The sequence below is a fragment of the Neorhizobium tomejilense genome (assembly GCF_964254135.1).
Lineage (GTDB): Bacteria > Pseudomonadota > Alphaproteobacteria > Rhizobiales > Rhizobiaceae > Neorhizobium > Neorhizobium tomejilense.
Map to the genome: position 1 here is coordinate 900838 of NZ_CAXUSO020000002.1, position 458767 is coordinate 1359604.

At 60.0% G+C, this 458767-nt stretch carries 420 protein-coding genes and 12 pseudogenes (2 of these 432 running past the window's edge); 219 read left to right on the forward strand and 213 right to left on the reverse strand.

What is annotated here, in order from left to right:
• Positions 1–5991, reverse strand: partial view of a HAMP domain-containing protein gene (locus ACSQ3G_RS27020; RefSeq protein WP_436113202.1) — the 5' portion only. It extends 273 nt beyond the left edge of the window; only the first 5991 of its 6264 coding nucleotides appear in the window; the start codon lies at positions 5989–5991; its stop codon lies off the left edge, out of view.
• A 306-nt stretch (positions 5992–6297) separates the two neighbouring features.
• Between ACSQ3G_RS27020 and ACSQ3G_RS27025 the strand changes: the two genes are divergently transcribed.
• Both ACSQ3G_RS27025 and ACSQ3G_RS27030 read left to right on the forward strand, forming a co-directional pair.
• Positions 6298–7326: a four-carbon acid sugar kinase family protein gene (locus tag ACSQ3G_RS27025; RefSeq protein ID WP_436112440.1), complete on the forward strand. Its 1029-nt coding sequence runs from the start codon at positions 6298–6300 to the stop codon at positions 7324–7326.
• Positions 7327–7329: 3 nt separating this feature from the next.
• The gene (locus tag ACSQ3G_RS27030) at positions 7330–8034 is read left to right on the forward strand and encodes a FadR/GntR family transcriptional regulator (protein WP_436112441.1); all 705 of its coding nucleotides are present in this window, start codon (positions 7330–7332) and stop codon (positions 8032–8034) included.
• Between the two features lie 46 nt (positions 8035–8080).
• Here ACSQ3G_RS27030 and ACSQ3G_RS27035 read toward each other — a convergent pair whose 3' ends face one another.
• Genes ACSQ3G_RS27035 through ACSQ3G_RS27045 form a run of 3 tightly spaced genes read right to left on the reverse strand, consistent with a single transcriptional unit; the run spans position 8081 to position 11350 of the window.
• Positions 8081–9199, reverse strand: coding sequence for an iron-containing alcohol dehydrogenase (locus ACSQ3G_RS27035; protein WP_436112442.1), 1119 nt, complete (start codon positions 9197–9199; stop codon positions 8081–8083).
• Between the two features lie 10 nt (positions 9200–9209).
• On the reverse strand, positions 9210–10157 hold the full coding sequence (pdxA, locus tag ACSQ3G_RS27040; protein WP_436112443.1) for a 4-hydroxythreonine-4-phosphate dehydrogenase PdxA: 948 nt from the start codon (positions 10155–10157) through the stop codon (positions 9210–9212).
• Positions 10157–11350, reverse strand: a complete 1194-nt coding sequence (locus ACSQ3G_RS27045) for a sialidase family protein (protein WP_436112444.1) — start codon at positions 11348–11350, stop codon at positions 10157–10159. Before ACSQ3G_RS27045 ends, pdxA begins: the two co-directional genes overlap by 1 nt.
• A gap of 433 nt (positions 11351–11783) precedes the next feature.
• Between ACSQ3G_RS27045 and ACSQ3G_RS27050 the strand changes: the two genes are divergently transcribed.
• From ACSQ3G_RS27050 to ACSQ3G_RS27070, 5 genes are all read left to right on the forward strand, one after another.
• The gene (locus tag ACSQ3G_RS27050; RefSeq protein ID WP_436112445.1) at positions 11784–13280 is read left to right on the forward strand and encodes an ABC transporter substrate-binding protein; all 1497 of its coding nucleotides are present in this window, start codon (positions 11784–11786) and stop codon (positions 13278–13280) included.
• Between the two features lie 83 nt (positions 13281–13363).
• Entirely contained in the window at positions 13364–14278 is a 915-nt protein-coding gene (locus ACSQ3G_RS27055) for an ABC transporter permease (protein WP_436112446.1), read from the forward strand.
• Positions 14279–14289: 11 nt separating this feature from the next.
• A complete protein-coding gene (locus ACSQ3G_RS27060) occupies positions 14290–15213 on the forward strand; it encodes an ABC transporter permease (protein ID WP_436112447.1) in 924 nt (307 codons plus the stop codon).
• Positions 15206–16822, forward strand: a complete 1617-nt coding sequence (locus ACSQ3G_RS27065) for an ABC transporter ATP-binding protein (RefSeq protein ID WP_436112448.1) — start codon at positions 15206–15208, stop codon at positions 16820–16822. The genes ACSQ3G_RS27060 and ACSQ3G_RS27065 overlap by 8 nt, the downstream gene beginning before the upstream one ends.
• Before the next feature lie 36 nt (positions 16823–16858).
• Positions 16859–17740 carry a dihydrodipicolinate synthase family protein gene (locus tag ACSQ3G_RS27070; RefSeq protein ID WP_436112449.1) on the forward strand — a complete coding sequence of 294 codons (882 nt, stop codon included), beginning with the start codon at positions 16859–16861 and terminating at the stop codon, positions 17738–17740.
• A 103-nt stretch (positions 17741–17843) separates the two neighbouring features.
• On the opposite strand, the gene ACSQ3G_RS27075 is transcribed toward ACSQ3G_RS27070, so the two are convergent.
• From ACSQ3G_RS27075 to ACSQ3G_RS27110, 8 genes are all read right to left on the reverse strand, one after another.
• Complete coding sequence (locus ACSQ3G_RS27075; protein ID WP_436112450.1) at positions 17844–18908, reverse strand: ABC transporter ATP-binding protein; 1065 nt, start codon at positions 18906–18908, stop codon at positions 17844–17846.
• Between the two features lie 29 nt (positions 18909–18937).
• The gene (locus ACSQ3G_RS27080) at positions 18938–19741 is read right to left on the reverse strand and encodes an ABC transporter permease (protein ID WP_436112451.1); all 804 of its coding nucleotides are present in this window, start codon (positions 19739–19741) and stop codon (positions 18938–18940) included.
• Between the two features lie 6 nt (positions 19742–19747).
• Positions 19748–20596: an ABC transporter permease gene (locus ACSQ3G_RS27085; RefSeq protein WP_105417702.1), complete on the reverse strand. Its 849-nt coding sequence runs from the start codon at positions 20594–20596 to the stop codon at positions 19748–19750.
• Positions 20597–20693: 97 nt separating this feature from the next.
• Positions 20694–21734: an ABC transporter substrate-binding protein gene (locus ACSQ3G_RS27090; RefSeq protein ID WP_436112452.1), complete on the reverse strand. Its 1041-nt coding sequence runs from the start codon at positions 21732–21734 to the stop codon at positions 20694–20696.
• A 15-nt stretch (positions 21735–21749) separates the two neighbouring features.
• Entirely contained in the window at positions 21750–22721 is a 972-nt protein-coding gene (locus ACSQ3G_RS27095) for a dipeptidase (RefSeq protein WP_436112453.1), read from the reverse strand.
• Complete coding sequence (locus ACSQ3G_RS27100) at positions 22718–23440, reverse strand: hypothetical protein (RefSeq protein ID WP_436112454.1); 723 nt, start codon at positions 23438–23440, stop codon at positions 22718–22720. Before ACSQ3G_RS27100 ends, ACSQ3G_RS27095 begins: the two co-directional genes overlap by 4 nt.
• Positions 23437–25146 (reverse strand): hypothetical protein, encoded by a 1710-nt coding sequence (locus tag ACSQ3G_RS27105; RefSeq protein ID WP_436112455.1) that lies wholly within the window; start codon positions 25144–25146, stop codon positions 23437–23439. The genes ACSQ3G_RS27100 and ACSQ3G_RS27105 overlap by 4 nt, the downstream gene beginning before the upstream one ends.
• Positions 25147–25151: 5 nt before the next feature.
• Positions 25152–25910: an IclR family transcriptional regulator gene (locus ACSQ3G_RS27110; RefSeq protein WP_436112456.1), complete on the reverse strand. Its 759-nt coding sequence runs from the start codon at positions 25908–25910 to the stop codon at positions 25152–25154.
• A 371-nt stretch (positions 25911–26281) separates the two neighbouring features.
• On the opposite strand from ACSQ3G_RS27110, the gene ACSQ3G_RS27115 reads away from it, so the two are divergent.
• The 7 genes and pseudogenes from ACSQ3G_RS27115 to ACSQ3G_RS27145 all read left to right on the forward strand — a co-directional run bounded on the left by ACSQ3G_RS27115 (position 26282) and on the right by ACSQ3G_RS27145 (position 32795).
• On the forward strand, positions 26282–27055 hold the full coding sequence (locus ACSQ3G_RS27115) for an amino acid ABC transporter substrate-binding protein (RefSeq protein ID WP_436112457.1): 774 nt from the start codon (positions 26282–26284) through the stop codon (positions 27053–27055).
• Between the two features lie 78 nt (positions 27056–27133).
• Positions 27134–27814 (forward strand): amino acid ABC transporter permease, encoded by a 681-nt coding sequence (locus ACSQ3G_RS27120; RefSeq protein ID WP_105437167.1) that lies wholly within the window; start codon positions 27134–27136, stop codon positions 27812–27814.
• A complete protein-coding gene (locus ACSQ3G_RS27125; protein WP_436112458.1) occupies positions 27811–28572 on the forward strand; it encodes an amino acid ABC transporter ATP-binding protein in 762 nt (253 codons plus the stop codon). Before ACSQ3G_RS27120 ends, ACSQ3G_RS27125 begins: the two co-directional genes overlap by 4 nt.
• A 273-nt stretch (positions 28573–28845) precedes the next feature.
• A complete protein-coding gene (locus ACSQ3G_RS27130; RefSeq protein WP_436112459.1) occupies positions 28846–29379 on the forward strand; it encodes a hypothetical protein in 534 nt (177 codons plus the stop codon).
• Positions 29380–29523: 144 nt separating this feature from the next.
• Positions 29524–30435, forward strand: a complete 912-nt coding sequence (locus ACSQ3G_RS27135; protein WP_436112460.1) for a nucleotidyltransferase and HEPN domain-containing protein — start codon at positions 29524–29526, stop codon at positions 30433–30435.
• Between the two features lie 121 nt (positions 30436–30556).
• Positions 30557–31482 (forward strand): annotated as a pseudogene (locus tag ACSQ3G_RS27140) (transposase).
• A 272-nt stretch (positions 31483–31754) separates the two neighbouring features.
• The gene (locus ACSQ3G_RS27145; protein ID WP_436112461.1) at positions 31755–32795 is read left to right on the forward strand and encodes an IS110 family RNA-guided transposase; all 1041 of its coding nucleotides are present in this window, start codon (positions 31755–31757) and stop codon (positions 32793–32795) included.
• Between the two features lie 429 nt (positions 32796–33224).
• Here the strand turns inward: ACSQ3G_RS27145 and ACSQ3G_RS27150 are convergent, their stop codons facing one another.
• The 5 genes from ACSQ3G_RS27150 to ACSQ3G_RS27170 all read right to left on the reverse strand — a co-directional run bounded on the left by ACSQ3G_RS27150 (position 33225) and on the right by ACSQ3G_RS27170 (position 36419).
• Positions 33225–33644 carry a type II toxin-antitoxin system VapC family toxin gene (locus tag ACSQ3G_RS27150; protein WP_436112462.1) on the reverse strand — a complete coding sequence of 140 codons (420 nt, stop codon included), beginning with the start codon at positions 33642–33644 and terminating at the stop codon, positions 33225–33227.
• Complete coding sequence (locus tag ACSQ3G_RS27155) at positions 33641–33895, reverse strand: FitA-like ribbon-helix-helix domain-containing protein (protein ID WP_170283097.1); 255 nt, start codon at positions 33893–33895, stop codon at positions 33641–33643. Before ACSQ3G_RS27155 ends, ACSQ3G_RS27150 begins: the two co-directional genes overlap by 4 nt.
• Before the next feature lie 182 nt (positions 33896–34077).
• On the reverse strand, positions 34078–34341 hold the full coding sequence (locus ACSQ3G_RS27160; RefSeq protein ID WP_436112463.1) for a hypothetical protein: 264 nt from the start codon (positions 34339–34341) through the stop codon (positions 34078–34080).
• Positions 34342–34360: 19 nt separating this feature from the next.
• Positions 34361–35068 (reverse strand): toll/interleukin-1 receptor domain-containing protein, encoded by a 708-nt coding sequence (locus ACSQ3G_RS27165; RefSeq protein WP_436112464.1) that lies wholly within the window; start codon positions 35066–35068, stop codon positions 34361–34363.
• 367 nt (positions 35069–35435) lie between these two features.
• Positions 35436–36419 carry a helix-turn-helix transcriptional regulator gene (locus ACSQ3G_RS27170; RefSeq protein WP_436113203.1) on the reverse strand — a complete coding sequence of 328 codons (984 nt, stop codon included), beginning with the start codon at positions 36417–36419 and terminating at the stop codon, positions 35436–35438.
• A gap of 163 nt (positions 36420–36582) precedes the next feature.
• Between ACSQ3G_RS27170 and ACSQ3G_RS27175 the strand changes: the two genes are divergently transcribed.
• The 8 genes from ACSQ3G_RS27175 (at position 36583) to ACSQ3G_RS27210 (ending at position 44005) form a co-directional block, all read left to right on the forward strand.
• Positions 36583–39129, forward strand: a complete 2547-nt coding sequence (locus ACSQ3G_RS27175; RefSeq protein WP_436112465.1) for a PD-(D/E)XK nuclease family protein — start codon at positions 36583–36585, stop codon at positions 39127–39129.
• Positions 39126–40394 carry a UvrD-helicase domain-containing protein gene (locus ACSQ3G_RS27180; protein WP_436112466.1) on the forward strand — a complete coding sequence of 423 codons (1269 nt, stop codon included), beginning with the start codon at positions 39126–39128 and terminating at the stop codon, positions 40392–40394. Before ACSQ3G_RS27175 ends, ACSQ3G_RS27180 begins: the two co-directional genes overlap by 4 nt.
• A complete protein-coding gene (locus ACSQ3G_RS27185) occupies positions 40316–42319 on the forward strand; it encodes a 3'-5' exonuclease (protein ID WP_436112467.1) in 2004 nt (667 codons plus the stop codon). Before ACSQ3G_RS27180 ends, ACSQ3G_RS27185 begins: the two co-directional genes overlap by 79 nt.
• 224 nt (positions 42320–42543) lie before the next feature.
• A complete protein-coding gene (locus ACSQ3G_RS27190) occupies positions 42544–42738 on the forward strand; it encodes a DUF6361 family protein (RefSeq protein ID WP_436112468.1) in 195 nt (64 codons plus the stop codon).
• The gene (locus ACSQ3G_RS27195) at positions 42725–43078 is read left to right on the forward strand and encodes a 4-fold beta flower protein (RefSeq protein WP_436112469.1); all 354 of its coding nucleotides are present in this window, start codon (positions 42725–42727) and stop codon (positions 43076–43078) included. The genes ACSQ3G_RS27190 and ACSQ3G_RS27195 overlap by 14 nt, the downstream gene beginning before the upstream one ends.
• 194 nt (positions 43079–43272) lie before the next feature.
• The gene (locus ACSQ3G_RS27200) at positions 43273–43491 is read left to right on the forward strand and encodes a hypothetical protein (RefSeq protein ID WP_436112470.1); all 219 of its coding nucleotides are present in this window, start codon (positions 43273–43275) and stop codon (positions 43489–43491) included.
• The gene (locus tag ACSQ3G_RS27205) at positions 43488–43685 is read left to right on the forward strand and encodes a hypothetical protein (protein WP_436112471.1); all 198 of its coding nucleotides are present in this window, start codon (positions 43488–43490) and stop codon (positions 43683–43685) included. Before ACSQ3G_RS27200 ends, ACSQ3G_RS27205 begins: the two co-directional genes overlap by 4 nt.
• Positions 43686–43798: 113 nt before the next feature.
• On the forward strand, positions 43799–44005 hold the full coding sequence (locus ACSQ3G_RS27210) for a hypothetical protein (protein WP_436112472.1): 207 nt from the start codon (positions 43799–43801) through the stop codon (positions 44003–44005).
• Positions 44006–44601: 596 nt separating this feature from the next.
• Here ACSQ3G_RS27210 and ACSQ3G_RS27215 read toward each other — a convergent pair.
• Complete coding sequence (locus tag ACSQ3G_RS27215; RefSeq protein ID WP_436112473.1) at positions 44602–44901, reverse strand: hypothetical protein; 300 nt, start codon at positions 44899–44901, stop codon at positions 44602–44604.
• A gap of 854 nt (positions 44902–45755) precedes the next feature.
• On the opposite strand from ACSQ3G_RS27215, the gene ACSQ3G_RS27220 reads away from it, so the two are divergent.
• The 4 genes from ACSQ3G_RS27220 to ACSQ3G_RS27235 are packed head-to-tail and all read left to right on the forward strand — an operon-like array spanning position 45756 to position 48377.
• Complete coding sequence (locus ACSQ3G_RS27220; protein ID WP_436112474.1) at positions 45756–46400, forward strand: lysophospholipid acyltransferase family protein; 645 nt, start codon at positions 45756–45758, stop codon at positions 46398–46400.
• Entirely contained in the window at positions 46397–47344 is a 948-nt protein-coding gene (locus ACSQ3G_RS27225) for a phosphatidate cytidylyltransferase (protein ID WP_436112475.1), read from the forward strand. The genes ACSQ3G_RS27220 and ACSQ3G_RS27225 overlap by 4 nt, the downstream gene beginning before the upstream one ends.
• Entirely contained in the window at positions 47344–47739 is a 396-nt protein-coding gene (locus ACSQ3G_RS27230; RefSeq protein ID WP_436112476.1) for a hypothetical protein, read from the forward strand. Before ACSQ3G_RS27225 ends, ACSQ3G_RS27230 begins: the two co-directional genes overlap by 1 nt.
• Entirely contained in the window at positions 47736–48377 is a 642-nt protein-coding gene (locus tag ACSQ3G_RS27235) for a CDP-alcohol phosphatidyltransferase family protein (protein WP_436112477.1), read from the forward strand. Before ACSQ3G_RS27230 ends, ACSQ3G_RS27235 begins: the two co-directional genes overlap by 4 nt.
• 101 nt (positions 48378–48478) lie before the next feature.
• Here ACSQ3G_RS27235 and ACSQ3G_RS27240 read toward each other — a convergent pair whose 3' ends face one another.
• From ACSQ3G_RS27240 to ACSQ3G_RS27260, 5 genes are all read right to left on the reverse strand, one after another.
• Entirely contained in the window at positions 48479–49201 is a 723-nt protein-coding gene (locus ACSQ3G_RS27240) for an amino acid ABC transporter permease (RefSeq protein ID WP_436112478.1), read from the reverse strand.
• A gap of 3 nt (positions 49202–49204) precedes the next feature.
• Positions 49205–49864, reverse strand: coding sequence for an amino acid ABC transporter permease (locus ACSQ3G_RS27245; RefSeq protein WP_436112479.1), 660 nt, complete (start codon positions 49862–49864; stop codon positions 49205–49207).
• A gap of 72 nt (positions 49865–49936) precedes the next feature.
• The gene (locus tag ACSQ3G_RS27250; protein WP_436112480.1) at positions 49937–50782 is read right to left on the reverse strand and encodes a transporter substrate-binding domain-containing protein; all 846 of its coding nucleotides are present in this window, start codon (positions 50780–50782) and stop codon (positions 49937–49939) included.
• A 97-nt stretch (positions 50783–50879) separates the two neighbouring features.
• Positions 50880–51650, reverse strand: a complete 771-nt coding sequence (locus ACSQ3G_RS27255; RefSeq protein ID WP_436112481.1) for an amino acid ABC transporter ATP-binding protein — start codon at positions 51648–51650, stop codon at positions 50880–50882.
• A 26-nt stretch (positions 51651–51676) separates the two neighbouring features.
• Positions 51677–52825, reverse strand: a complete 1149-nt coding sequence (locus ACSQ3G_RS27260) for an NAD(P)/FAD-dependent oxidoreductase (RefSeq protein ID WP_436112482.1) — start codon at positions 52823–52825, stop codon at positions 51677–51679.
• A 166-nt stretch (positions 52826–52991) separates the two neighbouring features.
• Here ACSQ3G_RS27260 and ACSQ3G_RS27265 point away from each other — a divergent pair, with 166 nt between their 5' ends.
• Positions 52992–54110 (forward strand): LacI family DNA-binding transcriptional regulator, encoded by a 1119-nt coding sequence (locus ACSQ3G_RS27265; protein ID WP_436112483.1) that lies wholly within the window; start codon positions 52992–52994, stop codon positions 54108–54110.
• A gap of 128 nt (positions 54111–54238) precedes the next feature.
• Here ACSQ3G_RS27265 and ACSQ3G_RS27270 read toward each other — a convergent pair whose 3' ends face one another.
• Together ACSQ3G_RS27270 and ACSQ3G_RS27275 are read right to left on the reverse strand one after the other, a co-directional pair.
• On the reverse strand, positions 54239–54961 hold the full coding sequence (locus ACSQ3G_RS27270; protein ID WP_436112484.1) for a ribonuclease activity regulator RraA: 723 nt from the start codon (positions 54959–54961) through the stop codon (positions 54239–54241).
• Between the two features lie 72 nt (positions 54962–55033).
• The gene (locus ACSQ3G_RS27275; protein ID WP_436113204.1) at positions 55034–55819 is read right to left on the reverse strand and encodes an IclR family transcriptional regulator; all 786 of its coding nucleotides are present in this window, start codon (positions 55817–55819) and stop codon (positions 55034–55036) included.
• 211 nt (positions 55820–56030) lie between these two features.
• Between ACSQ3G_RS27275 and ACSQ3G_RS27280 the strand changes: the two genes are divergently transcribed.
• Genes ACSQ3G_RS27280 through ACSQ3G_RS27300 form a run of 5 tightly spaced genes read left to right on the forward strand, consistent with a single transcriptional unit; the run spans position 56031 to position 61372 of the window.
• Entirely contained in the window at positions 56031–57551 is a 1521-nt protein-coding gene (locus ACSQ3G_RS27280) for an ABC transporter substrate-binding protein (RefSeq protein WP_436112485.1), read from the forward strand.
• Between the two features lie 41 nt (positions 57552–57592).
• Positions 57593–58513 (forward strand): ABC transporter permease, encoded by a 921-nt coding sequence (locus ACSQ3G_RS27285; protein ID WP_041364102.1) that lies wholly within the window; start codon positions 57593–57595, stop codon positions 58511–58513.
• Positions 58510–59427: an ABC transporter permease gene (locus ACSQ3G_RS27290; RefSeq protein ID WP_436112486.1), complete on the forward strand. Its 918-nt coding sequence runs from the start codon at positions 58510–58512 to the stop codon at positions 59425–59427. The genes ACSQ3G_RS27285 and ACSQ3G_RS27290 overlap by 4 nt, the downstream gene beginning before the upstream one ends.
• Positions 59427–60398 carry an ABC transporter ATP-binding protein gene (locus ACSQ3G_RS27295; RefSeq protein WP_436112487.1) on the forward strand — a complete coding sequence of 324 codons (972 nt, stop codon included), beginning with the start codon at positions 59427–59429 and terminating at the stop codon, positions 60396–60398. Before ACSQ3G_RS27290 ends, ACSQ3G_RS27295 begins: the two co-directional genes overlap by 1 nt.
• On the forward strand, positions 60395–61372 hold the full coding sequence (locus ACSQ3G_RS27300; RefSeq protein WP_436112488.1) for an ABC transporter ATP-binding protein: 978 nt from the start codon (positions 60395–60397) through the stop codon (positions 61370–61372). The genes ACSQ3G_RS27295 and ACSQ3G_RS27300 overlap by 4 nt, the downstream gene beginning before the upstream one ends.
• A 73-nt stretch (positions 61373–61445) precedes the next feature.
• Here the strand turns inward: ACSQ3G_RS27300 and ACSQ3G_RS27305 are convergent, their stop codons facing one another.
• Both ACSQ3G_RS27305 and ACSQ3G_RS27310 read right to left on the reverse strand, forming a co-directional pair.
• Positions 61446–62807: a sigma-54-dependent transcriptional regulator gene (locus ACSQ3G_RS27305; protein WP_436112489.1), complete on the reverse strand. Its 1362-nt coding sequence runs from the start codon at positions 62805–62807 to the stop codon at positions 61446–61448.
• A complete protein-coding gene (locus tag ACSQ3G_RS27310; protein WP_436112490.1) occupies positions 62804–64657 on the reverse strand; it encodes a sensor histidine kinase in 1854 nt (617 codons plus the stop codon). The genes ACSQ3G_RS27305 and ACSQ3G_RS27310 overlap by 4 nt, the downstream gene beginning before the upstream one ends.
• Positions 64658–64878: 221 nt before the next feature.
• On the opposite strand from ACSQ3G_RS27310, the gene ACSQ3G_RS27315 reads away from it, so the two are divergent.
• Complete coding sequence (locus tag ACSQ3G_RS27315; protein ID WP_436112491.1) at positions 64879–66225, forward strand: dicarboxylate/amino acid:cation symporter; 1347 nt, start codon at positions 64879–64881, stop codon at positions 66223–66225.
• Positions 66226–66326: 101 nt separating this feature from the next.
• Here ACSQ3G_RS27315 and ACSQ3G_RS27320 read toward each other — a convergent pair whose 3' ends face one another.
• Both ACSQ3G_RS27320 and ACSQ3G_RS27325 read right to left on the reverse strand, forming a co-directional pair.
• Positions 66327–66548 (reverse strand): hypothetical protein, encoded by a 222-nt coding sequence (locus ACSQ3G_RS27320; RefSeq protein WP_046605889.1) that lies wholly within the window; start codon positions 66546–66548, stop codon positions 66327–66329.
• A 395-nt stretch (positions 66549–66943) separates the two neighbouring features.
• Positions 66944–67153, reverse strand: coding sequence for a cold-shock protein (locus ACSQ3G_RS27325; RefSeq protein WP_105436788.1), 210 nt, complete (start codon positions 67151–67153; stop codon positions 66944–66946).
• Between the two features lie 353 nt (positions 67154–67506).
• Here ACSQ3G_RS27325 and ACSQ3G_RS27330 point away from each other — a divergent pair, with 353 nt between their 5' ends.
• The 4 genes from ACSQ3G_RS27330 to ACSQ3G_RS27345 all read left to right on the forward strand — a co-directional run bounded on the left by ACSQ3G_RS27330 (position 67507) and on the right by ACSQ3G_RS27345 (position 70736).
• Positions 67507–68115 carry a J domain-containing protein gene (locus ACSQ3G_RS27330; protein WP_105436789.1) on the forward strand — a complete coding sequence of 203 codons (609 nt, stop codon included), beginning with the start codon at positions 67507–67509 and terminating at the stop codon, positions 68113–68115.
• A gap of 188 nt (positions 68116–68303) precedes the next feature.
• Entirely contained in the window at positions 68304–68600 is a 297-nt protein-coding gene (gene groES / locus ACSQ3G_RS27335; RefSeq protein ID WP_037079031.1) for a co-chaperone GroES, read from the forward strand.
• Positions 68601–68665: 65 nt separating this feature from the next.
• On the forward strand, positions 68666–70300 hold the full coding sequence (groL, locus tag ACSQ3G_RS27340; protein ID WP_436112492.1) for a chaperonin GroEL: 1635 nt from the start codon (positions 68666–68668) through the stop codon (positions 70298–70300).
• Positions 70301–70472: 172 nt separating this feature from the next.
• Positions 70473–70736: a hypothetical protein gene (locus ACSQ3G_RS27345; RefSeq protein ID WP_046605884.1), complete on the forward strand. Its 264-nt coding sequence runs from the start codon at positions 70473–70475 to the stop codon at positions 70734–70736.
• Positions 70737–70858: 122 nt separating this feature from the next.
• On the opposite strand, the gene ACSQ3G_RS27350 is transcribed toward ACSQ3G_RS27345, so the two are convergent.
• Complete coding sequence (locus tag ACSQ3G_RS27350; protein ID WP_105402734.1) at positions 70859–71161, reverse strand: YkgJ family cysteine cluster protein; 303 nt, start codon at positions 71159–71161, stop codon at positions 70859–70861.
• A 189-nt stretch (positions 71162–71350) separates the two neighbouring features.
• Between ACSQ3G_RS27350 and ACSQ3G_RS27355 the strand changes: the two genes are divergently transcribed.
• Positions 71351–72316 (forward strand): magnesium and cobalt transport protein CorA, encoded by a 966-nt coding sequence (locus tag ACSQ3G_RS27355; RefSeq protein ID WP_046632137.1) that lies wholly within the window; start codon positions 71351–71353, stop codon positions 72314–72316.
• A 58-nt stretch (positions 72317–72374) separates the two neighbouring features.
• Here ACSQ3G_RS27355 and ACSQ3G_RS27360 read toward each other — a convergent pair whose 3' ends face one another.
• The 3 genes from ACSQ3G_RS27360 to pstS all read right to left on the reverse strand — a co-directional run bounded on the left by ACSQ3G_RS27360 (position 72375) and on the right by pstS (position 76437).
• A complete protein-coding gene (locus ACSQ3G_RS27360; protein WP_436112493.1) occupies positions 72375–73397 on the reverse strand; it encodes a DUF808 domain-containing protein in 1023 nt (340 codons plus the stop codon).
• A gap of 120 nt (positions 73398–73517) precedes the next feature.
• Positions 73518–75251: a Na/Pi cotransporter family protein gene (locus tag ACSQ3G_RS27365; RefSeq protein ID WP_046605881.1), complete on the reverse strand. Its 1734-nt coding sequence runs from the start codon at positions 75249–75251 to the stop codon at positions 73518–73520.
• 100 nt (positions 75252–75351) lie between these two features.
• Positions 75352–76437 (reverse strand): phosphate ABC transporter substrate-binding protein PstS, encoded by a 1086-nt coding sequence (gene pstS, locus ACSQ3G_RS27370; protein ID WP_436112494.1) that lies wholly within the window; start codon positions 76435–76437, stop codon positions 75352–75354.
• Between the two features lie 300 nt (positions 76438–76737).
• Here pstS and ACSQ3G_RS27375 point away from each other — a divergent pair, with 300 nt between their 5' ends.
• Positions 76738–76941 (forward strand): cold-shock protein, encoded by a 204-nt coding sequence (locus ACSQ3G_RS27375; RefSeq protein WP_037079265.1) that lies wholly within the window; start codon positions 76738–76740, stop codon positions 76939–76941.
• Between the two features lie 291 nt (positions 76942–77232).
• Here the strand turns inward: ACSQ3G_RS27375 and ACSQ3G_RS27380 are convergent, their stop codons facing one another.
• The 5 genes from ACSQ3G_RS27380 to ACSQ3G_RS27400 all read right to left on the reverse strand — a co-directional run bounded on the left by ACSQ3G_RS27380 (position 77233) and on the right by ACSQ3G_RS27400 (position 82630).
• The gene (locus ACSQ3G_RS27380; protein ID WP_436112495.1) at positions 77233–78150 is read right to left on the reverse strand and encodes an SMP-30/gluconolactonase/LRE family protein; all 918 of its coding nucleotides are present in this window, start codon (positions 78148–78150) and stop codon (positions 77233–77235) included.
• 24 nt (positions 78151–78174) lie between these two features.
• A complete protein-coding gene (locus ACSQ3G_RS27385) occupies positions 78175–79122 on the reverse strand; it encodes an ABC transporter permease (RefSeq protein WP_436112496.1) in 948 nt (315 codons plus the stop codon).
• Positions 79119–80060: an ABC transporter permease gene (locus ACSQ3G_RS27390; RefSeq protein WP_436112497.1), complete on the reverse strand. Its 942-nt coding sequence runs from the start codon at positions 80058–80060 to the stop codon at positions 79119–79121. Before ACSQ3G_RS27390 ends, ACSQ3G_RS27385 begins: the two co-directional genes overlap by 4 nt.
• Entirely contained in the window at positions 80057–81520 is a 1464-nt protein-coding gene (locus tag ACSQ3G_RS27395; protein WP_436112498.1) for a sugar ABC transporter ATP-binding protein, read from the reverse strand. Before ACSQ3G_RS27395 ends, ACSQ3G_RS27390 begins: the two co-directional genes overlap by 4 nt.
• A gap of 93 nt (positions 81521–81613) precedes the next feature.
• Positions 81614–82630, reverse strand: a complete 1017-nt coding sequence (locus ACSQ3G_RS27400) for an ABC transporter substrate-binding protein (protein ID WP_105402723.1) — start codon at positions 82628–82630, stop codon at positions 81614–81616.
• A 237-nt stretch (positions 82631–82867) separates the two neighbouring features.
• Between ACSQ3G_RS27400 and ACSQ3G_RS27405 the strand changes: the two genes are divergently transcribed.
• Positions 82868–84106 carry a GAF domain-containing sensor histidine kinase gene (locus ACSQ3G_RS27405; RefSeq protein WP_436113205.1) on the forward strand — a complete coding sequence of 413 codons (1239 nt, stop codon included), beginning with the start codon at positions 82868–82870 and terminating at the stop codon, positions 84104–84106.
• Positions 84103–84819 (forward strand): response regulator, encoded by a 717-nt coding sequence (locus ACSQ3G_RS27410; protein WP_436112499.1) that lies wholly within the window; start codon positions 84103–84105, stop codon positions 84817–84819. The genes ACSQ3G_RS27405 and ACSQ3G_RS27410 overlap by 4 nt, the downstream gene beginning before the upstream one ends.
• 226 nt (positions 84820–85045) lie before the next feature.
• Here the strand turns inward: ACSQ3G_RS27410 and ACSQ3G_RS27415 are convergent, their stop codons facing one another.
• Positions 85046–88186 (reverse strand): efflux RND transporter permease subunit, encoded by a 3141-nt coding sequence (locus ACSQ3G_RS27415; protein WP_436112500.1) that lies wholly within the window; start codon positions 88184–88186, stop codon positions 85046–85048.
• A 1-nt stretch (position 88187) separates the two neighbouring features.
• Positions 88188–89345, reverse strand: coding sequence for an efflux RND transporter periplasmic adaptor subunit (locus tag ACSQ3G_RS27420; protein WP_436112501.1), 1158 nt, complete (start codon positions 89343–89345; stop codon positions 88188–88190).
• Positions 89346–89529: 184 nt separating this feature from the next.
• On the opposite strand from ACSQ3G_RS27420, the gene ACSQ3G_RS27425 reads away from it, so the two are divergent.
• From ACSQ3G_RS27425 to ACSQ3G_RS27440, 4 genes are all read left to right on the forward strand, one after another.
• On the forward strand, positions 89530–90201 hold the full coding sequence (locus ACSQ3G_RS27425; protein WP_436112502.1) for a response regulator transcription factor: 672 nt from the start codon (positions 89530–89532) through the stop codon (positions 90199–90201).
• A complete protein-coding gene (locus ACSQ3G_RS27430) occupies positions 90201–91532 on the forward strand; it encodes a sensor histidine kinase (RefSeq protein ID WP_436112503.1) in 1332 nt (443 codons plus the stop codon). Before ACSQ3G_RS27425 ends, ACSQ3G_RS27430 begins: the two co-directional genes overlap by 1 nt.
• A gap of 119 nt (positions 91533–91651) precedes the next feature.
• A complete protein-coding gene (locus ACSQ3G_RS27435) occupies positions 91652–92521 on the forward strand; it encodes a DUF3313 domain-containing protein (protein WP_436113206.1) in 870 nt (289 codons plus the stop codon).
• Positions 92522–92925: 404 nt separating this feature from the next.
• On the forward strand, positions 92926–93771 hold the full coding sequence (locus ACSQ3G_RS27440; protein WP_436113207.1) for a MipA/OmpV family protein: 846 nt from the start codon (positions 92926–92928) through the stop codon (positions 93769–93771).
• Between the two features lie 98 nt (positions 93772–93869).
• Here the strand turns inward: ACSQ3G_RS27440 and ACSQ3G_RS27445 are convergent, their stop codons facing one another.
• Entirely contained in the window at positions 93870–94685 is an 816-nt protein-coding gene (locus tag ACSQ3G_RS27445; protein ID WP_436112504.1) for an ATP-binding cassette domain-containing protein, read from the reverse strand.
• Positions 94686–94847: 162 nt separating this feature from the next.
• Between ACSQ3G_RS27445 and ACSQ3G_RS27450 the strand changes: the two genes are divergently transcribed.
• The 3 genes from ACSQ3G_RS27450 (at position 94848) to ACSQ3G_RS27460 (ending at position 98996) form a co-directional block, all read left to right on the forward strand.
• Positions 94848–95732 (forward strand): helix-turn-helix domain-containing protein, encoded by an 885-nt coding sequence (locus ACSQ3G_RS27450; RefSeq protein ID WP_436112505.1) that lies wholly within the window; start codon positions 94848–94850, stop codon positions 95730–95732.
• A gap of 161 nt (positions 95733–95893) precedes the next feature.
• Positions 95894–98047, forward strand: a complete 2154-nt coding sequence (locus ACSQ3G_RS27455) for a TonB-dependent siderophore receptor (RefSeq protein WP_436112506.1) — start codon at positions 95894–95896, stop codon at positions 98045–98047.
• A 64-nt stretch (positions 98048–98111) separates the two neighbouring features.
• Positions 98112–98996, forward strand: coding sequence for an ABC transporter substrate-binding protein (locus ACSQ3G_RS27460; protein ID WP_436112507.1), 885 nt, complete (start codon positions 98112–98114; stop codon positions 98994–98996).
• Between the two features lie 13 nt (positions 98997–99009).
• Here the strand turns inward: ACSQ3G_RS27460 and ACSQ3G_RS27465 are convergent.
• A protein-coding gene (locus tag ACSQ3G_RS27465; protein ID WP_436112508.1) for an IS5 family transposase occupies positions 99010–99767 on the reverse strand; the annotation gives its coding sequence in 2 pieces (ribosomal slippage) (positions 99010–99425 and positions 99425–99767; 759 coding nt in all).
• Between the two features lie 64 nt (positions 99768–99831).
• On the opposite strand from ACSQ3G_RS27465, the gene fhuB reads away from it, so the two are divergent.
• Together fhuB and ACSQ3G_RS27475 are read left to right on the forward strand one after the other, a co-directional pair.
• Positions 99832–101832, forward strand: coding sequence for a Fe(3+)-hydroxamate ABC transporter permease FhuB (fhuB, locus tag ACSQ3G_RS27470; protein ID WP_436112509.1), 2001 nt, complete (start codon positions 99832–99834; stop codon positions 101830–101832).
• 87 nt (positions 101833–101919) lie between these two features.
• Entirely contained in the window at positions 101920–102225 is a 306-nt protein-coding gene (locus ACSQ3G_RS27475) for a hypothetical protein (protein WP_436112510.1), read from the forward strand.
• Between the two features lie 13 nt (positions 102226–102238).
• Here the strand turns inward: ACSQ3G_RS27475 and ACSQ3G_RS27480 are convergent, their stop codons facing one another.
• The 3 genes from ACSQ3G_RS27480 to ACSQ3G_RS27490 form a co-directional block, all read right to left on the reverse strand.
• A complete protein-coding gene (locus ACSQ3G_RS27480; protein ID WP_436112511.1) occupies positions 102239–104233 on the reverse strand; it encodes a protein-L-isoaspartate(D-aspartate) O-methyltransferase in 1995 nt (664 codons plus the stop codon).
• 313 nt (positions 104234–104546) lie between these two features.
• Positions 104547–104732 (reverse strand): hypothetical protein, encoded by a 186-nt coding sequence (locus tag ACSQ3G_RS27485; RefSeq protein WP_436112512.1) that lies wholly within the window; start codon positions 104730–104732, stop codon positions 104547–104549.
• Positions 104733–105010: 278 nt separating this feature from the next.
• A complete protein-coding gene (locus ACSQ3G_RS27490) occupies positions 105011–105262 on the reverse strand; it encodes a YMGG-like glycine zipper-containing protein (RefSeq protein WP_436112513.1) in 252 nt (83 codons plus the stop codon).
• A 263-nt stretch (positions 105263–105525) separates the two neighbouring features.
• On the opposite strand from ACSQ3G_RS27490, the gene ACSQ3G_RS27495 reads away from it, so the two are divergent.
• Together ACSQ3G_RS27495 and ACSQ3G_RS27500 are read left to right on the forward strand one after the other, a co-directional pair.
• Positions 105526–105963, forward strand: a complete 438-nt coding sequence (locus ACSQ3G_RS27495; RefSeq protein ID WP_436112514.1) for a DUF2231 domain-containing protein — start codon at positions 105526–105528, stop codon at positions 105961–105963.
• Positions 105963–107534, forward strand: a complete 1572-nt coding sequence (locus ACSQ3G_RS27500) for a PQQ-dependent sugar dehydrogenase (protein WP_436112515.1) — start codon at positions 105963–105965, stop codon at positions 107532–107534. Before ACSQ3G_RS27495 ends, ACSQ3G_RS27500 begins: the two co-directional genes overlap by 1 nt.
• A gap of 111 nt (positions 107535–107645) precedes the next feature.
• Here ACSQ3G_RS27500 and ACSQ3G_RS27505 read toward each other — a convergent pair whose 3' ends face one another.
• Complete coding sequence (locus ACSQ3G_RS27505) at positions 107646–108614, reverse strand: mannonate dehydratase (protein ID WP_436112516.1); 969 nt, start codon at positions 108612–108614, stop codon at positions 107646–107648.
• A gap of 385 nt (positions 108615–108999) precedes the next feature.
• Here ACSQ3G_RS27505 and ACSQ3G_RS27510 point away from each other — a divergent pair, with 385 nt between their 5' ends.
• Genes ACSQ3G_RS27510 through ACSQ3G_RS27530 form a run of 5 tightly spaced genes read left to right on the forward strand, consistent with a single transcriptional unit; the run spans position 109000 to position 114064 of the window.
• Positions 109000–110544 (forward strand): ABC transporter substrate-binding protein, encoded by a 1545-nt coding sequence (locus tag ACSQ3G_RS27510; protein ID WP_436113208.1) that lies wholly within the window; start codon positions 109000–109002, stop codon positions 110542–110544.
• 26 nt (positions 110545–110570) lie between these two features.
• Positions 110571–111599, forward strand: a complete 1029-nt coding sequence (locus ACSQ3G_RS27515; RefSeq protein ID WP_436112517.1) for an ABC transporter permease — start codon at positions 110571–110573, stop codon at positions 111597–111599.
• Positions 111596–112498 (forward strand): ABC transporter permease, encoded by a 903-nt coding sequence (locus ACSQ3G_RS27520; RefSeq protein ID WP_436112518.1) that lies wholly within the window; start codon positions 111596–111598, stop codon positions 112496–112498. Before ACSQ3G_RS27515 ends, ACSQ3G_RS27520 begins: the two co-directional genes overlap by 4 nt.
• Positions 112485–113330, forward strand: coding sequence for an ABC transporter ATP-binding protein (locus ACSQ3G_RS27525; RefSeq protein ID WP_436112519.1), 846 nt, complete (start codon positions 112485–112487; stop codon positions 113328–113330). Before ACSQ3G_RS27520 ends, ACSQ3G_RS27525 begins: the two co-directional genes overlap by 14 nt.
• The gene (locus ACSQ3G_RS27530) at positions 113327–114064 is read left to right on the forward strand and encodes an ABC transporter ATP-binding protein (RefSeq protein WP_436112520.1); all 738 of its coding nucleotides are present in this window, start codon (positions 113327–113329) and stop codon (positions 114062–114064) included. Before ACSQ3G_RS27525 ends, ACSQ3G_RS27530 begins: the two co-directional genes overlap by 4 nt.
• Before the next feature lie 138 nt (positions 114065–114202).
• On the opposite strand, the gene ACSQ3G_RS27535 is transcribed toward ACSQ3G_RS27530, so the two are convergent.
• The 12 genes from ACSQ3G_RS27535 to ACSQ3G_RS27590 all read right to left on the reverse strand — a co-directional run bounded on the left by ACSQ3G_RS27535 (position 114203) and on the right by ACSQ3G_RS27590 (position 127785).
• Positions 114203–114607: a type II toxin-antitoxin system VapC family toxin gene (locus tag ACSQ3G_RS27535; protein ID WP_345926804.1), complete on the reverse strand. Its 405-nt coding sequence runs from the start codon at positions 114605–114607 to the stop codon at positions 114203–114205.
• The gene (locus tag ACSQ3G_RS27540) at positions 114604–114837 is read right to left on the reverse strand and encodes an AbrB/MazE/SpoVT family DNA-binding domain-containing protein (RefSeq protein WP_436113209.1); all 234 of its coding nucleotides are present in this window, start codon (positions 114835–114837) and stop codon (positions 114604–114606) included. The genes ACSQ3G_RS27535 and ACSQ3G_RS27540 overlap by 4 nt, the downstream gene beginning before the upstream one ends.
• Positions 114838–115103: 266 nt before the next feature.
• Positions 115104–115370, reverse strand: a complete 267-nt coding sequence (locus ACSQ3G_RS27545; protein WP_105436819.1) for a hypothetical protein — start codon at positions 115368–115370, stop codon at positions 115104–115106.
• Positions 115371–115462: 92 nt separating this feature from the next.
• A complete protein-coding gene (locus ACSQ3G_RS27550) occupies positions 115463–115699 on the reverse strand; it encodes a hypothetical protein (protein WP_436112521.1) in 237 nt (78 codons plus the stop codon).
• Between the two features lie 872 nt (positions 115700–116571).
• On the reverse strand, positions 116572–117483 hold the full coding sequence (locus tag ACSQ3G_RS27555) for a class I SAM-dependent methyltransferase (RefSeq protein WP_436112522.1): 912 nt from the start codon (positions 117481–117483) through the stop codon (positions 116572–116574).
• Positions 117480–118196, reverse strand: a complete 717-nt coding sequence (locus ACSQ3G_RS27560; RefSeq protein ID WP_436112523.1) for a ThiF family adenylyltransferase — start codon at positions 118194–118196, stop codon at positions 117480–117482. Before ACSQ3G_RS27560 ends, ACSQ3G_RS27555 begins: the two co-directional genes overlap by 4 nt.
• A 64-nt stretch (positions 118197–118260) precedes the next feature.
• Entirely contained in the window at positions 118261–119709 is a 1449-nt protein-coding gene (locus ACSQ3G_RS27565; RefSeq protein ID WP_436112524.1) for an aKG-HExxH-type peptide beta-hydroxylase, read from the reverse strand.
• A 270-nt stretch (positions 119710–119979) separates the two neighbouring features.
• Positions 119980–121680: a S8 family serine peptidase gene (locus ACSQ3G_RS27570; protein WP_436112525.1), complete on the reverse strand. Its 1701-nt coding sequence runs from the start codon at positions 121678–121680 to the stop codon at positions 119980–119982.
• Between the two features lie 33 nt (positions 121681–121713).
• On the reverse strand, positions 121714–122739 hold the full coding sequence (locus ACSQ3G_RS27575) for a phosphatase PAP2 family protein (RefSeq protein ID WP_436112526.1): 1026 nt from the start codon (positions 122737–122739) through the stop codon (positions 121714–121716).
• Positions 122740–122778: 39 nt separating this feature from the next.
• Positions 122779–124731 (reverse strand): AfsR/SARP family transcriptional regulator, encoded by a 1953-nt coding sequence (locus tag ACSQ3G_RS27580; RefSeq protein WP_436112527.1) that lies wholly within the window; start codon positions 124729–124731, stop codon positions 122779–122781.
• Positions 124732–125084: 353 nt separating this feature from the next.
• A complete protein-coding gene (locus ACSQ3G_RS27585) occupies positions 125085–126806 on the reverse strand; it encodes a M28 family peptidase (RefSeq protein ID WP_436112528.1) in 1722 nt (573 codons plus the stop codon).
• Between the two features lie 178 nt (positions 126807–126984).
• Positions 126985–127785 carry an IclR family transcriptional regulator gene (locus ACSQ3G_RS27590; RefSeq protein ID WP_046665647.1) on the reverse strand — a complete coding sequence of 267 codons (801 nt, stop codon included), beginning with the start codon at positions 127783–127785 and terminating at the stop codon, positions 126985–126987.
• Between the two features lie 286 nt (positions 127786–128071).
• On the opposite strand from ACSQ3G_RS27590, the gene ACSQ3G_RS27595 reads away from it, so the two are divergent.
• The 10 genes from ACSQ3G_RS27595 (at position 128072) to ACSQ3G_RS27640 (ending at position 141069) form a co-directional block, all read left to right on the forward strand.
• A complete protein-coding gene (locus ACSQ3G_RS27595) occupies positions 128072–129724 on the forward strand; it encodes an ABC transporter substrate-binding protein (RefSeq protein ID WP_436112529.1) in 1653 nt (550 codons plus the stop codon).
• Between the two features lie 121 nt (positions 129725–129845).
• Positions 129846–130823 (forward strand): ABC transporter permease, encoded by a 978-nt coding sequence (locus ACSQ3G_RS27600; protein ID WP_436112530.1) that lies wholly within the window; start codon positions 129846–129848, stop codon positions 130821–130823.
• Complete coding sequence (locus tag ACSQ3G_RS27605; protein ID WP_436112531.1) at positions 130816–131730, forward strand: ABC transporter permease; 915 nt, start codon at positions 130816–130818, stop codon at positions 131728–131730. The genes ACSQ3G_RS27600 and ACSQ3G_RS27605 overlap by 8 nt, the downstream gene beginning before the upstream one ends.
• Positions 131727–132743: an ABC transporter ATP-binding protein gene (locus tag ACSQ3G_RS27610; RefSeq protein ID WP_436112532.1), complete on the forward strand. Its 1017-nt coding sequence runs from the start codon at positions 131727–131729 to the stop codon at positions 132741–132743. Before ACSQ3G_RS27605 ends, ACSQ3G_RS27610 begins: the two co-directional genes overlap by 4 nt.
• Before the next feature lie 95 nt (positions 132744–132838).
• Positions 132839–133741, forward strand: coding sequence for an ABC transporter ATP-binding protein (locus ACSQ3G_RS27615; RefSeq protein ID WP_436113210.1), 903 nt, complete (start codon positions 132839–132841; stop codon positions 133739–133741).
• Positions 133742–133753: 12 nt separating this feature from the next.
• On the forward strand, positions 133754–134758 hold the full coding sequence (locus ACSQ3G_RS27620; protein WP_436112533.1) for an NADPH:quinone reductase: 1005 nt from the start codon (positions 133754–133756) through the stop codon (positions 134756–134758).
• Positions 134758–136644, forward strand: a complete 1887-nt coding sequence (locus ACSQ3G_RS27625) for a hydantoinase B/oxoprolinase family protein (protein ID WP_436112534.1) — start codon at positions 134758–134760, stop codon at positions 136642–136644. The genes ACSQ3G_RS27620 and ACSQ3G_RS27625 overlap by 1 nt, the downstream gene beginning before the upstream one ends.
• Positions 136631–138679, forward strand: a complete 2049-nt coding sequence (locus ACSQ3G_RS27630) for a hydantoinase/oxoprolinase family protein (RefSeq protein ID WP_436112535.1) — start codon at positions 136631–136633, stop codon at positions 138677–138679. The genes ACSQ3G_RS27625 and ACSQ3G_RS27630 overlap by 14 nt, the downstream gene beginning before the upstream one ends.
• Position 138680: 1 nt before the next feature.
• Positions 138681–140054: a M20/M25/M40 family metallo-hydrolase gene (locus tag ACSQ3G_RS27635; RefSeq protein ID WP_436112536.1), complete on the forward strand. Its 1374-nt coding sequence runs from the start codon at positions 138681–138683 to the stop codon at positions 140052–140054.
• 268 nt (positions 140055–140322) lie between these two features.
• Entirely contained in the window at positions 140323–141069 is a 747-nt protein-coding gene (locus tag ACSQ3G_RS27640; protein ID WP_436112537.1) for a GGDEF domain-containing protein, read from the forward strand.
• A 64-nt stretch (positions 141070–141133) separates the two neighbouring features.
• On the opposite strand, the gene ACSQ3G_RS27645 is transcribed toward ACSQ3G_RS27640, so the two are convergent.
• The 7 genes from ACSQ3G_RS27645 to ACSQ3G_RS27675 all read right to left on the reverse strand — a co-directional run bounded on the left by ACSQ3G_RS27645 (position 141134) and on the right by ACSQ3G_RS27675 (position 150840).
• Complete coding sequence (locus tag ACSQ3G_RS27645) at positions 141134–142258, reverse strand: glycoside hydrolase (RefSeq protein WP_436112538.1); 1125 nt, start codon at positions 142256–142258, stop codon at positions 141134–141136.
• Positions 142259–142262: 4 nt separating this feature from the next.
• Entirely contained in the window at positions 142263–143435 is a 1173-nt protein-coding gene (locus tag ACSQ3G_RS27650) for a polysaccharide pyruvyl transferase family protein (RefSeq protein WP_436112539.1), read from the reverse strand.
• A gap of 54 nt (positions 143436–143489) precedes the next feature.
• Positions 143490–144668, reverse strand: coding sequence for a polysaccharide pyruvyl transferase family protein (locus tag ACSQ3G_RS27655; protein ID WP_105402681.1), 1179 nt, complete (start codon positions 144666–144668; stop codon positions 143490–143492).
• A gap of 39 nt (positions 144669–144707) precedes the next feature.
• Entirely contained in the window at positions 144708–147386 is a 2679-nt protein-coding gene (locus ACSQ3G_RS27660; RefSeq protein ID WP_436112540.1) for a glycosyltransferase, read from the reverse strand.
• The gene (locus ACSQ3G_RS27665) at positions 147376–148857 is read right to left on the reverse strand and encodes a DUF6212 domain-containing protein (protein WP_436112541.1); all 1482 of its coding nucleotides are present in this window, start codon (positions 148855–148857) and stop codon (positions 147376–147378) included. The genes ACSQ3G_RS27660 and ACSQ3G_RS27665 overlap by 11 nt, the downstream gene beginning before the upstream one ends.
• Positions 148858–149036: 179 nt before the next feature.
• Positions 149037–150284, reverse strand: coding sequence for a glycosyltransferase family 4 protein (locus ACSQ3G_RS27670; protein ID WP_436112542.1), 1248 nt, complete (start codon positions 150282–150284; stop codon positions 149037–149039).
• 43 nt (positions 150285–150327) lie between these two features.
• Entirely contained in the window at positions 150328–150840 is a 513-nt protein-coding gene (locus ACSQ3G_RS27675) for a MarR family transcriptional regulator (protein ID WP_371674243.1), read from the reverse strand.
• A gap of 255 nt (positions 150841–151095) precedes the next feature.
• Between ACSQ3G_RS27675 and ACSQ3G_RS27680 the strand changes: the two genes are divergently transcribed.
• From ACSQ3G_RS27680 to ACSQ3G_RS27720, 9 genes are all read left to right on the forward strand, one after another.
• A complete protein-coding gene (locus ACSQ3G_RS27680; protein WP_105435569.1) occupies positions 151096–152856 on the forward strand; it encodes a type I secretion system permease/ATPase in 1761 nt (586 codons plus the stop codon).
• Positions 152857–152873: 17 nt separating this feature from the next.
• Positions 152874–154274 (forward strand): HlyD family type I secretion periplasmic adaptor subunit, encoded by a 1401-nt coding sequence (locus tag ACSQ3G_RS27685; protein WP_105418405.1) that lies wholly within the window; start codon positions 152874–152876, stop codon positions 154272–154274.
• 272 nt (positions 154275–154546) lie between these two features.
• On the forward strand, positions 154547–155206 hold the full coding sequence (locus tag ACSQ3G_RS27690; RefSeq protein ID WP_105436845.1) for a calcium-binding protein: 660 nt from the start codon (positions 154547–154549) through the stop codon (positions 155204–155206).
• Positions 155207–155271: 65 nt separating this feature from the next.
• Complete coding sequence (locus ACSQ3G_RS27695; protein ID WP_436112543.1) at positions 155272–157527, forward strand: glycosyltransferase family 2 protein; 2256 nt, start codon at positions 155272–155274, stop codon at positions 157525–157527.
• On the forward strand, positions 157524–158363 hold the full coding sequence (locus ACSQ3G_RS27700) for a class I SAM-dependent methyltransferase (RefSeq protein ID WP_436112544.1): 840 nt from the start codon (positions 157524–157526) through the stop codon (positions 158361–158363). Before ACSQ3G_RS27695 ends, ACSQ3G_RS27700 begins: the two co-directional genes overlap by 4 nt.
• Positions 158360–159622: a glycosyltransferase family 4 protein gene (locus ACSQ3G_RS27705; RefSeq protein ID WP_436112545.1), complete on the forward strand. Its 1263-nt coding sequence runs from the start codon at positions 158360–158362 to the stop codon at positions 159620–159622. Before ACSQ3G_RS27700 ends, ACSQ3G_RS27705 begins: the two co-directional genes overlap by 4 nt.
• Complete coding sequence (locus ACSQ3G_RS27710; RefSeq protein ID WP_436112546.1) at positions 159619–160350, forward strand: hypothetical protein; 732 nt, start codon at positions 159619–159621, stop codon at positions 160348–160350. The genes ACSQ3G_RS27705 and ACSQ3G_RS27710 overlap by 4 nt, the downstream gene beginning before the upstream one ends.
• Positions 160351–160367: 17 nt before the next feature.
• A complete protein-coding gene (locus ACSQ3G_RS27715) occupies positions 160368–162638 on the forward strand; it encodes a glycosyltransferase family 2 protein (RefSeq protein ID WP_436112547.1) in 2271 nt (756 codons plus the stop codon).
• A complete protein-coding gene (locus ACSQ3G_RS27720) occupies positions 162635–163954 on the forward strand; it encodes a glycosyltransferase family 4 protein (RefSeq protein WP_436112548.1) in 1320 nt (439 codons plus the stop codon). Before ACSQ3G_RS27715 ends, ACSQ3G_RS27720 begins: the two co-directional genes overlap by 4 nt.
• 81 nt (positions 163955–164035) lie before the next feature.
• On the opposite strand, the gene ACSQ3G_RS27725 is transcribed toward ACSQ3G_RS27720, so the two are convergent.
• A complete protein-coding gene (locus ACSQ3G_RS27725; protein WP_436112549.1) occupies positions 164036–164989 on the reverse strand; it encodes an alpha/beta fold hydrolase domain-containing protein in 954 nt (317 codons plus the stop codon).
• A gap of 322 nt (positions 164990–165311) precedes the next feature.
• Between ACSQ3G_RS27725 and rfbC the strand changes: the two genes are divergently transcribed.
• From rfbC to rfbA, 4 genes are read left to right on the forward strand one after another with little or no spacing between them, the layout of a single operon-like run.
• Positions 165312–165884 (forward strand): dTDP-4-dehydrorhamnose 3,5-epimerase, encoded by a 573-nt coding sequence (gene rfbC, locus ACSQ3G_RS27730; RefSeq protein WP_436112550.1) that lies wholly within the window; start codon positions 165312–165314, stop codon positions 165882–165884.
• A 10-nt stretch (positions 165885–165894) separates the two neighbouring features.
• The gene (gene rfbB / locus ACSQ3G_RS27735; protein WP_436112551.1) at positions 165895–166956 is read left to right on the forward strand and encodes a dTDP-glucose 4,6-dehydratase; all 1062 of its coding nucleotides are present in this window, start codon (positions 165895–165897) and stop codon (positions 166954–166956) included.
• Positions 166956–167900 (forward strand): dTDP-4-dehydrorhamnose reductase, encoded by a 945-nt coding sequence (rfbD, locus tag ACSQ3G_RS27740; protein WP_436112552.1) that lies wholly within the window; start codon positions 166956–166958, stop codon positions 167898–167900. Before rfbB ends, rfbD begins: the two co-directional genes overlap by 1 nt.
• Positions 167897–168760, forward strand: coding sequence for a glucose-1-phosphate thymidylyltransferase RfbA (gene rfbA / locus ACSQ3G_RS27745; protein ID WP_436112553.1), 864 nt, complete (start codon positions 167897–167899; stop codon positions 168758–168760). Before rfbD ends, rfbA begins: the two co-directional genes overlap by 4 nt.
• A 158-nt stretch (positions 168761–168918) precedes the next feature.
• On the opposite strand, the gene ACSQ3G_RS27750 is transcribed toward rfbA, so the two are convergent.
• Positions 168919–169386, reverse strand: a complete 468-nt coding sequence (locus ACSQ3G_RS27750) for an Lrp/AsnC family transcriptional regulator (RefSeq protein ID WP_046666233.1) — start codon at positions 169384–169386, stop codon at positions 168919–168921.
• 121 nt (positions 169387–169507) lie between these two features.
• On the opposite strand from ACSQ3G_RS27750, the gene ACSQ3G_RS27755 reads away from it, so the two are divergent.
• The 11 genes from ACSQ3G_RS27755 (at position 169508) to ehuA (ending at position 181411) form a co-directional block, all read left to right on the forward strand.
• A complete protein-coding gene (locus tag ACSQ3G_RS27755; RefSeq protein WP_436112554.1) occupies positions 169508–170986 on the forward strand; it encodes an NAD-dependent succinate-semialdehyde dehydrogenase in 1479 nt (492 codons plus the stop codon).
• Positions 170987–171000: 14 nt separating this feature from the next.
• Positions 171001–172404, forward strand: a complete 1404-nt coding sequence (locus ACSQ3G_RS27760) for an aspartate aminotransferase family protein (protein WP_436112555.1) — start codon at positions 171001–171003, stop codon at positions 172402–172404.
• 143 nt (positions 172405–172547) lie between these two features.
• Positions 172548–173996 (forward strand): MocR-like ectoine utilization transcription factor EhuR, encoded by a 1449-nt coding sequence (gene ehuR, locus ACSQ3G_RS27765; RefSeq protein ID WP_436112556.1) that lies wholly within the window; start codon positions 172548–172550, stop codon positions 173994–173996.
• 68 nt (positions 173997–174064) lie between these two features.
• Positions 174065–175084: a hydroxyectoine utilization dehydratase EutB gene (eutB, locus tag ACSQ3G_RS27770; protein WP_436112557.1), complete on the forward strand. Its 1020-nt coding sequence runs from the start codon at positions 174065–174067 to the stop codon at positions 175082–175084.
• A complete protein-coding gene (gene eutC, locus ACSQ3G_RS27775; RefSeq protein WP_436112558.1) occupies positions 175081–176094 on the forward strand; it encodes an ectoine utilization protein EutC in 1014 nt (337 codons plus the stop codon). Before eutB ends, eutC begins: the two co-directional genes overlap by 4 nt.
• Positions 176091–177269: an ectoine hydrolase DoeA gene (doeA, locus tag ACSQ3G_RS27780; protein WP_436112559.1), complete on the forward strand. Its 1179-nt coding sequence runs from the start codon at positions 176091–176093 to the stop codon at positions 177267–177269. The genes eutC and doeA overlap by 4 nt, the downstream gene beginning before the upstream one ends.
• Before the next feature lie 4 nt (positions 177270–177273).
• Complete coding sequence (gene doeB / locus ACSQ3G_RS27785) at positions 177274–178290, forward strand: N(2)-acetyl-L-2,4-diaminobutanoate deacetylase DoeB (protein WP_436112560.1); 1017 nt, start codon at positions 177274–177276, stop codon at positions 178288–178290.
• A gap of 59 nt (positions 178291–178349) precedes the next feature.
• Positions 178350–179201 (forward strand): ectoine/hydroxyectoine ABC transporter substrate-binding protein EhuB, encoded by an 852-nt coding sequence (gene ehuB, locus ACSQ3G_RS27790; RefSeq protein WP_436112561.1) that lies wholly within the window; start codon positions 178350–178352, stop codon positions 179199–179201.
• A gap of 59 nt (positions 179202–179260) precedes the next feature.
• Complete coding sequence (ehuC, locus tag ACSQ3G_RS27795; RefSeq protein WP_436112562.1) at positions 179261–179926, forward strand: ectoine/hydroxyectoine ABC transporter permease subunit EhuC; 666 nt, start codon at positions 179261–179263, stop codon at positions 179924–179926.
• A 13-nt stretch (positions 179927–179939) separates the two neighbouring features.
• On the forward strand, positions 179940–180632 hold the full coding sequence (gene ehuD / locus ACSQ3G_RS27800; RefSeq protein ID WP_105402647.1) for an ectoine/hydroxyectoine ABC transporter permease subunit EhuD: 693 nt from the start codon (positions 179940–179942) through the stop codon (positions 180630–180632).
• Positions 180629–181411, forward strand: a complete 783-nt coding sequence (gene ehuA / locus ACSQ3G_RS27805; protein ID WP_436112563.1) for an ectoine/hydroxyectoine ABC transporter ATP-binding protein EhuA — start codon at positions 180629–180631, stop codon at positions 181409–181411. Before ehuD ends, ehuA begins: the two co-directional genes overlap by 4 nt.
• A 403-nt stretch (positions 181412–181814) precedes the next feature.
• On the opposite strand, the gene ACSQ3G_RS27810 is transcribed toward ehuA, so the two are convergent.
• From ACSQ3G_RS27810 to ACSQ3G_RS27860, 11 genes are all read right to left on the reverse strand, one after another.
• Entirely contained in the window at positions 181815–183422 is a 1608-nt protein-coding gene (locus ACSQ3G_RS27810) for an FGGY-family carbohydrate kinase (RefSeq protein WP_436112564.1), read from the reverse strand.
• A 10-nt stretch (positions 183423–183432) separates the two neighbouring features.
• The gene (locus ACSQ3G_RS27815) at positions 183433–184161 is read right to left on the reverse strand and encodes an SDR family oxidoreductase (protein WP_105436865.1); all 729 of its coding nucleotides are present in this window, start codon (positions 184159–184161) and stop codon (positions 183433–183435) included.
• A gap of 21 nt (positions 184162–184182) precedes the next feature.
• Positions 184183–185250: an ABC transporter ATP-binding protein gene (locus tag ACSQ3G_RS27820; RefSeq protein ID WP_436112565.1), complete on the reverse strand. Its 1068-nt coding sequence runs from the start codon at positions 185248–185250 to the stop codon at positions 184183–184185.
• 84 nt (positions 185251–185334) lie between these two features.
• A complete protein-coding gene (locus ACSQ3G_RS27825) occupies positions 185335–186774 on the reverse strand; it encodes an FAD-dependent oxidoreductase (RefSeq protein WP_436112566.1) in 1440 nt (479 codons plus the stop codon).
• Positions 186775–186856: 82 nt separating this feature from the next.
• Positions 186857–188143, reverse strand: a complete 1287-nt coding sequence (locus ACSQ3G_RS27830) for an ABC transporter substrate-binding protein (RefSeq protein ID WP_436112567.1) — start codon at positions 188141–188143, stop codon at positions 186857–186859.
• A gap of 61 nt (positions 188144–188204) precedes the next feature.
• Positions 188205–189035, reverse strand: coding sequence for a carbohydrate ABC transporter permease (locus tag ACSQ3G_RS27835; RefSeq protein WP_436112568.1), 831 nt, complete (start codon positions 189033–189035; stop codon positions 188205–188207).
• The gene (locus ACSQ3G_RS27840; protein ID WP_105436870.1) at positions 189028–189897 is read right to left on the reverse strand and encodes a carbohydrate ABC transporter permease; all 870 of its coding nucleotides are present in this window, start codon (positions 189895–189897) and stop codon (positions 189028–189030) included. Before ACSQ3G_RS27840 ends, ACSQ3G_RS27835 begins: the two co-directional genes overlap by 8 nt.
• Before the next feature lie 49 nt (positions 189898–189946).
• Entirely contained in the window at positions 189947–190951 is a 1005-nt protein-coding gene (locus ACSQ3G_RS27845; protein WP_436112569.1) for a LacI family DNA-binding transcriptional regulator, read from the reverse strand.
• A 633-nt stretch (positions 190952–191584) separates the two neighbouring features.
• Positions 191585–193084: a tripartite tricarboxylate transporter permease gene (locus ACSQ3G_RS27850; protein WP_172723918.1), complete on the reverse strand. Its 1500-nt coding sequence runs from the start codon at positions 193082–193084 to the stop codon at positions 191585–191587.
• A gap of 39 nt (positions 193085–193123) precedes the next feature.
• Complete coding sequence (locus ACSQ3G_RS27855) at positions 193124–193642, reverse strand: tripartite tricarboxylate transporter TctB family protein (RefSeq protein ID WP_436112570.1); 519 nt, start codon at positions 193640–193642, stop codon at positions 193124–193126.
• A 20-nt stretch (positions 193643–193662) separates the two neighbouring features.
• A complete protein-coding gene (locus ACSQ3G_RS27860; protein WP_436112571.1) occupies positions 193663–194643 on the reverse strand; it encodes a Bug family tripartite tricarboxylate transporter substrate binding protein in 981 nt (326 codons plus the stop codon).
• A 237-nt stretch (positions 194644–194880) separates the two neighbouring features.
• Here ACSQ3G_RS27860 and ACSQ3G_RS27865 point away from each other — a divergent pair.
• Both ACSQ3G_RS27865 and ACSQ3G_RS27870 read left to right on the forward strand, forming a co-directional pair.
• Positions 194881–195054, forward strand: a pseudogene (locus ACSQ3G_RS27865) (LacI family DNA-binding transcriptional regulator); the annotation flags it as partial.
• Between the two features lie 48 nt (positions 195055–195102).
• Positions 195103–195906, forward strand: coding sequence for a substrate-binding domain-containing protein (locus ACSQ3G_RS27870; protein ID WP_436113211.1), 804 nt, complete (start codon positions 195103–195105; stop codon positions 195904–195906).
• Between the two features lie 9 nt (positions 195907–195915).
• Here the strand turns inward: ACSQ3G_RS27870 and ACSQ3G_RS27875 are convergent, their stop codons facing one another.
• Positions 195916–197085 carry an L-talarate/galactarate dehydratase gene (locus ACSQ3G_RS27875; RefSeq protein WP_436112572.1) on the reverse strand — a complete coding sequence of 390 codons (1170 nt, stop codon included), beginning with the start codon at positions 197083–197085 and terminating at the stop codon, positions 195916–195918.
• Positions 197086–197190: 105 nt separating this feature from the next.
• Here ACSQ3G_RS27875 and ACSQ3G_RS27880 point away from each other — a divergent pair, with 105 nt between their 5' ends.
• The 6 genes from ACSQ3G_RS27880 (at position 197191) to ACSQ3G_RS27905 (ending at position 205150) form a co-directional block, all read left to right on the forward strand.
• The gene (locus ACSQ3G_RS27880) at positions 197191–198105 is read left to right on the forward strand and encodes a LysR family transcriptional regulator (RefSeq protein WP_436112573.1); all 915 of its coding nucleotides are present in this window, start codon (positions 197191–197193) and stop codon (positions 198103–198105) included.
• 122 nt (positions 198106–198227) lie between these two features.
• A complete protein-coding gene (locus ACSQ3G_RS27885; RefSeq protein ID WP_498072577.1) occupies positions 198228–199163 on the forward strand; it encodes a helix-turn-helix domain-containing protein in 936 nt (311 codons plus the stop codon).
• Between the two features lie 139 nt (positions 199164–199302).
• The gene (gene adh, locus ACSQ3G_RS27890; protein WP_436113212.1) at positions 199303–200814 is read left to right on the forward strand and encodes an aldehyde dehydrogenase; all 1512 of its coding nucleotides are present in this window, start codon (positions 199303–199305) and stop codon (positions 200812–200814) included.
• A gap of 406 nt (positions 200815–201220) precedes the next feature.
• Entirely contained in the window at positions 201221–202276 is a 1056-nt protein-coding gene (locus ACSQ3G_RS27895) for an ABC transporter ATP-binding protein (RefSeq protein WP_436113213.1), read from the forward strand.
• A gap of 124 nt (positions 202277–202400) precedes the next feature.
• Entirely contained in the window at positions 202401–203423 is a 1023-nt protein-coding gene (locus ACSQ3G_RS27900; protein ID WP_436112575.1) for an extracellular solute-binding protein, read from the forward strand.
• Positions 203424–203557: 134 nt separating this feature from the next.
• On the forward strand, positions 203558–205150 hold the full coding sequence (locus ACSQ3G_RS27905; RefSeq protein ID WP_436112576.1) for an ABC transporter permease: 1593 nt from the start codon (positions 203558–203560) through the stop codon (positions 205148–205150).
• A gap of 144 nt (positions 205151–205294) precedes the next feature.
• On the opposite strand, the gene ACSQ3G_RS27910 is transcribed toward ACSQ3G_RS27905, so the two are convergent.
• Complete coding sequence (locus tag ACSQ3G_RS27910) at positions 205295–205885, reverse strand: helix-turn-helix transcriptional regulator (RefSeq protein WP_436112577.1); 591 nt, start codon at positions 205883–205885, stop codon at positions 205295–205297.
• A gap of 77 nt (positions 205886–205962) precedes the next feature.
• Here ACSQ3G_RS27910 and ACSQ3G_RS27915 point away from each other — a divergent pair, with 77 nt between their 5' ends.
• Both ACSQ3G_RS27915 and ACSQ3G_RS27920 read left to right on the forward strand, forming a co-directional pair.
• Positions 205963–206676 carry a CoA transferase subunit A gene (locus ACSQ3G_RS27915; RefSeq protein ID WP_046665330.1) on the forward strand — a complete coding sequence of 238 codons (714 nt, stop codon included), beginning with the start codon at positions 205963–205965 and terminating at the stop codon, positions 206674–206676.
• Complete coding sequence (locus tag ACSQ3G_RS27920) at positions 206676–207317, forward strand: 3-oxoacid CoA-transferase subunit B (protein WP_436112578.1); 642 nt, start codon at positions 206676–206678, stop codon at positions 207315–207317. Before ACSQ3G_RS27915 ends, ACSQ3G_RS27920 begins: the two co-directional genes overlap by 1 nt.
• 260 nt (positions 207318–207577) lie before the next feature.
• On the opposite strand, the gene ACSQ3G_RS27925 is transcribed toward ACSQ3G_RS27920, so the two are convergent.
• The 5 genes from ACSQ3G_RS27925 to mctS form a co-directional block, all read right to left on the reverse strand.
• Positions 207578–208693, reverse strand: coding sequence for a TRAP transporter substrate-binding protein (locus ACSQ3G_RS27925; RefSeq protein ID WP_436112579.1), 1116 nt, complete (start codon positions 208691–208693; stop codon positions 207578–207580).
• A gap of 77 nt (positions 208694–208770) precedes the next feature.
• Positions 208771–210333 (reverse strand): TRAP transporter large permease, encoded by a 1563-nt coding sequence (locus tag ACSQ3G_RS27930; protein WP_436112580.1) that lies wholly within the window; start codon positions 210331–210333, stop codon positions 208771–208773.
• A 15-nt stretch (positions 210334–210348) separates the two neighbouring features.
• Positions 210349–210897: a TRAP transporter small permease subunit gene (locus ACSQ3G_RS27935; protein WP_105402629.1), complete on the reverse strand. Its 549-nt coding sequence runs from the start codon at positions 210895–210897 to the stop codon at positions 210349–210351.
• Between the two features lie 99 nt (positions 210898–210996).
• Entirely contained in the window at positions 210997–211662 is a 666-nt protein-coding gene (gene mctR, locus ACSQ3G_RS27940; RefSeq protein ID WP_436113214.1) for a two-component system response regulator MctR, read from the reverse strand.
• Positions 211662–213044, reverse strand: a complete 1383-nt coding sequence (gene mctS, locus ACSQ3G_RS27945; RefSeq protein WP_436113215.1) for a two-component system sensor histidine kinase MctS — start codon at positions 213042–213044, stop codon at positions 211662–211664. Before mctS ends, mctR begins: the two co-directional genes overlap by 1 nt.
• Before the next feature lie 638 nt (positions 213045–213682).
• Between mctS and ACSQ3G_RS27950 the strand changes: the two genes are divergently transcribed.
• The 3 genes from ACSQ3G_RS27950 to ACSQ3G_RS27960 all read left to right on the forward strand — a co-directional run bounded on the left by ACSQ3G_RS27950 (position 213683) and on the right by ACSQ3G_RS27960 (position 217442).
• A complete protein-coding gene (locus ACSQ3G_RS27950; RefSeq protein WP_046632184.1) occupies positions 213683–214666 on the forward strand; it encodes a TAXI family TRAP transporter solute-binding subunit in 984 nt (327 codons plus the stop codon).
• Between the two features lie 95 nt (positions 214667–214761).
• Positions 214762–216810, forward strand: a complete 2049-nt coding sequence (locus ACSQ3G_RS27955) for a TRAP transporter permease (RefSeq protein WP_436112581.1) — start codon at positions 214762–214764, stop codon at positions 216808–216810.
• A 173-nt stretch (positions 216811–216983) separates the two neighbouring features.
• A complete protein-coding gene (locus ACSQ3G_RS27960; protein WP_436112582.1) occupies positions 216984–217442 on the forward strand; it encodes a hypothetical protein in 459 nt (152 codons plus the stop codon).
• Positions 217443–217453: 11 nt separating this feature from the next.
• On the opposite strand, the gene ACSQ3G_RS27965 is transcribed toward ACSQ3G_RS27960, so the two are convergent.
• Entirely contained in the window at positions 217454–217642 is a 189-nt protein-coding gene (locus tag ACSQ3G_RS27965) for a hypothetical protein (protein WP_436112583.1), read from the reverse strand.
• Between ACSQ3G_RS27965 and ACSQ3G_RS27970 the strand changes: the two genes are divergently transcribed.
• The 6 genes from ACSQ3G_RS27970 (at position 217641) to ACSQ3G_RS27995 (ending at position 221286) form a co-directional block, all read left to right on the forward strand.
• Positions 217641–217928, forward strand: a complete 288-nt coding sequence (locus ACSQ3G_RS27970; RefSeq protein ID WP_046665609.1) for a BufA1 family periplasmic bufferin-type metallophore — start codon at positions 217641–217643, stop codon at positions 217926–217928. The two genes, ACSQ3G_RS27965 and ACSQ3G_RS27970, sit on opposite strands and share 2 nt — an antisense overlap.
• Before the next feature lie 63 nt (positions 217929–217991).
• Entirely contained in the window at positions 217992–218873 is an 882-nt protein-coding gene (gene bufB / locus ACSQ3G_RS27975; RefSeq protein WP_436112584.1) for an MNIO family bufferin maturase, read from the forward strand.
• Positions 218870–219652 carry an HvfC/BufC N-terminal domain-containing protein gene (locus tag ACSQ3G_RS27980; RefSeq protein WP_436112585.1) on the forward strand — a complete coding sequence of 261 codons (783 nt, stop codon included), beginning with the start codon at positions 218870–218872 and terminating at the stop codon, positions 219650–219652. The genes bufB and ACSQ3G_RS27980 overlap by 4 nt, the downstream gene beginning before the upstream one ends.
• Complete coding sequence (locus ACSQ3G_RS27985; protein ID WP_105436900.1) at positions 219649–220146, forward strand: DoxX family protein; 498 nt, start codon at positions 219649–219651, stop codon at positions 220144–220146. The genes ACSQ3G_RS27980 and ACSQ3G_RS27985 overlap by 4 nt, the downstream gene beginning before the upstream one ends.
• A 234-nt stretch (positions 220147–220380) precedes the next feature.
• On the forward strand, positions 220381–220962 hold the full coding sequence (locus ACSQ3G_RS27990) for a TetR/AcrR family transcriptional regulator (protein WP_436112586.1): 582 nt from the start codon (positions 220381–220383) through the stop codon (positions 220960–220962).
• Positions 220963–220998: 36 nt separating this feature from the next.
• Positions 220999–221286 carry a YciI family protein gene (locus tag ACSQ3G_RS27995; RefSeq protein WP_105436902.1) on the forward strand — a complete coding sequence of 96 codons (288 nt, stop codon included), beginning with the start codon at positions 220999–221001 and terminating at the stop codon, positions 221284–221286.
• Between the two features lie 67 nt (positions 221287–221353).
• Here ACSQ3G_RS27995 and ACSQ3G_RS28000 read toward each other — a convergent pair whose 3' ends face one another.
• Entirely contained in the window at positions 221354–221890 is a 537-nt protein-coding gene (locus ACSQ3G_RS28000) for a peroxiredoxin-like family protein (protein ID WP_436112587.1), read from the reverse strand.
• 60 nt (positions 221891–221950) lie between these two features.
• Here ACSQ3G_RS28000 and ACSQ3G_RS28005 point away from each other — a divergent pair, with 60 nt between their 5' ends.
• Complete coding sequence (locus ACSQ3G_RS28005) at positions 221951–222736, forward strand: helix-turn-helix domain-containing protein (protein ID WP_436112588.1); 786 nt, start codon at positions 221951–221953, stop codon at positions 222734–222736.
• A gap of 91 nt (positions 222737–222827) precedes the next feature.
• Here ACSQ3G_RS28005 and ACSQ3G_RS28010 read toward each other — a convergent pair whose 3' ends face one another.
• From ACSQ3G_RS28010 to iolG, 6 genes are all read right to left on the reverse strand, one after another.
• Entirely contained in the window at positions 222828–223616 is a 789-nt protein-coding gene (locus tag ACSQ3G_RS28010) for a TIM barrel protein (protein ID WP_436112589.1), read from the reverse strand.
• A gap of 113 nt (positions 223617–223729) precedes the next feature.
• On the reverse strand, positions 223730–224863 hold the full coding sequence (locus tag ACSQ3G_RS28015) for a Gfo/Idh/MocA family protein (RefSeq protein WP_436112590.1): 1134 nt from the start codon (positions 224861–224863) through the stop codon (positions 223730–223732).
• Positions 224864–224874: 11 nt separating this feature from the next.
• On the reverse strand, positions 224875–225654 hold the full coding sequence (locus ACSQ3G_RS28020; RefSeq protein WP_046635831.1) for an ATP-binding cassette domain-containing protein: 780 nt from the start codon (positions 225652–225654) through the stop codon (positions 224875–224877).
• A gap of 1 nt (position 225655) precedes the next feature.
• Positions 225656–226762 carry an ABC transporter permease gene (locus ACSQ3G_RS28025; RefSeq protein ID WP_105425707.1) on the reverse strand — a complete coding sequence of 369 codons (1107 nt, stop codon included), beginning with the start codon at positions 226760–226762 and terminating at the stop codon, positions 225656–225658.
• A 66-nt stretch (positions 226763–226828) separates the two neighbouring features.
• Positions 226829–227752 (reverse strand): sugar ABC transporter substrate-binding protein, encoded by a 924-nt coding sequence (locus ACSQ3G_RS28030; RefSeq protein ID WP_105402613.1) that lies wholly within the window; start codon positions 227750–227752, stop codon positions 226829–226831.
• 146 nt (positions 227753–227898) lie between these two features.
• A complete protein-coding gene (iolG, locus tag ACSQ3G_RS28035; protein ID WP_436112591.1) occupies positions 227899–228891 on the reverse strand; it encodes an inositol 2-dehydrogenase in 993 nt (330 codons plus the stop codon).
• A 166-nt stretch (positions 228892–229057) separates the two neighbouring features.
• On the opposite strand from iolG, the gene ACSQ3G_RS28040 reads away from it, so the two are divergent.
• Entirely contained in the window at positions 229058–230080 is a 1023-nt protein-coding gene (locus ACSQ3G_RS28040; protein WP_436112592.1) for a LacI family DNA-binding transcriptional regulator, read from the forward strand.
• 91 nt (positions 230081–230171) lie between these two features.
• On the opposite strand, the gene ACSQ3G_RS28045 is transcribed toward ACSQ3G_RS28040, so the two are convergent.
• The 6 genes from ACSQ3G_RS28045 to ACSQ3G_RS28070 are packed head-to-tail and all read right to left on the reverse strand — an operon-like array spanning position 230172 to position 237763.
• Complete coding sequence (locus ACSQ3G_RS28045) at positions 230172–231392, reverse strand: M20 family metallopeptidase (RefSeq protein ID WP_436112593.1); 1221 nt, start codon at positions 231390–231392, stop codon at positions 230172–230174.
• A gap of 22 nt (positions 231393–231414) precedes the next feature.
• Positions 231415–233046: a dipeptide ABC transporter ATP-binding protein gene (locus ACSQ3G_RS28050; protein ID WP_436112594.1), complete on the reverse strand. Its 1632-nt coding sequence runs from the start codon at positions 233044–233046 to the stop codon at positions 231415–231417.
• A gap of 10 nt (positions 233047–233056) precedes the next feature.
• A complete protein-coding gene (locus ACSQ3G_RS28055; protein WP_436112595.1) occupies positions 233057–233881 on the reverse strand; it encodes an ABC transporter permease in 825 nt (274 codons plus the stop codon).
• Positions 233874–234821 (reverse strand): ABC transporter permease, encoded by a 948-nt coding sequence (locus ACSQ3G_RS28060; RefSeq protein WP_436112596.1) that lies wholly within the window; start codon positions 234819–234821, stop codon positions 233874–233876. The genes ACSQ3G_RS28055 and ACSQ3G_RS28060 overlap by 8 nt, the downstream gene beginning before the upstream one ends.
• A 58-nt stretch (positions 234822–234879) precedes the next feature.
• Positions 234880–236430, reverse strand: coding sequence for an ABC transporter substrate-binding protein (locus ACSQ3G_RS28065; RefSeq protein WP_436112597.1), 1551 nt, complete (start codon positions 236428–236430; stop codon positions 234880–234882).
• 19 nt (positions 236431–236449) lie between these two features.
• The gene (locus ACSQ3G_RS28070; protein WP_436113216.1) at positions 236450–237763 is read right to left on the reverse strand and encodes a M20 family metallopeptidase; all 1314 of its coding nucleotides are present in this window, start codon (positions 237761–237763) and stop codon (positions 236450–236452) included.
• A 146-nt stretch (positions 237764–237909) separates the two neighbouring features.
• Between ACSQ3G_RS28070 and ACSQ3G_RS28075 the strand changes: the two genes are divergently transcribed.
• Entirely contained in the window at positions 237910–238644 is a 735-nt protein-coding gene (locus tag ACSQ3G_RS28075) for a GntR family transcriptional regulator (protein WP_436112598.1), read from the forward strand.
• A gap of 127 nt (positions 238645–238771) precedes the next feature.
• Here ACSQ3G_RS28075 and ACSQ3G_RS28080 read toward each other — a convergent pair whose 3' ends face one another.
• On the reverse strand, positions 238772–239149 hold the full coding sequence (locus tag ACSQ3G_RS28080; protein ID WP_436112599.1) for a nuclear transport factor 2 family protein: 378 nt from the start codon (positions 239147–239149) through the stop codon (positions 238772–238774).
• 68 nt (positions 239150–239217) lie between these two features.
• On the opposite strand from ACSQ3G_RS28080, the gene ACSQ3G_RS28085 reads away from it, so the two are divergent.
• The 3 genes from ACSQ3G_RS28085 (at position 239218) to ACSQ3G_RS28095 (ending at position 241040) form a co-directional block, all read left to right on the forward strand.
• Entirely contained in the window at positions 239218–239796 is a 579-nt protein-coding gene (locus tag ACSQ3G_RS28085; protein WP_436112600.1) for a TetR/AcrR family transcriptional regulator, read from the forward strand.
• On the forward strand, positions 239793–240464 hold the full coding sequence (locus ACSQ3G_RS28090) for a hypothetical protein (RefSeq protein WP_436112601.1): 672 nt from the start codon (positions 239793–239795) through the stop codon (positions 240462–240464). Before ACSQ3G_RS28085 ends, ACSQ3G_RS28090 begins: the two co-directional genes overlap by 4 nt.
• A gap of 84 nt (positions 240465–240548) precedes the next feature.
• Entirely contained in the window at positions 240549–241040 is a 492-nt protein-coding gene (locus ACSQ3G_RS28095) for an SRPBCC family protein (RefSeq protein WP_436112602.1), read from the forward strand.
• 85 nt (positions 241041–241125) lie between these two features.
• On the opposite strand, the gene ACSQ3G_RS28100 is transcribed toward ACSQ3G_RS28095, so the two are convergent.
• The gene (locus ACSQ3G_RS28100) at positions 241126–241605 is read right to left on the reverse strand and encodes an SRPBCC family protein (RefSeq protein WP_436112603.1); all 480 of its coding nucleotides are present in this window, start codon (positions 241603–241605) and stop codon (positions 241126–241128) included.
• Entirely contained in the window at positions 241589–241945 is a 357-nt protein-coding gene (locus tag ACSQ3G_RS28105; RefSeq protein WP_105436923.1) for an ArsR/SmtB family transcription factor, read from the reverse strand. The genes ACSQ3G_RS28100 and ACSQ3G_RS28105 overlap by 17 nt, the downstream gene beginning before the upstream one ends.
• A 146-nt stretch (positions 241946–242091) precedes the next feature.
• On the opposite strand from ACSQ3G_RS28105, the gene ACSQ3G_RS28110 reads away from it, so the two are divergent.
• On the forward strand, positions 242092–242733 hold the full coding sequence (locus tag ACSQ3G_RS28110) for a dihydrofolate reductase family protein (RefSeq protein WP_436112604.1): 642 nt from the start codon (positions 242092–242094) through the stop codon (positions 242731–242733).
• An 80-nt stretch (positions 242734–242813) separates the two neighbouring features.
• Here the strand turns inward: ACSQ3G_RS28110 and ACSQ3G_RS28115 are convergent, their stop codons facing one another.
• The 3 genes from ACSQ3G_RS28115 to ACSQ3G_RS28125 form a co-directional block, all read right to left on the reverse strand.
• Positions 242814–243389, reverse strand: coding sequence for a DUF308 domain-containing protein (locus ACSQ3G_RS28115; RefSeq protein ID WP_436112605.1), 576 nt, complete (start codon positions 243387–243389; stop codon positions 242814–242816).
• Positions 243390–243508: 119 nt separating this feature from the next.
• Positions 243509–243781, reverse strand: coding sequence for a hypothetical protein (locus ACSQ3G_RS28120; protein WP_436112606.1), 273 nt, complete (start codon positions 243779–243781; stop codon positions 243509–243511).
• 74 nt (positions 243782–243855) lie between these two features.
• A complete protein-coding gene (locus tag ACSQ3G_RS28125; RefSeq protein ID WP_436112607.1) occupies positions 243856–244446 on the reverse strand; it encodes a TetR/AcrR family transcriptional regulator in 591 nt (196 codons plus the stop codon).
• A 203-nt stretch (positions 244447–244649) separates the two neighbouring features.
• Between ACSQ3G_RS28125 and adhP the strand changes: the two genes are divergently transcribed.
• The 14 genes and pseudogenes from adhP to ACSQ3G_RS28195 form a co-directional block, all read left to right on the forward strand.
• A complete protein-coding gene (gene adhP, locus ACSQ3G_RS28130; protein ID WP_436112608.1) occupies positions 244650–245687 on the forward strand; it encodes an alcohol dehydrogenase AdhP in 1038 nt (345 codons plus the stop codon).
• A 40-nt stretch (positions 245688–245727) separates the two neighbouring features.
• The gene (locus tag ACSQ3G_RS28135; RefSeq protein ID WP_436113217.1) at positions 245728–246768 is read left to right on the forward strand and encodes a bifunctional enoyl-CoA hydratase/phosphate acetyltransferase; all 1041 of its coding nucleotides are present in this window, start codon (positions 245728–245730) and stop codon (positions 246766–246768) included.
• A 194-nt stretch (positions 246769–246962) separates the two neighbouring features.
• Positions 246963–248072, forward strand: a complete 1110-nt coding sequence (locus ACSQ3G_RS28140) for an HlyD family secretion protein (RefSeq protein ID WP_436112609.1) — start codon at positions 246963–246965, stop codon at positions 248070–248072.
• Positions 248069–250837, forward strand: coding sequence for a ribosome-associated ATPase/putative transporter RbbA (rbbA, locus tag ACSQ3G_RS28145; protein ID WP_436112610.1), 2769 nt, complete (start codon positions 248069–248071; stop codon positions 250835–250837). Before ACSQ3G_RS28140 ends, rbbA begins: the two co-directional genes overlap by 4 nt.
• A 3-nt stretch (positions 250838–250840) precedes the next feature.
• Positions 250841–251953 carry an ABC transporter permease gene (locus ACSQ3G_RS28150; protein ID WP_436112611.1) on the forward strand — a complete coding sequence of 371 codons (1113 nt, stop codon included), beginning with the start codon at positions 250841–250843 and terminating at the stop codon, positions 251951–251953.
• Between the two features lie 256 nt (positions 251954–252209).
• Positions 252210–252494, forward strand: coding sequence for a hypothetical protein (locus ACSQ3G_RS28155; RefSeq protein ID WP_436112612.1), 285 nt, complete (start codon positions 252210–252212; stop codon positions 252492–252494).
• A gap of 130 nt (positions 252495–252624) precedes the next feature.
• On the forward strand, positions 252625–253872 hold the full coding sequence (locus ACSQ3G_RS28160; RefSeq protein ID WP_436112613.1) for an efflux RND transporter periplasmic adaptor subunit: 1248 nt from the start codon (positions 252625–252627) through the stop codon (positions 253870–253872).
• Positions 253869–255014 (forward strand): ABC transporter permease, encoded by a 1146-nt coding sequence (locus ACSQ3G_RS28165; RefSeq protein ID WP_436112614.1) that lies wholly within the window; start codon positions 253869–253871, stop codon positions 255012–255014. Before ACSQ3G_RS28160 ends, ACSQ3G_RS28165 begins: the two co-directional genes overlap by 4 nt.
• A 4-nt stretch (positions 255015–255018) precedes the next feature.
• Positions 255019–255750, forward strand: a complete 732-nt coding sequence (locus ACSQ3G_RS28170; RefSeq protein ID WP_436112615.1) for an ABC transporter ATP-binding protein — start codon at positions 255019–255021, stop codon at positions 255748–255750.
• A 142-nt stretch (positions 255751–255892) separates the two neighbouring features.
• Positions 255893–257191, forward strand: a complete 1299-nt coding sequence (gene blh / locus ACSQ3G_RS28175) for a bifunctional sulfur transferase/dioxygenase Blh (RefSeq protein ID WP_436112616.1) — start codon at positions 255893–255895, stop codon at positions 257189–257191.
• Positions 257182–257529 (forward strand): sulfite-sensing transcriptional repressor BigR, encoded by a 348-nt coding sequence (gene bigR / locus ACSQ3G_RS28180; protein ID WP_436112617.1) that lies wholly within the window; start codon positions 257182–257184, stop codon positions 257527–257529. Before blh ends, bigR begins: the two co-directional genes overlap by 10 nt.
• A complete protein-coding gene (locus tag ACSQ3G_RS28185) occupies positions 257526–257936 on the forward strand; it encodes a YeeE/YedE family protein (RefSeq protein WP_436112618.1) in 411 nt (136 codons plus the stop codon). The genes bigR and ACSQ3G_RS28185 overlap by 4 nt, the downstream gene beginning before the upstream one ends.
• On the forward strand, positions 257933–258364 hold the full coding sequence (locus tag ACSQ3G_RS28190; RefSeq protein WP_436112619.1) for a DUF6691 family protein: 432 nt from the start codon (positions 257933–257935) through the stop codon (positions 258362–258364). The genes ACSQ3G_RS28185 and ACSQ3G_RS28190 overlap by 4 nt, the downstream gene beginning before the upstream one ends.
• Before the next feature lie 42 nt (positions 258365–258406).
• Positions 258407–258547: pseudogene (locus tag ACSQ3G_RS28195) on the forward strand (TSUP family transporter); the annotation flags it as partial.
• A 51-nt stretch (positions 258548–258598) separates the two neighbouring features.
• Here ACSQ3G_RS28195 and ACSQ3G_RS28200 read toward each other — a convergent pair.
• From ACSQ3G_RS28200 to ACSQ3G_RS28210, 3 genes are read right to left on the reverse strand one after another with little or no spacing between them, the layout of a single operon-like run.
• Positions 258599–259303, reverse strand: a complete 705-nt coding sequence (locus ACSQ3G_RS28200) for an IS6 family transposase (RefSeq protein WP_436112620.1) — start codon at positions 259301–259303, stop codon at positions 258599–258601.
• Positions 259304–259348: 45 nt separating this feature from the next.
• Complete coding sequence (locus tag ACSQ3G_RS28205) at positions 259349–260017, reverse strand: response regulator transcription factor (RefSeq protein ID WP_436112621.1); 669 nt, start codon at positions 260015–260017, stop codon at positions 259349–259351.
• On the reverse strand, positions 260005–261603 hold the full coding sequence (locus ACSQ3G_RS28210; RefSeq protein ID WP_436112622.1) for a sensor histidine kinase: 1599 nt from the start codon (positions 261601–261603) through the stop codon (positions 260005–260007). The genes ACSQ3G_RS28205 and ACSQ3G_RS28210 overlap by 13 nt, the downstream gene beginning before the upstream one ends.
• A 204-nt stretch (positions 261604–261807) precedes the next feature.
• Here ACSQ3G_RS28210 and ACSQ3G_RS28215 point away from each other — a divergent pair, with 204 nt between their 5' ends.
• Entirely contained in the window at positions 261808–263271 is a 1464-nt protein-coding gene (locus tag ACSQ3G_RS28215; RefSeq protein WP_436112623.1) for an SLC13 family permease, read from the forward strand.
• A gap of 15 nt (positions 263272–263286) precedes the next feature.
• Entirely contained in the window at positions 263287–264462 is a 1176-nt protein-coding gene (locus tag ACSQ3G_RS28220) for a glycerate kinase family protein (protein WP_436112624.1), read from the forward strand.
• A 500-nt stretch (positions 264463–264962) separates the two neighbouring features.
• On the opposite strand, the gene ACSQ3G_RS28225 is transcribed toward ACSQ3G_RS28220, so the two are convergent.
• Entirely contained in the window at positions 264963–265847 is an 885-nt protein-coding gene (locus ACSQ3G_RS28225) for a hypothetical protein (RefSeq protein WP_436112625.1), read from the reverse strand.
• Between the two features lie 321 nt (positions 265848–266168).
• On the opposite strand from ACSQ3G_RS28225, the gene ACSQ3G_RS28230 reads away from it, so the two are divergent.
• Positions 266169–267170: an IS30 family transposase gene (locus ACSQ3G_RS28230; protein WP_436109881.1), complete on the forward strand. Its 1002-nt coding sequence runs from the start codon at positions 266169–266171 to the stop codon at positions 267168–267170.
• A 436-nt stretch (positions 267171–267606) separates the two neighbouring features.
• Here ACSQ3G_RS28230 and ACSQ3G_RS28235 read toward each other — a convergent pair whose 3' ends face one another.
• The 6 genes from ACSQ3G_RS28235 to ACSQ3G_RS28260 all read right to left on the reverse strand — a co-directional run bounded on the left by ACSQ3G_RS28235 (position 267607) and on the right by ACSQ3G_RS28260 (position 274169).
• Entirely contained in the window at positions 267607–268863 is a 1257-nt protein-coding gene (locus ACSQ3G_RS28235) for an MGH1-like glycoside hydrolase domain-containing protein (RefSeq protein ID WP_436112626.1), read from the reverse strand.
• Between the two features lie 19 nt (positions 268864–268882).
• Complete coding sequence (locus ACSQ3G_RS28240) at positions 268883–269941, reverse strand: ABC transporter ATP-binding protein (protein ID WP_436112627.1); 1059 nt, start codon at positions 269939–269941, stop codon at positions 268883–268885.
• Positions 269942–269954: 13 nt separating this feature from the next.
• The gene (locus ACSQ3G_RS28245; protein WP_046605761.1) at positions 269955–270812 is read right to left on the reverse strand and encodes a carbohydrate ABC transporter permease; all 858 of its coding nucleotides are present in this window, start codon (positions 270810–270812) and stop codon (positions 269955–269957) included.
• Positions 270809–271660 carry a carbohydrate ABC transporter permease gene (locus ACSQ3G_RS28250; RefSeq protein ID WP_436112628.1) on the reverse strand — a complete coding sequence of 284 codons (852 nt, stop codon included), beginning with the start codon at positions 271658–271660 and terminating at the stop codon, positions 270809–270811. Before ACSQ3G_RS28250 ends, ACSQ3G_RS28245 begins: the two co-directional genes overlap by 4 nt.
• A gap of 181 nt (positions 271661–271841) precedes the next feature.
• Positions 271842–273116, reverse strand: a complete 1275-nt coding sequence (locus ACSQ3G_RS28255) for an ABC transporter substrate-binding protein (RefSeq protein WP_436112629.1) — start codon at positions 273114–273116, stop codon at positions 271842–271844.
• A 42-nt stretch (positions 273117–273158) separates the two neighbouring features.
• Entirely contained in the window at positions 273159–274169 is a 1011-nt protein-coding gene (locus tag ACSQ3G_RS28260; protein WP_436112630.1) for a LacI family DNA-binding transcriptional regulator, read from the reverse strand.
• Between the two features lie 266 nt (positions 274170–274435).
• Here ACSQ3G_RS28260 and ACSQ3G_RS28265 point away from each other — a divergent pair, with 266 nt between their 5' ends.
• Both ACSQ3G_RS28265 and ACSQ3G_RS28270 read left to right on the forward strand, forming a co-directional pair.
• Positions 274436–274744, forward strand: coding sequence for a hypothetical protein (locus ACSQ3G_RS28265; RefSeq protein ID WP_436112631.1), 309 nt, complete (start codon positions 274436–274438; stop codon positions 274742–274744).
• Positions 274745–274893: 149 nt separating this feature from the next.
• Positions 274894–275142, forward strand: coding sequence for a hypothetical protein (locus tag ACSQ3G_RS28270; protein WP_436113255.1), 249 nt, complete (start codon positions 274894–274896; stop codon positions 275140–275142).
• A gap of 7 nt (positions 275143–275149) precedes the next feature.
• Here ACSQ3G_RS28270 and ACSQ3G_RS28275 read toward each other — a convergent pair.
• The 3 genes and pseudogenes from ACSQ3G_RS28275 to ACSQ3G_RS28285 form a co-directional block, all read right to left on the reverse strand.
• A pseudogene (locus ACSQ3G_RS28275) lies at positions 275150–275317 on the reverse strand (PIN domain-containing protein); the annotation flags it as partial.
• Positions 275318–275645: 328 nt separating this feature from the next.
• The gene (locus ACSQ3G_RS28280) at positions 275646–276899 is read right to left on the reverse strand and encodes a type II toxin-antitoxin system HipA family toxin (RefSeq protein WP_436112632.1); all 1254 of its coding nucleotides are present in this window, start codon (positions 276897–276899) and stop codon (positions 275646–275648) included.
• On the reverse strand, positions 276892–277203 hold the full coding sequence (locus tag ACSQ3G_RS28285; RefSeq protein WP_436112633.1) for a helix-turn-helix domain-containing protein: 312 nt from the start codon (positions 277201–277203) through the stop codon (positions 276892–276894). The genes ACSQ3G_RS28280 and ACSQ3G_RS28285 overlap by 8 nt, the downstream gene beginning before the upstream one ends.
• Positions 277204–277454: 251 nt before the next feature.
• Here ACSQ3G_RS28285 and ACSQ3G_RS28290 point away from each other — a divergent pair.
• Positions 277455–278472: pseudogene (locus tag ACSQ3G_RS28290) on the forward strand (hypothetical protein); the annotation flags it as partial.
• A 55-nt stretch (positions 278473–278527) separates the two neighbouring features.
• Here the strand turns inward: ACSQ3G_RS28290 and ACSQ3G_RS28295 are convergent.
• On the reverse strand, positions 278528–279244 hold the full coding sequence (locus ACSQ3G_RS28295) for an IS6 family transposase (RefSeq protein ID WP_436112634.1): 717 nt from the start codon (positions 279242–279244) through the stop codon (positions 278528–278530).
• Between the two features lie 593 nt (positions 279245–279837).
• Here ACSQ3G_RS28295 and ACSQ3G_RS28300 point away from each other — a divergent pair.
• The 6 genes from ACSQ3G_RS28300 to ACSQ3G_RS28325 all read left to right on the forward strand — a co-directional run bounded on the left by ACSQ3G_RS28300 (position 279838) and on the right by ACSQ3G_RS28325 (position 287481).
• Positions 279838–280758 (forward strand): LysR substrate-binding domain-containing protein, encoded by a 921-nt coding sequence (locus ACSQ3G_RS28300; protein ID WP_436112635.1) that lies wholly within the window; start codon positions 279838–279840, stop codon positions 280756–280758.
• A gap of 430 nt (positions 280759–281188) precedes the next feature.
• Positions 281189–282247: an ABC transporter substrate-binding protein gene (locus ACSQ3G_RS28305; protein ID WP_436112636.1), complete on the forward strand. Its 1059-nt coding sequence runs from the start codon at positions 281189–281191 to the stop codon at positions 282245–282247.
• Positions 282248–282317: 70 nt separating this feature from the next.
• The gene (locus ACSQ3G_RS28310) at positions 282318–283418 is read left to right on the forward strand and encodes an ABC transporter ATP-binding protein (protein ID WP_436112637.1); all 1101 of its coding nucleotides are present in this window, start codon (positions 282318–282320) and stop codon (positions 283416–283418) included.
• Positions 283415–285235 carry an ABC transporter permease subunit gene (locus ACSQ3G_RS28315; RefSeq protein ID WP_436112638.1) on the forward strand — a complete coding sequence of 607 codons (1821 nt, stop codon included), beginning with the start codon at positions 283415–283417 and terminating at the stop codon, positions 285233–285235. Before ACSQ3G_RS28310 ends, ACSQ3G_RS28315 begins: the two co-directional genes overlap by 4 nt.
• A complete protein-coding gene (locus ACSQ3G_RS28320; protein WP_436112639.1) occupies positions 285222–286310 on the forward strand; it encodes a succinylglutamate desuccinylase/aspartoacylase family protein in 1089 nt (362 codons plus the stop codon). The genes ACSQ3G_RS28315 and ACSQ3G_RS28320 overlap by 14 nt, the downstream gene beginning before the upstream one ends.
• A 4-nt stretch (positions 286311–286314) precedes the next feature.
• Positions 286315–287481 carry a threonine synthase gene (locus ACSQ3G_RS28325; protein ID WP_436112640.1) on the forward strand — a complete coding sequence of 389 codons (1167 nt, stop codon included), beginning with the start codon at positions 286315–286317 and terminating at the stop codon, positions 287479–287481.
• A gap of 133 nt (positions 287482–287614) precedes the next feature.
• Here the strand turns inward: ACSQ3G_RS28325 and ACSQ3G_RS28330 are convergent, their stop codons facing one another.
• Positions 287615–288880 (reverse strand): type II toxin-antitoxin system HipA family toxin, encoded by a 1266-nt coding sequence (locus tag ACSQ3G_RS28330; RefSeq protein ID WP_436112641.1) that lies wholly within the window; start codon positions 288878–288880, stop codon positions 287615–287617.
• The gene (locus tag ACSQ3G_RS28335) at positions 288877–289239 is read right to left on the reverse strand and encodes a helix-turn-helix domain-containing protein (protein ID WP_436112642.1); all 363 of its coding nucleotides are present in this window, start codon (positions 289237–289239) and stop codon (positions 288877–288879) included. Before ACSQ3G_RS28335 ends, ACSQ3G_RS28330 begins: the two co-directional genes overlap by 4 nt.
• A 535-nt stretch (positions 289240–289774) precedes the next feature.
• Here ACSQ3G_RS28335 and ACSQ3G_RS28340 point away from each other — a divergent pair.
• The gene (locus tag ACSQ3G_RS28340; RefSeq protein ID WP_436112643.1) at positions 289775–290242 is read left to right on the forward strand and encodes a GNAT family N-acetyltransferase; all 468 of its coding nucleotides are present in this window, start codon (positions 289775–289777) and stop codon (positions 290240–290242) included.
• A 117-nt stretch (positions 290243–290359) separates the two neighbouring features.
• Here the strand turns inward: ACSQ3G_RS28340 and ACSQ3G_RS28345 are convergent, their stop codons facing one another.
• The 3 genes from ACSQ3G_RS28345 to ACSQ3G_RS28355 are packed head-to-tail and all read right to left on the reverse strand — an operon-like array spanning position 290360 to position 293413.
• Positions 290360–291580 carry an ATP-grasp domain-containing protein gene (locus ACSQ3G_RS28345; RefSeq protein WP_436112644.1) on the reverse strand — a complete coding sequence of 407 codons (1221 nt, stop codon included), beginning with the start codon at positions 291578–291580 and terminating at the stop codon, positions 290360–290362.
• Between the two features lie 23 nt (positions 291581–291603).
• Positions 291604–292668 carry a cysteine synthase family protein gene (locus ACSQ3G_RS28350; protein WP_436112645.1) on the reverse strand — a complete coding sequence of 355 codons (1065 nt, stop codon included), beginning with the start codon at positions 292666–292668 and terminating at the stop codon, positions 291604–291606.
• A gap of 25 nt (positions 292669–292693) precedes the next feature.
• Positions 292694–293413 (reverse strand): GHMP family kinase ATP-binding protein, encoded by a 720-nt coding sequence (locus tag ACSQ3G_RS28355; RefSeq protein WP_436112646.1) that lies wholly within the window; start codon positions 293411–293413, stop codon positions 292694–292696.
• A gap of 72 nt (positions 293414–293485) precedes the next feature.
• On the opposite strand from ACSQ3G_RS28355, the gene ACSQ3G_RS28360 reads away from it, so the two are divergent.
• Both ACSQ3G_RS28360 and ACSQ3G_RS28365 read left to right on the forward strand, forming a co-directional pair.
• Complete coding sequence (locus ACSQ3G_RS28360) at positions 293486–293620, forward strand: hypothetical protein (RefSeq protein ID WP_436112647.1); 135 nt, start codon at positions 293486–293488, stop codon at positions 293618–293620.
• Positions 293621–293974: 354 nt separating this feature from the next.
• Positions 293975–294670, forward strand: a complete 696-nt coding sequence (locus tag ACSQ3G_RS28365; RefSeq protein ID WP_436112648.1) for a winged helix-turn-helix transcriptional regulator — start codon at positions 293975–293977, stop codon at positions 294668–294670.
• A 146-nt stretch (positions 294671–294816) separates the two neighbouring features.
• Here the strand turns inward: ACSQ3G_RS28365 and ACSQ3G_RS28370 are convergent, their stop codons facing one another.
• Together ACSQ3G_RS28370 and ACSQ3G_RS28375 are read right to left on the reverse strand one after the other, a co-directional pair.
• The gene (locus ACSQ3G_RS28370) at positions 294817–295557 is read right to left on the reverse strand and encodes an autoinducer binding domain-containing protein (RefSeq protein ID WP_436112649.1); all 741 of its coding nucleotides are present in this window, start codon (positions 295555–295557) and stop codon (positions 294817–294819) included.
• Positions 295558–295650: 93 nt separating this feature from the next.
• Positions 295651–296355: an autoinducer binding domain-containing protein gene (locus ACSQ3G_RS28375; RefSeq protein ID WP_436112650.1), complete on the reverse strand. Its 705-nt coding sequence runs from the start codon at positions 296353–296355 to the stop codon at positions 295651–295653.
• A 245-nt stretch (positions 296356–296600) separates the two neighbouring features.
• Between ACSQ3G_RS28375 and traI the strand changes: the two genes are divergently transcribed.
• Both traI and ACSQ3G_RS28385 read left to right on the forward strand, forming a co-directional pair.
• Entirely contained in the window at positions 296601–297287 is a 687-nt protein-coding gene (gene traI / locus ACSQ3G_RS28380; protein ID WP_436112651.1) for an acyl-homoserine-lactone synthase, read from the forward strand.
• A gap of 782 nt (positions 297288–298069) precedes the next feature.
• Positions 298070–298366 (forward strand): hypothetical protein, encoded by a 297-nt coding sequence (locus ACSQ3G_RS28385; protein ID WP_436112652.1) that lies wholly within the window; start codon positions 298070–298072, stop codon positions 298364–298366.
• A gap of 16 nt (positions 298367–298382) precedes the next feature.
• Here ACSQ3G_RS28385 and ACSQ3G_RS28390 read toward each other — a convergent pair whose 3' ends face one another.
• The 4 genes from ACSQ3G_RS28390 to ACSQ3G_RS28405 all read right to left on the reverse strand — a co-directional run bounded on the left by ACSQ3G_RS28390 (position 298383) and on the right by ACSQ3G_RS28405 (position 301385).
• Entirely contained in the window at positions 298383–298859 is a 477-nt protein-coding gene (locus tag ACSQ3G_RS28390) for a helix-turn-helix domain-containing protein (protein WP_436112653.1), read from the reverse strand.
• Between the two features lie 680 nt (positions 298860–299539).
• The gene (locus tag ACSQ3G_RS28395) at positions 299540–300223 is read right to left on the reverse strand and encodes a thermonuclease family protein (RefSeq protein WP_436112654.1); all 684 of its coding nucleotides are present in this window, start codon (positions 300221–300223) and stop codon (positions 299540–299542) included.
• The gene (locus tag ACSQ3G_RS28400; RefSeq protein WP_436112655.1) at positions 300220–300759 is read right to left on the reverse strand and encodes a thermonuclease family protein; all 540 of its coding nucleotides are present in this window, start codon (positions 300757–300759) and stop codon (positions 300220–300222) included. The genes ACSQ3G_RS28395 and ACSQ3G_RS28400 overlap by 4 nt, the downstream gene beginning before the upstream one ends.
• On the reverse strand, positions 300756–301385 hold the full coding sequence (locus ACSQ3G_RS28405; protein WP_436112656.1) for a hypothetical protein: 630 nt from the start codon (positions 301383–301385) through the stop codon (positions 300756–300758). The genes ACSQ3G_RS28400 and ACSQ3G_RS28405 overlap by 4 nt, the downstream gene beginning before the upstream one ends.
• A gap of 461 nt (positions 301386–301846) precedes the next feature.
• On the opposite strand from ACSQ3G_RS28405, the gene ACSQ3G_RS28410 reads away from it, so the two are divergent.
• The 16 genes from ACSQ3G_RS28410 (at position 301847) to ACSQ3G_RS28485 (ending at position 316085) form a co-directional block, all read left to right on the forward strand.
• On the forward strand, positions 301847–302422 hold the full coding sequence (locus tag ACSQ3G_RS28410; protein WP_436113218.1) for a lytic transglycosylase domain-containing protein: 576 nt from the start codon (positions 301847–301849) through the stop codon (positions 302420–302422).
• 17 nt (positions 302423–302439) lie between these two features.
• Positions 302440–302778 carry a TrbC/VirB2 family type IV secretion system protein gene (locus ACSQ3G_RS28415; protein WP_436112657.1) on the forward strand — a complete coding sequence of 113 codons (339 nt, stop codon included), beginning with the start codon at positions 302440–302442 and terminating at the stop codon, positions 302776–302778.
• A gap of 3 nt (positions 302779–302781) precedes the next feature.
• Positions 302782–303081, forward strand: a complete 300-nt coding sequence (locus ACSQ3G_RS28420) for a VirB3 family type IV secretion system protein (RefSeq protein ID WP_436112658.1) — start codon at positions 302782–302784, stop codon at positions 303079–303081.
• Positions 303082–303083: 2 nt separating this feature from the next.
• Complete coding sequence (locus ACSQ3G_RS28425; protein WP_436112659.1) at positions 303084–305492, forward strand: VirB4 family type IV secretion/conjugal transfer ATPase; 2409 nt, start codon at positions 303084–303086, stop codon at positions 305490–305492.
• A 2-nt stretch (positions 305493–305494) separates the two neighbouring features.
• Positions 305495–306586, forward strand: a complete 1092-nt coding sequence (locus ACSQ3G_RS28430; RefSeq protein WP_436112660.1) for a lytic transglycosylase domain-containing protein — start codon at positions 305495–305497, stop codon at positions 306584–306586.
• A 9-nt stretch (positions 306587–306595) separates the two neighbouring features.
• Positions 306596–307297, forward strand: a complete 702-nt coding sequence (locus ACSQ3G_RS28435) for a type IV secretion system protein (RefSeq protein WP_436112661.1) — start codon at positions 306596–306598, stop codon at positions 307295–307297.
• Positions 307287–307499, forward strand: coding sequence for a hypothetical protein (locus ACSQ3G_RS28440; protein WP_436112662.1), 213 nt, complete (start codon positions 307287–307289; stop codon positions 307497–307499). Before ACSQ3G_RS28435 ends, ACSQ3G_RS28440 begins: the two co-directional genes overlap by 11 nt.
• A gap of 6 nt (positions 307500–307505) precedes the next feature.
• Positions 307506–308522, forward strand: coding sequence for a TrbL/VirB6 family protein (locus ACSQ3G_RS28445; RefSeq protein WP_436112663.1), 1017 nt, complete (start codon positions 307506–307508; stop codon positions 308520–308522).
• A gap of 33 nt (positions 308523–308555) precedes the next feature.
• The gene (locus ACSQ3G_RS28450; RefSeq protein WP_436112664.1) at positions 308556–309248 is read left to right on the forward strand and encodes a VirB8 family type IV secretion system protein; all 693 of its coding nucleotides are present in this window, start codon (positions 308556–308558) and stop codon (positions 309246–309248) included.
• A gap of 32 nt (positions 309249–309280) precedes the next feature.
• Positions 309281–310060 (forward strand): TrbG/VirB9 family P-type conjugative transfer protein, encoded by a 780-nt coding sequence (locus ACSQ3G_RS28455; RefSeq protein ID WP_436112665.1) that lies wholly within the window; start codon positions 309281–309283, stop codon positions 310058–310060.
• Complete coding sequence (virB10, locus tag ACSQ3G_RS28460) at positions 310060–311316, forward strand: type IV secretion system protein VirB10 (RefSeq protein WP_436112666.1); 1257 nt, start codon at positions 310060–310062, stop codon at positions 311314–311316. The genes ACSQ3G_RS28455 and virB10 overlap by 1 nt, the downstream gene beginning before the upstream one ends.
• The gene (virB11, locus tag ACSQ3G_RS28465) at positions 311282–312310 is read left to right on the forward strand and encodes a P-type DNA transfer ATPase VirB11 (protein WP_436112667.1); all 1029 of its coding nucleotides are present in this window, start codon (positions 311282–311284) and stop codon (positions 312308–312310) included. The genes virB10 and virB11 overlap by 35 nt, the downstream gene beginning before the upstream one ends.
• Positions 312307–314328, forward strand: a complete 2022-nt coding sequence (locus ACSQ3G_RS28470; RefSeq protein WP_436112668.1) for a type IV secretory system conjugative DNA transfer family protein — start codon at positions 312307–312309, stop codon at positions 314326–314328. Before virB11 ends, ACSQ3G_RS28470 begins: the two co-directional genes overlap by 4 nt.
• A 272-nt stretch (positions 314329–314600) precedes the next feature.
• Positions 314601–315110: a hypothetical protein gene (locus ACSQ3G_RS28475; RefSeq protein WP_436112669.1), complete on the forward strand. Its 510-nt coding sequence runs from the start codon at positions 314601–314603 to the stop codon at positions 315108–315110.
• Between the two features lie 295 nt (positions 315111–315405).
• A complete protein-coding gene (locus ACSQ3G_RS28480) occupies positions 315406–315660 on the forward strand; it encodes a type II toxin-antitoxin system Phd/YefM family antitoxin (RefSeq protein ID WP_046636114.1) in 255 nt (84 codons plus the stop codon).
• Positions 315660–316085: a type II toxin-antitoxin system VapC family toxin gene (locus tag ACSQ3G_RS28485; RefSeq protein ID WP_436112670.1), complete on the forward strand. Its 426-nt coding sequence runs from the start codon at positions 315660–315662 to the stop codon at positions 316083–316085. Before ACSQ3G_RS28480 ends, ACSQ3G_RS28485 begins: the two co-directional genes overlap by 1 nt.
• A gap of 278 nt (positions 316086–316363) precedes the next feature.
• On the opposite strand, the gene ACSQ3G_RS28490 is transcribed toward ACSQ3G_RS28485, so the two are convergent.
• From ACSQ3G_RS28490 to ACSQ3G_RS28500, 3 genes are all read right to left on the reverse strand, one after another.
• On the reverse strand, positions 316364–316540 hold the full coding sequence (locus ACSQ3G_RS28490; RefSeq protein ID WP_436112671.1) for a helix-turn-helix transcriptional regulator: 177 nt from the start codon (positions 316538–316540) through the stop codon (positions 316364–316366).
• A 664-nt stretch (positions 316541–317204) separates the two neighbouring features.
• Positions 317205–319577, reverse strand: a complete 2373-nt coding sequence (locus ACSQ3G_RS28495) for a hypothetical protein (RefSeq protein ID WP_436112672.1) — start codon at positions 319575–319577, stop codon at positions 317205–317207.
• The gene (locus ACSQ3G_RS28500) at positions 319577–320086 is read right to left on the reverse strand and encodes a plasmid mobilization protein (protein WP_436112673.1); all 510 of its coding nucleotides are present in this window, start codon (positions 320084–320086) and stop codon (positions 319577–319579) included. Before ACSQ3G_RS28500 ends, ACSQ3G_RS28495 begins: the two co-directional genes overlap by 1 nt.
• Positions 320087–320474: 388 nt before the next feature.
• Here ACSQ3G_RS28500 and ACSQ3G_RS28505 point away from each other — a divergent pair, with 388 nt between their 5' ends.
• The gene (locus ACSQ3G_RS28505) at positions 320475–321185 is read left to right on the forward strand and encodes a ParA family protein (RefSeq protein ID WP_436113219.1); all 711 of its coding nucleotides are present in this window, start codon (positions 320475–320477) and stop codon (positions 321183–321185) included.
• On the forward strand, positions 321182–321562 hold the full coding sequence (locus tag ACSQ3G_RS28510; protein ID WP_436112674.1) for a hypothetical protein: 381 nt from the start codon (positions 321182–321184) through the stop codon (positions 321560–321562). Before ACSQ3G_RS28505 ends, ACSQ3G_RS28510 begins: the two co-directional genes overlap by 4 nt.
• A gap of 53 nt (positions 321563–321615) precedes the next feature.
• Here ACSQ3G_RS28510 and ACSQ3G_RS28515 read toward each other — a convergent pair whose 3' ends face one another.
• A complete protein-coding gene (locus tag ACSQ3G_RS28515; RefSeq protein ID WP_172746138.1) occupies positions 321616–321780 on the reverse strand; it encodes a hypothetical protein in 165 nt (54 codons plus the stop codon).
• A 270-nt stretch (positions 321781–322050) separates the two neighbouring features.
• Between ACSQ3G_RS28515 and ACSQ3G_RS28520 the strand changes: the two genes are divergently transcribed.
• A complete protein-coding gene (locus tag ACSQ3G_RS28520; RefSeq protein WP_436112675.1) occupies positions 322051–323247 on the forward strand; it encodes a DUF1173 domain-containing protein in 1197 nt (398 codons plus the stop codon).
• 9 nt (positions 323248–323256) lie between these two features.
• Here ACSQ3G_RS28520 and ACSQ3G_RS28525 read toward each other — a convergent pair whose 3' ends face one another.
• Entirely contained in the window at positions 323257–323478 is a 222-nt protein-coding gene (locus tag ACSQ3G_RS28525) for a hypothetical protein (RefSeq protein ID WP_436112676.1), read from the reverse strand.
• A 107-nt stretch (positions 323479–323585) separates the two neighbouring features.
• Between ACSQ3G_RS28525 and ACSQ3G_RS28530 the strand changes: the two genes are divergently transcribed.
• Together ACSQ3G_RS28530 and ACSQ3G_RS28535 are read left to right on the forward strand one after the other, a co-directional pair.
• Positions 323586–323915 (forward strand): WGR domain-containing protein, encoded by a 330-nt coding sequence (locus ACSQ3G_RS28530; RefSeq protein ID WP_436112677.1) that lies wholly within the window; start codon positions 323586–323588, stop codon positions 323913–323915.
• Positions 323916–323971: 56 nt separating this feature from the next.
• Positions 323972–324250 (forward strand): HU family DNA-binding protein, encoded by a 279-nt coding sequence (locus tag ACSQ3G_RS28535; RefSeq protein ID WP_255761878.1) that lies wholly within the window; start codon positions 323972–323974, stop codon positions 324248–324250.
• A 66-nt stretch (positions 324251–324316) separates the two neighbouring features.
• Here the strand turns inward: ACSQ3G_RS28535 and ACSQ3G_RS28540 are convergent, their stop codons facing one another.
• The 17 genes and pseudogenes from ACSQ3G_RS28540 to ACSQ3G_RS28620 form a co-directional block, all read right to left on the reverse strand.
• The gene (locus ACSQ3G_RS28540; protein ID WP_436112678.1) at positions 324317–324649 is read right to left on the reverse strand and encodes a hypothetical protein; all 333 of its coding nucleotides are present in this window, start codon (positions 324647–324649) and stop codon (positions 324317–324319) included.
• A 71-nt stretch (positions 324650–324720) separates the two neighbouring features.
• Positions 324721–325044: a DUF736 domain-containing protein gene (locus ACSQ3G_RS28545; RefSeq protein ID WP_255761876.1), complete on the reverse strand. Its 324-nt coding sequence runs from the start codon at positions 325042–325044 to the stop codon at positions 324721–324723.
• A gap of 469 nt (positions 325045–325513) precedes the next feature.
• Positions 325514–325926 (reverse strand): annotated as a pseudogene (locus ACSQ3G_RS28550) (hypothetical protein).
• Positions 325916–326176: a type II toxin-antitoxin system prevent-host-death family antitoxin gene (locus ACSQ3G_RS28555; RefSeq protein ID WP_436113220.1), complete on the reverse strand. Its 261-nt coding sequence runs from the start codon at positions 326174–326176 to the stop codon at positions 325916–325918. The pseudogene ACSQ3G_RS28550 and the gene ACSQ3G_RS28555 overlap by 11 nt, the downstream one beginning before the upstream one ends.
• Before the next feature lie 73 nt (positions 326177–326249).
• Positions 326250–327191, reverse strand: coding sequence for a DUF2493 domain-containing protein (locus ACSQ3G_RS28560; RefSeq protein ID WP_436112679.1), 942 nt, complete (start codon positions 327189–327191; stop codon positions 326250–326252).
• A 334-nt stretch (positions 327192–327525) separates the two neighbouring features.
• Complete coding sequence (locus tag ACSQ3G_RS28565; RefSeq protein ID WP_436112680.1) at positions 327526–328566, reverse strand: DUF7146 domain-containing protein; 1041 nt, start codon at positions 328564–328566, stop codon at positions 327526–327528.
• A 12-nt stretch (positions 328567–328578) separates the two neighbouring features.
• Positions 328579–332973, reverse strand: coding sequence for a strawberry notch-like NTP hydrolase domain-containing protein (locus ACSQ3G_RS28570; protein WP_436112681.1), 4395 nt, complete (start codon positions 332971–332973; stop codon positions 328579–328581).
• Between the two features lie 123 nt (positions 332974–333096).
• The gene (locus ACSQ3G_RS28575; protein ID WP_436112682.1) at positions 333097–333351 is read right to left on the reverse strand and encodes a DUF6117 family protein; all 255 of its coding nucleotides are present in this window, start codon (positions 333349–333351) and stop codon (positions 333097–333099) included.
• 88 nt (positions 333352–333439) lie between these two features.
• A pseudogene (locus ACSQ3G_RS28580) lies at positions 333440–333817 on the reverse strand (DUF932 domain-containing protein); the annotation flags it as partial.
• A gap of 74 nt (positions 333818–333891) precedes the next feature.
• Positions 333892–335751 (reverse strand): reverse transcriptase domain-containing protein, encoded by a 1860-nt coding sequence (locus tag ACSQ3G_RS28585; RefSeq protein WP_436112683.1) that lies wholly within the window; start codon positions 335749–335751, stop codon positions 333892–333894.
• Positions 335752–336360: 609 nt separating this feature from the next.
• Positions 336361–337173 (reverse strand): annotated as a pseudogene (locus ACSQ3G_RS28590) (DUF932 domain-containing protein); the annotation flags it as partial.
• 72 nt (positions 337174–337245) lie between these two features.
• The gene (locus ACSQ3G_RS28595; protein ID WP_436112684.1) at positions 337246–337902 is read right to left on the reverse strand and encodes a hypothetical protein; all 657 of its coding nucleotides are present in this window, start codon (positions 337900–337902) and stop codon (positions 337246–337248) included.
• A gap of 103 nt (positions 337903–338005) precedes the next feature.
• Positions 338006–340138: a ParB/RepB/Spo0J family partition protein gene (locus tag ACSQ3G_RS28600; protein ID WP_436112685.1), complete on the reverse strand. Its 2133-nt coding sequence runs from the start codon at positions 340136–340138 to the stop codon at positions 338006–338008.
• 819 nt (positions 340139–340957) lie between these two features.
• Entirely contained in the window at positions 340958–341413 is a 456-nt protein-coding gene (locus ACSQ3G_RS28605; protein ID WP_436112686.1) for an RbsD/FucU family protein, read from the reverse strand.
• 153 nt (positions 341414–341566) lie between these two features.
• On the reverse strand, positions 341567–342727 hold the full coding sequence (locus ACSQ3G_RS28610; protein WP_436112687.1) for an iron-containing alcohol dehydrogenase: 1161 nt from the start codon (positions 342725–342727) through the stop codon (positions 341567–341569).
• Positions 342728–343567: 840 nt separating this feature from the next.
• Positions 343568–343993: a hypothetical protein gene (locus ACSQ3G_RS28615; RefSeq protein ID WP_436112688.1), complete on the reverse strand. Its 426-nt coding sequence runs from the start codon at positions 343991–343993 to the stop codon at positions 343568–343570.
• Between the two features lie 144 nt (positions 343994–344137).
• Positions 344138–344593: pseudogene (locus ACSQ3G_RS28620) on the reverse strand (cellulose synthase); the annotation flags it as partial.
• A gap of 211 nt (positions 344594–344804) precedes the next feature.
• Between ACSQ3G_RS28620 and ACSQ3G_RS28625 the strand changes: the two are divergent.
• From ACSQ3G_RS28625 to ACSQ3G_RS28635, 3 genes are all read left to right on the forward strand, one after another.
• Positions 344805–344954, forward strand: coding sequence for a hypothetical protein (locus ACSQ3G_RS28625; protein WP_436113256.1), 150 nt, complete (start codon positions 344805–344807; stop codon positions 344952–344954).
• A 625-nt stretch (positions 344955–345579) separates the two neighbouring features.
• Positions 345580–345810: a hypothetical protein gene (locus ACSQ3G_RS28630; RefSeq protein WP_436112689.1), complete on the forward strand. Its 231-nt coding sequence runs from the start codon at positions 345580–345582 to the stop codon at positions 345808–345810.
• Positions 345811–345832: 22 nt separating this feature from the next.
• Positions 345833–346264, forward strand: a complete 432-nt coding sequence (locus tag ACSQ3G_RS28635; protein ID WP_436112690.1) for a hypothetical protein — start codon at positions 345833–345835, stop codon at positions 346262–346264.
• Positions 346265–346404: 140 nt separating this feature from the next.
• Here ACSQ3G_RS28635 and ACSQ3G_RS28640 read toward each other — a convergent pair whose 3' ends face one another.
• Complete coding sequence (locus tag ACSQ3G_RS28640) at positions 346405–346656, reverse strand: DUF1236 domain-containing protein (RefSeq protein ID WP_436112691.1); 252 nt, start codon at positions 346654–346656, stop codon at positions 346405–346407.
• Positions 346657–346893: 237 nt separating this feature from the next.
• On the opposite strand from ACSQ3G_RS28640, the gene ACSQ3G_RS28645 reads away from it, so the two are divergent.
• The 6 genes from ACSQ3G_RS28645 to ACSQ3G_RS28670 all read left to right on the forward strand — a co-directional run bounded on the left by ACSQ3G_RS28645 (position 346894) and on the right by ACSQ3G_RS28670 (position 354130).
• Complete coding sequence (locus tag ACSQ3G_RS28645; protein ID WP_436113221.1) at positions 346894–348348, forward strand: UbiA family prenyltransferase; 1455 nt, start codon at positions 346894–346896, stop codon at positions 348346–348348.
• A gap of 10 nt (positions 348349–348358) precedes the next feature.
• The gene (locus tag ACSQ3G_RS28650) at positions 348359–348790 is read left to right on the forward strand and encodes a GtrA family protein (RefSeq protein WP_436112692.1); all 432 of its coding nucleotides are present in this window, start codon (positions 348359–348361) and stop codon (positions 348788–348790) included.
• A 7-nt stretch (positions 348791–348797) separates the two neighbouring features.
• Entirely contained in the window at positions 348798–350120 is a 1323-nt protein-coding gene (locus tag ACSQ3G_RS28655) for an FAD-binding oxidoreductase (protein WP_436112693.1), read from the forward strand.
• Positions 350117–350866, forward strand: coding sequence for an SDR family oxidoreductase (locus tag ACSQ3G_RS28660; RefSeq protein WP_436112694.1), 750 nt, complete (start codon positions 350117–350119; stop codon positions 350864–350866). The genes ACSQ3G_RS28655 and ACSQ3G_RS28660 overlap by 4 nt, the downstream gene beginning before the upstream one ends.
• A gap of 130 nt (positions 350867–350996) precedes the next feature.
• Positions 350997–352556, forward strand: coding sequence for a hypothetical protein (locus ACSQ3G_RS28665; protein ID WP_436112695.1), 1560 nt, complete (start codon positions 350997–350999; stop codon positions 352554–352556).
• Between the two features lie 17 nt (positions 352557–352573).
• Positions 352574–354130, forward strand: a complete 1557-nt coding sequence (locus ACSQ3G_RS28670) for a hypothetical protein (RefSeq protein ID WP_436112696.1) — start codon at positions 352574–352576, stop codon at positions 354128–354130.
• Here the strand turns inward: ACSQ3G_RS28670 and ACSQ3G_RS28675 are convergent.
• Positions 354112–354828, reverse strand: coding sequence for a glycosyltransferase family 87 protein (locus ACSQ3G_RS28675; protein WP_436112697.1), 717 nt, complete (start codon positions 354826–354828; stop codon positions 354112–354114). The genes ACSQ3G_RS28670 and ACSQ3G_RS28675 overlap by 19 nt on opposite strands.
• 151 nt (positions 354829–354979) lie before the next feature.
• Positions 354980–355588 (reverse strand): hypothetical protein, encoded by a 609-nt coding sequence (locus ACSQ3G_RS28680; RefSeq protein WP_436112698.1) that lies wholly within the window; start codon positions 355586–355588, stop codon positions 354980–354982.
• Between the two features lie 69 nt (positions 355589–355657).
• Between ACSQ3G_RS28680 and ACSQ3G_RS28685 the strand changes: the two genes are divergently transcribed.
• Positions 355658–356368 (forward strand): TetR/AcrR family transcriptional regulator, encoded by a 711-nt coding sequence (locus ACSQ3G_RS28685; protein ID WP_210201864.1) that lies wholly within the window; start codon positions 355658–355660, stop codon positions 356366–356368.
• Between the two features lie 603 nt (positions 356369–356971).
• Here the strand turns inward: ACSQ3G_RS28685 and ACSQ3G_RS28690 are convergent.
• Entirely contained in the window at positions 356972–357688 is a 717-nt protein-coding gene (locus tag ACSQ3G_RS28690; protein WP_436112699.1) for a FadR/GntR family transcriptional regulator, read from the reverse strand.
• A 483-nt stretch (positions 357689–358171) separates the two neighbouring features.
• Here ACSQ3G_RS28690 and ACSQ3G_RS28695 point away from each other — a divergent pair, with 483 nt between their 5' ends.
• The 7 genes from ACSQ3G_RS28695 to ACSQ3G_RS28725 all read left to right on the forward strand — a co-directional run bounded on the left by ACSQ3G_RS28695 (position 358172) and on the right by ACSQ3G_RS28725 (position 365702).
• The gene (locus tag ACSQ3G_RS28695) at positions 358172–359311 is read left to right on the forward strand and encodes a mandelate racemase/muconate lactonizing enzyme family protein (RefSeq protein ID WP_436112700.1); all 1140 of its coding nucleotides are present in this window, start codon (positions 358172–358174) and stop codon (positions 359309–359311) included.
• 76 nt (positions 359312–359387) lie between these two features.
• Positions 359388–360971, forward strand: a complete 1584-nt coding sequence (locus ACSQ3G_RS28700) for an ABC transporter substrate-binding protein (protein ID WP_436113222.1) — start codon at positions 359388–359390, stop codon at positions 360969–360971.
• A 7-nt stretch (positions 360972–360978) separates the two neighbouring features.
• Positions 360979–362091, forward strand: a complete 1113-nt coding sequence (locus tag ACSQ3G_RS28705; RefSeq protein WP_436112701.1) for an ABC transporter permease — start codon at positions 360979–360981, stop codon at positions 362089–362091.
• A gap of 5 nt (positions 362092–362096) precedes the next feature.
• Positions 362097–363029: an ABC transporter permease gene (locus tag ACSQ3G_RS28710; RefSeq protein WP_436112702.1), complete on the forward strand. Its 933-nt coding sequence runs from the start codon at positions 362097–362099 to the stop codon at positions 363027–363029.
• On the forward strand, positions 363026–363883 hold the full coding sequence (locus ACSQ3G_RS28715) for an ABC transporter ATP-binding protein (RefSeq protein WP_436112703.1): 858 nt from the start codon (positions 363026–363028) through the stop codon (positions 363881–363883). The genes ACSQ3G_RS28710 and ACSQ3G_RS28715 overlap by 4 nt, the downstream gene beginning before the upstream one ends.
• Positions 363880–364656: an ABC transporter ATP-binding protein gene (locus ACSQ3G_RS28720; RefSeq protein ID WP_436112704.1), complete on the forward strand. Its 777-nt coding sequence runs from the start codon at positions 363880–363882 to the stop codon at positions 364654–364656. Before ACSQ3G_RS28715 ends, ACSQ3G_RS28720 begins: the two co-directional genes overlap by 4 nt.
• 86 nt (positions 364657–364742) lie before the next feature.
• Complete coding sequence (locus ACSQ3G_RS28725; protein WP_436112705.1) at positions 364743–365702, forward strand: dihydrodipicolinate synthase family protein; 960 nt, start codon at positions 364743–364745, stop codon at positions 365700–365702.
• Between the two features lie 69 nt (positions 365703–365771).
• Here the strand turns inward: ACSQ3G_RS28725 and ACSQ3G_RS28730 are convergent, their stop codons facing one another.
• From ACSQ3G_RS28730 to ACSQ3G_RS28770, 9 genes are all read right to left on the reverse strand, one after another.
• A complete protein-coding gene (locus ACSQ3G_RS28730; RefSeq protein ID WP_105435541.1) occupies positions 365772–366932 on the reverse strand; it encodes an amidase family protein in 1161 nt (386 codons plus the stop codon).
• A gap of 13 nt (positions 366933–366945) precedes the next feature.
• Complete coding sequence (locus ACSQ3G_RS28735) at positions 366946–367650, reverse strand: ABC transporter ATP-binding protein (protein WP_436112706.1); 705 nt, start codon at positions 367648–367650, stop codon at positions 366946–366948.
• Positions 367643–369397, reverse strand: a complete 1755-nt coding sequence (locus ACSQ3G_RS28740; RefSeq protein WP_436112707.1) for a branched-chain amino acid ABC transporter ATP-binding protein/permease — start codon at positions 369395–369397, stop codon at positions 367643–367645. The genes ACSQ3G_RS28735 and ACSQ3G_RS28740 overlap by 8 nt, the downstream gene beginning before the upstream one ends.
• Entirely contained in the window at positions 369390–370223 is an 834-nt protein-coding gene (locus ACSQ3G_RS28745; protein ID WP_105402565.1) for a branched-chain amino acid ABC transporter permease, read from the reverse strand. The genes ACSQ3G_RS28740 and ACSQ3G_RS28745 overlap by 8 nt, the downstream gene beginning before the upstream one ends.
• Positions 370224–370274: 51 nt before the next feature.
• Positions 370275–371423: a substrate-binding protein gene (locus ACSQ3G_RS28750; RefSeq protein WP_105418069.1), complete on the reverse strand. Its 1149-nt coding sequence runs from the start codon at positions 371421–371423 to the stop codon at positions 370275–370277.
• Between the two features lie 29 nt (positions 371424–371452).
• Complete coding sequence (locus tag ACSQ3G_RS28755) at positions 371453–372298, reverse strand: nitrilase family protein (protein WP_105402563.1); 846 nt, start codon at positions 372296–372298, stop codon at positions 371453–371455.
• A gap of 188 nt (positions 372299–372486) precedes the next feature.
• Positions 372487–373110 carry an ANTAR domain-containing response regulator gene (locus ACSQ3G_RS28760; protein WP_105418073.1) on the reverse strand — a complete coding sequence of 208 codons (624 nt, stop codon included), beginning with the start codon at positions 373108–373110 and terminating at the stop codon, positions 372487–372489.
• A 1-nt stretch (position 373111) separates the two neighbouring features.
• The gene (locus tag ACSQ3G_RS28765; protein WP_436112708.1) at positions 373112–374245 is read right to left on the reverse strand and encodes a transporter substrate-binding domain-containing protein; all 1134 of its coding nucleotides are present in this window, start codon (positions 374243–374245) and stop codon (positions 373112–373114) included.
• 230 nt (positions 374246–374475) lie between these two features.
• On the reverse strand, positions 374476–375663 hold the full coding sequence (locus ACSQ3G_RS28770; RefSeq protein WP_436112709.1) for a lactonase family protein: 1188 nt from the start codon (positions 375661–375663) through the stop codon (positions 374476–374478).
• A gap of 867 nt (positions 375664–376530) precedes the next feature.
• Between ACSQ3G_RS28770 and ACSQ3G_RS28775 the strand changes: the two are divergent.
• Positions 376531–377004 (forward strand): annotated as a pseudogene (locus ACSQ3G_RS28775) (methyl-accepting chemotaxis protein); the annotation flags it as partial.
• 170 nt (positions 377005–377174) lie between these two features.
• On the opposite strand, the gene ACSQ3G_RS28780 reads toward ACSQ3G_RS28775, so the two are convergent.
• Positions 377175–377468, reverse strand: coding sequence for a type II toxin-antitoxin system RelE/ParE family toxin (locus ACSQ3G_RS28780; protein ID WP_436112710.1), 294 nt, complete (start codon positions 377466–377468; stop codon positions 377175–377177).
• Positions 377465–377773 (reverse strand): type II toxin-antitoxin system RelB/DinJ family antitoxin, encoded by a 309-nt coding sequence (locus tag ACSQ3G_RS28785; protein ID WP_436112711.1) that lies wholly within the window; start codon positions 377771–377773, stop codon positions 377465–377467. Before ACSQ3G_RS28785 ends, ACSQ3G_RS28780 begins: the two co-directional genes overlap by 4 nt.
• 848 nt (positions 377774–378621) lie before the next feature.
• Here ACSQ3G_RS28785 and ACSQ3G_RS28790 point away from each other — a divergent pair.
• Positions 378622–378813 carry a hypothetical protein gene (locus ACSQ3G_RS28790; RefSeq protein WP_436113257.1) on the forward strand — a complete coding sequence of 64 codons (192 nt, stop codon included), beginning with the start codon at positions 378622–378624 and terminating at the stop codon, positions 378811–378813.
• Between the two features lies 1 nt (position 378814).
• On the opposite strand, the gene ACSQ3G_RS28795 is transcribed toward ACSQ3G_RS28790, so the two are convergent.
• Genes ACSQ3G_RS28795 through ACSQ3G_RS28810 form a run of 4 tightly spaced genes read right to left on the reverse strand, consistent with a single transcriptional unit; the run spans position 378815 to position 382308 of the window.
• Positions 378815–379609 carry a 3-methyl-2-oxobutanoate hydroxymethyltransferase gene (locus tag ACSQ3G_RS28795; protein ID WP_436112712.1) on the reverse strand — a complete coding sequence of 265 codons (795 nt, stop codon included), beginning with the start codon at positions 379607–379609 and terminating at the stop codon, positions 378815–378817.
• Between the two features lie 25 nt (positions 379610–379634).
• Positions 379635–380855 carry an NAD(P)/FAD-dependent oxidoreductase gene (locus tag ACSQ3G_RS28800; protein ID WP_436112713.1) on the reverse strand — a complete coding sequence of 407 codons (1221 nt, stop codon included), beginning with the start codon at positions 380853–380855 and terminating at the stop codon, positions 379635–379637.
• A 1-nt stretch (position 380856) separates the two neighbouring features.
• Complete coding sequence (locus ACSQ3G_RS28805) at positions 380857–381171, reverse strand: MocE family 2Fe-2S type ferredoxin (RefSeq protein ID WP_436112714.1); 315 nt, start codon at positions 381169–381171, stop codon at positions 380857–380859.
• A 45-nt stretch (positions 381172–381216) separates the two neighbouring features.
• On the reverse strand, positions 381217–382308 hold the full coding sequence (locus ACSQ3G_RS28810; RefSeq protein ID WP_436112715.1) for a fatty acid desaturase family protein: 1092 nt from the start codon (positions 382306–382308) through the stop codon (positions 381217–381219).
• 172 nt (positions 382309–382480) lie between these two features.
• On the opposite strand from ACSQ3G_RS28810, the gene ACSQ3G_RS28815 reads away from it, so the two are divergent.
• The 6 genes from ACSQ3G_RS28815 (at position 382481) to purU (ending at position 389238) form a co-directional block, all read left to right on the forward strand.
• A complete protein-coding gene (locus ACSQ3G_RS28815; RefSeq protein ID WP_436112716.1) occupies positions 382481–383512 on the forward strand; it encodes a LacI family DNA-binding transcriptional regulator in 1032 nt (343 codons plus the stop codon).
• A 157-nt stretch (positions 383513–383669) separates the two neighbouring features.
• Complete coding sequence (locus ACSQ3G_RS28820) at positions 383670–384482, forward strand: TIM barrel protein (protein WP_436112717.1); 813 nt, start codon at positions 383670–383672, stop codon at positions 384480–384482.
• A 112-nt stretch (positions 384483–384594) separates the two neighbouring features.
• The gene (locus ACSQ3G_RS28825; RefSeq protein ID WP_436112718.1) at positions 384595–385518 is read left to right on the forward strand and encodes a sugar ABC transporter substrate-binding protein; all 924 of its coding nucleotides are present in this window, start codon (positions 384595–384597) and stop codon (positions 385516–385518) included.
• 63 nt (positions 385519–385581) lie between these two features.
• A complete protein-coding gene (locus tag ACSQ3G_RS28830) occupies positions 385582–387135 on the forward strand; it encodes a sugar ABC transporter ATP-binding protein (protein WP_436112719.1) in 1554 nt (517 codons plus the stop codon).
• A gap of 21 nt (positions 387136–387156) precedes the next feature.
• Positions 387157–388239, forward strand: a complete 1083-nt coding sequence (locus ACSQ3G_RS28835) for an ABC transporter permease (RefSeq protein WP_436112720.1) — start codon at positions 387157–387159, stop codon at positions 388237–388239.
• Positions 388240–388353: 114 nt separating this feature from the next.
• Entirely contained in the window at positions 388354–389238 is an 885-nt protein-coding gene (purU, locus tag ACSQ3G_RS28840) for a formyltetrahydrofolate deformylase (RefSeq protein ID WP_436112721.1), read from the forward strand.
• A 104-nt stretch (positions 389239–389342) separates the two neighbouring features.
• On the opposite strand, the gene ACSQ3G_RS28845 is transcribed toward purU, so the two are convergent.
• The 8 genes from ACSQ3G_RS28845 to ACSQ3G_RS28880 all read right to left on the reverse strand — a co-directional run bounded on the left by ACSQ3G_RS28845 (position 389343) and on the right by ACSQ3G_RS28880 (position 399167).
• The gene (locus tag ACSQ3G_RS28845) at positions 389343–390803 is read right to left on the reverse strand and encodes a M20 family metallopeptidase (RefSeq protein ID WP_436113223.1); all 1461 of its coding nucleotides are present in this window, start codon (positions 390801–390803) and stop codon (positions 389343–389345) included.
• A gap of 16 nt (positions 390804–390819) precedes the next feature.
• Complete coding sequence (locus ACSQ3G_RS28850; protein ID WP_436112722.1) at positions 390820–392187, reverse strand: M20/M25/M40 family metallo-hydrolase; 1368 nt, start codon at positions 392185–392187, stop codon at positions 390820–390822.
• Positions 392070–393086: an ABC transporter ATP-binding protein gene (locus ACSQ3G_RS28855; RefSeq protein WP_436112723.1), complete on the reverse strand. Its 1017-nt coding sequence runs from the start codon at positions 393084–393086 to the stop codon at positions 392070–392072. Before ACSQ3G_RS28855 ends, ACSQ3G_RS28850 begins: the two co-directional genes overlap by 118 nt.
• Before the next feature lie 8 nt (positions 393087–393094).
• The gene (locus tag ACSQ3G_RS28860) at positions 393095–394096 is read right to left on the reverse strand and encodes an ABC transporter ATP-binding protein (RefSeq protein ID WP_436112724.1); all 1002 of its coding nucleotides are present in this window, start codon (positions 394094–394096) and stop codon (positions 393095–393097) included.
• Positions 394096–395010, reverse strand: a complete 915-nt coding sequence (locus ACSQ3G_RS28865) for an ABC transporter permease (RefSeq protein ID WP_436112725.1) — start codon at positions 395008–395010, stop codon at positions 394096–394098. Before ACSQ3G_RS28865 ends, ACSQ3G_RS28860 begins: the two co-directional genes overlap by 1 nt.
• On the reverse strand, positions 395010–395981 hold the full coding sequence (locus ACSQ3G_RS28870) for an ABC transporter permease (protein WP_436112726.1): 972 nt from the start codon (positions 395979–395981) through the stop codon (positions 395010–395012). Before ACSQ3G_RS28870 ends, ACSQ3G_RS28865 begins: the two co-directional genes overlap by 1 nt.
• Before the next feature lie 63 nt (positions 395982–396044).
• Positions 396045–397625 (reverse strand): ABC transporter substrate-binding protein, encoded by a 1581-nt coding sequence (locus tag ACSQ3G_RS28875; protein ID WP_436112727.1) that lies wholly within the window; start codon positions 397623–397625, stop codon positions 396045–396047.
• A gap of 78 nt (positions 397626–397703) precedes the next feature.
• Positions 397704–399167 carry an MmgE/PrpD family protein gene (locus tag ACSQ3G_RS28880; RefSeq protein ID WP_436112728.1) on the reverse strand — a complete coding sequence of 488 codons (1464 nt, stop codon included), beginning with the start codon at positions 399165–399167 and terminating at the stop codon, positions 397704–397706.
• A 193-nt stretch (positions 399168–399360) separates the two neighbouring features.
• Between ACSQ3G_RS28880 and ACSQ3G_RS28885 the strand changes: the two genes are divergently transcribed.
• Positions 399361–400281 carry a LysR family transcriptional regulator gene (locus ACSQ3G_RS28885; RefSeq protein ID WP_105402518.1) on the forward strand — a complete coding sequence of 307 codons (921 nt, stop codon included), beginning with the start codon at positions 399361–399363 and terminating at the stop codon, positions 400279–400281.
• A gap of 139 nt (positions 400282–400420) precedes the next feature.
• Here the strand turns inward: ACSQ3G_RS28885 and ACSQ3G_RS28890 are convergent, their stop codons facing one another.
• Complete coding sequence (locus tag ACSQ3G_RS28890) at positions 400421–401644, reverse strand: ATP-binding protein (protein ID WP_436112729.1); 1224 nt, start codon at positions 401642–401644, stop codon at positions 400421–400423.
• 584 nt (positions 401645–402228) lie between these two features.
• Here ACSQ3G_RS28890 and ACSQ3G_RS28895 point away from each other — a divergent pair.
• The 3 genes from ACSQ3G_RS28895 (at position 402229) to ACSQ3G_RS28905 (ending at position 404173) form a co-directional block, all read left to right on the forward strand.
• Positions 402229–402372: a hypothetical protein gene (locus ACSQ3G_RS28895; RefSeq protein WP_436112730.1), complete on the forward strand. Its 144-nt coding sequence runs from the start codon at positions 402229–402231 to the stop codon at positions 402370–402372.
• Between the two features lie 395 nt (positions 402373–402767).
• Positions 402768–403547 (forward strand): hypothetical protein, encoded by a 780-nt coding sequence (locus ACSQ3G_RS28900; RefSeq protein ID WP_436112731.1) that lies wholly within the window; start codon positions 402768–402770, stop codon positions 403545–403547.
• A complete protein-coding gene (locus ACSQ3G_RS28905) occupies positions 403544–404173 on the forward strand; it encodes an RES family NAD+ phosphorylase (protein ID WP_436112732.1) in 630 nt (209 codons plus the stop codon). Before ACSQ3G_RS28900 ends, ACSQ3G_RS28905 begins: the two co-directional genes overlap by 4 nt.
• A 191-nt stretch (positions 404174–404364) precedes the next feature.
• Here the strand turns inward: ACSQ3G_RS28905 and ACSQ3G_RS28910 are convergent, their stop codons facing one another.
• The 5 genes from ACSQ3G_RS28910 to ACSQ3G_RS28930 all read right to left on the reverse strand — a co-directional run bounded on the left by ACSQ3G_RS28910 (position 404365) and on the right by ACSQ3G_RS28930 (position 410601).
• The gene (locus ACSQ3G_RS28910) at positions 404365–405003 is read right to left on the reverse strand and encodes an HAD family hydrolase (RefSeq protein ID WP_436112733.1); all 639 of its coding nucleotides are present in this window, start codon (positions 405001–405003) and stop codon (positions 404365–404367) included.
• An 81-nt stretch (positions 405004–405084) separates the two neighbouring features.
• Positions 405085–406146 carry an ABC transporter ATP-binding protein gene (locus ACSQ3G_RS28915; protein WP_436112734.1) on the reverse strand — a complete coding sequence of 354 codons (1062 nt, stop codon included), beginning with the start codon at positions 406144–406146 and terminating at the stop codon, positions 405085–405087.
• The gene (locus tag ACSQ3G_RS28920) at positions 406143–408365 is read right to left on the reverse strand and encodes an ABC transporter permease (RefSeq protein WP_436112735.1); all 2223 of its coding nucleotides are present in this window, start codon (positions 408363–408365) and stop codon (positions 406143–406145) included. The genes ACSQ3G_RS28915 and ACSQ3G_RS28920 overlap by 4 nt, the downstream gene beginning before the upstream one ends.
• Before the next feature lie 66 nt (positions 408366–408431).
• On the reverse strand, positions 408432–409460 hold the full coding sequence (locus ACSQ3G_RS28925; protein WP_436112736.1) for an ABC transporter substrate-binding protein: 1029 nt from the start codon (positions 409458–409460) through the stop codon (positions 408432–408434).
• A 118-nt stretch (positions 409461–409578) separates the two neighbouring features.
• Entirely contained in the window at positions 409579–410601 is a 1023-nt protein-coding gene (locus tag ACSQ3G_RS28930) for an ABC transporter substrate-binding protein (RefSeq protein WP_436112737.1), read from the reverse strand.
• Positions 410602–410815: 214 nt separating this feature from the next.
• Between ACSQ3G_RS28930 and ACSQ3G_RS28935 the strand changes: the two genes are divergently transcribed.
• Positions 410816–411559: a response regulator gene (locus tag ACSQ3G_RS28935; protein ID WP_105403734.1), complete on the forward strand. Its 744-nt coding sequence runs from the start codon at positions 410816–410818 to the stop codon at positions 411557–411559.
• Positions 411556–413649: an ATP-binding protein gene (locus tag ACSQ3G_RS28940; RefSeq protein WP_436112738.1), complete on the forward strand. Its 2094-nt coding sequence runs from the start codon at positions 411556–411558 to the stop codon at positions 413647–413649. The genes ACSQ3G_RS28935 and ACSQ3G_RS28940 overlap by 4 nt, the downstream gene beginning before the upstream one ends.
• 404 nt (positions 413650–414053) lie before the next feature.
• On the opposite strand, the gene ACSQ3G_RS28945 is transcribed toward ACSQ3G_RS28940, so the two are convergent.
• The 4 genes from ACSQ3G_RS28945 to ACSQ3G_RS28960 form a co-directional block, all read right to left on the reverse strand.
• Positions 414054–414452 (reverse strand): transcriptional regulator, encoded by a 399-nt coding sequence (locus tag ACSQ3G_RS28945; protein ID WP_436112739.1) that lies wholly within the window; start codon positions 414450–414452, stop codon positions 414054–414056.
• Positions 414453–415079: 627 nt separating this feature from the next.
• The gene (locus ACSQ3G_RS28950; RefSeq protein WP_436113224.1) at positions 415080–417092 is read right to left on the reverse strand and encodes a methyl-accepting chemotaxis protein; all 2013 of its coding nucleotides are present in this window, start codon (positions 417090–417092) and stop codon (positions 415080–415082) included.
• A gap of 445 nt (positions 417093–417537) precedes the next feature.
• A complete protein-coding gene (locus ACSQ3G_RS28955; protein WP_341353566.1) occupies positions 417538–417726 on the reverse strand; it encodes a hypothetical protein in 189 nt (62 codons plus the stop codon).
• Between the two features lie 319 nt (positions 417727–418045).
• Positions 418046–418450, reverse strand: coding sequence for a GFA family protein (locus tag ACSQ3G_RS28960; protein ID WP_436112740.1), 405 nt, complete (start codon positions 418448–418450; stop codon positions 418046–418048).
• A gap of 706 nt (positions 418451–419156) precedes the next feature.
• On the opposite strand from ACSQ3G_RS28960, the gene ACSQ3G_RS28965 reads away from it, so the two are divergent.
• Positions 419157–419576, forward strand: a complete 420-nt coding sequence (locus ACSQ3G_RS28965) for a hypothetical protein (RefSeq protein WP_436112741.1) — start codon at positions 419157–419159, stop codon at positions 419574–419576.
• 11 nt (positions 419577–419587) lie between these two features.
• On the opposite strand, the gene ACSQ3G_RS28970 is transcribed toward ACSQ3G_RS28965, so the two are convergent.
• Together ACSQ3G_RS28970 and ACSQ3G_RS28975 are read right to left on the reverse strand one after the other, a co-directional pair.
• On the reverse strand, positions 419588–420718 hold the full coding sequence (locus ACSQ3G_RS28970; RefSeq protein ID WP_105403739.1) for an HPP family protein: 1131 nt from the start codon (positions 420716–420718) through the stop codon (positions 419588–419590).
• 29 nt (positions 420719–420747) lie between these two features.
• Positions 420748–421647 carry a LysR substrate-binding domain-containing protein gene (locus tag ACSQ3G_RS28975; protein ID WP_436113225.1) on the reverse strand — a complete coding sequence of 300 codons (900 nt, stop codon included), beginning with the start codon at positions 421645–421647 and terminating at the stop codon, positions 420748–420750.
• A gap of 107 nt (positions 421648–421754) precedes the next feature.
• On the opposite strand from ACSQ3G_RS28975, the gene ACSQ3G_RS28980 reads away from it, so the two are divergent.
• Positions 421755–422459: a 5-formyltetrahydrofolate cyclo-ligase gene (locus tag ACSQ3G_RS28980; protein ID WP_436112742.1), complete on the forward strand. Its 705-nt coding sequence runs from the start codon at positions 421755–421757 to the stop codon at positions 422457–422459.
• Between the two features lie 125 nt (positions 422460–422584).
• Positions 422585–422785, forward strand: a complete 201-nt coding sequence (locus tag ACSQ3G_RS28985) for a hypothetical protein (protein ID WP_436112743.1) — start codon at positions 422585–422587, stop codon at positions 422783–422785.
• Positions 422786–423547: 762 nt separating this feature from the next.
• Here ACSQ3G_RS28985 and ACSQ3G_RS28990 read toward each other — a convergent pair.
• The 4 genes and pseudogenes from ACSQ3G_RS28990 to gdhA form a co-directional block, all read right to left on the reverse strand.
• On the reverse strand, positions 423548–424072 hold the full coding sequence (locus ACSQ3G_RS28990; RefSeq protein WP_436112744.1) for a GreA/GreB family elongation factor: 525 nt from the start codon (positions 424070–424072) through the stop codon (positions 423548–423550).
• Positions 424073–424408: 336 nt separating this feature from the next.
• Entirely contained in the window at positions 424409–424927 is a 519-nt protein-coding gene (locus ACSQ3G_RS28995) for a hypothetical protein (RefSeq protein ID WP_436112745.1), read from the reverse strand.
• A 169-nt stretch (positions 424928–425096) separates the two neighbouring features.
• Complete coding sequence (locus ACSQ3G_RS29000; RefSeq protein ID WP_436112746.1) at positions 425097–425483, reverse strand: GreA/GreB family elongation factor; 387 nt, start codon at positions 425481–425483, stop codon at positions 425097–425099.
• 348 nt (positions 425484–425831) lie between these two features.
• Positions 425832–427177: pseudogene (gene gdhA, locus ACSQ3G_RS29005) on the reverse strand (NADP-specific glutamate dehydrogenase).
• Between the two features lie 370 nt (positions 427178–427547).
• Between gdhA and rnk the strand changes: the two are divergent.
• The 5 genes from rnk to ACSQ3G_RS29030 all read left to right on the forward strand — a co-directional run bounded on the left by rnk (position 427548) and on the right by ACSQ3G_RS29030 (position 431227).
• Entirely contained in the window at positions 427548–427967 is a 420-nt protein-coding gene (gene rnk, locus ACSQ3G_RS29010) for a nucleoside diphosphate kinase regulator (protein WP_436112747.1), read from the forward strand.
• A 582-nt stretch (positions 427968–428549) separates the two neighbouring features.
• The gene (locus tag ACSQ3G_RS29015; RefSeq protein WP_436113226.1) at positions 428550–428897 is read left to right on the forward strand and encodes a helix-turn-helix transcriptional regulator; all 348 of its coding nucleotides are present in this window, start codon (positions 428550–428552) and stop codon (positions 428895–428897) included.
• 23 nt (positions 428898–428920) lie between these two features.
• Positions 428921–429814 carry a DMT family transporter gene (locus tag ACSQ3G_RS29020; protein WP_436112748.1) on the forward strand — a complete coding sequence of 298 codons (894 nt, stop codon included), beginning with the start codon at positions 428921–428923 and terminating at the stop codon, positions 429812–429814.
• Between the two features lie 42 nt (positions 429815–429856).
• Complete coding sequence (locus ACSQ3G_RS29025; protein WP_436112749.1) at positions 429857–430666, forward strand: pseudouridine synthase; 810 nt, start codon at positions 429857–429859, stop codon at positions 430664–430666.
• Positions 430667–430750: 84 nt separating this feature from the next.
• A complete protein-coding gene (locus ACSQ3G_RS29030) occupies positions 430751–431227 on the forward strand; it encodes a Na+/H+ antiporter subunit E (RefSeq protein WP_436112750.1) in 477 nt (158 codons plus the stop codon).
• Positions 431228–431532: 305 nt separating this feature from the next.
• Here the strand turns inward: ACSQ3G_RS29030 and ACSQ3G_RS29035 are convergent, their stop codons facing one another.
• Together ACSQ3G_RS29035 and ACSQ3G_RS29040 are read right to left on the reverse strand one after the other, a co-directional pair.
• Positions 431533–432444: a universal stress protein gene (locus tag ACSQ3G_RS29035; RefSeq protein ID WP_436112751.1), complete on the reverse strand. Its 912-nt coding sequence runs from the start codon at positions 432442–432444 to the stop codon at positions 431533–431535.
• A gap of 876 nt (positions 432445–433320) precedes the next feature.
• Complete coding sequence (locus ACSQ3G_RS29040; protein ID WP_436112752.1) at positions 433321–434025, reverse strand: CBS domain-containing protein; 705 nt, start codon at positions 434023–434025, stop codon at positions 433321–433323.
• A gap of 429 nt (positions 434026–434454) precedes the next feature.
• On the opposite strand from ACSQ3G_RS29040, the gene ACSQ3G_RS29045 reads away from it, so the two are divergent.
• A complete protein-coding gene (locus ACSQ3G_RS29045; protein WP_436112753.1) occupies positions 434455–435306 on the forward strand; it encodes a LysR family transcriptional regulator in 852 nt (283 codons plus the stop codon).
• Between the two features lie 8 nt (positions 435307–435314).
• Here ACSQ3G_RS29045 and ACSQ3G_RS29050 read toward each other — a convergent pair whose 3' ends face one another.
• The 3 genes from ACSQ3G_RS29050 to ACSQ3G_RS29060 form a co-directional block, all read right to left on the reverse strand.
• Positions 435315–436106 (reverse strand): two-component system sensor histidine kinase NtrB, encoded by a 792-nt coding sequence (locus ACSQ3G_RS29050; RefSeq protein ID WP_436112754.1) that lies wholly within the window; start codon positions 436104–436106, stop codon positions 435315–435317.
• A gap of 110 nt (positions 436107–436216) precedes the next feature.
• Positions 436217–436744, reverse strand: coding sequence for a plastocyanin/azurin family copper-binding protein (locus ACSQ3G_RS29055; protein ID WP_436112755.1), 528 nt, complete (start codon positions 436742–436744; stop codon positions 436217–436219).
• Positions 436741–437154, reverse strand: a complete 414-nt coding sequence (locus ACSQ3G_RS29060) for a DUF5602 domain-containing protein (RefSeq protein WP_436112756.1) — start codon at positions 437152–437154, stop codon at positions 436741–436743. Before ACSQ3G_RS29060 ends, ACSQ3G_RS29055 begins: the two co-directional genes overlap by 4 nt.
• A gap of 485 nt (positions 437155–437639) precedes the next feature.
• On the opposite strand from ACSQ3G_RS29060, the gene ACSQ3G_RS29065 reads away from it, so the two are divergent.
• Positions 437640–438221 carry a PTS sugar transporter subunit IIA gene (locus ACSQ3G_RS29065; protein WP_436112757.1) on the forward strand — a complete coding sequence of 194 codons (582 nt, stop codon included), beginning with the start codon at positions 437640–437642 and terminating at the stop codon, positions 438219–438221.
• Between the two features lie 199 nt (positions 438222–438420).
• The gene (locus ACSQ3G_RS29070; protein ID WP_436112758.1) at positions 438421–438720 is read left to right on the forward strand and encodes a helix-turn-helix domain-containing protein; all 300 of its coding nucleotides are present in this window, start codon (positions 438421–438423) and stop codon (positions 438718–438720) included.
• Positions 438721–438858: 138 nt separating this feature from the next.
• Here the strand turns inward: ACSQ3G_RS29070 and ACSQ3G_RS29075 are convergent, their stop codons facing one another.
• Together ACSQ3G_RS29075 and fsa are read right to left on the reverse strand one after the other, a co-directional pair.
• On the reverse strand, positions 438859–441360 hold the full coding sequence (locus ACSQ3G_RS29075) for an NAD-dependent epimerase/dehydratase family protein (RefSeq protein WP_436112759.1): 2502 nt from the start codon (positions 441358–441360) through the stop codon (positions 438859–438861).
• Positions 441361–441587: 227 nt separating this feature from the next.
• Entirely contained in the window at positions 441588–442244 is a 657-nt protein-coding gene (gene fsa / locus ACSQ3G_RS29080; protein WP_436112760.1) for a fructose-6-phosphate aldolase, read from the reverse strand.
• A 136-nt stretch (positions 442245–442380) separates the two neighbouring features.
• Between fsa and ACSQ3G_RS29085 the strand changes: the two genes are divergently transcribed.
• From ACSQ3G_RS29085 to ACSQ3G_RS29100, 4 genes are all read left to right on the forward strand, one after another.
• Complete coding sequence (locus ACSQ3G_RS29085) at positions 442381–442749, forward strand: DUF488 domain-containing protein (protein ID WP_105439294.1); 369 nt, start codon at positions 442381–442383, stop codon at positions 442747–442749.
• A 1185-nt stretch (positions 442750–443934) separates the two neighbouring features.
• Positions 443935–444237 carry a hypothetical protein gene (locus ACSQ3G_RS29090; RefSeq protein ID WP_436112761.1) on the forward strand — a complete coding sequence of 101 codons (303 nt, stop codon included), beginning with the start codon at positions 443935–443937 and terminating at the stop codon, positions 444235–444237.
• Positions 444238–444472: 235 nt separating this feature from the next.
• Positions 444473–444679, forward strand: a complete 207-nt coding sequence (locus ACSQ3G_RS29095) for a hypothetical protein (RefSeq protein WP_105405406.1) — start codon at positions 444473–444475, stop codon at positions 444677–444679.
• A gap of 471 nt (positions 444680–445150) precedes the next feature.
• Entirely contained in the window at positions 445151–445453 is a 303-nt protein-coding gene (locus tag ACSQ3G_RS29100) for a hypothetical protein (RefSeq protein ID WP_436112762.1), read from the forward strand.
• Positions 445454–445607: 154 nt separating this feature from the next.
• Here ACSQ3G_RS29100 and ACSQ3G_RS29105 read toward each other — a convergent pair whose 3' ends face one another.
• Positions 445608–446030: a MarR family winged helix-turn-helix transcriptional regulator gene (locus ACSQ3G_RS29105; RefSeq protein ID WP_245440450.1), complete on the reverse strand. Its 423-nt coding sequence runs from the start codon at positions 446028–446030 to the stop codon at positions 445608–445610.
• Between the two features lie 615 nt (positions 446031–446645).
• On the opposite strand from ACSQ3G_RS29105, the gene ACSQ3G_RS29110 reads away from it, so the two are divergent.
• Entirely contained in the window at positions 446646–446987 is a 342-nt protein-coding gene (locus ACSQ3G_RS29110) for a hypothetical protein (RefSeq protein WP_105405409.1), read from the forward strand.
• Positions 446988–447032: 45 nt separating this feature from the next.
• Here ACSQ3G_RS29110 and ACSQ3G_RS29115 read toward each other — a convergent pair whose 3' ends face one another.
• The 5 genes from ACSQ3G_RS29115 to ACSQ3G_RS29135 all read right to left on the reverse strand — a co-directional run bounded on the left by ACSQ3G_RS29115 (position 447033) and on the right by ACSQ3G_RS29135 (position 450245).
• A complete protein-coding gene (locus ACSQ3G_RS29115) occupies positions 447033–447284 on the reverse strand; it encodes a Smg family protein (protein WP_105439300.1) in 252 nt (83 codons plus the stop codon).
• A gap of 722 nt (positions 447285–448006) precedes the next feature.
• Entirely contained in the window at positions 448007–448309 is a 303-nt protein-coding gene (locus ACSQ3G_RS29120) for a Rho GTPase-activating protein (protein WP_105439302.1), read from the reverse strand.
• A 210-nt stretch (positions 448310–448519) separates the two neighbouring features.
• Positions 448520–449032 carry an invasion associated locus B family protein gene (locus ACSQ3G_RS29125; RefSeq protein ID WP_436112763.1) on the reverse strand — a complete coding sequence of 171 codons (513 nt, stop codon included), beginning with the start codon at positions 449030–449032 and terminating at the stop codon, positions 448520–448522.
• A 173-nt stretch (positions 449033–449205) separates the two neighbouring features.
• Positions 449206–449631: a hypothetical protein gene (locus ACSQ3G_RS29130; RefSeq protein WP_436112764.1), complete on the reverse strand. Its 426-nt coding sequence runs from the start codon at positions 449629–449631 to the stop codon at positions 449206–449208.
• 197 nt (positions 449632–449828) lie between these two features.
• Entirely contained in the window at positions 449829–450245 is a 417-nt protein-coding gene (locus ACSQ3G_RS29135; RefSeq protein ID WP_105439305.1) for a hypothetical protein, read from the reverse strand.
• Between the two features lie 515 nt (positions 450246–450760).
• Here ACSQ3G_RS29135 and ACSQ3G_RS29140 point away from each other — a divergent pair.
• Positions 450761–451000 carry a DUF982 domain-containing protein gene (locus tag ACSQ3G_RS29140; protein ID WP_436112765.1) on the forward strand — a complete coding sequence of 80 codons (240 nt, stop codon included), beginning with the start codon at positions 450761–450763 and terminating at the stop codon, positions 450998–451000.
• A gap of 34 nt (positions 451001–451034) precedes the next feature.
• Positions 451035–451394 (forward strand): DUF982 domain-containing protein, encoded by a 360-nt coding sequence (locus ACSQ3G_RS29145; protein ID WP_172746678.1) that lies wholly within the window; start codon positions 451035–451037, stop codon positions 451392–451394.
• A gap of 392 nt (positions 451395–451786) precedes the next feature.
• On the opposite strand, the pseudogene ACSQ3G_RS29150 reads toward ACSQ3G_RS29145, so the two are convergent.
• The 5 genes and pseudogenes from ACSQ3G_RS29150 to ACSQ3G_RS29170 form a co-directional block, all read right to left on the reverse strand.
• Positions 451787–452161 (reverse strand): annotated as a pseudogene (locus ACSQ3G_RS29150) (PH domain-containing protein).
• 230 nt (positions 452162–452391) lie between these two features.
• The gene (locus ACSQ3G_RS29155) at positions 452392–453495 is read right to left on the reverse strand and encodes a PAS domain S-box protein (RefSeq protein ID WP_436112766.1); all 1104 of its coding nucleotides are present in this window, start codon (positions 453493–453495) and stop codon (positions 452392–452394) included.
• 955 nt (positions 453496–454450) lie between these two features.
• The gene (locus tag ACSQ3G_RS29160) at positions 454451–455011 is read right to left on the reverse strand and encodes a hypothetical protein (RefSeq protein WP_436112767.1); all 561 of its coding nucleotides are present in this window, start codon (positions 455009–455011) and stop codon (positions 454451–454453) included.
• A gap of 133 nt (positions 455012–455144) precedes the next feature.
• Positions 455145–455804, reverse strand: a complete 660-nt coding sequence (locus tag ACSQ3G_RS29165) for a transcriptional regulator (protein WP_436112768.1) — start codon at positions 455802–455804, stop codon at positions 455145–455147.
• Positions 455805–456192: 388 nt separating this feature from the next.
• Entirely contained in the window at positions 456193–458529 is a 2337-nt protein-coding gene (locus tag ACSQ3G_RS29170; protein ID WP_436112769.1) for a bifunctional diguanylate cyclase/phosphodiesterase, read from the reverse strand.
• A gap of 167 nt (positions 458530–458696) precedes the next feature.
• Between ACSQ3G_RS29170 and ACSQ3G_RS29175 the strand changes: the two genes are divergently transcribed.
• Positions 458697–458767: the 5' end (the start) of a hypothetical protein gene (locus ACSQ3G_RS29175; protein ID WP_436113258.1), read on the forward strand. It continues 172 nt past the right edge of the window; the window shows 71 of its 243 coding nt (coding positions 1–71); its start codon is at positions 458697–458699; its stop codon lies beyond the right edge, outside the window.

Below are 458767 nucleotides of genomic sequence, written 5' to 3' on the forward strand. Positions count from 1 at the left end.
CGTCGCTGTCAGAACCCGCATTCCGCGGCGTTCCAGAACGCTGCTGAGAGCAAAGATATTGCGGGCGTCGTCATCCACCAGCAGAACGGTCTCCCCGATCAGATCCTCGTCGGAACTGTGAAGTTCTTCAAGCATCGCTTGCTTCGCGGCCGGCATATCGGCCACGACCCGGTGGAGAAATAGTGCGGTCTCATCCAGAAGACGCTCGGGCGACTCCACACCTTTCACGACGACGCTGCGCGCCATCGTGTGTAGCTGGGCGTCCTCTTCCGGCGAAAGCTCGCGGCCCGTGAACACCACGACCGGAACCTCGGCAATGTCACTGTCGTCGCGGATCCTTTCGAGAACTTCGAAGCCGGACATGTCAGGCAGGGTGAGATCGAGAACGACGCAGTCGGCCGGGTCCTGCTTCAGCGCGGCCAGCGCTTCGGCGCCCGAGCCTACACTTTCGATGTCGATGTCGTCATGGCTGAGCAGGGCGGTCACGCTCAGCCGCTCCGCCTCGCTGTCTTCAACGAGCAGAAGCCGCTTGCGACGTGGTTCGGCATAGTTCTTCAGCCGCAGGAATGCCTTTCCGAGGCTTTCACTGGTCGTGGGCTTGCTCATGAAGGCGAAGGCGCCGCGCGTGAGGCCATGCTGACGGTCCTCGTCAAGGCTGATGATCTGGACCGGAATATGCCGCGTCGCCGCGCTCTGCTTGAGCTGGCTCAGCACCGTCCAGCCGAGCATGTCCGGCAGGAAGATGTCGAGGGATATCGCGGCGGGTTTGTATTCCTGCGCGAAATTCAACGCTTCGCTGCCGCGCGTGGCGACCAGGACCTTGAACCCGCTGTCATGGGCCAGATCGACAAGCACCCGGGCGTAATGAGGATCATCCTCGACGATCAATAGAACCGCATCCCCGGGGTTTATCTCGCCGCGATCGTCGTCGACTTGTTCGGCGGATTTGTCGGCACGTCGTGCTGCGGCCGCTTCCGCGAGCTGAACCACATTGCTTTGTGCCGGTAGGTATTTTGGCGCCGGGGAAGCGCCGACATATGTCAGCGGCAGGTAGAGGATGAACGTGCTGCCGACACCGGGCGTGCTGCGCAGCTGGATTTCGCCGCCAAGCAGGCTCGCGAGCTCGCGGCTGATCGCAAGACCTAGCCCGGTGCCCCCGTATTTCCGGCTGGTCGAGGCATCCGCCTGTTGGAACGCCTCGAATATGATGCGCTGCTTTTCGGGCGGGATGCCGATACCGGTATCGGATACTTCGAAGGCGATCACCGATGGCGCATGTTTGAGAGAAGGATGATCCAGGGACCAGCCTTCCGTCACGGGAGCGACTTTCAGCGTGACGCCGCCTTGCGCGGTGAACTTGAAGGCGTTGGACAACAGGTTCTTGAGGATCTGCTGCAGCCGCTTGGAGTCGGTAATGATGCTTCTCGGCACCTCTTCGCCGATTTCGACCGTATAGCTGAGATCGCGGTTTTCCGCCTCATGCCGGAACGGCCTCGACATCATCTCCAGCAGGTTGGTGATGAATATCTCCTCGGCATCGACCGAAACGGTCCCCGACTCGATCTTGGAGAGGTCGAGAATATCGCTGATCAGGTTGAGGAGATCGGTGCCGGCGCCATGGATCGTCTTTGCAAACTCCACCTGCTTGGAGGAGAGGTTGCCGTCGGGATTTTCTCCCAGCTGCTGGCCGAGGATCAGGATCGAGTTGAGCGGCGTGCGCAGCTCGTGCGACATGTTGGCGAGGAACTCGGATTTGTATTTCGATGTCAGCGCCAGCTCGGTCGCCTTTTCTTCCAGCGCGCGACGCGCCTGCTCGATTTCCTGGTTCTTCGCCTCGACCTCGACGTTTCGTTCTTCGAGCTGCTGCGCCTTTTGCTCAAGCTGTTCGTTGGTCTGCTGCAATTCCCTCTGCTGCGTCTGAAGCTCGGTCGCAAGCTGTTGAGACTGCTTGAGCAGGCCTTCCGTCTGCATCGTCGCCTCGATCGAGTTGAGTACGATGCCGATCGAGGTCGTCAGCTGGTCGAGGAAGGAAAGCTGCAGCTCGGTGAATTCGCCGGCTGAAGCAAGTTCGATCACCGCCTTGACCTGTCCTTCGAAGTGAACCGGCAGAACGATGGCGCTCTTGGGAAGGGTCGAGAAAACCCCCGAGCTGATGGGAACGACATTGTCTGGAAGATTGGTCACCAGAATGCGACGGGCATCGATGGCGCATTGCCCCACCAGGCCCTGACCGAACTCCAGACGCCGCGGATGTGCCGCGCCGACCCCGTCCGCGTAACTGGACAGTAGAGACAGGGTTGGCTGGCGATCCTCCGCGTCCACCTGATAGATCACGCCTTGATGTGCCCCGACGAGAGGCGCCAGTTCCGAAAGCAGCATCTTCCCGACCAGCGTCAGGTCGCGCTGGCCCTGGAGCATGTTGGTGAATCTCGCCAGGTTCGTCTTCAGCCAGTCCTGTTCGGTATTCTGCTCCGTCGTCAGGCGCAGATTGCCGATCATCGTATTGATGTTGTCCTTGAGCTCGGCGACTTCTCCGCGCGCTTCCACCTGGATCGACCGCGTCAGGTCGCCTTTGGTGACGGCGGTTGCCACCTCGGCGATAGCCCGGACCTGGGTGGTGAGGTTGGCCGCCAGTAGGTTGACGTTACCCGTCAGGTCTTTCCATGTACCGGCAGTGCCCGGCACGTTCGCCTGACCGCCAAGACGGCCTTCGACGCCCACTTCGCGAGCCACCGTGGTGACCTGGTCGGCGAAGGTCGCGAGCGTATTGGTCATGTTGTTGATGGTTTCGGCAAGCGCTGCGACCTCGCCCTTGGATGCGACGGTGAGGTTCTGCTTGAGATCGCCGTTGGCAACCGCCGTCACCACCTTGACGATGCCGCGCACCTGTTCGGTCAGGTTGGCGGCCATGACGTTGACCGTGTCGGTCAAGTCCTTCCACGTCCCCGCGACGCCCGGCACCTGCGCCTGGCCGCCGAGCTTGCCCTCGGTGCCGACCTCGCGCGCCACGCGGGTGACTTCGCCCGCAAAGGCGTTCAGCTGATCCACCATCGTGTTGATGGTGTTTTTGAGTTCCAGGATTTCGCCCTTCACATCCACCGTGATCTTGCGCGACAGGTCGCCTCGCGCAACGGCGGTCGTGACTTCGGCGATGTTGCGGACCTGCGTGGTGAGATTGGCGGCAAGCAGGTTGACGTTGTCGGTCAGATCCTTCCAGGTTCCCGCGACGCCCGGCACGACGGCCTGGCCGCCAAGGCGGCCGTCGGTGCCGACCTCGCGCGCCACGCGCGTCACTTCGCCCGCGAACGACCGCAGCTGGTCGACCATGGTGTTGAGCGTGTCCTTCAGCAGCAGGATTTCGCCACGAACGTCGACGGTGATCTTGCGTGACAAGTCGCCATTGGCGATCGCGGTGGCGACCTCGGCGATATTGCGGACCTGGGCCGTCAGGTTGCCGGCCATCGAGTTGACGCTGTCGGTCAGGTCCTTCCAGGTGCCGGCGACACCCGACACCTGCGCCTGGCCGCCGAGCTTGCCTTCGGTGCCAACCTCGCGTGCAACGCGCGTTACTTCGCCGGCGAAGGCGTTGAGCTGGTCCACCATCGTGTTGATGGTGTTCTTCAGTTCGAGGATTTCACCCTTCACGTCGACAGTGATCTTGCGCGACAGGTCTCCTCGCGCGACCGCGGTCGTCACTTCGGCGATGTTTCGCACCTGACCTGTCAGGTTGGAGGCCATCGAGTTGACGTTCTCGGTCAGATCCTTCCAGGTGCCGGCAACGCCGGGCACCTGAGCCTGGCCGCCGAGCTTGCCTTCGGTACCCACTTCGCGCGCCACACGCGTCACTTCCGAGGCGAACCGGTTGAGCTGGTCCACCATCGTGTTCAGCGTCTCCTTCAGCTGAAGGATTTCACCCTTCACGTCGACGGTGATCTTGCGCGACAGGTCGCCGTTGGCGATCGCCGTCGAGACCTCGGCGATGTTGCGGACCTGGGCCGTCAGATTGCCCGCCATCGAGTTCACCGAATCCGTCAGATCCTTCCATGTGCCGGCGACACCCAGAACGTTCGCCTGGCCCCCAAGACGCCCCTCCGTCCCGACCTCTCGGGCGACACGCGTCACCTCCCCGGCAAAGCCGTTGAGCTGGTCCACCATCGTGTTGATGGTTTCCTTGAGTTCCAGAATTTCGCCGGACACCGTCACGGTAATCTTCTTCGACAGGTCGCCCTGGGCGACGGCGGTCGCAACTTCGGCGATGTTGCGCACCTGACCGGTCAGGTTGGAGGCCATCGAGTTGACCGAGTCCGTCAGGTCCTTCCAGGTTCCCGCGACGCCGCGCACGTTGGCCTGGCCGCCAAGCCGGCCTTCGGTCCCCACTTCGCGCGCAACGCGCGTCACTTCGGAGGCAAATGCGTTGAGTTGGTCGACCATCGTGTTGATGGTCTCCTTGAGCTCCAGGATTTCACCCTTCACATCGACGGTAATCTTTTTGGACAAGTCGCCATTGGCGATCGCCGTGGAGACCTCGGCGATGTTGCGGACCTGTGCCGTCAGGTTCCCGGCCATGGAGTTGACGTTCTCGGTCAGATCCTTCCAGGTGCCGGCGACGCCGCGAACGTTTGCCTGGCCGCCGAGCCGACCCTCCGTTCCCACTTCGCGGGCAACGCGGGTCACTTCCGAGGCGAAGGCGTTCAGCTGATCCACCATCGTGTTGATGGTTTCCTTCAGCTCCAGGATTTCCCCCGAAACTGTAACCGTGATCTTCTTCGACAAGTCGCCATTGGCGATCGCCGTCGACACTTCGGCGATGTTTCGCACCTGGGCCGTCAGATTGGACGCCATGGAGTTGACGTTGTCGGTGAGGTCTTTCCAGGTTCCGGCGACGCCCGGCACCTGGGCCTGGCCGCCGAGGCGGCCTTCGGTGCCGACTTCGCGGGCAACGCGCGTCACCTCGCCGGCAAAGCCGTTGAGCTGGTCCACCATCGTATTGATGGTTTCCTTCAATTCAAGGATTTCGCCGGACACGTCGACGGTGATCTTTCTCGAAAGGTCGCCGCGGGCGACGGCGGTCGTGACCTGGGCGATGTTTCGCACCTGCGCCGTCAGGTTGCCGCACATTGCGTTGACCGAGTCGGTCAAATCCTTCCACGTGCCGGCAACCCCCGGTACGAGCGCCTGGCCCCCCAGCTTTCCTTCCGTGCCGACCTCCCGGGCAACGCGCGTCACTTCCGATGCAAAGGAGCGGAGCTGGTCGACCATCGTGTTGATGGCCTCCTTCAGCTGCAGGATTTCGCCGCGGACATCGACGGTGATCTTTTTGGAAAGATCGCCGTTGGCGACCGCAATCGTGACGTCTGCGATATTGCGGACTTGAGCGGTCAGGTTCGAAGCCATCGAATTGACGCTCTCGGTCAGGTCTTTCCAGACGCCGGTCACTTCCGGAACCTGAGCCTGCCCACCCAGTTTGCCATCCGTGCCAACCTCGCGGGCGACGCGCGTCACTTCGGACGTGAACACGCTCAGCTGCTTGATCATCGTGTTGACGATCTCGGCCGAACGCAGGAATTCCCCTTTCAAGGGTCTCCCATCGACGTCAAGCGGAACCGTTTGCAGGAGGTCGCCTTTTGCGACCGCCGTGATCGTCCGGGTAACCGCCGTCGTCGGCCACAGCAAATCGTCGATCAGGGTGTTGATCGACCCTTCCATGTCCGCCCAGGCTCCATCGGAGAGGCCAAATCTGACCCGGGTGCTGGTGCGGCCATCCCGCCCGACCACCTGACCGACATTTTCGAGCTGCGCCGCCATTTTCTGGTTGGCCGCGATGATGTCGTTCAATGTATCTGCAATTTTTCCGGTGACGCCGGTCATGTCAGACCGCATCCGGACCGAAAAGTCTCCCCGTCTCATCGCCAGGAGAGCTTCAAGCAGGGCGCGGGCGTCTTCGTCCGCCATCACCGCCACATCTACGTCGGAAAGGTCATCCGAATCCATGCCACTGCGCTGAACGTCATTGCCCTGCCTGCTCACCGAAGCCCCCTGCCTTAGAGTGCCATTTAATCTAGCGCAGGATTTCAAAAAGACTACAGGCCGGGCGCGCTCCGCCTCCCGCGTCAAACGAGCAGATTTCGCTCTGCAAAGGGACGCCAAATTACAGCAAGTGAAGGCCCGCAAAAATACGGTCTGGCCAATCCATCCGGCGCCCGCGCGACGACACAATTTGTCAAATACTGCTGTTATACAATTGACAATATGAGCAAATTTCGCTCAAAAAGATAACAACAGATTATGTGGTCCATTATGCTGGTTATTCTTGCCGACGACCTGACTGGCGCGCTTGATTGCGCGGCGCCGTTTGCCGGCAGGGGTTTGCATACTGAAATCGCGTTGAGCATCGAGGCTATCGGAGCGGCCTTGCAACTGAGGCCCGCGGTTCTTTCAGTCAACCTCGGATCTCGGGAAGTCGAGTCGGAGGCTGCGCGGCAGGCAACTGCGGCGGCCCTGTCGTGCCTGCCGTCGGACATCGTCCTGTTCAAGAAGATCGATTCCCGCCTCAAGGGCAATATCGCCGCCGAGCTCGACGCGACGCCTTTTCATCTGGCGCTGGTCGCGCCTGCGATACCTGACTTCGGACGGAATGTCCGAACGGGACATGTCGAAGGTTTCGGCCTGGACAAGCCGTTGAAGGTCGCCGACGCGCTTGGCGTTCATGCCGGACGCGCCATCATTCCCGATACGCTTTCACAGGAAGACATGTCTGCGGCTCTGGCAATTGGCCGCGAGGCCGGGGCAGATCTTCTTGTCGGCGCCAGGGGTCTCGCCGAGGCGCTGGCCTGTCACATGACCGGCCGTCAGGTCGCCGAACCGGCTCTCCCTGAACCCGGCCCTGCCCTTTTCGTCATCGGCTCGAGAGATCCGATCACGCTGGCGCAAGTCGAGGAATTGCGGCGGGCGGTCGTGCCTGACTATATTGCCGCGCCGAACGGGCACCCGGAGAGGATCGCACCGCCGCAGCATTCCGTGACGCTGGTTCAGGCCACGCCGGATGGAAAGGACGATCCGCCGCTTCTGGTATCGGACCGGTTGGCGGCCAGCATAGTCCCGGACATGACGGCACCGGTCGCCACTCTGCTTCTGTCGGGCGGCGCGACTGCCGAAGCTGTCCTGAAGGCAATGAATGTCTCGCGATTCCAGCTTCTCGGCGAATGTCTGCCGGGCCTTGGCTTGGCTTATATCGATGGCCAATGCATCATCGCCAAATCCGGCGGATTCGGCACGCCGGGCACATTGTGCGAGATAGCAAGAATAGCCATGGGCGAGAAGGGTTGAACGATGGGGCTTGAGAGCGGCACTGCCCGCAAGGGCCTTCCCGATATCGTCTTTGAGCGGATGTTGCGCGCGATCAAGTCGGGAGCATACAGGCCGGACGAACGGTTGCCGACCGAACATGAACTGGCCAACGAGTTCGAAGTGTCGAGGCCGATCATCCGGGAAGCGCTGAGACGGTTGCGCGAGCAGGGACTGATCTATTCGAGACGCGGCGCCGGCAGCTTCGTGCGTGCGCTCGGCCTGCGTGAACCGCTCGGATTCGGCCAGCTGGAAAATGTCGCCGATCTCCTCAACTGTTATGAGTTTCGCATGACGCTTGAACCTGCGGCGGCCGCAGCGGCGGCAGTGCGTCACGACAAGGAAAGCCTGGCGGCCATAAAGCGGGCCCTGGAATTGCTGCGCGATGCCACGAACCGCCAGGCCCATCGCGAAGACGCCGACTACCAGTTCCATCTGGCTATCGCGCGGGCGGCTCAGAACAGCTACTTCTCGACGGCGATGGAGGCCCTGAAGGATCACATTGCCGTGGGGATGAAATTCCACGGAGCCTCCGTGAAAAGAGAGGCAACCGGGCTGGCGAAGGTGTTCGGCGAGCACGAGGCGATCGCCGATGCAATCACACGCGGAGACCAGGAAGCGGCGCGGCAGTTGATGCTGGACCACTTGAAAGGTTCACGGGAACGGCTGTTTCAATCGTCGCACCGGTGAAACCCGTAGATGTCATCCGGCCACTCGCAGCCGGATGATCGTCACTTCAAAATGCCGCCTCGTAGATACCCAGCACATCGCGGACACTCATTTCTGCCGGGTTGTTATCCATCAGCCGACGGATCGCATGCGCCTCCGAAGCGTAGAGGGGAAACTCCTCCTGCCGGGCGCCGTGAGCCGCCAGCGACATCTGGATGCCAAGCGCTCCGCAGAAGTGGCATGCTGACGATCGCAATTCGTCGGAGGAGAGATTGTCACCGAGACCGAGTGCTGCCGCCACTTCCGCGGTCTTCGCAGCAGCGACAGACTGGTTGAAAGCTAGCACATGCGGGAAAACGATGGCATTGGCCAGGCCGTGCGGCAGGTTGAGCCGCGTCCCCAGTGGATAGGCGATTGCGTGGCCGGCCGCAGTATTGACGGGGCCGAGGCAAATGCCGCCGTAATAGGAAGCAAGCATCAGTCCTTCGCGCGCCTCCGTATCCTGCCCGTCCTTCACCGCCCGCGCCAGATATCGGCCGACAAGCCCGAATCCCATGCGCGCAAAGCCGTCGATCATCGGATGGGCGCGGCGGTTGGTGAAGGCTTCGACGCAATGCGCCATGGCATCGACACCCGTCGCGGCGGTCACCGCCGGAGGCACCGAATAGGTCAGTTCAGGATCGAGCACCGCGAAATCCGCGATCATGTGCGGGCTTTCAACCGCGATCTTGGTCCGCTTGACCGGATCGGTGATGAGCGAACGGATGCCGGCCTCCGAGCCGGTACCCGCGGTGGTCGCGACCTGTGCAAGCCGCGTGCGGCGACCGGCGACGCGATTGGGACCGGCAACGTCTTCGAGGTTCTGCTCGGAATCCCACAGCACCGCAACAAGCTTGGCGACGTCCAGCACCGATCCACCGCCAAGCCCGACGATCAGTTGCGGACGAGCCTTGCGGGCAGCAGCCAGCGCGGCATCCAGCGTCAAGGTATCCGGCTCGCCCGGAATGGCGTCGAATACGGAAAATCGGCCGGGTAACCGCAGACGGTCGGCAAAACCAGCCGTGATCGGCGTCGCGATGACCAGGGTCGAGGCGACGTCGCCAGCCCAGACGCCAACCTGGCTGATCGTGCCGGCCCCGACGGCGAGGCGCAGCGGCTGGTGGAGTGTGATGGGTGCAATGGCCATGACGCTTTCCTTACCGGGCCCCCGCCACGAGCTTGCGCGCGTAGGCGATGGCAGAATTCATGTTGCCGTGATTGGCGATCCCCTTGCCGGCGATATCGAACGCGGTACCGTGATCGACAGAGGTGCGGTCGATCGGCAGATCGACGGAAACGTTGACGGCCGTGTCGAAGGCGACCAGCTTGATCGGGATATGGCCCTGATCGTGATACTGCGCGACGACCAGATCGAAGCCGCCCGAATAGGCCCGGTGAAAAACCGTATCGGCGGAAATCGGACCGTGAACCTCGATGCCTTCGGCGCGGGCAGCCGCCACGGCCGGCGCGATCTGATCGTCGTCCTCCGTACCGAAGAGGCCGTTTTCGCCGCAATGGGGATTGATGCCGGCAACCGCAATGCGCGGACGTTCATAACCGATCCGCTTCAGATGCGCGTCACCGGCGCGGATCGTCGCCAGAACCCGTTCCGTCGTGGCGCGCCGGATAGCCTCCTGCAGGGAAACATGCGTGGAGACATGGATCACCTTCAGACGGTCCGACGCCAGCAGCATGTATGCCGCTGCCGAGCCGGTGAGGCTGCGCAGCATGCCTGTATGGCCATCGTAGTGATGACCCGCAAGGTTGAGCGCTTCCTTGTTGATCGGCGCGGTGACGATGCAGCCGATCGAGCCGGCCTCGGCATCGCGTACGGCGCGCTCGATGAAGCGGAACGCCGCATCGCCGGCGACCGCTGACAACTGCCCCCAGGGCAGAGGCGCTCCCTCCACCGGGAGATCGACCACGTAAGGCGTGAGGTCGAGCGCGACCCCGACCGCATCGCGGGCCGCCTCCAGCGTCAGCAGATTGCCATAGACCCGTGTTGCGGATCGATCGGCGTCCGACATCTCGGCCAGCGCCTTGACTGTTACTTCCGGACCGACGCCACAGGGGTCTCCCATGGTGATACCAATGATATTGCTCATCAAATTCTCCCGTCAGTCGCGTCTGCCCAGCCCGAAGCCAGGCTCACGTATTTGATTGCCCGCCTGTGATAGGTATAGGCGATGTGCAGGGTCCCGTCCGGCGCTTCCAGTAGCCACGGATAGGACATTTCCTTGTTCCGACCGTCGGTGGAATCGTTGGACAGGCAGGTGCCTGGTCCATCTTCAATCAGAATGCGGACTGGGAAGCTTAAACCACCATCATTCGAAATACAGACACAAACCGGCGCACGCGGCACGCCCCAAACCGGCACGCAACCGCCGGTGGGATCGGCATCGGGCCGTTCATCACTCTCGCCGAGTTCATCGTAAAGCGAAGCACGGCGATCGCCGGACTGAGCCGCGCTTACCGGATTGCAGATCATCGCCAGCCGGCCATCGCTCAGGCGAATAACCGCGATCGAGGAATTGTTGTTCGGCACATCCGTTGCCTCGGGCACCGACCAGGATCGGCCGCCATCGGCGCTTTCGCTCCGGTAGACGAAATCCGCCTGCCTTCGGCGGAAAAATGCCGCATGACCGGCTGCCGGCAAGGCGACGGGACTCATGTGGACGCAGCCGGTCGATTGCGGCAATTCTTCGAGGCGCCAGGTTTTCCCGGCATCTGTGGATATCCCGATCGCCGCCGTGTCATGGCTTCCATTCCACTTCTGGCCCGGCCGCTGGACGCAGCGGAAGATCGGCAGAAGCCATGCGCCGTCATCCCGCACCGTCAGCGGAGCCCGGATAAAACATCCTTTCGGCAGGTCGAGATAACCGCCCGCCTCCGCGGCCAGCCGTGTCGGGTCGCTTTGATCACGCCGGATCTCGGCCATGCGGATACGGCATTCATCCTGGTTGCCGGAAGGCTGCGACGTGTGGAAAAGCCAAAGCCGGGCGTCGGGCGCGGCAAACAGAACCGGGTTCTGCTCGGAATGTGCGTCATCGAAGCTCAACCTCTGCGGCGAACCCCAGAGGCCCGAGGACGGCACCAGGACGGAGGCGAAAATGGATATGTCGGACTTGCCTTCCAGCGAGCCACCGAACCAGGCGCAGATCAACGCGCCGTCTGCCAGGAGATGCAGGAAGCTTGCGTGGTTCTGCACCATGGGGGAAGGCAGGAAGGCTTCGCGCCTGCCGGCGGTCACCATCCGTACCGTGCCGGTCATTGCTGCCGCTATTTCATCAGGGCTCATAAAGCTCTCCTCTCGGCACTGAGAATTGCCAGAAACACAAAGTTGTCAAGTTTTATAATGCCCACAAGCCACGGTTTTCGAGTATCACTAACAACATAACTATATGGGAAATAATGATATTTTTACGAAAGAATTTTTCGTAAAAAATTACATCGCAAAACAATTTGACAAAGTGCGCGGGACGGAACATGGTTTGGAGGAGAATAGCACAGGAGGAGTAGGCGATCGCGGTGCAGCGAAATAGGTGGCCCTGCCGTCGGGGAAATTTTCGGTGCAAGATCCGAACATTCCACGACAGAGCCTCCAAATCGCCATCGGTCTTCCTTCACGGGTCGGCTCGCCAATCACCAAATCAGCCGTTCATCCACCGGGCCACGGCAGGTCGATCGGAACGGTGTCTGATCAATTTATATTCACTTGGGAGGTGAACCACATGAAGAAGATGCTGATGACCGCGCTGATCCTTGGATCTGCGCTTGCGCCGGCTTACGCGGGGTCCGGTCCTATCAAGATCGTGCTGCCCGAAGAAGCCGATCTGCTGGAGCCGTGCATGGCGACCCGTTCCAATATCGGTCGTATCATCATGGAGAATGTCAGCGAAACCCTGACGGAGCTCGATGTACGCGGCAAGAAGGGCGTCATGCCGCGCCTTGCCGAAAAATGGGAGCAGACCCAGGACGGCAGCTGGCGGTTCCATCTCCGCCAGGGCGTCAAGTTCTCCAACGGGACGACGTTCGACGCCAAGGACGTGAAGCACAGCTTCGATCGCGTGATGAGCGACAAGAACGCCTGCGAATCCCGCCGCTATTTCGGCGGCATGAAGATCAGCGCCAATGTCGTCGATCCCAACACGATCGATTTCAAGGCCGACCCGGCCCAGCCGATCCTGCCTTTGCTGATGTCGCTGGTGACGATCGTCCCGGAAGAAACTCCGCTCGCATTCATTCGCGAACCGATCGGAACCGGCCCCTATGCGCTGAAGAACTGGACGCCGGGTCAGCAGATCGTGCTGGCCGCCCGCAGCGACTACTGGGGCGCCAAGCCGCAGGTGACCGAGGCGACCTATCTGTTCCGCTCCGATCCGTCCGTGCGTGCGGCGATGGTGAAGGCCGGTGAAGCGGACCTTTCTCCGTCGATCTCGCAGCTGGACGCAACCGATCCGAAGACCGACTTCTCCTATCTCGACAGCGAGACGGTCTATCTGCGTCTCGACCACAACATTCAGCCGCTGAACGACGTGCGGGTTCGCAGGGCGCTCAATCTGGCCATCGATCGCCAGGCGTTCATCGGCACTCTGGTGCCGGATGGTGCTGTGCTCGCAACGGCGCTGGTTCCGCCGACCACGCAGGGCTGGAACCCGAACGTCAAGGTGTTCCCCTATGATCCGGCAGGCGCCAAGAAGCTTCTCGCGGAGGCCAAGGCCGCCGGCGTGAAGGTCGATACACCGATCACGCTGATCGCCCGCACGGCAAACTTCCCGAACGTCACCGAAATCATGGAAGCGGTTCAGTCGCAGCTCCAGGAAGTCGGCTTCAAGGTCGATCTGAAGTTCGTGGAAGTGGCCGAGCACGAGAGCTACTATTCCAAGCCCTTCAAGGAAGGTCGTGGCCCGATCATCGTCGCCGCCATGCACGACAATTCCAAGGGTGATCCGTCCTTCACCATGTTCTTCAAATATGCCTCGCAAGGGACGCAGTCGGGCTTTTCCGACCCCAAGGTCGATGACCTGATCAAGCGCGCCTCGGCGGCAGTCGGCGACGAACGTGCGAAGCTCTGGTCGCAGCTGATCGCCTACCTGCATGACGACGTGGTGGCAGACGCCCTTCTCTTCCACATGGTCGGCTTCTCGCGCGTTTCGCCGCGTATCGAGTTCAAACCGACCATCGCTACAAATTCGATGCTGCAATTGTCCGAGATCGGCATCAAATAGTCAGCGGAAACCGGCTGCCGGATTTCCAATCACGACCCAAAGGCGGCGGGTACCCATCCGCCGCCATAATAGTCGAGGGCGACATGCTCAGTTTCATTCGTAAGCGCTCCGTGGCGAGCTTGATTTCACTGGTCGGGCTGCTCGTGCTGGTGTTCTTCCTGTCCCGCCTGACCGGCGATCCGGCCGCTCTCTTCCTGCCCGTCGAGGCTTCGGCCGAAATGAAGCAGCAGTTCCGCGAGCTTCACGGGTTGAACGATCCGCTGATGGTGCAGTTCGGACGTTATGTCGGCGATGTGGTAACCGGGGATCTCGGTGAATCGCTCCGCAAGGCACGGCCGGCGCTGGGCGTGGTGACGGAAGCCTTCGTGTGGACGCTCTGGCTTGCCGTGATCACCATGTCGCTCGTCACGGCAGCCGCCATCGTCGTCGGCTCGCTCGCCGCCTTTCGTTCCGGTGGCTTCTTCGACCGGCTCTCCTCGATCATCTCACTCGTTGGCGCCTCGGTCCCGGATTTCTGGCTGGCCATCGTCGCGATCGTCGTCTTCTCCGTGAACCTCGCATGGCTGCCGACCTCCGGAACCGGCTCGATCCTGCACTGGATCCTGCCGATCGGCGTGCTGTTCGTCCGTCCCTTCGGCATCATCGTCCAGGTGGTGCGCGGCTCGATGATCGGCGCGCTGTCCTCCGCTTATGTGAAGACGGCCCGCGCAAAAGGCGTCAAGGCCGGTCCGATCATCTTCGTCCACGCCCTGCGCAACGCCATGCTGCCGGTCATCACCGTCATCGGGGACCAGGCCGCAAGCCTCCTGAACGGCGCCGTGGTGGTCGAGACGATCTTCGGTTTTCCCGGTGTCGGCAAACTGATGATCGACTCGATCCTGCAGCGGGATTTCAACGTCGTCCTTGCCGCGATCCTGGTGACCGCGCTGGCGATCTTCCTCATGAACCTGCTGATCGACCTTGCCTATGCGCTTCTCGATCCGCGCATCCGTCATTGAGGAGCGCAACGATGAGTGTTTCCACTTCCGATACGACGATCACCCACGAGCCCCCGTTCCCGGTCCGTATGGCGCGGATGCTCTGGGCCGACAAATTCGCGCTCTGCGCAGTAATCTTCCTGCTCGTCATCATCGTGCTTGCCCTGATCGGGCCATCCTGGCTCGGTGAACTCGCCACCAAACAGAACCTGCGCGGCCGCAACCTCGCGCCGTTCGACTGGAGCCGTGAATGGGTATGGTGGATGGGGGCCGACGCTCTCGGCCGGCCGCTGCTCGCCCGCATCATCGTCGCCACACAGAATACGATCATGGTCGCCGCCGGCGCGGTGATCCTGTCGTCGGTCACCGGCACGCTGCTCGGCCTCGTCGCCGGCTTTTCATCACCCCGCATCGGGCAGGTGATCATGCGCCTGGCGGACGTGATCATGTCCTTCCCCTCGCTGTTGATCGCGGTGATCGTCCTTTATCTCCTGGGTTCCTCGATCCTGAACCTGGTCGCCGTCCTGTCGATCACCCGCATCCCCGTTTACCTGCGCACCACCCGCGCCGAGGTGCTGGAAATCCGTGAGCGGATGTTCGTGCAGGCAGCACGGGTGATGGGTGCTTCGCAGAACCGCATCCTGTTCCGTCACATCCTGCCGGTGGTTTTCCCGACGCTCACGACACTGGCGACGCTGGACTTCGCCTATGTCATGCTTGCCGAAAGCGCGCTGTCCTTCCTCGGTATCGGCATCCAGCCGCCCGCGATCACCTGGGGGCTGATGATTTCCCAAGGGCGCCAGTATCTGACCAATGCCTGGTGGCTCTCGTTCTGGCCCGGACTGGCGATCATCATGACCACCCTGTCGCTCAACCTTTTGTCGAACTGGCTGCGCATCGCGCTCGACCCCGTTCAGCGCTGGCGCCTGGAAATGAAAGGCCGAAAGAATGGCTGAGCACCTGCTGGAAGTCCGCAACCTCTCGGTCGAGTTCCACACGGCCGCTGGCGTCGTGCATGCCGTGCGAAACATCTCCTATCATCTCGACCGCGGCGAGACGCTGGCGATCCTCGGCGAGAGCGGATCGGGCAAGTCGGTTTCGTCAGCCGCGATCATGAACCTCATCGACATGCCGCCCGGCCGGATCAGCGCCGGGCAGATCCTGCTTGACGGCAAGGACCTGCTGACCATGCCGCCCCAGGCGCGCCGCGAGGCAAACGGCCGGCGGATCGCGATGATCTTTCAGGACCCGCTCAGCCATCTGAACCCGGTCTATACCGTCGGATGGCAGATTCGCGAGGCGATGACGACACACGGCATGCCGGCCGAACAGGCCAGGAGCGAAGCGGTGCGCCTGTTGACGCGGGTCGGCATTCCCGATCCGGAAGGCGCCATGGGCAAATATCCGCACGAATTTTCCGGCGGCCAGCGTCAGCGTGTGATGATTGCGATGGCGCTTGCACTGCGCCCCGACCTGCTGATCGCCGATGAGCCGACCACCGCGCTCGACGTGACGGTCCAGGCCGAGGTGCTGGCGCTCTTGAAGGAGCTGCAGCGGGAAACCGGCATGGGCGTGCTGATCATCACCCACGATCTCGGCGTGGTGGCCGAAATCGCCGATCGCGTGGTCGTCATGGAAAAAGGCGAGCTGGTCGAGACCGGCACGGTCCGCGACGTCTACAAGAACCCCGCGCATCCCTATACCAAAAAGCTGATCGGCGCCGCCCCCGGAAAGGGCGAGATGCACATCGCGCAGCTGTCGGGTGAGCCGCTGCTCAGCGTCCGGGACATACACAAACGCTACGGCTCCTTCGATGCGCTGAAGGGTGTCTCGTTCGATCTGAGAGCCGGCGAGACCATGGCGATCGTCGGCGAAAGCGGCTCGGGCAAATCGACGCTTGCCCGCGTTCTTTTGAGGCTGGACGAGCCGGACGCAGGTACAGCGCACTGGAAGGGGCGCGATCTTTTTCAGCTCTCACCATCGGAACTCTACAAGCTGCGGCGCGACCTCCAGATGGTGTTTCAGGATCCCACCCAGTCGCTCAATCCGCGCATGACGGTGTTCCAGCTCGTATCGGAAGCATGGGCCATCCATCCCGACATTCTGCCAAAGCGCCAATGGCGGGAACGGGTCGCGGAACTGCTGGTGCAGGTGGGCCTCTCAGTCGAACACATGAGCCGTTACCCGCACCAGTTCTCCGGCGGCCAGCGGCAGAGGATTGCAATTGCCCGCGCGCTTGCGCTCGAACCGCAGCTGATCGTCTGCGACGAGGCGGTATCGGCGCTCGACGTGTCGGTGCAGGCCCAGGTCATCGCGCTTCTCGACAAGCTGCGCCGGGACATGGGCATTTCCTTCATCTTCATTGCCCACGACCTGCCCGTCGTTCGCGACTTCGCGGACTACGTCATGGTCATGCAGCGGGGCGAAGTGGTGGAACTGGGAACGGTCCGGGAGATCTTCGAGAACCCCCGTGAAGCCTATACACAAGCGCTCCTGGCGGCGAGCCTCGATCCGGACCCGGATGTTCAGGCCGAACACCGGGCAGCCCGTCTCAAACGTGCATGACACACCGCCGGACGGCGGATAAGCGGAGTTGATTGAATGACCAGAAATGCCTTTGTCGCACTCGTGACCTGCTTCAACGAAGACGAGACGATCAATTTCGAGGCGACCCGCGCCCAGGTGCGCCGGCAGGTGGCGGCGGGCAACAACATCATGTGCGCCGGCACCAATGGTGATTTCACGGCTCTCACCCACGAAGAGAAGATCCGGCTGACCGAACATGTGGTCGACGAGGTTGCGGGTCGCGCCAAAGTCATCGTCAATGCCGGGATGCCGGCCACATTCGAGACGGTGCAACTGGCCAAAGAGTTCGACCGGATCGGCGTCGACGGCATCGCCGTCATCACCCCCTTCTTTATCGCCTGCACACAGGACGGGCTGGTCCGCCATTTCTCGACGGTCGCGGATACGGTCAAGACGCCGGTCTATCTCTATGACATCCCGGCCCGGACCCAGAACCATATCGAGCCGGCGACGGCCGCAAAGCTTGCCGGGCACGGCAATATCGCCGGCATCAAGGATTCTGGCGGCGCTCAGGAAACTCTGGCAGCCTACCTTCAGGTCTCGAAAGAAAACCCGGGCTTCGAGGTCTATTCCGGTCCCGACCACCTCGTCCTGTGGTCGCTGCAGAACGGTGCGGCTGGCTGCATATCAGGCCTCGGAAACGCCCTGCCTCACGTGCTCGCCGGCATCCTTGCGGCCTTCAACTCCGGCGATATCGCGGAAGCGGAGCGTCAGCAGGCGATCTATACCGCCTTTCGCACGGAGCTTTATGCGCTGGGTTTCGCGCCCGCCATGGTCAAGCGTTCGCTTTACCTGCAGGACAATTCAGTCGGCGCGAGCAGGCAACCTGCCCTGCTTCCAGACAAGGCTCAGGACGAGAAAATAAGAGAAATCCTGAAAAGCTACGATCTTCTCTAGGTTTTGATCCCGGCCTTGATGGTGCGTTAGCGTGCCTTGATTGGAGGATCCGGTCGGCATTCGCCGACCAAAACCGTGGCCAAATTCATGAAATGCTGCAACCCTATTTGGTGATCACGAAGACCGCCTCAGGAGCCCAGCTGATACAGCATTCCTCGCCTTCCTTGATGATCACCACATCGGCGCCGAGCACTCTGACGCGCATGGGGATATCCCCTGCCCGTCCGATCACGAGTGCGTTGTCGCCGTAGTTGACGATCGTCTCGACGATCAAGCGGGCGTTCTTGCGGCCCTCGATCGGGCTGCGCGACAGCTTGATATGCTCCGGGCGGATCAGAAGCGTCACCTTCTGGCCGTCGGAAAGAGCATCTTCGCCGGCGTATTGGAAGGCTCCAAGCGTCGGGTTCTCGGCTGTTTTGCCGGCCCCGCTGGTAATCATTGCCGGGATCAGGTTGCTCTCGCCGATGAAAGCGGCGACGAAGGCGGTCTGCGGGCGATGGTAGATATCCAGCGGTGCTGCGACCTGCTCGATGCGTCCCTTCTCGAATACCACAATGCGATCGGACATCGACATGGCTTCCGACTGGTCATGAGTCACGAAAATGGTCGTCACGCCGAGGCTGCGCTGGATGCGCTTGATCTCGATCTGCATCTGCTCACGCAGGTTCTTGTCGAGCGCCCCGAGCGGCTCGTCGAGCAGGAGCAGCGAAGGCTCAAAAACCAGGGCGCGGGCAAGCGCGACGCGCTGCTGCTGGCCGCCGGACAATTCCTTGGGATGGCGATGGCCAAAACCCTTGAGGCCGACGAGAGACAGCATATCCTCTGCCTGCCTCAGGCCCTGCGAACGGCTGACGCCACGCATCTGCAACGGAAAATACACGTTTTCGACGGCTGTCTTGTGCGGAAACAGGGCGTAGTTCTGGAACACGATGCCGATATTGCGCTCGTGCGGCGCAAGCTCGGAGATCGACCGGCCACCGACTTGCACCGTGCCGCCGCTCGCCTTTTCGAAGCCGGCAATGATCATCAGGGTCGTCGTCTTGCCCGAGCCGCTTGGGCCCAGGAAGGTCACGAACTCCCCCTTTTCGACCGACAGGCTCACGTCGTCGAGCGCCGTGAAATGTCCGTAGGTCTTGGTGATGTTGGAGAGTTGCAGATAGTTCGTCATGGGAAGTCCTTGGGGAGTCCTTGCGAGAATCAGTGTGCGCCGGCCGGCCGGCTCGGCCTGGGAGCGCGGCTGCGCAGCGCGCTGGCGAAATAGGGAGCCGCTATGCCGAGCAGCACGACGAAGAACAGCAGCGTCGAGATGACGGCGATCACCGGATCGGCCTCCTGGCGGATGCTGTCGAACATCTTGCGTGGCAGGGTCTCTGCGTCGCGGCCCGAAATAAAGATCGCCACCACGGTCTCATCGAAGGACTGGATGAAAGCGAAGAGCGAGCTGATGACCAGTCCCGGCCGCAGGATCGGCAGGGTGACGTGCAGGAAGGTCTTTGCCGGGCTGGCGCCGAGGCTCTGCGCGGCCCGTTCAAGGTTTCGGTCGAAACCCTTGAGGTTGGCCGAAAGGACGAGGAAGGCGATCGGGACCGACAGGCAGGTATGCGCCAGGATGACGCCGAGATGGCTGTGCACCAGCCCGAGATCGCCGAAATAGGAATAGTAGCCGACCGCCATGACGATATGGGGCACTGCCATCGGCATCAGCATCATCAGGTCGGCAAATCCCTTGCCGCGAAACTTGTGGCGCACCAGGGCGAAGGTCGCGGGCACGACCAGGGCCATGGTGAGGATGGTCGTGGCGGTCGCGATCAGGATGCTGTTCCATGTCGGCATCAGCCAATCCATGCTGGTGAAATAAGCCCGGTAATACCCAAGCCAGTAACCCGGCGGCGGGAATTGCAGGGAGCTCGCGTTCGAAAACGACATCGGCACGACGATGACGAGCGGTGCTACAATGAAGAGCACGACGATGAAACCGGCCCAGCGCATGAACGTGTTCATATTCGGTCACCCCCAGAGTTTGTCGAGGCCGAAACGGCGATGATAGATGGTGAGGATGATGAGTGTCACCACGAGCAGGATCATCGCCATGGCGGAACCCAGACCGAAGGCGAGAAACTCCTCGATCTGGTGGCCGATCAGACCGGCGACCATCTGCTCGCGCGGGCTGCCGAGCAGTACCGGCGTCACGTAGAAACCGAGGCAGATGACGAAGACCAGGACGGAACCGTTGGCGATACCTGGCGCCGTCAGCGGCAGGTAGACATGCCGGAACAGCGACCAGCCTTTGGCCCCCAGGCTTTCCGCCGAGCGGATCAGCGCCGGGTCGATCTTCTTCATCACCGAATAGATGTTCATGATCATGTAGGGCGCCAGGATATGCACCATGGCGAGCGTCGAGGAAAAACGGGTGAAGAGAAGCTGCGGCGGTTTGTCGACGCCGATCATCTGCAGGAAAGCAATCAGCGGACCATTATTGCCGAGCAGAACCATCCACGAATAGGTGCGGACGAGGAAACTGGTCCAGAAGCTCATGGTGACAAGCAGCAGGATCAGCATTGCCGTGCGCGGCTTGGAATGGGCCATCAGATAGGCCAGCGGATAACCGACCAGAAGGCAGCAGAGCGTGACGAAGGCGGCCGTCACGAACGTGTTCAGGAAGACGCGCTGGTAAAGCGCACCGGTGACGACCTTCTGGTAGTTCGCAAGCGAGACCTTCGGCTCCGTGAAGCTCATGATCGCCACTTCGGCAAGCGGCACGGCGAAGAAGATCAGCATGTAGATGCCGAGCGGCGCCAGCAGCAGCCAGGGCCAGATGTTCGTCTTTTCCGTCAGTTTTGAAAGGCTGATGCCCATTGCCGTTCCTTTTTTATGGCAGGCAGGGTCGTTGCGGCATCGCGCGGTCGTTCCGCGCGATGCCGTCCAGCAGGTCACATTGATCCAGGAGAGCGGATCAGCTCGCGACCCACTCCTCGAAACGTTCGGCGAGCTCCGCCGGGTCTATGCCCAGATTCGCCATGTCCTGCTCGAAGGTCAGCTTGTAGTTGTCCGGCGAGGTCGGCATGCGCTTGGCATCCGCCGGATCCACGAACTGGTTGGAGGCCGGGTTCAGCGCGCCGTAGTCCGCAGCCTTGGAGAAGCCGGCGAGCGGCTTGGCACTGGTTGCGAACTCGACGAATTTCCTGGCGTTCTCGAGGTTCGGTGTCTTCTTGGCGACAACCCAATAGGCGCGCTCGATCTCGCCCTGGTTCCAGGTCATGGCAACCGGAGCGCTGGCCTTCTCGGCCTCGAAATAACGGCCGTGCCAGATGCCGATCATGTCGATCTCTCCGTCACGCAGGATCTGCGTCGACTGGGCGCCGGCGGTCCACCAGACGCGGATATGCGGCTTGATCCTGTCAAGCGATTTGAAGGCCCGGTCCACATCGAGCGGATAGAGATCCTTGACCGCGACGCCATCGGCGAGAAGCGCGATCGGGATGACGCGCGACGCATAACGCTGCAGCGACCGTCCGCCGGGGAATTTCTCGACATTCCAGAAGTCAGCCCAGGTCTTCGGTGTGTCCTTATATTTATCCTTGCGCCAGGCCATCACGGTGGCGAACGCATGTGAAGCGACGCCGTTTTCGAAGAGTCCGCCTTTGTAAGGCTCGGTGAGCTTTTCGATGATGCCGGCCTGGTTCGCACGCACCAGTTCGCCGCCGCCGAGCGTGGTGACGTCGAATTCGTAGGTACCGGTCTTCACCTGCTGGGCGAGCTTGGCGAAGGAAACGGGGGAAACCGTCTTCACTTGGATGCCCGTTTCGGCGGTGAACGGATCGATGAGATGCGTCTTTGCGGCAGCCTCCCAGGGGCCGCCCCAGGTGTTCACGTAGAGGACCTTCTCCTGCGCGCGAACGAGATAGGGAGCGGCGAGCGAAGCGGTCACCGCAGCGCCGGCCGTCTTCAGGAAACGGCGGCGGTCAGGCATGAGAAATGTCTTCATTCCAGTCATTGTAGTTCTCCTCTTTTATGATTTTCTGAAGGTGGCTTCGTAGAGCCGCAGCCAGTTCTTGTGGGTGATCTTCGCGACTTCTTCTTCCGAGAAGCCCACGGCGCGCAGGCCGTCCGGGATTACCCTGATGTCCTCGACCTTCTGGAACCATTCCGGCGGCGCGGCCTTGAGCGGCTTGCCCGCGGCGCTGGCGCCATAGTCCTCGCCACGGGTCCAGCGCCCCTTGCGCATCCAGGCGTAATCGGGAGCGGTGAAATTGTGGCTCTTGTCGGTGCCGATCGCGACGGAGTCGATGCCGGCAAGATCCACCGTGCGGGCAACCATCGTGCACCAGGCTTCGATCGAAGCGCAGAATTCGTCGCCGGTGATGTTGCGATAGGCAGCGCAGCCGATCACGCCGCCGGTCTCCTTCAGCGCCCGGATGACGTCGTCCGACTTGTTGCGCTTGTGCATGAAAAGCGACTGGGCGTTGGCGTGAGTGACGGCGATCGGCTTTTCGGAAACCTTGATCGCATCGAGCGTCGTGCGGTCGCCGACATGGCTGCAGTCGACCAGAATGCCGGCGGCATTCATCTCACGCACCACTTCCTTGCCGAAACGGGCAAGGCCGGAATCCTCAGCCTCGTAGCAGGAGCCACCGAGTTCGTTCTGGTTGTTGTAGGTGAGTTGCACGACGCGCACGCCGAGTTCGGCAAACATCTCGACGAAGCGGATCCGCCCTTCGAAAAGGTTGGCATTCTGGAAACCCATGATGACCGCGACCTTGCCCGCGCTGGAAATGCGGGTGATGTCGTCGGCGGTAAGGGCGATCTCGGCGAGATCGGAGTTTTCGCGCACCAGGTCGCGCCAGCGGCCGATGGAATCCATCGACTCGACGGTGCCCTCCCAGAAGCCGCAGGTGTTGACGACCCCGCCGACATCCCCTGCCCTCAGGGATTCAAATGCGGCGCGATCGAAATGCCCGCATTGCAAACCGTCGATGATCATGATCTCGCGCCCTCCTTCATACGTTCGGAAATGCTGGACGACAGGAAAGAGACATCCGTCTCGTCGTCGTTGTCCTTGCGACCGATGACGGTGCCATCCTCGTTGACGATCATCGGGCCGGCATGACGGCGCGAGACGATGCTGTCGGTCGCAAGTGCCCGCTTCGCCAGATGATAGATGCGCCACCAGAGATCGCTCTCGATCTCGGCGCCGTTTTCCAGAAGCGACCAGAGAAGAGGATCGTCTTTTCGTACGTCGCCGATGACAGCTGCCGGAACAGCCTTCAGCACATTGCCGGTCACGGAGATCGAAAGCCCCGACCGCCCGCCGAAACGCGCGGCAAGCGCAAGTTCCTCGGCATCCGTGGCCCCTGTGACGGTCAATTCCGCCGACCTGAACCGGGCCGTCAGCTCACCGAGAAGATCGATCGCCGTCGGCAGCACGAACCATGCGTGTTCGCCGCAAGCATCGAGCGTCATGCGATTACGGGCTTCGGAAGCAATCGCGATACGGGCGGGAGCCGCCGACTTGAAGCTCTCGAACCGCTGCTCGAGTAGTTTGAAACCGCCAAGGCCGAGCTTTTGCGAATACATCGGAATGTCGCCGACTGTCAGGAAGAAGCCTTTGGGCAGGCTGCTCTGCGAAAGTATCCGCTCGGACATCAGCCGCATTTCGCGAGGCATGACGCGCATGGATGGAGATGAATGCGAGGATGTCATAGAACAGGCTCCGCCGGGTAATACCAGGTGCCGGTATAGCCGGCGCGCAGATCGTCGGGGGTCGGTGCGCCGTGATAGAGCACGCCGCGCAGGTTGCGGTTCAGGAAGTCACGGGTCTTGTCGATGCCGTGGATGCCGACATTCATCAGCCGCACGAGATCGATCGGCACAAAAGCCTCCGCGTTGATGTTGGCGCGGGGCGTATGATAGTCCCGCCCGCGCAGGCTCTGAATGCGCGCCACCATGTAGCGGTGTTCGGGATGTTTCATCAGGAAGCGGGCGGTGCTGAGCGAACCTTCCGCGCTGCCGAGATCACCAAAAAGGGATTGGATGCCGCCGCAGACATCGAGGCCGAGGTCAAGCGCATCGGGGACTTCCTCGCGGGCGCCGCGGCGCGGCTCCTCCGCCGTCTCCGACTTGTACCAGACATATTTGTAGGCCTCGGGGCCGGCCATGTCGGTATCGAGCGCCCACTGATATTCGTCACGGACGAGCGCCATTAGCTGTTCGACCGTCTCGGCTGGCGCGACGCTGAATTCGTCGGGAGCATCAATGGCTGCCAATAGCCCGTCGGCTTCTTCCGGCACCAGTTCGATCAGCAAAGAGAGGAAAGTCTCGAAGGCTTCCGGAATGAGGTGGGCTTCGAATTCGGCGGCAAGCACGTCAAGCGGGAAATCCGTGGCACGTCTAAACACCGTTCCGCTGCCGCGGAATTCTTCGAGTGCCGCCACCACCTTCTCGAGGTCGGCTGCCACGTCGGCGCTGGAGGCAAATGTCTCGTAGACCATCTGGTCCTGGTTGCGGAACAAGATTGCCTGGCGGAGAAGTCCGAGCAGCCTGGCGATGCGGGAATCCGACGCTTCGAGCTTCAGCGCGCGGGCCATCGCGATCGCGGTTTCGCGCGCGGACAGAAGCCCGTCGATCAGGCGCGGATGTTTGTGGACGAAGAAGATAAGGCCCAGCGCCGAACCGTTGCCGACGCCGATATAGCGGCGAAGCTGCGGGTCGAGACGCACGGCGGTCTCCGATTTCTTGGCCGCCAGATGCTCGACAAGGTCGCAGGAGAATTCCCGCATCAGATAGGCGGTCAGCAACTGCGCCTGCAGGACACCGCCGAGCGCATGACGGGCACCGAGCGAAGGAAAGGAACGCGTCCCGAACGTGCCGTTGCCGTCGAGGCCGGTATTGCGCATCAGGTAGCAGACCTTCGAAAGATCGGCGACGGAGGGCTGGCGGCCTTCGGCAAGCGCTTCGAGCGTCTGGTCGAAGACCCGCATCGAGCGGTTCGAGCGGCACCAGATCAGCGTGCCGGCGGTCGCCCGGCCGGTATAGAGTTTAGGAATTTCCCGCCGCGCCGTTTCGATCTCGATTTCGGTCGCCGGCCCTTCGATCAGCGCGCCCATCATGTCCCAGGCCTGGCCGATGATACGGCCGGTACGAGCCGTCCGGCTCGGCGGGCGGGAAAAGCCGATGAAGGAGAATTCCTGCTCCGGTGCCTTGATGGAATAAACGACAGTTCCTTCGGCGTTTTCGTCGACGTCGAAAAGCACATTGGAAATGTCCCAGCGCTCGCGGATCATCTTGTTCATGAAGGCGCGGGTGCCGCTGAGCCGGCTCGGCTGGATTGCCGCCAGCCGTGAGGTCTTCATCACCTCATGGCTCGGGCGCGGTCGGGGCGTTGCCACCTGTTCGGAAGTCGCGGTCATGACCGTCAACGTTCTCCCTGCTGCATTTTCGTGATGGTACGGGCGGTTTCGAGAAGCGGCTCGCGGAAGCTCTCGAGGTCGAAGCGCATTTCCGGCATGACCAGCGAGATCGTCGACGTGCACTTGCCATGGAGATCGAAGATCGGCGCGGCGATCGCGACGACGCCGCTATGGGTATAGCCGCTCGACAGCGCGTAGCCGTTCGCGCGCGCCTCGCCCAGGAGCTCTTCGGAAGCCAGCGGCTCGCCGCTTTCCTTCAGGCGGGCCAGTGTCAGTTCGTCCGCGAAAGCGGTCAGGATGCGGCCGGATGCGGAACCTTCGAGTGACATGGTCGTGCCGATCTTCTGTTCCGCACGCAGCACGCTTTGGGATTCGACACGCGAGACGATGCAAGGCAGTCCGCGATCGAGCACCGCCAAAGAGGCCGTTTCCTTCACCCGATGAACCAGCATTTCGATGACCGGCTGAATTCGCGTTCCGAGATTGGCCTGCTCCATGGCGGCCGCGGCAAGCCGGCAGGCGTGCATCGAGAGCCGATAGCGCATCTCCTGATCCTGCTCGACCCAGCCCGCTTCGATCAACGTCAACAGCCGCTGATAAGCGGTGGGGCGAGAGAGCTCCATCGCCGACGCGATCTCGGGCAGTTTCATGCCGCGGGCGCTCGATGCCAGCACATCCAGCACCGCCATGGTCTTCAGGACCGTGGAGAGCGGGCGGACGCCGCCGCTTTCTTCTTGTATTCTATTTGAATATGTCGTATCCATGTTGAATATAATCTGGCTGTCATTGATTTATGTCAATCGCGCCGGAGGCGATTGCGCGCGAAAAACGGCATGTTCATCGCTAAGGTATTCAGGGTGTTTGGAATTTTTTGCGTTGAATTCAGCGCGCCACAGGTATCGACACGGCCGAGCGACCTAAATCCACAGCCGTGACGTGCATCTACCTGCGAGGACGAAAGCCGTGACTGCCGGTTGGCTGCCACCCATCGTTATTCTTGGAGAAGGGATAGGGGGCTCCCGTGCGTGAGCAAAAAATTCGCATTTGCCGGCTTTATTTGCGGTTTTCTTTCAATCGCCGCGTCCTATTTTCTGTCATCTAGTCGCCAGCAAGCACTGCTGAAAGGATGACCTAAATGTTCCGGCTGAAAACCATGATCGCGGCGGCCCTTATTCACGCGGCAGCCCTTACGCCGTCTTTCGCCGGCGAAAATCTCCCTGCCATCAAATCCTCCGGTATCTTCAAGATCGGCACGGAGGGGACCTACGCGCCATTCACCTTCCATGACGCAAGCGGCAAGCTCGTCGGTTTCGATGTGGAGATCGGGCAAGCCGTTGCCGCGAAAATCGGCGTCAAAGCCGAGTTCCTGGAGGGCAAGTGGGACGGCCTTATCGCTGGCCTCGATGCCAAGCGCTACGATGCCGTCATCAACCAGGTCGGTATCACCGAAGCCCGCAAGCAGAAATACGATTTCTCCGAGCCTTACATCGCTTCCAAGGCGGTGCTGATCGTTCGCCAGGACAATAGCGACATCAGGGGCTTTGCCGATCTCAAGGGCAAGAAATCCGCCCAGTCGCTGACCAGCAACTTTGGGAAGATCGCCCAACAGTCGGGCGCCGAACTTGTGGGCACGGACGGTTTCGACCAGTCGATCCAGCTCGTGCTGACGCGCCGTGCCGACGCGACGATCAATGACAGCCTCTCCTTCCTCGATTTCAAGAAGCAGAAACCCGACGCGCCGGTGAGGATCGCAGCACAGCAGGACAATGCCGATTATTCCGGCATCATCATCCGCAAGGGCGAACCGGAACTGCTCGCAGCGATCAACAAGGCCCTGGCGGACATCAAGGCCGACGGCACCTATCAGAAGATCTCGGACAAGTATTTCGGGCAGGACGTCTCCAAGTAAGCTGCCAGGCCGTTCCTGAATGCGTGAATCCAGCGTCCGGCGCCTGCGCCGGGCGCGTCATTTTTTAAGGATCAAATCGTGCCGCACTGGCTTCAATTGATGTCGGATTCACTTCCGACCCTCCTGTGGGCGGGCATCCGCTTCACGGTTCCGCTGACATTGCTGTCGTTCCTGTTCGGGCTCGTCCTCGGCCTGATCACGGCGGTTACGCGGCTCTTCGGCCCGGCACCGCTTGCGCTGATCGCCCGATTTTACGTCTGGGTGATCCGCGGCACGCCGCTTCTTGTGCAGCTTTTCGTGATCTTCTACGGCCTTCCGAGCATCGGCATCCTGCTCGATGCATTTCCGGCGGCGCTGATCGGCTTTACCCTGAATATCGGCGCCTATAGTTCCGAGATTATCCGCGCCGTCATCTCGTCGGTCCCGAAGGGACAATGGGAAGCGGCCTATTCGATCGGCATGTCGTGGCGCCAGGCGATGAGCCGCACCATTCTGCCGCAGGCGGCGCGCGTCGCCGTGCCGCCGCTTTCGAACACCTTCATCTCGCTGGTCAAGGATACCTCACTTGCCGCGGCGATCACGGTGCCGGAACTCTTCCAGGCGGCCCAGCGGATCGTCGCGACGACCTACGAACCGCTGATCCTCTATATCGAGGCGGCCCTGATCTATCTGGCCTTGAGCTCGGTGCTGTCGTCGTTGCAGAACAGACTTGAAAAGCGTTTCGCCCGTTATGGCGGCATGATGGAGTCAAACCGATGATCGAGCTTTCCAACATCGAAAAGCGGTTCGGCGACGCGGTGATCCTGAAGGACATCAGCCTCGGCATCCCCGAGGGAAGCGTCACTGCGCTCATCGGTCCCTCGGGCGGCGGCAAGAGCACGCTGCTGCGCTGCATCAACCTCCTGGAGATCCCGACCGCCGGCTCCGTCCGCATCGGCGACGAAAAGCTCGACTTCGAGCCCGGCATGAAGGTCGGCTGGAAGTCGATCCAGAAAATCCGCCGCCAGACCGGCATGGTCTTCCAGAACTTCCAGCTCTTCCCGCATCGAACCGCCATCGAAAACGTCATGGAAGGGCTGACGACGGTTCTCAAATGGCCGCGCGAAAAGGCCCATGGCCGCGCCAGCGAACTGCTCACCAAGGTAGGAATGGCACATAAGACCGATGCCTGGCCCTCAGAGCTTTCCGGCGGGCAACAGCAAAGGGTGGCGATCGCCCGCGCGCTCGCACCTTCGCCCCGGGTTCTTCTCTGCGACGAACCGACCTCGGCTCTCGATCCCGAACTTTCCGCCGAGGTCATCGATGTGCTCGGACGGCTCGCGGCCGAAGGAACAACGATGGTGATGGCGACGCACGATCTGCGCCTTGCCTCGCGGATCGCCAATCACGTGGTTTTCCTCGAGAGCGGAAAAGTGGTCGAGTCCGGCAGAGCGCAAGCGATCTTTGGCGATCCGAAACAGGAACGCACGAAGAGCTTCATCTCATCGATCAACGCGGCGCAGACGACGCATATCTAAGCGCCGTTCGTCCCGCCGAACGTGGGCGCCGGGCCTGCGCTTCCACGGGCCGACGGATGACAAATTCGCATTTTCTGGCAGTATCCATATGGCTCACATCACAACAGCTGTAAAATCGCTCGACAAGTATCAGAGGCATAGGGCACATCTGTCAAACAACTCTGCCATGGATTTTGACTCTTATTACCCGCCGGAGACCCGCACCAATCCACCTATTTTTTCCATAATCGGCCGCGCCCAGGTCATGGATACGGTTTGTTTTTGGAGATCCGCATGAGTGGACTGCGACCGTTTCGTGAAGTGAAGCTGCAATGGCTTCAACAGTTGAGCCGTGACAGAGATCTGAGCGAGAATGCGCGGTCCGTAGCGCTCTACATCGTCACAACACATTTGAACGGCCACACCGGGAAGGCATGGCCGTCCTATCACGCGATTGCCGGAAGAGCGTTAAGACCATTCAGCGCGCTGTCCGTGAACTTGAAATCAGAGGATGGTGCACCCCCGTCTGACAGAGCAGGCCGGGGACCGGTGATGATGGATAAGTTCCCGCTGTCGCTGGCGATCGGCTGGCGCGGTGTTTTTTTAACCAAGTCCAGCTCCATCGTAAGCTGGCCGACCTGGATCTGCGCAGGCGAGAACTCCTTGTCCGAGCATATCGCCGGCCGCGACCTGATCAATGCCGACGAGATCATGCGACTGCCGGAGAACCGCATGATCCTATTGAGACAGGGCGGCGCCCTGCCTGGGCGGGGAAAGCTACGCTACTATGTCGATCCGGAGTTCAAAGGGATGTTCGATCATGCGTAGAGGGTCAATGACAGCCGCGAGGTTGGTCCCGCCTTCTTTGCCGCTCCCCGCTTCCGTGCGGCGTGCCGTATGTGTAGAAGCAAACGATGCAACCATTCGTATTGCAAAAGCAGCTCCTGTCCTTCCTGAGGATCATCGCCGTCCATGATGAAGTCATCCCTCGATCACATGCCACCGCGCAAACAGCGAGAGCTCGGCAGGGTCCTGGAAATCCTGCACGAGGAGTTCGAGGATGCCCTGAAACAGGGGACGGCCGACTTCAAGAAGCGCGGCCGGATCCTGAAGATCATCCTGTTCGGCTCCTATGCCAAGGGTGGATGGGTCGACGAGCCGTTCACGATGAAAGGTTACCGGTCGGATTTCGACCTGCTGGTCATCGTCAACGACCGCAGGCTCTGCGAATTCGCCGACTATTGGTACAAGGCCGCCGACCGGCTGATCCGCGACACCTCGATCGAAACGCCGGTGAGCTTCATCGTCCATTCCAGGCGCGAGGTGAATACCTACCTCAAAGAGGGACAGTACTTCTTCTCCGACATCCGCAAGGAAGGGATCGTCCTTTACGAACTGGATGACGAGCCGCTGGCGGAGCCGCAGCCACTATCGCCGACGGATCGGTTGCGGGTCGCGCGAGAGCATTTTGAGGACCGGGTTTCACTTTCGAGGTCTTTCCTAAAGATTGCCACCTCTTGCATTGTTGAAAAGGAATTCCGAATTGCGGCATTCGAGCTCCATCAATCGCTCGAACAGGCCTATTCCTGCGTTCTGCTGACACTCACAAACTACGGGCCGCCCTCGCACAACATCAAGTTCCTGCGCTCCCTTGCCGAGGAACAGGACCGGCGGCTGGCCGAGGCATTTCCCCGCGACCAGCATCGCGAGCGCGCCTGGTTCAACACCCTGAACGAGGCCTATGTAAAGGCGCGGTACTCGAAGCACTACGAGATCAGCGAGGAGGCGCTCTCGTGGCTGGGCGAGCGGACCAGCCTGCTGCTCGCGATGGTCAAAGACGTATGCACGGAGCACCTTAAAATGCTTGAGCGGATTAGCGGCTAGCGAATTCTACCAGCCGGCGAATGGACAGTCCGAATCGGCCGCCTTGAGATCCCATCAGGGGTGAGTAGCGGCCTGCACCGTGGCAGAGTGAGGTCGCTAGATAACTCTCTGGAGGCCAACCATGCCGGTAACAGCAGATCAATCTCAAGCGCAGACCGCTACTCTCGTCGATCTTGGCGCAATTTTCGTCTCGTTGGAATTAAGCAAATCGACATGGCTCGTGACAGCTCTGTCGCCTGGCAGTGAGAAAATGTCCCGCCACACCGTCACTGGAGGCGATATCGCCGGCTTGTTTGCATGCTTTGCAGCGCTTCGCCAGAAATCCATTCGGCGAAAGAACATACTTTACCCACTGGTAGTGATCCAAGAGGCCGGGCTGGATGGTTTCTGGCTGGGGCGAGTGCTGAGCAAAGAAGCTTGGATCGAGAGCCACATTGTAGAAGCCGCATCAATTGCCATGCCGCGCCGGCATCGCCGGGCGAAGACCGACCGCATCGACGGCGAAACGCTGATCCGCGCTTTGATGGCATGGAAACGTGGCTCTCCAGGGAGCTTGATCGCCTTGAATTGTTACTCACACAAATCAAGGCAGTCGAAGCAGAGCGAGATGCCTTGATCGCCCAGGAGACGCCGGAAACGCCGAAGGAAGCGACCGCTCTTTTAGGCATCAGAGGAATTGGGCCGGAATTCGCTACAATACTCTACACGGAAGGCCTGTTCCGACACTTCGACAATCGACCCCAAATCGCATCTTACGCAGGCCTTGCTCCCTCCCCTTGGCAGAGTGGTAACGTCAATCGCGAACAGGGCGTGTCTAAGGCGGGTAATCCGCGTCTACGAGCCACCATGGTCGAGCTCGCATGGCTATGGTTGCGGCACCAACCGAAATCGGCGCTAACTTGCTGGTTTAAGGAGCGCATCACGCGCAACAGCGGTCGTCTGAAAAAGCCGATGATTGTGGCCCTCGCCCGCAAGCTCCTCGTTGCACTTTGGAAATACGTGAACTCTGGCATCGTGATCGAAGGTGCAATCATGAAAGCAGCCTGACCCAAAAAGTGCCTACGAAATATAGTTTCCAATCCTCAGGGCCTGATCAGCCCTGACGGATCCAGGTGGAACGGACCGGGTATCCTTTTGGCTTTCAAACGCCGATCTTGAGTTTGGTCCCGTTCTCCTGAGCCCGTGCCGTCGAATGCGGGATAATGGTGCAGCCGCGGAGAGCGGCGACCGGATGTGATGAGGTGGAACGGCCCGCTCCGACAGCATCTAGTGCTAAAAACGTGGTCGTTGCTCGAACGCCACAAAGGAGGGACCGTTCCATGAAGCAAGTTAGCACAATCGGGCTGGATTTGGCCAAACACGTCTTCCAAGTTCACGGCGCCGACAATGAAGGTTCGGCCCTGTTCAATCGGAAACTACGGCGCACGGAAGTGCTGCGCTTCTTCGAAAGGATGCCTCCGTGCCTGGTTGGCATGGAGGCATGTGGTGGCGCGCACTATTGGGCGCGGGAGATTGCTCAACTTGGTCATGATGTGCGTCTCATTCCGCCGGCTTACGTCAAACCTTTCGTCAAGCGCGGCAAGACGGACGCGGCCGATGCGGAAGCCATCAGCGAAGCGGTGATCCGCAAGACCATGCGCTTCGTCCCCATCAAGACCGCCGAGCAGCAAGCGGATGCGATGGTCCTGAAGACCCGTGCTCTTCTGGTGCAACAGAGAACGCAATCGGTTAATGCCCTACGAGCACATTTGGCCGAACTGGGCATCATCGCGGCCGGCGGCCTTCCCAACGTCGCGGCACTGATGACCATCGTTCGGGAAGCTGAAGATACCCGATTACCCACAGCGGCGCGATTCGCCCTCGCAGCTATTGTCGATCAGATCGACGCCTTGGCCATTCAGATCGACGTGCTCGAGCGCACAATCGTTACGGAATCGAAGCGCGATGAGAGCATGCGTCGACTGACAACGATCCCCGGGGTTGGTGCCATAACCGCTGCGACGATCAAAGCCTTGGTTCCGGATCCCGGTGGGTTTAAGTCCGGGCGGCACTTCGCCGCTTGGGTGGGACTGACCCCCAGGCCTCATTCCAGCGGAGGCAAAGAGCGATTGGGTAGAATCTCGAAAATGGGGAATCCCGAACTCCGTGTTCTCCTGGTCCTCGGAGCGACAGCCGTTCTGCGGATTGCCCGGAACGATGAAAAGGCACGACATTGGCTAAAGGCGCTACTTGCCAGACGTCCATTCAAGGTGGCCGCTGTCGCGTTGGCCAATAAGATGGCTCGGATCATCTGGGCCCTCCTGAATAAGGGCGGATTCTACAATGCTCCGAAACCATCCCCAAATGTAGTGGCAACCTGAAGAGTATCAGGACTTACAACTGATCTGACCGGCGTCGGCCGACAGATGCAAGGTGCAATAGCAAACGATGAAGCCATGGGACGAAATTCCGGAACGAGCGAAGCCCAACCTCAGTGCACTCCAAAGTGCGTGGATGTGATTCAGCTCCTCGTTTCGCGGATCTCATCGAGGCCAGCGGTCATGCACCGCCCTCACAGGCCGTACATATGAACGCACCGTCCTCGTGGGTGAAGTCGATTGCGAAGCCTCTTGCACCGCGGGCCGTTCCACATATGAGGTTGTACAGGCCCGAGGACGGGCCGGTAATTGCAATGGGCTTAGACTGTGGATCCACCAATCAAGGAGAACTACGATGCCACTCGAATGAACAATTGACAAAAATCCTGATGTGATGGGATCCGAACTCACGGCACCTACATGCACACGTAGTTATCTGGACCAGGGATTAGTAACTTTCAGCCCAGCAGCCTCGAAAGGGCTTGTGTCACGAGTGGCGATCGCGAGGCCGTTTGCTGCCGCTGTGGCTGCAATGTAGCCATCAGCCGTGCCAATCGCTCTCCCAGATACTCGAGCGCGTGCCATCAGTTCGGAATAAAACTGAGAAGCAGCCAGGTCGAAGGACAGGATGCGCTCGGAAAAGTGGGGCAGCACTTCGCCCTCAAGGCGGTCGCGAAGGATAGTTTGCCGTTTCCCTGACGGCATAGCAGCGATCCCGAAGCGAAGTTCAGCAATCGTTATCGCGGAAAGGAAAAGCGTTTCGATAGCTTGGGCGTCCAACCAGGCGGTTACTGCCTCATCAGGTACCGGTTTCCAAGGCTCGGATATAACGTTGGTGTCCAGCAAGATCATTCGAAGGTCATCGGTTCAGCAGGTGTCTTGTCGCGACTTTTCTGTATGGCTTCAACGTCGCTGTCGGAAAGCCCGGCGTCGCGACCAATGGCAGTCAGCAAGGAACCGAGCTTTATACGTTCAGGAGGACGGACAGCGGCTTCAATAATGTCGCGGATCTCGGCCTCGGTGCTCCGGCCATGATGAGCCGCTCGAACGCGCAGAGCACGATGTGTTTCGTCAGAAAGGTTTCGAATGGTGACTGCCGGCATTGATATCACCTCTATAGAAATGATGGCTTTGATATCAAAATATGCAGAATGCCGCAAAACTGCAAGAGGCTCATTGACGAGGACGAGCATCCTGTCTGCTTAGATATCCCGCCTTGATAGGATCTGAACCAACGACCCGCCGCCTTAAAACCTCAAGCAATTGAAAGATTTGTGAATTTCCTTTAGCAGCGATTTCGAAACCGGATTGGGAACATATCTTCACCGCGATGGTGCAGACGGGTGTGATGTAGTCGACAAAGCCAACGTACTTTCAGCGGCTCGTCGTACTGATCATGATGAGCATCGACCGCCTTTGTCCCACATACTTCACACGTCTGTTTCTCCAGGTCACCCGCCTTCACCGCCCGCTGGACGGCAAGATGAGCATCATATTTAGCCGGATTGGCTCGCCGCCAGTTCGCTTGACGGGTATCAGTTTTCAGCATGGAACAATTCCTAATGAAGCTAGGTCGCAACGAGCTCGGCGAGCTTGTCCGCCACCACTGCCATCGTATCTTCCCCGGTGCTCAACCCGCTGCGCGAAGCCAAAAGGGGACTGACGTTGCGAAGAGCTTCATAGGTCGTGTTGTGGACGATAGGTACGAGCTGTTCTGTCGCCAAGAGCGCTGAAAGCTCTTTGTCAGCAACACCGGCTGCAGGAAGGCGGCGTAGCAATGCCGGCGTCACTAGCACGATCCCGACCCGCGACTTCACCAAGCCTTTGTCGATTTCACGAAGCAACGACGTACCGAGTGCAACGTCCTTTTCGCTGAACCAGACTGATACGCCACGTGCTTCGAGCAGGTCATGCAGCGCCTTGGCATCCCCCTGCCGATCGTCCCAAGCATGACAAAGGAAAACATCACGGAGGTCAGGTAGTTGCGCTCGGTTCTCGGCAGTCTCGCGGATTGGCGTGAGCGCCCGCGCCTCTGTAGGTGTGTACAAAATGGAAGAGCCGGCCTTCGACCATTTCGCTCGTACCCGACCTGATCCACCACCGCTGTTTCCCGAGGTGCTGGCAGAAGGCGAATACGAGGAGTACGACCCGTAATCGCTATTGTAACTGCTATAGCTGCGATAGCCACCGTAACGGCTGCTACCACGGCATGCTGGGCAGTTAGCAGCCGCATTCGCAGAACGATGCCCTTCCCTGGGTGCTGTACATTGAGCCATTGAAAAACCCTCTTATGTTGTGATCAGCTGTCTTTAACGGTCGTGCGCGGGTGTGACCTGCCATATTTCGTGGTCACAAACCTGCCAGAAATGGCACTCCTGTAAGTGCCCCCTGTGCTCCCGCCACCTTTCGCTTCCCGGACGGTCGTTTTCGAATTTGCGCGCCCATGCTTGGCGGTGACAAACCTTCCACTGATTGCACTTCGGAAATTGCTTCCGCTTCCTTTACCCTTCGCCATCTACTTCTCCTGATCAAAACCCCTCGAAACCGGGCCATTTCGATACTAGCCGTGCAGGGGTGTCAAAATCTGTCATCCCGGTTCAGCGATGGGGGTGCCGACTTGTCAGTCGGTCATTCGAGTGCGGATTATGGCAATGAATCGAAGTCGGTTCTGCGGTAATTTTCTATGAACTTACGCAGCCCTTCGGGCGCGACGACCTCGACTGCATCGCCCCACGAATAAAGGTGCCACGCCATTTCGAGCCAGCCCGCCGCATGAAAGCGTACTAAGAGGCTTCCATCCTCTTGTGTCTCGACTGTCTGTTTAGGGTGAAAGGAGAACTCAGCCGCCCGCGCTGCTGCTTGCGGAGCGAAGCGCCAAATGACTTCGTCATACTGCTTCGGGTTCTGGTAGACGCCGAACGATCTCGCAGTGTAGTCCTCAAGCGAAAAACCGGCGGCGATACTGAAGCTCTCATCCAAACTCTGGGCGCTGAGTATCCGATCCATCCGGAAATTCCGCATCTCATCGCCGCGTTCTGGCTGGCGCGCCACGAGATAGCTTCGGTGCCCGAGCAAAAAACCATGCGGCTCGACAACACGTTCGGGCGCATCCATGGTTCCGTACCGCATCCGCAATCTGAATGGTCCCCGTAATGCTTCAATCACAGCGTCGACCACAGCAGGCACCAAGTTGACACGTGGTCCAGGGCGTGCAACCGATCCCATTCCTAGTAGGACCGCTTCGACATCTGCCTCGGTGCGAAGAGCATCTTTGGGCGTAAGACGAGCAAGCAATCCACCGCGAAGGTCGTCTAGCGCGGCAGCGTGGCGCAAACGGCCATCACTGCGCGCTGTTTTGCCCGCGATTTCCAGCGCTTCGATCGCTGTCTCCTGCCGCAGCTGCAGTTTTTCCATTATCGGGTCGGCGACACGCCACCGTCGTCGACGATCAGGTCCGTCGACTGCCTCCACATTAAGAAACATCGTCTCAAGTGCTTCAGTCATCCGCTGCGCTGTTCGGTGCGAGATGCCAAATTCCTCCCGAATTTCATCTAAGCTGATCCCGGTCCGCCGTGTGGCGGCCAGTCGCGCAAGTCGGATGAGGTCCTGAGACTTAGAGAACGGCACGACAAATTCCTTGGTCAACGACCATGCCAGATATTGACACCCACACACGCTATGGCTGAACCGACGATCTGTCGATATACAATTGATCTCATCGCAGATTATCGCTGCGCTCACTGTTACGAACGATGTTGCCTCATTCAGATAGCCATTCTCAAGGGCTGCTATGCATTATCCTTTTCTCGTCGCCGATCCACGCTCTGGACTGCAGTACAGACTAACAGATACTGGCCTGGCGGAGCTGTCTGTCGCCCCCAAAGCGCCCGACTGGGTGCCTGGGCGTGTTATCGCCAACACCTCTGACCCGGTATGGGCGGACAGCCTTGCAAATGCGCCAATCGAGACGATTTCTTCTGTAACCGCTGCGTTGGAGGATCTGGTGCTTGCAACACCGGACCTTAGGGTGCCTGAGGTGGATCGCCTGCCTGAAAGCCGAGCGAAGCGGCACTTGTTGGCGTTGGTCTGCCTATGGCGGGCATTGGGGGACGCCTTGCCCGAAGGCCTCGCCCCGGTGCACCATGTCATCAACCTTCCACATGGGTGCTTTCTGACCCCAACTCCTGTTGTCGAAGGCTCACTAGATCCGCTAGCGCCCGCCGCGATGGCGGCGCTGTATGCCCGGCTAAAGAACGAGTTCGGATCAGTCCCAACCGCCCCATGCGATCGCGCGGCGGCTGTTGGCAGCCGGCTGCACGCCCTGCAGAGCGGAGTGGCGAGCCAGCAGATTGAGGCTGGTCCCATCGACAACAGCCTCGCCTTCCACGGCCTGCGCGATCTCGCAGCCTGTGCAGATTTCGCCGCCGCCCACGCACGCGCACTGATCGATGCCGGCACCCCGGCGCGCGAGATTGCTGTCCTTCGGGCCGGCAGCCCACATCAGATCGCCCGAGCTTTTTCTGCACAAGGTGTACCGCTGTCGGGCCTACCTGCGGACATGCCGAAACGCGATGTAGTTGGTGAAACTGCACTCCATTTGGCACTTGCCAAACGTCCACCAATTCCCGCGATGGTACTGGCAAGCCTCGTGCTTTCTCCGTTAATGCCTTGGTCCGCTCAGACTGGACGCGATCTAGCGGAAACCCTGATGGGAGGAGATTTTCGGGGTGAAATCCTTACGGCAAATCCGGCGCATAAGGCACTTTGGGATGATATCCGCGCCTCGGCGAGCAGCCTTGCGCAGTTGCGTTTTCTTCTCGATCGTATCTGCGATCAGATTACGGAAGGTGAGCGGGTTCGAGCCCTGCTAGCGGTTCCCCCGGGCGAAGGCTCGCCCGATTGGGAGGTGATACTGCGTGGCATTCAGGTGATGCCGCCTGCTAGCCCCGATCCGCTGCGCAATCTTGAAGGAGTGAGCCTGTGGCTCGCGCATGAAAGTCCTTGGCGGCCCTGCCGACATTTGATCGTCTCCGACTTTACTGACGGGTTTTATCCAACACGCCCGCGCGCCAATCCCATGTTTCTGGACAGCGAAATCTCCATGATCCGCGAGGCCACCGGCCTTGCGTTGCGCGGGCGGGCCGAGAGCCTGGCACAGGGGCTTGCGATTTTTGATCACCAATTGCAAGCAACCTCAGGAAGCGTCACTTTTCTGACCCCTTGGCGCGATCTGTCGGGCGCTAGATTGCAGCCATCGGCAGGGCTGTCACTTGTTGCGCGATCGATCCATGACATCGATGAGGCGAGCGATCTAATCACCGATCTGTCGCGTCTCGCGCCCTCTGATTGGCCGATTATGCATCACCATCTCCCGCCATTACCCACGCAGCTCGACCTGCCCGAAGCTCTGGACTTTCCCGGCCAAGATCTCCTCTCTCTTCGCCGCACGGATGACGGAACCGCAAGACCGCAATCACCTTCGCGGCTGGAAACATTGCTCGTCAGCCCGCTTGCTTGGCTCCTAGCTGAGGTCGGAGCCGAGGATATGTCCTGGTCGGCCGAAGAACTTAATGTCATGACCAAGGGCAATATCGCTCATGACGTCTTCGAACATATCTTCTTGAAAGATCAGCCCGTCCCGGATCCTGAAACACTGGCCGCTGCAGTTCCGGAGGCCTATGATCGTGCCCTAACCCGCCATGCCGGGTATCTGCGCAGCTCATCATGGGAGATGGAGCGCAGAGGACTGGAACGCGAGATCCTAGGTGCCGCTTTGCGCTGGCGGGATCATCTGCTGGCGCTGAATGCGAAGATCATCGGCAACGAGATCTGGTTGGCGGGCGAAGCGCACGGCATCCATTTGCATGGCAAGGCAGATGCGATCCTCGAACTGCCGGATGGCACTCTTCTCGTCGTCGATCACAAGAAGAGCGGAACCTTGGGTCGGCGCAAGCGGATGGAGGTAGCCTGGGATCTACAGGCCGGGCTTTACCGCGACATGATCTCCCGGCCACACCGACGCGAGAATGACGGAATGGACCCCTTAATTGGACGCAAAATTGCCGTTGCGTACCACCTGATGAATGACGGAGGCTTCCTAACTTCTGGGCTAGCGCTTTCCGACGGTTCTCCCGCCCGCGACATGGGAGAGGCCGTGAGTGATAGCGCCGTGGAAAAGCTGGTGGCTCGCCTTGCGGAGCTGAGCACAGGCCGGGTGGTCCTTAATACATCCGGCGATGAAGGGTTCTTCAGGAAAGAAGCAGGTTTCACCCCCTATGCGCTGACCGACGGCTCTCCCCTAGTCACCGCCTTTATTCGTCAGGTCGAGGTGAAATGATCATGGATCACGGATTGGTAATCGTTCCCGCAGGTGCAGGCGCTGGAAAGACCCACCGCATCAAGACCCAGCTTTCTGATTGGATCAAACGCGGTGTGGTTAGACCCGAGCGGATTCTGGCCGTGACTTTTACTGAAGCCGCCGCAGGTGAACTGCGGGAGCGTATACGTTCCGGGCTTCTAGCTGATGGTCTCGTTTCTGAGGCCATGGCGGTTGAGCGCGCCTATGTCTCGACTATCCATGGACTAGGCCTCAGGCTTCTGACTGAACACGCGCTAGCGGCAGGTGCCTCACCGCAACCACGCCACCTGGGCGATGCGGAAAGGGACCTGCTAGTCCGTCAGGCGCTGGCACATGCGAAATCGCTGGATCCGATCAAAGCTGAACCTGAGCGTTTCGGCTATGAAGCAAACTGGCAGAAGGGCGAGACAGTCGAGGACTCTTTACGCAGCCGGGTGCTATCGATGATTGATCTTCTTCGCGGTCTTGGTGACAAAGGGCGCGATCGCGGCCTGCTCGCACCGGCGCTGTCGCGATTGGATACGATCTATGGCACAGTTTTGTCCGATCCTACCGCTGCCCGAAATGCACTGGAAGCAGCAATCCAGACGATGGTCGCCACCTTTCCGGCAGGTGGCATGGCCCAGATCACGGCCAAAACTAATGTCGAAAAACTCGAAAAGGATTTGGCACTGTTCAAACGGGTTCATCGCGCGCCCGATGTTCTCAACCGGGACTGGAAGCTTTGGAACGACCTGCGCAGCTTGTTTGTCTCGAACCGCAGCAGCAAGACGCCCGAGGGATACGACGACCTTGCCACCGCTATTATGGCCGCGGCTGACGTCCTTCCCGTCCATCCCGGCCCGCTAGCGGATGCCAAACTGCACCTGTCTTGCCTAGTCTCCTGTGCACAAGAGGTGATGGAGGCCTACGAGAGCCGTAAAAAGGCGCTAGGTCTGATCGACTTCGCTGACATGATCACTGGGGCCGAACGGCTTTTACGTACTGATCCTGCCGTGCGTCAAGCCGTGCTCGACGAGATAGATTGCGTCATCATTGACGAGTTCCAGGATACCAATCCGGTGCAATTCGCCCTCCTTTGGCAGATCGGCGCATATGCGACTCGCACACTGCTGGTCGGCGACGTTAAACAGTCGATCATGGGTTTCAGGGCGCCGACCCGCGCTTGTCGCAGGCTCTGGCGTCGGCGAACCCAGATTCAACCCAGCCGCTCGATCGCAACTGGCGATCGACGCCGGCTGTGATGCAATTTGTCAACGCCATGGGAGCGGGCCTATTCGGCGCAGACTACAACTCTCTAACATCGACGCGCGATCCGATCTCTGGTCCGGCACTCGAGGTATTGATTGCGGTCAAATCGCGTGGCGTTCGCACCGCATCGAAACCACAGGAACATATTGCTGAGCGCATCGCCAACATCCTGACAAATGGTGAGACAATAACCGACCGGTTTACCAAGGCAGCGCGCCCTGCAAGGCCATCGGATATCGCACTGCTAGTTTGCCGGCACACCACAGCTGCCCGTTATGCCGAGGAGCTACGAGCTCGCCGCGTCCCTGTCCGCATCAGCGAGGACGGCTGGGCCAAGAGCCCCGTTGTTGTCGCCGCCCGCGCCGCACTTGCGTTTGCCGCGAACCCGGCCGACATTCATTCCGGGCTGCTCTTGCGTACGCTTGGTCCCGATCCATTACTTCTGCAAGCTGCACTTTCCGCCCAAACTGATGGCCGATTGGTTGATGACCCGGTCCTGATCCGCCTTGCAGCCTTGTCCGATCAAATGGCAAGTCTGCCGATCGGCGCGGCATTGGATTTGGTGCTGTCGGTCACAGGCCTCCGGCTTTGGGCAGACAGCCAACCCGACGCAGCGGGATCCCGCGCCGATCTCCTGCGGCTGGAGGCTGAGGCGAATGAATTCGAGGGCGCGCACCGCGACCTCAAAGCCGCCTCAGGATTCCATGGTGAAACAGCGAAGGTGTTTCTCGGCTGGCTCGATGCCCGAGCGGGTGAGCGCGATTTTGACCGTCGACCCGACCCAGCCGCCAATAGCGCCGAGGCGGTCGAGATCGTAACGTGGCACGCCTCGAAGGGCCGCGAATGGCCGATTACGGTAGTCGCCGAACTCGATAGCGGCATTGAGGATTGGCCCGGCTCCACGACGACACGTTTCGATGCATTGGACCGGATCGACAATATGGCAGTGGTGCTTGACTCCGCCGCGCTTGTCCACACCCCCGGATTCGCGGCTCCAGAGGCTACGCGCCGGTTTATCGAAGATCGGCGGGCAGATTTCGAGGCCAATGCGAAGAACTTGCTCTACGTCGCCCTCACCCGGGCGCGTGACCGGGTGGTGCTGGAATGGCCCGGTTTCCTCAAAGAACGGGAGGATGGCACGCCAGAAGCGACAAACCTGTTCCATGTCTTCATGGATAATTGTGCACCGCAGATCGGGACTAACTCCTTGAAGGTCGGTGGTATCGATTGCCCCGCAGTCATTAAGCAAATGCCAGAGCAGGTGGGCTTCACCGAATTTGCAAATCGCGTCGTCAACGTGGCACCTCGGTTCGGGCCGGCTAGGCCTTTGGCTGAAACGCCACTCTCGCCCTGGCGGCTGCAACCTTCCCAAAGCCGTAGCATGGGAAAAGTGCCTGAAACCTGCAGCATTGCTCTCGGCGAGCCCTGGTCAAAAACAGTCAACGACGCGGCACGTGGCACTGCACTGCATCTGGCGTTGCGCACCTACTTAAACCGGCCTGACTTGGCGCCTAGGTTGCTATCTGCCACGTCTGTGGACGAGGGTACACTCGAACTAATTTCCGAGCGTGCCAACGCACTGAAAAAATGGCTCGCGGCGGAAGGCTATACAGACCTTGCCGCCGAAATCCCGGTGCTTGGTTTCACTCGAGATGGGGCCGAGATCCCAGGCACGATTGACCTTCTAGCCATTGGACCAAAGGGGTGCCTGCTCATTGACCACAAATCCGGTGGCAGTGGCGAGGGCTTCGGCCCCTACTGGCCCCAACTCTCCAGCTATGCAGGGTTGCTGGCAAAGCTGTTCCCGCAGCATCCGTTAAAGGGGCTAGCAATATTCTGGGTCGATCACGGGCGGTTGGAATTGGCTGATGCCAGCGTGCCGTCCGCAGATCCTACGCAAATTGGTACAACTCGTTGATTTGGAGAACGCTAGCGCCAGATACGGTGCTTTCGCAAAGGCACCAACAAAATCCGATACTCGCGGCTCCAGTGCCCACTCCACCGGTCCAGCAGCTCTCGGAATCGAATGTGGTTTTACTGCCAATTCACAGGTCAGAACTGGCGGGGACGATCGTGCTTAACACGCGGCACTGTCGCCCTCACCCTGCCAACGATACTCAATAAAATCGAGGGGTTTAAACTATGTCATCTCTTGCGTGGACCGATTTCGACGAAGCCGAACGGCAGCCGGCGCAACGCATTATGGCGCTCTTTCAAGAGCGCGAGACCCGGGACGAGCGTAGCCTTGGAGCTATCAAGGTTTCCATCGCCGATCACCTCTTCCTAAATTATACATTGAAGATAGTACCGAACGGAGGACCTCGTGGAATTTTTTGACAAAGGCGGCAAGGCGACTTGCTACACGCCGGACGGAGAGCATGTGTATCTCTGGACGGGAAAGCCCGTTGGCTACTTCAGCGACGATCGAATCTATGCTTTCAACGGAAAATTGCTGGGCTGGTTTAGCGATGGCTGGCTCTACGACCGCAAAAACAAGCCCGCGTTGTTTTCGCCAGCGGCGAGCGGCGGGCCAACCAGGCCTGTGCGTAGCGTCTCGCCCGTAAAATCAGTCCGCTCGGTGCGCCCCATCAAGTCGGTCCGGCAGGTAGCGCATGTCAGGCCTGTCAAAAGCCTTTCCTGGTCCCAGTATTCGAGTGGCCTGTATTTCCAGCAGTAGGACCGGACCGGTCTGATCGCGTTCCTTACTCTCCTATCCGCTTGCTCGTTGCCCGGCCCAGGGATCAAGCACGGCCTGTGTCAGGCTCCTATGGGATCTCCACCACCCGCCCAACCTCATGTAGGTGGGCGCTTTGCAACTCACGATCTGCCATTGCAACTTGACTTTCGCCCTTAGGGTGACAATGCTGATCCATGAGTCCCGACCGCTTCAACCAATGCCTGCGTCACATCCGCTGGACGCCAATCAACCTGGCGTCGGCGTTGCAATGCGACCTGTCGTTGATCGAGGCGCTGGAGACGGGAAACGAAGCAGTGCCCGCTGGCCTTGCGGCTTGGTTGGAAACGCTCGCCCAGGCGCATGAAGCTCTCCCACCACCAACCACCTACCGGCGTCAGAGGGCAACCCTATGACGGTGAAAGGGGGACCTCGCTTCGACATCCGAAAGGACGGCCGGGCGACGTGGGAGATATTCGACACCACGACCGGAAGAACCGTGTTCATCGGCGGAAAACCGTATCTCGACCTCCCGCAAGACAGCGCCGATACCTTGGCCGACTTCATGAATTCGGTGGGTATGGTGCCCGATGGGGACACGCTGCATTGACCTCGACGAGCGACTTCATTCCAGAGCTTATACGAGCCGCGAACGCAATAAATAGAGTTGGTGGCTATGAGCGCCGGCGGCTATTAGAGCGAGCCTGCATTACGATCCGAGACATGCGGGAGGCTGTCGGAATTCCGATCGTCGGAGGCCGTCCGGATAAGCTCAACGAGCTTCAGATCGTAGCGGCTGCCATTCCCTTTGGAAACGCTGGTGATGCTCGGGTTCAACGTGCCTTACTGGACGCAGCAGGCATGATCCGTGATCTGCATATCGTGCTGGATACGGGAACGGAGATCCAGATCGACGGGAAAAGCCCCTGACCGCTGTTGGGAGGCCGCGTCCCGTCAGTTTCCTCAATCGTGACGCATGCACCTGACTTGGCGCTCCGCCCCTCCTAACTCGTTAGGTCAAGCGCCGCGCAAGTTTCCTTCGCCAAATAAGCCATCACTAAATTAGGGAGGTGCCGATGACTTATGAATGGGATGCGGAACGTTTTCTTATGGTTCGTTCGAAAAAGAGGGGCGCCAGCGTTAGCCTGCTCGCCATAATCACGGTGCTCGTCTACAGGGCACTGATTTGAGCGGGAGCAGCGCGATCATTGAGCCGGCACAAGGAACCGTTCAGCACCCGAACGGTTAGAACATCATCAGGAGGCCGGGAAAGCTCACATCGCCAAGGACAAATGGGTGACCGAGGTCTTTTCCGGGAGAACGGACGCGGTGCGACCGCGCTCTACTCCCGACATGGAGCCCTGCCCGTCAGTCCTGCTGGTGGGGCTTTTCTATGCCTGCTTCACCCTTGACGCCTCATTGCGATACCCCGCCGGAACGAAAAAGCCCCGCAGCCGGTGAAGGCTACGGGGCTCCAGGTCCGCTGTGGATCGCGGATGGAATATGCTCACGAACTCAAGGGGTGGTCAACGCGGCGGCCGGCCCTGTTGTGCTGCCTCCATGCGTTGCAATATCTCCTTCACCACCTGAATGTCGGACGCCTGCTTGTTGAAGCCGGTCTGGAGATCCTTGATGGATGAGGTGATATTGACGGCGGACTGCTCGGCAACCGTGACCCGACAGGTGAGATTGTCGATCTTCCGGTCAACGTCATTGCCGCGGACCTCCTCGGCGTGAAGGCGCTCATTGAAGCTGGCTTCACGAGCTCTGGTCTCCGCCAGGCGCTCCTTGTGGTAATCCTCGTGGGATGATCGATCAGATTTCACGGGGGCAAATCGAAGACGACGACGTAGCCGCCATCATGCCGGATTTGAGGAGGGAGCGAGATGCCATAAAGGCTGATCTGGCCGCGATGAGCCTGTCTCGAACATCGTCATCCTGAAGCCGCGGGCGATTGAGCGGTTCCGACAGAACATCGAGCAGCTGGCGGAAATCGTGCAAAGCAAGGGAGATGCCCTCCCCCAGAGTTCGGGACTGTGTTTCGGGAGCTGGTGTCGAGCGTTATCGTTTACCCACAAAAGCGGGGGCAGAATACCGATACGAGATCAAAGGAAAACTGTCAGCAATCGCCGGGCCGGAATTGTCGGCTGTTTCGGCTGGTCCGATGGTAGCGGGAGCGCGAATCCATGCCTAGCACCGTCTTTTGCTTGAGCGGTTTATCGCGCTGATTTCTGCCAGAACCGCACACCATGTCTGTTCATAAAAATGAACGATAAACTTCCATTATCGTTCGATCTAGTCGTCAGAAGCCGCCTAGTGCCAGCCCAACCTTGGATTGTCGATTCTCGACCTTGGGTCGATTAGCTTTCGTTAGCGGTTTTGCCAGTGTGTGAGCTCGACCATCATCCTCCGAATTCACATGGCATTCTCGAAATGCGTTCCCGTGCGTTAACGCAGCTGCGTCAATTATATTCCTGCCCTGTCCATAAAGTTCGTGTGAGAAGGATTGCTGACAAGCAATCCGGGTGGATTTCCGGTGTCCGGATGACCGAGGCGGTTCAACGGGAAGCGCAACGGCATCGGTGCTGTATTTCGTTGGAATGTTCCAAAGTCCCTTTCTTCCGACCGTGACAATGCTAGAGTTCGATCAGCGCTATCGCTCACGTCGACCGGGGGACGAATGAAGGCTTTTATAACAAAGGCCGCGGCGGCGGCGATCGTCGTATTTGCCCGTGCGGTCACGGCGGTTCGCGCCATCTGGCCCGAGGAGGGCCTGCCCACCCGCCCTTGCGTTTATTTCGCCAACCATTCCAGCCATGGTGACTTCGTCCTGGTCTGGACGGTGTTGCCGCCAAGGCTCCGTCATCAGGCTCGTCCGGTTGCCGGCGCTGAATACTGGCTGAAATCGCAGCTTAACCGCTTTATCGGCCGTGACGTTTTCAATGCGGTTCTGATCGCCAGGGAGCGAGACCAGCGGACTGAGGATCCCGTCACGCAAATGGCCGCGGCGATCGACGCTGGTTCATCCCTGATCCTCTTTCCGGAAGGCACGCGCAACCAGTCCGATGCCCCTCTCCTTCCGTTCAAAAGCGGGATTTTTCATCTGGCGGCGGCACGCCCAGACATAGAACTGGTCCCGGTCTGGATCAACAATCTCAACCGGGTGATGCCAAAGGGAGAGATCGTCCCGATACCGCTGATCTGCACCGTCACCTTCGGCAGCGCTCTGCGCTTGGCACCGGATGAGGCCAAGGACGCTTTCCTTGAACGCATGCAGACGGCTCTTCTAGCTCTGTCCCCCAAGCCTGCAGGGAGTGGTGAATGAGTGCCGCGAGTTCCGATCTCTTGACGCTGGTGGCCGGTATCTTCGGCGTACTCATCCTCGCATCGGCCATTGGTTACGTGCTGCAGCAGCGCCTCTCGCCAAACGGTTCGAACGCGGCGATCGAAAACCTCAACGCCCGGATCAAGGCCTGGTGGATCATGGTTATCCTGATCGGCATTGCTTTCGTGGCGGGCCGCATCGGGGTTCTCGTTCTATTCGGTTTTTGCTCCTTTGCCGCGCTCCGGGAATTTGTGACCCTCATCAACACCCGCAGGGCCGATCACTGGGCACTGGCGGCCGCCTTCTTCGTCGTGGTACCGATTCAGTATTATCTGCTCTGGGCCGAACAATACGGCATCTTCTCGATCTTCATTCCGGTCTATGCGTTCCTGCTGATGCCGATCATCTCGGTGCTCAGGGGCGATACGGAGCGTTTCCTGATCCGCATTGCGGAGGTGCAGTGGGCATTGATGATCTGCGTCTTCTGCGCCTCGCACGTCCCGGCGCTGCTGACCTTGAACATACCGGGCTACGACGGCCGCAACGTACTGCTGATCGCCTTCCTGGTGATCGTCGTCCAGTTGAGCGACGTGCTGCAATATGTCTGGGGCAAGCTGTTCGGGCGCACCAAGATCGCACCGAAACTGTCGCCATCCAAGACCGTCGAGGGCTTTGTCGGCGGCGTGATCAGCGCCACTCTGATCGGTGCTGCCCTCTGGTGGATAACCCCGTTCACGCCTGTTCAGGCGGGGCTCCTCGCCTTCATCATCGCCCTGATGGGCTTCTTTGGCGGCTTGGTGATGTCGGCGATCAAAAGGGACCGCGGCATCAAGGACTGGGGCAATCTCATCGAAGGTCATGGCGGCCTGATCGACAGGCTGGATTCCGTCGTGTTCTCGGCACCGATCTTCTTCCATATCGTGCGCTACTGGTGGTCGCTGTGATGCCGGATGCACTGAGGCGGCTTGCACGCAGCGGGACGGTGCATGTGCTGTTTGCGTTTCTTGCCATGGGCGGCTGGGCCGTCTCTGCCAATCGCGCCTATGCAATGCCAAGACCGCTTTATTCCGGTCTGGTGCAGGGCGTGATGTCGGCCTGCCTGACGCTTTTCCTGAAATCGGTGATCGACGGGCTTTCGAAGCGCTTTGACGGCCTGACCCGGTTATGGGCGCCGCCGCTCATTGCCTGCCTCGGCTCGACCGCCGTTCTCGTCGCGATCCATGCGGCGAGCGGCACACCGGAAATCCTCAAGACTGTCGCGGTTCCGCTTCTGGTATCGACGAGCTACGCCGCGATCTACAATTATTCGATCTCCGCAAGACGAGGTGCCGGGACATGACCGAGACAGGCGACAGGCGACCGCTGGCAAGCCGCAATACCCGCTGGGCGGGCTCGGCCGCGCGATGGATGGCGTCGAAAACCATCACCCCCAACCAGATATCCCAGGCCAGCATGGTTGCGGCGGCACTTGCCGGTAGCGCCTTCTATATGGCGGGACAGACGGTCGGTTGGTCCCGCATTGCCTGTCTGCTGCTGGCCGTGCTTTGCTGCCAGGGCCGGCTGCTTTGCAATCTGTTCGACGGCATGGTCGCCGTCGAAGGCGGAAAGGGAGAGCCGGACGGCCCGTTCTGGAACGAATTCCCGGACCGCATCGCCGATCTCCTGATCTTCGCGGGCGTCGGATATGGGATCGGCATACCCGGCCTCGGCTGGGCCGCTGGCGCCTTTGCCGTATTGACGGCCTACGTCAGGGAACTCGGCCGGGCCACAGGAAATCCGAGCGATTTCTCCGGCCCGATGGCCAAGCAGCACCGAATGGCAACGATCACCGCAGCAGGATTGATATCCGTGCTTGAGCCATTGTGGGGCGGCTACAATCAGATCCTGATGATCGGTCTCGGCATCATCGCGCTCGGCGCAGCCCTCACCGCAGTCCGCCGCTCAAGGACGTTGATCGTACGCCTCAAAACCCTCTGAAAGGGCCTTGGAGCAGGCAATCGCAGTAAGCGGCCAAAGTCGCTTTTCTGAAGGCGAGCCGAAGATTTCGTTCTGCCCTATATCAAGAACAGGATAGCTGTTCAGGTCGTGCTGATCTGCAGGGCCACCGCCGGCTTCGCAAGCCCGGTCTTGCCATTGGTCCTCTGGTATGGTTTCGCGAAATGCCGCTCGAGTTTCGCGCCCAAGGCAGAGATCGACCAGCAAAGAGCGAAATACACCACAAGGATGGAGCCATAGACCAGATAGGCCGGGCTTCCTCCGCGCGCGATGGTCGTCTGCTCGATCAGGATTTGCGCCGAACGCAGCAGTTCGTTGACACCGAGGACCGCGCCGAGAGAACTCGCCTGGGTAAGGCTGGTGACGAGGCTGACGTAAGGGGGCAGAATGACAGGCATCGCCTGCGGAAGGATGACCAGGAACAGTCCTTTCCAGCCGCGCAGGCCGGATGACAGGGCAGCTTCCCGCTGGCCGCTCGGCACCGACAGCAGGCCGGCGCGAATAATATGCGCACCGTTCGCCCCACCCCAGACCGACACGCTCAGCGCGCTCGACCAGAACGGATTGAACGACAGGCCCGCATGCGGCAGCACGAAATAGACCATCAGCACCGTGACCATCAGCGGAATGTCGCGAAGGCATTCGACGAGGCCGTAGACAGGCCCTCTCAACCAAGCCGATTGGGCGGAAAGACCGGCTGCGAAGATCACCGCGAAAAACGTGCCGCCGGCGATCATGACCGACGAGAGAAACAGGGTATTGAGGAGGCCGTCCAGCAGGAAGGACTGAAATTCCAGAAGCAGCATCGTCTACCTCCCGCCGAAAGGTCGGCTGAGACGCCGTTCGACCATGTAGCCGAAGCCAGAAATGGTGAAGACGCAGATCAGATAAATCACGCAAATCGAGGCGAACATCTCGATCGCCCGGAAATCGTAGGCGATCCGGTCGACGGCGACAAAAGTCAGCTCAACCAGGCCGATCGCCTGCAGGTATGCGGAATTCTTCACCGTCGCCACGATCGTATTCATCGCCGACGGCAGAGCGGCGCGGGTCGCCAGAGGCAGGATGACGAATACCGAATGTTGCCAGCGCTTGAGGCCGAGCGACGCCGACGCGTCATGCATTCCCCTGCCGACGGCCGCGAGACCGGCCCGGAAATTTTCGATCTGAAAGGCACTTGCCCAGGCCGTCAGTGCAATGACCCCGGACCAGAAGATGCTGAAGCGCAATCCCAGGCTCGGAAGGCCATAAAAGATGAAGAAGATCTGCACCAGGTAGGGCGTGCCGCGAATGAATTCCACATAGGCCGTGACAGCATATTGCAGCGGCTTGATCCCGCTTGTCCGCAAAACCGCGCCTAACAGGCCGATAAGGCAGGACAGGATTATCGCGAGAAAGCTGACGATCAGCGTCGTTTTGAGGCCGGTCATCAGGTCCGGCAGGGCGTCGAGAATATAGGCAAAATCCATGGCCATCATCCTGCTCGAAAATACCGGTGAACATGGGGTCCTGGCGGTCGAAACCGTCAGGACCGGGTTCGCTCACTTTGCGGCCGGCGGATCCGTTTCGAAGGACTTTACCATTTCTGCCGCGACGACCGGATCCTTGACGAAGGCCGGCACCGTCTTTGAGTAAAATTTCTCGTTCTTCAGTTTCTTGACCACACCATTGACGAAAGCCTTGAGTTCGTCCTCACCCTTGCGGACGCCGACGCCATTGAAGCCGAGATCGACGGGCTCTTCCAGCGTGCGGAATTCGGGATAGTTGGCCGCAAGCGTCGCGATCGTGATCGCATCGCCCACATAGCCATCGGCGCGGCCCTGCTGCAGGGCCTGCAAATTGTCCGCATTGGTGTTGAGTTGGACGAATTCCAGGCTCGGAATGCGTTCCTTCAGCCACTTCAGCTGCGACCCACCCTTGATGATGAGCATCGACTTGCCGTCGAGGTCGGCCAGCTTCTGGACCTTGCTGTCCTTCGGTACGATCACCCGGCTGCTGCCCCAGTAATAGATATCGGAATAGTCGATCACCTGTTCGCGCGACGGCGTCTTGCCGAGCGTCGCAATGATCAGGTCGATCTTTCCGCCCGTCAGCGAGGGAATGCGGGCGTCCGTCGCCACGCAGCTCAATTCCGCCTTTTCGGCGGCCCCGAAGGCGGCAATGCCGATTTGCTTCGCCATTTCGATCTCGATGCCGGCCGGCTTGCCGTCGGTGGCGGATGCCCCGAATGGAGGAGAATCGCATTTGACGCCGATGCGGATCACGCCGGCATCCTTGATCGCCTTGGGCACGGCCTGAGCCGAGGCGGGCAGCGCCGGAAGCGCAAGGACGGCAAGAGCGCCGAATGCTACGGCCGTGCGGCGAAGCATGCTGATGGATGTGTACATGACAGTCGTTCCCTTTGTTTCATTGTTTTGCCATCGAACGTTTGCCCGTCCGTATGCTTTTTGCCGCAACCAGTCCGGATGCAGGAAATCAGACCCGCTAGTGCAGTATCTGGCTGAGAAACGCCTTTGTCCGGCTCTCCTTCGGATTGCTGAAGAACTCCTCGGGCGGCGCTGTCTCGATAATCCTGCCCGCGTCCATGAACACCACCCTATCCGCCACCTGCCGCGCGAAACCCATTTCATGCGTGACGCAGACCATGGTCATGCCGTCGCTCGCCAGCTGCGCCATGGTATCGAGGACTTCACGAACGAGTTCCGGATCGAGTGCCGAGGTCGGTTCGTCGAACAGCATGATCTTCGGGCTCATGCAAAGCGATCGGGCGATCGCCGCGCGCTGCTGCTGTCCGCCGGACAGCTGGCTTGGATAGAAATCCGCCTTATCGGGAATTCGCACCCGCTCCAGATAGGCGCGCGCCACAGCCTCAGCATCCTTTCTCGCAACGCCCTTTACCCAGCGGGGAGCCAGCGTGCAGTTCTCGAGCACGGTGAGATGCGGATAGAGATTGAAGTTCTGAAACACCATGCCGACATCCTGCCGGACACGGTCGATGACCTTCCTGTTGTCCGTCAGTTCCGTGCCGTTGACAACGATGCGGCCCTTCTGGTGCTTTTCCAGGTAGTTGATGCAACGGATCATGGTGGACTTGCCGGAACCCGAGGGACCGCAAACGACCACCTTTTCACCACACCTGACGGTAAGGTTGACGTCGTGCAGCACCTGGAGGATGGAGAACCATTTGTCGACGCCGGACAATTCGACGGCAATTTCCGGATCGACCATCTCCGAATTCTTCTCCTTCGCCGTCATCTGCAATCTCCTCCCTGCAGCTCAACTTACGATGCCAAAGCCTGGCTTTTCTGCGCGAAACGGGCCGGCCGGAAATTCGCAAGCAGAGGGCTCGCCTCCCCGGTCACGATTTCCCGCGCGATGAGCTCACCGGCAATCAGGCCGAGTGTCGCGCCGCTATGGCTGAAGGCGACGAAATAACCCGGAATTCCCTCGAGCGGACCGATCACCGGTTCCCCATCGCCCGGCACAGGCTTCGGCCCGCAGTGATAGCTTTCCAGTTCCAGCGTGGGATTGCCCTCGAGCACGTTCGAGGCTTCCGAAAGAAGACGACGAAGCGTCTCGTCCTTGACTTCGTAAGCCCCATCGGACCCACGATTGAGCTCTTCCTCCGACCATGCGGAATCGCAGACGACCGCACCGTCCGGCGTCGGGCGCAACGCTATGTTGGGCGTATTGAGGACGGCGCGCACCGCAGATCTGAAAGGCTTCGATTTGACAAGAAGGGCGATCGGGGTTCCATCGGCAATGGCATGGCCCGCCTGTTTTGCCATCTCCGGCACGGCTGCGCCGCTGGCAACGAGAACGGCGTCCGCCTTTATATACGTTCCATTTGCAGTCGAGACCCCGGCTGCCCGACCACCCTTGATGTCGACGCTCGCCTTTCCGGCATGGGCCACGGCCTGGCCGCCAAGCGCTTCGAACTCCTGAAGGAGGATATCGATCAGGGAAGGCAGATCCACCCAGCCCTCACCGGGATTGAAAATCGCGCCCTGGCGCGAAATCGTGGCCGTGTTGATGCCGGGCGTGACCTTCGCAACTTCCGCTGCGCCAAACAGCTGGCAGTCATAACCGATCGATTGCTCGTGAGCGTAGGCTTCCGCAATCCGGTTCGACGCGTCGTCCGCATCCCATGTCAGGCCACCGTCGAAGCGCAGCCAGGCAGCGCCTTCATTGCGGCTTGCCAGCGTCCGGTAGCGATCGATGCCGACGACCCGAAGACGGTGATATTCGGTGGAACGGAAACGTGCCGAATTGAGCCATGCCAGCGACCGACCGGACGCCCCGCTTGCGAACGCCGCTTCCGTGACAAGGGTGACCTGCACGCCCAGCCGGGCCAGATGAACCGCCGAGGAAACACCAAAAATACCGCCACCGATGACGGCAATCCGCTGGCTGGAGGATGAGGTTGTCAACTGCATGTTCCTTCGTCTTGGATTATCGTAGGGGCGTCGTCCATCCGAGTACCAAAGCACCCGTTTTCGCTCATGAGACCGGTATCAAGCGTATTTGAGACCGGTCTCACCTGTCAATGGTGTGATTTTCTTGACGCCGTTTTTTTCTCAGCCTATGTCACGGAACATGATGAAGAGAACGACATCAAAGCGGCTTGTCACCATCTCGGACGTTGCACAGAGCGCAGGTGTATCCAAGGCGACCGCCGCACGCGTTCTCGGCAGTTACGGGACAGCGAGCCCCGTCGTGAAGGAGAAGGTTCGCGAAGCCGCAAGAAAGCTTGGCTATCAGGCCAACGAGCTTGCGCGCAGCATGACGACCGGAAAATCGAAGACGATCGGGGTCATCGTCGGCGATATCGAAAACCCGTATTTCGGCCAGGCCGTGCGCGGGATCAGCGATGCGGCACACGCTGCCGGATTCGATGTCATCCTGTCCAATTCCGGCGAGGATGCCGCCAAGGAAAAGGCGGCCGTACGCGTCTTGCTGGGCAAGCGCGTGGATGGATTGATCGTTACTCCGGCTTCGGTATATGAGACACAGCACCTGCACGAGGTCCAGCGATCTGGCCGACCCCTCGTCCTTCTGGACCGGACCATCCCGGGTCTTGGGGTCGATGCCGTCGTTACGGACGATCGGCAGGCGGCCGAGGCCGCCACGCGAGCCCTGATCGAAGCCGGCCATCGCCGCATCGCCTACATCTCAGCCACGGAGTCGGACGACCCGATCTACCGGGGACCGCACCAGATCAATCTGAGCACGGTGATGGAGAGAATAGAAGGCGTCGTCGCGGCAAGCCGGGCTGCCGGTATCCAGCATCCGGAGCGCTACATCCGGCTCGGTGCCAACCGCCGCGGCGAGGGTGACAAGATCATTTCCGAGCTGCTTCAGGGCGCAGACAGGCCGACTGCCATACTCGCGTCGGATAACGTGGTGGCGCTTGAAGTGTTCAAGACCCTTCGTAGACTGGGCCTATCCATCCCTCAAGACCTGTCGCTGATCGCTTTCCACGATGCCGACTGGACAAGTGTGACCAGCCCGCCGATTACGGTGATTGCCCAGCCGGTCTACGACCTCGGCTTCGAAAGCGCGCAAATCCTTGTTCGGCGCATTACCGGCACTGGCGATGCGCCACGCTGCCGGGTCCTTGCGACCACACTCATCAGGCGACAATCGATAGGAGCTCCGCCGGAGTTTGAAGAGAGCGGCGCCGTTCTTCAGAAGACTGCCGCGAAAATCGGCTGATGCCGGTCGTTTGAATTGCCGTTGAGTTTACCCACATCGCCGGGGACCCGGCGCGTCGCCGTAGATGAAGATTCCACCCCGAGCAAGCTGCAGGGCCGAACTCGCCGAACGTTGGCAAGTCACCGGCGTCAAACGGCCTCGACGCGAGCCCTGCGCCAAGCCTGGTACCGCTCGAGCGTTTCCTTGTTTGGCGGATAGACGCCAAGTGTCGGTTTGCCTGACTCGATCTCCAGCTTCAGGAACTCCTCCTGCTCCTCCATTGCAACGGCCTCGTCAGCGATCTCGTTCACATATTCCCGAGGGATGACGATGACGGCCTCGCTGTCGCCGAAGATGATGTCGTCGGGATATACCGCGACACCACCGCAGGCGATCGGCTGGTTCATGTCGGAAGCATGGTGGGCAACCAGATTGGCCGGAGCCGCCGGTCCCATGCAATAGGTCGGGAGCCCGAGCTGGGCGATATCGGCCGTATCGCGAACGCCGCCATCCAGCACAAGGCCAGCGCATCCGCGGTAGACAAGGCGCCGGGCCAGCATCGCGCCAATCCCGGCAATCTCCGCCAACGAGCGGCAATCGAACACCAGGACGTGCCCCTCGGGTATCGTGTCGATGGCCTTGCGCTGCTGATTGGACGGATCGGAACTGTATGTCGAGCCGTCGATATCCTCCCGGGCGGGAATGTAGCGAACGGTGACGGCCGGCCCGATCATCGGTTTCTCGGCGGCGGCCAGCGGTCGCACGCCGCGAACCGCGGTGTTCCTGAGCCCACGCTTCAGCAGCAAGCTGCTCAGGGTCGCCGAATTTGTCCGCAAAAGCTTTGCGTAAACCGAGGGGTCCAACGCCGTCATGATAACCTCCGTTTGTCCGACTGCGAGGTCTAGCATAACGACACGAGAGTTCAATAAAGAATTTTTAGCTTCTTATTTGGACATTGGATGAACGCCATTGATAGCCTTCATCACCATGGCAGCGGCGTCGAGGACCTCGCGCTTGATTGATCGAGCGCGCTCCGGCGTCGCCTCGCCGATGAACGGCACGCTGACGGTGGCGACCAGGCGACTTGCTGAATCGAATATGGGAGCGGCGAAAGCTCGCAGGCCGAGATTGGATTCCTGATTGTCTTCCGCACTTCCGCTGCGGCGAATTTCCGCAAGCGCTTCCTTTAACGTCTCAGGATCGGTGATCGTATACGGCGTCCGGGCCTCCAGCCCGCCGGCGCAGTAGACCTCGATCTCGTTGTAGTCGGAATAGGCCAGAGCAAGTTTGCCGGCCGCACCGACATGCTTGCGCGAACGGCCGCCGACCTTGATGAACAGAGCGTAGTCACCAGGGCTGGAAGCCGCAAATATCGTCATCATTTCATTGCCTTCGGGTGCCGCCAGCCTGAAGGATTCGTAGATCCTGTCAGCCGCAGCCGCCAGAACCGGCCTCGCAGCCTCGATCAATGTCACCCTATCCGCACCGGGCGAAATACGCCGCGCAAGCTGCACGAATTTGGGCCCCAGTTCGTAGGAGGCCCCGCCATTTACCCGAGCCACAAGCCCATGCGCGGTCAGTGAATTGAGGATGCGATAGACGGTCGAACGCGGCACTCCGAGTTGATCGACCAATGCGCCGAGCGAAATTCCGGTCCGCGCATCCGCAACCGCCTCAAGCAGATGCGCCGTCTTTTCCACCACCGGGGACCCATTCTTTGGTTCACTCATGAACTTCAAATTCCATATACGGATTACCTGCCTTGACTTCTTCAGATTGAACGAGCATGTTGGCGTCGCAAGTGTCATATTTGACACTACGCACTTGCAGGAGGAAGTAAAGCCATTTGAGCGCGGGTTGTCCCCGCGGACCCGGATGACTTTGAGGAAGAGATCACCGAGGCGCCGTATGCGGTTCGTTTGGATTTGGAGGAGGGCTTTCATGAAGAAGATCACGGCTATCCATGCGTTGAGCATGGGGCTTGCAATATCGTTGGCGGCAGGCGTCGCAATTCCCGCTCGCGCGGCCCCGGACAAGCTGACGGTCGTGGTGACGGATGAGCCGAAATCGCTCGATCCCTGCGATACGGACCTTTCGGGCAATTCACGCGTTCTGCACAACAACATCACCGAAGCGCTCGTCAATCTCAGCCCCAAGGATGGTTCGGTCGTCCCGAGCCTCGCCACCAGCTGGCGGCAGGTCGATAGCCTGACCTGGGAGTTCAAGCTGCGCGAAGGCGTGACATTCCACGACGGCAAGGCGTTCGATACCAATGCGGTTATCGCGGCCCTGAAGCGGGCCCAGGATCTGGCGCTGGGCTGCGAAGTGGGAGTCGCCACGCTGAAGGGCCTTAAACTCAATGCACAAGCGGTGAACCCGACGACCCTCCTCATAAAGACGGACGTCGTCGAGCCGATCCTCCCGAACAAGCTGTCCGCCGTGGACATCGGTTCGCCGGCAACCCCGGGCGACACCAAGACGCGCACTCCGGCCGGGACGGGACCTTACAAGCTGGTTGCGTGGACACCTGGCCAGTCTGTCGGTCTCGTAGCCTATGAAGGCTACTGGGGCGCCAAGCCGGCAATTCCCAACGCGACGATCATCTGGCGCGCCGAGTCCGCGGTACGCGCCGCGATGGTCGACACCGGCGAGGCGCAGATCGCCTATGAAATCGCACCCCAGGACGGCACGACCGGACAGGATCATGCTTTCCCGAACGCCGAGACTTCGCTGTTGAGGATCGATGCGCAGATCGCGCCCCTCAACGACAAGCGCGTTCGAGAAGCCCTCAACCTCGCGATCGACAGGGATGGCCTCATCGGAACGATCTTCCACAAGGACGCTCAAAAGGCGATGCAGGTCGTGCCACCCTCGGTCTTCGGCTTCAATCCGGACATTCCCGTTTGGACCTACGATCCGGAAAAGGCGAAGTCCCTGCTTGCGGCCGCCAAGGCGGATGGCGTGCCGGTCGACAAGGAGATCGTCATCTACGGGCGCATCGGCATCTATCCGAACTCCTCCGAGAGCCTGGAGGCCATTCAGGCCATGCTGGCGGATGCGGGTTTCAACGCCCGGCTTGAAATGCTCGAGACAAGCCCGTGGCTTAAGCGGCTGCTGAAGCCGTGGAGCAAGGATCGCCAACCCTCCATCCTGCAGACGCAGATCGACAATGCCGAAGGCGATGCCGTATTCACGCTGCCGAACCGCTTTACCACCGATGGAAACCAGTCGACCATCACGGACCCTGGTCTCGACAAGCTGATCGCCGATGGCTCGAAGGCAACCGGCGACGAGCGCAAGAGGCTGTTCCAGCAAGCCTTCAAGTACATTGCCGTCGATGCGGTCAACATCGCACCGCTCTTTCACATGGTCACGATCGCCCGTGTCGCCAAGAACGTGAACTACACGCCTGATGTGCAGGCCGGCAACGAGATCAAGCTGAAGTCGATCAGCTACCGTTGATCTGTCCGGCCGACGGCTTGTATGTCGCTTGAGGAGAGCGGATGTCCTTCACCTATTTCCTGAAACGTGCGGCCTTCGCGGCGCTCGCGCTTGCGGCACTGATGACATCCGCCTTCTTCCTCGTGCGGTTGACGGGCGATCCGGTCAATCTCTATCTGCCTGTCGACGCTTCGGATGCGGCGCGCGAAGCCATGCGCATCCGTCTTGGGCTCGATCGCTCGCTCCTGGCCCAGTTCTTCGATTGGGCTTGGGATATTCTCAGCCTCGATTTCGGAATGTCTCTCTGGCACAATCGCCCGGCCATGGACGTGGTGCTGGAGGCGCTGCCGAACACGCTGGCGCTTGGCGCCATCGCCTTGGCTCTGGCCTTCACCGCCGCGATCGTCATGGGATCCATTGCTGCCGTGAATGCCGGCGGCTGGATCGACCGGGGCGTCAATGTCCTGTCGCAGGCAGCCGCAAGCGTGCCGGATTTCTGGCTCGGCCTGATGGGCGTGCTTCTGTTTGCGGTCACCTTCCGCATTCTGCCGACATCAGGCTTCGGCGGCCCGATTTACTGGGTGCTGCCCGTCGCCTGCCTGTTTGCCCGGCCTTTCGGAACTCTGGTGCAGATCGTCCGCGGCTCGATGATTGAAGCGCTCAATGCGACATTCGTCCGGACGGCGCGGGCCAAGGGCGCGCGTGACGGACGGGTCACCTTCGTGCACGCGCTCCGCAATGCTCTCCTTCCCGCAGTCACGGTGACCGGCGACCTTGCCGCCCAGTTCGCCGGCGGTGGCGGCGTCGTCGAGGTGGTCTTCGGGTTTCCCGGCATCGGCAAACTTCTGATCGACGGCATTCTGAAACGCGACTTCGCGATCGTCCAGGCATCGATCTTTGCCGTGGCTGTCGTGATCTTTGTCATCAATATCCTGGTCGACATGCTCTATGCCTCGATCGATCCGCGCGTGAGGGTCGAATGACCGACACGTCCGCCGAATTCCTCCCGACCCGCGAGCGCCGTAGCCGCCGCATCCTCTGGCTCCTGCGTGCGCTCGCGGGTGACCCGATGGCCGTCGCGGCAACGATCTGGCTGCTGATCGTCGTGCTCGCCATCCTCACCGATTCCCTGTCGCTTCTGGGCGACAACCGCATTTCACTGAAGGCGCGCAACCTGCCGCCGTTCGACTTCGGCCAGTCTTGGACCTTGTGGCTCGGAGCCGACGCACTCGGACGGCCGCTCCTCGTCCGCCTCATCCAGGCGGCTTCGACGACGATCGGCATCGCGGTGGTGACCGTTCTGACAAGCCTGATCGGCGGAACGCTGCTGGGTGTGATCGCCGGTTATTTCGGCGGCATCGTCGGAAACGTCATCATGCGGATCTGCGATATCATCCTCGGTTTCCCGACCCTGCTGGTGGCACTCTTCGGCCTCTATCTGTTCGGTCCGAGCGTCAGCAACCTCGTGATCGTGCTCGCCATCACCCGCATGCCGGCCTATATCCGCGTCGCAAGGGCAGAAACGCTCGAGGTCCGCGAACGACTTTTCGTCGATGCGGCGCGTGTCTTTGGTGGCGGGCCGACCTGGATCCTGCGCACCCATATCCTCCCCAGCGTCGCACCCACCATGCTGACGCTCGCCTCGGTCAATCTCGCCATGGTCATGTTGTTCGAATCCGGCCTGAGCTATCTCGGCCTCGGCATCCAGCCGCCTTCGGTAAGCTGGGGCCTGATGGTCGCCCAGGGCCAGGGCTATCTGTCGTCCGCCTGGTGGCTCGGCTTTTTCCCCGGCCTCGCCGTCATGCTCACAACCATGTCCTTCAACCTGCTCGCCAACTGGTTCCGGATCGTCAACGATCCGTCGCAGCACTGGCGTCTTGTAAGCCGGAGGCGCTGATGGCTCTTCTCGAAGTCAAGGATCTGCAAGTCAGTTTCGATACGGCGTCCGGCCGCATATTCGCACTCAATGGCGTCTCCTTCTCGCTGGAACGCGGTGAAGTCCTGGCCCTTCTTGGCGAAAGCGGCTCCGGCAAGTCCGTGACTGCATCTGCCATCATGGACCTCGTTCCCAATCCTCCGGGCGCGATCGACCGTGGGTCGATCCGCTTCGACGGGGCGGAACTGCTGCAGCTTTCGCGCAACGAGCGGCGGGATCTGTGCGGCAGCCGGATTGCTCTCATCTTCCAGGATGCGCTTGCGGCGCTCAATCCCGTCTATCCCGTCGGCTGGCAGATCGCGGAGATGTACCGCATCCACGGCCGCAACCCCGAAGGCGGCGTCGAGAAGGCCGTGATCGACCTCTTGACCGCAATCGGCATTCCCGATCCTGAACGTCGGGCGCGGCAATATCCGCACGAATTTTCCGGTGGCATGCGCCAGCGCATCATGATCGCCATGGCCGTAGCACTCGAACCGGATGTCATCATCGCCGACGAGCCGACGACGGCGCTCGACGTCACGATCCAGGCGCAGGTGGTTGATCTTCTGGCGACAATCCGAAAACGCAGCGATGCCGGAATGATCTTCATCACCCACGATCTCGGTGTGGTAGCCGAACTCGCGGACCGCGTGGCCGTCATGTATGCCGGCCGGATCGTCGAGACCGCAAATGTCTTCGAACTTTTCGAAGATCCGCGACATCCCTACAGCGTCGGCCTGCTCGCCTCGCAGCCGCGCCTGGATACCAATGACGACGAACTGGTGCCGATCCCCGGTTCGGCGCCCAATCCCGTCGCCCTTCCTTCAGGCTGCGCGTTCAGGACGCGCTGTCCGCGCGCCGAAGGGCTCTGCGCCGAGGTCATCCCCCCCCTTGAAACCGTGGGGCCGGGCCGCCAGGCCGCCTGCCATTTCCCGGTATCGCCAGCATGAACCAGCCCCTTCTCAAAGTCGAAAACCTTTCCCGGCATTTCGGTAGCGGCGCGACGCCCGTGCGCGCAGTCGACGACGTCAGCTTCGAGATCGCCCGCGGAGAGACGCTCGGCCTGGTCGGTGAAAGCGGCTGCGGCAAGACTTCCCTGGTCAGGACGCTCCTGAAGCTGGGGCCGGCGACCAGCGGCAGCGCCATTCTCGATGGCGTGGAAATCACCAGAGCGAGCGGAAGCGAGCTGCATGAGTTGCGCCGCAAGATGCAGGTCGTCTTCCAGGACCCCTACCAGTCGCTTAATCCGCGCATGCGGGTCGACCGGCTGATCTCCGAACCGTGGGCGCTGCATCCCGGCGCCGTGCCGAAAGCCCGCTGGCGGGAAGAGACGGTCAAGCTGCTTGAATCCGTGGGGCTGCGTGCGGAACATGCGGACCGCTATCCTTCCGAATTTTCAGGTGGCCAGCGGCAGCGGCTTGGAATCGCGCGCGCCCTGACGCTCAACCCGACGCTCCTCGTCTGCGACGAGCCGGTTTCCGCGCTCGACGTCTCGGTTCAGGCACAGGTCGTCAATCTGCTCGCCAGGCTGAGGCGCGAGCGCAATCTGGCGATGCTTTTCGTCGCGCACGACCTTGCCGTTGTGCGGCACGTCTCGGATCGTGTGATGGTCATGTATCTCGGCAAGATCATCGAGACCGGGCCGAAGCAATCGATCTTCAGCGCGCCGGCACATCCCTATACGCAGGCCTTGATGTCGGCCGTTCCGACGCCGGACCCAAGGCTCCGCGGGCATCGCAAGCGCATCGTCCTGGAAGGCGATCTGCCAAGCCCTGCCAATCCGCCGAGCGGATGCCGATTTCGGACGCGCTGCTGGAAGGCCACTTCGATCTGCGCCGAACAGGAGCCTGGCCTGACGGCAAGAACGGCTGCCCCGGGGTTGCTGACCGCCTGCCACCATGCAGATGCCGAAACCGGACGCTGACGATGGCGGCTGATGTGGCTTTCCGCCTCGGTATCGCAAGCGCGCCGACAAAGGCTGCTTGCGGCCTTGATCTCTATCTGGCCGGCTTGACAGCTTGGTCGAAGGAGGCACGCTCGATCCCGTGCCGTTGGAGCTTGTCGTAAAAGGTCTTTCGCGGAATTCCGAGCGCCTCGATCGAACGGCGGACATCGCCTCCGTTGCTGGCCAGCGTCTCCCGGAGGATTTCCGCTTCATGCTGGTTGAGACGCTGGGGCAGCGTCAGGGTGGCCGCCTCCGATGGCATCAACGCCCCGTTGTCCTCCCCTGCAAGCCCGAGGACGAAACGCTCTGCAAAGTGGGACAGTTCGCGAACGTTGCCGGGCCAATGATGGGTTTCGAGGTGATGGCGGGCAGAAGATGACAGAGCGGGTGTTTGGCGGTTGAACCGCTTGGCGGCCCGTTCGCAAAAGAATCCGAAGAGGAGGAGGATGTCGTCGCGCCGTTCACGCAGTGGCGGAATGGAGATGGTGACGACGTTGAGGCGGTAATAGAGGTCCTCGCGAAATGCGCCGCGTTGCGAGGGATCGCCAAGATCGACCTTGGCGGCCGCCACGACCCTCAGGTCGATCGGCCGTGTCTCATTGGTGCCGAGAGGTGCCACCTCACGCGCCTCCAGGACGCGCAGCATATGGATTTGCGTGGCGGGGGGCATGCTTTCGATTTCGTCGAGGAAGAGGGTGCCGCCACTCGAATATTCGATCCTGCCGACACGTTTTTTCTGTGCGCCGGTAAAGGCGCCGGGCTCGTGGCCAAACAATTCGCTTTCGATGATGGTTTCGGGAAGCGCGCCGCAATTGAGCGCGACGAAACTGCCCTTGGACCGCCGGCTCCAGCGATGGATCAGGTTGGCAACAACCTCCTTGCCGCTGCCGGTCTCTCCGGTCACCAGAACGTCGACGTCGGTATCGGCAATCTGGCGAAGCGTTCTTCGCAGCCGCTCCATGGCCGCGGTCTGACCGATGAGCGGCAGGTCGTCGCGTGCCTGTTCGGCCACATCGCGGAGCGTCCTGTTCTCCAGGATCAGCAGCCGTTTTTCGGCAGCCCGGCGAATGGCCTGCACCAGGCGGTCTGCGGCGAAAGGTTTGGTGATGAAGTCGTAAGCCCCATCCTGCATCGCCTTGACGGCCATCGGGATGTCGCCATGGCCGGTCATCAGGATGACGGGAAGGTCCGGATCGAGTTTGCGGACGCGGTCGAAGAGCTGCAGCCCGTCGATCTCGGGCATGCGGATGTCGGAAACGACGACGCCCGCGAAACCGTCGTCGATCTGGACGAGGGCGTCGGACGCCCTCGAAAATCGGGAGACCGCAAAGCCCGCAAGCTCGATCGTCTGGGCGGTCGCCTTGAGAAGGTCGGCATCGTCGTCAACCAGAACGACAGGTGTTGGATTGCTCATGATACCGCCTTGCGCAGATAGACAATGAAAGTCGTGCCGGTTTCGCTGCTTTCGACCTCGATGCGACCGCCATAGTCTGCGACGATGTCCTTCGAGATGACCAGCCCGAGGCCGAGGCCTTTTTCCTTGGACGTGTTGAAGGGCGAAAAAAGCGAACTTCTGACCAATGGATCAATACCGGGACCATTGTCAGAGACCCGGATCACGATCTGGTCCGCCAGTGTCTCCGCGGAGACATCCACACTTGCCTCGGTTCTGCCCTCCAGCGCTTCCAAGGCATTCTGGAACAGATTGATCAGCACCTGTTCGAGGCGGACGCGATTGCCGGTGACGGCAAGGCCGGGCGGTGGCAGGTCGATCCGGAGTATGTCGAGCCGCCCGGCAAAGCGGCTCCTCAAAAGAACCACCGCGCCTTCGATAGCGCCCCGCAGATCGACGGCTTCGGGCGGCGTTCGTCCCTTGCGTCCGAAGGCCTTGAGTTCCTCCGTGATCATGCCGATCCGCTCGGTCAGGGCGGCGATCTCGCCGAGATTTTCCTCCGCCGAGGCTTTCCGGTTCCGCCGCAGGAAGACGCGTGCATTGTCGGCATAGGCCCGGATCGTTGCGACCGGCTGGTTGATTTCATGGGCAACCCCGGCCGCAACCTGGCCAAGGATCGCAAGGCGATTTGCCTGCACGAGTTCCTGCTGCACGACCTGCAGCTTCGACTCGGTGCTGCGATGGTCGGCGATCTCTTCCTGCAGGAGGTCCCTCGCGCGGCTCAGATCCACGGTCCGTTCCGCGACACGGCGCTCCAGTTCCACGCGCAGGTTCTTCTCCGCGGCGATGCGAATGCTGATCATCTGCCGCCGCCTCAAAAGGAATGCGATCAGTGCCAGGATCGGAACGAGCACCGCAAGTGCGAGCAGGCGCGCTTCGCGGACCGCAGCTGCGACCGAAGGTTCGGTCGGCACGAGGTATTCAAGGCGCCACGATGTCGAAGGAACCGGCGTCAGAAGGCGAAGATACTCTCCTGTGCTCGTTCCCGGCAAAACCGCCGAAACGATCGATGCCCCCTCCGAAAGCGGTTCCTGCCGCACGATCGGAAGGGGCGCCAATGGCGCGTTCCCGAATTGAAGACTTTGGCGGATGGCGCCAAGCCGTTCCGCAGGCAGCGGCGCGGCGGTCATGAAGCGCCAGGACGGAATGCTGGTGATCAAGACGACACCATCGGCGTCGGTGACATAGACGGGACGGTTGGCGTCGTGCCAATCGCCTTCGAGCTGGTCGAATTCCATCTTCACGACAACGACGCCGAGCGCACCGGCCTGATTTTCGGCGCGCCGCGAGATGTACAGGCCAGGTCGCTTGCTGACGCTGCCCAAGGCGAAGTGCTCTGCCGTTCCGTTCTCCATCGCCCGCTGGAAATATTCCCGGAAGGAATAGTCGTTGCCGACGAAGCTCAAGGGTTCGCGCCAGTTGCTGGATGCGACCGCAACGCCATCCCTGCCCGTGACGTAGAGAACGGAGGCATGGGTGCCGGCCACGAGCCCCTCCAATTTTCGGTCCAGGGCGCCGACGGTCTGGGTGTTTCTCGACGCCAGCGCGCCGACCACCTGTTGATCCTCGGCCAGAAGCAGGGGAAGCGCTCGCGGTCTTTCCAGCACCGCACGCAGCAGCGCAACCTTGAGGTTGGCATCGGCGCGGCCCTGGTCGAGGAGCGCTGCGACTGCGGAATTGCGGCCGTAAAGACCGGCGGCATAAAGAGCGGATATCAGGATCGCGGCAGCGGCGAAGGCAAAGACAGGCCATGGTGTCCACGCGAAGGCGGGATTCTTGACAGATTTTTCTCGGTCGCGCTGCTCAAGCATCGCCGGATGTGTGCATAAATCCGCATAAAAAGCAAAGACCAATGGCGGAAATCCGCACGGCAGATTTCAGGAACCACTTCCGTCGCTCAGTCCGAATGTGGAGAATCAATGGGTTAGGCATCAGCCGCCTCTCTGGCATGCATGTTGCTCCAGCAAAGCCAGCAGCACACCTGCAGCAACAGTAACGCCACTGCCCCGGGAGGCCAATTGGTTGGGGCGCCATGGAGGACATGATGAACGCAACGATCTCCGATGTGCCAACGCACGACAAACTTCCTTTCTACCGCCACCTTTATTTTCGGGTTCTCGTGGCAATTGCCGCCGGCATCCTGCTCGGTCATTTCTACCCGGATGTCGGCGCTTCGCTGAAGCCGCTCGGCGATGCCTTCATCAAGCTGGTGAAGATGATTATCGCGCCGGTGATCTTCCTGACGGTGGCAACCGGTATCGCCGGCATGGCCGACCTGCAAAAGGTCGGGCGTGTCGCGGGCAAGGCGATGATCTACTTCCTGGCCTTTTCGACGCTTGCGCTCGCCGTTGGCCTCCTCGTCTCGAATATCGTCCAACCCGGTGCCGGCATGCACATAGATCCGGCCACGCTCGACGCCAAGGCAGTGGCGACCTATACGGCGAAGGCCCATGACGCCACGATCGCCGGCTTTCTGATGAACATCATCCCGGACACGATCGTCGGCGCCTTCGCACAGGGTGATATCCTGCAGGTGCTGTTCTTCTCGGTTCTGTTCGGCATCGCGCTTGGCATGGTCGGCGAACGCGGCCGTCCTGTTCTCGATTTCCTGCAGGCATTGACCGCGCCGATCTTCCGTCTCGTGACCATCCTGATGAAGGCGGCCCCGATCGGCGCTTTCGGCGCCATGGCTTTTACCATCGGCAAATATGGCATTGATTCGATTGCCAACCTTGCCATGCTGATCGGCACTTTCTATCTCACCTCGCTTCTCTTCGTTCTGGTCGTCCTTGGTGCCGTCGCCCGATACAACGGCTTCTCGATCATCTCGCTTATCCGCTACATCAAGGAAGAACTGCTTCTTGTGCTCGGCACCTCTTCGTCGGAAGCGGCATTGCCCGGCCTGATGGCCAAGATGGAACGCGCCGGCTGCAAGCGCTCGGTGGTCGGCCTGGTTATTCCGACCGGTTATTCCTTCAATCTCGACGGCACGAACATCTATATGACGCTTGCCGCGCTCTTCATCGCACAGGCGACCGACACGCCGATCACGCTCGGCGACCAGGTCCTGCTGCTGTTGGTCGCGATGCTGAGCTCGAAAGGAGCTGCAGGCATTACCGGCGCCGGCTTCATCACCCTGGCGGCGACCCTTTCGGTCGTTCCATCCGTGCCGGTCGCGGGCATGGCGCTGATCCTCGGCATTGATCGCTTCATGTCGGAATGCCGGGCGCTCACGAACCTGATCGGCAATGCGGTCGCGACCGTCGTTGTCGCGCGCTGGGAAAACGAGTTGGACCGGACACAGTTTGCAGCCGTCATGGCAGGCGGCGCCGACGCCGAAAACGCGGTATTGATACCGTCGGGCCAGCCTGCCGAATAATCGCCTGTTTCTATCGCAGCCGAAGAAAGGTCGCTGGCCAGCTGGCGGCCTTTCCCGTTTCCGTAGAACACACGTGCTCTTGTCTCGGAATAAGCGCGGCGCTATTCTTCAGGCACGCCTTCGAGCAGACCGTCATACACCTCGATGAGTGCATTGGTGATCGCCTGCCCCAGCGCATTGCCGGCGACGCGTAGCTCGTCCTCCGTGCCGCTCCGCGACGCGTTGGCCAGGTCGAAACCCTGTTCGCTGACGATCTGCTTGGCCACTTCGATGGCCCAGAGCCCGAAGTCGCCGCGATTGTCTATCTTGATCGAGTCATCCATCGCGATCTGCCTGTTGCTGAATCTGGCTTCTATATCGCCTCGGCAATGATGGCCAGCATCTATCAGCATAGTGTTCAATCGGCTGGGTGTATTTTCTCGGACATGTGCCCGAACGTCAGGGCAACATCACGTGTGACATTCCGGAGAGTAAAGCCGTGACCGTCCATAGCCCTCGCCGCATGGATTGCGCTGCGCAATTGCTCCGGTCCCGGTCGGGATGTCCGGCGGCTGCGCGCGGCCCCGGTATTGCATCACCCCAATGACAAACGAGGCCGGAACATCATCACAATGTTCCGGCCTCCCAATGTAAAAGGCCGGACATAATGCCCGGCCTTAAAAAAATCAGCTTCCAGCGGTGCCAGTACATCCGTGGTCAAAGCGGAAGCCGCTTTTGGTTAGGCAGCCTGCAGGTTGCAAGCCGACATCTTACCGGACTTTGCGTCGCGTTCGAGTTCGTAGCTGACCTTCTGGCCCTCGACGATTTCCCGCATTCCGGCGCGCTCGACGGCGGAAATGTGTACGAACGCATCAGCGCCGCCATTGTCAGGCTGGATAAAGCCGAAGCCCTTGGTGGAATTGAACCATTTAACTGTGCCTGTGGTCATGATGATGAACCCTTTCAAAGCAAGATTGAGTGACCCCAGAGCCAAAGCCCTGCGGATGGTGATAGCGATTGATTTTGAAAGGGAAGTTCGTCAGGCGCGGTGCTAATCGCGCGGAAACCAAAGTTCAGCAAGCAAAAGATCGATAAACCGTAAATAGGGGCTATCCGCCCATAAGTCAACTTTTAGTTTTGACGTCCCGGTGGATTTGCGTTCCAGGGCACAGCAACTTACCGAAAAGGGCTCTGACCTCAGCCCGCTCGGCTGGGCGCAGAACTGCCGCAGCAACGGACTGCTCTGTGGTTGGCCTGTCCATACTCCTTGCCTGCTGGTGCAGGACCGCCATATAAGGCGCGATGACGTCTGATTCAAAGATATTTGTCGGCCTACGGTCGATCCGCAAAAAACCGGCTCCGCACCACGAACCCAACCATCCGAAATGCCAGTGGGACGGATGCGAAAAGGGTGGCACTCATCGCGCTCCTGTCGGGCGGGATGCCGAAGGGCTTTATCTGCTGTTCTGTCCTGAGCATGTAAAGGAATACGGCAAAGGTTATAACTTTGCGCCAAACCTCTCCGACCCTTTGATCGCCCGCTATCAGAGGGAAGCGGCAAGCGGCAGCCGCCCGACCTGGGGTACCGGTATCAATAAGGCCTCGGAAATGCCGCTCCCCTCCATGGCCCGCTCCGGTTCGGCAAAGGCGACGAACGCACGCAAAAGCGCTGCACAACGCCAAGCCGCAAACGTGGATCTTCAGCGACGCAAGCTCAAGGTACTGGAAGCCAAGGCTTTCGAGACGCTCGGCCTTTCGCCGGATGCAACGCCGGAGGAGATCAGAAGCCGCTACAAGCAAAGGCTCAAGATGCATCATCCGGACGCGAACCATGGAGAGCGCAACTCGGAGGATCAGCTTCAGGCGTCGATCGACGCCCATAAGATCCTCAAGCTCAACGGCTTCTGCTAAACATGTTGCAGTGATCCACTGGCGGTCTCGATGTCGCCCGCCCGTCCTCTGGCAAAGAGAGACGGCGTCGCCGCCGATGCCGGATCACCGCCAAGGCGCGAATGGCGCTAGCACTCCCGGCATAAGACTGCTAAGGATATCCGATCGGGAACCCGCCATTGGGCTGCGCTCTCGCTAAGGAACCCAAAATGAACAATACCAATTTTCGGCCGTTGCACGACCGCGTCGTCGTGCGCCGTATCGAGGCTGAAGCCAAGACCAAGGGCGGCATCATCATTCCCGACACCGCCAAGGAAAAACCGCAGGAAGGCGAAATCGTCGCCGTCGGCACCGGCACCCGCGACGAGAGCGGCAAGATCGTTCCCCTCGATGTCAAGGCAGGCGATCGCATCCTGTTCGGCAAGTGGTCCGGCACCGAGATCAAGTTCAATGGCGAAGACCTGTTGATCATGAAGGAAGCAGACGTCATGGGCGTCATCGCCTGATCTTCGGCCGCTTCCTTATTTCCTTTTGACGAAGACCATGGGGCCAACGGCCCGGGAGTTTTTCCATGTCTGCCAAACAGATCAAATTCGGCCGTGATGCACGCGAGAAGCTGCTGCGCGGCGTCGATATTCTCGCCGACGCAGTCAAGGTCACGCTCGGTCCGAAGGGCCGCAACGTCGTGATCGACAAATCCTACGGCGCACCGCGGATCACCAAGGACGGCGTTGCCGTCGCCAAGGAAATCGAACTTGACGACAAGTTCGAGAACATGGGCGCCCAGATGGTCCGCGAAGTCGCTTCGAAGACCAACGACGTCGCCGGCGACGGCACCACGACTGCTACCGTTCTTGCCCAGGCGATCGTTCGCGAAGGCGGCAAGGCCGTTGCAGCCGGCATGAACCCGATGGACCTGAAGCGCGGCATCGATCTTGCTGTCACTGCTGTCGTCAAGGACCTGCTTGCCAAGGCCAAGAAGATCAACACATCGGAAGAGATTGCCCAGGTCGGCACGATCTCCGCAAACGGCGAGAAGGAAATCGGCCAGTATATCGCCGACGCGATGCAGAAGGTCGGCAATGAGGGTGTGATCACCGTCGAAGAAGCCAAGACCGCCGAAACCGAACTCGAAGTCGTCGAAGGTATGCAGTTCGACCGCGGCTACCTGTCGCCCTACTTCGTCACCAACCCGGAAAAGATGGTGGCTGAGCTGGAAGATGCCTACGTGCTGCTGCACGAAAAGAAGCTCTCCAACCTGCAGGCGATGCTTCCTATCTTGGAAGCAGTCGTCCAGAGCGGCAAACCGCTGCTGATCATTTCCGAGGACGTCGAAGGCGAAGCTCTTGCGACGCTCGTCGTCAACAAGCTGCGTGGCGGCCTCAAGATCGCTGCCGTCAAGGCTCCGGGCTTCGGCGACCGCCGCAAGGCCATGCTGGAGGATCTGGCGATCCTGACCGGCGGCACCGTGATTTCGGAGGACCTCGGCATCAAGCTCGAGAACGTCACGCTCGAGATGCTCGGCCGCGCCAAGAAGGTCTCGATCACCAAGGAGAACACCACCGTCGTCGATGGTGCGGGCACTAAGGCGGATATTGACGGGCGCATCGGTCAGATCAAGGCTCAGATCGAGGAAACCACCTCGGACTACGACCGCGAAAAGCTGCAGGAACGTCTGGCCAAGCTCGCCGGCGGCGTTGCCGTGATCCGCGTCGGCGGCTCGACGGAAATCGAAGTCAAGGAAAAGAAGGACCGTATCGACGACGCCCTCAATGCAACGCGTGCAGCAGTCGAAGAAGGCATCGTGCCTGGCGGCGGCACGGCCCTGCTTCGCGCCTCGATCGTTCTCGACATCAAGGGCGAGAATGACGATCAGAATGCCGGGATCAGCATCATCCGCAAGGCCTTGCAGTCCCTGGTACGTCAGATTGCCGAGAACGCCGGTAGCGAAGGCTCGATCGTGGTCGGCAAGATCCTGGAAAGCGATACCGACAACTTCGGTTACAACGCCCAGACCGGCGAATTTGGCGACATGATCACCATGGGCATCGTCGATCCGGTCAAGGTCGTTCGCACGGCTCTGCAGAACGCGGCTTCGGTTGCCGGCCTGCTGGTGACGACGGAAGCCATGATTGCCGACCTGCCCAAGAAGGATGCTGCCGGCGGCGGCATGCCTGACATGGGCGGCATGGGCGGCATGATGTAAACGGGTTCCCATCGGGAACTCGATCACGTCTTCTGCTGTGAAGGGCTCCGATCGATCGGGGCCCTTCGTTCGTATATGCAGGAAATCGATCGGCAGCCCTGGTGGCGGCGGACGCGGTCTGGGCCGTAGTTATCTGCCAACCGCTCAGGCTGCAGCATAAGATGAGGATCAAATGGTTGTATTGAACAGGCCGCGCAGTTCCGAACCCTATCCGGACAGGGATATCGGTTGCCAGGAAGCCCTTGAGCAAGTCTTTCTGCAGCTTGCAAAGGGACTGACGCCGGACGATATCGTCGCGACGGCCGGCGGCAATCTGCCGCCCGTGTTGGCCGGCCTTGCAAAACGCGCCGAAAGCGTCGGCTGGAGCCTGGAAGAAGCGGAAACCGCCATCAGCGAACTGGCGCAAAACCTGCTGGATGACATGTCGCAGATGTAGGTTTTGGCGATTCAGGACCGATCCGTGTACCTACGCCTCGGGGATCGGCCGGTGAACCACCTCAGACGCGGTGAATAGTCGGCATCCGATCGCCGGGGACGGGACAGAAATGTCGGCGAACTCTACGCGGAATTCAATGCGAAAGCGTCACGCGCCATCAAGCAGGCATCGTCTCCCGGAAGGCATTCGCGACAAACGTCAGGCCTGATCTCGTAGACCATGCAGGATGTGCCGACACCGACCTGCCCGGACAAGGCAGAACAACGGGATCCTTCACAACGCATTCCTCCTTCGTCCGCCGCGACGAAACGTGCCGGCAACAGATCGAGGGCGGCTTCGCTTTCCATGGAGAATCGTGGCCAATCGGCGGAAAACGAACAGCACGCACCGCATGACTGGCAATCAAAATCGTTCGATAAGGTCATAGCCGTCTCATATCACGGCACCGACCGAAACTCCACAAAGGTGCGTCACACGTGATGATGCCTGACCACGATCCGGCAAACCCGGCCGGCGGTGTCGCATAGTCACAAAAGGGTCGTGAGATTGCGGGTATCACAGCGCAAGGCATGCCTGGAAGGGCGCCGCATGATCATGGTAATCTAGGAGGCTGCATGAGCGTCGCCGCATCTTTTCTCTATCGTGACGGCCGGCGGGTTGAAGCCGTGCCGTTCGACGAGGCGGCGATCCCCGCATTGGACAACGAATTCGTGTGGATCGGGCTGCACAAGCCCACCCGCGACGACCTTTTGATGCTGCAAAGCCGTTTTGGCCTTCACGAACTCTCGATCGCCGACGCGCTCAGTCCGCTGCAGATGCCGAAGCTCAGCGTCTATGACGATCAGCTGTTCGTCATCGCGAAGACGGCGCAGCTGGAGGCCGACCATATCACCTATGGTGAAACAGCGATTTTCGTCGGCAAGCGCTATATCATAACGGTCCGCAATGGCTCGGAGCGCGGACATCAAGAGCTGCGCGGCAGGCTGGAAACATCGCCGCAGACGCTGTGCCATGGTACCGATTACATCCTGCACGCCATTCTCGATTTCATTATCGACGGCTATCTTCCCATTGTGCGTACGATCGAGGATTCCGTGCTCGACATGGAAAGAAAGATGCTCGATGCGTTTCTGGACCGCAACCAGATCAAGCGCATTTTCAAGCTGCGGCGGGAAATCATCCTGTTCCAGCGGGTGCTGGACGCAATGCTCGACCTTTGCGGGAAGCTCTATCACCTCGATTTGCCGTCGCTTGACAGGGAAGCCAAGCCCTATTTCCGGGACGCACTGCAGCACATGCACCGCGTCGAAACGATGGTCGCAAGCTTGCGCGACGTGATCACGTCGGTTTTCGAGGCGAGCAATCTGCTGGAACAGCAAAGACAAGGCACGATCACGCGGCAACTGGCGGCCTGGGCCGCCATTCTCGCGGTTCCGACGGCGATCGCCGGCATCTACGGAATGAATTTCGACAATATGCCGGAGCTGAAAACCAGCTACGGCTATTTTGTCGTTTTGGCAGTCATCGCCGTCATGTGCATCGCGCTTTTCATTCGGTTCAAGCGCGCTCGCTGGATCTGACGCCTTCAATAATGCCGCGCCGTCCACCCATCGATCATTGCTGCCGATGGCCCAGCATTCACTTCTTCTCGTCCGCCAATGCCTGCTTGCGCCGGCGACGTGGCAGGATCGATTTGAAGTGTCGCCATAGCGGCGAGATAACGTAGCCTGCGACCGGGATCGTGATAAAGCCCAGAACAATACCGACGATGCCCGCACCTGCCGCTTCGACGATCCAGTGCAGCACCGAGGGCAGAACGGGGATCGCATGCGCGGTCACCTCCCCGGCATCATGGATCAGATGCGCAAGGCCACCGAGACCATAAGCCTCGAGCCCGTGAACGATGATGCCGCCGCCGACCCAGATCATCGCGGCCGTTCCCACGATACCCAGCACTTTCAGGAAATAAGGCATACCGGTGACAAGCCCTCGTCCGATGCCGCGCACGAACGACCCTATCGGAGGCGCCGTCTGCGCACGCGCCATCATCAGGCCCAGATCGTCGGCCTTCACGATCAACCCCACGCCACCATAAACCATGGCCGTTATGCTCAATCCCACGGCCGCAAGGATAAAGGCCTGCGTGATGACGCTGCCTGACGGCACCGCGGCGAGCGTAATGGCCATGATTTCGGCCGACAGGATGAAATCCGTCTTGATCGCGCCGGCAACCTTCTCGTCTTCGAGAGACTGGGCGCCGAGACTTGCCGTTTCAAGGGCCGTTTCATGGGTGTGAGCAGCATGCGGCAGCAGCATTTCGTAGATTTTCTCCACACCCTCGTAACAGAGGTAGAGTCCACCGATCATCAGCAGCGGCGTGATGGCCTGGGGTGCCGCCAGGCTTAAGACGAGCGCGGCGGGAAGCAGGATCAGAAGCTTGTTCTTCAGCGAACCGAGCGCGATCTTACCGATGATCGGCAATTCGCGTTCGGCCGAAAATCCGGTCACGTAGCGGGGCGTGACCGCCGCATCGTCGATGACGACGCCTGCCGCTTTCGCGCCGGCCTTGGCCGCCTGTCCGGCGATATCGTCGAGCGAGGCGGCAGCTACCTTCGCCAAGGCCGCAACATCGTCAAGAAGGGCGATCAAGCCAACGCTCATTCGAGCCTCCGGGGGTTAAGAGATTGCGCAGCGGCAACGGGTAGCCGTCATCCCTTAACGCGAGGACGTGGCATCTTCTATCGCGAAGATGCCACGTGCGGATCTTGACGGCAATGTCCGTTACTCGGCAGGCATCGGGCTGAACCCGCCCTCGTTGCTGACGGGACGAGCCTGTTCGTCGCGCTGGCGCGGCACGCGCGACAGGATGCTCTGCCGGTTGACAGACTTGCGCTCCGCATCGATCCGGTGGATCAGGATCTGCGCCCGTTCGATCGAACCGAGCAGCGCAAGGATGGTGCCGCGTTCCGCAGCGCCGGCATTGGGTCCGAGCGCCAGCGTGCGGGCACGCAGCTCCTCGACTTCGGGGAGGCTGACGTGGCCAGCCGGCATATCCGGACGGGTGACGCCGTGATCGGGCATGATTTCCTGCAGGGCAGTCCCCAGCTTGTTCAACGCGACATCGACGATCGCCTGGGCCTGACTGCTGAACTTTTCACGCCTTACCCGCCGGGCGACCTGATGCATCGATTCCGTCAGGGCTGCGGTAAAATCCGCCTCCTCGATCAGGCTTGCTACGAGATCGAGCTGCTCGTAGGGCAAGTCCTCCTTCATCAGCGAGGCGGTATAGTCGCGAATATCGCGGCTGAGGATATCGGTGGCGAGATAGTGTTCGCCCGGATCGGATGGGGCCGACTTGGCTGAACGGGCGATGTCCAGGAACATGGCGCCGGCCTGAAGATGCCGAGCGGTTTCCTTCTGCACCGCCGGAACCGCAAGGGCAAAGTTGCCGGCAAGCTTGCGGTCGAGGAATTTCGGTGTCGAATAATCCTCCGCATCCTCGGCATCCGTGCGGCCGATCCGCGACAGGACCCGGTCGAATACGCCGACGAAGGGAAACAGCAGCGCCGTGTTGAAGACGTTGAAGAACGTCGAATAGAGACCGACGGCCACGGGGACCAGCGGAAACGTTTCCTTGCCCTCGATGACGACGGCGACGCCCGGATCGCCGCCGAACCATTGCATCGCCCATGCCAGCACATCGATCGAGACGAAGAACAATGGTACGGTGATGCAGACGCCGATAATGTTGAAGGACATATGCGCATAGGCGGCGCGTTTGGCATTCTTCGAAAGATTGAGGGAGGCGATCCACGAAGTGATCGTGGTCCCCAGATCGGCACCCAGCGAGAAGGCAACCGCCGTCGTCCAATCGAGAACGCCGGCCGCGCCGAGACCCATGACGATCCCGATCGTCGCGGACGAGGAATGGATCATCGCGGTGACGCCGGCGGCGATCAGCACGCATTTGATCAGGTTATAATAGGAGTCCGCCGTCAACGTCGACAGAACGGCCATGACCTCGGGTATGTTGCGGAGCGGGCGAAGGCCTCCCGTCATCAGATTGAGGCCATAAAAGATCAGCGCGAAACCCATGCAGGCCAGTGCGATGTTGCGCACCTTCTCGCTCTTGGCAAAACAATAGACCAGCGAGAACGTGCCGGCGAAGATCAGACCGAGGGGACCAAGTGGCAGGGCGATCAGGCCGTTTCCAAGGGTCGTGCCGATGTTGGCACCCATGATGACGCTGATGGCCGGCCGCAGGCCGACGACGCCTGCGTTGACCAGGCCGACGACCATGACAGTCATGGCCGTGGAGGATTGAATGACGCCGGTGATGACCGTACCGGCGATTACGCCCTTGATCGGCGTACCCGCAGCCTTGGCGAGGAAGGCCCGCATCTTGTTGACGGAGAGTGCCTGGATGCCGTTCGACATGAACTCGAGACCAAGCATGAAAATACCGAGGCCGCCGATGACCGGAACCAGGATATCCTTAAAGATATCAATATTCATAACGCCTAACCCCTTTTGACGCCGTGGCGGCACGATCCAATGAGGCCTTTCGCAACCGGCCGGAGCCCGGAGTGAAAAACCTGGCTACGAAAGCACCAGCCTACTGGCTGGCGGCAGTGTCCTTCTTCAGCCAGTACTTGACGATCTGGCTGACCATTTGTGGCGTCACGGGCACGTAGCCCAGCGCCTCGGCGTCCTTGCCGCCGTTTTCGAATGCGAGGCGGAAGAAGTCTTGAACCCGCCCGAACCTGTTCGGTCCTATTTTTCTCGAAACGACTGCGAAAGTTGCCCCGGCGATCGGATAGGCGCCTTCCGCCGGCTGGTCGGTCAACGACACGGCGAAATCTTTCGCTTCATCCCAGGAAGCCGCGCTTGCGGCGGCCCGCACACCTTCCGGCCCCGGGTTCACGAACTTGCCCGCCCTGTTACCGATGGCCGCGTAGGGGAGATTTGCCCGTGTCACCTGGCCGAAATCGGCATAAGCGATGGCGCCCTTGGTCGCCTGCACGGCGCGTATGAGATCCTGGGTCCCCTCCACGGAGGCTCCGACGGGCCACTTGATCAGGGTATCCGCACCATGGGTCGCCTTCCATTCCGGGCTGACGGACGACAGATACTCCGTGAAGATAAAGGTGGTACCCGAGCCGTCCTTGCGCGTGACGGCGCTGATCGCCAGGTCGGGGAGCGCGATATTGGGATTTACGGCCTTGATCGCAGGATCGGCCCAGGACTTGATCTTTCCCAAATAGATGTCGGCAAGAACAGGTCCGGTAAGGTTGATCCCGCTTTTCTCGAACCCGTCGAGGTTGACGGCGACAGCCACGCTGCCGAGCACGATCGGAAACTGCTGACGACCATGCTTTGCCAATTCCTCATGCGAAACAGGCACATCTGATGCAGCAAAGTCGAGTTCCGGCTGGTCGAGGCGCATCAGGCCCGCCAGGGAGCCGACCAGCTCATAGTCGACGGTCCAGTCCGGCGAACTGAAATCGCCGTCGTCCATGCGCGCCTTCTCGTAGTTCTCTGCCCATCTGGCGATGATCGGCGCAGCAAAGGTCGATCCAGCCCCGCGGATCGGATCGGCCATGACCACTGTTGGGCAAAATACCAGAGCGATGGCTATGAGACCGCAAAGATGGGCGGTGGCCGCACTCAGTCCCCGCATCTGTCGAAAGAAACGTTCCATCGGTTATTCCCCTCATGGCCGTTATCTGTGCCCGACCGAATGGCCCGACGGCCGGACATAGTTATTCCGCAGCGAGTTGCCCCGCCCCATGCACCATCCGAAAAGATATCCCGGGAATTTAGGTATTTACCTTTGTTAACATCCTGATGACGGCTCACATCCGACAACCTCGGCCTGACCGCCAAGCCCCCAACAAAGCCACTCTACTTAACAACGAAGGCGCTCACGCCTTGAAAGCGGGAAGAATGCGCTATAGGCTCCCGCTCGCGGCAACGGCCGTGCAAAAAATCAGGAGCCTTCATGCCTACCGGTACTGTCAAATTTTTCAACGAAGACAAAGGGTTTGGCTTCATCACGCCCGAGAATGGTGGAGCGGATGTGTTTGTGCATGTCTCTGCACTGGAACGAGGCGGATCTTTGAGAGAGGGACAAAAGGTAAGCTATGAGCTAGGCCAGGACCGCAAGACTGGAAAGTCGAAAGCCGAAAACGTCAGCGCCCTTTAATCGGCAATGCGCGTTTAGACTACCAAACGGGGTCGAGCCGAAAAGGCGAAGCCAGTGAGATGCCGGCGCATCAAATGACAGCCGCCGGCCTCTCTCACCTTTTTGAACACAGACGCCGAAGCACGATGCCGTGCCTGAGAAGCAGTGGGATTGGATTTCAGGTCCTTCCCGTATAATCGCTTTGCACGCTTCCGGCCACGCAGGTCGCGTCGGCGGAAGCCGTCTCTTTGCAAGAGCGCAGACGGCTTCGTCGTGTCAAGCAAAAGCCAGATCGTCCAGCCAAGCGGCCAATTAGCCCAATGCTGCGCCATTGGTCGCCACGAACACGGAATAGAGCGATTTGGTGGCGGTGATGAACAGCCGGTTCCTGCGCGGGCCGCCGAAGGTGAGGTTCGCAACCGTCTGCGGCACGAGGATCTTGCCGAGCAGCACTCCGTCGGGCGAGAAGCAATGCACGCCGTCGCCGGCGCTCGTCCAGACATTTCCCTTCACATCGACACGGAAACCATCCGGCAGGCCGTTGTCCAGGCTGCAGAAAATCCGGTCATTGGAAAGACGCCTGCCGTCGATGACATCAAACACCCGGATGTGCCGCGGCGCCTTGATGTCGTGGCTGGAGGCGGAGTCGGCGACATAGAGTTTTGTTTCGTCCGGCGAGAAGGCAAGGCCGTTCGGCTGCCCGAAATCGGTGACGGCCGCCTCAAGGTCACCGCTCACCGGATCGAGGCGGTAGACGTTACGTGTATCCTGCTCCGGCTCGGCCCGGTAACCCTCGTAGTCGGACTTGATGCCGTAGGTGGGATCGGTGAACCAGACGCTGCCGTCCGAGCGCACGACGACGTCGTTCGGCGAATTGAGGCGCTTGCCCTGGTAGCGGTCCGCCAGGATGGTGATCGAACCATCGATCTCGGTACGCGTCACGCGTCTGCCGCCGTGCTCGCAGGAAACCAGCCGGCCCTGTCGGTCGCGCGTATTGCCGTTGACGAAATTCGATGGCGAGCGGAACACCGAAACATCGCCGTCCGGCGCCCAGCGCATCATGCGCTGGTTTGGGATGTCGCTCCAAATCAGGCAATTCAGATCCGCGAACCAGACCGGTCCCTCGGCCCAGCGGCAGTCGGAATAAAGCTCCTCGATCGCTGCGCTGCCGACGATCAGCTGCCGGAAGGCTTCATCGTGGATCTCGTAGATGGAGGTTTTCTGCGGCATGGGAATGTGTCCGATTGGAGTTGTTCATCGGTTGGCGTGGCGGCCGCCGGCGAGGAGAATGACGGCGATGATGATGAGGCCCGTGAGGATAAGGCGGAACCCGGCGCCGAAGCCATAGGTGTTGAGCATCGACACGACAAGGAACATGAAGAGCGAGGCGCCCCATATGCCCGGAATGTTGGAATTACCGCCCGCGACGGCGGTACCGCCGATCACGACGACGGCGATCGACATGAGCAGGTATTCGGAACCCATATTGAGTGCTGCGCCGCCGGAGAAGCTCGCAAGCAGGTAGCCGCAGATCGAGGCGAGGACGGCGCAAAGAATGTAGGTGACGAGCCGCGTGCCATCGACCGGAATCCCGGTCATGCGGGCGGCAAAGGTGCTCTGGCCGATCGCGGAGATCCACCGGCCATAGATCGTCTTTTCGAGCAGGACCCAGGCGATCACGGAGAGGATGAGCGCGACGATGGCGATATTGGGAACGCCGAACAGATTGGATGTGGTGAAGCTCGCCAGTATCTCCGGGGGCTTGATGCGCAGGCCGCGGTTCGTCCAGATCGCCGTAGACTGGATGATGAAGCTCATGGACAGTGTCGCGATGATCGGCGGAATGCGCAGCAGCTTGATAAGCACGTAATTGCCGATGCCGATCCCGAAGCCTAGCAAGATCGAAACCAGCAGGCCGACGACGATCATGCCGTCCTGCACGTCCATCAACTTCAGCGCCAACGTCCCGGAAAGCGTCATCGTGGCGGGCACGGAGAGGTCGATATTGCCGGGGCCGAGCGTGATGACGAACATCTGGCCAAGGCCGACGATGACGGAGAAGGCTGCGAAAGTAAGCGCCGCCTGCGACAGACCGAGCGAGCTTGCTCCGCCGGTGAAGAGGACGGTGACGATCCAGACGGCAATCGTGGCCGCGAAAGACCAGATCCAGGGCTTGGAGAAGAGAAGGCGTGCGCCGTTCATCGGCTCTTCTCCCGCTTTTCCAGCCGGTTGAGGAGGAGACGCAGCCCCAGCACGACGATGAGGATCGCGCCCTGGGCGCCGATCTGCCAGTCGGGGGAAATGCGCATGAAGGACAGGAACGAACCGGCGAGCGTCAAGGTCAACGCCCCGATGACGGCGCCGATCGGCGAGACCTTGCCGCCGACGAATTCGCCGCCGCCGAGGATGACACCCGCGATCGACAGCAACGTATAGCGCAGAGCGATATTGGCGTCAGCCGAAGTCGTGAGGCCGACGAGCGCGATGCCGGACAGCACGGCGAAGAAACCGGCCAGTGCATAGGTTCCCGCACGGATACGGATGACCGACCAACCGGCGCGTTCGACCGAGCGGACATTTCCGCCGACGCCGCGGATCAGCACCCCGACGGAGGAGCGCATGATGACGAAATGGGTGGCGACCGCGATGGCGATGCTGGCGACGATCGCCATCGGCACGAAGGGTGGTCGGGAGGTCATCAGCCAGCGGGCCCAGCCCGGAGCTTCACCGCCCGGAGACGGCAGCATAAGGACCGCAAGCCCGCCCCAGACGAAGCTCATACCGAGGGTCACGACGATCGAGGGCAGCTCTCGAACGTGGATGACAACGCCGATCACGGCGTAGGCCGCAATGGCGCCAAGGAAAATCAGCACTCCGATCGCCGGGGAGGCCTGCAGGAACGTCGCCGTCACGCAGGCGCAGAAGCTGACGAAGGCGCCCATCGACAGGTCGAGGTCGTTGACCGCCATGATCAGCATCTGCGCTACCGTCGCGAGTGCGATCGGCACGGCGAGATTGAAGAGCAGGTTCAGGCCGGTATAGCTCATGGCGCGCGGCTGCATGTAGAAGACGGCGGCGAGCAGCAGTGCCAGCGACGCGGCAGGGATGACAAGGCGGATCGTGCCGGTGGATATCCTCATGCCGCTTCGCCTCCGCTGAAGGAGGCTTCAAGCACATTCTTCTCGGTGATCTCGTCGCCTGCGAGCTCGGCGACGATCGCTCCTTCCCGGAAGACATAGACCCGGTCGCAAAGACGTATCTCGTCCATTTCGGTCGAATACCAGATGAAGGTGCGGCCGCCTGCCGCTTCAGAGCGGAGGATGTCATACACTTCCTGCTTGGTGCCGACATCGACGCCGCGCATCGGGTCGTCCATCAGCACGATCCTCGCGCTCGTCGCCAATGCGCGGGCGAACAGCACTTTCTGCTGATTGCCGCCGGAGAGCGACAGGATGCGGTTTTCCATTTCCGGCGTGCGGATCTCGATGCGCTTCTTCCAGCCGTTGGCGAGCGCGCTTTCGCGGTCATGGTCCACGATGGTCCGCGAGGAAAAATCGCCGAGCGAGGCGACGCTGAGGTTCTTCAGGATGCTCCAGAGCGGGAATACGCCGTTCAGGCTACGGTCGCCGGCAACGAAGGCGATCTCCTTGCGGCTGGCCGGCCACCAGTTGCTGTTGCGGGAAAGATAGAGGTCGAGAAGCGTTTCCGTCTGGCCATGGCCTCCGAGGCCGGCAAGGCCGATCATCTCGCCGCCATGGGCTTCGAAGGCAAGACCGTGACCCCGTCGCGCGGGCATGGCAAGCACCGGCGGGCCGTTGCGCTTGTCGCCCGTGCGCTGCCATTCCTTTTCTCGCGCCACATTGCCCATCGCTTCGACGAGGCTGCGTTTGCTGAACTCCGATGCAGAGCGGTCGGCAACGACCCGACCGTCCTTCATCGCCACGATGCGGTCCGAGGTGGAGAGGATTTCGCCAAGGATGTGCGAGATCAACAGGACCGCGCCTCCCTTGCCTACGAACCTCCGGATATAGGCCATCAGCTGCGCTGCCAGCCCTGCGTCGAGCGAAGATGTCGGTTCGTCGAGAATGACGAGTTTCGGCTTTCGGTTCAGGCCGGCGAAACTGACGGCGATCTCGACCATCTGCCGTTCGGCGATCGAAAGGTCATCGACCGTGCTGTCGCAGTCGATGCCGTGGCCGGGGAAAATATCCTGCAATTGCAGTTTGACGAGGACGCCCGCCCTGCTGCGCCAGTTCCAGCCGGCGAGTTCCGCGTGCATGATGCGGGCGTTCTCATTGACGGTCAGGTTGGGGCAAAGCGACAGTTCCTGGAAGACGCAGCGAACGCCATTGGCTCGTGCGGTCGAGATGTCGTGCTGGGTGCTGACACCGCCATAACTGATTTCGCCAGCATGCGGGTTCAGGCCGCCGTTGATGACGTTGACGATCGTGGATTTACCGGCACCGTTATGTCCGACCAATCCGACGCATTCGCCGGCATGGATGACAAGGTCGGCGCCGTCCAGTGCCTTGACGGCGCCGAAGGTTACCTTGATGCCGCGGGCGGCAACGACCTCTTGTCTTGTTATCACTTCATTCATGCGAAACACGTCGTCGACAGTTCGGGAGGCGGCCGGGCACGGATCGGGACGCGGCGCGCAACGGCGCCGCATCCTGCCTTGGAGAGGATCAGCTTACTTGGCTGCGCTGATGACTTTCTGGGCGTCTTCCAGCGAATACTCGACGTTGGCGACGCCACCCTTCTGGGTGCCGGCGAGATTGGTTTCGAGATTGCCCTGGTCGATGCGCAGGAAGGGCACCACAAGGTCCTTCTTCACCTGCTTGCCGTCAAGGATCTGCTGGGCCACCCAGAAGGCGAGCGTCGAAACGCCAGGAGCGATGGAGACGGACATCGTCTCGTAGCCGTTCTTGTCTTTCTGCTGCTTCCACCAGACGAGTTCGTCCTCGCGGTTGCCCATGACGATGGTCGGAGTGGGACGATTGGCGGCGGCGAATGCCTGGGCCGCGCCATAACCGTCGCCGCCCTGGGTTACGACGGCGGTGATTTCCGGAAGGCTTGGAAGGATGCCGGCGACAGCGCGCTGTGCGACGTCCTGCGCCCAGTCGCCGTTGACGGCACCGACGACCTTGAACTGCGGGTTTTTCCGGACGCCAGCCTGGATGCCCGCATGGATTTCGTCATCGACCGAAACCCCTGCGAGACCGCGAATCTCGAGCAGGTTCCCACCCTTCGGCAGCTTCTTGGCGAGATATTCGACCTGGCTTTCGCCCATCGCCTTGAAATCCACCGCGATGCGCCAGGCGCACGGCTCGGTCACGATCCCGTCGAAGGACACGACGGTGATGCCGGCGTTACAGGCTTCCTTGACGGCGCCATTGAGCGCGGTCGGCGACGCAGCATTGATGACGATCGCGTCATAGCCCTGCAGGATCATGTTCTGGATCTGGGCGGCCTGCTCGGTGGCTTGGTTCTCGGCCGTCGTGAACGGATCGGCAGCAGCGACGATCTTCTTGGAGACGGCTTCCTTGGTGATCTTGTCCCAGCTCGTCAGCATGGCCTGACGCCAGGAATTGCCGGCGTAATTGTTGGAAAGGGCGATCTTTTTGCCCGAAGTATCGGCCAGGGCGGAGACCGGCCCGGCAACGCAAGCGATAGCGACAGATGCGAAAAGCATCTTCCTGATGATCATGACTTCCTCCCTAGAGCTCTCGACGGGTACTTCGGGCCGCTCCTCAACGGTTGTCCGAAGATAGTGATTGCGCTGAGCCCCGTTTGCTCAGTAAAGCGAGCATGGAGGAGAAATCAGATGTTGTATAGGCGCATACAAGCAACCTCTCTGCGGGTATTCGCGCAAAATTTGCGGGTTCCCGCAAGACAAGAGCAGCAGCGAGGCGTCTAATAATTGGAGGACTGGAGGATGTCCGTCATGCTCGATCCGGCGCCAAATGCGTTATTTGACCGCTATCTCGGAATTTCCCGGCTGCTGGCAGGCCAACTCGATTTCAATTCGATCATCCAGGCGGTGGCGGCTGAGATCAGCCATATCATTCCGCACGATCATCTCGACGTCTGCATCAAGATGCTGGATGGGAAATACCACATCGCCTACGAGAGCGGGCTTGCGACCGCCTGGAGCCAGCAGCCCCCGGCGCTGCTGACCGGCAGCCCGATCCGTACGCTCCTGTCCGGCGAGGTGGATTTCCTGCTTTCGCCGGATGCTTGTGCCGATCCGCGCTTTCATTTCGACGGCGCGTTTTCGAGCCCGATAATCGAACTGTCCCTCAGAAGCCGGCTACATGTGCCGCTCAAGGTCCAGGGCGATATCATTGGTGCCCTGAGCTGCTCCAGCCATGAGCACGACAAGTACTCGATGGAGGATGTCGAGAACGCCCGCTCGATCGCCGATCTGCTGGCACCCTATTTCTTTGCGCTGAGGGCTGCCGAACAGGCCAAACGCTCGGCGATCGTCGAGACGGAGGCCCGCGCCCGCGAAGAGGGCTTGCGGCTGGGTGCGCTAAAGCTGACCGAGGCACTGGAAGCCGAACGCCAGCGGATCGGCATGGACCTTCACGACCAGACGCTTGCCGACCTGACCCGGCTCGCGCGGCGCATGGAGCGACTTTCAGGACTTCCGGACTTGCATGGGGATGCGCTCGAGCCGCTCTGCCGCACCCTCCAGCAATGCATGCACGACCTTCGCCAGATCATCGAGGAGGCCAAGCCGACCGTGCTGCAGCTTTTCGGCGTGGCAGAGGCGATCGAGAACCACCTGGAACGCTCGGTACGCGAAAGCGGCCTGCCCGTCGCCTGGCGAATGGTCGACGAGACGGGTGGAGCATTGCTCGACCTCGACAGGACCGTGGCGACCGCACTGTTCCGCATTGTCCAGGAGGCGGTCAACAATGCGATCCGTCATGGGCAACCGAAGACGATCCTGGTGCATCTGCGTATCCAGGGCGAGGCGCTGTCGATCGAGATCAGCGACGACGGAAGCGGCCTGCGCAACGCCCGCGACAAGGCGGGGCACGGGATAGGCAATATGAAGACGCGAGCCCGGTTGATCTCGGCAAAATTCGAGATCGGCGGCAATCCCGGCGGGCGCGGCACGACGGCCAAGGTCCTGCTGTCGATGGAACGCCGGCCTGTTGCGGAGAAATCGGCATGAAAGTCTTGATCGTTGAGGACGATCCGCTGCACCGGTCCTACCTGCACGAGGCGGTGCGGGCCGCATTGCCGGAATGCGACACGGTCCTGGAGGCGGAAAACGGCCATGTCGGTGAGGTGCAGGCGCGCCAATCGCGGGCCGAGCACGTGGTCATGGACCTGCAGATGAGCGAGCGCAACGGCATCGAGGCGGCCCGCACCATCTGGCGCGAACGGCCGGACACCAAGATCCTGTTCTGGTCGAACTATTCCGATGAGGCCTATGTGCGTGGCGTGGCGCGTATCGTTCCGGAAGGTGCGACATACGGATACGTGCTGAAATCCACCTCCGATGAACGATTGAAGCTCGCATTGCGCGGCGTCTTCATTGAATCGCAATGTGTTATCGACCGCGAGGTCCGGGGCATCCAGCAGAAAAGCCTCGGTACTGCGCATGGCTTGAGCGACGCGGAATACGAAATCCTGGTGGATGTGGCGCTCGGCCTGACCGACAAGGCGATAGCCCAGCGGAAAAAGCTTTCGTTACGAAGCGTCCAGAACCGCCTTCAGCAGCTCTATGAAAAACTGGACCTCTACGAGGAGCCCGGCAATGGGCCAGAGGGCTGGTACAATCTTCGCATGCGCGCGGTCGCCGTCGCCCTGCTCCGCAAGGTACTGAATGCCAGCGCGCTCGAAAGAGGCGAGCGGGAATTGCGCAGCGCGCGCGGGAATTAGGCAACGGGGCTGAATTGTCTATCACAGCACGGCAGTTCTGCGATCAACCGATTCCGCGTCGTGAGCGGATCGGCACGTTTGCTCCTGCACGACCAGGCGTGAACTCTCTACATGGTGAACCGCCTCGAGAGAAAAATCAGGAGGACAAGCGGCCCTCCAAGAAGGGCCGCCATCATGATGGCGGATAGAAGAAACCTGCCGAAGAGGCGGAGAACGGTTTTGCGGGTCATGGCTGTGCCGATTTCGGCGAGTGAAGTTCGTTTTCGCTGGCCGCATGCGTCCGCACCCTCCCCGCAATCCAAAGCGTCAGACTGTCGATGTAGGAGAGGATGACGGGCACCACGATCAAGGTCAGAAGGGTCGAACTGACAAGGCCGCCGATGACGGCATGGGCCATCGGCGCCCGTTGTGCGCCGCCGCCACCGGCTGCCAGCGCGAGCGGGATCATCCCGGCGATCATCGCGAGCGATGTCATGATGATCGGGCGGAACCGTACGGCGCCTGCATTGACGAGCGCCTCGCTGAGGGTCGAACCCTGCCGGCGCTCGCGGTTGGCGAAGTCGACCAGCAGGATGCCGTTCTTGGTCACGAGCCCCATCAGCATGATGAAGCCGATCATCGAGAACATGTTGATAGTACTTCCCGCGACCATGAGGCCAAGGAGCACGCCGACCAGCGACAGGGGAAGTGCAGCCATGATGGCGATCGGCTGTGTGAAGCTTCCAAACTGCGACGCCAACACGACATAGATGAAGATCACCGCCATGGTCAGCGCCTTGAACATCCCGCCTGTCGCGTCCTGGATGTCCTCGGAATCGCCGCCGAATTTTATCCGGTAGCCAGTCGGCAAATCTTGCTTGGCTACCATGGCCTCCAGTTCGGCTGTGACATCCCCCGCGGCTCGGCCAGATATATCCGCCGAAATCAGGATCTCTCTGGACATGTCGAGACGACGGATCTCGGAAGCCGCTGGGACGACTGCTATGTCCGCGACCTGATCCAGCCGGACCATGCGCGGGCTGCCGCTTGCGTCATCGCCCGGGACTTTGATCATCAACTCCCCGAGGGCGGCAGCATTGGTGCGCTGGTCGCGGGGAAGCCGGACGACAACGTCGTAGGTTTCTCCGCGCCTATCGGTCCAGGTGGAAACGTCTTCACCGCCGATCAGCGGCGAGAGCATTCCGGCCAGTTCGGAGATACCGATGCCCAGATCGCTCGCCTGCTCGCGCTTGAGCCGGACGGACAGGATGGAGTTTTCCTCGCCAGCGCTTGAATTGATGTCCACCATGCCAGGCATCCCGCGCATGCCCGTGGTCAGATCCGCCTCGATCTTTTCCAGTACCCGCTGATCGTCACCCAGCACGCTCAGTTGGATCGGACTGGCGCCTCCGCCCAGGCCCTCCTGGATAATGGCGATCTCGATCCCTGGTATGACGGAAAGACGCTCCCGGACGGGACCCGCAATGGTGGCGGGCGCCCGTCTGCGCTGCTCCAGCGGCACGAGGCTGACGAGAATGGCGGCTTTGTGTTTGCCCATGGCGCTGCCGGTATTGATCGTCGAGTAGATCGAAGCAACTTCCGGAAACTCATGCAGCGCCTTCTCGATCTGCCCAACCTTGGTGCGCGTGTAGTCCAGCGAAGAGCCTGCGGGCGTCGTCACGTTGATCTGGAATCGACCTTCGTCCGCATTGGGAATGAATTCGACACCCACCAGAGGAACCATCAAAATGCTGCCGACGAAGATGCCACCAATCAGACCGAGCGTGACCAAACGATGTCGCAGCGTCCAGCGGATGATCTGCCGATAGCGCTCGGCGAGCCTTTCGAACCCCGCATCGAAGTGAGCGATCGATCGTCCAACCGGTCCGCGCCTTGCGCCGGGCTCGGCGTCGGGATCATGCCAGACGCTGGAAAGCATCGGGTCGAGGGTGAAGGCGACGAATAGCGAGATCAGCACGGCAGCGGAAACTGTGACGCCGAATTCGTAGAAGAAACGGCCAACCATGCCTTCCATGAATGCGACGGGCAGGAAGACTGCGACGATCGTGGCGGTCGTCGCCGTCACGGCGAGCCCGATTTCATTGGTGCCATCGAGAGCCGCCTTCAAATGCGACTTGCCCATGTGCAGATGGCGCATGATGTTCTCGCGCACCACGATCGCGTCATCGACAAGGATGCCGATCGAGAGCGTCAACGCCAGCAGGCTGAGCATATTGAGCGTGAAGCCGAGAAAATCGATGACAGCGAGCGTGCCAATCATGGCGATCGGAAGCGTCAGCCCGGTGATCACCGTGCTTCGCCATGAATTGAGGAACAGGAAAACGATGGCGACCGCCAATGCCGCTCCCTCGATCAATGTCGATTGCACCTGGCCGAGCGACTCCTGAATGGGGGTCGAGGCATCCTCGATGATCTGAAGCCGAACGTTTTGGGCGCTCAGTTCGGCCTTCAACTGATCGAGCCGCTTTCGCACATCGCTCACCACCTGCACGGTATTGGCATCCCGAACCTTGACGGTGGCGACGGCGAGCGCTGTTTCGCCGTTATAGATTGCCAGGCTTTCCGGATCCGCCGCGCCATCCTTTACGGTGGCAACATCGCGGAGATAGACAGCCCCGTTGCCGCGGCGGGCAACGATCATATCCAGAAAGTCCTTCGGCTCCGCAATCCGTCCCTGCACCTGAATGGTACGGTCCGTAATACCGCCGATCACGTTTCCGGCGGGCCTGTTCCGGTTGGTCGTCCGGAGGGCCTCGATGATCTCGTCGATGCCGATGCCCAACGCGCGCATCCGCGTCTCGTCGATGCTGATGTCGACCTGCCGTTTCTGACCGCCGATCAGCGTCGCCTGCCCCACCCCGGCTATGGTCGTCAGTTGGCGCAACACGCGCTGGTCGGCTATGGCGGTGAGTTCCGGCATTTCGAGGGAGGGCGAACTGATCGCCACCGACAGTATCGGTTCGTCCGATGGATTGAACCGCGCCACGACCGGCTTGTCGGCTTCTTCCGGAAGGTCTGCTTCGAGGGCCGCTATCTTGTCGCGGACGTCCTGCGCTGCCGTCGTGCTCTCCACTTCCAGCTTGAACTGGGCGATGACGACCGAGCGTCCTTCGTAGGAGGTCGACGTGATCTCATCGAGGCCGCTGATCGTATTGAGCGCCTCCTCGATGGGCCTGGTCACCTCCGTCTCGACGGTTTCGGGCGTCGCACCCGGATAGGTCGTCGTGACCACGACAACCGGGACGTCGACATTCGGAAACTGGTCGACGCCGAGGCGCTGGTAGGAAAACGCGCCAAGCACAAGCAGCACCACCATCATCATGGTGGCGAAGACGGGGTGAGCGATCGAAATGCGGGTGAGAAACATGTCAGCCCGCCTTCGGGATCGTGACGGTGACGTCCGGTCGCAACTCAGGCAGCGGTACGGTCACGATCGTGTCGCCGTAAGCCAGGCCTTCGGAAATCTCCAGGCTGTCACTCCCGCCCCATCCCGATCCCACGGTCACGGGCTGGCGGACGAGACGGCCCTTTTTCAGCTTGAGGACATAGTCTCCCGTCTCGTCCTTGCGCAGCGAGATCGCCGGTATGATGATCGCGTCTTCGTTTTGCCGGACCAGGATCGTGCCCGTCGCGAACGATCCGCCTCGCAGGCGGGCGCCACCGTTGGAGAGCCGGATATAGATCGGAATGAAGCGCGTGCCCTGGTCGGCGACGGGACCGATACGATCCACGCTTCCGACAACGGTTTGCCCGTCAAGCCCGTCGATGTGCAATTCTGCTCGTTGGGCGATCGCAACGCGGTGCACGTCGCGCGTCGAGACCAGGACTTTTGCTTCCAGAATGCTCGTATCGACGATCGTGAAAAGTTCGGCGCCGGCGCCGACGCGGGAGCCCTGATTGATCGCCCGGCTTGAGACGACCCCGTCGAACGGCGCCAGAACTTCGGCCTCCCGCAAAGCGGTGCGTGCGATATCCGCCTGGGCTGAAAGGCTTTTTTGTCTGGCAGTCGAAGCGGCAACTTCGCTTCGTGCCTTGTCGAGCTGCTCCTGGCTCGCGATGTTCTTATCCGCGAGTTGTTCGATCCTGTTGAGCGACTGCATGGCAAGCAGCATCTCCGCCGCCGCGACATCGCGATCCCCTTCACGCTGCTTGAGGAATGACTGGAGATCGTCCGTCTCGAAACGAGCCAGCACGTCCCCCGCCTTGACCGCCTGTCCCGCAACGGCGCGAACCTCGATGATCCTGCCTCCATCCTTGGCGTGCAGGACGGCACGATTGATCGGCTCGAGGTCCCCGCTGACGCGCAGCCGTTCCGCCATCGACGTGGGCCTGATATCCGCAATCTCCGAGAGGGCCAGTTCCAGCGGTCTATCGAACTGGTTCGCCGCGACCGCCTCGACGACCTCTTTCACCCGCTCATTCGCATCGACCGTTCCGCGTGCGGGATCGATAAACACGACAGCGAGGTAGACGCCTCCCAGAAGCATCCCCGCCTTGGTCAATCTCATCGTCCATTTCAAAGCCATAGCGACATTCCTTGGATTTAAAGCACGGCCACCTGAGGGCCGCGCCTCGCGTTTTCACGACTGGATGGCTCCGGTTGCTAGGCTTCGACAATTGCAGCAGCATTACCTGATGGTTCCTTTGTCCCCCGTAATGCTGCCGCAATCTTCGCGGCGGAGAAGGACCGGACAGGAGAGCCAAGGGACGATGAGACTTCTATTGATAGAGGACGAAAGAGAGCTGGCCGACGCTCTGTCGGGGGCGCTGAGCAAACACGGCATCGTCACTGATCACACCACGCATCTTGCGGACGCTTTCGAATTGACGCGCCAGAATAGCTACGACGCGATTCTCCTGGATCGGCGTCTGCCTGATGGCGAAGGGCTGACCTTCATTCCGATGCTGAGGCGGACGGGCACCGACACGCCGATCATTGTGCTGACGGCGCGCAACGAGCCGTTGGAGCGGGTCGAAGGGTTGGATCTCGGGGCGGACGATTATCTCGGCAAGCCGTTTCTTGTCGACGAGCTGATGGCCCGGTTGCGGGCGGTTCTGCGACGGCCGCCAAGTCTGACGGAACTTCAGATCTCGGTGGGCCGAATGGTGATCGATCCGCTGCATTTGAGCGTGACCGTCGAATCGATCCCGCTCGATCTGCCGAGGCGCGAACTTCTCGTCCTAGTGGCGTTGGCCAAGCGGAAAGATAAAACCGTCCTTCGATCGACCCTTGAGGCTGCGGTCTACAATTATGAAGAAGAAATCCAGTCGAACGCGCTCGATGCGCATATATCAAGATTGCGCAGACGACTGCTGGATGCCGGCGCCGGTATCACGATCCACAATATCCGCGGCGTCGGATATCTCCTGAAGGAAGAGTGATGCACGACAAGACTACCCCTTCGCTTTGGTGGAAGCTGAGTTGGCAACTCAGCCTCGTTATCGTCGCAGTTATTGCCGCGGTGATCCTCGGGCTTTGCGTATGGGCTGCTACGATCATGTCGCCTAACATTGCCATGGAGGAGAAGATCGGTTCTGCGATAGCCGCGGCCGCGACACGCGACAGCCAAGGGGGATTGGAGCTACGAGATACGCCGGGGCTGAGGGCACTCAAGGAGCAGAACAGCTCCCTTTGGTACGTGGTGGCCACAATAGATGGTGCGTCGGTGTCCTATGGCACCATCCCTCCAGCTTATGCTGAGCTGGCCCATCTGGTCCATCTGTTCGACGACGCAGACATACGGGGATCCACTGCGACAAAGGAGGTCGCGACGATTGACAGTGCCGAGGCGGCCGTCGGCGAGATTCGGATTCTGTTTGGCGGCGTGGCCGACAAAGGCTCGCGAGTCTTCACCCTTCTGGCAAGGGCTTATCCGATCTACGTCTCTTTGCTGGCGGTCGCTCTGCCTGCGATCTTCCTCGCCGTCCCGCAAATTGTACGGCGCGCGCTTGCAAGGGTGAGCGATGTCGCTGACAAAGCATCGCAGATCCAACCGCGCCAGCGTGGAGCACGCCTGCCGGTGGCAGGTATTCCCAAAGAAGTTGCTCCGCTGGTGATCGCATTCAACGGTACGCTCGAGCGGCTTGAGAACGAATTGAAGAAACGCCAGCGCTTCCTGATCGACGCGGCGCATGAGCTCAGAACACCGATCGCTATCATGCAGACGCGGATCGATGGGACGTCCGAGGGCCAGGAACGCAGGCGATTGTTGAACGACGTTGCGCGTTTGGCCGAGACCGCCGAACAGCTCCTCGACTTTGAGCGCAACGACCAGGCGACCGAGCTCCATGAAGCGGTCGATCTCGTCGAGATCGCACGGACGGTGGTTGCCGACCTGGCGCCCCAGGCGATCGCTGCGGGCTACCAGATCTCCTTCCAGAGCGAGGTGGAAAGCGTTGAACGGCGCGGCAGCCCTTCTGCCCTGCCAAGAGCGGTCGGCAATCTGGTCCGCAATGCGATCGACCACGGCGGCAACAGGGGAATGATCACCATCTCGGTCTCAGCCGGCGGGCGGATCACCGTGGCCGACGAAGGGGCAGGCATACCAGCCGAACATCAGGAACTGGTTTTCGAACCCTTCTACCGCGTCACCCCAAAAAGCAGAGGCGCAGGCCTTGGTTTGAGCCTGGTGAAACAGATCGTCGCAAACCATCAGGGGCGGGTCAGCCTTCAAAGCAGCACAATAGGAACCCAGGTTGCAATCGAACTCTGACAGACGGCACCATGCTCGCCCCATCCCGATCCTCTGTAATGCTGCGGCAATCCTTCCCCCGCACTGTCAACCTGGTACACCCATGACGGAGGCCCGACGGCGTGCGCAGCAATCTATCAATTGAACCATTTCTCCGATTTGCAGGATCTCCATCCACGTCAGCTTTCAGATCTCTATGTTTCGCCCTGCCTCTGACCCTGGCGGCAGCGGGATGCACCTCGGTGCCGCTGAAGGAGGCAGGCACCCTGACTTCCTACAGCAATCTTGGTGTGCCGAAGGGAACGCTGGCCAAGAAACGCCTCTATGTGGATGGGCGACATCTGGCCACGGTCAAGACGGTCAGCATCGTGCCGACAACCTTCTCTTTCAGCGCCGCATCCCGCATCAAAACGGAAGCCGACCGCTCGCTGGTGTCTAACGTTCTGGACCGAGCGCTCTGCGTCGCCCTCAGCGACAAGTACCAGATGGTCCCGGCCGGCCAACCGGCGGATCTGACGATACGATCCGTCGTCACCGATATCGTACCGACGAACAAGGCCGTGGCGGGGGTCGCAACCGCCGTCACCGTTGGCACCGGTTTTGTCCTGCCGGTCAGCGTGCCGCGCCTGCCCATCGGCCTCGGCGGATTGGCCGTCGAAGCGGAGGCTGTCGACGGCAGCGGCATGCAGAGCGCGGCGATGGTGTGGGCCCGCGGCGCAAATTCGATCCAGGACAAGCCTCGCGTTTCCGAAGTCGGGGACGCCTATGGCCTCGCCTCCAAGTTCGCGTCCGACTTTTCGCGCGTGCTCATTTCCGGCAGGGAGCCGAAAGGATTGAACATCGCCCTTCCTTCAGGGCAGCGGATGCGATCCTGGCTCGGCGGAAAACCCAAATACCCGGCGTGCGACGCCTTCGGGCGGGCGCCTGGATTGGTGGGAGCCGTGGCGGCCAAGTACGGCGCGCCGCCGGACTGGACCGACAAGAAGCCGAAAGCGGCCATTACACACTGACATATCATCCGAGTGGACCGGCATACGCGTCAGCGTAGCCGTTGCACTTTTTACGGAGGAACGGCGGTCGGACCCTCCAGCGACCGGCCGGCTCCGTAAGGCGGCATGGACGGACGGAGCGCTGGCCGGCACCCCCAAAAGCCTTGCTCCGTTCGTCCGCTGCTCGCCGGCATTGGCAGCAGGACTTGCCGCTATCGCTTTGCCTTGCCGCACCGACATTGCCGGCTGGTTTTCATCTCGACTTGTAATGCTGCGGCAATTCTTCAACCGCAACGTCTCACCGAAACCAGACCCGGTTTCTTTAGCTTTTATAATCAGGAGTTAATTTGGTGAGCCAGCACGATCAACATCATCCGGAAGACCGGTACCGCTACACGGTCTTAAGCGGAGTTGGGGCTTCCGACATCATTCAGCGACGGTGGACGATAAAAATCTCGATCGCGGTGTTAGCCGCAGCCTCGGCACTCTTCCCGGTCATGGCACTCGCGGCCGACCTTGAAGCAACCGACGCGGCGATTGCCCCTCCCCAGCAGTTCGATACCGCACGCTACGGCGGCATTCGCGGCAAACTGCATGACTGGAAGGTAACGATCGGCGTCGGGGCGGTCTACCTGCCCGAATACGAAGGATCCGACGAATTCGAGGTGCAGCCGTTTCCGCTCGTCTCCGCCCAATTTGGGGAGCGCGTGCATCTCGATACCGGTGGCCTCACCGTCGATCTTTTCGAAACAAACGGCTTCAGGATCGGCGTGACCGGTGGCGTCGAGATGGGCCGCAAGGAGGACGACTCGGATTACCTGCGTGGTCTGGGCGACATCGACATGGGCGGGGTCATCGGCGGGATCGTCAGCTATGACGTCGGTCCATTCGGCGTCTATGCCAAGTTGGACAAGACCATAGGCGGCAGCGAGGGACTGACCGGCACTTTCGGCGCGAAAGTTTCCCATCGCTACGAACGGTTCATCTTCTCCGCCGATGTGTCTGGCACATGGGCCGACGACAAGCACATGGAGTCGTATTTCGGGGTGACTTCGATCCAGTCGGCTCGGTCCGGCCTGGGGGCGTACGAAGCGAAGGCCGGGATCAAGCGCGTCGATCTCAAGGGTTCCATCACCTATATGATGACCGAGAACTGGAGCGTCACAGGCGCCGGCGGGGCCGGCTTCCTGCTCGGGGATGCCAAGGACAGCCCGATCGTCAAGGACGACGTTCAACCCTTCGCAATGCTGGGGGTAGGATACAGGTTCTAGAAAACGAGTGAGATCCTGCGGCAGCCGTGACGGCTGCCGCTATTCCGTAGTGGGGTTACCGCCTAACGAAACCCCACTGACTGACTGCATACTTGAAATTACTGGGCCAGCGCCACCAGCCGGCCGCTTGAGGGCTGGCATAGGATATCCATCCGGACGTCGTAGATGCGAACCAGTTCCTCGGTCGTCATGACCTCTTGCGGGGTGCCATGGGCAATCAGCCGGCCGGAATGCAGTGCGACGATCTCATCGCAGAAGCGGGCGGCCATGTTGACGTCGTGCAGCACGGTGATGATGGTGATGCCCTTTTCGCGGCAAAGATCGTGCGTCAAGGACAGGACTTCCAGCTGATGGCCGATATCGAGCGCCGAGATGGGTTCGTCGAGCAGAAGGCAGGCGGCATCCTGTGCCACGAGCATGGCCAGCCAGGCACGCTGGCGTTCGCCGCCCGACAGGCTGTCCACCATGCGTTCTGCAAAAGAGCCGATACCGGTGAGCTCGATTGCCTCCTCCACCTTCTGCTTGTCGATGGCGCTGAACCGGCCGAGCGCGCCGTGCCATGGATACCGACCGAGAGCCACCAGTTCCTTGACCAACATGCCGGGCGCTGCTGGCGTCCGCTGCGGCAGATAGGCGAGCCGGCGGGCGAATTCGCGCGCACTCCAGTCTTCAAGCGGCTTGCCCTCGAACTGGATAGTGCCCGCGCTCAACGCCTGCTGCCGGCCGATCAATTTCAACATTGTCGATTTGCCGGAGCCATTGTGACCGATCAGAGCAATCGACCTGCCTGCCCGAAGATCGAGCGTCAGCGGATGTAAGAGGACGCGGCCTTCGATGGCAAAGCTCGCCTCCTTCAATGACAGGAGAGGGAGATTTGCCTTGGCGAGCTCACGTTCGTTTGGCTTCAGCGGCATGGTTACCATCCGTATGTCGTCTTTCAAACCGGAAAATTGGACTCATGTTTCTCCGAATCTGACGCTCCGGTCAACCGACGTCCTTTGCCGGGTGTCCGCGGGATTGATACGCCGCACTAAAGTTGATAAAAATATGCAAGTTTTATTTATTCGGGTAGCTGCATGATCTTTCAACCGCGGATGCAGAACAGGATCGAGGGTTTTTCGGTCATCGGGGGGCTGAGGCGCCGTTACTGGAACGGCATCACCGCCGACCTCTGGGAGGTGGAATGCGCCGCCTATGCGGGCGGCCATTACGTGGCGCGGGACCCGCGACTGTTCATCCTGCTCGACCAGCGCGGCCGCGGGCGTCCTGTCGTAAAGCTTTCGCCGAAATCCCGCGGCACGCCACAGGACAGCAATCAGAGCCCGATCTCCTACATTCCCGCCGACATGGACCTTTGGCTGGACATTGCCGACGTGCAGTATGTGCGCCACCTCGATATCCATTTCGACGCGGATATCCTCGGCCGCCGGCTAATGGAAGATATCAACCCCAAAAAGCTCAAGGATCCCCAATTGCTGTTCTCCGACCAGCGCGTCATGGCGCTGGCCGGACTGATCGCCGCCGAGATTTCCAACCCCGAGCCGTTGCATGATCTCTATGGGGACGGGCTCGCCTTGGCGCTCGTCATCGATGTCCTGAAGATGGCAAAGGTACCGCCCCGGCGGCGAGGAACGCTGGCCGGAGCGCAGCTGCGGTGCGCCACGGATTTCATCACCGAAAACTGCATGCGCAATATCCGCCTGCAGGAACTCGCCGACCTGACGGGACTGTCGCCATCGCATTTCAGCCATTCGTTCAAGGCATCGACCGGAATGGCCCCCCACGACTGGCAGATGAATGCCCGGCTGGAACGCGCAAAAGCCTTGCTCGTGTCGGACGCCTGCGCGTTGACCGAAGTTGCCGCCGAAACCGGCTTCTCGGACCAGGCGCATTTTACCAAGGTCTTCCGCAAACATGTGGGGACCACCCCGGCCCGCTGGCGGAAGGCCAGGCAGGAGTGATGCACTTCGCAAATATTTGCTCACTCCTTCTGAAATTGCCCAAAAACGTCCAATTGTCGCCGATCGAACCAAGCCGAAACTTTAAATATGAGTTAACTGCTCACCTTATTGCGGCGCCGCTTCCGGAGAGCGGCGAAAAGTTCGTGTGAGTGGGGCATAGAATGAACAAGAGAAAAACAGCCTTGGGGGCAAGGCTCGGCCTGGGTGCAGGCGTGGCGTTTATCGCCCTTTGCAGCGCGTGGGCGGCTCATGCCCAGGACGCCGATACGACATTGGCGCCGATCGTCATTCGCGGCGAAGGCGAAGGCGACGGAACCGGCCCGGTCAAAGGTTATGTCGCGAGGCAGACGACCACCGGTTCCAAGACCGATACGCCGCTCAAGGAAATCCCGCAGTCCGTGTCGGTCATCGGCCGGGAAGAGATGGACGACCGCGGCACCGTCAGCAAGATCGACCAGGTGCTCCTCTATACGCCGGGCGTGTTCGGCCAGCCCTACGGCTCCGACCCCGACACCGATTGGATCTATGTTCGCGGTTTCAATGCGTCGCAGACGGGCGTTTTCTTCGATAGCCTCGCGCTCACCAGTCACGCCTATGGCGGCTTCCAGATCGATCCGTTCATGCTGGAGCGCGTCGAGGTCCTCAAGGGGCCGGCTTCCGTCCTGCTCGGCGGCGCCAATGCCGGCGGTGTCGTCAACCTGATCCGCAAGCGCTCGACCGACGAGCCCTACTACTACACCGAGACCGGCATCAACACGAATGGCAATGCCTTCTTCGGTTTCGATATTTCCGACAAAGTCACCCCGGACGGCAGCTTCAGCTATCGCCTGACCGGCAAGATCGCCGGTGGCGATAACTATACCGACTACAGCGAGGACCTGCGCGGCTTCATCATGCCGCAGTTCACCTTCTCGCCGGACGCCGGCACCAGCCTGACGGTCTGGGCCTATTTAAGTGGCCTCGACCAGGTCCATACGACCAACGGCCTGCTGCCTTACGGCGGCACGGTCGTCAACGCCGGCTACGGCAAGATCCCGCGCGACCTGTTCCTCGGCGAGCCCGACTTTGACAACGGCCGTGTCGTACAGAAAATGATCGGTTATGAGTTCGAGCATGAATTCGAAGATGGATGGAAATTCACGCAGAACCTGCGTTATGCCAACCTCGATAAGCGCGAGAAGTATATCTACCCGTTCGATTTTAACCAGGCCGATGCCTTCGTTGGTCGTTATGGGGAAGATATAACATCCAAGGGCAATGCCTTTAACGTCGATAACAGATTGGAAAACGACTTCGATCTCGGCGGCGCCAATCATAAGGTCATGGTCGGTCTCGATTACCGCTACTATCGCCTGCATACAGATCAATTCGGGACGTCTTTCCCATTCGATTCCACCTTCGACCCGAATAACCCCATCTACGGCGCCACGCCCGTTACACTTAGCCGCAACCTCAACCAGGTCTACACGATTAACCAGGTCGGCGTTTACGCGCAGGACCAGATCAAGTTTGGCGATGGCTGGATCGCCACGTTCAACGGCCGATACGACTATGTCCACAACGAGATCGATGATCTTACGCCGGGAGGAACGGCGAACTATTCCAGCAACGACCGTGCCTGGAGCGGCCGCGCGGGCCTGGCATATGAGTTCGACAACGGCCTGACGCCCTATGTCAGCGCCGCTACCTTCTTCAGCCCGATCGTCGGCCTGACGGGCGGCGCGGCTCCGAAACCCGAGGAAGGCCACCAGTTCGAGGCAGGTGTCAAATACGAGCCGACCTGGCTCGACGGCAGCCTGACAGCCTCCGTTTTCGACATCACCAAGAAGAACTACACGATCACCGCCGGCGGGGTAACCAGCCAGCTTGGCGAAGTCCGCTCAAGGGGCGTCGAAGTGGAGGGCAAGTTCAATCTGGACGAAAACTGGAAGGTCGTCGCGGCAGCGTCATATACGGACATCGAGATCACCAAGGACGATCCCACGCTGGTCGGAAATACGCCAAACGTCGTGCCTGACGTCCTGGGTTCTCTCTGGCTCGACTACACCGTCACGGAAGGTCCGCTTGAAGGGCTCAGCGTCGGCGCCGGCGCCCGCTATCGCGGCAAATCCTGGGCGAACAATGCGAACACCCTGCGCGTTCCGGATGCGACCGTCTTCGACGCGGCGATCCGCTACGAGAAGAACGACTGGAAGGCGTCCCTCAACGTCACCAACCTGCTCGACAAGAATTATGTTGCAGGCTGCAACACGGAGTATTTCTGCGGCTACGGCGAGGCCCGCACCGTCAAATTCAAGATCAGCAAGGTCTGGTAGTTCGACGATCTGAAACACGTTCTGCAGGAAGGCCCGGCTCGGGCCTTCCTGTGCCTTTGGAGACATGCCGACAGTGCAGCAATTTACCCGCAGAACCATGCTTTCAGCCGCAGTCGCCTTGGCGGCGGCGCACCCTCTGCGGGCGCAGGAAACAGGGCCGCGGGTTGCAACGCTCGACTGGGCGCTTCTCGAAACGCTGCTTGCGATCGGCGCCAATGTCGTGGCGGCGATCGAGCTTCGCCAGTTCCGCCAGGTTGCGGTCAAGCCCGATGTCCCCGATAGCGTTGCCGATCTCGGCCTGCGCGGTACGCCGAATTTCGAGGTGCTGCGCTTTGCCCGCCCGGACCTGATCCTCAACTCGAACTTCTACGCCTGGGCCGACCCGCTGATGAGCCGGATCGCGCCGGTCGAAAACCATTCGATCTACACGCCGGGCGAAAACCCGTACATCCTTGCAGAACAGGCAACGCTGGCGATCGGCGAGCGCTTGCGGCGACCTGCGGCCCGCAGGATGGTCGAAGAACTCGCTGCCCGGCTCGATCGCTACAAGAGCCTCCTTGCCAGGGGTGACGGCCGACCTATCTTGCCGATCAACCTCGGCGATGCGCGCCATTACCGGGTCTTCGGTTCCGACAGCATGTTCGGCGAGGTGTTGAAACGCGTCGGGCTTGCCAATGCCTGGACGGGCGCGACCAGTTATTCGGCCATGGCGCCGATGGGCATCGAGACGCTGGCCTCCATGCCCGAGGCCTGGATCGTCCTCATCCCTCCGCATCCGGAGGATGCCTTTGCGGCGCTGACCGAAAGCGCTTTCTGGAAGGCCCTGCCTGCGGTGCGGGAAAATCGCGTGCTGACCGTCGGATCGATCAATCCCTACGGGGCGCTGCCGGCCGCAAGCCGTTTTGCGGATTTCCTGGCGGAAGGGTTTTCCAATGCCCGCAACGGCTAGGAGGAATCGACATTCATCGCAGCCAGATCATAGCGGCGACGAGATAGAGGAAGCCTTGGAAGTGAATGGTTCTGCGGTCGTAGCGGGTGGCGAAGCGGCGGAAGTGCTTCATTCGGTTGAAGCAGCGCTCGATGCGGTTTCGATTGATGTAGGCGAGTTCATCGTGCGGAATGATGATCTTGCGCGAGCGGTTTGACGGGATCACCGCCTCGGCTCCCATGTCGGCAATCGTTTCCCGCAAAGCATTGCTGTCATAGGCTTTGTCAGCCAGCACGGCATTGCCGATCTGCCCCTCCAGAAGCGCCGGCGCTTGCGTGATGTCGCCGACCTGACCGGCAGTCACGATGAAACGCAACGGTCGACCCAGCGCATCGGCCAGCATGTGGATCTTGGTGGTCAGTCCGCCTCTGGAACGCCCCAACGCCTGATCCTTGGCCCCCCTTTTCCGGAAGCTGCCTGCTGATGGGCACGGACGATCGTGCTGTCGATCATCAGGTATTGGTTGTCACGATCGGCCGTCAGCGTCTCGAACACCTGCTCCCAGATGCCAGCATGGCACCAGCGGCTGAAGCGCTTATGCACCGTCTTCCACTTGCCATACCGCTCCGGCAGATCGCGCCAATGTGCGCCGGAGCGCAAAACCCAGAGGCAACCATTGATAAACAACCGGTTGTCCGAGCCTGTACGCCCCGGATCGCCCACCTTGCCCGGCAACAAGGACACAATCTTCGCCCACTGCCCATCGCTCAGTTCATAACGCTTAGCCGCCATAACGACCCCCGTGGTTCAACACGGTGTCCTATGAATCAGCGGTCAGGTGATTTGGGAATCCTGAATGTCGATTGGTCCTAGTCTCCCGATGCCTATGCGCGCAGGCCTGCCCCGCGCTCTTCCTGCGATCGTGCTCGGCATCGCCTGCGTTGTTTCCTTCGCTCTGCTTCTGGCGTTTCGCCCGCACGTTCCCGGGGCAGCGACGACCGCGGCTGCGCTCGATGCGATCCTGCTGTGGAACAGTCTTCTGCCTCGTGCCGCGATTGCGCTGATCGCAGGGGCAGCGCTCGGTCTTTCCGGTGCGCTGCTGCAACGGGTATTGCGCAATCCGATCGCCGATGCCTCAACCCTTGGCATCGCCTCGGGGGCACAACTGGCGCTGACGCTCGGCCTCAGTTTTCTGCCGCTTCTGACCGGCATTTCCCGCGAACTGCTCGCCTTTGCCGGCGGCTTTACCGCGGTCGCGATCGTGCTGGCGCTGAGCTGGCGACGCGGGCTCGATCCGGTCACGGTCGCGCTCTCCGGCATGATCGTCAGCCTGATCGCGGCCTCGCTCAGCGTGATGCTGATCCTGGCGCGCGGCGAATATGCCATGTCGATCCATATCTGGGGTGCGGGAGCGCTCAACCAGCAGGACTGGAGTGGTGTCACCTCGCTGGCGCCGCGGCTTGCGGCGGGCATCATCGCCGCGGCGCTGTTGCTGCGGCCCCTGAATGTCCTGGCGCTTGACGATTCCAGTGCCAAAAGCCTCGGCGTCGCGCTGCATGGTGTCCGGTTTTCGATCCTCGTTCTGGCCGTCTGGCTGTCCGCCTCGGTCACGGCAACAGTCGGCATCATCGGCTTCCTGGGGCTCGCAGCACCCGCCATGGCCAGGTTCTGCGGTGCGCGAACCACCGGACAGGTGATGATGGCCGCGCCTCTCACGGGAGCTGCGGTGCTTTTCCTGTCCGATTGCCTAACCCAATTGCTGGGACCGGGTTTTTCCGATCTGGTGCCGGCGGGTACCGCTACCGCACTGCTCGGCGGGCCGCTGCTTCTCCTGCTGCTGCCGCGCGTCCACGGAATTTCTGCCGCGACCGCAACGGCCGACGCCGCCTGCCGACAGCTTCGAAAGCCCGCTGGCGCACTGTCGCTACTTGCCTTGGCGCTTTTCATCATCTTCGTCCTCGTACTTGCGCTAGGTCCGACGGATCACGGCTGGAACGTCGCAATCGGCCCGCTCTTTTCCGAACTTCTGCCGTTTCGTCTGCCGCGTCTCCTGGCAGCCGGCGGTGCCGGCGCCATGCTCGGAGCAGCCGGCTTCATCATGCAGCGCGTGACCGGCAATCCGATCGCCAGTCCCGAAGTGCTTGGCGTTTCGAGCGGCGGAGGTGCCGGGCTGACGGCCGCTCTCTTCCTGTTCAGCATCCCATCGCCTGCCATCATGCTTCTCAGCATGGCGCTCGGCTCGCTCGCCGCCTTCCTGGTGATGATTGCGATTGCCGGCCGTTCCGGGTTTTCGGCCGAACGACTGCTGCTTGCCGGCATCGCCATCAGCGCCTTCTGCATGGCGATCGTCAGCACGGTGCTCGCCCAGGGCGACATGCGCAGCTATATCCTGCTCACCTGGATGGCGGGATCGACCAATCGCGCCGGCATCTTCGAAGCCTGGATGGCGATGATCGCGCTCGTGGTGTTGACGGCGCCGCTTTTCTTCATGATCCGCTGGCTCACCATCCTGCCGCTCGGGACTAGCCTTTCCCGCAGCGTCGGCCTTCGCGTCCTGCCGTCCCGCCTCGTGCTCGCGATCTTTGCGGCATTGATGACGGCGATCTCGTCCTTCCTCGTTGGCCCCTTGAGCCTGACAGGACTGATCGCCCCGCATCTCGCGCGGCTCATCGGCTTCCAGAACCTGCGATGCCAGCTTGCAGCGGCAATCCTGATTGGCGCAGGCGTACTGATGATGGCCGACTGGCTGTCGCGGGTCGTCATCTATCCCTATCAGGTCCCGGTCGGCCTCTTCGCGGCGCTGATCGGCGGGCCTTATCTTCTCTGGCTGCTTGGGTTAAAGGAACGCTCCCCGTAATGGCCTAACGCTTCGCGCCGTCCGGCACCATCAATGTTTGGCTAGCCCTGTGCCCTCGGCTATTTTGATTCCCGACTGGGTGAAGGTTTGTACGGCACCGCACAGAAGGCCGCCGGCGGTCATTATCTGTGGAAAAAGCGCTTCGCGGAGATTAGAATTCGCCACTTCAAGGAGGCCGATATGACGTATCACAATCCTTTTCCAGCGCGCGCAATGACGATGGGAGACATTTCCCTTCTCCGACACGCTGTCATTGTTGCAGCCGAAAAATCAGAACGCAGCGCCGATTCAGTCGCACCTATCGTGTACGACCTTTACTGCCGCGGCCTCAAGGATCCTGAAAAACTCGCCGAGGCGGCCGGCTTGCTTGCCACGTCTCGTTCCTTCAACTGAATAGCACCGTAGCCTATTCGCCAAAGGGATAGGTTTCCGGCATGCCGCGATGGTGCTCCGGTCCGAGCGGCGTCACCGCCTGGGTCTCGTCGAACCAGACATAGGCATCGAACTGCTCGGGAAGGATTGCCTGGCTGTAGTGGCTCCACAGCTCCGTGTCGGGCCGGTAGATGACGCCGATGAAGCGCTCAAGCCGCGGCTCCGAGAGACGGCGTCTCAGCGGCTCATGCTTGCCAGGCGAAAGATCAAGCAGGAACCGGGTTTTACCCGCATCATGGCATAGCCGCTCGTAGCTATCCGGGCGGGAGGGATTGACGCGCATGACCTGCATGTCTCCGTCCCAGTCGTGCGCGGCGGCCACCGTGCCGGCATGGGTGCCGAAACCGACAAGTGCTGCCTCGCTTGCGAAAGCTTCCCGGCAGAGCTGTCCAATATTGAGCTCGTTACGGATTGCACCCATATCGGTAGAGCGGGCATCGCCGATGTGACTGTTATGGGCCCAGACAATCGCCTTGGCATCCGGTCCCTTGGCATCAAGAAGATGCTGCAGCGTTTCGAACATATGGGTGTCACGCAGGTTCCAGCTTTCCGCTCCGCCGTAATACATGATCCGGTAGTAGCGCTCCGCGGACGCGATCAGCCGGGCGTTCTGGGCGGCATCGAGAAAGGCATCGCCGTCGTTGTTTGCATAGTCGAGCCGCTTGCGCAGCAGCGCCTGGCATTGCTCGATCACCGCCTGCTCGCATTCGGCATAACCGCGGCTGAGCGCCGCCCGGCCATAGGTCGCGGGGTTCTGTTGCCAGGGCGTCAGGCAGCCGTAGCGCTCGCGCGCCACAGCCGCCGCCTGCGGATCGACCCGATCCAGATAATCAAGCACAGCTCCGATCGAGGCGGACATGTTGTAGATATCGAGCCCGTAGAAGCCCGCCCGCTCTTCCATGGCGTCGAGACCCGCATTGTGCTTTCGCATCCATTCGGTCAGTGCCCGAACTTCCGTGTTGCGCCACATCCAGGTCGGGAAACGTTGGAACGGAGGCTCATCCCGTTCTGACGCGGACCGGTGTCGGACGTATCGATCAACTTTCGCCGCATCCGGCCAATCTGCCTCGACCGCGACAATCGTGTATCCCCGATGGACGATCAGGTGACGCGTGATCGCGGCACGGGCCCGATAGAATTCAGCGGTCCCGTGGCTCGCTTCCCCCAGTAAAACCACGCGTCGGTCGCCGAAGCGGTCGAACAGGCGGCCGAATGCTGGATCGTCGAAATCCGGCAGGTCTTCGGCCGCTTCGGCAATCATTGTCGGCAGGCTCTGCTTGCGAGAAATGCCCGGCTTGTGATTGCTCGCGGAGCGCCGGCCATCTTCGGCCCAGCCCTGCTCCCCGATGAGCGGCACGAACATCACCGCTCCGAGATTCGATTCCTCATAGCTGGTCGCCGTGCGCCGGATAACCTTGCAGAGCGTCTGGCTAGACTCCCCACCCACGGGGATCACGAGCCGCCCGCCGATTGTAAGCTGCTCCTTCAGCGCTTCCGGCACCGCCGGAGCGCCCGCGGCCACCACAATTGCGTCGAACGGCGCTTGCTCGGGAAGTCCTCGAGTGCCGTCGCCAGCAAGAACCTCGACATTGTCATAGCCGAGATCAGCCAGGCGCTGCTTTGCCGATGCGGCCAGGGCCTCGTGGCGCTCGATCGCATAGACGCGCTCCGCGATCTGGCCCATCACCGCGGCCGCGTAGCCGGAACCGGCTCCGACCTCGAGCACACGATCGCCCGCCCGCAGCTCGGCCGCCTCGATCATCGCCGCGACGATGTAGGGCTGCGAAATAGTCTGCCCCTCCTCTATGCGCAGAGGCGCATCCTCGTAGGCGAATTCGGCCATGCCTTCGGCGACGAAGCGCTCTCGCGGCACGGCACGCATCGCATTGAGGACATGCTCATCCCTTATTCCACGTCGCCTTATGTGAACCTCGGCCATGTGATCGCGCATGCGCTGGTAGTCGACCATCTTGGCCTCCTTCCTTCTGCTCACCTCTCGATCGTTCCCGCCAGGCGACGGTGCCGCATTCAGTAAGGGCGTGACGATCGAGTCGTGCTCTGGGCATCGCTCGGAGATCGTCTCTCGTCCTGCAGAATTCTCTCCGTCACTCGGAGAGCCCTCTCCATTGCCGCCTCCCGTTCCTTGCGGCTCCGCTCCGTGTCCGCGCACCTTGCGTCATCCGTCCCCGGCTCAGGCGGTACGCGCCGCTCCTGCTTCTCTTCCATAACTTATCTCCCCAGGCATAACTGATCTCCTCAGGCGGCACTGTCGAACGGTCCGGTTACTGGACAATCCCGCGCTGCTTCCATTCACGATATGGCGCCAGAACCTGTCCCGGATAACGCCGCTCGATCTCGCTCTCGACCAGGGCAATTCTGGCAAGGATGTCGTCGCGGCCCTCTTCCCGCGCTGCCTCGCTCGCCAGTTCCAGCTGACGCATGGCGATGAAAACCTCCTCATCGGTCATGGTCTCCATCCTGGCTACCAAATCTCCGATCGGCTCGTTTTCAATATTCTCAACGGAGGCCATGGCTTACCCCATAGTCTGCAAGTCCGCCGTCAACGGCTAAAGCGAATGACTATCGCCGGCATGGCTACGATGCGGAATCGTTGAAAGTGTTAGCGGTCTCAGTAACGGCTGAGGCCGCGTCCGTTGGTCATGGACGTGAACCCGAATCCTCGCGAGTTGTATTGCTCGCGAGCATCGTCGAGGCATCGAGTCCTGCCGACGAAGGCCGGAAGAACTCAGCATCGATCGACGTAGCGGTTCCCATCGCGGTCGCGGTAGTAGCAGCGGCCGGGCTGCCCCGCGACATTCCCGATCAAGGCCCCGGATACGCCACCCACGGCCGCACCAACCGCGGCACCGCGAACGTTACCGGTTGCCACGCCGCCGACGACGGCACCCGTGGCAGCGCCGATTCCCGCCCCACGTTCAGTCGACGTGCAAGCTGTGAGGAACAACCCTACACATCCGATGACGAAAAACTTTTTCATTGGAACCTCCGTTCAAGTTTTCTCACTGATAGACTGGCTTGTTGGGCATGGCGGCGCGACACGCCGAGTGTCGGCTTTGGCTGGAACGTCGCGCTAAGGTCCCCGAACCAAGTCCGATGCCGAAAGTTCCAAAGCAATTGAGGGACAGCTCTGCCGGCGAAGAATGCCGCTGGCTTCAAGGCTTTGCGAGACCGGAACGGAACCATCCCCTGCCTCCGCGGGTTGAATGGCATATTTTGCGCTCTTGCCTCTGGGAGCATGCCATGGCTGTACTTTCCTCCAATGATCGAGACGCGGCCGCCTATCCGATCCAGTCGCTTTTCGTCCCGTTCCCTTTCGTCTGCTTCACGCTTGCGCTCGCAACCGATATCGCCTTCTGGCAGCGCAACAACCTCATGTGGCAGAACTTCTCCGCATGGCTGTTGTGCGCCGGCCTGGTGTTCGGCGTGGTTGCCGTACTGGCTGGCCTCATAGACCTCGCGCGGCCCCGCACTCGTCCGCTGCGGCCGGCATTCCCGTCGGCGCTTCTCTACCTGATCATCCTCGCCCTTGCCGTCCTCAACAGCCTCGTCCATGCCGGCGACGGATGGACCGCCGTGGTCCCTTATGGACTGGCGCTCTCTGCCGTTACATTCGTTCTTTGCCTGGTGGCAGCCGCCGTTTCCGCCCGCAAATATGCCAGATTGGCCTGGAGGATATGATGATGAGGTCCCTCATTCTCGGCACATCGGTTCTGTCGCTTTCCCTCGGGTTCGGCGCGTCGGCGCAGGAAACAACGTTCGATCTGTCCCAGCAGATCGGCCCGAACCCGGTTCTGCCTGACCCCTCTCCTTCCCTGATACCTGATCTGAAGGTCGCGGAAGTGGTCGGCTGGAAGGACGGCGAGACGCCTGCCATTCCCGATGGCCTGAAGGTCACGGCCTATGCCAAGGACCTTGCCAATCCCCGCACCGTCCATACCCTGCCAAATGGCGATGTGCTCGTCGTCCAGTCCCGCGGTCCCGCCGGCGAGCCGACCTCGCGGCCGAAGGATTTCATCCGCGACTGGATCATGTCGATCGCCCACGGCGGCGGCGGTGAACAGAAAGAAAGCAATATCATCACCCTGCTGCGTGACACCAATCGCGACGGCACGGTCGATGAACGCCATGACCTCCTGAAGAAGCTCGATTCTCCCTTCGGCCTCGCCTGGATAGACAACACGCTTTATGTCGCCACGACGAGCGCTATCCTTGCCTACCCCTACGAACTCGGCCAGAACGAGATCGCCGCACAAGCGAAAACGCTGACGCCCCTGCCCGGCGGCCCGATCAATCATCATTGGACAAAAGATCTGGCCCTTAGCCCCGACGGCCGGACGCTCTATGTCTCGGTCGGATCAAATTCCAACATCGTCGAGAACGGGCTCGAAGCGGAAAAGGGGCGTGCGGCGATCTGGCAGGTCGACCGGCAGACCGGCGCCGCCCGCGTTTTCGCCTCGGGTCTGCGCAACCCGAACGGCCTTGCCTTCAACCCCGAAACGGGTACCCTCTGGACCGTTGTCAACGAGCGCGACGAACTCGGCCCGAACCTCGTTCCCGACTACGTGACCTCGGTGCAGGACGGCGCCTTCTACGGCTGGCCGTGGAGCTACTACGGCAACCACGTCGACGCTCGCGTTCATCCGCCACGTCCCGACATGGTCGAAAAGGCAATCCAGCCGGATTACGCCCTGTCCAGCCATGTCGCCGCGCTCGGGCTGACTTTCTCGATGAATTCCGCGCTGCCGGCTGCATACGCCAACGGCGCCTTCATCGGCGAGCACGGCAGCTGGAACCGGGACAGCTTCAATGGCTACAAAGTCATCTTCGTACCGTTCCAGAATGGCAAGCCATCTGGCAAGTCGCAGGATGTCGTCACAGGCTTTATCCAGGGTGATCAGGCGAAAGGACGGCCGGTCGGCGTCGGGATCGATGGGACCGGAGCGCTGCTTGTCGCCGATGACGCCGGCGATACCGTCTGGCGCGTTGCTTCATCCGACGGTCGGGTCACGCCGCAGCCGATCGGCACGGACCAAGTGCCTGTCAATCAGCAACTGTCATCGCCGGCGAAGACCGACAGACGTCCTGACGGAGTATCCGGTATCGGAACGGAAATCACCGCGTCGACCACGCAATCCGCGCGGCCTCCCACGTCTGCCGACGAGCGCCTGACCGGTCAGAAGCCGCTTTCCGGCCAACCGGATAAGCTCGTACCCGCCCAGATGCAGATCGCTCCAGCGACGGGCCCTTGACGAGTTAGACCGCAAGATCAAGGAAGGCACCTGCTGCAACACTTCGCGATGGAAGCCGCGGGCCTGCGGCTTCCATCAACGACGTGGCGTCCAAGTGACCGTCAAAAGCCGCTATTTCATGGCTTCGAGCAGGGCAGCGATATAACCGTAGCAAAAAGCAAAGGCTACGCCCGTGGGGTCGCGGCCGCTTATCGTGGGAACGTGATCCGGCATGATCATGTAGCGATAGCCGACCTCTTTATAAACTTTGAGAGAGCGCACCATGTCCATGTCACCCTCGTCCGGAAAGGTCTCCATGAAAGACAGCTTTCCGCCCGCGATGTTACGGAAGTGGACATTGAAGATCTTGCCGCGTGTCCCGAACCAACGAATAATATCGTCGATTTCTTGTCCGGGATTGTCCAGCATTTCGCCGATCGAGCCCTGGCAAAAATTGAGACCGTGATAGGGGCTCTCGCGCATCAGCACGAACTTTTTCAAACCCTCGACGGTGCCGAGCACGCGAGTAACGCCCTTGTAGCCGGGCGGGGTGTAAGGGTCATGCGGATGGCAGGCAAGCCGCACCTTGTTGCTCTCTGCGACAGGCACCACACGTTCCAGAAAATAGTCGATCCGCTCCCAGTTTTCGTCCTCGGACAGCACGCCCGCCAGGCCTGGCTCGGCCTGCTGGTCGGCCTTGTCCCATCGAAAGGCTTCGTTCAGTGACCCGCCCCGCCCAGGTTCCATCTCCGTACGTGGGATGCCGATCAGGTTGAGATTGTATTTCACCGACGGGATTCCGGCCTTGGCCGTATCCTCGATCAACCTGCATACAGCCTCGATCTGCCGGTCGCGATCGGGACCCTTGAGGAGGATGTCCGGATAGGATGCCTTCTCGATGGGCTGCGACGGAAGTGGAAGCTGGATCATGTCGAGGATGAGCCCGAAGCTTTCAATCTTGTCGCGATGACGTTCGAGATCTTCCAGTTTCCAGCTCGACGGCGCGCCGGGCGGATCTGCGCAGATGTGTTTCAATCCCAATTGGGCGAAAACGCGGTAGTCGTCATCATCTCTCGCGCCAACTTGTGTGCCAACATACATTTTCACATCCTCCCTAAGCGTATCATATATCATACGACCTAATATGATTTTTTACCGGCTGTCGAGAATCTTCGTGCGGCAAGCGTGGAGATCGGGTGGCGGAACTATACCTGAACAGCTAGCTGCGATCGCCCGATTTTTCTTGAGATTCCCGCAGAAAATCGATTGATAATACGCATTATCAGAAAGGTTTATCGTTAACTCACCACGCTCTGTAAAATGTAGGCTTGCGGAAAGCTCATGCGGCAAGCTTGCCATCCCCAGAAAAGTTGGCTAAGTCATCATACAACATTTGAACAACCGGCTATGTCTTTGGTTCACTCTGGGAGGAGTTACAATGAAATACCTTTGCACCCGATTGCTCGTTGGCGCGGCTTTTGCCGTCATGTCTTTCGGCACGCCAGCGGCTTTTGCCGAGACGCCGGCCAACCAGCTCGTCATTGCGACTTCGCTTGCCCAGGTTCTCTCGCTGGATCCGCATCAGGCGACGGAAGCCAAGGCCAACGAGATCATGGCAAACCTCTACGATCGCCTGGTTTCCACCGACGGTTCCGGAAAGATTTCCCCGCAGCTCGCCGAAAAGTGGGAGATCGACGACAAGGGGATCACGTTCCATCTGCGCAAGGCGGAATTCGCCTCGGGCAACCCGGTCACCTCCGCGGACGTTGTCTACTCGATCACCCGCCTCCTGAAACTCGACCAGGCCGCGGCCGCCAATCTCAAGCGCGTCGGCTACAACGGCGGCAATGTCGAAAAGCTGGTAACGGCGCCGGACGAGAAGACTGTGCGTGTAGACCTTTCCGGCGAGGTCACGTCGGAGCTCCTGCTCTATCGCCTGGCGATGGTCATCGCGAGCGTTGTCGACAGCAAGGAACTGAAGAGCCATGTCGTCAACGACGACTGGGGCAATGCGTGGTTGCGCACCAATTCGGCAGGCTCGGGTCCTTTCACGCTGAACAAGTGGACGCCGAACGAGATCGTCATCCTCGACGCGAACAAGAATTACGTCGCCGGTCAGCCGAAGATGCGCCGCGTCGTCGTTCGCCATGTGCCGGAAAGCCAGGTCGAGCGGCTGATGCTTGAGCGTGGCGATATCGACATCGCCAGCGCACTGACCGCGACCGACCTTGCGACATTCAACGGCAAGCAGGGTTATCAAATCCAGCGCGTCCCGACAGGGGGTTTCTATGTCCTGTCGATGAACGCCGGCAAGGAGCCGCTCTCCAATCCGAAGGTCCGCGAAGCGCTTGCCTATGGCATCGACTACAAGGGTATGGAAAAGGCGATCATGGGGCCATACGGCCGGGCGCGCACCGTTCCCGTTCCGGAAAACTTCGAATATGCCATTCCGAGCCCGGACTGGAAGCTGGACGTGGCAAAGGCAAAGGCCTTGCTGGCGGAAGCCGGGTACAAGGACGGCTTCACGCTGAACCTCAAGACGATTGCCCAGACGCCGCGCATCGATCTTGCAACCGCGATCCAGGCCTCGCTCGGCCAGATCGGCGTGAAGATCAACATCATGCAGGGCAATGGTGCGGATATCATCGCCGCGCACCGAGCGCGAGATTTCGATCTCCTGATCCCCCAGACAGGGGCCTATATGCCGAATGTCCTGGGCGCGATGGAGCAATTCTCGAGCAATCCGGACAATTCGCTGAAGGCCAACAATGCCGGCAACTTCGTATGGCGGTCCGGCTGGGATATCCCTGAGCTGACGGCCATCACCGCCAAGGCTGCGCTGGAGCCGGACGCGAAGAAGCGCGGAGCGCTTTACGTTCAGATGCAGGAAATGTTCGTTGCCCAGAAACCTGCCGTTCTGCCGCTTTTCGAACGCTACGAACCGATCGTCCTGACCAGCCGTGTGCAGGGGTATGTCGGGCATCCGAGCCAGACGACACGTCTGGAAGGCGTCACGAAGACCGATAAGTAACTTAACGTCAGGTCAGGCAGCCGATCATGAAGGAACTTTCGTTAGGCGAGCTGGGACGACGACTTCTCCATCTGATCGTCAGCCTGTTCATCCTGTTGTGCGTCACCTTCGTGATCGGCCGCGTCATGCCGACCGATCCGGTCGGGGCCATTGTCGGCGAACTCGCCGATCCGAAAGCCTACGAGGCCATGCGCGTCAGGCTTGGGCTCGACTTGCCGCTCTACCAGCAATTCTTCGTCTATGTCTGGGGACTGCTGCACGGCGATATGGGCACGGCCATCCTGACCGGCAACGCAGTCACCAAGGACCTGTCCCAGGCTTTCCCGGCGACGCTGGAACTTGCAACGCTCGCGGTGTTGATTTCCACGCTGATCGGCGTTCCCCTCGGCCTGGCAGCCGGCCTTTTCAGGGATAGCGCGATCGACAAGTTCGCCCGCGTCTTCGCCCTGGTCGGACATTCGATCCCGGTCTTCTGGTTCGGTATCGTGGGGTTGGTCATCTTCTATGCCGGCCTCAATCTGGTCGGTGGGCCAGGCCGCGTCGATGTCTTCTACGAAGGCCTGATCGAGCCGACCACAGGGCTGATGCTCGTCGACAGCCTGCTCGAAGGCGAGACCGACATATTCTGGAACGCCCTGTCGCACATCATCCTGCCGGCCTGCATCCTGGCCTATATGGCCATGGCCTATATCACGCGCATGACCCGCGCGTTCACGCTGGAGCAGCTCAATCAGGACTATGTCATCGCCGCACGCGCCAAGGGCGTCGGTCCGGTCCGCACCGTCATCAGCCACGTCCTGCCCAATATCGCCGTTCAGCTGATCACAGTCCTCGCGATCTCCTACGGCAACCTTCTGGAAGGCGCCGTGGTAACGGAGATCGTATTTTCATGGCCGGGCATCGGTCAGTACATGACCAATGCCCTCATGATCGGCGACATGAACGCAATCCTCGCGGCGACCATCATTGTTGGTTTCATCTTCATGTTCCTGAATTTCATCGCAGACATTGCTTACGCGCTTCTTGATCCGCGTACCCGGGAGGCCGCACGATGAGCAATATCGCCCAGGACGACGCCATCATCCGGCCGCCGGCAATCGGCACCAGGATATGGAATTCGACCTCCCGTATTCTGCACAAGCTGGCCGACGAACCGCTTGGCATGATGGGTTTCGTCATCCTCGCCATCCTGGTTGTGGTCGCGATCTTTGCGCCGCTGATCGCACCCTACGATCCCGCGGCCCAGACATTGAGCGACGCGCTGCAGCCTCCGAGCCTCGCGCATCTCGCCGGCACGGACGAATTCGGACGTGATATCTTCAGCCGTCTCGTTCACGGCACGCGCATCACGATCCAGACCGTCCTGTCCGTCTCGGTGATCGTCGGCCCGATCGGTCTGGTGATCGGGGTTGTTGCAGGCTTTTTCGGCGGGCGCACCGATGCCATCCTGATGCGTGCCACCGATATAGTCCTGTCGTTTCCGTCCTTGATCCTGGCGCTCGCCTTCGCCGCGGCTCTCGGGGCAGGTTTGGGAACCGCGATCGTCGCCATTTCGCTGACGGCCTGGCCACCGATCGCCCGGCTCGCACGCGCGGAAGCGCTCGTCGTGCGAAATGCGGATTACGTGGCGGCCGCCCGGCTTTATGGCGCCTCACCCTTGCGCATCCTGTTTCTCTATATCGCTCCGATGTGCATTCCTTCCGTGATCGTGCGGCTGACGCTCAACATGGCAGGCATCATCCTGACGGCGGCTTCCCTCGGCTTCCTCGGCCTCGGCGCGCAGCCGCCGCTGCCGGAATGGGGCGCGATGATTTCCAGCGGACGAAAATTCATGCTCGATTATTGGTGGGTCGCGGTGATGCCCGGCCTCGCCATTCTGTTGACCAGCCTTGCCTTCAACATCGCCGGAGACACGCTTCGCGATCTATTGGACCCGCGCCATGCCAGATCTTGATGAAACGCCCGTCCTCTCCGTTCGCGACCTGAACGTCCGCTTCGGCCGAAACTCCATTCCGGCGGTCTCCAATGTCAGCTTTGACGTGGGACGGGAGCGCATCGGCATCGTTGGCGAATCCGGTTCGGGCAAGTCGACCACCGGCCGCGCCATCATGCGGCTCTTGCCGCAACGCGCCGGCGTGACGGCCGAGCGGATGGATTTCCTCGGCAGCCCGTTGCTGGAAAAGACCGAACGGCAGATGGGAGGCCTTCGCGGCAAAGACATCGCCCTGATCATGCAGGATCCGCGTTATTCGCTGAACCCTGTTCTGACTATCGGAAAGCAGGTTGCCGAGGCTGCAAAGCTGCATCTTGGCGTCGGCGGCAAGGATGCCGTTGCGCGCGCCCGCGACATGCTGGCGAGAGTGCGCATCAACGATCCCGATCGCGTCCTGTCTCTTTACCCGCACCAGATATCCGGCGGCATGGGCCAGCGCGTGATGATTGCGATGATGCTTCTGGCGCGTCCCAAGCTCGTGATCGCCGATGAACCGACGTCCGCGCTCGACGTCAGCGTACGCAAGGACGTTCTGATGCTGCTTGATGAACTGGTGCGGGAGAACAACTCCGGCCTGATCCTCATCAGCCACGACATTCGCATGGTCGCCGCTTTTTGCGAACGCATTCTGGTCATGTATTCCGGCCGCGTCGTCGAAACGCTGAGCAGGCTCGAAGATGCGGCGCATCCCTATACCCGAGGCCTGATAGCCGCGATGCCGGATCCCAAACATCCCGTCAGGCGTCTGAAAGTCCTCGATCGCAAGTCCATCGAAGTGGAGACCAGCCCATGATCAAGGTCGAAAACCTCGATGTCGTCTATGGCTCCAAGGATAAAAGCAATCATGTCGTACGCGGTGTCAGCTTCGCCGTGAGCCGCGGCGAAACGCTCGGCATCGTCGGTGAATCCGGTTGCGGCAAGTCGACGGTGCTGCGCTCGCTTGCCGGCCTCGAGGGCGCATGGACAGGATCGATATCGTTTGACGGCAAACCGGTCGGCAAGCTGCGGACACGCGACGAGTTGAAGCTTGCCCAGATGGTGTTTCAGGACCCGTACGGCTCGCTGCATCCGCGCCACCGCATCGGCACCGCACTCGCCGAACCGATCAGGTCGATGGGCGCGGGCGACGGTTGGACAAGGGTCGCGGAGGCACTGCAACAGGTCGGCTTGCCGGCGCATTTCGCCAGCCGTTTCCCGCATGAACTTTCCGGAGGCCAGCGTCAGCGCGTAGCGATCGCACGCGCGCTGATCCTGTCGCCGCCGATCCTGCTTCTCGACGAGCCGACTTCGGCGCTCGATGTCTCGATCCAGGCGGAGGTACTCAATCTGCTGGCAGACCAGCGGGAGGAGCGCAATCTGACGTTCATTCTCGTCAGTCACGATCTGTCCGTCATCTCCCACATGTGTGATCGGGTCCTCGTCATGCAGAATGGCGTATTTGTCGACGAACTGACTAGGCAGGATTTGCAGGCGGGCGTGACCCACGCGAGCTATTCCCGCGAACTGTTCGACGCCAGCTTTTTGTAGCCCATCCACTCCGGACCGGCGATCTCTCGGACAGGAAGATCGCTCGGCTGGCGACCGGCACCGGCGTGACAAGTTCAGGGTGCCAGGCCTGCGATCCTCCAACCAAAGTGGGGAAACTTCTCGCCGCCTCATACGACATCACGAATCCGGCGTGATCAGCTCAATTGTCGGGAAGTAGGTCCGATAACGGCCGATGTCCCGCGTCAGCAAGGGCAGTTTCCACACGGCTGCCTGCGAACCGATGAAAAAGTCCGGTAACACGCCCGTGCGCGAACCGCCGGCCCCGCGGTATTGCCTGAATACCTTTCCGGCGAGAAACAAGGCCGCGCGCGGCAACGAAGTAAGCTCTAAGCCGGCTTCTTCGATGAAGGCATCAAGTTCTTCGATGCGTTCATAACGAACAGCGAGTTCTGCGTAGATTACCTCGTTGATCAACAACGGCCCTGCGAGGCTGGCAGCTTCCAGCTGCGCTACGGACCAGTCAGCCCAGATCGGATCATTGGTTACAAGATCGAGCAGTACATTTGTGTCAACGAGCGTCACGCTTCGCCACGTGTCATCGCCATGATGGCGTCGGTATCGAGCCCTTTTCCGGCATGGCCACGAAGTCTTTGGAAACGGCTCGCCGGCTGCTTCTTGTCAGCCCTTGTCAGCACAACGCTCCCATCGGCAGCTCGATGGAAATCGACCTTGCTGCCGGGAACGATGCCGAGCAGGTCCCGAACCGCCTTCGGAATCGTGACTTGCCCTTTTGCCGTGACTGTTGTCGTCATTTTCCGTGACCTAGTAATACCGCAGGCCTCAAAGGTATTACCATCGGGCACGAAAATCAACATCACATGGCTTTTCGGCGGCTGGGGCCTGCGACGGATGGACTTCATCGAACCAGATCACCGAGACAACGAGATAGACGAAGGCTTCGAAGTGAACAGTTCTGCGGCCGTATCGGGTGGCGAAGCGGTGCGGGAAAACCATACAAGCCACCAGCGACAGAAAAAGCGCCGGGAAATCCCGGCGCTCTATACTCGAACCTTCGGTATTACCGGGCGCGCATTTGGCCGTCGTAATAGTCACCGCTGTCGATCACCGGAGACGCAGGAATATCGAGACGCCGATCGCGCTTCAGCGGCGGATAGCCATAACGGGTGACCGAGGGGATGCCCAGTGAATCCGCCGTGACCCCCAGATGGTCGCGGTCGCGAGAGGCGCCCTCATAATATTCGCCTTCCTGGGCAAAGGCACTGCCGCCTGCAAAGGTGGATGCCATCAGGGTGGCGAGGATGGTGGAGATGACAGAGTTTTTCATAGTCGTTGTTCCTTGTTTAGCCTGATCGGCTTCTGGTGCGACCCAGCCGATCGATGTCTTGAATGAACTGTTTGGATGCTTGCTTCCGGGGTCTACTGCCGTTCGTCGCCGATAAGCCGGTTGTCGCGACGAGTCGGGGTCCGGACCTGCGCCACGTCAAGCGTGGCATCGGCCTTTGCCTCGGTTTTGGCAGCATCCGCCGGGGCGGCGAACGAGGCCTCGTTTCCCGAAGTCGACCGATGGCCGTCATAGGCCAGGACGTGTCCGGCAAACGAAGCCATGCACGCCGCGGCGACGAGGAAGGCAATCTTCTCTATAGGCACAGTCATTTTTCACTCCATTGTTTGGCGAAACCCGCTTCTGCGGACGTCGTGCTTGATTTTAAGTCTGGCGAGACAGCAGTCGCTGTCATCGATTTCCGAATGACTGGAGGATCTCCTCCCGGCCCGTTGAACGGTGTTGCCGAAGCTCCCGTGAGCTCATCCTTCGGAGACGAAAGCAGGCATGAGGATCTGCCCACCAGCTTGAAGCGTTTGTGAGCGCTCCCCTGCCGACCGGTTGAGTGCTGCCGGGGACGGCCAATGCCAGCCAGCCGGACTGTGTTCTCCACCGTCTTTCGTGATGAGACTTTCTCTCGAACCCGTCATCGCCCCGCCAGCGCGGCGTTAAACTTCCGTAAAAAATTGCGGCGATGAGAAAACAATGGAGAGGGCTCATCAACTATAATTCCGCGCACCACGGAACCAAACAAGATATTATGATAGAATGTCGTAACATATACGAATATTGCAAAACGGCTTTTGTCATTGGGCGCCGCCATGCTCGGAACATACATGACATAAACTCAGGACATTTTCAGTTATACCCGAAGACAACGCCATGATCTCCCGTGATGCCTAAAGGCATCCCGATACCATCTCGTGCAAAATGTGAGGGGGCTTGATAGTGCGATTGTGTCAGGCGGTGCCGCAGAGCCGGATGCTATGGGAAATGAGCCGCTGCAACTGAAATGGAATGCGCGCCGGACCTTGGATCGGAGGCTCTCCCGGCGCGACTAACGGCGCAACCGTGGCCAAAAACCGAAAATTTATCGCAGCATTGCCGTCGTAAAAGTTCAGCTTCCACGACGGAAGTTGTCTGCGCGAGTCTGCTGTTTTCAGGAATCCGTGGGAGACAATTTGGGTTGATGTCGATCCCGTTTTTATGAATATGCGCTTCGCAGGCCGACCGCCCTTGCGGCCTCCCTCCAAAAGCTGCATCCGGCTACGGTCGAGCGGCGAACGGAAGCATGACGATTGGACGTGACCGCTTCAACCGCCATTGGGACTTCTGCGCGTTTGCGGTGCATCACGCCTTCGGCGACGATCTGTTCGCCGGCGCGCGCTATCAGCAGATAAGGGTGTCGGTGATGCGCCAGCTTGCTGATCAGCCGGCGGCGTTTCGCCATCGTTTCCGCCAGTTCCTCCATCTTCGGAACGGTGTGCAGGATATCGCGCGCCAGCCGGGCTGCAGCGCTGTCTTCGAAATGAAACCTAGGCAGCCGCTTGATCTTCCCGACGCTCAATCCTGCGTCTTCGTGAACGGACACGATGTCGTCCAGTCCGTCAGGCATCCACCCCAGGCCGAACGTTTCTTTCTCCTCCTGGCGAAGAGAAGGGGGCGCATCGGCGTCGTAGACATAGTGGCAATCCATCAGGAGGCCGCCGGGCCTCAGGCATCTCGCAACCATTCGGTAGAGATCCAGCGGCCGCTCGAAAAAGGCAGCACTTCCTCCGCAGATGATGACATCTGCCTCCGATATGATGTCCGGGAGCGCGGCAATGTCGACGCAGGAAAATATCGCCGCCGACTCCTCCCGCCGTGCGACCTCTCGCGCGACCTCGATTATCGCCGGATTTTCGTCCACGCCGATCACTTCGGCTTGCGGAAAAGCCCGTGCAACCCTGCGGCTGATCCAGCCGGTGTTGCAGCCGAAGTCGACGATTTTGCGCGAGTCGCTGGGAAAGGCGGCAAGGATCGCCTCCATCATTGTTTCCCCGCCAGGCGGTACGTTCTTCTGTTTCAAAGCCGCGACGATCGAGAAATAGTAGTCCTGGGAGGAGAGGGGCTTCATGGCTGACACACCTTGCAATTGAGGTTCTTGGAAACCGGATGGAGTGAGGCATGGCCCGTGGCCGGATTGAAGAGCCAGTGATGGCCGCGCAATGAACTGCGGTGGGTCAGGCGTTCGACGGCGATCTGCGAAACCGCAAAACAAGCGATCAGGGCATTATCGGCCGGCGATGGCGGCGCTGCGACCCCCATGTTGTCCGATGCCGGCAATGTCGACCAGCAGAAAGGGCAGGCTTCATCCGGCTGCGCCACCAGTGGCCCGGCGACACAAAACGGTCCGATCTGGCCGACATGCAGGTAAGGCGGAGGCTCCGGCGCCGTCGCGTGATATTCCGCCAGGAATTGGCGGGCCAGGGAAACGTCGTCCTCTGCAAGTATCAGGAAAGGTTTACGTGTCCGGGCCAGAGTGAGCCGGGCAGCTTCCGCCCCATCGGCGAACTGGGTCATGATTGCAACCGCGGCGGAAAAGCGGGAGGCGAGATAAGTTGCCAACCGGTCGCTCTTCAATCGACCGGTATCTTCCGCCGCCGCCCAGTGCATCTGTTCTTGGCTGCTCTCTTCGATGCGGTCGCCGTCCACGAGGAAGAAATTGCGAGCCCCGAGCGCTGCAAGCTGGGAGGCGATCTGGGAGCCGAGGCCTCCGCATCCGACAATTATGAAATCCGTGTCGTGAATGACATCGAAGAGATCGGCATGATATTCGAAGGCTCTCATGATCGTCTACCTTGCTTGAACCGGTCGGGAACTGCTGAGAATTCACAGGAACCGCGCCCACCCATCACGCATGCTCCATCACCGTCGAACTTGACGTTCCCGCCAGCCCGACATCCTGGATGGAAAACTCATCGGGAGGCTGCCTGGCGGCTTTGCGGATCACATGGAGCCGGCCATCATACCAGAGGCTCAGGCCATCGCCGCTGCTCTGCAGCATCGGGCGGCCCATTCTTGGGTCGATGGGCTGCTCCCCCCGCAGCAGCACCTGCCCGAGATCCCAGGCCTGACGATCCACGACACACAGGCGCTGGGCATAATAGGCCTTGCGCCGAGCCGGCGGCTCGCACTCCAGAAGCCGGTCGATGAGCGCCAGGATTGCGGCGCCCCAGGATGGAATGACGGCGATGTCCCGGAGATCGAGAAGAACATCGCCGCCCAGACGCTCGATCCCCTCGCGGGCGATATCGATGAGCGGAATTAGGCGGGCAGCATACGCAATGACAAAAGCTGCTTCCCGCGCGCGGTGCTCAGGCGGTGCTCTGAAAGGCAAGCATGCGATGCGGACGGCGCACTCCCAGGGAATGGCGTAGGCCGTATGCACGATGCTTTCGAGCGTCTGTAAACTGTGTGTGTATGGCGATACGTATCGCAGTTCGGCGGGCAGCGATAACGGCGCAGCCGCCGTATACAGCCGCAGCAGGACATGCCCCGCTTCGCGCAGAAGCTCGGCGGCAGTCGCCGGATAGTCTTCGGCGTCCAGCTTTTCCTGCGACAGGACCACGATGGCACTCCCCGGCAGGTCGCCGGAGCTGGAGAACGAGCTTATCGCGCCGCGTCGGGTGCCGATATAAAGTGTGTGAAGCCCTGCAGTCAGCCGTTGATAGCCACCGGGATCGACGGTCGAAATCAATTCGATTGCCTTGGTGAGATGATCGTCGATTCGGTCCAGGTCGTGGTCGCTCATCTGGGCCTGCTCGAAGCCGGGATCGGCCGGCCGGCAATGAGCGATGCGCTTGCGCATGGTGCGGCTCGCTTCCAGACTGTCGATCAGGACGAGACCGATACCACAGGCGAGCCGGCGGGCGGGACGGCGCTCGAGAGCAAGGTCCTCTGCCACGAGATCAGGCTGCAGGCTGTGGTCTACAACTTCAGAACTGGCGCCGTCGACGTAGCTTTCCAGCCCGCGCTGAAGCTCATCCATCCAAGCCGCCAGTGCGGGAGACCGGTAAGGGTCGCTTCGCACGGGCAGGAATGCGGTGGTGGGCAGGAACGCGTCGGCATCATGATATCCGCCATCAGCAAGACCTGGGAAATAACGGGCCAGCGCCTCGACCCTTTCACCGCAACCCGGCAGCTCGGAAGCGGCGGCAAGAATTCGGGCATAACGGGGTCGCTGTTTCAGCATGTTGCCCGTTGCAGCCGCATTGACGAAACCGGACTTTGAAAAGAGCGGATTGCGCTGGAGCAAGGCTCTCGCCTGATCCGCCAACGGCTCGATCTGATAAGCAGACATCTTAAGCTCTCCTCACCCCGGACGCTTCGAACCTCATCATGAGGCGCGCCACTTCAGGGAAGATTAGTTGCCGCCAGAACCGGCCGTACCGACGGCCCTCCGGCTTGAAACCACGATCTCGTCTAGTCTTCCGTTGAGAGGAGCTTCTTGTGGACCCGTCATCGGCACGCCAGCACCGCGTTAAACTTCCGTGAAAAGGAAGCTTAACCGACAAAAAAGCCCCCTTTTTTAGGGGGCTTCAATCCTGGTGACCTTTGCCGAGAATCGGTCTTACGGAGACAACACGGCGGCGATGGCTGCCGGGACATCGGGCAGGCCAAACCCGAAGAAATAGCTCATATCGAGAGCATCTTCGCCATCCGCATTCATGCAGTCGGCGGTCAGTGCGCGTATTCCGGGTGCGACCATCGCATCCAGCCGGGCCGTGGACTGGAGGATTGACTTGACCGAAGGGCCGGAGAGCCGTGCATCGCCACCGTTCTTCTGGGTCTTATGGGCCCGCTGGATCAAGGCGCATATGCCCCCTACCTGGGCGGAGGCTCCCGACGTGCCCCCGAACGTGGTGTAGTAACCTCCACCAATGCCGGGATTGGCTGCGGATGGCACCATGGACGACCACGGATCCGCGCCCCGGTCGTAACCGAATGCGCCGGGAAGGTCGGTCGTCAGCAGCGAAAAGTGAGAATACCTGTATTCCCGCAACCCGAATGCCTCATGGTCATGTTGGGCGGCGAAAGGGGACAGGCGGTCGACGCGCAACTGATGACGATTGAAGACTTCGCCGTCATCGGATGGCGAGACGACCGTAAGTCCTTCTCCGTAATTGCTGTATCCGGAGCGGTAACCCTCGACCGTGACCGCGCCAACGGCGATTATCCCATTGTCATCGGCAGCCAGATTGGCCGGATAGATCAACTGACTTTCGCCGCTGTTTCCCGCGGCGCAAACGATTGGAATATGATAGCTGATGGCGACGATGAGCTGCTTGAGGATATGCCACGCTCTATCGGGGTTTGATCCCTTTTGCGGGGCTTTTGGCTCCAGCTCGGCGCCCCCCTGTTCGGCTAACGATATACGGGCGAACAGATCGGCAGCGATTTGATTTTTCCAGCGTTCGAGATCGGCCTTCAATTCGTTCTTCGGAATAACCCGACTGCGCTTCGGGTCCGGCAAGCCGCGTGGCAGGACGATCACATCGACGCGCTGATGATAGGCGTAGAGGAACGCGGCGATGAACTGCAGGACATCGTCCTCGAAAGAGGTCCTGATCGAGATCACCCGGGAGAAGGGATCGACACCGAAATAGGGAAGAACGTTGCGATTGGCGCTCGGGCATGGCGTGCCGCCAGCGCCGGAGAATACGTCCTCGGGGAGAGCCGAGGGACCTCCGTCCTGCGTCGCCACGGCCGGTTCTCCGGCAATCAGGCCGGCACAGCAGGTGCCATGGGAAGCAAAAAGTGACTCCGGGTGGAACAGCCGTCGCACGACGCCCTGGGAGGCCGCATATTCTGCGACGATGTCGTCGAGATATTCCCGATCATCGTTGGATAGGCCGAGATTTCCCAACGGCGCGATATCAAGTCCGGCGAAGAACGCCTGTTTTTCTTCACGGTCGAAGGATGTGGTCGCATCGAGGATTTCGGCGACGCGCGAACCGTAGCGGTGGCTCGTAAGGTCGATCGAGGCTTCACGATCAAGCCGGGTCGCCAAATTCGGATGATCGGGTGCTATCCCGACATCGATCAGCGCCACGCGGGCGGGATGGATAAGACCGGCAGCCGCGATCGTATCCCAGACACTTCCCCCGATCTCCGGGTCGGGGACCGGACGCGCCGCAGTCTCGTTCTCGGACGGCGGTACGAACGGCGGCGAACCGTAGTCGGCATCGATGACGCCCAACGCCGTCAGATGCCAGAGGTAATAGTAGTTCATCGGCGCGGCCTGCGGCGCTTCCATGTCGGCGGACGTCATGATCTTCGTTCTCCCCAAAGAATAAAATCGGCCTCAAACCCATTCGTCGTGGACCGCCTGAAAAAGCGGCCCGAACGCATCATGGAGGTATGGAGCGAAACGCCGCGCCAGGTCCCGGCCAGCTTGCGTATCACTCGGATAATGCAGTCCGGCCCATTCGCGATTTTCAGCGACGTTCTGCGCGATGCGGGCGAGTTCGTCCGTTGCCGGATGTTCGGGCAGGATCGTCGAGAAAGCGAATACAATCGAAAAGCACTGGAAGGCATGGTTGCTGGGGTAGGATTCGTGCACCGGTACGGGCAGAAGCGGCCGCAACAGGGATTCGAACTGGTTTGGCCGGAGCCTGTTGAACTGGCTCTTGTAGAGAAGACCGACATATTCGCACGCGGTCAAGATCGCCTGAAACAAGCCCTCGGTCTGTTCGTACCCGCCGATGTCCTCGATATACAAGGCGCGGGTAAATTCCGACACGGAAATGGTCGCTTCAGCCTGGATGTCGGGCAATCGCCGCGCCCGCTCACGATCGCGCCGCTGCATGGACAGCAACACCGCCGCTTCCAGACGCGTGTAATCCGGACCGGGTGGTGGCGGGATGTCGAGCATTTCCCAGGTAAAGCGCCGCGCGGCCGTGAACGCGTTGCGCGACGGCTGCTGGTGCAATCGGCGCAATTCGAACGCCGGGATGAGTTGCGATACGCCGAGGCTCGCGCCATCCATCGTCGACTTGTTTTTGTTCTTATTCTTATTTTTGTTCTTATTCTTGTTCTTGTTCAGCGTGGCCTTGTTGAGAACCGACTTGTTGGCGACGCCCTTGTTGAGGACCGAGGCAGCTGCCGCCATTGTCGCCATCATCAGCGGAGGCTCGTCTATGGATAGGTCCTCCTCGGGCATATGGGCCGGCGCAGGTGGAACGGGGGAAGACGGCTCCACCGTCTCGGGGATGGCCTCGACCGGCCTCGGTTCGCAAGGGAGAACCGTATCCGGCTCAACCCTAAATTTATAAGAATTCAAAAAATCTACAATCTTTGATTGTTCTTCCAAATTTGCTTCCCCTACCATGCCCCAACCTCCCCAAATGAGATCATCGTGAATGTTGCCTTAGCGAATTCTGGCGCCAGCCTTGATCAAGCCGTCGAGCAACAGCTTTCCACCGCCTGTGCTGAGCAATGGATAGCCCGTGCCGCGAAACGCGGTTATGGAGAACCCGTTTTCAACCTTATCAAGCCGTTCCACATACTGATGTGCAGCCTCCAAATTGCCCGTGTGAGCGTGGCTGGAAGCGAGATAGCGCAACAGGCTATTGAAGTTCGGCCGGGAATGCAGTGCATCCTCGCCTGCGGCTATTGCCGCCACGTGGTCTCCCGCCAGCCCGGCGCTGATGCATTTCGTCGTATCGAAGTAATATTTATGAGGGCTGTAGACGCCGAGTTCCTGAACCCACCGCGCCATTGCACTGGCCTTCTCCGGCTGCCCCGCATAGCAGTGCAGCATGGCATAGAGGTCCCAACCCAGCGGCAAGGCCGGGTTCAGACGGATCGACTTCTCGAACAGACCGGCTGCGTAATCGTATTCCCGGAATAGGAAAGAATGCACATGCCCGACCAGCGCCAGCGAGACGGAGTTGTTGGGATCGAGTTCGAGAGCCTTTCGCGCATAGGCCTGGGCCTCTTCGATCACATGCGCATCCAGCGCGCTAAAGCGCTGGCCGACCTGGAATGTGCGGATGAAGGACAACCAGGCGAAGGCAGACGCTCGCGGCTGATATTGAATCTGCTCCTGCAACCGCTTTTCCGCTTTTTCGAGATCGCCTCTCGAAAGCCGGAAGATCGCGTTGACCGCATCGACGAAGAGACCATCACGGGTCAGGCGACCGTCGCCGGCGCTCAACTCCTGAAACAGCGACAACTGGTCGACCGCTTGGCTGATCAGAGCCGCGGCGACCCCGTATTCGGACCGCTCCATCTGGGTGCGCCCGATCATACGGCTGCCAAGCCATATGATCCGGTTGTCGAGCAGATGCTTGATCGCCAGCTCCACCAGCACCTGACTGCCATCGAACGTCAGCCGCAGTTGAAGGCACAGCGGAAGGCCCATCTTTCGATCCGGTTGCCCAAGATGCGGGTCGAAGGAGAGATCGGTGATGCCGAGCCCCAATCCGTCGAAGATCGCCTTGGCGAGCAGGTTCTGAAACTGCAATGCCGCGATCTGCCCCCCATCTCCGGCGCCGAGGACGATCGGCGGCTGGAGAGCGATGGTCCACTGAATATTGTCCGGCGACGGCGGCTTGTCCGGATCATGGCCCGCAGCTGCCGAGGGGATATTGGTCGGGCGCTGGTCAGGCAGGCCTGTCAAAGGCAAGAGTGCTGACAGCGTGCTGACGTCGCGGCGAGGTTGCTGCCGAGGTTCGAACACATCATCGACGCGCCCTTCTTCGATGCGTCGGTACCAGTTCTGTCTCTCGACCGTCAGCCAGTCCTCGAATTCAGGATCGCGGATATCCATGCCTTCGAGCAGTTCGTCGGTGATCTGATCGACCAGGCGCTCGCTGCGCAGCATCTCCTCGGTGTCGAGCGTGATGCGGTCCATGTCCAGCCACACGGTGTTCTTGTCGGCGATGATCAGATCTCGAGACGAACCCAGGGCTTTATGAATATCGAGCAGGGCCTGCCTCAGGCTGGCAGCCGCCTGATCCTCGGACCGGTCGCTCCACAACTTGTCTCTCAGCCAGACCCGCGAGCGGGATCCCCGCGCAGACAGAGCAAGCATCGCAAGAATTGCCTGGGCCTTCTGGGACCGGGGTGTGGCAGATTTCCCTTTGCTGTCGACGAGACTGAACGGGCCAAGCAGGTACATCCGGAACACTGCATGTTTTGCATCCATGCGATCCATTGGCCCAACTCGTATTGTGCCCCTCTCGATCATCTCATCGAACCTGGGCTGCCCGTCCAGCAGACAGTCTGACACAAAAGCGGCCCTTGACAAGAGCGCCACTGGCGCACCTGCGATTCGGCAACGCATGTCAGCGTTGTGGCCATCGACGAACTGAAGCATAAAAAGCATCCTTGGAAACCGCAAACCTGCCCTAGCGCGCCGCTGTCAAAGCAGCGTCAAAACAGCGTTAAAAGCGGGGCTCCACGCGCTGCATCAAAACGGTGTCTGGCATTTCTCGCTTGCGGATCACTGGGTTGACCCGAGACGTCGGGCTTTGCGAGAGCCCGCGACGGACACCGATCCATGAATTCGACTGAGACGAATGCAGTTTTATATTACCACCATGCTTGCAAGGGCAGCCGGCGGATGCGGCCATGAGGAGAGAATGACCGATACCGGATCGTCGGCGTGAAGCCGTGAACAAAAAAGCCCGCGCCAGTCTCCCGGCGCGAGCTTTTGTCCAGTTTTGACGATCAGGCAGCGCGAACCAGCTGTTCGGCCTGACGCAGCGCCGAGATGACGCGGTTCTGGCCGCGCACGAGCTGGGTCCTGGCGAAACCAAGCTTTTCGGGGCCGAGCTTGTCGAGGTCGGCGGCCGTCGAGATGGCGGGCAGTTCCGGGATCGGCAAAGCCGGGTCGTGGCGGAAGCGCTGCTCGCGGGTGTAGTTGAGCGGTACCAGGATGCGGGCGAGCCTCTGGATCACGTGGTTGGCGCTCTTCTCTTCGATCTTGCCGCTGTCGATCCCGGCGTAGAATGCGGAAAGGGCTGCGGCCAAGGACTCGACCGCCTTGCGGCTCGGCGAAAGGTCGAAGCGGTCGCCGGCCTTCTTCTGGTAGGTATCGACCGTGTGGATGAACTCTCGTGCCGTCGCGCGCCAGTCGAAGGGCAGGATTTTTGCATTGGCATTGCGCAGCACGGCGAGCAGATAGACCTTGATGTCGCGCAACATGATGTCCTTGTCGGCGATCTCGAGCGTATCGTTTTCGGTGTGCCAGGCGATGTTGGCGCCGCAGCCGCCGACCGTGTAGTAGCCCTTCTCCTCGCGATCCCGCTCGGTCATGGTCGAGGACAACATCAGGTAGCTCGAAAGGCCGATGTTGTTGAAGGAATAGTCGCCGGCGCGGTGCGGGCGTTCGGCTTCGGCCTTCTTGCCGGCCACTTCCTCGATAACGTCGGAAAGGAAGGCTTCCGTCTCAGTCATCATGCAGAGGTTGATGAATTCCGTCGCCCAGCGGCAGCCGGGGCTGTCGCAATTGACCGAGGCGACGCAGTTTTCGTCGAGGTCGAGCGCGAAATTGTCGGAGAACCAGGTGGAGCCGGCATAACGGCCGGTCGAATGGCCGGGCCACCAGCAAATCCGGATCGAGCGCTTAAGCTTGTCGCGGTTGGCCCACAGAACGCGGGCGATTTCGAGAAGTGTCGCGTCGCCGGTCGCATTGTCGCCGACACCGACATCCCAGCTGTCGAGGTGGCCGTGGAGGAAGACGTATTTGTCCGGCTCCTCGGTGCCCTTGATGAACACTTCCGGCAGCTTCGACTTGAACCAGCCCTCTTCCATGTCCGCAAAAATGGTGACCTCCGTGCCGGTCCTGGCAAGCTCGATCAGCGCATCGCCGCTCTCGCGGTTGACGGCAACGGCCGGGATCGACGGCTTGCGCGGCAGGTCGTCGAGATCGGGCGTGCCCCAGACGGTGGTGCAGGTGCCCCAGTGAATATCGACGCCGGGGTTGATGGCGATGACGCCGACGGCGCCGAGTTCGGTGAACTGCGAAACGAGACCCGGATTGGCGAAACCTTCCGAGAGAACCACCTTGCCGCGGACCCGGGCGGCGAGTTCGCCGGTGCCGTCGACGGTCTTCTCGAACATGGTCGAGATCGCCTTCGGCTGCAGGCTGGCAATATAGACGATCTCGCCCTTCACGCCCTTCGATGCATCCAGCGAGTAGGACGGCGGCTTGGCGCGGAACGTTTGCCCGCCAGCTTCGACGCGTGCGAGGCCGGGTAAGCTGAGGAAAAGGTCGGCCTCGTGCATCTTGACCTCGACGCCGTGCTTGGCGAGCCGCGCGGCGACCTCGTCCATGGCGCGGTTCACATCGGTCGGATGCTCGCGCTTGTAGGTCGCAAAGCTCTCCACCAGAGCCCAGGGTTCATCCAGCGTCACCGCTCCCAGAACGGCGGATTCGATCTCATTCATATCCGGTACTCCCCAATTTGTTTTATCTAGCGAAACTCTGTTTCACAAAACTTGAAAACGCTAACAGAGGTTGGGGGACCCCGCAAGCGGCTTCGAGGGGCTAGAAATCGCACTGACGAAAACGGGCGCCGAAGCGCCCGTCGATTTCCGGATAGGTAGAGATAGACTCGGTCCGGCCTCAAGCCCTTGATTTCACGAGGCCGTTTTCGCCGGGGCCGTGGATCGAAAGGCGCTCGGAAATTTCCGCAGCGGCGTCGAGGGCGGCCTTCAAATGGCTTTCGCGCCGCTCCTCGTCGAAACGGGCGACCGCGCCGGCAACCGAGATCGAGGCGATGATCGTGCCGTCGGCGCCGGTGATCGGTGCGGCGACGGAAAAGGCGCCCTCGTCGAGATCGTTGAGGACGATATTGTAGCCGTTGGCGCGGATACGTTCGAGGGCCTGGCGCAGTTTCGCCCGGTCGGTGATCGTGTAGGGCGTGAAGGCTTCGAGCGGCTGGGAGAGCGCCGCATCGATGACCGAGGGATCCGCGTAAGCCAGCAGCAGCAGCGAGCCGCCACCCGCATGCAGCGGGCCGTTGCGTCCCGCCTGGGCAAAAAGCCGGATCGAATGGCGGCCGGCGCGGGTCGCCAGAACGTAGGTCTTCAGGCCTTCGCGCACGACAAGGTTGACGTTCTCGGATGTCTGGTCGCGGAGCGCATCCATGACCGGCCGGGCGGCGTAAAGCAGGGCGCCGTCCTTGCCAAGGCGCTCGCCGAGCACGCCGATGCGGTAGCCGAGCGAGAATTCGGCACGCTCCGGATCGCGCGATACGAAGCCGCGCTCCTCCAGCGTGTGCAGCAGACGGAAGACCAGCGATTTGGTCATCCCCAGCGATTTTGCAAGCGACGTCACGCCCTGATCCGGGCGGTCGGCAAGGGCTTCGAGAAGGGCAAGCGCCCGGTCCACCGCCGCGATCTTGTAGTCTTTTGGTTCGGTCATCGGATGGTCTCCTCCGGCATCTGATTTGGATTGCTTGAAGCTTCTTGCAATCTTCTTGGAATGTGTTTTACTCGCCATCAATGCGAAACGATGTTTCACACAATAAAACATTGAGAGCCGGGTTGCAAACCTTTCGAAGGCGCTCGTGAATTTATTCTGTGGATTGAGTGTCGGCATTGAACGCGCGGGAAACGTGTTCGAAGGCCGATTTCGGATTTGCGATGCGGAGGGAGAAAAACCCTTTGCCAACAAAGAGAATAGTCAAGCTATTCAGAGGAGAACGATCATGAAGTCCGTTTTGAGAAGTGCATTTGCAGCTTTTGTGGTGACGGCCATCGCTCTGCCCGCCTGGGCCGGCGATCCGATCCGCAAGATCACCATCCTGTCCCGTCCGCAGGCCGGCCAGCAGGCGGAATTCCAGTCCGTCCAGCTGATTGCTCAGGAATGGCGCAAGCTCGGCCTCGATGTCGAAGTCCGGGCGATCCCTTGGGAACAGATGTCCGACGAAGTCTGGTACAAGCGCGACCAGTGGGACTCGACTGCCTGGCAGATGGTCGGCCGTCCTGAGCGCTCCGATCCGGACGAGCTCATCTTCAACCTCTTTCATTCTTCTACCGCCAAGGATGGCTACAACTTCGCGGGCTACCTGAACAAGGATTACGACGCGACCGCCGAAGCCCAGCGCGGCGAGATCGATCCGGCCAAGCGCAAGGCGCTGGTCTTCAAGGCGCAGGAGATCCTCTCCAAGGATCAGCCCTACATGATGCTCGTGCATCCGAAGTCGACCTTCGCTTTCGACAAGACGGTCTGGAAGACGGAATCGGTCGTCAACCAGAGCGGCATCGGCATCCGCAACACCTGGACCTTCCTCGGTGTCGAGCCCGCGGGTGCGAAGAAGGACCTGATCATCAACTCGTCCGACAATATCAAGGCGATCAACCCGCTCTATATCTCGGGCAGCGTCGATAGCTGGATCACCGAACTCGTCTGGGACCGCCTGCTGCGCGTCGGCCCGGATGGCCTGCCGAAAGCGTGGGCCGCCGAGAGCTTCACCTGGAAGGATGGCACCACGGTCGACGTGAAGCTGAAGTCCGGCATGAAGTGGCATGACGGCAAGCCGGTAACCCCTGATGACGTCAAGTTCTCGTTCGAAGCGGCGGTCGGCGGCGAAGCCCCGATGTACAAGCCTTTCGCCACGAACATCGACTCGATCACCACGAATGGCGACGTCATCACCTTCAAGCTGAAGAAGCCCGCCGCTTCCTTCGTTACCTCCAGCCTTGCCAAGGTCAACCTGATCCCGAAGCACATCTGGGAGCCGATCCTGAAGGATCTCGCCGCCAAGCCGGAGACTGCCGAAAGCTATCAGGAACAGATGCCGATCGGCTCCGGCCCGTTTAAGTTCACCAGCTGGGCGAAAAACGAATCCGTCACGCTTGCAGCCAACAAGGATCACTTCGCGGCGCCGAAAGTCGATCGCTGGATCCTGCGTATCGTACCGAATGCGGAAGCGGCGCTCGGCATGCTGCGCTCGGGCGAAATCAACTTCATGGGCGAGTTCACCGGCGATCCGCAGGTGCTCATCGATGCCGCCAAGAAGGACGGCGACCTGGAAGTGGTTTCCACGGTCGACATGGGCTTCCGCTACATCGCCTTCAACGAACGCCGTCCGCCCTTCAACGACCCGGCCTTCCGTCGCGCGCTCTCCGAAGCGGTCGACCGCCAGCTGATCGTCAAGGCCGCCTATCGCGGTTTCGCGGTGGCCTCGAACTCCATCGTCTCCCCGGCGCTCGAGTACTGGCATGATAAGTCGGTCGTCGACAGTTTCAAGGCCGGACAGGCCGTTGCGGCCAAGACCCTGAAGGATGCCGGCTATACGCTGGAAGGTGGCAAGCTTCACTATCCGGGCGACACCAAGGAAACCGTCGCGGCCAAATAATCTTCACGGAGGCGGTGGGTCCTCCCAGGCGCCGCCTCCCTTTTTTGCCTGACGCTTGACATCGGCAGCCTCGCCTTGTCCTCCCGAAGGGGCGCCGAGCCAAGAGAAGGAATATTTTCAGATGAAGAATTTCAAGGCTGTGGGCGGCAGGTTGCTGCAGCTCGCTCTTGTTCTATGGGCGGTGGTGACCATCCTGTTTCTGATGTTCCGGCTGATGCCGGGCAATCCGATGGCCGCTTATATCGACCCGACCTTTACGCTCGAACAGCAGCAGCAGCTGATGGCCCAGTTCGGCCTCGACAAGCCGCTCTGGCACCAGTACCTGATTTATCTCGGCAACCTTCTGCAGGGCGAGCTCGGCCAGAGTTTTCGCTACCGCGAGCCGGTTGGCCAGCGCATCTGGACCCTGTTGCCGAACACGCTGATCCTGACATTCTCCTCGCTGATCGTCGCTTATGTCTTCGGCATCCTCGCCGGCGCCTATCTTGCCTGGCGCCGCGGAAGTTGGGTGGAGCAGGCGGCCATTCCGCTGGTGCTCACCACCCGCGCCATGCCCGAATTCTGGCTCGGCATGGTGATGCTGGCGATCTTCTCGTTTTCGCTCGGCTGGCTGCCGGCGGGCGGCACGCGCGCTCCCGGCAACGAATATTCCGGCTTTCTCGACCTCTATACCTCGCGCGACTTCCTCGCGCATCTGGCACTGCCGGCGGCGACGCTGGCAATCTACAGCCAAGGCCTGCCGCTTCTGCTGATGCGCTCCAACATGCTCGACGTGATGAAGGAGGACTTCGTCACCATGGCCCGCATCAAGGGGCTGTCGAACTGGACCGTGGTGGTACGCCATGCGGCCCGTAACGCGCTGCTGCCGGTGATGACATCGTTCGCGATCGCCGTCGGGTACCAGCTGCAGGGCAATGTCGTGGTGGAATCGGTGTTCTCCTGGCCAGGCCTCGGCCGCGAACTGGTGAATGCGGTTGCCGCTTCCGACTATCCGCTGGCGCAGGGCGCCTTCCTGATGATCGCGCTCGTGGTGATCTTCATGAACTTAGCTGCCGATCTGCTCTATGCATTCCTCGATCCAAGGATTTCCCATGCCTGAGATCGCCGCACCCGCCATCATCAAGCCGAGACGCCCCAATATCCTTGCCCGGATGTTTCGCGCGCTGAGGCTGCCGATGAACGACCCGTTCGCGGTGGCCGGTCTCCTCATCTATCTGGTGTTCATCGTCGTCGCGGTGTTTGCCGACCAGATCGCGACGCATGATCCGACCGAAATCCTCTACACGCCAGCCTACGATCTCGCGGCGGACCTCCGGCCGGGGCAGGATGGTTTCATCATGGGAACCACCAGCCTCGGCCGGGATATCTTCTCGCAGCTCGTTTACGGCAGCCGCTCGGCGCTGCTGATCGGCATCACTGCGGCCTTCATGGTGGCGCTGATCGGCTCGGTCATCGGCCTCGTCGCCGGCTATTTCGGCCGCTGGGTGGATGCCATCCTGATGCGGCTTGCCGATATCGCCTTCGGCATTCCCTTCCTACCCTTCGTCATCGTGCTCGCCGCCTTCCTGAAGCCGTCGATCTGGAACGTGGTGATCGCCATGGCGCTGGTCCTGTGGCGCGATACGGCCCGCGTCATCCGCAGCCAGGTGCTGACGCTTCGCACCCGCGGTTATGTCGAGGCGGCGCGGGTGGCGGGGTCTTCCGACTTCAAGATCATCCTGCGCCATATCGCGCCGAACATCCTGCCGCTTTCCTTCCTCTACGGATCGATCGCGATCGGCTGGGCGATCCTGACCGAAGCATCGATCAGCTTCCTCGGTTTCGGGGACCCCAACTCGATCAGCTGGGGCTATATGCTGCAGGATGCTTTTGCGAGCCAGGCGCTCGCCAAACAGGCCTTCTATTGGTTCGTGCCGCCGGGCATCTGCATCATCCTCGTCGTCAGCGCGGGCTTCTTCATCACCCGCGGTTATGAAAACATCCTCTTCCCGAAGTTGAGCCGATGAGCGAACCTCTTCTTTCCGTCAGAGATCTTCGGGTCAGTTATCAGGTGGGGCGCAATTTCGTCCATGCTGTGGACGGCGCAAGCTTCGACATTCCGCGCGGCTCGATCACCGGCCTGGTCGGCGAATCCGGCTGCGGCAAGACGACCGTTGCCCGGGCACTGACGCGGGTGATTGCCGAGAACGCTGCGATCACCGGTGGCCAGATCCTGTTCGACGGCAAGGATCTGGCCAAGATCCCCGAAAAGGATATGAACGCACTGCGGTGGCGCGACATCGCCTTCATTCCCCAGAGCGCCATGAACTCGCTCGATCCGGTCTATACGGTCGAATACCAGCTCGACGAAGTGCTGCGCCGCCGCGGCGGCCTGGGCCGAAAACAGTCCCGTGCCCGTTCCGAGGAACTGTTCGAGATGGTTGGCATCGATGCCAACCGCTTGGCCGACTATCCGCATCAGTTCTCCGGCGGCATGCGCCAGCGCGTCGCGATTGCCCTGGCGCTCGCGCTCGATCCGAAGCTGATCATCGCCGACGAGCCGGTGACGGCGCTCGACGTCATCGTGCAGCGGCAGATCCTCGACCAGCTCAAGGAATTACAGACGCGGCTCGGCGTTTCGGTCATTCTCGTCACCCACGATATCTCGGTCGTCGCCTATATCTGCGACCGCACCGTCGTCATGTATGCCGGCAAGGTGGCCGAATCCGGCACCATGCAGGCGGCGCTGACAGCGCCGTCGCATCCCTACACGATGGGCCTGCGCAACGCCTTTCCGGATCTGCAGGGAGCTGCCTCCGGCATCCTGACGCCGATCGAAGGCGCGCCGCCGAACCTCGCCTCTCCGCCGGCCGGTTGTCGGTTCAAGCCGCGCTGTCCTTTCGCGCTCGACATCTGCGGCACCGAGCCGCCGGTCATTGATGTCGCGCCGGATCACCCGGTGCTCTGCCACCGCGCCAACGAGAGCGCTGCCCTGCGCATCGAAGCCGCCAAGACGGAGACATGGATGGCCCCGGCATGAACCCCGCCACCGAAAAAAACGTCAAGAAACCGGATGTCCTGGTCTCGGTCTTCGATGCCAAGTTGCATTATGCCGTCGGCGGTGCGTTCGCGGCGATGCGCGGCAAATCGACGGTGGTGAAAGCTGTCGATGGCGTCAGCTTCGACATCCGGCGCGGCGAAAGCGTCGGCCTGCTGGGCGAATCCGGCTGCGGCAAGACCTCGATGGGCCGGCTGCTGCTGAAGCTCGAGGAAAAGACCGGTGGCACGATCCATTTCGACGGCGAGGAAATTGGCGCCGTGCGCGGCAACGGGTTGAAGAAATTCCGCTCCAAGGCGCAACTGATCTTCCAGAACCCGTTCGATGCGATCAATCCACGCTTCACCATCCGCCAGACGCTGGCCGAGCCGCTGGAAAATGCCGACATTCCCAAACGCGAACGCGAGGGGCGGATCATCACGGCGCTGGAACTGGTCAAGCTGCCGGAGCCTGCGCAGTTCCTCGATCGTTATCCGCATCACCTGTCCGGCGGACAGTTGCAGCGCGTCGTCATGGCGCGGGCGCTGATCCTGCAGCCGGAATTCGTGGTCGCCGACGAGCCGGTCTCGATGCTCGACGTCTCGGTGCGCGCCGGCGTGCTCAATGTCTTCCGCGACGTCCGCGACCGGCTGGGCCTCACCGCCATCTATATCAGCCACGATCTGGCGCTGGTGCGTTACGTCTGCGAGCGGACGATCGTCATGTATCTCGGCCGGATCATGGAGGACGGGCCGACCGAGGATATCGTCCGCGAACCGCTGCATCCCTACACAAAGGCGCTGGTCGCCGCGGTGCCGGTGCCGAATCCCGACCAGAGCCACGAGCCACTGCCGATCGGCCGCGGCGCGCCGGACCCGCGCAATCCACCCTCCGGCTGCGTTTTTCGCGACCGCTGTCCGGCGGCCCATGCACGCTGTGCATCCGAAATACCTCTGCCGAAGCCGGTCGGCACCCGCACCGTCGCCTGCCACCTGTACTGATTGGAGTTGTTGATGCTTGCCGCTTCCTACACACGCACCGGTCCCGCCGCGGAGGTTCTCTCCGTGGCTGAGATGGCTGCACCGGTCGCCGGTCCCGGCGAGGTGCTGGTGCGCGTGCATGCGTCCGGCATCAACCCGGCCGACGTAAAACGCCGGGGCGGTTGGCGCGGCATGGGCATGGATCACCCGTTGATCATCCCGCATACGGATGGTGCCGGCGAAATCATCGGTGTCGGCGCGGGCGTTGATCCGGCGCGCATCGGCGAACGGGTCTGGATGTGGAATGCCCAAGGCGGATATGGCGAAGCGGGCCGCGCTTTCGGCACCGCCGCCGAATTTATCGCAATCGCCTCCCATCAGGCGGTGAAACTTGCCGATAGCCTGAGTTTCGCAGACGGCGCCAATCTTGGCGTGCCGGCAATGACCGCCTATCGCGCCGTCTTTGCCGATGGCCCGGTGAATGGCCAGACGATCTTCGTCAACGGTGCTGCCGGTGCGGTCGGGCATTTCGCGGTGCAGATGGCGGTTGCCGGCGGCGCGCGGGTGATCGGTACGGTCAGCACGCCGGAAGCTGCGGCGCACGTGAGGCTGGCCGGTGCTTTTGCGACGATCGACCGCAAGCGCGAAGACGTCTCGGCCCGCATCCTCGAACTGACCGAAGGACAGGGCGTCGATCGTATCGTCGAGGTCGATTTCGGAGCAAACCTGAAGCTCGATGCCGCCGCGCTGAAACGCAACGGTACGGTCGCCTCCTATTCATCGAGCAGCAATCCGGCGCCGGTGCTTCCCTATTACGCCTTTGCAGCCAAGGGCGCCAACCTTCGCTTCATCCAGGGTTTTCTGATCCCGGAGGATCAGCGGCTGGCGGGTGAAAGGATGATCGCCGAGCTTGCCGATGCCGGCAGGCTCAAGGTCGCCATCGGTGCGACGTTCCCGCTTCACGATATCGCCAAGGCTCATGAGCGCGTCGAGCACGGCGGCCTCGGCAATGTCGTCGTTCTGATCGGAGGTGCCTAGTGAGCACCCGGTCGATCCATTCCACAGCATCCAACGAGGATTCCAAGATGTACAATCCCAAGGAAAGCGAAAGCACGCCCGCCAGAGCGGTAAAACCGGAAGGGTCCTTCTGTGATCCCGTCTCGCTCGAAATCATCCGTGGCGCGATCGCTGCCGCCCAGTCGGAAATGGAAGCGCTGCTCGAGCGCACCGCGATCTCCGCGTTTATCCGCGAGAAAAAAGATTTTTACACCGCGCTCTTCGATGGCGACGGCGTGATGGCGGTCGGGTCTATGGTGCCGGTGTTCGGCGACATGACCGGCCCGGTGTTCGACAAGTTCCCAGCCGATACGATGAAGCCCGGCGATCTCTACTGGTACAATGACTGCTACGGTTCGCGCGGCGCGGTTTCTCACTCCAACGACCAGGTTCTGCTAGCGCCGGTCTTCAAGGACGGCAAGCGCTGCGCCTTCGTGATGAGCTGGGCGCATTTCGCCGATATCGGCGGCATGCATCCGGGCTCGATCAGCCCGGCCGCCACCGACATCTATCAGGAAGGCATCATCATCCCGGTCACCAAGCTGATGGACCAAGGTGTCACCAACGAGGCGACGCTGTCGATCTTCCACCGAAATTCCCGTTTCCCCGAACAGAGCATCGGCGACATGCGGGCGCTAATGGCGAGCGTCGATGTGGGCGTCAAGCGCATCGGCGAGATCCTAGATCGCTTCGGCTCCGATATTGTGGAAGATGCGCTGGCGCAGCTGCTCACCCGCACACGCAAGCTGGTGCGCTCCAAGCTGGCCGAGACCTTCGAATACGGCACGCATAAATTCACCGATGCGATCGACAGCGACGGCCATGGCAATGGTCCGTTCAAGATGCGCCTCTCGCTGACTCGCGAGAAGCTGGCGAATGGCGAGGACAAGTTCACCTTCGATGCGACCGAATCCGACGATCAGGCGCCAGGCCCTGTCAATTTCCTGATGAACCGCGGCGTGCCGGGCATGGCGCTGGGTCTCTTCTATCTCGGCGGCGATCCGGGCCAGGTGTGCAATGCCGGCGGCCCGCAGGCGCTGGATGCGGTGAACCTGCGCCAGGGCTCCTTCCTGCAGCCAAATTTCCCGGCGGCACTCGGTATGCGTGGCCTGACCATGATGCGTGTGCTGTCGGCTCTCAACGGCCTCGTCAACACGGCGGGCGGCAAGGCGCCTGCCTCCAACTCGGCCTATGTCATCACCATCATGCGTGGCAACTACAAGGATGACGCGGGTGAACTGAAGCGCTTCCTGCTCGCTGACGGCATCGGCGTCGGTTACGGCGCGCGGCCGGATTCGGATGGCATCGACGCGGTTTATTTCGTGGCGCAGGAGAACTACCCGGTCGAGTTCCTGGAAGTCGGGTATCCGGTGCGCCTGCGCACCTACGGCATCGTCAAGGACTCCGGCGGCGCCGGCAAGTTCCGCGGCGGCTGCGGCATCATCCGCGAATACGAAATCCTCGCGGAAGACATGATGCTTGCGGTGCGCATCGACAGCGTCAAGAACCCGCCCTGGGGCATCAATGGCGGCATGGGCGGCGGCACCGGCCGCGTCACCATCAATCCTGGTCGGCCGGACCAGCGCATGGTTCCGCCGCTTTCGGACGGCAACAGGCTGGTCAAGGGCGACGTGCTGCGCATGGAGACCGGCGGGGGCGGAGGTTTTGGCCATCCGTTCGACCGTAATCTCGATGCCATTCTCGAAGACGTGCTCGGCGGCTTCGTCAGCGCCGAGGCCGCCGAACGCCTCTATGGCGTCGTCGTGAAGGGCACCAAGGTTGACCACGCGTCTACGGCCACACTGCGCGCCAACCGTCCCGCTACCCGTGCATTCCATCGTCAGGAGTATGTCGATGTCGTCGCCTGAGAGCTTTATCGATACGTCCCTTTCCGTTGCCGTCGATATCGGCGGCACCTTCACCGACGTTGCCCTTCTCGACCGGGCCACCGGCAAGGTCTGGCGAGCGAAGACGCCGAGCGTGCCCTCCGATCCCTCGGAAGCGTTCCTCAACGGTATCCGCCTGGCGCTGACCGATGCCGGCCGCGAGGCCTCCTCGCTCGGCCAGGTCCTGCACGGCACGACCGTCGCGACCAACATGATCTTGGAAGACAAGGGCGCCCGCACGGCGCTGGTCACTACCAAGGGTTTTCGCCATGTGCTGAACATTGGCCGCCAGGACATTCCCCGCAAGGCGAACCTTTACACCTGGGTGAAGCCGGAGCGGCCGGTGCCGGCATCGCGCATCGTCGAGATCAATGAGCGTATTGCTGCCGGCGGTGCGGTTCTCGATGCGCTGGGCGAGGACAGCGTGCGGATTGCGGCCGAAGCGATCCGTGGCATGGACGTCGAGGCGGTGGCCATCTGCCTGCTGCATGCGTTTGCCAACCCGGTGCATGAAAAACGCGCGGCGGAGATCCTTCGCGCAGAACTGCCGCATCTTGCCGTCACCACCTCGACCGACGTTCTGCCTGTGGTGCGCGAATTCGAACGCACGCTGACGACCGTGCTCAACGCCACCGTCATGCCCGGCGTCACCACCTATGTCGGACGCCTCGAAAAGCGGCTTGAGGACGAGAAGGTCGCAGCCCCGCTGCTGCTGATGCAGTCGAATGGCGGCGTCGCCGGCGCGGCCACCATCCGCCAGGCTCCGGCGCTGACGGCGCTGTCCGGTCCCGCCGCCGGGGTGGTCGGTGCACGCTCGGTTGCCGCCGCCTGCGGCATCAAGGATATCATCACCGTCGATATCGGCGGCACCAGCGCCGATATCTGCCTGATCAAGGACGGCAAGATCGGGCTCACGCAACACGGCAAGGTCGGCGAATGGCCTCTGCCGCTGCCGATGGTCGACATGGTGACGATCGGTGCGGGAGGCGGCTCGATCGCCAAGGTGGCGGATAGCACGCTGACCGTCGGTCCGCAGAGCGCCGGCGCCCGTCCAGGCCCGGCCGCCTATGGCCATGGTGGGGAGAACCCGACGGTGACCGACGCGCATGTCGTGCTCGGCCACCTGCCGGCCCGTCTCCTCGGCGGTCGCATGGCGCTGGATGTCGAAGCTGCCCGCAAGGCGGTCGACGGCAAGGTCGCGAACCCGCTCGGTCTTTCGACGGCGACGGCCGCCCGCGGTATTCTGGCGATCGTCGACAACCACATGGTCGGCGCGGTGCGCGTCGTCTCGGTCGAACGCGGCCACGATCCGCGCGACTTCACGCTGGTGCCGTTCGGTGGCGCCGGTCCCTTACATGGCTGCGCGCTTGCCGAACTGCTCGGCATTTCCCGCGTCATGATCGCGCCGGCTCCCGGCATTCTCTGCGCCGACGGACTGCTCGCCGCCGACCTCAAGGCCGAGTTCAGCCGCACGTTGCCGAAAGCCGGTGCCGTAGATGTGGCGATCGCCAACGGCATTATCGCTGAACTCAAGGCCCAGGCATCCGCCTGGTTCGACACCGAAGGCGTGGCCGAAAAGGATCGCCGCATCGCGACCGTGGCGCTGCTGCGCTATCACGGCCAAGGCGGTGAGCTTGCCGTTACCTGGGGTGAGACCCGCGAGGCTGTCGAAACCGCCTTCGCCGCCGAACACAAGGCGCTCTACGGTTTTGCGCTGGAAGCAGCGATCGAGCTGGTGACCTTGCGGGTCGAAGCTGCCGGCATCACGGTGGAACCACCGCCGGCCGTTCTTGAGAAGGGTTCCGACGTCACCCCGGTCGACCATGTGCCGGTGCATTTCGAAAGCGGCGTGACGAGCGTTCCGGTCGTCGACCGTTCGACGCTCGGTGCGGGCGCCACCATCCAGGGCCCGATGATCCTCACCCAACTCGACACGACGACATTGGTCGCACCCGGCTGGACCGGCACGGTTCACGGTTCCGGTGCCCTCCTTCTGACAGCCAAGCAGGATGCATGAGATGACTGAGCAAAAGAGCGATCTGGAGCGCGTCTTCGCGCATATCGAGGAAAACCGCGAAAGCTTCATCGAGCGGGTGATGGACTATGTCCGCCATCCCTCGATCAGCGCCCAGAACAAGGGCATCGCGGAAGTGGCGGCCATCCTCGTCGACATGCTGAACGGCATGGGCATGGAGGCGGTCACCATCCCGACCAAGAACCATCCGATGGTGCTCGGCCGCATGGAAAACCAGCCGGGCAAGCCGACTGTCCTGCTTTATGGCCACTACGACGTGCAGCCGCCGGAGCCCTACGAACTCTGGGACAGCCCGCCCTTCGAGCCGACGATCCGCAACGGGCGCATCTATGCGCGCGGCATCGGCGACAACAAGGGCCAGCATTTCGCCCAGCTGATGGCGCTGGAATCGCATCTGAAGGTGACGGGCGAACTGCCCTGCAACGTCATCTTCCTGCTGGAAGGCGAAGAAGAGATCGGCAGCCCGCATATCGCCGAGTTCGTCGCCGAGCACGCCGACAAGCTGGACGCCGATCTGGTGGTCACCTCAGACGGCCCGCTGCATGAATCCGACACGCCAATCATCACCTTTGGCGTACGCGGTGTCGCATCCTTCGAGCTGCGCGCGAAGACCGCCAATCGCGATGCCCATTCCGGCAATTTCGGCGGTGTGATGCCGAACGCGATCTGGAAGCTGGTGCATCTGCTGGCGACGATGAAGAACGACAAGGGCGAGATCACCATCGACGGTCTCCACGACGTCGTTGTGCCGCCGACCAATATGGAGCGCGAGGCCGTCAGCAAGCTGCCGCTCGATCTCGATGCGATCAAGGCCGATCTCGGCATCAAGGAACTCGACGCTCCGCTCGACCGCGGTTATTTCGACCGGCTGATGTTCCACCCGACGCTGACCATCAACGGCCTGCATGGCGGTTACGGCGGGCCGGGCCAGAAGACGGTTCTGCCCTGCGAGGCGTTTGCCAAGTGCGACATCCGCCTAGTCGAAAGCCTGACGCCGGATTACGTGTTCGAGAAGGTGCGGGCGCATGTGGCGGCTCATGCGCCGGACGTGGAGTTCGTACCGCTGAACGCCATGCTGCCGTCGAAAACGCCGATGGACAGCCCGTTCGCACCGGTCATCCAGGACGCCATCTTCACCGCCCGCGGCGTCGAGCCGCTGCTCTACCCGACCGTTGGCGGATCGCTGCCGGATTACGTGTTCACGAAGATCCTGAAGAAGCCGGCGTTCGTCGTGCCTTACGCCAATGCGGATGAGGCGAACCATGCGCCGAATGAAAACCTCAAGCTGGATCTGTTCATTGCCGGCATCAAGACGGGGGCGGCGCTGCTGACGAAGCTCGGTGAGATGAAGCGGTAATGCGAAGAGTCTCTCTGCCTTGGTGCCGAGAGAAATCTTGCCAGGCGCTGAGGCAGAACGGCAGCATTCGCACTCCTCCTCCCGGTGCATGAGGTTTTAGCGAGGCTGCATCGATACGAACCGCACCCAGCCATTCCGCCGCTGCGGCCCGATCGCCTTTCCGATGAAATTCTTCAGGCCCATTGTTAAAATACCATAAGGTTTATTCACGTGGTATTTTCACGGAATATCTCAAAGATAGAGACCACCGCAAAAGCTCCCTCAACCGATGACCCTGTATTTCCGTTTTCGCCAAGCTTTAGTCATACCGCATATCAAGATGGCAATGCTCCGCACCATCGCCATTGCAATTGGAGCGATCGCGATTGCTTGGCTATTAAGCCTGCTTGTTCCCCACCGTCCATTCGGGGTGGAATTGACAGCCGTCGCGTTGATATCGGCGGCCGTTACATTTCCGCTTCAATTGGCGCTTTATCGGCGTAACGAAGCCCTCCGTGATACCCAGGAAGAGCTTCGGCACGCGCTCAGTCGCAACCCGGTCACAGGCACAATGCGCGCCGGCGAATTTGCGAATTCGGTCGAGCATGCGATAGAACGCAGGCGCACAAGCAGCGCCGAAAGCTCCGATGGCGTCTTGCTCATTCTCAAGATTGACGATTTCGATGCAATCGATCGCCGTTACGGCCCACAATGGGCTGATACGCTGCTTCAATCGATGGTCCGGATCGTATATTCTTCCGTGCGCCATAGTGACCTTGTCGCCCGCCTTGCCTCAGACGAACTTGGCATTTATCTGCCTGGCACGACGATGGAAAATGCCAACGACATCTGCGAGCGTATTCGCGTGCAGGTAAAGGAAACCATATTCACAGCCGGACAGGAGCGCCAGATATTGGTGACGGTGCGGCTTGGCGGTACCAGGGTCGAGCACCAAGCCGACTTTCAGGCGCTGCGCGAGGCTGCCATCGCGGAGGAGGAAGCTGGCTCGCCCCTATTCCGGGAGCGGTTCTCTTGAACGGGAAACTCCAGCGTCTGCCGCGCATATCCGGTCTTTGCGATCTTTGAGCGCGTGGATTTTCCTACTTCGCGTCAACCTTTCCCGTTTTCGTGGCCGCGACGCCGGCCGGGCTTAACGCGCCGCAACGCCAGACGCTATAGACCGCTTGGGTGTCCCAGTCGTAATAGAAGGCCGCTCTCAGCCTTCCTTCGTCCATCAGATCTTCAAAGCTGCGGCGCACGGCACGAACCGCCACTTCCCGCTCGCGATCGTCCAGGGGGCAGGAAAGCGCAGTGTTGGCGATGCCCCACTCGGTCACCCAGCACGGCTTGCCCTCCCCTTCGGGCCGGCAAAAGCCGAGAAGTGTCATTACATAACTCGCAAGTCCCGCGTCATCCTTGCGCCCCGGATAGAGATGAATTCCATAGCCATCGACCAGCGCATCGATACCCCGCTCTCGCAGGAGTGAAATGAATTCGCCGGGGTCGAGCCGTTCCATGCCCCGGCTATCGGCCTCGCCGGTGCCGACATCGGACAGCCCGGCCGAAATCAAAAGCGCCTCGCGGCTATGGACCGTCGCCTGCAACTCCTCCCGCGTGATGCGAACTGCACCGACATAGGCGTCGAGCCCGCGCCCGAAGGCCGTGCGGTCTGCGACTTCCGAAACGTTGCGCGGCGTCCGTCGCCCGGGCTTCTCGTAGACGACGAGGTCGCCGTTATAGGCGCTGTAGTTTATCTCGTTTCCGGGCTCAACGGCGTCGATGCGGATGCCCATGTCGTCGATGCGGCGAAGGGCCGAGCGCAACTGCGACCGGTACAGATCGAGGTCGAGATCCGAAAGCCGCTGAACATCCCAGATACGGCCGAAACCGGTGCGGGGACGCGCGCCCGGGGGATAATAATCCTTGTTCCCGAGCTGGATCTCAAGAAGGACTTTCAGCCCCAACCGGTCCGCGATCTCGAGCGCATCGATGCTCTTGTCCACCGGCCTCGACAGCGAAAGCCGGACATGGGTGATGCCACTCGCCGCGATTTCCTTCAGTATACGCTCCTGGTCGGCGCGAGAAAGCCAGGCGAGGTTGACCCGGTTGACGCCGATGCGGTCGGTAGCCACATCGCGCGCGTCCGCCGGCGGCACTTGGGCAAACGCCCAGAGCACCGCCAGCGCACAGGCAAGGATCGCGCGCACCTGCACCGCCACCGTCATCCGCTCAAAGTCCGATCTGCCCCAGAGCACTGCGGAAATTCGCCTCGCAAGCGGAATAGCGGTCGATCACGGCCTGCGTGTCGATCTTGCCGAGGAAGTTGGCGAGATAGGCGCGCTTATCCGTCTCCCTGTTCCAGGTGGAGGCTTCGATATAAGGAAAGCCGATGAATTCCAGCATTTCCCGCATGCGGTCATCGACGGCGATCATCAGGGCGGGCGTGCCGGCCTGCATGCCGATGATGCAGCCATGGAAGCGGCGGCCAAAGCAGAGATCGCGCTCGGACATCGCCCCGCGCCACTGGTTCGTGTCGAAGTAGACCAGCAACTCGTATTTCCGCTGCCATTTCTCCGAATGCTTGTATTCCGTGCCCCCGGTGATGCGCGCACTCGACCGGTCATAGGCGATGTCAGTGTCGCCGCCGGTCAGGGAAAGGTTGTAGGCAACAAGTTCGTCCTGGACGACATAGCTTGCGACGCTGTCGGGCTTGAGCAGCGCGTGGGCGTCGACGATCGTATCGGCAACGCTGCCAAGATAACCGCCGAAGGCGATCTTCTGGGCTTCCGCCAGCGCCGGGTTGGCGAGCGCGGTCAGCGAACGTTTCATGTCGCTTGGCGAGAAATAGAGGGACGGGCAGCCCGTCGGCTTGACGAACTTCATCCCCTGCTCCCTGAGGAATTCGGCGGTGAAGTAACCGCGCGTGAGGAAGAAACTCTCCTTGTTCCGCAACACGTCCAGGAACTTGAGCGTACCGGCCGGCAGTTGATCCTTGAGGCCCTCCTTGCGCTGGATGCCGATGCCCATCACCACGATCGGCATCGTCAGCTTCGCAAAGATTTCCGCCTCGAGATCGGCGGAATAGCCGGGGCGCAGCAGATTGGCGGAGGCGAAGACGCATAGATCGAACTCGCGGTTCACCTGCTCGAAAATCTCGTTCGACTCCCGATTGTTGGCCAGGTGCCAGAACGGCAGATAGGTGACGTTATGGCCGCGCAGGCTCTCGGCCGCTCCCTCGCCAATCAGGTAGTTGCCGGTATTGGCGATCTTCCTGACCTGCGCGATCAAATCCTTTTTTGTCCTCGTCTCGTCGAAATAGGGCCGATGGATAACGGTCGTACCGGAGACGTCCGCAATCGTTCGCTGCAGATAGGAGGGAATGCCCGTAAGCAAGATACGCATGACTGTCCTCTGAACCGAAGGGTGATGGCCCGCAGGCCCGTGGATAGGGCCTCGCTAGAGACCGATGCCGATTTCGCGAAGCGTGGTGCGGAAGGCGCTCTCGCGATCGGAATACCGGTCGACGAGTTCGCTCGTGTTGAGCTGCGACAGATGGTCGGCCACGAACTCGGCGCGGTTCTCCGCCTTGTCGACCTCCATGATGTCGACAGCCGGCAGGCCAGTGAAGCCCAGCATCTCGCGCATGCGGTCGTCCACCGCCACCATCAGACTGGGCACGGCCGCCTGCATGGCGATGATCGAGCCGTGAAAACGCCGGCCGAAATTGAAATCCATCGACGAGGCCCAGCCGCGCCACTGGTTGTTGTCGAAGAAGGTGCGAACCTCGAACCGCTGCTTCTCCCGCTCAATGCCGGGATAAGTCAGATCGCCGATCATCCGGCCCGACGCGGAATCATAGACACGGCCCTCGTCATTGGGCTCTACCTTCATATCGAAGTGAAGGAACTCGTCCTGCACGACGTATGGCGGTACGGTATCTTGCGGAGCGAGCGCGTTCGCATCCACGATCGCATCCTGATTGCCGCCGAGATAGCCCGAAAAAATGGTCTTCGCCTGGCCGATCTTGACGCTCGGAAGCTTCCTCATCGACCGGCGCATGTTGTCAGGCATGAAATAGACGGAGGGGCAGCCGGTCGGGCGCACGAAGGAGAAGCCCTGATCCTTCAGGAAGCCGGCGGACTCGTAGCCGCGCGTCAGGAAATAATGCTCTCGCTCCTTTAGGACGGCCAGAAGCCGCTTAGTTCCTTCCGGAAGATTGTTTTCCAGGTCCTTGCGGTTCTGCAATCCGATACCCAGCATGACGATCGGCATGTTGAGCCGGCTCAGCACATCCGCCTCGGCATCTGCGGAAAGCCCCTTGCGCAACAGGTTCGCGCAGGTGAAGACGCAGATATCGAAATTGGCGTTGAACTCATCGAACCCGCTGCCGCTCTTGCTCAGATTGTAGAGATGCCAGAACGGAACCTGCTTGGCATGCGGAGCGAGTGCCCGCAGGGCGCCTTCGCCGATGAGGTAGTTCCCGGTATTGCTGATGTTGCTCAGCTCCTGCAGGAACTCCTCTTTCGTTTCCGGCTGCTTCTGCCGCTCTGAATAGGAGACGGACGAACCATGGGCGCCATTGGCAAGGCGCGTGTAGTGACCAGGAATACCCGTCACGAGAATTCGCGGACGCATTCGACTAGACCTTTCTGTTTCAAAGAAGCGGCTCGGCGATCAGCCAGCTGCCGCGACCACGGGATTTGCCGTCGCCTGCTCGCGAAAGATCGCGGCGCGGGACAGTGACGAATTTTTTACGGACCGATCGCTCCAGGCGATGAAATCCGAGAAGGAGGACGTCCAAGACCGGTGCGCGGCGGTTCTGATGCAGCCCTCCATGAGCGGCGCAAGGCGTGCGCGATTGCGCGCGACCTCTTCAATGATGCGTGCCATCTCCCTCACCATCTGAGGATCGGAAGCCGCGTCGATGAGTATGCCGTCCTCGCCGTCGCAAATGAGCTCGTCCACCGCGCCAACCGCGGTCGCGATGGGCACGCAGCCGAGCTGCTGTGCCTCGGCGATCATCAGCGGCGCGCCCTCCCACCGTGACGGCATGAGGAGAACATCGGCCCAGCCGAGCGCCTTGATCAGATCCTTGCTCGCAAAGACCGGCGGACGCACGTCGATACCGAGGTCCTTCAGCCGCTCACTCCAGGAGACCCTGGAATCGGCGAGGATTTCCCCTCCGATGGCCCGGGCGTCGAAGGCGAGGTTGGAGGCCCGCAATTCCGCGAGCACTGCCGCCAGCCTGTCGATGCCCTTCTGCTGGTCAAACCGGCCCATGTAAAGAATCCGCAAGCGGTCATCCTTGCGCTCAATACGCCTGACGGCAAGGACCTCCGCCAAGGCTTTGGGCGGCACCGAGAAGCTCGCGCCGTTCGCAACGGCGAAGACCTTCTCGTGCGGGACACCGTAGCTGTGCAGATAGATCTTGAGCTGTTCGGAGCAGGTCAGGAAGGCATCGTAGCAATGCTCGTGGGCAATCGCTGCAAAGGGCTGGCCGGCGGGCCTCTTGAAGGCCGTGTTGTCCACGACGTGCAGGTAGCAGGCCGTGCGCGTGCCTTCGGAGCGCAGTCGCGCGATAAGGGGATGGACGGCCATCACGTGGTTGTTGATGACCAGGTCGAAGCCGGAAAGCTGCCCCTTGAGCGCCTGCCAGTCGACCGAATGCTCCTCGGCGATGAAGTCCTGTCCTAGGAAAGAACCCGACCCTCCCCAGGCCGGAATGCCCGCCTCCCAGAAATGGATGTAGTCGAAGCTGGAATCGAATTCGTCGATCACGTCCATCCGGGACGTGCCGAGCACGAAGAGGTGGGTTTCGTAACCGGCCGCCTTCAACTCCCGGGCCGCGGCATAAACGACCTTTTCAGCCCCGCCGAACGAGGCGTTCGGCACCAGCAGCGCCACGGTGCGCTTGCCCTCGTTATGCCCGAGCGGCAGGACCGGCGATCCTCCGATCTCCTTGCGCAACGCCTTGTGGAGATCGGTATAGGGTACCAGCCGCGCCGGACGCCAGGTCCACCGCCTGCCCGCCGTCTCGCGGAGGGGGCTTGAGGCAATCGCGTTAAGGCAATTGATCATCACCTGCTGAGGCGTGATGAGGGCGCGGCGCGGGAGGCTTCTTGGAAAAGGGAAGCGCACTTTCAGAATGGCCGATGTCGGCCATACCTGCTGGCTTGCGATCGAGGCGAACCAGTCGACGGCATTGTTCTGGACCACGTCCTGGGCGATCCGGGTCGACAGGAAGACGAGGTCGGCGGGGCCGATTTTTTGTGCGCCCGGACCATGAATGACCGGCTCGATCTTGCGCTGGGAAGCATCGTTGGCGAGCTGGACGAAAACGACATTGCTCACCTCGCTCAGGCGCTCGAGATGAGCAAGCACGTTCGGCAGCATACGCGAGCGCCGCAGAAGGTCGAGCGCCGCGCCGCTTCCAGCGACCAGGAATGGCGGAAAATGTTCGTTGTCCGGCTCGCCGATATTGCCCCAGAAGGCCGGGATGATGTCATCGAGGCGAAGCATCGTCGGTGGCTTGGTGGGATCGGTGAAGAAGGAGATCGCCGTATCTTCCGTCCGCGCAAACAGGTAACGCGGGCAATCCTCATGCTCGAAATCCACCAGCATCGGGCGCTGGAACAACGGCATGTGACGCTTGCGCAGGAAGCTGACCGACGTAGCGCGGTCGCGGTTCGCCTCCTTGAAGCGGCTTTCCGCCCTCAGCCTGTATTCGAAGACGGTGTCGTGGCAGGGCATGCCGACGAAACCGTGCTCGATGCAGGACAGCCAGAATTCCCAATCCTCGAAACCGTTCTGCCGGTCGTCATTGAAGCGGACGCCGTCCTTGAAAACCTCGATCGAGATCATCGATCCCGTATCGCAGATATTGTCGGTGATGCAGTGCACCAGCCGCGAATAGCGATTGCCGTAATGGGCGCGCCAGCTGACCGAAAATGTGTCGATATTCGTGTAAACCCACCCGCAGCCGCTGGAGACGAGCTGCTGGTAAAGCGTCTTGATCGTGCCGGGAAGGATACGGTTGTCGGCATCGAGGAAATAGACGGCCTTCGCCTCGGGAAAGTGCTCGATGACGAAATCGATGGCACGATTGCGTGCGCCGCCCGGGCCGGCGTTCCGGCCGAATATGACATGGACGCAGGGATGGGCCGCGGCGTAGAGCAGCAGCTGATCGAACGTCTCATGGCGCGGATCGCCGTCAACAGAGACAACGATGACAATCCGGCAGTTGCCGGGATTGGAGGCAAGCACCGACTCGATCGCCTCAAGCGCAAGTGCCGCGTGACCGTAGAGAGGCATGGCCACGGCGATCAGGTCGGATGGCTCCCTGTTACCGGACATCGGCGGCCTCCGTAAATTGCTTGACCATCCTGAAGCCGGACACTTTCAGCCAGGAGAAGTCGACCGAATCCGTCACTGCGCGGCTGAGGATCATCAGATCCATCAGGCCGCGTGCCGGCTCGTCCAGCTGGATGTTGATGTTGACGACCTCGCTGGAGCTGACTTCGCGCCATCCGCTGAAGAATGCCGACGGTCTGGCCGTGCCCTTTCGCGCGATCTCGGCCACTTCCGAACGCGCATTCGAATTTGCTGGCGCAAGCAGGAAGCTGACCGCCGCAGGTTTGCCTTCCGGATGGTCGATAAAGGCGCTCACCGAAAAGGATATCGTTCCGGGCTCGATGGCGCCGCTGACCGCGCCGGCCGATATGCCGCTCGGCAACGGGTGGCAGACGATGGCATGCTCGTGCTCGAGGAAGCGCACCGTCTGGAATTCCGGGACGATGGGCGTGACCGAAACGTCGGCGATCTGGCTCAAGGTCGCGACCGCCAGGCGATAGTCGACAGTGTACTGGCCTTCGAGCAGGTTGCTCGGGGCTATCATGTTGGGTGTTCTGGTCGGCTTGACCCCGGGCAACCCCGTGAACACCTTGAACGCCAGCGGGCGCAGGTCGAGATCCGGATGCGGAAGTTCCGAGCGCGCCGAATAACGTTCGCCGGCGATCGGATAGCCGAGCGAAAGGCCGACGGTCTCCGGCCCGGTCGCGGAAATCCGCAGCTTCAACGTACGTGCAGCTCCTCCACAGGCGCGGGGCAACGAGAAGAAATTCCAGTTCGGTACGAGCTGCGCATAGGGGACGGTCCATTCGGCAACCCCTTCGCCGCTCTCGAGATAGCTCAACGCGACGACAAGCTCTCCGCTGATTCTGGGCACCGAGTGAAAGTGAAGGGCAAACCCCGCCACGCCAAGGCTGGATACCGGCAGAAGCTGTTCGATAAAGGCTGCGGCAAGCAGCGGACCGATCCCCTCGTCCTTCGGATCGGCATAGGGATCGTGGGAGAAAATCTCCGAAACCGGCTCCCAGTTTCGCGCCTGGAACGCATCCTCGAGCGCTCGGTAGTTTTCCAGCAGCGTTTCCCGTTCCCTTCGCAGGATCGCAAGCTCCGAGGTGATCGAGGCGCTGTATCGCGCAAGTCGGCCGACGCTACCTTCGGTCAGAGCCTGCAGAAGCGGAAGGCTTTCCGGGCGGTTTGCGGGATCAAGCCGCCGGATGGGAACGGCGGGGATCGTCCCCAATGGTCTAAGCATCGCCAAACCGGCCTGCAGATCCGCCTCGCCCTCGTCCGAATAGGCGACGGCGACCAATGGAAAAGCATTCTGCAATGTCACCGGAGGAAGGCCATCGGCATCGAGGAAAACGACCTGGTGTTCGATATCGCTTCCCTCGAAGCAGGAGCGATCCCGGGCCGATGCCGCGATCAGCTTTCTCGTCACCAGTTGTTTCCCAATGCCGGAAGACGTCAAATTTAGCACGCACCGCCCCTGAAGAATTACCCTGCAACAAAGAACAATATTCCGGATAACCGAATTTTATCAAAGTCATCCTGCGTCTTCTGGGGAAGCCTAACAACTAACATTGCAGTGCACAATAACAAAATTCAACCGATATAAAGAAATAAACTCCAAATATACTTTAAAAATTGAAGTAATAATTATGCAGCCGTTCCCTGATCGCCTCGAAACGACTTTCCGGTCAGCTTTTCAATGATATTCTGCTGCCGGTTGAGGCATTCCGCTAACCGGAAACGCCTCTCGACTGTCCGGCGGGCCGCAGCGCGCATCCCGAAGTAATGTTCTGGATTCGCGAGGGCGCCGAGAATCGCCTCGGCGAGTGCATCCGTATCGAAGAACGGCACCAAAAGACCATTCTTGCCGGAACGTATGACCTCCTGAACGGGCGCGGTATCCGATCCGATGACCAGCGCGCCACAGGCCATCGCCTCCAGCACCGACCAGGACAGGACAAAGGGATAGGTCAGGTACAGATGCGCGGAGGAGATCTGGTAGATCTGCCGTAAGAGCGAATGCGGCACCGCACCGGGAAAGACGATATTCTCCCGCGGTATGTCCAGGGACTTGAGGAGATGATCCTTCCACGCCCCGCCGCCCGGCGGCGGCACGCCATAGCTGACACCGTCTCCTCCGATGCAGACGAACAGAGCATCGGGGCGCTGGCGCACGACCTTGGCGGCAGCCTCCAGAACCTGCGGGAATCCGCGATAGGGCTCGAGATCGCGCGCGACAAAGGTGACGATGGGAGGACCATCGGCACTCAGCACGCGTCCATCCGGAAGCGTGGCCGAAGCCGTCGGGTCGGGTCGAAACCGCACCGTATCGATTCCCTCGTGACACACCGAGATGCGCCCCTGGGCGTCCGCAGGATAAAGACTTCTCTGCCAATGGGTAGGGCTGATGCCGGCCTCGATGGCCTCGAGGGACAGGAGTTGCGCGATATTGCGCAGCCGCAGTCTCTTGCGGGTCTCCAGATCGGGCCGATCGTCAGGGGAGAACCCGATATCCGCCCCTTCCGACCGATAGAAGAATTCGCAATACCCCAATACGGGCACCTGCGGGAGCACATCCTTCAGGAACATCATGCTTCCCCAGCCGATATGGCCGACGGCGACATCGGGCACCAGCCCCTGCCGCACCATGGCATCGAGCGTCTCGGCGACGCGATGGCCGATTCGCGCATGGTGATCGGGAGTAGCCATGTGTCGGGCCATATGCGGATCCGCACGCGGACCCGCTTCCGCTCGATGTCGAATGACGCGAACGGAAGGGATCTTCTGATCTATGGTCTCGGTGATGAGGCTGACCTCATTGCCCAGCTGTGCAAGCTGGGCGGCCAGGGCAGCGAACTGACCGAAACCCCGTCGATGAACAAACGCCACGTGCATCGCGTCTATTCCCCCACGGCCAGGCGCTCGCCCTCACCACCACTCAAACGCCGTACCGTGAGGTGCTGCCCCAGGCCAGTTCGAGCTGATGCAGTGTCTGGAAGGCCGTTTCAAGCATCCGTTGCTCCTGGTCGCCACGATTCACCGCGCGCTCATAGGTCATCGCGGCCTCCCGGAGATTTGCTCTGAGCTGCCGCCCCTTCTCCGTCAACTTGATGCGTGCGGACCGCTTGTCGCGCTGGGAGGCAACCCGATCGATGTAGTCACCATCACCAAGCTGTTTCAGATAGTAGGAAACGTTGGAGCCGACATAATGGCCCCGATCCAAAAGCTCGGCGACCGAGAGCTCCGAATCGCCGATTGCCAGCAGGATCATCGCCTGTGCCGGCCCGATATCGTCAACCCGAAGCTTGGTCAGCTCCGCACGGATCAGACCCGAGAACCGCCTGCTTGCCCGCTCCATGAGGCGAGCGAGTTCGAAATATGTAACCTGTTGGAGGGCCCCAAACTCGGCATCCTGAGAATGCTTGGGGTCTGTCTGTGCCGCCTGACCCATTTGAACTGTTAGTTCGCCACTCAGCTCTACAGGCAAATTAAGCACAACTTCTTCTTTCATCCCAATCTCCGTTTCAGGAAACTACTTCAAAAATTGAAGTAATATTCAACTACGCCCAATCCCCCCAATCGCCATTAGCTTGCACAAGCCCTCCGTTATGTGCCAGATTGGAGGAAGCAATACTATCCTTCGGTTTAGCTATAACCAAAACGTCCTCCGACTGATTGATCTAACGTTAACCTGAGGCAAATTGCCATGCGCGATACTGTTCAAAATGAGACAACAATCAAGGGGCAAATTCGCAGAGGCCGGAAAGAAAGCAGCCCAGGGTTGCTAGTATCGCAAGCCAAGCGTGTATTTTTGTCGGGACTGCTTTATGCCGCAGCGCTCAGCGTGTGTCTGAATTTATTACAGCTGACGATGCCTCTGTTCATGCTGCAGGTTCATGACCGGGTGCTTAACAGTCAGAGCATGGACACGCTGGGAATGCTCGTCATCCTGGCCATAGGCGCCCTGATCGTGCTCGGTGTTCTGGAATTCATCCGCGCCCTTTCGTTCCAGGCCATGGGAGGTGCGCTTGTGCGCAGACTGAACATGCCCATCCTGGCGGCCGCCGTTCAGGCCTCGGTCGACCAGGGCCTGTCGCGCGCGACGCAGTCGCTTCGGGACATCTCGGAATTGCGAAGCTTTTTGACCTCGTCGGCAGTCACGGCACCCCTCGATGCGGCGTGGTCTCCAATTTTCCTCGGCGCCCTTTTCCTTTTGCATCCGCTCTTTGGCCTCATCGGAGCCGTTTCCGCCGCTCTGCTTCTCTGCGGCGGACTGGTTACGGACATTTTGACACGCCAACTCACCAAGGAGGCGAATCAGACGAATATCGAGGCGGTGTCCAAGATTGGCGCTTCGCTGCGACATTCCGAGGCAATCGAGGCAATGGGCATGCTGCCGGCCCTGGCGGCCCGTTGGCGTGCCCTGCAACTGCAAGCCCTCAGCGCCTATGAAACGAGCGGGAGCAGGAGCAAGGCGATGTCGTCCATTACCCGCAGCCTGCGCTATTCCATCCAGATCATCACCCTCGCGGCCGGTGCCTATCTGGTGCTGCAGCAGGAAATCACGCCCGGCGCAATGATGGCATCGAGCATCCTGGTCGGGCGCCTCCTGATCCCTTTCGATTCGCTCATCGACAATTGGCGGCAGTGGGTGCTGGCGGCAGCGGCCTGGCATCGTCTCGAGGCCATCCTCACGGCGGACGTTGCGATCCGCCAGACGATGCCGACGCCGCATTCGTCGGGCGACATCGTCGTCGACAAGCTCATTTACGCGGCCCCCGGCCTGGATGTGCCGATCATCAAGGGCATTTCTTTCTCCCTCTCTCCGGGCGAGGTTCTGGGCGTGATCGGCCCTTCCGCCGCGGGCAAATCGACGCTTGCGCGGCTGCTGGTCGGTATCCTGCGCCCCACATCCGGTGGCGTCTTCCTCGACGGCAACAATACCTATCTCTGGGAGCGCAGCTCGTTCGGCCAGGGTGTCGGATACCTGCCGCAATCCGTCTCGCTTCTGGAAGGCACCATTCGGGAAAACATCGGGCGAATGGCGGACAGCGATCCATACAAGGTCCTGGAGGCGGCGCGACTGGCCGACATCCATGAAATGGTCGGGCGCCTGCCGCTCGGCTACGACACGCCGGTCGGCGACGGACATCTGACCCTTTCCGGAGGCCAGCGGCAGCGCATCGCGTTGGCGCGCTGCCTCTACAATCAACCGCGCCTCATCGTGCTCGACGAGCCGAACGCAAATCTGGACGCGATCGGCGAGCGGGCCCTTATCCGCGCGATCGAGCGCGCTCGCGAAAGTGGCGCCATCGTCATCATCATCGCTCACCGGCCGGCTATCATGCAGGTCGCCGACAAGCTGCTCGTGCTTGAAAACGGCCGCGTCACCCAGTTCGGACCGCGTACGTCCGTGATTCCGGTAGCGGGGCCGGGCGAAACAACCCGCGAGGTAGCCGCAATATGACCGCGCAGAAACCTCTCCTGGTTGAGAAAAAACCGCTCGCGATCCGCGCCGATCTTTCCGAGCGTCAGATCCAGCGATATCAGCCGGCCTTGCCGGATGCCGCCCCGTCGAACCCGGAGTTCGACCAATTCGACAACCGTTCACCGCTGCGAGGTCTCGTCATTGCGGGGCTCGCCACGATCCTCGTGTCGTTCGGGGGATTTTTTGCCTGGGGGTTTTCGGTCGAGCTCAGCAGCGCCACGGTCGCCAACGGCACGATCATCGTCGATTCGAAACGAAAAACCATCAGCCATTTCGAAGGCGGCGTGATGAACCGATTGCTCGTCCAGGAGGGCGACAAGGTCACCGTCGGTCAGCCCCTGATCGAACTGGAGGATACGCGTGCCCGTTCCAGCCTCCGGTCGCTCCAGGCCCGGCGCATCGGCCTGATCGCCAAACTGGCTCGACTGAAATCCGAACAGAACGACGCGCCGCAAATCAGTTTTCCAAGCGATTTCGGCGACGCCTGGGATGTTGCGATGGATGACTCCGTCAGGGCGGAGACGATATTTTTTGAAAAGCGGCGCGAGACCAAGGTCGGACGCGTCGAGGTCCAGAGAAAAACGATCGAGGAACACCTCGAACTGGCGGCGTCATACGATATCCAGATCGAGGCGATCGACCGGCAAATCGGCTTCATCAGGGAGCACCGCGCGGCGATGGACTCATTGGTGAAGATAGGCGCCGTACCGCGTACCCAGGTCATCGAGATCGACTCCAGACTCAGCGATCTCGCGAGGCAAAGGGGCGAGCTCGTCGGCAACAAGGCCCAATCCGAAAAGGCCGCAGCCGGTGCACAGCTTGCGCTGACCGGGATCGAAAGCGATTTTCAGTCGACGATCGCCGGCGAAATCACCACCGCACGCGTCGATCTTGCCGATGTCGAACAACAGATCACCGCTTCCAAGGACGTGCTGCGGCGGCTTGAAATTCGCTCTCCGCAGGATGGCATCATCAGCAACATCCTGTTGCGCACCCCCGGCAGCGCGGTCACGCCCGGCCAGCCGCTGCTTGAGATCGTCCCGGAAAACGAACCGCTGCTGGTCGAGATGCGCGTCAATCCTCGCGACGTCGACAGCATCGCCGTCGGCTCGCATACCCAGGTCCGGCTGACGGCCTATAACCAACGGTCCCGCCTGCCGATGGAAGGTACAATCACGTATGTCGCCGCGGACCAGTCGGTCGATGAGAAATCAAACAGTGCTTATTTCGTCGCGCGCGCCAAACTCGACCCGGCATCGCTTGAGGCAAACCCTGATGTGCGCCTCTATCCCGGCATGCCGGCAGAAGTGCTGATCATTCACGCGTCACGCCGCGCGATCGACTACATCACCTCTCCCGTCCTCGAGAGTTTCCATCGCGCCTTCAGGGAAGACTAGTGTCTACGCCGCAAGAAATGCTGCATAGCAGAAACTGTTTCAAATATTGAAGTTGTTTCAAAGTAAAATACGGCAACTTTAATTTATAAGATGGCCCATTATCGAAACAATGTGCCATTAATATTCAATTCAGGAAATATATTTCCCAACATCTGACATTTTAGCTCCTGGTTATGCTTGCGCTTCTGTTTTTTGCAGTGCACATTTCAAGCGCGAAATCGTCGCACCCTGCGCCGACAACGCACTCATACAAACCTGAAGAGGAGAGGCAGATGGCCACATTGGAAGGCGGAGCATACGACGATGCCCTGTTCGGTTCCCGCTTCAACGACTTCATCCGCGCCCATGCGGGCGATGATTTCGTAAACAGCGGCAACGGACACGACATGGTGTTCGGCGGCGAGGGTGACGATATCCTGTTCGGCGGAAAGGGACATGATTCCCTGTTCGGCGGCGAGGGTAGCGACTTGTTGAACGGTGAAGCTGGCGACGACAATCTTGTCGGCGGCTGGGGTGATGATCTTCTTTACGGCGACAAGGGCAATGACACCCTGCTCGGCGGGCATGGCAGTGACCTTCTGTCCGGCGGCAAGGGTGCAGACATCCTCTACGGCGGCGACGGCAACGACATCATCGATGGCGGCGCTGGCAACGACCTCCTTGTCGGCGGTGCTGGCAATGACGTCTTCGTCTTCGGCGGCGGCGGCGGCAATGACGTCATTCTCGACTTCACCGCTGGCGAGGATATCCTGCAGATCTCGAAGGGCATCAATGGCCTCGACGTGACTTCGCCGGACGATCTGGCCTCGCGCATCACGCAGGTCGGCGGCAATGTCGTCGTGGATCTCGGCCATGGCGATACGCTCACATTGGTCAATGTCGACGCTGACGACATTCATGCCAATCCCGAGAACTACTTCACCGTTCACTGAGCATGATTTCTGCGCGCCCTGCCTCCTCCCGCAGGGCGCGCAACTCCGATCCAAAGGGGCAGCGTGTGACGTTCGACGAAGCGATAGACGCCACCGGCGTTTTTAGAAACGCAAAAATCTTTCGGCTCGGCATGGATTTGGCCATCCTTGTCTGGGATCTCCCCCCGGCCCTTCCCGCAACCACCAAATGCCTGTTGTCGATGGATCGCTCGCCGGTACCGCTGGTCAGCATGATGCTTCCGCTCGGCCACGGAAGACAACGCATGTTCTGGGCGATGCGGCCGGAACAGCAGCCGGTGAATGTGGACATCTGCACGGAACACGGCGGTATCGTCGAAACCGTCATGATGCAGCCGGCACGCATGCTCACGCCCCTCGATGTGGAAGCGCTGTTTACCGATCTTGCGCCGGGTTCTCGTATCAAGTTCGTTAACAACCTGCTGACCGTCTGGCGAAGCGCCTTCCGCATCGCCGGTGACCATCTTTTCCATATGATCGTTGAAGACGCCCTTCATGCGCTCGTACCCGAACCGCAGGCCGCCGGCATCGTCTGCCAGGTTGCCCAGGGACGCCATCTGATCGAGACGGCGATCAATCCGGACCTCGGCGACATTATAGCGATCTATGCGATCGGCGCGACTTCGATCGCACGCATGGCCGTAAAGCCTGTCCTCGGACGCCGAGCGAAAAGCGGTCTTCAACCGTGCCATTTCATCGCGGAGGCGCCCTTTCCCTCTCCTCCGTTTCTCATCGTCCTCCTGAGCAAGAATGGTGCAGCAATCCGCCAGCTTGCTGACGACAAACCTCGCCATCCCAGCCTTCAGATCTGGTGGAGCAAAAACCGTGAGGCCGTGGAGCTGCGCGAAATGGTCGTCCGTTGTCTCGCCACGTTGCCGGAAGGCAGCGCCGCGACGGCGATCGACCTTCAGGTCAACGCCCCGCTGCCTGCAACCCGTATTGCCAAGTCGTCGATGCATCCGTCGGGCGAGGTCGATCTCGCCCTGGCGCTCGACGACGGCCTTCTGGCAGGCGGCTGGTTTCATGCACCGTCATCCGCCTTCGCCGGCATCGACTATGTCAAGGAGGACGGCACGGCCGTGCCGCTTGACGCAAACAGCTACAAATTCCCGGCATGGGCGGAAGGCAAGGATGAAAAGAGCAAGACCGATGTGACCGGCTTCGTTGCCTGGATCCCGCTGACGGAATCCCCCGGCCCGCTTCTGCAGCCGCGATTTCAGTTGCGCCTTGCTTCGGGAGCGGTCAGGCCGCTGATACCGAAGCTGCAGCCTTTCGAGCCCGCAACGCAGCGAAACCATGTCCTGCGCGCCGTGCCGCCGCAGCATGCGGTCGACAGTGCCTTCCGCGCGATCCTCGCGCCCGCCCTGCAGGACATAGAACGGCGGCTGGGCAAGACCATAGAGGTCGATTCCACCAAGGACTACAGCCTGTCCGAGACCACACCCCTCGTTTCGATTGTCATACCTCTCTACAAGGTCCTCGATTTCCTGCGCTTCCAACTGTCGGGAATGGCCACCGATCCGTGGCTCGTTGCCAATGCCGAGATCATCTTTGTCCTCGATTCACCGGAAATCCAGGATGAGACGGAGCATATGCTGGGCGGCCTGCACCTGCTGCACGGGCTGCCGATGAAGCTGGTCATCATGAACCGCAACAGCGGCTACGCACGGGCCTGCAATGCCGGCGCACGTTTTGCCCGCGGTGCCATTCTGGTCATGCTCAATTCGGATGTCGTGCCAAAGGGACCCGGTTGGCTTCAGGTGCTGTCGCGGCCGCTGCTGGAAAGCAGCAGGCTCGGCGCCATCGGCCCTAAACTGCTCTTCGAAGACGGATCGCTGCAGCATGCGGGCCTGTATTTTGGCCGCGACCAGCGCGGAATCTGGTTGAACCACCATTTCAACAAGGGCATGCCCGGCGACTATGCTCCCGCCCAACAAGCCCGCGAAGTTCCCGGCGTCACCGGCGCCTGCCTCGTGACCCGCAGGGCCATCTACGAGTGTGTCGGCGGCTTCACCGAGGACTACATAATCGGCGACTACGAGGACAGTGACCTCTGCCTCAAGATCCGCCGTCTCGGGCTCCAGATCGCCTATGAGCCGGCCGCCTGCCTGTATCATTTCGAGCGTCGCTCGATCCGCCGCAGCCAGGACTATATGCGCGGCGTCGCCAGCCAATACAATTCGTGGCTGCACACGCAACGCTGGGAGGACGACATCACCGACTTGATGGCGAACCAGTTCGGCAGAGATCAAGATCGCCTCGCCGCCACCAACGGCAGAAACCAGGAAAGGAACGCAGCGTGACACAGGTAGCACTCGTGCATCCTCCCAAGCCGGCGCGGCTGGTCGACGAGGACCGTGTTCGCTGGCTGCTCGAAGCCGTTCGGGGCAACCGTTTTCTGCCGCAGCCGGAACCCACCAATGTCTTCGTAGGTGACGGTGATTTTCGTGCGATCGGCGCGGAATTCCTCGGGCACTTCATCCGTATCGGCGGCCTGCGCGAAGAGGCCCGCGTGCTCGACATCGGCTGCGGTATCGGCCGGATGGCCGTGCCGCTCACCCAGTATCTCGATCCGCAGACGAGCCGCTACGATGGCATCGATCCGGTCGAGGGCGGCATCGACTGGTGCCAGCGGACGATCACGCCCGCCTACTCCAATTTCGCGTTCCAGCGACTGGATATCGCGCACGAACTTTACAATCCGAACGGCAACGTCAGCGGCAGGACCCTGAGGCTTCCCTTTCCGGACCACCATTTCGACTTCGTCATCATGACGTCGGTGGTCACTCACCTGCCCCCTGCGGAAGTCCTCGTTTATCTCGCCGAGGTTCGCAGGGTCCTGGCATTCGGCGGGCGATTGTTCATGACAGCCTTCGTGGTCGACCGGATCGCGGCGGCAAACGAGCACGGGCGGCGCGATCCGCGCCTTGCGTTCCGCCGTTATGGCGAAAGCCCGTGCTGGTTCGTACCCAACCAGGCGCCACTTGCGGCAGTCGGCTTCGAAGACGGCTTTCTCGACAGGGCGCTCGAACGGGCCGGCCTCTCCGTCGCCTTGAAATCGCTGGGCCATTGGCGCGGTACCAATGCGGCTCACCATCAGGATTTCATCGTGGCGAAGCGCCGGGGAAATGGCCGATGAGCAAGCGTATTCTGGTCGCTGCCCACAACCATCCGTCCCTTCACCCGGGCGGAACCGAGATATTCGCTCATGACCTGTTTCGCGCCTATCAGCGCGAAGGCCATCAAGCTCTGTTTCTCGGGGCCACGAACCATATTCATCGCGAAGCGAGACCAGGCACGAGCTTCCAGAGCATCGGCTCGGCTGGAGACGAAATCCTGCTGTGGTCCGGACATTTCGACCGCTTCTTCATGAGCCAGATCGACCTCTATGGCGTCGTGCCTGACATAGCGGAACTGCTACGCGATTTCCGGCCGGATGTGGTTCATCTCCATCACATGCTGCTGCTTGGCGCCGAGTTTCCCCACATCGTCCGCCGCACTCTGCCGGACTGCCAGATCGTCATGACACTCCACGACTACTACCCCATCTGCCATCATGACGGCCTGATGGTGCGCACTGGCACCAAGGAACTTTGTCACCAGTCCAGCCCAGACCGCTGCCATGCCTGCTTCAAGGACATTCCGCTTGATCGCTTTGCGTTGCGCGAACGCCACCTGAAGGCCCTGCTGAGCACGGTTGACCACTTCGTCTCGCCGAGCGCCTTTTTACGGGATCGCTACGTGCAATGGGGACTGGACGAAGATACGATCAGCGTCATTCCCAATGGCATTCCCGTCCGCAAGGCCGGCGTGCGAAGAGATCTGCTCCAGGGCGGCAAGCCGGTCTTCGGATATTTCGGCAATCTCAACCCCTGGAAAGGGGTGACCGTCTTGCTCGAGGCGGCGCGTCAGCTTCTGGCCGACGGCCTGGATTTCGAACTTCGTGTCCATGGCGGCGCGCCCTTCCAGAGCGAGACGTTCGTCGAGGAGATCAACAGGCGCTTTGCCGAAACATCAGGATCCGTGCAGGCCCGCGGCCCCTATCGACGCGAAGATATCGGCGATCTGGTGGCCGCGGTCGATTGCACCATCGTTCCTTCCGTCTGGTGGGAGAACGCACCACTGGTCATTCAGGAAGCCCAGGCGCAAGGCCGCCCGGTCATCGCCAGCAATATCGGCGGAATGGCTGAAATGGTCGAGCATGGCGTCAACGGCCTGACCGTCCCACCCAATGATGCCCGGGCGCTCGCCGCGGCGATGCGAGACATCGTGGAAGACCCGAAACTGCTGCACCTGTTCGCCCAAAACGCCCGCAAGCCCGACGACATCGACACGACTGCCCGCCGCTATCTCAAGTGGATGGAGACGGCTCAGGTTCAGGCATTGGAGAGCGCATGACCAGTCCCGCCGAACGACCGGATGCCGCATCCGAACAGGACAACGTCAAGCCGATGAACGGCCGGGTGGACGCCGTCGACATGGGTACGATCTTCGGCTGGGCATTCGACCCGATGGCGCCGGATCAACGGCTGTCCATTCGTGTCCTTCTCGATGGCAAGGTAATTGCCGAGGCCGTTGCCGATCGCAACCGTCCCGATCTGCGGCGCAACGGTATCGGCGACGGCAAACACGCGTTCGAAATCGCGCTGCCCGATCCCCTCCATTCGCGGGCCAGCGATGTCGTCGTCATGGCGCGCAATGGAAGCGGTTCCGAACAGGCTCTGCGTGTTCCGCAGCCGAACGAGCAGGCGGCCGAAGCCCTGATCGCAGCGCCGCTGGCAAAAGTGCTCGACAAACTCGATGTGCTGATGGCGTCGCAGCGGCAGTTGCAGGTCTCGCAGCGCTCCCTGCAGCGCGCACCGGAAATCGATGGGGACAAGGCCGAAACCACCGGCCTGACCGAAATGGGCAACGCCGTCGAAAACCTCAAGGTGGAGGTCAGCCAACGCTTGAATGACCTCGATGTCCACCTGATGCGGCTGGACGGGGTCGTGGCGGGGATGGAGAAGAACCTGAATACACTGAAGAAGCGGGCGAGCGCTGAATTCAAACCCATGTTGTTGCTGCTGTTCGTTCTGGTCGGATTTGCCGCTGGCGCCGGTCTTGCGCTGATTGCCAGGATTTGACCGAGGGAGGACAAGGCATGCTGGTTACGGAACAATCCCCCACGGTTACCAATCCTCCTGCCACCAGCCCCCTGGTCGCCAAGCCAACGCCCGCTAAGCAGGCGATAAGCAGGGCGATGCGCTCCGGAAGGGTCATCGGCTGCCGCGTCGACGAGACAACCCTGCTCGTTATCGGCCTCGGTCATGTCCCGGCCGGTGACGTGACGGTTGGCGTCGGCGAAGACCAGGCCGACACGCGAAATGCATTTGTGTCGGAATGGCGATCAGCCGCATCCTCGCCGCGGGCCAAGCATGGCTTTGCGGCGCTCCTTCCGGCAGGGGACACGGACCTTGCCATGACCACGATACGCTTCGGAGAGAAGGAGACGAGCACGCCCTACATCTTTGCGTCCCGCCTTGCCTCAACGGAGGAAGCAGCCGCGCTCGTGCTCGAGGCCGCCGGATCTCAGTCGGCCGCCGTCATAAACCGGCTCGTGGACGCGCTGATGACCGGCAATCTCAGCCGTCGCAGGCTTCTCACCATAACCGCGCTTTTGCAGGCGACCCACGCCACTGATGGCTTCGTCGAGTTGATCGGCGAGAGCCATGATGACGTGACATTCCTGCAGGGCTGGAGCCGCGGCATGGCACCCGGGCCTTGCCGGATGTCCCTGATCGGAAGGGCGACACCGGTGGTCGCGGAATGCGGCATAGCCACCTTTGCACGGCCCGACGCTCCTGATGGCGCCACAGGCTTTGTCGGCCTGCTCGAGACGCACGAGGCTGCCCGCGCTGCCGACATTGAAGGTCTGATCTTTCGAGGGCGCGCCGGTTGGAGGCATGTTGCCATCCACCCTCGGAAGCGCATCGCCGATCCGCAGGAAACCCCCGAACATATCCGGTCGGTCCTGATGCGCACCCATGGTACGCCGGACGTGCTCCTGTCCCTGCGGGCCGCCGCCAACAGCTTTGAGGGCAAGGAAACCGTCTCCGGCCTGCCCTATCCCGTCCGGATGGGGATAGACAGCATATTCGAAGCCGATGCAGGAAATCTTCTCATCTCCGGCTGGCTTTACGACCCCGATGGCCACGTCGCGACGGTTAGACTGCGCCGACGCGGTGCTGCGACTCGCCTCGACGAACATTGGACGCGCTTCGATCGCCCCGACGTCACGGACAGTTTCAACGACCAGGCGCATCTTGTGCCGGGTCTCCGGGGAGATCAGTGCCCCCACGGCTTCATCGCCCACACCCAGTTGTCGGGTGACGATCCCGGTGCCCCCACTTATTTTGAACTGACGCTGCAGGATTCGCGCCGTGCGTTTCTGCCGATAAAACCGACACGCCTTTCGGCACGTTCGGCGGCATTGCGCCAGATCGGCTCGATCGATCCCGCCAACAGCGCGCTGCCAGGGATCGTCGATACGCACGTTGTTCCGTTCCTTAAACAATCATCGGGAAGATCGGCGCCGGTCATCGAAACGATCATAGATGCCGGATTCTTCGATGAAGAAAACGGCCCGCCGATCATCATTGGCGTAGGCGAGAGCGAGGAAGATATCTCCCCGCTGCTCGCCCTGCTTGCGCTCGATCCGGAAACCCGGGGCGCTCCGATCGTGATCGCCATGCCCGCCGAGCGGTTTCGCAGGCAGGCTGCTCGCCTCAAGGAGCTCGCACGTTTCTATCGCCTTTCGGTCAGAATGGTGTCGACGAAGGGAACGGGCGACGTCTACGACATGCTGGAAGCGGGCACGCAGGCGCTTTCCTGTGAAACGGTCGTGTCGCTCTCCGCCTCGTTGATCCCGCACGGGACAGGCTGGTATGGCAAGCTTGTCGCCGCGGCTTCCACGATGAAAGGAAGCATCGTCTCGCCCGTCCTGGCTTACGAAGACCATTCGGTTCGCTGGGCGGGAACCTGGATCGACGACGGCAACGACGACCAACCGGTCGTGGGCCGCTACGCCGGATATCCGCTCAAAGCGGTGACCGACATGAAGGTGACCGGCATCGCGGCGGCATCGCTCGAATGCTGCATCATGCCCCGCGACGCCCTGTCGCGCGCGGGCGGCTTTTCCGGCGGCTATCTCGGCACGCAGGAAAAGGGTCTGGATCTCGGCCTCCGCCTCAGCCGGTCCGGGTTCGACTCCTACTTGCTGCCGTCCGTGCAGATGTGGGGCTGCGACGACGCACGCGCCGGCGACAGTCCCGCGATGGCGGCTTTGGTGGAGGAGATCGACCGAAAGATCTTCAAGAGCCAATGGCTGCCTATCCTCACCGTTGAAAAGCACCTGGAAAAGAGGCCCGCATGAACGAGCAGCTTCGCGTCCTTGTCGTCTCGCATGCACATCCGTCGGTCTCGCTCGGCGGGGCGGAAATCGCGTCCCACAACCTGCACCTCGGCCTGAAGGCATTGCCGAACGTGGAATCGGTTTATCTGGCTCGGATCGGACACCCGGTGCCGCGGCACGCCGCATCCGCGCTGATGAGCCTGCGCCTTGTCGAGGACGAATTGCTGTTCCACACGGATGATTACGACCACTTCTTCCTTTCCAACGGCGATACGCAGGCGATCAGCCGGGACCTCTTGCGTTTTGCGCGCGATCTCAGGCCCCACGTCATCCATTTCCATCATGTTCTCGGTATCGGCCTCGAAGCGCTTTATGCTTTGCGAGAAGCGTTTCCGCACGCCGCCATCATCGTCACGTTCCATGAATATCTGTCGATCTGCCACAATCACGGGCAGATGGTGAAACGGGCTTCCGGCCAGCTCTGCGAAACCGCGTCCCCGGTCGCCTGCCACGGCTGCTTTCCCGAGATCCCCGTCTCGCGTTTCCTGAAGCGGGAACTGTTCGCCCGCGGCATGCTCGGCCTTGCCGACGCTTTCATCTCTCCCAGCCGGTTCCTGGCGGATCGCTACGCCGCATGGGGCATCGAAAGAGACAAGATCAGCGTGATCGAAAACGGCATCGCCATAGAAACGGCGGCGCCCGCGCGCGAGGTTCAAGGTCTCAAGCCGCGTCGCAATCGCTTTGCCTATTTCGGACAAATGACCCCATTCAAGGGCGCCGATATCCTGATCGACGCCGTTTCGCGCATCCCGAAGGAAATATGGGGCGAAGACTCCTGCCTGATGATCTTTGGCGGCAATCTCGAGCGACAGCCGATCGAATTCCAGGAACGTATCAAGAAGCTCATCGCCGAGGCCGGCCACCGCGTTCGCTTCTACGGCGCCTACCAGAATGCGGACGTGCCGCGTCTCATGCGTTCCGTCGACTGGGTGGTTCAGCCGTCCGTCTGGTGGGAAAACTCGCCCGTTGTTATTCAGGAAGCTCTGCTCCACCGCAGGCCGATGATCTGCTCAGATATCGGCGGAATGGCCGAGAAGGTGCGCGACGGAAAGGACGGGCTGCACTTCCGGGCAGGCAGCAGCCAGGATCTCGCGGATCGCATCGTTGAGGTGCTGGGCGATGGCAAGATCTGGGAGCGGCTGCGCGGTTCCATGCGCCAACCCGCCGACCGCGCCGCCTGTGCGCGCGAACACGTCAAACTCTATCGCACATTGCTACGGCGGAAACTCGATGCCGCGATCGCCGAAAGCCCCAAACTTCTCTCGCCCGCGCTTTAAAGACATCCACGTCGCGAAAAGCCCGAGGGCATTCTTCTTCGCGAAGGCTGCCTTGTCGCGGCAGGCTCGGCAAAATTTGGATCACGAATGCGCGGCGCCTGCCGCTGTGAGCCGCGCGATGCGGCCGTCCAATTCCTCCAGCCGGCGGCCGAAGCCGAGATTGTCCGGCTGATACTCAATGGCGTCCGCAAGCATGGCCCGCGCCGTCACAAGCTCACCGTCGCGAATATGGCGGTTGGCACGATGGTAGAGGAAGTTTGCCTGCTCGACAGGAGAGAAATTTGCGCCGAAGCGCGCGTGAAACTGGTCGGCCCAGGCCCGATGCCGGGCAATCGCCGTCATGGCGATCTGATAGGGCCGCATTGGCGCGGTCACGCGCGCTGCACGGGCGAGACCGCGCAGACCCGGAAGATCGTCTGCGCGGCAGGCCTCGATCAGCGACAACGCGCGCGCCGTCCCGGTAAAGGCGCGAACGGTGCCATGGCCGGTCATATGGACAGGCACCAGTTGGGTCCTCTCCTGTTGCGCCGTGATCCGAATCGCGTGCTGGTGATCGACGGTGTGAAATGGATCGAAGAACAGATAGGCCCGGCCTGCCGCGTGATCAGGCGCGATCCCCATATTGGCATGAAGGTCGGGCGAGAAATGGCGCGCAAACCTGCCGTCGAAGGGAACAGCCTTCGGATCGATGGAGACTTGCGGGCAGAAGGCGACGGCAACTGTGGCGTTGAAGCGCCTCCGATAGCGCAATGCCGCATAGCCGCCCTGCGAATGCCCGTAGAGAATCCGCTCCGATGTCGCGTGAAGTATAGGCGCGGCCGCCTCGACGGCCTTGACGACGCTCGCCGCCGGAAACCAGTTCGGTCGCCTGCTGATGAAGCCGAGCGCCGAAATGCCGGCCTTCTCGCACAATCGCTGCCCCCAGAAACGACTGCCGTTCGCCCTCATCTCCATTTCGTTAAACGTGACGAGAAGATATGGAGACGACCCGGAATGATGTATCACCTCTAGGTTTTCATCCGAAAATACGATCATACGGTCACCATCAAGCAATTACAGAATAAAAATAATTCAATTTTTGAACTATATTTGTTCCATCGCGCGATTATTCGTAAAATTTTGCTTAACAACAATAACATATTTACACGCGCGATGGGAATATCTATTTGTTAATCTCCTATTCTTGGCTATGGAGATTTTATCCGGTTCGGAAAATACCAACCGCACCCTGCGTTCACACAAGATGTTTCTCGCCTGCATGCGTTCCCCTGGAGAAGACGAGACCGGCTTCGTTGCAACGGCACAAAAACGAAAAAAGCTCTTTGAGATGATCTAGCGATCTGAGTGCGAGGAAGACATGCAATTTGAACGGACGAAAATCACCGACGTCGTACTGGTGACACCCCAAAGAAATGGAGACCATCGCGGATACTTTTCAGAGACCTTTCGTTCTGACGTCTTTGGTCAAAACATCGGTGCCTTCAATTTCGTCCAGGATAACCAGTCGCTTTCCGTAGAAGCCGGAACGGTGAGAGGATTGCACTTTCAGATTGAACCTCGCGCTCAAGGAAAGCTGGTCCGTTGCATCGCTGGCGCCATCCTCGACATCGCAGTCGACGTCCGGAGAGGCTCGCCGACATTTGGACAGCATGTCCAAGCGGAACTTACTGCCGAGAACGGTTGCCAGGTCTGGATTCCCGCCGGGTTTGCACATGGGTTCTGCACTCGCCAGCCCAACAGCATCATCTCCTACAAGGTAACGGACTACTACAGCCGCGACCATGACCGTGGAATATTATGGAACGATCCGGAGCTCGATATCGGGTGGCCGGTGACAGCAGAAAGCGCCGTGCTTTCGCAGAGAGATCGGACGCAACCACGTCTCGCAGAGCTTGAGATGACTTCATTCACAATAGCTGATGGCAGCTAGGGGACATACAATGCGCGTCCTTGTTACCGGCGGAGCCGGGTTCATCGGATCGGCTGTCGTGCGTCATCTGGTTCTCGTCAGAAACTACGACGTCTTGACCGTAGACAAGCTGACTTATGCCGGCAACGTGGCGTCGCTCGCCACCGTCGAAAACAATCCGCGGCATCGTTTCCTTCAGGCAGACATTTGCAATCGAGCGGCGATGCAGGAGGCGTTCGACAGTTTCAAACCCAACCGAGTCATGCATCTGGCGGCGGAGAGCCATGTGGACCGCTCTATAACTGGCGCCCGCGACTTCATCGAAACCAACGTCATCGGCTCATTTACCATGCTGGAGGCGGCCCGGTACTACTGGCAGGATCTGATCGACAAAGCTAAAACAAACTTCCGCTTTCTCCACGTCTCTACCGACGAGGTATATGGCTCTCTCGGCGAGGGCGGATTGTTCACCGAAGAAACCCCCTACGATCCCTCTTCTCCCTATTCAGCGTCCAAAGCAGCCTCTGATCACCTGGCCAAGGCGTGGGCCCGCACCTATGGCATGCCGGTTATTGTCTCCAATTGCTCGAACAATTACGGCCCGTATCACTTCCCTGAAAAGCTGATCCCCCTGATTGTGCTGAATGCTCTTGAGGGCAAATCGCTGCCTGTTTACGGCAACGGCGCCAACATCCGCGACTGGCTATTTGTCGAGGATCACGCAAGGGCGCTGGACCTTATCGCCGAGCGCGGGAGGGTCGGCGAAACCTACAATATCGGCGGCCATAATGAGCGGCGCAACATAGAGGTGATCAAGCGCATCTGCTCGATCATGGATACCCTGCGGCCGCAGAAAGCCCCACACGAGCGACTGATCACATATGTCACGGACCGGCCCGGGCATGACGCGCGCTACGCGATCGACGCCACCAAGCTTGAGGCGGAATTGGGTTGGAAGGCAGAAGAAAATTTCGATACCGGGATCGAAAAGACGGTCAAGTGGTACCTGGAAAACGAATGGTGGTGGACGCCGCTGCGTCAGGGATACGGCGGTGGCCGGCTCGGCCTCCTTAACGGATCCGGAGGTAAATGATGGCGCGGCGGTATGTGGTCACCGGACGTGGCGGGCAGGTCGCACAGTCTCTGATCGAGCGCGTCGAGGGCCACAGCGAGATAACAATTATCCCGCTGGCACGACCCGATCTCGACCTTGCCGATATCGGAACGATCGAAAAGGCTCTTGTAGAAGCGAGACCTGAACTGATCATCTCCGCTGCCGCTTATACTGCCGTCGACCAAGCGGAAAGCGACGCCGCCAAAGCTTTTGTCGTCAACAGTGCGGCCATAAATGAGATCGGTCGCATAGCGACCAAGCTTAATGTGCCGATTATTCACTTATCGACGGACTATGTCTTCGACGGCAATAAGTCTTCACCTTATCAGGAGAGCGACCCTGTCGCGCCCCCCTGTGTTTATGGTCGGTCGAAGCTTGAAGGCGAACGTTGTCTCGACGCGTCGGGGGCGGATTACGTCATCCTCAGGACCGCGTGGGTCTACAGCCCTTTTAACAAGAACTTTCTGCGCACGATGTTACATCTTGCCGGAAGTCGTGACGAACTCAATGTCGTCGCCGATCAATACGGCAATCCAACATCTGCACTCGATATCGCCGATGCCATATTAACGGTTGCCGACAATTTGCTGTCGTCGCGGGACCAGCGCCTGCGCGGCATGTTCCACATGGCGGGAAGCGGTGAGGCCAGCTGGGCAGACTTTGCTTCCGAGATCTTCCGCATATCTGCCGAGATGGGTGGCCCGTCTGCGATCGTCCATCCGATCCCGACTGCGCAATATCCGACACCGGCTCGCAGGCCAACCAATTCGAGGTTGGATTGCTGCAAACTCGAACAGATTCACGGCATTCGACTGCCAGACTGGAAAATCGCGACTGCGACTACGGTGCAACGGCTCTTGGCCAGCGGTGCGCCGGGAAACAGGCCGGCATGGAAAAGGCATTTTGAGGAGAATCGTGGATGAAGGGTATCATTCTGGCTGGCGGCAACGGGACGCGGCTGCATCCGATGACGCTTGTCACGTCGAAACAGCTCATGCCCGTCTATGACAAGCCGATGATCTATTATCCGCTCTCGACGTTGATGCTGGCCGGAATACGCGACATCCTCATCATATCCACGCCGCATGATCTGCCCGATTTTCGCGGCCTGTTAGGTGACGGTTCGGCCTGGGGAATTTCGCTTTCCTATGCGGAACAGCCTTCACCTGCAGGTCTTGCTCAAGCTTACATCATCGGTGCCGATTTTGTCGGATCGGATCAGTCCTGCCTCATCCTCGGTGATAACATTTTCTACGGCCATGGCATCACAAAGCTTTTTGAAAGCGCTGCGGCGCGCAACGATGGTGCGACAGTGTTCGCCTATCATGTTCACGATCCGGAACGTTATGGCGTCGTGGAGTTCGACAAGGCAATGAAGGCGATCTCGATCGTCGAAAAGCCGACTGTCCCGAAATCCAACTGGGCGGTTACCGGGCTTTATTTTTACGACAAGGACGTGGTCGACATTGCCGCGAACCTCAAGCCGTCGCTGCGCGGTGAACTGGAGATTACAGATGTCAACCGAGTCTATCTTGAACGCGGCAAGTTGAACGTCGAACAAATGGGCCGCGGTTTTGCTTGGCTCGACACCGGGACGCCTGAGAGTTTGTTGGAAGCAGGCAACTTTGTCGGCACTCTGCAGAAGCGGCAGGGTATCAAGATCAACAGCCCTGAAGAGGTCGCCTGGCGCAGGGGCTTTATAGATGACAAGCAACTGGAGGCCGTCGGCAAGAAGCTGGGCAAGAGCGAATATGGCAGATATCTACAAACGCTTTGTACCTAGGTTCGAGATTGATCTGATGTGGGTTCATCGTTGCTCGCCCGCCTGCCCTTCAGTTTATCCTTTGTTCGCTTTGCTGGTCGAAGAGATGGACCTTCGATGACCCGCTGGCCGGATATGTGCCGGACGACATGCGGAGCAAGGCTGTGCGCAGACGGCGATCAATCCTCGATCGGGAAAGCAAAGCCAGCTTTCACTCGATCCATTACCACCATGGTTTTGAAACCTCTGATATCGTGGTTCTCATAGAAAAACCGACGTGTGAAGGCTTCGTAGTCCTCCATGTCCTTCGCGGTAATAACCAGAATGAAATCGGCATCGCCCGTCACGTAGTAGCCGATCATGACTTCCCGAGTGGCGCGGATCGCTGCCTTAAATCGATCAACGATGTCCGCGCGTTCGCGCTCTAGCGAGACAAGCACGATCATGGTGATGCCGCGGCCCCCGGCCTTGGGCGAGACGATCGACACATCTGCCTCGATCACCCCTTCTTCACGCAGCCGCTTCAGGCGTCGCTGACAAGCCGTCGGTGAGAGATTGACAATTTGCGCCAGCTCTTCTGACGTCATGCGATTGTTCTTTTGAACAGCCTCAAGCAGCGCTCTGTCCGCTCTATCGAGAGTAGTCATGCAGAAATCCTGCGCCAAGAGCCAAAATTGAGCACAATTCCTGCACGAACGATCAAATCAATGCAGTCAAACGATCATGTCCTACGACTAGTCTCTTTGTAAACCCAATTTGGAGCCCCGCATGAAAGGTATTGCCAGCGCAGCGCTGAAAAACCTGCAACGACCCGATCTGATCGAGCGCCGTGCCTTTCTGAGCGGCACATGGGCAGCACGCGCGGAGACGCTGGGCGTCGTCGATCCTGCAACCGGCGAACACCTCGTCGATGTGGCGGCCTGCTCGCTTGAAGACGCCGATGCTGCCGTCGACGCTGCGAAGAACGCCTTTCTCGCTTGGCGTGACAAGCTTCCCGTCGAGCGGGGCCAGATCCTTCGCATCTGGGGCAAGCTGATGCGCGATAACGCGCAGGATCTCGCTGTTATCATGACGGCCGAACAGGGCAAGCCGCTGGCAGAGGCACTTGGCGAGATTTCCTATGCCGCGAATTTCCTCGACTGGTTTGCCGCCGAAGGTGAGCGCGCCTATGGCGAAACGATCCCGAGCCACCTGCCAGGCAGCCGCCTCTCGGTACAGATGCAGCCGCTTGGCGTCACCGTTGCGATCACGCCGTGGAACTTTCCCTCCGCCATGATTACCCGCAAGGCGGGCGCGGCTCTCGCGGCCGGCTGCACCATGATCGTCAAGCCTGCTCCGGAAACGCCGCTATCGGCGCTTGCTCTGGCAAAGCTCGCGCAGGAGGCCGGGATGCCCGCTGGCGTATTCCAGGTTCTCACCGGCGAAGCTGCCCCGCTTGCACGCCGTCTGCTGGAAGACACGGACGTGCGCGCATTTTCCTTTACCGGCTCCACCGAGGTCGGGCGCATCTTGCTCACGCAGTCGGCCGCCACCGTGAAGAAGGCCTCGTTGGAACTTGGCGGCCATGCACCTTTCATCCTGTTCGACGACGCCGGGCTTTCCGCCGCTGTAAAGGGCTGTATCGGCGCAAAATTTGCCACGTCAGGACAGGATTGCCTCGCCGCCAACAGGATTTACGTCCAACGTGGGCATTACGATCGGTTCGTCGAGGCCTTCGCCAAGGCGACCCGGGAGCTTAAAGTCGGCCACGGCCTCGAACCCCGCACCGATATCGGGCCGATGACCCGCCCTTCGGTAGCCGAAAAATGCCGCCAGCAGATTGCACAGGCACTCTCCGCCGGCGCACGTCTCGTCTGCGGCGGACAGGACAGCCCGCTTGGCGGCAATTTCGTCACACCGACCGTGCTTGCCGATGTCACCGATGACATGCTGATCGCACGCGAAGAGACCTTCGGCCCAGTCGCCGCAATACTGCCGTTCGATGACGAGCAGGACGTGCTCGCCCGTGCCAATGCCACCGAAATGGGGCTGGCAGCCTACGTCTACACCAATGATCTTGGCCGCGCGATGCGCCTTACCGACCGGCTAGAATACGGCATGATCGCCGTCAACACGCCGAAATTCACCGGCGCCTCGATACCCTTTGGTGGCTGGAAGCAATCCGGCCTTGGTCGCGAAGGCTCACGCCACGGCCTCCTGGAATATCTCGAAGCAAAATATGTCTGCTTCGGCAATCTCGCTGCATGAAAGGATCCGCTGCTATGACCACCAACCTCGATCAGATCGCCGAGATGGACCGCAAATCGGTCCTGCATCCCTTTACGCAGATCAAAGATTTCGCCAGCGGCAAATTGGGCGATCCGACGATCGTCGAAACCGGCAAGGGCATCCGCATTCAGGATGCACAGGGGAACCAGTTGATCGACGGCTTCGCCGGTCTTTACTGCGTCAATGTCGGCTATGGCCGCACCGAGGTTGCCGAGGCGATCTCCCGCCAAGCCTATCGCCTCGCCTATTACCATACCTATGCCGCCCACACGACGGATGAACTCGCAATCCTCTCCGATCGCCTGGTGAAAATGGCGCCAGGCAGGATGAGCAAGGTTTTCTATGGCATGTCGGGTTCCGACGCCAACGAAACCCAGGCCAAGCTCGTCTGGTACTACAGCAACCTGCGCGGCAAGCCGAACAAGAAGAAGATCATCTCCCGCGAACGGGGTTATCATGGTTGCAGCGTCGTCTCCGGTTCGATGACCGGCATGAGTTTTTACCATGACCACATGGACCTGCCGCGTGCCGGCATTCTTCACACCGGCGCCCCGCATCATTATTGGGGCGCTGACGCAGGTGAAACAGAACTCGAATTCTCCAGGCGCCGTGCCAACGAACTTGAAGCGCTGATCCTGCGCGAAGATCCCGACACCATCGGCGCTTTCATCGCCGAGCCCGTACTTGGCACCGGCGGTATCACTCCACCGCCGCAGGGCTATTGGGACGAAGTGCAAAAGGTCCTCAAGAAATACGACATCCTGCTCATCGCCGACGAAGTCATCACCGGTTTCGGACGTACCGGCTCAATGTTCGGGTCGCAGCATTACGGCATCGAACCTGATCTGATCACGGTCGCCAAGGGCCTCACCTCGGCCTACTTCCCGCTGTCGGCCGCCATCGTCGGCGAAAAGGTCTACAAGGTGATGGAAGAAGGGGCCGACCGCGTCGGCGCTTTCTCGCATGGCTACACCTATTCCGGCCACCCGATCGGCGCTGCAGCAGCCAACGCCGTTCTCGACATCGTCGAGAAGGAGGATCTGCCGGGGAATGCACGCACGGTTGGCACCTATTTCCAGGCACAGCTGAAGGAAAAGTTCGCTCAGCTTCCCATTGTCGGTGAGGTGCGAGGCGTCGGCTTGATGGGCGCCATCGAATTTGTGGCGGATCGGGAAAAGAAGACGCGCTTTGCGCCCGGCCTTGCTGTCGGTGCACGTATCTCGAAGGCCGCGCGCAATCGTGGACTGATTGCCCGTGCCATGCCGCATGGCGATATTCTGGGTTTTGCGCCGCCCCTCGTCACGACGAAGGAAGAGGTCGACGAGATCATTGCCATCGCCGAATCCGCTGTGCGCTCGGTCATGGATGATTTGATCCAGGCTGGCGAGACGATTTGATGCAAGCATGACTACCGGGCGAGACAAGTCTCGCTCGGCCATTATTCCTGATACAATCAAGGCCCAGGCTGCATAATGCTTCATCTTTGAGACGAAGCGTGCATAATGTCATGAAATAGCCGTCCTCAAAACGAGCCAATTTCATGCGACGTCAAGCCAATCCCCTCAACCTTGTTCCGATCACGGCGACCAAGCCGGTGGCATGGCGGCCGCACCTTTCCAAGCAAAGGGGTGAGACGAAACATGCGGCGCTCACCGAGCGCATCATCGCCGATATTGATGCCGGCGTTCTCAAGCCAATGGATCGCATGCCGACGCATCGCGATCTGGCGCGCGAACTCGGCCTTTCGGTCCAGACGGTCAGCCTCTCCTACAAGGAGGCGGAGCGGCTCGGCTATCTAAGCGGCGAGATCGGTCGCGGTACCTTCGTCAAGACACGCGTGACCGACCGCGCCGGCCGCATGATGCTTGACCATAGTGCCAACGAAGTACACGATCTTTCGATTATTCGCGGCGTCTATCTCGATGCGCATGAGGCCGCATCTCGCGAGATTCTTCGTGAGCTTTCCGAAGGCGACAATGCAAGCTTCATGCGTCCATGCCGCCCGATCGCCGGCCTTGATCGCCATCGGGAGACGGCGCGCATCTGGTTACGCACGCTCGGCGTCACGGCCGGGGTAGAACGCGTTCTCCTCACCAACGGCGCCGCCCACGGCATTTTTCTCGCCCTAAGCTGCATTGTCCGCTCCGGCGATGTCGTTTTAAGCGAAAATCTCACCGATCACGGCATCATCGGACTTTCCAATATACTTGGCTTCAGCCTGAAGGGCCTGCCTACCGACAATGAGGGCATTTTGCCCGATGCACTGGAAGCCGCGTGCGCAGCAGGCGGTGTCCGGGCATTGGTGCTCATTCCAACCCTCAATAATCCGACAGGTCACGTCTCGGGTGCGGAACGCAGGCATCAGATAGCCGCTATTGCGGCACGTCATGGCGTGTTCGTCATCGAAGATGAGGTCTATCGACCACTGATCGAAGAGGACCTGCCTTCGATCACGGAAATGCTGCCCGATCTCGGTTTCTTCGTCACGAGCTTCACCAAGGTGGTGCTGACGGGGTTGCGCGTTGGCTATCTCGTTGTGCCACCCGCCTATTCTATTCGCGCCGCCTCAATCCTGCGTGTATCGAGCTGGAGCGGCACCTATCTGACCGGCGAAATCGCAACACGATGGGTCGAGAACGGCACGGCGCAGCGCCTGCTCGAAATCCAGCGTGACGAAGCACAGGCACGCCAAAGCATCGCGACAGAAATCCTCGGCGACCATATCGCCTCCAGTCATCCGCTCTCGCTCTGCGCCTGGCTCAAGGTCCCGCCGCACTGGTCCGATGAAGGTCTGGTCCGTTCGCTCACCAACCAGAAAGTCGCCGTCACGCCGTCCGAACCCTTCATTGCCGGACCGGGTCATGGTGGCGGCATTCGTATCTGTTTGGGCGGACGCCTGAACCATGCAAGCCTGGCCAAGGCGCTGACAACCGTGCGGCAGGCCTTTGAGCAACTGCCGCCGGTCTATGACGTCGGTTCGATCGGCTAGAGCGCCCCCACGACAATCATTGAATCATTACAATATAATAATTGACATGATTTTACTTCGCTCACAACATGACAATCATGAAGAGCGAAGTCCAGTCCAGATTGACCGAGGAAACCGTCCAGCCAGTCATCCTGGCAGACATTGAGCAGGCTGCGACCCGCATTGCCGACAGGGTGGCGCGCACGCCGCTCGTTCGCTCCAGCACGCTTTCTGAATACACCGGTCAGTCCGTCCACCTGAAGCTCGAAACATGCCAGCCCGTCGGCGCCTTCAAGCTGCGCGGCGCGATGAACGCTATCCTGTTGCTGGATGATGCGGCACGCGAACGCGGCCTCGTCACCGCCTCGACAGGTAATCATGGTCGCGCCGTGGCCTACGCCGCACGCGAGCTTGGCGTTCCCGCCATCATCTGCATGTCATCGCTCGTTCCGGCCAACAAGATCGAAGCCATCCGCTTGCTCGGCGCGGAAATCCGCATTGTCGGCCTGTCGCAGGACGATGCACAAGAGGAAGTCGAACGCCTGACCAAGAGCCGCGGCCTCACGCCGATCCCGCCTTTCGACCATGCGGACGTCGTTGCCGGTCAAGGCACGATCGGCCTCGAGATTGTGAAAAGCCTGCCTGACCTTGCGACCGTGCTTGTTCCCCTTTCCGGCGGCGGTCTGGCCGGTGGCATTGCCGTTGCCGTCAAGGCCTTGAGGCCACAGGCCCGGGTCATCGGCATATCGATGAAGCGCGGGGCAGCCATGCATGCAGCGATTGCCGCCGGCAAGCCCGTCGCAATCCGCGAAGAGGAAACGCTGGCGGATTCGCTTGGAGGTGGCATCGGCCTCCAAAACCATGTCACCTTTGCGCTCTGCCGCAACCTTCTCGACGACGTCATCCTTCTCAGCGAGGACGAGATCGCCGAAGGCATCCGCCATGCAGCGCGCAACGAGAGCGTCACCGTCGAGGGCGCCGGCGCGGTCGGCATTGCCGCTATCCTCGCAGACAAGGCCCAGCTGTCCGGCCCCACCGCCGTCATCGTCTCAGGCGGCAACATCGACCCGAAGATGCACCAGAAAATCGTCGAGGGGACCACCCTATGAGCCGCATCACTATTTTGATGGAAAAGGATCTTCACGCCATCGTCAAGCTCGACGTCTCCGCGGTCGATTGCATCGAACAGGCGTTTGCGGCGCTCGCCACCAAAGCCGTTGCGATGCCGCCGATCCTGCGCCTCGACATCCCGGAATTTCGGGGTGAAGTGGACGTCAAGACAGCCTATGTGCCGGGCCTGGACGGCTTCGCCATCAAGGTCAGTCCCGGATTCTTCGACAACCCCAAGATCGGTCTGCCAAGCCTGAACGGGTTGATGATCTTGCTCAGCGCGAAGACCGGATTGGTCGAAGCCCTTCTTCTTGACAACGGCTATCTCACGGATGTGCGCACCGCAGCGGCCGGTGCCGTCGCCGCACGACATCTGTCGCGTGAAGACGCCAGCGTCGCGACGATCCTAGGTGCAGGTGTTCAGGCACAGCTGCAACTCGCGGCTCTCATGCTTGTACGCCCGATCAAATCGGCGCGCATCTGGGCACGCGACCACGCAAAGGCGCAGACGCTTGCTGTCGATTTCGCGCGCAGCCACGGAATAGAGACCGCCGCAATTGCCGATCCGCGCGAGGCCGTGCGCGGAGCAGATATCGTCGTCACAACGACGCCGGCCGAAAGGCCGATCCTGATGGCCGAATGGCTTGAACCCGGCCAGCATCTGACCGCGATGGGATCGGATGCAGAGCACAAGAACGAGATTGATCCGGCCGTCTTTGCTCGCGCGATTTACGTCCCGGATCGAGCATCGCAGACCCGCATCCTCGGCGAGTTACACCATGCCATCAAGACCGGCGCAGTCATGCCGGACCGACAGTTTGCGGAACTCGGAGCTGTCATCGTCGGCAAGGCAATTGGCCGCTTGAATGCAGACGAAATAACCTTCGCCGACCTTACAGGTACCGGCGTGCAGGACACAGCCATCGCCAATCTGGCGCTTGCCCGCGCGACAGATGCCGGACGTGGCCAGACGATCGAAAACGACATCAAAATGGGAGATGCAGCGTGAGTGTGACGCTGAACTTTACCCGCGAGGAATATGCCGCTCGCCTTTCCAAAACCCGCCACGCGATGGAAAAGGCGGGGATCGATCTCCTGATCGTCACCGATCCATCCAACATGCACTGGCTTACCGGCTATGACGGCTGGTCCTTCTATGTGCATCAATGCGTGCTGGTGCCGCCGAGCGGCGAGCCGATCTGGTACGGCCGCAAGCAGGATTCCAACGGGGCCACGCGCACCGCTTACCTGGACCATGACAATATCATCGGCTACCCGGATCACTACGTCCAGTCGAGCGAACGCCACCCGATGGATCTTCTGGCGCAGATCATCGGGGAGCGCGCATGGTCCAGCCTCGCGATAGGCGTCGAGATGGACAATTATTATTTCTCGGCAGCAGCCTTCGCCTCTCTGCAAAAGCATCTCCCAAACGCCCGTTTCAAGGATGCGGCTGGCCTCGTCAACTGGCAGCGCGCGGTCAAGAGCACGACCGAACTCGACTATATGCGCAAGGCTGGCACGATCGTCGAACTGATGCACAAGCGCATTGTCGAGGTTGTCGAACCCGGCATGCGCAAATGCGATCTCGTCGCCGAGATCTATGATGCCGGCATTCGTGGTACGCCGGAATTCGGCGGCGATTATCCGGCGATCGTGCCGCTCCTGCCGTCGGGCGCAGACGCTTCCGCGCCGCACCTGACCTGGGATGACAAGCCGATGCGTTCGGGCGAAGGGACGTTCTTCGAAATCGCCGGCGCCTATAAGCGTTATCATTGCCCACTGTCGCGGACCGTATTCCTGGGCAAGCCGACGCAGGCCTTTCTCGACGCGGAGAAGGCGACGCTCGAAGGCATGGAGGCAGGCCTTGCCGCAGCAAGGCCCGGCAATACTTGCGAGGACATCGCCAACGCCTTCTTCGCCGTGCTGAAAAAATACGGGATCATCAAGGACAACCGGACTGGCTATCCGATCGGCCTGTCCTATCCGCCGGACTGGGGCGAACGCACCATGAGCCTGCGCCCAGGCGACCGCACGGAGTTGAAACCGGGCATGACATTCCATTTTATGACCGGTCTCTGGCTCGAAGACATGGGGCTGGAAATCACCGAAAGCATCGCGATTACTGAAACGGGCGTCGAATGCTTGTCGAATGTGCCGCGCCAGCTGTTCGTGAAAGGCTGAGGCCATGCTGACGAGCGCGCCCCGCCCCTCGCCGATAACGCCGACCGTCGATTTCGACGGGAAGGGCGTGCAGCACGGGCATCTGCAATTGCCCTACAGCCGTGACGACAGCGCCTGGGGTTCGGTGATGATCCCGGTCTGCGTCATCTCCAACGGCGAAGGCCCGACCGCCCTCCTCACCGGCGCCAATCATGGCGACGAGTATGAGGGTCCGGCGGCTCTCTTCGAACTGGCACAGACGCTGGATCCCTCGCAGGTGAGTGGGCGCGTCATCATCGTCCCGGCGCTCAATTATCCCGCGTTTCGCGCCGGAACCCGCACGTCGCCGATCGATCGCGGAAATCTGAACCGTAGCTTTCCGGGTCGCCCGGATGGAACGGTGACGGAAAAGATCGCGGACTATGTCACCCGCAATCTGGTACCGCTCGCCGACATCGTGCTCGACTTCCATTCGGGCGGCAAGACGCTCGACTTTCTTCCCTATGCGGCAGCACACGAGCTGCCCGACAAGGATCAGGAGGCGCGTTGTTTTGATGCCGTTGCGGCTTTCGCTGCACCCTACTCGATGAAGATGCTGGAGATCGATGCGGTCGGCATGCTGGATACGACGGTCGAGGAACTGGGCAAGGTCTTCGTGACCACCGAGCTCGGCGGTGCGGGCACCGCCAGCGCAAGAACGATCGAGATCGCGCGAAAAGGCAGTCTTAACCTCTTGCGTCACGTCGGAATCCTGGAGGGCGCGCCATGTACCCAGCCGACCCGCTGGCTCGATATGCCGTCAAGCGATTGCTTCACATTCGCTGAAGATGACGGACTGGTCGCGTTCGCGCACGATCTCGGCGATCCGATCATTACCGGCGATATCATCGCCAGCATCTACCCGGTCGGAAAGACCGGTGTTGCGCCGATCCACTGCCGCGCTGCCATGGATGGCGTTCTGGCGGCTCGCCACGTGCCCGGCCTCATCAAGGCCGGCGACTGCCTTTCCGTGATCGCGACGATCACGGAGAAGATCAAATAAATGCAACCATCTGAGATCCGAAAACGGACCAGAAGAACCTTAACCAGAGGAGAATTCGAATGCGCATCTCGAAAACCATTTGCCTTTCTGCACTTGCGCTTTGCATCGGCGTCACGTCGGCCATCGCACTGACCGTCGAAGAAGCCAAGAAACAGGGATTTATCCGTGCCGCGACGGCCAACGAGGTACCCTACTCGTATATGCAGCCGGACGGCACCTCTGCCGGTATCGGTCCCGACGTCGCCAATGCCGTTCTAAAGTCCATGGGCATTGAGGAGGTCAATTGGACCGTAACGCCCTTCGGCACGCTCATTCCAGGTCTCAAGGCTCGTCGCTTCGATTTTGCCGCCGCAGAGCAGAACATATCCCCCGAGCGCTGCAAGCAGGTCGCCTTTACCGAGCCCAACTCGTCCTACGGTGAGGGACTGTTGGTCAAGAAGGGCAATCCGAAGCGCCTGACGACCTATGGCGACATTGCAAAAGACCCGTCCTTGAAAGTTGCCGTGGTTTCCGGTGCAAACAATGTCGACTTCCTGCGTGCCGTCGGCGTCAAGGACGAGCAGATCGTCTTCATTCCGGCGAATGCCGATGCGATCCCGACCGTGCAGAGCCGGGTCGATGCCTATGCGGCGACCGAGTTGACCGTTTCCGAACTCGCCAAGGGACAGGCCAATGTCGAGCAGGTTGCGCCGTTCAAGGACCCGATCGTCAAGGGCGCACCCGTCCGCAACTATGGCGGCTTTGCCTTCCGTCCGGAAGACAAGGAATTGCGCGACGCGTTCAACACTGCGCTCATCGCGTTCCGAAAGACGGATGGCTACAAGAAGACCCTGATGAAGTATGGCCTGTCGGAACAGAGCATTGCAGCAGCAGCGGAGAAGAAAGTCGCTGATCTCTGCTCCGGGAAGTAACAAAAAAGCGCCCGGTCCCGGACCGGGCGCTACCCGCTTTCATTCGGAGATATTGCCTGATGAGCTGGACAGCCTACCTGCCGATGCTTTGGCAAGGCGCTACCGTGACGATGACGATCACTTTGGCAGCGATCGTCTGCGGCGCGGCGCTTGCCTTCGTTTTCGGCATCCTGCGCGTCGAGGGAGGACCGATTTTGTCGGCCGTCGCGCTCTGTTACACGGAGGTGTTTCGTGGGACCTCGCTGTTCGTTCAGCTGTTCTGGTTCTATTACGCGCTGCCACTGGTCGGTCTCAGCTTCGATCCGATCACCACCGGCATTCTGGTATTGGCCGCCCATGTCGGCGGCTATGGGGCCGAAATCGTTCGAGGGGCGCTCGCATCGGTCTCCGTGCAGCAGCTGGAGGCCGCCCGGGCGTTGAATTTCAACCGTGCCCAGACCCTCTTTCGCATTTCGCTGCCACAAGCCATCGTCGAAATGATGCCGGCCTTCGGAAACCTCGCCATCGAAACGCTGAAGCTGTCCTCGCTGGTGTCGTTGATCTCGATCGCCGATCTCACCTTCGCGGCCCAATCCATCCGCAACATCACGCTGGACAGCGCAAGCATCTATTCGATCACGCTCGTATGCTACTTCGCCATGTCGCTCGTCCTGATGGCAGCCGTGCGCGTGATCGAGCATTTCGTCCGGCGCGGCGATGTCTTCCCTCGCTCGGCTCATTCGTGAGGATCTTACCGCCATGATGTACGGTTACGAATGGGACACGACAACCTGGGTTACCTACACGACCTCGATCCTGCCAATCATTCTGATTGGTTTGACCGTCACGTTGAAGGCGGCAGCCGCTGGGTTCGCGATTGCACTGGTGCTCGGCCTGGTATTCGCCCTCTTGCGCCGAAGCCGCGTCAAGGTGATCTCCTGGACGACCGCCGTTATCGTTGAGTTCCTGCGCGACACGCCGCTTTTGGTGCAGCTGTTCTTCCTCTACTACGTGCTGCCCGATTTCGGTATCGTGCTCCCCGCCTTTCTGACCGGTGCGCTGGCGCTTGGTCTGCAATATGCGGCCTACACTTCGGAGGTCTATCGCGGCGGCATCGAAGCGGTGCATCACGGGCAATGGGAAGCGGCAACCGCGCTCAATATGACGCGCATGCAGGCCTATCGCGATATCATCCTGCCCCAGGCCGTTCCGCGAATAGTCCCTGCCATGGGCAACTATCTCGTGGCCATGATCAAGGAAACCCCGGTTCTCTCGGTGGTCACCGTTCTTGAGATGATGGGGCTTGCCAACATGATCGGCGAACGCACCTTCGAATATCTCGTGCCGCTGACGCTTGTCGGCCTGATCTTCCTTCTGCTGACGCTAATCTGCTCAGCAGGCCTCCACCGCTTGCATAAAGCTCTTCCAAAGGCAGGAATACCCTTGCGATGACCAACAATATCGATCCGCCGCCCATCGTCGAGTTTTCCGATGTCACCAAGCGCTTCGGGATCCTGACGGTGCTTGACCACTTCAATTTCTGCGTCGCGAAGGGCGAGAAAGTCACGCTTATCGGACCGTCAGGCTCCGGCAAGTCGACGGTCCTGCGCATTCTTATGACACTCGAACCGTTCCAGGAAGGCAAGCTGACGCTTGCTGGTACGTCCTACCACGAGCAGGGCGGCAAGGGCCGGTTCCAGGCCTCGGAAAAACACCTGCGCCAGATCCGCAATCATGTCGGCATGGTCTTCCAGAGTTTCAATCTCTTTCCGCATATGACGGTGCTTCGCAACGTTGTCGAAGCGCCGGTGCGGGTATTGGGAATGGCGCGCGCGGAAGCCGAAGGGCGTGCGCTGGACCTGCTGCAGATGGTGGGGCTCGCGGACAAGAAGGACCACTATCCGGTCCAACTTTCCGGCGGGCAGCAGCAGCGTGTGGCGATTGCCCGTGCGCTTGCGATGCGCCCACGGGTTCTGCTTTTCGATGAGCCGACATCCGCGCTTGATCCGCAACTGGTGGGCGAAGTGCTTTCGGTCATCCGCGCACTCGCGCATGAACATGATCTCACCATGCTGATGGTCACCCATGAGATGCGCTTTGCCCGAGAGGTGTCAGATCGCGTCTGCTTTTTCGATAAGGGACGCATCTGCGAACAGGGTGCACCCGAAGAGATATTCGGCGCGCCGCGAATGGAGCGGACGCGCGAATTTCTGTCATCGGTTCTAGGGTAGCCAGGAAATCCAGCGGGGGAGACAGGGGCGTAAGGCTTAGAAACCCGCTGGAAAGAAGCTCTGGATAGGGTTGAAACCCCACGACCCTGTGGGCTACAATCCATATCTTCGTTGGCGTCCGGTCAGGACACTTCGCGCGGCCCTTCGTTTTCACCCGCGGCTCGATAGGATCGAGGACGTAAGCGAACGAATGCTCTGGGAAGAGCTTCGCATGTTCGTTTGCGATTGTCTGGTCTTGCGGCAATTGCATCCGACGGTCCCGCCGCACGGCACTTGCCCAGGGATTGGGCGGGAAAGAGGCGGCTGACCTGCTCGGCATCAGCGAGCCGACCGTGCGCTCGCATCTAGCAATCCGATTGTCCGTCGGCATTCAGCGCTAAATCGCGTCAAGGGCCAATGTGCATCAGTGGTCGCGCATGCTGCGGTAGGCTTCCTGCAGGGCGAGGAACGTCCTGTAGCGCTGCGTATGAATGTCCTGCGCCGACAGATCGGGGCCGATACTCTCACCCAGATTGGACATTCTGCACATGGCTGACTCCAGGCTGGGCACGTGTCCCGCCGCAACCGCACCCAGCATGGCTGCGCCAAGCAGGACCGGCTCATCCGTATCGACGGTGGCGATGGCGATGCCGGCAGCATCGGCGAGCATCTGCCGGACCAACCGGCTTCGTGCCGCCCCTCCACTGACCACGACCGTGGTAATGGCGATGCCCTTGGCACGGAGCGCATCGAGGATCTGCCTGAGGCCGTAACCAATGGACGCCAGACCGGCAAGATAGAGGCGCACGAGGCTGAGCTCGTCCGCATCAAGGCCGAGGCCGGCGATGACGGCCCGAGCCTGCGGGTCTGCAAGAGGTGCACGATTGCCGAGGAATTCGGGCACGATATGCAGCCCCTTTACGATGTCGGTGATCGAAACGTTGGATAAGAGCCCCTGCGCTCGACGTTCCAGCCATTGCACCAGACCGATTCCCTCATGTTGCGCGAGGCGAACCGCCTCCGAGGCGTAGGGATGAAGCTGGACCAGGTGGTCGATGGCCGCCCCGGCTGCCGACTGGCCACCCTCATTGAGCCACATGCCTGGCAGAAGCGCCGAGAAATACGGCCCCCATATGCCGGGGACGAAGACGGGGGCGCGCGTGACGTTCAACGTGCAGGCCGATGTGCCGAAGACATAGGCCAGCCGTTGCTCCAGCTCTCCGGGGAGACCCGCGGCGCCAAGGGTGCCGACGGCGCCGGCATGTGCATCGATCATGCCGGCCGCAACCGGTATTCCGGATACCAGCCCCATCTGTGCCGCCGCATCGACGGTCAACCCGTGCGAAAGACACGTGCCGGGCTCGATCACATCGACCCCGATCCGCGCGAAGCCGGCGTCCATCAGCCCACTCAGCCCAATCTGCTCAAAATAATCAGGATCCCAGGAGGCTTCGTGAGCCAGATAGGTCCACTTGCAGGTCAGGGTGCAGGTCGACCGTTCAAGGCTGCCGGTTGCCTGCCACGTGAGGAAGTCCGCCAGGTCGAAGAGATGGCGGGCGCGGTGCAGACTGTCTGGCAGATTGCGCGAGAGCCACAGGATCTTCGGCGTTTCCATCTCCGGAGAAATGCGGCCACCAACGTAGTCGAGGACGCTGGCGCCCTTGTCGTTGATGTAGGCGGCCTCGGCCGTCGCCCGCTGATCCATCCAGACGATAATGTTGCGCTCGTCGATGCCATCAGCATTGACGGCGACCGGCTTGCGCGCCTCATCGATGAGAACCAGCGAGCACGTCGCATCGAACCCGATGCCGGCAACGGCGGCGGGTGGGATGGCGGACTGCCGCATGACGTCCTGAACCGCGTCGCATACGGCTTCCCATATATCGTCGCTCGATTGTTCGACATGGCTGGCACGGGGGCGCCAAATCCGTATCGGCCTGCTGGCGGTGGCGACGAGGCGGCCGGAGCCGTCGAAGAGGCCGGCGCGGGCCGACCCTGTTCCTACGTCGATGCCAACGAAATATGTGGTCATGGACGTCGCTCTAAAGGTCGAGGGCGGCTGGCAGGATGACCAGATCGCGAATGGTCACCTTGGGGTTGCGGGTCAGCATGAAGACGACCGCCTCCGCCACTTCGCTGGCCTCCATCAGGCTGCCATTGGCAAGCGCATCATCGAGCTTGGCCTTCGGCCAGTCATCGATCAACGGCGTCACCACAGGCCCCGGCAAGACGGCCCCTACCCGCACCCCGTGGGGAGCGACCTGCCGCCGGACGCTGTGCACGAATGCCTGAACCGCATGTTTAGAGGCCGTGTAGATGGGTTCCCAGACGACGGGAACGACGCCGGCAACCGAGGACGTGACGATGATATCGCCGGAGCCATTGGCGATCATGTGGCCGATCACCGCATGGATGGAGCGGAAGGCCGCATTGATGTTCAGATTGAGCACCCGGTCCCAGACATCCGGATCGCCATCGGCAATAGGCCCGCCGACATAGGCGCCCGCATTGGCGTGGAAAATGTCCAGCCGGTCGGTGTGCTGCAGGATGCGCGGCAACATCTGCGACTGACTTTCGCCGAGCAGAAGGTCGATCTCGATCGGGACTGCCAACTCGCCAAGTTCATCGGCCCGCTCGCGCAGGGCCGCAACGTTGCGGTCAATCAGAAAGGTTTTGACGCCATGGGCTACGAGATGCCTGGCGCATTCGAAGCCGATACCCGAGCCCGCGCCAGTGATTGCGGCAGTTTTGCCGGCAAGGTTCTGAACCATTTTCTGTCCTGTTCCTGTTCTTCAGTGCAGATCACTGATGGGGAAAAGCTTCGCGTCGGTCTCCGAGAAGGAGATGCTGACGTCCGAATCCAGCGGCAACTCGACATCTCCTGACAGGACGGCCAGCACCTGCGCGTCGTTGGCGAGACGTAAATTCACGACCGTTTCAGGCCCCATGCGCTCGACCAGAACGACCCGACCGCTCAGCTTCCTTGAGCCACCCGTCAGCGAAAAAGCCTGCGGCCGGATACCAAGCAGCGCCTTGCCGGGGTTCTGCACGCGACCGGCCGGAACCGGAAACGTTTCAAGACCGGGGAACTCGATCCGTGCCCCGCCTTGCTCGATGGATGTCACATCGACTGTCAGCAGGTTCATCTTCGGTGAGCCTATGAAGCCGGCAACGAAGGCGTTGCAGGGATTCTGATAAAGCTCCATCGGGGCGCCGACCTGCTGCACGACGCCGCCATTCAGAACCACGATCTTGTCGGCAAGCGTCATCGCCTCCACCTGATCATGCGTCACATAGATCATGGTCGCCGCGAGCTGGCGGTGCAGCTTGGCGATTTCCGTGCGGGTCTCCATTCGCAAGGCCGCGTCCAGGTTGGACAGCGGCTCGTCGAAGAGAAAGATCGAAGGTTCACGCACAATGGCGCGGCCGATTGCAACGCGCTGCCGCTGCCCGCCCGAAAGCTGGCTGGGTTTCCGATCCAGCAAATGATCCAGCTTGAGAATCTGGGAGGCTTTCAGAACGCGTTCCTTCGTCTCCGCCTTAGGTGTCTTTCGCAGCGAAAGGCTGAACCCCATGTTTTCGGCCACGGTCAGATGCGGATAGAGTGCATAGGACTGGAAGACCATGGCAATGCCGCGGTCGCGCGCCTCCACCTTGTTGCTGACGGTTCCGTCGATCTCCAGCGTTCCGCCGGAAATATCCTCGAGGCCGGCGATCATCCGCAGAAGCGTGGACTTGCCGCACCCCGAGGGGCCGACGAAGACAACGAACTCGCCGTCCTTGATATCGAGATCGACGCCCTTGATGACCTCCAGGCTACCAAAGCTCTTCTTTACCCCGCTCAATTTCAAGCGAGCCATAGGCCTATCTCCCTGTCGCGTTGCCGCGCTCCGAAGGTTGTGCGATCCCCTCCGTGCCGGAGGGGATGTGTGGGGAATGGATTGTCAGGCGGCGGGAATGCACACCGTTTCGTTTTCCGCAGTCAGCCGCTCGCCTTCGAGGCCGCGCAGATAGGCGCCCTTTTCGAGCAGCTTTCGGCGTAGCGCATGAATATCAACATCCGACGGCCGAACGCCTTGTGAAATCGCGATTCCCGCCGCACGGCCGGCAGCCTCGCCCATCGCCATGCAGGTTGCCATCACGCGGATCGCGCCCATGGCTTCATGGGTCGCCGAGATGGAACGCCCGGCGACGATCAGATTCTCGATGCTCTTCGGCAGGAGGGATCGATAGGGGATATCATAGCAATCACCGCACCAGATCAGCGTGCAGCCCTCGTCGCCGGGGCGATGAATGTCGATAGGGTAGGATGCCACGGCGATGGCGTCCTCGAAGTGCCGGCAGCCGAGCACATCCTGTTCGTTCATCGTGTAACGCCCCACGATGCGGCGTGTTTCGCGGATGCCGAGGAACGGCGCGGTCTTGGTAAAATGGGCCTCCTCGAAGCCCGGGACATAATTGATGAGATATTCGACGATGTCGTCGATCTGATGCCGTGCGACGATTTCTCCATGCGTCAGCGAACGCGCGTCGGTTCCGTCGGTCCCGGTCACGCGGGTCATGTTGATCCAGGCCTCGCCCTTCTTAAGTCCGGTGATGATGATGGTGCGCTCGTTAGGGATGTCGAGATTGCGCTCGGTGCGCGCCTTGGCAATCAGTTCCCGCAGGCCGACGACGATGAACTGTTGATTCTGACCGAAATATTCGGCCGGAATGAAGTCGGTAAGATAGGTGCGTTTTTCGACGGCGATGGACATCCTCAATTTTTCGGTGTCGACGTTCGAAAGGCAGAACATCAGCGTCGGCGGCTGCATACCGCCATGCTCGTCGCCCTTCTCGGTCGCGACGCCCGCCCGGTAGGCGACATCGGCATCGCCGGTGCAGTCGATCACGATCTTGCCGACGACGACGCTGCGACCGCTCTTGCTTTCTGTGACGACACCGCGGATGGTCGAGCCGTCATCGCTCATGATCACGCCCGCGACGAACGTGTAGAAGACCACATCGACACCAGCCTCGGTCAGCATCTCAAGGCCGACCGTCTTGACCGCTTCCGGCTCGACGAGGGTGATGCCCATGTGCAGCGGGCACGGGCGGTGCTCGGAGGCAGCATTGCGCTCCTTGAGACGTTCGATGAATTTCTGGGGCAGACCATAGATGACCTGATTGCCTTTCTGACCGAGGAAACCAAGGACCGGCAGGCCGATCGTCATGTTGCCGCCAACAAAGCTGCGGCTTTCGAGAAGTCCGACCCGCAGCCCATCTTCAGCCGCAGCAAGGGCGGCGGTGAGACCGGCGGGACCGCCGCCGACGACAAGGACGTCGTAATCGGCGCTAACCGGTATCTCTCGGGCGGGTTCGGTAAAGCTCAGCGGAATATTCATGGTCGTAGTCCTGAAGGGTAAAGGGACAAGGCGGTGATGGATGGGGCGGCCATTAAGATGGATCGCCGCCCCATGATGTTGATCAGGCGGGCAGCAAGGGCTGGACGCGAGTGAGGATGGCAGCGACGGCATCCTTTGGGGTCTTGCGTCCGAGTACGGCAAGCTGCACTTCCTCGACGAAAAGCTGCTGGGCACGGGCGGCCTCGGCAAAGGGCGGGAAGGCGCCACGCGCATTCGCCAGAACCTTGGCCTCGACAGATGCGACCGAGCTCTTGGCGGTAAGTTCCGGTTCAAGGAAGGTCGAAACTCGCGCCGGGCCGTTGCCATTCACAGCCATGCCAAGCGTATTCTTCTTGGAGGAAACCTCCTTGATGAACTTCCAGGCAGCCGCCTTGTCCCTGGCATTGGCCGGGATCGTCATGGCCCATGCCTCGACGACGCTTGCAATTTCCTGCTTGCCCTTGAGGGCCTGTGCGATGGGAAACGCGATCGCCTTGATCTTGCCAGGGTATTTCGAGGTTTCGGCGCTGTTGAGCTGTGCAGATCGTGCGAACGGCAGTACGCTGAACGCCGCACGTCCCTGCTGCATCCAGGTCAGCAATTCCTCATTCTTGTTGGTCGCATAGCTGCGCGGCAGTGCTCCCTTTTCGAACATCCCGGCCAGAACCGTCAGAGCCTGCTCCATCGCTGTTGGATCGGGCAACAGTTTGAGGTCCTGACTGATGAAGTCACCGCCGAAGGCGCGCGCGAACATGACGGGGAAGACCGCCAGGTCGGAAGCAAGGATCATACCGGTCGCCTTGCCGGCTTTCGAAATGATGAGGGTCTGCTCGACGAGTTCTTCAAGCGTCGTCGGAGGCGTCTTGATTCCGGCATCAGCCAGCAGTTCCTCGTTGTAAAACAGGCCCTGTGTCGCGGTACGGACCGGAATGCCGATCAGCTTGCCATCGACCGTCATGCCTTTCACCAACCCCGGCGCGATGTCATCGAACGCCTCGATCGGATCCTTCGCCTGCCACTCGCGCAGGGATTCAAAAAGCGTCGCGTTCTGCTTCGTCGGGCGGTTATCGACCATGAAGCCGACGGAAAAATCGGTCTGCGCGAGGCTTGCTTCGCGAAATAGCCGGTCCATGAGCGGATTGGAATCGAGCGTCGTGAATGCGACGTCGATGTTGTTTTCCTTCTTCCAGGCGGCCAGCAGATCCTTCTCGCCTTCGCCGAGCGAGGTCTGGTGGACCTTGTGGCTCAAGACCTGCAGGGTCGTCTTGGATTGCGCGAGAACCGGTCCCGCCGCCGCAAGCGCCATGCCGCCGGCTGCAGTTCCGAGAAATTGACGGCGGCTCAGCCGTGATGCGTTGAATTTGGACATGTATTCCTCCCTTGATATTGCGGTTTCATTTCCTCCGGGCTCCTCCCCGAAGGGTTTCTATTCATCCCTTGGTCGCCCCCGCCGTCAGTCCCGCTACGAGGTAGCGGTTCATGACCATGACGAAGAGCAGGACCGGCAGGAGCTGTATGGTGGATGCGGCAAACAATACGCCCCAATCGACGCCTTCGATGGAGCCGATCATCTCCGAGATCACCAGCGGCGCGGTCTTGGCTTTGGTACTGGTGAAGATGAAGGCGAAGAGAAATTCGTTCCAGGCGAACACGACGACGAACACGGCCACCGCGATGATCCCGGGAGCGGCCAGCGGCACGATGACACGCTTGAGAATGATCAGCGTCGTGCCGCCATCTATGGCGGCGGCCTCGTCCAGCTCGCGCGGGATCTGGTCGATGAAGGTGCGCATCAACACGGTGCCGAGCGACACGAAGAACGTTGCATAGAGGACGGACAGGACGAAATGGGTGTCGGCCAGCCCAAGATTGTTGATGATCGGGAAGAGCGGCAGGGTCACGACGATCGGCGGAATGAGGCGCACGGCAATGAGGCCGACGAGCGACGCGTCGAGAAACCGGTTGGAATGCCGCGAATAGACATAACCTGCACAGGTCGAGGCGATGACGGCCAGCGTCGCCGCGCCGATGGTGACGATGGTCGAGTTCAGGAGCCCGACGAAGAACGCGCCCCATCGATCCCAAAGCTTCACATAATGCTCGAACGTCGGCTGGAAGAGCCATTGCGGAGGAGCGGCGAAGATTTCGCGGCCGGGCTTGAACGACGACGTCATGATGAAAACGATCGGGAACAGCGACCAGACGAGCATAAGAATGACCGCCAGCGTCTTGCACGATTTGATGAGAACACGCTCAAGCATGACGCACCTGCCGACGAAGAAGGAAGATATATCCGGAAGCCAGCAGCAGCGAGACGATCACCATGATCCAGGCCGTCGCGGAAGCCGGACCGAAGGCGTTGAAGCTGAAGGCTTCCTGATAGAGATAGACCGCGACCACCTCGGTCGTCCGCGCAGGTCCGCCGCCGGTCAGCAGCCAGACTTCGGAAAACAGGCGGAACGCGAAGATGTAGCGGAAGAGCAGCGCCACCAGGATCGCCGGAGCCATCAGCGGAACTGTCACCCGCCAAAAGCACTGAAGACGGGTCGCCCCATCGATGCGGGCCGCCTCGTAGAGGTCGGACGGTAGGGCCAGCCGAGCCGCATAGAGAATGATGAAGGTGAAAGGCAGATGCATCCAGATGGTCAGGACGGCGATCATGATCATGGCGTGCAACGGTTCGTACGACCATTCCAGTGGCGGTATGCCGAGCGCCTGGAGAAAGGTGGTCAACGGTCCGACATCGGGATCGAACAGAAAGCGCCACATGGCAACGCCCACCACTTCGGACACCGCGTAGGGCGCAAGCACAGCCACCAGCAGCAGGCGGCGAAACCAGAGCCCGGAATTGAACAGCAAGGCCATGCCGAGTGCGACGACCAGTTCGAGGTGGACAGCCACGACGACAATGATGACCGTGTTCCAGAGAGCGCTGTGGAATCCGGGATCGGTCAAGACACGGACATAGTTGTCCCAGCCGACGAAGGTGGCGCTCTGCCCGAAGGTCGACGACTGAAAGCTCAGCCAGATCACGTAGATCGACGGGATGACGATCACGCCGAGCAGCAGCAATTGGACTGGAGCCAGCAACGGCATGGCGCGCCACAGCGTAGAACTTCTCATTCATTCCTCCCGCCGCACGCTCCCGACGCGCGGCTCTGGTCTTGGCCGGTCAGCCCAATCGGGCGACCGAATCCCGCAATTGCAGCGTGGCGGCCAGAACGACGTTCTCCGGCTCCACCGCTGCTCCCTGAATTCTGCTTATCAACCGTTCCCAGGACCGGTCGGCGATCGCTTCTAGCGGCTGACGCACCGCGGTGAGCGGCACCTTGCGCGCCGTCATCCAGGTGTAATCGTCGAAGCCGATGAGAGAGATCGCATCGGGTATTTCCAGGCGCCGCCGCGCCAGCGCCGACAAGGCCGCCAAGGTTGTCACGTTCGTCGTGGCGATGATGGCGGTCGGGTGCGGATTGGCATCGAGCCACCGGCACAGGATCTCGGCACCCGATTCATGATTGATGCCGACCTCGATCACCCGAGGTTCGTCCAGGCCATGCGCTGCGCAACTGTCGGCCACTCCGCGGATACGATCGCGAATGGGACGAAACTCGGTGATCGAAGCGGCAATCGCAATCGACCGATGGCCGCAGCTGGCCAGATGTTCGGCAGCGGCCCATCCGGCGGCATGATTGTCGACAGTAACGGTATCGATTGCCAGGCCGTCCTGCCCCACGCGGTCGACGAGGATGATTGGCATGCTCTCGGCCTCGCGGCGAAGAAGTTCAGGCACCGCATTGGTCGCAGGAACCGCGATGATCCCCGAAGGCCTCCATCCCATCAGCGCATCAAGCCGCGCCGCTTCGATGCCCGGGTCATCCTGGGATGAAACCACGATCACCTGATAGGCCGCCTGAGCGGCAAGCTGCTCGATGCGCGAGACGAGGGACGTAAAGAATGTATCGTTGAAGTTGGGTATGAGCATTCCGATGACTTGCGTCCTGCCCGATTTCAGCTGGGATGCAGCACGGTCCACCTGATAAGACAAGGCTTTCGCCGCTTCGATGACCTTCAGGGTCAGTTCCGGCGTGACCAGTTTGCGGCCTGTAAACACGTTGGAGACCGTCGCAATGGACACTCCCGCGCGTTCGGCAACATTTTTGATCGTAGCCTTGGGCATTAAGGTGGGCGAACCTCAGTTAAACGTTTTACTCTCGTGTTAAACGTTTATCCACGCCAATTCCCGTTGTCAAGCGCCAAGCATCGTTGCGGTGCTGACGATGTTCTTATCCTTTCGGCGGTTTCTGGTTTCGGAAGCTGCATCTGAGTGATTGAGTAGCCGAACTTGCTGAGGGAGGGCATGATCCGGGCCATCGCTCACTGAAGCCGAAATGACCGGGCTCTGTCATTGCGCGCTCGGTTCGTTAGGCCGGCCTAGCAGGTTCGTTCCTGCTCTTGATGGGAGCAGAACCGCTCACCGGAGCGACGAGATAGGAAAATGATCTTGCTGAATTGCTGACATCGTCCTTTCGAAGCATTCAATCGTCATCGCGACGATAGTATTTTCGCTCCGGCAGCCTCGATAAATCGACCGGGAAAGCATTGCCTTTTCGCGGTGGCTGACGATGTGCCTCGACCTGCTGGAGCAGTGCGCTAAATCTCTGCCTCGGTGGTGCCAGGCTTCTCGCGCACATCCATTTGCAATTGGATACGGCAGATGTCGGTGCGACCGCTGGACATCATCCGGAAGTCTCCCTGACCGCCATAACGGCTTCCTTGTGCCGATCGGCAACTTTCCTGATCACGCTCGGCGCTATTCCGTGAAAGCCTCTTCCCGTTTACGGCTGATGCTCGGCGACAGCACCAGCGCAAGGACAACGACGGCGAAGATCAACAGCGAAAGGCTGAGCGGGCTGCGCAAGAAGATCGACGGATCTCCTTGGCTGATGAGCATGGCACGCCGCAGGTTCTCCTCCAGCATCGGCCCCAGAATGAAGCCGAGGAGCAGCGGCGCCGGCTCGAATCGCATCTTGCTGAGCGCAAATCCAATGACGCTGAAACCTGCCATGACGAACACGTCGAAGACGCTGTTATTGATGCTGTAGGCGCCGATGCAGCAGAAGCCGATAATCGCGGGAAACAGCAGATGGTAAGGCACCGTCAGCATCCGTACCCATAGCCCGATAAGCGGCAGGTTGAGGATGACAAGCATGAGATTGCCCGACCACATCGAAACGATCATGCCCCAGAACAATGCCGGCTCGTCCGAGATAACGTTAGGGCCGGGCGTGATGCCCTGCAGGATCATGGCCCCTACCATCAGGGCCATGACTGGGTTGCCGGGAATTCCGAGCGTCAGCATCGGAATGAACGAAGTCTGCGCCCCAGCATTGTTGGCGGATTCGGGTGCCGCAACACCCTCGATCGCCCCCTTGCCGAACTCGGCCCGGTTCGGGGATATTCGCTTTTCCATCGCATAGGACGCGAAGGATGCGAGCATCGCGCCGCCTCCGGGCAGAACACCAAGAAAGGATCCGAGCGCCGTGCCGCGCAGAACCGGAGCGATAATGCGCTTAAAATCGCTCATCGTCAGCATCAGGCCGGTCACGCGCTTGACGCCAACCGAACGTTCCTGCTCGCTTTCGAGATTGCGAAGGATCTCGCAGATCCCGAATATGCCCATGCTGACCGCGACGAAGTTGAGCCCGTCATAAAGCTCGGGGATGTCGAAGACATAACGTGGGGTACCGCTCTCGACATCGGTGCCGACGGTGCCAAGCATCAGCCCAAAAACGATCATAGCCATCGCCTTGAGCAACGACCCGCTGGCGAGCGCTACAGAGGCAACCAGCCCCAGGACCATCAGCGAAAAATACTCGGCAGGCCCGAAATTCAGTGCAACCGCAGCCAGAGGGGGAGCTGCCATCGCGAGCAGGATTGTCGCCACCGTTCCGGCGAAGAAGGAGCCAAGTGCAGCCGTTGCCAGCGCAGCGCCGGCACGCCCGTTTCGCGCCATCTGATAGCCGTCTATCGCGGTCACGACGGACGAGCTCTCGCCCGGAAGATTGATGAGAATGGCCGTTGTCGAACCGCCGTATTGCGCACCGTAGAAGATGCCCGCAAGCATGATGAGCGCTGATTCCGGCGGCAGTCCGAACGTGATCGGCAGGAGCATGGCAATCGTCGCCGTTGGCCCGAGCCCCGGCAACACGCCGATCGCTGTCCCGAGCAGGCACCCGACGAAGCCGTAGAGCAGGTTCATCGGCAAGAATGCGGTCGAGGCGCCGAGCCAGAGGTTCGAGAAGATATCCATAAGCAATCCAATCCGGTTTCGTCGGCCTCGCTGGGAGGGTTATGAAAGGTCGCCGAGAAAAGGGACCCACGGTCCGAACGCGCTGATGGGGAGCGACAAAAGCCGCGTGAACAGCAAGACCGAGCAGACCGCCAGGAACAGGCCGAGGAGGATGGAATGGCGCCAGTTGGCGTATCGGCTAGCAGTCGCGACGCCGACGATCAGGAGAAAGATTGTCGGCGCCAGCCCCAGTCCGGAGAGCAGCACACCGAATCCCACTGGCGCGAGGATGACCAGAAAATAAGCCTTCCAATTCGGCCTCTGGGGCTCCACTCTCTCAGCCTCGACCACCAGGGACTGAAGGATGATGAGCGTGCCGATCGCCATCAGAACAAGGCTCAGTGCCGTGGGAAAATAGCCCGGCCCCATCTGGAAAGAGTTTCCGACCTCCAGGTTGCGACCGAACCAGATAAATAGCAGACCCGCAAAGATCATCGTCACGCCGCCGACGAAGTCGCGGCCATTTCTTATCTTCAACATGGCATGACACTCGCGTGGAAAGATGAGCCGGTCGGGCATCAGCTCCGACCGGCGCGTACTCATTGAGGCGGAACGTTGGCGGCCTTGATCACCTCGGCCCACTTTGCCGTTTCCGTGGCGATGAAGGCCTTGAACTCGGTCGACGTGTTGCCGACCGGGGTCGCACCCATACCTTCCAGTTTCGCCTTCATGGCCGGCTCCGCAAGAATAGCCTGAACCTCTTTGCTGAGCTTCTCGACGATTTCCGGCGGCGTGCCGGGAGGCGCAAAGATGCCGTGCCACGACGTTGCTTCGAACCCGGGAATGATGCTCGCCATTGTCGGCACTTCCGGCAGAAGAGCCGCTTTATCGAGACTGGTCACCGCGAGTGCGCGTACCTTGCCGGCCTTCACCTGCTGTGCTGCCGTCGGAATATTGTCGAACATCATGTCAACATGGCCCGCTACCACATCGAGAATGGCCTGGCTGCTTCCCTTGTAGGGAATGTGGGTCATCTTGATGCCTGCCTTGGTGGCCAAAAGCTCGCCGGCTAGATGTATCGACGTGCCGACGCCCGACGAAGCATAGGTGTGCTTGCCTGGCTCCTTCTTGAGAAGCTCGATAAGCTCCTCGACGGAGGTCGCCTTGATCTTGTCCGGATTGACCACCAGAACGTTCGGCAAGGTCGCGATGAGCGAGATCGGCGCAAAACCCTTCTCCTTGTCGTAGGGCAAGGTCTTGTAAAGCGTCTGGTTGATGGCGTTTGAACTTACCGTGCCCATGCCGATCGTATAGCCATCCGGCTTCGACCGCGCGAGATCGCCAAGACCCACATTGCCGCCCGCACCGGGCTTGTTCTCGACGATAAATCGCTGCCCCAGCCGCTTGTCCAATTGTTCGGCCACGAGGCGGCCGAATGTATCGGTATTTCCCCCCGCGGCGAACGGCACGACCACCGTCACGGTCCTGGATGGATAGTCATCGGCGCGGCTCGACTGCATGCCTGTCGCGCATATTGCAGCCACAACGGCCGCAAACGTCGTGAAACGTTTGAAGTGCATAGAACTTCCTCCTTGCCTGGCCTCCAGCCAGCCTCATAAACCCACTCTCTCCACACCTCCCGGAGAGCAATGGAAGCGCTTTCATTGTAGCCTCAAAATCCTGCTCCGCAAGCATGAGTGGCAAAATTTATACCGCTTTAATTCAGTGTATTAGCTGGCTTCCTTGAAGATTATGCAGTTTAGGCACTTGCCTGTGAGTCCAATGAAAGCGTAACTCATTTAGCAGGGATGGCGAATATGACAGGTCACGACAAAAACAGAAGAAATCCGACGAATGGGCCGGTGACGCTTGCCGACGTCGCAAGGCTTGCCGACGTATCTCCTGTCACCGTCTCACGAGCCATCAACACGCCAAATCTGGTCAAGCCGCAAACGCTGGAAGCAATCGGCCGCGTCATCGCGAGGACCGGATACGTGCCCAATCTCCTGGCCGGGGGACTCGCGTCACGAAGAACGAGGTTGATCGCTGCGATCGTGCCGTCGGTCGCCAGCACGATCTTCGCAGAGACCATAGAGGGTCTCAACGCCGAGCTTGTTTCCGCCGGCTACCAGCTCTTGCTTGGATTGTCCGGCTACGATGCCCAACGAGAGCTCGAACTGACCCGCGCAATCCTCGCTCGCCGTCCCGACGGCATTATCCTGACTGGAATCTCCCATCTGAAAGAGACGCGCGCGATGCTGACCGGGGCAGGATTGCCGATCGTCGAGATCTGGGACTCGACGCCGTCGCCGCTCGATACCGCCGTCGGTTTCTCGCACCTGGCCGTGGGCGCCCTGGTCGCCGAGCATCTTTTGGCCAAGGGATATGACCGCTATGCCCAGATCGGCGCGAATGACCCGCGCGCAGTCCAACGCCGCGACGGCTTCGTCAATCGTCTGGCGGGAATTGCGGAGGTGGAATTGCCGGCGCTCGATATGAACTCGCCATCGACGTTTAGCGACGGACGGGCCGCGATGGCGCAGCTTTTGGACCGGGGACACGGCACGCTCGGCGTCTTCTGCTCGTCGGATGTGGTAGCCCACGGGGCTCTGGCCGAAGCCCATTTCCAAGGCTGCAGAATCCCCGAGGACCTGGCGATCATCGGCTTTGGCGATTTCGATTTTGCTCCGCACACGCATCCTCCGCTAACGACCGTCCGCATCGATCGCCGCGACATCGGCACCAAGGCGGCGCAATCGATCTTGAAAAAAATTGCCGGCAGCGAGGATGTGGGCGCCATGATCAATATCGATTTCCACATCGTCGCGCGGGGAACTGCCTGACATGCGATCTTAAGGTCGCTTGCCGAACTCCGCCGTTCCCCTTGTCCAATGATGCGACTGCTCGGAAAGCGTGATTCCCAATCCCGGACGGGTCGGCACCGCCATGCGGCCGTCCTTGATCTCCAGCCGTTCGTTGAACAGCGGATCGAGCCAGTCGAAATGTTCGACCCAAGATTCAAGTTCGTAAGCTGCCGCCAAGTGCAAATGGATTTCCATGGCAAAATGCGGCGCCAGTTGCAGCTTTTTCGCTTCCGCCAGCGCACAGATCTTCAGGAATTGGGTAATGCCGCCTACCCGCGGCGCGTCCGGCTGGATGAAATCAACGGAATTGTTCTGGATAAGAGATGCATGCTCAAGAACGCTTGCCAGCATTTCGCCGGTCGCGATCGGCGTGTCCAACTGCGCCGCAAGCGCCGCATGCCCTTCGACATCATATGCGTCGAGCGGCTCCTCGATCCAGGTAAGGTTATAAGGCTCCATCAGGCGGCCGAAACGCATGGCGCTCGGCCGGTCCCATTGCTGGTTTGCGTCGACCATCATGGCTGCCCGGCCACCGATGCGGTCGTGAACTGCCGCCACGCGCTTCAGGTCGATATTCATGTCCGGCTGACCGACCTTGATCTTGATGCCGCCGATGCCGGCCGCGATCGACTGCTCGACGTTTTCGAGAACCTCTTCGATCGGAGAAGAAAGGAATCCGCCGGAGGTGTTGTAGCATCTGACGGAATCACGGTGTGCGCCCAGCAGCTTTGCGAGCGGCAGACCCGCGCGCTTGGCTTTGAGATCCCACAACGCCACGTCGAAAGCAGCGATCGCCTGGATGGCAAGACCGCTACGACCGACGGAGGCTCCGGCCCAGCAGAGTTTGTTCCAGAGCTTGCCGATATCGTTCGGATCTTCACCGATTAAAACCTCGGCGATCTCCTTTGCATGCTCGTACTGGCCGGGGCCGCCTGCCCGCTTGGAATAACTGAACCCGATGCCGCTATGCCCCTGCCGGGTCTCTATCTCTGCGAACAGGAATGCGACCTCGGTCAGCGGCTTCTGCCGGCCGGTCAGCACCTTTGCATCGCTGATCGGCGTTTTCAGCGGCAGGAAGATCGAGGAAAGCCTGATCCAGGCAATGCTGTCTGCACCGCCGATTTGTTGGGTTGAGCCCGTTGTCGAGTGCGTATCCATTCGTCTCACGCCCATAAGGTTTCGCGTCTGGCCTTGACCGTTACCGATCTCACCCATTTAAGTCCAGATTGATTATTGTAGAGAATCTATACCGGAGTTGGATAGATGCTGGATATGACGCAGGTCAGGTCGTTTGTCGTGCTGGCGTCAGAGTTGAATTTCAGCCGTGCCGCCCGGCGCTTGAATATCACGCAGCCCCCCCTCAGTCGGCAGATCAAGCTCTTGGAGCAGGAACTGGACGTCACGCTGCTGGAAAGGACCAGCCGGCGGGTCGTTCTAACCCCTGCCGGCATGGTATTCCTGGTGGAAGCCCAAAAGTTGATCGAGCAGGGCAATGCGGCCACAACAGCGGCGCGGCGAGCGGCACGCGGCAGCGCGGGATCGGTGAGCATCGCATTTGTGGGAGCAGCAACCTATAGTTTTTTGCCAAAGTTCATCAGTGCCGCACGCACCACCGCTCCTCAGGTCGAGCTGGAATTGGTGCAGATGGAGACGGCGGAACAACTCCAGTCAATCAACACCGGCCGTATCGATCTGGGCCTGTCGCGCCCGTTGATAGGTTCGCATTATCTCGAAAGCGTCTGCGTGGCGCGCGAACCCATGATGCTTGCGATACCTCGGGCTCATCCCCTGGCCGCCAATCGCCGTCCCGCACTGAACATGCTCGATGGCGAGCCCTTCATCATGTTTTCCGCCCAGGCGCGATATTTGCATGAAAAGCTGGCCAGGCTATTGGCCGAAGCCCGGATCACCCCGCGCATTGTGCAGCAGATGACGCATTCACAGGCCATTCTGTCCCTGGTGAGCGCTGGCATAGGTTTGGCAATCGTGCCGGGCGAGACCCGGACCGCTTGCTTTGATAGTGTCGTGTTTCGCCCGATCGATCTCCGCGAAGAATGCATGGCCGAACTCCACGCCATCTGGAGACCGGACAATCGCAATCGCTTGCTGCAGGATATCCGCGACGTAGCAGTGCAAACGGCAGCCCGTGACGGTGATCTCGCCGGAAGGCGCCTTTGAATGACCGGCGGAAACCGGCGCGTCGACTACAGGCATGCCAGTGGGATTCATGTTGCCGCGGCCCGAGGAGGTGGTAAGCTTACGGCCAGGGAGGACGTATCATCCGCGGCGAAACCGATCACGTGAACAGGGTCGCAAAGGTTATCGCGTCCGCATCGGACGCGGCGCGGAGTCCGCTTGCAGCGTCCTGGCGACGATCAATGGAACATCACCGGCTGGATCCGTCGGCGCGCCGACCGAACGATCGGGTCGATGAGGCGGAACTCGACCACCGACGAGCTTGCCTGGATCGCTTCATGAGGGTTGCAACAGCAAGGCTTGATCATCTCTTTGGCCTGGTGGGTGCCTCAGGGTGCGGTGTTCTTCTGACCGATTGCGACGGTGTGATCCTGGATCAGCGCTGCAAGGATTCCGATCTGACAGCCTTCCAGGAATGGGGCCTGTGGCCCGGCGCGGACTGGAGCGAGGCCAGCGAAGGCACCAACGGAATAGGCACCTGCCTGACCGAGAAAAGAAGCGTCACGATCCACCGCGATGAACACTTCTTCGCCCGCAATACTGGAATGAGTTGCATGGATGCTCCGGTCTTCGGTGCCGATGGCGGCATCATCGCCGCGCTCGATGTGTCTTCTGCCCGGGTCGACCAGACGGAAGGATTCAATCGGCTCATCTCGGCGATGGTGGCGCAGACCGCGCGGTCCATCGAGATCGATTACTTCCGCGCAACATTTCCAAAATCTCGCATCGTGGTGGCACATACGGACGACAGCGAGATGTCGGTGCTTTTGGCTGTGGATGCCGACGATCTTGTCGTCGGAGCAACACGGGGCGCACGTCGCGTATTCAGATTGGAGCCCACGGGTTTTCTTAAACCCCGCGCTGCGTCCGACCTCTTCGGCGGGGGAGAGGAGTGCTTGGGGTTCGATGCCGCGGAACGAGCCGCCGTGATGCGTGCCCTTGCTCGTACCGAGGGCAACGTGTCGGAGGCTGCTCGGCGGTTGGGGATCGGTCGAGCGACCCTTTACCGGCGCATGAGACGGCTGCATATCGGCGAATAGCGCGCCCACCTGTCTCAGATTTGGGACGTTTTAGGTCCCTGACCCTCTCTCCCCAGGCTGACCAGCTGACCTTTCTGGCGCATCTAGATGTGATCGGGTGGAGGATCCGATCACACGGAGGAGTATTTCCATGAACATCATGACCAAGCCGGCAAACATCTACGTCTCGCCATTCAAGGACCGCTATGACAATTTCATTGGCGGCAAGTTCGTTCCCCCAGTCCACGGCCGATATTTCGACAACATCACCCCGATCACTGGCGCAAAGGTCTGCGAAGTTGCTCGATCGGACGTGGCCGATGTTGAGCTGGCGCTGAATGCGGCCCACGATGCCAAGGAGGCCTGGGGCCGGACCTCGGCAAGCGAACGCGCCAACATCCTCTTGAAGATCGCCGACTGCTTGGAAGACAATCTCCAGCTTCTGGCGCAGGCTGAGACGTGGGACAACGGCAAGCCGATCCGCGAAACCACGGCGGCAGACATCCCACTTTCAGTCGACCACTTCCGCTATTTCGCTTCCGTGTTGCGTGCCCAGGAAGGCACCATGTCCGAAATCGACGCCGACACGGTCGCCTATCACTATCACGAGCCGCTGGGCGTCGTCGGCCAGATCATTCCGTGGAACTTTTCAATCCTGATGGCCGCCTGGAAGCTGGCCCCCGCACTTGCCGCCGGCAACTGCATCGTACTGAAGCCTGCCGAACAGACACCAGCGGCGATCATGGTGCTGATGGAACTGATCGCCGACCTCCTGCCGGCCGGCGTCCTGAACATCGTCAACGGGATGGGACCCGAGGTAGGAGGCCCACTGGCCAGATCTCCCCGCATTGCAAAGATCGCCTTCACCGGCTCCACCGAGACCGGGCGCATCATCATGCAGGCGGCAACCGAAAACCTGATCCCCGTGACCCTGGAATTGGGCGGCAAGTCCCCGAACATCTTCTTCTCCGATGTGATGGCAGAGGATGACGCGTTCCTTGACAAGGCCGTCGAAGGGTTCGTCCTATTTGCCTTCAACCAGGGCGAGGTCTGCACTTGCCCCAGTCGTGCGCTTGTCCATGAGGACATCTACGAGGCGTTCATCGCACGCTGCATCGAGCGGGTGCGCGCGATCAAACAGGGTGACCCTCGCGACATGCAGACGATGGTGGGGGCACAGGCGAGCCAGGAACAGCAGGACAAGATCCTGTCCTATCTGACGATCGGCGTGAATGAAGGAGCAGAAGTATTGATCGGAGGGGATGCCGCGCGCCTTGACGGGGACCTTTCCAGCGGCTTCTACGTTCAGCCGACGATCCTGAAGGGCCACAACAAGATGCGGGTCTTCCAGGAAGAGATCTTCGGCCCAGTGGTTTCTGTCACGACGTTCAAGGATGAGGCGGAGGCGCTGCAGATCGCCAATGACACCATATACGGCCTTGGGGCCGGCGTGTGGAGCCGCGACGCCAACCGTTGCTACCGCTTCGGTCGCTCAATCCAGGCCGGCCGCGTCTGGATCAACAATTATCACGCTTACCCGGCCCACGCCGCGTTCGGTGGATACAAGCAGTCGGGATTTGGGCGCGAGACGCACAAGATGATGCTCGACCACTATCAGCAGACCAAGAACATGCTGGTCAGCTACAACCCAAACAAACTTGGGTTCTTCTGAGCCAAGGATTTGCCAAGGGGTGGATCTTTACGGGCCCACCCCCAACGTTTCCATCCGCTCTTTTCGCTCATGTGCCGTCTTCCAGACATCGAGCCTCTTCGAGAGTCACGCCGATCGCCAACGCCGACAAGCTGTCTTCCAGTTCCGCTACCGTCCACGGGCGGATCAAGGGGACTGTTGGGAACGGCTACCTATGCGACTACTGGGTTGCGCTCTGGTTTTGACAAGCAAATCGAACGAGCGGGAATAGGTCGGCCAGCGACGCAACGGACGAGGGAAATCGTCTGAAGCTGACGCTTTAGATCCGCAACCGTCATCAGAATGGCAGGCCGATGGTTTGCAGCGCTACCCGGGTTCTGTATCAAGGCACCAGCCCCAATCGCCCTACGATCGAGAGGAGATCAGAATGGTTGCCGAAACTGACGAGTTTGCGCTGGAGATTCGAGACGTGACACGACGTTTCGGACCGACGGCAGCCGTCGGTGGCATCTCGTTATCGGTCCGCAAGGGAGAAATTATCTGCCTCGTCGGCCACTCCGGATGTGGCAAATCAACACTGCTCAGATTGATCGCCGGCGTCGACACGCCGGACGGCGGCCGTATTCTTCTCGCTGGCAAGGAGATTTCAGGCCCATCGACCTTCATGGAGCCAGAGGCGCGCAATATCGGTTTCGTTTTCCAGGATTATGCTCTCTTCCCGCATCTGACCGTGGAGCAGAATATCCTGTTCGGTCTCAAGCGCTACAACAGAGCAGAGGCGATCAGGAGGAGCTCGGAGGTGATTGGCAGGATAGGTATCACGCATCTCATCGACCGTTTTCCACATATGCTGTCCGGTGGCGAACAACAGCGCGTAGCGCTGGCAAGGGCGCTCGCTCCCCGGCCCCACATCCTGCTGATGGACGAACCTTTTTCCAATCTGGATCAGAGCCTGAGGGACACGGTGCGCGACAACACGCTGTCGCTTCTGAAAACGCTGGGTACCACCGTGATCATGGTCACTCATGACCCCGACGAGGCGCTTTCGGCCGGGGACCGCGTGGTTCTGATGAAGGCTGGCGAAGTCGTTCAGGCGGGCTCAGGCTACGATCTACACGATCGACCCCTCACCCCGTATGCGGCAGAATTCTTCTGTGACTTCAACAAGGTGCCGGGCGTCTACAAGGGCGGCGTGATTGCAACAGCGATGGGCGTCTTCTCACAGGCTCTGGCTATCCCGGAAGGCAGTCCGTCGACGCTTTACATCCGTCCTCAGGCGATTTCGATCTCGCAGGATGACGGAGATTTTTCCGGCCGCATCGAAGGGCGAAGCTTTCATGGAGAATTCGAGCAGTTCCTTGTTCGTGTCGATCACCTTGAAACACCATTGCGAGTGAGATCGACCAGACGATTGCCGCCGGATGTCGACCTGGTGCGAGTCTCCATCGCCAACGATCAAGTGCTGGCATTTCCGGGCGATTAAATCGAAGATTGTATTGGGCGGGAAATGCGGATCAACAAACCGTGATTGTGACTGCAAGTTGAATATTAAAACTTGACGAAAACGGTCATAAACTGCTGCAAGCATGCAAAACACGGAGGGACTTATGAACACGCATGCCATCGCAACATCGACCTTTCTCGTCGCCTCGCTCTTCCTGAGTGCAAGCGCGGCCACTGCCGCCGAGATCAACATCTACACGACGCGTGAGGCGGGGCTAATCCAGCCGCTTCTCGATGCATTCGCCAAATCCACAGGCACCAAGGTCAACACCGTTTTCCTGAAGGATGGCCTTGCGGAACGCGTTGCGACCGAAGGCGCCAGCTCGCCCGCGGATATTCTGATGGCCGTCGATGCCGGCAGCCTGGTCGACCTGGTCGAGAAAGGTGTCACCCAGCCCGTCGAGTCGGCGGTGCTGAATGCTGCCATTCCCGCGCAGCTGCGCGACCCCAAAGGCAACTGGTACGCGCTTTCGATGCGTGCACGCGTGCTCTATGCCGCGAAGGACTTGGATCTGAAATCGTTCAACTACGAAGAGCTTGCCGACCCCAAATGGAAGGGCAAGGTATGCATTCGCGCCGGCCAGCACCCCTACAACACGGCTCTCTTCGCCGACTACATCGCCCACTACGGCGCGGCTGAAGCAGAAAAGTGGCTGACGGGCGTTAAGGCCAACCTGGCCCGCAAGGCCGGTGGTGGCGACCGTGACGGCGCCAAGGACATCCTTGGCGGTATCTGCGATATTGCAATCGCGAACTCTTATTATGTCGGCCTGATGCGATCGGGCAAGGGCGGTCCGGATCAGGTCAAGTGGGGTGAGGCCATCAAGGTCATTCTTCCGACCTTCAAGAATGGCGGCACGCAGGTCAACATCAGTGGTGCAGCTGTCGCCAAAAATGCGCCAAACAAGGCCGAAGCAGTCAAGCTCCTGGAATATCTCGTCTCCGATGAAGCCCAGAAGATCTACGCCGAAGCCAATTACGAATACCCGGTCAAGGCCGGCGCGGCCACCGATCCGATCATCGCATCCTTCGGTCAATTGAAAATCGACTCCAAGTCGTTGACGGAGATCGTCGGCCATCGCAAGCAAGCAAGCACGCTGGTCGATAAGGTTGGCTTCGACAACTAACATGGACAGAAAGGCGCCCTTGTCTTTGCGGGCGCCTTTCGTCTGGCCAGTTGGTGAATAACGTGACCTCCCCTATTGCCGCGATCGCTTGGCCCAAACGGCGTCCAGGCAACCGTTGGCTGATCTGCACAGTTATGGTCGCAGCACTTGTGGCGCTCCCCGTCGTGGGCCTTTTCCTACAGGCCATTCAGGGCTCTCCCGGCCTCTGGCAGCATCTGGCAACCACTATCCTGCCGATTTCCATGGTCGATACCATCATCCTTCTCCTGGGCGTCGGCATCGTTTCGGCTGTCATCGGCACAACAATGGCATGGCTGGTTACAGCGTATTCCTTTCCCGGTCGGCGGACGCTGGAATGGGCACTACTGCTGCCGCTCGCCGTGCCGACCTACATCATCGCCTATGCCTATCTCGACATTCTGCACCCGATCGGTCCCGTACAGAGCGCAATCCGCTGGTTGCTTGGTTATTCGAGCCCGCGCGAGTTCCGTTTGCCGGACGTGCGCTCGATGCCCGGCTGCATTCTTCTTCTGGGTTTCGTTCTCTACCCATACGTCTACATGCCCACACGCGTGATGTTCCTGACACAATCAGCCAATCTCATCGACGCGGCACGAACGCTTGGTATCTCCCGCCGCGCCATCTTCTGGAACGTCGCTCTGCCGCTTGCAAGGCCGGCGGTCGCCGTCGGTGTCAGCCTGGCGCTGATGGAAACCCTGAATGATGTCGGCGCCTCGGAATTTCTCGGTGTTCGCACGCTGACCGTTTCGATCTATACGACCTGGATCACGCGAACAGACCTGCCCGGCGCGTCACAGATCGCCCTGTTGCTATTGCTTATGGTCGTCGCTCTCGTGTCGTTCGAACGGTGGGCGAGGCGAAGGCAGCGCTATTCCGCAACTACGCAGCGCAATCGTGGTTTTGAGCCGCTTCGAGTTTCGTCGCCGAAAGGCCTGCTTTTGCTGATGCTCGGCCTAACCCCGATCCTGATCGGTTTTGCCGCACCGGCCCTATACCTGTCGACATCAGCATGGCAACGCATCCGTTTCGCCGGCATATCCTCGAACCTGCTGAACGAGGCGGTAAACACGATTGCCCTAGCCGCCATCGCAACCGCGACCACGATCGCATTTGGCCTCGTCGTCGCCTATGCAAACCGCCTTCGCCCGGGCGCAGTGTCGTCTTGGTCCTATCGTTTCGCGACAATGGGATATGCGGCCCCCGGCACGGTGGTTGCCATCGGCGTTCTGATCGTGCTGGCGACGGCAGATCGGTTGGTTGACCAGACCGCCATCGATTGGTTCGGAGTCTCCACCGGCCTGTTGTTCATCGGTTCGGGCGCTGCGCTGATATACGCATATACGATGAGGTTTCTGGCTATCTCGGCTGGAGGCATTGACGCCGGGCTTGCACGTATTCCCCTGTCACTGGACCAAGCCTCACGTTTGCTCGGTCAGTCTCCAACCGGGACCCTGCGCCACATACATCTGCCGTTGTCGAAAGCGGCATTAACGGCAGCCGGCCTGCTGGTCTTTGTCGACTGCGTCAAGGAACTCCCGGCCACGCTCCTGCTGCGACCGCTCAACGTCGAAACATTTGCCACCCACCTGTATGGCGAGGCCGCGAGAGGAACCTACGAGGAGGCTTCTGTCGCCGCCTTGGCCATCCTTCTGATCGGCATGCTACCGGTCATCCTGCTCTCCCGCATCGGTCGCTCGGATCGTTGACGTTGCCCGGGCAAGCCGAGGTCAGTCAGACTGACTAGGCATGGGGCGACGCCTATCCGCCGGGCGCATGGATGATGCGCAACCTCGTGGTTTGGAAAAGAACCGATTGAGGATAGGATCTCTACTCAGCCAAATTAGATGAACTCATCCTTGCCGTTTATGGCCTGCCGTAAACCATGCTACCAGCTCAGCTGCATTGCGTACGCCTACGGCTTGCATAAGCCGCGCGCGATGGGATTCTATGGTGCGCTTCGAAAGTCCGAGTTCGTCGGCGATCATTGCGTTGCTCTTTCCCTGCGCAACCAGGGTGATGATCTGGTGCTGCCGATCAGTAAAGGTCGGATCGGAGCTTTTGATCGGCCGGTTGATCGCCTGGAAACAATAGAGTGCTTCGGCAAACGGATCGGCGAGATTGTGGCTCCGGCCGTTCACCCTGCACCAGAAGCGTCCGCCATCCCCCCTCGTCATGATCCGCTCGTCATAAAAGACCTGCCCGGCGGGCAGATGACTGCGCCACAAATGACCGATGCGCACAAAGTCCGCGATCTTCGGATAGAGACGTGCAAAACTGGTGTCCAGGATCTCTTCCCGGCGAAGCCCAAAAAGCGTAGCGAATTCGACGTTACAATCACGAATGATACGATGCCTTGCATAAACCATGGGCACCGGCATATCCGCCAGCGGAAAACGATGGATCTGATCCGGATCCGGAATTGATGCTGGAGCTTCAGGCATGCAGTATTAATACGGCTAGCCGCCAAGGTCGATCAAGCCTTAGTTTCGCGCTAGCGGAATTCCGTGGGAGGGTCAGGATGCGAAAGATAGTATCAAGCGCCACTGAGGCGCTGGCAGGCGTATTGAAGGACGGCATGGTGATCATGTCGGGCGGGTTCGGGCTTTGCGGAATACCCGAAATCCTGATCGAGGCGGTCAAGCTGTCCGGCGTAAAGGACCTCACTGTCATCTCGAATAATGCTGGCGTAGATGGAATAGGCCTCGGCCTGTTGCTGGAAACGCGCCAGATTCGGAAAATGATTTCGTCCTATGTCGGCGAGAACAAGCTCTTCGCCCAACAGTTCCTTTCCGGCGAACTCGAGCTCGAGTTCAATCCGCAGGGTACGCTTGCGGAACGGATACGCGCAGGCGGCGCAGGCATCCCGGCGTTCTTTACAAAGACGGGTGTCGGTACGATCATTTCGGAGGGCAAGGAGATACGGGAGTTCGGCGGCGAGCAATACGTCATGGAAATGGCGCTGACGGCGGACGTATCGCTTGTCCATGCCTGGAAAGGCGACACCGAAGGCAATCTCGTCTATCGCAAGACGGCCCGGAACTTCAATCCGATGATGGCGACCGCCGGCAAGTTCACAGTTGCCGAGGTCGAACATCTCGTCGACGTCGGCCAGATTGACGCCGACCATATCCATACGCCGGGCATCTTCGTATCAAAAATTCTCCACGTTCCCAATGCGAAGAAACATATCGAACAGCGGACCGTGAGAGCCGCACAGACGGAGGCGGTGTAATGGCCTGGACACGGGATCAGATGGCCGCGCGCGCAGCGCGTGAGCTTCAGGACGGCTTCTACGTCAACCTCGGCATCGGCATCCCGACGCTGGTGGCTAACCACATTCCCGACGGGATCAATGTCGTCCTGCAGAGCGAAAACGGCATGCTCGGCATCGGCCCTTTCCCGCTCGACAATGAAGTCGACGCCGACCTCATCAATGCCGGCAAGCAGACCGTCAGCGAACTGCCGATGACGAGCTTCTTTTCGTCGGCAGACAGCTTCGCGATGATCCGCGGCGGTCACATCGACCTGTCGATCCTGGGCGCCATGCAGGTGGCCAGCAACGGCGACCTCGCCAACTGGATGATCCCGGGCAAGATGGCCAAGGGCATGGGCGGCGCGATGGACCTCGTCGCCGGGGTCAAACGCGTCGTCGTGCTGATGGAACACGAGGCCAAGGGCGAGTCGAAGCTTTTGCCGGAATGCGATCTTCCGCTCACCGGCAAGCGCGTCGTGGATCTCGTCGTCACCGATCTCGGCGTTTTCACGATCGCAAGGACGGGCGCTCCGGAAATGGTGCTGGTCGAAATCGCCGAGGGGGTGACCCTTGAAGAAATCAAGGCAAAGACCAGAGCTGACTTCGGGATCGGTCTTTGATCGGCGTATAGGGCAATACATCCCGAGGGACGCCGAATGAAGCGAGGTCAGCTACCAAAAAAGAGTTCCTAGATCCGGGTTACCTCCGGATATCGTGCGCCGCGGCTGACCGCGTCATGGATCCAAAAGGCCGCGTCCAAATCGACGCGGCCTTTTGGTTGGTCTTGCGATCCCGGTGTCGCGAGAAAGGCCTGGCCGAACTCAGACGCCGGCCTCCGTCGCAGCGGCCACCGAACTGAGATAACCATGGCGCTCTTCAGTTATCTCCCTGCTGACTGGGCTGCATACATGTAGCTGTCATAGCTATACTCGGCCACCCGGAACCACTCGAAGCTCTCGTCACGGAACTTCTTCCAGCCAGGATAGATCTTTGCCCATGCCGGGTGTTTCTGCGAATATTCGGCGTATAGTTCAAAGGACGCTTTGTAGGCTGCATCCATGACGTCGCGTGGCAGCGGACGCAGCTGGACACCCTTGCCCACAAGAGAGCGAATCGCGGCGGTATTCTTGACGTCGTAGAGCGCCTGCATATTGACATTGGCCGCCTTGCACGCCGTGTCGAGCGCTGCCTTGTAGGCGTCCGGAAGGGCGGAATACTGACCTTGGTTGATGAAGAAGTGGATCGTCAAACCGCCTTCCCAGTACGCAGGATAGTAATAGTTCCTGGCAATTTGGTAGAACCCGAGCTTTTCGTCGTCATAGGGGCCGATCCATTCGGCGGCGTCGATCGTGCCGCGCTCAAGAGCTGGATAGATGTCGCCACCTGGAAGCTGCTGCGGGACGACGCCCAGACGGGACATGACTTCGCCGGCGACACCGGCGATCCGCATCTTGATGCCCTTGAGGTCAGCGACGCTCTTGATCTCCTTGCGGAACCAACCGCCCATCTGAGCGCCCGTCGCGCCGCCGGGAATACCGACCACCCCGTAGTTCGACAGGAATTCATTATAGGCCTGATTGCCGCCGCCATGGTAAAGCCAAGCATTCTGCTGGCGGCCATTGAGGCCGAATGGAATGGTCGAGCCGATTGCGAAAGTCGGATCCTTTCCAGTAAAATAATAGCCGCAGGTGTGGGCGAGTTCGACGGTGTTTTCCTTGACGGCATCGATCGCCTGGGCACCGGGCACGATTTCGCCTGCCTGGAATACCTGGATCTGGAACTTGCCATTGGTGATCTTCGAAAGCGCCTCGGACATGACGACCGCGCCGCCATAGATGGTGTCGAGATTGTTTGGGAAACCCGATGTCAGGCGCCAACGGATCGATGGCATTTCCTGTGCCACGGCAGGCGCTGCAAGCGTCGCACCGGCTGCCGTGGCAGCTCCGGCGATCGCCCCCTTGGTCAAAAAGCCACGGCGGCTTACGTCATTTGGCATGTCAGTCCTCCTCGGTTGTTGTTTCTCTGGCCAAGCCTAAGGCCAGGGGCATAGACGCCGACGTTCGTCGGGTGTCGTCAGGGATTGGTTCCGCTCGCGGGTGGAGCACCAAAGCTGGGTGTCGGTGAACCGAAGCTTGGCGGGGCTGCACCGCCACTAGATGGTTCCGGTGCCCCGAATGGTTGGGTCGGCGTTCCAAATGGGCTAAGTCCGCCCTCTCCAGGCATCGGCACGTTGATCTGAATGGTATTCGGATCGACTGCCACCGCTCCGGATTTGTAGTGCGTCACCAGGCCCGGGAACACGATCACGACAATGACCATCACCAGCTGGATTGCGAGATAAGGCAGCGCTCCCATGTAGATCTGGCCGGACGTTACGGGCTGGATCGTAGCGCCCGTGAGCCGGTCTTTGTAAGCGCGGCTGGGCGCAACCGAGCGAAGGTAGAAGAGGGAAAACCCGAATGGCGGATGCATGAACGAGGTCTGCATATTGATCGCCAGCATGACCCCGAACCAGATCAGATCGATTCCGAGGTTGTCGGCCACTGGCGCCAGCAGGGGTATGATGATGAAGGCAAGCTCGAAGTAGTCGAGGAAAAACGCCAGGAAGAAGACCAGGAGATTGGCGACAATCAGGAAGCCGATCTCACCACCTGGCACCGATGTCATCAAGTGCTCGACCCAGATGTGGCCGTTAACACCATAGAAGGTCAGCGAGAACACGCGAGCCCCGAGCAGGATGAAGATCACAAACGACGATAGCTTCACCGTCGCATAAAGTGCGGATTTGACCATCGCCAGATTGAGACGGCGGTTGATAGCCGCAAGCGCAAGGGCGCCCACTGCTCCCATGGCGCCGCCTTCGGTCGGCGTCGCGAGACCGATGAAGATCGTGCCAAGCACCAGGAAGATCAGGACAAGCGGCGGAACCAGCGAGATGATCACCTTCCGCAGCAGCTTCCAGCCACGCAGCGAGCGCGCTTCGATCGGCAAAGCCGGGACACTCAGCGGCCGAATGAACGACATCAGGATGATATAGCCGGCATAGGCCGCCACCAATAGCAGGCCCGGAACAAGCGCACCTTTGTACATATCGCCGACTGATCGGCCAAGCTGATCCGCGAGGATGATCAGCACGAGGCTTGGCGGAATGATCTGGGCCAGCGTTCCGGAGGCCGCGATGGTACCGGCCGCAACTCGCCGGTCGTAGCCGTAGCGCATCATGATCGGGAGTGAGATCAGGCCCATGGAAATGACGGAGGCGGCAACGACCCCTGTCGTTGCCGCCAGGATCGCGCCGACGAAGATGACGGCAAAAGCGAGCCCACCCCTGACGGGTCCGAAAAGCTGGCCGATGGTATCCAGCAATTCCTCGGCCATACCGCTTCGCTCCAGGATCAGACCCATGAAGGTGAAGAACGGGATCGCCAGCAGTGTCTCGTTCGACATCTGGCCGAAAATGCGGTCGGGAATGGCGCCGAACAGATTGACGGGCAGAAGCCCCATCTCGATACCGATGAAGCCGAAAACGAAACCGACAAAGGCCAGTGCGAAGGCGACCGGATAGCCTATCAACAGCACGACGATCAGTGAAAGAAACATGATCGGCGCGAGGTTTTCCGCGAAAAATGCAAACATTCGGATGCCTCGGCCTTAGAGGGTATGTGCTTCAGCGTCAGCCAGCGCGATTGCGTCCGGTATGTCGCCGCGAAGAATTGCGATCCGCTTGATGAGTTCGGAAAGCCCCTGCAGAGCCAGCAGGCCAAATCCGAGCGGGATCATCGCCCACACAGGCCAGAGGAGCAGCCCTCCGGTATTGTTGGAAATCTCGCCGCTGATGAACTTTGACGTCACCCTTGGCCATGACAGGTAGATCGTGATGAGGCAGAACGGGAACAGGAAGAACAGCGTGCCGAGGATCTCGATCCACAATTGTGATTTGCGCGACAGACGCCCGTAGACGAGGTCGACTTTGACATGTTCATTGTTGAGAAGCGTGTAGCCGGCCGCAATCAGGAACCCCGCAGAGAACAGGTACCACTGAGCCTCAAGCCATGCGTTGGAGCTGAGATTGAACAGTTTTCGCGTGGTGGCGTTCGCCGCACTGATCACGATGGCGAGCAGTATGAGCCACGAAACCGCCTTACCGATGATCGTGTTCGCCGCGTCTATGAGACGCGACAGCGACAGCAAGTTGGACATGAAATTTCCTCCCAAGCCCCGATTTCGCGGGAACTGGGAGGCAGTGCTACGTCGCCGGCGAGGAGCGAACAAGAGCGTGGTGAGGTGAAATGAACGAGGCTACCCAGAAGTGGGTAGAGCCGAGGAGACGTCAGGCGACGACACGCCATTCTCCATTACATACCGGATCAGTCCGGCCGTCGTAGCGATCCCGAGCTTTTTCTTTATGTTTTTGCGGTGGGTTTCAACAGTCGCGGCTGAAATGGCCAGCACATCCGCAATATCACGATTGCTGCTTCCGGCGGCGATCTTGATGAGCACGTCCCGCTCCCGCGCTGTCAGACCGTCGGAACCCTCGGCGCCCTTGCGTGAAAGAAGCGCTTCGGAAACCCCTGACGAGAAATATCTACCACCGGAAGCAACAGCTTCGATCGCGGCGACAATCTCCTCCGTGGGAACATCCTTCAGGATATATCCGGCGGCCCCCCTCAAGACCGAGGCCGAGATATATTCACGGTTTTCATGCATGGAGAGCATCAGTATCCGGGTCTCGGGAACCGCCGCCTTGAATAGGTCGATAGCCTCGATGCCGTTCAATTGCGGCATGTTGATATCCATCAGGACGACGTGCGGCAAGGTCCGCCGTGCCGCGTCTAAGCCTGTGCTGGCCTGAATGGCCGTTCCCACGACTTCTATGTGCCCGTAGGTTTCGAGCAGCGCCTTTAGCCCCTCGAGTACGAGCGGGTGATTGTCCACGAGAAGGACCTTAATCCGATCCGAGACCATCAAGCCGCCACCTGCTTATCTTCCGGTCGATTGGCAGATTTCGGAAGCATGGCGGTCAAAGTTGTCCCATCCCCCGAGGATTTGACCAGTAATATGCCTCCAAAATGCGACATGCGTTCCTGCATATTCCTCAAGCCCAAGCCGCCACTCTTGGGCCAAGCGCCAGCGGAACTCCCGTCGAAACCGCCGCCATTGTCGGAAATGGTCATCCGCACGCGTTGGCGTTCCCGCCAAAGCCGAACGTTCACCCGACTGGCGCCCGCATGTCTTTCTATATTGGTCAAAGCTTCCTGCGCTATTCTGTAAAGCGCAGTACTTGCTTCGGCCTTCAAAACGTCAGGCCCGTCCGCCTGCACGTCGATTTCGATACCGGTTCTCTCGCCGAAATTCTGCGCCAGTGATTTCAGCGCCGGCGTCAGTCCCAGATCGTCCAGCACCCTTGGCCGCAATTCATGCGAAAGACGTCTTACCTCCTTGATCGCCTGGGTCAGAGCCTCGGCTCCACGATCGATCGCGGCAGACGCATCGTCTGCGTTACCTTTCGCTTTTCGGCTGGCGAGGTCGATTGCGTATCGAACGCCGACAAGGCTCTGTGAAATGCCGTCATGCAGCTCTCGTGCAAGCCTTGCCCGCTCTTCCTCCTGAGCATCGATGACCCGCTGGGTAAGGGCGGTGAGCTTGTCGTCGGCGAGGCGGCGCTCATGAAGGGTGATCCATAGGCAGGTCGCAAAGACCAGGAGAACGGCCGGTACCGCAATCAGAGCGACAATCGTGAATGTCTCCCGGATGTTCCGCCGGGTATCGGCATTCGCGGCAGCGGTCTGCGCGTAAACATCATCAAGATATACGCCCGTGCCGACCATCCACTTCCACTTCTCGAGACCGACAGCGAAAGAGAGTTTATCCGCTATCTCGCCGCTTGATGGTTTTTCCCACTTGTACTGATGCAATCCACCGCCTTCCTTTGCCTTGGCAATGAGATTGGCAATCACCTTGTCTCCGTCAGGATCGGTGAGATCGAGCCAATTGTGCCCTGGACGGAAGGTCTGGCGCGGATGGACAACATTGTTGCCGTCATAATCGTAGACGAAGAAATAACCGTCGGTCCCGTAGTCCAACGCGGTCAGGATCGATCTGACCCTCTCCTTGGCAGCCTCGTCCTGTTGTCCGGCATCGGCATAAATCTCCTGAATTGCAGAAATCGCCAGGTTCGTAAGGTTAAGAAGCTCGGTCTCCTTCGCCTTCAGCATGTTGCGCTCGAACGTGTCGATACTGCTCTGGGCGAGCCTTGTGGATTGCCAGGTGATAAACGCCGTGACGGTCAGGATCGCGACGATGAGCGGCACGATTGCCAGAGCCACGATTTGATGACGCAGGTGCAAAGGTATGTCCCCCGGCGAAGCATGATGGCGAATACGAGCCGCCGGGCGATTAGAAATTATTCGAGCCGTCGACACTTGATCGCAGCATTATCAGGATCATCGGCCTGCACCAACGCAAAAGAGCGACATCCGCTCCGCATCCTCTCCATCACGAGCAGACCATCAGCTTGCGAGGCTCCAGTAACTGCCGGGGCGCGCAGGCGAAATCCTCAATGCCGCTATCGATCCAGCAATCAGCCTTGCCCTGCCCCTTAGATCAGAATGACTGCTACTGCCGATTACGGCCGCTTCATCTTCAGCCTTAAGGCCCTATTGACTGACAACGCCGTGTTCGTAGGTTCGGTCCGCTCGTGTACACGTGGTGAGATACTTGTGGCGAGCAAAGCGGCCGGGGACGTGTGGATGCTCCGGCCGCCGCCAAACATCAAACCTGAGACGCACGGTGTTACCAATGGCCACGCCTGGCGGCTGTGGTGTGGTCAACCGGTCTTGTCTTCGACCAGACCCGAGGCGAGACTGGCACTTGAGATCTAGCCCCAGGTTGATCGAACCTGACCGCATCCTGACAGCATCACTTTTGGTTGACAACCACTGGGCACATTCATCATGTTCACCGAAACAGGTAAAAGGGGACATCGATGAACATCAGCAAACGTTTCATGTCGATCGGCGCCATCGTGGGGGTGCTCGCTCTCGGTGCCAGCTTGGCAGGCGCGCAGGCGCCGGCCTTTTTTAGAATTGGTACGGGCGGGACTGCTGGAACCTACTATCCGATCGGGGGATTGATCGCCAACGCAATTTCAGGCGCCGGCGACAAGGGTGTTGCCGGCCTCGTTTCCACAGCTGTTGCCTCGAATGGGTCCGTGGCCAACATCAACGCGATCCAGGGCGGATCGATGGAATCGGGGTTCACCCAGTCGGACGTCGCTTATTGGGCGCACAGTGGCACGGGCCTTTATGAAGGAAAGGGCAAAGTCGAAGACCTTCGCCTGATCGCCACGCTGTATCCGGAAACCATCCATCTTGTTGCCCGCAAGGATGCGGGCATCAAATCGGTTGCAGACCTTAAGGGTAAGCGCGTTTCCATTGACGAACCAGGCTCGGGGACGATCGTCGACGCCCGTATCGTGCTCGGTGCCTACGGATTGAAGGAAAGCGATATCAAGGCCGAGCACCTCAAGCCTGGCCCGGCCGGCGACCGCCTGCGTGACGGGGGACTGGACGCGTATTTCTTTGTTGGTGGTTATCCGACCGGGGCTATCTCCGAACTGGCCACGTCCAGTGGCATCTCGCTCGTTCCGATCAGTGGTCCGGAAATTGACAAGCTGATCAAGGACTACACCTTCTTTTCGAAGGATACCGTCCCCGCCAATACCTACAAGGATGTTGCTGAAACACCGACGATCTCGGTTGCGGCACAGTGGGTTACCAGCGCCAAGCAGTCGGACGAGTTGGTCTACAAGATCACCAAGGTCATGTGGAACGGAGCGACGCGCGCTGCACTCGATGCTGGACATGCGAAGGGCAAGATGATCACTCTTCAAAATGCGACGACCAGCCTGGGCATTCCCCTCCATCCGGGCGCAGAGAAATTCTACAAGGAAGCCGGCGTCCTGAAGTAAACAGGCGCCGAACATGTGATTGGTGATGCGGCGGCAGGCTGAGGCAGGCCGCCGCATCGACCGTTATAGCAGTATTATCGCTAAGGATTTCCGACATGGGCGACGGCACAGCCGGCAAGACCTCTCCGATGGAGCTTGACGAAGCAAAGGCGCGCGAGCTCGAAGAGCAGTTCGATGCCGAAATTCGGTTTCGGCCGCTGGCGCCGCTTGTTGCGCGGCTGGTCGGAGCCTTGCTGATCGCGTTGTCCCTCTTTCATTATTACACCGCCGGCTTCGGCCTTCTATCGGAGGTCCTGCATCGCGGCATCCACCTGTCTTTCGTCCTTGGCCTGATATTCCTGGTATTTCCTTTCTCAAGGCGCGGTTACGGCGAGCCGGCACCTTCGACTGTACTGCGGCCGCTCGGCATTTCGCTCTTCGATTGGGCGCTGGCAATCGGTGCGGTCATCGCCGTCATGCACGTGCCATTCATTCCGCTCGATGACCTCGCCTTCCGTGTCGGAAATCCGACGCCGACGGATGTCGTGCTGGGTGGCGTGCTGGTGCTGGTCCTTCTCGAAGCAACACGCCGCTCGGTGGGCTGGCCCTTGCCGATTATCGCCGTCCTGTTCATGGTCTACTCTCTGTACGGGCCGTCCATGCCGGGAATTCTGGTCCATCCCGGCGCGACCTTCTCGCAGTTGATCAATCACCTCTATCTGACCAGCCAGGGCATTTACGGCATCGCGCTCGGCGTCGTTGCCACCTACGTCTTCCATTTCGTGCTGTTCGGGGTGTTTGCGACACGTATCGGGCTCGGCCAGCTCTTTCTGGATTGCGCGGCATGGGTCGCTGGTCGCTACGCTGGTGGTCCGGCCAAGATATCGATTTTCGGATCGGCACTGTTTGGCATGATATCCGGCTCGTCCGTCGCCAATACGGTCACTGTCGGCTCGCTGACGATCCCGGCAATGATCCGGCTCGGCTACAAGCGCACATTTGCAGCGGCCGTCGAATCCGCATCGTCCACCGGTGGCCAGATTACCCCACCGATCATGGGCGCCGCGGCATTCCTGATGATCGAGTTCCTTGATCTCCCCTACACGACGATCATCCTGGCGGCGATCGTTCCGGCCTTCATGCATTTCTTCGGTGTTCTGGTTCAGGTTCACTTCGAGGCGAAGCGTGAGGGTCTTCGAGGCATGACCGATGACGAAATGCCGGATTTGAAGGAAGCCTTAAAGCGCGACTGGCCGACCATCATCCCGCTTGTCGTGCTGATCGGTATCCTGCTTTCCGGCTACACGCCTTATCTCGCTGCATTCTGGGGCATCACGCTTTGCATCGCCGTTGGCCTCATCAATCCGCGCCGGCGCATGTCGGTGACGGAAGTCTTCGAGGGCCTGCGGGACGGTGCGAAATACGCGCTCGCCGTCGGCGCGGCGGCGGCGACGGTTGGCATCATCGTGGGGGTCGTGACGCTGACCGGCGTCGGCTTCAAGATTTCCTACATCGTCACGACGACGGCGGCGGAAATGGCCAGCTGGGTCGGTACGATGGTTCCGACCGCCTGGTTCGGGCCGCAGACACTGACATTGCTATTCACCCTCATCATGACCGGTGTCGTCTGCATTCTGATGGGCTGCGGCATTCCGACGACTGCCAATTACATCATCATGGCAACGATTGCCGCCCCGACACTTGGCTTGCTCGGCGTTGAGCCGATCGTCGCGCATTTCTTCGTCTTCTATTACGGGGTGCTGGCCGACATCACACCTCCCGTAGCGCTCGCGGCCTATGCCGCGGCCGGCATGGCGGGAGCCGATCCCTTCAAGACAGGCAACACCGCATTTCGCCTCGGTTTGGGAAAAGTGCTCGTACCGTTCGTGTTCGTGTTCTCGCCATCCCTTCTGCTCGTGACCGCCAACTTCTCCTGGAGCAACTTCACGATCGCCTTCGTCGGGTGCGTCTTGGGCATTACATGCCTCGGCTCCGCCCTTTCCGGTTTCTTGCTTGTCAGAACCGTCTGGTGGGAGAGAACACTCCTGATTTTAGCCGCGATCCTGTTGGTAGTCCCTGAACTTGTGTCGTCGCTGGTGGGGCTGCTCTTGGTCGTCCCTGTCTTGGGTCGGCAGCTCACTGCGGTCCGCCGGGTGCACGCTTAAGAGGCGGCCAGCACCCCAACCGAAACCGCTGAGGAGTGGTCAATACGCAGCGGCGTCTGACATCGGGGCAGCGAAAGAATACCCATGCCAATTCCTTCCATTGCGTTGCACCTGCTTCAAACCTAGGTAGGAGCGATGAAGACAATCATCAGCCACAATGTCGCGAGGCCACAATGGGTTGGCTGATCGGCGGCGCGATAGTTTTGATAGTCTTTTTGTTTTCGCGCAGAGCTGGCGCCGTTGTGGTCGCTTTGCTCGCCGTTGCCTGGGTCGGGTTTTGGCTCGCCACGGATCGGAAAAGCGAGCAGGAGCCCTCGAACCAGTCTGTCTCCATCTCAGCGAACTCCGATCCCCAGTTGTGCCCAAATCCAGATATGCCGGTCTCGGTCCGGATTACCAACCATGCGGACAGAGCCCTTGAGACTGTCTCGTTCAGCCTGGTTGCCAAGCAACGCAATTCGATCGTTTACAGGGCGTCTCATACGAGTGATGAAGTCATCGCGCCGGGAGATACCTTCTCGACGTGTTACGGACTAAACCCGCTTTCCTTTGCCATCCGCACTGTCCGCTATGACCCGCGAGAATTGGATTGGACGGGCGAAACTTCCCTCACCCGGTTTGCGAGCCCGTAAGCCGTCAACGCCTAAGTTTTGCTCCCTTTTCCGGCCGCGGCCTGCTGGTGGATGCGCACCAGGGTGGTGTCGGGCGTCAAGACCAAAAAGCGATCACGAACTTGTGTTCGCGGCAAAGCGTAACGTCGGGCTCTCCCCATCGAATGGGTGGTTACGCAGCCGATCACCGGCCTGCGGACTTCAAAGAGGAGATCATCCATGAACCGTTCCACGCTCACCCTCGCCCTCGCCGGCTCGCTCGCATCGGCAATCGCATCCGTTTCCTTCGCCGCACCGCTGGCGCCGGAAAAGATGGTCGGCAACGAGAAATGCTATGGCATCGCACTGAAGGGTCAGAACGATTGCGCCGCCGGCCCCGGCACCACCTGCGCAGGCACCTCGACGGCCGACTATCAGGGCAATGCCTGGAAGGCCGTCCCCGCCGGCACCTGCACCTCGATGAATGTCAACGGCCATAAGGGCATGCTGCAGCCCATGAAGGGTTGATCCCCGGCGGAGGCCCGGTTTGGCCGGGCCTCCGACTTATCCGTCGATACAGGGAGAACAGCAATGACCGTTTCCGCAAACCGCGCCACCGCCTTGCCGCCACGCGCCGGCCTCAGCCTCAAGCCGGAGCATTACGAAACCATTCTCGCCATCAAGCCGGATGTCGGCTTTTTCGAGGTCCATGCCGAAAACTACATGGGTGCTGGCGGGCCACCGCACCGCTATCTCGAGACCGTCGCCGACCTCTATCCGCTGTCGCTCCATGGCGTCGGCCTGTCGATCGGAGCAGCGCGCGACCTCGACAGAGAACATCTGAAGCGGCTTCGCGGCCTCATCGACCGCTACCAGCCGCAGAGCTTTTCGGAACATCTGGCCTGGTCGACCCATGAGACCGGCTTCCTCAACGACCTTCTGCCGCTGCCCTATACGGCCGAAACGCTGGCGCGGGTCGTCGACCATGTGGATGAGACGCAGCAATGGCTCGGCCGGCAAATGTTGCTCGAAAATCCGTCGACCTATCTATTGTTCTCCGAGAGCACGATCGACGAAGTGGATTTCCTGACGGAGATCGCCGACCGCACCGGCTGCGGGCTGCTCCTCGACGTCAACAATGTCATGGTTTCGGCCGTAAACCACCGTCTCGATCCAGTCGCCTATATCGACCGTTTCCCGATCGAACTGGTTGGTGAAATCCACCTGGCCGGCTATGACGAAACTGTCGACAGCGTGGGTGACCGGCTGCTGATCGACGCCCATGGCAGCACCGTCAGAACCGATGTGGTGGAGCTTTACCGACACACTCTGTCCCGGAGCGGTCCCCTGCCGACATTGATCGAGTGGGACAACGACGTCCCGGATTTTGCCACCCTTCAGGCAGAGGCGGTTCGCGCCGATGCCATGTTGAACGCTGCGGCCGTAAAACGCCGTGCCAACCGGGCGGCATGACCATGGGTTTCATCGAAAGCCAGGATGCCTTCGCCGTCGCCCTGCTGCATCCGGATCAGCCGCTTCCGCAAGGCATTACCACCGCCCGCGGCACAGCCGATCCATCGCGTTTCGCCGTCTACCGCAACAATGTCTATGTCGGGCTGACGACGGCACTCGGCCAGCGCTTCCCGGTGACGAAGCGGCTCGTGGACTCCGAATTCTTTGCCGGCATGGCCCGCGCCTACGCCGCAGATCACAAGCCGGCCTCGCCACTGATCATGCACTATGGCGATGACTTCCCCGATTTCATCGCGGCATTTCCGCCCGCGGCTTCTCTCCCTTATCTTCCCGATGTCGCCCGCATCGAGGTTGCCTGGAACCGGGCCTATCATGCGGCGGACAGACTGCCGCTCGGCGTCACCGCACTTGCCAGCGTGGCGCCGGAGCGAATTTCCGACATGGCGCTCGTTCCGCATCCCTCGGCTCGGCTCGTCCGGTCGGACTTTCCCGTGGGCTCGATCTGGAGCGCCCATCAGGACGAGACCGTGGCAACGGTAGCCGACTGGCAGGCCGAGACCGTGCTGATCGTACGGCCGGCAATGCACGTCGAGATCCATGTCCTACCTCCGCGGGACGCGGCGTTCGCGGCCTGCCTCCTTGAGGGGGCGACCCTCGGCGAGGCGGCGCAGGCGGCATTCGCCGCCGCGCCCGATTTCGATTTCGGATCGGCTTTGATCGGTCTGATCGGCCTTGGCGTATTCAGCGCCTTTGAACCTGTTGAAGGAGAACTTCCATGACCATCGAACGTGCTTCCTCCCGCGGTCTCGGCGTGGCACTTGTCTCGCTTCATCATCGTGCCGAACACCTGCTCGCATCAATTCCGCAGTCACTGCCGCTGCTGGCGCTGCGCATCGGCCTGGCCATCCCGTTCTTCAAATCGGGGCTGACGAAGTGGGACGGTTTCCTGACCCTCTCGACCGGCGCCAGATTTCTGTTCGAACAGGAATTCAAGCTGCATATATTCGGCAGCCAATTCTCCTATCCTATGCCGTTGACCATGGCGGCGGCGGCCGGGATTGCCGAACTTGCCCTGCCCGTCCTGCTGGTACTGGGCCTTTTCACCCGCTATGCGGCTCTTGGCCTGCTGGCGATGACGGCAGTGATCCAGCTCACTATTCCGGACGGCTGGGCCAACTTCCATCTTCCCTGGGCCGCCATGGCGCTGACCCTTGTGGTGTACGGCGGCGGCAGGATCGCACTTGATCCCTTGGTCAAACTTCGCGGCGAATGACGAAGCTCGGCCCATCTCGAACCGGTTGAATACTCTCAATCCGCCTAACCTGGAGACGTCCCAAGGGGCAGCGTCAATCGGCTAAGCTGTTCGACAGCTCCACTCTCGCAATTATGCATTCCGCCCAAAAATATTCTTGATATTTGTAGGTCAAACGTCCTAAAAGGCTCTAGGTCAATCGTCCTAATGAAACGAATGCGCTTTTAGCAAAGCGCATTCAGAGGAGCCGGAATTTTGGTCGCCACGACTACGCGACAGCAGATTGTCGAAGCAGCCGATAGGCTCTTCTACGAGCGAGGTTTCGAGGCGACGTCCTTCGCAGACATCGCGGCGGTCGTGGGGCTTTCGCGTGGGAACTTCTACTATCACTTCAAGACCAAGGACGAGATTCTCGAAGCCGTGATCGCCCATCGCCTTTCAAAGACAAGGGCGATGCTCGATGCGTGGGAGGTCGAGAGGAAAACGCCGACCGACCGCGTCCGCAGCTTCATCAACATCCTCATCATGAACCAGGCAAAGATCATGGCCCATGGCTGCCCCGTCGGGACGCTATGCAATGAACTCGCCAAGCTCGATCATGTTGCCAAGAACAGAGCGGCCGAGCTGTTCACTTTGTTCCGCGGCTGGCTGTCGCGCCAGTTTAGAGACCTTGGCTACGACACCGGTGCCGATGAGCTCGCCATGCACATTCTCATGCGCAGCCAGGGTGTGGCCGCGCTCGCAACCGCGTTTCGCGATGAGGCGTTCGTGCGCCGTGAGGTTGAAGACATGTGCCAATGGCTGACAGCGCAGCAACCCACGTCATCACCCAAGTAGAAACCGTTTCCGTCCAGAATTCCCGAGGGGTCGCCTATGTTCGTCGTTACACTCAAATTCTCTGCCAACAAGGCCAAAGCGCCTGCCTTGATGGAGGGGCACAATGCCTGGCTCAAGCGAGGCTTCGACGAGGGCATTTTTCTCCTTAGCGGAAGCATTCAGCCAAGCGCAGGCGGAGCGGTTCTCGCCCACAATACCTCCCGCGCCGATCTGGAAACACGCGTTCAGCAAGACCCCTTTGTTGTGGAAGATGTCGTCACCGCCGACATCCTCGAAATCGCACCCGGCCGCACGGATGACCGCCTGGCTTTTCTCAAGGTTTGAGGTATGAGCGCGACGATCCCGGGCCCGGACGGGCAACCTTTCGGCGTCCGACTGCGACCAAGCGGAGTTAAACCTCACCCGTATATTCGCCTCTCGCCGGGTAGTCGTTCTTGATCACGAAGTCCAACGCCTGCACCATCTCGGCGAAAATCGGCCGCGCAAACGGCATGGATTGCACCGAGAGCCAATAGACGGCCTGGTCCGGTCTGATCAAGAATACGCCCGGCTCTGAGAAAAGCTCCGGCTCCTCGATGCCGATCGAGGTCTTTCCCCGCGAGGCGGAGATATAGAGACCCCATTGCCGGGCCGTGCTCAAGGGCAGGCCATAACCGATACGCAGATGTTCTGCACCGATCTTGTCTGCCATTTGCCGGGCGCGTTCCTCCCCATCGGAGCTCATGGCAATTGTGCGCACGCCGCGCTCTTCGAAGGCTGGCGTCAGCCGTTCCAATTCCTTGAGATAGTTTCCGCAGACGGGGCAGTGAAGCCCGCGGTAGAAGCACACGAGCGTCATCAGCGATGGGGTTTCGCGCGTGAGATCGAATTCTCCGTGCTGAAGAGTCTTGACGGTCAAATTGGGGGCCAGTGTTCTCGGGACCAACATCGATCAACTCCTTTAGGTGAAACTTCTGACGCCATGTTGACGTCACGGCATTAGCATCCCATGATCACGATCATTACTGGTCCAGAAATCATGATCCAAAGTCTGAAAATTCTTCCGAAGGTCGATCGCCTAACGGCCTTCTTTGATGCGTTCGAGCTGGAAGCCTCGCTGGAACCGCCACCGATCAGCGATGGCCGTGCCCGGCTGTTTGTAATTGGAGAGCCGGGTGGCCCTGCCGAACGGATCGTCCTCCACCCACGGGGCGACACGTCTCCCGAGCCATCGGCTTTGATAACCGCGGCGGTCGATTTCGAGGGGACGCATAACCCGCTGATGAACGCTTTGCCGGACCGGGTCGTGGTCGACGTCAATGACATTCCTACCCTTCGCGACACCACGGCCGCCTTCATGGCGGAAGCGCTGGAATCGCGCTGCGGACGTAGCGCCGCCCTTAACCGGCTTTGCGAAGTCATCGTCCTGCTTATACTGCGGTCAGCGATCGACCGCGGGGCGACTGGACCGGGTTTGCTGGCGGGTCTGTCCCATCCCGCGTTACACCGGGCGTTGGTGGCAATGCATGATGCGCCAGCGCGGGCCTGGAACAGCGATGACCTTGCCACGGCTGCGGGGATGTCGCGAAGTCATTTCATGGCCCTGTTTCGCGACGTGGTCGGCACGACGCCGCAGGCTTACCTGACCGGATGGCGGCTGATTCTTGCTCGACGGAAGCTCGATAAAGGGGCGAAAGTGAAGGCTGTGGCGCGCCAGGTTGGATTTGGCAGTGCGGCCGCATTCTCTCGCGCCTTCTTTCGAAAATTTGGGGACTGGCCATCAGTCCGATCGTAGGTGCGGGATCGAGACGCCCGCCTGTTCCTATGGTCTTCGCGCATCGACTGGTGTCGGACGGCAAAGGCGCCAGGCGGGGACTGGGACTTTCCTACCTGCGAAGGGTAAACGCAGCGCGAAATGCCTCGAGGGCACTCTCCGGATCGCCCTTTGCGAAAGCCTCCATGCCGACGGGCCCACGATAACCCATCTCGTGGAGCGCGCGCGCTATCATCGGATAATTGACCTCGCCGGTACCTGGCTCGCACCGACCGGGCACATCGGCCACCTGCACCTCGCCGATCCATGGGAGGCAGGCACGGCACGTTTCGATCAGGTTCCCCTCGCCGATCTGCACGTGATAGAGGTCGAGGTTGAGGCGTAGACGCGGATGGTTGACCGACGCGACCAGAGCCAGGGTGTCCTCGGCACGTCCGAACGGCGTGCCGGGATGATCAACCGGCAGATTGAGGTTTTCCAGTGTGAAGACGACATTTTCCTCCTCCGCCATGTCTGCAATGCGGCAAAGCGTATCCCTTGCCTTCAGCCACATCCGTCCTGTCACCACATCGGTGGGTCGGGCCGGGAGCCCGCCCTCGCCAAGCCCGGTCCCATGCAGATTGAGGCGCGCGACGCCGAGCCGCTTGCCGACCATGGCCGTCTCGCGCGCGGAACGCAGAAGCTCGTCGGCGCCCTCGTCGTCTGCAAGCCGGCCGGTAAGATAGCCGTTCATGATCGAGAACGTCGCCCCCGATCTCTCCAGCCCGGCGAGATCGTGGTCCGGCCAGTTCCATAGGCCGACTTGAAAGCCCAGGTCGGCCAGCCGCGCGCAGCGCCACTCGATCGGCTTGTCGCGCCAGAGCATTTCCGCGCAGGCGGCGAGCGTGAAGGGTTGATCCATGTTTACTCTCTCGATTGTTATGGGGCGCAAGAAGGTGCGTCTTCAATCAGGCCTGGCGCTGCCGCAGGCTATGTCGGCAAGCGTGCGGATGCCGATGACATCGGGCATGCCCCTCACGGTTTCTGCCCTTCAATGCGGATGACAGCACCATTCGAGGCAGCCATGGCGTGAATGACCTTCTCGATGTCGAGCCCTTGGACGAAGTCGGGACCTGCGTTCGGACCGCCAGCGATCGCCACCAGCAGGTCGCGCGCCTCGACCACCTTCTGCTCGTTGAAGCCGAAATTGTGCCCCGGCGCCGGGCAGAAGGCGGTAAAGTCCGGTTGCCCGGGTCCGGTCAGATGACGCACGAAGCCGGCCTCGCCGGCGCGGTGCACCCACAATTCGTTCATGTTCTCCTGATCGAACACGATCGTGCCGTCGCTGCCATGCACCTCCCATTGCAGCCGGCACTTGCGGCCCCGCGCCACCCGGGAGGTGGCGAACGAACCCTGCGCGCCCGAGGCGAAGCGCAGGAGCGCCAGAGCACTGTCCTCGTTCTCGACCCGTTTCGGCCCATCCGGAGAGGGACGCGTGGGGATAGTGACCTGGGTCTGGGCGACCACATCGGTGACCGGCCCCATCAACGCCAGCATATGGCTCACGAGGTGGCAGCCAAGGTCGCCGAGTGCGCCCAGTCCGCCGCCCTCGTGAGTCATCCGCCACGACCACGGGAGGAGCGGGTCGGCCGAATAGTCTTCGTCATAGACGCCGCGGAAGGCGACCGGCCGCCCGATCGCGCCGTCGCGGATCAGGCCGCGCGCCGCCTGGAAGGCCGGGCTCCTGAGATAGTTGTAACCGAGGATGGTGACCTGGCGCGGATGTGCGGCCGCCGTCGCCGCCATCGCCTCGGCGTCTGCGAGCGTCAGCGCCATCGGCTTTTCCAGCCACACATGCTTGCCGGCCTTGAGCGCTGCCTCAGCCATCGGGCGGTGCATGCCGTTCGGGGCAGTGATCGAGACGATGTCAACCTTCGGATCGGTTACCGCTTCCTCCCAGCGTGCGGTGGCGCGGGCAAAGCCGAATTGGCGGGCGAAGGCCTCGGCACTCTCCGGCGTGGCATCCGACAGGATCTCGAGCCGGTGATGCGCGCCGCCGAATACCGCGGCGACGTTGCGCCAGGCCATGGCGTGGCACTTGCCCATGAAGCCCGTGCCGATGAGGGCGACCCCGAGCGGACTTTGAGGCAGTGAAGACGATTTATCCATTCGGGGTTACCTCAGATCGTTCCGCCGAGCGAGCCTTCAAGCTCGGCCATTTCCTGACCACCGGCCATTAGGTCCTGCAACTGGGCGGCAGTGATTTCGCCGCGCGTAGCGGTGCCGAGCGTCTGCCCGCGGTTGAGCACGGTGAAGCGGTCGCCCACGGCAAGCGCATGGCGGACGTTGTGGGAGATGAACACGACGCCTATTCCCTGAGCACGCACGCGCTTGATGGTCGCAAGCACATTGGCGGTCTGTCGCACCCCAAGCGCCGAGGTTGGTTCGTCGAGGATCAGCACCTTGGCTCCGAAATAAACGGCGCGCGCAATCGCCACCGTCTGCCGCTCGCCACCCGAAAGCGTGCCGACCGCCTGGTCGGGGCCGCGCAGGTTGATGCCCATCTTGCGCATTTCCGCCATCGTGATCTCGTTGGCGGTGTCGATATCGAAGCGCTTGAACAGGCCCCGCCCCTTGGTTGGCTCGCGTCCCATGAAGAAGTTGCGGGTGACGGACATCAGCGGGATCATTGCCAGATCCTGGAACACCGTGGCGATGCCGGCCTCCATGGCGTCGCGCGGGCTGTCGAAGGAAAGCGGCCTTCCCTCGAAAGTGATGGAGCCCTCGGTCGGCTTGTGCACGCCGGACATGGTCTTGATGAAGGTCGACTTGCCGGCACCGTTGTCGCCGAGCAGGCAATGGCATTCCCCGGCGAGCAGGTCGAAGGTCACGCCGTTGAGCGCGATGACGTTGCCATAGTGCTTTTTGATGTTTTCCATATGGATGATAGGGGCGGACATCTCAGCGTTCTCCGGTCACACGTCGGCGGATGACGTTGTTGAAGATCACCGCGAGCAGCAGCATCGCGCCGAGGAACACCTGGAACCAGTCCTGATCGAAGCGGGTATAGGTCAGCCCGATCGTGACCATGCCGAAGATGATCGCACCGAAGAAGGCACCGATCGCGGAACCGTAGCCGCCGGTCAGGAGGCAGCCGCCGATGACCGCGGCGATGATCGCCTCGAACTCCTTCATGAAGCCGCGGCGGGCGTCCGTGGAACCGGCATCGATCACAGTGATGATGGCAACAAGCGCGGCGGCCATGGCCGTCAGCATGAACAGCGAGATCTTGACCCGACGTACGGGCACGCCGGAATTCTGCGCCGCCAAGGCGTCACCGCCAGTGGCGAAGATCCAGTTGCCGGCCGGCGTGCGCAGCAGGACATAGGTTGCGACCAGCGCGAAGGCGATGAACCAGATAATCTCGACCGGGATGCCCGGCACCTTTGGCACGCCGGATTTGAAGCTGTCGACAAGACCCGCCTTTGCCAGCCATGTCAGAATAAATCCGAAGGCGTCGCCCGAAAAGATCGGCGCCAGGAAATCCCCCTCGACCGCTTCGCGGATGCCGCGCAACTGGGTGGAACCGCCGGTGAACATTTTCAGGCCGACCAGTGATGCGCCCCGCAGCACAAAAAGACCGGCGAGCGTGACGATGAATGAAGGCAGCCCGGTGCGCAGCACGATCAGCCCGTTGGTCACGCCAAGTGCCGCGGCGAGCCCCATCGTCAACGGGATTGCGATGATGAGCGGCATGCCGACATTGACGACGAAGACGCCAAAGACCATGCCCGCAAAGGCCACCATCGAGCCGATCGACAAATCGAATTCGCCGCCGATCATCAGCATGGCCGCAGCGATGCCGAGAATGCCAAGCTGTGCGGCCGGCGTCATGAAGTTCATGATCCCGGATAGCGTGAACATGGTGCGGTCTGCGGTCAGGAAAAAGAACACGGTGACGAGAACGACCCCTCCGATCGCCCCCAGTTCCGGCCGCTTCATGAGTTTCGTTGCGAAGGACTCGGTTTTGATCCGTTCGTCCGCTCGCGCCAGCGTTTCTGTCGACATTGACCTGTCTCCTGATCGGTGGCCGAGCCGCGACGTGGAACGCTGCGGCCCGGCAATCAACTGCGGTTAACGGATGCCCTTGGCCGAAAGATCGATGACCTTGGCGGCAGCCTCCTTGGTCACGAGGTTCGGTCCGGACGGAACGTCGCCACCTGGAACAAGGCCATACTGCGCATTGAGCGCGAGGAAGGCGACTGGCAGATAACCCTGCAGGAACTGCTGCTGGTCGATCGCGAATGCCGCCTTGCCGTCCGCGATGAACTTGAGAAAGCCGGCCGAAAGGTCGAAGGTGGAGATCAACACGCCGTTGCGTCCGACCGCCTGCGCCGCCTTGACGCTGGGCTCGCCAACGAGCGAGGCGTTGAGTGCCAGGATTACATTCAAGTCCGGATCGGATTCCAGCGCTGCGCGCACCTTGGCTTCGACTTCCGCCGGATCGTTGGTGGTCGGGAGTACCTTGACTGCCTTGCCAAAACCCTCCTTGAAGCCGGCGCAACGGAGGTCGAGCGAAACGTTACCGACTTCCTGGTTTACGCAAATGGCCTTTTTGCCGCCCAACTCCGCAAGCTTCTGGCCGGCGACCTTTCCGGCGTCGAATTCCGATTGACCGACATGCAGCAACGCACCGAGCTTATGCGCGACATCCGAACCGGAATTCATGGAAATGACCGGAATGCCGGCAGCAACTGCGCGCTTGATCGCCGGACCCAGCGCGTCGCCGTCAGGAATCGAGACGACGAGGCCATCGGGGTCCTGGTTGACGGCAGCGTCGATCATCTGGCCCATCTGGACCATGTCGAAGGTCTCCGGCGAGCGGAACTGGACTTTAACGCCTGTGTCCTTGGCCGCCTTTTCGACGCCGTTTTTAACCACCGACCAGAACGGATCGTTCGCCTGGCCGTGAGCCACGACGATGATGTCGGTCGCAAGGGCCGGACCCGCCATGGCGACTACCGCGGCGATGGCGACGGATGCTAATAATTTCTTCATGCTAACCTCCCGATTGAGTTCCCCTTTGGACGTCACTCCCGTACGTCCATTCCTCCGGCCAGGCAGGCCGGAACCGAAAGCCGAGACGACACCTCCCGTGTGCCGCGGCAATGCGTGCGCGATGGCCACGGCCATCGCGTTCATGTTTAAGGCGCCAGATCGACCGATTGGCCCGACCGTGCCGATTGGGTCGCAGCCTCGGCCATCGCCAGCGCCGCGACGCCGTCCGTCAGCGTGACCGGGATGGGGGCACCGTCGAGAATGGCGCACACGAAGGCATCCCATTCCGCAGCATAGGCGCGCATGTAGCGCTCAAGGAAAAAGAACTCTGGTTTGGCGCTTGTCACGCCGGCCTTCGTCGCCTTGGACACCGTGTTTTCGAGCACGTTTGCCGCCGACAGCAGGCCCTCAGCGCCCAGCAACTCGACACGCTGGTCATAGCCGTAGACGGCGCGGCGGCTGTTCTTGATGACCGCGATACGCCCGTCGGAATAGGTCAGCGTCACGACGGCGGTATCGACGTCGCCGGCCGCACCGATTTCGGCATCGACGATCGACGTGCCAGTCGCGTGAATGGTCTTCGGCGCATCTCCCATCAAGAAATTCGCCATGTCGAAGTCGTGGATCATCATGTCGCGAAACAGTCCGCCCGACACCTTTATATAGCTGACCGGCGGCGGGGCCGGGTCGAACGAGGTAATCGAAAGCAATTCCGGCTTGCCGATTTCGCCGGCGTCCAATGCCGCCTTGACCCTTGCGAAATTCGGATCGAAGCGACGATTAAAGCCGATCATGACCGGGACACCGGTGGCCGAAGCCACGGCCAAGCATGCCTTGGCCCTCTGCAGCGAGAGATCCACCGGCTTTTCGCAGAGCACGGCTTTGCCGGCCTTTGCGGCCTCCTCGATCAAGTCGGAATGGGTATCGGTAGAGGTCGCGATCAGCACGGCGTCGATCGAGGTGTCCCTGAGGATCGCCTCGGAACTCAGTGCCTTCGCACCGTAGGAGCTGGCCAGAGATTGCGCAGCCTCTTGGTTGACGTCCGACACGGCGACCAGTTCGCTCCTGGCATGGCCGGCAATATTAATGGCGTGCACACGGCCAATGCGGCCGGCACCGAGCAGTCCAATTCTCAGCACTGATACCCTCCTGAAAGCGGCCTCCCGCCGCCTTGAAACGGACTATCTCTACATTTGCTCGCGCGAGCAAGAAAAATCTGCTCCCGCGAGCAAAAAAGATGGGATAAACAAAAAAGGCGCTATCAATGGAGGCTGAACCAATACAAAACAGAGGCGGGAGATCGGAATGCCAAACGAAAAAAGACCCCCTTTTGCCGAAAACGTCACGGCGGACGATGTCGCAATCGCCGCAGGCGTGTCGCGCTGGACGGTCAATCGCGCCTTCCGCAAGGATGCATCCATCTCGCCGAAAAGCCTCCAGAAGGTGATGGTTGCGGCAGAACGCCTCGGCTATCTGCCTGATCTGCGTGCCGCAAGCCTTGCCTCGGACCGATCCAACTTGGTAGCGCTGCTGATCGACGACTTCGCCAATCCGCACAAACTGGTCATGATGGAGCGCCTCACCCGTATCCTGCGGCGCGAGGGCTGGGATATCCTGCTGGTAAATACGCTGAACAGAGACGATGCAGGCCATGCGCTTTTGAATGCAAGCCAGCGGCGCGTCGACGCGGTAATCCTGATCGGCATCCAGTTTGACGACGACGTACTGGAAACCGCGCTCCAGGCTCGCCGCTTCCGCAAGCTGATCGTCTTCGCCCGCAGTTCGGAGAATCCGAACACTATCTCGATCGCGGTCGATGATGTCGGAGCAATGACCGAACTGGCGCGTTACGTGCATCGACGCGGATATCGACGCCCTCTATTCCTTGCAGGGCCGCAAAGCTATTCGGCACATCTGCTCCGGAAAGAAACATTTCTCGAATACTGGGGGAAACATTTCTCGTTCCGACCCGAGTCGGTGACGGTTCCTGCCTACGATCCCGCGCTGGCGGGAACTATCGTGATGGAAACGTTGAGCCATCGAGGGCCATCAGACTTGCCGGATGTTATCGTTTGCGAGAATGACGCACTCGCAATGGGAGCAAGCGACGTCATCCGGCACCAGTTGGGACTGGAAATTCCCAAGGATATCGCCATTACAGGCTTCGACGACGTGCCCCAGGCGGACAATCCAAACTACCGCCTCACCACCTATCGGCAGCCCCTGACGGAAATGGTTGAATACCTCGTCAAGGTTTTGGCGGATCCGGAAGAGCGGGATCTCAATCGTCTTTTCACGGGAAGACTGATACCGCGACACAGCGCTTAGGGACTAGCTTGAGAGTAAGAGGCGCCGGCGGATGCCATGGCGTCCCGGGCGCGTGCGATACGGCGATCGAATTCCGCCCGGGAGAACATGGTCAGGCAACCTCGCAGATATCGAGGATGGTCAGCATGTAGACGCGGATCATGTCGAGATAGTCGACGATGTCGACACGCTCGTCGGGCATGGTGTTGTAACGGCCGCCGGGGCCGCACACGATCCCTTCCATGCCGAGTTCCTGGTAGAGATGGCCGGCATCGGTACCGTAGAACCGGGTTGGCGTGATCGCGCCGGTCGGCTGTTTTTCGCCGCGCACGGCTTCATAGGCCGCGTTGATCGACTTGACGATGCGCGATGTCGGCGAGACCTCGAAGGGCGGCATCAGCGGGCGACCCTCGATCAGTTCCGGAACCAGCTTTGCCTTGAGGCCGGGGAATCGGCCTTCGAGAGCCACCAGCTCCTTTTCGAGATCGGCCAGCACGCCCTCCTGCGTCTGCCCCGGCGCATAACGGCACGAGCCCTTGAGGCGGACGAAATCTGCGACCTGCGGCGGGCGCCATTCTTCGAGACCGCGCCCGAGGGCGCCATGAACGACGCCGACATGGCCGCGGTTGATCGACCGGTGCACGTCGCTCCTGGCGCCGCTGAAGGTCATGGCGTTGATGCGCGGGATGATGTCGCAGGCCGCGGCGATCGCATCGACGGATTCCTCGCGCTTGGAAAGATGGCGCGTGTCGCCGGTCAGTTCGATGACATAGCTCAGAGCTGCCGCGTGCATGGTGACGGCGACGAGATCACTCGGCTCGCTGTTGATGAAATAGTCCGCCTTGACGCCGTGCCTGATCGCCGCAAGCGTGCCGACGCCGCCCTGCAGTTCGCCGACCACGAAGGTCAGGATAACGTCGCCCTTGAGCTTGACGCCGGCATCGAGCAGCGTCTTGACCGCGCAGAAATAGGCTGCATCACCGGCCTTCATGTTCGACACGCCGATACCGTAGATGAACTTGTCATCGACGAGGCCGGCATAGGGATCGACCGTCCAGCCTTCGGTGACCGGATTGGTGTCGAGATGGCCGTTGAACAGCAGGCTCTTGCCGCCGCCGGTACCCCTGAGGCGTCCGATCGTGTTGAAGCGGCGGCCTTCGTGGAATGGCTGCAATTCGGCTTCGACCCCGATCTTTTCCAGTTCGCCGGCCATGTAGCGCGCAAGATCACGCTCGCCATCGGTTTCCGAATGGCTCTTGTGCTGGACCATCTTCGATAGGAAATCGAGGCAGGCCTTTTCGTCGATCCGATCCACCAGGGATTTCGGGTCCATTGTCATACTCCTTGATGCATTGTCATAGGTATTGGCCCGCCGCGCGCGGCACCGCCTCGATCAGGCGGCGGGTATATTCGGCGCGATCCTGGCTATCGATGTCTGCTGCCGGTGCGATCTCGACGAGATTGCCGCGATACATCACGGCGATCCGGTGGGCGATCTGGCGGATAAGGTTGAGGTCGTGGGTAATGAACAGGTAGGCGGTGCCGCTGGCCTTCTGCAGTTCCAGCAGCAGCTGGACAATGGACGCCTGCACCGACACGTCGAGTGCGGAAGTGATCTCGTCGCAGATCACCAATTTCGGCTTGGAGGCAAACGCACGGGCGATCGCGACACGCTGTTTCTCGCCGCCCGACAGCTGATGCGGATACCTCTGGGCATGGGTGCGCGGCAGGCGCACCTGCTCCAGCATGTCGCCGACCTTCTGGTCGAGATGAGACGCGTCCCCGAACAGCTTCAGCGGTCGCGACAGGATCTCGCTGATCTTCTGGCGAGGATTGAGCGAGGCGTCGGGGTGCTGGAAAATGATCTGCACATCCTTGCGATAGGCGTTGTCCATGTCGCCAAGGTTCCTGATCTCGCGACCGTCGAACCAGATCTTGCCCTCGAAGCGGTTGAGACCGGTCATCGCCTTCGCCAGGGTCGACTTACCGGAGCCGGATTCACCGACGATGCCGAGAATCTCCCCCGGATTGATGCTGAGGCTGATGGCATTGTTGCCGGCAACGCGTTCGGTGGCGCGGCCGGTCAGCGCCGCCAGAAACGGCTTGCGGCCATAATGGACGCTGACGTTTTCGACACGCACCAGCGGCTTGTCCGCGTCAACGACAATGTCGCCAACCAGCCTGCGGGCCGGATCGGGAACCGCCGCGATCAGCTCGCGGGTATAACTCTGCTGCGGATTGGCAAAGATATCGCGCACCGCACCCTGCTCGACGATGTCGCCGCGACGGATGACGGCGACGCGGCTGGCCGTGCGCGACACCAGCGCCAGATCGTGGGAAATGTAGAGCGAGGCGACACCGGTCTCGGCCTGCAGTTCCACGAACAGATCGAGGATCTGGCATGAGGTGATGACGTCGAGCGCGGTCGTCGGTTCGTCGAAGATGATGCATTCGGGATTGCACGCAAACGCCGATGCGATGACGACGCGCTGCTTCTCGCCGCCCGATGCCTCGTGCGGCATGCGGTTCATCATCGCGGTCGGCGTCTTCAGACCGACGCGGTCCAGCATCGCCTCGCTTTCCTTCCAGGCCTGCTGCCGTGTCAGCCCGCGGTGACGGACCAGCACCTCTGCGAGTTGAGTGCCGAGCGACAGGGTCGGGTTGAGCGACGTGCTCGGATCCTGGAACACCATGCTGATCCGCCGGCCGCGAAAGGCCTCGATCTGGGCATCGGTCTTTTCGAGAAGGTTCTCGCCGCTCAGCAGGATGCGACCGCCCGGTTCGTGGGCGTTCTTGGGCAGATAGCGCATGATCGACCAGGCAAGCGAGGTCTTGCCGGAACCGGATTCACCGACCAGGCCGAGGATTTCGCCCCGGTGGACGGAAAGGTCGATGTTCTTGAGCGCATGAAAGACGCCGGAGGCCGTGTCGTAATCCAACGAGTAGTTCTCGATCGCGAGAACCGGAGTTTCTGGTTTTGTTGTCATGATGGCGGCCTCAGGTTCGCGGATTGAGGGCATCGCGAAGACCGTCGCCCAGAAGGTTGAAGCCGACGGCGACGACGGCGATCGCCACGCTCGGCCAGATCAGGATGCCGGCACTCAGGTGCATGTAGCGGCGCGCTTCCGAGACCATCAGGCCCCATTCGGCCGCCGGCGGCTGCGCACCGAGGCCGAGAAAACTGAGCGTCGCAAACAGCATCACCGCAAAGGAAATGCGGATGGTCATCTCGACAATGATCGGCGCGATGACGTTCGGCAGCATTTCCCGCAGGATGATGTAGGCGGAGCTTTCGCCACGGGCGACCGCCGCATTGACGTAATCCTGCTTGCGCACCGACAGCGCGACGCTGCGGGTAATGCGGGCCATGCCCGGCGCGAACGCGATGGCAACGGCGATCAGCGCGTTGACCGTGCTGGACCCCAAGAGGTTGACCACCAGAAGCGCAAACAGCAGGCTGGGGATCGACATGACGGCGTCGATGGTGCGCATGATCAATTCGTCCGCCCGGCCGCCGAGGAAGGCGGAGGTGGTGCCGACGAAGGCGCCGAGCAGCGTGCCGGCGATGGTTGCGAGCACGGCCATAACGACGGTGGCGCGGGCGCCGATCAGCAGGCGGCTGAAGATGTCGCGGCCGTATTGATCGGTTCCCAGCCAATAGGCGGCGCTCGGCCCCTTGTATCGTGCGAGCGGCGCAAGAGTTTCCGGGTCGTGCGGCGCGAGCATCGGTCCGAGCAGCACGATCACCAGCACCAGCAGGACAAGCAACATGCCGATCGCGCCCTGCGGCGTGCGCAGGAGGCGCTTGATGAAATCAGTCATACTGGATCCTCTTGTCGAGCCAGGCATAGAGGATGTCGGCGATAAAATTGACGATCGAATAGGTGGCCGCCATGATCAGCACGCCGGCCTGGATGGCCGGCAGGTCACGCGCCTGGATCGCCACGATCAGCTGGCGGCCAATGCCGGGAATGGCAAAGATCTCTTCGACGACGATGACGCCACCGAGCAGGTAACCGACATCGAGCGCAACGATGGTGATGGTCGGCAACAGCGCATTGCGCAGCGCGTGGCGACGCAGGACTTGTCCGCGTGAAATCCCCTTCAGCCGGGCGGCGCGGATATAGTCGGTGTGCAGCACGTCGACGAGTTCCGAGCGTACCATGCGCGAGACGTGGGCAATCAGGATCACCGAAATGACGCAGACCGGCAGGACCAGATGGGCGATGCCGACCGCAAAGTTTTCGGTGAGCGGCACGTAGCCGGTGGGCGGCAACCATTTCATCAGGTCGGCGAAGACCAGGACGGCGACCGTCGCGGTAACGAATTCGGGTAGCGCCACGCCGGCATAGGAGATCAGGCTGACGACCATGTCGGCGATCTTGCCGCGACGGACGGCGGCGATGATGCCGAGCGGAATGGCAAGAACCAGCATCAGCCCGATCGACAGGAAAGCCAAAAGCAGCGAGCGTCCGAGCGCCTCGAACATAACGGGGCCGACAGGCTGGCCGGTGCGCAGCGAGGTGCCGAGATCGCCCTGCAGCACGTGGCCGAGCCACGTTGCATATTGCTGCCACACCGGGGCATTGAGCCCCATGTTTTCGCGCAACGCCGCGAGGGCGTCCTGTGTCGCATTCTCGCCCAGCATCATGACGGCGGCATCGGCCGGCAGGATCTGGGTGATGGCGAAGACGATGAGCGATACGATGAAGAGCGTATAGACGATCATCACCAGCCGCTTGGCTATATAATTCGGGGACACGGTCGTGTTCCTTGTTCCACCAGCCGGACGCTCGATGAGCGTCCGGCATTGTTCGGGATCAGCCGCGCTTCGGCGCCTTGTCGGTCAGGGAGGCGTAGTCGAGGCGGAAGACCGAGGCGCGCGGATGCGCCTGGTAACCGCTGACCCAGCTGCGCTTGGCCGACAGCACGTCGAAGAAGGACGGGATGATCGAGGGCACTTCCTCGTTCATCAGCTCCTGGGCCTTGGTATAAAGCTCGGTGCGCTTGGCTGCGTCGATCGTGCCGCGAGCTTCGGCGACCAGGGCGTCGAAGGCCTTGTTGTTCCAGCGCGTCTCGTTCCAGGAGGCATCCGAGGTATAGAGAAGCTTGAAGATTCCGTCCGGGGTCGGCTGCATGTTGTAGAAGCCGACGTAGAAGCTGCCCTTCTTCCACACCTGCTCCAGATAGGTGGCGTGCGGCATCGTCTGGACGTTGATGGTAATGCCGGCTTCCTTGGCCATTTCCTTGAGGGCCACGGCAAGCTGTGTGCGCACCGCCGGGCGGTCGGAGGCGATGAGCGTCGCTTGCAGGCCATTTGGGAAACCGGCTTCCGCGAGCAGCTTCTTGGCTTCCGCGATATTCTTCTGGCGCTGTTTGGCAGCCTTGAAGAACTGGTAGGACGGGTTCAGCGGCGTGTCGTTGCCCGGCGTGCCAAAACCTTCGGTAACGAAGTTGACCATCGCCTCGCGATCGACCGTCAGCGCGATCGCACGGCGGACGCGCGCGTCGTTGAACGGTGCGGTGTCGCAACCGAAGTTGATGTTGCAGAACTGGCCGGACGGCGTGCGCAGGACTTCGACGCCGTCATTGCCGTCCAGCCGCAGGTATTCGGTCGGCTGCAGCGTCGAGATGATGTCGACATTGCCGGCGATCATCGCCGAGCCTTCGGCGGAGATATCCGGGAATACCTGGACTTCGATACGATCGAGATAGGGGCGTGCCGGGTCGTAATAGTTCGGATTGCGTTCGACGACGATCAGACGGTCAGGCTCGTAGGATACCAGCTTGAACGGGCCGGTGCCCACAGCCTTGGTGGAAAGGCTCTTGAGGTCGCCGGTGGCGATCGAGGCGGGAATGATGCGAGCGTTGGTGTAGGCCATCGCGACCGGCAAGTCGGCATAGGCGCCGGAGAGCTTGAACAGCACGGTCGTATCGTCGACGGCGACGATGTCGGAGATCGGGCCGACATTGTTGCGGCCGGGCGACGCGGTTGCCGGATTGAGGATTGCCTTGAAGGTGGCAACGACGTCCTTTGCCGTGAACGGCGAGCCGTCATGGAAGGTCACGCCCTTGCGCAGCTTGAACGTCCATTCCGTCAGGCCGTCATTGGGCGTCCAGCTTTCGGCCAGATCCGGCTCGACCGACATGTCGACCTTCAGGCGCGTCAGGTTGCTGTAGAGCAGTTCGGTCACCAGGTATTCCGGATTGACGCGGGTCAAAAGCGGATGGATGACGCTTGCAGCCTGGTCAACGGAGATGCGCAGCGTGCCGCCCTTGGCCGGCTTTGCGGTCTGCGCCAGGCCAAGCGCCGGTGCAGCAAAGACGGCGGCGGTGCCGGCGAGGAAGAAGCGACGTTTCATTTCCAGCATTTTTCGGTTCCCTTATGGTTCAGGCGCGGTTTTCAGGAATGGCGTCGGCGGCAAAGTCCGCCGCGAGATAGGCCAGTATGCTTTTCGCCAGGGCGATGATGTCCTGGCGGGTGGTATGCTCTTCAGGACTGTGGATGCAGCTTTCCGGGCGGCCGAGCCCGCCCAGCAGCACCTCCTGTGCAAAACCGGACTTCTGCACGTAGCCGAAATCGGAGCAGCTTGCGGCGCCCCATTTTTGAAAGTCTTCCGGCTTGTAGCCGAAGCCCAGCGACAGCGCCTTTTGCCAGCGTGGCCAATGCGGACCTTCCGGATCGTCCGTCGGGATGAGGTGGCCGACAAGATCCATTTCGAGCCCCAGCCCCGTGCCGGCAACGCTGTCGCGGATCACGCTTTCGATCTCGTCGCGCGCATCCTCATAGCTTTCTTCCGGAGCGTAACGCCGGCTTACGAGAATCTTGATCTCCGCCGGCACCTGTCCGCCGGCGGTGCCGCCGTTGACGGCCGAAATCGAAAGCTGCGGTCGCAGCGGACCTGACGCGTGCGGCGGCGGCGTCAGTGCGGATGCCCGGCTTGCCACGTCCGGCTTCAATGCCATCAAGGCATTGAGCAAGGGCAAGGCACCTTCGATAGCATTGATGCCGGCGCCGGTGCGATTGCCTTCGCCCGCATGAACGGCGTGCCCCCTGATCGTCACCTGCAGATGGAAGACACCGAAGCAGCCAGCCCAGATGCGCGGCGCCGCGGACCCGTTGAAATTGAGGATATGACCTTTCAACTTGCCCTGCTCCGCCAGATAGCGAATGCCGGGATAGAGGCCCCCTTCCTCGTCGGTGCAGAGGAGCAGCATCGGATCGTAATAGAGAGGCAGCCCGCATTTTTTGGCGGCGCGCAATGCCAGCAGGGTTGCTGCGATCGTGCCCTTCATGTCGGCTGCGCCGAGCCCGAACAGATCGTCACCCTCGACCGTCAGCTTCAGCGGATCGCGTGCCCAGCCAGGCGCGGCCGGCACCGTATCGACATGATAATAAAGACCGCAGACGGGCTTTCCCGTTTCGCGGGTGGCAATCAGGTTGGTCCGCTCGCCGGATGCCGGCCCACCGGCCACGTACCAAAGATCACGCGGCACGACGACCCGCTCAAACGCAAACCCAAAGGGCGAAAGGAGTTCGGCCATCAGATCGGCAAAAGCGTCATAGCCCAGACCCGGTGGGAATGAGGTGTCAACTTCGATCATTCGGGCCAGATCATCGACAGCAACCTCGACATCCCGCTCAATCGCTGCCATGGCAGGTCCAAGGATCTGTTGCGAAGAAGGTGGCTGCGGCGCGTTCATGGCAGTGTCCTCGGTACCCGTCACGCCAGCCTCCCCAGCTTGCGCTTTAATATAAACTATATAGTAATACTGCGTAGATCGAGACCCCGAGTCAACTCCAAAGAAGAGGCAAATCATTGCCGGAACTGCCCAATAATTCATCAGGAGTGATCAAGCTGACAGAATTGTCGTTGCCGCTTTATGAAGTGGTCAAACGACAGATCACCGAAGCGATCATGCTCGGCAAACTGGAACCCGGTGCGGTTCTGCCGAGCGAAGTGGCGCTGTCGCAAACCTACGGCGTGGCCGTGGGCACCATCCGGCGGGCGCTGATGGATCTCACCAATGACGGCCTTCTCAGCCGCCGTCGCAAGACCGGCACAGTGGTGACCGGCCGCAAGCCGCAGCACAGCCTGCGCCTCTTTTTTCAGTATTTTCGACTGCACGGGCTGGATGGTTCGCTCAGCAAATCGGTCACGAAGGTGACTTCGCTCGACAGGAGCCCTGCTTCCGCTGCCGATGCGCGAAAACTTCAGATAGACGAAGGATCGCCGGTCGTCACCTTCCACAGGGTGCGTTACGTCGACGAGCGGCCGATCATGCACGAGACACTGACGCTTTCCCGCGAACGGGTCCCCGACTTCCCCGAAAGGCCGGAGGAAATCCCTCAGCTCTTCTACCTGCATCTGCTGGAGAATTATGGGATCCGCATCTCGGCCATACGCGAGCAGATCGGTGCCGACCTTGCGGCCGAGTGCGATGCCCATTGGCTGGACCTGAGCCGGCCAGCAGCGGTCCTAACGATCGACGAAGTGGCCTATGACCAGATGGCTGTACCGGTTTTGATTTCAGCGCACCGGGCAACCACCGCCAACCACCGCTATGTCAACGAGGTGCAGTAAGGCGGTGTCTTCGCAGTCGACATCGCTGGTCCTCAAACGCGGTCGTGGCCGATGATGAACCAGGCTCCGGTTGAACAAAAAATGAAGATGATTGCGACTCTCGTTCGTCTTGTCGTCCTTGCCACAACTACTCAGGCAAGGGCGCCGACTGACCGGGTATTTTGGCATAAGCCAGGGCTTCGACGATCCGACCGTCACGGACACGGATCAGACTGACCCCGCGTAGCGAGCCGCCGTCGCCGAAATGGAAGCGCCAGCGGATGTTGGCGCGGTCGCCCATCACGAAGATCTCTTCCGACTCGAAACGGTTGGCGCGGTCGGCCGCCATGGCCCGCCAGAATGCGAGATTCACATCGTAGCCCTCGTACCGCGTGCCATCCGGTGCCGGCTGGATCGACTCCATGACGCAGTTCTGGTCGATGATGTCATCGAGGAGTTCAGGATCGTGCTCCTCAAAGGCCCGATTGAACCGGTGAACGATTTCAGATGTTTTGCCGATTTTCACAATATCCTCCTATACAGACAGGTCTGTCTGCAGTTGCAGTATACAGACCTGTCTGTTATAGTCAACCGATGGATCAGAAAACTTCTCTCAACCCTCCCGAAACAGGTTCCGCACGTCGCCGTTTGCTCGACACTGCGACCCGGCTCTTTTACCAGGGAGGCATCCACGCTGTCGGCATCGACCGCATCATCGCGGAAGCCGGCGTGGCCAAGGCGACGTTCTACAAGCACTTTCCGTCGAAGGATGACCTCGTCGTCGCCTATCTCGAAGAGATAGACCGGCTCGGGCGGACGGCAGTGGCCGCGCTTCCGAAGCAACCGCCTCGGAAAATGATCTCGGCTATCATGGAGCGTATCAGCGAGGCTGTGACCGCGGGAGGCTGGCGGGGGTGTCCGTTCCTCAACGCGGCGGCCGAATACCCCGATCCAGCCAGCCCTGTGCGGCAGGCGATCAATGCGCGCCGCGTCTGGTATCACAACAGCCTTCAAAACCTTCTCGCGGAGGACGGCGATCCCGCTCCTCCCGTCACCGCTTCCCTCCTCGTCGCGCTTTCTGACGGCCTGCTGGAAAGTGCCTATCTGGATGATGCCGAAAGCGTCCCCGCCCTTGTCCGCGAGGCGGTGGCGAGACTGCTGGACCGCCGATGAGCGCCGCTCGCAGCCCAAGCAGCACCGGCCTGCGCCAGTTTCTGGATCTCCAGCTCCAGCACGATTGGATGGAGGGCAAGACGATCCTGCGCGACGTCGACGAGCGCTTGGAATCCCTCGAACTGCGTTTCAAGTATATCGCGCGATTTGAGAAGCTGCTGCGCCGCCCGCAGGCGCCGGAGGTTCTGGAGATTCTTAGGCGCTACGGCCGCGACTGCATTCCCATCCCGCGCCGGACCGAGCGATACTATTGGTCCGTTTCCTGCCTACCCTCGACGGCGGGCAAGGCTCTCGTTCGCATCAATGCGAGCTGGATGGAGCTGTTCTCGCTCTATGCGGACGGCGAAGATATTCGCGCGCTTTTCGTGGTGCATCTTTCCGATTTCACCTCCGACCGTTCGCTCGATCACGGCCGGGTGGACGAAGCTTTTCTTGAGAGCAGTGTCGTGACGCCGGAAGATGTCAGCTATTTTTTCCCCCGCGGCGAGGACATGTTCGGCATCAAGGTCCGCGGTTTCTCCTCGATCAGCAAGTTCCTGACGACGCGCCGTGCTTTGCAGGCCATCCGGGTGTTCAACCTCACGCACATGAACCGGGGCCGGAACGCCTATCAGGCAAGCCATTGCTACAGCCTGGCGGATCACATGCTGAACGATGAGCAACACTGAATAACCGCCCAGGGCAGACCCTTGGCTACGAGGAGGAGCCAGCCATATGAAATAGTGTTTTTCGCTAGATAGTGGGAGAGAGTGATGAACAATCCTCAGATCACCCGTATACCGATCGCCAAGACCGGAATGCTTGTCCGCAAGCCGGTCGAGCATGTGTTCGAAGCGATGGTGAACCCGGACATCACGACGAAGTTCTGGTTCAGCAAGGGCAGCGGACGACTGGAGACTGGCAAGGCCGCCAAGTGGGATTGGGAGAGCCATGACGTCTCCATCGAGGTCACGCCTAAGGTCGTAGAGCCCAACAAGCGCGTCGTGATAGAATGGCCTGGTTATAGCGGCCCGACGACTGTGGAATGGACGTTTCAATCCATTCCGGATGGTACGACTTTTGTACGCGTCCAGGAGTCCGGATGGACGGGAGATGCCGATAAGCTCCTGCGCTACGTCGCTGATTCCACGCAAGGCTTCTCGCTTTTGCTTGCGGGGTTAAAGGCATGGCTTGAGCACGGTATCGAGTTGAACCTGACGCTCGATCGTTATCCGAAGGGCATCGAAGACCAACAGTTTGAATGAGGCCGAGCGGAACTGGTCGCGGCGGACGCGGTTACAGAACCTCAGAATTTTACCTCCGCGAAAGGGCTTTTTGAGGAAGATCTCGTCAGCCGTCTAGCCAGGCAGCGAGGCCGTCCAGCGTCTGCAGCCCGTATTCCACCGCGCCGAAGCCGATGACCACCTGGCGCCGCTTGGCGCTGGGGTGGAGCTGGCGCATGGTCAGCACCGTCTTGCCATCGGTCTGCTCATCGAAGGTCACCGTGGCGCGAAAACGGTCGGGGTCGTTGGGGTCGGGCGTGCCGTAGTCCATCACGATGCGTTCGTTCGGCACGATCTCCAGAAAGCGCATGAGGTTCGGAAAGCGCTGCTCCTTGCCTTCGAACACGCCCACCATGTCGAACCGCCAGACCCCGCCCTCGCGGATATCGACTTCGTGGGTCTCGATGCTCAGGCCGGCCGGGCCGTACCATTCGGCCAATGCCATGGGGTCCATCCAGGCGGCAAAGACCTTCTCGCGGCGGTGGTTCAGCAGCTTCACCAGCACGATTTCGCGGTCGAGCGACCATGTCTCAAACAGGCTTGCCATGTCCTTCACCGTCCTCTTCGGTTTTTTCCAGGTAAACTTCGAGCCGATCCAACCGCTCGGTCCAGCGCCGGCGCTCCGATACCATCCAGTCCGCCGCCTCGTCGAAGCGCGCCTGCACCAGCCGGCACCAGCGACTGCGCCCGCGCTTCTGGCTGACGATCAGCCCGCAATCTTCCAGCACCTTGAGATGCTGGGCGAAGGAGGGCAGTGCCATGTCGAAAGGCTCGGCCAGGACGCTGACCGGCACCTCGCCCTCAGCCAGCCGCGATACCACCGCGCGGCGGGTCGGGTCGCTGAGAGCATGAAAGGCGAGGTCGAGCGGAGTCGAATGGTAAGGCATGCGACTCATTAAAACAGCCTGGGGCTCTGGTCAAGGACAGAAAGGCACTTGCCTTAGTGTTCGGCCTTGGATACAAAGGTACATACCTTAGTATCTAGCCCGCTTGATATGGAGCGGTTATGCAGCCACTCACAAGGAGGACTCCAGTGGTAGTTCGTGTCGATCTCATGATCTCGCTCGATGGTTTCGCGACAACGACGGACCAGACGCCCGAAGCTCCGTTCGGCGAGGACTGGCCGCGTCTCGTCGGAGCATATGCTGCAACGCAAACGTTCCGCGAGCGTGTGTTAAAGGATACGACGGGAGCGGGGACCACAGGTGTCGACGACGAATACGCGAAGGAGTATTTCGATAATGTGGGTGCCGAGATCATGGGCGCTGGCATGTTCGGACTCCACAACTTTCCCGATGATCCGAACTGGCGTGGCTGGTGGGGCGACGAGCCACCGTTCCGGGTTCCGGTCTTCGTCCTTACTCACAGGCCGCGGCCTTCCTTGGAGATGGCCGGCGGGACGACTTTTCATTTCATCGATACCACGCCTGCTGATGCGCTCCAGCGGGCTGTCAGTGTAGCGGGCGATAAGGACGTGCGGGTTGGCGGCGGCCCCACCGTCGTTCGCGACTTCCTCAAGGCGGGCCTTGTCGATCGTCTTCATGTTGCCATCACTCCGATTTTGCTGGGGCGCGGTATACGCCTGTGGGACGATCTGCGCGGCTTGGAAGCTGGCTGTACAGTCAAGGCAGAAACGGCACCGAGTGGCACCGTCCACCTGACCTTCCAACGCTAGCCGCTCGCCTGTGACCTGGGTGATTTGCGAAGTGGATGTTCGAGAATACCCCTGTTCAGCAATCGGCAGGCACAACCGTGTCAGACAGTCTTCTGCCGCATATGGCTGACGGTAAGCCAAACGGCTGAGACAAGAAAATAGAAGGCACCGAGACCAGCATAACCCGCAACATTGGCGATTGAAGGTGCGTCGGGCTTCAGCGCTTGCGCGATGAAGAATGCGCCCGCCACGGCGGACTGACCGCCGCTCAGGATCATTGCCCACTGCCCCCCGCTTGTCTTCCACCGCCGAACCGCTGTGCTGAGCTGCGACAGGCCGGAAAATATTGCCCAGAGACCGAAAACGCCAAGCACCCAGTTCATACTCATTGTGAGAGCGACGACGACCGCAACGGTCATCACCGAACTGACCGCCACGTTGATCGCCTGGCTCCTGTTATATGCCAGACCGCCGTTTCGTTTGGCATCGACGTAGTTGGCGGCAGCATCCCAGGCGGGATAGATGATCAGCAAGACCGCCGCTGCGGAGAAGGACTGGCGGCCAACCGTCAATGCTGCCGCGACCCAGATAACGGAGAAGGCGGCTCGCGCAAAATAGTATCGCTTCAACCAATAATCCTTGCCGTTCACGGCGAAGCTCGTTTGGTAGTTTGCCATGGTGAGATCCTTATCTGATTTGAATAAATTGGCTTTTCACGCCCGAGGCGTATTGGAGATCGCAAGCAGCCGGTCGAACCGGTAGGGCGGGCCGATCCGACCAGCGACGACGACGTGGTTTACATCGGGGGAACCACGCCATTCTTTCCGACAAGGAGCTGGTGAGCGACGAGGCCGGTTGCTGCCTTCTCGGCAGGCACGAAGACGACAGCGCCGGTCTCTCCTTCGCGGGTCTTCACCTTGAGGCTGGACCCGCCGTAGTTGACGATGCTGCCGCGGACATTAAGCCGCCCGGCCTTTACGTCCTCGGCATGGACAGGCGCCGCCATATAGGCCTGCGATGCGACAACAGACAGCCCGAGCACGAGGGCGGGGAGAATATTCCTCATCATGCCAATCCTTCCTACTAGTTGGTAGTTTCCTTGGCCGTAGAGATCCCCCGGGCGGTTTGTCTCCGCCCGGAACGTTATTGGACGACCGTCGGAGACAGACGCTCCAGAGTGGGCGCCAGAATGGCGGCAAACACTTCCGGGGCGCCGTAGGCACGCGCGGACAGCATAGCTCCGTGGACGGATGCCATGAACGCTTCCGCCTCGACGCGAGGCTCGCTCGAAAGCCTCAAAGCCCCCTGCTGTGAGCCGCGCTCCATGACCGAGGTCAGCCACGTCGAGACAAAGCGGAAAAAAGCTCTTACTTCTGCTGCGACGTCCGGCGGTAGAGATGGCAGCTCGCTCGCAAGCAGAGCGCAAACACAAAAAGGCCTGCTCGCGTCCTCAATGCATTGGGCCCAATAGCCCGTGTAGATCTTGAGGAGTTCGAGCGGGTTCTGCACGTTCTGCTCCAGCGCCGCCACGCCTGCCTCCCCCTCCTCACGGTATCGCTGCACAAGCGTGCGAACCAAATCGACCTTGCTCGGAAAATGGTGATGGATACTGGCCTTCCGGATTCCAACGATCCCGGCGATATCGGCATAGCTAAAACCGTTATAGCCTCCGCTCATGATCAAGGTTCGCGCAGAAGCAAGGATTTCGTCGGCGGTTGTCAGAAGGTTGCTCATTCCTTTTGTCTACCTTCTAGTAGGGAGACTGTCAACGGCAAAGTTGATGACATCGTCTGCAGGAATTGCATTGGTGTCATCAATTTCCTGATGCGCCCGCCCAAGGCCAAACCATCGGCCCCGCGATTGCGCTGGGTCAATGAAACGGCCCTTATCCGGGATAATCGTTGCGGCATTCATGCCTTCCACGACAGGAGACGAACATGACGCGAACGATGAAAGCCGCTGTTGTGCATCAATTCGGCAGGCCACTTGCGATCGAATGCGTGCCGGTGCCCGTACCGGGCCCAGGCGAAATCCTCGTCAAGGTCATGGCCTGCGGCGTCTGCCACACCGACCTTCACGCCGCCGATGGCGACTGGCCCGTCAAGCCAAGCCCGCCGTTCATTCCCGGACACGAGGCGGCCGGCATTGTCGTCGAGCTCGGCCCGGGCGTGACGGGATTGAAGGAAGGTGACGCCGTCGGCGTCGCCTGGCTGCACGACACATGTCTCGCATGCGAATATTGCGAGACCGGCTGGGAGACGCTTTGCGAGCACCAGCACAATACCGGCTATAGCTGCAACGGCGGATTTGCCGAATATGTCATCGCATCCGCCGCCTTCGCCGCAAGACTGCCGCAGAACGTCGATTTCGCGGCAATCTCACCGATCCTCTGCGCCGGCGTGACCACCTACAAAGGCCTCAAGGAAACCGAGGCGAAACCTGGCGAGTGGGTGGCAATCTCCGGCATCGGCGGGCTCGGCCATGTCGCAATTCAATATGCCAAGGCGATGGGCTTCCATGTGGTGGCGCTCGACGTCAGCCCGGAAAAGCTGGAGCTTGCCCTCCGCCTCGGCGCCGATCTCGCCGTCGATGCCCGCTCGTTGACCGCCGTCGAGGAAACGCTGGAGGCAACCTGCGGCGGCGCGCATGGCGTGCTGGTCACCGCCGTCTCGCCGCCAGCTTTCTCCCAGGCACTCCGGATAGTAAGACGCAAGGGAACGGTCAGCCTGGTCGGCCTACCGCCCGGCGAGTTCCCGACGCCGATCTTCGACGTCGTACTCAAACGCATCACGGTGCGCGGCTCGATCGTCGGGACAAGGCGTGATCTTGATGAGGCGATCGCCTTTGCCACCGAGGGCAAGGTCAAGGCGGAGATCCACAAGGCGCCGCTCGAAGACATCAACGACATCTTCGCACGCCTGAAGGACGGTAAGATTGACGGGCGTATGGTGCTGGATTTCTCATCTGCATCCTGATCATCATACACGACAGTTCGCAGATCGCGGCGTCGGCACATTGAGCTGCGTCAAGGAAAGCGACGCCATTCCAGGCGACACAGGTCACCGTGGGCGCCCTCTCATGCGCTCTCGGCGAGAGGAACAGGTCGATCCCGTGGATATCATGCTCAGACATCACGGCCGTTACGAGGCCATCATCCGCGAAGCGATTTCACTGCCGGCGATGCGGACGGCGGTGGTCCATCCGTGTTCGACGGAAACCCTGCGTTCCGCCGTGGAACTCAAGGAACAGGGCTTGCTTGATCCCGTCCTGGTCGGCCCGGAGCACAAGATCAGGGCGATAGCCGACGCCGCCGAACTTTCACTCGCCGGCATCGATATCGAGCCTGTCGAGCACAGCCATGCCGCAGCCGACCGCAGCGTCGAACTTGCCGCAATCGGCAAAGTCGCCGCCCTGATGAAAGGCAGCCTGCACAGCGATGAACTGCTGTCGGCCGTGGTCGCGCCGGCGTCAAGACTGAAGACCGGCCGGCGCATGAGCCACGTCTACGTCATGGACATTCCGGCCTATGACAAGCTGCTGATCGTCACCGACGCGGCAATCAACATCCAGCCGGACCTCGATCAGAAGCGCGACATCTGCCAGAACGCCGTCGACCTGATGCATCTTCTCGGCGTCGAAAGACCGCTGGTGGCGGTGCTGGCCGCCGTCGAGACAGTCAACAGCAAGATGCCTTCGACGCTGGACGCGGCGGCCTTGACCGTCATGGCCGCGCGCGGGCAGATCGAAGGCGCGGTTGTCGACGGGCCGCTCGCCTTCGACAACGCAATCAGCATCGAGGCCGCGCAAGCGAAATCCATTGCCTCTCCAGTTGCCGGGCATGCAGACATCCTGCTGGTTCCCGATCTCGAAGCCGGCAACATGCTGGCCAAGCAGCTCATTTATTTCGCCGGTGCAGACGCTGCGGGACTGGTCCTCGGCGCCCGGGTTCCGATCATACTGACAAGCCGCGCAGACCCGGCAAAGGTTCGAACGGCGTCGGCCGCTCTTGCGAGGCTCAGCGCTGCGAAACGACTTGAAGCGGGGATGCCTCTGTGATGCAAAGGGAGCGGCGCGCTCGAGCTGGACGTTGAATTTGATTGCCGGCGGCCTGCCACCTCGCGCATGACCGGAGTTTATCCTTGAGTAAGCCGATCCTTGTTCAACGGCAGCGCCAACTGCAAACGCGCCTCGAAGCGAGCCGGCCCGCCTTAGATTGATCGCGGTCAAGGTGGCTCCTCCGGGAATGGCCGATGAACACCTGTTCCCATCTGAAAGGAATAGAGCCTGTGTTGAGCCGTAAATTGAAATTTGGCCTCGCCATCATCGCCGCTGCGGGTATTGGGTATTTCGCGTGGCGCTATTACGACATGCGACTTTCGGCAGAGGCAATGCCGGGCATCGCCAGTGGAAACGGCCGCATCGAGGCAGTCGAGATTGATATCGCGGCGCGGACGGCCGGACGGCTTTCCGATATTCTGGTGAAGGAAGGCAACTTGGTCAAAGCCGGCGCAGTCGTCGCCCGCATGGATATCGAACAGCTCGCCGCCCAGAAGCGCGAGGCGGAAGCCCAGCTTGCTAGGGCCAGGATCGCCATTGAAACCGCGAAAAGCCTCGTCGTCCAGCGCCAGGCGGAAAAGGAAGCCGCGGCCGCAACCGTCTCCCAGAACGAGGTCCAGCTGCAATCGGCCCGCAAGCGGCTTGCCCGCAGCGAGCAGATGAGCCGCAGCGGATCGGTTTCCGAACAATTGCTGGACGACGACCGCGCCAGGGTCGAGGGAGGAGTGGCGACCGTCTCGGCCGCCAAAGCCAACCTTGCCGCAACCGATGCGGCGATCGGCGCGGCGCAGTCTCAGGTCGTGGATGCCGAGGCCGCGGTCGAGGCGGTGCAGGCAACCGTCGCGCGGATCGACGCCGATCTGCGGGATTCCGAACTCAAGGCTCCGCGCGACGGACGGGTGCAATATCTTGTGGCGCAGCCGGGCGAAGTGGTCGCCGCCGGCGGCCGTGTGCTCAACATCCTCGATGTCGGCGATGTCTACATGACCTTCTTCCTACCGACCGGGGAAGCTGGGCGCGTCCCGATCGGCGGCGACGCTCGCATCGTTCTCGATGCCGCCCCCCAATATGTCATTCCGGCCCGGATATCCTTCGTGTCCGATGTCGCGCAATTCACGCCGAAGACGGTGGAGACCGAAGAGGAACGACAGAAGCTGATGTTTCGCCTGCGGGCGCGCGTCTCTCCGGAACTGCTTCAGAAATACATCACGCAGGTCAAGACCGGGCTACCGGGCCGGACCTATGTGAAGCTCGATCCCGCCGCAGAGTGGCCGGCGGCGCTGTCGCGGCCGATTACCCCATGAGCCCGGAGCAGCAGGCGAAGGGCATCCCGGCGGAACCGGCCTATGTGGCGCGGTTGAAGGACGTCAGCCATTCGTACGGCGGGACGCGCGCGATCGACGGCATAACCCTCGACCTGCCGGCAGGGCGTATGATCGGCCTGATCGGTCCGGACGGGGTGGGCAAATCCTCGCTGCTGTCGTTGATTTCCGGCGCACGCCAGGTCCAGACGGGCGAGGTCGAGGTGCTTGGCGGCGACATGCGCAGCGCCGGTCACCGCGACCGCACCTGCCCGGCCATCGCCTATATGCCGCAGGGGCTCGGCAAGAACCTCTACCCGACGCTATCGGTGTTCGAAAATGCCGATTTCTTCGCCCGCCTGTTCGGCCAGGGCCGCGAGGAACGGGAGTACCGGATCGCGAACCTTTTGAGGCGCACCGGCCTGTCGGGCTTCGAGGATCGCCCCGCCGGCAAGCTTTCGGGCGGCATGAAACAGAAGCTCGGCCTCTGCTGCGCGCTCATCCACGATCCGGACCTCTTGATCCTCGACGAGCCGACCACCGGCGTCGATCCGCTGTCGCGCCGGCAGTTCTGGAGCCTCGTCGACGATATCCGGAGGGAGCGGCCGGAGATGAGCGTGATCGTCGCAACCGTCTATATGGAGGAAGCGGCGCGCTTCGACTGGCTGGCGGCCATGGATGCCGGAAAAGTGCTGGCGACCGGCACGCCGCGGCAGATTCTGACCCGCACCCGCGCGCATACTCTCGACGAAGCCTTCATCCAGCTTATGCCCGAAGAGAAACGCGCTGCCCACCACGCGGTCGCGATCCGGCCTGCGGACTTCACCGAGGCTGATTTCGCCATCGAGGCGGAAGGCCTCACGATGCGCTTTGGCGATTTCACCGCAGTGGACGATGTCAGCTTCCGCATCCGCCGGGGCGAGATCTTTGGTTTCCTCGGCTCCAACGGCTGCGGCAAGTCCACGACGATGAAGATGTTGACCGGCCTACTGCCGGCGAGCGAGGGCACGGCGAAGCTGTTCGGCAAGACGGTCGATCCGAAGGACATGGATGTCCGGCGGCGTGTCGGCTACATGAGCCAGGCCTTTTCGCTCTATACGGAGCTGACGGTCCGGCAGAACCTCGACCTGCATGCGCGGCTGTTCCAGCTGCCGGCCGACACGATCCCGGCCCGGATCGAGGAAATGGGCCGGCGTTTCGAGCTTGCGGAGGTCATGGACACGCTCCCTGACGCTTTACCGCTCGGTGTCCGGCAGCGGCTTTCGCTGGCGGTAGCACTGATCCATTCGCCGGAAGTTCTGATCCTCGACGAGCCGACTTCGGGCGTCGACCCGATCGCCCGCGACCAGCTATGGGCGGCGCTGATCGAGCTGTCGCGCAAAGACCATGTCACCATATTCATCTCCACCCATTTCATGAACGAGGCTGAGCGCTGCGACCGCATATCGCTGATGCATGCCGGCAAGGTGCTGGTGAGCGATACGCCCGATGCGATCCGCAAAAGCCGCTATGCCACAACGCTGGAGGAAGCGTTCATCGCCTATCTCGAAGATGCGATCGGCGGGACGGCCGCCTCCTCATCCGCATCGACGCCCTCGACGGCGGACTTCGGGCGCAAGTTCGCCGGAGCACGGCCGCACCGCGCCTTCGACCTGCGCCGCGTCTGGAGCTACAGTCTTCGCGAGACCCTGGAAATCCGCCGCGACCCCATCCGGGCCACCCTGGCGCTGATCGGCAGCGTCATCCTGATGTTCGTGATCGGCTACGGCATCAACATGGATGTCAAGGACCTGACATTCGCGGTTCTCGACCGGGACGACACGGTCGCCAGCCGCGACTATACCGCCGACATCGCCGGTTCCCGCTATTTCATCGAGCAGCCGCCGCTCGGCGATTATGCCGACCTCGACCGGCGCATGCGCGACGGCTCGCTGAAGCTGGCGATCGAGATTCCCGCCGGTTTCGCGGAACATGTCGCCCGCGGCCACGACGTCGAGATCGGCGCGTGGATCGACGGCGCCATGCCGCAACGGGCGGAAACGACGCGCGGCTACGTGCAGGGCATGCATGCCCACTGGCTGGCGCAAAAGGCGCGCGAGATCTACGGCGATGCCGCCAAGGGACAGTTCTCGATCGAGACCCGTTTCCGCTACAATCCCGGCATCGAAAGTCTGGTGGCGATGGTGCCGGCCGTCATTCCGTTGCTGCTTCTGCTGATCCCGGCGATGCTCGCGGCGCTGTCGGTGGTGCGGGAGAAGGAACTCGGCTCGATCGTCAATTTCTACGTGACGCCGGTGACGAGGCTCGAATTCCTCATCGGCAAGCAGCTTCCCTATCTGGCACTCGGCATGATGAACGCGGTGCTCCTGTGGCTGTTTGCGATCCTGGTGTTCCAGGTGCCGTTCACCGGCAGCTTAGCTGCCTTCACGGCGGCAGCACTTCTCTATGTCGCTTTCGCGACCGCCTTCGGCCTGCTCGTCTCGACTTTCATGTCGAGCCAGATCGCCGCGATCTTCGGGACGACGCTGATGACGATCATACCGGCCGTGCAGTTCGCCGGCATGATCGATCCGGTCTCCTCGCTTCAGGGCATCGGGGCGGCCATCGGCCAGATCTATCCGACGACCTATTTCAACATCATCTCCCGGGGAACCTTCTCGAAGGGCCTTGGCTTCGAAAATCTGTTCGGGGCTTTTTTGCCGCTCATCGTCGCTGCGCCGCTGCTGATTGCGGCAAGTGCCGTCTTTCTCAAGAAACAGGCAAGGTGACGGATGCGGCTCGCCAATATCTTCCATCTCGGGGTCAAGGAACTGCGCGGCCTGCTGCGCGACCCGATATTGCTCGGACTGATCGTCTATTCCTTCACGATCGCGGTCTATACGGAAGCAAAAGCCGTTCCCGAAACATTGAACAATGCGCCGATCGCAATCGTCGACGAGGACAATTCGCCGCTCTCGCGCCGGATCGCCGACTCTTTCCTGAAGCCCTATTTCAAGCCACCGGCAATGATCACCGCGGGCGAGATGGATGCCCGCATGGATGCCGGCACCGACACGTTCGCGCTCGATATCCCGCCGAATTTCCAGAGCGACCTGATCGCCGGCAAAGCACCGGTCGTCCAGCTCAATGTCGATGCGACCCGAATGACCCAGGCGTTTTCCGGATCCGGCTACGTGCAGAACATCGTCTCGACCGAGGTCGCCGGTTTTGCCGCCGCGGATATTGATGATCGTATTCCGTCGGTGGATCTGGCATTGCGCGCCCGGTTCAATCCCCAACTCAACCAGATGTGGTTCGCATCGGTGATGAACGTGATCAACAACGTCACCATGCTGGCGATCATCTTGACCGGAACCGCCCTCATCCGCGAGCGGGAACACGGAACGGTGGAGCATCTCCTGGTGATGCCTTTGACGCCGTTCGAAATCATGGCCGCAAAAGTCTGGTCGATGGGGCTGGTGGTGTTCGTTGCCACTCTGCTTTCGCTGATCTTCGTGGTGCAGGGATTGCTGAAGGTTCCGATCGAAGGATCGATCGTGCTGTTCATGGCGGGGGCGGCGCTCCACCTGCTGGCGGCGACGGCCATGGGCATCGCGCTTGCAACGCTTGCGGGCTCAATGCCGCAGTTCGGCCTGCTGCTGATGCTGGTGCTGCTGCCGCTGCAAATCCTCTCCGGCGCGACCACGCCCCGCGAAAGCATGCCGGAAGCGATCCAGACGATCATGCTTGCCGCGCCGAACACACATTTCATCCTGCTCGCCCAGGCGATCCTCTATCGCGGCGCCGGGTTCTCGGTGGTCTGGCCGCAGTTCCTCTGGCTCGCGAGCATCTCTGCAGGCCTCTTCGTGTTTTCGCTGCTCGGATTTCGTCGGTCGTTGCGATGAGAGCGGTCCGTTGACGAACATCGAGGACAGCCCTACCGCGGTCCTACACTGGACCTAATCCAAGAAACGATGCTGACAGTGGGATCCATCGTGACCCTTAGAGCCGATTGTGATCCGGCCAGGCGTCGGCGAGTACGGTGACGACCTGGAAGCCTTCGAAAAAGGCTTTTGCGGCTTCGAGAATTGAGCGTTGATCTACGTCACTGCCGATACCTTCCCAATCACTACTCTGCAGGAAACAGAGAAGGAGGGTGTCATGCCACTGAAACTGAAATCCGGATTCCTGATGTCGTCCGGCGACGAAGGCCGGCTCGTGATGGATTCGGGCGTCGGCGATCAGATCGTCATCGTTGCCCGCGAGGCGCTCGAGGCAGTTGCCGATCCCCCTCGCGTGGACGAATTCAGATTACAGGAATACATCGACGTCTTCAGCCGGATCGCCAGTGCGAAATTCGATGAAAGGTTGCTCGATTCCGGCGGGCACGTCCACGTGACGTCGGAGGACGTCCGAACTTGGCATGCGGCGTTCCCGCCAAGGTAAGCGGCAGCAGGCGCGCCGCAATCCTGCCAACCAACAGACGCCGCAGTTGATCGAGATCATTGCGCGTGCCGCGGCCAAGGCGCAGCAAAGATAGCATGAGCTGCCTCCATCCTTACCGCAGGGAACGCATATGCTTGAAGTTCCAAAGCCGATCATGAAGGAGATCCCTTCAGTCGTCGAAAAGGCACAGGTCCAAGCCATCGGAAAGACGCGGCGACCATCCGCTCGTGTCTACGCGTTCTCTATCCTGCTGGCCGCTGCCATGGGCGCAGGATTCGGCGCATGGGCGATGTTCCTGCGCCCGATCGAAGTTCAAGTCGCAAGCACCGAGCAAGACGTGCCCGTGCAGGTTTTCGGCCTCGGGACGGTCGAGGCGCGGGTGACATCGAGGATTGGCTTCAAGGTGTCTGGCGTAGTGGTCGATTTGCGCGCCGATGTCGGCGATCGCGTTTCCAAGGGCGCGGTTCTGGCCCGTCTTGATGACCGTGAGCAGAACGCACAGGTCGCTCGGGCAAACGCGGTGGTCCAACAGGCCGAAGCCAATCTTCAAAGAGCTGCTGCAAGCGTCGAAAAGGCTCAGGTGAACCATGCGAATGCCAAGAGCATCAATGAGCGCCGGCAATCGCTGCTAAAGGGCAATACCACCTCGCTTGAAGCGGCGCAGACGGCAGAAGCGGCAAAGGACGCAGCCTTGGCCGATGTGAACCTGGCGGAAAGCGATCTCCTGGTGGCCAAGGCCAATATTGGCGACGCCAAAGCGCAACAGCAACTGCAATCAACCATATTGGACTTCTACACCCTCGCGGCACCCTACGATGCCATGGTGACCACGCGCCTCAGGGAACTCGGCTCGGCGCTCGGCGCCGGAGAACCGGTGTTCACGATGATCGACCCAAAGACCGTGTGGACGCTCGCTTACGTCGACGAGAGCAAGGCCGGCGAGATCACCGTCGGCGAACCCGCCGAGATCGTGCTGCGTTCTCAGCCTGGCAGGCGTATCGCCGGCCACGTCGCGCGCATCCAGCCGGAAAGCGACCGGATCAACGAGGAGCGGCGGGTCGAGATCACGTTCGACACGCCGCCAGCCGACTTGTATCTCGGTGAGCAGGCTGAAGCCCACATCACGACCGTTCGGATTCCGCAGGCCCTATTGGTCCCGGAGGCGGCCATCATCGGCCTCGGCAAAAATCAGGGGACCGTATGGACCGTCGAGGATGGATTCCTGGAGCAGCGCAACGTGACACTTGGGCGCCGGCTGCTCGACGGTCGTATTGAGATCGCCGGTGGTGTCCCCGAGCACACCCTCGTCCTCACGACATTGCGCAGTGGACTGCGCATCGGCCGTGCAGCGAAGGTCGCCGAAGGGACAAGTCGATGAATCTGGCCTACCGGGACATCAAGCACAATCTCCTGCGTTTTTTGCTGACCAACTTCGGCTTAAGCTTGCTCCTTGGCATCGTAATCATGATGACCGGCGTCTATGGCGGCCTGATCGATGACGCATTGCGTCAGGCCCGCGCGGCCAATGCAGATCTCTGGGTGGTTGAGGCCGGGACCAATGGGCCGTTCGCCGAATCGTCGCGTATTCCGGGCGACACCAGAGAACTGGTTAGCCGGGTCTATGGCGTCCAGCGCGCCGGGTCCGTCACCTACCAGTCGGTCCAGACGGAGTTGAACGGCGTTCCACACCGCCTCTTTCTCATCGGCTTTGAGCCGGGCAGACCCGGCGGGCCACGTCAACTCTCGGCCGGCCGCGACATCTTGCGCGGCCACTATGAAATGATCGTCGATGCTTCCGCCGGTCTGGCGCTGGGCCAGGAGGTCCTGCTGGGAACCCGAGATCACAAGTTTTCCGTTGTCGGCCTGATGCGGAACGAACTCACATCATCCGGCGATCCCGTCGCCTATATCACCCTGCGCGACGCGCAAGCGCTCCAGTTCGAACTGGCGCCCCCGGCTTCGCGGCGCGAGCAGGCGCGCAGCGGATCCATGGAAACCAACGACCAGATCAATGCCGTCATCGCCAAGGTGTCACCCCATATCCCGGTCACCGAGACGGCAGCAGCACTCTCGCGGTGGAAACACCTGACGGCCCTCACGCAGGCTCAGCAGGAAACCCTTCTGAGTAAGTTCGTGATCGGAAAGGCGCGCAAGCAGCAGCTTCTGATCATGGTTCTGCTGGTCATCGTATCGGCCGTCATCATCGCGCTGATCATTTACACGATGACCATGGACAAGGTGCGGTCGATCGCCACGCTCAAATTTGTCGGAGCGCCTGATCGCACCATCATCGGCCTCATCGTTCAGCAATCCCTGTCATTGGGGATTACCGGCTACGTCGCCGGGCTCGCGCTTGTCTTTACCTTCAGGCCCTTTTTCCCGCGGCGGCTCGTGTTCGACCCGGAGAGCGTTATGGCCGTATTCGTTATCACGATCGTGGTCTGCCTTGCCGCAAGCACCCTGGGCATTCGGCTCGCGCTGAAAGTGGACCCCGCCGAAGCACTCTCCGCTGCAGGGTAGGATCATGATCGAGACAGGCACGCAAGCGGTTGTATGTGTCGAGCACCTCTCGAAGCATTTCGGTTCGGGAAGTGCGCGGGTCGACGCGCTTGTTGATATCAACATGGAAGTCTTTCCCGGCCAGGTCGTCGGTCTCATGGGGCCGAGCGGTTCGGGCAAGACCACGCTTCTCAACTGCATGGCCTGCATTCTGGAGCCAAGCGGCGGCCGGCTCACGCTCGACGGCGAAGCCGTCTATGACGACCATTGGCTCAAGGCGGACCTGCGCCGGTTGCGGCTCGACAAGATCGGCTTCATTTTCCAGTATCCCAACCTGCTGCCGTTCCTCAACGCCACCGACAATGTCGCCGTGGTGCTCCACCTTGCAGGATTGGGCGCCGCTGCAGCGCATCAGCATGCTATCGAACTGCTCGATTATCTCGAGGTCGGCCACCGCAAGCACGCGATGCCCGCGCAACTGTCCGGCGGCGAAGCCCAACGGGTGGCCATTGCTCGCGCGCTCGCCAATCGGCCGCGCATCATCCTCGCCGACGAACCGACCGCGCCGCTCGATTCCACCCGCGCCCGTATCGTGATGGATTTGTTACGACGGATCGCAATCGATCAGAGCGCGGCTATTATCGTTGTCACGCACGACGAGATGATCCTTGACCGCTTCGACCATATTTACCGGCTGCGCGACGGTCGGCTGGAAAGCGACGATCTTTCGCGCGCTCCGGTGGGAGTTGGCTACTGATGTTCGTTTTGCCGCTGCCGTGATCGGCGAACTCGCCGGATCACGGCAGCGGCAAAACATATAAAATTCCGTGCCTCACCTTGAAAGAGTAATAATATATAATATATTAGATTATATATTGATCTCGGACACGGAGCGAGTCATGCCTGTCACCGCAATATCCGAGAAGCTTTCTGTCTCGCCGCAGCCGAGCATCGAGGATATCCTATCGCTTCGCGACAAAGGATTCAAAACACTCATCAACAACCGACCGGACAACGAGGATCCTGCCCAGCCGGGAACCCAAGCCGAAAGCCTGGAAGCGAAGCACTGCGACCTCTCCTACGCCTTCATTCCAGTCACGGCCGGCACCATCACCGAGGCGGACGTGCGTGCCTTCCAGCGGGCGGTCGATGAATCGGAAGGTCCAGTGTTTGCCCACTGCCAATCCGGAACGCGCTCGCTGAACCTCTACCTGATCGGCGAGGTCCTTGACGGCCGCATGCCTGCAGAGGACGTCATCGAGTTCGGACGCAGCCGCGGCTTTGACACCAGCGGCGCTGCTGCCTGGCTCAAGCAAGATGCTGCCCGCAGGCCGCAGGTGAAGGGCTTCTTCGACAAGCGCACCTGGAGTGTTCAGTACGTGGTCTCGGATCCGGCCACGCGCAAATGCGCCATCATCGACCCTGTGCTCGACTTCGACGAGAAGGCTGGAGCAACGGCGACAATCAATGCCGACGCGATCCTCGACTACGTCCGCGACAACCAGCTGACGGTCGAGTGGATCCTCGACACCCATCCGCATGCCGATCACTTCTCGGCGTCCCAGTATCTGAAGGAGAAGACCGGCGCGCAAACAGCGATCGGCACGCGCGTCGTCAATGTCCAGAAATTATGGAAGGACATCTACAATTGGCCTGAGCTTGCGGTCGACGGCTCGCTATGGGACCGTTTGTTCGCCCATGGTGAGACCTTCGAGGTCGGCTCGATCGATGCGACAGTGCTGCTCTCGCCCGGACATACGCTCGCCTCCATCACCTATGTGATCGGCGACGCAGCCTTCGTGCACGATACGCTTTTCATGCCCGACAGCGGTACGGCGCGCGCCGACTTCCCCGGTGGCGATGCCCGCGTTCTGTGGAAGTCGATCCAGGAGATCCTTGCGCTCCCGGACGAGACGCGGATCTTCACGGGCCACGACTACCAGCCGGGCGGTCGGGCACCTCGCTGGGAAAGCACCGTCGCTGATCAGAAGAAGTTCAACCCGCATCTTGCTGGTGTGACGGAGGAAGAGTTCGTGGCGCTCAGGACGACGCGCGACAAGACGCTGCCAATGCCGAAGCTCATCCTGCACGCCCTGCAGGTGAACATCCGCGGCGGACGTCTGCCGGAGCCGGAAGCCAACGGCAAGCGCTATCTCAAGTTTCCGCTCGATGCATTGCAGGGAGCTGCATGGGAATGACGACCGATCTGAAGCCGATGACAAAAGCGGGGCTTTCCCCTGCCGAGATGGCCAGCCGGGCCGGAGAGGTAGCGAACCTCTTGAAGACGTTGTCCCATCCGGCGCGCCTGATGATCGTCTGCACGCTCGTGGAAGGCGAGTATTCGGTTGGCGAGCTTGAAGAGAAGGTCGACGTCCACCAGCCGCATCTGTCGCAGCACCTGACGGTGCTGCGTGGCTCCGGCATCGTCAAAACCCGGCGGGAGGGAAAACAGATCTTCTATTGCCTGACGGAGGAGAAGGCCGCCCTGCTGGTTGCCGCCCTCTATGACATCTTCTGCGTGAAGGAAGACAAATGAACGCATATCTCCCCTCATTGGCCGGGGGCATGCTGATCGGCGCATCGGCCGTCATGCTCCTGCTCCTCAACGGCCGGATTGCCGGGATCAGCGGGATCGTCGGGCGTCTCGCACAAGGCGTCGGATTGACCACCAATCTTGCGTTCGTGCTCGGGCTGCTGCTCGGGCCGCTCACCTACCTGTTCGCGTTCGGAGGCTGGCCTGCCGTGCAGATCACCGCCGGCTGGCCGCTGATCATCGTCGCGGGGCTGCTCGTCGGCTTCGGCTCGCGTATGGGATCGGGCTGCACAAGCGGACACGGCGTGGTCGGGCTTGCCCGCCTGTCGCCGCGCTCCATGGTAGCGGTCGCCACGTTCCTGACTGCCGGCGTGGTTGCCGTCACAATTCTTCGAGGTCTGGGACTATGAATAGGAACATCTCCCAATTCGGGGCGGCTCTCGCCTCGGGCATCGTCTTCGGTTTCGGCCTGTCCCTGTCTGGTATGCTGAACCCGGTTCGCGTCCAGGGCTTCCTCGACGTGTTCGGCGCGTGGGATCCGAGCCTTGCCTTCGTTCTCGGTGGCGCCGTCGTCGTCGCCTTCATCGGCGTGCAGGCGATGAAGCGGATGCGCCACCCGGCCTTCGACGACAGCTTCCATGTGCCGACGAACCGTCGGATCGACACGCCGCTGGTGATCGGCTCGACCTTGTTCGGCTTGGGCTGGGGTATCGGTGGCTTCTGTCCCGGCCCGGCGGTCGCGTCCCTGTCGGTCGGAATCCCGCAGACAGCGCTGTTCGTCATCGCCATGCTCGTGGGCATGACCTTGTATGACAGAGTATGGAGCAGGCGGCCGTGAGCACCTCCATCGGCAGTCGGCTCCGGCGGAATCGTCGGCTTCATGCTCGGTCTGCTCGGCGGTGGCGGATCCATCCTGGCGACACCGCTGCTCCTCTATGTCGTTGGCGTGACACAGCCGCATGTTGCCATCGGTACGGGTGCGCTTGCCGTCTCGGCCAACGCCTTCGCCAACTTTGCAAGCGGTGATGTCACGTTAATCTGGGCGAGTGCGCATCCGTCGGGGTTGGGGTGATCAGGCGGCAATTCCGGCCACGTCCTTCCAATGTGCGATCGCCCTGAGGCGATGCAGATGGACTTCGATTGCTGAGTGTTTCGGACGGGTCGGGACGCAGAGATTTCGAAGAGCGGAGAAGACACTTACGAAGCGTTGCTGCGCGCCTGGCGAGCGAAATCGCTGCATCACCCGTTCCCGTTTCCGCAGCGGCAGATGCGAGTTTTCGGCGCGGTTGCTCAGCCCCTTGTGTGATCGGTGCTCGACCGTGGGCATAATCTGACGCCGTGCAGCACCGTAAGAGCGAAGCTTGTCCGTGACGATGCGCTTCGGAAGGCATCCCTGCTTCTTCATCAACCGGATCAGGAGCCGCCTGGCGGCCTTGGTGTTGCGGCGGGTCTGGACGACTTCGTCGAGAACGTAGCCGTTCTGATCGACGGCACGCCAGAGCCAGTGTTTCAGCCCGCCGATCGTCACGACCACCTCGTCCAGATGCCAAATGTCATTCGGGTTCGGCGCTTTCCGCCGCAAGCGGCCAGCATAGTCTGGCCCGAATTTCTTCGCCCAACACCGGATCGTCTCGTAGGAAACAACGATGCCGCGCTCCAGCAGCATCTCTTCGACCAGGCGCAGGCTCAACGGAAATCGGAAATCCAGCCACACCGCCTGAGCGATCACAGAAGGCGGGAAACGATGACGCTTGTAACAAACAGGACCCTGGCTCATGACTGCCGACTAGCAGCCAAAAACTTCAGCCCAGTTAACCTGACATCACCCGACCAGGGTATAGCCCACCCCTCGCACGGTCCGAATGGTCGGATCACCGTCTTGACCGAGCTTACGCCTCAGATAGCGGATATAGACTTCGACGATCTTGGTTCCGGGATCGAAATCGTAGTTCCAGACGTTGTTCAGCAGCCGCTGACGGCTGACCACTTTGTTGACGTTGAGCATGAGATAACGGAGCAGTTCAAACTCACGAACGGTGAACCCGATTTCGCAGTCCGACTTCGTGACGCGGCGGGTTGCCGGATCGAGGGTAAGCAACCCCACCTGCAGGACATCCGTTCGTTCGAGCGTTGGGCTGCGTCTTCGCAGCGCCTCTATCCGGGCAATCAGTTCATCGAAGGCAAAGGGTTTTACGAGGTAGTCGTCAGCGCCGCTTTGAAGGCCGTCGACACGATCGCGAATGCTTTCTTTGGCGGTGAGCATCAGGACGAGCACGGAACGTCGCTCCTGCCGGATTATCCGGCACACCTCAAGACCGTCCACATAGGGGATCGTTCGATCGAGGATGACCAGGTCGACGGTTTCATGACGGATTCGTTCAAGACCGTCGCGCCCGTCCTCTGCCAATTGCACATGGTACCCTTCTGCCTCAAGTCCCCGCCGCAGAAAGCTCGAAATTCGCCGGTCGTCTTCGACAATCAGGACTCGCATGCGATTTTCCTTTCTGCGATGGGCAGCCGGATGGTGAGAACCGCACCACGTTTGGGCGCAGCCCCGAGGGCAATGGTACCACCGTGCCGTTCGACGATGGTCCTTGCAATCGGCAGGCCGATGCCGAGGCCCTTGGCTGCGCGGCTGGCGTTGTTCCTTCCGCGATAATACCGGTCAAACACAAAAGGCAGTTCCGCCGGATCAATCCCGCAACCATGATCACGAATAGTCAGCACCAGGATGTCATCGCTGCAACAAATGTCTATGTCGATCATTCCACCTGGATCTGCATATTTGATCGCATTATCGATCCCAATCATCAACGCCTGCTTCAAGCGTCTGGGGTCTGCCCTGATCAGTTGTTTCGATGCTCTCGAAAGCAGTTGAACTTCCATCTCTTTTTGTTGCGCAAGAATTTCAGTTTCGTGCACGGCCGCAATGACCACGGTTTCAGCCTCGACCGTTTCAAAATCATAGGTGACGTCGTCGATCTCAGAACGCGTAAAGTCGATCAGATCCTCAAGCAGCCGCGCCATGTCAGCGGCGTAAAGCTGAATGCGGTTCAATGCATCGCGTAAAGAGGCAAGCTTTGGTCTCGCGCGAAGCGCCACCTCGGCTTCACCACGCAAGATTGTAAGCGGCGTGCGTAGTTCGTGGCTGGCATCCGCAAGGAACTGGCTGCGCTTGCCATCGAGTTCCAGAAGTTGGTCATTTGCCTGCCGCAGCTCACGTGTCCGTTGATCCACTTCACGTTCGAGCCGGACCTGAGCAGATGTCAGGCTCGCTCTTTGCAGTTCGATCGCCTCCGCCATCTTGTTGAAACTCTGCGAAAGCACCAGGAATTCGTCGCGGCGGCCCGTCTCGATGCGATGATCGAGCTGGCCACGGGCAATTGCTTCCGCTCCGGCCACCAAAAGGCGAACCGGCCGGACGATCGAATGATGGAGTGTCAGGCCTAAACCAAGGCCCGCCACCACCGCCAGCACCGAAAAGACGCCAGCAACAAGCAGAACCGTATGTTGGGTGCTTCGCACCCGGACAAGCTCCTCGGCAACTTCTCCACGCTCCTCCTGCCGGGCATCGCCGATCATGGTCTCGAAATCGTTAGAGAGGCGATACTCGATGCTACGCCGGAAGATATCGACGGCGCGATCCTGTCGCCCGGCCGCTTGTGCCTGAAATACACGTTCAGCCGCCTGATCGATCGCTTGATAAAATTCCTGAAGCCGCGCGGCGAACTCTATTTCTGGCAATTCCTGCTGAACGGCTCCAAGGCTTCCAAGCGTGGCGAACTCCTTGCGTGTCACCTCTGCAAGAACACGGAATCCTTCCGCCATCTTTTGTCGCGCGAGTTGGAAATCCGGCATCTGTTCAGGACCAAGCAAAAGGACTTCCGCCAACTGCTCGGCGTAATTATTGCCAAGTCCGTCAAGTTCGCTGATCGCCTCGAAGCGAGAGTGGACGCCATCGATTCGATTGACGAACTCGTCGGTGAGCTTGAGCGTCGTCAGCATCAGCCCGACAACCACGCCCACGAAGACGAATGTGACTAGCTGGAAGAGAAGAATGCGCCGCCGGACGGTCATATTGCCTCGTACCTGGTTGGGAGCTTGCCGTCAGGATCGCCGATTAATGGCTGCAGGACAAGGAATGGCGCCAAGAAGTAGCAATTCTCTCCAAATTCTAACCTTCCTCCTCCCGCCCTCTAACCTGCGACGCTTAAGATCGCCCTGCAACATGACGGGCCTGTTCCTCCATCCTGGGGCCAGATCGCGAGACGGAGTAGCGCAATGGAGAAGGCGAACACCTGGCCTGAGCCGATATCCGGAAGAAATGAGCGTCAGCCTGGGGCGCGCGTTGCGGCTATCAAGCCCGCACGCCGGCATTTGGTATTGAACCTGTTCGTTGCCGCAGCGACGTTCATTGCGATCGAATTTTTTGCATCGGGGCTGCCGTTGGAGCCTCGGCGTTCCTTACAGGTTCTTGCGCTGGCACTGGTCGGCTGGACCTTGACATCACTCGACGACACCTTGGTTGCAGTCACCGCCGCCGTGGCAATGACATTGGTCGTCACCGGTAAACCAGACTCGCTGTTCAGTGCTCTTGGCAATCAACTGATCTGGCTTCTTCTCGCGTCGTTCCTGCTGGCGTCGGCGTTCAAGGCGAGCGGTATCATGGATCGACTGATCGCGCTTGCCACGACACGATTGCGATCGGTCCAAGCCCTTGCCTACGCGCTGACGGCGTTGCTCCTCGCCACCGCTTTCGTCGTACCCTCCACATCGGGCCGGGCGGCAATGATGGTGCCCGCTTATGCAGCGATCTCCGAACATTGCGACAGCGTGCGGGTGCGACGCGCTTTGGCGCTAGTCTTCCCCACGGCCGTGCTTTTATCTGCCGTCGCGTCGCCTTTGGGTGCCGGCGCACACCTCATCGCTGTCGACATGGTTCGCAAGCTGTCGGGTCAAGAGATCGGTTATCTTCACTGGGTTGTTCTGGGTCTTCCGTTTGCGGTCTCAAGCGCGTTTCTGTCGACCGGTATTATCCTGAAGATTTTTCTGACTTCGCACGAGCGGCGAAGCAAGCTTACGATCGCGCGCACCAACGTGCGCCCTGCACCACTGTGGAAACGGCCGGTCTGGATCGCCGCAGTCGTGACGGCCGGCTGGCTGACGGAACCGATGCATGGCATCGACCCAACGATCCTGGCGCTTGTCGGCGCGCTTGCCGCCTTCTCCCCCACTGCCGGACCGATCTCCTTTCGTGACGCCCTGCGCGACGCCGACCTGTCCCTCTTGGTCTTCCTTGCCGCAACGATCTGCCTCGCGGACGGTTTGGTGACGTCCGGACTGAACGAGGCTCTGGTCGCGGCAGTGTTCCACCCCCTGCAGGGAGCCAAATTGCCGTCCGTCGTTTTCATTGCGCTTGTCGCTGCGATCGGTTTGCTCTCGCATCTGCTCATCCATAGCCGCACTGCACGGGTGTCAATCTTGCTGCCACCGGCGTTGGTGCTTGCGCAGGCGTCGAACGTGGATCCCCTCCTCGTGATGTTGACCATGGTTTCGGCGACAGGTCTTTGTCAGACGCTGATGGTCAGCGCAAAGCCGGTAGCGCTCTTTGGTCGGCTGGACGAAAACGCCTATGGCGCGGGCGATCTTGCTCGGCTCAGCGCGGTGCTATTGCCCCTCCATTTTCTTCTCATCATGATTTTCGTGCTCATCATCTGGCCCGCCATCCAGTCGATGCTAGCTTAGCTGCAGGAGTTGACTATGTCGAAAAAGCACCGGCGTTTACGTGTCCTGGTGGCACCTTCCGGTTTTAAGGAAGGACTGGGCGTCCGCGAGGTGGCGGACGCGATCGCACGGGGCGTCCGCAATGCGCTTCCCCGCGCAAAGATTACCCGCGTGCCAATGATCGATGGCGGCGAAGGCTTCGTTCAGACCATGGTGGACTTGCTTGGAGGCGAATTGCATCCGGTCACCGTGACAGGCCCCGTGGGACAACCCGTCGATGCTCACATCGGCTTTCTATCGGAACGCAGGAAGCGCACGGCAGTGATCGAGATGGCTGCCGCTGCCGGGTTGCGTCTCGTGCCAAGGGATATGCGGGATCCCACGAAAACAACGAGTTACGGCGTTGGCGAGATGATCCTCGCGGCACTCGACCTCGGCGCCGAACGCATCCTCCTGGGCTGCGGCGACTCTGGCATCAACGATGCGGGTGCCGGCATGGCTCAGGCGCTCGGCATCAGTCTCTTGGATGCATCTGGCCAGCCAATTGCCGGCAATGGCGCGGCATTGCGTTCGCTCGAACGTATCGACGTTACCGGCCGCGATCCCCGCCTTAAGAAAATTAGCATCGATGTCGCCGTCAATCCTTACAATATGCTGCTAGGAGAAGCCGGCGTCGCGCGGGTATTCGGACCGCAAAAGGGTGCAACGCCGGACCAGGTGGCGATCCTGGAACAAGGTCTTCAGATGTTTGCGCGCATTGTCCGCCGCGATCTTGATATCGACGTTGGGTCCTTGAAAGGAGGCGGGGCATCTGGGGGACTTGGGGCGGGCCTGCACGCTTTCACCTTCGCCAGGCTACATCCACGTTTCGATCTCATTCTTCGGCATATCAAACTCGATCGGAGACTGGCCAAGACTGACTTGGTGATGACCGCGGAGGGTGGGATTGATGGACAAACGCGATACGGCAAGGTTCCCGCGGAAATCGCCCGTCGCGCCAAGCGCCACAAGCTGCCGGTTCTCGCCTTGGCCGGGACCGTTGGTTCGGGCGTGGAAACGACAAGAAAGGTAGGAATCGACGCGGTGTTCAGCATCCTCAACCGGCCCTGCACCTTGGAAGACGCCATCCGCGAAACGGAAAACCTTCTTACGGAAACCGCCGAACAAGCCGTGCGTCTGATGCTTGCAACACGTTCGGTATTGCGGCCTTGAGAACCGGTGGCCTCGGCTTTTAGAGGCGATTGCCGGGACGTCGTCGATGACTGACCTAGCGGTCTTTGGCAACCGGCTCTCGATGTGGTCCGCCAGCGCGCTCAGTCGGGTCGTGAACCAGTCACTGCATACAAGGCGCTCAATGCGGCAGATTGTGCGTTTGGCGGCAGAACGCTGATACGGAGGCGCTCGTCGGCTGACATGGGTAGATTGTTGATCAGCCAATTCGCCAATGTCCCAGCGTCCTGCGACGCTTCGGGCCGCAACGCCTCGTAGTTGGTAAGGCCACCAAGCAGGCCTCCGCCTCTCAAGTCTTCCAGGACCTTGCCACCTTAAAGAGGAGCCCCTCCCCGGCTTGAACGAAATCGTTAGCGTGAATCCCGCGTCGGGTTTTCGGCAATCGCGAATTACCAGCAACAGCGCGAGCATGGTCGCGCCGGTCCAGCCAATCTCCGAATTCAGATTCTTACACCAGCCGGTTCAATTGAAAGGAACACGCCCTACAACGACACACTCTTGATCGTTATGACCCCGAATGGATTGAACTTGTAACTATCATCTTCATACCTCTCGTCGTCGGACAGGCTATGTCTGTCGCGTGCAATGGTTTCCCCGACGCCGTATTCAGTCATCCTGGTGGCAATGGCGTCGATGAAGTCTGCGATCTCGATCTGGTCGCCATTCGTGTATATTTTTGGGTTGGCAAGCTTTACCTCGTCGATCACCATGTCGGGCAGGCCAACCAGGTGAAAACCGACGGTTTCCATGCTTTGACCGGCAGTCGGATCGCCAATGGGACGGCGCGCAAATGCCAGACGACAGATCGATGCAAGCGCCAGGGAATCATTCGATATCGTCGCGTCGTGAGCCTGATCAGCGAGTTCCTTCCACCGATCGATTCCGTGTGCAACCCCGGCGCTTTCACCCTTGGCGGCAAGCGCACCACCATCCAGCATGAATTGCACAAAGCGCAATGCAGTAGCCGATATTGCAATGGTCTTCTCCGCCATCATGGGCGGGCCAAGAACATACAGGACCGATCTGTGCTCCAAGACGGCTCTTTCATCCGCCTCGCTAAAAGCGCTTTCCGCAACCCGATCCCAACAGACGGCGAAGGACAGCTCCATGCGGTCGTCTTCGGTGTCCATGGAATAGCTTTCATCGATCGAAAAGCCCTCGCCGAATTGGCGGATGGCCGTTTGAGCGGTTTTTCTCAGGACGGCAAGGCCATCCTTGCCGCCAAGAAAGCAGAGCACATGACGGGGAGTGACGGTGGATCGGGTGGGCGCGGTGGCTGGACTTTTGCGATCGCCAGCAGCCAGTGAAGGCCAACCCAGAAGTGCGCTTCCAAGGAATATGAACAAATTCCGACGCTTTGCGTTCATGCCAATTTCCATTGATCGCACGCGGGATATGACGACGCAAATATGAGCTGTCGGAGGCCCCCAGGTTTTTCGCAAGAGCACGCTTCTACCCCTTGCCGGAAACCGGAGGTGCCCACGAATAACGGTATTTGGTAGAATAATTGAACCTTTGCCGCAACTGGTTCAAGTGTTCCGGGGAGGTCTTGATGGAGTATGAACCGGTCAACGCGCATTCAAATGAAAATCTTTGTTTTTATGCGACCGCGCGCGGACCCCGGGTACATTCTAATTTCAAGTGCGACATGCCAATAACATCAATGGCTTCGCCTTGGAGAAATTTGCATGTCGCCCTGCTATTCGCAACTCACCCTGTCCGACCGCCGCCATCTGTATCAGTTAAAGGAACGCAAGCTGCCGGTTGGTGAGATCGCCCGCCAACTCGGCCGTCATCGTTCGACCATATACCGCGAGCTCAAGCGCAACACGTTCCACGACCGCGAGTTTCCAGAATACACTGGTTACTTCGGCACCATCGCCAACGACATGAGCAAGGAGCGCCGCCGACGGCTGCGCAAGCTCAGACGACATCCACAGCTGCGAGACCTGATTATCGATCGACTGAAGGCCAAATGGTCACCGGAACAGATTGCCGGCCGGCTGTTGATTGACGGGATCAGCCCAGTCAGCATCTGCCCGGAAACGATCTATCGCTTCATCTACTGCAAGGAGGATTATCCACTTGGCCTTTACGAGCACCTGCCTGAGCGACGTCGCCGACGCTTGCCGCGTGGATCCCGCAAGCCGCGTGACGGGCTCATCCCGTTTGAGTGCCGGATCTCGCAACGGCCTGATTTTGTTGATGATCGGTCCGAGTTCGGCCATTGGGAAGGCGATCTGCTGATCTTCAAACGCGAGCTTGGCGAGGCCAACATCACCTCGCTCGTCGAACGCAAGAGCCGCTACACCGTGTTGATCAAGAACCGCAGCCGCCACTCGCGGCCGATCATGGACAAGATCATCAATGCGTTCTCGCCGCTGCCGTCTTTTGCCCGTCGCAGCTTTACCTTCGACCGCGGTACCGAGTTTGCCGGCTTCCGGGCTTTGGAAGACGGGATCGGCGCCAGGAGCTGGTTCTGCGACCCGAACTCGCCCTGGCAGAAAGGTGCTGTCGAGAACGCCAACAAGCGGATCCGCCGCTTCCTGCCTGGTGACACCGACCTATCCAACATCACGCAGCAACAGCTCGTCGACCTCGGCCATCACCTGAATGCGCAGCCACGCAAATGCCTAGGATACAAAACACCCGCCGAAGTGTTCATCGCCCATTTGCGTGAAACAGGCTGATCCCCTACCCTCCAATCGCGTATGTTGCACTTGGCGTAGATTCTCCACCACATCGCACGCCTTGAAGGGAGTCGAACCACATACCCGCAAGATCGAGATCGCAGCAAACCTTTTCTTTTTGACATCGCCTTATCGGCGGAGCGCATGCGCGGATTTAAATGTTCGCGAATTTGGCCCCCGGACAAACCGCGCGTACGCCCGTCACCAATGATGTGCTGCGATATCCGCTCCCACTGCTCGTCCTGAAGGACTACACGATCCAAAACATCCGTGACGGTCTCCAAAAGACAGTCATGAATCTGATTTGTGCAGCCTTGGAAACCCAAGAGCCCACCCTTCCCGAAGCGCAATCCTACGCCGCAGCCGGTTATCAAGATTAGGTGTCGGCAACTCGGACCAGCTCCGCCTGATGGTGCAGCAGGCCCGACTGTGAACTTTATGTCCAAGCAAGCCACATATAGGCGGCGGCCGTCCAGGAAAAGCCGAGGCCGCCGCAGCCTTCGCCTGTTACCGGGTCGAAATATTCGGCAAAACCTTCCGCCTCGATCGCCGCGACTGTCGATATGCGCAGCTTTTCCGCCGCTTCCGTGTGACCGTTACGCTTCAAGCCGTCGATCAGCAGCCAATTGATGATCGCCCAGGCAGGGCCCCGCCAGTAGCGCTTCGGCTCCCAGCCTGCGATACCCGGCTTGGTGGTCGGAAAGGCGACCTTGAGGCCCTTCGACCAGGCCTTCATCTCATCGACCAGCGCATCGGCGATGCCCTTCTCCAGGTCGAGCGACAGGAGGGGGATGAAGCCTGCCTGTGTCGCGGCTTCGACATCCTCGCCGGAGATCAGGTCGCGCGATACGAAGCGTGACAGGGCCGGGCGCCACTGCGCGAGTATCGCCTTGCGGCTGAGCTCGTTGAACGCGGCGATCTCGGCGGCGTCCTCCGTCCGGCCGAATTCGCGGGCGAGATGTTCGAGGTCCTCGCCGGCCTTCAGCAGGATAGCGGTGGTCTGGATCTCGGCGACCTTGAACGGTGCCTTTTCCCATTGCCTTGCGGGATCCCAGCCGCAGGCGGCATAGGTGTCGACCAGGTGTATGAAGCGGCTATAGTCCTCGTCGCGCGGGCGCATCGAGGCGTTCACATGGCCGGTATCCTTGCGCACGACCGGCGTATCGGTGGTGGTCGGCACGCGGGCGAGCGCGATGTCCCAGGCCGGCGAGTTGTCGCTGCCGCTTTCCCAAGGGTGCAGCAGGGCGACCAGGCCGGTGCCTTCCGGATCACGCGCGGAATACCACCACCGATGCCATTTCAGCGCGGCCTCGTAGAGCGGCAAGGTGCGGGCCTCTGTGCCCCTGCCGGCCGCCTCGAAGACCTTGCGCAGCGCGATCGCAAAGACCGGCGGCTGGGTGATGCCGGAGGTCGGGATCGTGTGGTGGGTGCGCCAGACGTTCGGACCGGGGAAATAAGTGTCGCTCGGCTGGTGGAAGACGATATGTGGCACCATGCCGTCCGCCCACTGACCCTCGATCAGCCGCTCCAGCTCGCGATAAGCACGGTCGGTATCGTAAAGCGCGAAACCCATGGCGACGAAGGCGGAATCCCAGTTCCACTGGAACGGGTAGAGCCGGTCGGTCGGCACCGTATAGCCGCCGCGGTCGTTGGCGACGAGGATGCGCTTCGCCTCGGTGATATGCACGTTCATGTCGGGTACTCCGGTATGCTCAGGCCAAAACGGCTGGAAAGGACTTGCCGCTTTCGGGCGAAAGCCAGGTGATGCGCCTGCGGTCGAGCTTCAGGCCGATCGTGTCGCCGCTCTTCACGGTTTCGGACGCCGGCAGGATAACACGCACCGGCTGGTCGTGGATCGAGCCGGTCAGGAGCAGATGCGACCCCATCGGCTCGGCGACGCGCACCTTCATCTCGATCCCCTGCGGGAGCGGCGCCAATTCGACCGCCTCGCCGCGCAGGCCAAGTACGACTTCATTGCCGACATCGTCCGGCACCGCGAGCTGTTCCGCACCGGCCGCCACCTGGCCGTTCGAGACCGGCACCTTGATGAAGTTCATCGGAGGATTGCCGATGAAACCGCCGACGAAACGCGTCGCCGGATGATTATAGATTTCGACCGGATGACCGACCTGCTCGACGACGCCGTTGTGCATGACCGCGATACGATCTGACAGGCCCATGGCCTCGGTCTGGTCGTGGGTGACATAGATCGTCGTCGTGCCCGCCGATTGCAGCACGGTTTTCAGTTCCGTGCGCATTTCGAGCCGCAGCAGGGCGTCGAGATTGGAGAGCGGCTCGTCCATCAGCAGCACCTTCGGCTCGACAGCCAGCGCGCGGGCAACCGCCACGCGCTGGCGCTGGCCGCCTGAAAGCTTGTTCGGATAACGATCGAGATACGGTTCGATATGCAGCAGGCCGGCCGCCTTGTCGACCTGCGCCTTCACCCGTGCGTCGTCGGCCTTCTGCATGCGCAGACCGAAGGCGACGTTTTCGTAGACCGTCATATGCGGGAAGACCGCATAGTTCTGGAAGACCATCGCCAGCCCGCGATCCTTGGGCGCCAGTCCGATCATCGACCTGTCGCCGATGCGGACATCGCCGGAGGTCGAGGTTTCGAGGCCGGCGATGATGCGCAGGAGCGTGGTCTTGCCGCAGCCCGATGGCCCGAGCAGCGATACGAACTCGCCGTCGTTGATCGTCAGCGAGACCTCCTTCAGCGCCTGGAAAGCGCCAAAACTCTTGCGGATGCGGTCAATGACAATATTGGCCATGTCGATGGTCCCGTTATTTGGAGGAAATGCCCCAGATCGCGAACAGGTAACGCCTGACCGCGAAGATGAAGACAACGGAAGGGAGAATGAGCATCAGGCCGCCGGCAAAACGGTAATGCATCGGGCTTTCCGACAGCACCGTCAGCAGATAGGCCGTGAGCGTACGGTTGCGCACCGTCAGCACCGAGGCGGCGAACACCTCGTTCCAGGAAATGACGAAGGCGAACACGGCGGTGGCGACGATGCCGGGCAGCGCCAGCGGCGCAACCACCTTGAAAAAGGCCTGGACGCGGGTGCAGCCGAACACCCAGGCGGCCTCCTCGAGTTCCTTCGGCACGCCGAGGAATATGCCCTGGGTGACGAGCGCCGCAAAGGGCAGAGCCAGCACCGTGTGGATCAGGCCGACGCCGATGATCGTGTCATAGAGCCCGAGCCGGATGAAGGAGACGGTAAGCGGCAGCGCCAGGATCGCCAAGGGGAAGGCGCGGGTCAGCAGGACCAGAAGCCGGTAGCTGTCCTTGCCCCGGAAATCGTAGCGGGCCAGTGCATAGCCGGCCGGTGCGCCCAGCAGAATGGAAAGCGCCACCGTGATGCCGGCTGCCCCCAGCGAGTTGAGAAAAGACTGGACGACGCCTTCGGTCTTCAGGAACAGTATGAAGGGTTCGAGCGAAATCCCGGTTGGCAAGCCCGTCTTCGGCCAGATATAGACGCCCTGGCGACCGCCGAGTGCCCCCAACGCCACCAGATAGATCGGCACCAGAACCCAGGCGCAGAGCGCCGCAATGCCGCTCCAGAGGAGCCAGCGGCGGGAGGAGGCGAAGCTTGCGGGACGGGAAGCTGTCTCCGTCGCACTCATGGTTTCCGTGCTCATGGCAGACGCTCCGGATCGACTTTCAGGGCCTTCAGATAGATCAGCGTCGCGGCAAGCGAGATGATCATGATCAGCACCGCGTAGACCGCCGCGACGCTGTAATTCTGGTTCTGGTTCTGCCAGTTATAGGCCTCGCCGACGAGGACTGGGAAATTGCGCCCGCCGAGCGCGTAGACCACTGCGAACACCTCGAAGGCGAGCACGGTACGCAGGATCAGCGCCGATTGCAGGGCGGGCCGGATCAGCGGCAGGGTGATACGCCAGAAACGCGTCCATGGGCCGGCGCCGAAGATCTCGGCGGCTTCCTTGAATTCCTTCGGCACCTGGTTGAGACCGGCGACGATGATGACCATGACGATCGCCGTGCCGCGCCAGATTTCCGCAACTGCGATGGCGATAAAAAGCGCCACCGGCGTCTGGTAGGACAGCCAGCTCGCCTGCCGGCCGATGACGCCGAGGCTGAAGAGGAGCGAGTTGAAATAGCCGGTATTCTGCAGGATCGACAGCCAGACGAGGCCAGCGGCGAGGTCGGAAATACCAAGCGGGATGGTCCAGATCCAGAGAATGGTCTCGCGGCCACGGCCGACCTTGGCGACCATCGTGCCCATGGCAAGCGCGATGGCGATCTGCACCGGCACGACAACGATCGTCAACAGAAAGGTGTTCCTGACCGAGCGGGCGAAATTGATGTCGGTCACCATGCGCTCGGCATTCGCCAGCGAAGGCGCGCCGTTGTCCGAGAGAGCCAGCCAGATCGTCTGCACCAGCGGCACGACGAAGAGCAGCGCCAGAAAGGCGACTGACGGCAGGATCAGCAGATAGGGGATCCAGGGTCGGTTCTGGGTCATCGATTGCCCTCGCAAGGGGGCTTTGAGAATTGATCATACATCGGCTTGTTCCTCTCTCCGCCACCCGTATCGCGACGGAATCCAGGCACCCTGCGGTCCGCTGCTCCGGCTCCTTCGGATTCGGCATCCGGGCATTCGCGCCCGGATGCCATCAGCCTTGGGAGGCTTGTCGGATGGTGCCTTATTGAACCGGGCAGGCGCCGTCGCTCTTGGCGTCCGGAGCCCAGCAGGGCGCCTTGGCGTCGGTCATCAGTTTGGCCATGGTGGCACCCTGCTTGGCGAGCACGTCTGCGACGGGCTCGTTCTGCAGCACGATGCGCTGGAAGGCATCCATGTAGACCTTGTTGAATTCGCCGCCCTTGTCGCCGAGACCGACCGGGAGAAGCGAGATCACGGCATCCTTGGAGGCCTGCGTCTTGGTGACCGCACCGGCGAGAAGCGCCACGCCCTTGTCTAGGTCGGGCGGCAGCTGCACGTTGAGGGTCGGGAAGAAGCCGACCTTCGAAGCCGTCAGCAGCTGGGTCTTCTCTGTCGTCAGTGTTTCGATGACCTTCGTGGCCCCTGCCGTGTCCGGTGCGCCCTTCGGGATCGCAAGCCCGGCCAGAACCGGCATGTAGCCGCGGCCCTTGGGGCCGGCCGGTGCCGGGAAGACGACATAGTCATCCGGCGTGGCCGAGATGGCGCTCTTCAGGCGGGCGACATGGTCCCAGGCGACCATGACTTCGCCCGAGGCCAGCGGTTCCTGCATGAAGTCGTAATTGGTCGAGTTCGGGGTGACATAGGCCCAGAGCGCCTTCAGCTTCTCCCAGCCGGCTGCGGCATCTGCATTCTTGAAGGTGCGCACCACGCCGCCGGTGAAGGACGGATAGAAATAGCCCTGGAAATAACGCGCCATCAGGCCCTTCGGACCAGCCGGGAAACCGATTTGCGGCTGGCCGGTGGCAACTTGCATGTTCTTGCCCCACTCGATCAGCTGGTCGTAGGTCAGCGCGTTGATATCCGCGCCCTTTGGCAGGTATTGCAGGGCTTCTTTCTTGGCGGCCATGACATAGGTCGCCTGCATCCACGGAATATACTGCTGCGTGGGCTTGCCGAGCTTGCCGAGATCAAGAACCGATTGCGGCATGCCGCCGGCGGCAAGCTTCTTGGCAAGCTCGTCGAGCGGTTCGAGCTGGCCCTTGTCGGCGAGCGGCGAAAGCTCGCCATGCAGCGCGCCGACGAGGCTGACGGTGTGCTTGCCGGCCTGCGCTTCGGCCTCCATGCGCACCGCAAACTGCGGCGGCTCCTCGACCACGTAATCGACCTTGCCGGCATCCTTCAAAAGGTCCTGCCGGACCACGGTCGCCTCCTCGATCGGGCGAAGCTGGGTAGATACGAAAACCGTCTGGGCAAACACCGGCGAGGCAAACGCCAGCACGGTCGAAGCCAGAATTGTAAGTGACCCGATATGTTTCATCTTCTCCTCCTTCATTGTTCTTTGTCGTGAATGCACTGCTGTCTATGCGGCCACCGGTGGGCGGCGGTGGCTGTCGCGGTCGACGAATTCGATCGCGTGAAGCTCCTGAAGGTCTTCGGCGGGTTCTCCGGCGATGGCGCGCAGGAGCAACGACGCGAAGGTCGCGCCGAGGTTCTCGCCGGTCATGCGCATGGTCGAGAGCGGCGGGCTGGTGAAGGCGCCCATCGACAGGTCGTCATGACCGACGATGCTGATTTGGTTGCCGCCGTCGACCTCGCGCAGTGCCCGCAACGCGCCGATCGCCATTTCGTCGGTGGCGCAGACAAGGGCCGTCGGACGCGACGGCTGGCGCAGAAGTTCCAGCGCTGCGAGATAACCGCCCTGTTCGAGCGGCGCTCCTTCGGCGCAGAGATCGGTCGCAAGCCCGCATTCCTCCATCGCCGCCTGCCAGCCGCGGCGACGGACATGCGCGAAGTAATATTCCTGCGGCCCGGCGATATGGCCGATGCGCCGATGCCCGGCTGCATGGAAGCGCAGCGTTGCGGCGCGGAACCCGGCAAAACCATCGCCGTCGATGAACGGATGTGGGATCAGGCTTTCGGTGCGGCCGTTGGTGACGAAGGGAATGCCCCGCGACTGAAGGTATTCGACGCGCTCGTCCTTGCGTTTGGTGCGGACCAGCAGCATGGCATCGACGCGGCGCCCATCAACGAAGCGCTGGCATATCTCAAGTTCGCTGACACCCCGTGGCACAGGCGCGATGACGAGATTGAGACCGGCCGCGGCAAGATGCTCGGCGCAGCCTGACAACATGTCGAGGAAATGAGGGGGGCCGACGTGGCCAGGGTCACTCGGCAGCGTCACGGCGACCAGCTCAGCGCGCTGCTTGCGCAACCGACGAGCGGAGGCATTCGGCCGATAACCTGCGGCCTCTGCCGCCTCGCGAACCCGCTCGCGAGTGGCCGCGGACACGTCGGAATAACCATCAAGCGCTCGGGACACCGTGGTAATCGACAGTCCGAGCGAGTGTGCCAGCTGTTTCAGATTGGCCAAGATCTTCCTCCCGAATTGAAATAAACATTCTCCAAAACGTTTTGAGAGTCAACCAAAACGTTTTGGAAATCCATCCGGCGCCTCTCCTCTTCCAACGGGGACTTGAAGCGTGGCTCGTCGAAATTGACTTGGCCGAGTTTGCGTCCGGATGACGCTGGCACCATTCTCACGGGATCCTGCTGCCGGATGTAACTTGGCGGCATAAGCGGCGATGACGCTGACTACCCCCGGGAAGCGGACGTTCGCCGGCGCTATGGCAGCCGGGCGTGACGTTGATCGCTATCCGTCGTCCGCATATCGCTACGATCGTCGCCGGATTAGGCGGCACCAGGGCAGAAATCCTGGTGCTGGCTTACGCGACACTGGAGATCATCGCCAGATTCCTTCGCTTCGGTCGAGTTGTTTCGATCGCCGGCTTTGGTCGTTGTCGCACGATCGCGGTCTCAAAGGATGATTTCCGGGCGTCTCAGGCCGCCAGCCTCGTCTATGCCCGGTTTTGGTACGGTCCTGACGGCAATGATCCTCCGGCTTTCGGCGCTCGTCGCGTTTGTCGTAACGAAACCATTTTGATCTGATCGGCGTGCCGCTTTAATGGTGCCGCTTACCAAGCTCCTGATAAACATGAGCGGGTGCAAGTCGCCTTAGTGATTCCGGGACAAAGAATGCTGTAGTGTACCGGCGAGCGCGTGCTGCGGCTGTAGAGATTCTGAGAGGGAAGCTGATAATGGGATGGAAAACGCCAAAGGTCGAGTACGTCAACGGTTATAGGATCGTTGAGCTCGAGGGACCGACCTTCAAAGTTTATGACGGCGACCGCCAGCTCGGTGAGGACTTCCCCTACTCCGGCGAAGCGGCCGCTCACGCGAAGTCTCTTCCAACACTGGATTTTCCGGCGCTGAGTAGGATTTCCGAACGATTTTCAGGCATCTCCTCTTCGGCGGCCTTGGTGGAAGTCGGACTCAAGGGCAGTTAGATGAATATCATCTTTGTTGGGACCATGGATTGATCACTTTCAATCCGGCGGCCTCGAAGGGGCTTGTGTCGCGCGTTGCGACCGCGAGGCCATTCGCCGCTGCTGTGGCCGCAATATATCCATCCGCCTTGCCGACCGCCTTCCCGGATACGCGAGCGCGCGCCATGAGTCCCGATTAGAATTGGAAGCTAGCTAAACTAAAGGGTTCGAAGCTCGAGCCATTGAGGTTCACTCAAACACTTAGCAGGTCCGGCCTCTTTCCTTCGCTGTTTATCAAGCCGACAAGGCCACACTGATGCGCCAAGGTGAGCAGGTTCAAAAAGAAGATGGCTCACCCGTCTTTTCGGTTAGAGGCCTCGTCGCCGGATGCTTGTCGTCCAGGAAGTCCCGTCACTTGGGATCGTCGACGATACCCTTTGGCAAAGAGTGAAAATGCGTCAAGAAAATTTGCGTGCCGGCTGGTACGGAGCCTTTTGCCCGTTCGGACTGACTACACCCTTAAGCTAGTCCGCGCACGTGCCGAGGATTGGTATCATCAACTTCACATGAGCATCGATCCGCTCAAGAACTTTTGCCGGAACGACCTCACGCTCCGGCAGCGACCACCAAAGCTCGTTGACACGTTCAACGGTATCGACCACCGCGTTGAGCACCGCCGCTTCCGGCAAACGTGCACGATTGGCGAAGACTTTCCATCGCTGTGCGTCCATCGCCCTGAAGGAATGCTCGCCGGCGAGCGACAGCGCCATGGCATCCGCCGGAATGTAGGGAATGGTCGAGAGTACATCATAGACAGGAGCGAGCGCGGGTTTGTCGCCCGCGCCAGGATAGATCAGAGACCAGTTCTTGAGATGCATGTCGCCATTGCCGGTGATGGCGGCCAAGGCCAGCCGGCGGACAAATTCAATCGGCGCCGCCGACGATACGGCGATGCCGAGAGCAGCGGCGATATCGTGATAGGCGGCACTTTCGTATTTGCGCGAGGGATAGATGCCGAACACCTGAGCAAAATCCTCGATATGGATCCGTTCGCCGCCGGCCCCACGGTCAAAGCGTTTGACGAGCAGGACTTTACCGTCCGATAGCGTCTCAAACTCCGCCGGGATCCCTTCGAATTCCGACTGCTCGACGAGTTCACGTTCCGGCACGTTCATGCCGATCGCTTCGGCCAAAGCGAGATTGGCATATTCGTTTTCCGAGACACCGGGAAACGACGTCGATGGAAACTTGGCAATATAGGATCCCTGCTCATCGCCCAGTGGCAGCGTCAGACCACCACCCTTGCCCGTGTTCTTGATGACGGAAAGCTTCATCTGCACACCGGCGAGCGAAAACCGGGCTTTTGGTTTGAGAGGCGATGGATCATCGAAGCGAGCAACCATTCCTTCACTTGGCACGACGCGGACGGCACCCGGCAGATCCGACCCGAGTGCAACCAGCAGATCAAAGTCGTTTCCGGCGCGAACGCTACCCGCGTGGTGCTTTTCCATCGCCTCGCGCAGCTTGTCCTCGGGAAGAAGATTGGCAAAGAATGCAGGCAACGCTCTGGCAACAGGCTTGGGGTCTTTGCGCAGACCTCCGGTTGCCGCACGGAAAGACAAGCTCAACACAGGAAAGCCGCCCGTTGCGCGATAACTATCCTCGAAGCTGAACGCGTTGAAGTCGCCGGGCGTTCTGACGATCGTGCCGACCTTCCAATCGTTCAGCAGCACTTCAAGTGACGATATGGATCTCGGATCGAGAGGAGCCTTAGGCATTTGCATCACCGTCGGCGCTGACCACGAACGCAGGAAGGTCGTCTTCAGCACCATCGGGCTGCAGCAGCGCATCAACCGCCGGGACCATAGCCTGCGGGATGAGCATAAGTTCAAGACCGAGCGCCCGCGAAATGTTGATCAAGGTCGTTGTGCGAGCAGCGGCGCTTCCAGCCTCGATCTCGCGATAGCGAGGACGTGATATGCCTGCCAAGTCGGCAACCTGCTCTTGAGTGAGCCCCAAGTCTTTACGTACCGTCTTCAGCAGCCGGCCGATCGCAAGCAAAGCCTCTGACTCAGCAATCATTTGATCTCTAAACCTATCATCGCGTATTAAATGTTACGTTTACATATTTCTCCTTCTTCAAAAAGTCAAGGAAATTGATCTATTTGCAGATCATATTATGGATTATGATCTGTTTAATGCCTTTTCTGAAAGAGTTATGCGCGCTGCGGGGTCGCGCGCGACCGCCAAATTATATATTCCGAATACATGCTTTGTTAAAGCCTGCCTCCTATTCCCGCTCGCCCTCAGCACTAGTGCCTGAGAGAAATGGAATGAGCATGCCCAAACAGGATATTTCATCACGTCATTTTCAACGAAAAATCTCGGAATTCTGCGAGCTGCGCATTGCGCCGATCGCACCGAAGCGGGTGCTGGAAAATATCCGCCCCTATCTCATCAACCTGATCATTTACCGGAAGCCGCCACCGATCCTGAATGGCAGCCTTGACTGGACGACGATCGGGCAGGCCTGCGGGATCGAAGACGCGTTGACGGCAGAACTGAAGAGTACTCTTCGTCCGGGCTTGGATGCTATCATCCGATGGCTTAAAGCACCACGGGCTGCTGAAGACGCTCGACCGACAAAATCAGCCGCTCGCGCGAATAAGGCAACGTCGAATAAACCAATAGTCGCGGCGCCTTCCACCAGAAAACCACAGCGCGCCGCAGCCGACGGGTCCTTTGTCCAGTCTGCTTCCGCGCCGCGCGGACCTGCACCAATGCCGATCAGCCCGTTTCCGGAGCCCTTGTTCAAAGCGACCGCCGGTCCGGAGAGTTTTCAGGATGCGCTTGTCTATCATATGCGCCGCTTCGGCGACAGTTACTGGCAGCTTTATCGCGCAGTCGTCCGATTGAGCGAGACATTCGACAGCAAGACCCTCCTGTCCTGGATTCAGGGCGAGCGCGCGCCACGGTCGATTGCAAGCTTTGACATCCTGCGCCGTATCGAGCAGTCGATATCGACTGTCGGAAGGATATTTCAAAGCAAAACTACCGCACCAGGCTCGCTCCCTTTACGGTCATGATCTCGGCGATATCAGCCCAGCGGAGCGACGACGGATCTCCCTGCATCTGCCGGACGATTTTAGCAGCTTGCCCTTTATCAAACGCGAAGAGATTCTCGACTGGGTCCGCCGAGTGATCATTTCCGGCTCGACCGAATATCGCCGCTATCAGGCCGCGGCCAGCAAGCAGCGTTATGCCATCCGCTTCCCCGGCGTCACCTATGGTGGAGGTTCTCTATCGCCTCGATCTCTGACGTCGGCGGCCGGCGCCAACCAGAATGCAGCTGAAGGGCACCGTAAACTTAAAGCTCCGAAACAAGATCTGGGATTGAAGCTTTGGTTCAGGCGGCGTGAAGGCGTGCGATTTGGCGCCATGCTTCCGTGGCGGCTGCTCGCAATTGGCGATGGTGGGAGGATGAGATGTCATGGCGGGGAATGTGAAAGAGGTTTGCGATCGGGTCGTGGATGGAAACAAAGCGTTGAAGCTGCCCTGCGGACTTGAAGCGCTTCATGACCCTCTCACGCCTTCGGATCGGCTGATGAGAGTTTTCCGCCCGATTGTTCAAGCCCTTGTGCGAGCGGTGTTCGACACTCGGCATGATGTCGCGTTTTGCCGCGCCATAGGACCGGAGCTTGTCGGTAATTATCACACGCGGCGAACGGCCTTGCCCTTTCAAAAGCTTTCGCATCAACCGTTTGGCAGCCTTGGCATTGCGACGGTTTTGCACCAGCACGTCGAGAACAAAGCCGTCCTGATCAACGGCGCGCCATAGCCAGTGTTTCTTTCCACCGATGGTGATGACAACCTCATCGAGGTGCCATTTGTCGCCGAGCCTGCCGGCTGATCGCTTCCGGATATCATTGGCAAAGTGTCTGCCGAACCTCTCTGCCCACAGCCTTACGGTCTGGTGTGAGACAATGACCCCACGGGCTGCCAGCATATCCTCGACCATGCGCAGACTGAGCGGAAACCGGAAATAGAGCCAAACGGCATGGGCTATCACGTCCGCTGGAAATCGGTGGCGACGATAAAGAGGATCACGGTCAAGTCTGGTCATACCGACAGATCCACCATTTTTATCGCCGCTCGGTTAACGTTACGATGCCTGGTCCACCGTTTGCGGCCAGCGGGAAATCCAAGGCCAAATGTATCAAGCCCCACACCGCCAAAGATGTTGCCTCCGGAGCGCCGCAACGAAGGCTTGGCGATCGCGGCAAGGAGCACCGCCGTTGCGGGGCTGCTCGGCGGGTCCAGTCATTGCTCCCGATATTGCTATTGCATTTGTTGTTGCCAAGATTCGGCTGGCAGCGAAGCATTCGGACTTCAGGATCCGCAGTTCGCCTAACAGCCGGCCATAGGTGATCGCCACGTTGCACCGCCTGGCATCTTCTGCCATAAATTGATTGCTGTCGTCGGCAAGGGACCGCGCGAATCTACGACCGCGCATTTCGCCTTTGGGTAACGTCCGGACCGAGATGGCATGTCGCCATGCCCGCGCCGGACGGTTTCGGGGCTGCCCTTGGCTGGGAATTTTCAGGCGACATCCGGCTTAGCTTCCATTGAAACCCGCAGGTTCTTTCTAGCCGTCGACGCGGACCTCGCCTTGTCCGCCGGACCGGGGTTGTCTTCCCGACATGCGGGTGCCCGGCGATGAACCTCAGGCAGATCGAAGTTTTTCAGGCGGTGATGCGCACCGGCAGCATCACCGCCGGCGCGGAATTGCTCAATCTTTCCCAACCCGCCGTCAGCCGTCAGATCGAGCGGCTGGAACAGGTCTCGAAACTCAAGCTCTTCCGTCGTGTCGGCCGCGGCATCCAGCCAACACCCGAAGGCATGGCATTTTACGAAGAGGTGAAGCGTGCATTCGTGGGGTTGGAAAACCTTCGCCACATTGCCGATACGATCAGCAATTTCAACACCGGCCATCTGCGCATTACCTCGATATCCGCGCTTGGTTTCGGCTTCTTGCCGCGTGTCATCACGCGCTTTTCGAAACAGTATCCGAACGTTGATGTTTCGCTGCAGGTTCGCAGCGCCGGCGCCGTCAGAGGCGTGACGGCCACGCAGGAATTCGACCTGGGGTTCCTGCCAGGCCCCCTCAATGATGGCGATCAGCACCTGGAACATTTCGCCAGTGTTGACGGGATATGCATCCTGCCCTCGGGCCACCCTCTGGCGAAAAAAACCGAAATCCTACCTGGCGACCTTTCAGGTTTTCCGTTCATCGGGTTCGTCAAGGATGACGTCACCCGGCGGCAGGTCGACCAGATCTTCGCCAAAGCCGGTGTCAAACCGAAGCTGCATATCGAAACCCAGTATGCGGCGACCGTCTGCAATTTCGTCGCCAACGGCGCCGGTGTGTCGATCGTCAGCCCATTCGCCGCGCTCGACTTTGCGGGCCATGGGCTTGTCATGCGCCGCTTCCGCCCGGCGGTCAAACTCGACTATCTGATGGCAAGGCCGAGTATGCGGCCCCAGTCGGCGGTGACCAGCAGGTTTCTTGCGGTTTTGAAAGAGGAACGGGACAGCACCCTCGCCCAGTTCAATATGGCCGCGGCCTGGTGCGACTGACGGCCCCGTGAGTGCCTTCCGGGTCGAGGATCCCTGGGAAGGGTAGCCCCAATGGACAGGCAACATCGCTTTCCTCCATCTTCTTGATTGCCTTCGGTTTCCCTGCCCTGACCGGCGAGACCGATGTCGCGGGACCGCCTTGATCGGCGTCAGCTCACATTACACCCATGCATGAGTTGCGATCATATTTCGATTGGACGCCGACCCTTGGATCCGCTGAATTCGCAGTCGTTCGGCAGCCAACCGTTTCAATCATTCCGACCGGCGCTTTCTGATCGCGTCGCTATCGCTGCTTCGAGTGCCTTGGCCTCGAGCGCGGGAAAAGCGGTTGCCGCCGACTGTAAATCTCGATTGCCAACAATCCGTCGCGCCAGACGATGGACCAAACCAACAGGGGAAGGCAGACATGCAGCCAAAAACGCAAACAAGGATGGCGGCCATCGATCGCAGGGGCTTCATCGCGGCGTCGTGTACCGCGCTCCTGGCCGCCCCATTCATCCGAACCGCCTCGGCGAAAAGCCGCACCCTGACCATTCGTGATCCCGGTGGCCCGATTGGAGAAGCCTATAGGCAAGCATTTTTCGAACCGTTCAGCAAGCGGACCGGGATTGATGTCATCGGTGTCCAGTCGTCTCACGGTCCGACCGGTGAGATCAAGGCGATGGTCGAGGCAAGCAACTATGCCTGGGACGGCGCGCTGCTTGATATGAGCGATGTCGTCGTCCTTACAGACCGTCAGTATCTCGAGACGGTTTCGGGACCGGGAGGGCATGGACCCAATGCCGCGCAGATCCCTGCCGATCTGCGGAACGATTTCCTGATCGGAGCCATGGGTTATGCCACGGTCCTTGCCTATCGCACCGACACAATGGGCAGGCAGCCCCCGAAAAACCTCGCCGATTTCTGGAATACCGCCGCCATCCCCGGCGTGCGTTCGCTTCGCAAACATCCCAATGGGACACTGGAACCGGCTCTGCTGGCTGACGGCGTCAAAAAGGCGGATCTCTACCCGCTCGACCTCGATCGGGCATTCACGAGCCTCGACAGGATCAAGAACGATATCGCGGTGTGGTGGACGGGTGGGGCGCAGACCTCGCAGATGCTCAAGACCGGCGAGGTGGACTGCCTCCTGACCTGGAATGCGCGGGCTCAGGTCGCAATCGACGATGGCGCGCCCGTGACCATCGTCTGGAAGGACGCAATGTTCTCGTTTGCCGGCTTCGCCATTCTCAAGGGCGGCCCGAATGTCGAATTGATGCGCGAGTTCATCGAATTCGCTTCGGCGGGCGAGCGTCAGGCGGAGTTCGTCAAGCACTCGACGAGCGGCCCTTGCAATCCGAAGGCCTTCGACTTCATCGAGCCGAAACTTGCCGAGATCCTTCCGACAAATCCCAACTATTTCGCCGAGATGTTCGTCATGGACGCGAAATGGTGGGGGAGCAACAACGCCGTGGCGCAAGAACGTTACGAGAACTGGCTGGTCGGGTAAGGCCCGAGCCGGGCTTCACGATGGCCTGAACGCGGGCATCGATCAATCGCATATCTGGGAGGTTTCTACATTGAAAGAACGCATCAACAAGCTGGCGATCCGGGGGCTGACAAAAAGATACGGATCGACCACCGCCCTCAATCACGTCGATCTCGATCTGGCGGACGGCGAGTTTCTGACCATGCTGGGTCCGTCCGGCTCCGGCAAGACGACGCTCCTTTGGGCGGTCGCAGGACTCAATGCGCCCGACGACGGCAAGATATGGATCGACGGTCGCGAGGCGACTGACCTGCCCGCGTCAGGTCGCGACATCGGCATGGTCTTTCAAAATTATGCGCTGTTTCCGCACATGACGGTCACCGAGAATATCTCGTTTCCGCTCGAGATGCGGAAAATGCTTGCCGGCGAGCGGCTGCCGGCCATCAGGCGGGCGCTTGAAATGGTAAAACTGGAGCATGTCGGAGACCGCTATTGCAACCAGCTTTCGGGCGGACAGCAGCAACGCATCGCCCTGGCGCGGGCTTTCGTCGCCAATCCTTCCATCATTCTCATGGATGAGCCGCTTGGAGCACTCGACAAGAAATTGCGCGACCACCTGCAATTGGAGATCAAGCGGCTGCATGCGCAGCTGGGAATGACGGTTCTTTACGTGACGCACGATCAGGAGGAGGCAATGGTCATGTCGGACCGCATCTGCCTGATGAACCGTGGACGGATCGAGCAGATCGGCGCTCCCGACGAACTTTACTTCCGGCCCAAAAGCCTGTTTGCGGCGGATTTTCTCGGCGAGTCGAACCTGATCAAGGGCAGGATCATCGCAGAAGAAGCAGAGTGTCTCCTCCTGGACCTGCCGGGGATCGGGACGATCCGGACCCATCACACATCGTCAGATGCGCATGGCCCCGATGTCGTCCACTTCACGCGCCCGGAAACCATCGAGGTCCTTTCCGATGCGGACACCAGGGCAAACCGGTTGTGTGGCCAGGTGACCGAAGTCGTCGTTTCGGGTGCGATCACCAAGCTGTTCATCCGCGTCGGTGAGACGTCGACATTGCAGGTTTCGCAGCTGACCTGCGGTTCGCGAGGCGTGCGCAAAGGTGAGAAGCTCACCATCGGTTGGAACGCTGACGTCGGCAGGGTTTTCTCGGACGACAAGCGGGAGGCAGCATGATGGCGAGGGTTGATTTTGTCGCCGGAACCATCCCGCCGCTGCGCATCTGGCCGACATGGAACAAGCTCTATTGGCAGACCGGACCGGTAGTGGTGTTCCTGCTGTCGCTGTTCGTCATTCCGGTCGTGATGCTTCTGGGCTTAAGCTTCCTGGATGAACGCAGCCTTCCGTCTCTTGAGCACTACCAGCGGCTGGTCGACGTACCGCTCTATGGCAAGGTCCTGCTCACAACCATCAAGGTCGCTTTCTACACGACGCTGCTTTGTGTCGTTGGCGCCTATCCGGTGGCCTATCTCCTGGCAATCTCACGCGGATCGACGCGCAACTGGCTCATCATTCTGGTCTTGATGCCGTTTTGGACCAGTTTCCTCGTGAGGACGTTCGCATGGATCGTGCTTCTCGGCCGCAAGGGCGCTGTCAATCAGATCCTGCTTGCCATGGGGATTGTCGATGCCCCACTGCAGTTGATCTACAATTTCGCCGGCGTGATGATCGGCATGACCCATGCTCTGATGCCTTTGGCGATATTGACCCTTCTGGCGGTGATGGAGGGTATCGACCCGAACCTGTCCAAGGCTGCGGCGACGATGGGGGCAAAGGGCGGGACGCGTTTCTGGCGGATCTACTTCCCCTTGACGATGCCTGGCGTCGCGTCCGCGGCCCTTCTGGTCTTCATCACGTCCCTCAGCTTTTTCATCACCCCGGCTTTGTTGGGTGGTCCTCAGGACACGATGATCGTCCAGCTCATCATATTCCAGATCAGGGAGGTCCTGAACTGGCAGTTTGCCGGCGCCATCGGCGTTCTGCTCGTCATCACCTTCATGGCGATTTTTCTCGTCTACGACCGGATATTCGGCCTGTCGGTTATCGGGGGGAGCGCGCCAACGCGCGTGTTCGCGAAGAAATCGTCCATACGCCGGTGGGCGGTCCTTGCCGGAAACGCGATCACCTCCGCCTTAGCCAATCTTACCGATGCGGCCATCTTCGCGTTGACGGCCCTGAAACAGGAAAAAAGACATCGAGGTCGCAGCACGCGCATCGGACTCTATGCTGCCTGTACGTTCGTTCTGGCCTTTCTCGCGCTCCCCACGCTTTTCGTTCTGCCGGTCTCGTTCACGTCGGAGGCCTTCCTGACCTGGCCTCCAAAGCTTTTCTCGCTGCAATGGTATCAGTTGGTGTTGGACTCGCCGGTATGGCTTGGTGCGGCTGCGAGATCCTTCATCGTCGCGCTCGCCGCCGCCACCATCGCGATGCTGTTTGCCGTGCCCTGTGCCTTCGCACTGGCGCGCGACAGGTTCGCCGGGAAGCCGGCCCTGTTCGGACTGGTTGTTGCGCCGATGATCGTACCGAACATCTTCATCGCCGTTGGTCTGTTTTTTCTCTTTTCGCGGATTGGCATTGCCGGCACCACGTTTGCTGTCGTGCTGGGGCACACGGTCATTGTGATCCCTTACATCGTCATCACCGTGCTTGCCGTCATCAAGGGCTATGACCGCAATCTTGACTATGCGGCCGCCACCATGGGTGCGAGCGGTGTGCAGACCTTCCGCCGCGTGACATTTCCCCTGATCCGTTCAGGCATCATCGCGTCGTTCATGTTCGCATTCATCATTTCCTTCGACGAGTTGACGATCGCTCTTTTTGTCACTGGCGGCCGCGTCACCACCCTGCCCAAGCTCATGTACGAGGATGCCCTGCTATCGGTGAGCCCGCGTCTGGCGGCCGTAGCCAGCCTCCTGCTGGTATTCATGAGCATCATCATCGCGGTTTCGGAACTGATCCGACGGAAGGGAGGATACCGCTATGGTCAAAATTGAGCCATCGACGAACATGCAACCAGCACAAGCCGGATCGCCGCACCGGGCGGGTCAGTTATTTGGGGCTGCAGTGGAAACGCCGATCTCGACGCTTCTGGACTTCGACAAGGACGGCAAGGAGGACGGCTCCCTTCACCTTTACCATTCACGGGAAAGCAACGGTTATGGCTACATTCCGATCCCGGCGATCTCGATCAAGAACGGCGCTGGTCCGACCGCCTTGTTGGTCGGTGGCAATCACGGCAATGAGTATGAAGGTATCGTTGCGCTGATGAAACTTGCCCGCGATCTCGAGGCAGAGTGGGTGCAAGGTCAGATCATAATCCTGCCATCGCTGAATTTTCCGGCGGTGATGGCCGGGACAAGATCCTCCCCGCTTGATGGAGCCAACCTCAACCGGTGCTTTCCGGGCGACGCCTTGGGTGGTCCGACGCAGGTGATCGCGCATTACGTCAGCACGGTACTTTTGCCCCGCGTCGATCTCGTGATCGACCTGCACGCCGGGGGACGTTCCTCGGAGTTCATCCCCTGCGCGCTGTTGCGCGAAGACGAAAGCGGAGGAGGATCCGCCGAGTTGCGGCGTTTGGCCGAATGGTTCGGCGCGCCCATCAGCTTTTTCAGCACCGGCAAGGGTGGAGGAGGCAGCCTGACCCTTTCGGGTGAATGCACGAGGCAAGGCATATCCTGCCTGACGGTCGAGCTCGGCGGAGGTGAAATGCTGTCCCTGCAAGGGCTCCAGCTTGCCAGCGAGGGCGTGAAGAGGATCCTCAACCAGGTCGGCATCCTGCCTTCGATCACCGTGACGACACCAAACGTGACGCGCTGGATGGAAAAGGGTTCAAACAGTCGCTTGCATGCTCCTGTCGCCGGAATATTCGAACCTCGCATCCAGCTCGGCGAATATGTTTCCGCCGGCAAGCTCGCGGGGCTCATTCATTTTCCGGACTTCCCCCTTCGCGAGCCCGCGGAAGTGCGTTTCGAAACCTCCGGCTATGTCTTGTCGCGCCATATACCTGCCCTGGTTGGCAGAGGCGACGAGCTGTGCACCTTCCTCAATGATGAACTCCGGCAATAAGGCAATGATCAGTGAGACAAATGAGACGAGCCGACCAGTTCGTGTCGCCGCGCCAAATCCCATGCTGTCCGGCATGCGGTGCATCAAATGCCAAAGGTCCTGGCCGATCGGCGATTATTTTGGCGGCTGTCCTGTCTGCGCCGCGGCAGGGGCGCCCGCGAGCGTAGCACCCGTTTTTGAGCGTTTTCCAGAATTGAAGATTGCCGGAGATATCGCAAACTGGCTCGCTTATCCGGGTCATCCCCGACTGGGTGAGGGAAATACCCCTCTCCTCGAGCTGACCGAGACTGCGGCAAAAAACGATATCAAATGGCTGGGAGTGAAAAATGAGGGCGCAAATCCGACCGGCTCGCACAAGGACAGAATGAGCGCGGCCGTCGTTCGCAGAGGCCTCGATATCGGCGCGCGCGCACTCGCTGTCGCTTCAAGTGGAAATGCCGGCGCCTCGCTCGCAGCATTTGCGGCCCATGCCGGTCTCAAGTGCGTGGTGGTGACCACCGAAGCAATGGAGCGAGGTTGGCGAAAAGCGATCGAGCTGCACGGCGCCGAAGTCATCGTGGCGCCGAACTCCGCCGCTCGATGGGAATTGGTTTCCGTCCACGCCAAGTCAGGTGAGTGGTATCCGGCCAGCAACTTTACAATCCCGGCCGTCGGCAGCAACCTGTTCGCCGTCGATGGATACAGGGCGATCGCGCTTGAACTCTATCTGTCTTTGGGAGCGGAGCAGCCAAGTGACATCATTGTGCCAGTGTCCCGAGGAGATCTGCTGTGGGGACTGGCAAAGGGATATGCCGATCTTGTTTCCGCGGGGCTGGTGACAGACATCCCGCGAATTCACGCAGCTGAACCGTTTCCCCGAATTTCCCGGGTGATGGCGGGGAAAGACTATGTGGGACAGTTTCATGGGCGGTCACCGCTTCTCTCGCTGGGTGGAACGACCGTCACCTATCAGGCGATCAAAGCGCTGCTCTGCTCGCGAGGAACGGTCGTCGGACCGTCGGCTGATCAAACCATTGCCGCGCAGCTTGAATTGGCACGAGCCGGTCTCTTCGTCGAGAGTTCCAGCGCGATTGCCCTCGCGGGCCTCTGGATCTTGCGTGATCAGTCGGTCATTGCCGAGGATGCATCGGTTGTGCTGATCCTGACGTCACATGGCTATAAGGAGGGCTGATAAAGTCTCCAGGAGGAAACCTTTCAGGGCGAGAGCGATTGGCGCCGTGTCGGAGCTTAGAGTCGCTGATCGAAAGTACCCGCCTCCGCGGGAGCTGAAGTCACCGGTCGCTTAGGATGGACCGGAGCCGAGGCTAGAAGGCGACTTTCGTGTCCGCGCTGAGTCGAAGTGTCTTCACGCGATCCATGATTATCCGAGCGTGTTCGCCTGACAATGGGAGATCTTTCATCATCTTGTCCCAGGTGTCGGCCGCCTTTTCGACTGTACGGGTGACTTCTTTCTTGACGACGTTCACGGGAACGCCCGCCAAATCGGCTGCCCTTTGGAAACGTGCCAGTCCGACGGTCAGCGAATCGTGGCTATCTCGAAATTTCAAGGCAAGCTCGTTGCTGCCGTCATAGACAATCGTGGCGACGATATCGTAGGCCGGGCTGAGAGCGCCGTTGATCCCATCCGCATAGATCAGCGAGTGGTTCTTGAGATGCGCGTCGCCGTTTCCGAGCAATATGTTGACTGTGGTGCGACGGACGATCTCCAGATAATCCTTCGTGCCTCGGCCGAAGCGTTTGGCAAGGTTCATGACCGTCTCTTCGTTGGCCGCGGTATATTTTCGCTCCTTTGGAGCCTGCATCACCTGACAAAAATCCTCCATATGAACACGTGCACCATCGGCGGCACGGTCAAATCGTTTGACCGCCAGAACGTAATTCCCCCTTAGTATCTCGGGCTTGATGCCCACAACTGACTCGGTCTGGACCAACTCGCAGTGAGGGATTGTCACTCCTGCCGCTTCTGCGAGTTTCATTGACGAATATTCAAGCTCAGGGAGCATCGCGTAGCGTTCGCTGGGTAGCTTCACGATTATATCGCCGTTCATCCCTGTGGCCGGAAACGTGAGACGCTCGTCCTGCTTCAGCATGCTCATCTTGAGCTGCACGCCCGCCAGAGAGAAGCGGATCTGGTTTGGTGCATCTGCCTGATCGGTAGAGAGTGGTTCGCGTTCAGGAGGAGCCACCGCAGGCTCCTCCTGAACGCGAACCATCACAGCTCCCGGCAGGTCGTGGCCAAGATGGGCGAGAACGTCAAAATCTGTTGTGGCCCCAGTCGGAAGTCCCCGCAAAACAAGGTCGCGAAGCGCGCCTTCTGGCAGCAGGTTGGAGAACCAGGGATGCAGGTCCCTTCCTGGCTGCGTGATTGGACCAGAAGTCAGCATTCGAACCGTCCGCTCTTCATCTCCGATGAAGCGGATTGACGAGCTGAGGAGAGGTCTGTTCTCACCAAGCGCGATGTAGGCCCCTTCGACAATGAAGCGCATTAGCCCGCTTCGTTCCCTGATCAAGGTTCCAACCTGAATATCTGCCTTACCAGATCTCAGAAAGACGGACAGCGTGTTGCTCATTGCTTTGCCGCCGTCGCGCCCCGTGTAGGCGTTTCATCGTCTTCCCCATCATAGCCATCAGGGATGAACACATCTTCCAGTACAGAACCCTCGTAGGGCTTGTGAGGGCCGGATGGCGGTGCCAAGTACTCAGAGATGATTGAATTGACGCGGCTGATTGCCCGGTTGGGTACGAATACGATCTGCATCTGGAGTGCTTCGGCCACAGCTTGTAAGGTGGCTGCTTCCGGGTTGATGGCTCCTCGCTCAAGGCGAGAGACATAACCCTGATCTAGGCCAATCAGCTCTCCCAGATCGCGCTGAGACATCGACGCAGCCTTCCTCAAAGGCTTCACTTGTTTTAGGAACGACGCGAACATGGCAATCTCATGACTCATATTTCATATCTGCGACAAAATATGATTTAAAATACATTTTGTCAAGGTCAGGGAAAGATGACTTTGATGAATAAAGATACATGTTTTTACGCAGATATGATTTATATATCATTTTTGTGTGGCCAGCGCTCGCCTGGGGGGCATCAGCCGGTCGTATGATCGGCGAGCAAGGTGTGCCGTGAAAATCCGCATGATGCTCCCGCACCGACCTTCGTTGCAAGGTGGTCACCGACCCCGCCATCTCCTGGAAATTGCCTCTTCGTATTGATCGACCGCCGGAACCGTTCGGCGAAGGCATTGTTCGCCGGGCGGCAACCTGGCACCGTGCACGCTGAGCCGGCGGTAACCCTCATCGAGCGCTTGCGGCAGGCTGCATATTTCCGAAATGCCTCTTCATGTTTCGGGCGCAAGTTTGCAAAGCTTCGCAATCTTGCCGAAAGAATTCACACCAACTTTGGACTTCTCATGTCCCTACCCTGCTAAGATCAGCCCGCCGAAAGTCAATCCAGGGTGTCGCATGGCGGTCCGTAAGATTCAACATGGTGATCTGGCAAGCGTTCTGGCCTTGATGCAGAGGCATGCGCACCTGGAGAACTACGATGACATTTTCGCCGTCGACGAGCAGGCATTAAACCGGCTGCGGCTCGACAGCGTAAGGCCGCCCTGTAACGTCGTCGTCAGCGAAAACTCCGAAGGAAAAATCGTCGGGTTTGCGCTTTATTTTGTTCTCGAATTCACGTTCAGAAACAGGCCCATGCTGTATCTGAACGACCTGATGGTTGATGAAGCCCATCGGCGACGTGGGATCGCCCGTGAGTTGATGGCGGCTTTGTGTCGGGAGGCTGAGAGCCTGGGTTGCTTCCGCATCAAATGGGGCGTTTCCGGTGCCAACACGGAGGCGCTGGCGCTCTACGAAAGCATTGGTGCCATTCGAGAACAGGGCAAACTCTACTATATTCTCGACGAGCGGGCTTTTAGGCTCTGACCATCCGCAGGCGGCGGCTCTGCGGCCGTCAAGGCGTTCCGGCGCGCCCGCACGGACATAGGGCCATGGCGGTCCGCCAGAGTAAAGACGCTTGTGATCAAGGCTTGGCTTGAGCCATCAGCCATCACGTCGGTTGGAAGAGTCCTCTATATCGTACCGCAACTGTGCCGTCGCATTCGCGAGACTGGCTTCGACCTGATACGGCGTTTCGCCTGCCACGATCACATGGCCGATCCGGTCCCGATAGTCGCCATATCGCCGAACTTCATTCCCATCCGCCACGTAGAGTTCAACCTCCGAGACCGACGGCATCGCGCGAGCGGCATTCAAATCCGACTTCCATCGGACGAAACCCTCGGCGCCCGGATTGAGAAACCGGATGGAAGCCCATCGGTGTCCTTGCGGTGTCAGGTCGATCCTTGCGCCGGTGACCAGCTTGATTGTCTCTGAGACGACGTCGACGCCTATCGCCAGCCGTATCAGTTCCGGAATCATGTCGCCGCCCATCCTGGGATTGACCTCGATGATGACCGGGCCCCGACTATCCAGCCGCAGTTCCGTATGCGCCGGACCCCAATGAAGATGCAGCGCGTCAAGTGCGGACACGACCGTGTCGGCAATGGCAACCTCATCCGACCGACGCAAGGCAGCCGGGAAGTCATGGCCAACTTCGACAAAATATGGCAATTCCCCCAGATGTTTCCTGGTGATGCCGAGCACGACATCTCCAACTGTCTCAACGGAATATTCCAATCCCACGATGAACTCTTCGATCAAAACATCCCGGGCCATTGCCTCGCCGCTCGACAGCAGATGGGCCACCTGCTCTCCAACATCTCCACCGTCCAGACAAAGACGCACGCCGGTGCTTCCACTTCCGACCACCGGCTTCACGATCACCGGAAATCCGATCCGGTTCGCTGCCTCGACGGCGGACGGGACATTGTCAACCAGTTCATAGGCCGGCGTAAGCAGGCCGGCATCCTTGAACGTGCCCCGCTGGAGGAATTTGTTCTGGCAGTTTTCAATTGCCTGGCCATCGGCGCCGGGAAGTCCGAACCGGTGGCAAAGACGAGCGGCCATTGCCGCATAGGCACCCGAGGTGGACAATATCCCTGCAATCGGAACCTGCTCCTGGAGTTCATCGCAAACTCGCGCCATCGCCCCAATGTCGGCGGTATCGGCGATAACCGTATCGACCGCCTCGCCTTCCAGGTTTCGATAGCGATCATGTCCGCTTGTCACCAGGATGGGGCGAAGACCCCGGCGGCGGGCTGCCCGAAAGAAGAGGTGCCCGCTAGTGCTGCTTTCCAGGAAAACCAGTCGTCTGTCTGGCATCGTGCTTGCCTCCCTTTTTCTCGTCATGGCCGTAGCCAGCCGGCAATGTCGCCTGCACCAGCGTCCTCTGGTACAACCTCGCAATACGCTCGCCTACACCAGGCGAAGCGCGTCCAGCTGGTAAATTGCGAGCTCGGCTCCGCTGTCGTTGCGGGACGTTCGGGGCTGCTCTTGATCCATTCGGGACTGTTTGCCGCCAGCCAGTCGTCGTCATAGGCGGTGTCGATATATCGATGGCCTTCGTCGGGCATTAGCACCACGGTATTTTTGTCCCGGTGGCTGGCACTCCACCAGGCGGCGACCTTGAACGCTGCTCCGCTTGTTGGGCCCATGAACAGGGCATGGCGATGGTGCAAATCGCGGGTTGCCCGAAACGTCTCGGCTGCGGAAAGCCAGTGGACCTCATCCACCTGTGTATGGTCGACATTCTTCGGAATCATGCTGCCGCCCAGTCCGCGGATCAAGCGCGGTGCGTCCTGCTGCCCGAAGAGCACACTGTTCATCGTGTCGACGCCAATAACGAAGAGGTCCGGAAACAACAACCGCAGATAGCGGGCTGTGCCGCAGAGCGAACCGCCTGATCCCACGGTTCCGACGAGGCAATCGATGCGGCCGATCCGTTCGGCCAGCTTCGCGGCGACCTTGGCGTAGGACAGCGGGTTGTCCGGATTGTCGTACTGGCGAGGCCAAAATCGGGAACCATTTTCGGCAAGCAGTTGGTGCAAGCGGTCGAGCCGCGCCTGTTGCAAGCCACGCTGCGGTTGGGGATCCGTGATGATCTCGAGGCGGACGCCAAGTTCCAGCAACCGCCTTTGCAGCTTTGGGTCGATGGCCCAGTCGCAGACAATGATCAGCCCATTGCCGGACTGTGCCATCACCATCGCCAGCGCCAGCGCGAAGGTGCCGGAAGAGGTCTCGCAGATACAGCTCTCGGCCGTTATCTCCCCGCGCTCAAAGGCGTGTTCGAGCATAAATCTTGCCGGCAGGAGCTTCATCAGGAAGAATGCGGCGCCATACAGATTGCTTCCGATCCGTACCAGTCGAGGATCCTCGAAATCCTCGAGCTTTCGAAAATGGGAATTTGCCATAACGCCCTCGCCTGGGATTGGGTGTTCACGCGTTGAAGATCCGGAATTGGAAGTCGGCTGCGCTGAGAGCGGAACTCGCACGATCGATTTTCTGCGGCGTCTCTGGAGACCGGGGGTCGAACATCAGGCCGACAACCGTCCCGCTATGGGCCACCTGGATGCCGAAGGCGCCGCACCTGCCGGCTATCTCCTGGAGCGCGCGGAGACCTGGTTTCGGCAGGAACCTCTCATTCAGGTTGGCGCTCGCAGTCGCAACTCGGCCGAGGAGATCCAGGTCTCCGAGCCGGATGGCCCTCTTGAGCAGGCTGCGCAGAGACTTGAAGGCCTCGGCTTCGAAAGTGTCGTAGTGAGCCGGCACGAAATCGAGTGTCGAGACCGTCTTCAACGGCTCGGTGTCGACACTGATGATATCGATCGGAGGAACCGGCCGGTGGAATGGCTCGATCACAGCCCCCTCCCGCTGGGCAAACAACACGGCGTTCTGAGTAAAGAGGGTCGCGTCGCACGCAGTTTCCGCCTCTACGGCGACGCCCATGATCTCTTCATGGGTCCAACTGACACCCAGATAGTCGATCACTGCACGGATCGCCGCCAGCACATCGGCGGTTGATGAACCAAGACCTCGACCGACGGGTATGTCCGACGCAATGACAAGGTGCCCGCCGCAGTTTTTGAACCCTGTCCGGAGCATGGCGAGTTCGGCAGCCCTTCGTGCCTTTTCACAGGAGGTGGGAGAGACAGTCACATGTTCATGTGCGTTGGGGAAAAAGACCGCTTCTGACCTCAGATGGCGGCAGGGAAGGGAAACCAGTCCCCGATGCCTATGACATCTCTCGTCCTCGAATATACCCTGCAGGATCTCGCCATGATGAGCCCGAGCCTCTCCAATTCCTCGCGCGTTCGGCATTTCGACCTCCCCATCGTCCTGTGGATGACAGACGTGACGGACTGATCGTGTCACCGAGTCGGGAGGAATTCGAGGCGAGCATCGTGAAGATTGTGCAATTTTTTGTTGAGACCTTTGCAAAGGACAGGATCTGCGTCATGCAAGGTCGCACAGCCCTAGATCGGCTCTGTCACCCCCTGCGCATGTCTTGAATCGACCCCCAAGGACCAGGCGAGGGAGGATGGCTAACTGCCGATCGGCATGTCCGGGAACTGCTCGCAATTCTGCGACTTGCAGCCTGCAAAACACGAGCGATAATTGCCCGGAAACGCTTCGCCTGCTTAGGGATAGCCAGGCCGACCGGCCCAGAGACATCCAGTATTCCGGTCATATCCTGACGCAGCTTCTTGAGGATGGACGGTGTCTCCGACTGTGATGCTGGTTTCCCCCAGCCTGGACTTTCTTCTTTTCATGAAGCACATGCTCGAAACAGATGGTTTCGCGGTGGTACTGGCTAAAGATCCCGATGAGGTCGTCGAACGAGTCAAGATGATCAAGCCGCAAGCGGTAATCGCAGAGTGCCGTGCCTCGAGCACGATGTGCCGTGAACTGTGTATACAGCTGAAGACCGCCCACTCGACGCGCTCGATGGCCTTCATACCATTGATCGAACCGGGCGCGGAGGCACTTTACCTCGAGATGATCCAGGCAGGCGCTGACAGGCCGTTCCATCGCCCGTTCGAGCCAATCAAGCTTCTCGAGTATCTTCGTACCCTGTCTGCCGACCGGCAACGCTCGGACCAGCAGGGAACATTGAGATCGGGTGGGATCGAACTCAATGTCCGGACCCGCCGCGTTCGGCGTGACGGTTTGATCGTCAATCTCGGCGCCCTGGAATTCAACCTCCTACAGATATTCCTGCAGAATCCGGGTCGGGTCTTTCGACGCGAGGAGTTGATCGCACTCGGCTGGCCCGCGAATACCTTCGTTGACAATCGTACCGTCGATGTCCGGATCGGACTGCTGAGGAGGTCACTGCGGTCGAACGGCGGAACGGATGTCATCCGGACCGTTCGCGGCATGGGCTACGCATTCGACGCTGATCAGCAGGAATAACCACTGGCGTCTGACATATTGCGGTCACGCATCTTTCCGCTCCGTCGTGGCGCTTGACAGGCAATTACCGTATCCCGTTGAGAAACAGGTCTTCACATTGGGCCGGCGTGTAGTCAATGCCGTTCGGTCCATCATCATGGACCGCCTTATGAAGGGTCCGGACGGTTGTTTGCGACCGGACGGCAACCTTCAATAAGCTTCAACCGCGTCGCGTGGACAGCGGCCTGTGCACTCGTGCTGGCGTTGAGCTTCTTGCGCGCGTTGGACATGTGAAAACATACGTTGGAATACTTCATCCCTTCGATGGTCGCGATGTCTCGAAACGATTTTCCCTGAGCATACCATGTCAAACAGATGGCTTCTTCAGGCTTCAGCTTGGCAAGCATGCTTCCGTTTGCGCGACGACGATTTCGCAATTGAGCATGGATATGTCCGACGGTCGCGGCCGCAAAAACGGGGTCAATTTCGAGACCACTTGTCACAGCATCGTGGCGAGAGGCTACCGTGAGCATTGCCATTCCTCCAAGACCGATCGAGATCGGGAAGGATAAACCGGACCGGATATTGAACTTGGCGGCACGGGTGAAGAAGTCCTCGATCCGTCGATTTTGGTCATCGCGGTAGATCGCGGCCGACCAGTGGAATGGACGCAGTATCTCCCGCGCTGTTGTCACCACTGGGTCGATGGAAAAATAGGATCTTGTCATATAGTCCGATTTCCAGGCGGCAGGATAATTCGACCTCGCGCAGACCTTTGCGCCGAGCCCCAGATATGCGTAATATTCATATCCATAGTCTCGTGTCAGCGTAGCGAGGGCGGCTTCAAAACTCGCGCTTGTCTCGGTGGTTTCCAGCGCATCACTCAGCGCCTCCAACAATCCGGTCATAGCCGTCCTCTATGTTTTTTACGGGCTTGATCCGGTGCAGCAACAATCATGCAAAGCCCGCAATGGATGGCAGACTTCCGCGGCTATTCCGGGTCAGACCAGGTTCAAGGTTGTCGCGATGGCGGTCGCCTGCTGCAGGGTCATGGCATCCAGCCGCGCTCGTGCCTCGTCAAGATGGAAACGAACAGAGGTCTTGGCAAGACTGAGCAGTATCGCGATCTCCTCCATCGTCTTTCCTTCTGCAGACCACTTCAAACATAGTGCTTGCCGAGGTGTAAGTCTCGGAGTGACCGTCGCTGTGGGAACTGCGTCAAGCAGAGTGAGATAGGCATGCACGAGCGTCGCTGCCGTCGCTGCCTTGATAGGATCGTCGAGATCTCCAACGGCAAAGCTCGTTTGCCCGGAAGCGAATGTCAGGATCGCGCTTGATCCGAACCCCACCGAAACCGGAATGGAAATTCCCGACCTGATGCCGAGTTCTGCTGCTTCTTCGAAAAACCTCAGGACCTGACGCGATGGTTTGGCTTGAGGCGCCGCGCTGGACCATGAGAACATTTGCATTTTTGACATCGAGATTTTGATCACCGGATCTATCCGGGAATAGGAACATTCGAAATAGCGCCTTTGCCAGATCAGCGGATAGTTCGAGAGAGCATAGGTTTTTGCACCGCTTAGCCGTAGATAGCAGAAATATTCGAATCCCCATCGCGCCGTCACTCGACGCAGCACGCGTGACACGTCACGCTGATCGCTGGCAAGGGACACTTCCTCTATCAGCCCATCCAATTTGTCGCTCATCGGCCACCTCGCGGTGCTCATCTCGGGTTTGACTGGATACCTCGCACCAACACTACACCTCGTGGCATGGGTCATAACCGGGCAAATTGAGGGCTTCTCACGCGCATTTGATGACACATGATCATGTTTACATCATTAATTTTGGCGCACCGCCGCATTCGGAAGTCGGAACCCCCTCAAAAATGAGAGCTTATCAAGCAACGCGATCAAGGCTCGAATGCGGTTTTCAAATCCGCGAGGTCGCCATGAAGATCATTGCCCTGCAGACGTCAAACCACCACGTCGAGCAAACCCTACTTGAAAAAATGTTCGCGCTTCGCGCACGCGTGTTCCAAGGCCGTTTGAATTGGAATGTCACCGTAGTTGCCGGCGAGGAGCGTGACGAGTTCGATGAACTGGATCCCCACTATCTGCTCGCCGTCGGAGTGCGCGACGACGTGCTGGGAACAGCCCGTCTCCTTCCAGCAATGGGGCCGACAATGCTGGAAAGGAAGTTTCCAGCCCTTTTGCCTCAGGGAAAGCTCGCGCCGCATAGCCGCATGGTGGAAAGCTCCCGCTTTTGCGTCGATACCTTTTCGCCCGGCAGATCAGAGGGCTTATTGCATGACGCGACCCTCAGCCTGTTCGCGGCGATCATCGAATGGTCGATCAAACACGGCTATGATGAAATCGTCACGGCGACGGATCTACGCTTCGAACGCTTGCTCCGCCATGCCGGCTGGCCGATGAAGCGCCTCGGGGAGCCGCAACTGATAGGCAATGTCGTAAGCATCGCCGGCATTCTGCCTGCTGACGCTCACAGCTTCGACCGGATTCGACCACCAACCTACCGATTGGAGGAAAGGCTTGCCCGATCCGCTTCTCGATCTGAGCATGAGCATGAGCATGAGCATGAGCATGAGCATGAGCATGAGCAGCGCTCACAATTCTAAAGCGATTGTCCAGCCGAACGCCCGATTTCAAATCCAATAGGACCCCTCATTCTCCAGATGCAGATGCGAGATTGCAAACCCGATAGCCTGGCGCAGACCGTCCCGCGCCGCTGCTGCCCCATATCGAACGGGCTATGGAGGTGCGTCACGCCACAAGTGCTGGAGTATCAAGAAAGATCCTGACATCAAAGCTAGCTTCACTTTTCCAATGGAGCTCATCATTGTGTTTCACCAGGAAACGACAAATGCAGATGCCGGCGCTCCAGGAGAGGATAGAAGAACTGACGAGACTGCTCCAAGTTGCTCGAACCTGAGGGCGCTACGCCAAGCTTCTGGATTGGGCGAGATCAACCCGGCCAAAGGAGCGGGGCAAAATTCAAGGACGGCGACAGTCGGAAGCAGATAGACAATACGAACGCCATCTTGAGAGCAATCGGACGGATGTAACTTGCGGTAGTTTTCACCGTAGGAGGATTCGGCGTAACCCAACGTCTTCTTCGATTCGAAATCGCCGAAGTCGGCGGCTTGTGATCTTCCAGTGTCAAGCTTTACGACGTCCAGGGTTTGCTGCAGACATTCACGGCTTAACAGTCGATCGGACTACTGAGGGAGCTAAGCTGTTGCCCCGGACGTCAGACCATAACAGGCCGCGCCTAGACCTATAGTGACCGGCCAGACCCAAAATGGGCGATTGCGGAAATCGACAAACCTGGCCACTACCTGTGTTCGTTGCATCACGCGCTCGACTGCATTCGCGCACTGATTACATTTCGAGATACTGCATGGATGATGAAACCGATGACTTTTGGGTGCTCCTGGCCCATCATGCCGAAGTCATAGCCAAGTTAGACAATTTGCAAGCCAAATCGTACCCCACGATCAAAGACAAGCGGGAAATCAAGATACGAGCACTTGAAGAGCAGTCGCTGCGCGAGCGGCTGTTGGACTTCAAACCCAGTTCCAATGCCGGCGGGCAGACCAAACTGCTCTATTTTACGCTATTGCTTGCGAAAACCGAAACGTCCCTGGATGACCAGGCGATTGCACGGCTGTTGAGATCGCTGGATCACATCCTCTGAAACGGCGGTCGAAGGCTTAAGAGCTTCCGGTCTTTTCTTGAAGGACATGGACCGTTTCAAGCAGCTTTACGACCGATTCCATCGTGTCGCTCGGAAGGTTTTCCAACAAACCCATGATCCGGATGCGCGCTTCCGCCTCCATCTCCGTTTTTCCCCATAGTTGGGGTGCTGTGGGGTACAGCATCGCGAGCGGCGAGATACCGAGCACCTCACTCAGATGGATCAGGCGGCTCACCGTCATCTTGGAGGAATTGCGTTCATAGCGACCATAGACCTGCTCGCTCAAACCCACGAGAGTTGCCATGTCGGCTCTGCTCAAGCCCTTTTTCTGGCGACAGCGCCGCAGCTCCTCACCCAGTTTATTATCCAACTCGTCAAAGGTGGAAATGCCATCGAAGCCCTGTCTGCGATAGACAGGCTTTTCATTGTCAGGATCGGTCGTCTTGACCAATTCCAATTCCGCAATGTGATTATCTAAATCTTCTGCCATCATCCACCGACCCAAAATGCGACGTCCGTTCATACATCACGCTGGTGCCGGATGGCTATCGGCTCGCGGTAAAAAGCGCGGATATCACCCTTCGCCACCGCAAACTAGCGTATTGATAAAGCGAACCAATGTCGTTCGTCCTTACCCGTCGTCTGGTCCCTGATGTCAAAGAAATAGGGGTCCGATCGCCGCGGTCGATCCTGGAACTCCGTGTAGCTGCAGGAATTGTCACCTTGGTATTGCCGTGTGACGCCCGGAGCCCTCGCGCTGCCGCCGCTGTCCGAAAAACCGGACCGTCGGGGTCCGCCCTCGCAACTCGTGACCTGGCGCATGCATCTCGAGAACTCTTGGCGAGAAAGGTCTCCGTTGCCATCACCGCCGGCGGTCGCCGTCCAGCCGAAAGGGCACTCGGCATAGGGCTGGTAGCCCGGTTTTCCCGCTCCGCCCTCGGGGCAGGTCGGCCAGGAGAAACCCGGCTTCTTCATCGCGGAAATCAGCTTCTTCATTGGCGGGTGGCAGCTTTCGATCCCTTGCCACGACGGGTTGGAAGACGCGGCGCAAAGCAGCACTTCGCAGCCCCATTCGCTCGCAAACGTTTGGAGAGCATGGGCGAGGAGCGCGGAGAAGGCGAGCAACGATGCGAAGAGATATCTCACGGAAAAGATCCTCGTCAGGTGCAGACATTAGCGGTCTCGGCGGGCCGGTTGGCGGCGAGCGTCGATGAATGGCGACGAGATCTCGCTCTGCCGCGTGGCCAACAGGTTTAGATCGGCAACGGGGCGGCGACCCAGCGTCTTGTCGACCGCTCTTTGCCGCCACTCTACCATGTCGAGTACGTACGTCGCCCAGATGCCATAGCGCGCATCCATCGCGTAACGTTGCGCGGAGCGATACCGCTCGGGAACCCTTCTCGGATCGACCACGCGCGCCAGACCGACGCCGATCATATCGAGCGCGAGGTCGCGTCCATCGACGACGCAGGTTGCGCCGCTCAGGTTCTCGGTCAAGTTCACGCTGACAGTGCAGACCACGCGTCTCCCGGAGATCGTTCTTTTGAGCCACGCCTTTGCCAGGGCTCCGCATGGCACCGGGGCGAGAGCCAGGCTGCGGGGATCGGTCGCGTTCGGATCAAAAGCCCATTGGGGAAGTTCGCAACTGTCGATCCCAGCAAGGCGCACCAAAAGCTGCGACGTCGGAAACCACAGCGTCCGGCCATCAATCACAGTCACCTTGCCCTCGATTTTCCGCGCTATCGGCCGGTTGGTTGACGCAGCGCTTTTGGGTGCAGGCCTGAGAAGGTCCGCTGAGGTCGATGCATGCGGCACCAGCGTGAGCATCAGCAGCGCAACTGTTCCCGTTCGGATCATTTCTGCATCCTCGCGTTTTTCGCCGCGTGGCTTAGAAGGATCGATGGGTGCTGGACATCATCGAATTGCCAAAGACCACGCCGGGCTTCTCGCGCCTTTTGCTCGGCAACCGCATAGGCGGGATATACCGGCAGGCCGTCGCTGCTAAGGCTGGCAAAGCCGAAGCCTTCCGTGATCATCATCATCGCGAGGTCAAGGCGTTCGCCGCCGACAGTGGCGTAGCAGGTCACGAATGTCAGATCCGCTTGCGTGGCAACCGGGGCGCAGAGCGGATGCGTGTCTCTCACATAGGCACCCAAGACGGCGATCGATGCCTCGCCACAGTCTCGCTTGTTTCCCGACCGATCGGTGTAGAAGGTCTGACGCAAGCAGGACTGCAGCCCATAGATGCGGTAGCGCCGGCCCGCGGATATCCAGGTGTCACCCGTTTCGAAGGTGACGTTGGGTCCGAAGTCGAAATAACCTGCGGGAGCGCCGCTTGCCGGGAAGGCGACGAGAAAAGCCGCCAGCACGATGCGCGCAAGCTGGCCCGTCATTGCTGCTGAACTCTCGGATCGGCCCACATTCCAAAGCCGCCCCGCCCGATTTTTTCGGCCGGCTCCAGGTCGGGGCGCAAGAAGCTGCCGTCCTGCTTTTTTGAGAGCCGTAAGGCGCCGAGCGAAACGAGTTGCTCCTCGATATTGTCGACAGCGTCGAGCGACCCCGGATAGTCATAATAGCCGAAGCACGTGACATCCTGCGTGACGGCATTTTTCTCGGTCAGGAACGCCCGACAAAAAACGACCTTGGCCGCCCTCACCAAGGTTTGGAGCTGCTGTTTCGCATAGTCGCTGCAGGTACCGACGAACCCCTCCTTTTGATTGACCACATCGCCGATACAGGGCTGAAGCCCGTAGAGGCGCAACGTGGTCTTCGCGTCGACCGCAATATCGACGGGCGATCGAACTTCGAATCCGGTCGCCGAGGCAAATCCCTTCCGGTCGACGATTTTCCCGCCCGGATCATAGTACTCGACCACCAGAACCGACTTTCCGGGCGCAGCCAGCGATTTGAGATAAGCCGGGTCGACCTGTCCTCCGGCCGCAGCCGGGATGGCCGCTGTCAGCAGAGCGGACAGACACTGGAGGCTCCGATGGACGGATATTACCCTTTGTGTTCTCATAAAATTTCCTGAGACCGCATTTTTGTACTTTCCGACTCGATTTTTTCGCGCTAACTATGAACACATTCGGTAACATTCACAAGCAATATTTACGGTACAGATCTCCGCTCGAATCGACCACGGCGATGAGGAAGCGGGGCACACAAGAGGGTTTCATCGCTTTGAAGACGATCGCGACCTTGGCGTCCCTGCCACTGCTTATACTCTCGCCGCAATCGGCCCATCCGTTCGATTCGACGAGGTTTTCGTCGGAATTTACTCAGACTGGCGGCCTTCCCGCCCATGCGAAGGACCGCTCCTCCCCGTCACCGCACGTCGAATTTCTCCTCGATCGATCGGGAAGGCTCAATCCGCCTGCGGACCGGTCGGAAGCGAACACATCCGGTTCGCGGTCAGGTGATTTCGCGGTGCCAGCCTCCGACCGGCCACATCCAGCACCCACCAAACATTCCCGCCCGGATATGAATACATTGTATTCATCAGCGGACCTGAGACACGTCCGGGAAGACTGCGGACCCTCCCCTCTCAGCCCCGCGCAGATCGAAACTCTGGTAGGGCGCACAGCGGATGCATATGGCGTCGATGCTGATTTCGCTAAGGCGATCACGTGGACCGAGAGCCGTTTCGATCAGGTTCGCAACAGCCCCACCGGCGCTCGTGGGCCGATGCAATTGATGCCGGATACAGCGCGCGAATTGGGTGTCACCGATGCCTGCGACCCCGCATCCAATATTGATGCCGGCGTCCGTCGTTTGAAGGCACTTCTCGACGAATTCCGAAATCCGCTGCTTGCCGCGGCCGCTTACAATGCCGGCGTCCAGGCAATCTACGACAATGGCGGCGTGCCACCCTATCCGGAAACGGTCCGCTATGTAGCCTCGGTCATCAATCGGCAACTCGGCCTGGGGTTGCCCCACGCGAAGGCGCCCGACCGACCCGGTCCTGCCGGAGAGCGCCCTGCCATTTCCAGCGACCAGGTCAGCGACGTGCTCGGCGCCAAAGGCAGCCAGTTCGTAAACGGCGTCATGCATTTCTGAAACAAAGGAGATTTAAAATGGACATCACCCTGTCTGCCCGACAGAAACGCGCAATCCGTCTGACGACGATGGTCGCGGTGGTGGCCGCTTCGCACGCGCTCTCCGCCGACGGTGCGATGGCACAGGCAACAAACCAGGCTTTCGCACCGCTGCAGACTGTGGTCCAGGCGGTCGTCGACTTCATCACCGGCCCATTTGGACGTTTGGTCGCGATCATCGCAGTCATCGGACTTGGGTTTCTCGCCTTTGCCGGGCGTCTGAGCTGGTTCACGGCCGGCGCGGTCGTTCTCGGTATCGGTCTGGTGTTTGGCGCGCCCGCGATCGTCGACCAACTGATGTCCACGGTCGGAAACTGAGCGATGACCGAGTTCTCGGACGACAAGCCGACACTTACGCCGCTGATCATCGGGCTAACCCGGTCGCCGACCTTGTGGGGCGTCCCTTACATGGCGGTGGTGGTGGTGATCGGCCTGACGATCATCGCCTGGCTCGCGACCAACACGGTCTGGGCGCTGATGACCGCCCCGCTCGCCTATCTCGCCCTCTTCACCCTATGCAGCTGGGACGGCCGCATCCTCGACGTGTTGCAGGTCGCAACGCGCATGACGCCAAAAACCCCGAACAAATCTTTCTGGGGCGCAAACTCATACGGACCCTGACCATGCTGAAGCTCATCCGGGAAGAACTGGGTTTTGGAGCCGCGGCCGCTCGCGAGCGATCGATGTCGAAACATATCCCTTATCTTCGACATGTAGCCGATACCGTGATCAAACTCGAAAACGGCGCCTTGCTGTCGATCATCCGACTGAACGGCCTGTTTTTCCAGACGGAAGACCAGGCCGAACTCAACATGCGCTCGGTGGTCCAGAATACGATGATCCGCGCACTCGGCTCCAGCCGCTTCTCGTTGTGGTCGACCGTCATCCGCCGGCAGGTGGAGGCGGGTCTCGACAGCAATTTCGATGCACCCTTCGCCGACCTCCTCAATCGTCGTTATATGGCTGAGCTTGGCGACAAGCGCATGTTCACCAACGAACTCTACCTCAGCGTCTTGCGCTCAGGCATGCGCGGCGCACTGGCCGCTGGGGACACGGCGCGCCGACTTTTCGACAAAGCCGGAACACGTGATGCGGTTGACGGTCAACTCCGAGAGTCCGTCAGCGAACTGGAAGAACTGGTCGGCAATCTCTGCCGCGACCTCCAGAAGTATGGGGCGCGTCCGCTTGGGATCGTCTATCGCGACGATGAACCCTATTCCGAGCCCTGCGAATTTTTCCAGTCCGTGCTCACCTGCGGCATTCCGCGCAGGATGCGCCTGCCGCGCATGAGCATCGCCGGCTACGTCGGCAGCTCCCGACTGCATTTTTCCCGGCGCACACTGCAGGCTCAAGGAGCAGCCCGCGAAGACGACCGCTTCGGGGCAATCCTCTCGATCAAGGAGTACCCGCCGTTCACTGGGCCAGGCATGCTCGACGGCCTCCTGCAGATGAATCATGAGTTCATCCTGACGCAATCCTTCACGATCACCGACAAGCCGATCGCGCAGGAGCGGATATCACGTCTGAAACGCCAGATCGCGGCATCCGACGAAGCCGGCAGCGATGTCGAGAACGATATCGATTTCGCCCTCAACAGCCTGATGAACCAGGAAGCGGTGTTCGGCCTTCATCATCTGACGCTGCTGTGCCTGTCGCGTGACGTCGAGGGTGTCAACAAAGCGGTGTCCGATCTGGGCGCCTGCCTCACGGACATGAACGTGAACTGGCTGCGCGAGGACCTCAACCTCGAGGCAGGGTTCTGGGCGCAGTTGCCTGGCAACCATTCCTACATCGCCAGAAAGGCGCTGCTTTCAAGCGCCAACTTCGCCGGCCTTTCGTCAATGCACAATTTCGCGTGCGGCCAGACGGACGGCACCCATTGGAAAACGCCGATCACGATCCTCGAGACCACTAGCCAGACGCCTTACTGGTTCAACTTCCATCGGCGCGACATCGGGCATTTCCTGGTGACCGGTCCGACCGGCTCCGGCAAGACCGTTGCCCTCACCTTTCTTCTGGCGCAAGCGTTTCGGGTCTCTCCGACACCGAGGGCTGTGTTCTTCGACAAGGATCGCGGCGGCGAGATTTTCGTGCGCGCCATGAACGGCGCCTACGAAGTACTGATGCCAGGCACCTCGACCGGTTTCAATCCGCTGCAGATCGACAATACCGGCCCGAACCGCGAATTCCTGCTTCGCCTTCTGAAGGCCATGCTCCAGCGTTGCGACGCAGCAGGGTTCGATCAGGAAGAGGAAGATATCCTCGAGCGCGCCCTTTTCCGGTTGATGCAGGAACCGACCGCCCAGCGCAACCTCGCCAACCTGTCGGGGCTGTTGATCGGCCGCTCGCGGGCCGGGCCGAACGATCTCAGCGCGCGCCTGCGCCCATGGATCGATGGCGAGAAAGCCTGGCTATTCAACGCAACCCATGACGTTCTCTCTTTTTCCGATCGGCAGGTGTTCGGCTTCGATATGACCCGTATCCTCGACAATGAGGAGATCCGCACGCCGGCACTGATGTATATTTTCCATCGGCTCGACGAGCTTCTCGACGGCACGCCGGTGATGATCTTCATGGACGAGGGCTGGCGACTGCTGCGGGATCCGACCTTCAGCGACTTCATCGTCGACAAGATGAAGACCATCCGCAAGCTGAACGGCATCGTCGGTTTCGGAACGCAGTCGGCCGCCGACATCGCCCGGGCGCCGGCCTCCCATACGCTGATCGAGCAGTCGGCGACCAATATCCACTTCCCCAATCCCCGCGCCGACGAGGAAAGCTACATTCGGCGCTTCGGCCTGACGGTGAAGGAGTTCAACTTCATCCGATCCACGCCGCCCGAAAAGCGCACCTTTCTCGTCAAGCATGGCAATGACAGCGTCATCGCTCGTCTCGATCTCGGCACCATGCCCGACGTGATCAAGGTTCTTTCAGGCCGCAAGGACACCATCGAGGAATGCGCCCGGCTGCGGGAGGAACTCGGAGACGATCCATCGGCCTGGCTGTCCCGCTTCTGCGGCTGGAGGGCCTGAGCATGACAGCGCTCCACCGCTTCGCCCCTGTCGCCTTCGCTGCGCTTGTCGCGGCGATACCCAAAATTGCACTTGCCGATGTTCCCGTGATCGACAACGCGATCCTCCAAGAGGATACGGCGCGCGACAAAGCGACCAGCAAGATCGAGACAACGACCAAGGATCGCCATACGATCCACACATCCGTCACCTGCTCGATCTACCGCCCCACGCGACGGAACGATCCGGTCGGCGCTGCCGAGCAGAATGCCGAGATCTCAGGGCGCGCACGTCGTATCGCCCAGGAGGAAGGTGTCGATGAAAGCCTCTTTCTGGCTCTCATCTACCAGGAAAGCAGGTTGAACCCGTGTGCCAAGTCCTCCGCCGGCGCGACCGGCCTGACCCAACTCATGCCCGGCACGGCGGATCAGCTAGGCGTCGACGAAAACAACATCGAGGACAATCTGCACGGCGGCGCCCGATACCTGAAGCAACAGCTGCGCAAATTCGGCGGCGACACCAACCTCGCGCTTGCGGCTTATAATTCGGGGCCAGGCAATGTCAGCAAATATGGTGGCATTCCGCCGTTCAAGGAAACTCAAGGCTACGTTCGCAGCATTACCCGGGACTGGCTTCCCGCCTTTGGTGGATCCGACAAGTCCGGCATCCCGCTGAACTACGGCCGCGGCGCGACCGCCTATTCCGGCATGCGCGATTCGACCCTGAACGCCATGGGGACCACGAGGGCAACCTACGAAAGCCTCGGCAACGTGTCGAGTTGGTACCAGCAGCTGGCGGGCCTGCAGACGGGCACGATCCAGGACAGCTGGGACCACAATTCGACCGCGCGCAATGCCAATCTCGAAATGATGAACAACGTCATCAAGCTTGGCGCCGCGATGGCGGATCTCATCAATTCCCACAACGCTGTCACGACGTCGGATATATCGAGCACTTCGCGATCGACTGCGAGCGATAACGGCGACGATCCTCCACGCGATACCACCGGCCTCTGCGATCCACGGCAAGGGCTTGTCTGGGATCCCGAGCAAAAGGCCTGCGTCGCAAAACGCGAAGAAACAGCCGACATCCAGCTCATGCTGCAACCCCAATAGGAGCCCGTCATGAAGCGTACGTCCTTCATAGCCGCAATCGCCATCCTAGCGCCGTGCCTCGCCCATGCCGACGTGCCGGTGATCGACAAGCAGAACTACAAGATCGCCAAACAGACGGCGGACACGACCGACAAGATCCTCGACACCAACAAGAACATTCTGACCACGGTCGAGGACACCCTGAAGGCGGTGACCGGTGATCGTGGCAGCACGTCCCAACTGTTACAGGATCTCGCGATCGGCCAAGGGTTCAGTGTCTCTTCCATGCCGTCGCTGGATAGCCTGATCAAGGGCGGCATTCCCGATTTCGGCGGCATGAGCGGCGACGTCTCGAAGGTCGCCACCACGTTCATCAACGGGTTGCAACTGGTGAAATCGCTGTCGGGCAAGGACAATAGCGACCTCGCCAGCGACAAATCCTATGAGCAACTGGTGAATACCGTGCTCGGCGTTTCGGCCCTTATCAACGGCGCGCAAAAGGCGACCGAGACGCGACGTGGGGCTTTCGAAGCTGCCGGCCAGCAGATCGGCAAGGCGCAAGACATCAAGGGGTCGATCGACCAGAACACGCAGTTGCAGGTTCAGTCCGGCCTGACGCTCAACGAAATGATCGGCGTGATGAACGGCGCAGTGACATCCTTGCAGGCCGAGAACCAGCGCCGCCTCACCGATATCTCCAACAGCAAAAAAGCCCTCGCCTATGGCAATTGACGGCATGCGGGTAAGCGTCGCGATCGGCATCATTGCGGTTTCAGCGTCATTGGGCGGATGCGGGACGGTCAAGGAAAAGACGGCGCCGTGCAAGCGGCCGGCGGATCTCTCAGCCTATGCAAATGATCCGCGCCCCGATTGTGGACCGATGCACGCCGTCAACGATCCTGCGGCCGCCTTTGCGGCTCTTGGGCTGGAGTGAGTTCCTATGGAAGATTTCCTTGGCGATCTCCTGCAGCGCATCGAGGATTCCGGCAGTTCGTTTTCCGAGCAGGCCTATACGGTCGTCGGGCAGGAGATCATGCCGCTGCTGCAGGTCATGCTGGTGATCTACGTCGCTTATTACGGCCTGCAACTCTTTCTCGGAACTGCAAGGATCGGTGTCGGCGAGATCGTCGGCCGGCTCGCCCGGATGATGATCATCCTGGCGCTTGTCGGCTCGTGGACAAACTTCAATAACCTGTTCTATCACTGGATCAACGATACTCCCGAGGATGTCGGCCGGGCGATCCTGGCTGCATCCGGCACGGGCATTTCCGAGCCCACCAACGGGCTTTCGCAGATCTGGAAGACCGCCAACCAGGCCGCCTCGGCATTTGCCGAACAATCCGGCTATTTCTCGATCCTGCCGAGCATGATCGGCGTGTTGATCATGGTGGGCGCCGGGATATTCATCGCCGTCGCGCTCGCTATCCTCATTCTGGCGAAGGTCATGCTCTGGGTGCTGATCGGCACGGCGCCGATCTTCATAGCCTGCATGTTGTTCGAGAAAACTCGCAACTACGGTGTCGGCTGGTTCAACCAAGTGCTTACCTATGCGCTGATCCCGCTCTTCATCTATGTGGTGGCCTCCTTCCTGATCGCCGCCATGAACCCCGAGCTTTCGAAGATCGACGCCGCCAGCGGCTCGAGAACTTTGACGCTCGCAGACATTGCCGGCTTCCTGCTTCTGTGCGCGGCAGGCGCCTTCGTGATGCTCTACATCCAGTCGATCGGCCAGGGCATTGCCGGCGGCATCAGCGCCGGGGTCGGCGACGCGGCGTCGAGGTTCACCCGCTGGGCGGGATTTGGCGCCCTTCGCGGAACCACTGCCGCCGGGCGTTCGACATATCGCGCTGGACGGGCGCTGCAGGCCCAATCGCGCGACCGCGGTGGCGACGAAGATCCGTCAGGTACAAAGGCCGCGATGCAGACCAAGATCACCCAGAACAGCACGCCGGCCTGAGCCGAGAACGACAGACAAAGGGCAACAAGGCCAATGGCAGGGACAAACGACGATCGCCTTCGAACATATTATCAAAGCGGGGACATCTGGGAGCAGGAGATCGTCAAGCGGGCGAAACGGTCACGGGCCCTCGCCTGGTTCGTCACCTCGATCTTCGGGGCCATCACCCTCGTCAGCCTTGCGACGCTCGCTATGCTCGTGCCCCTCAAGAGTTTCGAGCCCTATATCGTCGAGGTCGACAGGAATACCGGTTATGTCGAGGTCAAGACCGGGTTAACACGGCCGACCAATCTAACCGAACAACAGGCCGTTACCCAGGCCAACATCGTCCGTTATATCCGCTCGCGCGAAGGCTACGATCCCTTTGCCATCGAGCAAAATTTCGGGATCGCGGCGCTGCTGTCGACCGGCAATGCCGCGCGCGAACTGCAGGATCTCTACAGCGCTGCCAACCTGCAGAACCCGGCCCGCGTCTATGGTCGCGACAAGCGGGTCACGACAGAGATTGCTTCGGTGACTTTTCCGAATGCCAGCACCGGCATCGTCAGGTTCACGACCGTCGAACAATCGGAAGCCGAGACCATCCCGCGCCATTGGATCGCGGTGGTGCGCTATCGCTACACGGACACGCCCGCCACCAACGAATGGCGCTTCGAAAACCCCCTTGGCTTCCAGGTCTACGACTACCGGCGCGACCAGGAAACCGTCACCGAGGGCGGCCGATGATGCTCAAGCGCGCCATCGCCCTTGCGATGTTTATGACATTAGTCACATCCATTGGATCGTTTGCCGCGCAGACACCGGCTGCCGGCCGTCTCGATGCGCGGGTGACCAGCGTCGTTTATCAACCGAACAACGTGGTCCGCGTCTACGCCACCTATGGCATTTCGACGATGATTATCTTCGACGAAGACGAGAAATTCGAGACGGTGGCACTTGGAGATACCGAGAGCTGGGACGTGGTGCCAACGGACAAGGGCAACATCCTGTTCGTCAAGCCGAAGGCGAAACAGGTCACCACCAACATGAACGTCGTGACCACCAAGCGGATCTACTATCTCGAACTCAACGACTATGCGCCCGAAGACGGGAAGAAGATCTTCGGCATCCGCTTCATCTATCCGGAAAAAGACCTCAATGCGTCGCTGCGCAGAGAGGCCGAGGCGCGCGCCGCCAATCCCAACATCGCCGGGATCGACAAGGCGAACGTCAATACAGACTATTCGTTTTCCGGCGACGGCGGCCTTAAGCCCCTGATGGTGTTCGACGACGGGAAAAAGACGTTCTTCAAATTCGGTCCTAAAGTACCTGCGATCTTCGCGGTGAATTCCGACTTCAGCGAGACATTGCGGAATTTTCGTCGCGAGGGCGACTACATCGTCGTCGATGGCACCGCGACCCAGTATACCCTGCGGGACGGTAACGTCTGGACCTGCATCTTCAATCTCCGCAAGCCGGATTTCGGAGCACCTGATCCGGCGATCATGGGGCCGGCGCATGACGAACAGGCGACGACACGCAAGAGGAGCGGAAACTGATGCAGCGGTCTCCCGAACTCGAAGCGATGCTAACCAGCGACGAGACCGCTGTCAGGGACAGTCGCGCCCGGCGTAGGCAATTCCTCGGCAGCGCGGCACTTCTGCTTGGGGGCGCCGCCCTCGCCTATGTTGTTGTCTTCGCCCCAGCAAGGCGCCTTCCCGAGAGCGTCAAGGGGGACGAGGAGTTCACGACGACGACGTTTCGACCGCCATCGTTTCTGCGCGACAATCAGAAGCCGCCTGAACAGCCCCCAGCGCCGGTGATCAAGCTGCCTGACCCTCCACCTGATCCGCCGAAGCCTGCGCCGCCGGACACCACGACGTTCGACGTGCCTCCGCCACCCGGCGTGGTCGTCGCGACGCCTCAGCAACAGCTGCAAACCGAAAAACCCGAAGAATTCCCCAAACGCTTCCTGTCGAAACAAATCGTCGTCGATTCGGCCAAACCAGACGATGCTCAGGGTGCATTTGGGTCCGGAGAGGACGGCGATCGGCCGACTGTCGCTGGTCAGGACCGCAACAGCAAGTTCTTTGCCTCCGCTTCGGCGATTGGAGACCGATCCGCGAAGGCGCGGCAAATTGATCGCATCGATGCGATGATCCCCGAGGGGACCTTGATCCCCGGCATACTGGAAACCGCCATCAATAGCGACCTCCCCGGCCAGATCCGCGCCATCACCTCGCAGGACGTCTATTCATTCGATGGCCGGCGCGTCATGATCCCGACGGGCACGCGATTGATCGGGGAATATCAATCGGAGGTCACCCGCGGCCAGAAGCGCATCTTCGTCATCTGGACGCGTCTTCTGCGCGACGATGGCGTGTCAGTACGGTTGAGCAGCATCGGCACCGACGGCCTCGGCCGTTCTGGCCTGACAGGCCTCGTCGACAACAAATGGCGGGAACGCTTCGGCTCGGCGATCCTGCTGTCGATCGTCGGCGCCGGGTCTAGCTACCTCACGGGTTACGGCAGCGGCCAATATTCGAGCGGCGGGAGCGGCAACGGCTCGTCCGACTCTGACCGCGCCGCCGAGCTTGCCCGCGAAACCATCGCCCAGACGTTTTCGGACATGGCCAACCAGGCGCTGGCGGAAAACCTGAAAATCCCGCCGACCATCAGCGTCCATCAGGGCGAGCGGATCTTCGTCTACGTTCGGCAGGATCTGGACTTCTCAGCCATGTATCCGGACCCCGTCCAGGAAGCCCTCAAGGAGATCAAGCATGAGCGAGGCCTTCGCCAAGATCAGAGCCGCTGAGATCAGCCCCTACTATTTCCTAGAGCGCGCGTTGGAGCCGCTGCGCGTCTTCCTCGATGATCCCGCGGTCGTGGAAATATCCGTCAATCGCCCGGGCGAGGTCTATATCGAGCGTCCTGGCACTGAGGCCATGCAGTACCATCATATTCCCGCACTGACCGCCCATGAGATCGAAAATATCGGCGAGCGCGTCGCTGGCGTCACCCACCAGTTTATCAGCCGTGCCAATCCGATCCTCAGCGCCGCCCTGCCGACCGGCGAGCGCATCCAGATCGTGCTGCCGCCGGCGGCCGCCAACGGTGGCGCGATATCGATTCGCAAACAGGTCACCAGCGATTTTACGCTCGAGCAATATCGCGACAACGGATCGCTCGACAAGGTGTCTGTCGCGATGGGCGGCCTGAGTGCCGTTGAACGCCGCTTGATCGATCTGCTTGAGGGAGAACAAATCTACGACTTCATCCAGACCGCCATTCGCGAACGTGTGTCGATCCTGATCAGCGGCGGCACGTCGACGGGAAAGACGACCTTCCTCAACGCTTGCCTGAAAACGATCGATCCATCCGAGCGGATCCTGACATTGGAGGACACCCGCGAACTGTTTCCGCCGCAGCCGAACGCCGTTCACTTGCTCGCCTCCCGCGGCGACCAGGGAACGGCGCAGGTAACGATCCAGTCGTTGCTGGAGGCCTCGCTGCGGATGCGGCCCGACCGCCTGTTCGTCGGCGAGATCAGGGGTTCGGAAGCGTTCGCTTTTCTGCGGGCCATCAATACTGGCCATCCCGGCAGCATGTCGACCGTGCATGCCGACACGCCGCTCGGCGCTTACGAGCAGTTGGCGATGATGATGCAGCAGGCGGGGATGTCGTCGGGGTATTCGAAACAGGACCTGATGACGTATATCCAGATGGTCATACCGATCGTCATCCAGTTGCGCCGGGATGGCGGCCGCCGGGGCGTCTCCGAGATCTATTTCGCAAGGCGGGCGACATGAGCCGCACTTACCTTGCAGCCTATCTTCTCTTCTGTTGCCTGATCGCACTCGCCGTCTGGATGATCGGTTACGCGCTCATCCTGCAGTTCGTGTTCAAGGACAGCCGCATCCTCAAGCTGACGGTCAGCGAAAATCCCTTCGCGCCGATCCAACAGCTGATGCTCTATTCCGACAGTCGGCCTTTGCAGATCGCGGCATTTGGCGCGCTGCTTTCCGCCGTCGCCATATCGGTGGCAGCCGGAGTGTTCGGCCTGCGACGACCATCGAACCCACTCGGCGATGCCGCCTTCCAGGATGTTGCTATGATCCGGCGTGGAAAGTGGTTTCGCAAAGACGGGCACATCTTCGGACGGATCGGCGGCAAGATCCTGCGCCGCCTGGACGACCGGCATCATCTGATCATTGGCCCGACCCGATCCGGCAAGGGCGTCGGTTACGTCATTCCAAACGCGTTGATGTTTCCCGGTTCGATGATCGTCACCGATCTCAAAGGTGAGATCTACCAACATACGGCGGGGTACCGAAAATCGACCGGAAACCAGGTTTTTCTGTTCTCGCCCGGGGCGCAGAAGACCCACCGCTGGAACCCGCTGGACTTCGTCCGGCAGGACCGCGGCAGTCGCACGATCGACATCCAGAACATGGCAAGCACCCTCATCCCCGAGACCATCGGCTCGGAAAATGCGGTCTGGCAGGGAACGGCGCAGCAGGTGATTGCCGGCGTCATCAGCTATGTGCTCGAAAGCCAGCACTACAAGAACCGCCGGAACCTCGGCGAGGTCAACGCGATCTTCAATGCCGGCGTCGATCTTCAGGTGCTGATGAAGCTGATCAAGGAAAACGAACCGGACCTGTCGCGCTTCACGACCGATAGCTTCAATGCCTATATTTCGTTGAACGAGCGGGCGGCGCGATCGGCACTGCTCGACATCCAGAAGGCGATGCAGCCATTTCGAAACGAGCGCGTCATCGCTGCGACCAACGTCACAGATATCGACCTGGCGTCGATGCGCCGGCGCCCGGTGACGATTTACCTTGCGCCGAATATCAGCGACGTCACCATTCTGCGCCCTCTCCTCACGCTATTCGTCCAACAGACGATGGACCTCCTCACCCGTGACTTCGATCCGAAAGCCCTGCCCGCCTATTTCCTGCTCGACGAGTTTCGCCAATTGAAGCGGATGGACGAGATCATGAACAAGCTACCCTATGTGGCGGGCTACAACATCAAGCTCGCCTTCATCATTCAGGATCTTAAAAACCTGGACGAGATATACGGCGAAACCGCACGGCACTCCCTGCTTGGCAATTGCGGCGTCCAACTTATCCTTGGCGCCAACGACCAGGCGACGGCCGAATATGTGTCGCGCGCCCTGGGAAAGAAAACGATCCGCTACAAGTCTGAATCACGGACAATCGAACTGATTGGCCTACCGCGTCGAACGAAAGTCGAACAGATACGCGAACGCGATCTGATGATGCCGCAGGAAGTTCGGCAAATGCCTTCAGAACGAATGATCCTGTTGATCGAGGGGCAGCCGTCGATCTTCGCAGGAAAGCTACGTTTCCATGAAATTGCAGCGTTCAAAACCGCGGCGGACTTTTCTCTGGCGCACCCGCCACCGGTGCCTGAAGTCGATTTCATTGCGCCACGGCCGGTGCCCGCCCTGGCCACGGAAGATCCGGCATCGCACGACCTTGGCTCCGATCCGCCAAATAGAAACCCACTGCCCGCGCCTGATATCCCGCTCTCGATTGCCAGGTCATTATCGCAGTCGATCGAGGATAGCAGGCTGGACGAACTGAAACGGCCGCCGAGTCCGCGTCAGGATGCACGCGACAGCCGTATCGCCGAAATGGAATCCGCGGTCAAAGCCTCGGCAGAGCGCTTGACGTTCGCTGTGGCAGCCAAGATTGCGGGAAGCGGCGGATCGGTGCGCAGTCGCGCCAGCGTCGAGGAAATACTACGACAAACCGTTCCTGATCCTGCCGATCTCGGCATCGCCTCTGCCACCTGAGACCCGGGCGGTTCACTGTCAACTCAGAGGTTGGCGGACTTGGCGCGGGTTCGTCGAAGGCATTGGCGTCACCTAAGACACGCGGCCTCAACGGACGCTCTATCTGTTCACATGCGGACTTCAGACTTACCGGAGAGACTATCTCGCGGCTTTTGGAGTGCCTCCTGGAGGGCTGTACTCTACTGAACGAGGCGCTTGGTCCGCTTAGCCCATTGCGGTCGTCGCCTTGTTGTCGTTAAAAGGCTGGCCTACATCAACGCAATGGACCTCTAGTGAGCGCTCGCCTGTCGACGGCCATCAGGATCGAAGAAGCCGCCAGGGCGATACTTAGGAAAACTCGGACCTTTCCCGACCGCGGTTTCGGAAATTATTCAGACCTGAGCGAAAGCAACCATATTGGCGTTGAGCCGATGCTTTTGGCGCTCTCGATGGAATTAGCGCTCAAAGCGTGGTTCGTTTTCGACTACGACAATCCAAAATTTGCCAAATCGCACGACCTGATAAAGCTGTTCGAACGCCTGAAGCCCGAAAGCCAAGCGAAACTCGACGCCGAGTTCAAAAGTTCGGTGGTCCCGTACCATCGCAACAGTCTCTTCGTGGACTACAACATTCGTCACATGCTGTATCAGCACAAGGATGCCTTCATCGACTGGCGCTATCTGCATGAGCCAACGAAAACGGTGAGATTTGACTTCGGCGCTTTCGAGGCGACGCTCGAAATGGTTCTCCGGGAATTCCAGAAGAGATACCGCATTGAGCCGGCGACGACACTTGGGCGGTGACTGGGGTAGCCATCACCAACCGTCCCCTGCCAACGCTGCCCTCTCGCCTCAACGCGGTTTCAAGGGGGCCGAGTTGAGGGACTGTCTGGAACGCAGCGGAGCGCGGTGAAGTGCTGATGGATGGAAGGGCCGCTACGTCGGTTGTTCGACCTGCGACTGAAGCCAAACGTTCCGCGCCGCAAGCCAATATCCTCGTTGCCCCCGTCATTTCGCCGGAGCGCGTGGGTCCGCTTCTTGCAATTTCAGCTTCTGTGGACTAGATGTAGCTACGTAACCACAAACGTCGGGGCTTGTCGTGACCATCACAACACTTTCAGGCCGTGAACTCAATCACGATCTCGGTCGCGCAAAGCGCGCCGCCAAGGACGGACCTGTCATCATCACTGACAGGGGACGGCCCGCGCACGTCCTTTTGTCTTTCGAGGAGTACAAGAGGCTTACCGGCAAAACGCGGACGCTGGGTGACATGCTGGCCGCGCCGGGCGCGGAAGACGTTGACTTGCCGCTGCCGCCACGTGCGGAACATGCCCAGCCGGTCGATCTGTCCTGATGTTGTTGCTCGATACGAACGTCGTGTCCGAGCTGCGCAAGGTCGCGACCGGCAGGGCTGACTCCAGTGTCGTTGCCTGGAACGAGACCGTCGATCCGGCCGAAACATTTATTTCGTCCGTGGTTCTGCATGAGCTGGAGATTGGCGTCCGCCTAGTGGAGCACAAAGATGCCGCCGCCGGGAAGGTGTTGCGCAACTGGCTGGAAAAAACAGTCCTCACAGCATTTTCAGGGCGTATCCTGCCGCTGGACGAGGCGGCAGCCGTCAAGGCCGCCCAATGGCATGTGCCCCATCCCAAACCGATCAATGACGCTTATATTGCAGCCACAGCCTTCACCCGACATATGACGCTGGTGACCCGTAACATCAAGGATTTCGAAGGCATGGGAGTGGCACTCGTGAACCCTTGGGCGACGTCGGCATAGGGCCATCCGGATCTTCGCTTCTTGTTCTGGACCATAATCGGGTAGGCGATCCGACTTTTTCGAGGCCGCGCGCGATGCGATCGTTTCAGCCTGAATGTCTGTCGCGAAGATCGTTCGCGCTGCTCGGTCCATCCGCGCGAGAGCGGAGCGCGCTCTATGCCGTAGGCATGGAGCTGGCCCGTGGCCGTCTCTGCCGATCCCGGTGACGATCCGCCCCTTCCATCTTCGCCGTGACGCGAGCCGGTCCGAACGCTTCCAGCCCATTCCTACCATCGGCGTCAGCGATCTCGCGGGAACAACGAAATGCCGGCGGCGCGGGCAACTTTCAGGACCTTGTCGAATTCAAGTGTCGTCTTGCCGTTTTCGAGTTCGGAAATGAACCGGCGACCGACGCCGGCGAGATCTGCGAAAGCCTGCTGGGTAAGCCGGCGTTCTTCACGGGCGTGGCGCACCATCCGTCCGAGATCTTCGGTTTGTTGATCTGCTTCTCTTCGGCTGAAGGCCCTACTTGGGATGACAGGTCGTCAAGAGTGAGCGGCAGTGACGCCTGAATTCGCTGCGAAATATCGGGCAGTTTGACATCGATCTTTGAGAGAGAACCGCTGAGCTCTCGCACGACCTCGCCCACGGCGCTAGCCTGCGAAACCGCTCCGGCGATCTCGGCAGCCGACTTGGCGAGACTGCTGTAGGTCGGGATATTTTCACTTATGTTTTTGAGGGCCTCTACAGGCGCGGGGACAGCTGCGAGACGTCGTGCGAGATCTTGCGCGACATTTGCGCTCGCTCGCAACTCATTCTGTACTATCTCGTCTTTTGATTTGCCCTGCTTGCGTGCCATGTCTCGCTCCCGAGCGGGAACATAACCGAGGCTTGAACGGAAATTAAGGGAGCACCACTCCGCTGATCGCTCCGGAATCCGCAGGCATCGCTTGTGGAATGAGCCCTAAAAGTCACTGAACCCATCTCGCTATCATAAACCATGCAGACGTGAGCGCGTGGTCCACAATGCCAATGGCCATGATCGCAACAAATATTAATCTACAGGCCTTAGCCCAGCCTTCGTTAGAGCGGGAAGGCTCTTCAACGAAAACTCGTTTGTCATGGCCACACATGATCACCTCACCGTTCACGGTCGTCCCGATCCCGGTCCACTTGTCGCTGCAACTCCTCGAGGCGGGGCACATGCTGTTTGGCGGGATCGTCCTTCGTTGTGTCACCGCTTGGATCGGCGTCTGTCCTTGCGCTTCCCTCCTGCGACGACGATGTCTTCCCGACTGTAGCGGGATCCTGGACTACCTTATCGTTCGCGGCGTCGCGACCAGGCCCCGCGACGGCATCGGTCGCCCCGGACCTCTCCCGTTTGTCTCGCTCTGCAAATCGGCGCTCTCGCTCGGCGACTAGAATTGCGGACTTGAGTTCAGCGTCCATTTCTGCGTCGCGGATCAACGCATTGCCGCTCGCACCGAGTTCTGCTGCCTTGGACAGTTGCAGGCGCAACTCCTCCTTCAAAGTCCGCGCACCGTCATCGATTTGCTCGCGCCCATGCAGCTGTTCAATGGCGCCTCGAACCCGTTCGATATCGATCAATGCCTTGTTCGCCGCTGCAGCAGCATCAAGGCCATGCCGCTCAACGGCATCACTCCATCGCCGTTGCTCGTCTTCGCGATCAGCGGTTCGAGATAAGCTCTCTTTCGACGCGGGCAGTTTCGACGTCTGCTCTTCGGTAAACTCCATCAGTTCACGTCGCGCAGCCACGTGTTCCCGTGCTGCCGCAGCGATCTCCTCGAAGTCCTTTCGATTATCCGACGACATGGCGCGTTCGGCCTGGAAAAGCGCCGTCTCGACGCGCTTCTCGTAAGCCACGAACTCCGACCTTGTCATATGGTGCATGTCTTCACCCTCCGAAACAAGCTCAGATAACTTTACCAAGTGTGTTCGGAATTGCGAAGCAGAATTTGTGGCATCTCTATCGCTGCGACTCGACACTCCGGTAGAGCTTCTTCGATCCTCAAGACGCGCTATCTGAGTGTCGACAAAATCCGGACGACTTTTAAAATCTCCATAATTCAATAGATTGCTCCACTCTTCCCGAGCAGCTTGCATATAGATCTGGCTGCGCGCGGTGGAGGCTCGGAAGGGGACATCGGAACGTTTTGACCTATAACGAAAATCCGCAGCTTGGGTCGTTCCCTCATATACGGTGCGACCGATTGTATTCAGTGGGCGAACTTGGTTTTTGGTATAGCTCGGTGGGCTCGCGCGATCGCGGCGATCGGTCATCTCCATGTCGATGCCATTTGCGCGTGCTTTCTCAGCCATAACCAGTCGCCACTGCCGAAAGGCGGGGATCGTAGTCTCGATCCTGTCGCCGGCATCCGATCGCATCGCGACGATCGCATGCACGTGGACGTGGGGACGTTTGCCGCCCGCGGCCTCAGCCTTTGGATCGCTGGACGCATCGTGCAGGGAAAATACGTAACGATGCCCGCCAAATTGGCTGCCGAGAAAGTCCCGCGCAGCATCCTGAAACGCAGCGGTATTGGTGCCCGCCCGTGCCGATATTATCAGGTGCATCACGTCGCGCGGTTTGCGGCTGTGAAGCTGGCCTCGCCACTCCTGCTGGACGAGGTCGCCGGCCCGCTTAGCGTCCATGACCGGCCGCCCCTGCTCGTCCTCTACCCTTCCTGGATACTGTTCGACAAGCCTGCGAAGACGGCTGGTCCCGTAGTCCGTGCCGTTGCCATGACCGGTGAACTGGAACCGGATGTCGTGCTCTCCACTCAGCGTCGCCTCCAACCGCTTCTGTACGATGGATGTCGCTTTGTCGTCGCCTGTAAGCCGCTCGCCATGCCGGTCGCGAAGCACGGCGACACCCTGGATTTCGAAGCCGGTGCCATCGGTTTGTTGGGCAACGGCAAAAGCGAACGCTCGGTCGCCCAGAGCGTAGCTGACGATCTCGCGACCTCGTTCGAAGAATTCACCGTCGGCGCTGGTGGCGTGCCCGACAGAGATCTTGAACAGGCCAATGTCGCGGCTTTCGGCTCGGCTGTTCATAAGATGATCCCACTCACCGCCGACCGCAGAGAGCTGATCCCTGCCGCGAAGCTGGTCGCCGCGCTCGTTCTCTACCCCGACCTCTCCGTTGCGGGAGACGTAGTTGATCATGGCGCCGAGCCGTGCGCCGCCACCGAACGATGCCATTTTCACAACCGCCGGCTGGCTCCCCGCGGCAAGCCCAGCAAATCGTGCCCGCATTGACCGGTCTGCCGGACGGCGGCTGCCGCTCCGACCAGAAAAACTGGAATGCATATGCCCAGGCAGGAATCCTCCGTCCTTCGACCCTCTTGCCCCTTGAGCCGCTGCTATGGAGCCGCTCCGGTGGCGCCGTTCGTCATCGTCTTCGAACGGGCGCCGGCCGAGCAAAAGGTCGTGAAGGAACGCGGCCTTGCGTTGCTCCCATTCTGCCGTGAATGCTCCGAGGAAGATCTCCATCAGCGTTTACCGCTGCGAAGGCATGCACCTCGCTCTGCATAAGACTTCAGTTCGATCAGAACCGCGGCAAGCACCCGGTGAACATCATCAGCCACAATTCTCGTTTCCTCCGCGAATGGGGATCCCCGACGGTTTGCAGCCCGCGCCAGCTGATTGAGGTTCACCCCAACCGCTCTCACCTCTGATAACAGCAGGCCTAGCACGGCTCGATCGACGTCAGTCAGGAATGGACGTACGCCGGCCCCTTCCAATGTGAGCGACCGCACGAAAGCCGAAACGGTCAGGCCCGCTGCTTTTGCCGCCTCCTCGATCATGCTGATCTCGGTCGTTCCGAACCTTGCATGGACCACCCTCGACTTCCGTTCGGCAGCGATTACCGGCACGGTCTCGGACGCTGAAGACGGGCTCATCGGCACCTCCTCGAAACAGGCCGCAGGCCCATCGACGGCTCGTCCGTCGATGGCCAGCAAATTTGTATCACAAAATTGCGTATCCTGCCAAAAAATCATTACCGTATCGGTAACATAATTTCAAGCCAATGCCACTCAAATGATCGCCAGTCGAGTGACCTCGGAAGGGTCGCAGCGATGCTGCACCCGCCAACACGTTCAACCCTCACCTGCAGTGCGTATATGCGACCTACCTCTACACAGTCATTAAATGCTGATGTTGCTTATGGATGTAGCAACTGTTTCTAGGTCCGTAACATATCCTGCATCGCTACAGATGCTCTGTCGATCGATGGGATACGGAATATATTCCACATCGTACAAAGCGCCTGTAGCTTGGACGGCGACAGTTTTCAGCTATGAACATATTATGTTCATTTTTTGCTTGCCTCACTCCCTGCTCGCGGTCCATGATGCGGCCATCTTCACCACGTGCGGAGGCGGCCAGATGCCGAGAACCTATGCGGCAGTGAGTAACAAAGGTGGGGCTGGAAAAACCACGCTCGTGACCTTGATCGCGGGGGAATATGCCCTTCGCGGCGAGCGGGTTCTTCTTGTCGATGCAGACAACCGTCAAAACCTGTCAGGCTGGTGGCGGCTGTGCGCCGAGAAAGCCAATGTCCCGGATAATATCGAACTCACCCAGGCATCGACGCAACGCTCGATCGAGCAGACCATCGACAATCTAGGCAAGGCATTTGATCTCGTCGTCGTCGATGCGCCGGGCGTCGACAGTTCATTGCAGACAGCCATCATCCGCTCGGCCGAACTGGTGATTTCACCCATCCAGCCGGCAATCAAGGAACTGGAGGCGGCGGGCCAAGCCGTGGCGGCCGTCAATGAGATCAACGACCGATACGGCCTTTCGATCACCCATTTCAATGTCAGGACGCGGATTTCCGTGCCGGGCCGAAATCTCGAAGCCTATCGATACATCCGACCGTTTGTGGCCGGCTTGGTTGCGGCCGAGTACCGGACAGGCCTCCTCGACACAGAACTCTTCGAGCGCAACATATACCGCGAAATCCAGAACGGCCTCGGGACCTTGCAAATGCAGGATCTCACTGATCCTGTTCGCAAGGCCCGGCTTGAAGTTCATCAACTGGTCGACGAGATCGAGCAGCGTAGGGCGGCGGCCGATCTTGAGGGCGCCGCATGAGCAAATCCGTTCTCGACATCAAGGATTTCTCTATCGCATCTCGCAAGCCCGAATCAAAATTGAATAAGAGCTCCAACGTGCCGAGCAGCGAGCCGACCCTGCCAGTCGATAAACCATCGGCTCAGATGCTGCTCAAGCCGACTGAAGAGCAGCGGCGACAAACGGCAGAGGCCCGGGCGATTGCGCAGGAGGATGTCCGCTACAGCTTGAAGAACCTGAAACGATCAAAACAGCGCAGTGTGAAATTCTTCATAAACATCGCCTTGGATTATGAGTTGAAAGCGCGCCTTCAAAAAGCTTCGCAGGAGAACGATCTGAAGATGACGCAGGTGGTGAAGGCGGCGCTCGACTTCTACCTTAAGGAAAATGGCTATTGACGCGCGGCCCAAGCGCGGGGTGGCCGGAAGGGGACCGTAGTAAGAAAGCCGCCTCAGAAGGGCGGCTCGGCTTCGATCGTGCCGTCGAGTTCGGCCATGATGACGGCAAGCTCGGCCCGGGCAAGTTCGAGCTCGGCTTCGATTTGGCGACGTTCTTCCACGGTGGGGGCGTTGGCGGCTTCGAGGCGCAGTTCCTCGATGAATTGTTCGATCGTCATCGTCGTCTCCTTGAGGTTTGTGAGAGATGACGGCGGCAGGCTGGGCGGGGAAAGACAGGTCAAGGCTCGGAACGGCCGGCGGAGCCGGCGCGCGGAGGACCCGAATTTGTCGGAGCGGAGTGAAACGCAGGGACGAGAAATTTGGAGGGGCCGCGCGGCCTTGAGCTGGCTTTGCCCGCCCGGCACAATCGGCCGATCTGAACAGACAGGTTTCCCTCGCGTGTGGCACCCATATTCGCCGTCGCCTGACGCTCGGCCGGAGCTGTTCGCATGAGGCGCTTCCTGCTCGATGGCACAGTCCTAGAAGAGAGTGATGAAGGCTTTCAGGATCTGCTGACCGATGCCTATTGTGGAAAGGTCCGTCCGCTTTGTCTCTGCTGCGAACCGCCGGTCCCGATGTATGTGGCCAATATCGGTGACCAGCTGGTGATCAAACGCATGCCGCTCTCGGGCGGCAAACACGATCCGGCCTGCCCTTCATACGAACAGCCCTACGAATTGTCAGGCCTTGGACCGTTGGTGGGGGGCGCGATCAATTTCGACCCGACTGCCGGTACGGCATCGCTAACGCTGGATTTCTCACTGTCGAAGCGCGGCGCGGTCGCAAGATCAGACGGGAGCGCCGCGTCAGCCGACAGTGTGAGGAACGCGACCAAAAAATTGTCCCTGCGCGGGCTGCTGCATTTCCTCTGGCATGAGAGCGGGCTGACGGAATGGACGTCGCATTGGGCAGGCAAGCGGCACTGGTGGCAGGTCTATCAGCATCTGAGCGAAGCCGCTCGACTGATGGAGGTTCGTGGGCAAGCATTGACCGACCGGCTGCTCATTCCCGAACCGTTTCGTGCCGGTGACAAGGCGGCGATCGAACAGCGCCGGGCCCAAAAACTTGCGGGCCTCTTCCAGGCGCCGGCCGGGGCGAGAAAGCTGATGGTGCTGATTGGGGAGATCAAGGCGTTCGCTGAGGCGCGCAACGGCCGTCAGGTCGTGATCAAACACATGCCGGGTTTCCGACTCTATCTCGAAGAGCCCACTTGGCGGTCCCTGCAACGGCGGTTTGAAACGGAACTGATGCTGTGGCAGAGCACCGAGACATCGCATCTGATGGCGATCATGACGATCGGGGGCACGCCAGCCGGCATTGCCACCGTCAACGAAATTGCCCTGATGGCGGTGACCGAACACTGGCTGCCGATCGAGAGCGCCTATGAACAGCTGCTTGTCGATCGCCTCGGCCGCCTGCGCTCCAAATCGGTAAAGGGGTTGAGGTTCGATCTCCCGCGCATTCACCCGTTAGCCAATGCGATCCTGCCGGAAGCAAGGCCCCTGCCCTGCGCGCTTTATATCGTCCCACCGGATGCCGGCGATGACTTCCAGGCAGCCCTGGGCAAGATGATCGATGCGCGGCCGGATCTTGGATCGTGGATCTGGCGGATCACCGAGGGTGAGATGCCGCCGCTGCCGGCCTAGCTCGTCAGCTTATTCGTCCTCGGCACTATCCAGCAACCCGTCATAAACCCCCAGGAGCGCATTGGTGATTGCCTGCCCGAGGGCGTTTCCCGCGTCACGAAGTTCTCCCGCGGTGCCGTCCCGCGCGGCTTTCGCCAGATCGAACCGCTGTTCGCCGTCGATCTGCTTGGCGGCCTCGATCGCCCATAGGCCGAAATCTGCGCGGTTGTGGATCGTGAGTGCGTCGTCCATTGCCGTCTACCCGTTGATGGAAATCGACGTCTATCGTGTCTCTTCGATTATCGCCAGCATTCATCAAAGTCGTGAATCGAAGCGCCTCCACCGATTCATAACTGTCGTTGGACGCGTCGGCGTCTCTTCGTCATCGTTCGCCCACGGCGACTTCCACCTTCCGGCTCTATTGCCAGCGCATCGAAGCGACGAAAAACATGGCACGGTATTATGCCCTCTCCATGCAGCCGACCTTGTTCGGAGAGATGGCCGTCGTGCGCCGCTGGGGCCGGATCGGATCGCGCGGCGGCGAAAAGACCGAGGTGTTCGCAACCGAGCGTGAGGCTGCTATGCATTTCCTGGATCTGGCCCGCAGGAAACGTCAGAAGGGCTATCGACCGGTTGGAAACTGTGGAAATCCGGGGTTGCTGAACGCTTCTTCGGCATCGCGTCAATGACAGGCCGACATCCACCTGTCAGGGATTTCGGATCAACTTCGATGCGGAGAGAAGAAATGACGACGACAAACGAAATCGCCGACAAGATCGCCGGTGAGCACGGGCTAACCAAAGCACAGGGCAAGGCGATTGTCGAAGCGGTGATTGCTTCGATCACCGATGCAGCGATTGCCGGCAATGAAACGAGCCTTCCGGGGTTCGGCAAGTTTAAAATCAAAAATACGCCGGAACGCGAAGCTCGCAATCCGGCCACCGGCGCGACGATCAAGGTGGCGGCGGCAAAGAAGCTGAGTTTCCAGCCGGCCAAGGCTCTCAAGGACGCGCTGAACAAGTGATCTTGTGAGCAGGCATAAAAATATGCCCGGCTTGTGGCCGGGCTGTTATGTTTCGAAATATGCGGCTCAGCAGGGAGCAGCATTGTTCAGCAAATCCTGAAGGATCGTTTCACTGACCGGTCGGATTGCTTCACGGCTATGATCGTCCAGCAGTCTGTGAAGAATACACGATGCGAGCGGCACGAAATCAAAGCCTTGTCTGACAGCTGCAGCGCGCAAGGCTGCAAGCGTTTCGAATTCCTGAAATTCCGTACCAAGCCAAAGTTCGAGATCCTCGCCATCGGAAGTGGCGAAAGCCTGAAGGAAGAACGTCTGCAGAGGGCGGTCATAGCCGATAGTGGCGTCTGGGTCAGCGTGACGTGAAGCGATTTTCGTAACGGTGGTGGTATAGCGGCTCATGGGGAGATCCTTTGTTGCCGGTTGCTGGCTCGGAGAAGAAGCCGGCCCCGCTAGGAGGCCGGCAGTCCCAGTCAGGCCGGGCTGTTCCAGAGGATGACCTTCTTCCCGGGCTCGCCGCCGGGCGCTGGGGCGACGTTCCCGAAGATCACGCCGATCTCGGGCGCTTCGAGCTTCGTGGAGATGTATTCTTCTCCGGTCTGGCGGGAGATGCGGTTCCAGCCTGCGCCGATCTCAAAGCCGGTCTTACGGTGGATGATGCGGTAGTCCGGGGCTTCTTCGCTCGCCTTGTTGGTGTTCGGGACGAGGGCGATCGGGGCGTTGACCCGGATGGTGGCGAAGATGCCTTCGAGAGTGCCGTCGGTCTTTTCGGTGAGGGTTGCGATCGTGGTAGCCATGGGATTGTCTCCTTCGTTGCATCGGGACCATTCCCGATGGCGCCCGAAGAAGGGGCCGCGCCGCAGGCGTCACCGCAGCGTAGCGAAGGGAAACCCCCTTGCGGGGTTGACGCTGATCGCGGCCGGTCCCTTAGAAAGGCGACATAAAGAACGGGAATGGCCCTTGATTGCGACGTCGGCAGGAGACCTCGCCGTGGCGGCCGTTTGCTGCCGCGCCGAGCGCCGCGCGCGTGGCATGCGTTGGTGGTGTTCGGGTCAACGGACGCTGGCCGTCATCGAGTCGGGCACATCGCGAGAGATCGGCACCGTCCTGAACCCATCCTCATCGTCAAAGATGGCCTTCGGTGGCGTGAGGCCCGAATCCTCGGCCTTCCCTGACGCGACTGCGGTTCTGCGGAGCGTAACCGAGTGACAGACGTGATTTCAAGGGATGTTGCCCCGGCGCCCGGCGGCAGGGATGCGGCAAGCCTCAGTCGAGGCGGTTGACCCGACCGGTTCGGCCGCGCGCCTCGGCAAACAGTCTGGCGATCTTCACCATGAAGGACTTGCTGAAGCGGCCGAGGATGTCCTGACCGGGCTCAATATACCAGGAGCGCTCGACGATATCGTAATTGTATTCGTCGACCATGATCCAGCACTGCTTCAGATCGCTTAAGCCCGCGCGCTTGCGCTCGATGTCCGGAATCTCCAATGAGGCGCGACCCGTTTGCGGCGGTTGGGTGGTGATGGCGAGAAGCGCCAGGTGCGTGTTTCCGTCGGCGGCATTGCGGATGGCGATGACGACGCAGCCGGGACGCTGCTTGCGGCCTCACCGCACTGCTGCTGCCAGGCCCAGAGGTCGGGATAGGAGATGACCTCGCCGGGTCGGAATTCACGGCTTATCGTCGGAGCCTTCGCCATGCGCCAGCCGATCGAGCGCCTCGTCGAACAGTTTCGCATGCTCGGCGGGCATTTCCGAGATATGAAAGGAGCGGCGGGGGTCGCCACCGGTGCGCATGCGCTCATAGTGATCGTAGCTCATCAGCACGAAGCGAGGCTTCTTGTGGCGAGTCAGAACAACCGGCTCGCGGCTTGCCGCATCGGTAACGTCGCCGATCTGCTTGTTGAGGTCGTCTGTCGTGAACTGCTTCATCGCAAAGATCGCCACTTCGATTCCCATATAATCCATTTTTTCCCATGTTTTCCATCTTTCTGGGAAAGGGCGCTCACGCGCCATCTCCTGATGCCTGCCAGACCGGAATGCCGAGCCGGCGTGCCTTGTCGGCGAGATTGCCTGTGATGCCGTTTCCGGGAAAGACGATCAATCCGGCGGGCATGACCGACAGCATATCGTCATTGCGCCGAAACGGTGCGGCCTTGGCGTGTTTCGTCCAGTTCGGCTTGAAGGTGATCTGCGTCACCTTGCGGGCTTCGGCCCAGCAGGCGGCGATACGTTCGGCGCCTTTCGGCGAGCCGCCGTGCAGCAGCACCATGTCGGCATGCTTGGCATGCGCCTGATCGAGCTTGGCCCAGATCCGCTCATGATCATTGTAGTCCATGCCACCGGCGAAAGCGATCTTCGTGCCGGCTGGGATCAGCACTTCGGTCTCGGCGCGCCGGCGAGCGGAGAGAAAGTCGCGGCTATCGATCATCGCCGCCGTCATGTTGGCGTGGTTGACCTTCGAGCCGGTGCGCGGTCGCCAGGACGAACCGGTCTGCGCCTCGAACAGATCGGCCGCATAGTCGCGCATGAACTCGAAACTATTCCTGCGTTCCAAGAGCGTGATGCCTTCGGCGACGAGGCGTTCGAGTTCGACACTCTTCACCTCCGAGCCGTCCTGCTCGCGCTGGCCGGTGCGCTGCGCTTCCTCGTTGCGATCGAGCTCGCGCTGGATGCGCTCGCCGGCGCGATGGAAGAGATTGGGGATAGACCAGAACAGGTCTTCGAGATCGGGCTCCAGCCTGGTGTCGCCGAGCATTTCCGCGAGGGCCTCGAAGATCGTGGTGATCGATGACTGGACCTGCGGCTCCTCCGGCAATGGCCGCGGATCGGGCTCGTCCTGGAAGGGGCGATAGCCGAAGACCTGCATCTCGTAGATGAAGCGGTCGGTCGGGGAGGACGCGTGGTGGGGCTCGAAGCCGTCGTCGGGGTGAAGGATCAGGTCCATGGTGGTCTCCGTTCGGTGGGCCGCGCCTCTCGCGGCCTGACGGCGAACCCGGTCACGCGGGCCGAGGCCGGAACCGCAAGTGAAGCGCAGCGGCCCAGCGAAGCGCCGGGCGGGGACAAGAGGGTTTCTTGATCCGCGAGGAATGACGGGCCGCGCCTGCGGACCGGCAGGGGAAGAAACCCGACTGACCCGCTGAAGGCCGGAGGCCCGCGTGGTAAGGGTCGCCTCTCGGCAGGCCCGCGGGCGCGCGTCCACACGGGGAGCCGGCACTACCGACCGTCCTTTCGCCCGCGCCGCCTGCGTCCCGCCCTTCTGGGCCTTCTGGCAAGGCTCATCAGGGCAGGAAGGTCACCGCGTCTTCCGGAGTGAGTTGAAGCCGCAGGCTTGCGGTCATCTGGTCCGGCCCCAGCCAGCGTAGATCCTCGTTGAAGTCGCCGAGCTCGGGCGACAGCACCAGGGGCAGGATTCCGCATTCCTGCGCCCTGCGGCTCAATCCCTCGACCCCATGCCGGCCGGCGGCATCCGCGTCGGCGGCGATGTAGAGGCGTCGGCATCCGGGCGGGACGTTGAAGGCCGCGAGGTGATTAGCAGTCAGGGCCGCGACCATCGGCATGCCGGGCATCACGTGTGAGAGCGACAGCATCGTTTCGAGGCCTTCTCCGGCTGCCAGGACCGGCATAGACGCATTCACCGGAAAGCGGAAGCGAACGCCATTACCAAGCAACCCGCCGAGCGCGCGGCGGGGATCGTCGACCTTCGCTTTGCCAACGCCGTCAGGGTCCAGCGACAAATAGGTGCGGTGCACGCCGGTGATCACTCCGGCGTCGTCGGTGACGGCTGCGATCAGGGCCGGATAGCTGCTCGTCCGGCCAGTCAGGAAATCGCGATAATAGCACGACGGGTGAAAACGGAGCGCCCCATGGGCGGATGCCCGCAGAATACCGCGTTCGCGCAGATAGATGTCGGCGAGCGTACCCGCCAGCGGATGCGTCATTCGAAACAGCCGTCGTGCCCGCTCCGTCGCCGGCCGCTCGACCGGAGAGGCATCACCGACGTCGCCCCTGAGGTCCGACACCGGTTCGGGTTGGGGCAGACTAAGAAAATGACGCGCCTCCTCGGCAACGTCACGGAAGTCCAGGAGGCCACAGGTCTCGCGGACGAGATCGAGCAGGTCACCGAACTGACCGGTCGCAGCATCTGTCCACCGGCCAGCACGCGGGCCGGCCAGATGCACGTAGAGCGACCGGCCCTTGTTGTTGGCGACATCGCCGACGAGCCAGTAGTTGCCGGCGCGGCGGCCGGCGGAGAGGTAGTGGCGACAGACCGCCTCTGCGTCCTGCGCGAGACGGCCCGCCAGATCGGAGGCGGATAGCATGACAGACCTCCGTCACGACCGGCGCGCAATGTCGATGAGGCGATGACGCTGCATCAGCTTCGACAGGATCTCCGCACCCTCATCTGTCACCGGCACGAAAAAACGCAGCTTCCAATTGATCATCTCGGAGAACAGGCCGATCGACCGCAGCCAGTCGCGCATACCCTCGGTAAAGCCGATCAATTCGACGCGGTACTCGTTCATCACCCGCACGCGGCGGAGCGTCATGTCACCGGCAAGGCCGACGATCGAGGATCCATCGACCAGCGCCGTCCAGGCTTGGTCGCCGGTCAGCACTTGCGTCTGATCGATCCCGAAGTTGCGGCAAAGGCCGGCGAGACGATCCGGCGCTATGACGCGGCCGACGATCCGCTCGCCGTCATCGGTCTGCAGACGCCGTACGCGGCAAAAGTCCTGCGGCAGCAATTTCCAGATCGGCAGCAACAACCCGCTGACGATATGCATCACCGACGTCGAGAATCCCGGGACGGCCGCCACCTCGGCGTTCCATGCAAAGGCAAAGGCCTGTTCGTCGGCCTCCTCCCAACTCGTCTCTTCGAGCTGCCGAACCTCGAACCGAAGCTCGTCCATCGGCCGGATCAGTGACACGCGCGGCTGGATCGACCCGTCATCCAGCATGATCGACCGGGTCGGGACCATCACCGCCGGCCGGCCCGACTTGCCGTTGACCATCAACTTCGCGCGCGGGTCCTGGCTGACGAGGCTCTGAACATCCTTGAGCTGCATCGGTGCATTGCGATCCCTGCGCTCGATGGTCAAGAGGTGCGACTGCGCGCCGGTGACCGGATGGGTGTAGATCAGGCGCCGGTCGGCGATTGTCATGCTGTCGGCGGTGATCGTCTCCAAGCCCCTGTCATAGATGCCTGCGGCTACCGCCCCTTCGATACGTGCGGCCAATAGCTGCTCGAAGGCCTCGAACAGCAGGTTCTGCATGGCGATGGTTAGTGCCAGCATGCGATTGAGGAATGTCTGGATGGGCGGCAGCTCATCCTTCATTCCGCCCTCCTCCGATGTCAGCGACAGGCCGGTGATGCTTTCGAACGTTTCCAGCGAGCAGCCTTCGATCCTACCGGCATGCAGCATGCCGTAGAATTGCCGCAGCGCGTCGCGCGCATATCGCGATTCGAGATTGTCCTCGCTGCGAAACATGCCCTGCCCGCCGGTCTGGCGTTGGCCGCGGGTGATGGCTCCGAGCGTGTCGAGACGCCGGGCGATGGTCGAGAGAAAGCGCCGTTCGGCCTTGACGTTGGTGGCGATCATCCGGAACCGGGGCGGCTGTTTCTGGTTGGTGCGATGGCTGCGCCCGAGGCCCTGGATCGCCACGTCGGCACGCCAGCCGGCTTCTAGGAGATTGTGCAGGCGCAGGCGCTGGTTCCGGGCGGCGAGATCCGCGTGGTAGGATCTGCCGGTTCCGCCGGCGTCGCTGAAGACGAGAATGCCTTTCTCGTCATCCATGAAGGCGCGGGCCTCATCAAGATTGGCGCTACCCGGCCGGTTCTGCACGCCATAGCGGGCGATGGAGCCGCTGTCCTCGCGGCGGACGATGCGGCGGGAGCGGCCGGTGATCTCGGCCACCTGGGTCGTTCCGAAGTGCTGGACGATTTGGTCGAGCGCCGTCGGGATCGCCGGCAGGCTGCCCAAGGTTTCGACTAGCTCGTCGCGCCGACGTTCGGCTTCCCGGCAGATGACAGGGTTGCCGTCCGCGTCATAAACCGGCCGCGAGCTGAGATTGCCCTCGGCGTCGGAATATTCCTCGAAGAGCTGAACCGGAAAGGAATGCATCAGGTAGTCGATGACATATTCCCGCGGCGTCACGTCGACCTGCAGATCACCCCATTCCTCGGTCGGGATCTGTGCCAGCCGGCGCTCGGTCAAAGCCGCGCCCGTCGAGACGAGCTGGACGATGGAAGCGTGACCCGCTTTCAGATCTGCAGCGGTCGCCTTGAGGAGAGCCGGCGTCTTCATCGAGGTCAGAAGATGATTGAAGAAGCGCTGCTTCGAGCTTTCGAAGGCTGAGCGCGCGGCGGCCTTGGCTTGTCTGTTCAACGTCCCGCTTTTGCCGGTTATACCGGACGCCTCCATCGCGGCGTCGAGATGGTTGTGGATGACCTGGAACGCCTCGGCATAGGAATCGTAGATGCGGATCTGCTCGTCGGTCAGCGCATGTTCGAGGATCTCGTATTCGACGCCCTCAAAGGAGAGCGATCGCGATGCGTAGAGGCCCATGGCTTTCAGGTCGCGCGCCAGCACTTCCATGGCGGCGACGCCGCCGCCCTCGATCGCCGCGATGAATTCGGAGCGCGTCGGGAAGGGAAAGTCGGCGCTGCCCCAGAGACCGAGCCGTTCGACATAGGCCAGCGATTCGACGTCCGTGGCGCCGGTCGCCGAAACGTAAACGACGCGGGCATCCGGCAGCGCGCGCTGCAGACGAAGGCCTGCCCTGCCCTGCTGCGACGCCGCCTTGTCGCCGCGCTCGGACTTGCCGCCGGCTGCGTTTGCCATCGCATGGCCTTCGTCGAAGACGATCACGCCGTCGAAATCGTCGCCGAGCCAGTCGACGATCTGCTGGACGCGCGAGCGTTTGCCTTCCCGCTCGTCGGTGCGCAGCGTCGCGAAGGTCGTAAAGAGGATGCCTTCTTCCAGCGTGATCTGGCTGCCCTGGCGGAACCGCGACAGCGGGGTCACCAGCAGCTTTTCCTGGCCCAGCGCGCCCCAGTCACGCTGGGCGTCCTCGATCAGCTTGTCGGACTTCGAAATCCAGACATGGCGACGGCGGCCCTTGAGCCAATTGTCGAGGATGATGCCGGCAGCCTGGCGGCCCTTGCCGGCGCCCGTGCCATCACCGAGGAACCAGCCGCGACGGAAGCGGACGGCGTGGTCGATGTCAGGCGCGACAGCCTTCAGATTGTCGAAGGAGGCATCGGCATTCCAGTATCCGGCGAGATAGCCGGAATGGGCTTCGCCGGCATAGATGACGCTCTCGAGCTGGGCATCCGAGAGATCGCCGCTGGTGACGATGCGCTTCGGCAGGTGCGGACGATAGGTCGGTTTCGGCGGTACGACGGATGCCATGGCAAGGGATTCGACCAGCGTGTCGGGATGGGGCTTTGCGTCGGGGATGTGGATCGACTGCAGCCGATAGGGCTCGTAGAGACCATCGGCGGCGCCAATATGGTCCGGCGCAGCAGCATCGTGCAGCTCGTAGGAGAGTTCAATGATTTCATCATCGACGGGTGCAGGGCGGGCCATTGGCGAAGGCTTCGCCAGCCCGCCGACCGTAAGGCGATGCGACGGTGGAGCAATCGCTGCTGGACGCATCATGTCCACGCGCGGACTACCGTTGGAGAGCGCACCGATGGAGTTCGCCGCCGCCGCGGGCGCGCGGGGTGGAAGGGCGGTGATCCAGGTGAGCAGTCTTTCCAAATCGTGCGCTGTACCCTTCGACGTCACTAGCTGCGAAGGATCGATCGCCGGGATCTTGTCGATCACGATCAGGCGCGTTTCCATCGTCGTTCCATGACGGGCATAGATGGTCCCGTCGATCGCCGCGGTGAATAGGACCGTGCCCTTCTCCTGCAGCCGCACGAAAGCGTCCCGCCATGCGGGATTGTCGGGAGAAAGGCTCGCGCCGGTGATCGCGACCAACCGCCCACCGGAAGTAAGCCGCGCGAATGCGGAGGAAAGATGCCGCCAGGCGGCGTCAGCCACGCGACCTTCGACATGAACGCCGGCGGAGAATGGCGGGTTCATAAGCACCACGGTTGGTCGAATAGAACGGTCGAGGTAATCGTCGATATGCGCGGCGTCGTGTTGAGAAACAGAAACGCCGACGAAGAGCCGCTCCAGCAGTGAACGGCGGACAATCGCATATTCGTTGAGCGTCAGGTGTGCACCCGCGAGTTCTGCGAAGATCGCCATGAGGCCGGTTCCAGCCGAGGGCTCGAGCACCACGTCAGCGGCTATGATGCCGGCAGCACGAAATGCGACGTAGGCAAGCGGGATCGGGGTCGAGAATTGCTGCAGCGCATGGCTCTCCTCGGATCGCCGGCTGTGGGTCGGCACGAGGTTTGCGACTTTCGTCAGCATCGCGAGCGTCGATTGGGGCGAATGGGTGCGGGATGCAATCGCTGGCCCGAACTTGCGCAGGAACACGACCTGAGCGGCTTCGGTCGCCTCATAGGCGTCTTTCCAGAGCCAGAGGCCCTCGGCGTCGCTACCGCCGAAAACCTCGATCATAATTTGCCGCAGGTCAGCTGTGGTGAGGACTTTACCTTGCTCCAGAAGCGACGTGATCCGACCGGCAGCATCCATAAGTGCCTCGGCGCGCGTTTTGATATCAGAACGTGGAGAGGTGGAAACGGTTTGGGGGTGCGAGATGATATTCATCGAAGGATGCTCCAAGAGTGAGGAAAGAACAGGGGAGCCCAGCGTCCTGCCGAAGGTCGGAGGAACGAAATCGGGCAGCCAGGGCAGGATCGGCCGGCTTAAACCGCCGGCTATTGTCAGTGTCTAGGCCGTCGGGCTTACGAGGAAGCCAGTCGGGTCATCGGGATCGGGCGGCAGATAGGCATCGTAAGGATTGCCTTCGGCCAGATGGCCAAACGGCGTGAAGGCGTATTCGCCGTCACTGCGGCCGACGGCGCAGAGCACGTAACGCGGCTCGCGGGTCGCGGCATCGAGGCATTCCATGAGAGCGAGATTGCCATCGGACGCGGCGCGAAGCAGCGTATCGAAATTCAAGCGAGCGTAATCGGGTATAGCCATTGCAGTACTCCACGAACGGAAATGCCCGACACGGCGGCCGGGCTGATGGTGGTGGTGGTGAGGTTAGTCTGGCCCGTCTCAAGGCGTGTCAGGAGGCACTCTCCAGCAGCTTTTTCGCTTTGCCTTCGAGTTCCAGACGCGTGTCCTGATTGGTCTTGGTGCGCGCCAGCGCGGTGATGCCCTGCACGAAATCGAAAATCGACTCCGGCGGCCGCCCCTCCTCCGACAGCACCATCTCGATGATTTTGCCGGTCTCGCCCTTCGAGAAGCCGCGCTTACGCAGGAAGGTCTCGCGATCGTCGTCCTTGCGCGCGACGACCCGCTCCCGTGCCGCCTTGATGCCGGCAATGAACGGAGCCGGCGACGAGTTCGCGAAGCTGGTCAACGCAGGTGCTGCTTCATGCGCGAACCGCTGAGCAGCAAACTTCGAATGGCGGATGGTGATTTCCTCGAAATTCTCCGTACCGTCGGGTAGGGGCGAGGGTTCCCGGTGGGATGATCCTCTACCCCTCCCACGGAACCGGACGTGATAGTTTCCCATCATCCGGCTCCTACGTTTGCATTCATACGATCCAGTCTTGCCTGTAGTCGTCCAACATGGTGTGCAACATGGCAGTCGTGGCAGAGCACGACACGCTTTCGCGTCCGCGCAGCCTTGACGTGGGTCCACAAAGTGGTGCCCTGCATATCGCTCATCTTGCGGACATGATGTATCTCCACCGGCACATCTTTTGCACCGCACGCCTGACATACCCTGGCCCGAAGCCGATCAACAAAATCGGTTCGGCTATTGAAGTGGGTGTGCATCTGCGTTTGGTGATCGACGTGCCGAGATGCCGAAGCAGGTTCGACACCTGTGAGGCGGAACATCTGCATGAAGAGCCGTTTGTGACGCCCTTCATACCACAAGCCGAGGCGATCCCCATTTCGGAGCCTCTCCGCTGTCGTCTTGACCGAACATTTGTGCTTCCGCGACAGGGTCTTCATAAAGCTCCACCACCAAAGATGGTAAAGTCGTCCGACCTGCTGTTTCCAGAGCGTGCCGAGCTTGTAATATTCGGCCAGTCCTCGCATCATTGCATTGTATCCGGTCAGGATCGCAACGTCTGAGTTATTGATCACTTCGCAGCGCGCTTCGCCTCGGTCTGTATAGAGATTTCCGAGACGATTGCGTTCTGCAAAGCGGGCGAGCTTTTCCATCGGGACATGAAGCTGCATGCGATCATCCGCAATTCGCACGGTGACGGCACGTCCGCCTATCACCCTGCGCCATGTACGGCCATCACCATACGTCTTCAGCTGATATCCGAGGAACATGGCTCCCTCGTCCGCCTTCCTGATCCCGCTTTTCTCCGCGGATACCTCCAGCTTCAGCGTCTGGGCCAAAAAGGCTTTGACCTCATCCATGATGCTGCGGGCATCTTCCTTGCTGCCGATCACACCGATCACGAAGTCATCGGCGTAACGGCAGTAGCGGAGGCGGCGGTAGTTTGGATCGAACGGATCGAGGGACGGCGCTTCCAGCCGTCGCCGCTCCCATTCCTTGATTTCATCGAGCAGCCGGGGAATTTCTTCCTCGTTGCCATTGGCACGCCGTCGATCAATCATCCTGCGGCGGATCTGTATCCTTTTCGAAGCTTCCAGATAGGCAGCACTGCGCCGCCGTTTCTGGCCTTTATCGAAACCTTCCTTCATCTTCGCCATGAACAGATCGAGTTCATGGAGATAGACGTTGGCGAGGATCGGCGAGATCACACCACCTTGCGGGGCGCCGCTGAAAGTCTTGTGGAACTTCCAGTCTTCGAGATAGCCGGCCTTGAGCATCCGCTGGATCAACTGCAACAATCGATCATCATCGATACGTTTGCGCAGCAGACCAAGCAGAATGTCGTGATCAATGTTGTCGTAGTATCCGACGATATCGACCTCGACCAACCATTTCATACCATGCCATGTGCGCCTGATTTCGGTCAGGGCCGTGTGACATGACCGCCCCCGGCGGAAGCCGTGCGATTGTTCCGAGAAGATCGGCTCATAGACATGTTCGAGCAAAATCTTGACGGCCGCCTGCACCAGCTTGTCATCCGCAGTGGGAATGCCCAACGGGCGTTTCTTCCCGTTGGCTTTGGGGATGTATTGCCTGCGCGCCGGTGAGAAACGGTACGATCCATCCATGACCCGCGCGATAATCCCTTCCATCCTTTCAAGCGAGAAGCCATCAAGAGTGTTTTCGGGATCAGCGCCCGGTGTCAGCGCCCCTTTGTTCGGAGCGATCTGTTCATAAGCCCTTTCCCAGAGGGTTGGGGCCGAGAGCAGCCTGAACAGGCCGTTGATACGTTTTCCCTGACGAGACAGGTCGATGATTGAGCCCAGTCTCTTCTCTACGGTGTGTGGTTGCATCAGCATACCTCCGTTATGAAGTTGAAAGACCCAGCAAACGCGCCGCCCTTCACCCGTGCAGAGGGGATTCCCCATCCGGTTGCCCGGTCGGTTTCACCCGTACCCGTCCATCTGACGATGGCTGTCCCGGGCATTACCCCGGGCGTTTGGCTAATATGGCGGCTCCGTCGCCCTACGGGACATCAAGCGATGCCCGCTTAGGCGATCCCGTGTTTACACGATCAATGAGAAGCGACGTGGTTAGGTGGCCCGTTCGATCATTGGCCCTTCGACGAAGGGTGGGCCGTGCGACCAAGCTTAGGAAAACGCTATGGGGTAGTCTTCCCTTCGCACGGCATGACGCGTCAACCATTGCTGCGTCATGACCCGCAAAATGTCCCTGATCTGGGCTTCACGCAATCCAGCATTCACCATACACGTCTTGCCCTGACATCCCGATAGTCTACAATGGTTTCGGCCCGGAGGACGCCTTTTCCCGACATGCTATTGTCCCCTGCCGGTTTCCCGGTCGCAGCCATTGCTGGCCAAGGTAAGTCGGGTGAGCATCAGGCTGTTCTTGGTTTCCTGAGAAGTCTCCTTCACTCAATTGATCGCGCCGACACGGCGCACCCAAAGGTTGCGGTTGGCGCAAACCGCGCGGAGATAAAAGGAGGCGATGCCGAGCGTCTTCGATCCAACCTCGGAATTCCAGGCGTAGAAGCCGCGGAAGTAGAGATCCGGCTCGCCGTTCGGCAGACGTCCGGCTTCGATAGGATGAGTGTCGTCGACCAGGAACAGGAAGACGTCGCGATCACTGGCATAAAGGGTGGTCGTGTCCTTGGTGATGTCGACGAAGGGATTGTGGGTCATCGTCGCCCAGTCGAGAACACCTGGTACTTTCCACATCGTGTCGCCGGTCCCGTTGCCGGCGATCTTCATGACCGACGAAACCAGTTCATGATCCCAGATCCGACCGTATTCCGGTCCGGTCACCGCGCGCAGTTCAAGCCGGCCGTCATCCATCTCAAGCGTCTTGACGAGTTCGGCACGATGGTTGAGCAGGCCATGCTGCAGGTTGATCGCGGCAAGCGGCGCCGGCAGTTGGCGCATATAGGTGGCGGGAGCGCCAACGAGGCTGCAAAGCTGGCCGTAGCTCCAATGCGTCGGTGCGATGGCTTGGCGTTGACCTGGAACGAGAAGCGCAAGCCGCTCTGCATTGTCGCGCGTTGCTTCGACGCGGATCGCAGCACTCTCGATCGTTCGGGCATGGGCGCGCTCGGCGCGGGACCGGACGGTGTCGTAGAGCTCGGTCAGCGACAGGAAGCGTTCGTCGTCGGGGCGCGAAAACCATTCCGACGAAACGCGGGCAATCCGTTCGCCGCGGGAGATATCGACCTTGAAGGCGGAACGGTCGGACGGGTCGTTGGAGGTGAGAGTGGTCATAAGTTGTCTCCTTAAAAGCGGAAACCCGGCGCGATGGCCGGGCGAGGTTGAGAAGGATGCTGGGAAGAGCGATCAATCGGAAGCCAGCCGGCGATGCGCCGACCGGATTGCCAAGAGCGCCGCCTGGAATTCGGCGTTTCCGACCATGTCGGAAAAATCCATCGTGGTGGCGATTGACAGGCAGGCGGCGTGGACGTCATCGTCGGTCACCGCCGCGGGCCGTACAGTTTTGAAACTCGGATCGACTTGGAGCACGGCGGTGATTGCGTCGCGCACACGATCCTCCTGCAGCCTGACCAGGACGTGGGATGGTTTCGGTTGGTCGATCTGCTCTTCAGGATCCGGGTCTCCGGCGAGAATGGCTTCTCCTCGGGCGATCGCCCAGGCAGATCGGTCGAGCCAATCGGGCGACGGTGACCGGGCAGCACTGATATCATCGAACAGGATCTTCAACAGGCCGAGCAGGATCTCGAAATGACGCGCCCGGCGCTGGACAGGTTCGTCGAACTGCGGAGGGATCTGGAGCGGCGAACCCGCATAGGCCGCATGTGCACCGTCCCAGATGCCGGTGATATGAATTGGACCGGAGGAATCGAAGTCCTTCTCGGCGATATCCCAGCTGTCATCTTGGATGGCAGCACGGCACGCCTCGTCCAGCGTGTCAGCTTCATAGGTGCGATGCCGGAAGACCGGCAGGTGATAGGTGGTTTCGATGGTGAAGTCAGGCATAGGCGCCTCCTGAAACGGAAAAACCCGGCGCTATGGCCGGGCTGTTTGCAAAGAAGACCCGACCGCAACGGCGATCGGGTCAGTTGATGTGATGCTTGTGAACCTATTCGGCGGCGGCGAGATGCTCGCCGTCGATTCCACTTTCCTCATCACCGGCGTCATCGTCCGATGTTCCCGGCTCGTCGAGCAGGAAGGCCGGCAGGTCGGGGAGTTCCGAGGCGGTCTTGCCCTCATCGGACCCGGCGGATGCATCATCGGCGACAGCGTCACTTTCGCTGATGCCATCCACGACCGTCATGCGAAGCGGTTCCGGCAGCCAGCCGCAGCCTGTGATCAGCCGCTCGGCCTCACGGGCCATGTCGGTTTTCTTGAGATGGCCGATCAACTCTGCCGCCTGGTCCCCCTTTGCCTCACGAACCGCCTGCAGGATATGCGCCTTCGTGACACGGCCGAGATAATTATCGGCGGTCGTCGTCCAACCGGCTTCCACGATATCGAAGCCGATCGAGCTGGCCAGCTGTTCGGCATGGGCGATGGCGCGCGTCCGCTTGTTCCAGGGTTCGATCACCGCGTTGACCGACAGCGACGCGCAATGCGCAAACAGGGCCTGCCGGCTGACCTCATCGAGCTTGATCAGGAAATCCCACAGATCGTTCGGATCCTTGGGCAGATCCTGGCCCCAGCCATCGTGCCGCTGATCGATCTCCTTGGCCCAGACCGTATCGCCGAGGCCGGGCGTCTGGCTGAAGCGAGCGCTCTGCAGCGTCACCTCCAGGCATGAATCCGAGCCGTAGACGTAGAAGGTTTTCAGGACAAAAGCATGCAGGACAGCGACAAAGGCGATGACGGGATCGTTCGCGAGCGCATTGCGCAAAGCGATCGTCCGAGCTGCCGTGAGATCGAGAACCAGGCGATCGGGAAGTGGCTTGATCGCTTCGTCCTCGTCGTCCGGTTGGGTGCCTTCCCCGCCGGCGGCGCCGGTTACCGGGCGAGCACTGTCATGAGCGTCATGATCGTCACCGCCATCAGTCGACGGATCGGCCTCATCCTTCGGCTCATCTTCGGGCCGCACGAATCCTCGCTCGATCTTGAGCTCGCCAATGGCGCCGAGCGACACGAAGACACCGCCGCGGGCGACCTCCTGTGGCTCGAACACGTACGGGCGGTCGTTGAGCCGGTCGAGTTCGCTGCTGAGCTCTTCCAGCTTCTGTTCGGTCGCTTCCGAGTACTCGCTTGCCTCCGCATACTCTGCGTCGAGCTTATCGTATTTGGCGCGGGTGGCATCATAGCGTGCCAGCTCATCTTCAGTCATTTCGGCCTGCTCGCCATAGAAGCGGCGCAGGCCGGACGTGTGGCCGTAGGGGAAGTCGAAGGCCGCTTCGACCCATTTCCAGCCTTCGCTCACCTGGATCGCCTCGGCGTCAGCCTTGAGCTTTTCCATCACGAGCTGCTCGAGCAGCGCCGGATCCTGCAGCCAGCCACCCTGATCCTGGTCGAACAGATCGCGCATAGTCACACCGCCTGCGGCCTCGTAGGCTTCGATGCCGACATAGACGGCGCGGCGGTCGCTGGCGCGGATCGCGGTTTCTGTCAGTAGCCGGCGGATGTAATATGGCTCGCGGCTATGGGAGCGCGAGATCGTGTCCCAGACCTGCTCCTGGCGAACGTGGTCGTTGGTGATCGAGAACGCCATGATCTGTTCGAGCGTCATCTGGTCCTCGGCATAAAGATCGAGAAGCCGCGGTGAGACGGATGCCAGACGAAGCCGCTGCCTGACGGTCGCGACCGAGACGAAGAAGCGCGCGGCGATCTCCTCCTCGCCGAGCCCCTGCTCCCGCAAGGTCTGGAAAGCACGGAACTGATCGAGCGGGTGCAGACTGACGCGCTGGACGTTTTCGGCAAGCGAGTCCTCGACTTCGAGGGTTTCGCTTTTGCTGACGATGCAGGGGACACCTGCAGTCTTGGCCAGACGCTTTTGCGCGACAAGGCGCTCAAGGGCGCGATACCGACGCCCGCCGGCCGGGATGCGGTAGATGCCGGTCTCGTTGCCATCGCCGTCGAGTTCGGGGCGGACATTGAGGCTGGTGAGCAGACCGCGATGGGCGATGTCTTCGGCCAGGTCCTCGATCGAGACGCCCGCCTTGATCTTGCGGACGTTCTGCTGGCTGAGCACCAACTTGTTGAAGGGAATATCCCGGGCTGCACTGAGGGTGATTTTCTGAATGGCCTGGGCCATGTCGGTTTCTCCATGACGGACCGGGCGGAGCCTCTCTCCAACCCTCTCAATCCGTCACAGCTTTCACGTCCCTCTCTTCCTCTACCGCCCCCCACCGCGTCCCACCGTCCCTTCCGCCGGCGAAGCTTCCTCTCCGCCCAAGATCCGGCAATGCTGTGCCAGGGATCGAAGCCCTTCGGATGCAGACTGGCACAGCCTATTTCGCTCGCGAGCTACGTTCGGCGGTATGACAGATAGATCAAAAATTGCTGGTCGCAGAGCGGGCATCGGTGCTGGTGGGATAGTCCTATTAGGCGCCGTCATCGCCGGTTCTTATTTCGTGTCTATTGAGCGAAGCCGGCCGAGCAACTGCCGCTCGTTCCTGACGCAGCTATCGTGTCGCCTAACCGCTGAAGTTAGCGTAAAAGGCGAACGCCTGCGGCTTAATCCCGACGAACGTCGAGACAAGAACATCGCCAATTCCTCGTTTAGTGAGCGGTGGCTATAAAAGGGCGCACCTCAGGATCGGGTCCTCGGGCCGCGACCGACCCGGCAATAGAGCCGGCGAATATTCCATCGTCCGCCGAACGCTCCCCAAATCGCGATACAGTCCGAAATTCGGACCGACAGGAGATTTTTTCCCAAGCTTCGCAATCGCGGTTGATCGAGACGACTGCATATCCGGGCAAGGCGGATACTTCCGCACTGCGATAGTCTTTGACCTTTCGCAAAAGCCGGTGCCGGCTATAATCTCGCTCACGGCTGAAATTCTCGGCGCGAGACAGGCCGTGTCGGCGACGAAAATTCCGAGAATGGAATTCCGGTTCCCATGCCCATACGTCACACGCCTGCAGGTGGAATGACACCCTTGGTGAACAGGAAGCAGCCATAGAAGCGGGTTTCCCCAGTCGAGATCACGCAATAAGCCTTCTTGGCCAGATCGTAGAAATCAAAGCGCGCGATGCCGTACATGGGTGAAGGCCTGCCTTCCACTTGGTCGATCTCCGCCTGGACCTCGCTTTGCACCGTCGGAATTTCGCCCGGCGCGCCCATGACTTCCATACGGCCGGCAGAATTCTGCAGCGGCGTGTCGAGCGGCAGCACCGAGAGAATGGCACGGATCGCCTGTGATGCCGGGAGATTGGCCATGCTGAGCGGCCGCCCGACCGCCGTCTGTCTGGCGACACTGTCGCTCGGGAAGTTGGTGTCGGAGACGACCAGCGTGTCCCCGTGCCCCATGGAGCGAAGCGCGTGCAGCACGTCGGCGTTCAACGCCGGATGAATGTTCTTAAGCATGATGTCCTCCTCATTGGCATTTACTTGACGGCGCCTGCAGTCAGCCTCTTGACGATATAGCGCTCCAGAAAGATGCCGACGAGGACCAGGGGCATGATCGCCCTTGTTCGGAACTTTTTGGGCTCGACCGTTCAGGAGCTGGTCGTTCCGCCATCACCAGGCCGCCCGGTATATCGAGAGGGCGTCCGCCTCGCCGACCTCGCGGGGGTTGTTGACGAGAAGCCGGGTCTGGTTCATGGCGTCCCGCGCCATTCCGACCAGGTGCTCTTTTCCGATACCCACGTCGCGCAGCCGCGGCTGAAGGCCGAGCTTAAGCGACAACCCGGCAAGCCGCTCGATGAAAGCGGCGCATCGTCCCTGGTCACCCTGTTCCAAAGCGAGGTCCGGAAAGACGTCGGCTGCGATCTCCGCGTATATCGACGCGGCATCCGGCGCGTTGAACCGCAGGACGTGCGGGAGCACGAGCGCGTTAGAAAGGCCGTGGGGAATGTGGAAGGTTCCGCCAATCGGATAGGCCAAAGCATGAACCGCCGCGACAGGAGAGTTCGCGAAGGCCTGTCCAGCCAGCATCGAGCCGAGAAGCATTGCGCCGCGGGCGGCACGATCCTTTCCGTCAAAGACTGCCTTCTCGATATTCGAACCTAAAAGCTGCAGCGCCTGACGCGCAAGCATCTTTGAAAGAGGATTGTTGTTCGCGCTCTTCGACGCATAGGCTTCGATCGCATGAACCATGGCATCGATGCCGGTGGCGGCCGTTATGTGAGCGGGAAGGCCCAAGGTCAGATCGGGATCGAGGATCGCGATGTCGGGCAGGATGATGGGCGACGACACGCCACGCTTCTCGTCGCCGCCGACCGTGATAATGGAAACCGGGGTGACCTCCGATCCTGTACCGGCCGTTGTGGGAACAAGAACCAGGGGCAGCCGCGGACCCTTCGCATTCCCCACGCCCCACGCCTCGTCGAGGGGCTCACCTGAACCGCAAAGCAATGCGACGACTTTGGCCACGTCAAGTGAAGAACCGCCGCCGAAGCCGATGACCCCGGAGACATTATCAGCCTTGGCGGCGCCTGCCGCGGCCATCACGGTCGCGAGCGATGGGTCGGCTTCGACTCCATCGAACACAGTGGTCTCGATGCCGGAGGCAGTGAGAGACGCGAGAGCAGGTTCACAAAGGCCAAGCTTTCGCAATCCGGGATCTGTCACGAAGAGAACACGACGGCCGATCTTCCGCTTTACGAGATCACCGATCCCAGTTGCAGCGCCAGGTCGGAAGACGATCTGTGCGGTCGTACTGAAGACAAACGGGTTCATGTATTTTTCCTTTGCCGATTTGCGCCTATGCCGCTGGGATGCCGTCGCCACGTCTGTCTTGCAGGCTTTTTCTGCAGCCTGTACGAGTACCGATGTCGACGCGGTCCAGGATCTTGTCGGCCGATAGCCGCTCTTTGCAGTGTTTGAGCTGAGCATCCTGATCGAATGCAACGGCACCCATTTGAACGATGCATGCGACCGGTGCCTCCTCCAACATTAGTGAGGCAAGCCTGTGAAGGTGGCCCATGGTCGCATGTTCAAGCAAATTGCCTTCTCCACTTCGACGAGGCGCATGGCCCGCCCTCCTCCCGCCACGATCCACCAGAAAATGGAAGGACCCGATGAACTACTTTCAGGAGCGAGGGGAGACATCAGGTTGCTCAGCGCGCCTCTGACGCTCGGCCCGCCGATGCTTCCGCCAGGTTTCCCACCAAAGCCGGACCTCTCTTGAAAGCGCCGGCGCAACCGGGATGGCCGCTGCGACCAACATTAGCCAATCCGTCTTGGACATCAAACAATTCTCCGGTGAGCAACACACGCCATCGAGGATAGAGGTAAGGTGTCCGGCGGGGATATTCAGGCGAGATCAAAACCGGTGTGATTTTCCTAACTCACTGATATTTCTCCATCTGAAGAATTCAGAGCAGCTGAAGCGAGTGATGAACATCCCCGCCCCGAAACGAGCGTGGAATCCTTGGGCATGATGGAATGCGTTCAAAGTTTAGGACTTCTCACGCGATCTTCACCATCCGGACCTAGGCGGGAAGCTGCAAATGAAGCGAGTGCGGCCAATCCCAAGAGGCATCACAGGTAACGCGTGCTGAGCAAATCGCGGCCAGCTCAACCAGCTTTGGGTATTGGAATTGCGGCCGCCGCCGGAGCGACCGGCTTTGGAGCAGGCTTGGTAGGTGTAGATCTCGGCGGCGTTGGTGCACTATTGCAGCCCTTGCTCATCATCGCCGACTGTATCGCCTGCACTTTTCCCTTGGCAACGGAGACTTGGCCTTCCTTGTCGCCGCCGAACGTTGACGACATCGGCACGCCGATCAGGAAGACGCCAACGGCGTCGCCGGTTGCAGCATCGTTCTGTGCCTTTGAAATGGCCAAAAGCGCCGTCTGCTCCTTGATCATCTCCTGGCCCAGTTGCGCACACGAGAAGTTTGTATATGCCGCCATTGGAATGTCGGCTGGAACGATAGCGTCCGGTCGTTTAGCGCACGAAGAAAACGCCAGCGCGACGGCCGGCAACAGAAAATAGGCTCGCATAAACACCCCCGTGATACCCGCGCGGAGAATAAGCACGATTCAGCCAGAAGTGGAAGGGTTCGCGATGCGACCGCAGTCGGATCTTAGGACGAAGCCGACAGCAGGGATGAATGGCGGTGAACGGGGTGCCTGGCGGGCTGGCCCCTAGTCGGTCGTCTCGAGCCCCAACGCAACCCTTGCGTCGCGCAAGCCGCGGGCAGCATCGCGGTTTCCAGTCTCAGCCACCGCTTCAAATATACGCATGGCGTCACCGGCACGGTTCAGGTTAATGAAGGCATAACCCCTCAGCACAAGTAAATCGGTGGTTTCCGGTTGCAGAAGCGCGCGTTGGTCCAAATAGATGAGAGCCTCGCGATAGCGCCCGGCGTCAAATGCCAGATTGGCGCGATTGGCAAGGATGGCCACCTGGAGTTCGGACGAGCGCTGCATGCTCTGCGGCGCCTTGGTTGCGGCAACGGCGGCTTTGTCGGTGAGACCGAGCCTCAAATAGGCGAGGCTCTGGCCATAGGCCGCGTCCTCACGCGTGGCCTGGGCGGAGGAGCCTAGCGCCGCCTGAAAGGCGTCGGCGGCCTCCAGTGGCCGGTTCAGATCCATCAGGCCATCATCGACCAGGATTTCGATCTGATTGAGGGCGAACTTGTACGTCAGAGCTCTCGTCTTGCCACTTCCCGGACACGCGGCGAGGAAGACGCTCTGGCTGCAAGGAGTGGGGAGGATTCGGCTTCGAACGCGACAAGACGAAGACGGACTGGTTCTGTATGGAGCATCGGCCGGAGACCTATCGCGGCCACCCTGTGCGCAGGAGCAGCGAATGAAGGATGATCGCCGTCTCGGATACGAGGATTTTGACAAGGAGCCGGAGCGGAAGAACCCGGTCTGGTTCATCATCACCGGCGGCTTGATTTTGCTCGCTACGTTCACCACTCTCGCGTCCAGCATGAGGATGGTGGGGATCATCTAGGCCGGCATCCCCCATCATCGGAACTAAATAGATAACCCGGAGTTAATCCGCAGCAAGGGGATCAATCATGGGTACGTATGTTTTGGTTTTCTTGATTTTTGCTGCCATTTTTGCGCTGGCTACCGTCGTTGCTTACCTCACCTGTTCGGCTACGGGGCTATAGGTCCGCTGTGGATCGCGATGGAATATGCTCACGAACTCAAGGGGTGGTCAACGTGGTGGTCGGCCCTGCTGTGCTGCTTCCAGGTCGCTAGATTGGCTTACTTCCAGTCTGCCCTCTCCGACCACGTCGCGGCGGCCGTTCTTTCGATCGAGCGTCGCTAGAGCTTCAACAAAATTTCCAGGCACGCGGAACTTCCATGAAATGCTCTTGTTAAGGGATAGAATGCGGATGCCCGATTTTCAGGGCTCTTCCAATGCCTGTTCCCCGTCAGCATCCGCGTTCACCAGTGATCCGCTCTGCGATGTCTCCTCCTCACTGGTCTCCGAAAACGCCTGATCCAGGTACGGCTCGAGTCTGGTCTGACTTGGGCAGCCGCCGGGCGATCTCGTTAACTGTTAATTAAGCATCTGCTTGCGGACAACGGACGGTGTGCGATGGTCCCCTTACACGGGGAAAAAGATCATGGACATGCGAACTCAGACACCGGATGAACCATACGAACCTCCACCTGCACACCGCTTTAGGGTCGAAGCCGCGATGCTGGAGATGATTGAGCGCCTTCAGCAGGAAGGGCTCAGCCGGCAAGAAATCGCACTGATCCTCGCCGACGCCGCCGATGAGTACGTCATCATCTTGGCGAACATGACGGCTGAGACAGCGTCCAGCCAACAGTCGTGCCAGCAGCACCAGTAGAGCGGCCGAGACAGAGAACCGAGTGGTTTCGCGCTATGTTGGGCCATCTGCGTGCGCTGCTAACGACCTGAACATTGCCGCAAATGAAGATCGCGTCACGCCTAGCGCGGCACTGGAGAAAGCGGGAAGTACAACTTTTCCATGGTGGTATCTCGATGGGATGACTATTGATTCGCTTGAACCGCTGTTCCATCCTTGGCGAGGCGGGAGACTCGTGGAGATGGCACCGAATCCTACTCAAGCAATCCTATGCCAGGACGCCCAAGGGCATGTCATAAAGGTGCTCCGCATCCCCGATCAAAAGGGGGAGCGGTACTTTTACATCGACGGCCATCAAACCTCTCGGCTGCTCATCCTGCAGGCCGATGGAAGCTTCCTGGAAGCTATAAACTTGAGGCGGTTTTGGCCGATTGCAATCGAGTCCTCCAACGTTGTCTTCCCTCGCAAGCGCTGACCTAGCAACATGGGTCGGTGGCGAGATGGTGATGAGCGTCCTCCCGGAGCGGGCCAGCGGTCGGATCACGTCCCGAACAAGAAGGGAGCGCCGCTACCCTCCCCGGCCAGCGGCGCTCCCTCCAGACGTGGCGACCGAAGTCAGACCACGAGAATGTAGACGATCTCGTAGGTATCCGGCTCGACGATCACGATGCGATTATCGGCGAGCACGAAGTAGCGGTACGAGCGATAGGCCGGGAGAATTTCGACGACCCTCGGCGGAAGCGGATGCAGTTCCACCGTTTTGGGGGCGGCTACGCCGACCGACACGCTGAAGCTCGGCTTGATCGGCTCGACCTTGTTCTCCACGATGATGTTTCGAATTTCGGTCTTCTGTTCACTGGAGATCATTCTTTTCGCGCAAGGATATCCGCTGCTTATCTAAACTTGGAGGTGAAGGTCGAGCAAAGCCGTCAGACGCAAGTGGCTGGGCCATGGAACTAAGCGGCTTATCCGTTGTTTGGCGATTTCCCACCGACCCAAAGTAAAAAGGGAAATCCTTTGAGCGAATTGCGCCAGGAGTTTGAGCTTCGAAGAGATTTTCTGCCGAAGGGCCAGGAGGACGAGTGGATTTTACCTCGTCGAACGATATCAACGGTCGGTGGTTCGTCGACACCGCAAAGTTCGGAGCCATCGCGGCCGCTGGTCATCGACCTCGATGGCACCTTGGTCCGATCCGACCTCCTGATCGAGACCGCGTTCTCTGAACTCAGGCGCCGCCCCTTTTCCGTCGTTGACCTTGTCCTCTCGATGTGCCGGGGAAAGGCATGCCTCAAGCACCGTCTTTCCGCACCGGCGGATTTCGATCCGGCTATCCTGCCCTTTGATCCCGAGGTTCTGAACTTGATCCAGACGGCGCGGGAAGAGGGACGTCAGGTTTATCTCGCGTCCGCGACGCACGAGCGCCTTGTCTCCCGCGTTTCCGATCATTTAGGTGTCTTCACCGGTTGGTTTGCAACGGACGAGATGACAAACTGCGCTGCCAAGGTGAAGGCGGAAAAGCTCGTAGCGGCCTTTGGCAATGGCGGTTTCGACTATGTTGGCAACGGCGCCGCAGATCTACCTGTATGGCGTCGTGCCGGAAAGTCATATGCAATTCGGACGTCCGCCAGGGTTGCTCGGCAACTGTCGCGCCAATGCGACAATGTCGAATATCTTGCTCACGAAAAGCCGACTTGGCGAACTTGGGCGCGGTTGCTGCGGGTGCATCAATACGTCAAGAACGGGCTCGTCTTTATCCCGTTGCCGACAAACCAACTTTTCGACGTCCACAGTCTCGCCAATTCCGCTCTGGCTTTGGTCGCCTTCTCGCTTTGCGCGTCGAGCGTCTATGTGCTGAATGACTTGATCGACCTTCAGGACGACCGCGGACATCGCAGTAAATGCCGCAGGCCCTTGGGTTGCGGCGATATCCCGCTCTCACACGCGCTCATGGCGATCCCCGTTCTCCTTCTGCTGTCGTTTTTGGTTGCCGTCACGATTTCACCCGCCTTCATTTTGGTGCTCGCCGGATACTTTGCGTTGACCACGGCCTATTCATTCTTTCTGAAGCGGAAAATGATCCTCGACGTCGCGACCCTTGCCGCTCTTTACACCATACGCGTGGTGGGAGGGTCGGCGGCGATTTTAGTTTGGCCTTCTCCTTGGCTGCTCGCCTTCATGATGAGCTGGTTCCTCTCGCTTGCACTCGTCAAGCGATATACGGAGCTCATTTCGCGCCGAGCCGCGAACCTACCCGACTCCAAGAGCCGCGATTACAAGAATGGAGACGTCGGTATGATCGGCGCGTTGGCGGCAGGGGCCGGGATGAACGCGCTGACATTATATGCTCTCTACGCTGCAAGCGACAGCGTGCAGGATCTCTACACACGGCCAGGGATTTTATGGCTGGCGGGACCAATCCTGGCTTGCTGGATTGCCCGCATCCTGTTGCTGGCCCATAGGGGGCAGATGCATGACGATCCGGTCGTATTTGCGATCAAAGACAGGGTGAGCCTCGCGACTCTGGGCGTTGCCGGCGCCTTTGTAGTCGCCGCGCTTTGAGGTGAGCGAGATGCGTTCCTATCATATGCGTGAAGGGACTACGACCCGCATCGCAGTTCGCTACGTCGCGTTCGCGATCCTCTCGACTTTGGCAAATTTTGCGGTTCAGGCGGCTGTCGTAAAAATCTACCCGTCACAAAGCCTTGTGCCGTCAATGTTCGCGGGCACCGCCGCTGGGTTCGGGCTCAAATACTTCCTCGATAAAAGGTGGGTCTTCTTTGACCGATACGAGTCGCATGGTGACGAATTGTTCAAGATCGTCCTTTACGGCCTGTTCAGCGTCGTGACGACGATCATATTCTGGGGGTTCGAAATCGTCTTCTGGACAGTCTGGAGAACGGACCTTGCGAAGTATGCGGGCGGGGCGATCGGTCTGGCGATCGGCTACGTCTCAAAATTCGCGCTCGATCGAAAATTCGTGTTCAGGTTGGAGGGGGTGTGACAGACCGATGGAGGGATGGGGACGTTATCCGCGCCACGATAGTGAACTGCTTGATTGCAGGCTGCCGGAAGCGCTGCCTGGAACGGTGTCATCGCGCGCGGGTCTGATTGCTCGCGGCAACGGCCGCTCGTATGGCGATGCAGCGATCGGTGAGCATCTCACTTTGACCTGCGGTGCACTGAGCCGGATGAGAAGCTTCGACGAGAAGAAGGCGTCGCTGACGGTCGAAGGTGGCGTCATGCTGTCGGACATTCTCAGGTCGTTCACCCCCCGGGGCTATTTCCCCCCTGTGGTCCCAGGTACGAAGTTCGTCACGGTTGGCGGAATGATCGCATCCGATGTGCACGGGAAGAACCATCATCGCGACGGTGGGTTCGGCGAACACGTTAGCGAAATCAAGCTGGTTGTTGCCGGTGGTGAGATCCTTACCTGCAGCAGAACGCAGAATTCGGAGCTTTTTCTCGCGACGCTCGGCGGTATGGGCCTGACGGGCGTCGTCGCTGAAGCCACCTTTACGCTGAGGCCCATCACTACCGGCTGGATTGTTCAAAAGACGGTCGTGACAGAAAACCTCGGCGATACGCTGAAAGCCTTGAAGCAAACAGACGACGCCACCTATTCCGTTGCCTGGATTGATTGCCTTTCGCGGGGCGCTTCGCTCGGCCGCTCGCTGATCTTTGTCGGCGAGCACGCCAGCCCGAGCGACATCGCTCAAATGCCGAAAGCAGCGCAATTCCCTCCCTCCAAGGCCGTCCGTTTTTCGCTGCCGGTCGACCTGCCTGGTTGGGCGCTCAACAGGGCGAGTGTTTCCGCATTCAACGACCTTTACTATCGGGTAGGTGCCCGCAAAGCAGCCCAAGCCTCGTTGGTCCACTGGGACAGCTACTTCTTTCCGCTTGATGGTCTGCTCGAATGGAATCGCCTCTACGGCAAGCGCGGCTTCCTGCAGCATCAATGCGTAGTGCCTGACGAAAATGCACTTGCGGTTCTGAGCAGTATGCTCGATCGTTTCGCTCGTTCTGGGAAAGCCTCATTCCTGGCCGTTCTGAAAAGGCTGAGGGGTGGCGCAGGCCTTCTGTCATTTCCGGCGCCAGGGTATACTCTCGCACTCGATCTGCCGGTCGCGCCCGACGTGTTCCAGTTGTTAGACGAAATTGACAAGCTGGTTGTCGCGGCGGGAGGGCGGCTCTATCTCGCCAAGGATGCGAGGCAATCCCGTCATACTTTCGAAGCCGGTTACCCCCGACTGCAGGCGTTCAAAGAGGTGCGACGAACAACGGGGGCCGACCGTCACTTTAGTTCCCAGCTGGGAAAAAGGCTTGGCATATGAAAGCCATCGGCAAGACACTGCTCCTGATTGGCGCGACGTCGGATATTGGTCGTGCGACTGCCCTGGTCTATGCCGAGGCGGGCTGGGATATCCATTTGGTCGGACGCAGGCGTGAGCTTGTCCAACGTGAAGCCGATGACATCGTCACGCGCACCGGCGCCGCCGTCACCGCCCATGAACTGGATATTCTTGATACCGACCGCTTCGAAGCCTTTCTGAGCACCGTGTCGCCATTGCCTGACACGGCCGTTTGCGTCGTCGGCGAACTCGGCGAGCAGGCCCGCGCCGAAAGGGAACTCGAACACGCAGCCATGGTGATGCGGACAAACTTCGAAGGACCGGCTTTGATGCTCGGCCTCCTGGCTAGCCGCTTTGCCGCGCGCGGGTCCGGCACCATCGTCGGCATAAGTTCGGTCGCCGGCGACCGCGGGAGAGGATCCAACTATGTGTATGGCGCCGCGAAAGCTGGCCTGACGGCGTTCTTGTCCGGTCTCAGAAACAGACTATCCACAGCCGGGGTACGCGTCCTCACCATCAAACCCGGTTTTGTCCGAACGCGGATGACTGATGGAATGAAGCTTCCACCAGTGCTTACGGCCGAGCCTGCAGAGGTCGCTCAAAGGATCTTTGCCGTGGCCGATGGCAGCAAGGGAGGGGACGTCGTCTATGTCCGGCGCATTTGGTATCCGCTCATGGCGATAATCCGAAGCATACCGGAACCGATCTTCAAGAGGTTGCGGCTGTGATCGAAACCTGGGGAATAGAAGATAGAGATTGCCCTGGCCGCGTCGTCGTCCGTATGTTCCATCTTGTTGATCCGCTTTTTCCGCACGCCGATGCGGATCAAGACCTGTCCTCGGGAAGGACGGGGTCTAGATGAGGCGCCGCCTTTTTTCCACACAGGTTGCGCTCCTGGTGGTCGCGGCAATTTGTGCCGCGATGCTTGCCATTCCTGGACGGACCATCAACACCGCTTTCATCAACGACGTTTTGATATTCATTGATGGAGCGCATCGTATCGCTGTCGGGCAGGTGCCAAACCGTGATTTTCATACGGCGCTCGGACCGTTGGTCTTCTATATCCCTGCCTTGGGATACCTCCTGTCCGGAAATTTCGGCGCCGCGATACCGATGGGAATGGCACTCCTGGTCATCGCGTTCATGCCTGCGATGATCCGTATCCTTCTTTCGCGCCTAAGCTCTCCCTCAGCCATCGCCTTGGGCATATTCCTGCTTCTTATTCTCGCGGTCCCGATCAATCTCGGAAGTCCGGTCCGGCTTCTTTCTTTCGCGATGTTCTACAATCGCATCGGCTGGGTCGCTCTCGGGCTCATCCTGGTGATGTACCTGAAGCCGAGATCCAACGCCGCGCGCAACGACGTTGCAGACAGTCTCGCGACGGCCTTTCTTCTACTTGTCCAATTCTACACCAAGGCGACCTACGGGCTCTGCGGCCTAGCCTTTCTGATCTTCCTGCTGTTGGACCGGCAGCAGCGCTCCTGGATCCTGCTCAGTCTGTTCCTGACTGCACTGGCAATGATCGTCATCGAGTTCTTCTGGCGCGGCACGCTTCAGCACATAGAGGATCTGCGGGCCGCCGCACGGGTCAGCGGTGATCATGACGTCCGCAGCATACTGAAAAATGTCCGTGAGAATTTCTCGGATCTGGTGGTTTTCACGATCTTTGCGCTGATCGCCTTCTGGCGCATCCGCAGCCTTCGAGACCTGCTCTACAGTGGCTTCTGCGTGGGTGCAGGATTGGCAATCATCAACCAGAACGCCCACAGCTGGGGTATCATCACCCTCTATTGCGGCGCGGCAGTGCTGGCGGAAAAGGCACGGCGCTTTCAATCTGTCGACCCAAGCGCGCAAATCGAAAGGCCTGCTCGTCTTGTCGCTGCACTGCCGCTGCTTCTAATCTTCTTTCTCTTGCCGCCCATCGTCCACCACGCTGAGGCGATCGCTCTCCACACGGCACTTGCGGCGGAGAACGTGGGCAAGCCCCTTGGCCCTCCGCTATTTGAGGACGTCCGGGAAGTCGATCCGCCCGGTGGGGAGCCTGATTTCATTCAGCGCTACCTCGATAGTATCGAAAGCGGAACGGCCCTACTACAGGCCCTGCCGATCCCGCTGGAGCGGGTATTCGTGCTCGATTTCGTCAACCCCTTTTCCGCAGGGCTCGGGATACGCCCTCCCACAGGTGACACTGCGTGGTTCCACTGGAACCGCAACATCAATGAGAAGGCCTATATCCCACCGGAAGCACTGTTCGCCGACGTGAAGATTGTGATGGTGCCGCAGGCTGGCATCAACAGCCTGCCGTTACAGGAGCTGTATGGCCCGTTCATTTCGAAGAATTTCGACATGGTGCAGAAAACGCCGGAATGGACGATTTACCAGCGACCGCAGGCCGGGTTGGAAAGCGAGGCGCGGTGACGCAGGCAGTGAGGTCGATGCCGGAGCAGGAAGGCGCATCGCCACGGGCTGGCCGCCAATACATCTGGTGGGCCACCGTCGTGTCGTTTGCTCTGGTGCTTTCAGCTCTTCTCGCTCTGCCCAGCCAGACGATCACCAGCAAATACGTCAACGATCTCTTCGTCTTTCTCGACGGTGCGCATCGCATCTGGTCGGGACAAGTTCCGAACGTCGATTTCCACACCTCGCTTGGAGCACTCACCTTCTATATTCCCGCTGCCGGCTATGGCCTTTCGGGAAGTATGGGCGGCGCGATGCCAGTGGGCATGGCTATAGTTATCCCCCTGTTCGCGGCCGTTGCCGCGGCAATTCTCGGCAGCCGTATGCACAAGGCGCTCGGCTTGCCCTTGGCAGCATTTTTGCTTTTGCTCGTCGCGGCTCCTGCCAATCCGGGAGAACGGATCGGCGATCTCACATTTGCGATGTTCTACAATCGGCTGGGCTGGGCCTCGCTCGGTCTTCTTTTGGTCATGTATCTGCCCCGCCTATCCAGCGCTGGGAGCAAGGTCGTAGACGCCGCCTGTGCAAGCTTCCTCGTATTGCTCATGCTCTACACAAAGATCACCTATGGCGTTGTAGAGCTCGCATTTTTGGTCTTCCTGGCAACCGACCGACGCCAAATCGGGTGGGCGGCGCTGGCGCTTGGGATGATCGCGAGCAGCGTCGTTGCAATCGATCTTCTCTGGGGCGGCAGCCTCAACTATCTCGCGGATCTGCGCCTTGCAGGCGAGAACAGCGGCGGGCTCCCGACACTCGGCGCTCTGGGGCACGTCTTTCTGAACAATCTCGCCGACTTGGCTGCTTACGTACTTGTCGCTGGCATCTTTCTTATCCTCGCACCCAGCTACCGGCATCTTTTTTTTGTAGTTTTTTGCGGCGTAACCGGTGTGCTGCTCATTGAACAGAACTTTCAACGCGGGGGCATCCTGACGCTGGTTCCGAGCGCAGCTGTAATCACGCAATATCTTCTGAAGGCCGAGCTCGCTCGACTGCACCGGAAGGCTCGCTTTGTCTTGGCGCTACTGTTGGCATTTCTGCTTGTGCCGGCGGCGATAAGCAATGCCGCGGCTGTTGCCATTCATGCCCGTTACGCCATTGCCGGGCGGGGCGAGCCTATGCCGCTGCCGGCATTTTCGAGAGTTCGGCTTGTCGAGACATGGAGTGTTGGTCAGTACGACTATTTTGTGCAGTATAATCAAACTCTGGTCGAGGCCGCGGACGTGCTGTCCCAGTTGGGCGCTCGCCAAGCGACTGTCGCCGTGTTGGACTTCGTCAATCCGCTCTCGGCCGGCCTGGCGCTCCGGCCGCCCGTGGGCGATAGCGCCTGGTATCACTGGGGACGGACGCTCGGTCCCGACTACCATCCACCCGCGGAGGAGATGTTTGCAGATGTCGACCTGATCCTCGATCCCAAATGGCCAATCGAGATCTGGACGGCGAATGGCATGCGCGACGTTTTTGCTCACTATATCGCCCGCCATTTCGATAAGGTACGGGAGACAACGAACTGGCGAATCTACCGCAGGAAAACATGAGCAGCAGACTGCCTCTCTCGCTCAGCAGCGATCAGACCGATGAGGAGCAGGACGAGGGCCCAGGCGTAGACCGAGCCGACCCCTAATTGCGCTAGGCGGGGAGCACCGAAGTAACCGAGTATGACTGGGACCGGTATCACCAGAGGTGCGGCCGACAGCCATGTCCAAGGCCGCTGCCAATGATGCAAAAACACCGGAAGGAGGAAGAGCGTATAGTGGATCCAGCCAAGCGGCGACGCCTGGAGGGACGCCAAGAGCGCAAATCCGCTGACGACGATCACTGGCGGCCGGCGGAAAAAAGCCCACGCTGCCAGCGAAAGCAACAATGCGACAGCAAGAGCGGTGCCCACGGCCGGGAGGCCCGCCCGTGCTGCAAGTCCTGCAAACGAAGCGTTCGTCAAGAACACCGCCCGCCCGCCGTCCGTCGCCACCAAATGCAGCCAATCCAGGTAGATTCCGGGCCCGAAGATGACTAAAGGGACCGCGGCTATGACGACGGCCGTTGCAATCGTCACGACGCTCGGCATGCGGTGGCCCGCGAGAAAAAGCAGCACGGGCCAGACCGAAAAATTCGGTTTCATCGAGATCAACAAACCGATCATGATGCCGGCAACCAAATGGTCACCCTTTTCCAGTCGGAGCCAGGCGACGATGCAGGCCAGCACAAGCGGCGTGTAGATCTGGCCGAGATAGAGCAAGGTCGTCGGCTGGGTGGAGGAGATCCGCCGGGATCGCCGGCGGCTGCAAGATCGCATCGGAAGAGCAACTGTCGTTGCACCACTGGGACGACAATCCGCAGGAGACCATGAGACCCCATCGTTTCATCAGCGACCTCTGCTTCCCCTAACGTCAAGCCATGCGATGGCGGCGTAGAATTGCGACAAGCCGGACAACCAGCATCAATCCGATAACGACCATTGCGGGCCAGTACATCGAATTCACCGCGGCGCGTTTTCCGAAGTTCAGCAAGAACGACACCCAGATGTACCAAGCGCCCAAAGTGTGGAGCCAATACCAAGTTACCGGTCCAATAAAGGCGGCCGTTCGGTCAAACGAGGTGAGCGTCATCAGGATGATGAAGGCATAGGCGATACCACCGCCAATGTAGCTACCAATGTTCGTCAATTGCAGGAAGAGCGTTGGGTCAAGCCTGGCGAGAGCGAACAGCGCCGCGGCATGGATCGCATGGGACACGGCGAACGACACGCCGAGGTAACGACGGTTCTGTCGCAGCCACCGCGTTGCAGGAGACGGGAAAAGGCGCTCCAGGCTTGACGCCGTGAAAGCCAGCGCGAAGAGCACCAGCGACGTGCGGGCCGTCAGCCGGATCACCAGACGCGCCGCCTCGACAGATGACGGGCTCATCACGGCGGCGACCGCCGCCATGATCAGCAACGACAGCGAGATGAGAGCCGTAAGTTGCCAACCCTTCCAGACTGAATTTTCCTTCGCAGACATGTAGGCCTCCCGTTTATGTAAACACTGATTACTTTAAAGGAAGGCGTTTTGCAAGGGCAATTATAATCAGTGATTACATTCGAGGGACGGATCGGCTATCGTCGCAAAATGACGCCAAAATCACTGCCAGCTCGCGCTAACTACCACCATGGAAACCTGATCGAAGCTCTCCTTGAGGCTGCCATCGTACTCATCGAGGACAAGGGCGTGGAATCGCTGTCTGTGCGTGAAGTGGCCAAACGCGCCGGAGTTTCGCCCGGCGCACCATTCCGGCATTTCAGCAGCAAGACGGCATTGTTGACGGCTGTTGCCGAACAGGCAATGAGCCGCCTGACCGAAGCTGTGTCTGCGGAATTGCAAAGAGCAGGCGACGACGATCCGATTGCTGCGTTGCGCGCAGTCGGCCAAGGCTATCTCAACTGGGTCTTGGCCAATCCCACACATTTTCAGGTGATAAGTTCGCGCACGCTGATCGACTTCCACGGTTCTGAGAAGCTCGTCGCGGAAAATGAAGCTATTCGCTTGATCATGGTCCAGTTGATCGACGATGCTCGAAGGCTCGGTCTGCTTCGTGACGGCATCAGCAGCGAGGATCTGATCTTCTCCTCGCGAGCATTTATATATGGCGTGGCGAGAATGTGGATCGATGGGCATTTCCCGGAGTGGCGGATTGAACGCCCCGCCGAGGCGGCAATGTCCGCAGCACTTGATATGTTCATTCTGTCTATCGGCGCTCAGGTGGGGCAAATATCACCGCCGGCACCTGAACGCGATAGGTAGGGATACTGGCAACATTCGGCAGCCCTTGCTGCGGCGTATGGAGCAAAACGCCAGATGACCTCGTCATACTGCTTCGGGTCTTGGTAGACGCCGAATGATTTTGCCGCATAATCTTCCAACGAAAAGCCTGGCGCGAAAGTTCGAGGGCGACGCAAGGTTTTCCGGCGGACTGGTCCTTACCGACGCTCCGGTCCTTCCCCGTTAGTACCATCTTTCGAAACATCACCTTCTCGCGCATGGCCGGATGGCGGTCATCCGGCCATGCCCGTCTTGCGAAGCCTTCCCTGCGGCGCGAATTTGACAGGGTGGTGGAGCGAAACCACCTCCTGGAGGCGCCCCTCAGGCCCCTCAAGAACTGCACGGTCCTTATCTCCTGTGACGGAACGCACTCTCGGGGTTGAAACGACGACAGCCAGCATCGATGAACGGCATCGGCCGATCAGGATATGGCTTGTTCAAGTTTGACGGTGCCGACCTGTTGCCGCCATTGGAACCGTCAAAGCCAGCCCTTGTCTTGTGTGGACACGGGCCGGCAACGAGTTTGCTCCAAGAAAACGCGTCCTACCGCAACAATGCCGCCGTCGTGGCAACATATCGCCCTCGTCAGGGATCTCGTTGCGCGTCAGTAATCCGCTCACGGGCACGCACCAGATGGTAGCGCATATAGAGCGCCGCGTGCTCCCCGTTTCTCGCCCGAATCGCTTCGACGATCTGCTGGTGCTCGCGCAGCACGGCGATACGTCGCTCGTCCGAGCCCAGTTTCGTCAGGTTGAGCGCCACGCCCATAGAGCCGCTGATCTCTCCGCGCAGGTGTTCGAAGAGCGATACGAACAGGTCGTTGCCGCTCGCGACGGCGACCTCGCGGTGAAAATTGAAATCCGCCTCGCTGGGAGACTGGCCGTTCATGATTTTTTCGCGCAGCAGCTCGTTGGCTTGGTCGAGATTGTGAAGGTTCTGGCTGGAGCGGCGCTCCGCCGCCAGCGACGCTGCCGCAGCCTCTAGCGCGAAACGAACCTCGAAGGACTTCAGATAACCCGCGACATTGGACGGCAGCACGAAGCGGGTGATGGCCGAGGGCGGCACGGCGCGCACGAATGTGCCAGAACCGCGCCGCGAATAGACAAGGCCATCAGCCTGCAACCGGATCAAGGCCTGGCGAACCACCGGGCGCGATACGGAAAAAGCAGAGCAGATATCGTTTTCCGCCGGCAGCCGATCGCCTTCCTTGAAGGCGCCATTCAGAATCTGCTCGAGGATCTGGCCGTATAGTTTGTCGGCCAGCCTCTCCTTGCGCGGCGGCGTCAATTGCAGTTCCGCCATTCAACACCCCCTTAGCTCCCAAATCTCTCGTCCCCGCGGCCCTCCCGGCGCGCGATATGGCAGTCGCGACCATGGCTTGAGCCTGCATATCTATCGATAGGCACAATTTCAAAGATGTCATCAAAAATTACTTCTTTTGGAGCTTTTTTTACAAAATTTGAGATGAGAGTTGACAACTTAGGTGACCGTGTTAGCGTATTCGAAATTGTCGAAGTGCATTCGGTCATCTCAGGGAGGAGATATTCAGATGCAGCACACGGCGCGAATCGACGATCATTGCTGGCGCGAGAAACACAGCTAAGGTCGCAAAACCAAACTTCAACGCCATTTCTGTCGCACCCTGGGCCGTAAGCCGCGAAGCTTCGGCAACAGGGAGTTTTTGCCCGCGTCAGGCATCGGTCGACAGTACATTTCTTCAAGCCCGGCACGCCAGCGCGTCGGTTGGCTCATTCATGCCTTTTTCGACAGAGGAACATTGCGACCATGCGCATTACCGGCCTTCGAAGCTTTATGAGCCACGACGACAAGCGCCCCCGTGTGATCGTGGCAATCGACACGGACGAAGGCATCACCGGCTGGGGCGAGTGCTACAACCACGGTCCCGACAAGGCACTGCCGCACATCCTCGAATATTTCTACGAACAGATCAAAGGCGAGGACCCGCGACGGATCGAATTCCTGATGCTGAAGATGCAGCAGCAGGCGCGCTTTCCGGGCGGCGCGATGCATCTGGCGGCGTTTTCGGCGATAGACCATTGCCTCTGGGATATTTCCGCCAAGGCGGTGGATCTGCCGGTCTACCAGCTGATCGGCGGCGCGGTCCGCGACAAGGTGCGCGTCTATCTCGGCGTGCATAATTACAAGGATGCCGAGGGCTTCCTCGATGTGATCGCCGGTCATAACGAGAAGTACGGCCTCGCGGCATTCAAGATGCATCCCTATCGCGTCGATTTTCACAAGGAGCGCTGGGGCGAGGTGATCCGAACGGGTGCGGAATTCTTCTGCACCATCCGCGAGCGGGCGCCATCCCATTACGACTTCGCTTTCGATGCACATGCCAAGATCTACGATCCCTGGCAGGCAATCCAGCTCGGCAATGCTCTGGCCCCTTACGATCCGATGTTCTTCGAGGAACCGATCCGACCGGAGCACATCCCTGCCTGGGCAGAGATGAAGGCGAAGCTTAACTGCCCGCTGGCTACCGGCGAAAGCCTCTATAACCGCTACGAATTCCTGAACCTTCTCTCGGCACGTGGCTGCGATATCGCCCAGCCCGATATCTGCGTCGTCGGCGGGCTTCTCGAAATGCGCAAGATCGCGGCGATTGCGGAAGCGCATTATGTGCCGATCGCACCGCATAACCCGATGGGACCGCTAGCGACCGCCGTCAACCTGCATTTCTCCGCAGCGACCCCGAACTTCAAGATCCTCGAATACCGACTGCCGCTCGACGCGCCCTACGTCAAGGACCCCTACCTGCCGGAGGACGGATACCTGCAGCTCCGCCCCGACCGTCCCGGCTGGGGCGTCGAGATCGACGAACAGGTGCTGGCAAAGGATGGCTACGTGCATTGGGAACGCAAGCTGCCGGTCAAGCCGGACGGCGCGTTCGGTTATCCGTGAGACGGAAGACGGCAAGCAGAACGAACTGAAGAGCTCGAAGATTTCAATTGGGAGGTTGAACATGATGAAACATCTTATGGCGGCGACATTTCTAGTTGCTGCAGCGCTGACGGTCCCGCAGGGCGCAGCGCTCGCCGCATCGCCGCCGAACATGCTGGTGATCGGCACGAACCTGACCGGCATCCGCACTCTGGACCCTGCAGACAACAATGCCCGCACGGTTTCGGAGCTGATTTCCAATATCTACGACAACCTCGTCCGGCTGCCGCAGAACGACCTGCAAAAGCTGCAGCCGATGCTCGCGACCAAGTGGAGCGCCTCGGCCGACGGCAAGCTGATCACAATCACGCTGCGCAGCGACGCTACATTCCAGAGCGGCAATCCGGTGACCGCCGAAGATGCCGCCTGGTCGATCCAGCGCGTCATCAAGCGTGGTCAGGTCGGCTCGACCGATATCGCGCTCTGGGGCTTTACGGCCGACAATGTCGAAAAGCTGGTGCGGGCCAAGGATGCGCAGACGCTGGAAATCGAGCTGCCGATCCAGGTCAGCACCGATCTCGTGCTTTATTCGCTCGCCAGCTCCTCGCTTGGCATCATCGACAAGAAGACCGCCATGTCGCATGAGGCGAACGGCGATTTCGGCGCCGCCTGGCTTGCCGCCAACTCGGCCGGCAGCGGTCCTTTCACGCTTTCGCAATGGCGTCCGAACGACATCGCCGTCTTCGAAGCCAACAAGAAATACTGGGGCGGTGTCCCGGCCATGGCCCGCGTCATCACCCGGCATATCCCCGAATCCGGCAACCTGCGCCTTCAGCTGCAGGCCGGCGACGTGGATGTCGGCCAGTATCTCGCAAGCGGCGACCTGGATGCGCTGGCGAACGACAAGAAGATGGTGATCGACAACGTGCCAGGTCTCGGCTTCTATTATATCGCACTGAACCAGAAAGACCCCGATCTGCAGAAGCCCCTGGTCCGCCAAGCATTCCAGCATGCTTTCGACTGGAAGGCGATCTCCGGCAATATCATGCGCTATACCGGCTTTCCGTGGCAGTCCGTCGTGCCGAAGGGCATGATCGGTGCGCCGGCCGACAATACATCCCGTTATGACTACGACCCGGCCAAGGCCAAGGCCTTGCTGGCGCAGGCCGGATATCCGAATGGCCTCAAGAAGGTGCTGAACCCATCGGGTGCCGCAACATTGCCGTTCACCGAAGCCCTGCAGGCAAGCGCCCGTGCGGCCGGCTTCGACCTTAACCTTGTGCCCGGCGAATACACACCAGCCTTCCGCGAGCGCAAATACGAAATCCTGCTCGGCAATTCTGGTGCCCGCCTGCCCGATCCGTTCGCGGTCGCCACCCAATATGCCTACAACCCGGACAATCGCGACGAAGCCCGTCTCGGCAGCTATTACCTGTGGCGCACCGCCATGCAGGTTCCGGAGCTGAACACCCTTGTCGATCAGTCGATGAAGGAACGCGATACGGCCAAGCGCACGGAAATGTTCAAGAAGATCGATGAGATCTACAAGGGCATGAACCCGCCGCTGATCGTGTTCTTCCAGCGCACCGACCCCTATGTCATGCGCGCCAATGTCAAGGGTTATCAGGGGCATACGACCTGGTCGACCCGTTGGCACGACGTGACGAAAACCAAGGAGTAGGATTGACGTGGCCAGCGTGGACATGACGACACGAGACAACTCGCCCGTACCGACCGCGACTGGTCCCGCCACCGATGGCCCGGTCGATGACATGCCGGATGATGGCATCAAGCTTGCCGTCCGTCGCTTCATCGGTCGCGTCGTCGCTGTGGTGACGACGCTGCTGGGGCTGCTCTTCCTGACCTTCTCGATGGGGCGCCTGCTGCCGGCCGATCCGGTTCTGGCGATCACCGGACCCGAGGTCAGCAAGGAAGTCTATGACCGGGTTTTCAAGCAACTCGGCCTCGACCAGCCCGTCTACATCCAGTTCCTGAGCTATGTGAAGAGAGTGCTGACCGGCGATCTCGGCGTCTCCGCGATCACCGGCCAGCCCATCGTCACCGACCTGCTGTCGATCTTTCCGGCGACGATCGAACTGACCCTGGTGGCGATGATCGTCGGCACGATCGTTGGCGTGCCACTCGGCATCACGGCTGCGGTTCATCGCGGCAAGCCGATCGACCATGTCGCCCGTATCGTCGGTCTTGCAGGCCATTCGATCCCGACCTTCTGGATGGGTCTGATGGCGCTCTTCATCTTCTATGCCAAGCTGCAATGGGTCGGCGCATCGGGGCGCGTCGATGTCTATTACGAAGGCATCGTCACGCCGGTGACAGGCTTCCTGCTGCTCGATTCCGCCATGGAAGCCAATTGGGACGTCTTCCAGAATGCGCTCGGCCACATCATCCTGCCCGGCTCGATCCTCGGTTATTATTCCGTCGCCTATATCAGCCGCATGTCGCGCAGCTTCATGCTGGAGCAACTCAGCCAGGAATATATCATCACGGCGCGCGCCAAGGGGCTGGCCTCCCGCCAGGTGATCTGGCGCCATGCCTTCCGCAACATCCGCGTCCAACTCCTGACCATCATAGCGCTGACGCTCGGCGGCCTGCTTGAAGGCGCGGTGCTGATCGAGACCGTCTTCGCCTGGCCGGGGCTCGGCCAGTATCTGACCCGCGGCCTGCAGATGAACGACATGAATGTCGTCATGGGCGCGGTTCTCACCATCGGGATCGTCTTCCTGATCATCAACATCACGTCGGATGTGCTCTACCGCATCCTCGACCCGAGAACACGGTGATAGATATGGCGATACCCATTTCCCAATCTCGCCCCACGCCTCCCGGCATTCGCGGCTGGCTTCTCGCCCCTGAACCCAAGGGTACGCTGCATGCGTCTGTGCAGCAATTCTACCAGGGCTGGCTGAAATTCCGTGAACATCCGCTCGGCGTCGTCGGCCTGGTGGTTATCCTGATCCTCATCATAACCGCCGCCGCCGCCCCGCTTCTGACGCAATACGATCCGATCGCTCAGAACATGGCGATCCGCCTGTCGCCCCCCTCTTGGGACCACATTCTCGGAACCGACAATTTCGGTCGCGACGTCTTCGCCCGCATCATTTACGGCGCACGCACGACGCTCGACATCATCATCCTCGTGACGATCATCGTCGCACCGATCGGGCTCTTGATCGGCACCTGCTCCGGTTATTTCGGCGGCATTGTCGATGAGGTGCTGATGCGCATCACGGATATCTTCCTCTCCTTCCCCGGTCTCGTATTGGCGCTCGGCTTTGCGGCAGCTCTCGGTCCCGGCATCACCAACGCAATTATCGCGATCTCGCTGACTGCCTGGCCGCCCATCGCCCGCCTCGCCCGCGCCGAAACGCTGAGCCTCAGGCAAATGGACTATATCGCCGCGGTGCGGCTGCAAGGCGCATCCTCGACCGCCGTGATCATGCGCCATATCCTGCCGATGTGCGTACCCTCGGTCATCGTCCGCGTGACGCTCAACATGGCCGGCATTATCCTGACCGCCGCCGGCCTCGGCTTCCTCGGCCTTGGCGCCCAGCCGCCATGGCCGGAATGGGGCGCGATGGCCGCCACCGGCCGCGAGTTCATGCTCGACAGCCCCTGGGTTATCGCCGCGCCCGGCATTGCAATCGCGGTCGTCAGTCTTGCCTTCAATCTCGTCGGCGATGCCCTGCGCGACGTACTCGACCCAAGAGGTGGCGAATGACCCAACCGCTCATCGATGTCAGAAATATGGAAATCTCCTTCGCCCACGGCTTCGTGAAAGCCGTGCGCGGCGTGAGCTTCGAACTCGGCCGCGAAAAGCTCGGCATCGTCGGCGAATCGGGCTCCGGCAAATCGACCGTCGGCCGGGCCATCATGCGGCTCCTGCCGCCGACCGCAACGGTCACCGCCGACCGGATGACGTTCAAGGGCACCGATATTCTGGCCGCCAGTGAAAAGCAGATGATGGATATCCGCGGCAAGCAGATCGGCCTCATCCTGCAGGACCCGAAATATTCGCTAAACCCGGTCATGCGCGTCGGCGAGCAGATCGCCGAGACCTATCGGCTGCACTATCCGAAAGCCGGCAGGAAGGCCGCTGAGAAGAAGGTGCTGGAAATGCTGGAAGCGGTAAAGATCCGCGATCCGCAGCGCGTCTTCCGGCTCTATCCGCACGAAGTCTCAGGCGGCATGGGTCAGCGCATCATGATCGCCATGATGCTGATCGCCGAGCCGGAAGTGCTGATCGCCGACGAACCCACGTCGGCGCTCGACGTGACCGTGCGGCTCGACGTTCTGGCGCTGCTCGACGAACTGATCGCCCGGCGCAACCTCGGCCTGATCTTCATCAGCCACGATTTGAACCTGATCCGTAAATTCTGCGACCGGGTGCTGATCATGTATGCGGGACGCGTCGTCGAAGTGCTAAAGGCGTCCGAACTCGACAATGCCCAGCACCCCTATACCCAAGGGCTGCTCGCCTCGCTGCCGTCCATTGAAAACCCGCCGGCACGCCTGCCGACGCTGACGCGCGATCCGTCCTGGCTGACGCAACCCACGATCGGAGTGCCGTCATGATCGACGTCGAAAACCTCACCGTCCGGTTTGGCCCGCGCACGCCGCTCGTTGTGAAGGGTATCAGCTTCACCGTCGAACGCGGGAAATCCTTCGGCCTCGTCGGCGAATCCGGCTGCGGCAAATCCACCGTGCTCCGGGCGATTTCCGGCCTCAACCGCAATTACGGCGGACGGATTTCGCTGGATGGCAAGCCGCTGGAGCCGGAGCGGAGCAAAGCCTTCTTCCGCGACGTCCAGATGGTCTTCCAGGACCCCTACGGCTCGCTGCATCCGCGCAAGACGGTTCGTTCGCAGTTGATCGAACCACTGCGCAATCAGAACCTGCCGATCAAGGAAAACGCTGTTTCCGACGTGCTGAAAGCAGTCGGTCTCGATCCCGGCCTCGGCTATCGGTTCCCGCATCAACTTTCCGGCGGCCAGCGGCAGCGCGTCGCGATCGCCCGCGCGTTGATCCTCGACCCGCCTGTTCTGCTGCTCGACGAGCCGACCTCGGCACTCGACGTTTCCGTGCAGGCGGAAATCCTCAACCTGCTCGCCGATCTGCAGAAGGAACGCGGGCTGACCTACCTGCTGGTGAGCCACGACATGGCCGTCATCGCGCATCTCTGCAGCCGCGTCGCGATCATGAACGGCGGCGAGATCGTCGAGGAAACCGGCATCGAGCAGATTCGCTCGGGCCATGTCCAGCATCCCTATTCCCAACGGCTTCTTTCCGCCAGCCGCGCTTACGGCAAGCAGGAAATGCGCCCGGTCGAGGTCATGAGCTCGACCTGATTCCAACGGGCGCCCGGCGCCTGGACGCTGGGCAAGACCGTTCCTCAATGCTTTTCCACTCACCCCTGAACCGGGAGCCTGAAGCCATGCCCAATTTTTCCGTGACACCCGAAATGCTTGCGAAATCGGTCCTCTCCGTGCCGCCCCTGGCACGCAAGGCCGACTACACGCTCGACCGCGAAGGCAACCGCCAGATTCTGGCGCATCTGGCGCAAGGCGGCGTGACGACAGCGCTTTATGGCGGCAACGCCAACCTCTACAACATCTCCGTCCGCGAATTTGCGGAGATGGTCGACATGCTGAAGGAGATCGCCCCCTCCGGCACCTGGCTTATCCCTTCGGTCGGTCCGGACTACGGCAAGTCGCTGGACCAGATCGCAATTCTCAAGGACCACGACCTGCCGACGGCGATGGTCCTGCCCCTGAATTTCCCGGTGACTTCGGCCGGCGTCGCAACCGGCCTTCGCCGTATCGCCGACGCCTACGGGCGACCGATCATCGCCTATGTGAAGTCGCTCGACTACATTTCGGCGGCCGATCTCGCGGCCGTCGTTGCGGATGGGGCGATCTGCACGATCAAATACGCAGTCGTCCGGCAGAACCCGAAGGAAGATGCCTACCTCTCCGAACTCGTCCAGAAGGTCGATCGCAAGATCATCATCTCCGGCATCGGCGAGCGGCCGGCGATCAGCCACCTGATGGATTTCGGTCTGCAGGGCTTCACGTCCGGCTCCGTCTGCGTCGCACCCGCCATGTCCACCGGTATCCTGAAAGCACTGAAGGCCGGCAACGTCGCCGAGGCGGAACGGCTGCGGGCCTTCTTCATGGGGCTGGAAGACCTGCGCGACGGCATATCGCCGCTCCGCGTCCTGCATGAAGCGGTCGCGACCGCCGGCATTGCGGATACCGGCCCGATGCTGCCGTTCCTGGAGAATATCACCGATGCCAAGGTGCTCTCCGCCATAACGGAAGCCTCGCAGAAACTGCTGGCGGCGGATCGGGCATATCAATCCGGTCAGGTCGAGAAGCAGGTTGAGCGGGCCTAAGGTCCCGGCATCACCTGCGCGGGCAGCGACACGATCGCCTTGATCGGATTCGAACCAAAGACCCGCAAGTCACTCAACACGCAGTAGCTTCGCCACATCCAGTAGCATCCTGTCCGCGCCCCTTTTGCCAAGCAATGATAATGAGATGTTCCCGCCGGGTCGGGCAATAGGAAGTGCCAATTGCGGGCAACCGCTAAGTCCGGAGAGACACAGAAGTTTGATGCAGGCGGAGCGAAACGCTGCGAGACATCGCGGTGCGGCGTCGCGCCTTGGCGGTTTCGCGGCCAATGTCGGAAGAGCGACGAGGACATCCTCGCCAAAAAGTCGATCAATCTCCTTGGAAAATTGCTCTCGAATCCGACGCGCCTCGAGCACCTCCTCCTCGCTCAGCCGTGATCCTGACAGGAGCCGCGCAGCAATGTCGGGCGCGATAGCATGCAGGCTTCGCTCGAGAAGCGATCTGTTGCTTTCCCAGGCTTCTCTTTGGAGGATGGTCGTGAACGCCCAAGCAAGCTCATCCAAGTTCAACCAACTGATCGGGCCGACTTCGCGAACAGGTATGCCAGCTGATCGAAGGCTGGCAATCATCTGGTCGGCGACCGCGTCGTCAATGGTTGCGAAGATATCCTCGGGAATAAGAATAGATTGTGGTCGGTCACTTGCCGCGTGCATGCCGACGGCGCTCATCACCGCGGCCATTGGTTCCAGGCTTCTCGTCATGAAGCCCGGCACATCAAAGTTTGGCGCCAACGGACGCAGCGCCCTGTTGTTCAGGCCTCCATGTGTTGGCCGCCAGCCGATAAGGCCGTTGACGGCGGCCGGCAACCGGATGGAACCGGACGTGTCTGTTCCAAGCCCGACATCCGCGAGGCCAGCGGCAACCGCGACGGCTGAGCCCGACGACGAGCCGCCGGGAATGAGGTCGGGATCGCGCGGATTGATCGGCATACCGAAATGGATGTTGCCGCCGATCAGGGAATAGGCGAGCTCATCCGTATTGGTTTTGCCGACGAAGCAGGCGCCGGTATCGAGCAGCGTCTGGACCAAAGGCGCCGTCGATGTCTTGATGCCGGAGGCAGCGAGCACCGCGGCATTGCCGGCCGCGGTCGGATAGCCGGCAACGTCGAAAAGGTCCTTGACGGCCAGTCGAAGGCCGGAAAGCGGACCGATGGCCGCGTGCCCGACATCCGCATCCGGATAGGGCATGAAAGCGTTCCATGGGTCTCGCACTCGCCCCGGCTCCCTAGATCTTCAGATGTTGCAGCACACGGCTGCGGCTATCTGGCCCATTGGGGCTTTCGTCTTCGATCGCCCCGAGTTTGAGAATGGCCCAGCGGTCGGCCACCGAAAGGGCGAAATCCAGGTTCTGTTCGACGAGCAGAATGGTCGTGCCGCGCTTTTCCCGTTCGTCCCTCAATGCTTTGGCGATATTCTGAACGACGGAGGGCTGCAGGCCTTCGGAGATTTCGTCGATCAGCAGCAATTTTGGCCGCAGCATCAGCGCTCGCGCGAGGATCAGCATTTTCTGCTCCCCGCCCGATAGCGTGCCGGCCTTCTGTGCCAGCCGGTCCTTCAGGAAAGGGAAATAACCGTAGACCCGTTCCAGTGCGGATGCCAGATCCCGATCGCCCTTGAGCGCGAGGCGCAGATTGTCGCGGATCGAGAGATCCTGAAACAACGGCAATTCCTGAGGGGCATAGCCGATTCCAGAAGAGATCAGCTCCGCGGGTTTTCTGTCGGCGATGACGGCACCGTCGACCTCGATCGTGCCTTTGCCACGCAGGAAGCCAAGGATCGTCTTCAACAGTGTTGTCTTGCCCATGCCGTTCTTGCCCATGAGCGCGAAGATCTCGCCCGGCCGGATGGCGAGCGACACGCCATTGACCACATCGACTGCGCCATATCCGCTCGACACGCCGCTGAGCTTGAGTTTGAACGTATCAGCCATGGACGCCTCCTGCGTAGATGGTGCGAACCGTTTCGGAGTTGACCACGTCATTCACCGTGCCGTCGAGCACGAGCTTGCCCTGATGGAGAACCACGATGCGGCTCGATATGTCGCGCACGAAATCCAGATCGTGTTCGACCAGAATGGCGGCGAAACCCATTTCGTCCGTCAGCTTCTTGAGAATGGTCCCGATGGTCATGCGCTCGGTCTTGGTAAGACCCGCAGTCGGCTCGTCGAGAAGAATGATGCGCGGTTCCAGAGCGGCGACCATCGCCAGTTCGAGAGCCTGCCTTTGACCATGCGACAGCCGCGACACCGGCTTGTCCAGCATATCCGCCATGCCGGTGAGCGTCAGGATCTCGGCTGCCGCTGCCGGCAGCATGATCTCGCCAAGCGACCGCATTGGGTTGGGTCTCTCGCGGCTGAACCGTGCCATCTTCAGGCATTCGCCGATGGTCATGCTGTCGAAGATGCTGGCAACCTGGAATTTGCGGCCGACACCGAGGGCGACGATCCGCTCAGGTGCACGACCGGCAATATTCGTGCCGATGATATCCACTTGACCTTCGATCTGCTGGGTGCCGTCCGAGAGACAGCGCATCAGCGTGGTCTTGCCGGCGCCATTGGGGCCGACCAGGCTGACGAGTTCTCCGGCGCCGATTTCAAGGTCGATACCCTTGAGGACGGCGAAGCTGCCATAGGACTTGCCGAGACCGCGGATCGACAGGAGGCTCTTGCTTGCCAACGCACCATCCTTGACGATGCGCGTCGGCAAGGACTTCAGAGTGCTGCTGGAGTTCGCCGACTTCAGGAATCGCGTCACCAGGGAGGCGAGGCCGCCCGGCAAGAGGATGATCATGGCAACGAAGAGCGCACCGACGATCAGTTGCCACAGGAAGGGCAGATCGCCCGAAAGACTGGCGCTCAGATAATCGATGCCGATTGCGCCGAACAAGGGTCCGACAATCGTTCCCCGGCCACCGAGCGCCGTCCACACGACGAGCTCGGTTCCGAATACGAAGCCGGTGTTTTCAGGGGCGACGACACCGGATGCATTGGCAAAGAGGAAGCCCGCCAGGCCGCATACGCCAGCCAGAACGCCCGTCAGGACGATCTTCAGCCGGGCGGGGTTCATGCCGAGATAAGCCACGCGGGCTTCGTTGTCGCGGATTGCGACGAGCAGACGGCCGGCGTCCGACCGGACAAAGACGATGGCAAGAACGGCCAAGGCCAGCAGGCACGCCCCCGACAGGCGGAAATAGCCGGGAAGCCCGAGCGGGAGGGTTTCGTAACCGACGAGGCCACCCGAGGAACCGGTCCAGGTGCCGCCGGAAAAGACGAGCTGCGTGACGACGATCGGCACCACGAGCGAGATCACGGTGGCATAGAGCGGTGTCGAGCCGTGATAGAACGACAGCCAGCCGACCGCTAGCCCAAGCATGAGCGGAACCAGCACGGAAGCGACAAGGGCAACGACGAAAAGCGCCGGGCTTGCGCCGATATGGGTGAGGACCATGGCGGTGGCATAGGCGCCCACGCCAAAGAATGCCGCCTGTCCGAAGGTGAGAACACCCGTGTAGCCCCACAGCAAATCGACGGTGATCGCCAGCATCGCGTAGATCATCGAACGCGTCAGGACGTTGAGGCTGAAGCGGCCGAGAAACATCGGTCCGAAGACGATCAACAGGAGAGCTGTGAGCGCCAGCGCCACAAGAAGGACGAGCCGGAGTTTTTGTCTGTCACGCACGGGCAAATCCCTTCGGACGTATGCGCAGTGTGATTGCGCAAAGGACGGCTACGGTGATGCCGCCGAGGATTGGACTGAAATAGATGCTGACGAGCACCTGGGCGGCCCCGAAGATGAGGCAGGCGACAGCAAGCGCACCGAAAGAAGAGCCTGCGACCATCACCAGCATGAAGGCGCCTGTCAGCCAAGCGACGCCCATATTGGGATCGACGCTGGTCAGCGGCGCGAGCAACACGCCGGCAAGGGCCGCAAGGCCGGTGCCAATCATGAAGGTCGTGAGCCGCACCTTTTCGGTATCGATACCGAGACCCCGCGCCAGCGTTTCATTCATGATGACCGCCCGGGCGGAAAGACCAAGCCGTGTTCCATCGAGCAGCAAGGTGAAACCGAGCCCCAGAGCGATGGCCGCGACAATGGCGAAAAGACGGTAGGCCGAATAGCCGGCGCCAAAGAGATCGAAGGTGCCGGGCAGCAGCGCCGGCGTGAACTGCACGTCGCGGCCAAACCAGAGCGTGATCAACTGGCCGATGACGATGCCAAGGCCCCAGGTTGCAAGAATGGCATCGAGCGGCCGGCGATAGAGAGGTCGCACGATGAACCGTTCCGCCACACCACCGAGGATCGCGCCGATCAGGAAGGCAAAGGGAATGGCAAGCCATGGATTGAGGCCGAACCCGCTGACGACGACAGCGCAGTAGGCCCCAATGGTCAGCCATGCGCCATGCGCGAAATTAATGATCTTCAGCACGCCGAAGATCGCAAGCAGCCCGGCGGCAACGATGAAGAGAATGGCCGCGGTGCTGACGACATCGAGAAAGAGCGTCATTTCTAGAACTCCGATGATGGAGGCGGGGCGCCCTGCCCCGCCACGCTGGTTTCAGAGGTTCGGGCACTGATTGCCGGGATCGACGTCCTTGAAGCTATCGACAACGGCCACGCTTCCGTCGCCCTTTACCTGGCCAAGATACATCGTCAGGGGGGCGTGATGCTGCTTGTTCATGGAGATCTTGCCGCGCGGACCGGTGAAGGATACGTCAGGAAGAGCTTTGAGCACGCCCGCCGTATCCGTGCTGCCCGCCTTCTCGACGGCTGCCTTGTAAAGGTAGATCGCTTCATACTGCGGCACGGAAAGATCGTTCGGCGTGCGCAAATCCTTGCCGAACTTCTTTCCCATCGCCGAGAGGAAGGCCTTGTTTTCCGGGCTGTCGATTCCGGTGACGTAGGATGCGGAGAGGAAGATGTCCTTGGCGTCGGCACCCATGCTTTTGGCAGTACCTTCGTCGACCGCGAGATTGCCGTAAGGCAGGGTAACGCCAGAGGAGCGCAACTGCTTGGTCAGGGTCACGTTCGGTGCGCCGCCGGCCGTCGAGGTGATGATGGCGTCGGCGCCGGAGGAACGGACCTTGGAGATGATGGCCGTCCAGTCGCTGCCGTCCATGGGCAGATATTCCTCGCCAACAATCTGGGCGCCGGCTTTTTTGATATAGCCCTTGGCGAAGGACAGCATGCCGCGTCCGAAGGCATAATCCGAACCGATCAGGAAGAACTTCTTTGCGCCCTGTTTGATGATGAAATTGTCGACGACAGGCGGCACCTGCTGTTCTGGAACCCAGGCATCGACGAAAAGATTGGCATTGCAGGATTTGCCTTCATAGAAGGACGTGTAGATGTACGCCACGTCGCCCTTGGAAATGATTGGCAGGCCAGCATTGCGCGCGGCACTCGTCTCCATGGAGATGACGACGTTCACCTCTTTATGGAAAACCAGCGAATCGAAGGCCTTTTGCGCTCCGGCCGCCCCTGATGCGTCGTCCGCGATCTCCAGCTGTAGAGGCCGCCCGAGCACGCCGCCTTTGGCATTGATCTCTTCGACGGCGAGCTCTGCGGCTTGGACGACAGACGGCGCGACCACGCTGTTTGCGCCAGACAATCCCACCGGCACGCCGATCTTGATCGGAGCCTCGGCGAAAGCTGCGGTGGCGAATGCGGAGGTTGCGAGTGTAAGGATCATGGTTTTCATTTGCATTTTGTTCCCCTTTCTTAAGTGGGTTGTTGTTACCCGTAGACATCGGCCCGGCGGTCGCCGAGCAGATTATTGAAGCTGTTGAGTGTGCGGGTTTCCGTCACGCTCGACAGATCGACTGGCGCAAGGAGGATTTCCTCGCGGTCTGCACTTGCAGGACCGGATACGGGCCAGCCCTGCGGGCCGACGATAAGGCTGCGGCCGATGAAGGACTGACCGCGCTCGATGCCGATCCGGTCGGCGCAAGCAATGTAAAGACCGTTGGTGTGGGCAGCCGCCTTGTGGAGGATATTTGCCATCGGCTCGGCAGCGCTTTCCGCACCGGCCATCGGTACCCAGTTGGTGGGTACGCAGACCAGTTCGGCGCCGGCCAGCGCCAACCGACGAAATGTTTCCGGAAACCAGCCGTCGTAGCAGATAGCGATGCCGATACGGCCGAAGGGCAGATCGAATACCGGCAGCCCGAGATCGCCTTTTCTGAACAGACGGTTTTCGTTATTCCAAAGATGAAGCTTGCGATACTTGCCGATATACCCCTGGGGTCCGCAGAGAAGCGCACTGTTGTAGAACCGATCGCCATCCTGCTCGGCTATGCCGCTGACGATGTAAAGGGCAAGTTCTCGGCCAAGGCGGCAGAACGTCTCGGCACTCGGGCCATCGGGCACCGCGCCGGCCAATGCCGCAACCTCATCGCCATCAAGGAAGTTATATCCGCTGTCGGCCAGTTCCGGCAGCACGACGATCTCCGCGCCCCTGGTCTTTGCCGCCCTTACCAGCCGATCAATGGTCGCAAGATTACCGGCGCGATCACCGATGATCGGCTCGAATTGGACGGTTGCGACGATTACCGTCCGTGTGGTTGAGGCCTTGACGCTCAATCTTGTCTCCAAACGCAAAAAACCTCTGGCACGGAATTCAATCCGTGAACCAGAGGCTACATAGCCATGATGTGAATGCGGCAGCCCTGCCGCTGAGCAAACCTGCTCGTTACCCTTAGGCTTGCACGAAAGGACGGGACCGTCAAGCCGGTTCAGCAGGCATTGTCAGGGCATTTGGCTCCGCCTACTTAAGGTTGAACTTTTGCGCCGACGGAAAGTCCGAGGCTTTTCATAGTCTCTTGTGCGGCAATGATCGATTCGGCGACCGTTGCCATCGGAACGCGCTTCGACGTTGCCTGATCGCGCAAGAGCTTATAGGCCGCCTCCTCATCGAGACCATTCATGACCCGTAGCGCCGAAACGGCTTTGTCGACCAACCGGCGACCCTTCAATGTTTCCTCGAGTTTCTGAACCTTGCCGGCGAGCCGTTTCTCGTAGCTCTGCCTATAACGTGCAAGCGTAAATTGCGTCAGGATGCCGAGCGGCCGCAACGGCTTGCTGATCACGCCGTGGGCGTTAAGATCGATGATCGCCTGAAGTGCTGTCGGGCTCTCATACGTGACGATGGCGATGATCGCCGTCTGCTGAAGATCGATGATCTCAAGCGCGTGCTCGACATGCATATCCTCGACATGCAGGAAGACGGTGTCGACGTCCGGAGGCAACGAAGGTGGAAGGGGCCAGGTCGCCCGAACCTCGCAGCCAAGGCGCTTGAGGTGGGCGATCAGAACGTTTCCGTCTTCGTCGCGCGGATGGACAACTAGAACGCGCGCGCGCCGCAGATCCTGAACGATCCTGCTCGGTCCCGCCATCTCAGGCCTCCAGCCAAACGTCTTCGAACCGCGAGGCCGTCAGGTAGGGATCCGGTCGGATGGGTCCGGGCGCCTGCCAAGCAATGTCGAACAAGCCGTCGGCGCGTGCCACACCGATGCGGGGATGCAGCCAGAGATGACGGGTATCGGCGTCGAAATTGATCCGACCTTCCGGAGCAAGAAAATCTTCCAGGAGAATTTCTTCGGAAATGCGATGGGTCTCGAGCGAGCCGGCACGGGCAAGCGCGCGGGCGAAGAGGTGAACCTGTGCATAGGCCGGTTGCGACCATACGCTCGTGGTGTACTCCTCGCCGAAACGGGCTTTGAAAGCCCCCACGAAGCGCTCGTTCGCCTCGTTCTCGACCGTCTGGAAATAAGTCGCCGAAAGGATATGGCCGGTGCAGGCGTCGGCTCCGATTGCGCGAATCTCGCTCTCGGCCATGGTCAGGCTCGCAATCGGAACCCGCGTTCGATCGATCCCGGCCTCGGCATACATGCGATAGAACCGCTGCGCCGGCCGGCCGATGATGGTCGAGAAGATGGCATCGGGCTGAAGACGGACGATATCAGAGATAACCGAACGCAAGACCTGTTCGTCGGCATGAAGAGGTAGATATCGCTCGCTGACGACTTCACCGCCCTTGGCCTCTACCACATCCCGCATGACCCGATTGGATTCGCGCGGATAAATATAATCCGCGCCAACGAAGAAGATCCGGCGCCCGTGGTGGCGAAGAAGGTATTCCGCGAGGGCGAAAGTGTTCTGATTGAGGGTGGCGCCGGTATAGACTACGTTTTCCGAATATTCGAAGCCCTCGTACATCGACGGATAAAACAGCAGTCCGTTGTGCCGCTCGACTATGGGAAGCACTGCCTTTCGGCTGGCCGACATCGACGCGCCGAAAATGATGTTGACGTCGTCGTCCGCCAAAAGGCGCCGTGCCAGATTGCGATAGGCGGTTTGATCTCCGCCCGGATCATAGGCAATCGGAACGATGGGCTTGCCAAGCACGCCGCCCGCTGCGTTGACTTCCTCGATTGCAAGTGCGGTGCCAAGAAAGTGCTCGGTTTCCGTAATTTCGCTAATTCCGCTTCTGGAAAACAGCACTCCCACCCGCCATTCGGAGCGTGTCATCTTTGCCTTTTCCGACGTGCTGGAGGTTCGGAAGCGGTGAAGACCTCAGGTCTGCGCTTTCGATTTCCATACCCTTAGTGCTTTTTCATGGGATCCCGCAAGCGGCACGGGCAACCACACCTTGGCAATCAGACACACATGTGTCAGCCGACAGTGTCTTTTCATCACTCGTATGCGATTTTAAACAGTGAAGGCAGCTAGTCTCAATATGAGACTAGCTGCGTTTTATGTCATTGCAGATCGACGATCTCGATCCAATTTGCGCCCTTGCCAACTGGGTAACGACCAACCCTTTTCAGCGATCCATCTTTCTGGTCAATACCGTAAACGGAAAGCTGCTCCGACTTCTCCCCAGACGCGATCAGGAACCGGCCTGTCGGATCGATGCGAAAGCCACGCGGCTGCTTTTCGGTCTCAACGAAGCCAACACGGGCCAGCGCACCGGTATCGGAAGCCACCGCAAAGATTGCAATCGTGCTGGTTGAACGCTCCGACGCGTAGAGGAACTTTCCATCGGGCGTGATGCCGATATCAGCAGCCCAAATCTTTGCTGGCGGCGCTACGGCAGGGGCAGCTGCAGGTGCCGCCGCTGGCTTCTGTGGCACATTGAACGCAGCCGGTGCGGCTGGCGCGACGCCCTTTTCAAGGCCGGCATCTGGTGCCAAAACGGCCACGACGTCTTTTTCCGTCAAAGTTCCCTTGGCGGCATCCAGCGCATAGTGAATGACTTCACCGCTGAGTTCAGTGACGATATAGACCGACTTGTTGTCTGGCGAGATCACGATGTGACGTGGACCCTGTCCTGCCTTTGTTGAGACGCTCGCCGGAGCGTTGGGTTCCAGCAGGCCGGTTTCGGAATTCAGAGTATATTGCAGAACCACATCGGAACCGAGGTTCGACACGAAAACGTATTTTCCGGTTTTGTCGCTGGCGATTGAGTGGGCATTTCGCCCTGTCAAGACAACCTGCTTGGCACCATCTTTAACCAGACCATCAGCTCCCACCGGCAATGATGCAATTTTGTTGCCGCCATAGGACGCGAAGAACAAAAGTCGGCCGGATTTTTCGGCCGAAACATAAGGCATGCTATCCGGTAATGCCGCCACTGCCTTTTCCGTCAGTCCGCCCGTGTTGGGATCAATTTCATAGGACAATACGCGATAAGGCTGCGACCGGATGACCGCATAAAGATGCGTTCCATCAGGGCTGACTGTCATCGGCATCACGGAGTTGCCAGCCTTGACGTTGCCCGCTGGCGTCAAAGCTCCTGTTTTATCGTCCATACTATAGGTGTTGATCTCACCGTCCGTTGCAGCGGATACGTAAACCATTGTTTTGGCCAGCGATGGCGTTGTCGTCGTAAACATGGCACCCGCGACTGTCAGGCAGGTTGCAGCCACTAATATAACCTTCTGCATTTGCATAAGTCTCCGTGTTCCAAGTGCTCCACCTACGGCGGGGTTCAGGTATTTTCGATAATTAGCCTGCTGCTTCCCTACATACATGCTCTTCCTCCCAATTCTGGTAAAGAGATAATACCTCCTTTGCGGATTGTCGAGTTGCGATAATTTTTGAGGTTTGAATTCCACCCGTACTCTTTTCTCGACGTGTTACTGTAACCCAGCGCTTTCGTCCCCTACGAAACCCACGATAATCCGGAGACGCCATATCGAGCCCGAAGCACCCCAAACTAAGCAAATAGTTCACTTACCCGGGGTTTATAAAGAAATTTCAAATTTGCGCTCTTTCGGCGGAACGTCATCAAACGACCCCGAGGAAAGAGCCGGTTTCTGTCGAAGGCATGCAAACCCGGCTTGCGCTTCGAGCAATATTGAGGTTCACGTACCGTCAGAAGACGCGGTCCACAGCGTCAGACATCATACTTTATACACTGTAGATCGCGCAAAAATAACGTAATCATCGTATGACCTGTTCTACGTCGAAACGGTATCTTTAGGAGAAGATTGTTTTGCATTTAACGTAAGATTCTGCCCACAAAGTCTTTTGGAGAGACCGGATCGCACCATGCAGTCCGCGATCTGCTGCTTGGGCTGGACCCGCATGCAATGTGGAACCAATCGATAATATGAGTTGTCGGTTTTGGCAGGGCACGAGGCAGGCGCGTGAACACCGGCGACGGTACGTCTCGTGCGCGCATCAACCAAGTGCGCGAGGACCTGACACCACGCTTTGGCGGTCTCACCTTATACCGTAACGCCCCTGCAGAAGCCCTGTGGGACGGCGGTGACATGGTGGAAGAAGACGCCATCATTGTCGCTGAAGTTAAGGGCTTCGCAGTCGTTGCTCAGGAGGTGCGAGAACCTGCACACCGTTCGGGCAGCGCGGCCAAGGAGATCAAGGGCCTCATCCAGAACTCCTCCAAGGAGGTGGAGAGTGGAGTTAAGTTTGTGCGGGATACAGGCCAGGCTCTCAAGACCATCGTCAGCTTCATCACCCAGATCAACCAGCATATGGATGCGATCGCAACCTCTTCCAAAGAAGCAGTCGGTCGGCCTGAGCGAAGTCAACGTTGCAATCAATCAAATGGACCAGACCACGTAGCAGAATGCAGCCATGGTGGAGCAATCACGGCCGCCTCCGCCTCACTGGCTCAGGAAGCCCAGAAACTCCGCGAGCTCGTCAGGCAGTTCAAGCCCGCCGATGCCGTTCCCGACCAGTCCAGAGTTCGCCCGACGGCGATCGCGATAGCTCAACCTGCCGCTGGCCCAACCGTTCAGCGTGCGTCGGCGCGACGGTAATGTCCCAGCTTTGCCTGGCGTATAATTTAACGGTGGTGCTCTTGAAGAGAACCGAACCGTCGGTAGTTCGTCTGATTACCTAACGCAGGGATAAATCAATCTTCTTGCATCAATCAATGCGGATTCCCAAGTGCTCCCAAGATGAAGGACGAAATTGCTGCCCTGAGGCGTCAATCTTCGGGAAGAGCGTCCGGCCATTGCTGCGCCCCATGGAGGACACGCAGTACGCGGACTGTCGTCTCCGTCACTGTATAGGCGGCGACATAAGGCGTACCGGAAACGACCAGTTCGCGTGTCCCCACAATCCGGCCGGGACGACCGCTTTCCGGGAAGTCCTGAAGTCGACGGGCCGCAGCCACGATCCGTTCATCAACCGTGATCGCGGCGACAGGATTATCGGCCTCAATATACGTGAATATATCGTCGCGATCAGAGAGCGCGAAGGCGGACCAGACGAGCTTCACGTTTTCAGGTCGCGTGCTCTGCGCCGGGCCGCTGCTCGACGCTCCGCGAAATGCGCCTCGGCCTCATTGTCCGGGATGTCGGGCCGCGTGTCGCTCAACGCCTCCAACACCTTGGCCCGAAACCAGGCATCATGTCCTTCGCTGCTGGTCACCAACTCAAGCGGTAGCGAGCCTTCGTTGGCAGTTCGGGTCAGCAGGATTCGAACCGCATCGGACACTGTCAGCCCCATGCTTTCGAGCACGGCGGACGCGCGATCCCGGACCTCGGCATCAATGCGGGTTTGAACGAGAGCATTAGCGGCCATAAGCGGTTTCCTCTGTTACGCGCAATGTAATGCAATCGAATGACAAATACCAGAGAGCTCTACATGCTGGAGATGTTTTTGCATATATAGGCCCACAGATAGATCTGCCCGCGGCTGCGCACGCCACCCGCGCGAAGCCTAAAACCCAACCAAATATGCTGCGCAAGCCGCTCTAACATGCCCTCGCCTTGAAAGGACTTGAACCGGTGACCCGTGGATTTGAGTTGCGAAATATCCTATTGCTAAGCTGCGTTATGGGCAGAGCGTCCGTCTGCCGAGTCGACTACTGTCGGGGTTTCCGATGATATCGAACGGACCGTGTCGGACGGCTGTAAATGGCGTCTGCCTCTCGTTCAACACGCAGTCATTGCGCCACATCCACTAGCATCCTGTACGCCCCCCTTTTTGCCAAGCCATGATAATGAGATGTTCCCGCCGGGTCGGGCAATTGGAAATGCAAATTGCGGGCAACCGCTAAGTCCCGAGAGACACAGAAGCTTGATGCGGCCTGAGCGAAACGTTGCGAGACATTGCCGTGTAGCGTCGCGCCTTGGCGGTCTCACGGCCAATGTCGGAAGAGCGACAAGGACGCTTTCGGCGAACAACCGGCCGATTTTTCTGGAGAAGGACTCCCGAATCCGACACGCCTCTTGTACATCGCCGTCGTTGAGGAGCGATTCTGACAGAAGGTGCGCGGCAATGTCGGGCGCGATGGTCTGCGGGCTTCGCTGGGAAAGCGATCGGTTGCTTTCCCAGGCTTCTCTTTGCAAGATGAATGCCCAAGCAAGCTCGTCCAAGTTCAACGAGCCGATCGATATGCCGGAGGCTTCTGAGAAATTGGAGCCTATATGAGCAAGACAACGAACAAATTCTCTCCCGAAGCCCGTGAGCGCGCCATTCGAATGGTGCTGGATCACGAAGCAGAACACCCAAACGAAATGGCCTCCGGCAAATCCGGCGCGGTTCAGCATGCACCCGACCGATGCGGCCGGCGCCCACAAGAGCAAAGTTCACTGTCATGGTTGATCGCCTGTGGCTAGATCAGCCGTTGATCATCTTGCGGAAGCGGGCGAGTTCCTCGCTCGCCACGCCGACATTGTGCGGCTCCGCCGGATAGGCTCCGCTCTCGACGTCCTGGCGGAATTCCCGGAAGGCCGCGATGCGCTCGTCCTGCAGGCGGTCGAATTCTGCGTTGAAGTAGCGATAGGTCTTCGCATGTCGAGGCACGTGCCCGCGGTTCTGTCCGAGCACGTCGTCGGCAAAGAGATATTGCGCGTCACAACCCGCCCCCGCCCCCATCGAGATCATGAAAAGAGACGTCTGGGCGCTGATCAGCGACGCGACTTCAGCCGGAACCACCTCGATTTCGGCAGCGAAGGCACCAGCCTCCTCGAGGGCCTTGACGGCATTCCAGATCGTCATCGCGCTGTCGGCCGTCTTGCCGACCGCCTTGAAGCCACCGGTCCAGGTTGCCTTAGAGGGAATGAGGCCGACATGGCTGCAGACGGGAATGCCCTCGTCCCTGAGTTCGCGTATGATCCGGAGGCTCGCCGCGCAATAGACGGCGTCGGCACCGGCGCGCATCGCTTTGAACGCCGCCCGCAGATATTCCTCCGTCGTGACGAAGTCGCCATACTCGAGCCCCGGCACGGCAAAGACGCTTGGCGCCACCTCCCGGAACGCGGGGCCCAGGAGCGCCGGCGGCACGGAGACCATTTCAATCCCGGCCTTGTCGGCGGCTTCCGCCTCCTCGAGCGTGACGACACGAAGCATGCTGAGCTGGCGCTTGCCCTTGAGCGCCAGGATATCGGCAACGGTGGGACGGTTGGATTTCATCGGTGCATCCTTTGGCGCCAGGCGCTCACAGAAGGGATTTCAGTTTGACGGAAGGATCAGCGAGTGCAGCGGGATCGGGGTGCGTACCCTTGGCGATCAGCATCTCGGCAAGCCGAATGTCGCGGGCAACGGCACCGCCGGGGCCAAGTCCGCTGGCTGCCAGCAATCGCCCGTCCGCGTCGAGGTGAAACAGGATCTCGGCCTCCGGCGATGGCGTCCGGCCGATGGTCGATGTCGCGCCGTCGGACAGGCCGGCTACCTGCAACGTCAGGTCGTATTGGTCCGACCAGAACCAGGGCACCGCATCGAAGGATGCGGCATCTCCCAGCATGTTGGCCGCCGCGACGCTGCCCTGTTCCTGCGCGTTGCGCCAGGATTCGAGCCGGACGCGCCGGCCGCCATAGGCGGTGACGGGAAAGGAGCAGCAGTCGCCGGCCGCGAAGACGTGCGGATCGCTGGTCGCCAGATGGCGGTCAACGGCGATGCCGTTGTCGATTGCAAGTCCTGCTTCTGCGGCAAGACGGGTGTTGGGCTGGGCGCCGATCCCGACCACGAGCGCATCGACTTTGATCTGGCGACCATCGGCGAACCCGACGGTAACGCCGCTCTCGCCATCGGCGATGGTCTCGATGCCCACGCCGCAGAGGAGTTCCACGCCTTCTGCCGCGTGCCGTGCCTGCAAGGCGAGCGCGAGCTTTTCGGGAACGCCGCGCATCAACACGCGCGGTTGCGCCTCAAACAGCGTGACGGCCGTGCCGAGTTTCCGGCCCATCGCGGCCAGTTCGAGCCCGATGAAGCCACCGCCGAGAATAGCCAGGCGGCCATCCTTCCGCATGTGGCGACGAATGGCGGATGCGTCCTCGACGGTCCGCAGCACATGGATGCGATCGCTGATGGCAAGGCCTGGAAACGGGCGCGGCGCCGCGCCGGTTGCGAGCAGCAGCCGCTCGTAGGACAACGTTTCGCCGGCTTCCAGTCGCAGCGCATGGCGTGCCAGGTCGAGCAAGATAGCCCGCCGCCCTCGCAGGAAGGTGATCCCCGCCTCCGCAAAACGTTCGCTTGCGACGATCGCCCGGACGGTCCCGGCTTCCTCGCCGCCCTTCGACAGGGGCGGACGCTCGTAAGGGAGATGCGGCTCGTCGCCGATCAGCGTGATGGTCCCCTGGTAACCCCGCTCCCGCAGGGCAAAGGCTGCGCGCACGCCCGCTTCGCCGGCGCCGACGATCACCATGCCTTTGTCACCCATCTCAGCCGACCCGGATGAAGACGCGGCCACCATCGACCTTGACCGCATAGGTCTTGAGGTTGACGCAGACGGGAGCGCCCTTGGCTTGGCCGGTCTTGTAGTTGAAGCGGCCGTTATGCTTTGGACATTCGATAATGTCGTCCATCACCAGACCATCGGCCAGATGGACATTCTCGTGCGTGCAATGTCCGTCGGTCGCGTGGAAACTGTCTTCCGGGCTGCGATAGACGGCGTAGCTCTTGCCGCCGTGATCGAAGCGGATGACATCCTCTTCGTCGATCTCGTCCTTGTCGCAGACGTCGATCCAGGTGCTCATCGGGCTCTCCTCCCCTTTATGGCTTGTTTTTGTCGGACGCCGGCGTCACTCCGCCGCCGGCGCCATGGCGTCGCTGTGGAAGTCTTCGCGATAGGGCCTTGCCGTCGGCGGCAACTCGCGCTTCAGGAAATAATCCTCGTTCCGGAGCTGGCGCAGGAAGGCCGGGATCATCTCGCGATAACCGTGGAGGATCGACGGGTTCGGTGCCGGCAGATCGTCCTTGATCATCTGGTGCAGCTTCGGCAGCGCGTGATAGGGCACCATCGGGAACATGTGATGCTCCACGTGATAGTTCATGTTCCAATAGATGAAGCGGCTGATCGGGTTCATGTAGACCGTGCGGCTGTTTAGCCGGTGGTCGGTGACGTTGTCGGCAAGGCCGCCATGCTGCAACAGGCCGGTCATGACATGGTGCCAGGCACCATAAAGGCGCGGCATGCCGATCAGCATCAGCGGCAGGATCGAATTGAGAGCGATCGCGAGCGTAACAGTCGCGACATAGATCGCGAGCCAGATGCGCGCGACGCGGATCGCCTTCGGCTGCTCCGTCTCCGGAATAATGATCTTCTCTTCGGCGCTGATGACCCCAAACGCGTTGCGGACCATGTCGATCGCCGCATGCCAGGCATCCAGGAGACCGAACGAATTGAGGATCAGCCGCAGGAGATCCGGCGGACGCATCACCGCGATTTCCGGATCCCGGCCGACAATGACCGTATCGGTGTGGTGCCGGGTATGGCTCCAGCGCCAGGTCACCGGATTGCGCATGATCATGAAACAGGCGATCTGGTAGACAAAATTGTTCATCCACATCGTCTTGAACGCCGTGCCATGACCGCATTCATGCCAGCGGCTGTCCGAGGCCGACCCGTAGAACACGCCGTAGGCGAGGAAGAAAGGGATCGCCCAGAGGCTGCCCCAGAAATAGATGCCAAGCCCTGCAAAGACGGCCATGCAGCCGAGCCAGATCGCCGTGTCCCGGAGGGCTGGCCCATCCTCCCGTTTCATCAATTCCTTTATCTGCTTGCGCGGAACCTCGGTATGATACCACTGCGCTGCCGCAAGCCCATTGGCGACCGCTGCCTGCGCATCGCGCCCAAGCAGGCTATAGTCACGCTTTGCCGCCGTCCTCGCCATCGATCTCCTCCATCGGTTTCGATGCGGTCGCCATCAAAGGCGTCGCATGGAATCTGATCTTGAGGATTATCGTTGTTCTGACGGATCACAATCCACTCATGATATATTCTATCAAAGTCTATCATTCCTGACTTATTCCATGATAGAAAGGCCTCACTTGAGGGAGGAGCAGATGGGATCAAGACCGACGATCACGGATCTGGCCAAGGCGGCGGGAGTGAGTGTCGCAACCGTGGACCGCGTGTTGAATGGGCGGCACAAGGTGCGCGAGGACACGGCGCGGCGTGTCTATGACGCGGCAAACGAGATAGGCTTCCATGCCGTAGGATTGCTGCGGCAGCGAGTGTTCGAGGGGCTGCCACAATACCGGCTGGGCTTCATCCTGCAGAAGCCCAACCACCATTTCTACCAGAGCTTCAAGCGGGAACTCGAGATCGCCGTCCAGAACCATCCCGGCATTCGCGGCGTGGCCCAGATCGAATTCTGCGCCAACCAGACACCGAGCGAACTGGCCGACAAGCTGAAAGAGGTAGGCGCCAGGAATCAGGCGGTCGCCATGACATCCCCGGACTATCCGGCCCTGACGGTGGCAGCGGAGGAACTGAAGGCAAGGGGCATCCCGGTATTCTCACTCTTGTCTGATTTCGCCTCCGGCATCCGGGAGGGTTATGTCGGGCTCAACAACCGCAAGGCCGGTCGGACGGCCGCCTGGATGATCACGAGGGCTGCAAAAAATCCTGGGAAAGTGGCTGTTTTCGTCGGCAGTCACCGCTTTCACGGTCACGAATTGCGCGAGATCGGCTTTCGGTCCTACTTCCGCGAACACGCTCCCGATTTCGAGGTTCTGGACACGCTGGTGAACCTGGAAACGGTCGAAATCACCCACGAAGCAACGCTGGATCTGTTGCACCGCCATCCGGATCTTGTGGGTTTCTATGTTGCCGGCGGCGGAATGGAAGGCGCCATCTCCGCCATCCGGGAAGAAAAGCTCGGCGGTAAGCACATTATCGTCGTCAACGAACTGACGCCAATTTCCCGCGCAGCGCTGGCCGATGAGATCGTGACCATGGCGATTGCGACACCGCTTGCCAATCTGTGCCGCGAACTCGTCCAGCTAATGGTCGAGGCGGTGGATACCGGTCCCGCGACGGCGCCAGGCCAGACTTTCCTGCCGCTCGAAATTTACGTGCCGGAAAACATCTGAGCCGCAATGATGGAAATCCATCATAGAAATCTGTAAATTCTTTCATGAATGAAATAGAATATTGCTATTTCTTCTTTGACCAACGCCACGAAACCTGATGACTTCGTTCAGCGGGACGGAGGAGGAAAGCCGGCCGCGCCAAACTTCGGGAGAACTCATGGCCGCGCTTACCTTCGCGCTCAACCACATGGTTGCGCCACACATGCCGCTCGGCGCTTTTTTCGAACTGGGCATATCGCTCGATGTTCGGCAATTCGAAATCCGCAACGATCTTGCGGGGAATGCCATACTCGACGGGACTTCACCCGAGACGGTCCGCGACCTGGCAAAGGCGCACGGAACCGAAATCATTTCGATCAATGCCCTGCAGCGCTTCAACGAATGGACGCCGGAACGGGAAGCGGAAGCCAGGGAACTGGCCGCTTATGCCGCTGCCTGCGGCGCAAAAGCTCTGGTTCTGGTACCCGTCAACGACGGAAGCGGCAGGCTGGAGGGAGAGCGTCAGGGGAATCTGCGCGTTGCGCTCAAGGCACTGAAACCTATCCTGCAGGACAACAACCTCATCGGCCTCGTGGAGCCGCTCGGTTTCCAGATTTGCTCGCTTCGCTCCAAGAAAGAAGCAGCGGAAGCGATTGCCGCGATCGATGGCCGCGAGAGCTTCAAGCTGGTTCATGACACTTTCCACCACGTGCTGGCTGGCGAGCCGGATATATTTCCGGATTTGACGGGGCTGGTGCACATTTCCGGCGTCGATGACCAGGACGTCAGCATCGACGCCATGCGCGACCCGCATCGCGTGATGGTGACGGCACGAGACCGGCTGGACAATATCGGTCAAATCCGTGCGCTCGCCGACGCTGGTTATCCCGGCCCGTTCTCGTTCGAACCGTTCGCGTCACCCGTTCACGCATCGAGCGATCCGCAAGCGATGATCCGCAATAGCATGGAGCTGATCCGGGACAGACTTTGACGTCTTCACCGATCCGGCGGGAGTGACCGGATCGGTTCGTGAGATTGCCTTCGGGGAGGAGGCGACCGGCTTTTTGAGGTGTTTGCCGGGCACCGTTTCAGAGGAGGAAGAGATGAAGAAATTTTTGGCGGGTGCCGTGCTCGGCGTTCTGATGGCATCGAGTGCCTATGCAGGCAATATTGGCGTGTCCATGGCCAATTCCGACACGTTCCTGACGGTTCTGCGCAAGGGTATCGAGAAGTCTGCGGCCGATGCAAAACAGCCGGTCCAGATCGAAATCGCGGATGATGACGTTCAGAAGCAGCTTTCCCAGATCCAGAATTTCATCGCCTCGAAGGTCGATGCGATCATCGTCAATGCCGTCGATACCACGGCAACGGCGCCGATGACGAAGCTGGCGAACGATGCAGGCATCCCGATCGTCTACGTCAACCGGATGCCGGCAGACGTCGACAAGCTTGGCCCCAAGGGGGCATTCGTCGCCTCCGACGAAGTTCAGTCCGGCACGCTGCAGACCAAGGAAGTATGTCGCCTCCTGGGCGGCAAGGGCGATATCCTTGTCATGGTCGGCGATCTTGCCAACCAGGCTGCCGTCCAGCGCACCAAGGACATCCACGACGTGATCGCAACGCCGGACTGCAAGGGCATCAAGATCCTCGACCAGCAGACCGCCGTATGGGATCCGGTCAAGGCGCAGGACCTGATGACCAACTGGATCGCGGCCGGTCACAAGCCGGCCGCTGTCATCGCCAACAACGACAACATGGCGATTGGCGCGATCAACGCCATGAAATCCGCCGGCTGGAATATGAAGGACGTGGTCGTTGCGGGCATCGATGCCACCCAGGAAGCGCTCGCCTACATGAAGGCAGGCAATCTGGATGTATCCGTGTTCCAGGATGCCTTCGGCCAGGGCTCGGGTGCGGTCGCCGCTGCCATAAAGCTCGCCAAGGGCGAGAAAGTGGACGCCAAGGTCTGGATCCCGTTCCAGCTCGTGACGCCTGAAAACATGACCAAGTTCACGACGAAGAATTGACCGAGGATGGGCCGATCCGCTGCCATGCGAGGCAGCGGATCACTCTCGTGGAGGAGGACCACCATGCCGGCTGAACGCATCATCAGTCCCCAGACCATGGAGGCCGTTCGCAGGAGCGGCGCTGTTCCGGGCAGCAAATATCTTCTCGAAGTCGAGAACGTGCGCAAGGAATTTCCAGGGGTCGTTGCTCTGGACAACGTGCAGTTGAAGCTGAAACGCGGGACGGTGCATGCCCTCATGGGCGAGAACGGCGCCGGCAAGTCCACGCTGATGAAGATCCTCGCGGGCATCTACACGCCCGACAGCGGCTCGTTCAAACTGCGTGGCGTCGACATCCGCCTCAAGAATCCGCTCGACGCGCTTCAGAACGGAATCGCGATGATCCATCAGGAACTGAATCTGATGGCGCCCATGACCGTGTCGGAAAACATCTGGATCGGCCGTGAGCCGCTCGGACGTTTCGGTATCGTGGACCATGCCGAAATGAACCGTCGGACGGACGCGCTGTTTGAGCGCCTCGGGATCGAGATCGATCCTGAAATCAAGGTCGGCAAGCTCAGCGTGGCCAACCGCCAGATGGTGGAGATCGCCAAGGCCGTATCCTTCGATTCCGATGTCCTCATCATGGACGAACCGACATCGGCCCTCACCGAGAGGGAGGTGAACCACCTCTTCCGGATCATCCGTTCCCTCCGCGAGGAAGGAAAGGGCATCATCTACATCACCCACAAGATGAACGAACTCTTCGAGATCGCTGACGAGTTCTCCGTCTTTCGCGACGGCAAGTACGTTGCGACCTGCAATTCCTCGGAGGTGACCCGCGAAGACATCATCCGCATGATGGTCGGGCGCGAGATCACCCAGATGTTCCCGAAAGAACCGGCGCAGATCGGCGACGTCGTGCTGTCGGTAAAAGGGCTGACGCTGAACGGCGTCTTCCGCGACGTGTCGTTCGATCTCCGGGCCGGCGAGATCCTCGGCTTTGCCGGCCTCGTCGGCTCGGGCCGGTCCAACGTCGCGGAGACGATCTTCGGCGTGACGCCCGCAAGTTCCGGGACGATCGAGCTCTTCGGCAAGCAATTGACCGTCTCCACGCCGTCCGTCGCCATGGCGCACGGCATGGCGTTTCTGACGGAGGATCGAAAGGAAACCGGTTGTTTCCTGCTGCTCGACATCCAGGAAAACGCGCAGATGGCGGTGCTGCAACAGCGCTATGTGCAGCTCGGCTTCGTAGAGCAGGAAAAGCTGCGGAAGGCGGCCACCGACATGGCCAACCGCCTCAGGGTTCGCACGCCAGACATGCGGGAGCCGATCATCAACCTGTCGGGTGGCAACCAGCAGAAAGTCCTGATCTGTCGCTGGCTGATGACCAATCCGAAGATCCTGATCCTCGACGAACCCACCCGCGGCATAGATGTCGGCGCCAAGGCCGAGATCCACCGGCTGATCTCGCAGCTCGCGGGCCAGGGTGTGGCGATCATCATGATCTCGTCGGAGATGCCTGAGGTGCTCGGCATGAGTGATCGCATCGTCGTGCTGCATGAGGGGCGGGTCACAGGCATCCTGGACAGGGCCGAAGCCGATCAAGTCAAGATAATGGAGCTGGCGTCGCGCTGACGGCACAGCCGGGAGGATATCATGTCTGATGCCATCAACGAACTGGGGGAGACCTCCAAGACGGGCTTGAAGAAAATTCGGCGACTTCCACCGGAATTCTCGATCCTGGCCGTCCTGATCGGGATCGCCCTTATCTTCGAAGTGATCGGCTGGTACGTCGTGGGCGAAAGCTTTCTGGCGAACAAGCAGCGCTTGTCCATCATCGTCCTGCAGGTCGCCGTCACGGGGATCATCGCCGTCGGCGTGACGCAGGTCATCATCACCGGCGGGGTCGATCTCTCGTCCGGCTCCATGGTCGGGTTTATCGCCATGGTGGCTGCGAGCTTCGCCCAGACCTCGCTGAATGCTCGCGCCGTTTTCCTGCAACCGGAATACGCCGCTTTCGGCCTGGACTGGTTCATCGATTCAAGCCCGTTCTGGCCGCTTCTGGTCGGCGTGCTGCTCGGCGCATTCCTGGGTTATCTGAACGGCCTTCTCATCGCCAAGACAAGCATTCCGCCCTTCATTGCCACTCTTGGCATGATGGTTTCAGTCCGCGGCCTGGCCAAATGGTATACCGAAGGCCAACCCGTCGCTTTGCTCAACGAAAACTTCGCCTGGCTCGGCCAGAGCTTCAGTCTCTGGGGCTTTCCCGTCCCGCGAACGGTCATCGTCTTCTTCGTCGTGGCAATCATCTTCCACGTCGCATTGTCCTATACCCGCTACGGCAAGTTCACCTATGCCATCGGCGCCAACAGCCAGGCTGCACGCGTCTCGGGGATCGATATCGGCAAGCACCTGATCAAGGTCTATGCGGTGGCCGGCCTGCTCTCCGGCCTCGCCGGCGTCATGCTCGCTGCCCGCGCCCAGTCCGGCCAGCCGAACATGGGCGTCTCCTTCGAACTCGACGCCATCGCGGCGGCCGTCATCGGCGGCGCTTCGCTCTCCGGCGGCGTCGGCCGGATCACCGGGACGGTAATCGGTACGATTATTCTCGGTGTGGTGACCTCCGGCTTCACTTTCCTCAAGGTCGGCGCCTATTACCAAGAGATCGTCAAGGGCGCGATCATCGTCGCGGCAGTCGTCATCGACGTGCACCGCCAACGCAAGAAATCCCGCGCCTGAAGAACCTCCCCAGGCGCCGAGGCGGTGCTGGTTGCGAGCAACCTGCACCGCCTCCCCCTATGCACCCGTCCTACAATTCAGATGACGCCGTCACAGGCCATTCGCGAGATGACCATGAAGACCTATGTTTTGACCATTTCCTGTCCGTCGACCCGCGGCATCGTCGCTGCGGTCTCCGGCTATCTCGCCGATCAGGGCTGCAACATCGTGGATTCATCCCAATTCGACGACCTCGGCACCTGTCGGTTCTTCATGCGCGTCTCCTTCATCTCCGAGGAAGAGGCCAATGAAGCGAAGCTCGCACAGGGCTTCCCCGTTATCGCCGAGCGTTTCGGCATGACCTGGAGCCTGCATGATGCCGCCAAGCGGGAGAAGGTGCTGCTGATGGTGTCGCGTTTCGGCCATTGCCTGAACGACCTGCTCTACCGCTGGAAGATCGGCGCCCTGCCGATCAACATCGTCGGCGTCGTTTCGAACCATTTCGACTATCAGAAGCTCGTGGTCAACAACGACATTCCTTTCCACCACATCAAGGTCACGAAGGAAAACAAGCCGCAGGCCGAAGCCCAGCTTCTCGATCTGGTCGAGCAGAGCGGCACCGAACTCATCGTGCTTGCCCGCTACATGCAGGTCCTGTCCGACAGCCTCTGCAAGAAGATGTCCGGCAAGATCATCAACATCCACCACTCCTTCCTTCCGAGCTTCAAGGGTGCCAATCCCTACAAGCAGGCCTATACCCGCGGCGTGAAGCTGATCGGCGCGACGGCCCATTACGTCACCGCCGATCTCGACGAAGGCCCGATCCTCGAGCAGGACACGGTGCGCATCACCCATGCGCAGAGCGCCGACGACTATGTTTCGCTCGGCCGCGACGTCGAAAGCCAGGTGCTGGCGCGCGCCATCCACGCCCATATCCATCACCGCACCTTCATCAACGGCAACCGCACTGTCGTCTTCCCGCCGAGCCCCGGCTCCTATGCCTCCGAGCGCATGGGGTGAACGTGGCCATTGTCATCGAGGGACGACCACCGCTGCTGCCGTGATCGAAGCGGAAACCTCACGAGCTGCCGGCGACCAGGTGAGCCGCTTCTATTTAGAACTACCTATCGGCCGGCTCGGATCGGTGGCTCACTGTCTTTGGGGAGCGGGGTCCGATACGCCAGCCCACCACGCCGTCCGTGCAATTCTTCCTTGGCGCGCGACAACAATGCCGGATCGGCAATCGCCCTTGCAGCGGTTGCCGCCATCACCTTGGCGGCCGTGACCATGGCCTTGTGGGCGGCCGGCAGCTTGCCTTGCGTTACAGTCTGCCAGGCATGGAACGGCGTCCCAATCGCCGCGGTCGCTGTCAGGCACTGCGCGGTGGGCACAACCCAGCTCACATCGCCCACATCCGTCGAACCAAAGAGCAGGCCGGGCTTTTCTGGCAGCGGCAGAATCCCGTCATGCAGAGATTTCGGATAATCGGCCGGCCCGCCAAAGGCTTCGGCGCTCGCACGGACGTCGCCATCCGTCAGTGCGGCGGCCCGTAACCTGTCGGCGAAGTCGAAGTCCGCCTCATCGAAATCGGGGGCACCCAGCCTCGTAAACTGCTCATGCATCACCTCCTCCAGGGTGCGGTTGGGGAGGATATTCGAAGTGGCGCGGTCGAACACCATCTCGACCTTCGTCTCGGTCATGAGCGCAGCACCCTCGGCGATCTTGCGCAACCGCTCAAAAAGGCTGCGGACATCACCGAGGCTTGGCGCACGGACCAGGTAGAGACCTTCTGCGGAAGCCTGCACGACATTGGGAGAAATGCCGCCAGTCTGGGTAATCGCATAATGCACACGGGCGTCCGAGGGCATATGCTCGCGCATATAGTTGATGCCGACATTCATCAGCTCGACGGCGTCGAGAGCGCTGCGACCGACCTGCGGGCTCATCGCGGCATGCGCCGCACGACCGCTGAAGCGAAAATAGGCCTGGATATTGGCGAGCGTCGAAGAGGACATGACGGCGTTGTAGACGCAAGGGTGCCAGCAGAAGGCGGCATCCAGATCATCAAATGCGCCTGCGCGCGCCATATAGGTCTTACCCGATCCCCCCTCTTCGGCAGGGCACCCATAATATCGAACCCGTGCCTTCACACCGCTTTCGGCCAAAGCGTCCCGGAGGGCGACTGCCGCAAGAAGCGATGCGGCGCCCAGGAGGTTGTGATGACATCCGTGGCCATTGGCGCCCGGCTCGGCAGCCCGCTGCTCCGTGATGCCGGCTTCCTGGGAAAGCTCGGCCAGAGCGTCGAACTCCCCAAGGAACCCGATCGTGACGTCACCTTCGCCTGCTTGGGCCACGAAGGCGGTCTTCATTCCTGCGATCCCGCGGGTGACACGAAAGCCTTCGGCTTCCATAGCGGCAATATGCTCCTCCACCGATCGGAACTCCTCGAAACGCAGCTCCGGCATGCCCCAGACGCGATCGCTGAGATCGATGAAGGCCTGAGCCTTGGCGTCGGCGCAGCGTGAAATATGGTCGGCGTCGAGAACGTCGTTGCGCCGTGTCGCTTCAGCCTTGTCGTCCTGCATATCGGTCATTCCTCGATCACTTCAGAATATCGGCGCCCGCGCAGGCGAGCAGCACGGCCAGTCCGACGGACATTTCCGGAAGAGTCGTCGCCGGATCCACGTCCGTCCACTCGCCCAGCGTATGGGCGTCGCCGCCCTTCCCTCCCCACGAAAGGGTAACGGCTGGAACGCCGAGGCTCATGGCGACGTTGGCATCTGTCGAAAACGAGCTGAACACCGGGGTCTGGCCAATCGCTGCGATGGCGGCCGCTGCAGATCGCGTCAGTTCACCATCGGTGGTGAACCCGGCCGGCCGATCGCCTATCAGCACGATCTCGACAGCAATTGAGCCCTTCTCGATAGAGCGGCTATCGTTCTCGACATGGCAGGATTGCAGCACGATCTGGCGAAAACGGGTATCGAGGTCCACCAGCTCAGATGCCGAATTGGAACGCAGGTCCACCATCAGCGAAACCTCAGCAGGGATGGCATTGACGGAACTGCCGCCTTTTATGACCGTGGAACTGCACGTGGTCTTCGGGTGGTCCGGCAAGGAAAGACGCCCGAGTTCGACAACAGCACGGGCTGCGGCAATCATCGGATTGACGATGCCATGATCAGCAAAGCTATGGCCACCCGGCCCTCGGAACGTCACCCGGTAGCGTTTCGATCCCGTTCCCGCGGAAACGATAGTATCGGCCGGCGTCGGGCCATCAAGGCATATGAGAGCGGCAATTCGACCACGATAGGCGCTGTTGGCAAAGAAGTGCCGCATGCCACGCAGATCGCCTTCGCCTTCCTCGCCAACGCTCGCCAGAACGAGAATGTCGTCCCGAGTTTCCATTCCGACGGCATCGAGAGCACGGAGATAGGCCAGGATGGCGGCAAGGCCACGGGTGTTGTCGCCCACGCCCGGTGCGGAAAGACGAAAACCCTCACGCCGGACGGTAACATCGGTCCCCTCGGGAAACACGGTATCGACGTGAGCGGAAACCGCGATCATACGCCCGCCCGAAGCCTTTCCCCGGCGAACGCCCGTGACATTGCCGATGGAATCGATCGCGACATCCTTCAAGCCCGCAGCCTCCAGCATGTCCCGGTACGCCCGCCCGCGGACTTTTTCCTTGAAGGGAGGTGCCGGAATTTCGGTGAGTGTCACGAGCTCGCTGATGAAACGATCATGCGTTTGTGCGAGTGAATTGACTGCAGCCCTGAAAGGCGCGCTGACGAGGAGCGCCGGGATCAAGGTGTCTCCGGCGAGCGGGGTGGTTTTAAAGGTTTGCATGGTCAGGCCGCTTCGTTGAGATGACAGGCTGAAAGGCGCCCAGGGCCAATCGCTTTGAGTTCGGGAATGTCTCGCTTGCAGCGATCCATCGCGCGCGGGCAGCGCGGATGGAACGGACAACCCGATGGAGGATTGAGCGGCGACGGGAGCTCGCCCTGGATCGGCTTGTAATCGCGTTCCCCGGCTTCAAGCACCGGCAACTGCTCCAGCAACAGCCGCGTATAGGGATGGCTGGGCGTGGAAAAGAGCTCTTCCGTCGGTGCGATTTCCACCACCCGGCCGAGATACATGATGACCACACGGTCGGAGATATGTTCGACGACCCCGAGATTGTGCGAAATGAACAGATAGGTCAGGTCCAGCTCGTCGCGCAGATCCATGAAGAGGTTCAGCACCTGCGCCTGGATCGATACGTCGAGTGCGGCGACCGCCTCGTCGCAGATGATCAATGATGGCTTGACCGCAAGAGCACGGGCAATGCCGATGCGCTGCCGCTGACCGCCGGAAAACTGGTGCGGGTAGCGATTGGCATAGGCGCCGGAAAGTCCAACCTTTTCCATGAGGTCGACGACGTAGGCCCGCTGCTCGGCCTTGCGGATCAACCCGTGGGCGACGGGCGCTTCACCGATGATGTCGATCACGCGCATGCGCGGATTAAGCGAGGCGAACGGGTCCTGAAAAATCATCTGGACGCTCAGCGCAAAATCCTGGCGCTGCTGGGGCGTCATCGTCGCGGACAGAACCCCTTTGTAGCTGATGGTGCCGGCGCTGATACTGCTGATACCGGCGATCATCCTTGCGACGGTGGACTTGCCGCAGCCGGACTCGCCGACGATCCCGACGACCTCCCCCCTTCTGACGGAAAGATCGATGCCTGCGACGGCGCGCACGTCGATCCTCTTGACCCCGGCGCCAAAGAGGTTGGCGATGTGCCCGGCCACGCCGACCGGCTTGGTGAACGTCTTGGCGAGGGAACGAAGTTCCAGCATCGGTTCCTGCTGGTTTTTTTCTGTCGTCATGTCCTGTCTCATAGAGCTGGATTCCAGCAACGCACCGATCTCCCGCCCGGCAACAGCGTCGATTCGGGTGCGACCAGACATTCGGGCGTCGCCCGTTCGCATCGTTCGCGAAAGGCGCAGCCCTGTGGCAGGTTGAGCAGCGACGGCGTCATGCCCTTGATCTGGTGAAGTCGGTGGCCACGCGTGGCATGCGAAGGGACGGAATCGATCAGCCCTTGCGTGTAGGGGTGCAAAGGCCTCTTGATTACGTCGGCAGTAGCGCCCGTCTCGACGATGCGGCCGGCATACATGACCGAGATACGGTCGGCGAGACCGGCAACGACCGCGAGGTCGTGGGTGATCCAGATAAGCGCGGTGCCAGTCTTGCGGCAAAGCTGCTTCACCTCATAGATGATCTGGCCCTGGATCGACACGTCGAGCGCGGTCGTCGGCTCGTCGGCGATGATGAGCTTCGGCTTGTTGATAAGAGCGATGGCGATGGCGATACGTTGCCGCATGCCGCCGGAGAGTTCGTAGGGATAGGCTTTCAGGCGTTCATCGGGAGATGAAATGCCGACCTGCACGAGCACATCCCTGGCCCGCTGCCGGGCTTCCGCCGTGCTGACCTGCGCATGGGCCTGGACCGTTTCGATCAACTGCGTGTCGATGCTTAGAACCGGATTGAGCGTCATCGACGGATCCTGGAAGATCATCGCGATGTCGTTGCCGCGCAGTTGCCGGCGCGCCTCCTCGCCCATCGAAACCAGGTTGAGGCCGTCATAGTCTATGCTGCCGTCCACAATACGGCCGGGCGGATCGATCAGACCCAGAATGGAGAAGCCGGTGATCGACTTGCCGGAACCGGACTCGCCGACAAGGCCCAGGATTTCGCCGCGACCGAGTTCGATATCGACCCCGTCGACTGCTTTCACAACGCCTGTTCTCGTGGTGAAATGGGTTTTCAGCCCCTTGATCGAGAGCAGCGGCTCCTGTCTGGTCGTCGCGGTTGCTTGCATGCTGCTCACGTCCATCACAGGGCATTCCTCGGATTGAGAATGTCGCGGAGATGATCGCCCACGAGATTGATGCCGACGATGGCGAGAGCGAGCGCGATCCCCGGGAAGAACGAAATCCAATACTGACCGGACAGCATGAATTCGAAACCGTTGGCAATCAGCATGCCAAGCGACGGCTGGGTGACCGGAACGCCAACGCCGAGGAAGGAAAGCGTCGCCTCCAGTGCGATGGCGTTCGCAAGATCGATCGTGGCGATGACGATCAGCGGCGGAAGACAGTTCGGCAACAGGTGGCGGGCAATGATGCGCCGCCAGCCGAGCGAGAGACAGCGGGCCGCGAGAACGTACTCGCGATTGCGCTCCACAAGGGCGGTGCCGCGCACGGTCCGGGCAAAATAAGCCCATTGCACGATGATGAGCGCGATGATCACCTTGTCCAGTCCCTGGCCGAGGACCGAAAGCATCACCAGCGCCACGAGGATCGCCGGGAAGGAAAGCTGGATGTCAACGATGCGCATCAGCAGGGCGTCCAGCCAGCCGCCGAAATAGGCCGCGCAGAGGCCGACCGTCGAGCCGATCAGAAGTGAAACCGTGACGGACAAGACCGCAACCAGCAGGCTCGTCCGCATGCCGTAGAGAACGGCGGAGAGGACGTCGCGGGCCTGGCTGTCCGTGCCGAGCCAATGGGTGATGCCGCTAACCTCGGCGACGCTGCCTGGCGGCATCTGCGAATCCAGAATATCAAGCGCACCGATATCATAGGGGTTCTGAGGAGCGATCCACGGCGCCCCAAAGGCTGGAATCGCAAGCAGGATCATCAGGATCAGTCCCGCCATAGCCAGCTTGTTTTCCCTGAACTGGACCACAAAACGGCGGAAGGGCGATTCCTCGACGGTTGTCGTGGGTAAAACGGTGGTTGGCGTGCTCATCAGTCGCGCACCTTTTCGCGGGCACTCGGGTCAATCGCCATGTAGAGAATGTCGACGACGAGGTTCAGGATCACCAGGAAAAACACCATCATGATCAGGTAGGCGACGACCACGGGACGATCGAGGGTGATGATGGAATCGATCAGCAGCTTGCCCATCCCGGGCCAGGAGAAGACGCTCTCGGTGACCACCGCAAATGCGATGGCCTGGCCGAATTCCAAACCTGCGACAGTGATGATCGGGATCAGGATGTTCTTCAGCAGGTGGACGTTGAGAATGCGAGAGGGGCGCAGTCCTTTGGCGCGGGCGAATTTGATGTAATCCATCGGCAGGACTTCGCGGGTGGCAGCTCTGGTGACGCGGATCATCAGCGCGGCTTTGGCCAGACCGAGCGTGAGCGCCGGCAGCGCCAGATGCTGCCAGCCATCGATCGTCAATATGCTGAGTGCGACCGGACCGACATTGACGGTTTCTCCGCGTGCCGAGGCCGGCAGGACACCGAGATAGACCGCAAACAGCATGATCAGCATGAGGCCGATCCAGAAATTCGGCAGGCTGAAGCCGAGAATCGAGCCCGTCATGATCGCCTTGCTGGACGGCGCCTTCGGCCGCAACCCGGCCAGTATGCCCAGGGGAACGCCGACGACGGAAAATGTCATGGCGACGATCACGAGTTCGACGGTCGCGGGCATGCGCTCGATGATCAGCTGCAGCGCCGGTTGGCCGGTGAGAAAGCTGCGACCGAAATCACCCTGCGCGGCATTTCCAAGAAACGTCAGGTATTGAACCCATATCGATTGATCGAGACCAAGCGCCTTGCGCAACGCCTGCCGTTCGATCTCCGTTGCCTCAGGACTCACCAGCATCGACGTCGGATCACCGATCAGGTAAAGGCCGACGAAGACCAGGACCGACATGACAAGGACCACGCCGAGCGCCTGAAACAGTCTGTTGATGATAAAAACGGGCACTCGCCTGTCCTTCTTTCGCGTGTTCCGGCCTGCTGCGCATCGCGAAGCAGGCCGGAACCTTGATTACTTCGCGGACGTGACGTCCTGAGGCAGGGTATACTGATCGGCGCGGGCAGCGTAGCTCAGGCCCTTGCGCAGCGCCCAGACCGGCACTTCGAAATGTACCGGAATGATGCCGTAGTCGGACAGAACCATCTCGTCGGCCTTCTGCAGCAGCTCTTTGCGGGCTTTGTCATCCATCGTGGCGGATGCCTTGTCGAGAAGCGCGTCGAGGTCCGGATTGGAATAGCGCCCACCGTTCGATGTGCCGGATCCCTTGGACGGTTCGCGGGTTCCGACCAGCGACCGCAGCGTCGTAGAGATCTCGCCCGTGGAATTTCCCCAGGCGGCGAGATAGGCGCTGTATTCGAAATTGTCGCGGCTCTTGAAGAACACCGGCGGAGCGGCGGCGGCGACTTCGGCTTTGACGCCGGCACGCGTCCACATGGCGGCGATCGTCTGCGCGATGCGGGCGTCATTGACGTAGCGGCCGTTCGGAGTGCCTAGCGTGATCTGGAAGCCGTTGGGATAACCGGCTTCGGCAAGCAGCGCCTTGGCCTTGGCGGTGTCGACCGCCGGTGCGGCCTGCCGTGCCTTGACCGCGCCGAACATCGGCTCGGGCAGCAGGTCTCCCGTTGCGACGGCGACCCCGCCCATCACCCGCTCGGCGATCGCCTTGCGATCGATGGACAGCGAAAGCGCTTCGCGGACCCGCTTGTCCATCAACGGGTTCTTGTTGCCCTGGCCGGGGATGCCGGGGCTTGGTTCGCCCTTCTGGTCCAGAGCGATATAGACGATACGGGTGCCGGGAGCTTCCGCGACCGAGAGCTTGGGGTTCGTCCTGAACTGTTCCAGGTCCGTCGTCGGCGGGTCTTCCATCATGTCAATGTCGCCGGACAGGAGGGCAGCCGCGCGGGCCGCCGGATTGGTCATCGGACGATAGATCACCTTGTCCCATGCCGCCGGCTTGCCCCAATAATTCGGATTGCGCTCCAGAACCAGATCTGCGCCCTTTTGCCAGGAAACGAACTTGAACGGGCCGGTGCCGACAAGTCCTTCGCCGCGGTTGAACTCGACGGTCGTCTTGCCTTCCGGAGCCGGGCCGGATGCGGCGGCCTTTGACAGGATCGGCAGGTTGGCAATGTCGGTGACCAGCAGCGGATAGGGCTGCTTTGTAGTGATGCGCACCGCGTGCGCATCCGCTGCCTCCACCTTGGCGATCTGGCGGGTGAACAGCGTGAAAGCCGTGGGGCTGTTCGGAACTTTCGGAATGCGGTCGAACGTGAAAACCACGTCATCGGCGGTCAGCGGCGAGCCGTCTGAGAATTTTGCATCCTTCCGCAACGCGAATTCCCAGACGGTGTCGCTGGTCGGCTTCCAGCTCTCGGCCAGCGCAGGCTGGGGCACCAGCTTCGGGTCCATCATCACAAGCGGATCGAACATGGCGAAGGTCACCTGCACGTTCGGCACGAGAACGTGGAACTGCGGATCGAGCGAAGAGGGCTCCGATTTGACACCGATCTTCAGATCCGCCGCAGAAAGAGAAAATGCACCCATAAGCAGGAAGACTGCGGAAGCGGCCAGCCTGGTTTTCACGCTATTCATGATTTCACTCCGTTTTCTGTCTTCGTTTTTGTATTTCTTCGAAGAAGTTCCCTTTACCGATCGACCCGGATGGGCCGGCTATTGGATGCGCAGGATCCTTTCAATCCTCGCCATGACGTCACCGACGTCGGTCGCCGCTTCCAACGCGCTGGCGAGCTCGAAGAGCGGTTCAGCCGCTGCGGCGTGGCCGCTCCAGGCGCAGCACGCCTGAAACTTTGCCAAGAGATCATCCTCGTTCAGCGGGTTCTCCGGCGAACCTTTCGGATGGCTGACCGTCGCCTCCATGACCCCGCCGTCCTTCAGATATACTCGTGTGATCGTCTTGAAATTCGCGCCGTCGACCATCAGGGCATTGTCGTAGGCGATCAGGCGGATGCGAGGCAGCCACGCGGCAATCCGCTCATCCCTGACGCTTTCCGGCGTGAAGTGCTTGAGTTCCAGCCCTCCGTCGACCAGCATTCGCGCCATGCAATAAGTGCCGCTGAACCGCGCTTCCATTTCATCGGTGGGACTGTCGAAGCGCAGGTTCCGTTTTGCCATCTCGGGCAGAGACGTCTCGATCCGGTCGATCGCCTCCATCGAAAAACCCGGCTCTCTTTGCAGGACTTCCAAGGCATCGACGCTGCGATGGGCCGCTCCGCAGCAGGGGAAACGCTTTACGAGCAATCCGCTCACCTCGATTTCCAGCGTTTCGCCCAGACCCTCGATCATGACCTCGGCGCCAATGTCGCCCGCCCCGGTCAGCGCGGCAAAACCCCAGTCGCCGGCAAGAGGGTCGTCATTTGCGCTGATGCCAGCCATGGCAAACCGAGCCGCAAGAACGGCATTCTTCGCTGCGAGCCCGACATGGATCGGCTTCATCATGGAACCGAACTGCAGCTTCGAACCGGCAGCCATGCTGGTTGCCGCGCTCATTGCAGCGAGCACCTGGTCCGGAGTGGCGCCAAGCAGCCGCGCGCAAGCTCCGGCAGTGCCGATAGCTCCGATTGTCGAGGTGGAATGCCAGCCGCGCTCATAGTGGGCAGGCTGCATCAGGCGGCCAATGCGCCCCTGGAGTTCCAACCCGACGATGAATGCATCGATGAGCGCGGTCCCGCCGACCTTACGATCGTTCACCAAAGATAGAAGCGCGGGAGCGAGGACCGCCGTCGCATGAGTAAAAGCTGGCGCGAAATTGTCGTCGAAATCGAGTGCGTGCGCCGCGGTTCCATTGATCAGGGCCGCCCAGGGCGCGCTCACTCTGCCGGATGCTCCGAACGCGAAGCATTGCCCCAGGCCATCTTCGGCTATCACGTTGACGACGGAACGGGTCGAAACGTCATTCATTCCGGCGATCATACACGCCGAGATATCCAAGAACGCGCCTTCACCGCGACGGTAGGCAGACGGACTGAAGTGGCAAGCACCGGCCGCCCATTCGGACAATGCCCGAAATGCTGGTTTTCGTTGGTGGCCCATTTGCGAGGCTCTTTGCGCCGTCACCGCGTGCATCGTTGTTCCCATCCGGCCTTGTTGCCGGTTATTGAGGTCGATCTTGGCCAAAGGGATAGGCATCGGCAAGAAACTAAATGGTCGCGCATGATGAATTTTAGTTATAATAGAATGACTGCGGACTGGCTTTGAACCTCCCAATATGAGAGCGACGCACCACAAAAACTGCGGCCTCCGAGAGAATAGACGATGCCAGAAGCTATTTGGATAACCGGAAGTTATTGGACATGCGATTGGAGAGACCGTGGATCTGAGGCAGTTGAGAAATCTGGTTCTGGTGGCGCGTTATGCCAGCTTCGGGGTCGCAGCCGAGAGATTAAATGTGACACAGCCCGCGCTCAGCAAGAGCATTCGCGCACTGGAAGAGTCGTTGGGCGTTCGTCTCCTGGATCGTGGTCCCTGGGGCGTCAAACCAACTGATTACGGACTGCGGCTGATTGAATATGGAGAGCTCGTGCTCTCCTTGACGGACGAGGCGCGGAACGAATTGGACGCGATGCGGGGTGCCCGTCGAGGCCGGCTACGCATCGGTGCGGTTGCAACGGCAATGCGGGAAATCGTGCCGACCGCGATCAAGCGATTTCTCAAAGCCCAGCCGGAAGTCGATGTTTCACTCAACGAGGAACTCAGCTCAGCGCTTTACGCTTCCCTGCTCAATGGCGCCATCGACATTGCCGTGATGGCTCGGCCGAAGGAGATTTCCGAAGAGATCGAGTTTCTCAATTTGCTTGAAATTCCAGTCGACATCGTCGCGGACCGCGATCATGAACTGGTGAAGCTTGCCAAAGTGAGCCTTGTCGATCTGATAGAATATCGCTGGGTGATCCCTGCCCGGCCGGAACCGGACCGGCTGGCGCTCGAGGCCCTGTTTGCTACCGCGCAGCTTCCTCGCCCTCTCGCGATCTGCGAAACAACCTCATCGACATTCCAGATGTCGATGATCGCCGGCTCAAAATGGCTCAGTTATCTCACCCGCACCAGCGTGTTCGTGCAGGGACGCGATGCGCAGTTTGTGGCCCTGAAGCTCGACAGCCGGACGTGGACCCGCAATATCGGCATAGCCTACCGACGCCGGAGCGTCCTGCGGCCGGTGGTGATGTCCTTTGCCAAGGAACTGGAAGCACTCTGCGCGAAATCACCCCGACAAGACTATCTCCCACCTTGATTGGAGTAGAACTTGCGACCCCGTCATTCTACATCTTGCTTGCAGTTGACGGGAACCGAACCGGAGGTCCATTTTTTATCGAAACGGTCGAAGTTTCAAGAATGCTCAAGTCTGGAGGCTGAAGCTAAATTCCTACGCGCTAACGCCACAATGCCGAAATTGGCACGGCGGACAGGCGCTCCCCGAACGGGACCACCTTGTCATGGTCGTACAGGACCATGCCTGAAACAAACCGCTCTCCAGATGCTTCGGCTAACATTCGCAATCCGGAAAAATCGGAAGTCGAGACGGATGCTGCCGCTTTTATCTCGATACCGACAACCCTCCCTCTTCTGTCTTCGATGACGATATCGACTTCGTTCTGCTGCTTGTCGCGAAAGTGTGAAAACTCAAAGCGGGTATGTCCGCTGCTGGCGAGTTTAAGGACCTCGGCAAAGACGAAAGTCTCCAGCAACGCTCCGAACGGCCCTCTGTCATCCCGGAGTCTCTCGAGAGAGAGGTCGCGAAGGGAGGCGAGAAGACCAGAATCGAGGAAATGTATTTTGGGGGTCTTGGTCAGGCGTTTCAGTTTGTTGGAAAACCAGGGTTGGATCGTTCTGGCGAGGAATAGGCTTTCGAATATGGCAACGTATTTTTGCGTGGTGACGTGGTTCATCCCGATGGCGGCGCCAATTCCGGAATAGTTCACGAGTTGTCCCGAATGTTCCGCCAGAATGCGTAGCAGGCGCGGCATCTGCGCGATCTGCTCGATTTGCGCGACATCGCGAACGTCGCGTTGAACGATCGCTTGGATATAATCCCCATACCAGTCCTGTCTGCGGTTCAAGGTTTTGCGACCCAATGCCTCCGGATATCCACCTGCCAGAACTGCAGCCACCAGGTCGTCACCGACGATTGGTTGTCCGGCTTTAGCTTCGTTTCGGAAGGCGTCGACCAAAAAGCTTCCACCGGTCGTTCTTATCTCGCTTTGAGCGAGCGGCAGCAATCGGACGACCTCCATACGCCCCGCGAGCGAGTCTGCGACGCGTGGCAGCGTCATGAGATTGGCTGAACCGGTCAGGAGGAAACGCCCTGGACGCTTGTCGGTATCCACGCTTTCCTTGATCGCCAACAACAGCTCGGGAGCGCGCTGAATTTCATCGAGAATGGCGCGATCCATTCCTCTTACAAAGCCAACTGGATCCCGTCGCGCGGCACTGAGCGTCGTCGCATTGTCCAGCGTGTAATACTCCATCCCTTCGTTGGCCATCTTCTTCGCCAACGTTGTTTTTCCGGATTGTCGGGGACCCACGATCAGCACGACTCGCGTGTCTGACATGGCGTCGGCAACGCGTTGCTCAACGAGCCTTGGATACAGCGGCATAGCTTCGTTCCTTCGATAACCGTTTGAAACTATGGAGATGACTGATTGAAAGTCAAGGAATGACTATCTGAAATCCACATGGCGACTGATTGAAACCAGAACCAAAACAAGGTAGCACGCCGGATTGCGGCATGGAGGAGGTGTGAGGTCACGCAGGCACTGCTGAACCTTCGCTCATTGGCACCGGAACTGGCTTAGCTGATCCTCAGCGGAGGGGTATCCGGAGCGAAGCGAAAACAAAATTGTGCATCTTTCCATCACACCGCCAAGCCGAGCAGCTTTTGACAAATGGAAGGAATCCAAGTTCTTGAGAGGACCCGAACCGGCGGCACCCCACATGATGGCTCAAGTCGTTGAAGGACGCCTTTGAGGCGTAACGTGTTATTATGGAACACACGGGCGGCTATTTGGGCAGTGTGACTTCGCTTTAACTCCGGCATCCGTAGTATGTGGCCACTTTTCCGGCCAACCGGCGTTCGAACCGAACCTGGCTCTCTTGAACGCGAGGCCGCCGTCAGGGCTCGACCGGCATTTGATTTAAATGGGACGGCTACCGGATCGCAATCCATTTCAGGTCGAACGAGGTGAAGATCATCACCCGTGGTGGAAATGACTGGACCGAACGCGACGGCGCGATCCAAGTCTCGCAAGAGATCGAAGCGGATGGTGCGACACTACTTGCGGCAGCCTGCGAACATGGGCTGGAAGGTGGATCCCAGTTTCATTGATCTCTCGTTCTGCTCGCATGCACGAAGCGAGCGCGAACCGGTCAGCGGCCGTGACCTCGCCGACATGACATCGCGGCTAGGCGCGCATGCCTTCTCCTCTCAACCGAGATGGAGTCGCTTTCGCAGACCCGCATTTTTGGCCCGACGCTTTTCGAAAATTGGCTTGCGCAGATCCCTGCTTTCTTCTTCGAGTTGTAGAAGCTCCGCAATGTCGTCGATCGCGCCCACCGGGGGTGGTTCGTGCAGCATCTGTCGTCTTGTGCGTGCGGTTGAAAGGCGCCCGATTCTCCGTTGCATTTGCGCTTTGCCGCCACGGGAGGCAGTACTTGAAAACGACCCGTGAGTGATATAGGTTACATATCAGGTTGATAACTAGAATATCCGGGAGCATCAACATGGTTTCTACCAACGGCCTTCGCGTCTACGATGGCGCCGAATTCGCTCAAGCGCTGCAGATCGAGATGGATTCCGCTCCTAGCGAGAAGAGGTCGGGTGCGCAGTTAGAGAAGCGTAAGCCGGCAGCGAAGCCGCGAGTGTCATCTACTGGCGCGAAACTGCGAAGAGCAATGGCGAGCGCCATGCACTCCACGCCTGAAACCGATGTCGATGACATGATGGTCTTGCTGGTCGACAGCCCCAATCGGGCAGTACGGGAGACGATACGCGATATCGTCGAGCATGTTCCGGCAATCGTGGAAGCCCGTCAGAGAAAACTGACCGATGACGCCATAGACGCACTAGTGTCGGTGTATATGCGCACGCCTCCCAATGCCGAGGTTGAAAGAGTGCTCTACGACAGCAATGCCAAGGCAAGAGCAAGGTTTTTCGGGGAATGGCCGAGCTTTACGAGCAAGGATCTGGCGGACGTTGCCGGACATGGGTCCAAAAACAAGAGCATGACGGCGTCGCGATGGAAGATGAAGGGAAAGGTATTTTCGATCAAGCATGGCGGCGTCGAGTACTTTCCCGCCTTTCAGTTCGAGGAGGGGCAGCCCATTGAAAGCATCGCCAGAGTGCTTGTCCTACTTGGCGAGAAAAAGTCCAGCTGGCAATTGGCATTCTGGTTCACCTCTCCCAATGGATGGCTTGCTGGCAAGCGCCCTGTCGACGTGTTGAAAGACGGCGATGCCGCGGTTACCGCCGCATCTCGCGAGGCGGAATATATCGCCGGATGATCGTTACCCCTCCATCCCCGTTCCCGGCCTCGAACTCTCGTGAGATCAAGGCTCGGACGAGGTTCCACAGAGTCCATGAACAGCGTTTCGCAAGCTGCTCTTTCAATCCCGGCAAAGGGCGCCCCAGCCGTTTTGCCCCGCTGTTCCTGGGCAGCGATGCTATCCCCACGCAGTATCTGGCAACCGACTACGAATGCGCCGTCCACGAGACAATCTTTCACGATGTGCCGATTGACGAGCCGAACAAGACCGTTGGCGTCGACAATATCAGGCCCCTTGCCCATTCTGTCATTGAGGTGAAGCGTGATCTTGTTCTCGTTCCTCTTTTCGCCCCTGATCTTGCGAGGTGGGGCGTCAGCAGAGGAGACCTCATCGATACGACAGCCGCTGACTATCGCATCACTGCGCAGTGGGCCTTGGCCATCCACAAGAGCCGGCCGGACGCGCATGGCCTGATCTGGACGTCGAAACGCTGTGATCCACAGCAGGCGGTTCTCCTGTTTGGAGATCGCGTCGCCGAGACCGATTTGAGGGAAATCAGCAAAGTCGCGATCTACTCGAACGTCGGGGAAATGCGGCAGGTTGCTACGTTCGCCGCGCGCGTTGATATCACCCTCGTGCTGTAATCGCTTTGGTGTAGTCTTCCGACCCTACCAGCGGCTGTAGGAGGAAAAGGCGAATCGACAACGCAGCCGCGTCCCAAACCCAGTCAAATACGAGCACATCGGTTGTGGTCGTTGCCTATTTAGAGGTGCCCACCCGAGAGGCCAGCGGCGTGTCAGGCGGCGTGACTAGTTGTTGCCTATGTCAATTCGCGTCAACCATCCCGCGGGAAGCCGCTGCCTACGCTTATTTGCCCCTGCTCATCGCGATCGAGACGGTTCACGTCAATGACGCTCATACCCGCCCGTCGACCGGCCTCAAGGCCCTGTTCGCTATCTTCGAACACGACGCACCGAGCCGGTTTCACTCCGAGCAAAGCGGCCGCGTGCAGAAACAGATCCGGCGCCGGCTTTGGATTTACCACGTCATCAATCGTAACCACGTGGTCTAAATACTCCCGAAGCCCGGTCGCTTGTAGCGTCGCTGCCACAACTTCGAGCGAACCGCCAGAAGCAACAGCCATGGGAATCAAAGTGGCCAGCCGACGAACGGTTGCCGCAACCGGACGAACTTCGCGCACAGTATGTACATTTTGAAGGAAGCGCGACCGCATTGTGGCGATGACGGCCTTGCGATCGAGCACGACGCGGAATTCTTGCTCAAACGCGTCCATCAGCACCCCCTCGGACATTCCGGCCCGCACCAAATACCATGCACGGTCCATCAGTTTGCCGCACAGTGAAAAGCCGGCTCCCCATGCGTCCGCATAGATAGGCGGAGTGTCAACAAGTGTACCGTCACAATCAAAAATCACGGCCTCGAAATTATGTTCAAGCGTTCGAATATCAATCATGGTTGTTCCCTCGTCCGATCGGGACGTTGACGTGACGCAACGGCTCGATACAACTGGCTCACTGCTTTACCCCCGAAGCGCTCATGTGCGGATAAGTGCGATACCGCGACTTCGGAAACAGAGCGTAGCGTCGGACGCGGCCGGTAGTATGCGATCGACCGCAGGGTCGACGACGAAGAGGGTGCCGAAGTCGGTTTCGACCTCATACTCGACATGATCTCCGAGGTATGCGGAATGCAGAATGCGACCGGCAAAACCGTTCCCAGGTTCCGCAGAGAGTGCGATCGCGCCAGGACGAACGGCAAGGATCGCCGCACCCGGCGTTGCCTTGCCCGCCGGTACGCGATGCTGAAAGCCACCAATGCGGATTTCAGCATTTTGCCCATGGATGCCGACCACCTCGCATGGGATGACATTCGCCTCCCCCATGAAATCGGCGATGAATGCAGAAGCCGGCGCTTCGTAAAGATCGCGCGGGGTCCCAGACTGAGCGACTTCGCCATCCTTCATGATGATGATGCGGTCGGACACAGCAAGCGCCTCGTCCTGATCGTGCGTGACATACACGGCCGTGAAGCCGAGGCGCTGCTGGAGTTCGCGGATGTCCGTGCGCACCTTGCGGCGCAGGCGCGCATCAAGGTTGGATAGTGGCTCATCGAGCAGCAGCACCTGCGGCTCCAGCACCAGTGCGCGCGCGACTGCAACGCGCTGCTGCTGGCCGCCGGATAGTTCGGCGGGAAGGCGATGGCCCATGCCCGCAAGACCAACAAGGGCCAACCCCTCCTCCGCCTTCTCGCGCGCTTGCTTACGACCGAGACCGGACGATTCCAGCCCGTAGGCGACGTTGTCGCGCGCATTCATGTGCGGAAAGAGCGCATAGGACTGGAAGACCATCGAGACGTCCCGCTCGTTGGCCGGCAGCATGGTGACGTCCTTGCCGCCGATGAGGATTTTTCCGGCCGACGGATGTTCGAGGCCGGCAAGCATGCGCAGCGTCGTTGTCTTGCCGCAGCCGGAGGGGCCAAGCAGGGTGACGAGCGTGCCGCGCTCGATGGTGAGCGAGAGGCCCGGAATGGCAGTGAAGGCGCCAAACGTCTTGCGCACGTTCTGGAAGACGACGGAACCGGCTTTATGGTTGATCATGCGATTTTCTCCTGGCGAGGGGTAGCGAATGTGGCGAGGCCGGCGACGCGGTTTTCACGGCGCAGGCGCCGTTCGCCCACGATGAACTGGAAGCCGGCGATGACGGTGATCATCACGACGATCAGCATGGAGGAATAGGCGATGGCCACGCCGTACTCGCCATTCTCGACAAGACCGACAATGTAGGAGGTCGCCATATTGTACTCGGCGCTAACGAGGAAGATGACTGCGCTGATGGAAGTGATTGCGCGCACAAAGGAATAGACGAGCGCCGCGGTAATGGCCGGGCGCAAGAGCGGCAGGATGACCTTGCGGACCGTGCGGAAGCTGTTGGCCCGAAGCGTCAGGGAGGCCTCATCCAGGCTCTTGTCGAGCTGGCTCATCGCAGCGATCCCGCCGCGCACACCGACGGGCATGTTGCGGAAGACGAAGCAGGCGATCAAGATCAGTGCCGAGCCGGTCATCTCCAAGGGCGGAAGATTAAAGGCCATGATGTAGCTGACGCCGATGACCGTGCCGGGAATGGCAAAGCTCATCATCAAGGCGAATTCGAAGGCATTCTTGCCGGCGAATTTCTGGCGGACGATGATATAGGCTGTCAGTAGACCGACGGCGGCGGTCAGCGGGGCGGAGACCAACGCGATCTCCATCGTTGTCCAGAACGAGTTCCAAGCGACGCCCGTCCCGACAATCCCGTTTTCGAAGCTGATAGAGAAAGCTCTGGCGTAGTGGTCGAGCGTCAGCGAATTGTCGAGACCCCAGGTCTTCACGAAGCCGCCGATCAGGATCATTCCGTAGATGACGAGCGTGAAGAGGATCCACGGAATAACCATGGCATGAACACCGATCGACAGCCCGCGCGGCAGCGCGATATGCGACCCGCTATCGCCCTTGCCAGTGACGGTGGCGTAGTTCTTGCCCGATAGCCAGACGCGCTGGGCGAGGAAGGCCGAGAGCGTAAAGAACAACAGCACCATGGCGAGGACAGCCGCGCGCGACGGATCGTTCTGCGAACCGACCACGGCGAAGAAGATTTCCGTCGAGAGCACGCCGTGGCTGCCGCCGAGTACCAGCGGGTTGCCGAAGTCGGCCATGCTTTCGATGAAGCCGATGAGGAAGGCGTTGGCGAGACCGGGCTTCATCAGCGGAAGCGACACCCGCCGGAACGTGCGCCAGCGGTCGGCTCGCAGCGTCGTGGAGGCCTCCTCCATTGACGGGCTGACGCCCTCGACGACTCCGATGAGCACCAGGAAGGCGATCGGCGTGAAGGACAGGACCTGCGCGATCCAGATGCCGGTGAGGCCGTAGAGCCAGCGGCCGGGCTCGATGCCGAAAAGGTCCGACAGGACCTGCGTTACGACGCCGGCGCGGCCGAAGAGCAGCGTAAGCGCCAGGCCGATGACGAAGGGTGGTGTGATGATCGGCAGGATCGTCAGCAGCCGCAGGCCTTTCTTGAAGGGAAAACGCGTGCGGGTGGCGACGAGCGCGAAGGCGAGGCCCAGAAGTGTCGAACCGAGGCCGGTCATGACGGCGAGCCAGAACGTGCGCCAGGCTACGCCACAGCGACCGGCACCGATCAGGCAGTTCAGGCTCCAGATGCTCGGATCCTGCATGTTGCGGATGAAGTTCTCCGCATGGTACGAGCCGTCGAGATCCTGCATCGAACCGACGAACATGCTGCCGATCGGGTAGAAGACGAAGACGGCAACGAGAAAGACGAGCAGCGTGATCGCGCTCACGACGAAGGCATCCCCCTTCATAGCACCGCGTTCGGCAAGGCCGAAGGCGAAGAGCAGCGCGAACGTGATGGCCGAGAGGACCGCACCCGCTCCCATGGAAGGTTGGCCATTCGAGAGCGTGCCGAAGAGCGTTTCACTTACTGTCCAGATCCAGCCGGAAAAGCCGATGGCGAGGCCTTGGAGCGAGAGGAAGAGAACGCCCATCGCACCGATCCAGGCGAGAAGGGCGCCCCGGCGCATCGGATCTGCCATGGTTCGAGCCATGACCGCCAGGAAAAGGAGCACGAGTGCACCGGAAAGCCACAGCCGGCCATGAGCAACCATCTGCACGACGGCAGGGGCAGCCTCCGGAGAAAGGGGGAAACCGGCAAGCCAGCCGAGCCCCAGGAAGCCGTTCTCAATTCGATACCAAGGTAATAGCGTCAATGCTACCACGCCCAGGACCAGGACCATGTCCAGCCTGCGATTGCCATGTCTCATGGCTGACCTCGCTCTTTGAGTGTGAGGAGGAGGCGCCTTGTGAGGCAGGCGCTTCCGATCAGGGTATCAGTTGGCGGCGGCGCCGATTTCGCGATCCCAGCGTTCCAGTAGGGCCTTGCGCTTTGCCGGGTCGCCATAAGTCTTGAAGTCGTAGTCGATCAGCTTCATATCCTCGAAGCGCGGCGCCTCCTTCGGGATGATGGCGCTCTTGTTGGAAGGCAGCTGGAAGGACTTGGCATCCTTCATTCGCGACTGGACTTCCGCCGTCAGCGCCCAGTCGTACCAGACCTTCGCACTGTCGAGGTTGCGGGCGCCCTTGATGATCGACATAGACCCGATCTCATAGCCTGTGCCTTCGCAAGGCGTGATCGATTTGACCGCGAAGCCTTCCGCGGTCTGCGCCACCGCATCGTGCACGAAGACAATTCCGACCGCCGTCTCGCCGCGTGCTGCCGCCTTGACCGGTGCCGAGCCCGACTTGGTATATTGCGAGATGTTGCCATTCAGCGTCTTCAGGTAGTCGAAGGCCCGCTCCTCGCCCATGATCTGCACGAGAGAGGCGAGCGCCGTATATGCGGTGCCGGATGAATTGGGGTTCGCGATCTGGATTTCGCCCTTCAGTTCCGGTGCCAGAAGGTCGGCCCAGCAGACCGGCTCTTTGTAGCCCTTAGACTTGAAGATTTCTGTGTTGAAACCCCAGCCGAGCGCGCCAGCATAGACGCCGACCGTCTTGTACCCGGAGCTTTCGGCCTGCTTCTTCGCCCAGTCATTGAGTTCATCGAGCTTCGGCGATTTGTATTCAAGCGTCAAATTCTCCGACGCCGCCTGGAGATGAGGGTCGCCCGTGCCACCCCACCAGACGTCGGTCTTCGGGTTACGAGCCTCGGCGCGTACCTTGGCATAGGTCTCGCCGGACGACAGGCGGACCATATTCACCTTCACGTCGTTATGCGCCTTCTCGAAATCGCCCTTCATCTGCTCGCAGATCACGACGTCTGCCGAGCAGATGAGGTTGAGCTCGCCAGCCGCCTGCACCGGTGACGCGCCGATCGCCGTGCCGGCGAAGAGCATGAGGGAAAGGGTCTTCATTTTCATGGGCATCCTCCTGTTACCTTGGTCTGATTTCCGCGCGAACAAGACACAGCAGGGCCATCGGCCCACTTGCGGCGGCTTGTACATGTTTTCGGATTTGTGCTTTGCCTAAAGGGCTAGTTCAGTTTGTCGCAGCGATTTCCGCGTCAAACCTGCGCAGCAGCCGACTTCGTTCATCCGGCGAGCCGAAGGTGGCGAAATCATAGTCCACCATCTTGATCATCGAGATATCCGGGGCTGCAACCGGGAGGCTAGATTTCGCGTTGGACGGCACTTGGTTCTGCCCAGACGCCGCGCCCGTACTCTGCCCTTCCGGACTGAGCGCAAATTCGACGAAGCGTTTTGCTTCCTCGATATTCCTTGTACCTTTGATGATGCTGACGGCGCCGATCTCGTAGCCAGTGCCTTCGCAGGGTGCGACGATGACGAGGGGGAAACCCACTTGTCTCTGCGTGACGGCGTCATGCATGAACGAAATGCCGATGAGCGTTTCTCCGCGCGCAGCCGCCCTGATGGGGGCTGCCCCCGAAGGCGTGTAACGTTCGATATTGCGGTTGAGCGCGGCGAGATACCGAAAGGCCTCGTCCTCGCCGAAAAGCTGCACCAACGTCGCAAGCATCGTGAACGCGGTGCCCGACGAATTCGGATTACCGCTCTGGATGCGGCCACGATAAGCGATGTCCGTGAGGTCCTTCCAGCAGGTCGGCGCGGGCAGCTTTAGCTCCCGCAGCAGAGCGGCATTGTAAGCGAAGCCGAGCGCCCCCGCATAAATGCCGGCCGAGCGGCCGCCGGACATGACGAAGAAGTTCTGCGCCCAGGGCAACATGTCGCGCTCATGGGCCGGCTGGTAGGCTTCGAGAAGATTTTCAGAACCGGCTTGCAGATGGGCATCGCCCGTGCCGCCCCACCAGACATCGCCGACAGGCGCTGTCTTCTCCGCGCGGATCTGTTTGAGAATTTCGCCGGTGCTTTTGCGGGTAACGGAAATTTCGAGACCGGTCTTCGCCTCATAGGCCGTCTTCATCGCGGCACACCACATCTCGTCCGCACCGCACAGAACGGTGAGCGACACGGCTGCCATGCCGGCACTGGCGGTCGCCAGCCACAAAGCTGCTACCGCGCTGAAAGCGGTGATACCTCTCACAATTTCCTCCCATTGGACTTGCGTCCCAATCTCCGCAGTCAGGATGTCACATCTGCTGTCTTGCGCAATCGAAGAATGATTACGGTTCTTACAGCGGAAGCGGTGTCGCCGCGGAAAAGATGACAACCGTTACAAATGTGACAGACCGCGCAACATTCGCCCACTTTGAAGATCGTGACGGCTCTGCGTATAATACATACGGGAGGACGTGCATGTGTTGAACGAGAGGATAACAATCCTGATCGTCGAGGACGATCCGGACATGGCTGAACTTATCTCCGACCTCGTTGAGGCGGAAGGGTGGACACCTCTCACCGCGCGGTCGGCTGAAGAGGCCGCGACCGTGCTTTCGCGCAGAACCGTCCATCTTGTCCTTGTAGACCACAATCTGCCGGGCACGTCCGGCCGCACTTTTGCGCAGCGCCTGCGCGCACAGACCAATATCGGTATTGTCATGGTAACGGCCGCCGGCAGCGCCCTGGACCGCGTGCTCGGCCTCGAAACTGCGGCAGACGACTATGTGGTCAAGCCCTTCGAGCCCATTGAACTGACTGCCCGTATCAAGGCGGTCCTGCGCCGAACGATCCCCTGGCTGAAACCGGAGCGGGAAAGCGAGCGAGAGCACGAAGCCACATCCCTGAAGCTCGGTGATTGGTCGGTAGACCTCGAGCGCCGTCGCGCGATATGCCACATCGACCCCGGCAAGTCGCTTACAAGCGCCGAATTTGCGCTGCTCCAAATTCTCGCCGAGACACCCAACATTCCCGTCAGCCGGGCGCATATTCTTGACCGATTGGGCGGTGCGGAAAGCGAGCGCTATGTCGACCGCAATGTCGACGTGCTCGTGCTGCGTCTGCGTCGCAAGATCGAGCGCAATCCGGACCTGCCGCGCCATATCAAGACGCGGCGTGGCAAAGGCTATGTCCTGGCCACCGACGATGGCGAGATCGAACCGTGATCGGTCGCCCCTTCCTTTCCTCCATCGCGTTTCGCCTTCCCTTCGCCATAGCCTGCATCTGCGTGCTCGTGTTCAGCTTGGCGGCAATCGCCGTCTACAGCTTGGAGCGGACGCGCCAAGAGATGGCCGCCTATAGCTTGCAGGCGTTCTCTAGTCTCGCCAAGACCTCGCTGGTCTCGCGACAGGTTTCCGATCTCGTCTCTAGCGCACCTTTCCTGATGAACGCTTCATCGCCCTACCGGGTCTCCAGCGAAAGCCGTTCGATCGTCTTTCAGGTCGATGGTCTTTTGCGCGCCATCCAACCTGAGAGCGACGGGGCCGTCCTGGAGGGCTTTGGGAACAGCCGGATCGTCGAACTGCTCCAAACGATCCGCACGCAGACGACGGCGCTTGCGGGCGATGCGGACTCCGCACAGCAGCACAAGGCGGAGGCTGCGGCCGCGCTCGGCGAGATCGCGACTGGCAGCGGCCTCGCGGATGCCGACTTTCGCGCTCGCCTGAACGGCATAGTGCAATCCGCCTCCAATTCGGACAGTCTCTTCCAGCTCGGCGAGTTGCGCCGCCGATACGTCTTGGAAACCTCCCCGCGCCTCGAACGCGCTGCGCCCGATATACGGATCGCCGCGGCCGAACTTGCACCTTACGAACGAATCTTCGAGGCACAGACGCGCTATCTCTTCGAAATGTTCGCCATTCGCGCCGCGGTCTCGCGTCTGCACACCGTCTCGCGCGATCTGTCCCATGCCACGGAAACACAAAGCGAGGCCGTTGCCCGCAGCCTCAGTGACGACCTCGTCTCGACCTCCGACGCCTTGAGCCGCATTCTCGTCACCGTCGCCGTCGGCTCGCTGCTCGTGTTGGCAATGGCCGCGATCTCGATCCGCTCCGTCATGCGAGTCTCGCGCGGCATAGTCTCCCTTTCGAACGGCATGAACGCGCTTGCCGAAGGGGGCACAAACGTCGAAACCCCCAGCTACAACGGCACGGAAACGGAGCTGGTGCGCCTGCTCGAAGCCTTCCGTGCGTTCCGCGAGAGCGTCGAGCGCGTCACGCGGCTACGGCGCACGACCGAAGCCGCGGCCCGCACCATCCGCTCCACGTTCCGCAGCATGAATGAGGGAATCGCGCTGTTCGATCCGCGTGGGCACCCGATCACGATGAACCGCCGCGTCATCGAGTTGATCGGCTGGTCCGGTTCAGCGAGAAAACTGCCGCTCCGAAGGTTCGTCGCACCCCTGCAGGAGATCGATCCGGCCGATCTGCCAGACGACGACGATGCCGGCCTACTTCGCGACCAGTCTGTGCTCCGCCACCGCGCTGAAGCGGGCCGGGTGACGGAAGTGTCGTTATCTCGCCAACCAGACGGCGGCATAGTCCTTCTGGCGCGCGATATTACAGACATGGACCGGCAGGAGGCTGAGGCAGCAAAAATCCAGCGCCTTGACGGCATTATGCGCATGACCCACCAGGTAAGCCACGAGGTAGGCAACATGATCGGCATCATCACCGGCAGCCTCGGCCTCCTGGAGCGCGAAACAGGCTTCAACGACCGGCAAAAGCGACACCTCGCTCGCATCCGTAAAGCTGCCGACCGCGGCCGGTCCCTCGCCGGCAGTATGCTTTCCATTGGCAGCCAGCAGCCAATCCACCCTGACGTGGTGGAAATCGGCGTGGTGCTACGGGGTATGGCCGACGTGCTGGAAATTGCCGTCGGCGAAAAGTGCCAGCTTGCGTTCGAAATTTCCGACGACCTGCCCACCGTCCGTATCGATACCGCACTCTTCGAGCAGTCGATCCTCAATCTCTGCCTCAACGCCGCCGCGGCTATGCCGACTGGTGGAACAATTCTTATCCGTTGTTCCCGGAGCGAACCCGGCGTCAGCGTCAGCGTGACGGATGATGGCATCGGCATGACACCGGAGGCAGTCGACAGGGCTTTCGAACCCTATTTTACGACCCGCGACGCAGAGGGCGGTGCGGGTCTTGGCCTGGCAATGGTCTATGGGTTCGTACGCCAAAGCGGCGGCGACGCTCGCATCGCATCGCTGCCGGACAAGGGAACGGTTGTCGAGCTTTTGTTTCCAGCCTGAAACTGGCTTTACGCAAAGCGGGGGAAAACTCATAATCACCGCCGATGTTAAGATTTCGTACAAAGAATGGTGATGGGCGCGCTTGAGATTTGGTGCCGCGAAGAAGGTTACTTCCTCGACAGTGACATCGGTAGAAAGGAGCTCGATTTAGCTGTTCAGCGGCGCGGAGGCGGACCGCCCCAGGCACAGCTCGTGCGGGTTCTGCGGCTCGAAAGGGAAGCTTGATGTACTGAACCCAAGGTGCAGAATGTCGGCCAGCAGATCGATGACGTCGTTACCGCTGGCAAACTGTCGTCGGCCGTCTGAGAGATCGACAGCACGATCGGGAACCCTGCCCAGTCTCGCCTTTGTCGAGGCTGCCGGGAATATCGCCTCCGACGGCGACGGTGACCGACGGCTGCCGATCAACCGAGCTTGAACCGCTTTCGCTGATCGGCATTTTCAGCACGCAGCTTCTCGGCCGGCTGCTTGCGCAGTCTTTGGTTTTCCTCTTCCAGCTGCAGGAGATCCGCAAACTCGTCAACCGCCGCCACCGACGGAGCGGTCGTTGCCGGCACGGCCTTCGGAGCACGTTTGACAGGCGCACGCTTGGCGCTTGGCGCACCTTCGTCGGACTTTGCCTTGCGTCCTCTCTTCGGCTTGACCGCTGCGGCACTTGAAGCCGCTGCCGGTTGCGCCGAAACTGCGGCTGAGGCCGTCTCAAGCGCCGCCTTTTTGGCGCGAGGTTTGCGCTCCTTTTTCGGTGCGGGCGCCGCAACCGTCGGCGTGTCAGCATCTGTCATCGTATTCATATCGTCGGCCATTATGGTCTCGTGTAAAGCCGCTGCATTTGTCTCCTGCTCGATCGGCGGTGTCAACAACGCCGCGCCCTGTTGTTTGCCGGCGAAAGACGTCCCGGATCTGCCAACTTCGGAAGTTCCAGAAGGAATGGCATTGCCTCGTCCTGCAGATCCTGCGCAACGGACTTGAGATCCATGTCTCCCCCGATCGAGCTCGGATTTGTATTTGAGAGGCCGGTATCTGCGGTGACGTTCCGGCGACGCTTTCAGCATCGCGAGAAGCCCTGCCAGATAACCCCTATCAATCGAGCGGGCCAGGCCTACGGCCATACTCGGCTGCCGATATGCGCCAAGACCCTTTTTGATCAGCCTGCGGCACTACCTGGACTAGCAGCCAATTCCGCCGTCAGCACGCAGCGAGAGGTTCGGGCACGTTCAGCCATCGCGTCCTCACCACTCGCGTTTGGCGGCCGCAGGTCAAGATGAGCAGGCGGGCACCAACTGCGACTCGCCGTTACCTCCCGCATTGGAGCGCTACCAGCGTTAGTAACTTCGACCGCTATTTCATTGCCGTCTCGATCGGGGCTACGAACTCGGTAGGCTGTGGTGGTAGGTAAGATGGTGAAAGCCCTTCACACCCCTATTAGTCCGTCAGCGAGCGTTCGCACCCACGGCCTTTACCAGCGTCTGATGCAGCCCACGCGCTGGCGAAGCCGAGGGCGCATGAGGCGCGGCCGCTCTGGCAAGAGTAATCGCCCTACCCGCTTCTGGCCTGACCTTGAAGCGGGAGATCAGCCGGGAAAGCGTAACGACTTCTTCTGCCAGTCGGCGGGTGTTTGCGGTCGCCTGCTCGACCATGGCCGCATTCTGCTGCGTGACCTGATCCATCTGATTGACAGCGGTATTAACCTCGGAAAGCCCGATTGTCTGCTCCTTCGCAGCGGTTGCGATGGAATGGACGTGGTCGTTGATCTTTGTCACCTGCGTTTGAATAACGCTCAATGCGTCACCCGTCTCGGTTACCAATCTTACGCCCGTCTGGACCTCGGTTCTTGAGCGGGTAATCAAACTCTTGATATCCTTTGCAGCCTGAGCGGAGCGCTGCGCAAGTTCGCGAACCTCCTGTGCGACAACTGCAAAGCCTTTTCCGGCTTCACCGGCTCGCGCAGCCTCGACGCCGGCGTTGAGCGCCAGTAAGTTTGTCTGAAACGCAATCTCGTCGATGACGCTGATGATCTGGCCGATTTCGTTCGAGGCCTGTTCGATACGACCCATGGCAGATACCGCATCTGTGACCACTGCGCTCGATTCGTTCGTGCTCTTTCGAGCCTCGCCTACCATCTGACTGGCTTCCGCCGCTCGACCTGTCGAATTCTTTACAGCGGCTGTGATTTCCTCAAGGCTCGCTGCGGTTTCCTCCAACGAAGCGGCTTGCTGTTCCGTCCGTCTGGCCAGGTCGCCAGCGGCGTTGCTCAATTCGTCAGTGCCGGAATTGATCGTGTCTATCGCCGCCCTCACCTCGTCCATGACAGTTCGCAGGCCGCCCATCGTCGAATTCACATCACGCCTAAGCTCGCCGAAAGACCCTTGGAATTCCCCATGCATTTCATCGGTGAGATCACCCTGCGCCAATGCCGCAACAACGCGTTGAGTTTCACTGACGCCTTCGTGCACGGTGGTTACCAGCTGGTTGACGCTTGTCGCGAAACGATCAAGATCGGGATTGTCATAGGCCTTCTCAACTCGTTTCGTGAAGTCGCCCGCCACCGCCGCCGCGACAACAATGGAAATGTTCGAGGAGAGATCGGCGCTTTTGGCTTGCAAGGCACTTTCCTGGGCATTCAGTTGACGCACCTTAATGGCGTTTTGCTTGAACACCTCGACTGCGGTAGCCATATCGCCGATCTCGTCCGCCCTGTGCGCGAATGGTATTCTCGTATCCAGGTCGCCGTGTGCAAGCTGCTTCATAGTTGCTGTCAACTGATTGATCGGGCGGGCGATCGCCCTCGACCCAAAGATTGCCGATCCTAGAAGCGCTGCGACGACAAGAAAGCCCATTCCAAGGCTAATTTGGAGCGCCAAGCGCGACGCGGCCCGCATTTGAACTGCCGCTTCGTCCGCCTTGCTTTTGGCCGCATTCACACATTCGTCGAGCAACGATCCGATCTGATCGGCAATGACCAAGAGCCTGCCTTGAGCAGACTTTCCCTCTCTCGAAACCTCGGCAGCCTTGGCGGGGCTGTCAAATCTTGTGCCGACAGCCTTCGAAAGACTTTCATACTCCGTCATCCACTGACGGGTCAGCTCGGTGACCGCAGCTATCCGGTCCTTGTTCGCCTGCAGCGTGACATGGGCGCTCGCACTCGACAGATAATTTGTGACCGACTCATATCGTTTGGCAACATATTGGCGCGCTTTTATTGCCTCTGCCGATGTCTCCGCGAGGCGCAGGTCCAACATTCCTATCATCATGCCACGTAACGATGCTTTCGCATCGACCAGGTCACGGGAAATAACCAGTTGCGAGCGACCGAAATCGGAACTCCTATCGACCGAGGCTCCGCCAACCAAGACCGACACCAGCAGGGCCAAAACCATCAGAATGCCGGCGGCTGACATGACGCTCAGCTTGGCACTGATGCGGGCGAAAGGCTTTGACGGCATCATAACACTCCTGTCGTGCCGAACGCTCTGGCCCGGCGACGCAATTGATCAACGAGCTGGGCAAAGGTATCCCAGCGGCACATTCATGGGGAACTCAAATGCGTCTTCACACGCTCTGCAAGGAGGTGATCAATTAGAATTATGACAGATTGCTTAAGTTTCCGTTGAGGTTACAAGCGCACGAACGGCTGCCATTCAATCGGCGCAGGCGACTAGCCAGCAACCAGCGGAGGCTTGCTTCCGCACATGGAAACGGGCTGACGACCGTACCCAGACCTACCTGCAGGTCACCTTAACCAGCTCTGCACTCAATGTATCCACACGAAGGATCCGCCGCCGGCGCAAGAAGTTGTAGTGCCCAGCGATCACGTGCTGTGTCAGCACGTGGCTCGGCATCGACGGTACGTCTCCCCGTCGCAATTGTCTCCAAGATCTCACGACCCCCTTAGGATGCGTCTCGGCTGCGCCAGACCTTGAAAAGTCCGATGGCGCAGATTGCGATGATTACGGGGTCAGCTAAAACGCCGGGGAAGCTCGGATGCCAGCCAGGACGAACGATGGTCTGAATGATCAGCAGGTAAGCGATGCAGCTTGCCAGGGTTATTGAGAGGATCGTCAATTGGCGGTTGGTCATGGTCTCCCCGTTATCAAATGCCCGTAGCCTTCTCTACCATAGCCCTGCAAACAATGCCTACCCGCCACCTGTGTTAACGCTACAGGAATCCTTAGAGGAGAAAGCAGCCATCCAAGAAGACTGTGGCGGGTAAGCTCCGGTGTGCAAAGCCACTACTTACCTCTCTACCGGGCAACCACGGCCCTGTGGGGTCGGCGAACTGCGGCCGCACCCACGGAAGGCGGCTCGCTAATTCCAAAAGCTTTACGGCGCCCATTGGAAATCGCGTAATCGGGCACCGAGCACCGAGCACCGAGCACCGAGCACCGAGGGAGGGTTATCAACCGTCCTTATTTTCCAAAGTCCGGTGGTCGATTTCGAGTGAAAGCCACGCATGACGTTGATCATTGTAGACCGACTGAGACGGCTCTAGGCCCTGCCTGTCGTCGAAACAGCCGAAAGCGACGGCGGTCAAGCCGGGTCGCAACTCAGGCTTCCAAAAGACAGTTGATCCACAAGCGGGGCAGAAATGGAAATCGATAGATTTTCCACTGTCGCCGATCCGTCTGAAGACCGATGCGTGGCCGTGCTCTTCCGTCGCTTCAGACGCAAAGAACACCGCTATCCCAAAACCTGACCCGGTACGGCGTTGACAGGCGTCGCAATGGCATATGGAGACCTTCTTTGGTGTGCCGGAGGTCATGATAGAAAGTTTGCCGCACGAACACATCGCTGTTCTCTTCAACGGAACTCCTCCTCCATCCTCATCGGAAAGTTGTGGTTACAACCTTTCCTTCAGCAGGCGCCATCATACTGGTTTCGATAGATTCTGATAGCAAGGACGTGCAGGCGCTCAACTCGCCAGCGTCGGTCAAATGGCCAACTTGACCCTTATGAGATTAGCGGATGTAATGCGCATCTGAGAGGTGCAGTTTACCCCCAACCAGCAATCTCAGCGGTCGGCGCCTATGGCGCTGACCGTCCTTTCAGTCAAGCGATCCATTTGCTCTAGTTCCTTTTGGTGGGTTGGTCGCCTCTATCATCCCGGTTACCATCATTATCCCTAAGCCGAGCGTAGAAGAGTCTCCGGCTTAGGAAGAGCCCGCGCACGGGGGTACGCGCGGGCTCTTTCGTGTCCGCAAACGGCGCTAGGCGGAGGCGTCCTCGGCCTCTACAGGCAGATATCCGTAGCCGCGCTAGCAAGAGGTGGTGGCAGGGACGGCAACATCGGCACCCCACCAATCTTGGCGACCTGCTCCCAGGTAATTCGCAGATGGAGGTGCGGGAGGGTGCACCGAAAATTTGCTGCAAGGAGGTTTCACCACTTCGGATGGCTTGGTGGTAAAATTGGGGCACCATCTGTCGAGAGCGGCCAAAACCATTTCGGGTTGCCCTACTGATTATTTTTTGACCGGCCTACGACCATTGTTTGTGCACGCGGGTCTGAGCCGATGGTCGGAGATGTCGCGCCGCCGCACCTTGCGGGGCCGCAACTTCCAGACCTTGAAGAACGCCATAGTGGCATGGCGTTTGCATGGCTGGCCCGTGAAAATTCCTGCGGCGGGCACAATTTGACGAATATCCTGACCTGTTTTTTACTTGCTGCCGCACTCTCTCTCAGCGTGCGCCGGTTCCTTGTTCCATACGTTCGCGCGGACGGTAGAGCCGAAGCAACCTCGCCGCTGACGATGGTCGCCAGCGCCGTTTTTCTGACGGCCCTGGCCCTGACCATTGCGGATACGGATGTGCTGCGCGCTGCGTTGACGCTTGCCAGTGGCCTGCTATTCGCAGTTCTTTTGGACGGTCTGAGGCCAACGCTTTTGGTTGCCTTGTCAGTCGCCTGTCTCATTGCCTACCTGGGCCTGCGCTGAAGCTTCTGAGACTACGCCGCCGCGGTCGCAAGCCTTTGCTCACGCGGAAGTGCCCTGGCGACCGCATTAAGCAAGTCGGTCTGCGTGATCAATCCGAGTATCCGCCGTTCATCGTCTACGATGACGACCGCATGCGTGCGGCCATCGGTCAATACGGGCAACAGGCCGAAAGCGACATCGTCGGATCGTGCGGTCGTCGCCTCAGAGATCCGCCGCTCCAACGAGCCGGACGCTAAGGCGAGCTCCCTTAAGCCGACTGAGCCGACAAGGCTCCTGTCGGCTCCCCTGACTGGCAGGGTCCGAACGTTGTGATTTAAGAGAAGCCAACGAGCCTGCTCCACTGTTGCATCGATATCGATCGCAATGACATCGCGCGACATGATATCCGCACATCGGATGTCGCCGTTGGCGCGCGAGACCGCCTCAAGCTCCACCTGCCGCAATACCCGGCCCAGATCGGCACGATCGATGTCAAACGTTTCGTTCAGCTTCGCAAGCGCCGCATCGATATCCTCCTCCCGAAACCCGGCCCGTTGCGCGGGCGCCGGGTCCGAAGTGCGATGCACGTTTGCCGGTTGCGGAACGACATGCGGATAATTGTGGCGCGACAGTCTGTGAAACAGCAAGCCTACGCCTACGAGCAGGCATGAATTTAGCGCGACTGGGACGAATGGAAAGAGCATCCCCCAACTTGCAACCACCGGCCCGCCGAGGACTGCCGTGAGTGCAGCGGCGCCCCCGGGCGGATGCAGGCAGCGCGTGAAGGACATTGCGGCAATCGCAAGTGATACTCCGACACCTGTTGCGATGATCGGATCGTTTATCAGGCTTGCAGAAAGAACGCCCATGATAGCCGATATCGTGTTGCCGCCAACGATCGACCATGGTTGCGCAAGCGGGCTGGCAGGCACGGCAAAAAGTAGAACCGCCGACGCGCCCATCGGGGCAACGATGAGCGGCAAATGAGCGCCTTCTCCGAAGAGAACGCCGCAGAGCATACCCGTCAGTGCGATGGCAACGAGTGCACCCAGGCATGCAAGAAGCCTATCTCGAAGGGTGGCGCCGGCGAGGATTGGATAGAACAAGCGGAATGAGAGGCGAGCTCGCCTTCGAGCGGCGTCTTCTTGCTTGGGAGATGACATGCAAAACCTGGTGATGAGTTTGTGAGAACTTAGGAGGGACGAGCCGACGATCCCGGTGTAGCGGCGCCGGAACTGACGAGAATCGCTTCAAGACCCTGAAGCGTCGCGGACCTCCGGTCCCTCTTCGAAATCAGCAACGTGTCGACCGGCCCCAGCGAATGAACTTCGATATCGGCGCTCCAGTGCATGCCATCCAAAACGGAGCGGGGTATGACGCCGGCAGCATTGCCTGCAACGACGTGGGCCAACATGGAATGGTAGGAGCCCACCTCAAGGGTTGGGAGATCGGCCGTCAGCCTTACCCACCGTTCGGCAACGCGGCGATAGGTGCAGCCGGGCTCAAGCGCCGCCAACTGCCGTGATCGGATGTCACTGGCGTCCCGGACCGGCAGGTGGTTGGGAGGAAGAATAAGAAGCAGTTCTTCCTGGTAGATCGGCGTTACGTGGAGCAGCCCGTGGCGGTCGAAGGAGACCGCATTGTCGGTTTGGTCTCGCGGCGGCCGCGCGACAAGCGCGCAGTCCAGTTCGTCTGCAATAACGGCAGCGGCAAGGTCTTGAGTAGCGCCGAGCGTCAATTGCAGAGACACCGAGGGCCAATTCTCATTGAACTGAGCAAGGACCGGAGGCAACCTGCTTGCGGCTGTGCTCTCCATGGTACCAACTCGAAGGGTTGCCATGTTCTTCATCGCAAGACGGGCTTCTTCGGCAAGTGCAACCAGCCGTCGCGCGTAGGTCACAAACGTCCGGCCCTCGCGGGTCAATGTCATTTTTTTCCCCTCGCGGCTGAACAACTGCGCCCCGACTTGTTCTTCGAGCAGTTGGATGCGCGTGGTAACATTCGAAGGAGCGCGGGCAAGCTTTTTTGCGGCACGCGTGACGCTTGTTTCACAAGCCACAGCAAGAAAAATTTCGAGTGATGTCGGGTCCACGTTGATCTCGCCAAACGAATGATGCTGCGCTATCATTTCCTAAATGCGAATATCATTCAAGGTTGATCCTAGGGGCAAACTCACGCCAGCGCGAAAAGAATGAGCCGATGAGCAATGAAAACGAGAAAGAACTTCCAGCAGCCTACGCGTCTCCTGCTTGTCTGATGCATGAAGTCGATCCAGTCTATATGGGTCTGGGGGTAGACCGGGCGACCATCAACGCGTGGCGAAGAGATGAGCGCCGCCGGCTGATCGATCTGCGCACACTTCTCAGTTCTGAGGAACGCCAACGCAGAACCCTCCTGCTCAGGCAGCATCTTGATAAGCTTCTGCCCAATCTGGGCGGCCGGAATGTCAGCTTCTATTGGCCATTTCTGGGAGAACCGGATCTGCGGGGCTGGCTCGTGTCCGCATCGGCAGGTGGGGCGATCGGCCTCCTGCCCGTGGTGACGGAACGGCGGAAACCGTTGACATTTCGTACCTGGAGCGTCGGTGAGGAGCTTGAACAAGGGGTTTTGAACATCCCCGTGCCTCGCCATGGGCAGGTGCGACGTCCCGACATTATCATCGCGCCGCTCGTCGGGTTCGACGCGCAATGCTACCGCCTTGGTTTCGGTGGCGGTTATTTCGACCGGACGTTAGCGGCTCTGGATCCGCCACCCCTCAAAATCGGAGTCGGCTTCGAGTTCCAAGAGATCGAGAGCATTCGCCCGCAAGCCCATGACATCCCTATGGATGCGATCGTGACCGATGTTCAGGTGCGGGTTCGCCCAGGCCGAGACGCGGCGCTCAGGCTGGAAGGCGAAAAATGATCGTCGTACCGGCCTAGTGGACGGCACCGCTTTGCCTGGCCGCTGCGATCGCGTTTGCGTGGCATCCGTTCCTCATTATCTTTCGTCGAGACACAAATCCCGCCGCACAAACATCCATTACAACAATGGTCGCCACCAGCGTGGCGCTGATGACGGTCACGCTTTCCTTTGCCCATTGCGGTTCGGTCATCGGAAGCCTCGTCTTCGCACTCGGCCTCGCAGGCTCCCCGATAGCCAGGCGCTACCTGCGCCCCGCGCTCAGCACGGGGCTTTCCGCGGTCAGTCTTGTCGCCTCTTTCTCGATTACTGGCGGCCTTCAGGTATAGGAGCGAAGACATAATGTCGGACCGGAAATATCCGCAACTGGCTTGGTCGCATTGGTATGCCTGGTACCCCGTCCTGCCCGTCGATGACTCGATTCATTGGCTGGAAGCGGTGTATCGGCGGAAAGATGAGGCGGGAAGGTGGGTGTACCGCTCGTTCAGGCCCAAGCACGAACAGCAGCGTGCTGATATGGCAACGCCGCTCTGTCCAGGTGCTTAATGGTCTGTGCGATAAGGCGAGCCGAAAGCGGCTCTCCGGGCGAAGTGGACAGATCCGAAAACTTACCGGTCGGGCCACCGGATGCGCAATACGTCCGATGGCGAGGAACCGCACCTGTCGAAGCTTCAGGGGTATTCGGACGGACGGGCCAAATGCGCCGCGGGGTGAGACTTGCAAGTGGAACTGATTGGCCCCACCGGCACGCCGGGGGCCATGCGCGAAGCGGTCATACAGCTACGACGCCTTCCATTGCCGCATCCGCGGGGAAAGCAATCCTGCGCACTATCAGGTGCGAAGAGTTCCGCGCGGCGATCACCTATGCCCGCCGCAATGCCATCCACACTATTGCGGCCACCAACACCTTCAAGCGGGACGACATGAGGAAATCCGGCATCGTACCGCTGCGGATGCCGTTGCTCTTGGAGCAGAAAGGCACGATTCCGGAGCCCGGCTCCTTCTAAAGCTCACCAAGAGTTTCGGCTGGTATTACTATTGTCCGTCGTCGGCGGGAATTCCTTTGGCGGCCCTCGGGTGGATCCATCCTATCATGCAGCACTGGGATCAGGATCATCGTCACGGGAAACTACGGCTCTCCTGGGCCGCGGCCGGAAGCTGACCACCTGCGGAGCATGGTCGATCGGTTCGATGAGACGCTGTCCGAGCTGCTTTAGGCGCGCTTCAGCCTCAGGCTGAAACAGAATGTGCTGGACCGAAAGTACCTCAGAGTGCCCGTCGTCCGTTGAAAACTCGGTCTTTTGCCCGACGGCGAGGCCGAGTATCGCGAGGCCGCGCATCGAATGAAGCGAGAGAGCGAAACTGGGAAGTAGCCCTTCTGCGTTCCGCACAAGAATTTGCGGTCCGATGCTCAACCCGTTGACGGTAAAAGCGACCTGAGTGTCGATCGTCACCACATTCGGGGGTATATCCTCCCGAAAGTATACGTCCGAATGATTCAGCTTCTCACGAAGCAGGATCGAAAACGGACTCGGCCGGTCGGCCTCCTGTTCGAGCATCGACATCAGGACATTGGCATCTCCTGCCGTCAGTTGGCAGAATACTTCCCTGGACATAGTTCATTTCTCCAGCACACATTTCATGGAGGTGACCGAAAGGCGGGCAACTCGCCGGCCTGCTATGCTCATTGTTGGCTACGCAATGCTGTAGGCCGCGTCAGCGCAGCCAAATACGAATGTCTCGCATGGGCTTCTTGGGGTCGTCCTTTGAAATGATCCTTGCGATCACAGTGCGAGCCGCATCGGCTGCAGCTTCGCGATTCGGATAGCGCGAGGGTAGTACTCCGTCGAAGACGGTCGACCACGCGTGTGCAGTTCCGCTCAGGTGGTCGTAGTGGAGCTGAACATGGATAGCTCCGCCGGTAGGATTGTTGTTGGAGAAGGAAGGATTTGTCATCGCGCTGCCTCGCTCCCAAGCGAGAAAATCCCAGCTCGCTCGAAATTACCTGAAGGGCCGGCACCGCGTGCGGCTCCCGAGGGCGCTGACGAGAGTGCGGATCCGAAGATCGCCCTTAGCCCCCGCTGCGGCTGGTGGAGAACCCGCTTGAGTGAAAGCGTCGCATTCGGGTTTTGATGAGGACCAAAGACTGCAACGTCGCCTTCCTGGAGACCTAGAATAGCGAGCCCCACCAGGCTGCGTAGCGGGATGATATCCTGGAACAGCCTGATGGACTGCACGGTGTCTACGAGATCCGCCGTGGTCGGCAGGTCACTTCCGACTTGAAAGGCGACTCGGCTGTTGATCGTCGCGACATTTCCAGGAAGGCTCGACGCGTCAACCACACGAGCTGTTGCGATTTTACGTCGTATCAAAGCCTTCGCCCGATGAAACACAGTGGTGTCATCGAGCAAACGGCGCAGGATAGCGGTGTCCTCGTCGAAGAGTATGAGAGGCAGATGGGACGCATTCATCGTAGGTCTCCTTGGATGTCCATGTTGGTTCAACAGGAACGCCCTGTGCCGACCCCGATGGGCGGCACAGGGCTACGGGCCTGCGGTGAGACAACCTCCTCGGTGTTTTCTGTGTCTGCTGTTGCGCAAGATCATTGGTGTCCTCAGGGTTGCGGATGTTCGATGGAATTTAGAGCACCAGGTCGGCGGCTTCCTGGACAACGCAAACCACGGTCAGGTGATGGGCTTGGCCGTCACGAGAGAACCACTGGCTGCACTGCCCCTCGCGAAGGCCAAGGAGTGCCACCCCGATCGGAGTCAGCACCGATATTCTAGCCAAGATGACGTCGATCTTATCGGGATCGACGAGCTTGATGGTGCGGCGGAATCCGCCTTCGACCTCGAAGGTGACGGTGGAACCAATACGGACAGCGTCATGTGGTGCCTGTCCGTCAGGCACGACGAGGCTCTTCTCAAGCTTGCCAACCAATTCAGCCGCGACATCGTAATCCTTCGACAAGGCAGCGTAAGCTAGGTCAATGAGTGACGAGTAATCCGATGCACCGACGACGGACATCTGATACTTCGGAGAGGGATGAGTTTGCGACATTGTTCGCGAAACCTCCGTTACAGACATGGGGCTCCATGCATGCGGTGACTGTTCTGGAAGAATTGTCGCGCCGTCAGTGAACGCTGGTGCTGACTCTTTTCGCCCAGGATCCGGCAGGCGACGAGGGCCGGATCCGGGTTATGATCCTGCGATAGGGCAAACCCGCAACACTTCGATCGGGAGTAGGTCGTGATTGATCAGCATGACCCTAAGATTGCCATTGGCAGCTCGGAAGTCAAGCCATCCGTTCGGGTGCATGAAGTGCGGCACGCCGCCGCATCCTAAGCGGATGGCTTTCGTTCCTGACTTGAGGGATCAGATCACGCCGAGAGCATCCATTGCTTTAGCGACCCTAACGAAGCCTGCAATATTGGCCCCCAGCACGTAATCGCCTGGGGCACCGTACTCGTCGGCAGTGACAGCGCAACGGTCATGGATCGCTTGCATAATCGTTGCGAGACGCGCCTCGGTTTGCTCGAAGGTCCAGCTGTCACGGGAGGCGTTCTGCTGCATTTCCAGAGCCGAGGTGGCAACTCCGCCTGCGTTCGTGGCCTTGCCGAGCGCGAACATGATACCGGCCTCCTGAAAATGACGGACAGCCTCTGGTGTGGAGGGCATGTTTGCCCCCTCACCTACTGCCACAACGCCGTTCTTCACCAGGGCGCGCGCGTCCTTGCCGGTCAGTTCATTCTGGGTTGCCGATGGCATTGCCACGTCGCAAGGGATGTCCCATATGGAGCCGCCTTCAACGTAGCGGACGCGTGACCCCTTCCGTTTTGCATACTCAGAGATCCGCTCCCGCCTGATCTCTTTGATCTCCTTGACCAGGCCGAAATCAATGCCGTCTTCATCGACCACGTAGCCGTTCGAGTCGGAGCATGCGACGATGCGCCCCCAAATTCAGCGACTTTCTCCATCGTGTAGATTGCGACGTTTCCAGAGCCTGAGACTGTCACACGCCTTCCGTCGAACTCCAGCCCTCGGGTTGCAAGCATGCGCTGGACAAAGTAGGTCGCTCCGTAGCCAGTCGCCTCTCTACGGGCTCGCGAGCCTCCATGGAACAGCGCCTTACCCGTCAGAACACCGGCTTCGTAACGGTTGGTGAGGCGCTTGTATTGGCCGAACATGTAGCCGATTTCCCGGCCTCCCACGCCGATATCACCCGCGGGGACATCGGTGTATTCACCAAGGTGTCTGTGAAGCTCGGTCATGAAGGACTGGCAGAACCTCATGATTTCTCCGTCCGAACGGCCCCTTGGGTTGAAATCGGACCCACCCTTGCCGCCGCCGATAGGCATTCCGGTCAACGCATTCTTGAAGGTCTGTTCGAAGCCGAGAAATTTGATGATCCCGACATTTACCGAAGGGGGGAAGCGGATGCCGCCCTTATAGGGGCCAAGCGCTGAATTGAACTGCACCCTGAAGCCCCGGTTTATCTGCACTTGCCCGGCATCATCCACCCAGGGCACGCGGAAGATTATCTGTCGCTCCGGCTCGCAAATACGCTCGATCAGAGCGTTTTCGGCGTAGCGGGGATGTTTGGCAATCACCCGCCCCAGGCTTTCGAGCACTTCCCGCACGGCTTGATGGAACTCGTGTTCACCGCCGTTACGCCGCAAAACGTCAGTTAGAATTGGTTCCAGCTTCTCATCGACATTCAAGATTTTTCTCCTAAGCCACATCCGATGATTGCGATCGGCGCGGGCGCCACACCGGAACAGCCGCGGTAAGTGAACCCCTTTTTTGGCACGTCACCTGCCGAGTTCTGATGCTATTGGATCGGCCTTGACTTCCGCTTCAGGAACGGCATGATCTACTGACTATGACGAACATTTCGCGCTTTCATTGCTGTCGCCTCCGCCGGGCGTGTTCTATCGCAGGACACTAGCCCAGGGTCTTTCGCTGCTGTCGCGCACCTGAACCCTGGGATCGTCATACTCCTGTTCGCTGGCTTTCTGCGCGACTCCCCTTCACGGCACTTAACTAAACCCTGACAGCGCGGCTCCAAGGCTGCGCGAAGAGGCATGACAAATGGAAATGATCTCAACTCACGGCACCAAGCCGTCTATCATCGTGCGCCAAACCGAGCACTCCCGCCTCATTTCGCTCGCCATGGCGGCGCCGGGTCGCGATCTCGACGTAGCCGACGAGCTGCTCGCGGAACTTGAGCGGGCGGCGGTCGTGGACGACAATAGCTTTCCGACGGAAGCCGTCGGGATTGGTTCCACCGTTTCTTACGAGACGGAAAATGGGCAGGCGCGGACGGTTACGCTCTGCTTTCCAAACGAAGCTGACATTGAGCGATCGATGGTGAGTGTGATGACCCCGATCGGAGTCGCCCTTCTGGGACTCTCGCCGGGGCAGTCGATCAACTGGAACGGTCGTGACGGCCACGTTCACAGGCTGACGGTGACCTTCGTCGAACCTCACGTCGCTTCCAGCGCCGCCTGACGAGCACACCTGTCGATTCCGGAGGTGCAGAACGCGTGCCCTGCGCTCACTGTTGTGCAGGTCTGCGCGCCGACATCGCATTTCTGCCGGAAGGCCGACTTCAGTGGGAACCCGCGAGTGCGGCGGAATGTCCCCCGCTCTTGTGTCCGTCGTTCAAGGATCCAATTATCAGACATGACCAGGGCAGAAATCATATCGGCTTCGAGCAGCAGATCTCAAGCACATGGCTCCACCCCGGGCGCCGCACGGCCGTGAACCGTGGGCGTTTCGGGGCAAACGCACGATTCCAAGTAAACATTGGTTTTGTTAGCCGGTCCCCACCGGCAAAGGAGCTTGATATGTCGTTCGCCAGCAACCGATACTGCTGTCATGCCTGCTACCGAAAACTGCCTCGTGCAGCAACGCGATGTCCGTGGTGTGCTCATCCGCCGCCAACCCGGACGGTGGGAGCCGCTTCGCCGGTTACGGGCCCCATCCCCCGGTCGTCCAAGGATCTTCGACATGCCGTGTGAGGATAGGAACACGGCTGTTGCGCCATCGCGAATTTTCGTTGAGGACCAGATCCATCTTGCGCCCGACGAGATGAAGATTGCAGGCCCCGATCGTCAGACGCAAAGCGTGTCCGTTACGCGGCTCCTTCCGGCTCTTTCGCCTGCACTGTGCCGCGCGGCACGGGGCGCGCTGGATTGGACCCAGGAAGATCTGGCGAAGCGATCGACTATCTCCCGGACGACAGTACGGGACTACGAGAGCTGCAGGCACGTCATTCACCGGCGTACCGCATCGCTGATCACTGCCGCCTTCGAACGCGAGGGGTTGGTACTTACGCAGCTTCCGGAGGTAGGCTTCGGCATCTGGAAGTTCGAATGTGACTCCCCCCGGGTCGCAGGCAGAGCTTCTGAAAGCCCTCTTCTAGTCCATCGACCTTGATCCGCCTGACCCGGAGCCACAGAATGACTTCTACAAACCTTCCTTCCGCGGATGTTGAAGCGCGGAAAAGCTTCGGCCAGGGGCTGATCTGGATGGCGTTCAGCATGGCGTCCTTCATCGGAATGTCCGTCGGCTCGCGTGAACTGGCCGCGACCCTCTCAATCCGACAGGTCCTCTTCTTCAGAGCACTGGTCGGCCTCATTGTGATTCTGGCGGTCGGACGAATGCTGTTGCCCGAGATCCGGAAAATGAAGCTTGTGAAGCTTCATGTCCTCCGAAATGTGGTGCACTTTTGTGCTCAGTATTTCTGGACGATCGGCATTGTCATGCTGCCACTGGCCTCGGTCTTCGCGCTGGAATTCACCATGCCAATCTGGGTGGCGCTCTTCGCATGGATCCTGTTGAAGGAGAGGCTCTCGGCTCCACGCATTTTTGCCACCATCGGGGGATTCATAGGTGTGCTCGTCATTGTTCGACCGGGAACCGCAATGGTCGATCCGGCTGCCGGCCTTGTCCTGATCGCCGCTGCTGGATACGGGCTCTCGCTGATTTTCGTAAAGCGGTTGACCCGTGACTGCTCTCCTGGCGCCATCGTGGTTTGGATGATCCTAATCCAGGCTCCACTAGGATTGATTGCAGCTCTCACCGACTGGCATGACGTGCATCTCAGCGACGTCCCTTGGATGCTAGTTGCGGGGCTTGGTGCGCTCAGCGCGCATTACTGCCAGGCGCAAGCGCTCAAGAGATTGGAAGCGTCTGTGGTCATGCCGATCGACTTCCTGAGGGTCCCTTTCGCAGCGGTGGTCGGGTACTACGCCTACGGTGAGGCTATCGACCTCTGGGTCCTATTTGGTGGCGGGATCATCCTGCTCTCGAATTACCGGGCCGTTCTCGCTGAGCGGGCTCGCTCCCGCTAACGCGTTCTATTCAATCTCCTTTTTTTGGCGTGTGATCCAAAGATGAAAAAGCATAACGGCACACCAAGCGGCAGACGGGTCACGCTCTCCCGGGCGATGTCAAAACTCGGCTACTGCTCGCGGACGCAGGCCGAAGCCTTGATCAACGAGGGCCGGGTTAGGATAAATGGTACCAGAGCGAGAGACTGCCGCATCTGGGTCGACGTTGATCTCGACGTGCTCGCAGTCGATGACGCGTCGGTGCGCAGGGCAGCGAAATCCTACGTAGTCCTAAACAAGCCCCGCGGCCTGATAACCACTCGGGACGACCCCGGCGGCCGAGATACGGTGTTTAGCTGCCTCAGGGCCCTGAATACTTCACATATCTCCCCTGTCGGCCGCCTGGACAAGGCGAGTGAAGGGCTGCTTCTATTCACCAATGACACTGTGCTCGCACAGCGTCTTCTCGACCCGGAAACGAACGTCAGGAAAATTTACCATGTCCGGCTCTCGGGGAAGCCGACCGAGACCGATATGGGCCAGATGGTAGCCGGCATCGCGGATCGCGGAGAAAGCCTGACCGCATCGTCCGCGCGCATCCTCAGGTCAGCGGAAAAGAACGTGTGGCTCGAAGTGGAGCTGCGTGAGGGACGCAATCGGCAGATCCGAAGGATGGTGGAGGCTCTCGGTTTCGAGTGTCAGAGGCTCGTGAGAGTCGGTATCGATACTTTGAGCCTAGGTTCTCTAAAAAAGGGCGAGTATCGTTGTCTCAAGGACAGCGAAATCGAAACCCTGCGGCGTCGTGTTGGACTGCCCGTCCTTGCTGCCCGAGATTATGCAACAGAGGAAAATGAAGGTCCGTCGGCCGTGTAGTCGCCTTGAAATGGAGGGGCTCCTCGCCAGGCGCCATTCTTAGTCCGCGCTGTATAGTTTCGGTTGGATTCGCAGGAGAGTGACATGTTGCCATATCCGTTACTAACGTTTGCCCTGCTCGTGATGTGGCTCCTGCTCAATGGCTTCACGCTCGGTCACGTGGTGTTGGGCGGCTTCGTTGCGGTAGCCTCAAGCTGGGCAATGGCCGCCCTGCGACCCGACAAGCCGAAGCTGCGCAAATGGTATCTCCTCCCAAAACTGTTTGGCATCGTGTTGGTCGATATCATCCGCTCCAACATCGCCGTCTGCGTCGTCATTCTGCGTGGTCGGCCGCAGGGGCATCGGTCTGCATTCATCAATATTCCGCTCGAACTGAGGGATCCCACTGCGCTTGCGATTCTGGCCATCATCGTCACGGGTACGCCAGGCTCAGCTTGGCTTGAATATGACTCGAGCAACAGCTCGGTCCTCATTCACGTACTGGATCTCGTGGACGAGGACGAGTGGTGCGACCTTCTGAAGAACCGCTATGAAAAGCTACTGCTAGAGATTTTCTCATGAGCGTAACTATCGTCAACACCGGTGCCGGCGTCGCCCGATTGATGCTCTCGATCACCATGGCGAACGATCGGTACGCGTTCTCTTGCCGACGCTCACAGGTCGGATCATCGACCGATAGACTGATGGCTCACGAGCGGTGCTCTGAGTCTTAATCACAGTCATGCCCTCGACAGATTTTTTCTGTTGAGCGACAGTGCGTCGGAGTCGGATGAAAGAGGCCAGAGAGCCGGGCAGGTAAACAGGCATCCGCAACGTGGACCTGAAGCGGCAAGGCTTGGCCGAGGCATTTTGGTTCTCAATGGTGTTTACGAGACGCCGTTTTGAAACCTAGCTGGAACAATTAGGACATCGCTCTGGACCTCCTTCACGATACGAGACGCCACGCTTCCAAGGAGGAGGTTCATCACGCCCGTGCGTCCATGCGTTCCAGCGATGACAAGATCCACACCACCAATGTCTACCAGAGGGCAAAGTGTATTGACTGCGTCGCCAAATCGCACCGTGACCTTGAAGTCATCCTTCGCACGTGCTCCGGCCGTGTCCACGATAAACCTGCGGCATTCATCGACCGCAAAGGACTTGGATCGGCGTACATACTCCGCCTTGTCGTCCACAAGCATGCGATACGGCGGATCGAATGCGTGGAAAAGTCCGTGATCGGAATCGGGAAACCAACCTGACGCGACGAGCAGGGCCGCTCTTGATGCCTCGCTCAGGTCGCTAGCCACCAAGGTTCTTGCGCGGGTATCTACAACCCGCTTCTTTACAACGAGCACCGGTACGGATGACGTGCGGCTTAATGCATCTATTGTACTGCCCATCACCAGCGCGGCAGGCGCCATGTTCCGTGCCAGGCCGGTGACAATCAGATCGGCCCGCTCTCTCGCCGCCAGAGACTGGACGACCGCGTCGGGAGAGCCCGTTTCGACATAGACGGACCCGCGGAGGCCCACGACCCCTGCGAATTCTTCCCGAAGGCTTTCGGCGTGCCGTTGCGCGGCGGCCCGCTGGCCTAATTTTATCGATGGAAGTGCAGCAAAACCGGCACTTTCGATCACATGAATTGCCGTAAGGCTTGCATTCCATTCCAGGGCAAGTTGTACCGCTCTATCCTGAGCGCGGTCGCAACGCGCCGTGAAGTCGGTTGCAAGAACGATATGGCTTGGCGTTCGATGGGCGACGGCCATGTTCGGCGGATTATATGAACTCTTCAGCATTTTTCCATTCCTAGATCCGGAACACGCCACCGCCGCGGGGCCCAACACGACTATCCAGGCCAGAGCCGGTAACGTGGCTTGAGACTTCGGGACCGCAGTACGACGGAATGTTACGGTACAGTTACAATTTCAGAAGAAAGTCGCCTACAACAGCATAGCGGTGTTGATTACTTCCAGAACCCGGAGCGACAAACCCGGGTCCGGGTCAGCTACTCTGCGAGAGAGCAGATCCAATATGAAGAGTTGGGAAATGGATTACCGTGTTTCATAGCAACAGATCTTCGTCTCTGCCGGCTGGGATGTCAAGTTGACCGGCGAGTTCTGGAGAAATAGCGCACCGATCCCGGAAAATACTGACGCATCTCCCACTTGTATAATATTATCGGGCCAGTTTACTGCCTGGCGCCAGCCCGGCAAAGGCAGGCCGAGCGTGGCCAGCGGAAGCTGAAGATGCTTGTCGTAAGTCGGCCCATGCGAAAGTGCCTAAGTGCTGACAGCAACAGCAGCGGCACGAATGACGAGAAGAAGGCAGACGGCCGGCCGAACCGGCGGTGGAAGTAGATCTATTGATGAACGGCATCCCACAATGGCACGATTCCGCTAAGCGCCAGGAGCATGAGGATCCTGCGATTGAGACGAACGAAATTGAAGACGTAGCCGTGCGGTTTCATGTTCCTAAGATGAAGGGATTGGACAGACGGAACTCTGATTTTGGAAGAGCGTCGAACGCTACAAGATCCTCCTCCAAGACACCATCGGAGCGACCGGTCAGCGGCGCTCCAGGCAGCAGTTTTGCGGAAGCTTGTCCCCGTCAAGGATGTGGACGTTCTCGGCGGCCCGAAAGTAAGCTCCTGCCTCAGCAACATTCGGTTCAGATCACACAGCGGGATAAGCGAGATCGAGCCGAATACGATGATCAAGTACCTCCCGAACGCCCGGAACATTTTCAACAAGGATTTGGGTGGCTTTGCGCTCTTCTGCGGACCCGAAGTCCCCCGAGAGCGTGACGACGCCGTCAGACACCTCCACAAGCGATGCTCTGAACGAGGCCCATTTTTGGCTGCGCCACACTTCTAATATGGTGGCTTTGATTTGCGCGTCGTCAGGCCGTTGCAATTGCGGGCCTTCAGCCGCATTTGCGCGAGCAACAGCGCGGACTATGTCCGACCGGCCAACCGTCCCTATCACCCGTCCGTCGCACACGACCGGTATCCTTTTTATCTTGTTTTGATCGAGGAGATCAGCAATTTGAGAAATTGGCGCGGTCTTAGCCACGGTGATGACCTTGGTCGTCATTACGTCGGCGACATGGACCGAATGAGAGGTGGTGTAGTCCACGGCGAGGGAGGCGTTCTCTTTGAAAAGCTTGAGCCACCAAGAGCGTGGTCTGACTTCAGTCCCGATTTCCGCGCGGTGCAGTAGATCTGCTTCACTCACGATCCCTACCAGCATGCCGGCATCGTCGACGACAGGAAGGGCGCTAACATTTCTGGATACCAAGACCTTGGCTACGTGCCCCACCGTATCTGCATTGTGTGCCGTTATGACTTCAGACGTCATGATTTCTTGAGCAGTCAACATCGTCGCGTTCCTTTAATGTCAAGGCATCATCGTCCGGCTCATCCGCCGTGACAAACGAATTTATGCGCAGCAATCAAGCAATCTTTCTGCGCAATGGCACGTGCTCTTCCCAATCATTCCGCCCGCCTGTGCGATTACCGGAGAATTGGCGCTCGCTCCGGTGAGAAGGCCGGTGCGCATCCACAATGAATTTCTCGTCTCCGAGGAATGGTTCCCGCGCGGGCGTTTCCTCCCATTTACTCTCCACTGGTGGAGATCTGAGCGCATATGTTCCTGAAGTGGGCTGCGACAGCGCGATCCCCGCCGCAGATAAGCGGCAGGCACCGTAGGACGGTGGCTGAATCCAAACCTCGTTTCACCAAGACCACCTATAGGTTTTGACAAGCGAAGTTGATTGACAATGGAGCCCAAGTTTCGTGCTATGCTTCGATGGATATAGAACTTGCCCGCACATTTTTGGAGATAGTTTCAACGGGTAGCTTTGTTCGTGCTGCAGAACGTTTGAACGTAGCTCAAACCACAGTCAGCGCTAGAATTCGCAACTTGGAACAATTGCTCGGTCGGCCGCTTTTCGTTCGAAATAAGTCTGGCGCGTCGCTCACCCCGGCTGGAGAGCAGTTTCTGCGCCACGCACCGGCGTTCGTCCAGTTGTGGCAGCGCACTCGTCAACAGGTCGCGGTGCCGGCAGGCCACCGGGCGGTGTTAACGATAGGCAGCGAAGTCACGCTTGCGCAACCGCTCTTGCTGAATTGGGTCCGATGGATCCGTCAGAACCTCCCCGATATCGCACTTCGTGTACACGTCGATGTGCCCCAAGACCTGATCACTCAGGTCGCTTCAGGGATAGTGGATGTGGCGATCATGTATGCGCCACAGCATCGCCCAGGCCTGCAAATCGACCTCCTCGTGGAAGAAAAACTCGTGCTTGTGACGACAAATGTTGGGGTGGAGCGCCTTGAGGAGGCGAATTACGTTCACATTGATTGGGGACCAGATTTCGTGCTGCAACATGACATGAGCTTCCCCGATGTCACCCCAAATCTTTCATTCGATCTTGGCCCATTGGCCCTTAGTTATGTTTTGGCGAGCGGCGGATCCGGGTATTTCAGGATGAGTGCGGTTGAGCCGCATATAGCGGCGGGTCAGCTTCACCTGGTACCCGAAATGCCGCAGTACTCGTATCCAGTTTACGCAGTGAGATCTGCAAACGCAGACGAGAGCGTCGTAGGCGCTGCCTTGACTGGATTGCACGCCATCGCTGGGGGCAACATACCGGCTTAAGTGGCGGCTCAGAGCGATGGAAAAAGGAGATCGACCTCAGTTCCCAATCCTGGCTCACTGCCTATACGTAAATGGCCGCCAACCAATTGCATAGTCGCATGGACTTGAGCTAACCCCATCCCGGTGCCATTTTCACCCTTAGTCGTAAAGAAGGGATCCATCACCTTCAGCAATAGATCCGGCTCTATCCCACAGCCTTGGTCCTTGACCCGAAGGCGCGCATAGGCCCCCGGCGGCGGCTCGTTGATCGCAATGTTGGTTTGGACAAAACGTTCCGTCGTGACTGAGATTTCCCCGCCGCTCGGCATGGAATCCCGCGCGTTGAGCATCAGATTGAGTAGGGCCGCGGCGAACAACGACGGATCGGCCAGACAGTCCGGCACGTCCGCCCCTAGCGCGAACCGGACACGAATGTTTGTTCCCCTCCCATAGTTAAGAATAGGCTTGAAAGAATTGATGAGCTCATTCAAGTTCCGTGCTTTGAGGTGGAGTTCCTCATAGTTCGCGAATGTGAGCAACTGCGACGTAAGCTCGACACCTCGATTGACGCCTTCCCGCGCCGCTGCAATATAGTTGCGAACGCTTTCGGGGTGGTCCGCTTTAATTTCGGCGAGCCTCAAGCCGGATTCGATGATCGTCAGGAGGTTCCTGAAGTCGTGGACAATACCGCCAGTCATCTCGCCCAAGGTCGATAGTCGATACATTCCGCGCTCGCGCTGTTGGACCGCCCGGGGGCGACCCCTGCGTTTTTCCTGCGATGGCAGCGAGCCTTCTTTCGGAAACGCCGTATTGTCTGTCACGTTGCCCCATCCCTCTGTTCACAGATGCCGTCACGAGGCATCATTTGCCGTCTGCGCTGTCCTCATCTATTGGCTTGGTCGGCTATTGCCGAACCTGTCGCTTCGGCTCTTTACAAGCGACGGACAATCCGCTTCGCAACAATCTCTTCAACCATCGGAAACGCCTTGAGGGCCTCGTCGGGGAGGTCGCTGCTCACAGCCAGCGACTCCATCCAGCCAGCAGGTGCTTCTGGTTGGCCGACGACAATGCGGCCGACCATTCCGGCGTGCTCATGGGGAACGCAATAGTAGTCATACACCCCTTGCTCGGTGAAGGTGACGGAGAAGCTCTCGTCTGGTAGGAGATAGTCTGAATTCCAGGACTTTGCGGCTTCGGGAATGCGAAGCGGCCTACCGAAGTTTACTGGATGATAGGCGGTGGTTGTATGCGAATTTCCGGGGTTCTGGTTGATCCAGCGGATCATCTGGCCGGGCATGATCAAAACACCGATCGGGTCGAACCAGACATGCGAGCCATCTGCCCGCCCCTGCATCCTGATCTCCACCACCTCTTCGGCCCGCGAAATCTGTTGGGACATGGAAAGGGTGGCGAAAAGCCCACCACCCAAACACAGCAATTCACGTCGCGCGACCGTCATTTGGCGACACCAGCTTCGCCGTCCGCTGCGACATGCCACAGCACCACATGGACATGCGGCTCTTCCACTCCCGGATGGCCAGCGTTGTAGTGGACGTCCACATGGTCGACATTGCCGCCGGGCGCGGCAAGGTTATCGAATGACTTGTCCGGATTGAGATCCCTCATCGGCAACATATAGATCGTGCTGACAAGCTTTCCGTCATGATCATAGGCAAGGAACGGACCGGCTGGCAGTGTCGTCGGATCGACGAAGAGTTGGCCCATCCCAGGCAAAAAGTCGGGCAACTTCACCAATTTGCTAACCTGTTGATAGGGTGCGGCCGGTGGCGATTTTCTAAAGCCATCCGCGGCTATGGCACCAACCGAGGTGAAGCCTGTCAGAAGAGGTATGAGGAGCAGCATTTTCATGGGAAATCTTTCTACATTGATTCGCGTCGGGTAATATTCGGCAGCCAACCGCGGCACGGTCCGTCGTCTGCCGCTATTCAAAAACCTATCGTTTATATTAGTCCAATAAAAATGGATGGAGTTTAACTGCAGTATTTATGCACTATCGTTGCGGTTGCATGTTTTTAACGAAGCCGCATTACCTATTTTTGGTCGAATCACCGGCTAATAAGATTTAGACAACGCGGCGATTCCAAACTCACACTACTCGCCTCTGTCCTTCCGGCTGTCTTGATTTGTGAAAATAAACTCCCATCTTCGGACCCATGACTATCATTTTACGTATGCGAGAGCCACGACGCCTGAAAGCACGCCTCTAGCCCCGGCGCGATTCGCTTGCGTCGCGTCCGGGGCCATTAGCATCTCAATCTAGTGTAACTCCGCTGCAGATGAGTGCAAAACGCGCTTCGTTTGCATTTGTGCGGCCTTGCTTAGAGGCGACCACGATGATTTTCAGAAACTTGTCAGCGAATGTCGTTACCCTTGACCTCGTGGCGAACGGAAAGCACTCGGCACTGCGCAAAATTGCGTTGAATATCGCGAAGAGTGCCGAGGTTGACGACCATGTTGTTCTTCGCGGCCTTTGGGAGCGCGAAAGTGGCAGAACAACCGGTATTGGGCGAGGTATCGCCATCCCACATGCGCTGCTCGAGCCGATCTCGGATCCTGTCGCGTCGTTCACGCGATTAGCCGTTCCTATTGATTTCGGGAGCGCCGACGGCCATGCTGTCGACCTTATTTTCACCTTGCTTTGGCCTCGCTCCGCCGCTGTCGCCTTCCTTCCAGCGCTCGCGCAATTGTGCCGGCTGCTTCGGGCTTCGCGGATCCGCGAGGGGCTTCGAGTGGCACGATCCGCCGACGAGGTGATAGCGATACTAGATGGCGATCCGCGAGCGATCTACTGGCCCGTCTCAGAGCAAACCCCACTTACGTGTCGGTCCGGTGAACGAAAGGATTCGGCAGGACATGAAGAGATACATCGAAGATCCGGGTACACTGCCAAACGTCATTGCTATAACGGATCGTGAGCGACTAACAACCTTACAGCGACAGATTGCCTTCTGGAGGGTTCGGTGGTCTGTTGCTCGAGCAGAACGCACGCATGTGCTAGCCGACGTCTCGGGGCCGGAACTGTACGCGCACAGGATCGGAGTAGAACATGTTTTACCTAAGGACGCCGATATCCCGAGCCGTTGCAGCGTTCGTAATTAGAGAGGAAGGTGAGTTATGATCAACGGTTCGCAATGTCGGGCAGCAAGAGCACTTGTCGAATTCTCGTGCGAACGCCTTGCACTATCTGCAGGTGTTAGCATGGAAAGCATCTTGCATTTTGAGGCTAAACTCTCGGAACCAACTGATGATGAAGTGTCGGCCTTGCAATCGGCGTTGGAAGAGGCCGGCGCGGTCTTCATTCCTGACAACGGTCGCGGCATCGGTGTGCGTCTGAAATTTTCGAAATCTGACGCTAGACGCATCGCAATACTGGAAAATGAAGGCGGAATAGTTGCACCTGACCGGGTGCCGTAAGTGCGCGCTCAGCCTCGAATGACTATCGAGGATGATTTGTCTGGCGGCAAGTCGGCGGCATTCCACTCCATTACAACAAACTTTGCGGCGATCCCGTGGGCCTGCTCGCTGCGCAACTAGATTTGGGCAAGGGCATGCTCAACCAGGATTCCAGGTGCCGTAGCGCTCCTTAATTTGACCGCGGTGAAAGCTGAGTAGAACCAAAGCTGACCCGACAGCAATCCTTGCAACCGTCCCAATCAGGCTGGCATCGTAAATGAACGGAATGATGACTAGGGCTCCCCCTAGAAGCACAGTCAGGTACCGAGCCGGTCGAGCAACCTCCGCGGCGGAGATCGAAATTACGGTGAGAACAAGCGCGCCGATCACATGATCCGCAGTGGCTATGCCGCCTTCGGCTCCGAGCGTCAGTCGGGTGAACATCACGAACAGGCCAATGAGGGCGGAGAGAGCCAGATTCCACGGGAGGCTGACACCGCCGCTCATCATACTCTTCAGCACGGCACCCGGGGAGCGGTCGAACTCGTCCTGTAAGGGTTGATCCGCTCCGCACTCCGGCACCTCGTCGGTGTCGCCAAAGAGGAGCACGCGCAGCCAGTTCCGTCCTGCTTTGATCCGGCGACGCATGAATTGCAGCGTCGCCAGCAGTTCATCGAGCGAATATGGAATCTGCACAAGGACTGCCGCCGCGCCGATCAGCGCGATGGTGCTCCACGTGCCGATGACAATCGGCTGAATGATAATGAACACGATCGAAGTGATACCGAGCGGTGCGATCATCAGGCCGAACAGCACGACCAGCCACGGCATCGTACGCCAGCGCGTGCGGGAGCCGACGATGCCAGTCAGAATCTCGAGCAGATAAACGTAACCGCCGACGGCTGCGTCGGAGACCGGCCAGGCTTTCGAAACCGAGGAAGTGATAATCTCCTCGGTGCCGTTTTGTGGATCAGAGGTCGAGCCAGCAAAAAATGGGTCCCATACCTCCGAAATATGGCCAAGCTGGTAACCGGCGAGGTATCGCGAAACATAGAGGCCAATCAGGGCCAGCAGGATAATGGGCAGCCGCTGGGTCCAGGCGGACGGGTTGTAGCTCCACCCGGGGGGAACGCCAGGACCGGTCAGCGCCGCCACCGCCGAAGGACCGGGCTCGGGTCTGGTGCAGACCGCAAACCCGAAGATCATGGCCCCGACGAGCGTGTCGGAGAGATATGCTGTGGCGTTCGCCGTCGAAAACAGGAACGGTACAGCCATGACCACGGCGCCGATGCCGGCGCAGAGCCAGCGCGCCCACATCGCGCGCCAAGACAACGCCAGCACAGCGCAGACGATGAGCGCGACGCCGAGCGCCATTTCGCTTCTACGCAGAAGCGGCTCGGAAACGTCTATCAGCGCCGGCTGCGTGAGAAGCCAGGTGCCGAGGCCGATATTGACGAAATGCGCCCAGAGGTTGGCGGCGTGCTCGGCCTTGATCTGCGCGTTGCGCTTTGCTCTCAATATCTCCGCGTTCTTTCCGGCACCCGCCGCCTCATCGAACCATGCTGGCGGTGTAATCCGATTGGCATCATACCAGCCTGCAGGGTCGGCCTTGAGCGTGGCGATGAGCCCGGGAAGTTCGTCAATCAACCGATGTCGCGGCTCCCAGCCAAGCAGGTGGCGCGCGCGCCGTATGTCGAGCGCGTAGTGGTCATCGGCCATGCCAGCCATGAACGGCTTGATGAATGGTTCCTCACCCTGATCGATGACATCCGGTATCAGTGGCTCCAGCCTACCTTGCATCCACGCGCCCGCGGCGGCTAAGAACTTTGGCAAGCGTAGTGTTGGCCAATCGTGTTTGCCATGAAGCTGATAGCCAAGTTTGTCCTGGAGAGCATCGTACCCAATCGCATCTGGCTCCCCAATCAGGATCTCAGTTTCCACCGGCAACTCTGCGCGACGCTCGACGGCGCGCCGGAAGGCGTCGACCATATCTTCGCGATGGAGCATTGATTGGCCAACAAGGGTGCTGCCGGAATAAAAGTAACTCTGAAATTCTCGCTCGTAAATTCGTGCAATCTGATGGGCCATCGTCGGCACCATCGTGCGCTCATCGTAAACACCGGCTAGCCGCAGAATGACGTATGGGATATTCCCGTGCTCAGCGCGGACCACTTCTTCGGCCTCAGCTTTTGATTTCGGATATGCCCAGCGCGGATCAAGCGGCTGGTGCTCGTCGATACGCTCTCCGGGGCTGCACGGAGCATGCACGAGCATGGTGCTTGCATAGATGAACTGCCGAACCTCGAATCGTTGCAATGACCGTAGTAGGCGACGAGTGCCCTCCACATTGACAGAATGGTAACGCGGATCTTCCTTGCCCGAAAAGTCAAAGAAAGCCATGAGATGGATGACGCTAGCAATACGCTCGCCGAACGCATCGTGGAATTTACGAAGTGCGAGTTCGACGGACGAATTCGATGTGATGTCGACTTCAAAAACCGGGATGTCAGCATCGCGTGCCACACGACTGAGTGCAACGATCTGGTAATCCCGGCCAAGAGTCTGAGCGATTGAACGTCCGAGATTTCCAGTTCCTCCGGTAATGACTATAACGGGCCGAGTATCTGAGACTATGTCTGCAAACGTAGAAACCGTTGACATGGGGAAAACCTCGATTTGTTTCGCGGCAAATCGAACTCCGAGCGAAAGCCGATTTCAAAACTGACAAAAGCTGGGCGGTAGCGCTTCGTGATGATGGGCATCACCTACAACTTGACACGCTAGGCAAGGGAGAACTTGGCAAGCGGTGCTTCGACACAGGCGCTCTCGCTCTACGTTGGGGCAGCTGTCAGTCTCACCGGCTTCCCACAGATCGTTATGTTGGACGATCACAGGATCGCTTGCCCTGTCTTGTCCCAGTCGGCTAGAAACGACGCCAATCCCTTCTCGGTTAGCGGGTGCTGGGCAAGATTCCTGAGCACAGCCGGCGGCACGGTCGCTATGTCTGCTCCAGCTATTGCGGCCTGCTTGACATGCAGGGGCGTGCGAATTGAAGATGCCAGAATTTCCGTTTTGAACGAGTTGTCGTTGTCATAAATCATACGGATCTCTCGGATAACTTCCATGCCATCCAGCCCCAGATCATCGAGCCTTCCTACGAATGGGGAAATGAACCGCGCGCCCGCTTTGGCAGCGAGGAGGGCTTGGTTGGCTGAAAAGCAGAGGGTAACATTGACCGCCATCCCTTGTGCGCTGAGCGCCCGACAAGCCCTGAATCCATCGAACGTCGATGGTACCTTGACGGCCACGTTTTTAGCAATGCCGGCTAAACGCTCACCCTCGGCGATCATACCGTCGAGGCGGCTCGCTGTAACTTCCGCAGACACCGGACCGTCGATCATTCCGCAGATTTCCTTGATCACATCCTTGATAGGGCGACCGGTTTTTGCGATCAGCGAAGGATTTGTAGTCACTCCGTCGACAAGGCCTGCGGCGGCAAGTTCCGCGATTTCAGTGGTGTCGGCTGTGTCGATAAAAAACCTCATTTTCATTCTCCTCAACGTGCGTACCGGCGTATATATATATCGGTAGAATTGTTTAACCTGTTTCGGGGGCTGATCTTGATCTCGGTTGATCCACATCCTGAACCCGTGAAACGAAGTGCAGGGAGGATCGACGCCGATGGCGAAACAACTCTCCGACAGAGTAAAATTGAAACGGGCATACGAGATCCCCACCGAGGATGACGGCATCCGCGTGTTGGTTGACCGACTCTGGCCGCGCGGGATCAAAAAATCTGACGCGGCAATCGATCATTGGCTCAAGGAGCTCGCGCCAAGTACCGACCTTCGGAAGTGGTTCGGGCATGACCCAGCGCGCTGGACTGAATTCCGCCGTCGGTATGGGGCGGAAATCCAAGAGCATCGCGACGCTCTCGACCGGTTGCGCGGCATGATGGCGAAGGGCACAGTCACGCTCGTTTACTCGGCTCAGGACGAGACACACAACAACGCCGTGATCCTCAGAGAGATGCTGCGGGAAGATCGATAGAGAAACTATGTTACGTTTTTCCATGTCGGTCAAAGTTTTGATGGGGCCTCAGATCGGGCCGGGGCATTTTGCGCAAGCGTCACTCACCTTGCTCAATGGCATGCATTGAAGCTTATCATTTGGCCTTCAGCAGACAAACGAATTTAATAGCGCAATAAAGGCAGCTTTTATGGTTTAAAGAGTTGTGGCTCGGTCCACTCGGCTTGGCTCCGACGCTAGTTGTTGGACGTTGCCCATCCTGGGCCCTAACATGCTGCGTGACACCAATGCCAAGGACCTCTCCGGCGGACGTTGAGGTATCCGGTTCCGGCGCAGACGGCGTATCCCGGCATACTCCCCGCCTGTGCAGGCTGGGAGGCATTTGCTTGACGACCGAGGAAGTGGCACCTGCATTCTCGGCCCAAGGAGATCGTCATCCCGTCTACCCTTACGGGACGCCTCCTGCTAAGGGTGAGCGGGCCGGTCATCAACGCGCGGAACGCCATGGGGCAGCGGAAAATACGGCGTGATCCGGCGCATTTGCGCCTCTGACAACAACATCAGATCACTGATTGCGGCGGCCTCCTTTCGATCTCAATTAATCAAAGGCAGTACGCCACACAAAGCGATTTAAATAGGTCCTGAGCCTAGGACCGCGGTCTGTTGCTGATGTTGATAGGTTACCTTGTCATGATCGCATTCGGCGCCAAAGTGCACTGGTTTTCGCATAGCTGCCCTTTCCGAACAAAGTCTATCGCGCGCAACGGATCAAAGCAGCGACGGCTGCGGGTCTTCGTACATGCTGCGTTTCACGTAGCACGACCGGTTGGAGTGAAATTCAGGCAATGCCGGGGCTATCGCGACCTCCAACGATTAACACAAAGCAGAAATGTTGTTGGTAACGGCCAATAAGTTTCATTTGCATCTTATCAATCATCGGCACAGATTGGTTGTTGTTCGCGCTCGTTCGGCTCGCCCAAGCAGTGCGACACGCCGTCAGAAGCCTCGGCTGTCAGCGGTTATATATCGGAATCTTTGGGGAAGAGATATTTCGCAGAACAGGCGCAAAAAGAGCAGGCAAACGATAGCAATGCTCCGAAGCCCGCAGAATAATGTCGCTACAGCTAAAGACGTCATCACGAATAGTGACCTCGTTTCAACCAGGACGGCCATGATGGTCACCTAGAAACATGCAGGAGCGTACGAATGCCCACCGATTTCCATCGTTCACGGAATAACGAACCGCTGCTTGCGGGAGCGGTATGCCCGGCGGACCACAGCAACTGCGATTTCGCGCTCGATCGGAAACAAGATGATCAATGGGAGATTTCGATCCGGTCGGCACGAGCCGATGCGTGGGTTCGCAAGGAATTAGCTCAGCCATTCGGTTACTGTTTGGGCGGAAGGATCAGCGTCGATGTTCTGAGCGCGGATAGATTTGTCAAAGGCGCGCAGGCTCAGGGTTTGCGTATCGAGTTCGTGGGACCCGGAGGCAAAGATCTCCTGTAGGATTGCGGCAACCTTCTCGGCGGCTCACCCCATAGAACGTATTCTCTCCACCACGATGTCAACAGTTTTCTTGGCTGTCGACCAAATGCCATCGCAGACAACCCGTGAGCGAGACCATCAACCTCAGCAATACGATCTACGTCGTTTCCTTTGTGCTGCTTTACTCTCAAAGGCGACTGGCGAAGGGGTGGCATTTTTTGGCCGTTGACTTAGGTTCTGGATGTGGAGGCCGATCATGTCAAACATCGACGATGAACTGCGGGTGCTGCACAGCGCAGTTCGCAGTCTGGAGAAGAAATGGCGCCGTACTGGGGACGAATATTATCCAAACCAGATCCGGCAACTGAAAGAGATGATCGCCGACCGCGAGCGCGGCGGTCTTTTCGGTTTGGAAAAATCGATGGGGCCGCCTCGGGGCGCTCTTAACCCCTCCGACGTCTGATTTTGCGTTCACCATCCGACGCATGCGTCATCGACCCTTCGTTCTAAGAGGAATACCTCAGATGAGGAGTGCCTGATATCCGATTTCCTTCCATTGTCACGACCGACAACGGCTCGATCTGCGACGTCCGGAATCCAGGTCCGCCCAAGATGCCCGAACTCTCCAGCTGTTCTGGGGACACCGCGGAATGTGCATCATCGACAAGCGATACTTGCCCCTATGGTGCAAGCCGGCCGACGAGGTGCCGAGCCCCGTTATTAAACTCGATGTGACGTTCAACGATGTCGGCCCTTCGTCACTCTCGGCCAACGGCCTTCGATGGACCAACCCGCCTAAAGCCCCGACATCGCGGGCATTTGAACGCAAACCTCCTTAAACCATGACATCGGATGATGTAAAATACGTGGCGGGCGCATAGCCCTCTTTAGCGGGCTGCAGTGGTGAACCGCAGGAAGTTGCGAGGATGCTGGCGTGACCAATCGTGTTTCGATGGCATTGAAAGCGGCCGCACGAGGTATGGAGGATGCCTTTGGCTGGCTTGTTCTCTGGTGGCCGTTGGCGCCTGTATGCATATTCGTTGGGGCAACGGGTGTCGCGGTTTTGAGCCAGGGCGCTGATCCCTTCGGCATAAAATTCGCTGCCGGAGTCGTCACGATGACGTTCTACGTCGTCGCCATTTTTCGGGAGCCTTCTGAGCGCCATCTTCTTTGCGGGCGTGACGTGGAATCTCTCGCAAAGTCCGGCCCCGTCACGACGGCAGAAACAACGCTATAGCATGAACTTCGACACGATCTTCTGGCTGCTCGGGAGTATCATCGCCGCTTTGTGGCTTGCACCCCTCACGCTGGCCACGGCCCATATCCCGGTTGTCAAGGATCAGATCCTGCCTTTCTGACCAAGCCTATATCCCGGAGTTCGCCGCCTGACGCTAATCTATCTCACCCAGGTCGCGCAGTTTCGACAGCGATTCGACCAGCAAGGGCTGATTGGCCAACAAGCCTTGGACGTGGATTCTTGCAAGCGCCTCAAGGAGGCCCTCCCCTCTGGGCGTCAGTCCGATCAAGACGCTTCGTCTGTCATTTTCGGAGGGCGTTCGGTTTGCCAGACCAGCCAATGAGAGGCGGTCAACCAGCTGTACTGCACCGTGAGGGTGCATCAACATCTGCTCTGACAGTTCCCTCATCATGATGCGACCGCCGACCGCCGTCTTGATCACCAGCATTGCCTGGTATTGCTGTGATGTGACCTCGGCCTCCGCAAGTGCTGCTTCGCTGAGTGCCAGGAAACGACGCAGTGCGAGCCGGAACCCGGCGAGCGCGCCGTACAAGTCAGGGGGCAGTTCCTTTTTCAAGTCAACTTCTTCTGCACTCGGCATTCAAAAACCTTTTATTGAATCACGCCATGATATATAATTTCGGTGTCCGCGTTGGGGAGGACGGTTCGCGTGCGCGCGGCGGATTGTGCATGGTCCGCCTCGAGCACGATGTCCGCTGTCGCGCGCGCGAATCATAGATTGTCTTGGCGGCGACGGTAAGAGGGGGCTTTTGAAAGTAGGAAGTGTTTCAGCCGGCTGCGGAGTAGAACTGCTACCCGCGCTCAATGAGTGCGGGTGTGATGTGAGCTGCGTGGCCCGTCAATCCAGGGTGTCCGACGCTGAATTCGACCGCTACGTCAAAATCTGCTCCTATCAAGTGGCCCTTACACGATCTGGCTTCACTCGAAAAAAAGCCGCTCGTTCATCGGTCAACTTGGCAATAGGGCATCGATGGCGCTTCATGACATCTAACCCACGGGATAAGCGATGGTTTCCGGGGTGACAAAAACTTCGGTACACTCTCGTTCAAGTGACGTCGGCGGAGGCGGGGGACAAAGTGGGCTCGCTTTGCCCGATGGTGCCCGACCTAACTCGACTATGAGAACGGTGGGGTTAAACCCTGATGAGACGCCGACAAGAGAGGAGGTTGCGGTGGCAATTTCGGAACTCAACGGGGTCGAGAAGCAACTGCTCGGAGTAATCGGTCGCGGACATCGCGATCGGAGAATGCAAGTTTTCCACCGTGGAGAGATCTACTGCACCGCTCCGTTCACCTGGGCCGAGCTGTCCGCTCACGTGAGAGCTGCCGATGACGCGATTGCCGATGCCGTCGCAACTCTTGTCGCGGCCGGCGCTGTTGACAGTGTAAGGCAGCCGACCCGTCTCTTCCGCTGGATACGGAGGACCAAGCCTGCGACCTTTTTCTTTGTAACTCAGAAAGGGAAGCGATGGTCGGCGCAAATCGAGCAAGTCATGGTTCTCGAACAGAACTAGAAATTGATCTTACTGGGCCAGGCGAGGCCCGTGAACGTTAAATCATCAGCGCGTCAAAGCCGGCGCATCTTCATCGACTGTCATGAAATGCATGACACGGACAAGATTGCCTTGCATCAGCTCCAGGACGCGATCCGCTTCCAGCCAGAACAATGCTCTTACGATCTCCTCCTGAGTAAAGTTCGCCTTAGCCAGGGCGACTGTCAGCTGGTGCAGGTTGACGGGCGCGGCGGGCGTCGCATGGATAGATCTGAGATAGTTTATGACTGCCGCTCTTGTTTCTTCGCGTCGATTCATCAATTACACCTCCTTGTGCTTTCGCGCCGACCCCCTCAACACGCTGCGCCTACTGTCGCTAGGGGTTTTGCCGGTCCGGCGGGCTTGCGCCGCGACCGGGAAATGCTAGGCTTTTCGTGGGGTTTGGATAGAAGCGTGGACCAACGATTCGAACGCGCTTGCCTGTCACGTCGGTAATATAGGTGGCCTGTTTAGCCTTCAACGCAGGTGGTCTCTGCGGGTGGCTTGGTGGCGCGGCCTCCGCGCTGCCTGCCCATATCAGCATCAAGGCAAGAACCAGCAAGGCTGCACCGCCCATTAGCCGGGTCCAAGTACCTCCACTTTTTGAAAAGTAAAATTCGAAGGCCCCGTTCAACAAGCTTCGTCACTCCTGATGAAGATGCAATGCCTCAATCGCTCATTGCCCGGATTTGACCCAGGGCGGGTTGCTTCGGCTTAGCACCGTGGGAGGAACTCATTTCGTTCGTGAGATCTAGAACCACCCTCTTCGGCCGTTGCCCTTCACGGTGCATGAGAAGAACAACGACACACCGACCACTCCCGGATCTGACTGACAAAATCTGCCCAGGGGTTCGAACCATCGCGCTCTTGGCGGCGTCCGCGCAGTTCGACGTTTCGCCAGCAACGGCATATGAGAAAGTCACGATTGAAAAAACAGCGGCAAGCAAACCAGCCTGCACAGAACCCCGTGCGGGGGATGACATCGACATAGCCATCCCCCACTAATGCACCGTGCTTTCAATCTGAATTTTATCACGGTCCAACAATGCCTCGCACACTTCCTGAACCATGACGCGGGTTGCCTCAAGAACGGGCGGAGAAAGTGCTTCACCAAGACGAGCAGCGTGGCCAATCCTCAAGAGACCCTGCAGCTCGGAGGCGTTCTCGATGAGGCGGCCCATCCTCTTTTGCAGATCAATTGGTAGCTCCGAGACATCGAACTGTTCCTGATCTAGAAGCCCGCGTTCCCTTAGGATTCGCTCAAGTAGCAGCGTCAACTTGGCAACTTCTGCAATATCCTTCATCTGCACCCTCCCCGGCTTTTTTAAGCTAGCTTTCACCCGCGATTCTTTTTGATCGCTCAGCAAAATATATCATGACATGATAAACGTAAAAAGATAGAGGCGGACACAGGAGTGTTATCGCGCCGTGAGGGGGCGGGATCGGTCGATTTCTCGATTGGCATCGAGTAGATCACGCTGAAATGTCGCCTCGTGATCGGTAGTCGATCGAGTTCAGCTACACTTTGCAGCTGCTGTAAGCGCCGCTGTTATGCCCGCGAGTGCGTACTTGTAATTCGTTCGCGTGCCTCGTTTCGAGATCGCGCTCAACGTCATTGAGCTGCCGGATTTCATCGCCGCAACCAGTGCCGCGTCGTCGATCGCGTTCTTCGTCCAGGCGGAATTCCCTTTCGACGTCATCGAAAAATTTCTGCCATCGACCGCCACCGTTATCTCTGAGCCGCCGAGAATGTCATAGCCCATCACAGCTTGCGGATAGTAGCTGCCGGCCCTTGGGTCTGGGGCCACCAGGATATAGTTGTTGCCGTGATCGACATTTGCCGGCCGAGCCTCCTGTGGCGTGGAGAGTGCATAGCAGTGTTTCCGACCATCTGTTGAATACGAATAGAGACCCCAAGCTCCAAACTTTTTGATCATCGTAGGCGCGGAGCCGGGCCGCGCATTTGCCGATGCTGGACCGATTGCAGCGAGGGCAAAAACGGCGAGCGCGAATGTTTTGAGGGACATCTCATCTCCATGGCTGGATTAAATAGAGGTTGAGGCCAAGTCGGCCGTGGACGGCGCTCCACCTAAATCTGGCGCTGCAGTGGCAGTGTCGGGGGACTAGACCAAATACGCTTTCGTGGACTGACGGATCCCAATCGAAGCCATCGAATAACGTCGGAGACTTTGGCGGCCCGCTACTCGGCAGGCACGTCAGTGGCCCGCGCAGCTAAGTCAATGTTACATAAATCTGAAGCGATATTTTGTGAGAGGTTTGCCGACGGATGCCGGTTGATTCTCCACGACAGGACATCCGTCTTTCGCAGTCCGCGCCCATCGGTCACGGCCCTGAGCGTGATCTCCGCCCCTGCTGTTGTATCGGTGAATTCGCTCGGGTCTCGATTGCACAAAAGGGGATCGCCGCGGCCGATGAATGCGACGGTGCCCAGCAGCGACTGCTGGTCAGCCTTTACAACCTCGCACCAAATCCCATTGATGGTGATCGAATTGACTCGAAGCGTCGCTTCGCTGGAGGGGCTCATCATGTGCTTGTGAAACGGCTTCGGATTGTATGGCGCAGAGTGGATGTCGGCCGCTGTTTCCTCAAAATCCTCGGTTTGCAATCGTAGCTCCTCGCGTCGGCTCCTGACGGAGACGGGAATTGTGTAAAAAATTCGAGCATTGAAGTGGTGCGTCGCTCCACGAACCCAACAAACAGGCCACTGCGCAGCCTGCCGCGACATCGATCCCGTTAGGCCCGCCCGAAGTCATTTCAGGCGGGCCTGGTTCGACTGGACATCTCATCACATCCACTCGAAGGTTAACTGTCCGTCACTGCCGATGTGGCTTGTTGCGGAAGCTCATTCATTTTCATCAGTTGTTCCGCGCAGTTGTTTGCCGCATTGATAACAGGCCCCTCGATCCCGGCGACCTTTGTCCAGCCTCCCTCCTTGATGAAATTCTCGCGTTCCCAGGACGATGTAGCTTTGAGGGCCTGCAGGTTTTGCTCGGCATTGCTCGCGCTTATGAAGTCGTGGACGCAAATGTCGGCGACCAGATCGGCCCGCGCATCCCGCGCTGCGACCATTTTCATCTCTCGCACGCTCGCCGATGTTGTCCAGCCACCCCATGTGAAGCCAACGATCATCGTCAGTACCGACGCGCCGACCAGCGACCAAAGCCATAGGATCTTGGACGGACGGAACGAAGAGCGTCCACCATCTCCGAAAGCTAGCATAGCTGTTCTCCCCACGTATTTGATCATGGCATGATATAAAAATAGCCTTTCGGATCAACCTAACATTGATCACAAAAGTTTGATCGTCTGCGGTTGTCAGAAACATCTTCTCTCAGCTCTAAGCAGCAGATGGCTGAGCCTGAGTTTCGAGCCGAGGCTGGCGCAGGAAGTTGAGACATTTCGCCAGTCATATAGCTCGCGACCACGCAGATGACCCTCCTTGGGTGTAAGCTCAGCTTGCTCACTGTTCTGGATCTGTCCCAAAGGAAAATCGCAGGAAAGTATTTACTGGTGTTCATTTGGCAAGTCTTTGTGCGACGACGTCCAGAACGTAAACACGTGATTGTGATTGGGTGGACAGAGATCCTTATTTTCGCCTGATTTCCTCGGGGTTCCGGACGGCTCCCCTTGCATGTCACTCCCCTTCTTTTGCCGATGAACGGATGGATACGACATTTCCGCTTTGTCAGATGCGAAAAATCTGACTACCTTTCCATTCCGGGAAGGGGCATTTCATGAGAACAGTATTCTGGGACCCTCCATTTTTCGCCTGTGGGATCGTCATTCGCGGCCCATTTGAAGCATATGGTTTCATGAATTCGCGGGACGGTCAGAATGTGTGCTGGCCCGTGGTGAAGGGTTCGCAGTTCGCGAAGGCCCAACTGGCAATGCTCGCAGCCATGGATGGCCGTCTGTCGATCGAAGACGCCAGGGCCTGCTTCGGCCTGGCGCTGAAGGAGGCACAAATCACGTGATAAAATGGAGCAAGATTGGGACAAGGGGGTAACAATGGAGACTGCGCTGTGGGGCTTGTGCGTCTACTATCGGACCGATGATAATATGGTGCATTCCGTGAGCGGCGTTGACGAGGCGCTGGTCGCTCTGTTCGATCGATGGCCAGTAAGGACTGGAAATTACCGCCTCATCGCAATGGACGCCTGCTATGCCGCACAAGCTGGCCGAGAAAGACTGGCGAAGGCTCGACTGGCATTTGTCGCTGCAGTGATCGAAGCTGGCGCGCTGGTCGATGACCGGCATGAGCGGTGTTCTGATCAGCCTGGCGATCCCGAATTATTCGGCAAGGCACCCGTTGCTACCGTCTCTATCGTGGGGTCCCCTTCAACCGCTCTCGATCTTGCATGTGACTAAAGACGATGCTCCAGAACCATTCTCAGTCGGCGTCTATTCTCGATCCCGAAGACCTGGAAATGCTCCAAAAGGTATTCGATCAATTGTGCGAACGAAGGCGCTTAGAGAAGGGAAGCGCGGCGGCCAACCGGATAGCTCGAGATCTGATCGATCTCTTTCAACATGGCATAAGGGGGGAGCGTCAGTTGCTCATGATGTTGTCGGGCGCAAAGTCATTTCCCTAGGTGCCGGTTTGGGGGTGACATCTACGTCTACTTCCGCATTGAATGCCGGCCTCTACCAGAAGCTCCCAATCAAGGCTTTAGATTTTGATTCCGCCGGCAACGCGCGGCAATGGCCCTGGGAGTCAGGCTCCGGGATCCGACTTACACTAGGACTGGACCTTGGCCGGTCTACCGCAGCACTCCTGTCGCCAACTCCCTTTGAATGCCGCGCACGTCGGTTCCCTTTTTGAGCGTCTTGGCGATAGGCGTGCTGGAGCCGGAAACCCAGATCTTGAGCTCGGAATCAAGATCGAACGTCCCAGCCGTTTCAACCGCGAAGCGGGTGATGGCCTTATATGGGATGGACGTGTGTCGACCTTGCTGCCGGTGATGCCCTGGATGTCGACGAGGATGATCTGGGACTGAGTGAAGACGAAGAAATCTCGAATCACCTTTGGCCAGTTGCGGTGTTTCTCCCTCGATCAGAACACCGTCTAGGCGGCGCTTCAGGTCGTTGGGATCTAGCGCCGATCCATGCCCAAAAAGGCCATGAGAGATACCCATGTCACCAACCCCTCATTTCTTCATGGACGGCAGGAGTGAAGCGTCTCGACGGCAAGCGCAGATGGAGGGGCGACTAAAAGAAAATGAGCCTCGAAGAAAAATGCAATTTCTTCCGGCACTGACGGTCCTTTCGGAGGCTCCCTTGAAAAACGTGGGAGCTTTTCATCGACTCAGCCCCGCACCATTTCGGCCGGCGTCTCCGCTTCGCGGCGATCAACCACGATCATGGGTTACGGACTCGGCACACCTTGAGCCTCAGCTGGCGCTGCGAATGCGGCGCGGGGCATTGACAGTTTGATCAGGAGGCCGTGCGGCTGCCAATCTCTGGAAACGTCTGCATTGAGGCTGCGGATGATCATCTGCTCCAGCCTCGTGCCGAATCCCGCATCTTTCGTTTCCGCTTTGCTGGAAGGTCCTCCACCAGACTCAAGCCACGAAATCTCGAATCTTTCATCGAATGCATTGAGCGTCACGTCCAATCGCCCTTCCGCATTGGACAGGGATCCGTACTTCACCGCGTTGGTGGCGTATTCGTGAAAGAGCAGGGCAAGGTTTGTCACCCTCTCGGCGCTGATCGGTGCGTCTTCACCATGAAAGCGCCACCGACCTCTCTCACCCTCATCGTACGGGGAAAGCAGGCTGGACAACAGCTGGAATAGGGTCGTGGACCGCTCTTGAAATGCTTCGTCGCCTGTAAAGCTCGGCAGTGTCATCTCGTGTGCTTGCGAGAGCGCGACAAGACGGTCTTTCATTGAAGAGGCGAGCTCGCTCGGCGTCTGCGCCGTGCGCGCTGCCAACGTGATGATGCTCCCGGTGATTGCAAAAAGGTTCTTGACCCGATGATGCATCTCCCGAAGGAGAAGATCCTGGCGTTCCGCTGCGCGCTTTCGGTCCGAAATGTCACGGGCAATTTTCGAGGCTCCGATAATCCTGCCGTCGTTGTTGCGGATTGGCGAGATCGTCAGCGAAATATCGAAAAAGGTGCCATCCTTACGACGCCTGATTGTCTCGAAATGGTCGACGCGCTCTCCGGCGTGGATACGCGCCAGGATCGACGGCTCCTCGTCAAGCCGCTCCTCAGGTATGAGAATAGTAATCGGCTTCCCGACAGCTTCAGCGGCGCTGTATCCAAAAAGCCGCTCCGCACCCCGGTTCCAGGTGGTGATGACCCCCTGAAGGGATTTACTTATGATGGCATCCTCGGAGGACTCGATGATTGCCGCCAGGAACGCGGCGGCGTCGTGTGTCTGTTGATGTGCCACTGCCTCGGCCTCAGATTGCTTGGAGCGACGGTCAGTTGCCCCGCCATCACTGCGATCATGTTTGTCTGCCATCGGCGTCTGCGTATCCAAGATGTCGTCAAAAGTTTTGAGCGGAAAGGCCCTACCCCGGTTGGAACCTTAGCTCCCCACGTCGAGAAATAAAGTCTTTTGTGTGGCCCAACTGTTGCAAAATCATGTGACGTCCTACGGTGCGGCCGGCTCCCATTCCTGGACGACGGCCCGATGAACAAACTTCCAAGACTAACGACTGGCATATCCGGTGCTGCAACGTCCGGGGCAATTGCTTCTGCAGTTGGCAGCGTATCGGCCCCGGGTCATCGGCGGAGAGGTTCGAGGCGCGACTCTCGCGCGATTGATGGGCGCCGGTTGGCGGTGCCCCGAGAACAATTCTTCAGCCTTGATTGCAGCCTGCGCCGACCCGGTCTCTTCATGAGACGTGCCGGATCCTATGGCCCACCAGAGGCGGCCTCGGAGTGGACAAGCCCGTTTGTCTGGCCTACCTCTCCCAAAGCCGACCCTTGGTTTTGGGAGGATTACTCATGAATCGAAACACAATAATTGGCTTCGTCGTCGTTTTGGTGGTCATTGTAGCCGTGCTGATATTCCGGTCAGATTTCGATCAACCCGCTACCAACCCCAGCCCGCCAGCTACACCACCTGCGTCAGCTGGTACAACACCGCCAGCAGCTTTGGCACCAACTACACCAGCTCCTTCAAACTGACGAACAGACCACGAGGTCGCTACTTCTGATGGCTCATGGTTCAGCAGCAAGCTCTTTTGACCTCCTTCAGCTCGCTTTTGGGGCGCGGGTTAAGCCAGTCAACACAACTTCGATGCACCTCTCGATTGGCTTGGACGAGATTGCTTCGAAATCCTTAGAGATGATTGCGCGCCGCTAAGCCGGCATGTTGTCCTACGGCCTTACCCGATGCGCCAGCAACCCCGACCACATCCAGGCTGGGCCAATTTCGATCGGCTATTCGGTGCGATGGACAAACGGCGCGTTCAGCGTTCGAACCGCTCCAGCATCCTCTTCAGTTGCGCATTTTGCAGCTGAAGCTTGCGCGCCAGCTGGTCCCGCAGCAGCCTGATCTCTTCATCAAGGCGGATTGCATCGTCAGAAACGGCGGGAACGCCTGGAGAGGGTGGCGGAACGGCTTCACCCCCTGCCGCTTTCTTGCCCCGCGTGCTGCGCTTTCGCGTTGCACCTTCTGCAGTCTGGGAGGGTTTTGGTGCGTCGTGTGCGGCCGTACCGGCGTCATCGGACAAGGCCGGATCAGCCGGCTCCGCAGCCCTGGCGTCTTCGATATCTGCCGTGCCGTGAACACCGCTTGCCGTTTCTTCGGAATGATCCGGGTCCGCTGACACCGCCTCCGATTGTTCGTAAGCGACCGGCTTTTCGTCGACCGGAGCATCCGCGGCGTTCAATCCGTTGTCGGCGACCGTTTCAGTCGGTTTGGCGATGGCCAATACGTCCGGCTTCACGTCATCGGTCGGGCCGTGTTCCTGGCGCTGCTGACGTCGCGGTGACACAAGCCGGGCAAGAAGTTTCCAGGGAGACGCCATTTTATTCGACCTCGTATTCTACCTCGCATGCAGGCTGCGAGCAAAAGCGTTGGCGGCAGGACTAGCCGCCGCCAGGATATTCGTCTCGATATAGCCTTGAGAATGGGGCCCGCGCTTGACCGACGGCTGCCGATCAACCGAGGTTGAGCCGCTTTCGCAGATCGGCATTTTCAGCGCGCAGCTTCGCGGCCAGCTGCTTGCGCAGTCTTTGGTTTTCTTCTTCCAGCTGCAGGAGATCCGCAAACTCGTCAACGGCCGCCACCGACGGAGCGGTCGCTGCCTGCTCGGCCTTCGGAGCACGTTTGACAGGCGCACGTTTGGCGATCGTCGCACCTTCGTCGGACTTTGCCTTGCGCCCTCTCTTCGGCTTGACCGCTGCGGCATTCGAAGCCGCTGCCGGTTGCACCGAAACTGCGGCTGAGGCCGTCTCAGCGGCCGCCTTTTTGGCGCGAGGTTTGCGCTCCTTCTTCGGTGCAGGCGCCGCAACCGTCGGCGTGTCAGCATCAGTCATCGTATTGTTTTCGTCGGCCATTATGGTCTCCTGTAAAGCCGATGCATTTGTCTCCTGCTCGATCGGCGGTGTCAACAACGCCGCCGCCCGTTGTTCTCCGGCGAAAGACATTCCGGTGCTGTGAACCTGGGAAGTTTCCGGCAGGAACGGCATTGCCTCGTCCTGCAGATCCTGCGCAACGGACTTGAGATCCATGTCTCCCCAGATCGAGTTCGGATTGGGATTGAGTTTTCGCCGACCCGATCTGTACTCGACGGCAAAGCTGCGCTGGACTTTTTTCACTTTGAGAGGCCTTGGGTATCTGCGGTGATGTTTCGGCGACGTTTTCAGCATCGCAACAAGCCCTGCAGATAACCCCTATCGCCCCGGCGGTCCAGTCCCGAGGGCTCTGTTCCTAGCAAGCCGCATCGCCTTCCAGTCCGCGAGGTGCTACGGCGTCAGGCCTGGAAAAGTTGTGCCCGGCTTCGCGCCGCCTCCGAAAATTCACGCGTGACTGTGAACACAGGATCGACCTCGCCCCCGCCCGGAAATTCAACCGCAGGACGGGACGTCGAGTTAGGAACTTCCCATGACACGAAAAAGGGCCGGAGACATAGTCTCACGGCCCAAGTTTTCTCATCGACGCGTAGGGAGGAGACCGCATCGAGAACCATAGGGTAGCGAATCATGGTTAGCGAAGCGTAAACACCGGTCGCTGTGCCTGTTTTGGGCGCGGCTCGTGTTCTGACACCGAGGTCCGGCCCTGCATGGCGTCCGGGCGACCGAAAACAAAACCTTGCATTTGATCCGGAATCTTTTCAGCGACGCGACGGCGTTGTGCTTCCGTTTCGATACCTTCGACGACAATGGTGAGGCCTAGGCTCTTCCCGAGCGCCAACGTACAATCGATGATGACCTCGGCGACCGGGTCATCATCGAGCGCTGCGACATAGCTGCGATCGATCTTCACCTTGTGGAACGGGTAGCGGCGGAGGTTGGTTATCGACGAGTAACCGCTGCCGAAGTCATCCATCACGAGCTTAACGCCGATGAAGGCAAGCGTGGTAAGGCATTGCGTGACGTTGGCACGATCCTCGAGCAGCCCCGTCTCGGTAATCTCCAGCTCAAGTCTTTCTGGCGCAAGACCGCTTGTTTCAAGGGCGGTCGTCACGTGTTCGATTAAATCGGGAGAAATTAGTTGTCGCGTCGAGACATTGACGGCGACGAAGAGCCTGTCGTCCCAAGACGCCGCCTGGTGGCAAGCCTCTTCGAGGACCCACTTCCCAATCTCGACGATGCTGCCGCTCTCCTCCGCAGCTTCGATGAACACCGCCGGGGATAGGACGCCGTAAGTTGGATGGCGCCATCGCAACAGTGCTTCATAGCCTTGCGGCTCACCCGACGCCGTTTCGACGATTGGCTGGTAGAGCAGGAACAGTTCGCCGGCCTGGGCGGCGCTGCGCAGCTCTTCTTCCAGCCTCCGCCGCGTACGCAGTTGCTGGTCAAGAAAACGGTCGAACCCGCATATCCTCCCCTTCCCTTCGGATTTCGCACGGTACAGGGCGGCATCTGCATTATTCTGCAACTGCTTGAGTTCAAGTCCATGTTCCGGGAACGTCGCGATACCGATGCTCACGCCTAACGCCCCTGCCTTTTCGTGCGCATCAAACAGCGATTTGAAGTTTGCGAAAAATGCCGCGGCAGCTTGCCGGGCCGCAGATGCCTGACATCCCGGCAACAGGACAGAAAATTCATCTCCACCCATCCTCCCCACGATCGCGCGGTCGTCGAACGAAGCGTTGAGAACATCGGCAACCTGTTGCAAGATCAAGTCCCCCTCGGCGTGGCCATGGACATCATTGATCGCCTTGAAGCGATCAAGATCAAATGTCAGCAGCGAGACTTCATTTCCCCCAGCCGCAGCTTCGGCGATAGCTTCCTCAGACCAACTGGCGAACGAACGCCGGTTCAAAAGGCTGGTCAGCGGATCATGGGAGGCAAGATGGACCAGTTGCCGGTTGGCCTCCAGCCGCTCGCTGATGTCTCGCAGACCGAGTACCGACGTTTCGCGGCCGCGGTATTCTATAATGCCCTCGACGATCTCGACAGGAACCGGGCCCTTTGGCGACTTCAGGACACCTTGCGGCCCTTGCCGGTCAACCAGAAAATCAGACAGAACCGACGACTTGAGTTCGGCGACCGCCTTCCCGATGAGTGCTGCAAATCTCTCGTTGGCATGAACAATCCGCCCGGCCCGTGTCAATACGACTGCCTCGAACGTCGCGTTGGCAAGCCCTTTGACATCCGTCAGGTGCCGATCGAAGAATAGTGCCGCAACGCCTGTAGCGATCAACAGACTGGAGACGATACAGACGCCGACCGCAATGCCCACCCGGTCGATGAATGTCAGTGTACGAGCCGCGTCTGAATACAACGGCACAATATCAAAGCCACTCATCGAAACGAAGTGATGGCTGCAGACCGCGCCGACGATCAGCAGCGCTGCGAGGATCAGCCGACCGCCAGTCATCCGATGAGCAAGAACCAGCATCGCACCGACTCCAAACGCGCCGCCCAACATCCATGCAGCCACCTCGGTCCCCAGGTCGCCTTCAATAATGGCAGAGGTACTGATAGCGCTGAGCCCGATGGTGTGCATTGTTGCGATAGCCAGTCCGAGAAAAACCCCGGCAGCGACGGCACCTTGCCGACCTCGGCCGCAGAGGGACGCAAAAGTCGCAAGACAAGAGACCGCAATCGCTGCGACGATCGACAAGCCTGTCTCCACCAACCGGTAGGAAACGGGAATACTGTATGAAAGCATGGCGATGAAATGGGTTGCCCAGATGGTTCCGCCAAACACAGTCCCGGCGACGGCAAGCCATAGGTTCCGGTGCGCCTTGACGCACTGCCGAGCGCGCGACAACATGAAGACCCCTGCCAGGTTGCCGGCGGTGCAGACGCAGATTGCAACAAGCAAAAGCAGCCAGTTGTGTTGCTCAGTGATACAGGAAACCAGTTGGGACATCAGGACCTCCGGCTGACATCCTTTCATGCCCGTCTGACCCCTGAGTTAGAGAAGTCGGTAAAATTTTAAGGATTGATAGTCGAGACTCCCTACCAAAGGCCTTGCATCACAGCCTCGGGAACTTGACGGAGAGAGGGCCCAAGGTCTGTCGCGAAACGGATGAGAGAGTGCTCCGCCACAGTTTTGGCGCCGGGGCCAACAATTTTCGCGGCTGCTGCGATATCTTCTCGTTCAATGC

What these genes read in the sequence shown, in the direction of transcription:
- ACSQ3G_RS27025 (WP_436112440.1), top strand. Translation starts at nt 6,298, where the DNA reads ATGCTGGTTATTCTTGCCGACGACCTGACTGGCGCGCTTGATTGCGCG.
- ACSQ3G_RS27030 (WP_436112441.1), top strand. Translation starts at nt 7,330, where the DNA reads ATGGGGCTTGAGAGCGGCACTGCCCGCAAGGGCCTTCCCGATATCGTC.
- ACSQ3G_RS27035 (WP_436112442.1), bottom strand. Translation starts at nt 9,199, where the DNA reads ATGGCCATTGCACCCATCACACTCCACCAGCCGCTGCGCCTCGCCGTC.
- pdxA (WP_436112443.1), bottom strand. Translation starts at nt 10,157, where the DNA reads ATGAGCAATATCATTGGTATCACCATGGGAGACCCCTGTGGCGTCGGT.
- ACSQ3G_RS27045 (WP_436112444.1), bottom strand. Translation starts at nt 11,350, where the DNA reads ATGAGCCCTGATGAAATAGCGGCAGCAATGACCGGCACGGTACGGATG.
- ACSQ3G_RS27050 (WP_436112445.1), top strand. Translation starts at nt 11,784, where the DNA reads ATGAAGAAGATGCTGATGACCGCGCTGATCCTTGGATCTGCGCTTGCG.
- ACSQ3G_RS27055 (WP_436112446.1), top strand. Translation starts at nt 13,364, where the DNA reads ATGCTCAGTTTCATTCGTAAGCGCTCCGTGGCGAGCTTGATTTCACTG.
- ACSQ3G_RS27060 (WP_436112447.1), top strand. Translation starts at nt 14,290, where the DNA reads ATGAGTGTTTCCACTTCCGATACGACGATCACCCACGAGCCCCCGTTC.
- ACSQ3G_RS27065 (WP_436112448.1), top strand. Translation starts at nt 15,206, where the DNA reads ATGGCTGAGCACCTGCTGGAAGTCCGCAACCTCTCGGTCGAGTTCCAC.
- ACSQ3G_RS27070 (WP_436112449.1), top strand. Translation starts at nt 16,859, where the DNA reads ATGACCAGAAATGCCTTTGTCGCACTCGTGACCTGCTTCAACGAAGAC.
- ACSQ3G_RS27075 (WP_436112450.1), bottom strand. Translation starts at nt 18,908, where the DNA reads ATGACGAACTATCTGCAACTCTCCAACATCACCAAGACCTACGGACAT.
- ACSQ3G_RS27080 (WP_436112451.1), bottom strand. Translation starts at nt 19,741, where the DNA reads ATGAACACGTTCATGCGCTGGGCCGGTTTCATCGTCGTGCTCTTCATT.
- ACSQ3G_RS27085 (WP_105417702.1), bottom strand. Translation starts at nt 20,596, where the DNA reads ATGGGCATCAGCCTTTCAAAACTGACGGAAAAGACGAACATCTGGCCC.
- ACSQ3G_RS27090 (WP_436112452.1), bottom strand. Translation starts at nt 21,734, where the DNA reads ATGACTGGAATGAAGACATTTCTCATGCCTGACCGCCGCCGTTTCCTG.
- ACSQ3G_RS27095 (WP_436112453.1), bottom strand. Translation starts at nt 22,721, where the DNA reads ATGATCATCGACGGTTTGCAATGCGGGCATTTCGATCGCGCCGCATTT.
- ACSQ3G_RS27100 (WP_436112454.1), bottom strand. Translation starts at nt 23,440, where the DNA reads ATGACATCCTCGCATTCATCTCCATCCATGCGCGTCATGCCTCGCGAA.
- ACSQ3G_RS27105 (WP_436112455.1), bottom strand. Translation starts at nt 25,146, where the DNA reads ATGACCGCGACTTCCGAACAGGTGGCAACGCCCCGACCGCGCCCGAGC.
- ACSQ3G_RS27110 (WP_436112456.1), bottom strand. Translation starts at nt 25,910, where the DNA reads ATGGATACGACATATTCAAATAGAATACAAGAAGAAAGCGGCGGCGTC.
- ACSQ3G_RS27115 (WP_436112457.1), top strand. Translation starts at nt 26,282, where the DNA reads ATGTTCCGGCTGAAAACCATGATCGCGGCGGCCCTTATTCACGCGGCA.
- ACSQ3G_RS27125 (WP_436112458.1), top strand. Translation starts at nt 27,811, where the DNA reads ATGATCGAGCTTTCCAACATCGAAAAGCGGTTCGGCGACGCGGTGATC.
- ACSQ3G_RS27130 (WP_436112459.1), top strand. Translation starts at nt 28,846, where the DNA reads ATGAGTGGACTGCGACCGTTTCGTGAAGTGAAGCTGCAATGGCTTCAA.
- ACSQ3G_RS27135 (WP_436112460.1), top strand. Translation starts at nt 29,524, where the DNA reads ATGATGAAGTCATCCCTCGATCACATGCCACCGCGCAAACAGCGAGAG.
- ACSQ3G_RS27145 (WP_436112461.1), top strand. Translation starts at nt 31,755, where the DNA reads ATGAAGCAAGTTAGCACAATCGGGCTGGATTTGGCCAAACACGTCTTC.
- ACSQ3G_RS27150 (WP_436112462.1), bottom strand. Translation starts at nt 33,644, where the DNA reads ATGATCTTGCTGGACACCAACGTTATATCCGAGCCTTGGAAACCGGTA.
- ACSQ3G_RS27155 (WP_170283097.1), bottom strand. Translation starts at nt 33,895, where the DNA reads ATGCCGGCAGTCACCATTCGAAACCTTTCTGACGAAACACATCGTGCT.
- ACSQ3G_RS27160 (WP_436112463.1), bottom strand. Translation starts at nt 34,341, where the DNA reads ATGCTGAAAACTGATACCCGTCAAGCGAACTGGCGGCGAGCCAATCCG.
- ACSQ3G_RS27165 (WP_436112464.1), bottom strand. Translation starts at nt 35,068, where the DNA reads ATGGCTCAATGTACAGCACCCAGGGAAGGGCATCGTTCTGCGAATGCG.
- ACSQ3G_RS27175 (WP_436112465.1), top strand. Translation starts at nt 36,583, where the DNA reads ATGCATTATCCTTTTCTCGTCGCCGATCCACGCTCTGGACTGCAGTAC.
- ACSQ3G_RS27180 (WP_436112466.1), top strand. Translation starts at nt 39,126, where the DNA reads ATGATCATGGATCACGGATTGGTAATCGTTCCCGCAGGTGCAGGCGCT.
- ACSQ3G_RS27190 (WP_436112468.1), top strand. Translation starts at nt 42,544, where the DNA reads ATGTCATCTCTTGCGTGGACCGATTTCGACGAAGCCGAACGGCAGCCG.
- ACSQ3G_RS27200 (WP_436112470.1), top strand. Translation starts at nt 43,273, where the DNA reads ATGAGTCCCGACCGCTTCAACCAATGCCTGCGTCACATCCGCTGGACG.
- ACSQ3G_RS27205 (WP_436112471.1), top strand. Translation starts at nt 43,488, where the DNA reads ATGACGGTGAAAGGGGGACCTCGCTTCGACATCCGAAAGGACGGCCGG.
- ACSQ3G_RS27210 (WP_436112472.1), top strand. Translation starts at nt 43,799, where the DNA reads ATGCGGGAGGCTGTCGGAATTCCGATCGTCGGAGGCCGTCCGGATAAG.
- ACSQ3G_RS27220 (WP_436112474.1), top strand. Translation starts at nt 45,756, where the DNA reads ATGAAGGCTTTTATAACAAAGGCCGCGGCGGCGGCGATCGTCGTATTT.
- ACSQ3G_RS27225 (WP_436112475.1), top strand. Translation starts at nt 46,397, where the DNA reads ATGAGTGCCGCGAGTTCCGATCTCTTGACGCTGGTGGCCGGTATCTTC.
- ACSQ3G_RS27230 (WP_436112476.1), top strand. Translation starts at nt 47,344, where the DNA reads ATGCCGGATGCACTGAGGCGGCTTGCACGCAGCGGGACGGTGCATGTG.
- ACSQ3G_RS27235 (WP_436112477.1), top strand. Translation starts at nt 47,736, where the DNA reads ATGACCGAGACAGGCGACAGGCGACCGCTGGCAAGCCGCAATACCCGC.
- ACSQ3G_RS27240 (WP_436112478.1), bottom strand. Translation starts at nt 49,201, where the DNA reads ATGCTGCTTCTGGAATTTCAGTCCTTCCTGCTGGACGGCCTCCTCAAT.
- ACSQ3G_RS27245 (WP_436112479.1), bottom strand. Translation starts at nt 49,864, where the DNA reads ATGGATTTTGCCTATATTCTCGACGCCCTGCCGGACCTGATGACCGGC.
- ACSQ3G_RS27250 (WP_436112480.1), bottom strand. Translation starts at nt 50,782, where the DNA reads ATGTACACATCCATCAGCATGCTTCGCCGCACGGCCGTAGCATTCGGC.
- ACSQ3G_RS27255 (WP_436112481.1), bottom strand. Translation starts at nt 51,650, where the DNA reads ATGACGGCGAAGGAGAAGAATTCGGAGATGGTCGATCCGGAAATTGCC.
- ACSQ3G_RS27265 (WP_436112483.1), top strand. Translation starts at nt 52,992, where the DNA reads ATGATGAAGAGAACGACATCAAAGCGGCTTGTCACCATCTCGGACGTT.
- ACSQ3G_RS27270 (WP_436112484.1), bottom strand. Translation starts at nt 54,961, where the DNA reads ATGACGGCGTTGGACCCCTCGGTTTACGCAAAGCTTTTGCGGACAAAT.
- ACSQ3G_RS27275 (WP_436113204.1), bottom strand. Translation starts at nt 55,819, where the DNA reads ATGAGTGAACCAAAGAATGGGTCCCCGGTGGTGGAAAAGACGGCGCAT.
- ACSQ3G_RS27280 (WP_436112485.1), top strand. Translation starts at nt 56,031, where the DNA reads ATGAAGAAGATCACGGCTATCCATGCGTTGAGCATGGGGCTTGCAATA.
- ACSQ3G_RS27285 (WP_041364102.1), top strand. Translation starts at nt 57,593, where the DNA reads ATGTCCTTCACCTATTTCCTGAAACGTGCGGCCTTCGCGGCGCTCGCG.
- ACSQ3G_RS27290 (WP_436112486.1), top strand. Translation starts at nt 58,510, where the DNA reads ATGACCGACACGTCCGCCGAATTCCTCCCGACCCGCGAGCGCCGTAGC.
- ACSQ3G_RS27295 (WP_436112487.1), top strand. Translation starts at nt 59,427, where the DNA reads ATGGCTCTTCTCGAAGTCAAGGATCTGCAAGTCAGTTTCGATACGGCG.
- ACSQ3G_RS27300 (WP_436112488.1), top strand. Translation starts at nt 60,395, where the DNA reads ATGAACCAGCCCCTTCTCAAAGTCGAAAACCTTTCCCGGCATTTCGGT.
- ACSQ3G_RS27305 (WP_436112489.1), bottom strand. Translation starts at nt 62,807, where the DNA reads ATGAGCAATCCAACACCTGTCGTTCTGGTTGACGACGATGCCGACCTT.
- ACSQ3G_RS27310 (WP_436112490.1), bottom strand. Translation starts at nt 64,657, where the DNA reads ATGCTTGAGCAGCGCGACCGAGAAAAATCTGTCAAGAATCCCGCCTTC.
- ACSQ3G_RS27315 (WP_436112491.1), top strand. Translation starts at nt 64,879, where the DNA reads ATGGAGGACATGATGAACGCAACGATCTCCGATGTGCCAACGCACGAC.
- ACSQ3G_RS27320 (WP_046605889.1), bottom strand. Translation starts at nt 66,548, where the DNA reads ATGGATGACTCGATCAAGATAGACAATCGCGGCGACTTCGGGCTCTGG.
- ACSQ3G_RS27325 (WP_105436788.1), bottom strand. Translation starts at nt 67,153, where the DNA reads ATGACCACAGGCACAGTTAAATGGTTCAATTCCACCAAGGGCTTCGGC.
- ACSQ3G_RS27330 (WP_105436789.1), top strand. Translation starts at nt 67,507, where the DNA reads ATGACGTCTGATTCAAAGATATTTGTCGGCCTACGGTCGATCCGCAAA.
- groES (WP_037079031.1), top strand. Translation starts at nt 68,304, where the DNA reads ATGAACAATACCAATTTTCGGCCGTTGCACGACCGCGTCGTCGTGCGC.
- groL (WP_436112492.1), top strand. Translation starts at nt 68,666, where the DNA reads ATGTCTGCCAAACAGATCAAATTCGGCCGTGATGCACGCGAGAAGCTG.
- ACSQ3G_RS27345 (WP_046605884.1), top strand. Translation starts at nt 70,473, where the DNA reads ATGGTTGTATTGAACAGGCCGCGCAGTTCCGAACCCTATCCGGACAGG.
- ACSQ3G_RS27350 (WP_105402734.1), bottom strand. Translation starts at nt 71,161, where the DNA reads ATGACCTTATCGAACGATTTTGATTGCCAGTCATGCGGTGCGTGCTGT.
- ACSQ3G_RS27355 (WP_046632137.1), top strand. Translation starts at nt 71,351, where the DNA reads ATGAGCGTCGCCGCATCTTTTCTCTATCGTGACGGCCGGCGGGTTGAA.
- ACSQ3G_RS27360 (WP_436112493.1), bottom strand. Translation starts at nt 73,397, where the DNA reads ATGAGCGTTGGCTTGATCGCCCTTCTTGACGATGTTGCGGCCTTGGCG.
- ACSQ3G_RS27365 (WP_046605881.1), bottom strand. Translation starts at nt 75,251, where the DNA reads ATGAATATTGATATCTTTAAGGATATCCTGGTTCCGGTCATCGGCGGC.
- pstS (WP_436112494.1), bottom strand. Translation starts at nt 76,437, where the DNA reads ATGGAACGTTTCTTTCGACAGATGCGGGGACTGAGTGCGGCCACCGCC.
- ACSQ3G_RS27375 (WP_037079265.1), top strand. Translation starts at nt 76,738, where the DNA reads ATGCCTACCGGTACTGTCAAATTTTTCAACGAAGACAAAGGGTTTGGC.
- ACSQ3G_RS27380 (WP_436112495.1), bottom strand. Translation starts at nt 78,150, where the DNA reads ATGCCGCAGAAAACCTCCATCTACGAGATCCACGATGAAGCCTTCCGG.
- ACSQ3G_RS27385 (WP_436112496.1), bottom strand. Translation starts at nt 79,122, where the DNA reads ATGAACGGCGCACGCCTTCTCTTCTCCAAGCCCTGGATCTGGTCTTTC.
- ACSQ3G_RS27390 (WP_436112497.1), bottom strand. Translation starts at nt 80,060, where the DNA reads ATGAGGATATCCACCGGCACGATCCGCCTTGTCATCCCTGCCGCGTCG.
- ACSQ3G_RS27395 (WP_436112498.1), bottom strand. Translation starts at nt 81,520, where the DNA reads ATGAATGAAGTGATAACAAGACAAGAGGTCGTTGCCGCCCGCGGCATC.
- ACSQ3G_RS27400 (WP_105402723.1), bottom strand. Translation starts at nt 82,630, where the DNA reads ATGATCATCAGGAAGATGCTTTTCGCATCTGTCGCTATCGCTTGCGTT.
- ACSQ3G_RS27405 (WP_436113205.1), top strand. Translation starts at nt 82,868, where the DNA reads ATGCTCGATCCGGCGCCAAATGCGTTATTTGACCGCTATCTCGGAATT.
- ACSQ3G_RS27410 (WP_436112499.1), top strand. Translation starts at nt 84,103, where the DNA reads ATGAAAGTCTTGATCGTTGAGGACGATCCGCTGCACCGGTCCTACCTG.
- ACSQ3G_RS27415 (WP_436112500.1), bottom strand. Translation starts at nt 88,186, where the DNA reads ATGTTTCTCACCCGCATTTCGATCGCTCACCCCGTCTTCGCCACCATG.
- ACSQ3G_RS27420 (WP_436112501.1), bottom strand. Translation starts at nt 89,345, where the DNA reads ATGGCTTTGAAATGGACGATGAGATTGACCAAGGCGGGGATGCTTCTG.
- ACSQ3G_RS27425 (WP_436112502.1), top strand. Translation starts at nt 89,530, where the DNA reads ATGAGACTTCTATTGATAGAGGACGAAAGAGAGCTGGCCGACGCTCTG.
- ACSQ3G_RS27430 (WP_436112503.1), top strand. Translation starts at nt 90,201, where the DNA reads ATGCACGACAAGACTACCCCTTCGCTTTGGTGGAAGCTGAGTTGGCAA.
- ACSQ3G_RS27445 (WP_436112504.1), bottom strand. Translation starts at nt 94,685, where the DNA reads ATGCCGCTGAAGCCAAACGAACGTGAGCTCGCCAAGGCAAATCTCCCT.
- ACSQ3G_RS27450 (WP_436112505.1), top strand. Translation starts at nt 94,848, where the DNA reads ATGATCTTTCAACCGCGGATGCAGAACAGGATCGAGGGTTTTTCGGTC.
- ACSQ3G_RS27455 (WP_436112506.1), top strand. Translation starts at nt 95,894, where the DNA reads ATGAACAAGAGAAAAACAGCCTTGGGGGCAAGGCTCGGCCTGGGTGCA.
- ACSQ3G_RS27460 (WP_436112507.1), top strand. Translation starts at nt 98,112, where the DNA reads ATGCCGACAGTGCAGCAATTTACCCGCAGAACCATGCTTTCAGCCGCA.
- fhuB (WP_436112509.1), top strand. Translation starts at nt 99,832, where the DNA reads ATGTCGATTGGTCCTAGTCTCCCGATGCCTATGCGCGCAGGCCTGCCC.
- ACSQ3G_RS27480 (WP_436112511.1), bottom strand. Translation starts at nt 104,233, where the DNA reads ATGGTCGACTACCAGCGCATGCGCGATCACATGGCCGAGGTTCACATA.
- ACSQ3G_RS27485 (WP_436112512.1), bottom strand. Translation starts at nt 104,732, where the DNA reads ATGACCGATGAGGAGGTTTTCATCGCCATGCGTCAGCTGGAACTGGCG.
- ACSQ3G_RS27490 (WP_436112513.1), bottom strand. Translation starts at nt 105,262, where the DNA reads ATGAAAAAGTTTTTCGTCATCGGATGTGTAGGGTTGTTCCTCACAGCT.
- ACSQ3G_RS27495 (WP_436112514.1), top strand. Translation starts at nt 105,526, where the DNA reads ATGGCTGTACTTTCCTCCAATGATCGAGACGCGGCCGCCTATCCGATC.
- ACSQ3G_RS27500 (WP_436112515.1), top strand. Translation starts at nt 105,963, where the DNA reads ATGATGAGGTCCCTCATTCTCGGCACATCGGTTCTGTCGCTTTCCCTC.
- ACSQ3G_RS27505 (WP_436112516.1), bottom strand. Translation starts at nt 108,614, where the DNA reads ATGTATGTTGGCACACAAGTTGGCGCGAGAGATGATGACGACTACCGC.
- ACSQ3G_RS27510 (WP_436113208.1), top strand. Translation starts at nt 109,000, where the DNA reads ATGTCTTTCGGCACGCCAGCGGCTTTTGCCGAGACGCCGGCCAACCAG.
- ACSQ3G_RS27515 (WP_436112517.1), top strand. Translation starts at nt 110,571, where the DNA reads ATGAAGGAACTTTCGTTAGGCGAGCTGGGACGACGACTTCTCCATCTG.
- ACSQ3G_RS27520 (WP_436112518.1), top strand. Translation starts at nt 111,596, where the DNA reads ATGAGCAATATCGCCCAGGACGACGCCATCATCCGGCCGCCGGCAATC.
- ACSQ3G_RS27525 (WP_436112519.1), top strand. Translation starts at nt 112,485, where the DNA reads ATGCCAGATCTTGATGAAACGCCCGTCCTCTCCGTTCGCGACCTGAAC.
- ACSQ3G_RS27530 (WP_436112520.1), top strand. Translation starts at nt 113,327, where the DNA reads ATGATCAAGGTCGAAAACCTCGATGTCGTCTATGGCTCCAAGGATAAA.
- ACSQ3G_RS27540 (WP_436113209.1), bottom strand. Translation starts at nt 114,837, where the DNA reads ATGACGACAACAGTCACGGCAAAAGGGCAAGTCACGATTCCGAAGGCG.
- ACSQ3G_RS27545 (WP_105436819.1), bottom strand. Translation starts at nt 115,370, where the DNA reads ATGAAAAACTCTGTCATCTCCACCATCCTCGCCACCCTGATGGCATCC.
- ACSQ3G_RS27550 (WP_436112521.1), bottom strand. Translation starts at nt 115,699, where the DNA reads ATGACTGTGCCTATAGAGAAGATTGCCTTCCTCGTCGCCGCGGCGTGC.
- ACSQ3G_RS27555 (WP_436112522.1), bottom strand. Translation starts at nt 117,483, where the DNA reads ATGAAGCCCCTCTCCTCCCAGGACTACTATTTCTCGATCGTCGCGGCT.
- ACSQ3G_RS27560 (WP_436112523.1), bottom strand. Translation starts at nt 118,196, where the DNA reads ATGAGAGCCTTCGAATATCATGCCGATCTCTTCGATGTCATTCACGAC.
- ACSQ3G_RS27565 (WP_436112524.1), bottom strand. Translation starts at nt 119,709, where the DNA reads ATGTCTGCTTATCAGATCGAGCCGTTGGCGGATCAGGCGAGAGCCTTG.
- ACSQ3G_RS27570 (WP_436112525.1), bottom strand. Translation starts at nt 121,680, where the DNA reads ATGACGTCCGCCGACATGGAAGCGCCGCAGGCCGCGCCGATGAACTAC.
- ACSQ3G_RS27575 (WP_436112526.1), bottom strand. Translation starts at nt 122,739, where the DNA reads ATGGTAGGGGAAGCAAATTTGGAAGAACAATCAAAGATTGTAGATTTT.
- ACSQ3G_RS27580 (WP_436112527.1), bottom strand. Translation starts at nt 124,731, where the DNA reads ATGCTTCAGTTCGTCGATGGCCACAACGCTGACATGCGTTGCCGAATC.
- ACSQ3G_RS27585 (WP_436112528.1), bottom strand. Translation starts at nt 126,806, where the DNA reads ATGAATGAGATCGAATCCGCCGTTCTGGGAGCGGTGACGCTGGATGAA.
- ACSQ3G_RS27590 (WP_046665647.1), bottom strand. Translation starts at nt 127,785, where the DNA reads ATGACCGAACCAAAAGACTACAAGATCGCGGCGGTGGACCGGGCGCTT.
- ACSQ3G_RS27595 (WP_436112529.1), top strand. Translation starts at nt 128,072, where the DNA reads ATGAAGTCCGTTTTGAGAAGTGCATTTGCAGCTTTTGTGGTGACGGCC.
- ACSQ3G_RS27600 (WP_436112530.1), top strand. Translation starts at nt 129,846, where the DNA reads ATGAAGAATTTCAAGGCTGTGGGCGGCAGGTTGCTGCAGCTCGCTCTT.
- ACSQ3G_RS27605 (WP_436112531.1), top strand. Translation starts at nt 130,816, where the DNA reads ATGCCTGAGATCGCCGCACCCGCCATCATCAAGCCGAGACGCCCCAAT.
- ACSQ3G_RS27610 (WP_436112532.1), top strand. Translation starts at nt 131,727, where the DNA reads ATGAGCGAACCTCTTCTTTCCGTCAGAGATCTTCGGGTCAGTTATCAG.
- ACSQ3G_RS27615 (WP_436113210.1), top strand. Translation starts at nt 132,839, where the DNA reads ATGCGCGGCAAATCGACGGTGGTGAAAGCTGTCGATGGCGTCAGCTTC.
- ACSQ3G_RS27620 (WP_436112533.1), top strand. Translation starts at nt 133,754, where the DNA reads ATGCTTGCCGCTTCCTACACACGCACCGGTCCCGCCGCGGAGGTTCTC.
- ACSQ3G_RS27630 (WP_436112535.1), top strand. Translation starts at nt 136,631, where the DNA reads ATGTCGTCGCCTGAGAGCTTTATCGATACGTCCCTTTCCGTTGCCGTC.
- ACSQ3G_RS27635 (WP_436112536.1), top strand. Translation starts at nt 138,681, where the DNA reads ATGACTGAGCAAAAGAGCGATCTGGAGCGCGTCTTCGCGCATATCGAG.
- ACSQ3G_RS27640 (WP_436112537.1), top strand. Translation starts at nt 140,323, where the DNA reads ATGACCCTGTATTTCCGTTTTCGCCAAGCTTTAGTCATACCGCATATC.
- ACSQ3G_RS27645 (WP_436112538.1), bottom strand. Translation starts at nt 142,258, where the DNA reads ATGACGGTGGCGGTGCAGGTGCGCGCGATCCTTGCCTGTGCGCTGGCG.
- ACSQ3G_RS27650 (WP_436112539.1), bottom strand. Translation starts at nt 143,435, where the DNA reads ATGCGTATCTTGCTTACGGGCATTCCCTCCTATCTGCAGCGAACGATT.
- ACSQ3G_RS27655 (WP_105402681.1), bottom strand. Translation starts at nt 144,668, where the DNA reads ATGCGTCCGCGAATTCTCGTGACGGGTATTCCTGGTCACTACACGCGC.
- ACSQ3G_RS27660 (WP_436112540.1), bottom strand. Translation starts at nt 147,386, where the DNA reads ATGTCCGGTAACAGGGAGCCATCCGACCTGATCGCCGTGGCCATGCCT.
- ACSQ3G_RS27670 (WP_436112542.1), bottom strand. Translation starts at nt 150,284, where the DNA reads ATGCACGTGGCGTTTGTTCATCGACGGGGTTTCGGTCAGTTCGCTGCC.
- ACSQ3G_RS27675 (WP_371674243.1), bottom strand. Translation starts at nt 150,840, where the DNA reads ATGGGTCAGGCGGCACAGACAGACCCCAAGCATTCTCAGGATGCCGAG.
- ACSQ3G_RS27680 (WP_105435569.1), top strand. Translation starts at nt 151,096, where the DNA reads ATGCGCGATACTGTTCAAAATGAGACAACAATCAAGGGGCAAATTCGC.
- ACSQ3G_RS27690 (WP_105436845.1), top strand. Translation starts at nt 154,547, where the DNA reads ATGGCCACATTGGAAGGCGGAGCATACGACGATGCCCTGTTCGGTTCC.
- ACSQ3G_RS27705 (WP_436112545.1), top strand. Translation starts at nt 158,360, where the DNA reads ATGAGCAAGCGTATTCTGGTCGCTGCCCACAACCATCCGTCCCTTCAC.
- ACSQ3G_RS27710 (WP_436112546.1), top strand. Translation starts at nt 159,619, where the DNA reads ATGACCAGTCCCGCCGAACGACCGGATGCCGCATCCGAACAGGACAAC.
- ACSQ3G_RS27715 (WP_436112547.1), top strand. Translation starts at nt 160,368, where the DNA reads ATGCTGGTTACGGAACAATCCCCCACGGTTACCAATCCTCCTGCCACC.
- ACSQ3G_RS27720 (WP_436112548.1), top strand. Translation starts at nt 162,635, where the DNA reads ATGAACGAGCAGCTTCGCGTCCTTGTCGTCTCGCATGCACATCCGTCG.
- ACSQ3G_RS27725 (WP_436112549.1), bottom strand. Translation starts at nt 164,989, where the DNA reads ATGATCGTATTTTCGGATGAAAACCTAGAGGTGATACATCATTCCGGG.
- rfbC (WP_436112550.1), top strand. Translation starts at nt 165,312, where the DNA reads ATGCAATTTGAACGGACGAAAATCACCGACGTCGTACTGGTGACACCC.
- rfbB (WP_436112551.1), top strand. Translation starts at nt 165,895, where the DNA reads ATGCGCGTCCTTGTTACCGGCGGAGCCGGGTTCATCGGATCGGCTGTC.
- rfbD (WP_436112552.1), top strand. Translation starts at nt 166,956, where the DNA reads ATGGCGCGGCGGTATGTGGTCACCGGACGTGGCGGGCAGGTCGCACAG.
- rfbA (WP_436112553.1), top strand. Translation starts at nt 167,897, where the DNA reads ATGAAGGGTATCATTCTGGCTGGCGGCAACGGGACGCGGCTGCATCCG.
- ACSQ3G_RS27750 (WP_046666233.1), bottom strand. Translation starts at nt 169,386, where the DNA reads ATGACTACTCTCGATAGAGCGGACAGAGCGCTGCTTGAGGCTGTTCAA.
- ACSQ3G_RS27755 (WP_436112554.1), top strand. Translation starts at nt 169,508, where the DNA reads ATGAAAGGTATTGCCAGCGCAGCGCTGAAAAACCTGCAACGACCCGAT.
- ACSQ3G_RS27760 (WP_436112555.1), top strand. Translation starts at nt 171,001, where the DNA reads ATGACCACCAACCTCGATCAGATCGCCGAGATGGACCGCAAATCGGTC.
- ehuR (WP_436112556.1), top strand. Translation starts at nt 172,548, where the DNA reads ATGCGACGTCAAGCCAATCCCCTCAACCTTGTTCCGATCACGGCGACC.
- eutB (WP_436112557.1), top strand. Translation starts at nt 174,065, where the DNA reads ATGACAATCATGAAGAGCGAAGTCCAGTCCAGATTGACCGAGGAAACC.
- eutC (WP_436112558.1), top strand. Translation starts at nt 175,081, where the DNA reads ATGAGCCGCATCACTATTTTGATGGAAAAGGATCTTCACGCCATCGTC.
- doeB (WP_436112560.1), top strand. Translation starts at nt 177,274, where the DNA reads ATGCTGACGAGCGCGCCCCGCCCCTCGCCGATAACGCCGACCGTCGAT.
- ehuB (WP_436112561.1), top strand. Translation starts at nt 178,350, where the DNA reads ATGCGCATCTCGAAAACCATTTGCCTTTCTGCACTTGCGCTTTGCATC.
- ehuC (WP_436112562.1), top strand. Translation starts at nt 179,261, where the DNA reads ATGAGCTGGACAGCCTACCTGCCGATGCTTTGGCAAGGCGCTACCGTG.
- ehuD (WP_105402647.1), top strand. Translation starts at nt 179,940, where the DNA reads ATGATGTACGGTTACGAATGGGACACGACAACCTGGGTTACCTACACG.
- ehuA (WP_436112563.1), top strand. Translation starts at nt 180,629, where the DNA reads ATGACCAACAATATCGATCCGCCGCCCATCGTCGAGTTTTCCGATGTC.
- ACSQ3G_RS27810 (WP_436112564.1), bottom strand. Translation starts at nt 183,422, where the DNA reads ATGACCACATATTTCGTTGGCATCGACGTAGGAACAGGGTCGGCCCGC.
- ACSQ3G_RS27815 (WP_105436865.1), bottom strand. Translation starts at nt 184,161, where the DNA reads ATGGTTCAGAACCTTGCCGGCAAAACTGCCGCAATCACTGGCGCGGGC.
- ACSQ3G_RS27820 (WP_436112565.1), bottom strand. Translation starts at nt 185,250, where the DNA reads ATGGCTCGCTTGAAATTGAGCGGGGTAAAGAAGAGCTTTGGTAGCCTG.
- ACSQ3G_RS27825 (WP_436112566.1), bottom strand. Translation starts at nt 186,774, where the DNA reads ATGAATATTCCGCTGAGCTTTACCGAACCCGCCCGAGAGATACCGGTT.
- ACSQ3G_RS27830 (WP_436112567.1), bottom strand. Translation starts at nt 188,143, where the DNA reads ATGTCCAAATTCAACGCATCACGGCTGAGCCGCCGTCAATTTCTCGGA.
- ACSQ3G_RS27835 (WP_436112568.1), bottom strand. Translation starts at nt 189,035, where the DNA reads ATGCTTGAGCGTGTTCTCATCAAATCGTGCAAGACGCTGGCGGTCATT.
- ACSQ3G_RS27840 (WP_105436870.1), bottom strand. Translation starts at nt 189,897, where the DNA reads ATGAGAAGTTCTACGCTGTGGCGCGCCATGCCGTTGCTGGCTCCAGTC.
- ACSQ3G_RS27845 (WP_436112569.1), bottom strand. Translation starts at nt 190,951, where the DNA reads ATGCCCAAGGCTACGATCAAAAATGTTGCCGAACGCGCGGGAGTGTCC.
- ACSQ3G_RS27850 (WP_172723918.1), bottom strand. Translation starts at nt 193,084, where the DNA reads ATGGATATCTTCTCGAACCTCTGGCTCGGCGCCTCGACCGCATTCTTG.
- ACSQ3G_RS27855 (WP_436112570.1), bottom strand. Translation starts at nt 193,642, where the DNA reads ATGCCCGACCGGCTCATCTTTCCACGCGAGTGTCATGCCATGTTGAAG.
- ACSQ3G_RS27860 (WP_436112571.1), bottom strand. Translation starts at nt 194,643, where the DNA reads ATGCACTTCAAACGTTTCACGACGTTTGCGGCCGTTGTGGCTGCAATA.
- ACSQ3G_RS27875 (WP_436112572.1), bottom strand. Translation starts at nt 197,085, where the DNA reads ATGGATACGCACTCGACAACGGGCTCAACCCAACAAATCGGCGGTGCA.
- ACSQ3G_RS27880 (WP_436112573.1), top strand. Translation starts at nt 197,191, where the DNA reads ATGCTGGATATGACGCAGGTCAGGTCGTTTGTCGTGCTGGCGTCAGAG.
- adh (WP_436113212.1), top strand. Translation starts at nt 199,303, where the DNA reads ATGACCAAGCCGGCAAACATCTACGTCTCGCCATTCAAGGACCGCTAT.
- ACSQ3G_RS27895 (WP_436113213.1), top strand. Translation starts at nt 201,221, where the DNA reads ATGGTTGCCGAAACTGACGAGTTTGCGCTGGAGATTCGAGACGTGACA.
- ACSQ3G_RS27900 (WP_436112575.1), top strand. Translation starts at nt 202,401, where the DNA reads ATGAACACGCATGCCATCGCAACATCGACCTTTCTCGTCGCCTCGCTC.
- ACSQ3G_RS27905 (WP_436112576.1), top strand. Translation starts at nt 203,558, where the DNA reads ATGGTCGCAGCACTTGTGGCGCTCCCCGTCGTGGGCCTTTTCCTACAG.
- ACSQ3G_RS27910 (WP_436112577.1), bottom strand. Translation starts at nt 205,885, where the DNA reads ATGCCTGAAGCTCCAGCATCAATTCCGGATCCGGATCAGATCCATCGT.
- ACSQ3G_RS27915 (WP_046665330.1), top strand. Translation starts at nt 205,963, where the DNA reads ATGCGAAAGATAGTATCAAGCGCCACTGAGGCGCTGGCAGGCGTATTG.
- ACSQ3G_RS27920 (WP_436112578.1), top strand. Translation starts at nt 206,676, where the DNA reads ATGGCCTGGACACGGGATCAGATGGCCGCGCGCGCAGCGCGTGAGCTT.
- ACSQ3G_RS27925 (WP_436112579.1), bottom strand. Translation starts at nt 208,693, where the DNA reads ATGCCAAATGACGTAAGCCGCCGTGGCTTTTTGACCAAGGGGGCGATC.
- ACSQ3G_RS27930 (WP_436112580.1), bottom strand. Translation starts at nt 210,333, where the DNA reads ATGTTTGCATTTTTCGCGGAAAACCTCGCGCCGATCATGTTTCTTTCA.
- ACSQ3G_RS27935 (WP_105402629.1), bottom strand. Translation starts at nt 210,897, where the DNA reads ATGTCCAACTTGCTGTCGCTGTCGCGTCTCATAGACGCGGCGAACACG.
- mctR (WP_436113214.1), bottom strand. Translation starts at nt 211,662, where the DNA reads ATGGTCTCGGATCGGATTAAGGTCCTTCTCGTGGACAATCACCCGCTC.
- ACSQ3G_RS27950 (WP_046632184.1), top strand. Translation starts at nt 213,683, where the DNA reads ATGAACATCAGCAAACGTTTCATGTCGATCGGCGCCATCGTGGGGGTG.
- ACSQ3G_RS27955 (WP_436112581.1), top strand. Translation starts at nt 214,762, where the DNA reads ATGGGCGACGGCACAGCCGGCAAGACCTCTCCGATGGAGCTTGACGAA.
- ACSQ3G_RS27960 (WP_436112582.1), top strand. Translation starts at nt 216,984, where the DNA reads ATGGGTTGGCTGATCGGCGGCGCGATAGTTTTGATAGTCTTTTTGTTT.
- ACSQ3G_RS27970 (WP_046665609.1), top strand. Translation starts at nt 217,641, where the DNA reads ATGAACCGTTCCACGCTCACCCTCGCCCTCGCCGGCTCGCTCGCATCG.
- ACSQ3G_RS27965 (WP_436112583.1), bottom strand. Translation starts at nt 217,642, where the DNA reads ATGGATGATCTCCTCTTTGAAGTCCGCAGGCCGGTGATCGGCTGCGTA.
- bufB (WP_436112584.1), top strand. Translation starts at nt 217,992, where the DNA reads ATGACCGTTTCCGCAAACCGCGCCACCGCCTTGCCGCCACGCGCCGGC.
- ACSQ3G_RS27980 (WP_436112585.1), top strand. Translation starts at nt 218,870, where the DNA reads ATGACCATGGGTTTCATCGAAAGCCAGGATGCCTTCGCCGTCGCCCTG.
- ACSQ3G_RS27985 (WP_105436900.1), top strand. Translation starts at nt 219,649, where the DNA reads ATGACCATCGAACGTGCTTCCTCCCGCGGTCTCGGCGTGGCACTTGTC.
- ACSQ3G_RS27995 (WP_105436902.1), top strand. Translation starts at nt 220,999, where the DNA reads ATGTTCGTCGTTACACTCAAATTCTCTGCCAACAAGGCCAAAGCGCCT.
- ACSQ3G_RS28000 (WP_436112587.1), bottom strand. Translation starts at nt 221,890, where the DNA reads ATGTTGGTCCCGAGAACACTGGCCCCCAATTTGACCGTCAAGACTCTT.
- ACSQ3G_RS28005 (WP_436112588.1), top strand. Translation starts at nt 221,951, where the DNA reads ATGATCACGATCATTACTGGTCCAGAAATCATGATCCAAAGTCTGAAA.
- ACSQ3G_RS28010 (WP_436112589.1), bottom strand. Translation starts at nt 223,616, where the DNA reads ATGGATCAACCCTTCACGCTCGCCGCCTGCGCGGAAATGCTCTGGCGC.
- ACSQ3G_RS28015 (WP_436112590.1), bottom strand. Translation starts at nt 224,863, where the DNA reads ATGGATAAATCGTCTTCACTGCCTCAAAGTCCGCTCGGGGTCGCCCTC.
- ACSQ3G_RS28020 (WP_046635831.1), bottom strand. Translation starts at nt 225,654, where the DNA reads ATGTCCGCCCCTATCATCCATATGGAAAACATCAAAAAGCACTATGGC.
- ACSQ3G_RS28025 (WP_105425707.1), bottom strand. Translation starts at nt 226,762, where the DNA reads ATGTCGACAGAAACGCTGGCGCGAGCGGACGAACGGATCAAAACCGAG.
- ACSQ3G_RS28030 (WP_105402613.1), bottom strand. Translation starts at nt 227,752, where the DNA reads ATGAAGAAATTATTAGCATCCGTCGCCATCGCCGCGGTAGTCGCCATG.
- ACSQ3G_RS28040 (WP_436112592.1), top strand. Translation starts at nt 229,058, where the DNA reads ATGCCAAACGAAAAAAGACCCCCTTTTGCCGAAAACGTCACGGCGGAC.
- ACSQ3G_RS28045 (WP_436112593.1), bottom strand. Translation starts at nt 231,392, where the DNA reads ATGGACCCGAAATCCCTGGTGGATCGGATCGACGAAAAGGCCTGCCTC.
- ACSQ3G_RS28050 (WP_436112594.1), bottom strand. Translation starts at nt 233,046, where the DNA reads ATGACAACAAAACCAGAAACTCCGGTTCTCGCGATCGAGAACTACTCG.
- ACSQ3G_RS28055 (WP_436112595.1), bottom strand. Translation starts at nt 233,881, where the DNA reads ATGACTGATTTCATCAAGCGCCTCCTGCGCACGCCGCAGGGCGCGATC.
- ACSQ3G_RS28065 (WP_436112597.1), bottom strand. Translation starts at nt 236,430, where the DNA reads ATGCTGGAAATGAAACGTCGCTTCTTCCTCGCCGGCACCGCCGCCGTC.
- ACSQ3G_RS28070 (WP_436113216.1), bottom strand. Translation starts at nt 237,763, where the DNA reads ATGAACGCGCCGCAGCCACCTTCTTCGCAACAGATCCTTGGACCTGCC.
- ACSQ3G_RS28085 (WP_436112600.1), top strand. Translation starts at nt 239,218, where the DNA reads ATGGATCAGAAAACTTCTCTCAACCCTCCCGAAACAGGTTCCGCACGT.
- ACSQ3G_RS28090 (WP_436112601.1), top strand. Translation starts at nt 239,793, where the DNA reads ATGAGCGCCGCTCGCAGCCCAAGCAGCACCGGCCTGCGCCAGTTTCTG.
- ACSQ3G_RS28095 (WP_436112602.1), top strand. Translation starts at nt 240,549, where the DNA reads ATGAACAATCCTCAGATCACCCGTATACCGATCGCCAAGACCGGAATG.
- ACSQ3G_RS28100 (WP_436112603.1), bottom strand. Translation starts at nt 241,605, where the DNA reads ATGGCAAGCCTGTTTGAGACATGGTCGCTCGACCGCGAAATCGTGCTG.
- ACSQ3G_RS28105 (WP_105436923.1), bottom strand. Translation starts at nt 241,945, where the DNA reads ATGCCTTACCATTCGACTCCGCTCGACCTCGCCTTTCATGCTCTCAGC.
- ACSQ3G_RS28115 (WP_436112605.1), bottom strand. Translation starts at nt 243,389, where the DNA reads ATGGCAAACTACCAAACGAGCTTCGCCGTGAACGGCAAGGATTATTGG.
- ACSQ3G_RS28120 (WP_436112606.1), bottom strand. Translation starts at nt 243,781, where the DNA reads ATGATGAGGAATATTCTCCCCGCCCTCGTGCTCGGGCTGTCTGTTGTC.
- ACSQ3G_RS28125 (WP_436112607.1), bottom strand. Translation starts at nt 244,446, where the DNA reads ATGAGCAACCTTCTGACAACCGCCGACGAAATCCTTGCTTCTGCGCGA.
- adhP (WP_436112608.1), top strand. Translation starts at nt 244,650, where the DNA reads ATGACGCGAACGATGAAAGCCGCTGTTGTGCATCAATTCGGCAGGCCA.
- ACSQ3G_RS28140 (WP_436112609.1), top strand. Translation starts at nt 246,963, where the DNA reads ATGAACACCTGTTCCCATCTGAAAGGAATAGAGCCTGTGTTGAGCCGT.
- rbbA (WP_436112610.1), top strand. Translation starts at nt 248,069, where the DNA reads ATGAGCCCGGAGCAGCAGGCGAAGGGCATCCCGGCGGAACCGGCCTAT.
- ACSQ3G_RS28150 (WP_436112611.1), top strand. Translation starts at nt 250,841, where the DNA reads ATGCGGCTCGCCAATATCTTCCATCTCGGGGTCAAGGAACTGCGCGGC.
- ACSQ3G_RS28155 (WP_436112612.1), top strand. Translation starts at nt 252,210, where the DNA reads ATGCCACTGAAACTGAAATCCGGATTCCTGATGTCGTCCGGCGACGAA.
- ACSQ3G_RS28160 (WP_436112613.1), top strand. Translation starts at nt 252,625, where the DNA reads ATGCTTGAAGTTCCAAAGCCGATCATGAAGGAGATCCCTTCAGTCGTC.
- ACSQ3G_RS28165 (WP_436112614.1), top strand. Translation starts at nt 253,869, where the DNA reads ATGAATCTGGCCTACCGGGACATCAAGCACAATCTCCTGCGTTTTTTG.
- ACSQ3G_RS28170 (WP_436112615.1), top strand. Translation starts at nt 255,019, where the DNA reads ATGATCGAGACAGGCACGCAAGCGGTTGTATGTGTCGAGCACCTCTCG.
- blh (WP_436112616.1), top strand. Translation starts at nt 255,893, where the DNA reads ATGCCTGTCACCGCAATATCCGAGAAGCTTTCTGTCTCGCCGCAGCCG.
- bigR (WP_436112617.1), top strand. Translation starts at nt 257,182, where the DNA reads ATGGGAATGACGACCGATCTGAAGCCGATGACAAAAGCGGGGCTTTCC.
- ACSQ3G_RS28185 (WP_436112618.1), top strand. Translation starts at nt 257,526, where the DNA reads ATGAACGCATATCTCCCCTCATTGGCCGGGGGCATGCTGATCGGCGCA.
- ACSQ3G_RS28190 (WP_436112619.1), top strand. Translation starts at nt 257,933, where the DNA reads ATGAATAGGAACATCTCCCAATTCGGGGCGGCTCTCGCCTCGGGCATC.
- ACSQ3G_RS28200 (WP_436112620.1), bottom strand. Translation starts at nt 259,303, where the DNA reads ATGAGCCAGGGTCCTGTTTGTTACAAGCGTCATCGTTTCCCGCCTTCT.
- ACSQ3G_RS28205 (WP_436112621.1), bottom strand. Translation starts at nt 260,017, where the DNA reads ATGCGAGTCCTGATTGTCGAAGACGACCGGCGAATTTCGAGCTTTCTG.
- ACSQ3G_RS28210 (WP_436112622.1), bottom strand. Translation starts at nt 261,603, where the DNA reads ATGACCGTCCGGCGGCGCATTCTTCTCTTCCAGCTAGTCACATTCGTC.
- ACSQ3G_RS28215 (WP_436112623.1), top strand. Translation starts at nt 261,808, where the DNA reads ATGGAGAAGGCGAACACCTGGCCTGAGCCGATATCCGGAAGAAATGAG.
- ACSQ3G_RS28220 (WP_436112624.1), top strand. Translation starts at nt 263,287, where the DNA reads ATGTCGAAAAAGCACCGGCGTTTACGTGTCCTGGTGGCACCTTCCGGT.
- ACSQ3G_RS28225 (WP_436112625.1), bottom strand. Translation starts at nt 265,847, where the DNA reads ATGAACGCAAAGCGTCGGAATTTGTTCATATTCCTTGGAAGCGCACTT.
- ACSQ3G_RS28230 (WP_436109881.1), top strand. Translation starts at nt 266,169, where the DNA reads ATGTCGCCCTGCTATTCGCAACTCACCCTGTCCGACCGCCGCCATCTG.
- ACSQ3G_RS28235 (WP_436112626.1), bottom strand. Translation starts at nt 268,863, where the DNA reads ATGAACGTGCATATCACCGAGGCGAAGCGCATCCTCGTCGCCAACGAC.
- ACSQ3G_RS28240 (WP_436112627.1), bottom strand. Translation starts at nt 269,941, where the DNA reads ATGGCCAATATTGTCATTGACCGCATCCGCAAGAGTTTTGGCGCTTTC.
- ACSQ3G_RS28245 (WP_046605761.1), bottom strand. Translation starts at nt 270,812, where the DNA reads ATGAGCACGGAAACCATGAGTGCGACGGAGACAGCTTCCCGTCCCGCA.
- ACSQ3G_RS28250 (WP_436112628.1), bottom strand. Translation starts at nt 271,660, where the DNA reads ATGACCCAGAACCGACCCTGGATCCCCTATCTGCTGATCCTGCCGTCA.
- ACSQ3G_RS28255 (WP_436112629.1), bottom strand. Translation starts at nt 273,116, where the DNA reads ATGAAACATATCGGGTCACTTACAATTCTGGCTTCGACCGTGCTGGCG.
- ACSQ3G_RS28270 (WP_436113255.1), top strand. Translation starts at nt 274,894, where the DNA reads ATGGGATGGAAAACGCCAAAGGTCGAGTACGTCAACGGTTATAGGATC.
- ACSQ3G_RS28280 (WP_436112632.1), bottom strand. Translation starts at nt 276,899, where the DNA reads ATGCCTAAGGCTCCTCTCGATCCGAGATCCATATCGTCACTTGAAGTG.
- ACSQ3G_RS28285 (WP_436112633.1), bottom strand. Translation starts at nt 277,203, where the DNA reads ATGATTGCTGAGTCAGAGGCTTTGCTTGCGATCGGCCGGCTGCTGAAG.
- ACSQ3G_RS28295 (WP_436112634.1), bottom strand. Translation starts at nt 279,244, where the DNA reads ATGACCAGACTTGACCGTGATCCTCTTTATCGTCGCCACCGATTTCCA.
- ACSQ3G_RS28300 (WP_436112635.1), top strand. Translation starts at nt 279,838, where the DNA reads ATGAACCTCAGGCAGATCGAAGTTTTTCAGGCGGTGATGCGCACCGGC.
- ACSQ3G_RS28305 (WP_436112636.1), top strand. Translation starts at nt 281,189, where the DNA reads ATGGCGGCCATCGATCGCAGGGGCTTCATCGCGGCGTCGTGTACCGCG.
- ACSQ3G_RS28315 (WP_436112638.1), top strand. Translation starts at nt 283,415, where the DNA reads ATGATGGCGAGGGTTGATTTTGTCGCCGGAACCATCCCGCCGCTGCGC.
- ACSQ3G_RS28320 (WP_436112639.1), top strand. Translation starts at nt 285,222, where the DNA reads ATGGTCAAAATTGAGCCATCGACGAACATGCAACCAGCACAAGCCGGA.
- ACSQ3G_RS28325 (WP_436112640.1), top strand. Translation starts at nt 286,315, where the DNA reads ATGATCAGTGAGACAAATGAGACGAGCCGACCAGTTCGTGTCGCCGCG.
- ACSQ3G_RS28330 (WP_436112641.1), bottom strand. Translation starts at nt 288,880, where the DNA reads ATGAGCAACACGCTGTCCGTCTTTCTGAGATCTGGTAAGGCAGATATT.
- ACSQ3G_RS28335 (WP_436112642.1), bottom strand. Translation starts at nt 289,239, where the DNA reads ATGTTCGCGTCGTTCCTAAAACAAGTGAAGCCTTTGAGGAAGGCTGCG.
- ACSQ3G_RS28340 (WP_436112643.1), top strand. Translation starts at nt 289,775, where the DNA reads ATGGCGGTCCGTAAGATTCAACATGGTGATCTGGCAAGCGTTCTGGCC.
- ACSQ3G_RS28345 (WP_436112644.1), bottom strand. Translation starts at nt 291,580, where the DNA reads ATGCCAGACAGACGACTGGTTTTCCTGGAAAGCAGCACTAGCGGGCAC.
- ACSQ3G_RS28350 (WP_436112645.1), bottom strand. Translation starts at nt 292,668, where the DNA reads ATGGCAAATTCCCATTTTCGAAAGCTCGAGGATTTCGAGGATCCTCGA.
- ACSQ3G_RS28360 (WP_436112647.1), top strand. Translation starts at nt 293,486, where the DNA reads ATGCCTATGACATCTCTCGTCCTCGAATATACCCTGCAGGATCTCGCC.
- ACSQ3G_RS28370 (WP_436112649.1), bottom strand. Translation starts at nt 295,557, where the DNA reads ATGACCGGATTGTTGGAGGCGCTGAGTGATGCGCTGGAAACCACCGAG.
- ACSQ3G_RS28375 (WP_436112650.1), bottom strand. Translation starts at nt 296,355, where the DNA reads ATGAGCGACAAATTGGATGGGCTGATAGAGGAAGTGTCCCTTGCCAGC.
- traI (WP_436112651.1), top strand. Translation starts at nt 296,601, where the DNA reads ATGAAGATCATTGCCCTGCAGACGTCAAACCACCACGTCGAGCAAACC.
- ACSQ3G_RS28385 (WP_436112652.1), top strand. Translation starts at nt 298,070, where the DNA reads ATGGATGATGAAACCGATGACTTTTGGGTGCTCCTGGCCCATCATGCC.
- ACSQ3G_RS28390 (WP_436112653.1), bottom strand. Translation starts at nt 298,859, where the DNA reads ATGATGGCAGAAGATTTAGATAATCACATTGCGGAATTGGAATTGGTC.
- ACSQ3G_RS28395 (WP_436112654.1), bottom strand. Translation starts at nt 300,223, where the DNA reads ATGATCCGAACGGGAACAGTTGCGCTGCTGATGCTCACGCTGGTGCCG.
- ACSQ3G_RS28400 (WP_436112655.1), bottom strand. Translation starts at nt 300,759, where the DNA reads ATGACGGGCCAGCTTGCGCGCATCGTGCTGGCGGCTTTTCTCGTCGCC.
- ACSQ3G_RS28405 (WP_436112656.1), bottom strand. Translation starts at nt 301,385, where the DNA reads ATGAGAACACAAAGGGTAATATCCGTCCATCGGAGCCTCCAGTGTCTG.
- ACSQ3G_RS28410 (WP_436113218.1), top strand. Translation starts at nt 301,847, where the DNA reads ATGAATACATTGTATTCATCAGCGGACCTGAGACACGTCCGGGAAGAC.
- ACSQ3G_RS28415 (WP_436112657.1), top strand. Translation starts at nt 302,440, where the DNA reads ATGGACATCACCCTGTCTGCCCGACAGAAACGCGCAATCCGTCTGACG.
- ACSQ3G_RS28420 (WP_436112658.1), top strand. Translation starts at nt 302,782, where the DNA reads ATGACCGAGTTCTCGGACGACAAGCCGACACTTACGCCGCTGATCATC.
- ACSQ3G_RS28425 (WP_436112659.1), top strand. Translation starts at nt 303,084, where the DNA reads ATGCTGAAGCTCATCCGGGAAGAACTGGGTTTTGGAGCCGCGGCCGCT.
- ACSQ3G_RS28430 (WP_436112660.1), top strand. Translation starts at nt 305,495, where the DNA reads ATGACAGCGCTCCACCGCTTCGCCCCTGTCGCCTTCGCTGCGCTTGTC.
- ACSQ3G_RS28435 (WP_436112661.1), top strand. Translation starts at nt 306,596, where the DNA reads ATGAAGCGTACGTCCTTCATAGCCGCAATCGCCATCCTAGCGCCGTGC.
- ACSQ3G_RS28440 (WP_436112662.1), top strand. Translation starts at nt 307,287, where the DNA reads ATGGCAATTGACGGCATGCGGGTAAGCGTCGCGATCGGCATCATTGCG.
- ACSQ3G_RS28445 (WP_436112663.1), top strand. Translation starts at nt 307,506, where the DNA reads ATGGAAGATTTCCTTGGCGATCTCCTGCAGCGCATCGAGGATTCCGGC.
- ACSQ3G_RS28450 (WP_436112664.1), top strand. Translation starts at nt 308,556, where the DNA reads ATGGCAGGGACAAACGACGATCGCCTTCGAACATATTATCAAAGCGGG.
- ACSQ3G_RS28455 (WP_436112665.1), top strand. Translation starts at nt 309,281, where the DNA reads ATGACATTAGTCACATCCATTGGATCGTTTGCCGCGCAGACACCGGCT.
- virB10 (WP_436112666.1), top strand. Translation starts at nt 310,060, where the DNA reads ATGCAGCGGTCTCCCGAACTCGAAGCGATGCTAACCAGCGACGAGACC.
- virB11 (WP_436112667.1), top strand. Translation starts at nt 311,282, where the DNA reads ATGAGCGAGGCCTTCGCCAAGATCAGAGCCGCTGAGATCAGCCCCTAC.
- ACSQ3G_RS28470 (WP_436112668.1), top strand. Translation starts at nt 312,307, where the DNA reads ATGAGCCGCACTTACCTTGCAGCCTATCTTCTCTTCTGTTGCCTGATC.
- ACSQ3G_RS28485 (WP_436112670.1), top strand. Translation starts at nt 315,660, where the DNA reads ATGTTGTTGCTCGATACGAACGTCGTGTCCGAGCTGCGCAAGGTCGCG.
- ACSQ3G_RS28490 (WP_436112671.1), bottom strand. Translation starts at nt 316,540, where the DNA reads ATGGTGCGCCACGCCCGTGAAGAACGCCGGCTTACCCAGCAGGCTTTC.
- ACSQ3G_RS28495 (WP_436112672.1), bottom strand. Translation starts at nt 319,577, where the DNA reads ATGGAGATCTTCCTCGGAGCATTCACGGCAGAATGGGAGCAACGCAAG.
- ACSQ3G_RS28500 (WP_436112673.1), bottom strand. Translation starts at nt 320,086, where the DNA reads ATGATTTTTTGGCAGGATACGCAATTTTGTGATACAAATTTGCTGGCC.
- ACSQ3G_RS28505 (WP_436113219.1), top strand. Translation starts at nt 320,475, where the DNA reads ATGCCGAGAACCTATGCGGCAGTGAGTAACAAAGGTGGGGCTGGAAAA.
- ACSQ3G_RS28510 (WP_436112674.1), top strand. Translation starts at nt 321,182, where the DNA reads ATGAGCAAATCCGTTCTCGACATCAAGGATTTCTCTATCGCATCTCGC.
- ACSQ3G_RS28515 (WP_172746138.1), bottom strand. Translation starts at nt 321,780, where the DNA reads ATGACGATCGAACAATTCATCGAGGAACTGCGCCTCGAAGCCGCCAAC.
- ACSQ3G_RS28520 (WP_436112675.1), top strand. Translation starts at nt 322,051, where the DNA reads ATGAGGCGCTTCCTGCTCGATGGCACAGTCCTAGAAGAGAGTGATGAA.
- ACSQ3G_RS28525 (WP_436112676.1), bottom strand. Translation starts at nt 323,478, where the DNA reads ATGGACGACGCACTCACGATCCACAACCGCGCAGATTTCGGCCTATGG.
- ACSQ3G_RS28535 (WP_255761878.1), top strand. Translation starts at nt 323,972, where the DNA reads ATGACGACGACAAACGAAATCGCCGACAAGATCGCCGGTGAGCACGGG.
- ACSQ3G_RS28540 (WP_436112678.1), bottom strand. Translation starts at nt 324,649, where the DNA reads ATGAGCCGCTATACCACCACCGTTACGAAAATCGCTTCACGTCACGCT.
- ACSQ3G_RS28545 (WP_255761876.1), bottom strand. Translation starts at nt 325,044, where the DNA reads ATGGCTACCACGATCGCAACCCTCACCGAAAAGACCGACGGCACTCTC.
- ACSQ3G_RS28555 (WP_436113220.1), bottom strand. Translation starts at nt 326,176, where the DNA reads ATGAAGCAGTTCACGACAGACGACCTCAACAAGCAGATCGGCGACGTT.
- ACSQ3G_RS28560 (WP_436112679.1), bottom strand. Translation starts at nt 327,191, where the DNA reads ATGGACCTGATCCTTCACCCCGACGACGGCTTCGAGCCCCACCACGCG.
- ACSQ3G_RS28565 (WP_436112680.1), bottom strand. Translation starts at nt 328,566, where the DNA reads ATGCTATCCGCCTCCGATCTGGCGGGCCGTCTCGCGCAGGACGCAGAG.
- ACSQ3G_RS28570 (WP_436112681.1), bottom strand. Translation starts at nt 332,973, where the DNA reads ATGAATATCATCTCGCACCCCCAAACCGTTTCCACCTCTCCACGTTCT.
- ACSQ3G_RS28575 (WP_436112682.1), bottom strand. Translation starts at nt 333,351, where the DNA reads ATGGCTATACCCGATTACGCTCGCTTGAATTTCGATACGCTGCTTCGC.
- ACSQ3G_RS28585 (WP_436112683.1), bottom strand. Translation starts at nt 335,751, where the DNA reads ATGCAACCACACACCGTAGAGAAGAGACTGGGCTCAATCATCGACCTG.
- ACSQ3G_RS28595 (WP_436112684.1), bottom strand. Translation starts at nt 337,902, where the DNA reads ATGCCTGACTTCACCATCGAAACCACCTATCACCTGCCGGTCTTCCGG.
- ACSQ3G_RS28600 (WP_436112685.1), bottom strand. Translation starts at nt 340,138, where the DNA reads ATGGCCCAGGCCATTCAGAAAATCACCCTCAGTGCAGCCCGGGATATT.
- ACSQ3G_RS28605 (WP_436112686.1), bottom strand. Translation starts at nt 341,413, where the DNA reads ATGCTTAAGAACATTCATCCGGCGTTGAACGCCGACGTGCTGCACGCG.
- ACSQ3G_RS28610 (WP_436112687.1), bottom strand. Translation starts at nt 342,727, where the DNA reads ATGAACCCGTTTGTCTTCAGTACGACCGCACAGATCGTCTTCCGACCT.
- ACSQ3G_RS28615 (WP_436112688.1), bottom strand. Translation starts at nt 343,993, where the DNA reads ATGCGAGCCTATTTTCTGTTGCCGGCCGTCGCGCTGGCGTTTTCTTCG.
- ACSQ3G_RS28625 (WP_436113256.1), top strand. Translation starts at nt 344,805, where the DNA reads ATGAAGGATGATCGCCGTCTCGGATACGAGGATTTTGACAAGGAGCCG.
- ACSQ3G_RS28630 (WP_436112689.1), top strand. Translation starts at nt 345,580, where the DNA reads ATGGACATGCGAACTCAGACACCGGATGAACCATACGAACCTCCACCT.
- ACSQ3G_RS28640 (WP_436112691.1), bottom strand. Translation starts at nt 346,656, where the DNA reads ATGATCTCCAGTGAACAGAAGACCGAAATTCGAAACATCATCGTGGAG.
- ACSQ3G_RS28650 (WP_436112692.1), top strand. Translation starts at nt 348,359, where the DNA reads ATGCGTTCCTATCATATGCGTGAAGGGACTACGACCCGCATCGCAGTT.
- ACSQ3G_RS28655 (WP_436112693.1), top strand. Translation starts at nt 348,798, where the DNA reads ATGGAGGGATGGGGACGTTATCCGCGCCACGATAGTGAACTGCTTGAT.
- ACSQ3G_RS28660 (WP_436112694.1), top strand. Translation starts at nt 350,117, where the DNA reads ATGAAAGCCATCGGCAAGACACTGCTCCTGATTGGCGCGACGTCGGAT.
- ACSQ3G_RS28665 (WP_436112695.1), top strand. Translation starts at nt 350,997, where the DNA reads ATGAGGCGCCGCCTTTTTTCCACACAGGTTGCGCTCCTGGTGGTCGCG.
- ACSQ3G_RS28670 (WP_436112696.1), top strand. Translation starts at nt 352,574, where the DNA reads ATGCCGGAGCAGGAAGGCGCATCGCCACGGGCTGGCCGCCAATACATC.
- ACSQ3G_RS28680 (WP_436112698.1), bottom strand. Translation starts at nt 355,588, where the DNA reads ATGTCTGCGAAGGAAAATTCAGTCTGGAAGGGTTGGCAACTTACGGCT.
- ACSQ3G_RS28690 (WP_436112699.1), bottom strand. Translation starts at nt 357,688, where the DNA reads ATGGCGGAACTGCAATTGACGCCGCCGCGCAAGGAGAGGCTGGCCGAC.
- ACSQ3G_RS28695 (WP_436112700.1), top strand. Translation starts at nt 358,172, where the DNA reads ATGCGCATTACCGGCCTTCGAAGCTTTATGAGCCACGACGACAAGCGC.
- ACSQ3G_RS28700 (WP_436113222.1), top strand. Translation starts at nt 359,388, where the DNA reads ATGGCGGCGACATTTCTAGTTGCTGCAGCGCTGACGGTCCCGCAGGGC.
- ACSQ3G_RS28710 (WP_436112702.1), top strand. Translation starts at nt 362,097, where the DNA reads ATGGCGATACCCATTTCCCAATCTCGCCCCACGCCTCCCGGCATTCGC.
- ACSQ3G_RS28715 (WP_436112703.1), top strand. Translation starts at nt 363,026, where the DNA reads ATGACCCAACCGCTCATCGATGTCAGAAATATGGAAATCTCCTTCGCC.
- ACSQ3G_RS28720 (WP_436112704.1), top strand. Translation starts at nt 363,880, where the DNA reads ATGATCGACGTCGAAAACCTCACCGTCCGGTTTGGCCCGCGCACGCCG.
- ACSQ3G_RS28725 (WP_436112705.1), top strand. Translation starts at nt 364,743, where the DNA reads ATGCCCAATTTTTCCGTGACACCCGAAATGCTTGCGAAATCGGTCCTC.
- ACSQ3G_RS28735 (WP_436112706.1), bottom strand. Translation starts at nt 367,650, where the DNA reads ATGGCTGATACGTTCAAACTCAAGCTCAGCGGCGTGTCGAGCGGATAT.
- ACSQ3G_RS28745 (WP_105402565.1), bottom strand. Translation starts at nt 370,223, where the DNA reads ATGACGCTCTTTCTCGATGTCGTCAGCACCGCGGCCATTCTCTTCATC.
- ACSQ3G_RS28750 (WP_105418069.1), bottom strand. Translation starts at nt 371,423, where the DNA reads ATGCAAATGAAAACCATGATCCTTACACTCGCAACCTCCGCATTCGCC.
- ACSQ3G_RS28760 (WP_105418073.1), bottom strand. Translation starts at nt 373,110, where the DNA reads ATGGCGGGACCGAGCAGGATCGTTCAGGATCTGCGGCGCGCGCGCGTT.
- ACSQ3G_RS28765 (WP_436112708.1), bottom strand. Translation starts at nt 374,245, where the DNA reads ATGACACGCTCCGAATGGCGGGTGGGAGTGCTGTTTTCCAGAAGCGGA.
- ACSQ3G_RS28770 (WP_436112709.1), bottom strand. Translation starts at nt 375,663, where the DNA reads ATGCAGAAGGTTATATTAGTGGCTGCAACCTGCCTGACAGTCGCGGGT.
- ACSQ3G_RS28785 (WP_436112711.1), bottom strand. Translation starts at nt 377,773, where the DNA reads ATGGCCGCTAATGCTCTCGTTCAAACCCGCATTGATGCCGAGGTCCGG.
- ACSQ3G_RS28790 (WP_436113257.1), top strand. Translation starts at nt 378,622, where the DNA reads ATGAGCAAGACAACGAACAAATTCTCTCCCGAAGCCCGTGAGCGCGCC.
- ACSQ3G_RS28795 (WP_436112712.1), bottom strand. Translation starts at nt 379,609, where the DNA reads ATGAAATCCAACCGTCCCACCGTTGCCGATATCCTGGCGCTCAAGGGC.
- ACSQ3G_RS28800 (WP_436112713.1), bottom strand. Translation starts at nt 380,855, where the DNA reads ATGGGTGACAAAGGCATGGTGATCGTCGGCGCCGGCGAAGCGGGCGTG.
- ACSQ3G_RS28805 (WP_436112714.1), bottom strand. Translation starts at nt 381,171, where the DNA reads ATGAGCACCTGGATCGACGTCTGCGACAAGGACGAGATCGACGAAGAG.
- ACSQ3G_RS28810 (WP_436112715.1), bottom strand. Translation starts at nt 382,308, where the DNA reads ATGGCGAGGACGGCGGCAAAGCGTGACTATAGCCTGCTTGGGCGCGAT.
- ACSQ3G_RS28815 (WP_436112716.1), top strand. Translation starts at nt 382,481, where the DNA reads ATGGGATCAAGACCGACGATCACGGATCTGGCCAAGGCGGCGGGAGTG.
- ACSQ3G_RS28820 (WP_436112717.1), top strand. Translation starts at nt 383,670, where the DNA reads ATGGCCGCGCTTACCTTCGCGCTCAACCACATGGTTGCGCCACACATG.
- ACSQ3G_RS28825 (WP_436112718.1), top strand. Translation starts at nt 384,595, where the DNA reads ATGAAGAAATTTTTGGCGGGTGCCGTGCTCGGCGTTCTGATGGCATCG.
- ACSQ3G_RS28830 (WP_436112719.1), top strand. Translation starts at nt 385,582, where the DNA reads ATGCCGGCTGAACGCATCATCAGTCCCCAGACCATGGAGGCCGTTCGC.
- ACSQ3G_RS28835 (WP_436112720.1), top strand. Translation starts at nt 387,157, where the DNA reads ATGTCTGATGCCATCAACGAACTGGGGGAGACCTCCAAGACGGGCTTG.
- purU (WP_436112721.1), top strand. Translation starts at nt 388,354, where the DNA reads ATGAAGACCTATGTTTTGACCATTTCCTGTCCGTCGACCCGCGGCATC.
- ACSQ3G_RS28845 (WP_436113223.1), bottom strand. Translation starts at nt 390,803, where the DNA reads ATGCAGGACGACAAGGCTGAAGCGACACGGCGCAACGACGTTCTCGAC.
- ACSQ3G_RS28855 (WP_436112723.1), bottom strand. Translation starts at nt 393,086, where the DNA reads ATGACGACAGAAAAAAACCAGCAGGAACCGATGCTGGAACTTCGTTCC.
- ACSQ3G_RS28860 (WP_436112724.1), bottom strand. Translation starts at nt 394,096, where the DNA reads ATGGACGTGAGCAGCATGCAAGCAACCGCGACGACCAGACAGGAGCCG.
- ACSQ3G_RS28865 (WP_436112725.1), bottom strand. Translation starts at nt 395,010, where the DNA reads ATGAGCACGCCAACCACCGTTTTACCCACGACAACCGTCGAGGAATCG.
- ACSQ3G_RS28875 (WP_436112727.1), bottom strand. Translation starts at nt 397,625, where the DNA reads ATGAATAGCGTGAAAACCAGGCTGGCCGCTTCCGCAGTCTTCCTGCTT.
- ACSQ3G_RS28890 (WP_436112729.1), bottom strand. Translation starts at nt 401,644, where the DNA reads ATGCCGCTGTATCCAAGGCTCGTTGAGCAACGCGTTGCCGACGCCATG.
- ACSQ3G_RS28900 (WP_436112731.1), top strand. Translation starts at nt 402,768, where the DNA reads ATGGTTTCTACCAACGGCCTTCGCGTCTACGATGGCGCCGAATTCGCT.
- ACSQ3G_RS28905 (WP_436112732.1), top strand. Translation starts at nt 403,544, where the DNA reads ATGATCGTTACCCCTCCATCCCCGTTCCCGGCCTCGAACTCTCGTGAG.
- ACSQ3G_RS28910 (WP_436112733.1), bottom strand. Translation starts at nt 405,003, where the DNA reads ATGATTGATATTCGAACGCTTGAACATAATTTCGAGGCCGTGATTTTT.
- ACSQ3G_RS28915 (WP_436112734.1), bottom strand. Translation starts at nt 406,146, where the DNA reads ATGATCAACCATAAAGCCGGTTCCGTCGTCTTCCAGAACGTGCGCAAG.
- ACSQ3G_RS28920 (WP_436112735.1), bottom strand. Translation starts at nt 408,365, where the DNA reads ATGAGACATGGCAATCGCAGGCTGGACATGGTCCTGGTCCTGGGCGTG.
- ACSQ3G_RS28925 (WP_436112736.1), bottom strand. Translation starts at nt 409,460, where the DNA reads ATGAAAATGAAGACCCTTTCCCTCATGCTCTTCGCCGGCACGGCGATC.
- ACSQ3G_RS28945 (WP_436112739.1), bottom strand. Translation starts at nt 414,452, where the DNA reads ATGGCCGACGATATGAATACGATGACAGATGCTGACACGCCGACGGTT.
- ACSQ3G_RS28950 (WP_436113224.1), bottom strand. Translation starts at nt 417,092, where the DNA reads ATGCCGTCAAAGCCTTTCGCCCGCATCAGTGCCAAGCTGAGCGTCATG.
- ACSQ3G_RS28955 (WP_341353566.1), bottom strand. Translation starts at nt 417,726, where the DNA reads ATGACCAACCGCCAATTGACGATCCTCTCAATAACCCTGGCAAGCTGC.
- ACSQ3G_RS28965 (WP_436112741.1), top strand. Translation starts at nt 419,157, where the DNA reads ATGGTCGGAGATGTCGCGCCGCCGCACCTTGCGGGGCCGCAACTTCCA.
- ACSQ3G_RS28970 (WP_105403739.1), bottom strand. Translation starts at nt 420,718, where the DNA reads ATGTCATCTCCCAAGCAAGAAGACGCCGCTCGAAGGCGAGCTCGCCTC.
- ACSQ3G_RS28980 (WP_436112742.1), top strand. Translation starts at nt 421,755, where the DNA reads ATGAGCAATGAAAACGAGAAAGAACTTCCAGCAGCCTACGCGTCTCCT.
- ACSQ3G_RS28985 (WP_436112743.1), top strand. Translation starts at nt 422,585, where the DNA reads ATGGTCGCCACCAGCGTGGCGCTGATGACGGTCACGCTTTCCTTTGCC.
- ACSQ3G_RS28990 (WP_436112744.1), bottom strand. Translation starts at nt 424,072, where the DNA reads ATGTCCAGGGAAGTATTCTGCCAACTGACGGCAGGAGATGCCAATGTC.
- ACSQ3G_RS28995 (WP_436112745.1), bottom strand. Translation starts at nt 424,927, where the DNA reads ATGAATGCGTCCCATCTGCCTCTCATACTCTTCGACGAGGACACCGCT.
- ACSQ3G_RS29000 (WP_436112746.1), bottom strand. Translation starts at nt 425,483, where the DNA reads ATGTCCGTCGTCGGTGCATCGGATTACTCGTCACTCATTGACCTAGCT.
- rnk (WP_436112747.1), top strand. Translation starts at nt 427,548, where the DNA reads ATGGAAATGATCTCAACTCACGGCACCAAGCCGTCTATCATCGTGCGC.
- ACSQ3G_RS29015 (WP_436113226.1), top strand. Translation starts at nt 428,550, where the DNA reads ATGAAGATTGCAGGCCCCGATCGTCAGACGCAAAGCGTGTCCGTTACG.
- ACSQ3G_RS29020 (WP_436112748.1), top strand. Translation starts at nt 428,921, where the DNA reads ATGACTTCTACAAACCTTCCTTCCGCGGATGTTGAAGCGCGGAAAAGC.
- ACSQ3G_RS29025 (WP_436112749.1), top strand. Translation starts at nt 429,857, where the DNA reads ATGAAAAAGCATAACGGCACACCAAGCGGCAGACGGGTCACGCTCTCC.
- ACSQ3G_RS29030 (WP_436112750.1), top strand. Translation starts at nt 430,751, where the DNA reads ATGTTGCCATATCCGTTACTAACGTTTGCCCTGCTCGTGATGTGGCTC.
- ACSQ3G_RS29035 (WP_436112751.1), bottom strand. Translation starts at nt 432,444, where the DNA reads ATGCTGAAGAGTTCATATAATCCGCCGAACATGGCCGTCGCCCATCGA.
- ACSQ3G_RS29040 (WP_436112752.1), bottom strand. Translation starts at nt 434,025, where the DNA reads ATGTTGACTGCTCAAGAAATCATGACGTCTGAAGTCATAACGGCACAC.
- ACSQ3G_RS29045 (WP_436112753.1), top strand. Translation starts at nt 434,455, where the DNA reads ATGGATATAGAACTTGCCCGCACATTTTTGGAGATAGTTTCAACGGGT.
- ACSQ3G_RS29055 (WP_436112755.1), bottom strand. Translation starts at nt 436,744, where the DNA reads ATGACGGTCGCGCGACGTGAATTGCTGTGTTTGGGTGGTGGGCTTTTC.
- ACSQ3G_RS29060 (WP_436112756.1), bottom strand. Translation starts at nt 437,154, where the DNA reads ATGAAAATGCTGCTCCTCATACCTCTTCTGACAGGCTTCACCTCGGTT.
- ACSQ3G_RS29065 (WP_436112757.1), top strand. Translation starts at nt 437,640, where the DNA reads ATGATTTTCAGAAACTTGTCAGCGAATGTCGTTACCCTTGACCTCGTG.
- ACSQ3G_RS29070 (WP_436112758.1), top strand. Translation starts at nt 438,421, where the DNA reads ATGATCAACGGTTCGCAATGTCGGGCAGCAAGAGCACTTGTCGAATTC.
- ACSQ3G_RS29075 (WP_436112759.1), bottom strand. Translation starts at nt 441,360, where the DNA reads ATGTCAACGGTTTCTACGTTTGCAGACATAGTCTCAGATACTCGGCCC.
- fsa (WP_436112760.1), bottom strand. Translation starts at nt 442,244, where the DNA reads ATGAGGTTTTTTATCGACACAGCCGACACCACTGAAATCGCGGAACTT.
- ACSQ3G_RS29085 (WP_105439294.1), top strand. Translation starts at nt 442,381, where the DNA reads ATGGCGAAACAACTCTCCGACAGAGTAAAATTGAAACGGGCATACGAG.
- ACSQ3G_RS29090 (WP_436112761.1), top strand. Translation starts at nt 443,935, where the DNA reads ATGCCCACCGATTTCCATCGTTCACGGAATAACGAACCGCTGCTTGCG.
- ACSQ3G_RS29095 (WP_105405406.1), top strand. Translation starts at nt 444,473, where the DNA reads ATGTCAAACATCGACGATGAACTGCGGGTGCTGCACAGCGCAGTTCGC.
- ACSQ3G_RS29115 (WP_105439300.1), bottom strand. Translation starts at nt 447,284, where the DNA reads ATGAATCGACGCGAAGAAACAAGAGCGGCAGTCATAAACTATCTCAGA.
- ACSQ3G_RS29120 (WP_105439302.1), bottom strand. Translation starts at nt 448,309, where the DNA reads ATGAAGGATATTGCAGAAGTTGCCAAGTTGACGCTGCTACTTGAGCGA.
- ACSQ3G_RS29125 (WP_436112763.1), bottom strand. Translation starts at nt 449,032, where the DNA reads ATGTCCCTCAAAACATTCGCGCTCGCCGTTTTTGCCCTCGCTGCAATC.
- ACSQ3G_RS29135 (WP_105439305.1), bottom strand. Translation starts at nt 450,245, where the DNA reads ATGCTAGCTTTCGGAGATGGTGGACGCTCTTCGTTCCGTCCGTCCAAG.
- ACSQ3G_RS29140 (WP_436112765.1), top strand. Translation starts at nt 450,761, where the DNA reads ATGAGAACAGTATTCTGGGACCCTCCATTTTTCGCCTGTGGGATCGTC.
- ACSQ3G_RS29145 (WP_172746678.1), top strand. Translation starts at nt 451,035, where the DNA reads ATGGAGACTGCGCTGTGGGGCTTGTGCGTCTACTATCGGACCGATGAT.
- ACSQ3G_RS29155 (WP_436112766.1), bottom strand. Translation starts at nt 453,495, where the DNA reads ATGGCAGACAAACATGATCGCAGTGATGGCGGGGCAACTGACCGTCGC.
- ACSQ3G_RS29160 (WP_436112767.1), bottom strand. Translation starts at nt 455,011, where the DNA reads ATGGCGTCTCCCTGGAAACTTCTTGCCCGGCTTGTGTCACCGCGACGT.
- ACSQ3G_RS29170 (WP_436112769.1), bottom strand. Translation starts at nt 458,529, where the DNA reads ATGTCCCAACTGGTTTCCTGTATCACTGAGCAACACAACTGGCTGCTT.